Genomic DNA, 461,373 nt, shown 5'->3' with positions numbered 1-461,373 from the left:
TCTGGATAAAATCCGGCAATCCCGACGCATTACGCCATATCGTTCTCGACCAGTGCCTGCCAAATCAGCTGAATAACCGTCAGCCAGTGCCCTGTGCGCAGGTGAAACCGGACGCCGGTTATGTGGTCTTCAAAGACCGCAACGGGCCGCTACAGTATCTCCTGATGCCCACCTACCGCATCAACGGCACCGAAAGCCCGCTGCTCACCGAGCCGCAAACGCCGAATTTCTTCTGGCTGGCATGGCAGTCGCGCAATTTTATGAGCATGAAGCGCGGCGCGGATGTGCCTGACAGCGCCGTCTCCCTGACCATCAACTCCCCGACCGGGCGCACGCAAAATCATTTCCACATCCATATCTCCTGCCTGCGTCCCGATGTGCGTGAAAAGCTCAATGCGCATCAGGGGGAAATCAGCACTCAATGGCTGCCTTTCCCGGGTGGGCTGGAAGGGCATGAATATCTGGCGCGACGGGTGACAGAAAATGAGCTGGTGCAGCGCAGCCCGTTTATGATGCTGGCCGACGAACTGCCGCAAGCGCGCGAGCATATGGGCCGCTTTGCGCTGGCGATGGCCCAGCAGTCCGACGGGTCATTTGTGCTGCTGGCAACGGAGCGCAATCTGCTGACGCTTAACCGCGCTTCCGCTGAGGAATTGCAGGATCATCAATGTCATATCCTCCAGTGACCCCACCATAAATAGCGTTTACTCGCGCTGCCTGTCGCCGTAGACTTGCTGAAAAAATCTACAGGAGACAGGTATGTCGCTCTGGTTTGCTCACCCTCTGTTTCTGCCCTCGGCTATCGTTGGCGTCACCATCGTGCTGTGGGCCACCTCGCTCCTGCCGGAATTTATCACCGCGCTGCTGTTCTTCACGGCGGCGATGACTGCCAAAATCGCGCCACCGGACGTCATTTTCGGCGGCTTTGCCTCATCTGCATTTTGGCTGGTGTTCAGCGGCTTTGTGCTTGGCGTCGCGATCCGCAAAACCGGGCTGGCGGACAGGGCCGCGCGGGCGCTCTCGGCGAAACTCACCGACTCGTGGCCGCTGATGGTGGCAAGCGTGGTGTTGCTGAGCTATGCCCTGGCGTTCGTGATGCCATCAAACATGGGGCGCATCGCGCTGCTGATGCCGATTGTGGCGGCGATGGCGAAGCGGGCCAGCATTGCGGACGGCTCGCGGGCGTGGTTTGGCCTGGCGCTGGCGGTCGGATTCGGTACTTTTCAGCTCTCAGCAACTATCCTTCCCGCTAACGTGCCCAATCTGGTGATGAGCGGCGCGGCGGAAGGCTCTTATGGCATTCACCTGAACTATGTGCCTTACCTGCTGCTGCACACGCCGGTGCTCGGCATTCTCAAAGGACTGATTCTGATTGGCCTGATCTGCTGGCTGTTCCCTGGCTCGCCAAAACCCGCGCGGGAGCTTGCGCCAGCCGCCCCAATGGGGCGCGATGAGAGGCGCCTGGCGTGGCTGCTGGCGGTAGTGCTGGTGATGTGGGTGACGGAGAGCTGGCACGGCGTAGGCCCGGCCTGGACGGGGCTGGCGGCGTCGGTGATCGTCATGCTGCCGCGCATTGGCTTTATTACCGGCGAAGAGTTTTCGGCCGGGGTGAATATGCGCACCTGTATCTATGTGGCAGGGATTCTGGGGCTGGCAATCACCGTGACGCAAACGGGCATCGGCAGCGCCGTCGGAGAGGCGTTGCTGCGCCTGATGCCGCTCGATGCGGATAAGCCGTTTACCAGTTTTATCGCCCTGACCGGCATCACCACGGCGCTCAATTTCATCATGACCGCCAACGGCGTTCCGGCGCTCTATACCACGCTTGCGCAGAGTTTCTCGGATGCGACGGGTTTCCCGCTGCTGTCGGTGATTATGATTCAGGTGCTCGGGTATTCCACGCCATTACTGCCGTATCAGGCGTCGCCGATCGTGGTGGCGATGGGGCTAGGGAAAGTGCCTGCGAAGGCGGGAATGTTGCTGTGTCTGGCGCTGGCGGTGGCAACCTGGCTGGTGCTACTGCCGCTGGATTATTTGTGGTTCAGCGTGCTGGGACAGCTGTAAAAAAGCCCGGTGGCGACGAGCGCTTACCGGGCCTGGCATTTTGTCGGGCGGATAGCGAAACGCCACCCGTCACAACGGCAATTACGCCTGTTTAGCGGCTTCTGCTGCTTTAACGATCACCGCGAAAGCGTCTGCTTTCAGGGATGCGCCGCCAACCAGTGCGCCGTCGATGTCAGGCTGGGTGAACAGCTCTGCCGCGTTAGATGCGTTGACGGAACCGCCGTACTGGATGATCACTTGCTCTGCCACTTTCGCGTCGGCTTTAGCAATGTGGTCACGGATAAATTTGTGAACAGCCTGTGCCTGCGCTGGGGTGGCAGATTTGCCGGTACCGATCGCCCAGACTGGCTCGTAAGCGATAACCACGCCTTCGAACGCTGCTGCGCCCTGCGTTTTCAGCACGGCGTCGATCTGACGTGCGCAAACTTCTTCCGTTTTGCCTGCTTCGTTTTCGGCTTCAGTTTCACCGATGCACAGAACCGGGGTCAGACCCTGCTCTTTCAGCACAGCGAATTTCTTGGCGATGAATTCGTCGGACTCTTTGTGGTAAGTACGACGCTCAGAGTGGCCGATGATGATGTACTGTGCGCCGATGTCTTTCAGCATTTCTGCAGAGGTTTCACCGGTGAATGCGCCAGACAGGTTAACGTCAACGTTCTGCGCGCCCAGCACGATGTGGCTGCCGTCAGCGGCGTGTTTAGCCAGATCCAGATAGATGTCTGGTGGAGCGATCGCTACCGCACAGCCGGTCACGCCAGCCAGCTCTTTACGCAGATTAGCAATCAGCTCGTTTACCATGTGGCGGCTGCCGTTCAGTTTCCAGTTACCCATCACTAAAGGATGTCGCATTTCAATTCTCCACGCTAAAAAAGCGAATTAAGGATTATGGCCGCCCGTGAGAGCAGCATGGTCTGTGAATCAGTATAGAGATTTTCCCTCGAAAGGCTTTGCTTTTTGTCATTAATTCGCCCCTCCGAGTGCGTCAGATAACGCCAGCTTAATCGGTTCAACAGCGAAGGTCAGTCCCTTTTCGCCGTTATCTGCGACCACATAGCGAATCGCGCCTTCCGTTTCGGCGTAGTAGCGCTTGTTTTTGCCGCTGGTCAGCAGTTTTTGCAGCTTTTGCTGGCTCTGCGCTTTGGTCAGGCTCGGGGTGAAGGCGCGCAAAATAGCGCTCATGTACTCCAGCGCTTTGGCTTTCGCGGCTTTTTGTTCTGGCCCCTGAATCGGCAGCCAGGTGATTTGCATGCTTTTGATTTTCAGCGTGCCGCGCTCCAGCGCCGTGGAGGCGTACAGGTTTTCGTTAATTTTGCTCGCGGCGCGCGTCAGGGTTGGCGTATCCCGCGCGCTGTCGATGGCGCGGAACTCGCCCAGCGCGAGCTTCGGGTTTTCTTTGTTGAAGGCTTCGCGAAACTGGCTGATCGACTGATCAAACGATGGCGCGCCCTGCAGAAGGTAGGGTGCCGTTGCGGGAGCATCGGCGGCGAACAGGGAAAAGCTGGCACTCAGCAGGGTGAAACACAGCCAAAAAGGATAAGCCCAACTTTTCATCAACATTGTCCCTGAACGTAACTGTTCATGATTAAAACGATATCTGGTCTGCTTGTCAAAAAGTCACCACTCCAGGGTAAACTACGCGGCATACGATAATAAGGAACCTTACATGACCATACAGCAGTGGTTGTTTTCATTCAAAGGGCGTATCGGACGCCGTGATTTTTGGATCTGGATTGGCACGTGGATTGTCGCGATGCTGGTGCTTTTCGGCCTCGCCTATAACAACTGGTTAGGCACCCAAACAGCGGCGTTTGCGCTGGTGTGTCTGCTCTGGCCGACGGCGTCGGTTATTGTCAAACGTCTGCACGATCGTGGCCGGTCCGGCCTATGGGCGTTGCTGGTGATTCTGGCGTGGATGCTGCTGGCGGGGAACTGGTCGATGTTGCCGTCAATTCTTCCGTGGGTGGTGGGAAAACTGATCCCGACCGTCATCTTTGTGATGACGATTATCGACCTGGGCGCGTTTGTCGGCACCCAGAGCGAGAATAAATACGGTAAAGACACGCTGGAAGTGAAGTTCCGCTGATTACCAGTAGTGTTCGGCAGTCATATGGCCCGGTCGGCGACGCAAGTGTTTGGTCATCTGCCGGGAGTCTTTCAGCAACTGCTGGGTGTCGCGCACCATCTGCGGGTTACCGCACAGCATCACGTGGCTGTTTTCGGTGTTCATCGTCAGGCCGACAGCCGCTTCAAGCTCTCCGCTCTCAATCAGCGCCGGAACGCGTCCGGTCAGCGAACCTTCTGCCGTTTCGCGGCTCACCACGGTCTGGATTTTTAGCTTCCCTTCATAACGCTTCTCCAGCGCCTGCATCAGCGGGAGATAGCTCAGGTCGGCGGCATACCGCGCGGCATGGACCAGCACGATGTTTTTGAAACGCTCCAGATCTCGCCCGTACTGCAAAATCGACAGATAAGGGCCGATGGCGGTGCCGGTCGCCAGCATCCACAGGGTGTCGCAGTCCGGGATTTCGTCCAGCACAAAGAAACCTGCTGCTTCGCTGACAATCTGAATTTCATCGCCCGGTTTCAGCGCCGCCAGTCGCGGGCTTAATTTGCCGTCTGGCACTGTGACCAGGTAAAACTCCAGATCCGGATTATCAGGCGCATTCACGTAAGAGTAGGCGCGCTGCACGCGCTCGCCGTCAATCTCCAGTCCCAGCTTGGCAAACTGCCCGGCTGTAAATGGGTGAATGGGAGCATGCACGGTGAGGCTAAATAGTGCATCGGTCCAGAATTCTACCTTTGTGACTTTTCCAGTTACCCACTCCGCCATGATGTTCTCCTGAGCTGTTTTCTTACGCTATCTTCCATTCTTGCGAGAGAGATTTCCAGCCTGCTGCGGCTGGAAAGCTCATTAGAACAAATTGTCCTACAGAATGTGCGTCTGTACGTTCGGGTCTTTGCGATCGAGATAGTGAATCGACTGAATGCGGCGGATGGTGCGTGATTTACCGCGAATCAGCAGGGTTTCGGTGGTCGCCATATTGCCCTTGCGGGTGATTCCGTCCAGCAGATCGCCTTTGGTGATACCGGTGGCCGAGAAGATGACGTTATCGCTGCGCGCCATTTCATCAAGACGCAGAACTTTGTTAGCTTCGATACCCATCGCTTTACAGCGCGCCAGTTCGTCTTCACCGATACGACGGTTCTCTTCGTTGTCGCCTTTGACATCGTGACGTGCCAGCAGACGGCCCTGCATATCGCCATCCAGCGCGCGAATCACGGCGGCTGACACTACGCCTTCCGGTGCGCCGCCGATGCCGTAGAGGACATCCACTTCGCTGTCTGGCATACAGGTCAGAATTGACGCTGCTACGTCCCCATCCGGGATAGCAAACACGCGCACGCCCAGCTGCTGCATATGCGCGATGGTGACGTCGTGGCGCGGCTTCGCCAGAATGGTGACCGTGAGTTCGCTCAGCGGTTTGCCCAGCGCAGCGGCGACGTTACGCAGGTTATCTTCCAGCGGCAGGTTGAGATCGATAGCGCCTTTTGCGCCCGGACCGACAATCAGCTTTTCCATGTACATATCCGGCGCGTTAAGGAAACAGCCTTTATCACCGACGGCCAGGACTGCCAGCGCGTTAGCCTGGCCCATGGCGGTCATGCGCGTACCTTCGATTGGGTCGACGGCGATATCCACCGCGTCGCCATTGCCAGTACCGACTTTTTCGCCAATAAAGAGCATCGGCGCTTCGTCGATCTCGCCTTCGCCGATCACGATGGTGCCGTCAATGTTGACCTGGTTGAGCATAATGCGCATCGCGTGGACGGCAGCACCGTCAGCGATATTTTTATCGCCACGGCCTAACCATTTGTAGCCCGCCAGGGCGGCGGCTTCGGTTACGCGGGAAAATTCGATAGCAAGTTCACGTCTCATCAGATACTCATGCAGTCAAAAGGAATTGCACGAAGTTTATCACAGAGTGGGGGAGGGTGCGGTTTGATGCCCTCTCCGGGGGAGAGGGCAGATAAGGCTTATTCGTCGTGATCTTCCCACGCCAGAGCGCGTTTTACCGCTTTTTTCCAGCCACTGTAGCGAACGTTACGCTCGGTGGTTTCGATGCCTGGGCGGAATTCACGTTCGATCACCGCTTTCTCTTGCAGTTCGTCCAGGTTCTGCCAGAAGCCAACCGCCAGACCGGCCAGATACGCCGCACCCAGCGCCGTCACTTCACGGACTTCCGGGCGCTCAACGCGGGTGCCCAGAATGTCGGACTGGAACTGCATCAGGAAGTTATTCGCAACAGCACCGCCATCCACGCGCAGGGCGTGCAGACGGATGCCGGAGTCAGCCTGCATCGCTTCCAGAACGTCGCGCGTCTGGTAGGCGATGGATTCCAGTGTGGCGCGAATGATGTGGTTCGAGTTCACACCACGCGTCAGGCCGAAGATGGCACCACGAGCATACGGGTCCCAGTAAGGCGCGCCGAGACCAGTGAACGCGGGCACCACGTACACGTCGTTGGTGTCTTTCACTTTGGTCGCGAAATATTCGGAATCGAACGCGTCGCTGATCAGCTTCATCTCGTCGCGCAGCCACTGAATGGACGCGCCCGCCATGAATACCGCGCCCTCCAGCGCATAGTTCACTTCACCTTTCGGACCGCAGGCGATGGTGGTCAGCAGGCCGTTGTCGGATTTCACCGCTTTCTCGCCGGTGTTCATCAGCATAAAGCAGCCGGTACCGTAGGTGTTTTTCGCCATCCCTTCTTTCACGCACAGCTGGCCAAACAGGGCCGCCTGCTGGTCGCCGGCGATACCGGAGATGGGAATACGCGTGCCGCCTTTACCGCCAATGTTGGTCTGGCCGTAAACTTCGGAGGACTTGCGCACGTCCGGCAGCATGGCGCGAGGGATATCTAGCGCGTCCAGCATCTTGTCATCCCACTCAAGGGTGTTGATGTTGAACATCATGGTACGCGAGGCGTTGGTGTAGTCGGTGACGTGCACGCGTCCCTGGGTCATTTTCCAGATAAGCCAGGTGTCCACGGTGCCGAAAAGCAGTTCGCCACGTTTTGCGCGCTCGCGGGAGCCTTCCACGTGGTCCAGAATCCACTTCACTTTGGTGCCGGAGAAGTACGGGTCCACCACCAGGCCGGTGGCATTACGGATGTACTCTTCCATGCCGTCGCGCTTGAGCTTCTCGCAGATCTCCGCTGTGCGGCGGCACTGCCAGACGATGGCGTTGTAGATCGGTTTGCCGGTTTCGCGTTCCCAGACAATTGCCGTTTCACGCTGGTTGGTGATACCAATTGCGGCAATTTCGTCGGAGCTGATGTCGGCTTTCGCCAGCACTTCGACCAGGGTGGAGCTTTGGGTGGCCCAGATTTCCATCGGGTCGTGCTCAACCCAGCCTGGCTTCGGATAAATTTGTTCGAATTCGCGCTGCGACACGCTGACGATATTCGCGTCATGATCCATTACGACAGCGCGGGAGCTGGTAGTGCCCTGGTCGAGCGCAACGATATATTTTTTGTCGGTCATAGTATGTGTCCCGTAGTCAGATTACAGCGAAGCATTTTGTTGTGTGGCAGAGGTCGTTTCCTTCTCTTCTTCCACACAGGTGTCGCACGGTAAGTGGCGACCAATTAATTTACGATAGCCGAATGCACCCAGCGCAGCCCCTACAATCGGGCCAAACAGCGGCACCAGGAAGTAAGGAATATCTTTCCCACCGGTGAAGGCAACATCGCCCCAGCCAGCGAAGAACGCGAAGGTTTTCGGTCCAAGGTCACGCGCCGGGTTCATCGCAAAGCCGGTCAGCGGCCCCATGGATGCGCCGATTACCGCAATCAGCAGGCCGATCAGCAGCGGTGCCAGCGGTCCACGCGGAATGCCGTTGCCGTCATCGCCCAGCGCCATAATGACGCCCATCAGAATAGCGGTAATCACCATTTCAACCGCGAACGCCTGCACAAAATTGATATGTGGGTTCGGATACGTGGAGAAGATACCGGCCAGATCAAGACTTTCGACACTGCCGCGCACCATATGATGCGTCTGTTCGAAGTCGATGAAAAGATTGTAATAAAGCCCGTAAACTAACGCCGCTGCGCAAAAGGCGCCGGCAAATTGCGAAATGATGAAAGGGACAACTTTGCGTTTGTCGAAGCACGCGAACAGCCACAGCGCGATGGTCACCGCCGGGTTAAGATGTGCGCCGGAAACCCCTGCGGTCAGGTAGATGGCCATCGCCACACCCAGACCCCAGATAATGCTGATTTCCCACTGGCCAAACGTGGCACCTGCCACTTTCAGTGCAGCGACACAGCCTACCCCGAAGAAAATCAACAACCCGGTACCAAGGAACTCGGCGATGCACTGGCCTTTTAAGGTTGATGTCTGACTCATAATCGGAATCCTGAAGAAAGATGAATGTTATTGTTAGCGCAGCGACTGAGCGGCCACGATGTCCTGTAGACATGGTGTTAATTTATCGTTAACGAGCAAAAACGAGAAATATCGAAATCAAAATGTGTGTGCTGCGTCAATAAAATGAGCGTTATCGCGCCATAAAGCGCATTTTTGCATCATTTTGCAAATGAGAGCTGAATCATTTCATTAACTAAAGTATTAACAATTTAGGGGTATATGCAGCGAACGCACCAGGACCAGGCCGAAAAGTGTTGCAAACCGCAATCTGCGCGGTGTGCCGCTGGACAGGGACGGCGGCGCTCCATACAATCGACAACTATATGTCGTGCGCGTTTTCGTTAAAGCGTCGCCTTGCAATTCAGGAGAGGTATGACCATGTCATTAGAAGTGTTTGAGAAACTGGAATCGAAAGTACAGCAGGCGATTGACACCATCACGCTGCTGCAGATGGAAATTGAAGAGCTGAAAGAGAAAAACAATTCGCTGTCGCAGGAAGTGCAGGCTGCACAACATGGCCGTGAAGAGCTCGAGCGCGAAAACAGCCAGCTGCGTGAGCAGCAGAACGGCTGGCAGGATCGTCTGCAGGCGCTGTTAGGACGTATGGAAGAAGTTTAATTCCCCGTCCTCTTTCGCGCCGTAGCAGCTTTGCTATCGCGCGAAATCATCAGGGGAAGGGTGACGCAGAAAAGTAGGCCGGGTAAGCGTAAACGCCACCCGGCTTTTTTATTACTCGATATCCAGCGGATCTTCGGAAAGGATAATGCCGGTATTGTCGGCGTAGAGATGGTCGCCAGAGAAGAAGGTTACGCCACCGAAGTTGACGCGCACGTCGCTTTCGCCGATGCCGTCACCCGCCGCGCCGACCGGAATCGCCGCGATGGCCTGGATGCCTAAATCCAGCTCTTCGAGATCGTCCACCTGACGCACCGCGCCATACACCACCAGTCCTTCCCACTCGTTTTGCACGGCGAGACGGGCAAGGTCGGCATCGATTAACGCACGACGCATAGAACCCCCGCCATCGACCAGCAGAATGCGACCACGGCCGTTCTGTTCGAGAAGTTCATACAGCAACCCATTATCCTCGAAACATTTTACCGTGATGATCTGTCCGCCAAACGATGACCGTCCTCCAAAGTTGGAGAACAGCGGTTCCACGACGTTGACATCTTCCTGGTAGATGTCACAAAGCTCGGAAGTATCGTATTTCATAGGTTTAATGTCTGGTTGCTGCGAATGTGTTCAGTATATCGCGCGAAACGCATTGTTGGCAAAATCATCAATTGTTAATTGATATTTGTCAGTTAACCGATCGTCTGGCTTAACACAATTCCGATGACAAACAACAGGTTAGTCAGCAGCGCGCCTTTTACCGTGCGTTCGAGCATCGGCGGCATCGCGGCAGGGCTCATCTCACGCATCACGAAACGGGCCTGTTTAATCAGCAGCGGCGCGGCCAGGACGAACAGCCAGCCCCAGATGCTGTGCAGTGAAATCAGGTTAAACAACGCCAGGCAGACCAGTGCACCCATCAGCAGAGCGGCGTGATAGCGCCGCGCGTTGACCGGGCCTAAGCGCACTGCGAGGGTGTTTTTGCCGTTCAGACGGTCGCTGTCGATATCGCGCAGATTATTGATGTTCAACACTGCCGTCGCCAGTAAACCGCAGGCGGTGGCCGGCAGGAAAATGGCCGGAATCAGCGTGTGTGCCTGCAGATACCAGCTCCCCATGACGCTCAGCCAGCCGAAGAACACCAGCACGGAGATATCACCCAGGCCAATGTAACCGTAGGGGCGCGTACCCACGGTGTAAGTGATTGCCGCCACGATAGCCAGCCCGCCCAGCACCATAAAGCCGATGAAATCCGCGGTGGTTTTACAGGCCACTGACACCAGCGACAGACCCGACAGACAGATCAGCACCACGGTGATAACCAGCGCGCGCTTCATCTGCGCCTGAGTAATCACCCCTTTTTGCATTCCGCGCAGCGGCCCGATACGGTCGGGTTTGTCACTGCCTTTCACCGCATCGCCATAGTCATTGGCGAGGTTTGAGAGGATTTGCAGCAAACCGGCCGTGATAAGCGCCAGCCCGGCGACCAGCGGATCGAAATACCCCTGCCACCATGCCAGTGCGGAGCCAACGACGATGGCAGCGAATGCCAAAGGTAAGGTCTTAGGACGCAGGCTTTCCAGCCACGCCTGAGTACGGCTGATATCAGTCATAGTATTTAGCCAATAAAAATGGGGGCAGTAGCCCCCATCAATGATGATGAAATTACATTAAGCGCGATTATAGGATAAAACGGCTCAGATCTTCATCTGCCACTAACGCATCCAGATGTTTACTCACATAATCTGCATCAATGGTAATACTCTGACCGCTCAGATCGCTGGCTTCATAAGAGATATCTTCCACCAGACGCTCCAGCACCGTATGCAGACGACGTGCACCGATGTTCTCGGTGGTTTCGTTCACCTGCCACGCGGCCTGTGCGATGCGTTTGATACCGTCTTCGGTGAACTCAATGTTCACGCCTTCGGTCGCCATCAGCGCTTTGTACTGCACGGTAATGGAGGCATTTGGCTCGGTCAGGATGCGCTCGAAATCTTCGGTGGTCAGCGCCTGCAGCTCAACGCGAATTGGCAGACGGCCCTGCAGTTCCGGGATTAAATCGGAAGGCTTAGCCACCTGGAATGCACCAGATGCGATAAACAGGATGTGGTCGGTTTTGACCATGCCATGTTTGGTCGACACGGTGCAGCCCTCAACCAGCGGCAACAGGTCGCGCTGAACGCCTTCGCGGGACACGTCCGGACCGTTGGATTCGCCGCGCTTACAGATTTTGTCGATTTCGTCGATGAAAACGATACCGTGCTGTTCAACGGCGTCGATAGCGTCTTGTTTCAGCTCTTCCGGATTCACCAGTTTTGCCGCTTCTTCTTCGATCAGCAGCTTCATCGCGTCTTTGATTTTAAGCTTACGCGGTTTTTGCTTCTGGCCGCCCAGGTTCTGGAACATGGACTGCAGCTGGCTGGTCATCTCTTCCATGCCCGGAGGAGACATGATTTCAACACCCATAGGTGCCGCGGCGAGATCGATTTCAATCTCTTTGTCGTCCAGCTCTCCTTCACGCAGTTTTTTGCGGAAGGACTGGCGCGCCGCAGAAGGCTCAGCCGGTTGCTCGGACTGTCCCCAGTTATTTTTCGCCGGTGGGATCAGCACGTCGAGAATACGCTCTTCCGCCATCTCTTCAGCGCGGTAGCGGTTTTTCTCGATCGACTGAATGCGCACCATTTTAATCGCAGAGTCGGTCAGATCGCGGATGATGGAATCCACTTCTTTCCCCACATAGCCCACTTCGGTGAACTTAGTGGCTTCGACTTTGATGAACGGCGCGTTGGCGAGTTTCGCCAGACGACGGGCGATTTCGGTTTTACCGACACCGGTCGGGCCGATCATCAGAATGTTTTTTGGCGTCACTTCATGGCGCAGCTCTTCGTCGAGCTGCATGCGGCGCCAGCGGTTACGCAGGGCAATGGCAACGGAGCGTTTCGCGTTATCCTGGCCAATGATGTGCTTGTTCAGCTCGCTGACAATTTCGCGTGGGGTCATTTCAGACATGGGAGATCCTTACGCTTTAGAGTTCAATTCTTCGATGGTATGGAAGTGGTTGGTGTAGATGCAGATATCACCTGCAATACCCAACGCCTTCTCGGCAATTTCGCGGGCGCTCAGTTCGGTATTTTCCAGCAGAGCGCGCGCTGCGGCCTGGGCGTAAGGACCGCCGGAGCCGATAGCAATCAGATCGTTTTCTGGCTGAACGACGTCGCCATTACCGGTAATGATCAGCGACGCGTTTTCATCGGCAACGGCCAGCAGCGCTTCAAGTTTGCGCAGCATGCGGTCGGTACGCCAGTCTTTCGCCAGCTCAACGGCAGCTTTGACCAGATGGCCCTGATGCATTTCCAGTTTACGTTCAAACAGTTCAAACAGCGTAAAGGCGTCAGCGGTGCCGCCAGCGAAACCGGCGATCACTTTGTCGTTATACAGACGGCGAACTTTCTTCACGTTGCCTTTCATGACGGTATTACCCAGCGTGGCCTGGCCGTCGCCGGCAATTACCACATGGCCGTTACGGCGTACACTTACAATTGTTGTCACGAGCAGACCCCCTGGTTACAAATTGGGAACAGATACCCCGAGCCTGTGCTCGGGGCTGAATAGAATGATAGATGGGGGGGATTTTGGGGGTTTCAACCCCCGGAAGCGAGTCGAATGCAGTTTGTGTGGCCGGCGATCTTCAGACGGCTAATGGTCCCATCGGCATTATCTTTGCCTTTGACCGGGCCAATGACCACGCGATTCCAGCCGTTATTGGTGGTAATGCGTGAATCAAATCCTTCGAACGCGAGCTGGGCGCGCACGGTTTCGGCCTGCTCGGCACCTTTAAACGAACCGCACTGAACCATCCAGCGGCGCTCATCTTTTTTCTCTGCCGTCTGCTTCGGCGCCTCGGTTGCCTGTGCCACCGGTGCGCTCTGCTGTGGCTGCGCTTTAGGCTGCTGCGCGGCGGTATGCGCAGGCGTTTGCAGCAGATCCTGATACGGCTGAGTCGACGTTGCCGGTTTTTGCGTCTGCGTTTTCGGCGGCTGTTGAACTGGCTGTTGAACTGGCTGAGTCTGCACAGTACGCGTTTGTTGCTGCGGCTGCTGATACGGTTGTTCCGTCACGCGCGGCTGCGTACGAGGCTGCTGCACTGGCTGCGTTTGCGTCCACTGCTGCTGTTGTTGCTGTTGCACTTGCTGCTGAACCTGGCGCTGACGTTGCAGGGTTTGCTGGCGCTGCTGCGGCGTCTGTTCATTCCACGGCACTTCGTTCAGTTGAGTCGGCTGCTGGCGCATGTCGGCCTGCATCTGGGCCAGCAGCTGGCGTTGTTCGTTGGTCAGCTGATCGGCGTTTTTCACTTCGCCACCGGCGGAAGGCTCAGTGGGCGCACGCACACCCGGCTGACGGCTCTCCAGCTCTTTGATATAGCGCCAGCGCTCTTCCGGTTTTGGCGGCAAACCATTGCCTACGACCTTGTTCCCCTGAAGGGCTTCAGCATCTTCTTTCTTGTGGTGAGTAATAAAGTACAGACCACCGATGAAGGCCACCAGAACGGCGGCAGCAATCGCGACCATTGCTGGCGAGACAGAGGGCAGGCTACGCTGCTTGCTCCGTGAGGTGCTCTTTTTGCGTCGCGAAGGTGCCGGCTGGCCGCGACGTACATAATCTCGTTGTGCCACTATCGTTTCGCTGTATTTATTCGTTCGTCAGCCCGCCATGTTACTTAAGCGGCGGGCCTTTGACCAGATAAGGGAGTCTGAAAGACATTTACTTTAAGTAAGCGCCTGTGTGGAGCCTCGAATGATCAGCTCGCAATCGAGTAAACGCGAGCCGCTGCTGACCGTTTGACCGTGCAGCTGATCGAGAAGCAAGAGCATCGCTTCGCGGCCAATGTCGTAGCGCGGCTGTGCGACCGTCGAGAGCGGCGGATCGCAAAACTCGGAGAGCGAAATGTTATCGAAGCCAATGATCGACAAGTCTTTTGGTACCCGCAGACCGCGACGTTTGGCGTAAGACAATGCGCCCAGCGCCATCACATCGCTGTGACAGAACACGGCGGTTGGCGGCTCTGGTTGCGCGAGTAATTTTTCCAGCGCGAGGCCACCGGCTTCGAGGGTGAAATCGCCACGGGCGATGTAATGTGGATCGACCGTCACACCCGCGCGACGCAGTGCCTGAACGTAACCCTGCAGGCGATAGTGGCACAGCGGCATCTCTTCCGGCCCGGCGATACAGCCAATGCGCTTATGTCCCAGCTCCTGAAGATAATTCACGGCGTTAAAGGCGGCGGTGAGGTTATCGATGTGGACGGTCGGCAGCTCCAGTTCTGGCGCGAACTCATTCGCCATTACCATCGGCGGCAGATTGCGCTGCTCTTCGATACTGGCATCAAACGGCAGGCGCGAGCCGAGCAGCAGCATGCCGTCGATCTGCTTGGTGATAATCAGGTCAATAAAGGTTTTTTCTTGCTGATTCTGGTGGGCACAATCGCCGATCAGCACCAGATAGCCTTGTTCCGCAGCGGTCACTTCAATGCCACGGATTATTTCGCTGAAGAAGGGATCGCAAATATCCGGCACGATAACCAGAATTGTACGCGATTCGTTACGCTTTACATTACGCCCCATGGCTTGCGGCAAATAGCCCACTTCCAGCGCCGCCTGCTCGACGCGATTACGCGTCGCCTGAGAGACTTTATCCGGGTTCATTAATGCGCGGGACACCGTTGCCGTGGATACTTTGGCTCTCTGGGCAACGTCTTTCATGGTCGCCGAAGCAACCTCTTTCCTGGACTTCAACGTCTTCTCCTCGCAGGACCACCGAACTTCTGACGCATCCATTTTTACAGATAGTTTGTGGAAGCGGTTACAGAATTTTCATAAAAAGTGTGAGGTGCGTTAAATTTTTCGATCACTCTCGCAGTAATCGTTAACCTTCAATCGGATCGACGTCGAGAACCCACTTCACTTTGCGCGCCTCGGGCAGGGTATTGATCAGCGCCAGCGTGCCGCTGATGACGTGTTGCAGACGTACACGCGACGGGTGCTGGAGCAGAATCTGCCAGCGATAGCGGCCACCGCGTTTAGGGGCCAGCGCCGGGACCGGGCCTAATATCCACAGCTGATTGTCCACCAGCGGGCTGGCCTGCAGCAGATTGCGAAGCTGCTGCAGGAAAAGCGGGGCCTGCTGATTGTTATGATCTTCGGCGCGGATAATCACATGGCTGGTCCACGGCGGCAGCTGCAGGGTCTGACGCTCGGCCAGCGCCTGCTCGGCAAACGCGTCGTAGCCTTTATGCAGCAAGGTTTGCAGCAGCGGATGTTCAGGATGATGGGTTTGCAACACCACTTCGCCCTGTTTTCCGGCACGTCCGGCGCGCCCTGCAACCTGGGTATAGAGCTGGGCAAAGCGCTCGGCGGAACGGAAATCGGCGGAGAACAGTGCGCCATCGACATCCAGCAATGCCACCAGCGTCACGTCCGGGAAGTGATGGCCTTTGGCCAGCATCTGCGTACCAATCAGAATACGCGCGCCGCCGCGATGCACTTCGGCCAACTGTTGTTCAAGTGCCCCTTTACGACTGGTGGTATCGCGATCGATACGCGACAGCGGTACGCCGGGGAAGAACGGCGCGAGCGCCTGTTCAAGCTGCTCGGTACCCAGACCCACAGGCACCATATGCGTGGAGCCGCACGACGGGCACTGGCGCGGCACCGGGCGCTGGCTGTCACAGTGGTGGCAGCGCAGATGATGCTGCGCCTGGTGCAGGGTGTAGTAGTGATCGCAGCGCGGGCACTCGGCAATCCAGCCGCAGTCGTGGCACAGCAGCGTTGGCGCGAACCCACGGCGGTTCAGGAACAGAATCACCTGGTTATCGGCCTGTAAATGCTGACGCATCCGGCTGATGAGCGCGGGAGCCAGCCCCGCCTGCACCGGCTGACCTTTTAGATCCAGCACGTGCTGCGTCGCCGGGCGTGCATTTCCCGCGCGGCGCGTCAGACGCAGCATGTGATATTTGCGCTGACGCACGTTGTGCAGCGTTTCCAGCGCAGGGGTTGCTGAGCCAAGAATAATCGGAATCTGCTCGCTGTGCGCCCGATACACCGCCAGATCGCGAGCGTGATAACGCCAGCCTTCCTGCTGCTTATAGGAGCTGTCGTGCTCTTCGTCGATCACGATGACGCCAAGATTTTTAAAGGGTGTAAAGAGCGATGAACGGGTGCCAATCACAATGGCGGCCTCACCGTTTTTGGCTTTCAGCCAGGCGCTGAGGCGCTCGGTATCGTTTAAACCGGAGTGCAGCACCTCCACCGGGGCGTTAAAGCGTTCGCGAAAACGGGCGATAGTTTGTGGCGTGAGGCCGATTTCCGGCACCATCACCAGCGCCTGTTTGCCCTGAGCGAGCACGTTTTCGAGAATGCTCAGATAGACTTCAGTCTTACCGGACCCGGTGACGCCCGCGAGTAACCAGGCAGAGAAACGGTCGGAGGCGCTGTGAATGGCCCCTACGGCGGTGGCCTGCTCGGTGTTAAGACGCAGGCGATCGCCCGCCACGGAAAACCCGGTGCGCCAGTCCACCAGCGCCGGGGATTCGCTGGCCAGCTCGCACAGACCTTTCTTGCGTAACCCTTGCAGTGCCGCGTCATTAAAATCCAGGTCAGTCACCTGATGACGCCAAATCCTTCCCTGACGCAGCGCGGCAAGCGCCTGCTGCTGTTTAGGAGAGCGCTTAAGGCTGTTGATATCCACGGCCTGGCCCTGCTCGGTGGCAAACCAGTACCACATCGGCACGTGGCTGGCGCTTTTGCCCTGACGCAGCAGAATCGGCAGGGCGTGGAACAGCACGTCGCCAATCGGGTGATGATAATAATCTGCGGCCCACAGCAGCAGTCGCCAGACACTGGACGAGTAAACTGGCTCGTCGTCCAGAACTTCGACCACGGCTTTCAGTTCGTTGAGGGGCAGCTCGCTTTTATCGCTTACCGATACTACGATCCCGACGCGCTGCTGCTTACCAAAGGGCACGCTCACGCGACAGCCCGCTTTGACGCTCATGCTGTCGGGCAGCAGATAGTCAAAGGTGCGGGGAAGCGGAACGGGCAGGGCAACGTGAGCGACGGGCATCGAATCTTCCTGACTTGAAAAGTGGCGCGTTAGTATACACATTAGTTGCTGTAGGCGTGCGGATCAGTTTGCATACGCTGGTTGAATTCTGTATGATTCGCCGCCTTTGGTGTAGGTTTATCCGCATCAAAATAGCTATTACCCGAAGATTTCGCGCTGCTGGAATGCAGCTAACGCAGAAGCGGCGAGGAAGGCTACGGGCAATTATTAACATCGCGTGGTGTCTGGCGTTAGGGCTGGAAGAGCGACGCGGCCTTAACTGAGGTTCTCCCCATGAAAAAAGATATTCACCCGAAATACGATTTTATTACTGCAAACTGCTCTTGCGGTAACGCGATCAAAATCCGCTCTACAGTGGGTCACGATCTGAACCTGGACGTTTGTGGTCAATGCCACCCGTTCTACACTGGTAAGCAGCGTGATGTTGCAACCGGTGGCCGTGTTGACCGCTTCAACAAGCGTTTCAGCATCCCGGGCGCTAAATAAGCTACCCGAAAAAAAAGCGCCGAAAGGCGCTTTTTTTGTGCCTGTAATATCCTTCCTGAATAAATCCGCATTTAATATTTATCTTAAAAATAAATAACCAGGTACTGTCGTATTTAATATATTCGTCTGGTGTATTCTTTAACGGTTAGTGAACTGAATCTTCGTATTCTTTAATTCTTTGCCATTGTTTTTCTTTGTGTGTCAAAAAATAAAAGGTTTCCCTCATTGCGTAAAATTACACTTCGCTCGACATAAATTCTTATTTGCCATTTCATCTGCAATGGCTTTCAGGGCGCGTTTATTTCGAGGGAACTGTTATGAAAATGAAGCAACTGTTATTTGTGCTGCCATTATTATCTTGTGCGGCGCAAGCGGGATACGTTGATTACCGACACGAGTATTATGACGACGGGCGTAACTACGACCGTGTGTACATGTCACATCGCTTTGGCACTGGATTTGGAGTGGCTGTGGAGGCGGTATCTCGCTCCGATGAGAAGCAGTCTAACGACGCGCTTAATAATATGGAAAGTAACAGCAACGAATATACCGCCAGCTATCAGTTCACCTGGCAAAATTTTATCTGGCAACCGGGCGTCGCTGTAGAAATGGGTGACGACATGACCATTTATAAGCCTTATCTGCGCGTGCAATATAATATTAATGACAGCTGGTGGACGGCTTTCCGTTATCGTACAGAATACACACGCCGTAACGCGGATGGTAAAGATGACCGTATGGTTTATCGCCCGGAAATGTGGCTAGGTTATAATATTGATAACTGGATGTTCGAACTGAACGGAATTTATAAGTTCGCCGACAACGAAGATCTGTATAACAATAAAAAAGAAGATTACGAATATAACTTCCGCGTGGCTTATAACATCGACTCATGGATCCCGTTTATCGAAGTGGGCAACGTCTCTTCAGGCTATAACACGGCCACCAGCGACGATCGCCAGACGCGTCTGCGTGTCGGCCTGGGCTACAACTTCTAAGAAACCATCCCGCTGAGTCACCTCAGCGGGATCACACCGCAGTTAGTATTCCCACGTATCCGGGTCGATACCCAGTTCACGCATGATCACTTTCGCCGCTTCCGGGATTTCATCGCTACGCTCTTTGCGCAGGTCTTCATCGTTCGGCAACGGCTGACCAGTAAACGCATGCAGAAATGCTTCGCACAGCAGTTCGCTGTTGGTCGCGTGACGCAGGTTGTTCACCTGACGACGCGTGCGTTCATCGGTGAGGATCTTCAACACCTTCAGAGGAATGGAAACCGTAATTTTCTTTACTTGTTCACTCTTCTTACCGTGCTCAGCGTATGGGCTGATATATTCGCCGCTCCATTCAGCCATGAGACCTTTAATCCTCTTTGTCATTAATAAAGGCTAAAACCTTACCTTTGATAAGGCTTTTAACCGTAATCTCGCGTAGTTTACCGTAAGGACGATACCGTGACACGGATATTGCGTCGGCGGCGTGTCCTAAAGCATGTAATTTTAACGGCTATTCTCGCATTGCTCAATCTATACGCAAAGAAGTTTAGATGTCCAGATGTATTGACGTCTATAGTTTCAGTGTTTACTCTGGTGCCTGACTTTTCACCTCTTTCGCCAGGAAGCCTTCACCATGACGCGTAAACAGGCCACTATCGCAGTGCGTAGCGGATTAAATGATGACGAGCAGTACGGCTGCGTTGTCCCGCCGATTCATCTTTCCAGTACTTACAATTTCACCGGATTTAATGAACCCCGTGCGCATGACTACTCGCGTCGTGGCAACCCTACGCGTGACGTGACCCAGCGCGCGCTGGCGGAGCTGGAAGGCGGTGCTGGCGCGGTACTGACCAATACCGGTATGTCAGCCATTCACCTGGTGACGACCGTGTTCCTGAAACCTGGCGATCTGCTGGTAGCTCCGCACGACTGTTACGGCGGCAGCTACCGTCTGTTCGACAGCCTGGAAAAACGCGGCTGTTACCGTGTTTTATTCGTCGATCAGAATGACGAAAAAGCGCTACAACAGGCGCTGGCCCAAAAGCCAAAGCTGGTTCTGGTGGAAAGTCCAAGCAATCCATTACTGCGCGTTGTCGATATTGCGAAAATTTGTCAGCTCGCAAGGGATGCGGGAGCGATAAGTGTAGTGGATAATACGTTCCTCAGTCCGGCGCTTCAGAACCCGCTTTCACTGGGTGCGGATCTGGTATTGCATTCATGCACCAAATATTTGAACGGCCACTCGGACGTGGTCGCCGGGGTGGTGATTGCAAAAGATCCGGAGGTTGTCACTGAACTGGCATGGTGGGCCAATAACATTGGCGTCACCGGCAGCGCGTTCGACAGCTATCTGCTGCTGCGCGGTCTGCGTACACTGTCGCCGCGCATGGAAGTGGCACAGCGTAATGCCCAGGCGATTGTCGAGTTCCTGAAAAACCAGCCGCTGGTGAAAAAGTTATATCACCCGTCGCTGCCGGAAAATCAGGGCCACGAGATTGCCGCGCGTCAGCAAAAAGGTTTTGGCGCGATGTTAAGTTTTGAACTGGATGGCGATGAGCAAACGCTGCGTCGCTTCCTGAGCGGGTTGTCACTGTTTACGCTGGCGGAATCCTTAGGGGGAGTCGAAAGCTTGATCTCCCACGCCGCGACAATGACGCACGCAGGCATGGCGCCAGAGGCGCGTGCCGCCGCCGGAATTTCCGAGACGCTGTTACGCATCTCAACCGGTATTGAAGACTGTGAAGATTTAATTGCCGATCTGGAAAATGCCTTCCGGGTCGCAGCCAAGGGGTAATCATGAGTGTGATAGCGCAGGCAGGGGCGAAGGGTCGCCAGCTGCACAAGTTTGGTGGTAGTAGTCTTGCTGATGTGAAATGTTACCTGCGTGTCGCAGGGATCATGGCGGAGTATTCGATGCCGGGCGACATGATGGTTGTCTCGGCGGCAGGCAGCACTACCAACCAGTTGATTAGCTGGCTGAAATTAAGCCAGACCGATCGCCTTTCTGCGCATCAGGTTCAACAAACGTTACGCCGCTATCAGAGCGATCTGATCGCCGGCCTGCTGCCTGCGGACGCGGCAGACAGCCTCATCAGCGCATTTGTTCACGATCTGGAGCGTCTGGCCGGATTACTGGACAGCGGCGTGACCGAAGCGGTTTACGCTGAAGTGGTCGGCCACGGTGAAGTCTGGTCTGCGCGCCTGATGGCGGCAGTCCTGGAGCAGCAAGGGCTGGAGGCCGCCTGGCTGGACGCGCGCGATTTCCTGCGCGCTGAGCGTGCGGCGCAACCGCAGGTCGACGAGGGCCTCTCTTATCCTCTGCTGCAACAGCTGCTGGTGCAGCATCCGGGCAAACGCATCGTCGTGACGGGCTTTATCAGCCGCAGCAACGCGGGCGAAACCGTGCTGCTGGGCCGTAACGGCTCGGACTACTCGGCAACGCAAATCGGTGCGCTGGCGGGGGCGTCTCGCGTCACTATCTGGAGCGATGTGGCCGGGGTGTATAGCGCCGACCCGCGCAAAGTAAAAGATGCCTGTCTGCTGCCGCTGCTGCGTCTGGACGAAGCCAGTGAGCTGGCGCGTCTGGCAGCACCGGTGCTGCACGCCCGTACCTTACAGCCTGTTTCGGGCAGCGATATCGACCTGCAGCTGCGCTGTAGCTACACCCCAGATAAAGGTTCGACCCGTATCGAACGCGTACTGGCTTCGGGCACAGGCGCGCGCATCGTGACCAGTCACGATGATATTTGCCTGATCGAATTCCAGGTGCCTGCCGGACAAGATTTCAAACTGGCGCACAAAGATATCGACCTGATCCTCAAGCGCGCCCAGGTGCGCCCTCTGGCCGTTGGCGTGCACAACGACCGCCAGTTGCTGCAGTTCTGCTACACCGCCGAAGTGGCTGACAGCGCGCTGAAAATCCTTGATGAAGCCGGATTGCCGGGCGAACTTCGCCTGCGTCAGGGGCTGGCGCTGGTCGCGATGGTCGGCGCGGGTGTCACCCGTAACCCGCTCCATTGCCACCGTTTCTGGCAACAGCTGAAAGGCCAGCCGGTGGAGTTCACCTGGCAGTCGGAAGAGGGCATCAGCCTGGTCGCCGTGCTGCGTAAAGGCCCCACCGAGAGCCTGATTCAGGGGCTGCACACCACCCTGTTCCGCGCGGAAAAACGTATCGGCCTGGTGCTGTTCGGGAAGGGAAACATCGGTTCCCGCTGGCTGGAGCTGTTTGCCCGCGAGCAAACGACGCTCTCTGCACGCACCGGTTTTGAATTTGTATTAGCAGGCGTGGTGGACAGCCGCCGCAGCCTGCTGAACTACGACGGGCTGGACGCCAGCCGCGCGCTCGCATTTTTCAACGATGAAGCCGTCGAGCAGGACGAAGAGTCCCTGTTCCTGTGGATGCGCGCGCACCCGTACGACGATCTGGTCGTGCTGGACGTCACTGCCAGCGAGCAGCTGGCCGATCAGTACCTCGATTTTGCCAGCCACGGTTTCCACGTCATCAGCGCGAACAAACTGGCCGGCGCAAGCAGCACCGATAAATACCGCCAAATCCACGACGCGTTTGAGAAAACCGGTCGTCACTGGCTGTATAACGCCACCGTGGGTGCCGGTCTGCCGGTGAACCACACTGTGCGCGACCTGATCGACAGCGGTGACAGCATTCTGGCAATCAGCGGTATCTTCTCCGGTACCCTCTCCTGGCTGTTCCTGCAGTTTGACGGCACCGTTCCGTTTACGGACCTGGTGGACCAGGCGTGGCAGCAGGGGCTGACGGAGCCGGACCCGCGCGTGGATCTCGCCGGAAAAGACGTGATGCGCAAGCTGGTCATTCTGGCGCGTGAAGCGGGTTACGACATTGAGCCAGGCCAGGTGCGTGTGGAGTCGCTGGTTCCGGCCGGTTGCGAAGAGGGGTCGGTCGATCACTTCTTCGAGAACGGTGAGGAGCTGAACGAACAGATGGTGTCACGCCTGGAAGCGGCACGCGAAATGGGGCTGGTTCTGCGCTATGTGGCCCGTTTTGACGCTAACGGTAAAGCCCGCGTGGGTGTTGAGGCCGTTCGCCCTGAGCATCCTCTGGCGGCGTTGCTGCCGTGCGATAACGTCTTCGCCATCGAAAGCCGCTGGTACCGTGATAACCCGCTGGTGATTCGTGGGCCAGGCGCGGGGCGCGACGTCACCGCCGGGGCGATTCAGTCAGACATTAATCGCCTGGCGCAGCTGCTGTAGTCTTTTTGTTTCCCTCTCTCGTAAGGGAGAGGGTAAGGGTGAGGGCGCCAGAGCGCGCTCACCCTGCACTTCTCCCCGCCATCATGAACGTTCTTCATCTTTCCTGAACATTCCTCACCGTTAATGCCGATGATTTCTGTTGACGTCATCCCGCTTTTCCGTCATTTTTACATCCAGACGTCTAAATGGATAGATGTTTATAAACAGCAATAATTATCACGCGATTGATGAGGTAAGGTATGAGCTTTTTTCACGCCAACCAGCGGGAAGCCCTGAATCAGAGCCTGGCTGAAGTGCAGGGCCAGATTAACGTCTCTTTTGAATTCTTTCCGCCGCGCACCAGTGAAATGGAGCAAACCCTGTGGAGCTCTATCGATCGCCTGAGCAGTCTGAAGCCGAAGTTCGTCTCTGTGACTTACGGCGCCAACTCCGGTGAGCGCGACCGTACGCACAGCATTATTAAAGGCATTAAGGATCGCACCGGTCTGGAAGCGGCACCGCATCTGACCTGTATCGACGCGACCCGCGACGAACTGCGCACTATCGCCAAGGACTACTGGGACAACGGTATTCGCCATATCGTCGCCCTGCGCGGCGACCTGCCACCGGGCAGCGGTAAACCGGACATGTACGCCACCGACCTGGTGGCGCTCCTGAAAGAGGTCGGCGATTTTGATATCTCTGTGGCGGCGTATCCGGAAGTGCATCCGGAAGCGAAAAGCGCGCAGGCCGATCTGCTCAACCTGAAACGCAAAGTGGATGCCGGTGCAAACCGTGCGATCACGCAGTTCTTCTTCGACGTGGAAAGTTATCTGCGTTTCCGCGACCGCTGCATCACGGCGGGCATTGATGTTGAGATCATTCCAGGCATCCTGCCGGTGTCCAACTTCAAGCAGGCGAAGAAATTCGCCGACATGACCAACGTGCGCATCCCGCTGTGGATGTCAAAAATGTACGAAGGGCTGGACGATGATGCCGAAACGCGCAAGCTGGTCGGTGCCAATATCGCGATGGACATGGTGAAGATTTTAAGCCGCGAAGGGGTCAAGGACTTCCACTTCTACACCCTGAATCGCGCCGAAATGAGTTACGCCATCTGTCACACCCTCGGCGTTCGCCCTGGCCTGTAATCGACAAACCCTCTTCGGAGGGTTTTTTGTTTTCTTCTCCCTCCGCTTCCCCCGTCATATCAACGCCATCGCCCCTGCACACAATAGGCATATAATTTCCAGGGTCAATTAAACGGAAATAACTATCGAATCCGTGCGTTATCTCAACTATACCTTCTAAGCAGAGGTGTATATCTTTAAGCTAAATACTGTAGAGGGAGCATGAGAGATGAGCACAGACGATACCCATAACACGTTATCAACCGGACAGTGCCCTTTTCATAAAGGCGGGCCTGACCAAAGCGCGGGCGCTGGCACGAACAGCCGCGACTGGTGGCCCAAGCAACTTCGCGTCGATCTTTTGAATCAACATTCCAACCGTTCTAACCCGCTGGGTGAAGACTTCGACTACCGCAAAGAATTCAGCAAACTTGATTACTCCGCCCTCAAAGGCGATCTCAAAGCCCTTCTGACCGATTCTCAACCGTGGTGGCCTGCCGACTGGGGCAGCTACGCGGGCTTGTTTATTCGTATGGCATGGCATGGCGCAGGCACCTACCGTTCCGTTGACGGTCGCGGCGGTGCAGGGCGCGGTCAACAGCGTTTTGCACCTTTAAACTCCTGGCCGGACAACGTCAGCCTTGATAAAGCGCGCCGTTTGTTATGGCCGATTAAGCAAAAATACGGACAGAAAATCTCCTGGGCCGACCTGTTTATCCTGGCCGGTAACGTGGCGCTGGAAAACTCCGGCTTCCGTACCTTTGGTTTTGGTGCCGGGCGTGAAGATGTCTGGGAACCGGATCTGGATGTGAACTGGGGTGATGAAAAAACCTGGCTGGCTCATCGTGATCCGGAAGCGCTGGCGAAACGTCCTTTAGCCGCGACTGAAATGGGGCTGATTTACGTCAACCCGGAAGGGCCAAATGCCAGCGGTGAACCGCTGTCTGCGGCGGCGGCTATTCGCGCCACCTTCGGCAACATGGGTATGAACGACGAAGAGACCGTGGCCCTGATCGCGGGCGGTCACACGCTGGGTAAAACTCACGGCGCCGCAGAAGCGACGCATGTTGGCGTTGATCCTGAAGCCGCACCGATTGAAGCCCAAGGTTTAGGTTGGGCCAGCACCCACGGCAGCGGCGTGGGCGCAGACGCTATTACTTCCGGTCTGGAAGTGGTCTGGACGCAAACTCCAACTCAGTGGAGCAACTACTTCTTCGAGAACCTGTTCAAATTCGAATGGGTGCAGACGCGCAGTCCGGCAGGCGCAATTCAATTCGAAGCTGTCGACGCGCCAGAGATGATTCCTGATCCGTTCGACCCGTCGAAAAAACGTAAGCCAACCATGCTGGTCACCGACCTGACCCTGCGTATGGACCCGGAATTCGAGAAGATTTCTCGTCGTTTCCTCAACGACCCGCAGGCGTTCAACGAAGCCTTTGCCCGCGCGTGGTTCAAACTGACGCACCGTGATATGGGGCCAAAAGCGCGGTACATCGGTCCGGAAGTCCCGAAAGAAGATCTGATCTGGCAGGACCCGCTGCCGCAGGCATTCTTCCAGCCAACGGCTGCGGACATTGAAAGCCTGAAAGCAGAAATTGCAGCTTCCGGGCTGTCCGTTAGCGAACTGGTGTCGGTTGCCTGGGCGTCGGCCTCCACCTTCCGTGGTGGCGATAAACGCGGGGGTGCCAACGGGGCGCGTCTGGCGTTGGCACCGCAGCGCGACTGGGATGTTAACGCCGCTGCAGCGCGCGCGTTGCCAACCCTGGAGGGCATCTATAAGTCTGCCCATAAAGCGTCGCTGGCCGACATCATCGTGCTGGCCGGTGTGGTGGGTGTTGAACAGGCTGCGAAAGCGGCAGGGGTTTACATCACCGTACCGTTCACGCCGGGCCGTGTGGATGCGCGCCAGGATCAGACGGATATCGAAATGTTTGAGCTGCTCAAGCCGGTTGCCGATGGTTTCCGTAACTATCGCGCTCAGCAGGACAGTGCGACGACAGAATCTCTGCTGATCGACAAAGCCCAGCAGCTGACGCTCACTGCGCCAGAAATGACTGCGCTGGTGGGTGGGATGCGTGTTCTGGGGGCCAACTTTGACGGCAGTCAGAACGGCGTCTTCACCGATCGCGTGGGTGTGCTCAGCAACGATTTCTTCGTCAATCTGCTGGATATGAACACCCAATGGAAAGCCACCGATGACTCAAATGAGCTGTTCGCTGGCAGCGATCGTCAAAGCGGAGAGGTGAAATACACCGCAACGCGTGCCGATCTGGTGTTCGGTTCTAACGCGGTTCTGCGTGCACTGGCAGAAGTGTATGCCAGCCAGGATGCCGGTGAGAAGTTCGTGAAGGACTTTGTCGCCGCCTGGGTGAAAGTGATGAATCTGGACCGTTTCGACCTGCTGTAATTCTGTACAGATGAAAATCCCCGCTCTGGCGGGGATTTTTTTATTCTGCGGTGGCAGCGCTTGTGTGCCCCTAAGCAGTTAGTAGGCCGGGTTAGCGCAGTGCTATCCGGTGACAGGAATTATTCCCACTCATGTAAAAAACGCTGCCCGTACTGATCGGCAACCAGCAGTGCTGCGTACACCTGATCCGGCGTTACACCGCCAGGCATGTTGTGAATCGTCTCGCCTTCTGCGCATGACGCTTCTGCCACCAGACGCATTTTGCCCGGAATATCCTCTTTGATATCCAGCTGCGCCAGCGTGATCGGCAATCCGACGCTATGGCACAGCGCGGCCACCGTTTCGATCTCCTCAACCGGGGCATTTTCCAGCACCAGCTGGGTGAGGGTGCCAAACGCGACTTTTTCACCGTGGTAATAGTGGTGCGCATCAGGGATGGCCGTCAGACCGTTGTGGATCGCATGTGCTGCGGCTAATCCGCCGCTCTCAAAGCCTACGCCGCTCAGATAGGTGTTGGCTTCAATCACGCGCTCAAGGGCGGGGGTCACGACATGCTGTTCGGCGGCGAGCATCGCTTTTTCGCCTTCCTGAATAAGCGTGTTGTAGCACAGCTCGGCCAGAGCCAATGCGGCCTGGGTACATTTCCCGCCCGCCATAGTGGTGGCGCCGCTGCGGGAGCAGGCGCGTGCTTCAAACCAGGTTGCCAGCGCATCGCCGATCCCTGCCGCTAACAGGCGGGCAGGCGCACCGGCCACGATTTTGGTGTCGACGATAACCATATTCGGGTTGTGCGGCAGCATCAGGTAACGATCGAACTCGCCGCTGTCGGTGTAGATGACTGAAAGGGCGCTGCACGGTGCATCCGTTGAGGCAATGGTCGGCGCGATAGCAACCGGCACATCCATAAAGTGGGCGAGCGCCTTGGCCGTATCCAGCGTCTTCCCGCCGCCAATACCTAAAACGGCCTGGCAATCGGCGCTTTTTGCCAGCTTGCGCAGACGATCGATTTCAGTTTGGGAGCATTCGCCGCCAAACGGGGCGATTTCGACATGCAGTTCAGCATTTTTGAAGCTTTCACGCAGCGTCTCTTCGGCAAAGCCGAGAACGAATTTATCACCGACGACCAGCCAGCGCGCGGCCAGCGGTTTCAGGTAGTCACCAAGGCGGCTGAGAACATCCGCGCCCTGAATGTATTTTCCCGGTGATTGAATGATACGGTCCATAACGTTTCTCCTTTAGAGATTGAGGTTACCAAACGCGTTTTTCCAGTCGTGCTCGAACTTCTCTATTGCTGACTCTACCGCTGGCGTGCCGAGCATTTGTTGCGCTACATCTAAAGGAAGTGTGATCGCCTCACATCCGGCGAGCAGGCAGTCGAGAGCCTGACGCGGCGTTTTGAAGCTGGCGGCCAGCACTTTGCTGTCAGGGACATGCAGTTCCAGCAGGGACTGCAGCTCCTGCACCATGCGAATCCCGTCGCCGCCCTGGGCATCGACGCGGTTAACGTATGGCGCGACATATTTCGCTCCAGCCAGCGCGGCCAATAAACCCTGCGCCGCGCTGTAAACGGCGGTGCCGAGCGTCGTAATACCTTCTTTTTTCAACGCGTTGATTGCGACCAGCCCTTCCGCGGTGACAGGGATTTTGACCACGATATCCGGCAGTACGTTGCTCAGACGTTTGGCTTCGGCCACCATGGTTTCGGCATCACGGCCCATCGTTTGTGCAAACAGGGTGCCCTCCGGCCCGATGGCTTTTTGCAGGCGCGGCAGCACATCCCAGAGAGACTCGCGGCTGGCGGCGACAATGCTGGGATTGGTGGTCACGCCAGCAATCGGAAAAATACGGGCCAGACGTTCAACTTCCGCCACGTTGGCGGTATCAAGATACAGTTCCATGACTCTTCCTCTGTTTACAGTTCTAATTCACGTTGCAGGAGGACCGCGATGGCCTCTTCGGAGCTGGCATTGACCAGCGCGTTGCGGAAATCTTCGTGCATGATGCGGCGCGCCAGACGCGAGAAAATACGCATGTGCTGATCGCCCGCGGCGTGTTTGTTGAGGGTCAGCATAATGATGAACTGCGCCTCTTCATCGCCCCACTGCACGGGGGCTTTCAGCCGTGCGACGCTGATGGTGGATTGCTCAATGTGCTCAGATTTGCTGTGCGGGATGGCAAAGCTGAAACCAAGACCGGTCGAGAAAACGGCTTCCCGCGCCCATAAATCGGCTTCCAGCTTGCGCGGATAGCGGCAACGTCCGGCCAGCAGTAGCTTGTCGGTCATGCCTTTCATGACCTCTTCTTTGCTGATCCAGTCGTTATCGAGAGAAATACAGCGCGGCGTGACCAGCGGGGTGTCCTGCTGATTCATACGGAACTGCGCTAACAGATGCTCCACTTCAAGAGACGTGCGGCATGCCATCGCCTGATTGAGTAACTGACGACACGCGCGGCTGTCCAGCTGTGCCATACGCGCTTTGGTCGCCGGAATCGACGGCGAGCCCATGCTAAGTTCATCCAGCCCCAGCCCGACCAGCAGCGGCAGCACAGAGCCTTTTGCCCCGAGTTCACCGCAAAGACCAATCCATTTCCCCTGACGATGCACGGCCTGCACGGCGAAATCGAGCGCCCGCAGAAATGCCGGATTCAGGCTGTTGTAATGGCGGGTCACTTTGGCGTTATCCCTGTCGACCGCCAGCAGGTACTGCGTCAGGTCATTACTGCCAATGCTAAAGAAATCAATCTCTTCGCAGCACTGGTCGATGATGAACATCACCGACGGCACTTCCAGCATGATGCCGAGGGGGATTTTCTCCTCAAACGGAATATGTTCGGCGCGCAGCTGCTGTTTGGCTTCAGCAAGTTTTTCCTTCACCCACAGGATCTCTTCCATCGAGGAGATCATCGGGATCATGATCTTCAGGCTGCCATGCGCAGACGCGCGAAGGATCGCCCTGAGCTGAGTGGTAAACAGCGCGGAATATTCTTCGTAAATACGGACGGCACGATAGCCGAGGAACGGGTTGTTCTCCGCCGGGATATTCAGATACTCAACGGGTTTATCACCGCCGATATCCATGGTGCGCACAATGATGCTCCGCCCGTTTGCACTTTCCAGAGCCTGACAAAAAATGTTGTACAGCTCGTTTTCACAGGGCGCGCAGGCGCGATCCATGTACAGCATTTCGGTGCGGAACAGGCCTACTCCCTCAGCGCCATTGCCAAAGGCGGCCTGCGCTTCTGCCGAATGGGCAATGTTGGCAGCAATTTCAATGCGCAAGCCATCCGCGGTTCTCGCTTCGCGATCGAGCCAGACGCTCTGTTGTTCGCGAAGCTGCTCCTGCACGGCCTTTTCCTGCTGGTAATAACGGGCAACCGCCTCGCTGGCATTCACCACGATGGCACCGGCATTGCCGTCAATAAACACCGATTGATCGCGCCATGACAGCAGGCTATCGCTGTCGACGCCCACCAGCGTTGGGATGTTAAACGAACGCGCCAGAATCACAGTGTGGGAAGTGGTGCCGCCGCTTTTCAGCAGCAGGCCTTTCAGTAGGGTTTTATCCAGCTCCAGGAACTGGCCCGGCGTGAGGTCGTCTGCCAGACAGACGGACGGTTGCGTCAGCTGACCCGGTGCCGGAAAGCGCTCCTCGCCGTAAATCTGCTGTAAGAGTTGATAGCAGACATCGCGTACGTCCAGTACGCGCTCCTGTAAATAACTGCTGCTGGAGCGCGAAAACTCAGCGCAGAAATGATTTGCCGTGGCGATAACCGCCTGCGCGCAACTTAGCCCCTGATTGACGCCTGCCAGAAGATGTTGACGCAGTGAGGTATCCGTCGCCAGCGAGCGATGGGCTTCCAGAATGGCGCTTGCGGTGCTGTCGCTATCCAGCGCGCGCAGCTCAATGCTTTTCACCAGCAGCGTCAGACCTTTATCCAGTGAAGATTGTTCTTCCTCCGCGCCTCGAGCGTCAGGGAGTGACGTTAACGCGTTGAGATCCAGCGAAGTCAGCAGTGTAAGCACGCCGCGATCGCTGCCGCTGCATACGGGCAGGGCGCGAAAGAGCGTCGGGTTGAGGCGAGTCAGGGATTCCGGTAACGGGTCGAGGTCGGTGCTAATCGTGGCGGCGAGGGGAGCGTCACAGTGGGGAAACTCCTCTTTTAGCCACTGGGCCAGGCGCTGATAGGCATGTTGTTCATCTGCACCGGTAATCACCAGGCGACAGGCATCACCCGTCAGAGTATCGGTGCCGATCAGGGCGAGCGCGCTTTTGGCATCGCCTTTCCGATCGCTGCGCAGATTGTGCCACTCAATCTGCGAGGTAAAAGTATTGCACAGCGTTTCAACATGACTTGCCGGGCGTGCATGTACGCCATTGGGCAAATCACAGACAAAATCCACAACCTGGGTCATACGCACACTCCTGAAAACCAAAATCACTATTAGTGGAAAGCATACGAGCGCGACGGTGAGACGCGCCATGTGACAAAACTGCCAAACGCTGGACAAATGTAATGTCCGGCGAAAAGTGAGATTTGACTCACAGGTTCACTGTTTTTGCGCTTTTTGAAGGAGGGTGGAAATTTCGAGGCGGATCGCATTTTTCTTTCTGTATTACAAAAATCCAGCAAATGCCCTTTTTGTCCACTGTCAGCCCGCTTTCCGATTGCCTATTGTTGCCACAACATCTTTAAGGATATAGGCGAGCGAAAGCCCGGGAGCGACACATGAAAGAGTTGATGCATATTCTCAAGAACACGCGGCAGCATCTGATGACAGGGGTGTCGCACATGATCCCCTTCGTCGTCGCAGGCGGTATTTTGCTGGCCGTTTCGGTCATGCTCTATGGCAAAGGGGCCGTTCCGGACGCTGCCACCGATCCCAATCTGAAAAAACTGTTCGATCTTGGCGTGGCGGGCTTAACGCTGATGGTGCCTTTCCTGGCGGCCTATATCGGTTATTCCATTGCCGAACGCGCGGCGCTCGCACCCTGCGCTATCGCAGCATGGGTCGGTAACAGCTTCGGCGCAGGGTTCTTTGGCGCCATCATCGCCGGGATCCTCGGCGGTATCGTCGTCTTCTACCTGAAGAAACTGCCAGTGCCAAAAGTGCTTCGCTCGGTTATGCCGATTTTCATCATCCCTATCATCGGCACCTTTATCACCGCCGGCATCATGATGTGGGGCCTCGGTGAGCCTGTCGGCGCACTCACTACCGGATTAACGCAGTGGCTGCAAGGCATGCAGCAGGGCAGCATCGTGGTACTCGCCGTCATCATGGGACTCATGCTGGCCTTCGACATGGGCGGCCCTATCAACAAGGTGGCCTACGCGTTCATGCTGATTTGCGTGGCACAGGGGGTTTATACCGTGGTGGCTATCGCAGCGGTTGGGATCTGCGTACCGCCATTAGGGCTGGGACTGGCGACGCTTATCAACCGCAAGAATTTCAACGCAGAAGAGCGCGAAGCCGGTAAAGCCGCGCTGGTCATGGGCTGTGTGGGTGTGACGGAAGGGGCAATACCTTTTGCCGCTGCCGATCCGCTGCGCGTCATTCCTTCCATCATGCTTGGCTCAGCCTGCGGTGCAGTCACAGCAGCCGTATTTGGCGCGCAATGTTATGCCGGGTGGGGTGGTCTGATTGTGCTGCCCGTAGTGGAAGGCAAGCTCGGGTATATCGCGGCCGTTGCCGTGGGGGCCGTGGTCACGGCGGTCAGCGTCAACGTACTGAAAAGCATTGCGCGTAAGAACGCGAAACAGGTCGAAGAGAAGGAAGACGACCTGGATCTGGATTTCGAAATTAACTGAGTGAGGAAGAAAACATGGCCCGAATTATTGCAGTCACCGCGTGTCCGTCTGGCGTTGCCCACACCTACATGGCCGCCGAAGCGCTGGAAAGCGCCGCTAAAGCCAAAGGCTGGGAAGTCAAAGTCGAAACCCAGGGGTCTATCGGCCTTGAAAACGAACTGACGGCTGAAGACGTTGCCGCAGCGGATATGGTCATCCTGACAAAAGATATCGGCATTAAGTTTGAAGAGCGCTTCGCCGGAAAAACCATTGTGCGCGTCAACATCAGTGATGCGGTCAAACGCGCAGAAGCCATCATGAACAAAATTGATGCCCACCTGGCGCAAACCGCCTGACCTCTTCCCGCCCTTCGGGGCGGGCTTGTTTTCAGTTACTGGAGTTTAATCATGACGAATCGTATTCAGCGCCTGAAAGACGCATTGTTCGCCAGCCCGCGTGAAATCTCGCTTGAACGTGCGCTGCTCTACACCGAAAGCCATCAGCAGACGGAAGGCGAACCGGTCATTCTGCGTCGGGCAAAAGCGACGGCGTATATTCTCGACCACGTTGAGATCGCGATTCGTGATGATGAACTGATTGCCGGTAACCGCACGGTGAAACCGCGCGCCGGGATTATGTCGCCCGAAATGGACCCGTACTGGCTGCTGAAAGAGCTGGAGCAGTTCTCCACCCGCCCGCAGGATCGCTTTAATATCAGCGAAGAAGACAAACGCCTCTACCGCGACGTGCTTTATCCGTACTGGGAAAAGCGGTCGATGAAGGACTTCATCAATAGCCAGATGACGGAAGAGGTCAAAGCGGCGGTAAGCACGCAGATTTTCAGCGTTAACCAGACGGATAAAGGCCAGGGGCACATCATCATTGATTACCCGCGTCTGTTGAACAACGGGCTGGGTGCGCTGGTGGCTGAGATGAACGAGCACTGTCAGTGCGAGCCGCAGAATGCATTTTACCAGGCCGCGCTACTGCTGCTTGAAGCCTCGCAACGCCATATCCTGCGCTACGCGGCGCTGGCGGAAGAGATGGCTGAACGCTATGACGAACCGCGTCGGCAGGAGCTGTTGGCCATCGCTGTAAACTCGCGCCACAACGCCCAATACAAGCCGCAAAGCTTCTGGCAGGCATGTCAGCTGTTCTGGTACATGAACGTCATTTTGCAGTATGAATCTAACGCCAGTTCGCTCTCTATTGGCCGCTTCGATCAGTACATGCTGCCGTTTTATCAGGCCTCGCTGAGCCAGGGCGAAGATGCGGCGTTCCTTAAAGAGTTATTAGAATCTCTGTGGGTGAAATGCAACGACGTGGTGCTGTTGCGCTCGACCAGCAGCGCCCGCTATTTTGCCGGATTCCCGACGGGCTACACCGCGTTGCTGGGCGGCCTGACGGAAAATGGCCGCAGCGCGGTAAACGTGCTCTCATTCCTCTGCCTCGATGCCTATCAGAGTATCCAGTTACCGCAGCCGAATCTGGGCGTTCGCGTCAATGAGTTTATCGACAGGCCGTTCCTGCTCAAAACGGCGGAAACTATTCGTCTGGGCACCGGTATTCCGCAGATTTTCAATGACGAGGTGGTAGTGCCCGCTTTCCTGAATCGCGGGGTGTCGCTGGAAGATGCGCGCGATTACGCGGTTGTCGGCTGCGTTGAGTTATCGATTCCGGGTAAAACCTACGGTCTGCACGATATCGCCATGTTTAACCTGCTGAAGGTAATGGAAATTGCGATGCAGGAGAACGAAGGCAATACGACGCTGAGTTATGACCAATTGCTGGAACATATCCGCACCAAAATTAACCACTACATTGCGTTAATGGTCGAAGGCAGCAATATATGCGACATTGGCCATCGCGACTGGGCACCGGTTCCGCTGCTCTCTTCCTTTATCCGCGACTGTCTTGATAACGGCAAGGACATCACCGAAGGCGGGGCACGGTATAACTTCTCTGGCGTGCAGGGTATTGGGATCGCCAATCTGAGTGATTCGCTTCATGCCTTAAAAGGGCTGGTGTTTGAGCAGCAGCGCTTAAGTTTTGATGAACTACTGGCGGTACTCAAAGCGAACTTCGCGACGCCCGAGGGTGAAAAGGTCCGTGCGCGGCTTATCCATCGCTTCGAAAAATACGGCAATGATATCGATGAGGTCGACAATATCAGCGCTGAACTCCTGCGCCACTACTGCAAAGAGGTCGAAAAGTATCGTAATCCGCGTGGGGGGCAATTCACGCCGGGTTCCTATACCGTCTCAGCCCACGTGCCGCTCGGCGCTGTTGTCGGAGCCACGCCGGATGGGCGTTTTGCCGGTGAGCAGCTGGCGGACGGCGGCCTGTCGCCGATGCTCGGCCAGGACATGCAGGGCCCGACGGCGGTGCTGAAATCTGTGAGTAAGCTGGATAACTATCTGCTCTCTAATGGCACGCTGCTGAATGTGAAATTCACGCCAGCCACCCTCGAAGGTGACGCCGGGTTACAAAAACTGGCCGATTTCCTGCGTGCATTCACCCAGCTGAAATTACAGCATGTTCAGTTCAACGTGGTGAATGCGGATACGCTTCGCGAAGCGCAACAACGCCCGCAGGATTTTGCCGGGCTGGTGGTCCGCGTCGCCGGGTACAGTGCCTTCTTTGTTGAGCTGTCGAAGGAGATTCAGGATGACATTATCCGCCGTACCGCGCATCAGCTGTGAAATGATAGAAACACGCGCTGACCAGGCGCGTATTTTTAACATCCAGCGCTACTCCCTGAATGATGGGCAGGGCATCCGCACGGTGGTCTTTTTCAAAGGCTGTCCCCACTCCTGCCCGTGGTGCGCGAATCCGGAATCCATCTCGCCAAAGATCGAGACCGTGCGCAGGGAGAGCAAATGTCTGCACTGCGCACCCTGCTTGCGAGATGTTGCCGAATGCCCTTCCGGTGCGTTTGAGCACATTGGTCGCGATGTTACGCTTGAAGAACTTGAACGCGAGGTGATGAAAGATGAGGTCTTCTTTCGCTCCTCCGGCGGCGGAGTGACGCTCTCCGGCGGTGAGGTGTTGATGCAGGCGCCTTTTGCCACTCAGCTATTGCAACGGCTGCGTCGGTGGGGAGTTCATACCGCCATTGAAACCGCAGGCGATGCGCCGCTTTCCCGCCTTTTACCCCTGGCGAAGCAGTGCGATGAAGTGCTGTTCGATCTGAAAATCATGGATTCAGACCAGGCGAAAACCGTGATAAATATGAATTTACCGAGGGTGCTGGATAATCTGCTGCGTCTGGTGGAAGAGGGCATCAACGTGATCCCACGCGTGCCGCTCATCCCCGGCTATACGCTGAGTGAGACGAATATGAATCGCTTACTGGCATTTCTGATACCCTCAAAAATACGGCAACTGCATTTGTTGCCCTTCCATCAGTACGGCGAGCCGAAATATCGGCTGCTCGGACACGCGTGGACCATGAGCCAGGTGGCTGTACCGACGGAAGAGGACATCGCCCGGGTGCGACAGATGGCCGAGCGTGCAGGATTTTTGGTAACCGTTGGAGGTTAATATGGCCGCTATCGCGGAACACCGAATTGTCGCAGTGACTGCCTGTGTGAGCGGTGTCGCCCATACTTACATGGCAGCGGAACGGCTGGAAAAGCTCTGCCACCAGGAAAAGTGGAACATTCGAATCGAAACCCAGGGTGCTCTGGGCATTGAATGCGAACTGACAGAAGAGGACATTCGTCAGGCGGAAGTGGTTCTGCTCATTACGGATATTGAACTGGCTGGCGTGGAGCGATTCGAGCAGTGTCGCTATGTGAAATGCGGCATCAATGCGTTCTTGCGCGATCCGCAAAAGGTGATGGTTGCCGTCCGTAAACTGCTGTCTGCCCCGCAGCATACCCAGCTTATTCTGGATTAACCGACTTTCCGGTGAGCTGGCTGTGGTACTGGCGGCGATACTCAGACGGCGAGCGTTCCGTATTTTTGCGGAACAGTCGGCAAAAATAGTTACTGTCAATAAACCCACAGCTGTGTGCGATCTCTTTGACCTTCAAATCATACCCCTTCAGCAACCGGCGAGCATGCTCGAGCCGGGTATGCGTCAGATATTCGTTAAATCCCACCGCGCCTGTCTTCTGGAAAAGATGCGAAAGATAGTTGGGTGAGATGTAGAACGCTTTCGCGACGGATTCACGGGTCAGCGGCGACGCGTAGTGCTCATCAATATAGTCACGAATGGCGCCAAACAGGGCCTGGCTGCGTGAAGCGGTCTGGATCTGGCTGCCGAGCAGGTCGGTGCAATGGCTGAGCAGGCTTAAGGTAATCAGCCTGGCGGTTTGCTGCTCCTGTGGCTGCATCTGCATTTCATGCAATGTTTGCAGCAGGAATGAGCCAATACGCGGGCCTCGGCGTGCAACGTGCTGTTTCGCCAGATTGCGCAGGGCTATGCCATCCCACTGCACCAGACTAAAACCAAGCTGTTGTTTGCCAAACAGAATGCTTAACGCGGTAGCGGGTTGTTGCCATTGCGGCGAGTTCCAGCCGCCTGCCGGGACATATAAGACATCCTGAGCCTGCAAAACTCCGGTCGATACGTCTTTCACGGAGCCTTCCAGCACAATCTCCAGACGTGGGAAATCAACCTGCAGCGCCAGCTCTGGTGCGGGAGTCGCGGGGTTAGCAAAATGCACTTTCCGCAGGGATGCTGGGCCTTCAATCAATTCGGCCAGGATCAGGCTGATATCTTGCTGCATGGCATTTCCTTCCGTGTTGACCAAAGAGAAAACCTTACCTGCAAGCATAAAAAAAGGCCACAAATGGTGTGGCCTGATGAGCGTAAAACAGAGATTAGCCCGTGTTACGCATGCCCGCAGCGACGCCCGCGATGGTGACCATCAGCGCTTGTTCCACGCGCGGGTCTGGCTCTTTGCCGGCTTCTTCCGCCTGACGGGAACGGTGCAGCAGTTCTGCCTGCAATACGTTCAGTGGGTCTGTGTAGATGTTGCGCAGCTGGATGGACTCGGCAATCCACGGTAAATCTTCCATCAGGTGCGAGTCGTTGGCGATATCCAGCACGACTTTAATGTCGCCTTCCAGCAGCTCGCGCAGCTCTTTACCCAGGCCCCATAGCTCCGGTTTGACCAGGCGCTGATCGTAGTATTCCGCCAGCCACAGGTCGGCTTTGGAGAACACCATCTCCAGCATTCCCAGACGGGTGGAGAAGAAAGGCCAGTCGCGGCACATGGTTTCCAGCTCGCTTTGCTTGCCGTCTTCGACCACTTTTTGCAGCGCGGCACCGGCACCCAGCCAGGCAGGCAGCATCAGACGGTTTTGCGTCCAGGCGAAGATCCATGGAATGGCGCGCAGAGACTCTACGCCACCGGTTGGGCGGCGTTTCGCAGGACGTGAACCGAGCGGCAGTTTGCCCAGCTCCTGTTCCGGCGTTGCGGAGCGGAAGTACGGAACGAAATCTTTGTTTTCACGCACATAGCCACGGTACAGATCGCAGGAGATATCCGACAGTTCGTCCATGATATGACGCCATGCGTCTTTTGGCTCCGGCGGTGGTAGCAGGTTCGCTTCCAGAATCGCGCTGGTGTAGAGCGACAGGCTGCTGATGGTCACTTCCGGCAAGCCATATTTAAAGCGGATCATCTCGCCCTGCTCGGTGACACGCAGGCCGCCTTTCAGGCTGCCCGGCGGCTGCGAAAGCAGTGCCGCGTGCGCTGGTGCGCCGCCGCGACCGATAGAGCCGCCGCGTCCGTGGAACAGCGTTAATTCGATACCCGCTTTTTCGCAGGTTTTGATCAGCGCGTCCTGTGCCTGGTACTGCGCCCAGGAGGCCGCCATCACGCCCGCGTCTTTCGCGGAGTCGGAATAGCCAATCATTACCATCTGTTTGCCCTGAATAAAGCCGCGATACCAGTCGATGTTCAGTAACTGGGTCATCACGTCGTTGGCGTTGTTCAGGTCGTCGAGGGTTTCAAACAGCGGAGCCACCGGCAGCGCAAAGCTAATACCGGCTTCTTTTAACAGCAAATGTACGGCCAGCACGTCGGACGGGGTCTTCGCCATGGAGATCACATAGGCGGCGACAGATCCTTTTGGCGCATCAACGATCGCTTTACAGGTGTTGAGCACTTCGCTGGTCTCTTCGCTCGGCTCCCAGCTGCGCGGGAGAAGAGGGCGTTTTGAGTTCAGCTCGCGGATCAGGAAGGCCTGTTTGTCGGCTTCAGACCAGCTTTCGTAGTCGCCAATGCCGAGATAGCGGGTCAGCTCGCCCAGCGCTTCGGTGTGGCGGGTGCTTTCCTGACGCACGTCGATTCGTACCAGCGGCACGCCGAAACACTTCACGCGGCGCAGGGTGTCGAGCAGCTCGCCGTTGGCGATGATGCCCATTCCGCATGCCTGTAGTGATTTATAGCAGGCGTAGAGCGGGTCCCACAGCTGTTCGTTTTGGCTGAGCAGTCCCGCCGGTTTCGGCAGACGCTGGCCTTTCAGGCGCGCTTCCAGCCAGGCTTGGGTCGCCATCAGCTGACTGCGCAGGTTTTTCATCAGGTAACGATACGGCTCGCTGGCGCCCGCTTCGCCGACCAGTTCCAGCAGCTCTGGCGTCGCTTCGACCATCGACAGTTCAGAAATCAGGATTTGAATATCTTTCAGGAACAGGTCGGTGGCTTTCCAGCGGCTCAGCAGCAGGACGTGGCGGGTGATTTCAGCGGTGACGTTTGGGTTGCCGTCGCGGTCGCCACCCATCCAGGAGGTGAAGCGCACCGGCACGAAATCCACCGGCAGGCGGTAGCCCAGATTCTCTTCGAGCTGTTCGTTTAGCTCGCGAAGGTAGTTTGGCACTCCTTCCCACAGGCTGTTTTCCACGACCGCGAAGCCCCATTTGGCTTCATCAACCGGGCTTGGACGGTACTTACGGATTTCATCCGTGTGCCAGGACTGGGCAATCAGCTGGCGAAGACGACGCATCAGCTGGTTGCGTTCGTAATCGACAATGTCTTTGTTATCAAGCTGCTTCAGGCAGTTGTTCACTTCCACCATTTTGTGGATAAGCGTACGACGGGTGATCTCGGTCGGGTGCGCGGTAAGCACCAGTTCCAGGGAGAGGGATTCCACCGCTTTTTTGATGGTCTCTTCGTTGAGATCGGGCTGGTCTTTGAGTTTTCTGAGCGTGCGGGCAATCACTTCCGGGTTGCTGGCAGCTTCGCCCTTCGGCGAAATACTGTGGTATTGCTCGGCGGTGTTAGCCAGGTTCAGGAACTGGCTGAACGCGCGCGCGACGGGCAGCAGTTCGTCGTTGGACAGGTTCTGCAAGGTGGTGAGCAGCTCCTGGCGGTTCGCTTCATTTCCTGCTCGGGAGGATTTGGACAGCTTACGGATGGTTTCAACGCGGTCGAGAATGTTCTCTCCCAGCGCGTCCTTGATGGTATCTCCCAGCACTTTGCCGAGCATACTGACATTACTACGCAACGCGGAATATTGTTCGTTCATAAAAACCCAGTCACCCCATCATTTTTGTTTATGCCCATTCAGAAATCTTTTGGACATTTATTTGTCATCTCCCTTTATAAAGCCACGTAAACCCCCTGCCGTCAATTGCTGCGAAAACGGTTCAGCAAACGAATAAATGTGGGCAATTTACGAAATTTAATTCGCTTCGCGTCAGATAAGAGATGCTTATGAGAATGTGACGAGGATCATGCGTTTTGGTGCCCTCTCCTGGCGGAAGAGGGCACTCAAAAAGAATTGTTAGTGCCAGCAGAAATGATGCACAACCTGGGTAATTAATTCGCGTGTCGGCTTAATAAAGCGGGTTTCCAGGTATTCGTCCGGCTGGTGAGCCTGATTAATGGAACCCGGGCCAAGCACCAGTGTCGGGCACAGCGTCTGGATAAACGGCGCTTCGGTGCAGTAGTTCACTACATCGGTTTGCGCGCCGAGCAGTTTTTCGACCACCTGCACCAGCTGGTGGTCCGGCGGGCATTCGTAGCCAGGGATCGGCGGGTGCAGCTCGGAAATGGTCAGACGGCCCGGCCAGCGCTCGCTCACAGGGGCCAGGGCTTCCGTCAGCAGGCCATCCAGATCGCTTAAGGTCATGCCCGGCAGCGGGCGGATATCCATATGCAGTTCGCAGCAAGCGCAGATGCGGTTGGAGGCGTCACCACCGTGCAGACTGCCCAGGTTCAGCGTTGGGTACGGCACGGTAAACGAGTCGTGGTGATAGCGCTCTTTCAGGGAGTCGCGCAGCTGCATGATACGGCCAATCGCATCATGCATCAGTTCGATGGCGTTGACGCCACGAGCGGGATCGCTGGAGTGGCCGGACTGGCCCATCACGCGTACGGCGGTAGAGATATGGCCTTTGTGGGCGCGAATCGGTTGCAGTGAAGTCGGTTCACCGATAATGGCGCAATCCGGGCGCAGGGCGGTATTCTCCGAAAAATAGCGCGCACCCGCCATGCTGGTCTCTTCATCGGCGGTGGCCAGAATATAGAGCGGCTTTTTCAGGGTTTTCACATCCACCTCACGCAGGGCATCAAGAATAAAGGCGAAGAAGCCTTTCATATCCGCCGTGCCCAGACCGTAGAGCTTGTTGTCGTGCTCGGTCAGGGTGAAGGGATCGCGCGTCCAGCGGCCATCATCAAAGGGAACGGTATCCGTATGTCCGGCCAGCAGCAGGCCGCCAGCACCCTCGCCGGTACTGGCGAGCAGATTGAATTTATTGCGGGTTCCTGGAACGGGTTGAACTTCCACCTTAAACCCGAGTTCGCTAAACCAGCCAGCCAGTAAATTGATTAAAGACTCATTGCTCTGGTCGAGCGCTTCTTCGGTCGCACTGATGGACGGCGTGGCAATCAGGGCGCGGTAAATCTCGATAAAGGGTGGTAAATTCATTTTCATTGTTGACATACCTTAGGTCGTGATAGTATCAATATTCATGCACTAAATATGAATAAAAATACACTAACGTTGATCGTAAAGGAACCCGATGTTGAATACGCTGATTGTGGGCGCTAGCGGTTATGCGGGCGCAGAGCTTGTGAGCTACGTGAATCGCCATCCTCATATGACCATAACCGCTTTGACCGTATCAGCGCAAAGCAATGATGCGGGAAAATTAATTTCTGATTTGCATCCGCAGCTTAAGGGAGTCGTGGATTTGCCGTTGCAGCCGATGTCCGACATCAGCGAGTTTACCGACGGTGTGGATGTGGTGTTTTTGGCCACCGCCCACGAAGTTAGCCACGACCTGGCACCGCAGTTCCTGGCGGCCGGCTGTGTGGTTTTCGATCTCTCCGGCGCGTTCCGCGTTAACGACAGTGCGTTTTATGAAAAATATTACGGCTTTACTCACCAGCATCCGGATCTGCTTAAAAAAGCGGTTTATGGTCTGGCGGAGTGGAGCGCGGATAAGCTGAAAGAAGCCAATTTGATTGCCGTTCCGGGATGCTATCCAACGGCGGCGCAGCTTTCTCTTAAGCCTTTGATCGACGCGGGCCTGCTGGATCTTAACCAGTGGCCTGTGATCAACGCCACCAGTGGCGTCAGCGGTGCCGGGCGTAAGGCGGCCATTTCTAACAGCTTCTGCGAAGTGAGCCTGCAACCGTATGGCGTATTCAACCACCGTCATCACCCGGAAATCACTACACACCTGGGCGCGGAAGTGATTTTCACCCCGCATCTGGGCAACTTCCCGCGCGGGATTCTGGAAACCATCACCTGCCGTCTGAAACCGGGCGTGACCAAAGATCAGGTAGCCGAAGCCTTTAATCAGGCGTATGCCGATAAACCGTTGGTGCGTCTGTATGACAAAGGTGTCCCGGCACTGAAAAACGTGGTCGGCCTGCCGTTCTGCGATATCGGTTTTGCCGTTCAGGGCGAGCACCTGATCGTGGTGGCTGCAGAAGATAACCTTCTCAAAGGCGCTGCCGCCCAGGCGGTGCAGTGCGCAAACATTCGTTTTGGCTTCGCCGAAACGCAGTCTCTTATTTAAGGTGTGATGATGAATCCATTAATTATCAAACTCGGTGGTGTACTGCTGGACAGCGAAGAAGCGCTGGAGCGTCTGTTTACTGCACTGGTGAACTATCGTGAATCACACCAACGTCCGCTGGTGATTGTACACGGCGGCGGCTGCGTGGTGGATGAGCTGATGAAAGGGCTGAATCTGCCGGTGAAAAAGAAAAACGGCCTGCGTGTGACGCCTGCCGATCAGATCGACATCATTACCGGCGCGCTGGCGGGAACTGCAAACAAAACGCTGCTGGCGTGGGCAAAGAAACACCATATCGCCTCCGTGGGCCTGTATCTGGGCGACGGTGATAGCGTAAATGTGACCCAGCTCGACGAAGAACTGGGCCATGTTGGACTGGCGCAGCCGGGTTCACCTAAGCTGATTAACACCCTGCTGGAAGGCGGTTTCCTGCCGGTTGTAAGCTCTATCGGAGTGACCGAAGAGGGACAACTGATGAACGTGAATGCCGACCAGGCGGCCACGGCGCTGGCGGCGACGCTGGGCGCGGATCTGATTCTGCTCTCCGATGTGAGCGGGATTCTGGATGGAAAAGGCCAGCGCATTGCCGAGATGACGGCGGCGAAGGCTGAGCAGTTAATCGACCAGGGCATTATTACCGACGGCATGATTGTGAAGGTGAATGCCGCGCTGGATGCCGCTCGCACTTTGGGTCGCCCGGTCGATATCGCTTCGTGGCGTCACGCGGAACAATTGCCCGCGTTGTTTAACGGCACGCCGATTGGTACACGTATTCTGGCCTAATATTTTGTGCCGGTAAGCGTAGCGTTACCGGGCAAAAAAAGAGTATTGATTATTGCAGGTCGGGTAAGCGCAGCGCGACCCGACAGAACTAACCGAATTTAAGGAAGCATGTTATGGCACTTTGGGGTGGGCGTTTTACACAGGCAGCGGATCAGCGTTTCAAACAGTTCAACGACTCTTTGCGCTTCGACTACCGCCTGGCCGAACAGGATATCGTCGGCTCTGTGGCCTGGTCTAAAGCGCTGGTCACCGTTGGCGTGCTGACGGCAGACGAACAAGTGCAGCTCGAAGAGGCGCTGAACAATCTGCTGGAAGAGGTGCGCCTGAATCCGCAGCAAATCCTCGAGAGCGATGCTGAAGATATTCATAGCTGGGTGGAAGGCAAACTGATCGACAAAGTCGGCCAGTTGGGTAAAAAGCTGCACACCGGGCGTAGCCGTAACGATCAGGTCGCGACTGACCTGAAGCTGTGGTGTAAAGACACTGTTGTGGAGCTGCTGTCGGCGAATCGCCAGCTGCAGAGTGCGCTGGTGGAAACCGCGCATCACAATCAGGACGCGGTGATGCCGGGTTATACCCACCTGCAGCGCGCGCAGCCGGTGACGTTTGCTCACTGGTGTCTGGCCTATGTTGAAATGCTGGCGCGCGATGAGAGCCGTTTGCAGGATACCCTGAAGCGTCTGGACGTCAGCCCGCTGGGCAGCGGTGCGCTGGCCGGCACGGCGTATGAAATCGACCGTGAACAGCTGGCCGGCTGGCTGGGCTTTGCTTCTGCCACCCGTAACAGCCTGGACAGCGTTTCCGATCGCGACCACGTGCTGGAGCTGCTGTCGAATGCGTCCATTGGCATGGTGCATCTGTCGCGCTTTGCCGAAGATCTGATTTTCTTCAATTCCGGTGAAGCCGGTTTTGTTGAGCTGTCTGACCGCGTGACGTCCGGTTCTTCCCTCATGCCGCAGAAGAAAAACCCGGATGCGCTGGAGCTGATCAGGGGTAAATGTGGCCGCGTGCAGGGCGCGCTGACCGGCATGATGATGACGCTGAAAGGGCTGCCACTGGCCTACAACAAAGACATGCAGGAAGATAAAGAGGGGCTGTTCGATGCTCTCGACACCTGGCTCGACTGCCTGCACATGGGCGCGCTGGTGCTGGACGGTATTCAGGTGAAACGTCCACGTTGCCAGGAAGCGGCGCAGCAGGGCTATGCGAACTCTACGGAGCTGGCGGATTATCTGGTCGCCAAAGGCGTGCCGTTCCGTGAGGCGCACCATATTGTGGGCGAAGCGGTGGTTGAGGCGATTCGTCAGGGCAAGCCGCTGGAAGATCTTACGCTTGCCGATCTGCAGAAATTCAGTGCGGTGATTGGCGATGACGTCTATCCGATTCTGGCGCTGCAATCCTGCCTGGATAAGCGTGCGGCGAAAGGCGGTGTGTCGCCGAAGCAGGTGGCGCAGGCGATTGCGGATGCGAAAGATCGGCTGATTTAAGTCGGTACATTGCCGGGTGGCGCAGCGCTTACCCGGCCAATAAAAATCAGGCCTGGCGTTTGCCGGGCTTTTTTTATGCAAAAAAAAGCGGACACAGGGTCCGCAAAAGTTCACGTTGGCTTTAGTTGTTCGAGTTTTGAGAGAAACTCGTATAACGCGGCGGTGCTTCAAGGGTCAAACAGTCACCGCCTCGTCTATGTGGTGTATTATTCAACAGAATGCTTGATAGGGATAATCGTTCGTTGCTATGCTATCTATCGCCATGAACTATCGTGGCGACGGAGGATGAATAATGAATATTCGTGATCTTGAATACCTGGTAGCGTTAGCTGAGCATCGTCATTTTCGCCGCGCGGCAGATTCCTGCCACGTCAGCCAGCCGACCCTGAGCGGTCAGATCCGCAAGCTGGAAGATGAGCTGGGCGTGATGCTGCTGGAACGTACCAGTCGTAAAGTGCTGTTCACCCAGGCCGGTTTGCTGCTGGTGGATCAGGCGCGCACCGTGCTGCGCGAGGTCAAAGTGCTCAAGGAAATGGCAAGCCAGCAGGGGGAAGCCATGTCCGGCCCGCTGCACATTGGCCTGATCCCTACCGTTGGCCCCTATTTGTTGCCACAAATTATCCCGATGCTGCACCAGACCTTCCCGAAACTCGAAATGTATCTGCACGAAGCCCAGACCCATCAACTGCTGGCGCAGCTGGATAGCGGTAAGCTCGACTGTGCCATTCTGGCGCTGGTCAAAGAGAGCGAAGCCTTTATCGAAGTGCCGCTGTTTGATGAGCCGATGATGCTGGCGATCTATGAGGATCACCCGTGGGCGAACCGCGATCGCGTGCCGATGTCCGATCTGGCGGGTGAAAAGCTGCTGATGCTCGAAGACGGTCACTGTTTGCGCGATCAGGCGATGGGTTTTTGCTTTGAAGCGGGTGCGGATGAAGATACCCATTTCCGTGCAACCAGCCTGGAAACGCTGCGCAATATGGTGGCGGCGGGAAGCGGTATTACACTGCTGCCTGCGCTGGCCGTACCGCGCGAGCGCAAACGCGATGGTGTGGTTTATCTGCCGTGCATTAAACCTGAGCCGCGTCGTACCATTGGTCTGGTCTATCGTCCAGGATCACCGCTGCGCAGCCGCTATGAGCAGCTGGCAGAGGCCATCCGCAGTTCGATGGATGGCCACTTTGACGGTGCGTTAAAACAGGCGGTTTAAACCGTTCAGCGCTGCTACCCGATAGGCTTCTGCCATCGTCGGGTAGTTAAAGGTGGTGTTAACGAAGTACTCAATCGTGTTACCGCCACCTTTTTGCTCCATGATGGCCTGACCGATATGAATGATTTCCGCCGCGCGTTCACCGAAGCAGTGAATCCCGAGGATCTCTTTCGTCTCGCGATGGAACAAAATCTTCAGCGTTCCCACGCTCATTCCCACGATTTGCGCCCGCGCCAGATGCTTGAACTGCGCACGACCCACCTCGTAAGGCACCTTCATTGACGTCAGCTGCTGTTCGGTTTTGCCCACCGAGCTGATCTCCGGAATGGTGTAAATCCCGGTTGGAATATCTTCGATCAGATGCGCAGTCGCTTCGCCTTTCACCAGCGCCTGGGCAGCGATGCGGCCCTGGTCGTAAGCGGCGGAAGCCAGGCTCGGATAACCAATCACATCCCCCACCGCGTAGATATGCGGTAAGGCAGTCTGGTACATGCTGTTGACCTTCAGCTGACCGCGGCTGTCCGTTTCAAGACCGATGTTTTCCAGCGCCAGCGAATCGGTGTTACCCGTACGCCCGTTGGCATACAGCAGGCAGTCGGCTTTGAGCTTTTTCCCGGATTTCAGGTGCATGATCACACCGTCATCGCAGCCTTCGATTTTCTCGTACTCTTCGTTGTGGCGAATAACCACGCCGCTGTTCCAGAAGTGGTAGGAGAGGGAGTCGGACATCTCCTGATCGAGAAACGCCAGCAGACGGTCACGGGTGTTGATCAGGTCGACTTTCACGTCCATTCCACGGAAGATCGACGCATATTCGCAGCCAATCACCCCTGCGCCGTAGATGAGCACGTGGCGCGGTTCGTGGTGCAGGCTCAGAATCGAGTCGCTGTCGTAGACGCGCGGATGAGAGAAATCGACGTCAGTCGGATGGTACGGGCGTGAGCCGCAGGCGATGACAAATTTCTCGGCGGTAATCGTCTCGACGGAACCGTCATGACACTTCAGCGCCAGCGTGTGTTCATCAACAAAGTGCGCGTCGCCCTGCAAAATTTCGCAGTGATTGCGCTCGTAAAACCCCTGGCGCATCCGCGTTTGCTGATTAATCACATTATCAGCATGGTTGAGGATGTCGGCAAAGGAAGAACGAAGAAGTCGGGAATGGTCGCTGTAAAGAGGGTTCTGGTTAAATTCAATAATGCGGCTAACGGCGTGGCGGAGGGCTTTAGAAGGGATGGTGCCCCAGTGGGTGCAACCGCCGCCAACATTATGGTAGCGCTCGATGACCGCTACTCTGGCTCCCTGTTTCACCAGTCCCATAGCAGCGCCTTCGCCGCCGGGGCCGGAACCAATAACTATTGCGTCGTAATCGTAGGTGTGTGGCATGGCAAGGCTTACCTGTTCTTATACATAAAAGCAACAGAATAGTAACATCATTAGCAGGATAACCCAATTATCGTTGTGCTCTTTTCGAGCTGTGGAGCACAAACCTCGCGTAAACAATCATTCACAAAGTGATGCAAACAGATTAATTTTATTCTCTGGTATAGTGCCTGAAGGCCTTTGGAAGGATTCAACTATTGTGATGGGCGTAAGAGCACAACAAAAAGAGAAAACCCGGCGTTCGCTGGTGGAAGCGGCATTTAGTCAACTGAGTGCTGAGCGAAGTTTTGCCAGTTTGAGCCTGCGCGAAGTCGCACGCGAGGCCGGGATTGCGCCAACGTCCTTTTATCGTCATTTTCGTGATGTGGATGAGCTGGGTCTGACCATGGTGGATGAGAGCGGCCTGATGCTGCGCCAGCTTATGCGCCAGGCGCGTCAGCGTATCGCCAAAGGCGGCAGCGTGATCCGCACGTCCGTTTCAACGTTTATGGAATTTATCGGCAACAATCCCAACGCGTTTCGACTGTTATTGCGCGAACGTTCGGGGACATCTGCCGCGTTTCGTGCCGCCGTTGCGCGCGAAATTCAGCATTTTATTGCGGAACTTGCCGACTATCTCGAAATCGAAAACCATATGCCACGCGCCTTCACGGAAGCGCAGGCCGAGGCGATGGTGACCATTGTTTTCAGTGCGGGTGCCGAAGCACTGGATGTTGGCGTTGAACAACGCAAGCAACTCGAAGAGCGACTGGTATTACAGCTGAGGATGATTTCCAAAGGGGCGTATTACTGGTACCGCCGGGAACAAGAAAAGTCGGCGCATCACATCGACGAAGGTGAGTAATGAAACAGTCAGGTCAGGATAAAGGTACGTTGTTGCTGGCATTGATCGCTGGCTTATCTATTAACGGAACATTTGCAGCCGTGTTCAGCTCGATTGTGCCGTTTTCGATCTTCCCGCTTATTGCCCTGGTGCTGACGGTTTACTGTCTGCATCAGCGCTATCAGAACCGTACTATGCCGGTGGGTTTACCGGGCCTGGCTGCCGCGTTCTTTATCCTGGGCGTTCTGCTGTATAGCACCGTGGTGCGCGCAGAATATCCGGATATCGGCTCTAACTTCCTGCCTGCGGTGCTGTCAGTGGCGCTGGTGTTCTGGATTGGTATTAAGATGCGTAACCGTAAGCATCAAATCCATGAATAACGGGATGTTGCAGGGCAGACAGGCGTAGCGCCACCTGCCGAAAAAAAGCCGGATGGCGTTTCGCTTATCCGGCCTACGAGATTTTACTTCGCCGTTAACAGTACGCCGCACTCCATGTGGTGCGTGTACGGGAACTGATCGAACAACGCCAGACGTTCAACCTTGTGCGTCTGGCTTAATGTTTCCAGATTCTTACACAGCGTCTCCGGATTGCAGGAGATGTAAAGAATACGTGGATAAGCCTGCACCATCTTCTCGGTTTCGCTGTCCAGCCCGCTGCGCGGTGGATCGACGAAAATCGTCTCGCACTGGTAGCTCTTCAGATCGATTCCCTGCAAGCGGTTGAATTCACGCACGCCGTTCATCGCCTGCGTAAACTCTTCGGCCGCCATGCGAATAATTTGCACATTATCAATGTGGTTCGCCGCGATGTTGTACTGCGCTGCCGCGACGGAGGGTTTGGCAATTTCGGTGGCCAGAACGCGTTCAAAGTTGCGCGCCAGCGCGAGGGAGAAGTTGCCGTTCCCGCAGTATAGTTCGAGCAAATCACCCGTTGCCCCTTCGGTGGCGTTCAGCGCCCACTCCAGCATCTGCACGTTCATCGCCGCATTCGGCTGCGTGAAGCTGTTTTCGACCTGGCGATAGATCATCTCTTTCCCGGCCACTGGCAGACGTTCATCCACATAGTCCTGATCGAGCATGATTTTAGTTTTGGTGGCGCGGCCAATCAGATGCACATTGATATTCTGGGCACGCAGCGCATCGCGCAGCGCTTCCGCTTCCTGACGCCATTCATCATTCAGGGTTTTGTGATAGAGCAGTGAGACGATCGCCTGGTTGCTTTGCGTGGTCAGGTAATCAATCTGGAACAATTTGTGGCGCAGAATCGGGTTTTCACGTACGCCTTCAATCATCAGCGTCATTAATTGGTTAATTAATTCACTCGCAGCCGGGAAACTGTTTACGCGGATGCGGGATTTGGTCTGCTGATCGAAAATGATGTGGTACAGATCGTCGCCGTCATGCCAGATACGGAATTCAGCGCGCATGCGATAGTGACTGACCGGCGAGCGGAACACCTCGGGAACGGGCGCCGCAAAAGGCGTCATCATACTTTGCAGGCGGACCACTTTTTCTGCCAGCTGCGCGTCGTACTGTTCTGTCGGGAGGTGTTCGGGGGTCATGATGCATCCTGAGTGGTAAACAATTTCGCGGGGATTGTAAGCACTGTACAGGGGATGTCCAGATTTAATCATGCATAGCTGTCTGGACATCCATACGTTTCTAATTGTAGCATTCTGTTTCCGGTCTCCTGTAAGTGAAAAGGGAATCCAGTGTAAATCTGGAGCTGACGCGCAGCGGTAAAGACTGGCGGGATGAATGTTGTAGACACTGCTTTCGAGTGGGAAGTCTTCATCCACACACGCCACCAAGCCCGAAGACCTGCCGGTGTTACGTCGCATTTGGTTTCATCATCGCGTGCTATAGATGACGCCTGCGGCATCCTTCTTATATTGTGGATGCTTTAACAATGATTAAAAAAGTATCGCTGATGACGGCGCTTTCCGTCACGGCTTTTTCGGGCTGGGCGCAGGAAAGCGCTGACTCGTTGGTGGTGACAGCAAACCGTTTTGAGCAACCGGCAAATACCGTTCTGGCGCCGACGTCGGTGGTGACCCGTGAAGATATCGAACGCTGGCAGGCCAAGAGCGTCGTGGAAGTCATGCAGCGCCTGCCGGGTGTGGATATCGCCCAAAGCGGCGGCATGGGGGCAAACGCTTCTACTTTTATACGCGGTACAGAATCACGTCACGTTCTGGTGCTGATTGACGGCATCCCGCTGAACAACGCCGGGATCAGTAATGTCGCCGATCTTAGCCAAATCCCTACTTCTCTTATCCAGCGTCTTGAGTACATTCGCGGTCCACGGTCTGCGCTGTATGGTTCCGATGCGATTGGCGGCGTAATCAATATTATCACCGGACGCGATCAGCCCGGCGGTGAGATCTCTGCGGGTGTGGGGTCGAAGGGCTATCAGTCTTACGACGGTTCATTCCAGCAGCGCTTCGATAAAACCAAAGTCACCCTTGCGGGCAACTATACCTATACCCGCGGTTTTGATATTGATGCGCAAGATGCACCGCGTCAGCCGGATCGCGACGGTTTTATGAGTAAGTCTCTTTACGGCTCCGTGGAGCAGCAAATCACCGACAGCGTGAGCGGCTTCTTCCGTGGCTTTGGCTATGACAACCGTACTGCGTATGACGGTTATGATAGCTATGACGATAACTACAACATGACCGGCACGCCAGACATGCGGCAGCTGTATAGCCAGAATTGGGATACCGGGCTGCGCTACAACCAAGGGATTTATCATTCACAGTTGGTGGCCGGTTATGGTCGCAGCAAAGATCTGAACTACGATCCGAGTAAAGGGCGCTATGCGGCATCGTCCAGTATGGATGATGTGAAACAATACACCACGCAATGGATGAACACCTTCACTGTTGGCCAAGGCAACATTGGAGCAGGTCTGGACTGGCAGAAGCAGAAAACCGAAGCAGGAACAGCTAGCCTGAAAAGTGGTTATGAACAGCGTAACACTGGCGTGTTTCTCTCCGCGATGCAGCAGTTTAATAGCGTAACGCTGGAAGCGGCTGCTCGTAACGACGATAACTCTAATTTTGGCAACCACAGCACATGGCAAACCAGCGCCGCGTGGGAGTTTGTCGAAGGGTATCGCATTATTGGTTCTTACGGCACTGCGTATAAAGCGCCAACCATGAGCCAGATTCATAGCGAGAAGTATGGCAACCCGGATCTGAAACCTGAAGAGAGCAAACAGTGGGAAGGGGGCTTTGAAGGTCTGACGGGACCGGTGAGCTGGCGCGTGAGCGCGTATCGTAATGATGTCGATAATCTGGTGGGCTACGATGCGAACAACCGCCCTTATAACGTCAACAAAGCTCGTATTGAGGGTATTGAAGCGACGGCACAGTTTGATACCGGTCCAGTTGGTCATCAGATTTCTTATGATTATGTAGATCCGCGTAATGCGAAAACCAACGAAGTGCTGAAGCGTCGCTCCAAACAGCAGGTGAAATACCAGCTGGATACTCAGGTATGGGATTTCGACTGGAATCTTGCCTACCGTTATTTGGGAACTCGTTACGACGACGATTTCAGCAGTTTTCCGTCTCGTGAAGTGAAAATGGGTGGCGTAAGTCTGTGGGATGTCGCAGTTTCATATCCTGTCACCTCACATCTGACAGTTCGTGGTAAAATAGCTAACCTGTTCGATAAAGATTACGAGACAGTTTATGGCTACCAAACTGCAGGACGGGAATATACCTTGTCTGGCAGCTACACCTTCTGATCCACGTCCCACCGTGCTGGTGTTTGACTCCGGCGTCGGTGGGCTTTCGGTCTACGATGAGATTCGGCATCTTCTGCCGGATCTTCATTACATCTATGCCTTCGATAACGTCGCTTTTCCTTATGGGGAAAAGAGCGAAGACTTTATCGTTGAGCGTGTCCTGGAAATCGTCACTGCCGTCCAACAGCGTTATCCCTTAGCGCTGGCCGTGATTGCCTGTAATACCGCAAGCACCGTTTCCCTTCCTGCATTACGCGAAAAATTCCCGTTCCCCGTTGTGGGCGTGGTGCCAGCGATTAAGCCTGCGGCTCGTCTGACGGCGAACGGTATCGTCGGCCTGCTGGCGACGCGCGGGACGGTGAAGCGTCCTTATACGCGTGAGCTGATTGACCGCTTCGCTAACGAATGCTCGATTGCCATGCTCGGCTCAGCCGAACTGGTGGAGATGGCCGAAGCGAAGCTGCATGGTCATCCGGTGCCGCTGGAGGAACTGCGTCGCATTTTGCGTCCATGGCTACGAATGGCTGAACCACCGGATACGGTTGTGCTGGGCTGCACGCATTTCCCGCTATTACAGGACGAGCTGCTTGAGGTCTTGCCGGAAGGCACGCGTCTGGTCGACTCCGGTGCAGCGATTGCCCGGCGCACTGCCTGGCTTCTTGAACATGAAGCGCCAGATGCCAAATCCAGTGACAAGAATATTGCTTTCTGTATGGCGCTCACCCCTGAGACTGAGCAACTTTTACCCGTCTTACGCCGATATGGCTTTGAAACGCTCGAAAAACTGGCGCTATAGCACGGTTTTGAACAAAAAAAAGGCGGTTGAAAGTTTTTTTTAAAAGAGGGGTTGTCAACGTCTGAGAACTCCCTATAATGCGCCTCCACTGACACGGAACAACGGCACGCAAGCCGCCGGGACAGAAGGGGTTCAGCGATGAACGCCGACAGCGAAAAGCGAAATTAAACGCTTGACTCTGAATGAGGAAAACGTATTATACGGGACCTCGCAACGGTGAGCGAAAGCCGCGTTGCACTGCTCTTTAACAATTTATCAGACAATCTGTGTGGGCACTCAAAGTGACATGGATTCTAAACGTCGCAAGACGCTAAATGAATACCAAAGTCTCTGAGTGAACATGCGTAATTCATTACGAAGTTTAATTCACGAGCATCAAACTTAAATTGAAGAGTTTGATCATGGCTCAGATTGAACGCTGGCGGCAGGCCTAACACATGCAAGTCGAGCGGTAGCACAGAGAGCTTGCTCTCGGGTGACGAGCGGCGGACGGGTGAGTAATGTCTGGGAAACTGCCTGATGGAGGGGGATAACTACTGGAAACGGTAGCTAATACCGCATAACGTCGCAAGACCAAAGAGGGGGACCTTCGGGCCTCTTGCCATCAGATGTGCCCAGATGGGATTAGCTAGTAGGTGGGGTAACGGCTCACCTAGGCGACGATCCCTAGCTGGTCTGAGAGGATGACCAGCCACACTGGAACTGAGACACGGTCCAGACTCCTACGGGAGGCAGCAGTGGGGAATATTGCACAATGGGCGCAAGCCTGATGCAGCCATGCCGCGTGTATGAAGAAGGCCTTCGGGTTGTAAAGTACTTTCAGCGAGGAGGAAGGCATTGTGGTTAATAACCACAGTGATTGACGTTACTCGCAGAAGAAGCACCGGCTAACTCCGTGCCAGCAGCCGCGGTAATACGGAGGGTGCAAGCGTTAATCGGAATTACTGGGCGTAAAGCGCACGCAGGCGGTCTGTCAAGTCGGATGTGAAATCCCCGGGCTCAACCTGGGAACTGCATTCGAAACTGGCAGGCTAGAGTCTTGTAGAGGGGGGTAGAATTCCAGGTGTAGCGGTGAAATGCGTAGAGATCTGGAGGAATACCGGTGGCGAAGGCGGCCCCCTGGACAAAGACTGACGCTCAGGTGCGAAAGCGTGGGGAGCAAACAGGATTAGATACCCTGGTAGTCCACGCCGTAAACGATGTCGACTTGGAGGTTGTTCCCTTGAGGAGTGGCTTCCGGAGCTAACGCGTTAAGTCGACCGCCTGGGGAGTACGGCCGCAAGGTTAAAACTCAAATGAATTGACGGGGGCCCGCACAAGCGGTGGAGCATGTGGTTTAATTCGATGCAACGCGAAGAACCTTACCTACTCTTGACATCCAGAGAACTTAGCAGAGATGCTTTGGTGCCTTCGGGAACTCTGAGACAGGTGCTGCATGGCTGTCGTCAGCTCGTGTTGTGAAATGTTGGGTTAAGTCCCGCAACGAGCGCAACCCTTATCCTTTGTTGCCAGCGGTTCGGCCGGGAACTCAAAGGAGACTGCCAGTGATAAACTGGAGGAAGGTGGGGATGACGTCAAGTCATCATGGCCCTTACGAGTAGGGCTACACACGTGCTACAATGGCGTATACAAAGAGAAGCGACCTCGCGAGAGCAAGCGGACCTCATAAAGTACGTCGTAGTCCGGATTGGAGTCTGCAACTCGACTCCATGAAGTCGGAATCGCTAGTAATCGTAGATCAGAATGCTACGGTGAATACGTTCCCGGGCCTTGTACACACCGCCCGTCACACCATGGGAGTGGGTTGCAAAAGAAGTAGGTAGCTTAACCTTCGGGAGGGCGCTTACCACTTTGTGATTCATGACTGGGGTGAAGTCGTAACAAGGTAACCGTAGGGGAACCTGCGGTTGGATCACCTCCTTACCTGAAAGAACCTGCCTTTGTAGTGTCCACACAGATTGTCTGATGAAAAATAAGCAGTAAAAAATCTCTGCAGGCTTGTAGCTCAGGTGGTTAGAGCGCACCCCTGATAAGGGTGAGGTCGGTGGTTCAAGTCCACTCAGGCCTACCAAATTTATCCTGATACTGCGTTGTGAAACGGCTCGCATACTTCAGTATGCTTCGTCCTTCCACGCCTTGTCTCAGTCTAAATTACCGGTAATGAGATTTAGCATTTGTGATGGGGTTATAGCTCAGCTGGGAGAGCGCCTGCCTTGCACGCAGGAGGTCTGCGGTTCGATCCCGCATAGCTCCACCATCCTTTTACTGCGAACAACAAGAAAACTTCAGAGTGTACCTGAAAAGGTTCACTGCGAAGTTTTGCTCTTTAAAAATCTGGATCAAGCTGAAAATTGAAACGACACGCTGCGTCTGTTCTCCGTAATAAGAACAGAATGACGGTGTGTTCGAGTCTCTCAAATTTTCGCGACACGATGATGTTTTACGAAACATCTTCGGGTTGTGAGGTTAAGCGACTAAGCGTACACGGTGGATGCCCTGGCAGTCAGAGGCGATGAAGGGCGTGCTAATCTGCGATAAGCGTCGGCGAGGTGATATGAACCTTTGACCCGGCGATACCCGAATGGGGAAACCCAGTGTGTTCCGACACACTATCATGTCATGAATACATAGTGGCATGAGGCGAACCGGGGGAACTGAAACATCTAAGTACCCCGAGGAAAAGAAATCAACCGAGATTCCCCCAGTAGCGGCGAGCGAACGGGGAGGAGCCCAGAGTCTGAATCAGCGCGTGTGTTAGTGGAAGCGTCTGGAAAGTCGCACGATACAGGGTGAAAGTCCCGTACACAAAAATGCACACGCTGTGAACTCGAAGAGTAGGGCGGGACACGTGGTATCCTGTCTGAATATGGGGGGACCATCCTCCAAGGCTAAATACTCCTGACTGACCGATAGTGAACCAGTACCGTGAGGGAAAGGCGAAAAGAACCCCGGCGAGGGGAGTGAAAAAGAACCTGAAACCGTGTACGTACAAGCAGTGGGAGCCTCTTTTATGGGGTGACTGCGTACCTTTTGTATAATGGGTCAGCGACTTATATTCTGTAGCAAGGTTAACCGTATAGGGGAGCCGAAGGGAAACCGAGTCTTAACTGGGCGTTAAGTTGCAGGGTATAGACCCGAAACCCGGTGATCTAGCCATGGGCAGGTTGAAGGTTGGGTAACACTAACTGGAGGACCGAACCGACTAATGTTGAAAAATTAGCGGATGACTTGTGGCTGGGGGTGAAAGGCCAATCAAACCGGGAGATAGCTGGTTCTCCCCGAAAGCTATTTAGGTAGCGCCTCGTGAACTCATCTTCGGGGGTAGAGCACTGTTTCGGCTAGGGGGCCATCCCGGCTTACCAACCCGATGCAAACTACGAATACCGAAGAATGTTATCACGGGAGACACACGGCGGGTGCTAACGTCCGTCGTGAAGAGGGAAACAACCCAGACCGCCAGCTAAGGTCCCAAAGTCATGGTTAAGTGGGAAACGATGTGGGAAGGCACAGACAGCCAGGATGTTGGCTTAGAAGCAGCCATCATTTAAAGAAAGCGTAATAGCTCACTGGTCGAGTCGGCCTGCGCGGAAGATGTAACGGGGCTAAACCATGCACCGAAGCTGCGGCAGCGACGCTTATGCGTTGTTGGGTAGGGGAGCGTTCTGTAAGCCGTTGAAGGTGTGCTGTGAGGCATGCTGGAGGTATCAGAAGTGCGAATGCTGACATAAGTAACGATAAAGCGGGTGAAAAGCCCGCTCGCCGGAAGACCAAGGGTTCCTGTCCAACGTTAATCGGGGCAGGGTGAGTCGACCCCTAAGGCGAGGCCGAAAGGCGTAGTCGATGGGAAACAGGTTAATATTCCTGTACTTGGTGTTACTGCGAAGGGGGGACGGAGAAGGCTATGTTAGCCGGGCGACGGTTGTCCCGGTTTAAGCATGTAGGCGGAGGTTCCAGGTAAATCCGGTACCTTTTTAACGCTGAGGTGTGATGACGAGGCACTACGGTGCTGAAGTAACAAATGCCCTGCTTCCAGGAAAAGCCTCTAAGCATCAGGTAACATCAAATCGTACCCCAAACCGACACAGGTGGTCAGGTAGAGAATACCAAGGCGCTTGAGAGAACTCGGGTGAAGGAACTAGGCAAAATGGTGCCGTAACTTCGGGAGAAGGCACGCTGGTGTGTAGGTGAAGTCCCTGCGGACGGAGCTGAAACCAGTCGAAGATACCAGCTGGCTGCAACTGTTTATTAAAAACACAGCACTGTGCAAACACGAAAGTGGACGTATACGGTGTGACGCCTGCCCGGTGCCGGAAGGTTAATTGATGGGGTTAGCGGCAACGCGAAGCTCTTGATCGAAGCCCCGGTAAACGGCGGCCGTAACTATAACGGTCCTAAGGTAGCGAAATTCCTTGTCGGGTAAGTTCCGACCTGCACGAATGGCGTAATGATGGCCAGGCTGTCTCCACCCGAGACTCAGTGAAATTGAACTCGCTGTGAAGATGCAGTGTACCCGCGGCAAGACGGAAAGACCCCGTGAACCTTTACTATAGCTTGACACTGAACACTGGTCCTTGATGTGTAGGATAGGTGGGAGGCTTTGAAGCGTGGACGCCAGTCTGCGTGGAGCCAACCTTGAAATACCACCCTTTAATGGCTGGTGTTCTAACGTAGACCCGTAATCCGGGTTGCGGACAGTGTCTGGTGGGTAGTTTGACTGGGGCGGTCTCCTCCTAAAGAGTAACGGAGGAGCACGAAGGTTAGCTAATCCTGGTCGGACATCAGGAGGTTAGTGCAATGGCATAAGCTAGCTTGACTGCGAGAGTGACGGCTCGAGCAGGTGCGAAAGCAGGTCATAGTGATCCGGTGGTTCTGAATGGAAGGGCCATCGCTCAACGGATAAAAGGTACTCCGGGGATAACAGGCTGATACCGCCCAAGAGTTCATATCGACGGCGGTGTTTGGCACCTCGATGTCGGCTCATCACATCCTGGGGCTGAAGTAGGTCCCAAGGGTACGGCTGTTCGCCGTTTAAAGTGGTACGCGAGCTGGGTTTAGAACGTCGTGAGACAGTTCGGTCCCTATCTGCCGTGGGCGCTGGAGAATTGAGGGGGGCTGCTCCTAGTACGAGAGGACCGGAGTGGACGCATCACTGGTGTTCGGGTTGTCATGCCAATGGCATTGCCCGGTAGCTAAATGCGGAAAAGATAAGTGCTGAAAGCATCTAAGCACGAAACTTGCCCCGAGATGAGTTCTCCCTGACCCTTTAAGGGTCCTGAAGGAACGTTGAAGACTACGACGTTGATAGGCTGGGTGTGTAAGTGCAGCGATGTATTGAGCTAACCAGTACTAATGAACCGTGAGGCTTAACCTTACAACGCCGAAGATGTTTTGGCGAAGCAGAGACAGTCGATTTTCAGCTGATACAGATTAATTGATGCGCAGAGATGCGTGTTGATACAGAATTTGCCTGGCGGCTTTAGCGCGGTGGTCCCACCTGATCCCATGCCGAACTCAGAAGTGAAACGCCGTAGCGCCGATGGTAGTGTGGGGTCTCCCCATGTGAGAGTAGGGAACTGCCAGGCATCAAATTAAGTAGTAAACCGGTGCATCAATCCGGTGGTTACAGAAGTCTTCGGTGGAGCGGTAGTTCAGTCGGTTAGAATACCTGCCTGTCACGCAGGGGGTCGCGGGTTCGAGTCCCGTCCGTTCCGCCACTTATTAAGATATTAAGCCTGCTTAAGTAGCAGGCTTAATAGCAAGAAGATTTAGGGGCGTAGCTCAGTTGGTAGAGCACCGGTCTCCAAAACCGGGTGTCGCGAGTTCGAGTCTCTCCGCCCCTGCCATATATAATCCTTTGCTTCGGCAAAGGATTTTTTTTGCGTTGAATACCTCAAAAACCCTGTCTTTCTTGCGTCCCTGCAAGACTCTAAAACTAATCCATTACGTTGATTTTCAATAGATCTTTAATTTGGACATGCTTGTCGCTGTTCTGAAGCCAGATCGCATAGAGTGGCCGGACAAGCGTTGTAGAATCAGAGACAGTATGCAGTCCGGGTTTGTCATCCGCCCAACGAGTGGGTAACCAGGTGCAACCATTGAGATGGGCTAATTGCTGACAGGCGATCTCTGCAGAGCTGGTCGTCAGTGAAGGGACATCATCCGCAGCGATCAAACCCACTTCATGCTGCTGGAAATCGGGGCCCCATTCCAGACGTAAATAGCTGAGATCCGCTTTCATCATCGAAGGCTGAGAAGCATAGAGTGCCAGGTTAAATTGTCCCAGGATCTGGCTGCTAAATTCATCCATTTTGGGGGCTTCAGTCGTGATCAGCAGATCTAACTGCCGCTCATGTAACTGCTTCACCAGCGATTGCCGCTGTGCAATTCGGGCTTCAAATTGCAGGTTGTTGTGCGACTTATACAATCGTGTAAGCCATTGACTCAGCATGCATTCCCACAGGGATGCACTCGCCCCGATAGAAAACTCGTTGTATCTGGAAGTATGTGCCACCTCCTTTCGCGCCGCCTGCCAGGTATTCATCAGTGTCTCAGCGTAGGGCAAGAGCTTCTCACCAGCCGCCGTTAAGCGAATATTGTTGCGATGGCGGGTAAAAAGATTCACACCGAGTTGATTTTCCAGCTGACGAATACGAAAACTCACCGCTGACTGTGTCAGGTAGAGTGCTTCCGCCGCTCGCCCAAAGTGACGCGTTCTGCTCACTTCGAGGAAAGTTTTTAGCAATTCCGTATCCACATCTTTCTCCGCAAAATTATTTGTCGTGATGATTTAAATGTTTTGTTTGACGCTCTGTCAAGCGTAACTAATACTCCGCGCCATAAATAGCTCGGCCAAAGAATTAGGAGCGTGTAGGATGGCGGAAAGCTTTACGACAACTAATCGTTTTTTCGACAATAAAAATTATCCGCGCGGGTTCTCTCGTCATGGCGATTTCACCATCAAAGAGGCGCAACTGCTTGAGCGCCATGGTTATGCCTTTAACGAGCTGGATCTGGGGAAACGTGAGCCTGCAACTGAAGACGAAAAACTGTTTGTTGCCGTTTGCCGTGGTGAGCGTGAGCCAGAATCTGAAGCAGAACGCGTATGGATCAAATACATGGCTCGCATTAAGCGACCAAAGCGTTTCCATACTCTCTCCGGCGGTAAGCCGCAGATGGAAGGTGCAGAAGACTACACCGAATCTGACGATTGATATGATGTGAAAAGGGGCTGCGGCCCCTTTTTTACGCCAGCATCTTTTGCAGGTGCAGCAGCAAAAGGTCTATTGCGCGATAACTTAGTGCTTCCTGCAGATGCTGCCGCGCGATATCACCACTCTTCTCCAAATCAGCGATAGTACGCGCCACCTTCAACAGGCGTTGCCATGCTCGTACTGAGAGGCCAAATCGTGTCAGCGTCTCTTCCAGCCAGCGTGAGTCAACTTCTGACAGACAACAAAACTGACGGATCTCTGCGTTATCGAGACGCGCATTGAGCTTGTTCTGACGTAAATACTGCCGTTCCTGGGCACGAATCACGCGTTCCCGTACGGTGCTGCTGTTCTCCCCTGTGTTATTCATCTGGCTAAGCACTCCCGGTGGCGGCAGTGGGATTTCGAGCGAGAGATCGAAGCGGTCGAGGAACGGGCCTGACAGTCGTCCCAGATAGCGAAGTGTCTGCTCAGGTGTACTCCGGTTGTGGTTGCCCTGGTAATGGCCTGATGGACTGGGATTCATGGCAGCAATGAGTTGGAACTGCGCCGGATAGCTGATCTTGGCTCGGGTACGGGAGATATGAATCTGCCCGGACTCGATCGGTTCGCGTAGGGCATCCAGAACACGTCTTTCGAATTCAGGTAATTCATCCAGAAACAGAATACCGTGGTGCGCGAGGGAAATTTCACCGGGTATTGGGATCGAACCGCCGCCAACCATCGCCGTGAGTGAAGCGCTGTGATGTGGGGACCGAAACGGCCTTCTGCGCCAGTGCTTCTGTAGGGATGTGGAATTCGTCAGACTAATGATTGCTGCGCTCTCCAGAGCCTCATGGTTGCTCAGCGGGGGCAACAAACCGTTAAGCCTACTGGCAAGCATAGTTTTCCCTGTGCCTGGCGGCCCAATCAGCAGCAGGTTGTGGCCGCCTGCCGCAGTGATTTCCAGCGCGCGCTTGCCCTGCTCCTGACCGATGATGTCGCTAAGATCCTCCAGATGTTCCGGCACACCGATACGATTTTCTTCAGGTTCTGCCAACTCATGACGCCCCTCCAGAAATGCACACACCTCCTGTAAATGTCCGGCAATCAGGCACCCCTTTTCCTCAATGAGGCTGACTTCTGATGCGTTCTCAGTAGCCACGATGATATGTCTACCGGCCTGTAACGCGGCTAACGCTCCCGAGATTGCGCCTGGAACGCCTCTTAACGCGCCTGTAAGCGCCAGTTCGCCCACAAACTCATACCGATTCAAATGGGGAGCGTTAAGCTGCTCAGAGGCGGAGAGAAGCGCTATGGCGATAGGTAAATCATATCGCCCGCCTTCTTTTGGGAGGTCGGCAGGGGCCAGGTTGATGGTTATCTTCTTGGCCGGAAAGGTATAACCGCTATTGATGATAGCGCTGCGAACGCGATCCCGGGCCTCTTTCACGGTGGTTTCCGGGAGTCCGACGAGGGTTAAGCCGGGGAGTCCATTGCTCAGATGAACTTCCACAGAAATAAGCGGCGCCTGTACGCCTAACGCTGCGCGAGTATAAACGACTGACAGTGACATAGGTGTCTCCTTTGCCAGTCACTATGCCAGCGTATTTTGTGGATTTTTAGCGTCAATTGCAGACATTACAAGGCGTGTTCATGCTTTTTAATGAAACAAAGTCACACTTGCTTTATGACGGAAGAGCGATCGCAAATGCGCAAAAATCGACGTTTTCTCTGTTGGAGACACTATTAAAAAATGAAAAATATTCATTTTCTATTTTCCTTATATAAAACAAACATTTTTTGCGAAAGTATTCGCTGGCTAAGCAATCGCGTCATAAATATTTCTTGTGTTTAATTCAATGTCTGTGATACCTCTTTAGGTATTCCTTCGAACAAGATGCCAAAAGAACTCAAAATGACAGCCCTTCTACTAGTGATTAGCCTGGTCGTGATTAGCGTGGTGGTGATTATTATCCCACCGTGCGGGGCTGCACTTGGACGAGGAAAGGCTTAAAAATCAAGCCTTAACGAACTAAGACCCCCGCACCGAAAGGTCCGGGGGTTTTTTTATGACCTAAAAACTTAAATGAGGAGCAGATAATGACAACTAGCACAAAATTCTGTTTCTCCAGATTTATGACGGGGAACTCACTATGAACGGGGCACAATGGGTAGTACATGCGTTGCAAGCGCAAGGAGTCGAGACGGTCTTCGGTTATCCGGGTGGCGCAATTATGCCGATTTACGATGCACTGTATGACGGCGGCGTGGAGCACCTGTTGTGCCGACACGAGCAGGGCGCGGCGATGGCGGCGATTGGTTTCGCCCGCGCGACCGGTAAAACGGGCGTTTGTATGGCCACTTCAGGACCGGGTGCGACCAACCTGATCACTGGCCTTGCCGATGCGCTGCTCGATTCCGTTCCCGTCGTCGCCATTACCGGGCAGGTTGCCTCACCGTTTATTGGTACCGATGCGTTTCAGGAAGTGGACGTTCTCGGTTTGTCCCTGGCCTGCACCAAGCACAGCTTCCTGGTGCAGTCGCTGGAAGAGCTGCCGCGCGTCATGGCAGAGGCCTTCCAGGTGGCAAATTCAGGCCGTCCTGGTCCCGTTCTGATTGATATTCCCAAAGATATTCAGGTGGCAGTCGGCGATTTAGAACCGCACTTCTCCACCGTCGAAAATGATGACTTTTTCCCGCAGGTGGAAGTTGAACTGGCTCGCCAGATGCTGGCCCAGGCGCAGCAGCCGATGCTGTATGTGGGGGGCGGAGTGGGGATGGCACAAGCGGTTCCCGCGCTGCGCGAGTTTATCGCTGCAACGCAAATCCCTGCGACCTGCACTCTGAAAGGACTGGGTGCTGTTGAAGCGGATTACCCGTATTACCTCGGCATGCTGGGGATGCATGGCACCAAGGCCGCAAACCTAGCAGTGCAAGAATGCGACCTGCTGATTGCCGTTGGCGCGCGTTTCGACGACCGAGTGACCGGTAAGCTGAACACCTTCGCCCCGAATGCCAAAGTGATCCATATGGATATCGATCCGGCCGAAATGAATAAACTGCGCCAGGCGCACGTGGCGTTGCAGGGCGATCTGAACGCACTGTTACCGGCGTTGCAGCAGCCGTTGTCCATCAATGAATGGCGTCAGCACACGGCGCAGATGCGCGTGGAAAATAGCTGGCGTTACGATCATCCTGGTGAGGCAATTTATGCTCCGCTGCTGTTAAAACAGCTGTCGGATCGCAAACCAACTGACTGCGTCGTTACCACCGATGTCGGCCAGCACCAGATGTGGTCTGCCCAGCATATGACCTACACCCGCCCGGAAAATTTCATCACCTCCAGCGGATTAGGCACTATGGGCTTCGGCCTGCCAGCAGCCGTCGGCGCTCAGGTTGCGCGCCCAAATGACACGGTCATCTGCGTTTCGGGGGATGGATCGTTCATGATGAACGTGCAGGAGCTGGGCACGGTCAAACGCAAACAGCTGCCGCTGAAAATCCTGTTACTGGACAACCAGCGTTTAGGCATGGTTCGCCAGTGGCAGCAGCTCTTTTTCCAGGAGCGCTACAGCGAAACAACCCTCACTGATAATCCTGATTTCCTCGTGCTGGCCAGCGCCTTCGGTATCCCTGGCCAACACATCACCCGTAAAGACCAGGTTGAAGCGGCACTCGACACCATGCTGTCCAGCGAAGGGCCATACCTGCTTCATGTCTCAATCGACGAACTTGAGAATGTCTGGCCGTTGGTGCCACCTGGCGCCAGTAACGCACAAATGATGGAGAACTTATCATGATGCAACATCAGGTCGCCGTTCAGGCCCGCTTCAATCCAGAAACATTAGAGCGCGTATTGCGCGTCGTTCGCCACCGTGGTTTTCAGATCTGCGCCATGAATATGGAAACCGCCACCGATGCCCAGAACATAAATATCGAATTGACCGTTGCCAGTCCACGGTCGGTCGACTTACTGTTTAGCCAGTTAAGTAAACTGGTAGATGTTGCCCATGTGGCCATCTGCCAGAGCACAACCACATCACAACAAATCCGCGCTTAAGCGTGACAGGAAGAAAACATGACGACGAAGAAAGCTGATTACATTTGGTTCAATGGTGAGATGGTTCGTTGGGAAGATGCCACGGTACACGTGATGTCTCACGCCCTGCACTACGGTACCTCTGTGTTTGAAGGTGTCCGTTGCTACGACTCTCACAAAGGACCAGTGGTGTTCCGCCATCGCGAACACATGCAGCGTCTGCATGACTCAGCCAAAATTTATCGTTTCCCGGTCTCTCAGAGCGTTGATGAGCTGATGGAAGCGTGCCGCGAAGTGCTCCGCAAAAACAATCTGACCAGCGCCTATATTCGCCCGCTGGTCTTCGTGGGAGATGTGGGCATGGGCGTTAACCCGCCAGCCGGTTACTCCACTGACGTCATCATTGCCGCGTTCCCGTGGGGAGCTTATCTGGGTGCAGAAGCTCTGGAGCAGGGGATCGACGCAATGGTTTCCTCCTGGAATCGCGTCGCGCCAAACACTATCCCAACGGCCGCGAAAGCGGGCGGTAACTACCTCTCTTCCCTGCTGGTCGGCAGCGAAGCGCGCCGCCACGGTTATCAGGAAGGTATCGCTCTGGACGTGAACGGCTACATCTCAGAAGGCGCCGGTGAAAACCTGTTTGAAGTGAAAGACGGCATTCTGTTCACCCCGCCATTCACCTCCTCAGCACTGCCGGGCATCACTCGTGATGCGATCATCAAGCTGGCGAAAGATTTGGGTATCGAAGTCCGTGAACAGGTTCTGTCCCGCGAATCCCTGTACCTGGCAGATGAAGTGTTTATGTCCGGTACCGCGGCTGAAATCACCCCGGTTCGCAGCGTGGACGGCATCCAGGTCGGCGAAGGCCGTCGTGGCCCGGTCACCAAACGTATTCAGGATGCATTCTTTGGCCTCTTCACCGGTGAAACGGAAGATAAATGGGGCTGGTTGGATCAAGTTAATTCATAAGCATAATTTTGGGACGGCACGCACCGTCCCAGTGAATATTCAGACGGGAGTAAAAGAGCATGCCTAAGTATCGTTCCGCCACCACCACCCATGGCCGTAATATGGCCGGTGCCCGCGCGCTGTGGCGCGCTACCGGGATGACCGACGCTGACTTCGGTAAGCCGATTATCGCTGTGGTTAACTCCTTTACCCAGTTTGTGCCGGGGCACGTCCACCTGCGCGATCTGGGTAAACTGGTTGCTGAGCAAATTGAAGCCGCAGGCGGCGTGGCGAAAGAGTTCAATACCATCGCTGTCGATGATGGTATCGCGATGGGCCACGGGGGCATGCTCTATTCACTGCCGTCGCGCGAGCTGATCGCCGATTCGGTCGAGTACATGGTTAACGCCCACTGCGCCGATGCGATGGTGTGTATCTCCAACTGCGACAAAATCACCCCAGGGATGCTGATGGCGTCCCTGCGCCTGAACATTCCGGTGATCTTCGTCTCTGGCGGCCCGATGGAAGCCGGTAAAACCAAGCTTTCTGACAAGATCATCAAGCTCGACCTGGTCGACGCGATGATTCAGGGCGCGGACCCGAAAGTCTCCGACGAGCAGAGCGATCAGGTTGAGCGCTCAGCGTGCCCGACCTGCGGTTCCTGTTCCGGGATGTTCACCGCCAACTCCATGAACTGCCTGACCGAAGCCCTCGGCCTTTCCCAGCCAGGTAACGGCTCCCTGCTGGCAACGCACGCCGACCGCAAACAGCTGTTCCTGAATGCGGGCACTCGCATCGTGGAACTGACCAAACGTTATTACGAGCAAGACGACGTCAGCGCGCTGCCGCGCAACATCGCCAACAAAGCGGCGTTCGAAAATGCCATGACGCTGGATATCGCCATGGGCGGTTCCACCAATACCGTTCTGCACCTGCTGGCTGCGGCGCAGGAAGCTGAAATTGATTTCACCATGAGTGACATCGACAAGCTTTCCCGCAAAGTGCCGCAGCTGTGTAAAGTCGCGCCAAGTACGCAGAAATACCACATGGAAGACGTACACCGTGCCGGTGGCGTGCTGGGTATTCTCGGCGAGCTGGAACGTGCCGGTCTGCTGAACCGTGAAGTGAAAAACATTCTCGGCCTGACGCTGCCGCAAACGCTGGAGCAGTACGACGTGATGCTGACCAAAGACGACGCGGTGAAAAAGATGTTCCGCGCCGGTCCGGCAGGTATTCGCACCACGCAGGCCTTCTCGCAGGATTGCCGCTGGGACACCCTGGATGACGACCGCGCTGAAGGCTGCATCCGTTCTCTGGAAAATGCCTATAGCAAGGACGGCGGTCTGGCCGTGCTGTACGGCAACTTTGCTGAAAACGGCTGCATCGTAAAAACAGCGGGCGTGGACGACAGCATTCTCAAATTCACCGGTCCGGCGAAAGTGTACGAAAGTCAGGACGCTGCGGTAGACGCGATTCTGGGCGGTAAAGTGGCGGCGGGCGATGTAGTTGTTATCCGCTACGAAGGGCCAAAAGGCGGGCCGGGCATGCAAGAGATGCTCTATCCGACCACCTTCCTGAAATCCATGGGACTCGGCAAAGCCTGCGCGCTGATCACCGATGGCCGTTTCTCCGGCGGTACTTCTGGTCTCTCTATCGGCCACGTTTCTCCGGAAGCCGCGAGCGGCGGCAACATCGCCATCATTGAAGACGGCGACATGATTGCGATCGACATTCCAAATCGCGGCATTCAGCTGCAGCTGAGCGAGCAGGAAATTGCCGCGCGTCGTGAAGCACAGGAAGCCCGTGGCGATAAAGCCTGGACGCCAAAAGATCGCCAGCGCGAAGTCTCCTTCGCCCTGCGCGCTTATGCCACCCTTGCCACCAGTGCGGACAAAGGCGCGGTGCGCGATAAATCCAAGCTTGGGGGCTAATGATGGCCGAATCACAACCCTTATCCGCCGCCCCTGAGGGGGCGGAATATCTCAGAGCGGTGCTTCGCGCACCGGTCTACGAGGCTGTGCAGGTCACGCCGCTGCAGAAAATGGACAAGCTGTCGTCCCGTCTCGATAACGTGATCCTGGTGAAACGCGAAGATCGCCAGCCAGTACACAGCTTTAAGCTGCGCGGTGCCTACGCGATGATGGCCGGGCTAACCGAAGAGCAAAAAGCACGCGGCGTCATCACCGCCTCAGCGGGAAATCACGCCCAGGGCGTGGCGTTTTCCGCCGCGCGTTTAGGGCTGAAAGCGCTGATCGTGATGCCGGTGGCGACGGCTGATATCAAAGTGGACGCGGTTCGCGGTTTTGGTGGCGAAGTGCTCCTGCACGGTGCCAATTTTGATGAAGCGAAGGCGCGCGCCATCGAACTGGCGCAGCAGCAGGGCTTTACCTGGGTGCCACCGTTCGATCACCCGATGGTGATTGCAGGGCAGGGCACGCTGGCGCTGGAGCTGTTGCAGCAGGATGCGCATCTCGATCGGGTGTTTGTCCCGGTGGGCGGCGGTGGTCTGGCAGCGGGTGTCGCAGTGCTTATCAAACAGCTGATGCCACAGATCAAAGTGATTGCGGTGGAAGCGGAAGATTCTGCCTGCCTGAAAGCGGCGCTGGATGCCGGTCATCCGGTCGATCTCCCGCGCGTCGGGCTGTTTGCTGAGGGCGTTGCGGTCAGGCGCATTGGCGATGAGACCTTCCGCGTCTGCCAGGAGTATCTCGACGATATCATCACCGTCGACAGCGATGCGATCTGCGCGGCTATGAAAGATCTGTTCGAGGATGTCCGTGCGGTCGCGGAGCCGTCGGGTGCTCTGGCGCTGGCGGGAATGAAAAAATACATCGCTCAGCACAACATTTGCGGGGAACGCCTGGCGCATGTGCTGTCCGGCGCGAACGTCAACTTCCACGGCCTGCGCTACGTGTCCGAACGCTGCGAGCTGGGTGAGCAACGCGAGGCGCTGCTGGCGGTGACGATCCCGGAAGAGAAGGGCAGTTTCCTTAAATTCTGCCAGCTGCTCGGCGGGCGTTCCGTCACAGAGTTTAACTATCGCTTTGCCGATGCGAAAGATGCCTGCATTTTTGTCGGTGTGCGTCTGAGCCGTGGGCTGGAGGAGCGCAGAGAGATCCTCCACCTGCTGAATGAAGGCGGCTACAGCGTGGTGGATCTCTCTGATGACGAAATGGCGAAGCTGCATGTGCGCTATATGGTCGGCGGGCGTCCTTCGAAGCCGTTACAGGAACGTCTGTTCAGCTTTGAGTTCCCGGAATCACCGGGCGCGTTGCTGAAGTTCCTGCACACTCTCGGCACGCACTGGAATATCTCTCTGTTCCACTACCGTAGCCATGGTACCGACTACGGGCGTGTGTTAGCGGCATTCGAACTGGGCGAGCACGAGCCGGATTTCGAAACGCGGCTGAACGAGCTGGGTTACGATTGTCACGACGAGACCCATAACCCGGCGTTCAGGTTCTTCCTGGCGGGCTAGTGGTTCGGCAATATCTGCCAAAACGCGTCAATAAGCGGCTCATGCAGCCGCTTTTTTTGTGCGCATACGCCAAGCTCAAACGGTGTTTTCTCATCGCTCCGCTCTAAAATCATCACGCGATTACGCACCGGCTCGGGGCTATTTTCCAGCACCACTTCCGGCAGCAACGCCACGCCACAGCCCAGCGCCACCATCGACACCATCGCTTCGTGCCCGCCCACTGTCGCATAAATCGACGGGTTGCTGATTTTTTGGCGACGGAACCACAGTTCGATGCGGCGGCGGACGGGCCCCTGGTCGGCCATGATGAACGGCACCGTTGCCCAGTCAGGATTATCGACGGATATCTGATTGCGCACCGGGCACGGTAGAGCCGGAGCGATTAACACCACGGCCAGATTCTCCAGCATCGAAAACGCAACCGCACCGGGCAGCGTTTCGGGTTTACCCGCAATCGCCAGATCCGCTTCACCCGTCACCACTTTCTCCATCGCATCTGCGGCATCGCCCGTGGTGAGCTTGATTTCTACCGACGGATGTTCAGCACGAAAACGATCGAGAATCGGCGGCAGGTGGCTATAGGCCGCCGTCACGGAACAGAAGATATGCAGTTCGCCAGAGAGGGACGGCCCCTGCTGATCGATGGTGTGCCGCAACTGCTGGTACTGAAGTAAGGTCTGTTGGGCGAACGTTCGCAGCTCTTCGCCCGCTTCCGTGAGCGTTACGGTGCGGTTGTCGCGCACAAATAGCGCCTGACCGAGATCCTCTTCCAGGCGCTGAATTTGCCGGGAGAGCGTGGAGGGACTGACGTGCATGGCCCGGGCGCTGCGGCCAAAATGACGGCTTTCTGCCAGATGCAGAAAGGTTTTGAGATCGCGTAAATCCACAGATCGCTCCCCACGGTTTTACATTGCAGAAATTGCAACGTGACGTTGTGAATATATCAATTTCCGCAATAAATTTCCTGTCATATAGTAAGTTCATTCTCGCATAAGCGACCCGAACAATAAGCAACACAACATCACGGAGTTCACCATGGCTAACTACTTTAATACACTGAATCTGCGTCAGCAGCTGGCACAGTTGGGCAAATGCCGCTTTATGGCGCGCGATGAATTCGCCGATGGCGCGAGCTACCTTCAGGGTAAAAAAGTGGTCATCGTCGGCTGTGGCGCACAGGGTCTGAACCAGGGCCTGAACATGCGTGACTCCGGTCTGGACATCGCTTACGCCCTGCGTAAAGAAGCGATCGCTGAGAAACGTGCTTCATGGCGTAAAGCGACCGAAAACGGCTTCAAAGTGGGTACCTACGAAGAGCTGATCCCGCAGGCAGATCTGGTGGTTAACCTGACGCCGGACAAACAGCACTCCGACGTTGTGCGCTCTGTTCAGCCGCTGATGAAAGACGGCGCGGCGCTGGGTTATTCTCATGGTTTCAACATCGTTGAAGTGGGCGAGCAGATCCGTAAAGACATCACCGTGGTGATGGTTGCGCCGAAGTGCCCAGGTACCGAAGTGCGTGAAGAGTACAAACGTGGTTTCGGTGTGCCAACCCTGATTGCGGTTCACCCGGAAAACGATCCGAAGGGCGAAGGCATGGCGATTGCCAAAGCCTGGGCTGCGGCTACCGGCGGTCACCGTGCAGGTGTCCTGGAATCTTCCTTCGTGGCAGAAGTGAAATCTGACCTGATGGGCGAGCAGACTATCCTGTGCGGTATGCTGCAGGCCGGTTCTCTGCTGTGCTTCGACAAGCTGGTGGAAGAGGGTACCGACCCGTCTTACGCAGAAAAACTGATTCAGTTCGGCTGGGAAACCATCACCGAAGCGCTGAAACAGGGCGGTATCACGCTGATGATGGACCGTCTGTCCAACCCGGCAAAACTGCGTGCTTATGCGCTCTCTGAGCAGCTGAAAGAGATCATGGCGCCGCTGTTCCAGAAACATATGGATGACATCATCTCCGGCGAATTCTCCTCCGGCATGATGGCTGACTGGGCCAACGACGATAAAAAACTGCTGACCTGGCGTGAAGAGACCGGCAAAACCGCGTTCGAAACCGCTGCGCAGTTTGACGGTAAAATCAGCGAACAAGAGTACTTCGACAAAGGCGTTCTGATGATCGCGATGGTGAAAGCGGGCGTTGAACTGGCGTTCGAAACCATGGTGGATTCCGGCATCATCGAAGAGTCTGCGTACTATGAATCACTGCACGAGCTGCCGCTGATTGCCAACACTATCGCCCGTAAGCGTCTGTATGAGATGAACGTGGTTATCTCTGATACCGCTGAGTACGGTAACTACCTGTTCTCTTACGCTTGCGTACCGCTGCTGAAAGAGTTCATGACGACTCTGCAGCCAGGCGATCTGGGCAAAGCGATTGCCGAAGGTACGGTAGATAACGCTCAGCTGCGTGACGTGAACGAAGCGATTCGTAGCCATGCAATTGAGAGCGTGGGTCATACGCTGCGCGGTTATATGAAAGATATGAAGCGTATCGCCGTCGCTGGCTGATACCTCATCACCTTTCGAGTTGCAGATGCGTTGGCAGCATTCGCACAGCCCGGTCACTGAGTAGGGTTGTGCGCATTAAGCGCTTTCCTGCCAATCGAAATGACACTCAGTAAGCCCGGTACGGCGTAGCCGCCACCGGGCTTTTTGCTGCTTAGTTGCGGTACAGCACTTTAATGATGTGGTAACCGAACTGGGTGTGCAGTGGGCCGGTTGGCTCCAGCACCGGGCAGGAGAACACCACTTTATCAAACGCAGGAACCATCTGGCCCTGACGGAATTCACCTAAGTGGCCGCCTTTTTTGCCTGACGGGCAGGTAGAGTGTTTCTTCGCCAGTTTCTCGAAGTCCGCGCCGTTTTTGATCTGCTCCAGAAGATCCAGTGCCAGTTTCTCTTCTTTAACAAGAATATGCAGTGCTGCTGCTGTTTTTGCCATGATCGTGCCTTGAGTGGTATGGATTAGGCTCGCTATACTACCACACGCGATTTTCCTTTTTCTTCTCCTCCCGACCTTCATTGAGTGAACTTCTTATGCGTTTAAACCCCGGACAACAACAAGCCGTCGAATTCGTCACCGGACCTTGCCTGGTGCTGGCGGGTGCGGGTTCCGGAAAGACGCGCGTAATCACCAATAAAATCGCCCATCTGATTCGCGGCTGCGGTTATCAGGCGCGTCATATTGCGGCGGTCACCTTCACCAATAAAGCGGCGCGTGAGATGAAGGAGCGTGTCGGTCAGACGCTGGGGCGCAAAGAGGCGCGCGGTCTGATGATCTCCACTTTCCACACGCTGGGCCTGGATATCATTAAACGCGAATACGCCGCGCTGGGAATGAAATCGAATTTCTCCCTGTTCGACGATACGGATCAGATGGCGCTGCTAAAAGAGTTGACCGAAGGGCGGCTCGAAGAGGACAAGACGATTCTCCAGCAGTTGATCTCCACGATCTCAAACTGGAAAAACGATCTGATGACCCCCGCGCAAGCGGCGGCGAGCGCAAAAGGCGAGCGGGATCGGATCTTTGCACATTGTTACAGCCTGTATGATGACCATCTCAAGGCCTGTAATGTTCTCGATTTTGACGATCTAATCCTTCTGCCAACGCTGCTGCTTCAGCGTAATGAAGAGGTGCGCGAGCGCTGGCAAAACAAAATCCGCTATCTGCTGGTGGATGAATACCAGGATACCAATACCAGCCAGTATGAGCTGGTAAAACTGCTGGTGGGGCAGCGCGCGCGCTTTACGGTAGTGGGCGACGATGACCAGTCGATTTACTCCTGGCGTGGGGCACGGCCACAAAACCTCGTGTTGCTGAGCAAAGATTTTCCGGCGTTGCAGGTGATTAAGCTGGAGCAGAACTACCGTTCGTCAGGACGCATCCTGAAAGCGGCTAACATCCTCATCGCCAATAACCCGCACGTGTTCGAAAAGCGCCTCTTCTCTGAGCTGGGATACGGCACCGAACTGAAAGTCTTAAGTGCCAACAATGAAGAGCACGAGGCCGAGCGCGTGGCCGGCGAGCTAATCGCCCATCACTTCGTCAACAAAACCGCGTACAAAGACTACGCCATCCTGTATCGCGGAAACCATCAATCGCGCGTCTTTGAAAAAATGCTGATGCAAAACCGCATTCCGTACAAAATTTCCGGCGGGACCTCGTTCTTCTCTCGTCCTGAAATCAAAGACTTGCTTGCCTATTTGCGCGTGCTGACTAACCCGGACGATGACAGCGCATTTTTACGCATCGTGAATACACCGAAGCGTGAAATCGGACCGGCGACGCTGCAAAAGCTGGGCGAATGGGCGATGACCCGCAACAAAAGTATGTTCACCGCCAGCTTCGACATGGGCCTGAGCCAGACGCTGACCGGGCGCGGCTACGAGTCGCTCACGCGCTTCACCCAGTGGCTGGCGGAAATCCAGCGTCTTGCAGAGCGCGAGCCGATCGCCGCCGTGCGCGATCTGATCCACGGCGTGGATTATGAGTCCTGGCTGTATGAAACCTCCGCCAGCCCGAAAGCGGCAGAAATGCGGATGAAAAACGTCAACCAGCTTTTCACCTGGATGACCGAGATGCTGGAAGGTTCTGATATCGACGAGCCGATGACGCTGACGCAGGTGGTCACGCGGTTTACCCTGCGCGATATGATGGAGCGCGGCGAGAGCGAAGAAGAGGCGGATCAGGTTCAGCTGATGACGCTGCACGCGTCCAAAGGCCTGGAGTTCCCGTATGTCTATCTGGTGGGAATGGAAGAAGGGTTACTGCCGCATCAGAGCAGCATTGATGAGGACAACGTCGATGAAGAGCGACGTCTGGCCTACGTGGGTATCACGCGTGCGCAAAAAGAGCTGATTTTTACCCTGTGCAAAGAGCGGCGTCAGTATGGTGAACTGGTGCGCCCGGAGCCGAGCCGCTTCCTGCTGGAACTGCCGCAGGACGATCTGATCTGGGAACAGGAACGAAAAGTGATTACGGCGGAAGAGAGGATGCACAAGGGCCAGGCGAACGTCGCGAACATTCGCGCCATGCTGGCGAAAGCCAAAGAAAAATAGCGGCGCTATTTAATTTCCAGAGCCCAGTGGACGTAACTCTGCCACTGGCATTCCTGTTCGATCATCTCCGCGCCAAGCGGATGATTATCCAGCCAGTTATCCGGCAGCGTTAGCGTCAGGTTTTCGCCTTCTGCAGAAAGAGTAATGGCGGGCAGCAGATCCGCGCGACGACGGCTGGCAAACAAAATCGCCAGGCGCAGCAGTCGGCAGAGATGCTCGGCCACGCGCGGGGGAACGGCATTTTGCTGATGCAAAGAAGAGAGATCGACCGTGTTGGTCTGGTTAAGCAGCAATGTCGCCAGCAGCTTTTTCTGTGCCGGAGTAAAACCAGGCAGATCCAGATGACGCACCAGGTACGCGGCATGAACCGGCGCCTGTTTGAAATCGATACTCAGGCCAATCTCATGCAGCGCACAGGCGCTCAGGAGTAAATCGCGGCTCAAGGGTTCGAGCGCCCAGGTGGTCGCCACCTGATCGGCAAAGCTTGAGGCCAGCTGGGCCACGCGCTGTGCCTGTTCCGTATCAACGATAAAACGACGCTGAACATTACGCAGCGTCCGGCTGCGAATGTCTTGTTCCACAGCCAGATGAAGCATGCCGTAGACCAGCCCTTCGCGCAGCGCGCCGCCAGCCAGCGTCATGCAGTGGATTTCTAATTCGGTGAAAATGGCGATCAGGATCGCCAGACCGCTTGGGAACACCAGCGCGCGCTCAAGCGTCAGCCCTTCAATTTCCAGCTCTTCCAGACGGCCGCACTGAATAGCGCGCTGTTTAAGCTGCTGAAGTTTCGCCAGCGTAATCCGCTCGTCCATGCCCTGCGCCATCATGATCTCTTGCAGAGCCTGAACGGTGCCCGACGCGCCGACACACACTTTCCAGCCGTGATATCGCAGCTCATCCATCACCGGATGCAGCACTTCGCGCGCGGCTTTTTCGGCCTCGTCGAAGTTCTCTTGTGCGAGATTACGATCGGTAAAATAGCGCTCCAGCCAGGTGACGCAGCCCATTGACAGGCTGAACAACGACGTCGCCTGCGATCCGGTGCCTGTGACCAGTTCCGTACTGGCACCGCCGATATCCACCACCAGACGGCGATCGTCACCCCCGGTAGTGTGGGCGACACCCTGATAAATCAGGCGCGCTTCTTCTTCACCGCTGATGACCTGTACCGGACAGCCGAGAATTTCCTGCGCTTTCGCAATAAAATCGACGGAGTTCACAGCCAATCGCAGCGTGGCGGTCGCCACAACGCGAATTTGATTGTGCGGAATATCTTGCAGACGTTCAGCGAAGAGACGCAGGCATTGCCAGCCGCGTTCCATCGCTTCACGGGAGAGGTAATTATCGCTGCTCAGGCCCGCCGCGAGGCGGACCTTGCGCTTAATGCGCGTCAGGGTCTGTATGCTCCCCGCCACCTCGCGTACAACCAGCATATGAAAACTATTTGAACCTAAATCAATAGCTGCATAGAGCGAGGTGGAACTGAGCATAATATTTAACCTGAACGACGACGGTTACGTGGTGCTCCGCCGGTGCGGCGTGGGCCATTGCCGGAGCGGGCGCGCGTGAGGCGCTTCGCCGGAGGCAGTTCACTCAACAGGGCTTCCGGATTGTATTTGCTCTGCGGAATGGAGTGGCCGATGTACGTCTCGATGGCAGGAAGGTTCAGGGCGTACTCTTCACAGGCGAGGCTGATGGAGTGGCCGCTTGCGCCAGCACGACCGGTACGGCCAATGCGGTGAACGTAGTCTTCGCAATCGTCAGGGAGATCGTAGTTAAAGACGTGTGTGACAGCAGGGATGTGCAGGCCACGTGCAGCAACGTCGGTTGCTACCAGAATATCCAGGTCGCCACGGGTAAATTCTTCAAGGATGCGCAGACGTTTTTTCTGTGCAACGTCACCCGTCAGCAGGCCAACGCGATGTCCGTCTGCGGCAAGATGGCCCCAGATGTCTTCGCAGCGATGCTTAGTGTTGGCAAAGATAATGGCGCGATCTGGCCACTCTTCTTCGATCAGCGTTTGCAGCAGACGCATCTTCTCTTCGTTAGATGGATAGAAGAGCTCTTCTTTAATACGGTGACCCGTTTTCTGTTCTGGCTCGACTTCCACGTATTCGGCGTTGTTCATCTGTTCGAACGCCAGTTCACGGACGCGGTAAGAGAGAGTCGCAGAGAACAGCATGTTCAGACGCTGCGTGGTAGGTGGCATACGACGGAACAGCCAGCGGATGTCTTTAATAAAGCCCAAATCGTACATGCGATCGGCTTCATCGAGGACCACAACCTGGATGGCACCGAGGTTGATGTGATTTTGCTTCGCGTAGTCGATCAGACGACCGGTGGTACCGATCAGAATATCAACGCCGCTTTCCAGCACTTTGAGCTGTTTATCGTAGCCGTCGCCGCCATAAGCCAGCCCTAATTTCAGGCCAGTGGTCTGTGCCAGAGGTTCAGCGTCGGCATGGATCTGCACCGCAAGTTCTCGCGTTGGAGCCATGATCAGCGCACGCGGTTGGTTAACTTTTCGGTCAGCAATTGCTGGATGAGAAAGTAAATAATGAAACGTTGACGTCAAAAACGCCATCGTTTTGCCAGTACCGGTTTGCGCCTGCCCTGCAACATCGCGACCTGCCAGCGTGAGCGGCAGAGCGAGGGCTTGAATGGGCGTGCAGTTGTGAAAGCCTTTATTTTCAAGGGCTTCGATAACTTTTGCGTGCAGGGCGAAGTCGGAAAACTTCTGTTCTGTTAAATGTGTTTTGCTCATAGTGTGGTAGAATATCAGCTTACTATTGCTTTACGAAAGCGTATCCGGTGAAATAAAGTCAACCTTTAGTTGGTTAATGCTACATCAACACGTCGTTGATTAATCCTACACCAACACGCCAGGCTTATTCCTGTGGAGTTATATATGAGCGATAAAATTATTCACCTGACTGACGACAGTTTTGACACGGACGTACTTAAAGCTGACGGGCTGATCCTCGTCGATTTCTGGGCTGAATGGTGTGGTCCTTGCAAAATGATCGCTCCGATTCTGGATGAAATCGCTGACGAATATCAGGGCAAACTGACGATTGCCAAGCTGAACATCGACCAGAACCCGGGCACCGCGCCGAAGTACGGCATCCGTGGTATCCCAACCCTGCTGCTGTTCAAAAACGGCGAAGTGGCTGCAACCAAAGTGGGCGCACTGTCCAAAGGTCAGCTGAAAGAGTTCCTGGACGCTAATCTGGCGTAAGGTTTCTCGGCCGGGGTCTGGATTCCGAAATTCTGTGGATCTCTGGACGCCCGGCTTTAGTCGTGCTAAGTTACCTATGACTTCGATTTAAACATACCTTGTCGTTCTGGTTTTACCCGATGCTTCCCATTGTTAAATGAACGATGCGAGAGGCAGATAGATTCCGGGCTTGTCACTCAATCCGTCTTGTCGTTTCAGTTCTGTGCTTCCCCTTTGACCAGACAGCGAACAGACATGAGTTGATGGCCGCTAACAGGCATGGATGACCCTGCCATACCATTCACAACATTAAGTTCGAGTTTCACCCCGAGTTTAAGAACCCACACCATTATGAATCTTACCGAATTAAAGAATACGCCGGTTTCTGAGCTGATCACTCTCGGCGAAAATATGGGGCTGGAAAACCAGGCTCGTATGCGCAAGCAGGACATTATTTTTGCCATCCTGAAGCAGCACGCAAAGAGTGGCGAAGATATCTTTGGCGACGGTGTCCTGGAGATATTGCAAGACGGATTTGGTTTCCTCCGTTCTGCAGACAGCTCCTACCTCGCCGGTCCTGATGACATCTACGTATCCCCTAGCCAAATCCGCCGTTTCAACCTCCGCACAGGTGACACCATTTCAGGTAAGATTCGTCCTCCAAAAGAGGGTGAACGCTACTTTGCGCTGTTGAAAGTTAACGAAGTTAACTACGATAAACCTGAAAACTCGCGCAACAAGATCCTGTTCGAAAACTTAACGCCGCTGCACGCTAACTCGCGTCTGCGCATGGAGCGTGGTAACGGTTCTACCGAAGACCTGACGGCTCGCGTTCTGGATCTGGCTTCTCCGATTGGTCGTGGTCAGCGTGGTCTGATTGTGGCACCGCCGAAAGCGGGTAAAACAATGCTGCTGCAGAACATCGCACAGAGCATTGCTTACAACCACCCTGATTGCGTGCTGATGGTTCTGCTGATCGATGAGCGTCCAGAAGAGGTGACCGAGATGCAGCGTCTGGTCAAAGGTGAAGTGGTTGCTTCTACCTTTGATGAGCCAGCATCTCGCCACGTTCAGGTTGCTGAAATGGTTATCGAGAAAGCGAAGCGTCTGGTTGAACATAAAAAAGACGTTATCATTCTGCTCGACTCCATCACTCGTCTGGCGCGCGCGTACAACACCGTGGTTCCAGCTTCCGGCAAAGTATTGACCGGTGGTGTGGATGCCAACGCCCTGCACCGTCCAAAACGCTTCTTCGGTGCTGCGCGTAACGTGGAAGAGGGCGGAAGCCTGACTATCATCGCGACCGCGCTGATTGATACCGGCTCCAAAATGGATGAAGTTATTTACGAAGAATTTAAAGGTACAGGTAACATGGAACTGCACCTCTCTCGTAAAATTGCAGAGAAGCGCGTCTTCCCGGCAATCGACTACAACCGTTCCGGTACCCGTAAAGAAGAGCTGCTCACCACCCAGGAAGAGCTGCAGAAAATGTGGATTCTACGTAAGATCATTCACCCAATGGGCGAAATCGATGCAATGGAATTCCTCATCAATAAGCTGGCAATGACTAAGACAAACGACGAATTCTTCGACATGATGAAACGCTCGTAATACAAATAAACCCAGCCAACGCCACGTTTTTACGTGGCGTTTTCTTTTTTTGGACTACACGCTATAACCGCAGACTCCCATTTTTGACTAACCAGTGCGACAATTAGAATGTTTGTTGCGTCAAAAAGTAATTGATTGAAAAACATACAAAGGGAGTTGTAAGAGGCTGGCTTTAATCCTTCGGGAGCTATGGCTTCGTAGTTATACTTCCAGGACTAACTTTTGTTGAGAGCATGCATTGTGAATCTACTCACTGCGGTTACTGAGCTAATCAGTATATTTTTATTCACAACCTGTTTTTTGTTCATTGCGCGCAAGGTGGCAAAAAGAATCGGGTTAGTGGATAAACCCAATTATCGTAAACGCCATCAGGGCTTGATCCCATTGGTCGGGGGGATCTCCGTTTACGCGGGTATTTGCTTCACCTTTGGAATCGCAGATTATTATATCCCCCACGCGGCACTCTATCTGGCCTGTGCAGGGGTTCTGGTGCTGGTGGGCGCGCTCGATGATCGTTTCGATATCAGCGTAAAATTCCGCGCTTCGGTGCAGGCTGCAATCGGCATCATTATGATGGTGGTCGGTAAGCTCTATCTGAGCAGTCTCGGCTACATCTTCGGTACCTGGGGAGATGGTGCTCGGTCCCTTCGGCTTCTTCCTGACGCTCTTCGCCGTGTGGGCTGCTATCAACGCCTTTAACATGGTGGATGGGATTGATGGCCTGTTGGGCGGTCTCTCGTCCGTATCCTTTGCCGCAATCGGCATCATTCTATGGTTCGATGGTCAGTACAGTCTGTCAATGTGGTGTTTCGCCATGATTGCGGCCATCCTGCCTTATATCCTGCTTAACCTCGGTGTGCTGGGCCGTCGCTATAAAGTTTTCATGGGTGATGCGGGCAGTACGCTGATTGGTTTCACCGTTATCTGGATTTTGCTGGAAACCACTCAGGGTAAAACCCACCCGATTAGCCCGGTAACGGCGCTGTGGATTATTGCTATTCCGCTGATGGACATGGTGGCAATCATGTACCGTCGTCTGCGTAAAGGTATGAGTCCTTTCTCGCCGGACCGCCAGCATATTCATCATCTGATCATGCGTGCAGGTTTTACTTCACGTCAGGCATTTGTGCTGATTACCCTTGCTGCCGCGCTGTTGGCAGGTATCGGTGTGGCAGCAGAATATGCGCACTTTATTCCTGAATGGGTAATGTTGGTATTATTCTTGCTAGCATTCTTCATGTACGGCTATTGCATTAAACGCGCATGGAAAGTCGCGCGCTTCATTAAACGTGTAAAACGCCGGATGCGTAGAAACAGTGGTAAAAATCCAACATTAACTAAGTAAAAACGGGATTGTGATGACTCAACCGTTGGCGGGAGCGAAATCAGTGGTAACTGAGAATGAGCTGGATGTTCGTGGTTTGTTTCGTGTTTTATGGGCGGGCAAACTGTGGATTGCTGGGATCGCGCTGGGGTTCGCGCTGTTAGCGCTGGCGTATACCTTTTTTGCGAAACAAGAGTGGAGCGCGACAGCGATTACCGATCGACCAACGGTGAATATGCTGGGCGGATTCTATTCGCAGCAGCAGTTCCTGCGTAATCTCGACATCAAAGCCAATCTGGCCTCTTCGGATCAGCCCTCCGTGATGGATGAATCTTACAAAGAGTTCATCATGCAGCTGGCTTCCTGGGATACGCGCCGTGATTTCTGGTCCCAGACCGATTATTACAAGCAGCGTATGGTCGGCAACAGTAAAGCCGACGCCGCACTGCTCGACGATCTGATCAACAACATCCAGTTCACGCCTGGCGACATCCTGCGCAATATTAACGATAACGTTAAGCTGATTGCCGAAACCGCGCCGGACGCCAACAACCTGCTGCGCCAGTACGTAGCATTTGCCAGCCAGCGCGCCGCGAGCCATCTGAATGATGAGCTGAAAGGGGCCTGGGCCGCGCGTACTATCCAAATGAAGGCGCAGGTCAAACGCCAGGAAGAGGTGGCCAAAGCCATTTTCTCCCGCCGCGTCCATAACATTGAACAGGCACTGAAAATTGCCGAGCAGCGCAATATCTCCCGCAGCGAAACGGACGTTCCGGCTGATGAACTGCCGGATTCAGAAATGTTCCTGCTGGGCCGCCCGATGCTGCAGGCACGCCTGGAAAATCTGCAGGCCGTTGGGCCAGATTTTGATCTCGACTACGACCAGAACCGCGCGATGCTCAATACCCTGAATGTCGGTCCTACACTGGACCCGCGTTTTCAGACCTATCGTTATTTGCGAACGCCTGAAGAACCTGTAAAACGCGATAGTCCGCGTCGCGCATTCCTGATGATCATGTGGGGGATTGTGGGCGCATTGACGGGCGCAGGCGTGGCGTTAACACGTCGTCGCACAAATTAAGAACGCCGTCTACGATGAAGGCTTCGGCCTTCATCACCTAATCGAAGAGAATCGATGTGAAAGTACTTACCGTATTTGGCACAAGGCCGGAAGCCATCAAGATGGCGCCGCTGGTCCATGCGCTGGCAAATGATCCCTGGTTTGAGGCGAAAGTTTGCGTTACCGCGCAGCATCGGGAGATGCTTGATCAGGTTTTAAATCTCTTTTCTATTGTCCCGGATTACGATCTCAATATTATGAAACCGGGGCAGGGATTGACCGAAATTACCTGCCGCATTCTGGAAGGGCTAAAACCTATTCTGGAATACTTTAAACCAGACGTGGTTCTGGTGCACGGCGATACCACTACCACCATCGCAACCAGCCTGGCGGCATTCTATCAACGCATTCCGGTCGGGCACGTTGAAGCCGGTTTGCGCACCGGCGACCTTTATTCTCCGTGGCCTGAAGAGGCCAACCGTACGCTTACCGGTCATCTGGCAATGTATCACTTTGCGCCAACTGAAAATTCCCGGCAGAACCTGCTGCGCGAAAACATCCGTGATGACAAAATTTTCGTGACCGGCAATACGGTGATTGACGCCCTGATTTGGGTTCGCGATCGCGTGATGGCCAGCGACGCTCTGCGCGAAGAGCTGGCGGTGCGCTATCCGTTCCTCACCGCTGGCAAAAAGATGATCCTGGTGACGGGCCATCGCCGCGAGAGCTTTGGCCGTGGGTTCGAGCAAATATGCCATGCGCTGGCGGAGATCGCCGCGCAAAACCCTGACGTCCAGATCGTCTATCCGGTCCACCTCAACCCGAACGTCAGCGAGCCGGTTAACCGCATCCTCGGCCATATCGAAAACGTGATCCTCATTGAGCCGCAGGACTATCTGCCGTTCGTCTGGCTGATGAACCACGCGTGGCTGATTTTGACCGACTCCGGCGGCATTCAGGAAGAGGCACCGTCGCTGGGTAAACCGGTGCTGGTGATGCGTGAAACGACCGAGCGCCCGGAAGCTATTAAAGCCGGAACGGTACGCCTGGTTGGGACCGACACTAAACATCTCGTGGCAGAGGTGACACGCCTCCTGCACGATGAAAAAGAGTACCAGGCGATGAGCCACGCCCATAATCCTTATGGTGACGGGCAGGCCTGCAGTCGTATTTTGCATGCACTTAAACATAATCGGGTAACGCTATGAGTTTTTCTACCATCTCTGTCATTGGTCTTGGTTACATTGGACTGCCGACTGCGGCCGCTTTTGCATCGCGTCAAAAACAGGTTATCGGGGTGGATATCAACCAGCATGCGGTGGATACCATTAACCGTGGTGAAATTCATATCGTGGAGCCGGATCTCGACAAAGTGGTCAAAACCGCAGTTGAAGGCGGTTTTCTCAAAGCCAGCACAACGCCGGTGGAAGCCGATGCGTATCTGATCGCGGTGCCGACGCCGTTTAAAGGCGAGCATGAGCCGGATATGGTGTATGTCGAAGCGGCAGCAAAATCCCTTGCTCCAGTGCTGAAGAAAGGCGCGCTGGTGATTCTGGAGTCCACTTCTCCCGTCGGCGCGACCGAGCAAATGGCCCAATGGCTGGCGGAAGCCCGTCCTGATTTGACCTTCCCGCAGCAAGCAGGCGAACAGGCGGATATCAATATCGCCTACTGCCCGGAGCGCGTTCTGCCCGGTCAGGTAATGGTTGAGCTGATCAAAAATGACCGCGTAATTGGCGGGATGACGCCCGTCTGCTCTGCGCGTGCCAGCGAACTCTACAACATCTTCCTCGAAGGGGAGTGCGTGGTCACTAACTCCCGCACGGCAGAAATGTGCAAGCTCACCGAAAACAGCTTCCGCGACGTCAACATCGCCTTTGCTAACGAACTGTCGCTCATTTGTGCCGACCAGGGAATTAACGTCTGGGAACTGATTCGCCTGGCGAACCGCCATCCGCGCGTCAATATTCTCCAGCCAGGCCCTGGCGTGGGCGGTCACTGTATCGCCGTGGACCCGTGGTTTATCGTGGCACAAAACCCGGAGCAGGCTCGCCTGATCCGCACGGCCCGCGAAGTGAACGACGGTAAACCGCACTGGGTAATGAACCAGGTGAAAGCCACGGTAGCGGATTGCCTGGCCGAAAGCGGCAAGCGCGCCAGCGAGATAAAAATCGCCTGCTTTGGCCTGGCGTTTAAGCCAAACATCGACGACCTGCGCGAAAGCCCGGCGATGGGCATCGCCGAGATGATTGCAAGCTGGCACACCGGTGAAACGCTGGTTGTGGAGCCAAATATTCATACCCTACCGAAGAAACTGACCGGGCACTGCCAGCTCGCGACGCTGGAAAACGCACTGAACACTGCAGACGTGCTGGTTCTGCTGGTGGACCATAGCCAGTTCAAAGCCATCAGCAGCGATGCGGTGCAGCAGAAGTATATTGTTGATACGAAAGGGGTGTGGCGTTGAGTGAGTTGCCCGGCGTACTTGAACCGCTAACCTGGGAGAGCCAATTTTTTGGTCTCACCTCTGCGGTAGTGCGCTTTCGCGACGATGCTCCGGTACTAACGGCGGCGGATTTTTCGCCGTGGGAGCGGGTACAGGCAAAAATTCCGGCGGGGCGCGCCGACTGGCTGGATGCCCTGCAAACGCTGGGTTTTCAGCTAGTGGAAGGCGAAGTCGATCTGAGTCTTGCCGTCACGCAGCACAGCCTGGCTGTCGCAGAAGTGGCGACCGAACAGGACATCCCCGCGCTGCGTCAGATGGCCGCGCAGGCTTTTGCGCAAAGCCGTTTTCGCGCGCCGTGGTATGCGCCCGACGCCAGCGGTCGTTTTTACGCCCAGTGGATTGAAAACGCCGTTAAAGGCACGTTTGACCATGAATGTCTGGTTTTCCGCGCAAACAGCGGTGATATCCAGGCGTTTGTCTCGCTGCGCCAATTGAGCGATAGCGAAGCGCGTATTGGCCTGCTCGCTGGTCGCGGAATGGGCGACAAACTTATGCAGGCCGCCCTGAGTTGGGCCGCGCAGCGTCAGTTATCAACTTTGCGGGTGGCGACCCAACTGGGCAACACCGCCGCGCTTAAACGTTACATTGCCAGCGGTGGCAACATTGATGCGACCGCTTACTGGTTATACAGGTGACAAGATGATTCCATTTAACGCGCCTCCCGTTGTGGGCACCGAACTCGATTACATGCAGTCTGCCATGGGCAGCGGCAAACTTTGCGGAGACGGTGGTTTCACCCGTCGCTGCCAGCAGTGGATGGAGCAGCGTTTTCACAGTGCGAAAGTGCTGCTGACGCCATCCTGTACGGCGTCGCTGGAGATGGCTGCTCTGCTGCTGGACATCAAGCCGGGCGACGAAGTCATCATGCCGAGCTACACCTTCGTCTCGACGGCGAATGCGTTTGTCCTGCGTGGTGCCAAAATTATCTTTGTGGATGTCCGTCCGGACACGATGAACATCGATGAAACCCTGATTGAAGCGGCGATCACCGATAAAACGCGGGCGATTGTGCCGGTACACTATGCGGGTGTGGCCTGTGAGATGGACACCATCATGGCCATCGCCAAAAAGCACAACCTGTTCGTGGTGGAAGACGCCGCGCAAGGCGTGATGTCCACCTACAAGGGCCGTGCGCTGGGTACTATTGGTCATATTGGTTGCTTTAGCTTCCATGAAACCAAAAACTACACGGCGGGCGGTGAAGGTGGCGCAACGCTGATTAACGACCGCGCGCTGGTGGAGCGGGCAGAAGTGATCCGCGAAAAAGGGACCAACCGCAGCCAGTTCTTCCGTGGTCAGGTCGACAAATACACCTGGCGCGATATCGGTTCCAGCTATCTGATGGCCGATCTGCAGGCCGCCTATCTCTGGGCGCAGCTCGAAGCGGCTGAGCGCATCAACCAGCAGCGTTTGACCCTGTGGCAGACCTATTACGATGCCCTGACGCCGCTGGCGCAAAAAGGGCGTATTGAGCTGCCGACGATTCCGGCAGACTGCGTTCACAACGCACATATGTTTTACATCAAACTGCGCGACAACGACGATCGCAGCAGTCTGATCGCTTACCTGAAAGAAGCTGAGATTATGGCGGTGTTCCATTACATTCCGCTGCACTCCAGCCCGGCGGGCGAAGCGTTCGGCCAGTTTGTCGGTGACGATCGCTACACCACGAAAGAAAGTGAGCGTTTGCTTCGTCTGCCACTGTTCTACAACCTCGCGCCGGTGAATCAGCGCACGGTGATTAATACCCTTCTGAGCTACTTCCGCTGATATGTCACTGGCGAAAGCATCGGTGTGGACCGCCGCGTCCACACTCGTCAAGATTGGCGCAGGGCTGCTGGTTGTAAAAATGCTGGCGGTGTCATTTGGCCCTTCTGGTGTCGGGCAGGCCGGTAACTTCCGTCAGCTCGTCACCGTACTCGGCGTGCTTGCCGGGGCCGGTATTTTCAACGGTGTCACCAAATACGTAGCGCAGCATCACGACGATGAGGCCGCGCTGCGTCGGGTGGTCGGCACGTCCTCGGCGATGGTGCTCGGGTTCTCCACGCTGCTGGCCATCGGCTTTTTACTGGCGGCCGCGCCTGTCAGTCAGGCACTCTTCGGCAATACCCATTACCAGGGGCTGGTACGTCTGGTGGCGCTGGTGCAGATGGGGATCGCCTGGGCTAACCTGCTGTTAGCCTTAATGAAAGGTTTCCGTGACGCCGCCGGAAATGCGCTGGCGCTGATTCTGGGCAGCCTTATCGGCGTGATCGCCTATTATGTCTGCTATCGTCTTGGCGGCTATGAAGGCGCGCTGCTTGGTCTGGCGCTGGTTCCGGCACTGGTGGTCATTCCCGCCGCGTTTATGCTGATGCGCAGGCGCACTATTCCCCTGAGCTATCTCAAGCCGCAGTGGGACAAAATTCTGGCGGGGCAGTTAGGGAAATTTACCCTGATGGCGCTCATCACTTCCGTCACGCTCCCCGTGGCGTATGTGATGATGCGAAACCTGCTGGCAGCGCACTACAGCTGGGATGAGGTCGGGATTTGGCAGGGTGTCAGCAGTATTTCTGACGCCTATCTCCAGTTTATTACCGCCTCGTTCAGTGTCTATTTGCTGCCGACTCTGTCGCGATTGACCTCCCGACAAGACATCACCCGCGAAATTGGCCGCTCACTGCGTTTTGTGCTTCCTGCGGTGGCTGCCGCGAGTTTAACCGTCTGGCTGCTGCGCGACGTCGCCATCTGGCTGCTGTTCTCTGCGAAATTTACCGCGATGCGCGACCTGTTCGCCTGGCAGCTGGTGGGCGATGTCCTGAAAGTGGGTGCTTACGTCTTCGGCTATCTGGTGATTGCCAAAGCCTCTCTGCGGCTGTATATCCTGGCAGAGATTAGCCAGTTCACGCTGCTGACCGGTTTCTCGCACTGGCTGATCCCAACGCATGGCGCGCTGGGGGCGGCTCAGGCCTATATGGCCACTTACATTGTCTATTTTGCTGCCTGTTGCGGCGTATTTTTACTTTGGCGTAGACGCGCATGACTGCACTGATTCACGTGTTGGGTTCGGATATCCCGCATCACAACCGCACAGTATTACAGTTTTTTAATGACTCGCTGGCGGCCGGCAGCGCCGACGCGCGCGAGTTTATGGTCGCGGGCCAGGATAAGGGGCTAAGCGCCGCCTTTCCTGCGCTGTCGTTAAGCTTCTGGCCGGATAAATCCGCGCTGGCAAACGCGGTGATCGCTAAAGCCAAAGCCAACCGCGAGCAGCGTTTCTTCTTTCACGGCCAGTTTAATACCGGCCTGTGGCTGGCGTTGCTGAGCGGCGGCATCAGGCCTGCGCAGTTTAACTGGCATATCTGGGGCGCGGATCTGTATGAAGTGTCGCGTGGCTGGAAATTCCGCCTGTTCTATCCCCTGCGCCGTATGGCTCAGGGGCGCGTTGGCTGCGTGTTTGCGACGCGCGGCGACCTGAACTTTTTCGCGCAACAACACCCAAACGTGCGCGGCGAACTGCTCTATTTCCCCACGCGTATGGACCCTGCGCTGAACACGATGGCGAACGATACGCAGCGCGAAGGCAAGCTGACCATACTGGTGGGCAACTCCGGCGATCGCAGTAACGAACACATCGCAGCGCTGAAAGCCGTGCATAAGCAGTTTGGCGACACGGTGAACGTGATTGTGCCGATGGGCTATCCTGCACATAACGACGCGTATATTGCGGAAGTCCGTCAGAGCGGGTTGGCGCTGTTCAGCCCGGATAATCTGCAGATCCTTAGCGAAAAGCTCGAGTTTGACGACTACCTGGCCCTGCTCAGAAAATGCGATCTCGGCTACTTCATCTTTGCGCGCCAGCAGGGGATTGGCACGCTGTGCCTCCTGATTCAGGCCGGCGTTCCGTGCGTGCTTAACCGTGAAAATCCCTTCTGGCAGGATATGGCGGAGCAGCACATTCCGGTGCTGTTTACCACGGACGATCTCAATGAGGACGTGGTGCGCGAAGCACAGCGTCAGCTGGCGTTGGTGGATAAAAATGCCATCGACTTTTTCAGCCCGAATTTTCTCACGCCCTGGCATCAGGCGCTGCGGATAGCTGCAGGAGACAAAGCATGAGCCAGTTGGAATTTAGCGGCTTACTGGTGATTTGGCTTCTGGCCTCGCTGTTTATCGGCACGCTCACCTGGTTTGAGTTCCGCCGCGTGCGCTTTAACTTCAACGTCTTTTTCTCGCTGCTGTTTCTGCTGACCTTCTTCTTCGGCTTCCCGTTGACCAGTATTCTGGTCTTCCGCTTTGACGTGGCCGTCGCCCCGCCAGAAATTCTGATGCAGGCCCTGTTGTCTGCTACCTGTTTCTACGCGGTGTACTACGTCACCTATAAGACCCGTTTACGTCCGGTGAACCACGCGCCGCGCCGTCCACTGTTCACCATGAATCGGGTGGAAACGCACCTGACCTGGGTGATGCTGATGATTATCGCGCTGGTAAGTGTCGGTATTTTCTTCATGCATAACGGCTTTTTGCTGTTCAAACTGCACTCTTACAGCCAGATTTTTTCCGCCGAAGTATCCGGCGTGGCACTTAAGCGTTTCTTCTATTTCTTCATCCCCGCGATGCTGGTGATCTACTTCCTGCGTCAGGACAGCAAAGCCTGGCTGTTTTTCCTGGTGAGTACGGTGGCATTTGGTCTGCTGACCTATATGATCGTCGGCGGGACGCGCGCGAATATCATCATTGCCTTCGCGATCTTCCTGTTTATCGGCATCATTCGCGGCTGGATTTCGCTCTGGATGCTGGTTGCGGCAGGGGTGTTTGGGATTGTCGGCATGTTCTGGCTGGCGCTCAAGCGCTACGGCATGGACGTAAGTGGTGACGAAGCGTTTTATACCTTCCTGTACCTTACCCGAGACACCTTTTCGCCATGGGAAAACCTGGCGTTACTGCTGCAAAACTACGACAAAATCGACTTCCAGGGGCTGGCCCCCATCGCGCGTGATTTCTACGTCTTTATCCCGACCTGGCTGTGGCCCGACCGGCCTGGCGTGGTGCTGAATACGGCGAACTACTTTACCTGGGAAGTGCTCAACAACCACTCTGGCCTGGCGATCTCCCCGACGCTGATTGGCTCGCTGGTGGTGATGGGCGGCGTGTGGTTTATCCTGCCGGGCGCCGTGGCTGTTGGGCTTATCATCAAATGGTTCGACTGGCTTTATGTGCGCGGGAACGAAGAGACCAACCGATATAAAGCGGCAATTTTGCACAGTTTCTGTTTTGGTGCCATTTTCAATATGATCGTGCTGGCGCGTGAAGGGCTGGATTCGTTTGTGTCACGCGTGGTGTTTTTCATGGTGGTCTTCGGTCTCTGTCTGCTGCTGGCGAAACTGTTGTACTGGCTGTTTGATAGCGCGGGCCTGATTCACCGACGACTGACGCGGGCAACCAGCACGCTTTCCCAAGTCTGAGTAAGGATAATAATGACTGACAATACCTCTGCGCCGGTCTATGCGCTGCGCGGTCTGCAGCTCATCGGCTGGCGTGATATGCAGCATGCGCTGGATTATCTCTGCGCTGATGGGCAGATTAAATCCGGCACCCTGGTGGCCATCAATGCCGAGAAAATGCTGGCGATTGAAGATAACGCGGAAGTGAAAAGCCTGATTGAAGCCGCCGAGTTTAAGTATGCCGACGGCATCAGCGTGGTTCGTTCGATTCGCAAAAAGTTTCCACAGGCACAGGTCTCTCGCGTTGCCGGCGCCGATCTCTGGGAAGCGCTGATGGCGCGGGCAGGGCAGGACGGAACGCCAGTATTCCTGATTGGCGGTAAACCCGATGTGCTGGCGCAGACGGAGCAGAAACTCCGCGCGCAGTGGAATGTTAATATCGTGGGCAGCCAGGATGGCTACTTCAAACCCGAGGATCGTCAGACGCTGTTTGAACGCATTCGCGACAGTGGCGCGAAAATCGTGACCGTGGCGATGGGCTCTCCGCGCCAGGAAATCCTGATGCGCGACTGCCGTCTGGTTTACCCGAATGCCCTGTATATGGGCGTTGGCGGCACCTACGACGTCTTCACCGGCCATGTGAAGCGTGCGCCAAAAGTGTGGCAAAACTTAGGGCTGGAGTGGTTATATCGCCTCTTGTCCCAGCCGAGCCGCATCAAACGACAGATTAAACTCCTGCGCTATCTGGCCTGGCATTACACCGGCAAAATGTAATCAAAATGTAGCGCGATGTGCTATTCGCGCTGCAACCCGCCTGCAAAACTGCTGCGTTTCTGTGCAATACGTTCATTTTTTTAATGCATCGTTTGCCATTTAGCAGGATTTAAGAAACCATTCCTCCCCGTATTTCAGTACCCAAAATAATAACCGGCAAAAGCCGGGCAACAGCAAACACAACCGAGGATTTATGGCAGAGAAAAAACCTGAGCTTCAGCGTGGGCTGGAAGCTCGTCACATTGAATTGATAGCGCTAGGCGGCACTATCGGCGTCGGCCTGTTTATGGGCTCCGCAAGCACGCTTAAATGGGCAGGCCCGTCGGTCTTACTGGCGTACATCGTCGCAGGACTGTTCGTCTTCTTCATCATGCGCTCGATGGGCGAAATGCTGTTCCTTGAGCCGGTTGCCGGTTCATTCGCCGTTTACGCGCACAAGTACATGAGCCCCTTCTTCGGCTATCTCACGGCCTGGTCTTACTGGTTTATGTGGATGGCGGTGGGGATATCGGAGATCACAGCGATAGGTGTCTACGTCCAGTTCTGGTTCCCGGAAATGGCACAGTGGATACCCGCGCTAATCGCCGTAGGGCTGGTAGCGCTTGCGAACCTTGCGGCTGTGCGTCTGTACGGCGAAATCGAGTTCTGGTTTGCGATGATTAAAGTCACCACCATTATCGTGATGATTGTGGTGGGGCTGGGCGTGATCTTCTTTGGCTTCGGCAACGGCGGTCAGGCGATTGGCTTTGGCAATCTGACCGAGCATGGCGGCTTCTTTGCGGGCGGCTGGAAGGGCTTCCTGACGGCGCTCTGTATTGTGGTTGCGTCCTATCAGGGGGTGGAGCTTATCGGTATCACCGCCGGGGAAGCGAAAAACCCGCAGGTCACGCTGCGTAGCGCGGTCGGCAAAGTGCTGTGGCGTATCCTGATTTTCTACGTGGGCGCGATTTTTGTTATCGTCACCATCTTCCCCTGGAACCAGATTGGCACCACCGGCAGCCCCTTCGTGCTGACCTTCGCGAAAATTGGTATCACGGCGGCGGCAGGGATTATCAACTTCGTGGTGCTGACGGCGGCGCTCTCAGGCTGTAACAGCGGTATGTACAGCTGTGGACGTATGCTCTATGCACTGGCGAAAAACCGTCAGCTTCCGGCGGCGATGGGTAAAGTCTCCCGCGCTGGCGTGCCTGTAGCGGGCGTAACGGTCTCCATTGCCATTCTGCTGATCGGCTCGTGCCTGAACTACATCATTCCCAATCCACAGCGCGTGTTTGTCTATGTCTACAGTGCCAGTGTGCTGCCGGGCATGGTGCCGTGGTTTGTGATTCTGATTAGCCAGCTGCGTTTCCGTCAGGCGCACAAGCAGGCGATCGCCAGTCACCCGTTCCGCTCCATTATGTTCCCGTGGGCGAACTATTTAACGATGGCGTTCCTGATTTGCGTCTTAATCGGCATGTACTTTAATGAAGATACCCGCATGTCGCTGTTTGTCGGGATTATCTTTATGGCCGCTGTGTCGATTGGCTATAAGCTTTTTGGTCTCAGCCGCCACGCTGAAATCCAGAAAGTGGAGTAATAAGCGACAAAATGCACAAAGCGTAACCAAACGCGCATTATTTTCAAAAAAGCACTAGACAGCAGACCGAGACCTCCGTAATATCCAGCCCCGCAACGGCGCTAAGCGCCCGTAGCTCAGCTGGATAGAGCGCTGCCCTCCGGAGGCAGAGGTCTCAGGTTCGAATCCTGTCGGGCGCGCCAATAAAGTAGTGTGGCGTTCGAGCTGCGGTGGTAGTAGTACATACCGCGTGAAAGAATAAGTAGTGGTGGCTATAGCTCAGTTGGTAGAGCCCTGGATTGTGATTCCAGTTGTCGTGGGTTCGAATCCCATTAGCCACCCCATTATTTGATAAGTTGTGACATTGCGACGGTGGCGGAATTGGTAGACGCGCTAGCTTCAGGTGTTAGTGTCTTAACGGACGTGGGGGTTCAAGTCCCCCCCCTCGCACCACGACTTAACGAATTGAACTAAAAATTCAAAAAAGCAGTACATCGGCGAGTAGCGCAGCTTGGTAGCGCAACTGGTTTGGGACCAGTGGGTCGGAGGTTCGAATCCTCTCTCGCCGACCAATTTTGAACCCCGCTTCGGCGGGGTTTTTTGTTTTCTGTCGTTTATTCCTCTGTTGTCATTTCCCGACAACGTTAATTCTATTTGTCGCGATTCAGAGACAGCTAATCAACTGTTTTATATGACTATTCTTCTTTAGCGATAATTGTGTCGTTCTCAGGAGACACTTGCGCCAAATTTAGGTCCTTTTCAGCTGTTCTGAATACCCCATCAAAATAAAAATTCCTTTCTTCTTATCATGTTGCGAAATGTAAAACTTCTTTTTGTAACCCTGGCACGTAACGTGCAATAATATACGCGTAGATGCTCATTCCATCTCTTATGTTCGCCTTAGTGCCTCATAAACTCAGGAATGACGCAGAGCCATTTAAGGTGCTTATCGTCCACAGACAGATGTCGCTTCGGCCTCATCAAACACCATGGACACAACGTTGAGTGAAGCACCAAATATGTTGTCAAACAGACCTGTTTAACGCCTGCTTTTATAGCAGGCGTTTTTTTATGGGCGATCCTCAGGATTGCGGCAATAAAAAAGGAGGCCCATGGGCCTCCTGATTCGCACTGCTTAAGCTTACTGACCGTTGTTCTGCAACGTTAACAGCAGGCCATCGCGACGCATGGCAGCGGCTTCTTCCGGCTTGTGCTGTTTGTCCAGCGTATCGGCCAGCCAGGCGTAGTCAAACGCATCCGGGCGCTGTTTCAGCGCTGCGCGGAAAGCGAGACTTGCCTCCTGCCATTCGCCGTGTTTCATCAGCGACTGGCCCAGCGTACTCCACAGCAGCGGGCGGTCACCCACGGTTTTGATCTGCTGGCGCAGCATCTTTTCCATCTGCTCAGGATTGTTGGTTTTAAGACGTGGGATCACCATCACCAGACGGTCATCATACTGACGTTTCAGGCCATCAAGGATGATCTCCTGCGCTGTGTCATGATCGTCACATTCGATGAGATGTTCGGCCATCGCCACCTGCAGTGGAACCTGCTGGCGCGTTTTGCGGCTCTGATTTTTCCACCAGGTTTTCAGCCCATCGCTGCCCAGATCGGCTCGCGCCTGATCCATCAGACCAATCCACGCCTGGCGCTGCAGCTCATCACGATGCTCATCATCGCCCACGTTGGCTTTCGCCATCGACGGGATGATATCCAGCAGTGAACCCCAGGCGCCGGTGCGGATATAAGCCTGCTCGGCAAGACGCAGCACTTCCGGATGGCGCGGGGTGATCTCAAGCAGACGGTCAACGCCATGACGCGCGGCGTGATTCTCATTGCGTGCCAGCTGGATGCGCACGCGGGTGATTTCTACCGGGATCTGATCATTCGATGCCAGCTCCGACGCGCGCTCCAGATGTTGATTCGCACGCGCTTCATCCCCACGCTGCTGGGCCGCTTCGGCGGCTAACAGATAGTTCACCACCGGCTGCTCGGCATGGTCGGCATTTTTCGACATCAGCTTTTCAACCTGCTGATAATCGCCTTCGGCCAGTTTAAGCAAAGCCTGTTCAGTCTGTTTGCGCGCGCGGCGGCGTTTGCGGCCAACGAACCAGCCACGGGTGTGCGCACCGGTACGGAAGATGCGGCGCAGGATCCATTCGATCGCAAACAACACCACCATGGTGAGGATCGCGATGATCATCAGACCCGTCACGCTGGTTTCAATGTTGTAGTTATCGGTCTGGATCAGGACATAGCCCTGATGGCCAGCAATCAGCGGCCCGAGGACGATCCCTGCGATCAACAATAAGAAGAGTAATAAGACTTTTAACATGATCACTCTCCTTGAGGTGCGCTTTCAGGGGCTGGCGCAGGGGCTGCTGCATCCGGCTGCGCTGCAACGCCAGGCTGGGCCAGCAGGTTGCGCACGCGGGTTTGCATCAGTTTTTCCAGAATCGGCTGGCTTTCGAGTTTGTCCGGGACATTCATGGTGATATTTTGCTGGCTGAGCTTATCAACATCGTCCAGGAACGCGGTCGTCGTGGCATCGCTGGTATCGTAGTAAGCACGTACCCACGTTGAAACATTATCCAGCGCTTGCTTGTAGGTCTCTTCCTGATGACGCGGGACGGCCTGCGCCGCAACCAGCAGTCGGGAGCGGATGTTCTCGCGAAGATAGACGTCCTGATTCGGCGCTAACAGCGGAACAGCGGTTTCGTCGCGGCGGCGGACAGTGATGAAGCTGTCCATAAAGTTCTGCCAGCTTTTTTGCAGATTGATACGCCACTCGCTCAGGGAGCTAGACAGCTCCGTGCCGTCGGAATCCATCGGGGAGTCGTCGTCGTTGTTATCCGCGAGGCGCAGGTTATCAATCGAATTCGACAGCTGATTGACCTTCAGAATGATGCCGTCGTAATCGACCTGCGAAACCGCACCCAGGCTGGCGATATCTTCGGTAATGGCGCGACGCGCGGCGATCAGGCTCGGGTCGTTCATGTCGGCCAGGCTGGCGTCGGCGCTTTTCAGCAGCGCGGCGGCGGTGGTGACATCCTGATCGCTCCACAGTTTACGCCCGGCCAGTTTGACCAGGAAATCGGCCTGAGAGAGCAGCCAGGTTTTGGCATCGGTGCCGGAAATGGTCGCCACTTTTTGCTGCACTTCGCCGAGCTGTTTCGTCAGCTCTTCCTGGCGAGAGTTGGCTTCGGCCAGCTGCGTAGACTGCTGCTTAATGACACCTTCCAGCTCTGCTTTCTGCGTCTCCTGCGCTTTTTGCAGGGCGGTGATTTGATTCACCAGCGCATCGCTGGTGACCATCTGGTTAGTGGCCTGTTTTTTTACCAGACCGTATAAACCGACACCGGCCGCCAGGGCAATGGCGATAGCTATCGCGCTCAGCGCCAGGCTGGTTTTATTGCTGCCGTTTTTTTTCTCAACAGTGTGTTCAGTCTTTTCTGGCTGCGGCGGGGTGGCCACAGTCTCCCTGGTCTCTTCAACCACGGCGGAGGATTTTTCTTGTTCCGTCATTATGGCTTCCCATTATGAGAGTTATTGTAATGCGCGCAGCAGCGCATCGTTGTCGGCGTTATCAGCGATCCGAATATCTTGCCAGCCCAGTTCCCGGGCGAGGTTCGCCAGACGCTCACTGACGACCAGAAGCCGACAGCGGAGTAACCAATTTTCACGATACCATTGCGGAATGAGCGACCAGAGCTGCTGTAGCATTTCGCCGCTGGTGATGACGATGGTATTCACGCCGCGCGTGTGCCAGCGCATCGCTTCCTGCGCGCCGTCATAATGTTTTGCACAGCGCTGGTAGCATTCGCAGAACGTGACGTCAGCCCCACGGGCGCTTAAGGTTTCGCCCAGCAGTTCACGACCACCATTTCCACGCAAAATCAGCGCACGCTTTCCCGCAACAGTTTGTAATTCAGGTAATTGTAGCAAGATTTCGCTGATTTCCCGATCTAACGGGTATTGGACGTCAATTCCGCTGACCGCATGCAGGGCCAGGGCGGTGGTGCGTCCAATGGCGAAATAGCGCGGCGCAGTCGGCCAGTGCTGTTTCTCTTGCTGCAGTTGGGCGTGTGCAAATTCCACGGCATGTTGTGATAAGGCGAAAACCAAATCGCCTTCATTCAATGCGTGCAGATGGTCGGCGAGCGCAGAGAGCTGCCGGCCAGGAGAGAATTCAATCAGCGGAAAACTCCATGCCACCTGCCCCAGTGCGCGCAGACGGCTCACTAACTGCTCTCCTGCGGGAGAAGGGCGGGTGACGAGAATATTCATGCTGGTGGCTCTCCGTTGTAGACGTCTGCCAGAATTTCGCGGGCGCCGTTATTCAGCAATTCTTCTGCAAGCGAGATGCCGAGCGCTTCGGCGTCTTGCGCCCGTCCGCGGCGTTCGCCACGCACCATCTGTGAACCGTCCGGTGCGCCAACCAGCGCACGCAGCCACAGTTCATCGTCAATGAATTCAGCATAGCTGCCAATCGGCACCTGACAGCCGCCTTCAAGGCGGGTGTTCATGGCGCGCTCAGCTTTGACGCGAATCTCGGTTTCGTCGTGATTCAGCGGTGCCAGCAGGGCACGGGTGCGGTCGTCGTCAAGACGACACTCAATCCCCACCGCGCCCTGGCCGACGGCCGGAAGTGAAAGCTCTGGCGCAAGGGCAACGCGTACACGAGACTCCAGCCCCAGACGTTTCAGGCCCGCAACCGCCAGAATAATGGCATCGTAATCGCCGTTATCCAGTTTGCCGAGACGTGTACCGACATTGCCGCGCAGGGAGCGAATCACCAGGTCCGGGCGGCGCTCAGCCAGCTGACACTGACGGCGTAAACTTGACGTGCCAACCACGCTCCCTACGGGTAAATCGTCCAGAGAAGCGTAGTGGTTTGAGACGAACGCATCGCGCGGATCTTCGCGCTCGCAAATCGTCACCAGGCCCAATCCCTCGGGGAATTCGACCGGGACATCTTTCATGGAGTGGACGGCGATATCGGCGCGGTTCTCAAGCAGTGCAACTTCCAGCTCTTTGACGAACAGGCCTTTTCCGCCCACTTTCGCCAGCGGCGTATCAAGGATCACATCGCCGCGCGTCACCATAGGAACCAGTTCGACACGCAACCCGGAATGGCAGGCTTCGAGGCGCTGCTTAACATATTGTGCCTGCCATAGCGCAAGGGGGCTTTGGCGTGTGGCAATTCTCAAAACATTGTCTAACATGCTTGTTACCGTCATTATCGTCCGCAGACCATCCTAACATTGTTGACTCTGGGATGTCAGTTTTACGGTCGATGAAGGGGTGAGGGACAAGGCGGTGCGCAGGACACCCGCTGCCGTATTAAGGAATTTACACGTACAGAACGGTGCTACACTTGTATGTAGCGCATCTTTCTTTACGGTCAATCGGCAAGGTGTTAAATTGATCACGTTTTAGACCATTTTTTCGTCGCTACCACCATTGAGTGAGGACGAAAAAGGGTAACGGTTCTTTTTTGAAATACTGCGGGCTCGTAATCATTGCTCTTTTGAACGATTGCTACGTCCGGCAACATCAGGCGATATGTCTTGTACCTCTATATTGAGACTCTGAAACAGAGACTGGATGCCATAAATCAATTGCGCGTGGATCGTGCGCTTGCTGCCATGGGACCTGCTTTCCAACAGGTTTACAGTCTGCTGCCAACTTTACTGCACTATCACCATCCGCTGATGCCAGGTTACCTCGATGGTAACGTTCCCCAGGGCATTTGCCTTTTCACGCCTGATGAAACTCAACAGCACTATCTGACCGAGCTGGAACTCTACCGTGGCATGCCGCCGCAGGTGTCTCCAAAAGGTGAGCTGCCGATAACCGGCGTCTACACCATGGGGAGTACCTCATCCGTAGGCCAAAGCTGTTCTTCTGACCTTGATATCTGGGTCTGCCATCAGTCCTGGCTCGATAATGACGAGCGCCAGTTGCTGCAGCGTAAATGCAGCCTGCTGGAGAGCTGGGCGGCGTCGCTCGGCGTGGAAGTGAGCTTCTTCTTGATTGATGAAAACCGTTTCCGCCATAACGAAAGCGGCAGTCTCGGTGGTGAAGACTGTGGCTCCACGCAGCATATTTTGCTGCTCGACGAATTTTACCGTAGCGCCGTGCGCCTCGCCGGGAAGCGTATTCTGTGGAATATGGTGCCGTGCGAAGAAGAAGAGCATTACGACGATTACGTCATGTCGCTCTACTCGCAGGGCGTCCTGACGCCAAACGAATGGCTGGACCTGGGCGGTTTAAGCTCCCTGTCCGCCGAAGAGTATTTTGGCGCGAGCCTGTGGCAGCTCTACAAGAGTATTGATTCCCCGTATAAAGCGGTGCTGAAAACCCTGCTGCTGGAAGCCTACTCCTGGGAATACCCTACGCCGCGACTGCTGGCGAAAGATATCAAACAGCGTCTGCATGATGGAGAGATCGTCTCCTTTGGCCTCGATGCCTACTGCATGATGCTTGAACGCGTGACCGAATACCTGAAAGCCATTGATGACACCACACGTCTCGACCTGGTGCGTCGATGTTTCTATCTCAAAGTCTGTGAAAAACTCAGCCGCGAACGCGCATGCGTTGGCTGGCGTCGTGAAGTGGTCAGTCAGTTAGTCAAAGAGTGGGGCTGGGACGAAGAACGTTTGTCTATGCTCGATAACCGCGCCAACTGGAAAATTGATCAGGTGCGTGAAGCGCACAACGAACTGCTCGATGCGATGATGCAGAGCTATCGTAATCTGATTCGCTTCGCCCGCCGTAACAACCTCAGCGTTTCCGCCAGCCCGCAGGATATCGGTGTTTTAACCCGTAAACTGTACGCTGCGTTCGAAGCGCTGCCGGGGAAAGTCACGCTGGTTAACCCGCAGATTTCGCCGGACCTGTCAGAACCTAATCTGACCTTTATCTATGTTCCGCCAGGCCGCGCCAACCGCACGGGCTGGTATCTGTACAACCGTGCGCCAAGCATGGATTCGATCATCAGCCATCAGCCGCTGGAATATAACCGCTATCTGAATAAGCTAGTGGCCTGGGCCTGGTTTAACGGCCTGCTGACATCGCGGACGCGCCTGTTTATCAAAGGCAATGAGGTCGTTGATCTCGCCAAATTGCAGGAAATGGTTGCCGATGTGTCGCACCACTTCCCGCTGCGTCTGCCAGCGCCAACACCAAAAGCGCTCTACAGCCCGTGTGAGATTCGCCATCTGGCGATTATCGTCAACCTGGAATACGACCCGACGGCGGCCTTCCGCAATCAGGTGGTCCATTTTGATTTCCGCAAGCTGGATGTCTTTAGCTTTGGCGAGCAGCAAAATTGCCTGGTCGGCAGCGTGGATCTGCTGTATCGCAACTCGTGGAACGAAGTGCGTACCCTGCATTTTAACGGCGAGCAGGCGATGATCGAAGCGCTGAAAACCATTCTCGGCAAAATGCACCAGGACGCTGCGCCGCCGGATAGCGTGGAAGTGTTCTGCTACAGCCAGCATCTGCGTGGCCTGATTCGTACCCGCGTGCAGCAGCTGGTGTCAGAGTGTATCGAACTGCGCCTGTCCAGTACGCGTCAGGAAACCGGGCGCTTCAAAGCGCTGCGTGTCTCCGGTCAGACCTGGGGCCTGTTCTTTGAACGCCTCAACGTCTCTGTGCAGAAGCTGGAAAACGCGATTGAGTTCTACGGCGCGATTTCCCACAACAAGCTGCACGGCCTCTCTGTGCAGGTGGAAACGAACCACGTCAAACTGCCGCAGGTGGTGGATGGGTTTGCCAGCGAAGGGATTATCCAGTTCTTCTTCGAAGAAGCGGCCGATGAGTCCGGGTTTACCATTTATATTCTGGATGAGACCAACCGCGCCGAGGTATATCACCACTGCGAGGGCAGTAAAGAAGAGTTGGTGCGCGATGTGAGCCGCTTCTATTCGTCCTCACACGACCGCTTCACCTACGGCTCAAGCTTTATCAACTTCAACTTGCCGCAGTTCTATCAGATTGTGAAAGTCGATGGCCGCGCGCAGGTGATTCCGTTCCGCACCCAGGTTATCCCCGCTCCGCCGGCCAACCAGGACGCGAATCAGCCGCTGTTGCAGCAGTATTTTTCCTGATAATTACCCCTGGCCGGATAAGCGCATCAAGCGCCATCCGGCATGATCACCTCAATCTAACGTAACATTGCCGCTTCTACGCACATCAATAGGCCATGAAAAAAGTTCGGGTGAGACAATCGTTTTGCACAGTTCAGGATTGGTCGTGTAATAACCCATAAGATCCTTGTCGTGACAGGGGCTGTAGCCTGCAAACATAAGTCCGAAAGGGACCAGGTAAGATATGATCAGAGAAATAGCGAGAGTAAAAACCCAAACAGGGATAAATATACTATCGATGATGGTAGTCTTATCGGGCGATCTTATTCCCGGGTAGAATAAAGCGCGAAGCGCGATAAAGATGCCGTAGAGCAAAAAAGGAATCCCACCCACCATAGCAGCAGACATTCGGTAATAAAAAATAATGTCGCCATGATGAATCAGCGAGATAACGCTTCGCATGGGAATTGATGCTAAAGCAAAATGAAGGAATGCTGACATTGCTATCACCAGAAAGATAGCTGCACATTTCATCATTATGACAGTGCGCCAGTTTTTTTTCTGTGTAGTTTTCATTTCACCAACCAGGGTTAAGAATTCTAAAAATTGACTGGTTGCCATGCTCAAGATTCCATTCAGCCATTATTTGTTCTTCAATTAGCGCTTGATGTAATAACATTTTAATACGATAAGAAAGATGAAAATGGTCATCCAAAGAATTCAACTCTGCATTAAGAAAAAGACCAAGCAAGATTATAGCGCCTGGACCAACAATAACAGCCGAAGTAAAAAGCATCGCTACCCCTCCGACAAAACCAATCACCGCCCCACCAACAATCGCTTTTACGATATCCATCGGGGCATCCACCAAAAAATCATTCAGTGTATAGTCCGACTTGAAAATAAGCTCTACTCCCCGCCATGCCAGCGAAAAAAGGATACAGCATTTGATACCACCGACAATGGCGCCAAAGAACCCTCGTTTACCAATGGCCAGCTCTATCATCTGAACATTACGCGCACCGTAACGGGTTCCTTTTAAAATTCTACGCAAACCTGGATAGCCTATGATTTTAATGTAAGTTTGACCCTGTAATTTGTACTCTGTGGCCTTGATACGCAGAGATGAGAAATGACGAACAAGCTCACCGGCTGGGTTATAGTAGGTTGTCAGTCGGTTGAGAGAGTGGAACCCATCCACCATATCTTTGATATTGCCCGGCCCCGCCCTGTAGGAGAAAAACGCGTCTATACCTCCGAGAAGATCATTTATTATCCCCTGAGCTTCTTCCAGTGTGAGTAATAAAATATGGTGGCTCTCATTAATGAACGTTTCATTAAGCATTGCCATATCACCCAGCATAGGATTCATGCTGGGAAACGGATGAGAGTCGTGGTTGTCCCAGGGGTTTGGATCTGTGTGCCATTCATTCATATTCATTATCATTCCTTGAGATTATAAAATTCGCTCACTCCACAAACTGTATGCACTGGTTCCGGCTGAGAAATGCTCCCAGGTGATAGATTCATAACTGAAGGAAACTTTTTCCTGTGATTCTGCTCCGTTTTCAATAACGCTGTGCGGAATGACTGTTTCCAGGTGCAAAATGTGGGCGTTGGTCAGCTTTATTTTATAGTAAAGCTCATTCATACCTGCCCGGTTGGTACGGTAAACACTGAATTCACAGGTGAGCGTTTCGTTATCATTTATGGCTTTTCCTAACAGAGGAGAAGATTTATCGATGGGTTTTACAATACTTAACTCCTGATGATTAACGTTCTGTACGCGAGAGAGGGCATGCTTGAGCGCATACACCATGATTTGATCAACATGGGCGAGTTGGGCCTTATTACCGATTGAACTCATGGATGCACAGCCAGCAGAAATTAACCCTTGCTGGTTGCCATTCAGGGTTAAATAAACCAAGTCAGACATATCATTTCCTTATTATATATTCAGCCGGATTATAAGTTTTGGAGTTGCAGTGTAATAACGAAAATAATTCTGTGCCCGACCCAAAAAGAAATCAATCGATTTAGTGTAATGATGAAGTGTGAATAAAAGAGGAATTTAAATTAATTAACGGAAGGTCTACTGGGGATCTATGAAATAAATAAAAAGGAAAAGCGTGTTTTTGTGAATACCGTTTCCAGAAAGAAACGGTATCAATTCACTTAACGGAAGCTGACGTCCTCGCCCGCCTGCTGCGTCGCAGCCTGCTCCAGCAGATCCCAGAACGTTTCGCCGCTACGGTCACACACCCACTGGTCGTCTTTCAGATCGAAATGGTAGCCGCCCTGTTTTGTTGCCAGCCACACCTGGTGCAGCGGCTCCTGGCGGTTGATAATAATCTTACTGCCGTTTTCGAAGCTGAGCGTCAGCACGCCGCCGTTGATTTCACAATCGATATCGCTGTCGCCATCCCAGTCGTCCAGGCGCTCTTCAATGGTCTGCCACAGGGTATCGGCCAGGCGATGGAATTCACTGTCATTCATGGTTTTGTTCCTGTTTTTTGTGATGGCGGCAGTATAACGCTAAATAATTCCCGTTGCAGGAAAGCGGCTAACTCTTGCTTTTGTGTCTTCTCCTGCGATGATAGAAACAGAAAGCATGAACTTACGGGCAACCCATAATGAAAAACGTTTTTCGAACGCTTGCCGTTCTCATCACACTGTTTAGTCTGACTGGCTGTGGTCTGAAAGGGCCGCTTTACTTCCCGCCAGCCGATAAAACAGCGCCGCCGCCAACCAAACCCGTTCAAACCCAGATTGAATCATCGACGCCAGTGAGCAACGATCGCGGCGATAACGGTGGCCCAAGCCAGGTCAACTACTGACAATCAGTTGTTCAACCGCGCAATGGAGTAAATGATGCAGTTCTCTAAAATGCATGGCCTTGGCAACGATTTTATGGTCGTCGACGCGGTAACGCAGAATGTCTTTTTTTCCCCTGAGCTGATTCGTCGCCTGGCGGACAGGCATCTGGGCGTGGGGTTTGATCAGCTGCTGGTCGTTGAGCCACCCTACGATCCGGATCTCGATTTTCACTACCGTATCTTTAATGCTGACGGTAGCGAAGTTTCCCAGTGCGGCAACGGCGCGCGCTGCTTTGCGCGCTTTGTGCGTCTGAAAGGGCTGACCAACAAGCGCGATATCCGCGTCAGTACGGCCAATGGCCGCATGGTGCTCAGCGTCACCGACGACGAGCTGGTGCGCGTGAACATGGGCGAGCCCAACTTCGAGCCTTCTGCGGTCCCGTTTCGCGCAATCAAAGCGGAAAAGACCTATATTATGCGAGCGGCCGAGCAGACAGTATTGTGCGGCGTCGTCTCGATGGGCAATCCCCATTGCGTGATTCAGGTTGATGATGTTGATGTCGCTGCCGTTGAAACCTTAGGCCCGATTATGGAAAGCCATGAGCGCTTCCCTGAGCGCGCCAATATCGGTTTCATGCAGGTGGTGAAACGTGAACATATCCGCCTGCGCGTCTATGAGCGCGGCGCGGGCGAAACGCGGGCCTGTGGCAGCGGCGCGTGCGCGGCTGTGGCTGTGGGTATCTCGCAAGGGTTACTGGCAGAAGAGGTTCGCGTGGAATTGCCGGGCGGTCGTCTTGATATCGCCTGGAAAGGTCCGGGTCATCCACTGTATATGACTGGCCCGGCGGCACATGTATACGACGGGTTTATCCATTTATGAAACAACCAGGGGAAGAACTTCAGGAAGCAATAACGGAGCTGGACGACCGGACTGTTGTTGATTATCTGCTGCGCAATCCTGAGTTTTTTATCCGCAATGCACGCGTGGTCGAACAGATGCGCGTGCCGCATCCGGTGCGCGACACCGTCTCGCTGGTCGAATGGCATATGGCGCGCTCGCGCAAGCACATCGATCAGCTGGAAGAGAACATGACCCTGCTGATGGAACAGGCCAGCAATAACGAAAGCCTGTTTTATCGTCTGCTGCATTTGCAGGCGCGGCTCGCGTCGGCGCACAGCCTGGACGAGTTTCTCAGCCGCTTTCATCGCTGGGCGCGTGAGCTTGGGCTGGCAGGCGCGACTATTCGTCTCTTTCCCGACCGCTGGCGCATCGGTGCCCCCTCCGGTTTCACGCATCTGGCGCTAAGCCGTCAGGCGTTTGAACCGCTGCGCATTCAGCGTCTTGGTCATGAGCATCACTATCTCGGTCCGTTGAACGGTCCTGAACTGCTGGTGGTGCTTCCTGAAGCCAAGGCTATCGGCTCGGTTGCCATGTCCCTGATGGGGCGCGAAGGCGATTTGGGCGTGATGTTATTCACCAGCCGCGACGCGCATCATTATGAGCAGGGACAAGCCACGCATTTGCTGCAGGAAATCGCCCTGATGCTCCCTGAGCTGCTGGAGCGCTGGATTGAGCGCGTATGACGGATTCCCTGCTTGCGCCTCTGGTGGTGCGTTTCCTGCGCTATCTGGGCGTTGAACGTCAGCTTAGCCCGATCACGCTGCTGAACTACCAGCGTCAGCTTGATGCCATCATGCAGATCGCCGATGAAACCGGCCTGATGAGCTGGCAACAATGTGATGCTGCGATCGTGCGCGGGTTTGTGGTGCGCAGTCGCCGCAAAGGTTTAGGCCCGGCGAGTCTCGCGTTACGTCTCTCTGCCCTGCGCAGTTTCTTCGACTGGCTGGTGAGCCAGGGCGAGCTAAAAGCCAATCCGGCGAAAGGCATCGCTACCCCGAAAGCACCGCGCCATCTGCCGAAAAACATCGACGTTGATGACGTGAATCGGCTGCTGGATATCGATCTTAACGATCCGCTGGCGGTACGTGATCGCGCCATGCTGGAAGTGATGTACGGTGCGGGCTTACGTCTTTCGGAACTGGTGGGGTTAGATCTTAAACATCTCGATCTGGATACCGGCGAAGTGTGGGTGATGGGGAAAGGCAGCAAAGAGCGCCGTTTACCGATTGGCCGCAATGCAGTGGTATGGATTGAGCACTGGCTCGATCTGCGCGGGCTGTTTGGCGCCGAAGAGAACGCGCTGTTTCTCTCGAAGCTTGGCAAGCGGATCTCCGCGCGAAATGTGCAGAAGCGTTTTGCTGAATGGGGTATTAAGCAGGGGCTGAACAGCCACGTTCACCCGCACAAACTGCGCCACTCTTTTGCCACCCACATGCTGGAATCCAGCGGCGACCTGCGCGGCGTGCAGGAGCTGTTAGGCCACGCCAATTTATCGACCACTCAAATCTATACCCATCTTGATTTTCAACACCTTGCTTCGGTGTATGACTCGGCGCATCCACGCGCAAAACGGGGGAAATAATGCGTTTTTACCGCCCACTGGGTCAGATCTCTGCCCTGACGTTTGACCTTGATGACACCCTTTACGATAACCGCGAAGTGATTCTGCGCACCGAGCAGGAGTCGCTGGCGTTTGTGCAAAACTACCATCCCGCTTTAAAAACGCTGCAAAACAAAGATTTTCAGCGCCTGCGCCAGGCGTTGCGCGAAACCGAACCGGACATCTACCACGACGTAACCGAATGGCGTCGTCGTGCGGTAGAGCAGGCGATGCTGAATGCCGGGCTGAGCGCGCAAGAGGCGGCGCTGGGCGCAGAAGCTTCAATGGCGAACTTTGCCAAATGGCGCAGCCGGATCGATGTGCCGCAGGAAACGCACGACACCCTGACGGCTCTCGGCAAAAAATGGCCGCTGGTGGCGATCACCAACGGCAACGCGCAGCCGGAACTGTTTGGCCTGGGCGATTATTTCCAGTTCGTCCTGCGCGCGGGCCCGCACGGGCGCTCGAAGCCTTTTAACGACATGTATCATCTGGCTGCCGAAAAACTTGATTTGCCGCTGGGCGAGATCCTGCACGTCGGCGATGACCTGACCACCGACGTGGCGGGCGCGATCCGCTGCGGAATGCAGGCCTGCTGGATCAAACCGGAAAGGGCCGACCTGATGCAGACCGCCGACAGCCGCCTGTTGCCACACATCGAAATTTCGCGGTTGGCATCCCTCACCACGCTGATATAATCACCAGCAGTATTGTATAAATCAACAGTATGCCCGGCAGAAAAAACGCTGTCGGGCAGATGACTTCTGGCGGTGCCAATGGACGTTTCTTACCTTCTCGACAGCCTTAATGACAAACAGCGCGACGCGGTTGCCGCGACGCGGACCAATATGCTGGTGCTGGCAGGGGCGGGCAGTGGTAAGACGCGTGTTCTGGTGCATCGCATCGCATGGCTGCAGAGCGTAGAGAACTGCTCGCCGTACTCCATCATGGCGGTGACCTTTACCAACAAAGCGGCGGCAGAGATGCGCCACCGTATCGCACAGCTGATGGGCACCAGCCAGGGCGGCATGTGGGTGGGCACGTTTCATGGGCTGGCGCACCGTCTGCTGCGCGCGCACCATATGGATGCCAATCTGCCGCAGGATTTTCAGATCCTCGACAGTGAAGACCAACTGCGCCTGCTTAAACGCCTGATTAAGGCGATGAATCTCGACGAGAAGCAGTGGCCGCCGCGTCAGGCGATGTGGTACATCAACAGCCAAAAAGACGAAGGGCTACGCCCGCACCACATTCAGAGCTTCGGTAATCCGGTGGAGCAAACCTGGCAGAAGGTCTATCAGGCCTATCAGGAAGCCTGCGACCGCGCGGGGCTGGTGGATTTCGCCGAGCTGCTGCTGCGCGCCCATGAGCTGTGGCTCAACAAACCGCATATTCTTCAGCATTACCGCGAGCGCTTCACCAACATCCTGGTGGACGAATTCCAGGATACCAACAACATTCAGTACGCGTGGATCCGCCTGCTGGCGGGCGATACCGGCAAAGTGATGATCGTCGGTGATGATGACCAGTCGATTTACGGCTGGCGCGGCGCGCAGGTGGAAAACATCCAGCGCTTCCTGAACGACTTCCCGGGCGCCGAAACCATTCGTCTGGAGCAGAACTACCGTTCAACCAGCAATATTCTGAGCGCCGCAAACGCCCTGATTGAAAATAACAACGGGCGACTGGGCAAAAAGCTGTGGACCGATGGCGTCGACGGTGAGCCGATTTCAATTTACTGCGCATTCAACGAGCTGGATGAAGCCCGCTTTGTGGTCAACCGCATTAAAACCTGGCAGGAAAACGGCGGAGCGCTTGAGCAGTGCGCCATTCTCTATCGCAGCAACGCCCAGTCGCGCGTGCTGGAAGAGGCGCTGTTACAGGTCAGCATGCCGTATCGCATTTACGGCGGCATGCGCTTCTTCGAACGTCAGGAAATCAAAGATGCGCTCTCCTATCTGCGCCTGATTGCCAACCGCAACGACGACGCGGCCTTTGAGCGCGTGGTGAACACACCCACGCGCGGTATCGGCGATCGCACCCTCGACGTGGTGCGCCAGGCCTCCCGTGACCGCCAGCTCACCCTTTGGCAGGCGTGCCGTGAGCTGTTGCAGGAAAAAGCGCTGGCAGGACGCGCCGCGAGCGCGCTTCAGCGCTTTATCGAACTGATCGACGCGCTGGCACAGGAAACGGCCGACATGCCGCTGCACGTGCAGACGGACCGGGTGGTGAAAGATTCCGGTCTGCGCATGATGTACGAGCAGGAAAAAGGCGAGAAAGGCCAGACGCGTATTGAGAACTTAGAGGAACTGGTGACGGCAACGCGCCAGTTCAGCTACAACGAAGAAGACGAAGATCTGATGCCGCTGCAGGCATTCCTCTCCCACGCGGCGCTGGAAGCGGGCGAAGGGCAGGCGGATACCTGGCAGGATGCGGTTCAACTGATGACGCTGCACTCCGCGAAAGGGCTGGAGTTCCCGCAGGTGTTTATCGTCGGGATGGAAGAGGGGATGTTCCCAAGCCAGATGTCGCTCGATGAAGGCGGGCGTCTGGAAGAGGAGCGTCGGCTGGCCTATGTGGGCGTCACCCGTGCGATGCAAAAGCTGACCCTGACCTATGCCGAAACGCGCCGTCTGTACGGCAAAGAGGTCTACCATCGCCCGTCGCGCTTCATCGGTGAGCTGCCGGAGGAGTGCGTCGAAGAGGTGCGTTTGCGCGCCAGTATCAGCCGTCCGGTCAACCATCAGCGGATGGGCACGCCGATTTCGGAAAACGATACGGGCTACAAGCTGGGCCAGCGCGTTCGTCATTCCAAATTTGGCGAAGGCACCATCGTGAATCTGGAAGGCAGTGGCGAGCACAGTCGCCTGCAGGTGGCGTTCCAGGGGCAGGGGATCAAATGGCTGGTCGCGGCTTACGCCAAGCTGGAAACAGTGTAACATTCAGAAAAATATCATTATTTTGTAATAATCTGCTAGCCTTATAAGCTGAAGGCTATTTATTGCTCTTCAGCGTTCCGTTGCGTGTTGACGCCACAGTTATTGCTGGCGTAACATGCGCGCACGATTACGCTAAGAGGACATTCGCCTTGGACACACCCAGTAGATACTGGCTCAATTCCCTGTCATCCAGGAACAACTCCTAAGGCTATCTCCTCTTGCTGATGGCCTTAGTGGTTGTCAGCGACCTGCTTAACTCCCGTCGCGCTGAGTCAGGCTTTTAATGGTCTGAAACCCATATTGTTTCTGTGTGCCCACCGAACTGTCCGATATTTTTTGCATTGGGAGTCCCGGTCATGTTGAGCGCATTTCAACTGGAAAAAAACCGACTGATTCGGCTTGAAGCTGAAGAGTCACAGCCCCTCATTGATGCCGTATGGGTGGATCTGGTCGAGCCGGACGACGATGAACGCCTTCGCGTACAATCAGAGCTCGGACAAAGCCTGGCGACCCGCCCGGAACTGGAAGACATCGAGGCCTCCGCGCGTTTCTTTGAAGACGAAGACGGCCTGCATATCCACTCCTTCTTCTTCTATGAAGATGCGGAAGATCACGCCGGTAACTCCACCGTCGCATTTACCATTCGTGATGGCCGCCTGTTCACCCTGCGCGAACGCGAGCTGCCTGCGTTTCGTCTCTACCGCATGCGTGCCCGCAGCCAGGCGATGGTAGATGGTAACGCCTACGAACTGCTGCTCGACCTGTTCGAAACCAAAATCGAGCAGCTGGCGGACGAAATCGAAAACATCTACAGCGATCTGGAAAAGCTGAGCCGCGTGATCATGGAAGGCCATCAGGGCGATGAATATGACGAAGCGCTGTCGACGCTGGCGGAGCAGGAAGATATCGGCTGGAAAGTGCGTTTGTGTCTGATGGATACCCAGCGCGCCCTGAACTTCCTGGTGCGTAAAGCGCGTTTACCGGGCGGTCAGCTGGAGCAGGCGCGTGAGATCCTGCGCGATATCGAATCCCTGTTGCCGCACAACGAATCCCTGTTCCAGAAAGTTAACTTCCTGATGCAGGCGGCGATGGGCTTTATCAATATCGAGCAGAACCGCATCATCAAGATCTTCTCGGTGGTGTCGGTGGTGTTCCTGCCGCCAACGCTGGTGGCGTCGAGCTACGGGATGAACTTTGAGTTTATGCCGGAACTGCGCTGGAGCTTCGGCTACCCGGGCGCGATTATCTTTATGATCCTCGCCGGGCTGGCACCGTATCTCTATTTCAAACGTCGTAACTGGCTTTGAGCGTGATGCCGGGTGGCAGCTACGCCTTCTCCGGCCTACGTAACCTGTAGGCCAGAGTGGCAAAGCGCCCACCGGCAAAAAATCACACTCCTTTTCGCACTCTACGCTGGGTATAAATCGCATCGGCGACGAATACCGCCAGCGCCACCCAAATGAACGCGAACGTCACCATCTTATCCGCACCCGGTACTTCGCCGTAGAACACCACCGCCAGCAGGAACATCAGCGTCGGGCCGATATACTGGAAGAAGCCAAGCGTGGAGAGGCGTAAGCGTGTGGCGGCACCGGTGAAGCACAGCAGCGGGATGGTGGTGACAACACCGGCGGCAATCAGCATCAGATTCAGCGACCACGGATTATTCGCCATATGGCTGGTGCTGCTGTCGGCGATGCCGAACAGATAAATCGCGGCCAGCGGCAGCAGCCACAGGGTTTCAAACAGCATCCCGGTTTGCGCTTCCACGGCGATTTTCTTACGCACCAGGCCGTAAAACGCAAAGCTAAACGCCAGCCCCAGAGCAATGATCGGCAGCGAGCCGAAGGTCCACAACTGTACCAGTACGCCGCAGAGCGCCAGGAGTACCGCCACCCACTGCATTCGGCGGAAACGCTCGCCGAGGAAAAGCATCCCCAGCACGATATTCACCAGCGGGTTAATAAAATAGCCGAGGCTCGCTTCCAGCATATGGTGGTTATTCACCGCCCAGATGAACAGCAGCCAGTTGCCGCCGATCAGCACCGCAGACAGCGCCAGCAGGAAAATCTTCTTCGGGGTTTGCATCAGCGTTTTCACGCCCGACCACTGGCGGCTCACGCTCATCAGCGCCACCATAAAGAAAAAGGACCAGATCACACGGTGGGTGAGGATTTCGTCGGCCGGGACAAAGTAGATCAGCTTGAAGTACGCAGGCGCGATACCCCATATAAAATAAGCGGCCAGAGCGAGTAAAACGCCCTGCCGCGTCTGTTTAGCATCCATCGGGATAATCCGTTACAAAAAAGTAAATTCATTTTACCCGATTACACCTTCTCAACCCACCATATAAGTGGCGGTTGCGCTGGCGATGTAAACCTGCTCTTCGTTATGTAATTCGACGCGAGCGACGGCGACCTTATTGCCTGCGCGCAGCAGACTGCTGGTGGCGGTAAAACGATTCCCGCGGCCTGGCCGTAAATAATCTACGCGTAAATCAATGGTGCCCATTCTGGATAAGCGCTGACGCAGTTCATCTTCGTTGATGGTGTCATGGCGCGCCAGCGTGCTGCCCACGCAGACCAGCCCGGCGGCAACATCCAGCGCAGAAGCGATCACTCCGCCGTGCAAAATGCTTTGCGCCCAGTTTCCCACCATCATCGGCTGATTGTTAAAGCTGAGCTGAGCGAATCCCTTCTCGTAACGTTCAAGCTCCAGCCCCAGCGCGCGGTTAAAGGGCATGTGATAGACAAAAATCTCTCCCACCAGTTTCAGAGCTTCTTCAGCGGTAAGCGTGGCTGACATGAAAAGTCGCATCCTTCGTTGTTAACAAAATGTTGATTTTATGCTTCAGAGATAAGGAATTCCACTTTCAGAAACGAAGAGGGGAAGTTAATTGAGAAATAGGTAGAATGTGGCCCACATAACTATTCACATAATTTCATTTTGCAGGAGAACCCCACCGATGCGGACGTATCTGGGTTGGTTACTGGCGGCGGTTACGCTGCCGCTCACAGCATTTGCGCAGGAAGCGACGCTCAAGGAAGTGCACGATAAGCCCGCCGTTCGCGGCAGCATTATTGCTAACATGCTTCAGGAGCACGATAACCCGTTCACGCTCTACCCGTACGACACAAACTATGTGATCTACACTCAAACGAGCGATCTCAACAAAGAAGCGATCAGCTCCTATAACTGGTCTGATAATGCGCGTAAAGACGAAGTGAAGTTCCAGCTCAGCCTGGCCTTCCCGTTCTGGCGCGGCATTCTGGGGCCGAACTCGGTTCTGGGCGGCTCATATACCCAGAAATCCTGGTGGCAGCTCTCCAATAGCGGCGAATCTTCTCCGTTCCGCGAAACCAACTATGAGCCGCAGCTGTTCCTCGGTTTTACGACCGACGACGAATTTGCCGGCTGGACGCTGCGCGATGTGGAGTTTGGCTATAACCACGACTCTAACGGCCGTTCCGATCCGACCTCGCGTAGCTGGAACCGCCTCTATACCCGTCTGATGGCGGAAAACGGCAACTGGATGGTGGAAGTGAAGCCGTGGTATGTGATTGGCGATACGGACGACAACCCGGATATCACCAAATACATGGGCTACTATCAGCTGAAGATTGGCTATCAGCTGGGCGACGCGGTGCTGAGCGCCAAAGGCCAATACAACTGGAATACCGGCTACGGCGGCGCAGAGCTGGGCCTGAGCTATCCGATGACCAAACATGTACGCATCTATACTCAGGTGTACAGCGGTTACGGCGAGTCGCTGATCGACTACAACTTCAATCAGACCCGCGTCGGCGTGGGCGTGATGCTTAACGATCTTTTCTAGCCTGCTAGAATGTTTTTGCGTTAAACGTTGAAGTTTCTCTCTCAGGCGCTGAAAATAGCGCCTGTTTTGTATCTGGCAAATGGGGTTAACGTGGCGCAGGCGGAAGTAATGAATCAGGAATCGCTGGCTAAACAGGTTTTGCATGAAACCTTTGGCTACCAGCAATTTCGCCCTGGCCAGGAAACCATCATTGAAACCGTGCTGGAAGGCCGCGACTGTCTGGTAGTGATGCCGACAGGCGGCGGCAAATCCCTGTGCTATCAGGTTCCCGCGCTGGTGCTGGATGGTCTTACGGTGGTGGTTTCACCGCTCATCTCCCTGATGAAAGACCAGGTGGATCAGCTGCTGGCGAACGGCGTGGCCGCTGCCTGTATCAACTCCACTCAGACTCGTGAACAGCAGCAGGAAGTGATGGCCGGATGCCGTACCGGGCAGATTCGCCTGCTGTACATCGCCCCGGAACGTCTGATGCTGGACAACTTCCTCGAACATTTGGCGCACTGGAACCCGGTGCTGCTGGCGGTCGACGAAGCACACTGTATCTCCCAGTGGGGTCACGATTTCCGCCCGGAATACGCCGCGCTCGGCCAGCTCCGCCAGCGTTTCCCGGCGCTGCCGTTTATGGCACTCACCGCCACGGCGGATGACACCACGCGTCTGGACATCGTGCGCCTGCTCGGGCTAAACGATCCCTTTATTCAGGTCAGCAGCTTCGACCGCCCCAACATCCGCTACATGCTGATGGAAAAATTCAAGCCGACGGACCAGCTTCTGCGCTACGTGCAGGAGCAGCGCGGCAAATCCGGCATTATTTACTGCAACAGCCGTGCGAAAGTGGAAGACACCGCCGCGCGTCTGCAAAACCGTGGCTTTAGCGCTGCGGCCTACCACGCCGGTTTAGAAAACCATATCCGCGCCGATGTGCAGGAAAAATTCCAGCGTGATGACCTGCAAATCGTGGTCGCGACCGTGGCGTTCGGGATGGGGATCAACAAACCGAACGTGCGCTTTGTGGTGCATTTCGACATCCCGCGCAATATCGAATCCTACTATCAGGAGACGGGCCGCGCCGGGCGTGACGGTCTGCCTGCCGAAGCGATGCTGTTTTACGATCCGGCGGATATGGCGTGGCTGCGCCGCTGCCTGGAAGAAAAACCGCAGGGGCAGCTGCTGGATATCGAGCGTCATAAGCTCAACGCGATGGGCGCGTTTGCCGAAGCGCAAACCTGCCGTCGACTGGTCTTGCTTAACTACTTTGGTGAGGGACGCCAGGAGCCGTGCGGTAACTGCGATATCTGTCTCGACCCGCCAAAGCAGTACGATGGGCTGATGGACGCCCGTAAGGCGCTCTCAACCATTTACCGCGTGAATCAGCGCTTTGGTATGGGTTACGTGGTGGAAGTGCTGCGCGGTGCAAATAATCAGCGTATCCGCGAGATGGGCCACGATAAGCTGCCGGTTTATGGCATTGGCCGCGAACAGAGCCACGAACACTGGGTGAGTATTATCCGCCAGCTGATTCACCTCGGTTTCGCCACGCAAAATATCGCCCAGCATTCCGCGCTTCAGCTCACGGAAGCGGCGCGTCCGGTGCTGCGCGGTGAGTTAGCGCTGCAGCTTGCGGTTCCACGCGTCGTCGCCCTGAAACCGCGCGTGATGCAGAAATCCTACGGCGGCAACTACGACCGCAAGCTGTTTGCCAAACTGCGCAAGCTACGTAAAGCGATTGCCGACGAAGAGAACATCCCGCCGTATGTGGTGTTCAACGATGCGACACTGATCGAAATGGCCGAGCAGATGCCGCTCAGCGCCGGTGAAATGCTGAGCGTCAACGGCGTTGGTACGCGCAAACTCGAGCGCTTTGGCAAAGAATTTATGGCGCTCATTCGTTCCCATGCTGATGGTGACGATGAGGAGTAGTCAGTCCGGCTAAAAAGTGCCAGGATGGTGACTCACTGAATTATTTTCCCGCGAGTTAATTATGTTAATGCTATTCCTCACTGTGGCGTTGGTGCACATCGTTGCGTTGATGAGCCCTGGCCCTGACTTTTTCTTCGTTTCGCAGACTGCCGTCAGCCGCTCCCGCAAAGAGGCGATGATGGGCGTGCTCGGTATTACCATGGGTGTCATGGTCTGGGCTGCCGTTGCGCTGCTTGGCCTGAACCTGATCCTCGCGAAAATGGCCTGGCTGCATAATATCATTATGGTCGGCGGTGGCTTGTATCTGTGCTGGATGGGCTACCAGATGCTGCGCGGTGCGCTGAAGAAAGAAGAGAGCGTAGCCGCTGAACCTAAGGTTGAGCTGGCGACCGGTGGACGCAGTTTCGTGCGCGGCTTACTGACCAACCTTGCAAACCCAAAAGCGATTATCTACTTCGGCTCGGTGTTTTCCCTGTTCGTCGGTGACGACGTCGGCGCGGGCGCGCGCTGGGGCATTTTCCTGCTGATCGTCGTCGAAACCTTCGCGTGGTTTACCGTGGTAGCGAGCCTGTTCGCTTTACCGTCCATGCGCCGTGGCTATCAGCGCCTGGCGAAGTGGATCGATGGCTTTGCGGGGGCGCTCTTCGCAGGGTTTGGGATTCACCTGATTATCTCCCGCTAATATCCTGAATGCCGGATGAGGTGCTTGCACCGCTATCCGGCTTTTCCCGGCTACGCATGCCTCGCCGACGCCAGCAACGCACCTACCAGCATAAACAACGACCCGAACACTTTGTTCAGCGCCTTCATCTGTTTCGGCCCTTTGATCCACGCGGCAATTCGTTGCGCCAGGGTCGCGTAACCAATCATCACAATGATATCGACGATAATGGTGGTGGCGCCGAGCACCACGTACTGCATCACCTGTGGCTGATGCGGGACGATAAACTGCGGAAAGAGGGCGGCGAGAAAGACGATGCTTTTCGGGTTGGTCAGGTTCACAAATACCGCGCGTTTAAACAGACGACCGCGCGTCTGGGTATGGGCGAGGGTATTCAGGTCAATCGAGCCTGCCGCGCGCCATTGCTGGATGCCCAGCCAAATCAGATAAGCTGCACCCGCCCATTTGAGCACTTCAAACGCCAGTACCGAACGCGAGAACAGTGTCCCAAGACCAATCCCCACCAGCACGATATGAATACCCAGCCCGGTCTGCAGTCCGGCAATGGACGCGACCGCGCCGCGATAGCCGTGGTTAATGGACGTGGTCATGGTATTGATCGCGCCAGAGCCAGGGGAAAGGCTCAGGATGATGGATGTCAGCAGGTAAGCGAACCACCACTCGAAGGTCATTTGAAACTCCCGAATCGTCTATTTTTATGCCACAATACGCTATTGTCGCGTCATTGTGTGACGCAACCAGAAAAAACGATATTCCTTGGCTTACAGGGGTGGAAACCCGATGTTTCAGCAGAAAAAGGACTGGGAAACACGCGAGAACGCATTTGCTGCTTTCTCCATGGGGCCGCTGACCGATTTCTGGCGTCAGCGCGAAGAAGCCGAAATCACAGGCGTGGATAATGTTCCGGTGCGCTTTGTTCGTTTTCGGAATGTCAAAAACGACCGCGTGATCGTGGTTTGCCCCGGTCGTATCGAAAGTTACGTTAAATACGCTGAACTGGCCTACGACCTTTTCCATCTTGGGTTTGATGTACTGATTATCGACCATCGTGGGCAAGGGCGCTCCGGTCGGTTGTTATCCGACTCGCACCGCGGGCATGTGGTGAATTTCAGCGATTATGTCGACGATCTCGCCGCGTTCTGGGAGCAGGAAGTGCAGCCTGGGCCGTGGCGCAAACGCTATATCCTGGCACACTCCATGGGCGGGGCGATTGCGACGCTGTTTTTACAACGTCATCCGCATCAGTGCGATGCCATCGCGCTCACCGCGCCGATGTTTGGCATCGTGATGCGCTTTCCGGACTGGATGGTGCGCCATATTCTCGACTGGGCTGAGGGCCATCAGCGCATTCGTGAAGGCTACGCGATCGGCACCGGTCGCTGGCGCGCCCTGCCGTTTGCCGTGAACGTGCTAACGCATAGCCGCCAGCGTTATCGGCGTAACCTGCGTTTCTACGCCGATGAGCCGCGCCTGCGCGTCGGTGGACCAACGTACCACTGGGTGCGTGAAGGTATCCGCGCGGGGGAGTCTGCGCTGGCCGGTGCGGGCAAAGATGCCACGCCAACGTTACTGATTCAGGCGGAAGAAGAGCGTGTGGTGGATAACCGCATGCACGACCGTTTTTGCGAATTGCGCGCCGCCGCCGGGCACCCCTGTGAAGGGGAGAAACCCTTGGTCATAAAGGGCGCGTACCATGAGATCCTTTTTGAAAAGGACACCATGCGCTCAGTCGCGCTCAACGCTATCGTCGAGTTTTTCGACAGGCATAACTGATTTCCTATTGAGGTTAAATTTTCCTATGTACCAGGTTGTCGCATCTGATTTAGATGGCACGCTGCTTTCTCCCGACCACACCCTGTCGCCTTACGCGAAAGAAACCTTAAAACTCCTGACAGCCCGTGGCGTGAACTTCGTCTTCGCAACAGGCCGCCACCACGTGGATGTGGGGCAGATCCGCGATAATCTGGACATCAAAGCGTACATGATCACCTCCAACGGTGCGCGCGTACACGACACCGACGGCAATCTGATCTTCACCCATAACCTCGATCGCGATATCGCCGCCGACCTGTTTGGCGTGGTGCATAGCAACCCGTCAATCGTCACCAACGTTTACCGCAACGACGACTGGTTTATGAACCGTCATCGTCCGGATGAAATGCGTTTCTTCAAGGAAGCGGTTTTCAACTACACCCTGTACGAGCCGGGTCTGCTGGAGCCAGAAGGGATCAGCAAAGTGTTCTTCACCTGCGAAAGCCATGAAGAGCTGCTGCCGCTGGAGCAGGCCATTAACGCGCGCTGGGGCGACCGGGTGAACGTCAGCTTCTCAACGTTGACCTGTCTGGAAGTGATGGCGGGCGGCGTATCGAAAGGTCACGCGCTGGAAGCGGTGGCAAAACGCATGGGCTACGAGCTGAAAGATTGCATCGCCTTTGGCGACGGCATGAACGACGCTGAAATGCTGTCGATGGCCGGGAAAGGCTGCATTATGGAAAACGCGCACCAGCGTCTGAAAGATCTGCACCCGGAGCTGGAAGTGATTGGCACCAACACCGATAACGCCGTGCCTAACTATCTGCGCAAACTGTTCCTTGAATAATCTTCATTTGATTATTTATTACTCAGTTGTCAACTGAAGAGTTCGCTACAATGCTCGTCCTTCTTTCTGAGAGACATGCATTGTGGCGCTACTCATTATCACCACTATCCTGTGGGCCTTCTCGTTCAGCCTGATCGGTGAATATCTTGCCGGACACGTCGACAGCTACTTCTCTGTGCTGATGCGCGTTGGGCTGGCTGCGCTGGTGTTCCTGCCATTCCTGCGCCTGCGCGGACAGACGATCAAAACCATTTTGCTGTACATGATGGTGGGCGCAATGCAGCTCGGCATCATGTATCTGTTCAGTTTCCGCGCCTATGTCTATCTGTCGGTATCGGAATTCCTGCTGTTCACGGTGCTGACACCGCTCTACATCACGCTGATTTATGACCTGCTGAGCAAACGCCGTCTGCGCTGGGGCTATGTCCTGAGCGCGCTGCTGGCGGTGGCCGGTGCGGCGATTATTCGCTACGACAAAGTGAGTGATCACTTCTGGACCGGGCTGATGTTTGTCCAGCTCGCGAACATCAGCTTTGCGATTGGCATGGTGGGCTACAAACGCCTGATGGAGATCCACCCGATGCCGCAGCACAACGCGTTCGCCTGGTTTTATATGGGGGCGTTCATCGTGGCGGTGGTGGCGTGGTTTATGCTGGGCAATCCGCAAAAATTGCCGACCACCACACTGCAATGGAGCGTGCTGATCTGGCTTGGGGTAGTCGCTTCAGGGCTGGGCTACTTTATGTGGAACTACGGGGCCACGCAGGTGGATGCCGGGACGCTGGGCATCATGAACAACGTTCACGTGCCTGCGGGGCTGCTGGTGAACCTGGCAATCTGGCAGGAACAACCCCACTGGCCGAGCTTTATTATTGGGGGAACGGTGATTCTGGCTTCCCTGTGGGTACATCGCCATTGGGTCGCTCCGCGCTCCGAACAAACGGCAGATGGTCGCAAGCGTGATTCCGCGCTGAGCGAATAAACGCCTCCGTGACCGGCTGACGCTGCTCGCCATCGCGCACGGCAGCGTACAGTCGGCTCCACAATCCCTCGCCCAGGGTTTTGGTTACTACGAGGCCCTGACGTTCAAAGCTCTCCACTACCCAGTGCGGCAGCGCCGCGATCCCCATTTTAGCCGCCACCATCTGAATCAGCAGCAGGGTGTTATCGACACTTTTCAGGTTCGGGCTGATGCCTGCCGGTTGCAGGAAATGGCGCCAGATATCCAGACGACTGCGCTGCACCGGATAGATCATCAGCGTTTCGGTCGCCAGATCTTCCGGCGTGACGCGCGTTTTCACCGCCAGCGGATGGTCAGGTGCCAGCACCAGGCGCACTTCATAATCAAACATCGGCGAATAGTGCAGACCGCTGCGCGGCAGAATATCGGAAGTCAGCACCAGATCCAGCTCGCCCTGCTGGAGAGACGGCTGCGGGTCAAAGGTCACGCCCGATTTAAAGTCCATCTCTACCTGCGGCCAGTTCTGACGGAAATTCTCAAGCGCGGGCGTCAGCCACTGAATACAGCTATGACATTCAATTGCGATGCGCAGCCGTGTCTGCTGCGGCTCATTGCAGGATTGCAGAGCGCTGGCGATTTGCGGCAGCACCTGATTTGCCAGCTGCAGCAAAATCTCGCCCTGCGGCGTAAAGCGCAGCGGCTGGCTCTTACGCACGAACAGACGAAAGCCAAGGCGTTGTTCCAGATCGCTGAACTGGTGGGACAGGGCGGATTGTGTTTGATGCAGCGTGGCCGCAGCCGCTGCGAGCGAACCGCAGTTCCGCAACGCTTGTAGCGTTTTCAGGTGTTTTATCTCGATCATGAAAGTCCTTCACTTCGCCATGAACAATTTGCGCTTGTGGATCATACAGTACATTCACATTATGGATGTGTAAACATCTGGATGGCTAAATAACGAATTCATAAGAGGCAGCGACATGACAATTATTAACCACACCCTCGGTTTTCCTCGCGTTGGCCTTCGCCGCGAGCTGAAAAAAGCACAAGAGAGCTACTGGGCGGGCAACGCCACCCGTGAAGAGCTGCTGGCGGTTGGACGCGAGCTGCGTGCGCGTCACTGGGATCAGCAAAAACAGGCAGGCGTGGATCTGCTGCCGGTGGGCGATTTTGCCTGGTACGACCATGTTCTGACCACCAGCCTGCTGCTCGGCAATGTGCCGGCTCGTCATCAGAACAACGATGGATCGGTAGATATCGACACCCTGTTCCGCCTGGGTCGTGGGCGCGCACCGACCGGCGAGCCAGCGGCAGCCGCAGAAATGACGAAATGGTTTAACACCAACTATCACTACATGGTGCCGGAGTTTGTAAAAGGCCAGCAGTTCAAACTGACCTGGAGGCAAATCCTGGATGAAGTGGACGAAGCGCTGGCGCTGGGCCACAAAATCAAACCTGTACTGCTCGGCCCGGTAACTTATTTGTGGCTGGGCAAAGTGAAAGGCGAGCAGTTTGACCGCCTGAGCTTGCTGAAAGACATCCTGCCGGTGTACCAGCAGGTGCTGGCTGAGCTGGCAAAACGCGGCATCGAGTGGGTACAAATCGACGAACCGGCGCTGGTGCTGGAGCTGCCGCAGGCATGGCTGGATGCGTACAAACCGGCTTACGACGCCCTCACCGGGCAGGTTAAACTGCTGCTGACCACCTATTTCGAAGGCGTCACGCCGAACCTCGACACCATCACCGCGCTGCCGGTGCAGGGCCTGCACGTTGACCTGGTTCACGGCAACGATGACCTAGCTGAGCTGCACAAACGCCTGCCGTCTGACTGGCTGTTCTCTGCCGGTCTGGTTAACGGACGTAACGTCTGGCGCGCCGATTTGACCGAGAAATACGCGCAGATCAAAGACATTGTCGGCCAACGTGATCTGTGGGTAGCTTCGTCTTGCTCCCTGCTGCACAGCCCGATCGATTTGAGCGTGGAAACGCGTCTGGATGCGGAAGTGAAAAGCTGGTTTGCCTTCGCCCTGCAAAAATGTGAAGAGCTGGCCCTGCTGCGCGATGCGCTGAACAGCGGCGACACGGCTGCGATTACCGAATGGAGCGCACCGATTCAGGCGCGCCGTCACTCGACTCGTGTTCACAACGCGGCGGTGGAAAAACGTCTGGCGGCGATCACCGCAAAAGACAGCCAGCGTGAAAATGCCTATGAAGTTCGTGCTGAAGCTCAGCGTGCGCGCTTTAATCTGCCGGCCTGGCCAACCACCACTATCGGCTCATTCCCGCAGACCACTGAAATTCGCGGCCTGCGTCTGGACTTCAAAAAAGGCAATCTCGACGCCAACAACTACCGCACCGGCATCGCCGAACACATTAAACAGGCGATTATTGAGCAGGAACGTTTGGGTCTGGACGTGCTGGTTCACGGCGAAGCCGAGCGTAACGACATGGTGGAATATTTCGGCGAACATCTGGACGGTTTCGTCTTTACCCAGAACGGCTGGGTGCAGAGCTACGGCTCACGCTGCGTGAAACCCCCGGTGGTGATTGGCGACGTGAGCCGCCCGGAAGCGATTACCGTCGAATGGGCGAAGTACGCCCAGTCTCTGACCGACAAACCGGTCAAAGGCATGTTGACCGGTCCGGTGACTATTCTGTGCTGGTCCTTCCCGCGCGAAGACGTGACCCGCGAAACCATCGCCAAACAGATTGCGCTGGCGCTGCGTGATGAAGTGGCGGATCTGGAAGCGGCAGGCATTGGCATCATCCAGATTGACGAACCGGCACTGCGGGAAGGTCTGCCGCTGCGTCGCAGCGACTGGGCGGCATATCTGGAGTGGGGCGTGGAAGCGTTCCGCATCAACGCCGCCGTGGCAAAGGACGACACGCAGATCCACACCCACATGTGTTACTGCGAATTTAACGACATCATGGACTCGATCGCCGCGCTGGATGCGGATGTGATCACCATCGAAACGTCGCGTTCCGATATGGAGTTGCTGGAGTCGTTCGAAGAGTTCGACTACCCAAACGAAATCGGACCGGGCGTGTATGACATTCACTCCCCGAACGTACCCAGCGTGGAGTGGATTGAAGCCCTGCTGCAGAAAGCCGCCCAGCGTATTCCGGCTGAGCGTCTGTGGGTCAACCCGGACTGCGGCCTGAAAACCCGCGGCTGGCCAGAAACCCGTGCGGCACTGGCGAACATGGTGAAAGCCGCGCAGAACCTGCGTCAGGCGTAATGCGATATGGCCGGGCGATTGCCCGGCCTAGGCATGACCGTCCATTAACCGGCTGATGTGAATGCTCAGCCACGTCAGCTCATCTTTCGGCAGCGTTAGCTGATACTTCTCCTGCACGTAATCGCGAATCACCCACGCGACGGTCATTGCGTCCGGGCGATGGCGCATCAGCTCCTGATAAAAATCCTCGGTCTCACTGACCACCACGCTTCCACTTAACACGCGTTCCGCGAAATAGCGCAGATGGGTGATAAACCGCCGGTAATTCACCGACTCCGTATCGATCGCTTTGCTCAGCTTGTAGCGCACAATCTCGGCGATGCGATTTACCAGTTCGACCTGCTGATGCGCGGAGCTGTTGTCATCCTGGCTGCTGGCGTTAATCAGATGGAACGCAATATTGACCGCTTCTTCTTCCGGTAACTCTACGTCAAAGCGTTCATTCACGTTGTCTCGCGCCTGCATTCCGACGCGGTATTCTTGCGGGTAATAGCGCTTCACTTCCCAGCTCAGCTTATTCAGGATCAACTGCCCGTTACGGCTACGCTCCACCGCAAAATGCAAATGTTCGGCGAGCGTAAACAGCAGCACGGAGTTCAGCTTTTCGCCGCACAGGCTGCGGGCGAGCGTGAGAATCTCATGGCTGACGTCAAAGTACGCCGCAGGAATGGTATCCGTCAGGGATAAAAAATGGCGGGATTTCAGATCGCTAAGCGGCAGAAAGACTTTCTCTACCTGCGCCAGGTCGATATGCGTACCGGGTTTGGCTCCGAAACCAATCCCTTTACCAAACAGGATCATCTCCCGCTGGTCGTGATCGACCAGCAGCATACTGTTATTGAGCGATTTTTTTATCGTTATCACGGTTATTCCTGCGGCCTGGCCGTTTAGCTCATGTCAGCGCCATTGCTGGCAATCACTCTCTGGTACCACCAGAACGACTCTTTTTTCAGGCGTTCCAGCGTGCCGTTACCTTCGTCATCCTGGTCGACATAAATAAAGCCGTAGCGTTTGGACATCTGCGATGTGCCCGCGCTGATAATGTCGATACAACCCCAGGTGGTGAATCCCATCACATCTACCCCTTCGTTGATAGCTGCCAATGTTTGTTCGAAGTGGGCGCGGAAATAGTCGATACGATAGCTGTCGTGGATCTTCCCTTCCTCGATGGTATCTTTTGCCCCTAAGCCATTTTCGACAATAAACAGCGGCTTTTGGTAACGGTCGTACAGTTCGAGCAGCGAGATTTTCAACCCGACGGGATCAATCTGCCAGCCCCACTCGGATGCAGGCAAGTACGGGTTTTTTACCCCCAGAATCGTGTTACCCGCGGTGCGCTCGACATCAGCCTGCGTCGATTCGGTGAGGGACATGTAATAGCTGAAGGAGACAAAATCGACGGTGTGATCTTTCAAAATACGATGATCGTCTGCCTGCATCTCAATCTGAATATCACGGCTGGCGAGATCGCGCAGGATCAGTGGCGGATATTCGCCAAAGACCTGCACATCGGCGTAAAAGTAGTTTTCGAGATTTTTTTTCAGCGTGGCCTCTACGTCCTGCGGGCGACAGCTGTGAGGATAGGTGGTGAGTTTCGTCAGCATGCACCCGACCTGGCTGCCGGGAATTTTGGCGTGGCAGTCGCGGGTCACCAGCGCAGAGGCCACAAACTGGTGGTGTAGCCCCTGATAAATATCCTGCTGCGCTTTTCCTGGCGCGCTTTTCTCTTCGCGAATCCCGGCGGTGGTAAACGGATGGCGATGAATGCTGTCGATTTCATTAAAGGTGAGCCAGTAGCGCACCAGATCTTTGTAGCGATCAAAGCAGACATTGCTGAACCGCACGAAAGCATCCACCACGTTACGATGTACCCAGCCGTTGTACTTCTCGCTCAGGGCCAGCGGCATTTCATAATGTGAGAGCGTGACGAGCGGTTCAATATTATGGCGTCGCAGCTCGCGGAACATCTCCTCGTAAAACTGCAGGCCCGCTTCATTAGGGGCCGCGTCCTCGCCTGTCTGGAAGATACGCGACCAGGCAATGGACACGCGCAGAACCTTAAAGCCCATCTCGGCAAACAGGGCGATATCGTCTTTATAGCGGTGATAAAAATCAATGCCGCGACGCTTGGGATAAAGCGCGTCGTTGCGCCCTTCAAACGCATCGCGGATATTTTCATCCGTCAGCGCCATATGACCGTCATAATCCTTCAGCGACAGGTTCGGCTTCCAGGTGATGGCGTCAGCGACGGACGGCCCTTTGCCATCAACGTTCCATGCTCCTTCGGCCTGATTAGCGGCAATCGCGCCGCCCCATAAAAAACCTTGCGGAAACGGGAGGGATTTATCCATTACACGGACTCCTTTAGCGTCATGATGATATTAGGATGAGTGTCTTTGTCGTGGTTACTGCCTGGTGTCAGCGAGAATCGTTCGCCATTCGTGACGATCATGACCACAACCGGATCCAGCCCGGCGGCGGTGATGATGTCGAGAGAAAACTCAATCAGTGTGTCGCCGCTTTTCACGTGCTGGCCTTCTTTCACCAGCGGGCGGAATCCATTGCCTTGCAGCCTGATGGTGTCGATGCCGATATGGAAAATCAGCTCAACCCCTGCATCCGTTAAGAGGCTTAGGGCATGACCGCTTTCAAAGACGTTAACGACCGTGCCGTCGGCGGGAGCACGCAGGACGCCCTGCGAAGGGACAATGGCTACGCCATCGCCCATGATTTTGCGCGAAAAAACGTCGTCGTTAACGTTTTCCAGCGGAATGATTTGCCCCTCTACGGGACGGATAAAGTGCAGTTCATCGGCCTGCTCCGGGGCGTTATCGCGCCATAACAGCAGAGCACTCAGAAAGGCGATGACAAAAGATAAACCGGCACCCGCAAAGGCCCAGACGATGTTCATTGGGTTATCGGGTGAGACGAACATGGAGATGCTGGCAAGGCCTGGCCCTACCAGCGCAAAGGCTTCGATGGCCATCCAGCCAATAAATGCGCCGCCAACCAGGCTACCCGCAAGCACGCTATAAAGTGCTTTTTTATTGAGAAGCGTGACGCCATACAGGGCGGGTTCGGTAATACCAAACAGCGCGGAAATTCCTGCGGAGAAGGCGGTGGATTTCAGTACCTTATCTTTGCTCCGGAGTGCAATGGCCAGACAGGCGCCAGACTCAGCGATGTTATGTGCCAGCGACGCAGGCAGATAGAGCATTTCACGCCCGAACTGGCTCATCGAGGCGACGGCATAAGGCAACATCGGCTTATGCATTCCGGCTGCGACCATAAACGGCAGCGCTGCCGCGAGTAATCCGGTCGCCACAAATCCCAGCTTGCCATAGAGCCATAAGATCACCGTGGCCAGGCCCGCGCCAAGCTCATAGCCCAATGGTCCCAGGATCAGCAACGTCACTGGCACCGTGACCAGCAGAGAGAGCATCGGCGAGAGAAAAATGCGCAGTGCGCCGGGAGAGTAACGGTTGAACAGCTTCTCGGTCTGAGCGTAAAACAGCACGCACAGAATGGCCGGGAAGACCTGCGAGGCATAGGCGACATTGCGCAGATCAAACGACATAAACTCCGCGCCATCAGCAAGTTGCTTCGTCATTGCCGGTAGCACCATTACCGCTACGGCAGAGACGGCAACCAGCACGTTCACTTTGAGCTTTGTCGCAGTGGTTATCGCCACCAGTATCGGCAGGAAATAGAGCGGGGCCGAGCCGATGTTATCCAGCACTTTGTAAGTGGAACTGTCGCGGCTGAGCCAGCCAAGTACATCCAGCAACAGCAGCAGCGATTTCAGTACGCCGCCGCCCGCAATGGCCGGGACCAGCGGCTGAAAGACGCTTATCACAAAGTCGACAATTTGCGCGCCACGATGCGGTTTGACCGTCTGAGCTGACGCATTTGCCTGGGGTGTGCCGATGAGGGAGCGCGCCGCTTCATAAACCTGCACCACTTCATGACCGATAATGACCTGGCACTGTACGTTGACGCGCACGCCGAGCACGCCATCAATTTTCGCCAGTTCGTGCTCGTTCACTTTCCCGTTATCGTAAAGGCTCAGCCGTAAGCGGGTGGAGCAGTGCTCGAGATGTTCGATGTTTTCAGCGCCGCCCACCTGGGCGATGATATCCAGTGCTGTCTGCAAGTGATTCATGTCTGGCCCCTGTCTCCAGAGCAAAAAAAAAGACCTGAAGCCCATTTCCCCCCGAAAGAGAGAGATGGGCTTCAGGTCTTGCCTACGGATCGTAGTTACACGCCTGTGCTTTTTATATCGTCGAAATTCTGTTTAAAAGTCAAACAACGGCTGCGGTTGTTGCGTCAATGTGTGAGCAACTTAACCCTTTTTCGCCCCATACTGCCTGAACCAGGCCAGCATACGTTGCCAGCCATCTTTGGCGGATTCTTCGTGATAACTCGGGCGATAGTCGGCGTTAAAGGCATGTCCCGCGTCGGGATAGACCACGATATCGGCTTTGGCATTGGCGGCACGCAGCGCCTGGCGCATGGTGTCCACACTCTCAAGCGAAATCCCGGTGTCTTGGCCGCCGTACAGCCCTAAAACCGGCGCGTTAAGATCGGTCGCGATATCCACCGGATGTTTCGGTGAATTCAGCGTTTTCTCACCGACCAGTTTGCCATACCACGCCACGGCGGCTTTCAGCTGCGGATTGTGCGCAGCATACAGCCAGCTGATGCGCCCACCCCAGCAAAAACCGGTGACCAGCAGACGGTGCGGATCACCGCCGTTGCGCGCGGCCCAGCTGGCGACGTGGTCCAAATCGGCAAGCACCTGCGCATCCGGCACTTTGCTGACCAGATTGCTGAAAAGCGTCGGGATATCGCTGTAATCATTCGGATCGCCCTGGCGGAAATAAAGCTCCGGCGCAACGGCCAGATAGCCTTCCAGCGCCAGACGGCGGCAGATATCGCGAATATGTTCGTGAACGCCAAAAATCTCCTGTATCACAATGACGATCGGCAACGGACCGTCGGCCTCTTTCGGGCGCGCGTGATAAGCGGGCATGTTTTCACCCTGCGAGGGGATCGAGGTTTCGCCTGCGGTAATGGCTTCTTCTGACGTGGAGACGATGGTCGCGGCGAGAGGGGCAGCAGCAGGTGCAAAATGGGTCTTTTGTGTCATGGTATTCTCCGTACCTGTAAGCGCAAAAGTAAATATAGACCTCAAGTTAACAACTCACAGTGCCCGAAACGGGCTATCTTTTGTGCAGCCCTGAACGATATAACTTGTTAATGTGATGTAAATCACTATTTTGTGGAAATTAACTGCAACCATTTTCATTCATGGTGAGGTGTGTCACGAAATTAAGCCTGGTGCTTCTGTAAAGTACCGTTTTACTTCTTCTGACACACCGACCCACAGAGGAGTCACCTATGTCTAAGTCTGATGTTTTTCATCTCGGCCTCACTAAAAACGATTTACAAGGGGCTACGCTGGCTATCGTCCCTGGCGATCCTGAGCGTGTGGAAAAGATCGCCGCGCTGATGGATAAGCCGGTTAAGCTGGCAGCGCATCGTGAATTCACCACCTGGCGTGCTGAGCTGGATGGCAAAGCGGTGATTGTGTGCTCGACCGGTATCGGCGGCCCGTCTACCTCTATTGCTGTGGAAGAGCTGGCGCAGCTGGGCATTCGTACCTTCCTGCGTATCGGCACCACGGGTGCGATTCAGCCGCACATCAGCGTCGGTGACGTTCTGGTGACGACCGCGTCTGTGCGTCTGGACGGTGCAAGCCTGCACTTCGCACCAATGGAATTCCCGGCTGTCGCGGACTTCGAATGCACAACGGCGCTGGTTGAGGCGGCAAAATCTATCGGCGCAACCACGCACATTGGCGTGACCGCTTCCTCTGACACCTTCTACCCAGGCCAGGAGCGCTACGACACTTTCTCCGGTCGCGTGGTGAGCCGCTTTAAAGGTTCCATGGAAGAGTGGCAGTCGATGGGCGTCATGAACTACGAAATGGAATCGGCAACGCTTCTGACCATGTGCGCAAGCCAGGGTCTGCGTGCGGGTATGGTGGCGGGCGTGATCGTTAACCGTACTCAGCAAGAGATCCCGAACGCAGAAACCATGAAGCAAACCGAAAGCCACGCGGTGAAAATTGTGGTCGAAGCGGCTCGCCGCCTGATCTAATCGCACAACATTCTGTTCAAGGCCGACACGTTCGGCCTTTTCTTTTTTGCGTAACGCCTCGCAGGAAATTCCTTTCAAACTGGACGTTTATACAGCACAATTCTATTTTGTGCGGGTAATGGTTTGATGCAGGAGGCGTTGTGGATATCTCAATCATCGTTTATGCGGCGATAGCGCTGGCGGGGCTGGTCATTGGCTGGCTGATCTCGAGCTATCAACATGCCCAGCAGAAAGCGGAACAACTGCTCGATCGTGAAGAGATCGTCGCTGAGTTGAGCGCTGCCAAACAGCAGCTGGCCCAGAGCAGCCACTGGCGCGATGAGTGCGAGTTGCTCAACAACGAACTGCGCAATCTGCGCGATATCAATACCTCCCTGGAAGCGGATCTCCGCGAAGTCACCACCCGTCTCGAATCCACCCAGCTGCATGCGGAAGATAAAATCCGCCAGATGATCAATAGCGAACAGCGCCTCAGCGAGCAGTTTGAAAACCTCGCCAACCGTATTTTTGAACAGAGCAATCGCCGCGTCGATGAACAAAACCGCCAGAGCCTGAATGGATTGCTGACGCCGCTGCGCGAACAGCTCGACGGCTTTCGCCGCCAGGTGCAGGACAGCTTTGGTCAGGAAGCCCGTGAACGCCATACGCTGGCGCACGAGATCCGTAATCTTCAGCAGTTAAATGCGCAAATGGCGCAAGAGGCGGTCAACCTGACGCGCGCCCTGAAAGGCGACAACAAAACCCAGGGCAACTGGGGAGAAGTGGTGCTAACCCGCGTGCTAGAGGCCTCCGGGCTGCGCGAAGGCTACGAATATGAAACGCAGGTCAGCATTGAGACCGATTCCCGCTCGCGGATGCAGCCTGATGTGATCGTGCGTCTGCCGCAGGGCAAAGACGTGGTGATTGACGCCAAAATGACGCTGGTGGCCTACGAGCGCTACTTCAATGCGGAAGACGACTTCACCCGCGAATCCGCGCTGCAGGAACACATCACCTCCGTGCGCAATCACATTCGTCTGCTGGGCCGTAAGGATTATCAGCAGTTGCCTGGCCTGCGTTCGCTGGACTATGTGCTGATGTTTATCCCGGTCGAACCGGCGTTCCTGCTGGCGCTCGACAGGCAGCCGGAGCTTATCACCGAAGCGCTGAAAAACAACATTATGCTGGTCAGCCCGACCACGCTTCTGGTGGCGCTGCGCACCATTGCCAACCTGTGGCGCTACGAACATCAAAGCCGTAACGCGCAGCAGATTGCCGATCGTGCCAGCAAGCTGTATGACAAAATGCGCCTGTTTGTCGACGATATGTCCTCCGTGGGGCAAAGCCTGGATCGCGCGCAGGATAACTATCGACAGGCCATGAAAAAACTCTCCTCCGGGCGGGGTAATTTGCTGGCACAAGCCGAAGCGTTTCGCACGCTGGGCGTAGAAGTTAAACGCGAGATTAATCCGGAACTGGCGGAGCAGGCCACGGCCCAGGATGAAGAGTATCGTCTGCGCGAAGGCGTGAATGAACGAAATATGAGCAGTGATGACAGTGAGTTAGCGGCACAAACCGCCCCTGAAACGCAGTCAGAACGATTCTTTCAGGGTGGTTGAATCGTAGGGCAAACGCGCCCAATCTGTTACACTTCATGCACATTTGACTGATTAGCAGGCACTGAGATGGTTGAAGATTCACAAGAAACAACGCACTTTGGCTTTCAGACTGTCGCCAAAGAGCAGAAAGCAGACATGGTGGCCCCACGTATTCCATTCCGTGGCGGCAAAGTACGATGTCATGAATGACCTGATGTCATTCGGCATTCATCGCTTGTGGAAGCGTTTCACTATCGACTGTAGCGGTGTGCGCCGTGGTCAAACCGTTCTGGATTTAGCCGGCGGTACCGGTGATTTGACCGCAAAATTCTCCCGCATGGTCGGTGAAACGGGCCGCGTTGTACTGGCTGATATCAACGACTCCATGCTGAAAATGGGGCGCGAAAAACTGCGCAACATCGGCGTGGTCGGTAACGTTGAATATGTACAGGCTAACGCCGAAGCCCTGCCGTTCCCCGATAACACGTTCGACTGCATCACCATCTCTTTCGGTCTGCGTAACGTCACCGAAAAAGAAAAAGCGCTGCGTTCCATGTATCGCGTGCTGAAGCCGGGTGGACGTCTGCTGGTGCTGGAGTTCTCCAAACCAATTATTGAGCCGTTGAGCAAAGCGTACGACGCCTACTCATTCCATATTTTGCCGCGTATTGGCGAATTAGTGGCAAAAGACGCAGAAAGCTATCGCTATCTGGCGGAGTCTATCCGTATGCACCCGGATCAGGACACCCTGAAAGCCATGATGCAGGATGCCGAGTTTGAAAACGTTGAGTACTTCAACCTGACGGCGGGTGTTGTTGCGCTGCATCGCGGCTACAAGTTCTGACTGGAGGCAACGTATGCCTTTTAAACCGTTAGTCACCGCAGGCATCGAGAATGTCCTGAATACCTTTTTGTATCGCTCGCCTGCGCTGAAAACGGCGCGCCAGCGGCTAAACGGCAAGGTACTTCGCGTGGTGCTAAAAGAGTTCTCGACGCCGCTGGTGCTGGTGTTCAGCGAACGCCAGCTGGATGTCGTGGGCGAGTGGGAAGGCGACGCCGATTGCTCTGTCATTACGCACATGAGCGTGCTGCCAAAACTGCGCGACCGTCAGCAACTCACGGCGCTAATCCGCAGCGGTGAGCTGGAAGTCGAAGGCGATATTCAGGTGGTGCAAAACTTTGTCGCACTGGCCGATCTGGCTGAGTTTGACCCGGCGGAGCTACTGGCACCTTATACCGGTGACATCGTGGCCGAAGGCATCGGTAAGTTTCTGCGCGGCGGATCGTCCTTTTTACGTAAAGGCGTACAGCGCCAGCAACGCTATGTGGCTGAAGTGCTGACCGAAGAGTGGCGAATGGCGCCCGGTCCGCTTGAGATGGCGTGGTTTGCAGAAGAAACTGCCGCTGTCGAACGCGCGGTTGACGCGCTAACCCAACGGCTGGAAAAACTGGAGGGCAAATGACGCCTGGTGAAATTCGGCGCCTCTACTTTATCGTCCGCACCTTTTTGAGTTACGGGCTCGACGAGCTTATCCCCAAAATGCGTATTACGCTGCCGCTGCGATTCGGGCGGCGCATGTTGTTCTGGATGCCAAACCGTCATAAAGATCAGCCGCTCGGCGAGCGGTTGCGACTGGCGTTGCAGGAGCTCGGCCCGGTTTGGATTAAATTTGGGCAGATGCTCTCTACCCGCCGCGATCTCTTCCCACCGCAAATTGCCGATCAGCTGGCGTTGCTTCAGGACCGCGTTGCACCCTTCGACGGTGCGCGTGCCAAGCAGCAGATTGAAGAGGCGATGGGCGGCATTCCTGTTGAAACCTGGTTCGATGATTTTGAGATCACCCCACTGGCCTCAGCCTCCATTGCGCAGGTGCATACTGCCCGCCTGAAAGAGAACGGCAAAGAGATCGTCATCAAGGTCATTCGCCCGGATATCCTGCCGATCATTAAAGCAGACATGAAGCTGATTTATCGTCTGGCTCGCTGGGTCCCGCGCCTGTTGCCGGATGGTCGTCGTCTGCGCCCAGTCGAAGTGGTGCGTGAGTACGAAAAAACGCTTATCGATGAACTGAATTTACTGCGCGAAGCGGCCAACGCCATTCAGCTGCGCCGTAACTTTGAAAACAGCCCGATGCTGTATGTGCCTGAGGTCTATTCGGACTACTGCAGTCAGAACATGATGGTGATGGAGCGCATCTACGGCATTCCCGTCTCGGATGTGGTGGCGCTGGAAAATCAGGGCACCAACATGAAACTACTGGCCGAGCGCGGCGTGCAGGTCTTCTTCACTCAGGTATTCCGCGACAGCTTTTTCCACGCCGACATGCACCCAGGTAATATTTTTGTCAGCTACGAACACCCGGAAGATCCGAAATACATCGGCATCGACTGCGGTATTGTCGGCTCGCTGAACAAAGAAGATAAACGCTATCTGGCAGAGAACTTTATCGCCTTCTTTAATCGCGATTACCGTAAGGTGGCCGAGCTGCACGTGGATTCGGGGTGGGTTCCGCCGGATACCAACGTCGAAGAGTTCGAGTTTGCGATCCGCACCGTCTGTGAGCCGATTTTTGAGAAGCCGCTGTCAGAAATCTCATTTGGTCACGTTCTGCTGAATCTCTTTAACACCGCGCGACGCTTCAATATGGAAGTGCAACCGCAGTTAGTTTTACTTCAGAAAACACTACTTTACGTTGAGGGCGTAGGCCGCCAGCTCTATCCTCAGTTAGACTTATGGAAAACAGCGAAACCTTTCCTTGAGTCGTGGATTAAGGATCAGGTGGGCCTTCCTTCGCTGGTGCGTGCGTTTAAAGACAAAGCGCCGTTCTGGATCGAAAAAATGCCAGAGATCCCTGAACTGGTTTACGACACTTTGCGTCAGAGCAAGAACCTTCAGCACAGCATGGATAAAATCGCCAGCGAGCTTCAGTCCAATCGCGTGCGTCAGGGGCAGTCTCGCTACCTCTTTGGCATTGGCGCTACCTTGTTGCTCAGCGGCACGCTGTTGCTGATCAACCGCCCGGACTGGGAGATGATGCCCGCCTGGGTGATGGCCGGAGGCCTTGTGGTCTGGCTGATCGGCTGGAGAAAAACGCGCTGAATTTGCGTCGCTATCGCCAGGTTGCATACGTATAATGCAACCTGATTAATTAATCATCTATCGAGGATGTAGTATGGGTGGTATCAGTATCTGGCAATTGTTAATCATTGCCGTCATCGTCGTGCTGCTGTTCGGCACCAAAAAGCTCGGTTCTATCGGTTCCGACCTTGGCGCGTCCATCAAAGGCTTCAAGAAAGCCATCAGCGATGATGAAGACAAGCAAGAAAAATCCAGCCAGGACGCGGATTTCACGGCTAAAACCATCGCAGACAAACAGGACGAAGCCAAAAAGGAAGACGCTAAACGCCACGATAAAGAGCAGGTGTAAGTCGTGTTCGATATTGGTTTTGGTGAACTGCTGCTGGTATTCGTGATTGGCCTGATTGTATTAGGCCCGCAACGTCTGCCGGTGGCAGTAAAAACTGTCGCAGGCTGGGTACGCGCGCTGCGCTCGCTGGCCACGACGGTGCAAAATGAACTGGCGCAGGAACTCAAGCTCCAGGAGTTTCAGGACAGCCTGAAAAAGGTTGAAAAGGCGAGCATGGATAATCTGTCGCCTGAGCTAAAAGCCTCGATGGATGAATTGCGTGAAGCTGCGGAGTCCATGAAGCGTTCTTACAGCGTCAACGATCCTGAAAAAGCGAGCGATGAAGCGAATACTATTCGTAATCCGCTGGTAAAAGATAGCGACGCTCAGCGTGAAGGCATTACGCCTGCCGAAGCGGAGCATCAGGCCAGTGCGCCATCGCAAGCCCCTGAGCTGCAAGAGCCCGTCCCTGCACAAGAGCCTGAGGTAAAACCGAAAGCCGCAGAAGCAAAAGCCGCCGCGCCCGTTTCCGAATCCGCCCCCTCGTCGAGTGATAAAGCGTAAACATGGCAGTAGATGATACTCAACCACTTATTACGCACCTTATTGAGCTGCGTAAGCGTCTGTTAAACTGCATTATTGCCGTTTTCCTGATTTTCTTGTGCCTGGTCTATTTCGCTAACGACATCTATCAGGTTGTCTCCGCGCCGTTGATTAAGCAGATGCCGCTGGGTGCAACGATGATTGCCACCGATGTGGCATCGCCGTTCTTTACGCCAATCAAGCTGACCTTCTGGGTCTCGCTGATTGCGTCTGCACCGGTGATTCTGTACCAGGTGTGGGCGTTTGTGGCGCCAGCGCTCTACAAACATGAACGTAAGCTGGTGATCCCACTTCTGGTCTCCAGCTCGCTGCTGTTTTATATCGGCATGGCTTTTGCCTACTTCGTCGTCTTCCCGCTGGCCTTTGGCTTCCTGACGCACACCGCGCCGGAAGGGGTGCAGGTCTCGACGGACATCGCCAGTTACCTAAGCTTTGTGATGGCGTTGTTTATGGCGTTCGGCGTGGCCTTCGAGGTGCCGGTCGCGATCGTCCTGCTCTGCTGGATGGGCGTCACCACGCCGGAAGATCTGCGTAAGAAACGCCCGTATATGCTGGTGGGCGCGTTCGTGGTCGGGATGTTGCTGACGCCGCCGGATGTCTTCTCGCAAACCCTGCTGGCGATACCGATGTACTGCCTGTTTGAGGTTGGCGTGTTCTTCTCGCGCTTCTATGTGGGCAAACGTCGCTCACGGGATGACGAAGAAGATGAGCCAGAGAATCCGACAGAAGAGTAAAACCAGCCGCCCGACAGGGCGGTTGTCATATGGGAGAGAGCATGTTTGATATCGGTTTAAATCTGACCAGTTCGCAGTTTGCCAAAGATCGTGATGAGGTGGTGGCGCGTGCCTTTGCTGCAGGCGTCAACGGGCTGTTGCTGACGGGCACCAACCTTCAGGAAAGCGAACATGCGCAGCAACTGGCGCAAGGCTTTGAGCACTGCTGGTCAACCGCAGGCGTACATCCTCACGACAGTAGCCACTGGAATGATGAAAGCGCCGGGACGCTGTATGCGCTGGCGAAAACAGCAGAGGTGGTGGCGATCGGTGAATGTGGTCTCGATTTTAACCGCAACTTTTCTACCCCTGCCGAGCAGGAGAAGGCGTTTACCTCGCAGCTGGCGCTGGCGGCAGAACTCGGGATGCCGGTGTTTATGCATTGCCGCGACGCCCACGAACGTTTTCTGACGCTGCTGGAACCCTGGCTGGATAAACTGCCCGGCGCGGTGCTGCACTGTTTTACCGGCTCCCGTCAGGAGGCCATTGAGTGTCTGGATCGCGGGCTGTATCTGGGCATTACCGGCTGGGTGTGCGATGAACGACGTGGACTGGAGTTGCGCGAGCTGCTGCCGGTTATTCCTGCCGATCGGCTGTTAGTCGAAACGGATGCACCGTACCTTCTGCCGCGCGACATGCGGCCCAAACCCGCCTCACGACGCAACGAACCGGCTTATCTTGGCCATATCGTTGAGCGGATCGCGCACTGGCGGGGCGAAGAATTGCAGTGGCTGGACGCACAGACGGATGAAAACGTCCGTCGCCTGTTCGGCGTGACGTTTTAAACCTTGCGGAATTCGGTATTCTTGACGCTCTGACGTACCTGTTTATTAAGGAAGTTCAGCAGCAGCATGGAGCGCGCTTCGCCGTCTGGCTCGGCAAATATTGCCTCAAACCCTTCGAATGCCCCTTCGGTGATAACCACGCTATCGCCAGGGAAAGGTGTTTCAGGATCGGTAATATCTTCCGGCTGTTTGTAGACCGAAAGCTGGTGGATCACCGTCGACGGCACGGTGGCCGGATGCGCGCCGAAGCGCACGAAGTGGCTGACACCCCGCGTGGCATTGATGGTGGTGGTGTGGATCACTTCCGGGTCGAATTCGACGAAAAGGTAGTTAGGGAACAGCGGCTCACTGACTGTTGTACGCTTGCCGCGCAGCATTTTTTCGAGCGTAATAACAGGCATCAGACAATTGACTGCCTGACGCTCAAGATGTTCCTGCGCACGCTGAATTTGCCCGCGTTTGCAATACAGTAAATACCAGGCTTGCATAATCACTCTTTCCCTTTGTTCGCGGCGCAAGCATATCAAAACCCCGAAGGGATCGCTAAGGTGATTATAATGGCCGAAAGCGGAAGTTGAGGCAGAACTTCACGCTTATTTAACAAAATTACAGCGTCATGATGACGAACGCCGTATAATGAAGCGCTTACAGAGAGGCCATGACTAACTGCATGAAATACCACGATCTACGCGACTTCCTGGCGCTGCTGGAAAAGCAGGGCGAACTCAAACGCATTACGCTCCCTGTTGATCCTTATCTGGAAATGACAGAAATCGCTGACCGCACCCTGCGTGCCGGTGGCCCCGCGTTGCTGTTTGAAAATCCAAAAGGTTATTCCATGCCGGTGCTCTGCAACCTCTTCGGCACGCCTAAGCGTGTGGCGATGGGGATGGGCCAGGAAGATGTCAGTGCGCTGCGTGAAGTCGGTAAACTGCTGGCGTTCCTGAAAGAGCCAGAGCCGCCGAAAGGCTTCCGCGATCTGTTCGACAAACTGCCGCAGTTTAAGCAGGTGTTGAATATGCCAACCAAACGCCTGCGCGGTGCGCCGTGCCAGCAGAAAATCCTCGAAGGCGATGCCGTCGATTTGACCAAAATCCCTATCATGCAATGCTGGCCTGAAGATGCCGCGCCGCTGATCACCTGGGGTTTGACGGTTACCCGTGGCCCGCATAAAGAGCGTCAGAATCTCGGTATTTATCGCCAGCAGCTGATTGGCAAAAACAAACTGATTATGCGCTGGCTGTCGCATCGCGGCGGTGCGCTTGATTTCCAGGAGTGGTGTGCGGCATATCCGGGCGAGCGTTTCCCGGTTTCAGTGGCGCTCGGTGCCGATCCGGCGACCATTCTCGGCGCCGTGACGCCGGTGCCTGATACATTGTCGGAATACGCTTTCGCAGGCCTGCTGCGCGGCACCAAAACGGAAGTGGTGAAGTGTATTTCTAACGACCTGGAAGTGCCTGCCAGCGCGGAAATCGTGCTTGAAGGCTATATCGAACAGGGCGAGCTGGCACCGGAAGGGCCTTATGGTGACCATACGGGATACTACAATGAAGTGGATAGCTTCCCGGTGTTTACCGTTACGCACATTACGCAGCGTGAAGATGCGATTTATCACTCGACCTATACCGGCCGTCCGCCGGATGAGCCTGCTGTATTAGGCGTCGCGCTGAATGAAGTGTTCGTACCGATTCTGCAAAAGCAGTTCCCGGAAATTGTCGATTTCTATCTGCCGCCAGAAGGGTGTTCCTATCGCCTGGCTGTGGTGACGATGAAGAAACAGTACGCAGGTCACGCCAAGCGCGTGATGATGGGCGTGTGGTCATTCCTGCGCCAGTTTATGTATACCAAATTTGTTATTGTCTGCGATGACGACGTCAATGCCCGCGACTGGAATGACGTTATCTGGGCCATCACCACGCGTATGGACCCGGCGCGCGACACGGTGTTAGTGGAAAATACACCGATTGATTATCTGGATTTTGCCTCGCCGGTTTCTGGGCTTGGTTCAAAAATGGGACTGGATGCCACCAATAAATGGCCCGGCGAAACTGAGCGTGAATGGGGTCGCCCGATTAAAAAAGATCCTGAAGTGACCGCGCGAATTGACGCGATTTGGGACGAGTTGGCCATATTGAATGACGGTAAGCCCGAGTCTGACCGTTAAGCCCTATAGACTTCCCGATAGAGAGAGCGAATGACAACCTTAAGCTGTAAAGTGACCTCGGTAGATGCTATCACCGACACCGTATATCGCGTCCGTTTGGTTCCGGAGGCGGCGTTCTCTTTCCGCGCTGGCCAATATTTGATGGTGGTGATGGATGAACGTGATAAGCGCCCTTTCTCCATGGCGTCTACGCCAGCGGAGCAGGAATTTATTGAGCTGCATATTGGTGCGTCAGAGCTTAACTTGTATGCCATGGCGGTGATGGACCGTATTCTGAAAGAGCGTGAAATCGATGTCGATATCCCGCACGGTGAAGCCTGGCTGCGTGAAGACGAAGATCGTCCGCTGATTCTGATTGCCGGGGGAACGGGCTTCTCCTATGTGCGTTCGATTCTGCTGACTGCGCTGGCGCAAAACCCGGACCGCGACATCACCATCTACTGGGGCGGTCGCGAAGAGAAACATCTCTACGATCTTTCCGAGCTGGAAGCACTGAGCGTAACGCACCCGAATCTGCGCGTTGAGCCTGTGGTTGAGCAACCGGAAGAGGGCTGGCGCGGGCGCTCAGGTACGGTGCTGACCGCGGTGTTGCAGGATCACGGGACGCTCGCCGGACACGATATCTATATTGCCGGGCGTTTTGAGATGGCGAAGATTGCTCGCGACCTGTTCTGCCATGAGCGTGATGCGCGGGAAGATCGCCTGTTCGGCGATGCGTTTGCGTTTATCTAAATAAAAAACCCGCCCCTGACAGGCGGGAAAAACGGCAACTAAATCATTTATTCTGTTACAGGCCGGGGAGCGAAACGCCCCCGGCTTTTTCATTACACCCGCTCAAACACCGTCGCGATCCCCTGACCCAACCCGATACACATCGTCGCCAGACCAAACTGAGCGTCTTTGCGTTCCATCAGGTTGATAAGGGTGGTGCTGATACGCGCGCCCGAACAACCCAGCGGATGACCCAGCGCAATCGCGCCGCCGTTGAGGTTGATCTTCTCGTCGATCTGCTCCATCAGCCCCAGATCTTTAATGCACGGCAGGATCTGCGCGGCGAACGCCTCATTCATCTCAAACAGGTCGATATCGCTGGCTGTCAGACCGGCTTTTTTCAGCGCCAGTTTTGACGCCGGAACCGGGCCGTAACCCATAATCGAGGGATCGCAGCCCACTACGGCCATGGAACGGACGCGAGCGCGCGGCTTCAGGCCTAACTCGCGAGCGCGGCTTTCGCTCATCACCAGCATCGCCGCTGCACCGTCGGAAAGGGCAGAGGATGAGCCTGCCGTCACCGTGCCGGTCACCGGGTCAAACGCCGGGCGCAGCGTGGAAAGCGCTTCGACGGTGGTTTCCGGGCGGATCACTTCGTCGAAGTAGAACTGTTTCAGTACGCCGTCAGCGTCGTGGCCGCCAGTCGGGAGGATCTCATTTTTAAAGGCGCCGGACTGCGTGGCAGCCCAGGCGCGGGCATGAGATCGCGCAGCAAAGGCGTCCTGCATTTCGCGGCTGATGCCGTGCATGCGGGAGAGCATTTCGGCGGTCAGCCCCATCATGCCTGCGGCTTTCGCCACGTTACGGCTCATGCCTGGGTGGAAATCGACGCCGTGGCTCATCGGCACGTGGCCCATGTGTTCCACGCCACCGACCATACAGACCTGCGCATCGCCGGTCATGATCATGCGAGCCGCATCGTGCAGCGCCTGCATCGACGAACCGCACAGACGGTTGACGGTGACCGCCGGAACCGAATGCGGGATTTCAGCCAGCAGGGAAGCGTTACGGGCGATGTTAAAACCCTGCTCCAGTGTTTGCTGTACGCAGCCCCAGTAAATATCATCCAGCGCAGCCGCTTCCAGCGCAGGATTACGCGCCAGCAGACTACGCATCAGGTGCGCGGAGAGATCTTCCGCGCGCACGTTGCGGAATGCGCCGCCCTTCGAACGGCCCATCGGGGTGCGAATTGCATCGACAATGACAACCTGTTCCATTGTGACTCCTTAAGCCGTTTTCAGCTCGCCAACCGGACGGGCAGGCGCAACTGGGGGATAATACGGTTCGTTATGACGCGCTTTATTACGCAGGCCTTCCGGCACGTCATACAACGCCCCGAGATGCTGATAGTGCTGCGCCATGTCGAGATACTTCGCGCTGCCGAGCGTATCCAGCCAGCGGAACGCACCGCCGTGGAACGGAGGGAAGCCGAGGCCGTAGACCAGCGCCATATCTGCTTCTGCCGGGCTTGCAATGATGCCTTCTTCCAGGCAACGCACCACTTCGTTGACCATCGGGATCATCATGCGGGCGATAATCTCTTCGTCGCTGAAATCACGTTTTGCCTGGCTGACGCCAGCCAGCAGATCTTCAACGGCAGCATCGTCCTCTTTCTTCGGCTTGCCTTTGCTGTCTTCTTTATAGCGCCAGAAACCCAGACCGTTTTTCTGCCCAAAGCGACTGGCGTCGAACAGCGCGTCGATGGCATCGCGATAATCTTTCTGCATGCGCTGTGGGAAACCCGCGGCCATCACAGCCTGCGCATGGTGCGCCGTATCAATACCGACCACGTCCAGCAGATACGCCGGGCCCATTGGCCAGCCGAATACTTTTTCCATCACTTTGTCGACTTTGCGGAAATCCGCGCCGTCGCGCAGCAGCTGGCTGAATCCGGCAAAGTACGGGAAGAGCACGCGGTTGACGAAGAAGCCTGGGCAGTCGTTCACCACAATTGGGGTTTTACCCATTTTGCTGGCCCACGCCACCACTTTGGCGATGGTTTCGTCGGAGGTTTTTTCTCCGCGAATCACTTCGACCAGTGGCATACGATGGACCGGGTTAAAGAAGTGCATGCCACAGAAGTTTTCCGGGCGCTTCAGAACGCTTGCCAGTTCGCCAATCGGAATGGTCGAGGTATTGGACGCCAGAACCGTATCCGGGCGCACTTTCTCTTCCGTTTCTGCCAGTACCGCTTTTTTCACTTTCGGGTTTTCGACGACCGCTTCAACGACGATGTCCACGCGGTCAAAACCGGTGTACTCCAGCGTTGGCTGAATGGTTGAGATCACCCCTGACAGCTTCAGACCGTCAATTTTGCCGCGCTCAAGCTGTTTGTTGAGCAGCTTGGCCGCTTCGTTCATGCCCAGCGTCAGGGATTTCTCGTTGATATCTTTCAGCACTACCGGCACGCCTTTCCAGGCCGACTGGTAGGCAATCCCGCCGCCCATAATCCCTGCGCCGAGTACCGCCGCGTGTTTTGGCGTTTCAACGTTTTTGGTGAGTTGTTTGGCTTTCCCTTTCACGTACTGATCGTTGAGGAAAATGCCGACCAGCGCGCGCGCTTCGCTGGTATGCGCCAGCGGCACGAAGCTTTGGTTTTCTAATTTAAGCGCGTCTTCGCGGCCAAAGCGTGCGGCGGCTTCAATGGTTTTGACGGCGGTGATCGGTGCCGGATAGTGTTTTCCGGCGGTCTGCATCACCATGCCTTTGGCAATGGTAAAGCTCATGGTGGCTTCAATTTTGCTGAGTTTCAGCGGCTCAAGCTTCGGCTGGCGTTTGGCTTTCCAGTCGAGATCGCCATTGATCGCCTGACGCAGAATGCTGATCGCACCGTCGCGCAGTTTTTCCGGCTTCACGATGCCGTCAATCAAGCCGATTTTCAGCGCCTGATCTGCGCCTACGTCTTTACCTGCAGCGATAATTTCCAGCGCGCTGTCGGCGCCCAACATGCGTGGCATACGTACGGAACCGCCAAAGCCCGGCATGATGCCCAGCTTGGTTTCCGGCAGGCCGATGCGCAGATCCGGCGTGGCGAGACGATAGTCTGTCGCCAGCACGCATTCGCAGCCGCCGCCCAGCGCGTAGCCGTTGACGGCAGAGATCGTGGGAACAGGAAGATCTTCCAGTCGGTTAAAGACGCTGTTGGCAAAATGCAGCCACTGGCTGAGCTGTTCTTCCGGCACCTGGAACAGGGAGAGGAACTCGGTGATGTCGGCACCGACAATAAAGGCGGCTTTCTCAGAACGCAGCAGCAGCCCTTTCAAATCAGATTGTTTTTCGAGGACATCCAGCGCGTGGCCGAGGCTGGCCACCGTCGCGGTGTCGAGTTTGTTGACTGAGCCGGGGGCATCGAACACCAGTTCGGCGATGCCATCTTCCAGCCAGTCTACGTACAGGGTGTCGCCTTTGTAGAGCATGTCAGTCTCCTGAATCCAGCAATTGGATCTGGTCATACCAGATGAAGTCGAGTGTGGAATTTATGTTAATAAAATGCAAATCACTCATTAAATAAATGCTGCATTGATCACGCTCGGTGGAAATGACGCAGTAAAAGCGAGGTGTGCTAAGATGCGAAGACTTGAGCTCAATAAAGAAAGGAAGAATGATGGACTCACTGGCTTCACTTTATAAAAATCATATTGTTACGTTACAGGAACGTACCCGCGATGTACTGGCCCGCTTTAAGCTCGATGCGCTGCTTATTCACTCTGGTGAGTTGGTCAACGTCTTCCTGGATGACCATCCATACCCATTCAAGGTAAATCCGCAGTTTAAAGCCTGGGTGCCGGTGACGCAGGTTCCCAACTGCTGGCTGCTGGTGGATGGCGTGAACAAGCCGAAACTGTGGTTCTATCTGCCGGTCGATTACTGGCACAACGTGGAGCCGCTGCCGACCAGCTTCTGGACCGAAGAAGTGGATGTGATTGCCCTGCCAAAAGCCGACGGTATCGGCAGCCAGCTGCCTGCTGCGCGTGGCAACATCGGGTATATTGGTCCGGTGCCGGAGCGTGCTCGGGGTCTGGATATTCCTGCGGATAACATCAACCCGAAAGGCGTGATTGATTATCTGCACTATTACCGTTCGTATAAGACCGACTATGAACTCTCCTGTATGCGCGAAGCGCAGAAAACGGCGGTGAACGGTCATCAGGCGGCCCAGGAAGCCTTCCTTTCCGGGATGAGCGAATTCGACATTAATCAGGCATACCTGACGGCGACCGGTCATCGCGATACGGACGTGCCTTACAGCAACATCGTGGCGCTGAATGAGCATGCTTCCGTGCTGCACTATACAAAACTGGATCACCGCGCGCCGGCCGAGATGCGTAGTTTCCTGCTGGATGCGGGCGCTGAATACAACGGTTATGCAGCCGATCTGACCCGTACCTGGGCGGCGAACGCCGATACGGATTTCGCGCAGCTGATCAAAGACGTGAATGACGAACAGCTGGCGCTTATCAGCACCCTCAAAGCGGGTACCAGCTACGTCGATTACCACATTCAATTCCATCAGCGCATCGCCAAACTGCTGCGTAAGCACCAGATTCTGACGGATATGAGCGAAGAGGCGATGGTGGAAAACGATCTCACCGGACCGTTCATGCCGCACGGAATTGGTCATCCGCTGGGCCTGCAGGTTCATGATGTGGCTGGCTTTATGCAGGATGATACCGGCACCCATCTGGCTGCGCCGTCGAAGTATCCCTACCTGCGCTGCACCCGTGTGCTGCAACCGCGCATGGTGCTGACCATTGAGCCAGGCATTTACTTCATCGACTCTCTGCTGCAGCCGTGGCGTGAAGGCCCGTTCAGCAAACACTTCAACTGGCAGAAAATTGAAGCGCTGAAGCCGTTCGGTGGCATTCGTATCGAAGATAACGTGGTGATTCACGAAAACAGCATCGAGAACATGACGCGAGATCAGAAACTGGCGTGATGGACAGCTGGCTGATACCGGCTGAGCCGGTCACCTTCGTTGAAGAGATCAAAAAGAGCCGCTTTATCACGCTGCTGGCCCATACGGACGGCGTGGAGGCGGCGAAAGCCTTTGTCGAATCTGTTCGCGCAGACCATCCTGATGCCCGCCACCACTGCTTGGCGTGGGTCGCCGGTCCGCCGAATGATTCGCAACAGCTTGGCTTTTCTGATGATGGTGAGCCCGCAGGAACAGCGGGTAAACCGATGCTCTCTCAGTTGATGGGAAGCGGCGTCGGGGAGATCACCGCCGTGGTGGTTCGCTACTACGGCGGCATCCTGTTAGGAACCGGTGGGCTGGTAAAAGCCTACGGCGGAGGAGTGCAGCAGGCGCTTAATCTGCTGCAGACGGTCCGCAAAACGCCACTTACCGAATATACTTTGTTGTGTGATTACGCTCAGTTATCTGGCATCGAAACGCTGCTTAAAAACGTTAACGGCGTGATTGTGCAGAGTGATTACCAGGCGACGGTACAATTACGCGTGGCGCTTCCTCAGGCGGAACTGGCGGCTTTTTCAGCAAAACTGGCTGATTTTAGTCGTGGTGCGTTGCAATTACTGCCGATTGAAGAATAATCCCCACCTTACTTTTTGAATACCAAAGGAACGGCAGAGATGCATTTTCGTGCCATAACCCGAATTGTTGGACTGCTGGTCATACTCTTTTCCGGGACGATGATCCTCCCAGGGCTGGTAGCGCTTATCTATCGGGACGGCGCGGGGCGCGCGTTCACGCAGACCTTTTTCGCCGCGCTGGTGATTGGCTCAATTCTCTGGTGGCCTAACCGTCGTGAGAAGGGCGAGCTGAAGTCCCGCGAGGGCTTTCTGATTGTGGTGCTGTTCTGGACCGTGCTGGGGAGCGTGGGTGCGCTGCCGTTTATCTTCGCGGAACAGCCGAATCTGACCGTGACCGACGCGTTTTTTGAATCCTTTTCCGGGTTAACGACCACGGGGGCGACCACGCTGGTGGGGCTGGACTCGCTACCGCATGCCATTCTCTTTTATCGGCAGATGCTGCAATGGTTCGGCGGTATGGGGATCATCGTCCTCGCCGTGGCGATTCTCCCGATACTGGGCGTCGGTGGGATGCAGCTCTATCGCGCTGAAATGCCGGGCCCCCTGAAAGATAACAAGATGCGTCCGCGTATTGCCGAGACGGCAAAAACGCTCTGGTTCATCTACGTGTTACTGACCGTCGCATGTGCGCTGGCCCTGTGGTTTGCCGGGATGCCTGCCTTCGATGCGATTGGCCATAGCTTCTCTACGATTGCGATTGGCGGGTTCTCGACCCACGACGCCAGCGTGGGATATTTCGACAGCCCGACTATCAACACCATTATTGCTATCTTCCTGCTGATCTCCGGCTGTAACTACGGCCTGCACTTCTCTTTATTGAGTGGGCGTAGCCTGAGGGTGTACTGGCGCGATCCTGAGTTCAGGATGTTTATCGGCGTGCAACTGACGCTGGTTATCATTTGTACGCTGGTGCTGTGGTTCCACGATGTTTACAGCTCGGCCGTGATGACCCTTAACCAGGCTTTCTTCCAGGTGGTGTCGATGGCTACGACGGCGGGCTTTACCACGGACAGCATTGCCCGCTGGCCGCTGTTCCTGCCGGTACTGCTTCTGTGCTCTGCTTTTATCGGCGGCTGTGCGGGGTCCACGGGCGGGGGCCTTAAGGTCATCCGTATTCTGCTGCTGTTCAAGCAGGGTAACCGTGAACTGAAACGTCTGGTACACCCGAATGCGGTTTATAGCATTAAGCTTGGCAACCGCGCGCTGCCGGAACGTATTCTTGAAGCGGTGTGGGGCTTCTTTTCTGCCTACGCGCTGGTCTTTATCGTCAGCATGCTGGCGATTATCGCCACCGGCGTTGATGATTTCTCGGCGTTTGCTTCCGTAGTAGCAACGCTCAATAACCTTGGGCCGGGGCTTGGCGTGGTGGCGGATAACTTTGCCAGCATGAATCCGGTAGCGAAGTGGATCCTGATTGCCAATATGCTGTTCGGGCGTCTTGAAGTATTCACATTGCTGGTGCTGTTCACCCCAACATTCTGGCGCGAGTAAGGATTTAGCTGGTGAAAACACTCATTTTATTTTCGACACGAGATGGTCAGACGCGTGAGATCGCCTTTTATCTGGCGTCTGAATTGAAAGAGCAGGGCGTTTACGCTGATGTGGTGAATCTCAATCGGACGGAAGAGATTCACTGGCAGGATTACGATCGCGTGGTGATTGGCGCTTCTATTCGTTATGGCCATTTCCATCCTGCGCTGGATCGCTTTGTGAAAAAACATCTGGCGACACTAAACAGCCTGCCCGGTGCGTTCTATTCGGTGAACCTGGTTGCACGTAAAGCGGAGAAACGCACGCCGCAGACCAACAGCTATACGCGTAAGTTTTTATTGAACTCGCCGTGGCAGCCAGAACGCTGTGCTGTGTTTGCGGGCGCGCTGCGTTATCCACGCTATAGCTGGTATGACCGCTTTATGATCCGCCTCATTATGAAGATGACCGGGGGGGAGACGGATACCCGTAAAGAAGTGGTTTATACGGACTGGCCGCAGGTGGCCAGTTTTGCACGGGAAATCGCACAATTAACGGTCGATTCGCGGGTTTAATCGACGGTGAGTTTGAAAAATAAGCGAACGATAACTTTTTTCGATTTTATGCTTGTCACCCCAGAATAACTCCCTATAATGCGCCTCCACTGACACGGAACAACGGCATACACGCCGCCGGGTTAGCGGGGTTCAGAGATGAACACCAACAGAGATAAGCGAAAATAAAGCTTGACTCTGAAGCGGGAAAGCGTAATATGCACACCCCGCGCCGTTGAGAAAAACGAAGCGGCACTGCTCTTTAACAATTTATCAGACAATCTGTGTGGGCACTCAAAGTGACATGGATTCTAAACGTCGCAAGACGCTAAATGAATACCAAAGTCTCTGAGTGAACATACGTAATTCATTACGAAGTTTAATTCACGAGCATCAAACTTAAATTGAAGAGTTTGATCATGGCTCAGATTGAACGCTGGCGGCAGGCCTAACACATGCAAGTCGAGCGGTAGCACAGAGAGCTTGCTCTCGGGTGACGAGCGGCGGACGGGTGAGTAATGTCTGGGAAACTGCCTGATGGAGGGGGATAACTACTGGAAACGGTAGCTAATACCGCATAACGTCGCAAGACCAAAGAGGGGGACCTTCGGGCCTCTTGCCATCAGATGTGCCCAGATGGGATTAGCTAGTAGGTGGGGTAACGGCTCACCTAGGCGACGATCCCTAGCTGGTCTGAGAGGATGACCAGCCACACTGGAACTGAGACACGGTCCAGACTCCTACGGGAGGCAGCAGTGGGGAATATTGCACAATGGGCGCAAGCCTGATGCAGCCATGCCGCGTGTATGAAGAAGGCCTTCGGGTTGTAAAGTACTTTCAGCGAGGAGGAAGGCATTGTGGTTAATAACCACAGTGATTGACGTTACTCGCAGAAGAAGCACCGGCTAACTCCGTGCCAGCAGCCGCGGTAATACGGAGGGTGCAAGCGTTAATCGGAATTACTGGGCGTAAAGCGCACGCAGGCGGTCTGTCAAGTCGGATGTGAAATCCCCGGGCTCAACCTGGGAACTGCATTCGAAACTGGCAGGCTAGAGTCTTGTAGAGGGGGGTAGAATTCCAGGTGTAGCGGTGAAATGCGTAGAGATCTGGAGGAATACCGGTGGCGAAGGCGGCCCCCTGGACAAAGACTGACGCTCAGGTGCGAAAGCGTGGGGAGCAAACAGGATTAGATACCCTGGTAGTCCACGCCGTAAACGATGTCGACTTGGAGGTTGTTCCCTTGAGGAGTGGCTTCCGGAGCTAACGCGTTAAGTCGACCGCCTGGGGAGTACGGCCGCAAGGTTAAAACTCAAATGAATTGACGGGGGCCCGCACAAGCGGTGGAGCATGTGGTTTAATTCGATGCAACGCGAAGAACCTTACCTACTCTTGACATCCAGAGAACTTAGCAGAGATGCTTTGGTGCCTTCGGGAACTCTGAGACAGGTGCTGCATGGCTGTCGTCAGCTCGTGTTGTGAAATGTTGGGTTAAGTCCCGCAACGAGCGCAACCCTTATCCTTTGTTGCCAGCGGTTCGGCCGGGAACTCAAAGGAGACTGCCAGTGATAAACTGGAGGAAGGTGGGGATGACGTCAAGTCATCATGGCCCTTACGAGTAGGGCTACACACGTGCTACAATGGCGTATACAAAGAGAAGCGACCTCGCGAGAGCAAGCGGACCTCATAAAGTACGTCGTAGTCCGGATTGGAGTCTGCAACTCGACTCCATGAAGTCGGAATCGCTAGTAATCGTAGATCAGAATGCTACGGTGAATACGTTCCCGGGCCTTGTACACACCGCCCGTCACACCATGGGAGTGGGTTGCAAAAGAAGTAGGTAGCTTAACCTTCGGGAGGGCGCTTACCACTTTGTGATTCATGACTGGGGTGAAGTCGTAACAAGGTAACCGTAGGGGAACCTGCGGTTGGATCACCTCCTTACCTGAAAGAACCTGCCTTTGTAGTGTCCACACAGATTGTCTGATGAAAAACAAGCAGTAAAAAATCTCTGCAGGCTTGTAGCTCAGGTGGTTAGAGCGCACCCCTGATAAGGGTGAGGTCGGTGGTTCAAGTCCACTCAGGCCTACCAAATTTATCCTGATACTGCGTTGTGAAACGGCTCGCATACTTCAGTATGCTTCGTCCTTCCACGCCTTGTCTCAGTCTAAATTACCGGTAATGAGATTTAGCATTTGTGATGGGGTTATAGCTCAGCTGGGAGAGCGCCTGCCTTGCACGCAGGAGGTCTGCGGTTCGATCCCGCATAGCTCCACCATCCTTTTACTGCGAACAACAAGAAAACTTCAGAGTGTACCTGAAAAGGTTCACTGCGAAGTTTTGCTCTTTAAAAATCTGGATCAAGCTGAAAATTGAAACGACACGCTGCGTCTGTTCTCCGTAATAAGAACAGAATGACGGTGTGTTCGAGTCTCTCAAATTTTCGCGACACGATGATGTTTTACGAAACATCTTCGGGTTGTGAGGTTAAGCGACTAAGCGTACACGGTGGATGCCCTGGCAGTCAGAGGCGATGAAGGGCGTGCTAATCTGCGATAAGCGTCGGCGAGGTGATATGAACCTTTGACCCGGCGATACCCGAATGGGGAAACCCAGTGTGTTCCGACACACTATCATGTCATGAATACATAGTGGCATGAGGCGAACCGGGGGAACTGAAACATCTAAGTACCCCGAGGAAAAGAAATCAACCGAGATTCCCCCAGTAGCGGCGAGCGAACGGGGAGGAGCCCAGAGTCTGAATCGGCGCGTGTGTTAGTGGAAGCGTCTGGAAAGTCGCACGATACAGGGTGAAAGTCCCGTACACAAAAATGCACACGCTGTGAACTCGAAGAGTAGGGCGGGACACGTGGTATCCTGTCTGAATATGGGGGGACCATCCTCCAAGGCTAAATACTCCTGACTGACCGATAGTGAACCAGTACCGTGAGGGAAAGGCGAAAAGAACCCCGGCGAGGGGAGTGAAAAAGAACCTGAAACCGTGTACGTACAAGCAGTGGGAGCCTCTTTTATGGGGTGACTGCGTACCTTTTGTATAATGGGTCAGCGACTTATATTCTGTAGCAAGGTTAACCGTATAGGGGAGCCGAAGGGAAACCGAGTCTTAACTGGGCGTTAAGTTGCAGGGTATAGACCCGAAACCCGGTGATCTAGCCATGGGCAGGTTGAAGGTTGGGTAACACTAACTGGAGGACCGAACCGACTAATGTTGAAAAATTAGCGGATGACTTGTGGCTGGGGGTGAAAGGCCAATCAAACCGGGAGATAGCTGGTTCTCCCCGAAAGCTATTTAGGTAGCGCCTCGTGAACTCATCTTCGGGGGTAGAGCACTGTTTCGGCTAGGGGGCCATCCCGGCTTACCAACCCGATGCAAACTACGAATACCGAAGAATGTTATCACGGGAGACACACGGCGGGTGCTAACGTCCGTCGTGAAGAGGGAAACAACCCAGACCGCCAGCTAAGGTCCCAAAGTCATGGTTAAGTGGGAAACGATGTGGGAAGGCACAGACAGCCAGGATGTTGGCTTAGAAGCAGCCATCATTTAAAGAAAGCGTAATAGCTCACTGGTCGAGTCGGCCTGCGCGGAAGATGTAACGGGGCTAAACCATGCACCGAAGCTGCGGCAGCGACGCTTATGCGTTGTTGGGTAGGGGAGCGTTCTGTAAGCCGTTGAAGGTGTGCTGTGAGGCATGCTGGAGGTATCAGAAGTGCGAATGCTGACATAAGTAACGATAAAGCGGGTGAAAAGCCCGCTCGCCGGAAGACCAAGGGTTCCTGTCCAACGTTAATCGGGGCAGGGTGAGTCGACCCCTAAGGCGAGGCCGAAAGGCGTAGTCGATGGGAAACAGGTTAATATTCCTGTACTTGGTGTTACTGCGAAGGGGGGACGGAGAAGGCTATGTTAGCCGGGCGACGGTTGTCCCGGTTTAAGCATGTAGGCGGAGGTTCCAGGTAAATCCGGTACCTTTTTAACGCTGAGGTGTGATGACGAGGCACTACGGTGCTGAAGTAACAAATGCCCTGCTTCCAGGAAAAGCCTCTAAGCATCAGGTAACATCAAATCGTACCCCAAACCGACACAGGTGGTCAGGTAGAGAATACCAAGGCGCTTGAGAGAACTCGGGTGAAGGAACTAGGCAAAATGGTGCCGTAACTTCGGGAGAAGGCACGCTGGTGTGTAGGTGAAGTCCCTGCGGACGGAGCTGAAACCAGTCGAAGATACCAGCTGGCTGCAACTGTTTATTAAAAACACAGCACTGTGCAAACACGAAAGTGGACGTATACGGTGTGACGCCTGCCCGGTGCCGGAAGGTTAATTGATGGGGTTAGCGGCAACGCGAAGCTCTTGATCGAAGCCCCGGTAAACGGCGGCCGTAACTATAACGGTCCTAAGGTAGCGAAATTCCTTGTCGGGTAAGTTCCGACCTGCACGAATGGCGTAATGATGGCCAGGCTGTCTCCACCCGAGACTCAGTGAAATTGAACTCGCTGTGAAGATGCAGTGTACCCGCGGCAAGACGGAAAGACCCCGTGAACCTTTACTATAGCTTGACACTGAACACTGGTCCTTGATGTGTAGGATAGGTGGGAGGCTTTGAAGCGTGGACGCCAGTCTGCGTGGAGCCAACCTTGAAATACCACCCTTTAATGGCTGGTGTTCTAACGTAGACCCGTAATCCGGGTTGCGGACAGTGTCTGGTGGGTAGTTTGACTGGGGCGGTCTCCTCCTAAAGAGTAACGGAGGAGCACGAAGGTTAGCTAATCCTGGTCGGACATCAGGAGGTTAGTGCAATGGCATAAGCTAGCTTGACTGCGAGAGTGACGGCTCGAGCAGGTGCGAAAGCAGGTCATAGTGATCCGGTGGTTCTGAATGGAAGGGCCATCGCTCAACGGATAAAAGGTACTCCGGGGATAACAGGCTGATACCGCCCAAGAGTTCATATCGACGGCGGTGTTTGGCACCTCGATGTCGGCTCATCACATCCTGGGGCTGAAGTAGGTCCCAAGGGTACGGCTGTTCGCCGTTTAAAGTGGTACGCGAGCTGGGTTTAGAACGTCGTGAGACAGTTCGGTCCCTATCTGCCGTGGGCGCTGGAGAATTGAGGGGGGCTGCTCCTAGTACGAGAGGACCGGAGTGGACGCATCACTGGTGTTCGGGTTGTCATGCCAATGGCATTGCCCGGTAGCTAAATGCGGAAAAGATAAGTGCTGAAAGCATCTAAGCACGAAACTTGCCCCGAGATGAGTTCTCCCTGACCCTTTAAGGGTCCTGAAGGAACGTTGAAGACTACGACGTTGATAGGCTGGGTGTGTAAGTGCAGCGATGTATTGAGCTAACCAGTACTAATGAACCGTGAGGCTTAACCTTACAACGCCGAAGATGTTTTGGCGAAGCAGAGACAGTCGATTTTCAGCTGATACAGATTAATTGATGCGCAGAGATGCGTGTTGATACAGAATTTGCCTGGCGGCTTTAGCGCGGTGGTCCCACCTGATCCCATGCCGAACTCAGAAGTGAAACGCCGTAGCGCCGATGGTAGTGTGGGGTCTCCCCATGTGAGAGTAGGGAACTGCCAGGCATCAAACAAGTGAAAAGGCCATCCGCAAGGATGGCCTTTTTGCGTTTTTGTCGTACATCAGATCCCCTTTACTACGCGTCAAACTAATCACCCATCCCCCCACATATACGGTAAACTATCCCTGATTTTGCATCAGGATAGCATCTATGAACCACTCCCTTAAGCCCTGGAATACCTTTGGCATTCAACGTAATGCTAACAATATCGTGCGTGCAGAGAACGCTCAGCAACTGCTCGATGCGTGGAAAACCGCCACTGAAAATCACCAACCTGTCCTGATTCTTGGTGAGGGAAGTAACGTTCTCTTTCTTGATGATTTTACCGGTACGGTTATTGTTAACCGCATTTCAGGCATCGATGTCACCGAGACAGACGACAGCTGGCATTTGCACGTCGGGGCAGGTGAAAACTGGCACAATCTGGTGCAATTCACCCTGGAACACGGAATGGCTGGCCTGGAAAATCTGGCGCTTATTCCCGGCTGTGCAGGATCATCTCCCATTCAAAATATCGGTGCCTACGGCATCGAGTTAAAACACGTTTGTGAGTATGTCGATTGCATTGAGCTGGCGACGGGCAAAGCCATCCGGTTGACCGCTGAACAGTGCCGTTTTGGCTACCGCGACAGCATCTTCAAGCATGAGTATCAGGATCGTTATGTCATTGTTTCTGTAGGGCTACGCCTGGCAAAACAGTGGCAGCCAGTATTAACGTACGGTGATTTGACGCGCCTTGATCCGCGGACCGTAACGCCTCGCGAAGTGTTCGACGCCGTCTGCCACATGCGCATGACAAAACTGCCCGATCCAAAAGTGAATGGAAACGCCGGCAGCTTCTTCAAAAACCCGGTGATCAGCAGCGAAACAGCGCAAACGCTGCTCGCCCAATGGCCAAACGCGCCACATTATCCGCAGGCTGATGGCAGTGTAAAACTGGCTGCAGGCTGGCTTATCGATCAATGTCAGTTAAAAGGTGCGGTTGAAGGGGGGGCAGCGGTGCATCGCCAGCAAGCCCTGGTGTTAATCAATGAAAATAATGCGACCAGTGAAGATGTTGTGCGTCTGGCGCACCACGTTCGCCAGTGCGTAGGCGATAAATTCAACGTCTGGCTTGAGCCGGAAGTTCGTTTTATCGGTCGTACAGGTGAGGTGAACGCCGTGGAGACAATTGCGTGAAAGATAACACCGTACCCTTAACGCTGATTAGCATCCTGTCTGATGGGGAATTTCACTCTGGTGAACAGCTGGGTGAACATCTCGGGATGAGTCGTGCTGCCATTAACAAACATATTCAGACCCTTCGCGACTGGGGTGTGGACGTTTTCACTGTTCCGGGAAAAGGGTACAGCCTGCCCGAACCTATCCAGTTACTGGATGAATCAGTGATTTGCCGCCAGCTTGATCAGGGTAAAGTGACGGTCTTGCCGGTTATCGATTCCACCAATCAGTATCTGCTCGACCGTATCAGCACCCTCAACTCCGGTGACTGCTGCGTCGCGGAATACCAGCAAGCCGGTCGTGGTCGTCGTGGCCGCAAATGGTTCTCACCCTTTGGTGCCAACCTTTACCTGTCGATGTTCTGGCGCCTTGAGCAAGGCCCGGCGGCGGCAATTGGCTTAAGTCTGGTGATCGGCATTGTGATGGCCGAAGTGTTACATGACCTCGGCGCTGATAAAGTCCGTGTAAAATGGCCGAACGATCTCTATCTGAACGATCGTAAACTTGCAGGCATATTAGTGGAACTGACAGGCAAAACCGGCGATGCCGCGCAAATCGTTATCGGTGCAGGTCTCAATATGGTCATGCGACAAGTTCAGGCAGATATCGTTAACCAGGGCTGGATAACGCTGCAGGAAGCGGGCATCACGATGGACCGCAACACGCTCGCCGTTCGTCTGATTAAAGAGCTGCGTGAGGCGTTGACGCTCTTTGAGCAGGATGGGCTTGCACCTTTCCTCTCCCGCTGGGAGAAACTGGATAACTTTATTCATCGTCCGGTAAAACTGATCATTGGCGACAAAGAAATCTTCGGGATTTCACGCGGTATTAACGCCCAGGGCGCACTCATGCTGGAGCAGGATGGCATTCTGAAGCCGTGGGTGGGGGGGGAAATCTCCCTCAGAAGCGCGGAATAATCAAAGGGAGCCACTGGCTCCCTTTTTTAATCTCCATTTAACGCGCCCTACCTAAACGGGTAGGTTTCAAAGATCAGTAATGAGAAGAAGGGGTTACTGATTTTCTCAAAATAATAACGACATAAAAGTATTTCTAAATATTTCACAGAGTAACTTTTTATTAAAATGAGATTCATCCTGGTTGGTTTTTAATTCTTAGTATTTTCAAGTTAGCAATTTATCACGCTGCATTTATTGTTATTATCCCTCTTAAATCGCCACAGTTTTGGTTAGTTTAAACCAAAAACACTTCGATATTTTTATGTGTTAAAAACAGTTAGCATGTGTCGAGTCGATGTTTAAGCTTATGCCGTAAATAAGCAAATCGGTAATAAACCCATAATTTAAACATGCCAAAAATAAGCGTTCGGTTTAAACCGAAACGTGAATGTACGCCTGCGCCTGAATAAAACACGTCTGTTGATCGTGAATGGCCACTGAAGTCAAACGTGGTGTGTACATTATTTATTTGTAAATCATGAGTATAACTATGAATCATTATGATGATTTGCAGCGATTTAAGGATAAAACGCGCAATCAAGCGCTCGATTTCAAAGACTTTTCAGGACAAAACCAGGTGAGCGATCAAGGGAGTTGGGCCATTCTCAACCAGCTTCAGCCACAGGCTGAAAACGATACTTTCGCGCACGGGGGGCATGTTTCTCTAGCCGCGCCGCAGCCTGTCAGTGCAGAGACCTTCACCCAGGCTGAGGCAACGCCATTACCCGATGTTACTGCTGTCGATATCATTCCATCCAATGCCTCGTCGATTTTTCAGGGCGTTGCTGAGCAACTTGCTACTCAAGCAGAAAGCCTCCCGATGCCCACACCTGCGCCGGTTCGCGTCGCGACACCCGTCCATGCCCCGACAGAGGTGAATTTTTCACGTCTGTTTGCGCCTGCCGCAAGTGCGCCAAAACCCGCGGCTGAAAAGAATCAGCCACTCAATTCCCTGCTGGAAAGGATCGCCACATGCCGTTAGTTTGCGTTTGCTCGCCGAAGGGAGGCGTGGGGAAAACGACCATGACCGCAAACCTGGCTTATGCGCTGGCGCGCTCGGGCAGCAAAGTCTTAGCGCTGGATTTTGATGTGCAAAACGCGCTGCGTCTGCACTTCGGCGTGCCGCTTGCCGACAGCCGGGGTTACGTTGCCAAAGCCGCGGAATCCTCCGACTGGAGCCAGTTTGTCCTCACGGCGGGCGGAAACCTGTTCGTGCTGCCGTACGGCGATGCCAGCGAAGATCAGCGCATGGCGTTTGAAGAGCGACTTAAGAACGATGAGCACTTCCTCACGCGCGGACTGAGTACGCTGCTCAACTATCCGGGCCTGATTATTGTTGCTGACTTTCCTCCTGGCCCGTCACCGGCGCTAAAAGCGATGTCGCGCCTGGCCGATCTGCATCTGATCACGCTGCTGGCAGACACCGCTTCACTCTCACTGCTGCCGCAAATTGATAATCAGCGCCTGACGGGCGGGGTGCTCAACCACAAAGCCGGACACTATTTCGTCCTCAACCAAAGTGACAACCGCCGTCAGATCAGCCGCGATGTCACCACCTTTGTGGAGAATAAACTCGACGACAAGCTGCTGGGTGTGGTTCACCGCGATGAAAGCGTCGGAGAAGCCAACGCCTCTCAACAGTCCATATTCGACTTTAGCCCGGCGTCAGCCGCCGCCTTCGACATTGAGCTTATTGCCAAAAAAGTCGCAGGTATTCTTGGCGTAAAAGTGGGCGACGGCACTGTCCATACCCTTCCGCGTAAGTCAGGGTTTTAAATCCACCCAGGACGACCTATGAAAAAGTTTCTTTATATTTTGCTGACGTTGGCAATGCTTCCCGTCGCGCTGCTGATCGTCATCACGCCAATGGACAGCCAGAAACAATATATCTTTGGCTTTATTAGCATTGGCCTGCTGTTTTTAATGGGCTTCAGCAAAAGACGCAGTATTTCCGTGATTATGGTGGTGATGTCATTATTGATGTCGACCCGCTATATGTATTTCCGCCTGACGCAAACCCTGCATTTTAATTCTGAGATTGAGACCATTCTCGGGATGGGTCTTTTTCTGGCAGAGGTCTACGTCTGGGTCCTGCTCTTGCTGAATTATCTGCAAACCATCTGGCCGCTCAAGCGCGAGATCGTGCCGCTGCCGGATGACATGTCGCTCTGGCCGACGGTCGACGTCTACATCCCCACCTATAACGAATCGCTGGACGTGGTGCGCGATACGGTCCTTGCCGCGCAATGTATCGACTACCCGCGCGACAAAATGAAGATCTACCTGCTCGATGACGGCAAGCGTCGCGAGTTTGCCGTCTTTGCGGCAGATGTCGGCGTGGGATACATCACGCGCAATGACAATTCCCATGCGAAAGCGGGCAACCTCAACCACGCGATGAAACTCACCCAGGGCGAGCTGATCACCGTTTTTGACTGCGACCACGTCGCCACGCGCATTTTCCTGCAGGCCACCGTGGGCGGGTTCCTGAAAGATCCGAAGCTGGCGCTGGTGCAGACGCCGCACTACTTCTACTCACCCGATCCGTTCGAGCGTAACCTCTCCGTCGGGCGCAATATCCCGAACGAAGGGACGCTGTTCTACGGCCCGATTCAGCAGGGCAACGACAACTGGAACGCTACTTTCTTCTGCGGTTCGTGTGCCGTGATTCGTCGCAGCGCGCTGGAGGAGATCGGCGGCTTCGCGGTAGAAACGGTCACGGAAGATGCCCACACCGCGCTGAAAATGCAGCGTCTCGGCTGGAAATCCGCGTTTCTCGATATTCCACTGGCAGCAGGCCTGGCAACCGAACGTCTGGTGCTGCACGTCATTCAGCGTACGCGCTGGGCGCGCGGGATGACGCAGATTTTCCGTCTGGACAACCCGCTCTTTGGCCGCGGGCTGACCATCCAGCAGCGTCTGTGCTACCTCAGCGCCATGCTTTACTACCAGTTTGCCCTGCCGCGCATCGCCTTCCTGACCGCGCCGCTGGCCTATCTGCTGTTTAACCTCAACATCATCCACTCCTCGGCGGGGCTGGTCTTTGCCTACGCGCTGCCGCATCTGTTCCTGGCGATTTACCTGAACTCGCGCATGAACGGCCGCTATCGCTACAGCTTCTGGGGCGAAATCTATGACCTGGTGCTGGCGTTCCATCTGGTACTGCCCACCGTGGTCACCATGGTTTTCCCGAAGCGCGGCAAGTTCAACGTAACGGACAAAGGGGCGCTGCTTAACGTCGGTTATTTCGATTTCCGCGTCGTGCGCCCGCACCTGGTGATTGCGATCCTGCTGGGCATTGGCGTCATCGCCGGTATCGTCCGCGCCTGCGCTCACGACTACTACGGCGTTGATCCGAGCGTGATCGCCCTGAACGTCGGTTGGGGACTCTACAGCCTGATCTTCCTGCTGGCGGCGATTGCCGTCGCCCGGGAAACGCGCCAGACGCGCAAAACCATCCGCATCGAGGTCAAAATTCCGGTGCTGATCCACTATGCCAGCGGGATTTCCTCCCGTAGCCAGACCGCCGACCTGTCGATGGGCGGCTGTCGCGTAGAGCTGCCGGACGATCGCCATCTGACAGATGACATCGAAGAGGTCGAGCTGCTGCTGCAATCAGGCGCAATCAGCATTCCGGTCAACGTTGTCGCGACGGACGAACACTTTATCCGCCTGATGTTCGAAGATATTCCTCTGGCGCGCCGCCGTGAGCTGGTGCGCGTGGTGCTCGCGCGTGCAGATGCGTGGATCCAGCCACCGAAACCGCAGGACAACCCATTCCGTTCGCTGTTCACCATTGTGCGCTGCGTGTTTGATCTCTTCTGGCTGACGTGGAAAACGCGTCGGGAAAACCGACGTGCGCAAGCGCAGGTGCAGGAGGACGGCAACGCATGAAACAGCTGACAAAACTCACCTTGCTTGCGGCATCCCTGTTTGCGTTGCCGCTCCACAGTGAAGAGACCACCGTCGCCTCGCTGCTACCGGTCGAGATGCCTGCGCCAACGGCGGCTGCGCTGCCGACTTTTGTCCCTTCGACGGTGAACAGCATCACTGTGGCGCAGATGGGCCAGCCGCAGGGGCTGGTCTTGAGCGGCGGCCAGCTTCAGGGGGGAATGAACTTCACCCTGCCGGTCGATCAGGTGATCACCAACGCCCAGCTCTCACTGAACCTGAAAGTCTCGCCAGCGATGGCGACACGTAACGCCACCCTGCAGCTGATGCTCAACGGACAGCCGCTGGGTACCGTACCTCTGGGCGCGGCGGACAGTGATATCTCACGCTTCCAGCTGGATATTCCGGCGGCGCTGCTGGTCTCCAGCAATAACCTGAGCCTGCAGATCAATGACGGCGACGCGATGCAGTGCCAGCGCGATCTGTCGGATAAATATCGCGTCACCATCCTGCCGGATTCCCGCTTCGAGCTGGAAGGGCAGCAGCTGGATATCGGTTCGGACCTGAGCCATTTCCCGCGCCCGTTCTTCGACAGTATGCAGATGACGCCTGCGGCCATCGCTTTTGCCTTCGCTCCCACGCTCAGCAGCGACGCACTCAGCGCAGCGGCGCTTATCTCCTCCTGGCTGGGGATTCAGGCTGATTATCGCGGCGTCTCTTTCGCGGCGTTGCACGACACCCTGCCGGAGAAAAACGGCATTCTGATTGGCCATCCGGGTGACAAAATCGGCGGCCTGACGCTGCCGCAATCCACCGAGCCGATGCTGCAGGTGATCGATAACCCGGCGAACCCGGTGTACAAACTGCTGCTGGTCGTCGGGAACGACGACGCGGCGCTGCGCACGGCGGCATGGCGACTGACGCGCGGCAACTTTGCCCTGCAAACCGCCAGCATTTCGATCCCCGCGCAGACGATCCCGACGAGCAAGCCTTACGATGCGCCGCGCTGGATCCCAACGGATCGTCCGGTGAAGCTCTCGGAGCTGATCCGCAAGGATCAAAGCCTGACCGTCACCGGGATCTGGCATGCGCCGCTGCGGGTGGCCTTCCGCGCCGCGCCGGACCTGTTCCTCTGGGACGGGGAAACCATTCCGCTGCACATCGGCTACCGTTTCCCGACGGAGAGCTGGATTGACGAAAACCGGTCCTGGCTCAGCATGACTCTTAACGACACCTTCCTGCACAATCTGCCGGTGAACAAACAGGGCGCGCTGGAAACCTTATGGCACAAAGTGGGCGGCGACGCGCGGCAGGAGAAGTTTGATATGCCGCTTGAGCCGTACATGATTTACGGCGACAACCAGCTCTCGCTCTATTTCAACATCACGGCGAAAGAGAACGCGCCGTGCAGCGTGCTGCTGAACAACAACATCAAGAGTCGCATCGATGAAGACTCGTGGATCGATCTCAGCCACACGCGTCACTTCTCGCTCCTGCCGAATCTCTCTTACTTTGTCGGCGCGTCGTTCCCCTTCACGCGTCTGGCGGACTACTCCCAGACGGTGCTGCTGCTGCCTGAACAGCCAACGGAGACGCAAATCGCCACGCTGCTGGATATGGCGGCGCGTTCCGGTAACGCCACCGGCACCGCGCTGTACAACAACCGCGTGGTGCTCGGCGTGCCCACGGCAGGCGGCAATCTTGAGCTTCTGCGCACGCGGGATGTGCTGGCGGTCAGCGGTATGGCGCAGCACGACTTTAACCAGGCCCTGCTGAACGCATCGCCGTTTACCTCTCACGACAACACGCTGGGCGTGCGTACGCCGTCGACCTGGCAAAAACTGCAGCGCTGGCTGGCGGGCGACTGGACCTCCGACGGCGTCGAAGCAGACCGCTATTTCTCCTCCAACGAAGCGTGGCGCGGGTTTGTCAGCTTCCGCTCGCCGTGGAGCAGCGACCGCCTGGTGGTGATGGCGCTGGGCAGCACCGACGACCAGCTCTCGCGCCTGCATGACGACTTAACCTCCGCGCGCATTAACGCCGGAATTCGTGGCGACGCGGCAATCATTACCAACGAAAACGGTGTGCGCAGTTTCCGCGTCGGCTCGCAGTTCCCGAGCGGTGAAATGCCTGCCCACATGATGATTGTCTGGTATGCCAACCAGCACTCGGCGCTGCTGGCGATCCTGGGTCTGATCATGAGTTCGCTGACCGGTCTGGGCTTGTACGCCTGGCTGAAAAAGCGTGCGCGTAAGCGCCTGAATCCGGAGAGCGGAAAGTGAAAAAAAACAGCTTACAATCGGTCCTCTGTCTTTCCGGTGTGCTGGCCTTTGGCGGCACCGCGCAGGCGGCGCAAAACGAGGCGGCGCTGAAGGCGCTGTTTGACCAGGCCAACTACTGGCACGAAAAATCCCACGACGATCTGGCGAGCGAGTCGCTGAAAAAGGTGTTGATGGTCGATGCCAATAACACCCAGGCGCTCTACCTGATGGCCCTGTGGGCGCAGCAAAACGGCGATTTGCAGGCGGCGGCGCAGTGGCGCGCGCGGCTGGCAAACGTCTCGCCAAATGATGGCGGCCTGCAGGCGCTGGATAATGCCAAACAGATGACCCAGGTTCCGCAGGGCACGCTGACGCTGGCTCGCCAGCAGGCGCGCAGCGGAAACATTCCGGCGGCGCTGGCGACCTGGAAAACGCTGTTCAACGGCGACACACCGCCCGCGAGCCTCGCGCCAGAGTATTACCAGACGATGGGCAGCGACAAAACCCTCTATCCAGAGGCGCTGGCCGAGCTGCAGCGTTTTGCGGCACAAAATCCGCAGGACAACGCCGCACGCGTGGCGCTGGGCAAAATGCTCACCTGGCAGGAGAGCACGCGCCGCGACGGGATCATTCAACTGCAGCAGATGGCGAGCGGCAGCAAAGACGCGGATGCAGGCCTGCGCCAGGCCCTGCTGTGGTTAGGGCCAAAAGCAGGTGACGAGCAGTTCTACGACACCTGGCTGCAACGCCATCCGCAGGACAGCGAAGTGCAGGCGTACTACCGCAAAAACGTGGGCGGCGCGGCGAAAGGCGAAGGCTTCACCGCGCTCAACAGCGGCAACACCGATGCCGCCAGACGTCAGTTTGAGCAGGTGCTGCAAACCAACCCGCAGGACGCCGACGCGCTCGCCGGGATGGGCTACATCGCGCAGCGCAGCGGCGACTATCAGGCTGCCGCACAGTATCTCGGACGCGCAGCCAGCCAGGGCGGCGACGCCTCCACTGAACGCCAGCAGCAGGCCGACGACGCCGCCTTTTACGGTCAGCTCGCTCAGGCGCAGCAGGCGCTAAAAGAGGGCAATGTCAGCCAGGCGCTGGCGCTTTCGGCTCCGCTGGTACAGCAGAGCGGTGAGCGCGGCACGGCGGCTCGCCTGTTCCGCGCCGATGTGTTGCGTCACAACAAAGATTATCCGCAGGCCGAACAGACCCTGCGCGAGCTGTTGAACCAGCAGCCAAACAACGGCGCCGCGCGGGAAAATCTCTATTACGTCCTGAAAGAGCAGAACAAAACCGCAGAAGCCCAGGCGATGCTGCGCACGCTGCCCGCCAGTTTGCAGGCGAAACTTCAGCCGCGCGTGGTAACCGGTTTACCGGGCGATCCGATTCGTCGTCAGGCGCAGCAGGCGGCGGCAAGCGGGAACACTCAGCAGGCGATCGCGGTTCTGCGCGAGGGGATTGCCCGTCTGCCGGACGATCCGTGGCTCCGCCTCGATCTGGCACGTTTGCTGCAAAAATCCGGTGCCGACGGCGAAGCCGCTTCGGTGATGCAGCCCGCATTTCGTCAGGGAGCGGGGGCCAGTTCGCTGTATGCGGCGGCGCTGTTCGCCAGCGAAAACGGAGCGTGGCAGCAGTCGCAAACCATTCTGTCGCGCATCTCACCTGCCAGCCAGACGCCGCAAATGCGCGAGCTGGCTCAGCGCGTGAACTACAACCTGCAAATGGCGACGGCAGAGCGTTACCTGGCGCAGGGCAATTCCGTTGCGGCGGCCAATACCCTGAAAACCCTCTCAACGCGCCCACCGGAAAACCCGGCCGATGCGGGGAAACTGGCGCGAATGCTGGCGCAAAGTGGCGATCTGACGGGCGCGGTGGCGGTGGTGCGCAGCAATATGCGTGAGGGTGTGCAGGGTAACGCGGGCGATTACGCCGATCAGGTGTCAGTGCTGAATCAGGCCGGGCTGAGCGGCGAAGCCCAGAGCTTCCTCGCGAATCCTGAACTGCTGGCGCGCAGCACGCCGACTCAGCTGGCGGGCGTGCGAAACGGGTATGTGATCAACGAAGCCGACCAGCTGCGCGAGCAGGGCAACTATGCGGCAGCGTATGACAAACTGATCCGCGCCCTGCAAAGCGATCCGCAAAATACCGACCTGATGTTTGCGATGGCGCGTCTGTATCAGACCGGCAAAATGAACAAAGAGGCGGGTGTGGTCTACGACTACCTGATGACGCGGGATACGCCGGATCAGGATGCCCGCGCGGGCGCCATCGACGTGGCGCTGGCTGAAGACAACGTGGTGAAAGCGAAGCAACTTGCCAACGGGCTGCAAAATAACAGCTCGCCGGAGCGCCTGGTGTTACTGGCGCGTCTGGAAGAAGCTCAGGGCAACCATCAGCAGGCGATGACTTATCTGCGCAGCGCGCGCGGCAAACTGCTGGGTCTGCAATCCACCAACAGCGCGGCGACGCCGACGATGGGCGGTTTGCTGCTGGCGGATAACCCGTTCGTAAGTACCAGCCGCACTGCTCAGGCGGTCGGCGCCACGGCCTCCAGTGATAACGGGCTGCCGTGGCAACTGGCGCAAACGGCACGCGAGCCAGGCTCGACGCTGCCGGGCACCACGCGTCCCGATCTGCCGCAGGAGACGGCCCAGAGCCGCACCTTGCGTCAGGTCGATGAGATGATGCAGCAGATGAACGAGCAGACCGGTATGTGGCTGCAGGGCGGGGTGGACGTACGCGGGCGCGATGGCGAATCAGGCACCAGCAAGCTGACGGAAGCCAAAGCACCGCTCACCTGGTCCAGCTCGCCGTTTGGTGAGTCTCGCTTCGAATTCACCGCGACGCCCATTACGCTCAGCGCGGGCAGTGCCAGCGGTGACGCGTGGCGCCGCTTAGGCTCTAATCCGCTGGCCAACGCCGCGTCGAACATGGTGGCAACGGCGACCAACGAGCAGAAAGCCATTGCAGCGATGAACGCCACGGAGCGCGCAACCTATCTTGCCGCGCACCCGGGTGCTGCATCGCTGGTGGGCTTAGGCGATCTGGACAGCAACGACTTTAACCTGACGAGTTCCGAGGGCCAGCTGAATCTGGCGAAACTTGGAGCCTACGACGGCGGTAAAGTCGGGGAATACCTTGAAGCCTCGAACCTGAAGGCCAACGTCAATCAGCCAGGGGATGTCTCTACGGATGCGCAAAAAGCGAATGGCGTGGAGCTGAACATGGCGCTGAGCGGGAAGGATTATCGTCTTGATGTCGGCAGCACGCCGCTGGGACAGGATCTGAGCACGCTGGTGGGCGGCGTGAAATGGTCGCCAAAACTGACCAATTACCTGTCGCTGATCATGACCGGAGAGCGCCGCGCGGTAACAGACAGCCTGTTATCTTACGTGGGGCTGGAAGACAAATATTCCGGCAAACGCTGGGGGCGCGTCACTAAAAACGGCGGCAGCCTGCAGCTGAGTTATGACGACGGCGATGCCGGTTTCTACGCGGGCGGCGGTGGTTACAGCTATCTCGGTGAAAACGTGGCGAGCAACACCAGCATCAATGCGAACGCCGGGGTCTATCTGCGTCCTTACCACGACGACTTCCGCGAAGTGAAAACCGGGCTAAGCATGAGCTGGATGGATTTCTCAAAAAATCTCAGCCAGTTTACCTTCGGCCAGGGCGGATACTTCAGCCCACAGAACTATGTCAGCGTCTCGCTGCCGATCGACTACGCGCAAAAAATCGATAACTGGAAGCTGAAACTGGGCGGCTCGGTGGGCTACCAGTCTTACAGCCAGGACAGCAGCGACTACTTCCCGACTAACGACAGCTGGCAGCAACTGCTGGAAGGGGCCGTCGAGAGCGGCTTTGCGAAAGAAGCGACCTACAAAGGCACCTCTGAAAACGGCATTGGCTACACCGTCCGCGCCGGGGTCGATTACAACGTCAACAAAGACATGACCATCGGCGGCAAGGTCGGGTATGACACCTTTGGCAGCTATAACGAAAGTACGGCGGGACTCTATTTCCGCTACATGCTGGGAGATAAATAATGACAACGACGCTGGAAAACCCTGCGATCCTGAGCTGGTTTCGCGCGCAGCAAACGCCGGAAGGCTGGTTTGACCTACTGGCTCTGATCGTTGACGGCATGGTGCGTAACGTCGGTGAGCTGGAGAGCCAGCCGTTCCTGCATCAGATGGGCGTGGCGCTGGCCGAACAGTTTCCGTTGCCGCCGTCAGAAACGGTGGGCGAACTGGAAGCCAACATCAACGCCCAACTGGCGCGTTTTGGCTGGGGCTGCGTGGAGATCAACACCACCGACATCGACCTCACCCTGCGCCATCTGGCGCTGCCCGTAAGCCGTCGTGAGGACCAGCAAAGCCGCTGGTGTCACGCCTTCTGTGCAATACTGGAAGGGCTGTATGTCCGCTGGATGCAGGACCAGGGCGGGAAAGCGCATGTGACGGTGAGTCGCGAGCGTCTTAATTCCCTTTCGGACGTGCAGTTCCGTTATCACAACCCACAGTGAGTAAATGATGAGAAAGCCTGCATGCGCCGCACTGGCGACCATGATGAGTCTCTGTTTTTCGCCGTTTTCTCAGGCCGGTCAGGCCTGGGAGAGCTATAAGGCGCGCTTTTTAATGCCGGATGGTCGCATTGTCGATACCGGAAACGGCAACGTTTCCCATACGGAAGGGCAAGGTTTCGCCATGCTGATGGCGGTGGCGAGCGACGACAAAGCGGCGTTTGATAAGCTTTGGCAGTGGACCGACAGGACTCTAAAAAATAAAGAGAACGGCCTGTTTTACTGGCGCTACAACCCCGTCGAGCCGGACCCGATCACCGACAAAAACGACGCCACCGATGGCGATACGATGATCGCCTGGGCGTTGTTAAAAGCCGACGCCCGCTGGCATGACAAAGGCTACAGCACCGCCTCGGATGCCATTACCAAAGCGCTGGTGGCCCACACGGTGATTCGCTACGCGGGCCAGCGCGTGATGTTGCCGGGCGCGCAGGGGTTTAACCTCAACAGCGAAGTGGTCCTCAATCCGTCGTATTTTATCTTCCCCGCCTGGCAGGCGTTCGCTGACCGCAGCCATTTGCAGGTGTGGCGCGAGCTGATCAAAGACGGGCAAACGCTGCTCGGAAAAATGGGAAGCGGTAAGGCCAATCTGCCGACCGACTGGGTTTCTCTGGCCGCAGACGGCACGCTGACGCCCGCGAAAGCGTGGCCACCGCGCATGAGCTACGATGCGATCCGTATTCCGCTGTATGTGCACTGGTTTAATCCACAAAGCCCGCAGCTCACGCCGTGGCGCAGCTGGTTCGGTCAGTTCAGTCGGGAGCAAACCCCGGCCTGGGTCAATGTCACGACCAACGACTATGCGCCGTACATGATGGAAGGTGGCCTGCTGGCGGTAAGGGATTTAACGATGGGGCAGGCGATGAGTGAGCCGGAGATTACGGCGAAGGATGACTATTATTCGGCGAGCCTCAAGATGCTGGTGTGGGTGGCGGGACAGTAGAACGGATCTCCCCACCCCGGCGGCTCTCCTGTGCGGAGAGTCGTCAGGGTGGGGGAGTTACTGAACCTTATTGCGGGTATGGCACCCAATCACCACCGTTCAACCGTACATACGGCTTGTTCTGGTACTGAATCACCACCGCATTCGCGTTCTCAGACACTTCCGCCGTCTGCGGCAGACCGCTGGTGAGCTGATTCCAGTTCACGCTGTCTTCCACAAACAACTTCCCGTCTACCGCACGCGCAACCAGCTCGGAAATTGCCAGATAGCTGCTCGGCTGGGTGATTTCGATTGGCGCACCCTGATGCGGTGCTTTCATGCCGAAGAACTTAATCCCGGCGGGCACGTTGGTGATGGACGGGCTTGGGATATCGCGCAAGCCGGAGACCTGCATTCTGTCGCCTTTCAGCGCGCCACCGTGCTCTGGCACCACAACCACCATCACCCGACGGCCTGATTTTTCCAGTTCGGTAAAGAACGCATCCAGCTCATCGAAGAACTTCTGCGCACGAACTTTGTAATCCGCCGTTTTGCTCACGCCTGGATAGTGGTTACCGTCGTGCAGAGGCAGGGTGTTGTAGAAGGTCGCACTACGGGTGTTTTCCTCTTTCCCGACCGTTTGCAGCCAGCGTTGCAGCGTGGCGGTGTCGTCATACACCGGTGAACCGTCAAAGCCCAGCAGCGGCACCGGCAGACCGGTTTGGTCCATCAGCGGCGCATGCATCCCGCCGTTCTCGCGCACTTCTTTCAGGAAGCCGCCAAAGATACCGTTATGGCCGAGCATCAGGTGCTGGGTAAAGCCCAGTTTTTCGAGGTTATCGAACAGGTAGCACTGATTGCCCGCAGGCTGATACAGATTTTTATGCGACGGCTGACCGCAGCTGGCGCGCAGCAGACGAATCGCCGCCGGGCCGCTGTACGAGGTGGCCGAGTTAAAATCTTTGAACTGGATATCGAAATGCGACCACAGCGGGTGAGACGACAGACCTGCTGCCTCCACATCGGCCCAGGAGAGGGAACAGATGTTGATCACCAGCAGTTCAAACGGCTGCGCGTCGGCAGGCAGTGACGCCGGGAATTTCGTCTGACGCTTGGCTTCCGCGTTATAGAAGCTGGACAGCCAGGCGTTCAGGTTGGTAGAGGTAGGTGGCGCAGTTTGCGCCGGGATATCCCCGATCACGGCTGTATCGCCAGCGGTAGCAACTGTCGGCGCGGCGCTGCCGCCCGTGGTGGTCACGGTTTCTGTCGGCTGACCGGCTGGCCACAGGGAGAAGCTCGGGCCTGCCAGCGTCAGGACGTTCAGCCAGATCATAATCGCCACCACGAACACCGTGATGCGGATCCATTGGGAGAGGAACAGCCATGCGATCAGCATCACGAAGATGGCGCCAATCATCTGCCAGTTGATAAAGCGTTCGGTCAGATCGAGAAGATAATCGCTGCTAAAGCCCGCCACCTGCGAGCCCTGACTCATGATGCTATCCGGGCCTGGAAGCCAGGTGTCATGCCAGAACAGCCCGAAGCCAATCGGTATCGCTACCCAGTGGCGCAGGCGGTGCAGCTTCAGGTTCGGAATGGGCATCAGCAAAAATGCCATAAACACCAGGTTAAGCAGCGGATGGAAATTCAAATAGCCCGCCCAGAGCAGGCCGAATTTCACCAGAAAATAGAAGTTCCAGCCGGACAGGCCGCGCCAGTATTGCCAAAGCGGCGAAGGTGCCGAAGCAGTATAGGTAGAATTAGTCATGTTTTCGGTTTGCCTTGACGTGTGAAGCCCGTTTCAGTGTTCCAGCTGGTTTAACATAGCGAGGTTTTGCAAACAGCAGTCTTACCGTATCGCGGGTACGGCGTAATGAATGGCGCGCATAGTAGCCAAGTGGGAAGAAGATGATCGCGCACAGGATCACGAGCTGAATAATGTCAGTGTTGTTCATGATGATGCCCTCTCCTCTGCATCACTCAGCAAACGCAGCGGCTCAGGGACGCGACGCCAAACGTGTCCGTCGTGGGTGGCGTTCAGCACCGGTTTGCTGTCGCTCGCGACCAGCAGCGGTTTACCCCATTGTTCCGGCTGCAGCTGTTTCATCTGCACAATTTCGGCGCTGATCAAATTGTCTTCAAACCAGACCATGCGGTTGGAGAAGATATCTCCGGTTGGCAGCGGGAAAATGTGGTTAAGGGCAGTATCCAGGTCGTTGATGCGACAGAAGGACAAAAACAGCACCAGGCGATTATCGCCGATGGTCATGATATCCCCGGTACGGTTCGGGCGGCACAACGTCAGCGCCTGCTCAATACGGATACCCGGAACCGGACGCAGCGCGACCATCACCCCTTTACCGTCTGCGGGCAGCAGCGTGTTGCTCATCATGTTGCTCACCGCGTCGCAGAAGGTATCCCATTTCTGGTAGCCGCGCAGCTTCATCGGCTGGGTCATGGAGAGCAGCGTTGAGATCTCTTCCGGGACGTGGCGATTAAACTGCTGACCCTGGAGGCTTTCAATGAGCGTCAGGCAGCGAGAAAGCGGGGCGTTCCACGGGATCACCATGTTCGCGCCGCAGCCGAGCAGCAGGCGCTCGTCGGTAGCGCGCAGGCTGGTATTGTTCTCACGGACCACGATTTTCAGTGCGCTGCCGCGCTGGCGACGCAGGGTGTGGATCTGTCGGGCTATCGACTCAATCTGATTATTCTGTGTCAGTGAAAAGACAATCGTCGCGGCCTGCGTGGTGCGGGCTTCATTAAACAGCGATTCGTTGGTTTCGAACAAAGACCAATATTCAGAGAGGGCAGGGGCGCCTTCTAATACAGCGATGTGGCTCAGTATGCGTTTTTCATCGTTTCGTGGCTGAACGACGGTTTCTTCCTGCTGGGCGACATGCCACTCGCCAGCAATATGCTTCAGCGTCAGCTGTTGTCGGGCGCTCACCCCTTTTTCATTGCACCAGAACGCAATATCGTAAAGATGGCTGTCGGCCTGATGGCGCGTACTGGCCAAACCAAACAGGGAACGATATTCACTCATTAAAAATGAGAACTGCTTATCATTATTACTACCAGGACTGATCACCAGCAGCGTGCAATTTTGATCGCGCACCCATTTATTGATTTTTTCCAGCCAGACTCGCAATTTTTCTGTGGGTATATTTTGCCAGGTATTGTTCGCGCATTTAAGCACCAGTAAATAATGATGAGGATCGATGCTGCATTGAATGTCGCGGGGCAAAAAGTATAGACCATCTTCCTGGTTTGGCATGGAAAACAGACGTACTTTATCTGGCCCCTGTTCATTACTCAGGCTGATGATATCTTTAGGGTCCTCACCCATGGTCACCACAGCAACGTGGGCACTTTTCTCTTGCGCTGCAATTGTTTGATTCACAAGACTAATAGCGTCTTCATTGCGGTCCGTACTGATCCACCAGACTCCGCCGGCTGGCATGTGGCGCAATTCATCCCATAATGACTGGATACCAACTGAAAATATGGGGTTCACGGTGTCCCTCTTCGCGACTAATTTACCTGTATCTCAGTTTACTAGCGAAAGCTCAGAAATAAACCTAACATTGAAATTAAAGACCATCAGATTTAGCATATGAATGAATTTTCGCAGGCAGGAAGCCGTGCAACTACCTCTGTTGTTCGTTGAGAATTAATAAAGGAATGAAACTAAAATGCATAATAACGAACCAACAACGCCGGTTGATTCTGGCCTTGGGTACACATTCCAAAATGATTTTTTGGCGTTAAGCCAGGCTTTCTCATTGCCTGAAATAGACTACACCGATATTTCACAGCGAGAACAGCTGGCAGCGGCGATTAAACGCTGGCCATTATTAGCTGAATTTGCCCGTCAACAATAAGGGAGCCATTGATGGCCATACTTGGATTACAGGGCATTCGTGGCGGTGTTGGCACGACGTCAATAACAGCAGCGCTGGGATGGTCATTACAGATATTAGGCGAATCGGTACTGGTTATTGATGCCTGTCCCGATAATTTGCTGCGGATGTCTTTTAACGTTGACTTTGACACTTCTGATGGCTGGGCGCGGGCGTTGCTCGACGGTCGCGACTGGCGAGATACCGCACAACGTTACACGTCGCAGCTCGATATCCTGCCGTTCGGCCAGTTGACCGCGAGCGAAAAAGAGTCCATTTACACCCGCTATGGCACGCTGGGCTATTTTGCCGATGCATTGCAGCTGTTACAGGAAAAAAGCCACTACCAGTGGATTTTGCTCGATCTCCCAAGCGGCTTCTCACCGCTCACCCGCCAGTTAATCGAACACTGCGATCACACGCTGACGATTGTGAACGCGGATGCCAACTGCCATGTTCGCCTGCATCAGCAGGTGCTCCCGAACGGAGCGCATATTCTGATCAACGATTTACGCCTGAACAGCCAAATTCAGGACGATCTCTACCAGGTCTGGCTGCAAAGCCAGCGTCGTCTGCTGCCGATGGTCATTCATCGCGATGAAGCCATCGCCGAGTGCATGGCATCCAAACAGCCGCTCGGCGAATACCGTAGCGATTCTCTGGCGGCGGAAGAGATCCTCACTCTGGCGAACTGGTGCCTGTTGCACTATACCGGACGCCCGGAGCCTGCCGGGAGAGGCCTATGAGCCGGCTGTCCAACGCGCTCCTCATCCCGCCCGTTAGCACGCGCTTAAGCGAGCGTTACCGGAATTATCGCCGTCACGGTGCGTCTGCCTTTAGCGCCGCGCTGGGCTGCTTCTGGGTGATTTTGGCCTGGATGTTCATCCCACTCGAACATCCACGCTGGCAGCGTATTCGTGCACGCCATCGCGAGCTTTATCCGCATCTCGACCCTGATCGCCCGCGCCCTCTCGATCCGGCGCGCTACGCGATTCAGGCGTTATGGCTTATCGTCAGTCAGGCGAAACGCGAAAAAACCGAACCGCGCTGGCGCACGTACAGTCGCTTTAAGAACGTGCGCGGGCGTTACCATCAGTGGCTGGAAACACTGCCTGAGCGCTTCAGCGACCAGACCAGCCATCTCGATTCGCATAAAGAGCTGGGGCATCTGCATCCCGGCTTGCGGCGTTTTATTCTCGGGGTGATCGTCGTTTTCTCGCTCATTCTGGCGCTGCTCTGTATCACTCAGCCGTTTAACCCGCTGGCGCAGTTTATCTTCCTGATTCTGCTGTGGGGCGTGGCCCTGCTGGTGCGGCGTATTCCTGGGCGCTTCTCGGCGCTGATGCTGATTGTGCTCTCCCTGACCGTCTCCTGCCGCTACATCTGGTGGCGCTATACCTCGACGCTGAACTGGGATGACCCGGTGAGCCTGACCTGCGGTTTGGTCCTGCTGTTCGCGGAAACTTACGCGTGGGTAGTGCTGGTGCTGGGGTATTTCCAGGTGGTCTGGCCGCTGAATCGCCAGCCGGTTCCGCTGCCGAAAGACACCGCCCAGTGGCCGACGGTGGATATTTTCGTTCCGACCTATAACGAAGATCTGAACGTGGTGAAAAACACCATCTACGCCTCTCTCGGTATCGACTGGCCGAAAGACAAGCTTACTATCTGGATTCTGGACGACGGAGGGCGCGAAGAGTTTCGCCAGTTCGCCGACAGCGTGGGGGTGAAATACATCGCCCGTACTACCCACGAGCACGCCAAAGCCGGGAACATCAACAACGCGCTGAAGTATGCCACGGGCGAATTCGTGTCGATTTTTGACTGCGACCACGTCCCGACGCGCTCGTTCCTGCAGATGACCATGGGCTGGTTCCTCAAAGAGAAACAGCTGGCGATGATGCAGACGCCGCACCACTTCTTCTCGCCGGACCCGTTCGAGCGCAACCTCGGGCGTTTTCGCAAAACGCCTAACGAAGGCACGCTGTTCTACGGGCTGGTGCAGGACGGGAACGACATGTGGGATGCCACCTTCTTTTGCGGCTCTTGTGCGGTGATTCGCCGTAAACCGCTGGATGAAATTGGCGGTATCGCCGTGGAAACCGTCACCGAAGATGCGCACACCTCTCTGCGCTTGCACCGTCGCGGCTACACCTCGGCATACATGCGTATTCCGCAGGCGGCGGGGCTGGCGACGGAATCGTTATCCGCCCACATTGGCCAGCGTATTCGCTGGGCGCGCGGAATGGTGCAGATTTTCCGTCTCGATAACCCGCTGACGGGTAAAGGGCTGAAGCTCGCGCAGCGTCTCTGCTACGTCAACGCCATGTTCCACTTCCTGTCCGGTATCCCGCGGCTGATCTTCCTGACGGCACCGCTGGCCTTCCTGCTGCTGCACGCGTACATCATCTTTGCCCCGGCGCTGATGATTGCCCTGTTCGTTCTGCCGCACATGATCCACGCCAGCCTGACCAACTCGAAAATTCAGGGGAAATACCGCCATTCGTTCTGGAGTGAAATCTACGAAACGGTGCTGGCCTGGTACATCGCACCGCCAACGCTGGTGGCGCTGATTAACCCGCATAAAGGCAAATTCAACGTCACCGCAAAAGGCGGGCTGGTGGAAGAGGAGTACGTCGACTGGGTGATCTCCCGCCCGTACATTTTCCTCGTCCTGCTGAATATCTTCGGCGTGATGGTGGGGATCTGGCGCTACTTCTACGGCCCGGAAAACGAAGTGCTGACGGTCTTCGTCAGCCTCGCATGGGTCTTCTACAACCTGATCATTCTCGGCGGCGCGGTGGCGGTATCGGTGGAGAGCAAACAGGTTCGTCGCTCCCATCGCGTTGAAATCTCCATGCCTGCGGCGATTGCCCGTGAAGATGGCCATCTCTTCTCCTGTACCGTCCATGACTTCTCCGACGGGGGGTTAGGCATCAAGATTAACGGCCAGGCGAAAGTGCTCGAAGGGCAGAAGGTGAAATTGCTGCTCAAGCGCGGCCAGCAGGAGTACGTCTTCCCGACGCAGGTTGTGCGTGTGTTGGGCAATGAAGTGGGGCTGCAGCTGATGCCGCTCACCAAGAAGCAACATATTGATTTTGTACAGTGTACCTTTGCCCGCGCGGATACGTGGGCACTCTGGCAGGATAGCTTCCCGGAAGATAAGCCGCTGGAAAGTCTGCTGGATATTCTGAAGTTGGGGTTCCGTGGTTATCGCCACCTTGCAGAATTCGCTCCGCCGTCAGTGAAAATAATTTTCCGTTCACTTACCTCGCTGGTTTCCTGGGTGGTGTCGTTTATCCCTCGTCGCCCTGAGCGGGATGAGGCGAAACAACAACCGGACCCGGTTATGGCTCAACAATGATGATAACGCGATGAAAAGAAAACTTTCCTGGATATGTGCTGTGGCGGTTGGGATGAGTTCGCTGCCCGCAATGATGGCTCAGGCGGCGCCTGAAAATTCGACGCAAACCCCTGCGCCGACGGTGCCTGTCGTGGCGCAAGCGACGGATCCGGTGGTTACCGCAGCACCTGGGCAAACCGAAAACGTGGTGCCTAATCAGCCAACGGAGGGGAACACCCTGCCGGGAACGCCGACAGGCGCGCAGGCGGTTGGTCAGGTGATGCCAGGCGTGAACGGTGCGAATGCGCCTATCGTTGCGGATAACGTTCCGTCGCGTGACGTGAAGCTGACGTTTGCGCAGATTGCGCCGCCTCCGGGCAGCATGATCCTGCGCGGGATCAACCCGAACGGTGGCGTTGAGTTTGGCATACGCAGCGATGAAGTGGTCTCCAGCGCGCTGCTGAATCTGGAATACACCCCATCGCCGTCCCTGCTGCCGGTTCAGTCCCAGCTGAAGGTCTACCTCAATGACGAGTTGATGGGCGTACTGCCGGTCACCAAAGAACAGCTGGGCAAGAAAACCCTGGCGCAGGTGCCGATCAACCCGCTGTTTATCACCGACTTTAACCGCGTGCGCCTCGAATTTGTCGGCCACTATCGCGACGTCTGCGAAAACCCGGCCAGCAGCACTCTGTGGATGGACGTCGGTCGTAACTCCTCCCTGAACATGACGTACCAGACGCTGGCGGTCAAAAATGACCTTTCCGCGTTCCCGATTCCGTTCTTTGATCCACGCGATAACCGCGAGCTGAACCTGCCGGTGGTGTTTGCCGGTTCACCGGACGTGGCGCAACAGCAGGCGGCGACCATCGTCACCTCGTGGTTTGGCTCCCGCTCTGGCTGGCGCGGGCAGAGCTTCCCGGTACTGTTCGACAAGCTGCCGGAAAGAAACGCTATCGTGTTTGCCACCAACGACAAACGCCCGGCGTTCCTGCGCGATCACCCTGAGGTGAAAGGCCCGACCGTCGAAATGATGAATCATCCGGATAAGCCGTATGTGAAATTGTTAGTGGTATTTGGTCGCGATGATAAAGATCTGGTCCAGGCGGCGAAAGGCATTGCCCAGGGGAACGTGCTGTTCCGTGGCAATAGCGTCGCTATTGGCGACGTGAAACCGCTGCTGGCGCGTAAACCTTACGATGCGCCAAACTGGATCCGCACCGATCGCGCGGTGACCTTCGGCGAACTGAAAACCTATGAAGAGCAGCTCCAGTCTACCGGGCTTGAGCCATCTGCGATTAACGTCTCCCTGAACCTGCCGCCGGATCTCTATCTCCTGCGCAGCAACGGGATCGATATCAATCTGAACTATCGCTATACCGCGCCGCCAACGAAAGACAGCTCGCGCATGGATATCAGCCTGAACAACCAGTTCCTGCAATCCTTCCCGCTGACCAGCAGCCAGGACACCAACAAGCTGTTGCTGCGTCTGCCGGTCCTTCAGGGTCTGCTGGACGGCAAAACGGACGTCTCCATTCCGGCGCTGAAACTCGGGGCGGTGAACCAGTTACGCTTTGATTTCCAGTACATGAACCCAATGCCTGGCGGCTCGGTGGATAACTGCATCACCTTCCAGCCGGTGGCGAATCATGTGGTCATCGGCGATGACTCCACCATCGACTTCTCGAAGTATTATCACTTTATCGCCCTGCCGGATCTGCGCGCTTTTGCTAACGCCAGCTTCCCGTTCAGCCGTATGGCCGACCTCTCTGAAACCATCGTTGTGATGCCAAAAACACCTAACGAAGGCCAGGTGGCGACGCTGCTTGATGCAATGGCGTCCGTTGGCGCACAAACCGGTTTACCGGCGCTGAACGTCACGTTGACGGATGATGGCAGCCAGATTCAGGGTAAAGACGCCGATATCATGCTCATTGGCACCATCCCGGATAAGCTGAAAGACGATAAACGTATCGACCTGCTGGTCCATGCGACCGAGTCCTGGGTGAACACACCGCTGCGCCAGACCTCCTTCCCGAGCATCATGCCGGATATGGCCGACCGCGAAGCGAGCGTTCAGACAAACATCAGCTCCCAGGGACCGATGGCAGCGATTGTCGGCTTCCAGTCTCCTTACAACGATCAGCGCAGCGTCATCGCCCTGCTGGCAGACAGCCCGCGCGGGTATGAGCTGCTGAATGGCGCGATGAATGACAGCGGTAAGCGCGCCGCGATGTTTGGTTCGGTCGCGGTAATCCGTGAGTCAGGCGTGAACAGCCTGCGCGTGGGTGACGTCTACTACGTCGGTCATCTGCCGTGGTTCGAGCGTATGTGGTATGCCCTGGCAAACCATCCGGTGCTGCTGGCAGTCTTCGCGGCGATAAGCGTCGTGCTGCTCGCGTGGGTGATGTGGCGTCTGCTGCGTATTATCAGCCGTCGTCGTCTGCATTCGGATCGTGAGTAACCGGTGATGAAAGGGTTTCGCTGGTGCGTAATGGCTATGGTGGTAATGGCGGCGACGAACGTTCGCGCCGCCTGCACCTGGCCTGCATGGGAGCAGTTTAAAAAGGACTATATCAGCGAAGGCGGGCGCGTCATTGATCCCAGTGACGCGCGCAAAATCAGTACGTCGGAAGGGCAAAGCTACGCGCTGTTTTTTGCCCTCGCGGCGAACGATCGTCAGACCTTTGATCGCCTGCTCGGCTGGACGCGCGACAACCTCGCGCAGGGCGATTTGAGCCAGCATCTTCCCGCCTGGCTGTGGGGAATGAAAGAGAAAGACGCCTGGGCGGTGATCGACAGCAATTCAGCGTCGGATGCCGATATCTGGATTGCCTGGTCGCTGCTGGAGGCGGGGCGTCTGTGGAAAGCGCCAGAGTACACCGCCACCGGGAAAGCGCTGCTCAAGCGCATCGCCACTGAAGAGGTGGTAAAAGTGCCGGGCCTGGGGCTGATGCTGCTGCCCGGTAAAGTCGGCTTTGCCGAAGAGAAATCCTGGCGCTTTAACCCAAGCTATCTCCCGCCGCAGCTGGCGAACTATTTCACCCGCTTTGGCGCACCCTGGACTACGCTTCGTGAAACCAATTTGCGCCTGCTGCTGGAAACCGCGCCAAAAGGGTTCTCACCCGACTGGGTGCAATATCAAAAAAATAAGGGCTGGCAACTGAAGCCAGAAAAAACGTTTATCGGCAGTTACGATGCGATTCGCGTCTATCTCTGGGCGGGCATGTTGCACGACCGGGACCCGCAGAAAGCACGGCTGCTGGCGCGTTTTAAACCCATGGCGACGCTAACAACAAAAAAAGGCGTTCCCCCTGAGAAAGTCGATGTCGCCAGCGGTAAAACCACGGGTAATGGCCCGGTTGGTTTCTCCGCCTCACTGCTGCCGTTTTTACAAAACCGCGATGCACAAGCGGTACAACGTCAGCGTGTCGCCGACCATTTTCCCGGTAACGACGCCTATTACAGCTACGTACTGACCCTGTTTGGACAAGGATGGGATCAGCACCGTTTTCGTTTCACCGCAAAGGGTGAATTACACCCTGACTGGGGCCAGGAATGCGCAAGTTCTCATTAAGTTTACTCAGTTTATCCCTTGGATTGACGCTGATGCCGCTGGCGCAGGCCGCCAATTCTCCGCAGCAGCAACAGCTGCTGGAACAGGTGCGCCTGGGCGAATCGACCAACCGCGAGGATTTGGTTCGCCAGTCGTTGTATCGTCTTGAACTGATCGACCCCAACAATCCGGATGTGGTCGCCGCGCGTTTCCGCTATTTGCTGCGTCAGGGTGATAACGCCGGGGCGCAAAAAGAGTTAGACCGTCTCAAAGGGCTTGCGCCCAGCTCCAGCGCCTATAAAGCGTCGCGCAATGCGATGCTGCTCTCGACCCCAGAAGGACGTCAGGATCTGCAGCAGGCGCGCCTGCTGGCCACAACGGGCCATACTCAGGAAGCGATTGCCGCCTACGATAAAATCTTCGCTGGCGATCCGCCGAACGACGTTCTGGCGGCGGAATACTGGAACGTGGTGGCTAAAAATCCTGCCCGCAGCAACGAGGCTATTAATCAGCTTAAAAAAATTAACCTCAGCAGCCCTGGCAATACCGAGCTGCAGAACTCGTTATCCCAGCTGTTATTCAAAAACGGCCGTCGCGATGAGGGCTTTGCCGTCCTCAGGCAGATGGCGAGATCAAACGCCGGGCGCGATGCGGCCTCTGATATCTGGTATCAGCAGATCAAAGACCTGCCGGTCAGCGCCGGCAGCGTAAAAGCGCTCCAGGATTATCTGCAGGTGTTCAGCGCGGGCGATAACGTCACCGCCGCCCGCTCGCAGCTGGAAGCTCAGCAAAAACAGCTGGCCGATCCGGCGTTCCGCGCCAAAGCCGAAGGGCTGGCCGCCGTGGAGGCAGGACAGGGCAATAAAGCGGTATCTGACCTGCAGCAGGCGGTAAACGCCAATCACACCGACAGCGAAGCCGTAGGCGCGTTGGGCCAGGCCTACTCCCAGCGCGGCGATCGTGCCCGCGCCGTTGCACAGTTTGAAAAAGCCATTGCCCTCGATCCACAGAGTGATAACCGGGGGAAATGGGACAGCCTGCTGAAAGTGAACCGTTACTGGCTGCTGATCCAGCAGGGCGATGCCGCGCTGAAAGCCAACAATGTCGCGCAGGCAGAACGTTACTACCAGCAGGCGCGCACAGTCGATAATACCGACAGCTACGCGGTGCTCGGGCTGGGTGACGCCGCCGTCGCGCGCAAAGACAACGCCGCCGCCGAGCGTTTCTACCGCCAGGCCCTGCGGATGGACAGCGGCAACAGCAACGCGGTGCGCGGGCTGGCGAATATCTACCGTGCGGAATCGCCGGAAAAAGCCGACCAGTTTATCCGCTCGCTCTCTGCCAGCCAGCGTCGCAGTATCGACGATATCGAACGCAGCCTGACCAACGACAGATTATCCCAGCAGGCAGAACAGCTGGAGAACGAGGGTAAATTTGCACAGGCAGCGGAAATTCAGCGCCGCCGTCTGGCGCTCTCGCCGGGCGATGTGTGGATTACCTATCGCCTGTCGCGCGACCTCTACAGTGCCGGACAGCACAGCCAGGCGGATACGCTTATGCGCCAGCTGGCCAGCCAAAAACCGGCCGATCCGGAGCAGGTGTATGCCTACGGGTTATATCTTTCGGGTAACAATCAGGATCGCGCGGCCCTTGCGCACCTGAACACTCTGCCGCGCGAGCAATGGAGCGGCAATATTCAGGAACTGGCTAACCGCCTGCAAAGCGATCAGGTGCTGGAAACCGCCAATCGCCTGCGTGAAAGCGGCCAGGAGCGGGATGCCGAAACGTTACTGCGCCAGCAGCCTGCCTCCTCACGTATCGATTTAACGCTGGCCGACTGGGCGCAGCAGCGCGGGGATAACTCGTCGGCCATTGCGGCCTACAACACTGTCCTGCAGCGTGAACCGCAAAATGTTGACGCCCTGCTCGGCCTGACGGAAGTCTATATCGCGCAAGGCAATAAAGACGCTGCCCGCGCTGAGCTTGCCAAACTGCCCGCCGGGCAGAACGGTGAGGCGACGTCGATCAACACGCAGCGTCGCATCGCGCGGGTGCATGCCGATCTCGGTGATACGACTGCCGCACAGCAGACCTATAGCAAAATTATTCCGCAGGCCAAATCGCAGCCACCGTCGATGGAAAGCGCTCTGGTGCTGCGCGATGCGGCTAACTTCCAGGCTCAAAGCGGCCAGCCGCAGCAGGCGCTGGAAACCTACAAAGATGCAATGGTGGCCTCCGGCGTCACCCCGTCGCGCCCTGAAGATAACGACAGCTTCACCCGTCTGACGCGCAATGACGAAAAAGACGACTGGCTGAAACGCGGCGTGCGCAGCGATGCGGCGGATCTCTATAAGCAGCAGGATGTGAATGTCACGCTGCAGCACGACTACTGGGGTTCCAGCGGTACGGGCGGGTATTCCGACCTGAAAGCGCACACCACCATGCTGCACGTGGATGCGCCGCTGTCGGACGGACGGATGTTCTTCCGAAGCGACATGGTGAACATGAACGCAGGTTCCTTCGATACCAACGGTGGCACCTACGACCCGAAATGGGGGACCTGTGCGGCGACGCCGTGTAGCGGCAACACCAGCCAGAAACAAAACGGCGCCAGCGTGGCCGTTGGCTGGCAGAACAAAACCTGGGAAATGGACATCGGCACCACGCCGATGGGCTTTGACGTCGTCGATGTGGTCGGCGGCCTGAGCTACAGCAACGATCTCGGCCCGATCGGTTACACCCTGAATGCCCATCGTCGCCCGATCTCCAGCTCACTGCTGGCCTTCGCCGGACAAAAAGACCCGAACACGGGAACCACCTGGGGCGGCGTGCGCGCAACCGGCGGTGGCGTCAGCGTCAGTTACGACAAAGGCGAAGCGAACGGCGTCTGGTCAAGCCTGAATATGGACGCTTTGCAGGGCAAAAACGTCGAGGATAACTGGCGTATTCGCTGGATGACCGGCTATTACTATAAGCTTATCAACGACAACAACGAGCGTCTGACGGTGGGCGTGTCGAATATGCTCTGGCATTACGACAAAGATTTGAGTGCCTATTCTCTGGGACAGGGCGGCTACTACAGCCCGCAGGAGTATGTCTCCTTCGCGCTGCCGGTCACCTGGCGTAAACGCACCGAAAACTGGTCATGGGAGCTGGGCGGGTCGGTCTCCTGGTCGCATTCCAAAACCAAAGACGGAATGCGTTACCCGATTCAGGGGCTGATTCCAGATAATCACTACGATATCGATGACAACCTGATGTATTCCGACAAAAAAGAGCCGGAAAATGGCAGCAGCTCGTCCGGTACCGGTTATACCGCGCGGGCGATTATCGAACGTCGCGTGACCTCAAACTGGTTTGTCGGTCTGGGCGTTGATATTCAGGAGGCGAAAGATTACACCCCGAGTCATGCGTTAATTTACGTGCGCTACTCGGCTGAGGGCTGGCAGGGCGATATGGACCTGCCTCCGCAACCGCTGATCCCTTACGCGGACTGGTAACCGGATTTATCTTTAATCCACCTCTTAGGCTCTCTTAAAATCGTCGCGATCGGGTATACTCTGCCGGGAATAGGGTAACACTTTGTTACCCTATGCTTCGGGTTTTGTGGAGAGTCAATTTGCGTGTCAGCCGTTCTTTAACTATCAAACAAATGGCGATGGTCTCAGCCGTCACTATGGTGTTTGTATTCGTCTTTTGCGTCATTTTGCTGTTTCATTCCGTACAGCAGAATCGCTACAACACGGCTTCGCAACTGGAAAGTATTGCCCGCTCGGTCCGTGAACCGCTTTCCGCCGCCATTCTCAAAGGGGATATCCCCGAAGCAGAAACCATCATCAAGCGCATTCAGCCTGCGGGGATCGTCAGCCGCGCGGATGTGGTATTACCCAATCAATTCCAGGCGTTGCGGATGAGCTTTATTCCCGAACGTCCGGTGCCGATGATGATCATGCGGATGTTTGAGCTGCCGGTACAGATTTCGCTCCCGCTCTATTCTCTCGAACGCCCTGCCAACCCGCAGCCGTTGGCCTATCTGGTGTTGCAGGCAGATGCCTATCGCATGCATAAGTTTGTCATGAGCTGGATCTCCACGTTAGTAACCACTTACTTACTTTTGACGCTGATCCTGACCGTGGCGCTCACCTGGTGCATTAACCGGCTGATCGTCCATCCGCTGCGTAAAATTGCCCGAGAGCTAGACAATCTCGCCCCGCAGGACCAGGTCGGACACCAGCTGGCCCTGCCGCGCCTGCACCACGACGATGAAATCGGCATGCTGGTGCGGAGCTATAACATCAATCAGCAGCGCCTGATGCGTCAGCATGATGAAATCAACAGCAACGCGACCCGCTTCCCGGTCTCGGATTTGCCGAATAAGGCATTCCTGATGGCCCTGCTGGAGCAGACCGTCGCGCGCCAGCAGACCACCGCGCTGATGGCAGTGGCCTGTGAAACCCTGCAGGACACGGCGGGCGTGCTGAAAGAGAGCCAGCGTGAAATGCTGCTCTTGACGCTGGTGGAAAAGATCAAATCGGTGCTGGCGCCGCGCATGGTACTGACGCAGGTCAGCGGCTACGACTTTGTGATTCTGGCCCACGGTGTGAAAGAGCCGTGGCACGCCATCACATTAGGTCAGCAAGTGCTCACTGTCATCAATGAGCGGCTGCCCATCCAGGGGATTCAGCTGCGCCCAAGCGCCAGCATTGGCCTGGCGATGTATTATGGCGATCTGACAGCGGAACAACTCTATCGCCGCGCCTTCTCGGCGGCCTTTACCGCCCGTCGTAAAGGCAAAAATCAGATCCAGTTCTTCGAGCCAGAGCAGATGGAAAAGGCGCAGCAGCGCCTGACGGAAGAGAGCGATATCCTCACGGCGCTCGATAATCACCACTTTGCGATCTGGCTCCAGCCGCAGGTGAATCTGGCCACGGGCGACGTCACCAGCGCGGAAGCGTTACTGCGCGTCATGCAGCCAGATGGCTCCTGGGAGCTGCCAGAGGGGCTTATTGAACGCATCGAATCCTGCGGCCTGATGGTGACGGTCGGCTACTGGGTGCTGGAAGAGTCATGCCGCCAGCTTTCGGCCTGGCAGGAGCGCGGTATCAACATGCCGCTGTCGGTGAATCTGTCGGCGCTACAGCTGATGCATCCGACGATGGTTTCCGAGATGCTGGAGCTGATCAACCGCTACCGCATCAAGCCGGACACTCTGATTCTGGAGGTGACGGAGAGCCGTCGCATCGACGATCCAAACGAAGCGGTGGCGATTCTGAAACCGCTGCGCAACGCCGGTATCCGCATTGCACTGGATGATTTCGGCATGGGCTACGCCGGTCTGCGTCAGCTCCAGCACATGAAAACGCTGCCGGTGGATGTCCTGAAGATCGATAAAACCTTCGTTGACGGCCTGCCGGACGACAGCAGCATGGTGGAAGCCATTATCCAGATGGCGCGCAGCCTGAATCTGCACGTCATTGCCGAAGGGGTCGAAACCGAAGCCCAGCGCGACTGGCTGGCGCAGGCGGGTGTCGAAAGTGGACAAGGTTTCCTGTTTGCCCGAGCCGTTCCGGCGGAAGAGTTCGAAAAACGCTACTTTACGGGCGACAATTCTTACGTAAATGTCTAACTTTGTTGCTGGCTTGTTCGAGTCAGCACACAGTTTTTAACATTCATGTTTCATATTTGATCTAAGGTCATTTCTGTCATGTTTTACGGGTGTTATTTTAAAGCCGCAGGAAAGTTGTACCCATAAGAATCCTGTGGTTTTTCTTTCCAAGGACACCCTATGAAAACCTCTCTCTTTAAAAGCCTTTACTTTCAGGTCCTGACAGCGATTGCCATCGGTATTCTGCTTGGCCATTTCTACCCTGAACTGGGCGCTCAAATGAAACCGCTTGGCGACGCGTTCGTTAAGCTCATTAAAATGATCATCGCGCCCGTTATCTTCTGTACCGTGGTGACCGGTATCGCTGGCATGGAAAGCATGAAGGCGGTAGGCCGGACCGGTGCGGTGGCGCTGCTGTACTTTGAAGTGGTCAGTACGATTGCGCTGATTATCGGCCTGATTATTGTCAACGTCGTGCAGCCGGGCGCGGGGATGAACGTCGATCCTTCGACGCTGGATGCGAAAGCGGTCGCCGTTTACGCCGAGCAGGCCAAAGACCAGGGCATCGTCGCCTTCCTGCTGGATGTCATTCCTGGCAGCGTAATTGGCGCCTTCGCCAGCGGGAATATCCTGCAGGTGCTGCTGTTCGCCGTGCTGTTTGGTTTTGCCCTGCATCGCCTGGGCAGCAAAGGGCAGCTGATTTTCAACGTCATCGAAAGCTTCTCGCAGGTGATTTTCGGCATCATCAATATGATCATGCGCCTGGCACCCATCGGGGCGTTCGGGGCGATGGCCTTTACCATCGGTAAATATGGTGTCGGCACCCTGGTGCAGCTCGGCCAGCTGATCATCTGCTTCTATATCACCTGTATTCTGTTTGTGGTCGTGGTGCTGGGCAGTATTGCGCGCGCGACGGGCTTCAGTATTTTCAAATTTATCCGCTACATCCGCGAAGAGCTGCTGATTGTGCTGGGGACGTCGTCCTCCGAATCCGCACTGCCGCGTATGCTTGATAAAATGGAAAAACTGGGCTGCCGTAAATCGGTGGTGGGGCTGGTCATTCCGACGGGGTACTCGTTTAACCTCGACGGAACATCGATATATCTGACCATGGCGGCGGTGTTTATCGCCCAGGCGACCAACAGCCACATGGATATCTTCCATCAGATCACCTTGCTGGTGGTGCTACTGCTCTCCTCGAAAGGGGCGGCGGGCGTGACGGGCAGCGGGTTTATCGTGCTGGCGGCGACCATCTCGGCGGTAGGGCATCTTCCGGTGGCGGGCCTGGCGCTCATTCTCGGCATCGACCGCTTTATGTCCGAAGCCCGCGCCCTGACTAACCTGGTGGGTAACGGTGTTGCCACGGTGGTGGTGGCGAAATGGGTGAAAGAGCTGGACCATAAAAAACTCGACGATACGCTGAATAATCGCGTGCCGGAGAGCAAATCCCACGGTTTATCCTCATAAATTCAGCACTTATGCCCGCTCACCCTTGTCGGGGAGCGGGCTCCTGCGCATAATAACTGCTCATACCTGTCATACTTCGACAAGATTTTTTTCGGGTATATTTCACTTCTCGCCGTGACGTTTCGCAGAACACGCGGTCTAATCGAAGTGTTTGAACGTTATCTTCAGAGTGCTCAATGTAGTGAGACACTCTTTTTAACCAGGAATGTTGATCAGGGGTTTACATGCAGGGCACAAAAATTCGACTCTTAACCGGCGGTTTGCTGATGATGGCAGCAGCCAGTTATGTGCAGGCAGATACGCTCCAGCCCGACCCAGCCTGGCAGCAGGGCACACTGGCGAATGGTTTTCAGTGGCAGGTTTTAGCCACTCCGCAACGTCCCAGTGACCGCATCGAAATTCGTCTTTCCGTCAATACCGGTTCATTAACCGAGAGCACGCAGCAGAGCGGGCTTAGCCATTTTATTCCTCGACTGGCGCTGACCCAAAGCGGCAGTTTGCAAGCCGTGCAGGTGCGTTCACTGTGGCAGCAGGGCATCGACCCGAAACGTCCACTTCCACCTGCAGTTGTCTCCTACGACTACACCATGTTTAACCTCAGCCTGCCCAACAACCGTAACGACCTTCTGAAAGAGGCCCTGACGTGGCTGGGCGATACCGCCGGTAAAGTGGCGATCACCCCCGATACGGTCAACTATGCCCTGAGCAACAGCGACATGGTGGCGACCTGGCCTGCGGATACCAAAGACGGCTGGTGGCGTTACCGCCTGAAAGGCTCATCGCTGCTGGGACACGATCCGGCAGAGCCGGTCAAACAGCCGGTGGATATCGAGCAGGTTAAATCGTTCTATCAAAAATGGTACACCCCGGATGCGATGACCCTGATTGTGGTCGGCAACGTCGACAGCCGCGCGGTGATCGAACAGATTGGCAAAACCTTTGGCGATCTGAAGGGAAAACGCGAAGTGCCTGCGCCGGTTTCAACGCTGGCCCCGCTGCGTGCCGAGCCGGTGAGCATCATGACCGACTCCGTGCGTCAGGACCGTCTGTCGCTGATGTGGGACACCCCATGGCAGCCGATTCGTGAATCCGCCGCGCTGCTGCGCTACTGGCGTGCCGATCTCGCCCGTGAAGCGCTGTTCTGGCATGTTCAGCAGACCCTGAGCAAAAACAATGCGAAGGATATCGGGATTGGCTTCGACTGCCGCGTGCTGTTCCAGCGCGGACAGTGTGCGATTAACGTGGAGTCGCCAAACGACAAGCTGAGCACGAATCTCAGCGTCGTCGCCAAAGAGCTGGCCAAAGTGCGTAAAGATGGCCTGGGCGAAGAAGAGTTCAACGCGCTGGTGGCCCAGAAGAATCTGGAGCTGCAAAAACTGTTTGCAACCTACGCCCGCACTGACACGGATATCCTGATCAGCCAGCGCATTCGCTCTCTGCAAAATCAGGTGGTGGATATCGCGCCGGAGCAGTATCAGAAACTGCGCCAGGACTTCCTGAACAGCCTGACCGTTGAGATGATTAATCAGGATCTGCGTCAGCAGTTGTCGCAAGATATGGCGCTTGTTCTGCTGCAGCCGAAAGGCGAGCCGGAATACAACATGAAAGAGCTACAGGCCACCTGGGATGAGATCATGTCGCACGAAGAGCGTACGGTTCAGCCTGCGGCCGATGATTTGCATCAGGATGCGACGGATATTCCGCAAGCGCAGTAATGGCGAAAAGATAATAAAACGGCAACCCTAGGGTTGCCGTTTTTTTTGTTTGTCAGCCGGGTGTCGTGCACGAACTCAGTCAGGCATCGCCTCGCGCGGGATAATCGCCCCGCGATACTGAATCACTGTACTGGCCGTCAGATGCCCGCGTTTTGCGGCCTCCGAAGGTGTACCGCCCGTCAGGCGCACGGCCAGATATCCGGCGCTGAACGAATCGCCCGCCGCCGTGGTATCCACCACTTTTTCTTTCGCCAGTTTCACCGCAGGGACGTCCACCACGGCAGCACCTGCCACGGAGACCAGGCAGGAATCGGCGCCACGCTTAATCACCACTTCCGACACACCGGCCTGATGCGTACGTGCGATCACGTCGTCGACCGGTTTTTCGCCCCACAGGGCATCTTCGTCATCGAGGGTTAAGAACGCGATATCGGTGCAGTTCAGCATCTGCTGATAAACCTGCTGCGTCTCTTCGCGGCTCGCCCACAGGCGCGGACGGTAGTTGTTATCGAAAATCACTTTCCCGCCGTTCGCGCGGCATTCGTGAAGCAGAGAGAGCAGTTTTTCGCGGCTGGATGGGCTTAAGATCGCCAGGCTGATTCCGCTCAGGTAGAGATAATCATAGGTCGCCAGCTCTTCGCAGATGGCCGCAGACTCGTCGCTCTCCAGCCAGAATTTGGCTGCGGCTTCGTTGCGCCAGTAGTAGAACGTGCGCTCGCCGGTGCTGTCGGTCTCGATGTAGTACAGCCCCGGAAGACGGTTTTCCATACGCTGAATCAGCGACGTCTGGACGTTTTCACTCTGCCAGGCTTCCAGCATTTGCTGGCTGAAGCTGTCGGTACCGAGTGCGGTCACATAGTTGACTGTCAGCGCGTCAGGGGCGACCTGACGGGCAATATAGACCGAAGTATTCAACGTATCGCCACCAAAACCGCGGCTAACGTCCGCACCTTTTTGTGACAGCTCAATCATGCATTCGCCAATCACGGCAATTTTTTTAGACATAGTCGTGAACCTGAACCGATAAATTAATGTAAGTGTGCGCTGTGGGGATTTTATGGTCAACTATATTAAAACGTCGTTCCAAATTTTTTTTTGAGCCAGCGCGCGTTCCGGGCAGATTCTGTCATCTTAATTTCATTTTCCCCGCCAGCTGAACATAAAGTTCTCACATCCCGGGCCGATAACCTTTTGACGAGTCCAGACACGTCATCTCTTTTCAACAGGACATCTGAAATGAAGTCAGAGCAGGTTATCCAGCGGCTATGCACCACTCCGGAAGCAAGTATTGAAAGCTTGCAGGAGCATCGCTATTGGCTGCAATGTGAGCGTGCTTATACTTATCAGCCGATTTACCGCATTGACGGCAGACTCATGGCAATTGAAATCTTGACTGTCGTGACCCACCCGTCGAATCCTACGCAGCGCATCGCCCCGGATCGCTATTTCGCCGAGGTGAGCGTACGTCAGCGTCTGGATGTGCTGGAAGAGCAGCTCGAAATGCTGGGGACGAAACGGGACTTTTTCGCCCGCCACGACATTCTGGCGTCGGTGAACGTCGACGGCCCGACGCTGATCGCGCTGCGCCAGAATCCGCAGCTGCAGAAACTGGTCGCCTCGCTGCCGTGGATGCGCTTTGAGCTGGTCGAGCACGTGCGCCTGCCGCAGGACTCCTCCTTTGCCTCGATGTGCGAGTTTGGCCCCCTGTGGCTGGATGATTTCGGCACGGGCATGGCGAACTTCTCTGCGTTAAGCGAAGTACGCTACGACTACATCAAAGTGGCCCGCGACCTGTTCATCATGCTGCGCCAGACCCAGGAAGGCCGCAATTTGTTCACGCTGCTATTGCAGCTGATGAATCGCTATTGCCAGGGCGTGATTGTCGAAGGCGTTGAAACGCTCGAAGAGTGGCGGGATGTGCAGAACTCCCCCGCAGCGGCTGCACAGGGGTATTTCCTCTCTCGTCCGGTACCGATGGATACGCTCGATAACGTCATTATCACGTTGTAACCTCTGCTGTTTCCCAGAATAGCGCGTGGCGAACACGCGCTATTCCCGGAAGCAGCGTCCCCCTTTTTTCCCAGGCCTGAGCTATATTCATGAAAGGCAAGGTAATAAAAAAGGGGATAACGATGTCCAAAACCACCAGGATCGTCACCTGGGTAGCAGGGATCTTCTTGTTGTTGATTGTGGTCGCCATCATCATCATCGCGACGTTCGACTGGAACCGCCTCAAACCGACCATCAACCAGAAAGTCTCCACTGAACTGAACCGGCCTTTCGCCATTCGCGGCGATCTCGGTGTGGTCTGGGAGCGTCAGAAAGACGAAACGGGCTGGCGCAGTTGGGTGCCCTGGCCGCACGTTCATGCCAACGATATTATTCTCGGCAACCCGCCCGATATTCCGGAAGTCACCATGGTCCACCTGCCGCGCGTGGAAGCGACGCTGGCACCGTTAGCGCTGCTGACGAAAACCGTCTATCTCCCGTGGATCAAACTGCAACAGCCCGACGCGCGGCTGATTCGCCTGTCAGAGAAGAACAACAACTGGACCTTTAATCTGGCCAGCAGCGGTGAGAAAGATCCCAATGCGCCGCCGTCGGCCTGGTCTTTCCGGCTGGATAATATTCTGTTCGATCGCGGGCGGATCGCCATCGATGACAAAGTCAGCAAAGCGGATATTGAGATCCTGGTCGATCCGCTGGGCAAACCGCTGCCGTTCAGCGAAGTCACCGGCACCAAAGGCAAAGACGAGAAAACCCGCGTGGGTGATTACGTCTTTGGCCTGAAGGCGAAAGGGCGCTACAACGAGCAACCTCTCACCGGGACCGGCAAAATTGGCGGCGTACTGGCGCTGCGCAGTGAGGGTACACCGTTCCCGGTGCAGGCGGATTTCCGCTCGGGCAACACCCGTGTGGCGTTTGTCGGCACGGTACATGACCCGATGAAAATGGGCGGCGTCGATTTGCAGCTCAAATTCTCCGGTGATTCGCTCGGTGAGCTGTACGACTTAACCGGCGTCCTGCTCCCGGATACGCCACCGTTTGAGACGGACGGGCGGCTGGTCGCCAAAATCGATACGGAAAAATCGTCGGTCTTTGATTACCGCAATTTTAATGGCCGTATCGGTGACAGCGACATTCACGGCTCGCTCGCTTATACCACTGGCAAACCGCGCCCGAAACTGGAAGGTGACGTGGAATCGCGCCAGCTGCGCCTCGCCGATCTCGGGCCGCTGATTGGCGTCGATTCGGGTAAAGGTGCTCAGCAATCCAAACGCTCTGAGCAGAAGAAAGGCGAGAAAGACATTCAGCCGTCGGACAAAGTGCTGCCGTACGACCGCTTTGAAACCGACAAATGGGACGTGATGGACGCCGATGTGCGCTTCAAGGGGCGCAAAATCGAGCACGGCAGCACGCTGCCGATAAGCGACCTCTCGACCCATATCATCCTGAAAAACGCCGATCTGCGCCTGCAGCCGCTGAAATTCGGGCTGGCGGGCGGGACCATCTCCTCCAACATTCACCTCGAAGGCGATAAAAAGCCGATGCAGGGGCGGGCCGATATTCAGGCGCGCAGGCTGAAGCTGAAACAGCTGATGCCGAACGTGGAGCTGATGCAGAAAACCCTCGGTGAAATGAACGGTGATGCGGATATTCGTGGGGTGGGGAACTCCATCGCGGCACTGCTCGGTAGCAGCAACGGAAATCTCAAACTGCTGATGAATGACGGCCTGGTGAGCCGCAACCTGATGGAGATCCTCGGGCTGAACGTCGGTAACTTTATCATCGGGCAGATTTTTGGTGATGATGAAGTGCGGGTGAACTGCGCGGCCGCCAACCTGGATCTGGTCAACGGCGTGGCGCGTCCGCAGATTTTTGCCTTCGATACAGAAAATGCGGTGATCAACGTGACCGGGACGGCGAGCATGGCCTCGGAGCAGCTGGATTTAACCATCGATCCGGAGAGTAAAGGCTTCCGTATTATTACCCTGCGCTCACCGCTTTATGTTCGCGGTTCGTTCAAAAATCCGCAGGCGGGTGTCAAAGCCGGGCCGTTGATTGCGCGCGGCGCTGTCGCGGCAGCGCTGGCAACGCTTGTCACGCCAGCGGCGGCTCTGCTGGCACTGATTTCGCCGTCAGAAGGTGACACCAATCAGTGTCGGACGATTTTGTCGCAGATGAAAAAGTAACGAGGCGTGTGATGCTCTCATCCGGCCCTCTCCCGAATGAGAGAGGGTGAACAGAAAAAAAACGGCAACCCGAGGTTGCCGTTTTTATTTATAAGGACTGATGCCGCGTTTCGTGCGTCAACAGCAGCGCAATCAGCGTCAGTCCTGCCATCGCCGCCAGATATACGCCCACGTAGAACAGCCCATAGTTCGCCTGCAGCCAGGTGGCGATATACGGCGCGACAGAGGCACCCAGAATCGATGACACGTTATAGGAGAAAGACGCGCCGGTGTAACGCACTTCGGTCGGGAACAGCTCCGGCAGCAGCGCACCCATCGGGCCAAAGGTCAGCCCCATCAGGCTCAAACCAATCAGTAAGTAAGCCATCACCAGCGCCGGGCTACCTGAACCCAGCAGCGGTGGGAAGACGAACAGTGCGAAGAGAATAATCAGCGAAGTAATCACAATCATGCTTGAGCGACGGCCAAATTTATCCGCCAGCAGCCCGGCGATCGGCACCATCACGCCAAAGCCGATCACCGCCATCATCAGCATCCACAGCACTTCATTGCGCGGCAGACCAAGGCCCACGGGGGCTGCTGCGGTACTGAAGGTCATGGAGTAGACCGTCATAATATAAAACAGCGTATAGGTCGCCAGCATGATGAAGGTGCCGAGTACCGTCACGCGAAGGTGTTTGGTCAGCAGCGTGCCCAGCGGGATTTTCACCTGCTTTTTCGCCGCCGCGACTTTGGCGAACACCGGCGTCTCATGCAGGGAAACGCGCACATACAGGCCGATCAGCACCAGCACTGCCGAGAAGATAAACGGAATACGCCAGCCCCAGCTCATGAACTGCTCGTCGGTCAGCAGCCAGGAGAGCAGCAGGAAGGTGCCGTTCGCGAAGAAGAAGCCAATCGGCGCGCCCAATTGTGGGAAAGAGCCGTACAGCGCGCGTTTACGCGGTGGCGCATTTTCTGTCGCCAGCAGCGCCGCGCCGCCCCACTCACCGCCAAGCCCCAGGCCCTGACCAAAACGCGCCAGCGCCAGCAGCATCGGCGCCAGAATACCGATTGTTTCGTAGGTCGGCAGCAGGCCAATCGCTACGGTAGATATCCCCATCGTCAGCAGCGACGCTACCAGCGTCACTTTACGCCCGACGCGGTCGCCAAAGTGTCCGAAGACCGCCGAACCAATCGGGCGGGCGATAAAGGCGATGGCGAACGTTGCCAGCGATTGCAGCGTGGCAGCCGTCGGATCACCCTGCGGGAAGAAGATATGCGGAAAAACGATGACCGCGGCGGTCGCGTAAATATAGAAATCGAAGAATTCGATAGCGGTGCCAATCAGAGAGGCAACGACGACTTTATTACGCGAGTTTACCGGCGTGCTTTCCGGTTCTGAATCGAGAGTTGTGGCTGTGGCTTGCATAAAATTTTCTTATTGTTTGGTCTGACGAAAGGCCATATTACGCATAGCAAAAGCGACATTTCAATCTGTAACAAGGGCGCGATGCGGTGAGAAAAGCAGCAAAAAGCGGATAATATTCAGGCTGACGAAATACCTTCCATGAAATGCTTCACAGAATTCAAATATCAGTCGATAAAACTGGTTTTTGGTTAAATAAAAGTTACAGGCTGGATTTATATGCTGAAATGGTGAATCGGGCTGAAACTTTGCATTCTTATTCAGCCCGATACGCCGTTTAGCGGTGGGTTTTGCCCGGCATTCGCGGGTCGTCTTTGTATTCGGCAGTGGCAATCCACGCGGCGCAGAACAGCGTCAGACGGGCGAAGAAGTAGAAGAACGCCATCAGACCGAGAACCGAGCCAAACGCCGCGCCAGACGGGGATTTCACCAGCGACGGCAGGGTGTACGTCATCACGATCTTAATCACTTCAAAGCCAATCGCGGCGATAAAGGTCCCACGGATCAGCGCTTTCTTGCGCGGACGGTGGCGCGGTAATCGCCAGAAGATCCAGAAGAACAGCAGATAGTTGGCAAAAATGGAGATCGCCAGACCAATCAGCCGCCAGGCGGGTTTCAGCCAGTCGATGTAATCCAGATAGAGCGCTGAAATGATCATCTGCTGAGCGGAACCGGCGACAGAGGTGATCGACAGCGTCACAACGAGGGCAACCAGCAGGCCAATCAGCGACACGAAATCGCGGAAATACTTAATCCAGATTTTCTCCTGATCCTGCGGCTTGCGCTCCCAGACGTCGCGCGACTGGGCGCGAATCGCCTCGCGCAGGTTCCCCATCCAGTTGATGCCGGAATAGAGGGCAATCAGCAGCCCGACAATCCCGACGGTGGTACGCTGCTGCACCGCGGTGTTGATGGTGCTTTTCAGGGTGCCAGCCAGCGTCGGGTCGCTCACGTTAACCAGAATCTTGTTGAAGATGTCCTGCAAGAGCGTCGGGTGCGAGGCGAGGACAAAACCCGCCGCCGCAAATGACACCATCATAATCGGGATCATCGACAGGAAGGAGAAGTAGGTAATCGCCGCACCAAACTGGTTGCCCATGCGGTCGTTGAAGCGCTCTGCGGCGCGGATCAGGTGCGCAATCATCGGCCGGCGCTGAATCTTTTGCGCGGTTCCGGTGACGGTCTCCAGCGCTTTGGTGGCTTTAGCGGCTGAGGGGCTTTTTTGCGGCTCAGATTCCATCTTTTTGATGGGTTCGTATTCCAGTTCTTGAGTGGGTCGTTGCGGGTTGTTTTCCGGCGTCACGCGCATTTTCCTTTTTTCGTTTGGCGGGAATTTATTGAATTATAGCTCGCGACTAATCAACGTAAGCTTTCATTATCGTCGTCAGCCATTCCATGAACAGATGAACCCGCCGCGAGAGATTGCGACGATGCGGGTAAATCAGCGAAACCGGCATCGGTTCGGCGCGGTATTGCGGCAGGATCTCGACCATTTTTTTGGCCTTTAGCGCCTCGCGCACGCCGACGCGCGGCACCTGAATAATCCCCAGTCCGGCGAGGCAGGCCGCGTGGTAGGTCTCGGTGCTGTTAACCGTTAAAATGCCGCCGGTCTTCACCCACTGAGTGGCATCGCCGTTATAAAACTCGAAACCTTGCGGGCGGGTACCCAGATTCAGCGCGTAATGAATCACCGCGTGGGAAGCCAGATCGTCCAGCGTCTCCGGATAGCCAAAACGCGCCAGATAGTCCGGACTGGCGCAGTTAATGATCGACAGTTTACCCAGCGAGCGGGCGATTAAGCCCGAATCCTTCAGCGTGCCGACGCGTACCACGCAGTCAAATCCTTCGCGGATGACATCGACCATCCGATCGCTGCTGCTCAATTCCAGCTCAATGCCGGGGTACTGCTGCAAAAAAGCGGGCAGTTTTGGGATGACTAAATTTCGCGCAACGCCAACGGGCATATCGACGCGCAATCGTCCGCTGATGCTGGTGGGATCATGCTGGAAAAGACCGTCCAGTTCGTCGAGGTTTGCCAGCAGATCTTTTGCCCGCTCGTAATAGACCATGCCGTCCTGCGTAAGGCTGACGCGGCGCGTCGTGCGGTGCAAAAGCTGAGTACCGAGCAGGTTCTCCAGCGCCTGAATCTGGCGCGATACGCTACCTTTAGGAAGACCCAGCGTGTCCGCGGCGCGAGAAAAACTCTCCAGTTCCGCCACGCGGATGAAAAGCTGCATTGCGTGAATTTTATCCATAGGCTGCGCTCATTATTGTTATTAATGAAACAGTGAAGCGTTTTTAACCCTCTTTATTGATTTTCTATCACCTAATAAGCTCTTTCTCAATCGCCATATCAAACGAAACGAGGTTTCTCATGAGTGAACGTATTGCATTAGTGACAGGTGGCAGCCGTGGGCTGGGGAAAAACGCGGCGCTGAAGCTGGCTGCGAAGGGAACCGGAATCATCCTGACTTACCAGAGCAGCCAGAAAGAGGCGCAGGATGTTGTGCGCGAAATTGAATTAAAAGGGGTGAAAGCGGTGGCATTACAGCTGAACGTCGGGGATACCTCGACCTTCGAACGCTTTGTCGCTGAAGTCCGCTCCCAGCTTAAACATGTGTGGCAGCGCGACACCTTCGATTATTTATTAAACAACGCCGGAACCGGTTTATATGCCCCGTTTGCAGAGACCACCGAAGCGCAGTTTGATGACGCCCTGAACGTCCATTTCAAAGGCCCGTTCTTCCTGACCCAGCGCCTGCTGCCGCTGATTAAAGACGGCGGGCGCATCCTGAACGTCTCCAGCGGCCTGGCGCGCTTTGCGCAGCCTGGCTCCAGTACCTATGCGGCAATGAAAGGGGCGATGGAAGTGCTGACGCGCTATCAGGCCAAAGAGTTAGGCGCGCGTAAAATCACGGCCAATATTATCGCGCCGGGTGCGATTGAAACCGATTTTGGCGGCGGGCGAGTGCGCGATAATGTCCAGATCAATCAGATGGTGGCGTCGAACACCGCCCTTGGGCGCGTCGGGCTGCCGGATGATATCGGTGATGCTATCGCCGCGCTGCTGAGCGATGAGCTGGGCTGGATGAACGCGCAGCGCATCGAAGTTTCAGGCGGGATGTTCCTGTAAATCGTTAACGGCGCTGAGCGGAATATTCATGTTTTAAGAGACTGAATATCCAGTCGTTTTGCCAGCGCTCAGCAAGCCAGTAGTTTTCACGCAGCTCGCCTTCCAGCACAAAGCCCGTTTTTTCCAGCAGGGCGCGGGAGGCGAGGTTGCCCACCGTCACCGTGGCGGTGAGACGGCGAATTCCCCCCTCATTAAACGCGTAATCACACACGGCGCGCAGCGACTCATATCCGTAGCCTTTCCCCTGTGCGTGTGGGTCGAAAATAAATCCTACTTCGGCACAATCATTATCTCTGTGAATATATCCGGTGGCACCCAGCGGCGTTTGGCTGGCGGTGTCGCGCACGATAAGACACATCCAGTGCGCGCTGCCTGGTTCCCACGGCTGGAGGCGTGGCTCAAAAGCCTCACGGATCACCGCAATAGGGCGCTTTTCGGCGATAAATCGCATCACATCGGGGTTTTGTTGCAGCGACAGGTAAAACGGCCAGTCCTGCTCCTCAACGGGCGAGCATGTCAGACGCGAAGTGGTGAGTACCGGCATTCGAATTCTCCCATAACTATTTTCAATGATTATAGAGCTGTCACTTTATTTCTCCATAATCTCAGTTATGGTTTAACAGCACATAAATAAAAGAAAAAATTGCCTTTAAGGCCAGCTTATTCTGCTTTGTAGTACGTTAAGGAAAATAATGACATCGGGTACTTCACACCACATCCGTGAACAATTTGAACAGTGTATTGGCATTATTCGCCACGCCTCCGTGGAGATCTTACTGCTGCTGGATGTTCACGTCTCTGAAGGGAAAGATCCACGCTGGTTCCTGGAACAGCTTGATAATGCCCGCCTGGGTCTGGGCGGATGGGGACCGGTAGCAAAACGGCTGAATCTGAATGACGCCGAAATGTCGGAATTCACGCTCCAGTTACGCCTCTTGCAGCAGCGCGTTCCGCAATATGAAAGCGGCCAGGACGTCAGCCAGAACCAGCTGATTGCCGCCGTGCGTTTCGTCACGGCGCTGGAGCATCTGCGGTTGCAGCAGCCGCTGCTGGGCTACAACACCGATCTGGCGCCAGGCAATGAATCCCTGCAACTGCAGGCCCATAAGCAGGTGCGCGCCCTTGAGCTGATGATTAAATCCTTGATCATGCAGGCGTGGCCCGATCCGGTGCGGCTCAATAACCATCTGAAAACCCTCTTCAATGCCGATCGGGTCCGGCGCTGGCTGAAGAACAGCGAACGCAACGATGTGCTGAGCGGCATGTTGTTCAGCGAAATGGCGCAGATGCTGGTGGATAAGAAAGAATTTAGCCGCTACTACTCGTCGCTGTTTAATGACCGCACGAACCTGACGTTGCTCGTTGAGCCGCGTAAAACCCTGCAGACTTTCCTCGATGATATCCGCCAGATCCGCAATATGCTGACGGTGCAGCAAGCGCTCAGCTCGGCGCAACTTCTGCTGCTCGATAATTACTATGCCCAGATAGCGGGGCCGATTCAGCGGGCGTTTGAAGAGGGACGCACGCGCATCAACCCGACAGGGCTGATGGCGGTCGATGCCAGCGAACTGCACAGCTTCTGGGAAAATGCGCAGAAAATGGATCGGCAGACCGGCGGCGATCTGTTTGAAATTCGCGACAGCATTGAAAAACCGACGCAACGCACGCCGCGCACGCCTGAACAGCGCGATCAGCTGATCTCCAGCGCGCTGTGGGGCGCCGTGGGGGTGATGGTGCTCGCGATTATTGCAGGCGGAGTGTGGCTGGTGACCAGCGGCACGCCTTCGTCGGCGGCGGCAAATGTCAGCCCCGAGCCGCAGCAGGTGGCGAAAGAGATGCGCGAAGCGCCGTCCTCACGGGAAAAACTGACCCGTATGGGCGTGACCTGGGATGAGAACAATTTCCGCTCGGCCATCGATCGCAACGACACGCGTGCGGCGCTGCTGTTCCTGCAGGGCGGGATGGACTGGAAACTGGCCTGGACCGAGCAGGCGATGTCCGCCGGGTACGATGACGTGCTGGAGGTATTGCTGCGCTATCGCCTGCAAATGGTAGAGCAGAAACCATGCCGTCGGTTTATCGCCACGCTTAGCCATGCGATGTCGAACGGGGAGGCGATGACCTCCATGCGCAAGCAATATCTCCAGGCGTTCTGTACGGTGCCCGCCGTCGTGCAGCGTCAGAAATATGAAGCCGACCAGGCTAAGCGACGTGCTCAGGCGCAGCCGGATGCCAGCAGCAAAAAATGGCAGTCTATTCAGACCGCCATTTATGATGTGATTCGGTAAACCGGCTCCTGCCGCCCTCTCCCGAAAGAGGGAGGGGAAATCACGGTTCGCCGTATAACCCAATCAAGCGTCTCACTACGCCGTTGGTCCAGCCAAAACCATCCTGCAACGGATATTCGCCCCCGCCCCCTTCGCGCGGGGTGCTGCTGGCGATGTGATACTTCTCGATCAGCTTGTGGTGCGTTTTGTAGAAGTGATTCACCGTTTGCAGCCAGCTCCAGGCGATCTCATCGCCCAGCGAATCATTGCCGTACTGCTTAAATCCCTGAATCGCCATCCACTGTAGCGGCGCCCAACCGTTCGGTTTATCCCACTGCTCGCCCGTTTCGTGTTCGGTGGCGAGTATCCCGCCCGGCGTCAGCAGGCGCGCTTTCACCGTATCGGCCAGCCGGTCGGCCTGTTCGTGGGTAGACATCCCAACGTACAACGGCACAATGCTGGCGGCCGAGAACAGCCCCATCTCTTCCCGACGCCAGTCGTAATCGCGATAACAGCCGTTTTCGTCGTCCCACAGGAAGCGGTTCACGGCCGCGCGGCGGTCATTCGCTTTCTGGCGAAATGCAGTTTCGGTCTCTTTATCGCCTTTTGCGGCGGAGATGTTGGCGATAGCGCTTTCCAGCTTAAACAGGAACGCATTCAGATCGATAGGGATAAACTGCGTGGTGCGAATGCTGGCGAGACGCCCGGCATCGCGCAGCCAGCGGGAGGAGTAGTCCCAGCCCGACGCCGCGCCTGCCCGCAGATCCCGATAGACTTCGTTTGGTGGTCGCCCCGAATGTTTGGCCGTTTCCACGTCTTCTATCCAGGACTCGTCACGCGGCGTGTCGCGGTCGTCCCAGTAGCGGTTGAGCAGCGAGCCGTCCGGCATGCGCACCACGTGGCGATAGGCCTGATTCAGCACCAGCGATTCCGCGCCATCCATCCAGAAGGCGTACTCCATCAGCAGGTGGTCCAGATAACGTTTCGCCCCGCGCACGCCGTCCTCTTCGAACAGCTCAACCATCAGGGCAAAGACCGGCGGCTGCGAGCGGCTGAGATAATAGGTGCGATTCCCGTTAGGAATATGGCCGTAACGTTCAATCATCCACGCAAAGTTGTCGGCCATACATTTGAGCAGGTCGTTGCGCCCACTCTCCGCCAGCCCGAGCATGGTGAAATAGGAGTCCCAGTAGTAGGTCTCGCTAAAACGCCCGCCGGGGACGATGTACGCCTGTGGCAGCGCCAGCAGGGACGACCACGGAATATGGTCCTGCGGCTCGCGCGTCAACACTGGCCACAGATTATCAATGTGCTCTTTCAGCGAAAGACTCGGGTCGGAGACATACTCAGTGGTCAGCGACTCGGGCATCCAGAAGTGGTTTTCGACAAAGCGCTTCAGGTCGAAATCCCGGTGGCGTCGCACCTTACGGTAGCGAATAAGGATATCGAGCGGATCCATTTTTGGCGCGCAGTCGGGGAAGGTTTTGCTATCAGCAAACAGACGCGTCGACTGAACGTGTTCAAAGAGTTCTAGATAGCGATCGGCAGGCGTGAGCGCGTCAGACGCGGGCAGCCCTTCGATCATTTCGGGTTCCGGTTCCGCCTCGATCATCTCATCCAGTTTCAACTCGCAGGGATCGGTTTCGTAGCGAATCTCTTCCGCAATCTCGAACTCGACGATATCTGCAGCGTGTAATTTCTGGTTGAACATGGTGGTTAGGACCTCCGGTTTGCGTCGTCACACATACGGGTGTTTCCCGGGCATCTTCTAAGCTTAGACACTCGCTTCGGTGTGTGAAGGACGAAGTGTGCGGTGGATCACGTTTTGCTTTATCGCCTGGTTTGAGTAAATCAGGGATATCTGTTTGATTTTTCGGTTTTTAATCGCACTGATGATCGCGAGAGGCGCCAGAGAAATTCAGAGCATTCGTTTTGCAACGATTTATGAATGATCAAACAAAATGCCCCTCGGGAGAGGGGCATTGGGGATTAACGCATGGTGACAAACTCTTCCGCCGCGGTCGGGTGGATCGCTACGGTATTGTCGAAGTCTTTCTTGGTGGCACCCATTTTCAGCGCCACCGCGAAGCCCTGCAGGATTTCATCCATGCCGAAGCCGATGCCGTGGATACCGACGATTTTCTCTTCCGGGCCGACGCACACCAGTTTCATGCGGCACGGCTGGCGGTGAGAGGTGACTGCGGTGTACATCGCCGTAAAGGACGATTTATACACTTTCACCTGGTCGTCGCCGTGCAGCTCGCGCGCCTGCGGCTCGGTTAAACCGACGGTGCCGATTGGCGGGTGGCTGAAGACCACGGTCGGGATATTGCTGTAATCCAGATGCTCATCCGGCTTGTTGTTGAACAGACGCTCGGACAGGCGACGGCCAGCGGCGACGGCAACCGGCGTCAGCTCGACCGCACCGGTGTTATCACCAACCGCATAAATTCCTGGAACACTGGTGTTCTGGAACTTATCGACAACGATGTAGCCTTTGTCGTTGGTTTTCACGCCGGTCACGGCCAGGTTGAAATTGTCATTCGCCGGTTCACGGCCAATCGCCCAGATCAGGCAGTCGACGGTCTGGCTGCGGCCATCTTCCAGCGCCAGCGTCAGGCTGCCGTCGGCGTTTTTCACCACCGCTTTTGGCACGGCGTTGATGTGCAGTTTTGGCCCTTCGGCGTTCATCACTTCAACCAGCGTTTCTACGATCAGCGGATCAAAGCTGCGCAGCGGCGCGTGTTTACGCACGAACAGGTGCGCTTCGGCGCCCAGGCCGTTAATCACGCCTGCCAGTTCAACGGCGATGTAACCTGCACCCACTACTGCTACGCGTTTTGGCAGCGCAGGCAGTTCGAAGAAACCGTCGGAGTCGATACCGTATTCCACGCCAGGAATGTCCGGGTGGCTCGGACGACCGCCGGTGGCAATCAGGATATGATCGGCAGTGATCGTCTCGCCGTTCACTTCGATCGTTTTCGCATCAACGAAACGCGCAAAGCCACGGATCACATCGACATTGTTTTTGCCCAGCACGTTGTCATACGAAGTATGGATGCGGTCAATGTAAGCGGTACGGCTGGCAATCAGCTTGTCCCAGTCGAAGTGATTAATGGTGGTGTCGAAACCGTAATCCGGGCCGTACATATGGATGGCCTCGCGGATTTGCGCGGCGTGCCACATCACTTTTTTCGGTACACAACCGACGTTCACGCAGGTGCCGCCCAGCTCTTTGGCTTCAATCAGCGCACATTTTTGGCCGTACATGGCTGCACGGTTAATAGAGGCGATACCGCCACTGCCGCCGCCAATGGCGATGTAGTCATAATGCTTGCTCATGGGTCATATCCTTAATTTCTGATTGCCGCGATTGTATACCTGAAATCAATAGGTTCCACCGATGACTGCGATTACTCAGGCACGATCCAGCTAACGGTCGCGTGGCCATGACCACTCGGCACCAGCGTTTTGTGCAGCCACGGCAGCACGTTGTTCATTTGCGCTTCGAGCTTCCACGGCGGGTTGATCACGATCATCCCGGACGCGGTCATGCCGCGCTGATCGCTGTCCGGACGCACCGCCAGTTCGATCTGCATGATTTTGCGGATACCGGTCGCTTCCAGCTCTTTGATCATACGTTTGATTTGCGCACGCAGGACCACCGGGTACCACAGGGCATAGGTGCCGGTCGCGAAGCGTTTGTAACCTTCGTTGATGCCGGTCACTACGGCCTGATAGTCGGTTTTAATTTCATACGGCGGGTCGATGAGCACCAGACCGCGACGAGAGACCGGCGGCAGTTTGGATTTCAGCTGCTGGTAGCCGTCGGCTTTTTCCACGCGTGCGCGGTCGTCCTTCTGGAACTCGGAACGCAGCAGCGGGAAATCGCTCGGGTGCAGCTCAGTCAGCTGGAGGCTGTCCTGCTCGCGCAGCAGCTGGCGCGCAATCAGCGGCGAGCCAGGGTAGTAGCGCAGCTGGCCGCTGCGGTTGAAATGGTTCACCACGCTGATGTACGGCTCCAGCTCAGCCGGAAGATCGTCCTGCTGCCAGATGCGGGCGATACCTTCCAGATATTCACCGGTGCGCTCCGCGTGCTGGCTGCTGAGCTGGTAGCGGCCCGCGCCCGCGTGGGTGTCCAGATAGAGAAACGGCTTATCTTTCTCTTTCAGAGATTCAATAATCAGACTCTGAACGGTGTGCTTGAGGACATCGGCGTGGTTGCCCGCGTGGAAGCTGTGGCGATAACTGAGCATGGGTAAAGGTGTTCCAGGTAATAAACGATTTGCCACAGTTTACAGCAGAACGCTGCAGATTACCCGTAGGCCCGGTAAGTGCAGCGCCTGGCATTGAAATTCACTACACTTATCCCCATTACAGAAACAATATGCCCAGCGCCGGATGCGCGCTTCATTCACCTCATTCAACAGGACAGCGCTTATGACCAATCCATTACTCACGCCTTTTTCGTTGCCGCCCTTTTCTAAAATCCTCCCTGAACACGTTGTCCCGGCTGTAACTCAGTCGCTGGATAATTGTCGCGAGGCGGTAGAGCGAGTGGTCGCGCAGGGCGCGCCGTACACCTGGGATAACCTGTGCCAGCGCCTGGCGGACGTGGATGACGTACTGGGTCGCATTTTCTCGCCGGTGAGCCATCTTAACTCGGTGAAAAACAGCCCGGAGCTGCGCGAAGCCTATGAACAAACCCTGCCGCTGCTCTCTGAGTACAGCACCTGGGTCGGCCAGCATGAAGGGTTGTATAACGCCTATCGCGATCTGCGCGATGGCGAAAACTACGCAAAACTGGATACTGCCCAGAAGAAAGCGGTCGATAACGCGCTGCGTGATTTTGAGCTGTCAGGCATTGGCCTGCCAAAAGAGAAACAGCAGCGCTACGGCGAAATCGCTGCGCGTCTGTCTGAGCTAGGCAACCAGTACAGCAACAACGTACTCGACGCCACCATGGGCTGGTCAAAACTGATCACCGACGAAGCCGAGCTGGCAGGTATGCCGGAAAGCGCGCTGGCTGCCGCCAAAGCGCAGGCCGAAGCGAAAGAGCAGGAAGGCTATCTGCTGACGCTGGATATCCCGAGCTATCTGCCGGTGATGACGTACTGCGATAACCAGGCGCTGCGTGAAGAACTCTACCGCGCGTACAGCACCCGCGCCTCTGACCAGGGGCCGAACGCCGGTAAATGGGACAACAGCCCGGTAATGGCCGAAATCCTCGCCCTGCGTCACGAGCTCGCGCAACTGCTGGGCTTTGACAGCTACGCCGAAAAATCCCTCGCCACCAAAATGGCGGAAAACCCACAGCAGGTGCTTGATTTCTTAACCGATCTGGCAAAACGCGCGCGTCCACAGGGTGAAAAAGAGCTGGCCCAGCTGCGTGCATTTGCTAAAGCGGAGTGCGGCGTTGATGAGCTGCAGCCGTGGGATATCGCCTACTACAGCGAAAAACAGAAACAGCACCTCTACAGCATCAGCGACGAGCAGCTGCGCCCGTACTTCCCGGAAAGCAAAGCCGTGAACGGCCTGTTCGAAGTGGTGAAACGCATTTACGGTATCACTGCGAAAGAGCGTCACGACGTGGAAGTGTGGCACCCGGAAGTGCGTTTCTTCGAGCTGTACGATGAGAAAAACGAACTGCGCGGCAGTTTCTATCTGGATCTGTATGCGCGAGAAAATAAACGTGGCGGCGCGTGGATGGACGACTGCGTCGGCCAGATGCGTAAAGCGGACGGCTCGCTGCAAAAACCGGTCGCCTACCTGACCTGTAACTTTAACCGTCCGGTAAACGGCAAACCGGCTCTGTTCACGCATGACGAAGTGATCACCCTGTTCCATGAATTCGGTCACGGCCTGCACCATATGCTGACCCGTATCGAAGCAGCGGGCGTTTCTGGCATCAGCGGTGTGCCGTGGGATGCCGTCGAGCTGCCGAGCCAGTTTATGGAAAACTGGTGCTGGGAGCCGGACGCACTGGCGTTTATCTCCGGTCACTACGAAACCGGCGAACCGCTGCCGAAAGCGTTGCTGGATAAAATGCTGGCGGCGAAAAACTACCAGGCAGCGATGTTTATCCTGCGTCAGCTAGAGTTCGGTCTGTTCGATTTCCGTCTGCACGCCGAGTTCAGCCCGGAGCAGGGCGCGAAAATCCTCGAAACCCTCGGCGAAATCAAGAAGCAGGTGGCGCTCATTCCGGGTCCATCGTGGGGCCGTTTCCCGCATGCCTTCAGCCATATCTTCGCGGGCGGTTATGCGGCGGGTTACTACAGCTACCTGTGGGCAGACGTTCTGGCAGCCGATGCGTTCTCTCGCTTCGAAGAAGAGGGGATTTTCAACCGCGATACCGGTCAGTCGTTCCTGGATAACATCCTGACGCGCGGCGGTTCCGAAGAGCCGATGGAGCTGTTCAAACGCTTCCGTGGCCGCGAGCCGCAGCTCGATGCGATGCTGGAACATTACGGAATCAAAGGCTAATCGCGTTCGTGAAAATTTGTTTGATAGATGAAACAGGCGCCGGAGACGGCGCCTTATCTGTTCTGGCTGCCCGCTGGGGGCTTGAGCACGATGCCGATAACCTGATGGCGCTGGTGATGACGCCGGAACATCTGGAACTGCGCAAATGCGATGAGCCAAAGCTTGGCGGGATCTTTGTCGATTTTGTTGGCGGTGCGATGGCGCATCGCCGCAAGTTTGGCGGCGGTCGCGGTGAAGCGGTGGCGAAGGCGGTCGGCGTGAAGGGCAGTTATCTGCCGGACGTGGTGGACGCGACGGCAGGGCTGGGGCGCGATGCCTTTGTGCTGGCGTCTGTAGGCTGCCGTGTGCGGATGCTTGAGCGTAATCCGGTGGTCGCTGCACTCCTTGACGATGGTCTGGCGCGTGGCTATGCCGACCCGGAGATAGGCCTGTGGTTGCAGGAACGCCTGCAGCTGATCCACGCCTCCAGCCTGACGGCGCTAACAGATATCACGCCGCGCCCGCAGGTGGTCTATCTCGATCCGATGTTCCCGCATAAGCAGAAGAGTGCGCTGGTAAAGAAAGAGATGCGCGTCTTTCAGTCGCTGGTGGGACCGGATCTGGATGCGGATGGATTGCTTGAACCGGCACGCCTGCTGGCGACCAAACGGGTGGTGGTGAAGCGCCCGGACTACGCACCGCCGCTGGCGGATGTGGCAACCACCAACGCGGTCGTCACGAAAGGGCATCGGTTTGATATTTATTCGGGCACGCCAGAATAACAAAGCCCGGTGACGTTTACGCTCACCGGGCCTACACATCTGATCATCGGCCGGGCAAACGCTAGCGCTGCCCGGCAATGTCAAACTTACTCGTCTTCTTCATCTCGCAGCGGAACAATCAGCATATCCACGTGGACGGTGTTGATCAGCTGGCGCGCGGAGGACATCAGTTTGCTCCAGAAATCCTGGTGATGGCCGCAAACGACCAGGTCCATATCGTATTTCTTAATCGCATCGACCAGCACCTGACCCAGATCGCCGCTGCCGCTGAGGGTTTCGGTGATCGGATAGCCTGCGTTGGTGGAGAGCTCAGACAGCGCGTGGTGAGTCTCTTCGGAGATGCGTTTTTGCATATCGCCAAGATTGACGTCGATAAGACCGGTGTAGAGATCGGAGTAATTCACATCAACGTGAATCAAAGAAACTTTCGCGTTGTATGGGCGTGCCATGGATACCGCTTTATCAACCAGCACTTTGCTCTCCGGGGAGAGGTCTACCGCGATGAGAATGTGTTTGTAAGCCATAGTGTTACTCCTTCCTTAAGTTATCGATGACTATCAGGTAAGCCGTCGCCTTTATGTCTTCATTACGGCCCAGTTCAACAAATTTTTCAAGCTTTGGTGTTGATAACGATTAACCTTGTGGCAAAAAAATTAACGGATCTCCTACACTATTTAATGAGCCGTTCGGATATTAAAACGTGAACCCGATCGACTTTCGTCATTCTTTCACTGATCTGTCTGTCAGGGCATTGGGGTGCGGTTGTCCAGAGGCCTTGCTTCGTGGGCGGGCGCCGGGGAGGAAGTATGATTAGCACCGTCGCATTGTTTTGGGCGTTATGTGTGGTTTGCATAGTGAATATGGCGCGTTATTTCTCATCGTTACGCGCGCTGTTAGTGGTACTTCGTGGTTGCGATCCGTTGCTTTATCAGTATGTGGATGGTGGAGGCTTCTTCACGTCGCATGGACAGCCCAGCAAACAGATGCGTCTGGTGTGGTATATCTACGCCCAGCGCTATCGCGATCATCATGACGACGAATTTATCCGTCGCTGTGAGCGCTTGCGTCGTCAGTTCATTTTAACCAGCGCCCTGTGCGGGCTGGTGGTGGTGAGTATGGTGGCGCTGGTCATCTGGCATTAAGCCAAAAAAAAGCGGGTCAGTTTCCTGACCCGCTTTTTCATTGCTTATCCTGCATTAAATCAGTTTCAGCGAGATCCAGTACAGACCGCCTGAAAGCAGAATGGACGCCGGGAGGGTGAACACCCAGGCCATCAGGATGTTGGTCACGGTTTTACGCTGCAAACCGCCGCCATCAACAATCATCGTACCGGCAACCGAAGAAGACAGAACGTGGGTCGTTGAAACCGGCATACCGGTGTAGCTCGCCAGACCGATAGACACAGCCGCTGTCATCTGCGCGGACATACCCTGCGCATACGTCATGCCTTTCTTACCAATCTTCTCGCCGATGGTGGTCGCCACACGACGCCAGCCAATCATGGTGCCGATACCCAGTGCCAGCGCGACCGCCATGATGATCCAGATAGGCGCGTACTCGATGGTATTGAGCATATCGCTTTTCAGTTTCTTCAGCAGACGCTGGTCATCCGCGTTCACTTCCGGCAGCTTCGCCACTTTATCGGTCACATCAGAGATGCACAGCATAATGCGACGCATCTGACCACGTTGTTCTACGGTCAGTTTGTCATAGCTTTCGATATCGCCCAGCATCCCTTTCGCACGTTCCAGCGCGTTAATCGCGTTGGCCGGGTGGCAGTGGAACTCGCCCGGTGCGGTTGCAGCGCCTGGCTCTGGAGAAGGAATGAGCTGATCAACGCCGGTCGCTTTCTTCAGCAGATCAGGGTGCTGCTGGAAGTAAACTTCGACGTTGTTGACGGCGTCACGAGTACGGGTGATTTCGTATCCGGTGGCATTCATGTTAACCACGAAACCTGCCGGAGCCACGCCAATCAGAACCAGCATGACCAGGCCGATGCCTTTCTGACCGTCGTTTGCGCCGTGAGAGAAGGCGACGCCGATAGCGGAAATAATCAGTGCAATACGGGTCCAGAACGGTGGCTTCTTCTTGCCATCTTTCTTTTCACGCTCTGCGGGTGTCAGGTGAATACGGGCGCGTTTTTTGGTACCGCTCCAGTAACGACGCAGGATGAAAATCAATCCACCTGCCACGACCAGACCCACAATAGGGGAGATAATCAGGGAACCGAAGATCCCGACAACTTTAGGAATATTCAGCGCATCAACCACAGACGTACCGGTCATGAGGGCATTGGTTAAACCGATACCGATAATCGCGCCAATCAGCGTATGAGAACTGGATGCAGGCAGGCCGAAATACCAGGTACCGAGGTTCCAGATAATGGCGGCAAGCAGCATTGAAAACACCATGGCGAGACCATGGCCTGAACTCACGTTCAGTAACAGGTCCGTTGGTAGCATGTGCACAATGGCATAGGCTACGCTGAGACCTCCGAGGAGAACACCAAAGAAGTTAAAGACAGCCGCCATAACAACCGCAACTTGCGATCGCATTGCGCGAGTGTAGATAACCGTTGCGACTGCGTTCGCAGTGTCGTGGAAGCCATTGATAGCTTCGTAAAACAGTACAAATGCCAGAGCAAGCAATAGTAAAAGCCCGGTATGTAAATCCAGACCAGCAAACAAATGTAGCATAGGACGTTACGCCATTTTGGAGGACATGAACGCGGCGCATTATCCAGGACAAATGCGCAACGGGCAAAGTGAAATATAGCTTTTTTTTGATATACCTTCTGCTTTGTTTGCGTCTGGTAAAGAAATATATTTTATATTTCAATTAAATGACTGACATATCGGTTTTTTGCGCTGGTGCGACCACATAGGAAACTTTACAATTCGAGCCTGTTAAACAAGAGGATTTCGACGTGGAAAGGTTTGATGCCGTAATTATTGGCGCCGGTGCGGCGGGAATGTTCTGTGCGGCCATGGCCGGACAGGCGGGTCGTCGTGTACTGTTGCTGGATAATGGCAAGAAACCCGGCCGCAAGATCCTGATGTCTGGCGGGGGTCGCTGCAACTTTACTAATTTATATGTCGAACCCGCCGCATATTTGAGTCAAAACCGTCATTTTTGCAAATCTGCTTTGGCGCGCTACACCCAATGGGACTTTATCGATCTGGTCGGTAAACACGGCATTGCGTGGCACGAAAAAACGCTCGGTCAGCTGTTCTGCGATGACTCCGCGCAGCAGATTGTCGATATGCTGGTGGCCGAATGCGAGAAGGGCGGTGTGACCACACGCCTGCGTACCGAGGTGCTGAGCGTCTCGCGTGACGACAGCGGCTACACGCTGGAGCTGAACGGTGACACGGTCAGCGCGGACAAACTGGTGATCGCCAGCGGTGGTCTGTCGATGCCGGGGCTGGGCGCAACGCCGTTCGGCTATAAAATCGCCGAACAGTTTGGCCTGAAAGTTCTGCCGACCCGCGCCGGTCTGGTGCCGTTTACCCTGCACAAACCGCTGCTGGAGCAGCTTCAGACGCTTTCCGGCGTGTCGGTGGCATCGACCATTACCGCCGAAGACGGCACCCTTTTCCGCGAAAACCTGCTGTTCACGCACCGCGGCCTGTCAGGCCCGGCCGTGCTGCAAATCTCCAGCTCCTGGCAGCCGGGGGAATTTGTGACGGTGAATTTAGTCCCGGACTGCGATCTGGCGGCGTTCCTCGATGAACAACGCGCCGCACATCCGAATCAAAGCCTGAAAAACACGCTGGCGATGCAGTTGCCGAAGCGTCTGATTGAGTGCCTGCAACTGCTGGGGCAGATCCCGGACGTCACCCTCAAGCAGCTCAACGTGCGCGATCAGCAGGCGCTGGTCGAGACGCTGACCCACTGGCGCGTTCAGCCAAACGGCACCGAAGGCTATCGCACGGCGGAAGTGACGCTTGGCGGCGTGGACACGGATGAACTCTCGTCCCGTACAATGGAGGCCCGTAACGTCCCTGGGCTCTATTTTATTGGTGAAGTGATGGATGTGACAGGCTGGCTGGGCGGATATAACTTCCAGTGGGCCTGGGCGAGCGCCTGGGCCTGTGCGCAGGCACTGGCGGAATAAGCGGCACTGAAAAAGCCCGAAGCCATTCGGGCTGATATCGTGAGAATACGGACTTTCCCGCTACTCTTCCTGCAATTAGCAGGTATCCTTAGGGATCTGTTGTTGGTCGTTCATTTTTCGATTTCGCGGATCACACCACACTATGCAAAAAATGTTAAGAATGCCGCTGCTACTGGCATTGTTGTCGTGTCTGATACTGACGCCCTTGTTCTCTCATGCAGACGACGCGCCAACGCAAACCGAGGCGGAGCAGCCTGTAAAGGTCAACGTCAGTACGGCGCTGCCTGCGCTGCAAAAGCGCCTGGATACCCTCAAGCAGCAGGTCTCTGCGGTTAAAACCGACAAAAAATTCACCGCCCTGAATGACGATGCCCTTAAGCTTGCCGAAGACGCGAACAAACTGGCGGTTATCCTTGCGCCGCAGCTGACGCAGATTCAGGCGCAGCTCGACGTACTCGGCCCGGCGCCCGCTCCGGGCACCGTTACCGAAACGGCGCAGGTGGTTGGCCAGCGTAAGCAGCTTAATAACAGTAAAACGCTGCTAACGACCCAGATTGAACAGATCAAAGCCATCGCCGTTAACGCCCAGAATCTCTCCAGCCAAATCTACGGGCTGCGCCGTGATGCGCTGAAAACGCAGATTGCCCTGAATACCGGCAGCATTTTGGGGGAGAAATTCTGGTCGCCTCTGATTTCCCCTAACGAAAAAGACACGCAGCGGTTTGACGAATTCGGCTCGCAGATCGGCGATGCCTGGGATCAGGCCTGGAGCGAAGACTGGTATATCGGTTCTGGCTTCTATCTGCTGTTAGCGTTGGTCATCGGCCTGTTCGGGCGCAAAGCGCTGGACAAACCGATGAACTGGATCTTGCCGCGCTGGCTGCCGCAGGGACGTTTTCGCCGCAGCTTCCTGGCCTGTTTCACGACGCTGAGCACCACGGTGACGCTCGGCATCAGCATGCAGCTGCTGTGCTATATCTTCACACGTTTGCCAGACACGTCTCGCCTGGTGCTGGATTTTGCCGATCAGTTAGTTGAGCTGACCTATTTCTCGGCGGTGATTGCCGGGCTGGGTATCGCGCTGCTGTCGAACAGCCATCCGTCGTGGCGTCTGCCGGGCATCGCTGACTCGCTGGCGAAAACGCTCGCCTCGTTCCCGATCCTGCTGGCGGCGTTTATCTTTATCTTCGGCATTATCGAGCAGCTCAACGGGCTGGTCGGGTCGAGCATTGATGCAACGCTGTTTGGCAACGGCTTGTCAGCGCTGCTGGTGGCGCTCAACTGCCTGATCGCCCCCATCCGCGTTAACCGTATGCGCCGTAAAATGCGTGCCGAAGGTGAGCAAACCGAGGCGCGCTCGACGATGGCGGGGCTGATACACCTGGTGATCAGCCTGACGGCGTTTGTCATTCTGATTGCTCTGCTGATCGGCTACATCCCGCTGGCGCGATTTGTTACCTTCGAACTGCTGTGGATTGGCCTGGTGGTCAGCTGCCTGTACCTGCTGATTCATTTCGTGGTGGATTTGTGCGAGGCGGTGTTCTCGCCCACGACCCACAGCGGCAAGATTTTACAAAGTACCCTCAGCCTCAATGAGCGCCATCTGTCGCTGGCCTCCACGCTCTTCTCTGCGCTGGGTAAAACCACGCTGCTGCTGATGGCCGTGGTGGCGCTGCTGAATGGCACCTTTGGCACCACCACGCCGCTCGAATTAGTGAGCAAAATCGCGGATATCTGGGGCGGTAAGGGCCTCGAGAGCATGAATATTATCCCGGCGCACGCGGTGAATGCCGTGGTGTGCCTGGTGGTCGGGTGGTATATCCTGCGCTCCTCACGCCGCTGGCTGGATCACGATTTCCTGCCGAAAACCACGATGGACAGAGGGCTTCGCGCCTCGCTGGTGACGCTCTTTACCAACGTCGGCTATGTGCTCCTCATTATGCTCACCCTGTCGATGCTCGGCATTGAGTGGAACCGTCTGGCGTGGATCGTCAGCGCCCTGTCGGTCGGTATCGGTTTTGGCCTGCAGGAGATTGTGAAGAACTTTATCTCCGGTCTGATTCTGCTGACAGAACGTCCGGTAAAAGTGGGGGATCTGGTGAGTATCAGCGGCGTCGAAGGGGATATTCGTCGCATCAACGTTCGTGCGACAGAGATTCAGCTCGGCGATAAATCAACGGTGATCGTGCCGAACTCGCAGCTGATTTCCCAGAACGTGCGTAACGCTACCATGGGCAATGCGCAGGGCGTCGCGACTATCACGCTGACCTTCCCGCTGGATATCGATCCGGAGCAGGTGCGCAATTTGCTGCTGGAGGCCTATACCCTGCATGAGTCGATTCTGGAAGCGCCCGCGCCGTCGGTCAGTTTCAAGGAGCTGGGGCCGAACGGGATTGTGCTCAGCGTGACCGGGTATGTAAACAGCCCGCGCATGGTCAGCTCCACGCGCAGCGATTTGCTGTATGAGATCCTCAAAATGCTGCGTGCGGCGGGCATTAGCCTGAGCCAGACTCAAACGATGGTGCTGGAGCAGCCGCATAAAATCACGCCAGTGGAAGAGACGTAACTCTCATTTATCCCGTCGCAGCCTGACGGTGATAAACTTCTTCAGGGCTGGCAACGGCCCACTTTTCATTTTGTCTGTTTTTTGAATTCTGCATGGTGTGTGTTTTGTTCTTAAAAAGGGTTGTGTAATGACATCTGCTCATCTCGGTTTCCCGACGGAAACCGTTGTTGTATTCGTGGTGATGGCGGTGGGGGCGATGTTTATCGATCTCTTCATGCATCGTCACGACAAACCGGTCTCGCTGAAAAGCGCCGTGATGTGGTCCATTTTCTGGCTCATGTTAGCCATGGCGTTTGCCGGATTCCTGTACGTTCACCACGGCGCCGAAATGGCTAGCCTGTTCCTCACGGGTTATGCGCTGGAAGAGGTGCTGTCCGTCGATAACCTGTTCGTGATGATGGCGATTTTCGCCTGGTTTGGCGTACCGGATAAATACCGTCACCGCGTGCTCTACTGGGGCGTGCTCGGGGCGATTGTCTTCCGTGGGATTTTCGTGGCGATCGGCACCAGCCTGTTGAGCCTTGGGCCGTACGTCGAAGTGATTTTTGCGCTGGTGGTAGGCTGGACCGCGCTGATGATGCTCCGTCGTAACGAAGAGAGCGACGAGGTCGAGGACTATTCTCACCATCTGGCCTATCGGCTGGTGAAACGCTTTTATCCGGTCTGGCCGAAGATCAGCAGCAACGCGTTTCTGCTGACCCAGAAAGAGGTGGACGCCGAGCTGGAAAAACCGGAAAACCAGGATGTGATGGTAGGCCGCGTGAAGAAAGCGAAGCGCTACGCCACGCCGCTGCTGCTGTGTGTGGCAGTGGTGGAGCTGTCGGACGTGATGTTTGCCTTCGACTCCGTGCCCGCGATTATCGCCGTCAGCCGTGAACCGCTGATTATTTACAGCGCCATGATGTTTGCGATCCTCGGCCTGCGTACGCTCTATTTCGTGCTGGAAGCGATGAAGCAGTATCTGGTCCATCTGGAGAAATCGGTGGTGCTGCTGCTATTCTTCGTGGCGTTCAAGCTGGGACTAAATGCGACCGACCACTTCTGGCATCACGGCTATAACATCACCGCGAACATGAGCCTGTTTGTGGTGTTGGGCGTGCTGGCATTAGGGATTATCGCGAGCGTGGTGTTCCCCGGGAAACGAGCGGCCTGACGCCCTCATCCCGGCTCTCTCCACAGTGAGAGGGGACAAAAACAAAAACGGCAACCCTGGGTTGCCGTTTTGCATTTATTTAATAGGCGAATGACGTCGCGCTCTTGGCGGATGGAAATGCCGCCAGTGCGGGTCCTGCGCTGCGGCCAGCAGTTCATGATCGCCACGCGTATCGCCCCAGGCGCGCAGGTGGTAATCGTTCAGATTGCCGTAAACCCGCTCCAGCCGCGCCACTTTCTGCGCGCAGCGACAGTTATGGCCGGTGATGCGGCCGGTCAGTTTCCCGTCCACCACTTCCAGCTGCGTGCCAATCAGTTTAATGCCGAGCTTATCGGCCCACGGCTGCAATACCAGCGCCGGAGAGGCTGAACAGATCGTCACTTCCGCGCCGGAATTGACCTCCGCCGCCACGGCCATCACGCCTGCCGGGCGCATCAGCTTGCTCCAGTATTTCTCGCAAAACAGCTCGGCCTGCTGGCGCAGCCAGTGCTCGTCCACGCCCGTCAGGAACGTCCTCACCAGCACCTCTTTCAGCTCGTCGCGCGTCAGTTTGCGGCGTACGCAGTTGATGGTGGGCAGCGCCATACGCACCAGACGCCCGGCAAAGTAGCGTTTACCAAAGGCAAAGCGCAGAAAGGGGATAAAGCTGTCGTGATGCGTCAGCGTTCCGTCAAAGTCGAAAACGGAAAGCACGCTGGATTTTGCCACTGCCTCATCGGCAATCATATTGGTCATAAATAGGTCTTTGCTGAAATACACATTCTGCACATTAGTTTACCTGCTTTACCTTCACAGTCCCGCAATCACGTACTTTTTTTTCACAAAGTTGCGACCCGGCGGCAAAGTCCGTTTTTGGACCTCGCTGTGATTGGATGAAAAGTGAGCTGCCTATATTATCGCCACCTCGAAAGCTGATTCGAGGGAATATTGCCCCCTCACGCGTAAGGAAGAATTCACTCACTTCTTAGAACCTTTATGATGTTTAGACTGCTAATTTCAACCCTCTTGTTAAGTGTTGCTTCGTTTTCCGCAATGAGTTTTGAACTGCCTGCCTCGATGTTATCGCAACAACATGAGCTGTCGTTTTCACCGGCAAAAACGTCGCTTGAGCATCAGGATACTGACCCGCTGCGTGGCCGTATGTTGACGCAATACCAAAAATGGAAAGGGACGCGCTACCTCTGGGGTGGGTCTACGCATCACGGCGTTGACTGCTCGGCGCTGATGCAACATCTGTTTAGCGATGCCGCTGACCTCTCGCTGCCGCGTACCACAGGCGAACAGATCAACCGTGGCGTGCAGGTGGCGGAATATCGCCTTAAAGCCGGGGATCTGATTTTCTTCCAGACGGGTCCGCACCGCCGTCACGTCGGTGTATATATCGGCGATCAGCAATTTATCCATGCCTCAACCAGTGCGGGGGTGACGGTTTCAACGCTGGCGAACCGCTACTGGCAGACGCACTTTATTACCGCCCGCCGGGTGACGGGCAGTGATGCTTAAATAATATCGTCCACGACGCCGCCATCCACGCGCAGTGCAGCGCCGGAGGTGGCGGACGCCTGAGTGGAACAGACATAAACCACCATATTGGCGACCTCTTCCACAGTCGATGCGCGCTGAATCACCGACGTCGGGCGATTGGCCATGACAAACTCTTTCGCCAGCTGCTCAAGCGGTTTGCCGGTTTTCTCCATTTCATCTTTCATCATCGCCGCAAACCCATCCGACATCGTCGGCCCCGGCAGGACGCTGTTCACCGTCACGCCGCTACCCGCCACGAATTTCGCCAGGCCGCGCGCCAGCGACAGCTGCGCGGTCTTCGTCACGCCGTAGTGGATCATATCCGCAGGAATGTTGCAGGCCGATTCGGACGAGATAAACACCACCCGACCCCAGCCTTTTTGCACCATGCCCGGCAGCAGGGCGCGCGACAGACGCACGCCGGACATCACGTTGGTCTGCCAGTAGCGATTCCAGGTGTCATCGTCGGTGGCGTAAAAATCTTCCGGCCCGTAAACCCCGGCGTTGTTCACCAGGATATCGACGTTCGACGCCACCTTCAGCACCGATTCCACGCCTTCAGATGTGCTGAGATCGGCGATTGTCGCCCGCACCTGTACGCCAGGCACCGCCTGCTGAAGCTGCTGAATACCGTTATTGACCGATTCCGCGCTGCGCCCGTTAATGATCACTTCGGCACCGCTTTCCGCCAGTCCGCGAGCGATGGCAAGCCCAATCCCGCCCGTTGAAGCGGTGACCAGCGCGACTTTCCCCGTCAGATCGATTTTCATGGTCTGTTCCTTATGATGATAAAAGTTCAGACCATAAAGCGTAGCAGTTCAGAGAGGAGGGGGATTTCAAACACGCGCAGTTTTAGCCATTAATATTAAATAGAAGCGACAATGCGCTGCAAAGAAAAGTTCCCCAGAATTTATCCTTTTAATTAAAGAAAATGCCCTTTTTCGCTTTGGTTAAGCATTCATTTACTATTTCTCTTCGTTGCGTACTGAAATATATCTTTAACATGGCGTGAGCAGGGTCACATAATTAATTCTCAATGACATTCTGTGTAACCTTATGTTATTGAAGTTATTTTATGTGATCTCTGCGCTTGCAATCCATTTTTTATTATTCCTCTCTTAATTTTTTCCTAATAAAAGAACGTTACTTTGGGGTTAGTTGAGGCTTTGTTGACATTAATGAAGGTCCGACTGGATTTTATTTCGACTTTATTTAAAAAACATCCCGCACTATTTCGGTGAGTTGCCTGTAAAGACAGTCAGTTGATGATGCCTTTAATACCGCAAGGAAATTAATAATGAGTGATTTTCTGCCTTTTTCACGCCCGTCGATGGGTGCGGAAGAAATAGCAGCCCTGCAGGATGTTCTGGCGTCGGGCTGGATCACCACAGGGCCAAAAAACCAGGCGCTGGAAGAGGTATTTTGCACCCTGACAGGAAACCGTCACGCGATTGCCGTTAGCTCAGCCACGGGCGGAATGCACGTCACGCTGATGGCGCTGGGTATTGGTCCCGGCGATGAAGTGATCACCCCGTCCATGACCTGGGTGTCGACGCTGAATATGATCGTGCTGTTGGGCGCCACGCCCGTGATGATCGACGTCGATCGCGATAACCTGATGGTCACGCCTGATGCGATCGAAGCGGCCATTACGCCGCGCACCAAAGCCATTATCCCGGTGCATTATGCCGGCGCCCCGGCGGACATCGACGCTATCCATACTCTTGGCGAACGCTACGGGATTCCAGTTATCGAAGATGCCGCCCACGCCGCCGGAACTTACTACAAAGGCCATCACGTCGGCTGGCAGGGGACGGCGATCTTCTCCTTCCACGCCATCAAAAATATGACCTGCGCAGAAGGCGGGTTAGTGGTGACGGATGACGAACAGCTGGCGCAGCGCATTCGCAGCCTCAAATTTCACGGTCTTGGCGTCGATGCGTTCGACCGTCAGACGCTTGGCCGCGCGCCGCAGGCGGAAGTGATCTCTCCGGGGTTTAAATACAACCTCGCGGATATCAACGCCGCGCTGGCCCTGGCGCAGCTCGGTAAACTGGGCAATGCCAACCACCGTCGCACGGAGATCGCCAGCCGCTATTTGCTGGAACTTGCCGACACGCCGTTCATGCCCCTGAGCGTACCCGCCTGGCCACACCTGCACGCCTGGCATCTGTTCATCATTCGCGTGGACGAAGCCCAATGTGGCATTACCCGCGACGCGCTGATGGAAACCCTGAAAGCTCAGGGCATCGGCACTGGTCTCCATTTTCGCGCCGCCCACACGCAAAAATACTACCGCGAGCGCTTCCCGGATGTGTCCTTACCGAACACTGAATGGAACAGCGCGCGTATCTGTTCACTCCCTCTTTTCCCGGATATGACTCATGACGACACAACCCGCGTCATTGCCGCGCTCCATCAGCTTGCAGGACATGGACATGTTTAGCACACCGCCTGTAAAAAAAGTCTCGGTGGTGATCCCGGTTTATAACGAGCAGGAGAGTCTGCCGGAGCTGATCCGCCGCACTACAGCCGCCTGCGATACCTTGGGCAAGGAGTATGAAATCCTGCTGGTCGATGACGGCAGCAGCGACGACTCCGCAATGATGCTCACCGACGCCGCGCAGGCTGACGGCAGCCCTATCGTCGCGGTGCTACTGAACCGCAACTACGGGCAACATTCGGCGATCATGGCCGGTTTCAGCCATGTGACGGGCGATCTGATCATCACCCTCGACGCCGATCTGCAGAACCCACCGGAGGAGATCCCGCGTCTGGTGGCGACCGCTGACGAAGGTTATGACGTGGTCGGGACTGTGCGCCAGAATCGCCAGGACAGCGTATTCCGCAAGCTGGCCTCACGCACCATTAACCGCCTGATCCAGCGCACTACGGGCAAGGCGATGGGTGATTACGGCTGCATGCTTCGCGCCTACCGTCGCCACATTGTCGATGCAATGCTGCACTGCCACGAGCGCAGCACGTTCATTCCGATTCTCGCCAATACCTTTGCGCGCAAAGCCACGGAGATCCCGGTGCTGCACGCCGAGCGCGAGCACGGGGAATCCAAATACAGCTTTATGCGCCTGATCAATCTGATGTACGACCTGATCACCTGCCTGACCACCACGCCGCTGCGTCTGCTCAGCGTCTTCGGCAGCATCATTGCGCTGATGGGCTTTGCGCTCTCCGTTCTGCTGGTTGTGCTGCGTCTGGCCTATGGGCCGCAGTGGGCCGCGGAAGGGGTCTTTATGCTCTTCGCTGTACTGTTCATGTTTATCGGCGCGCAGTTTGTCGGCATGGGGTTACTCGGTGAGTACATCGGCCGAATCTATAACGATGTCCGCGCACGTCCGCGCTACTTTATTCAACGTGTTGTTCGTCAGGAACACACCTCCTCTCAGGAAGGAAATCACCCATGAAAGCCGTTGTTTTTGCCTATCACGATATGGGATGTACGGGGACATTAGCCCTTCTGGAAGCGGGTTATGACATCGCCGCGATTTTCACTCACCCGGATACCGCAGGCGAGAACCACTTCTTTAGCTCTGTGGCACGTATCGCCGCCGAACGCGAAATCCCGGTGTATGCTCCCGATGACGTAAACCATCCGCTGTGGGTGGACCGTATTCAGAAGCTCGCGCCTGATGTGATTTTCTCTTTCTACTACCGCAACCTGCTGTGCGATGAGATCCTCAGCGCCGCGACCGTCGGGGCATACAATCTGCACGGTTCCCTGCTGCCAAAATATCGCGGTCGTGCGCCGCTGAACTGGGTGCTGGTGAACGGCGAAACGGAAACGGGCGTGACGCTGCACCGCATGGTGAAGCGCGCGGATGCCGGGGCGATTGCCGCCCAGCAGCGCGTGAGCATTGAAGCGGATGACACGGCGCTGACCCTGCATCATAAACTCTGTAGGGCGGCACAGACGCTGTTGAATGATGCACTGCCTGCGCTGCGTCAGGGCCTTCTCAAAGAGACCGAACAGAATCACAGTGAAGCCACCTGTTATGGCCGTCGTACCCCGGAAGACGGGCGTCTCGACTGGACCAGACCGGCAGCACAGCTGCACAATCTGGTGCGCGCGGTGACTGACCCGTGGCCGGGTGCCGTGGCTTATGTGGGGGCGAGTAAATTTATCGTCTGGAAATCCCGCGTGCGCGCGGACATTCCGGCAGCCAGGCCGGGGACGGTCATTTCGGCTTCCCCGCTGATTATCGCCTGCGGTGAACAGGCGCTGGAGATTGTCACCGGCCAGACGGAAAACGGCGTATATATGCCGGGCACGCAGCTGGCGCAGTCCTTAGGGCTGGTGAATGGCGCACTGGTGACCAGCGCGCCGTATGTTGCCGTGAAGCGTCGTACCCGCGTGCTGATCCTCGGCGTGAACGGTTTTATCGGTAACCATCTGACCGAACGTCTGCTGAAAGACGACAACTACGAAATCTATGGTCTCGATATTGGCTCGGATGCGATCAGCCGTTTCCTCGACTGCCCGCGCTTCCATTTCGTGGAAGGGGATATCAGCATTCACTCCGAGTGGATCGAATACCACATCAAGAAATGCGACGTGGTGCTGCCGCTGGTGGCCATCGCCACACCAATCGAATATACCCGTAATCCGCTGCGTGTCTTTGAACTCGATTTTGAAGAGAACCTGAAAATCATCCGCGACTGCGTGAAGTACAACAAGCGCATCATCTTCCCGTCCACCTCGGAAGTGTACGGCATGTGCACCGATAGCGTGTTCGACGAAGATACCTCGAACCTGGTGGTGGGGCCGATCAACAAACAGCGCTGGATTTACTCCGTCTCAAAACAGCTGCTGGACCGTGTGATCTGGGCCTATGGCGAAAAAGAGAATCTGCGCTTCACCCTGTTCCGTCCGTTTAACTGGATGGGGCCGCGCCTCGATAACCTGAACGCGGCGCGCATTGGCAGCTCGCGCGCCATCACCCAACTGATCCTCAATCTGGTGGAAGGTTCGCCGATTAAGCTGATCGAAGGTGGCAAACAGAAACGTTGCTTCACCGATATCAGCGATGGCATCGAAGCGCTGTTCCGCATCATCGAGAACAAAGACGGACTCTGCGATGGGGAAATTATCAATATTGGCAACCCGGAGAACGAAGCGAGCATCCGCGAACTGGCCGAAATGCTGCTTGCAAGCTTCGAACGCCACCCGCTGCGCGACCGCTTCCCGCCCTTCGCCGGTTTCAGCGAAGTGGAAAGCAGCAGCTATTATGGCAAAGGGTATCAGGACGTTGAGCACCGCAAGCCGAGCATCCGCAATGCGAAGCGCTGCCTGAACTGGACGCCGACGGTGGATATGGTCCAGACCATCGACGAAACCCTCGATTTCTTCCTGCGCACCGTGGAGCTGTCGGAACAGGCATCATGAAAAAAGTCGGTTTACGCATTGATGTCGATACCTTTCGTGGCACCCGCGACGGTGTGCCACGACTGCTGGAACTGCTGAGCGAGCACCAGGTGCGCGCCAGCTTTTTCTTCAGCGTCGGGCCTGACAACATGGGGCGTCATCTGTGGCGCCTGTTTAAACCGACCTTTCTGATGAAAATGCTGCGTTCACGCGCGGCTTCCCTCTACGGCTGGGATATCCTGCTGGCGGGCACCGCCTGGCCTGGCAAGCGCATTGGTGCGGGGAACGAAGAGGTGATCCGCGCCGCTGCCCTGAGCCATGAGGTGGGGTTACACGCCTGGGATCATCACGCCTGGCAGGCCTGGAGTGGCGTGTGGAAAATTCCCCGTCTGACCCGCGAAGTGGAGCGTGGTCTGATGGAGCTGGAAGCGATCCTCGGCCAGCCGGTTCACTGCTCTGCGGTGGCGGGCTGGCGCGCAGATCAGCGTGTGGTGCGAGCCAAAGAGCCGTTTTCATTTCGCTATAACAGCGACTGCCGGGGCAGTGGGCCGTTTTTACCGCAGCTCGGCGAGACCCGGCTCGGCACCGTGCAAATCCCGGTGACGCTTCCGACCTGGGATGAAGTGGTCGGGCGGGAAGTCACGGCGGAGAATTTTAACCGTTTTATCCTCGACTGCATCCATCGCGATACCGGCACGCCGGTCTATACCATTCACGCCGAAGTGGAAGGGATTGCGTATCAGCAGGATTTCGCCGCGCTGCTGCAACTGGCCGCCCAGGAAGGCATTCAGTTTTGCCCGTTAAGCGAGATGTTACCCGACGATCTCAGCACCTTGCCCGTCGGGAAAATCGTCCGTGATGAATTGGCTGGCCGCGAAGGCTGGCTTGGTTATCAACAAACCGTGAGCCCAGCGCCATGAAATCTGCGCGTTTTAGTGTCGCTTTTTTCGTTCTGTTTGCGCTTTACTATCTGCTGCCCGTCGATATTCGTCTGCTCTGGCAGCCGGATGAGACGCGCTATGCAGAGATCAGCCGTGAAATGCTGGCCACTGGAAACTGGGTGGTGCCGCATTTCCTTGGGCTGCGTTATTTTGAAAAACCGATTGCCGGGTACTGGATCAACAGTCTCGGTCAGATGCTGTTTGGCGACTCGAACTTTGCCGTGCGCGCCGGGGCGATCTTCTCTACGGGGCTGACCGCGCTTCTGGTTATCTGGCTGGCCTGGCGGATCTGGCGTGATAAACGCGTGGCGCTGACCTCGGGCGTGATTTTCCTGACTCTGCTGCTGGTCTACGGCGTAGGCTCGTACGCGGTGCTGGACCCGATGATCACCCTTTGGCTGGTCGCCGCGATGTGCAGCTTCTGGATGGCGGCGCAGGCGAATACCCGCGCAGGAAAAATCGGCGGTTACCTGCTGCTGGGGCTGGCCTGCGGCATGGGGGTGATGACCAAAGGTTTTCTGGCGCTGGCGGTGCCGGTTGTCGCCGTGCTGCCGTGGGTCATCGTGCAGAAACGCTGGAAAGAGGTGCTGTTGTACGGTTGGCTGGCGGTCCTGAGCTGCGTAGCGATCGTCCTGCCGTGGGCGCTGGCGATTGCCCATCGCGAGCCGGATTTCTGGCGCTACTTCTTCTGGGTCGAGCATGTCCAGCGTTTCGCCAGCAGCGACGCCCAACATAAAGCGCCGTTCTGGTACTACCTGCCGTTCCTGATGGCCGGCAGTTTACCGTGGCTGGCGCTGTTGCCCGGCGCATTACGCCTCGGCTGGCGTGATGTGAAAGAGGCGCGCGGTGGGTTCTACTTGTTAGGCTGGGTGGTGATGCCGCTGCTGTTTTTCAGTATCGCGAAAGGCAAACTGCCGACCTACATTCTGCCGTGCTTCGCGCCACTGGCGATGCTGATGGCGCGCTATGCCTGGTCGCTTGTCGGAAACGGGGTCAAGGTCCTGCGCGTCAACGCGATCATCAATCTGGCGTTTGGCGTGCTGGGCGTCGTCGCGGCGCTGATCGTTTCGCCGTGGGGACCGACCAGACATCCGGTCTGGACTTCCGTCGAACTGTACAAGGTCTTCTGCGCGGTGGTGGCGTTTCTGGTCTGGGCGCTGGTCGGTTTGTGGACATTACGCCGGGCGCAGCAGCGCTGGTGGCTGGCGGCGCTCTGTCCGCTGGGGCTGGGACTGTTGCTCGGGTTTGTGGTGCCGAATCGGGTGGTGGATTCCAAGCAGCCGCAGTCGCTGGTGGAGACCGTGCGACAACCGTTAACGGAGAGTCGCTTTGTGCTGGCGAACAACGTCGGCATTGCCTCCGGGCTGGCGTGGGACCTGAAACGCAGCGATATCATCATGTTTGGTCAGAGTGGCGAGCTGAAATACGGCCTGGATTATCCTGACGTGCAAGGTCGCTACGTGGGCAAAGATGATTTCCGTCGCTGGCTGGCGGAACATCGCGCGCAGGGGAAAATTTCGCTGGTGATTCTGCTGTCGAAAAACGATGACCTCGCGCGCGCCGATCTGCCGAAACCGGACAGTCTCTATATTCAGGGACGTCTGGCTTACCTGCAGTATCTCCCGCAATGACGGTCTGGATCTGGCTGGGACTGGCAAGCCTGCTGAGCTGCGCGGGCCAACTCTGCCAGAAACAGGCCACGCGCCCGGCAAAAGACGGCGGGCGAGGGAGGCATATCGTCTTCTGGCTCGGCCTGGCGCTGCTGGCACTGGGCGTCGGCATGGTGCTGTGGCTGATGGTGCTCCAGCGTTTGCCGGTAGGGATTGCCTACCCAATGCTGAGCCTGAATTTTGTCTGGGTGACGCTGGCAGCGAAAGCGTTCTGGCGCGAGAAGATCGCGTTCCATCACTGGCTGGGCGTGGGGCTGATCATGGCCGGCATTGTGCTGCTGGGAGGTAGCCTGTGAAGGGGGCATTCTGGGCGCTGTGCAGCGTCGTGCTGGTGAGCGGGGCGCAACTCCTGTTGCGCTCGGCGATGATGGCTTTGCCGCCGGTCGCTGAGCCGATCGCATTGCTTGCGGCATTTCAGCACTTTGCCCCCGGCAGCGGCATGTTGCTGCTAGGCTTAAGCGGTTATGTCGCGTCGATGGGCTGTTGGTATCTGGCGCTGCACCGCATGGCGCTGAGCAAGGCCTATGCGCTGCTCAGTCTGAGCTACATTCTGGTGTGGATTGCCGCTATCGTGCTACCCGGCTGGAATGACACGTTCTCCTGGACCGGGCTGGCGGGTGTTGGGCTGATTATCGCAGGGGTATTGGTCATTTTTCGGCCAGTGGTGCAAAAGGCGAAATAGATTCAGGTGTCAGCGTAAAAGGCGTTGGCGTACAGACCGCCAGACTCAGGGACCCAAACTGAAGCTGGCTCACGGAGTGCGGCTGCTTTGCCGCGCTGTCGATGCTGACGATTTGCCAGGCGCTGCCGCCGCGTTGTTTAACGATCGCTTCTTTGCGCGTCCAGATGCGCCAGAATGCCTGCAGTTTTTCCTCGGGCGTTTCGCGCTCCAGCTCATGATGTTCGGCCACGCTGAACACGGCGTTGGCCAGCGCCTGCCAGTTATCACGCGGGCGAATCACTTCGATATCGCACCCCACTTCGCCTTCATCGCTCAGCAGCAGGGCAATATCATCGCCGCTGTGGCTCAGGTTAAACCACAGGGGACGATCGCCCACAAACGCCGGTTTTCCCTGTTCGCCAAAGACGATTTTCGGCAACGGGGCGGGCGATAACGCGCGGGTGAGCAGCGTCCGGCCCGCTAACCAGCGGGCGCGTCGGGCACCTTCGGGCGCCCTGTCTGCCAGCGCTGATGCATAGGGATCAGCGTTAAGAGTGGAAATTTTTCCCAGTACAAACTGGTACATAGTCACGCCCAGCGTTTGATGATGATCGAAGTATTGATGCCGCCAAATGCGAAGTTATTACTTTGCAGATATTCACAATCAATCCGGCGGGCTTCCCCCATAATATAATCTAAAGCACCGCATTGCTCATCCGGTTGTCTTAAATTGAGGGTCGGGGCGAACCAGCCTTCGCGCATCATTTGCAGGCTCATCCACGCCTCCAGCGCGCCGCAGGCCCCAAGCGTATGACCGAAATAGCTCTTTAACGACGAAATCGGCACGTTATCGCCATAGATCGCCGCCGTCGCCAGGCTTTCAGCCATATCACCGCGATCCGTCGCCGTACCGTGGGCGGAGATGTAACCCATATCCATCGCGCTCAGTCCCGCCATTTTCAGCGACTTTTCCATGCAAATTTGCATGGTTTCACGCTGCGGCTGGGTGATGTGGGCGGCGTCGCAGTTGGTGGCGAAGCCGACGATCTCTCCGTAGATGGTCGCGCCGCGCGCTTTGGCGTGCTCCAGCTCTTCCAGAATCAGCGTGCCTGCGCCTTCGCCAATCACCAGACCGTCGCGCTGTTTATCGAACGGTGACGGGGTGGTTTTCGGCGCATCGTTGCGCTGGCTGGTGGCAAACAGGGTATCAAACACCGCCGCTTCTGACGGGCAAAGCTCTTCCGCGCCGCCCGCGACCATCACCGTCTGATAACCGTGGCGAATGGCTTCCCACGCATAGCCAATCGCCTGGCTGCCGGAAGTACAGGCGCTGGAGGTCGGAATCACGCGTCCGCGCAGGCCGAAGAACAGACCGGTGTTGACCGCTGTGGTGTGCGGCATCATCTGCACATAGGTGGTGCCAGTGATGTTGTTGGTATGCTTTTCCGTCAGCATGGTGGCGAATTCGCTTACCGGACCGGTACTGCCGGTGGACGAGCCGTAGGCGATCCCGGTTTCGCCGTTAGTCAGTACCGTTTCGCCAATCAGCCCGGCCTGCTCCAGCGCTTTTTCGGTGGCGCGCGTCGACAACAGCGACACACGCCCCATCGCGCGGATGCGTTTGCGGGTGTAGTGCTCCGGCAGGGTGAAATCATCAATCGGTGCGCCAAGCAGGGTGTGCAGCCCGTCATAGACCTGCCACTCGGGCATTTTGCGCACCGCATTTTCACCGGCAAGAAGTCCCGCCGAAACCGACTGCCAGTCCTCTCCAAAGGCGGTGACACCGCCCATGCCTGTAATGACTACGCGACGTGTCATAGCATTCCTCCGTTAATGGAAATGACCTGGCGGGTCACATAGCCCGCAATATCTGACATCAGGTAACTGGCCAGGCCAGCCACTTCGTCAGCCTGCCCCATACGTTTCATTGGGATGATGGACATCGCCTCTTTCAGGGAGGCCTCTTCCATTTCGATCATTCCGGTGTCAATCAACCCCGGTGCAATACAGTTGACGGTGATTTTGCGCTTCGCCAGCTCAATCGCCAGCGCTTTGGTGGCGCCGATGATTCCGGCTTTTGCCGCGCTGTAGTTCACCTGTCCACGGTTGCCCATCACGCCTGATACGGAGGAGAGCGTGATAATCCGCCCGCCTTTGCGCAGGCCAATCATCGGCATGATGCACGGGTGAATGACGTTGTAAAAACTGTCGAGATTGGTGTGGATCACGCTGTCCCAGTCATCCTCGCTGAGGGCCGGGAACGCGCCGTCGCGGGTGATACCGGCGTTACTGACCACGCCATACCACGCGCCGTGGGTCTCGATCTCCTGCTCCAGCACCTCGCGGCACTGCTCGCGATTGCCGACGTCAAAAGAGAGCAAACGGCCCTGGCCGCCTGCCTGCTGGATAGACTCCAGCGTCTGCTGCGCGCCCTCGGCGTCGCGGTGATAATGCACGCCCACGATAAACCCGTCAGCGGCGAGTTGTCGGGCGATAGCGCGTCCGATGCCTTTGCTGGCTCCGGTGACCAGAACGGAACGATTCATGTGGATGATTCCTGATTAAAAAGCGAAGTTAACTCTTCCGCGCTCGGCTGGAAGGTATTGACGCGGCCTGTTGCCAGCGTGGTGCCGTCTGCGGCAATGGTGCATTCGAAGCTGCCAAAACGTTCGTCCTGCATCAGCAGCTTCACGCTGATTGTCAGCGCGGAACCCGCCGGGAAGCGCCCCTCGGCGCACACCAGCTCACGCGCGCCCAGCACCATACCCAGCGCGATACTGCTTTGCCCCTGCTGGTGGCGATGCCAGCCGGACCAGACTCCGACGGTCTGCGCCATCAGCTCAAGGGCATACCAGCCGGGCAGATCCCCATCGGCAGTGAGAAAGGGTGCCAGCACGCTCTGAGGGCTGACACGCACGCCACACGCGGCGCTCTCGTCCGTGACGTTTTCCACCGTTTCCAGCAGCAGCATCGGTGCATCGTGGGGCAAATAGTCCACGGGCAATAAATAACTCATGACATCCTCCCCAGCAAAATGCTGGCATTGTTGCCGCCAAACGCGAACGAATTAGACAAAATCACCGGTTTTTCCAGCGTCACGGGCTGATGCAGCACACCGCAGGGCGGCAGGCTCGGATCGGGTGCGTAGCGGGTAAAATCCTGCGCCGGCAGCGGCAGATCGCGGGTCAGGAGCAGCCAGCTGAGCGCGGCTTCCGTAATGCCCGCCGCGCCCAGCGTGTGGCCGGTCAAATGTTTGGTTGAACTGCACGGAACCGCCTCGCCGAAGAGGTCATGTACCACCTGCGACTCAATCTGGTCGTTCAGCGGCGTCGCCGTGCCGTGCAGGTTGATGTAGCCAATCTCATCCGGCTTCAGGCCCGCTTCATTAAGCGCCTGGGTGATGGCGCGAATCGCCCCTTCGCCCTGCGGATGTGGCGCGGAAATGTGGTAAGCATCGCTTGATTCGCCGGTGCCCAGCAGAGCGACAGGCTGCGGTTCACGGGTCAGAATCATCAGCGCTGCGCCTTCGCCGATGGTTATCCCGCGACGGTCGCGGCCAAACGGCTCGCACAACGTGGTGGAGAGGGATTCGAGGCTGTGGAATCCGTTGACCGGCATCCGGCTCAGCGTATCCGCACCACCAACGATGGCGATATCCGCCAGCCCGGCGTCAATCAGACGGCGGCCGCTGATGATTGCGCGCGCGCTTGAGGAACAGGCAGTAGAGAGCGTAAACGCCGGGCCTTCGAGCTTCAGCCAGTTGGCGAGAAAGCGCGACGGATCGCCCAGCTCCTGCTGCGGATACTGCCAGCGCGTGCTTGCTTCGCCGTTCAGGGACAGACGCACGTGCTCATCGCCCTCATCCAGCCCCGAGGTGCTGGTGCCGAGTACCACGGCCACGCGGTCGTGGCCGAAACGGGCAATCGCCTCGTCAACGGCGGGCTGTATCTGCGCCAGCGCGGCCAGCAGCAGCTGATTGTTGCGCGTGCGGTGAGCGGCGGCGTGGTCCGGAATCGGCGGCAGTTCGCCCTCGACGCCGCCGAGCACGATCTCCTCACCGCCCTGGAGCCAGCCTGCGCGGCTGTGCATGCCCGGTGCGACGCCACGCGCCAGGTTTTCGGCGATCTCGTTGGCCGAATTACCCAGCGCATTCACCATGCCCACGGCAGAAATATAGATCATCTTAGTCACCCAGATATTGAATGGTGATGTGGTAGTTAAAGACGTGCTGTTGGATGCTGATCGGCTCGCGTTTGCCTTTGCGCTGCAGATAGACAATCTCGGTCACCAGCGTGCCGCTGGCGTTGCGCAGCTCGCGGCGATCGCCCTTATCCGCAAGCGTCCAGCCCTTCGGCAGCTGCGGCAGCCAGGCGCCGATCGGCCAGTGGCTGAGCATCACGTCGGCCAGTACCTGACTGGCGGGCGGCAGTTGCGGCACGATAATCGACTGCTCGGTGTGGATGCCGGTCTTGTCATAGGTGGCGAGAAACAGGCGGATCCCCACCGACGACAGCCCGGCCAACGTGATTTTATCCGCGTCGGCGTTGAGCATCACCAGCAGCGATTGCGTCTGGCCGTTGAAGCTGCCCGTCAGCAATTGCTGAGAATTGACCGCCGGAGAAATCCCCGGCGCAGGCAGCGTCACCTTGGTACCCGGCTGCAGCCAGGCCTGCGGGCGCGTGCCGTCACTGTTTTGCGCGGAGTGGCTACAGCCTGCCAGCAGCAGAGTCGCCATCAGGGCGAGCGCGCGACCAAACGGGATCATCATCGTTTTCTCTCTCTTTTAGCTGGCATCGCCAGCGGAGCCAGCAGGAAGGCGGTGAAAATACCGCTGACCAGCACAATGCCGAAGCTGCTGATCGCCTGCGTGGCGCTAAAGACCAACATGCCGAGGGTCAGTAAGGTGGTCATCATCGCCAGCGTAATCGCCAGCATGGAAGTAAGCGGTGTACCGCGCGGATTGCTGAAGAACAGGGTGTAGTTAATGCCAATCCCCAGCACCAGCACGAGGGCCAGCAGCGAAAACAGATTCACCGGATGGCCGGTTGCCGCCAGCGCTGCCAGACCACAGCCCAGCGACAGCACCGATGGCACCAGGCTTATCAGCCCCTTACGCCAGCCGAGACGCACCATCGCCCCGCAGGCGATCACCACCAGCGCGACCAACAGCAGGCCCGTCAGCACGTTGCGATACAGGGAAAACAGGCTGTCGAAGCTCGCTTTGCGATCCACCCACGCCACACCCGGATGCGCTGCCGCCAGTTGGCTCAGCGCCGCGCTGTTTTTCACGCCGTCGACCGGCACCAGCACGCCGCTGTGGCCGTCGGGCAGCGTCAGCCACAGCAGACGCCAGCCTTCACTCGCCGGGCTGGCGAGCCAGGCGTCTGTGGTCACGGGCATGGCGTTCAGATCGGGTGAAACGCTCGTCAGCCCTGCGCCTTGTAAGACTTTCGTCACTGCCGGTGCGGCCTTGTGCAGCAAGGCCAAATCACTTTTCTGCCGCGTCAGCGAGTTCAGGGGAAGGGTGCGGAACGCTTTTATTTCACCGACTTTTTGCACCTGTGACAGCGCAGGGGTGAAGGCTTCCAGCCGCTCCAGCGTTTGCTGGGCGGAATCACCGTAGACCACAAACCATTTCTGATCGACGCTCTGCCCGGTGAGGGCGGTAATGATTTTTTCCTGCGCCAGAATCGCTTTCGGCAGCGCCTGGAGCTGGGCGATATCGTCATCCACCCGCAGGCTGGCGATCCCGACCACGGAGACCACGGCCAGCACGACTGGCAGCCCAACGGAGAGCGCCTTGTTGCGCCGCCAGGCGGCCAGCCAGCGCAGCATCAGCACCATCGCTGGCACCGGGCGAACAGGCAGCCCACGGCACAGCCACGGATGCCAGAAAATCACTGTCAGGCAGGAGGCGCTCAGCCCCACGGCGGCAAACACCGCCATCTGACGAATACCAGGGAACGGGGCAAGCATCATGATGAAGTAAGCCGCCACGGTGGTCAGCAGGGCCAGCAGCAGGGCGTTACGCACTTTCGCCAGGCTTTGCCACGGCGAATCCTGCGCGCCGTGGACCATCCGTTCGGTCAGGTAATAGAGCGTGTAATCCGCAGAAATCCCGATGATGCTCATGCTCATCACCAGCGTCATCAGATGCAATTCGCCAAAGATTGTCAGCGTGGCGACGGTTCCGGCCAGCGCGCCGATGCCGATGGAAATCAGGCATAACAGCAGCGGGCGCAGGGAGCGGAACACCGCCACAATCAGCAAAATCACCCCCAGAAGGGTGGCGACGCCGAGAGTCGAAATATCCTGTTTTGCCTGCTGGCTGGCGTAGTCGCTGTAAAACACGGTGCCGCGCGATAACAGCTGAGCCTGCGGGAAAGCCGTTTTCAACTGGTTTTCCAGACCCTGCAGCGTAGTCACCAGACGGTGCGTTTGCTGCATATCAAACGACTCGCCCGCCAGCTCGCCGTGCAGCAGATACCAGTAGTTTCCTGCGGCGTCCTGGGTCACCAGCCAGCCGTCCATCAGCCGCAGTTTTTGGCTGTTTTGCGCCAGCGCCAGCTGCGAACCGCGCATCAGCATCAGCGGGTCGTTTTGCAGCTCTTTGCCGCTGACGCCGGAGAAGGCCGAGTACAGCTGAGATAAGATCCACTGGGCCTGGGCCTCACCGCCGTTTTGCAGGCGGGCGCGGGTGGCGCTGTCGAGCAGGCCGTTACGGTGCTGCCAGAAAAATTCGCCCCAGGCTTTTTGGCTGTTGGCATCCATCGGGCCTTTGACCTGGCTGAGGGTGTCCGATTTTTGCAGCAGGGTTAACCACCGCTGAGCCACGCGCGGGTCCGGCGTTTTACCGGGGCTGACCAGCCATACCAGCTGACGGTCCAGACGCTGCATAAATCCGTCGTTGAGCGCAGGCGGGATCGCCCCGAGCGTCTGCTTGGGCAGCATCGCCAGCACGCTGCTGTTGAGTCGCGCGCCGGGCAGCAGCGACAGCAGGACGCCCAGCAGAACCAGGCATACCACACCCCAGAGCAGCGCCGGGCGCCGGGTGTTACGGTGCGGCAAAGCGTTGGCGTTCGTCATGAGTCAGGCTGGCGGGCGTCAGTTGATGGCGGGAAAGGACGATATCTGTGCGGTCGCCCTGCTTGTCGTTGAGCTGGATCGACTCCAGATAGGTCGCGCCACCCAGATTCATAGTGGCGAAAATCTTGTCCAGCGGCGTGGTGATCGGCGTGAGCACCAGCGACCAGCGGCCCGCGCCGAGATCCTTAAAATCTATGCGGAAGTTCTCTTCCAGCACGTGGCGGTCGGCCTGGAACAAGGCGCGCAGCAGATGGTTAAACTGGAACATCTGCGGGTTGTTCTCGGCGGTGATCGTCTGCGGCGGCTGACCGTTGATCGCCTGCACCATGCGTTTGTCGTCCAGCAGCAGGGTCATCGGGAACGGGGCTTTCTGATCCCACAGCAGACCGTCGTCGCGGGCGATCAGCATTTCGCCCTGCGAGCGCAACGGCTGCGGCAGGTCTTTGATGGTGCGGGTCTGCTCGAAATGCGCGCGCACTACGGGCTGCTCGGTAAAGCGCTGCTGCAGTTCATCGAGCGTAACCGCGCTGACCAGCGGGCTGACCAGTAGCGCCAGTAATGGCAACCATTTCATGGCGTAACTCCCATTCGTTCAAACAAAATCGCCGGGCTAACGAAACACAACTCCTGGCTGCTCTCTTCCACGGCCACCTGGATGGTGTACCCGGTGGTGGTTCGCTTTCCGGTTTCGGCGTCGAAAATCTGGTAGGCGATACGCAGACGATTTTCAAACTCTTCGATGTGCGCCCGGACGCGGATGCGCTGTTCGAATTTCACCGCATCGCGGTACTTCACCCGCGTATCGACCACGGGCCAGACGTAGCCGGATTCCTTCATCTGCCGATAGCCATAATTAAACTGGTTGAGTAGCGCCTCGCGGGCGATCTCAAAGTAGCGGAAATAGTTACCGTGCCAGACCACGCCCATCATATCCACGTCGTGGAAAGGGACGGTCAGCTCGACGTCAGTCGTAAAACGGGGATCGGTCAGCACCCTTTACTCCTTCTCTTTGGCATCCGGCAGATGCCAGAAATCGAAAAAATTAAACCAGTCGAGCGGCGACATGAGCGCGTAATGCTCGAGGCGTTGTGCATAGCGATCAACGGTCTGCTGCAACGCCTGCTGGCGCTCGCCGCGCGGCAGTAACAGCGGATCGGCAAAGGTTTCGCAGTGAATGTGCAGCTTCTCCTGCTGGCGCAGCGCGAAAATCAGTGCCACCGGGCAGCGCAGAATAGAGGCGAGAATAAATGGCCCCTGCGGGAACGGAGCCTGTTTTCCCATAAATTCGCTCCAGATTACGCGCCACTCGCCGCCGCGCTGTGGATTGACGGCGATACGATCGCCGACGATCGCCACCCATTCACCGCGATCGAGCTTCTCTTTCAGGGCGATGGCGGTTTCCGGCCCGATATCGGTGACGGGCATCAGGTTCAGCCCGGCCTGGGGGGCCATCTCCTGCATGATCTGTTTAAAGCGCTGGGCGTTATCGCTGAACACCAGCGCGTTGATGGTTTTGCTGTCGTCGAGTTGCGCCAGCGCGCGGCAGGCTTCGACATCGCCGAGATGCGAGGCCAGCAGTAGCTTGCCCTGTGGGGCCTCAACGTTCAGCGCTTCGCGCGCGCCGGGTGCAAAGACCACATCCCGGTTCATCTTCAGCTCGCCGCGCCAGCCCGCGACTTTATCCAGCATTGAATTGCCGAAGCGCATAAAGTGGAAAAAGCTGTTACAGCGCGGCGGCAGCGGGCGGTTTTGTGCGTGAAGCACGTCAGCCACGCGCGCCAGCCACTGCTGCGACGCCTGTCGCGCCGGGCGGGCGATCAGCCAGTAAACGCCGATCACTGGCCACAGCAGCAGACTGAAGGCGCGGCGTCCAAAAAGCTGCCAGACGCGCAGCATCAGGCGCATGCCCCACAGCCCTTTCACTTCCTGCTGCTCGGCCCAGTGCTCGCGACGGCGACGTAGCAGAAGCGAAGGCATACGCGGCAGCATGCCGAAGAACAGGCGGGTGTGCATAAGGGAGATGCGGACGTTGTCTTTCAGGGCATCGAAATGGGACAGGCCATCGTGGGGATAGGTCACCCGCGTCGGCACAAAATAGCTGATGTTGCCCTGCCAGTAGAGGCGAACCATCACTTCCGTATCAAAATCCATCCGCTTGCCGAGGGTGGCGTGTTCTGCCAGTTTCAGCGTGGGGGCCACGGGATAGACGCGGAACCCGCACATGCTGTCTTTCAGCTGCAGCGACAGGGTTTCGATCCACACCCAGACGTGAGTGATCCAGCGGCCATAGAGGCGCGAGCGGGGGATCGAATCATCATAAATAGGCTGGCCGGAGATCAGCGCATCCGGGTGGCGTTCGGCCAGCGCTAACAGTTGCGGAATATCTTCAATGGCGTGCTGTCCGTCGGCATCCACCTGCACCGCATGGGTAAACCCTGCGCGGGAAGCCGCCTCCAGCCCACGGATGACCGCCGTGCCTTTGCCGGCATTTTCCGGCAGCCGGATGAGTGTGACCTGCGGATAGGCACCCGCCAGGCGTTCCAGCTCCAGACGGGTGCGCTCGTCACTGCCGTCATCGACGATCAGGCACGGCAGCGCGCACGATTCCAGCCGCGACAGCACGCTCGCCATCATCGCGCCGTGGTTGTAGCAGGGGATCAGTACGCAGGGGCGGAACGTCAGCGACATAACCGGATCTTCCCGCTGCTGGCGGTGTGGCGCGCGTCGCCGTCGTGACGCTGATAGCTAAAGGTGAGGATCTGGCGTTCGGCATTCCAGTTGAGCGTCAACGTGACGGTGGCATTCGGCAGCAGCGGCGCCTGGAACTTCACATTCTGAATGCTGTGAAAACGGTATTCCGGTGCCAGCAGCGTGGTGGCGTAGTGCATCACCCAGTCGAGCTGTGCGACGCCCGGCAGCAGCGGCTGCACGGCAAAATGGCCCTGGAACCAGAACAGCATCGGGTCGAGATGCAGGACAATCTCAAGATTCTGTGGCTGCGACTGGTGGCGCTCGATTTCATGGATTTTCATGAAATAACTCCTGTAACTGCGCATAGACACGCTTGTTCATGCTGTTGACGGGCATCTCATCGATGATCCGCCAGTAGCGCGGCACGGCGACCGGCTCAAGCCACGGCAGCAGGGCGCGGCGCCAGGCAAACTCCTGCGCTTTATTGCCCTGCTGATGCAGACGCTGACGCGCGTCGTCGTTGAGCACCAGCAGTACGCCGATACCCTGGCGACCCCCGCGTGTGACGGGCAGGGCGGCGACTTCGCGAATGCCGTCCAGCGTCAGCAGACGCTGCTCAATTTCATTGAGCGAAACGCGCTTCTCTTCGATTTTGACCACCCGGCCACGACGTCCGGCGATGCTGAACGTCCCGTTATCCTCAAAGTGCAGGATATCGTCGAGCGGTAAGCCTTCGGCCTCGTGGATCAGCGGCGAGGTGACATGGCAGGTCTCCCCTTCGTGACGGAAATGCACGCCGGGGAACGGAAGCCACGGAATCGACGCCTCCTGACGATGCCGCCAGGCCAGAATGCCGGTCTCAGTGCTGCCGTAAATTTCATCCGGCCAGACGTTCATCCAGCGATGCGTGGCGGTGACATCATCCCACGGCAGCATACCGCCCGCAGAGAGCAGCATTGCCACGGGAGGCGGCGCAAGCTGGGTGTCGAGACGCTTCAGAAACGCCGGACTGCTGATAAATACGTAGCGCCGGTCATGGGGCAGCGCCGCCAGCTGTTCGGCGTAGTAGAGCATTGCCGCGTGCAGCGGCAGCCCCTGCGACAGGGGTAAAAAGATGCGGAACGTCAGGCCGTACAAGTGCTGCGGCACCACGGAGGCGACAATACTGCAGCCCGTCAGCCTCTCGCCAAAACGGTCGGCCAGCAGACTGGCTTCGCGATCGAGGCGGGCGACAGGTTTTATGATGCGTCGCGGTGCGCCGGTCGAGCCGGAGGTGAACAGTTCGACAAAACTGTCTTCGCTAATCGGCGGCAGCGGCGTGAAGGCGTCTGCGCTGCGACGGGCTGAATTCACCACGATCAGACGGCCCTGATAGCTCAGGGTTTGATCGCTCAGCACGCCGCTGAACAGTGCGCGCTGTTCTTCGAGCAGCGACACGCGGCTGTGGCCGGGGATCACCGGCGTTTTTCCCGCATGCAGCGTCGAGAGCAGGGCAACGATAAACAGGTAGCTGTTTTCAAAGCACAGCGCCCAGCGCTCGCCCTCCTGCTGACGAAGCATGTTGGTCAGGGAGGAGACGTCGTGACGGAGCTGCCCGAGTGTCCAGGTGTGATCGTCAAGCCAGGCGATCGGCGTATCATCCGGGCGCGGCGCGTTCAGCCACTGCCCCAGAGGAAGGGGTTTAGTCATGTGCTTCACTTTTTTTAATCACCCGTTGACGCACCAGCCACTCCGTCGCCATGAGCGTCCCCATCAAGATGTACGCGATCATGCCGTTCCACAGCGTCCAGAGCTGCATATCGCCGTGGATGACGGTAAACAGCGCCACCGAACCGTTCACAATGAAAAACCCGCACCACACGCGGGTGACATTGCGGGTGTAGCGAACGCCTTCCGGCGGCAGTTGGGGATCTCGCAAACGCGCCAGCCGTTCGACCAGCGGCATTGCCGTCCACAGAGAACCGCCAAACACGGCCAGCATCACGAGATTCACCACCACGGGATAGAGCAGCAGCCAGTGGTGCGCTTTCAGCAGATAGCTCGCCGTGCAGAGGGCAATGCCCGCCAGCGCCACGCTTTGCACCACAACGCGCATCGGCCCGGCGTTATGCCGCGCCTGACGCAGGCGACAGACCAGCAGCAGCGCCATCAGCGGCAGCAGCCAGTGCAGGCTGTTGTGCGTCAGCCCAAAGCCAATCAGAAATGGCCAGGCGAGCAGCATCAGCCCCGTCAGCAGCGGGATGGCCGGAAAAGATCGTCCGCCACGCATGGCGTCTTACTCTTCGCGCAGAAGCTGTTCTACAGCGTCCACCACGTCCTGAACGGTACGCACCGATTTGAAGGTTTCAGGTTTGATTTTTTTGCCTGTTTTCTTCTGCAGGTGAACAATCATGTCGACGGCGTCGATGCTGTCCAGCTCCAGATCTTCGTACAGGCGCGCCTCGGGAGAGATCGCGTCCGGTTCGATTTCAAACAGTTTGGTCAGGAGTCCGCAGACTTCCTGATAAATGGCATTTTGTTCTGTCATAGCAAATTCGTTCTCAGGCGCGTTGGGCATGGATAAATGATGCCAGCGTGGCGACGGAATAGAAGTGCTGACGCATCTCTTCGCTTTCCGCAGAGAGCACAACCCCGTACTGGTTTTTCACTGCCAGGCCAAGCTCCAGCGCGTCGATGGAATCGAGGCCCAGGCCATCACCAAACAGCGCCGCATCCGTTTCGATATCGTCGGCGGTAAGTTCATCCAGATTCAGCGTAGAGATAATAAGATTTTTAATTTCAAGATAAAGCGCTTGCATCATTAATTCCTGACAAAGATTGAAGGCCTGATGTTAAGCGATGCTGCAGATGCCGGTTCAGCTGGCGCGCTGCCATAGCCGGTTCTTGTTCTGTTGCATCGTAAAAATCGTGAATATTGACCCGTTCACGGACATCGACCGTGAAGAAGGGCTTGCGCGGCGGTACGTCGTACCAGCGACTTTTTTTATCGAGCAGGTGCTCGCTGCAGTGGATCACCACCACCCGCAGATCGCTGCCGCAGCGCACGGCGATATTGGCCGCACCGCGTTGCAGCGTCATCGCTTCCCCGACGCGGGTGCGCGTGCCTTCGGGGAAAATCAGTAAGGTATCGCCCTGTGCCAGACGTCGCTGGCTGGCGGCGAGCAGGGTATCTGCTTCACTGTTGATCAGATAATCCGCTGCGCGAATCACGCCGCTGACGAAGGGGTTACGCAGCAGGGCGCTTTTCACCAGGCAGTCGGTTTCTGGCATGACTGAGGCGAGGATTACGTAATCAATCAGCGTCGGATGGTTGGCGATGACAAGGCAACCGCGCTCGCTGCGCAGGGCCTCAAGGTTATCAATGCGGTAATCCAGCACGCCCGTCAGGCGCATAACGTTCATGAAGAAACGAAAGCTGGCGGCGATACTGCGGCGTGCCAGCCGACGGCGTTTGACGCGATCGCGCTGAACAATCAGCAGGAGATTAAACCAGACCAGCGACAGAAGCAGTCCGCCCACGCCAAACAGCGCGAAGCAGAATCCGGTCATGACCAGACGCCATAGCCGATTAAGAGTGCTGGCTAACGCGTTCATGCGCGGGACCACTGCCACAGCAGGCGCTCACCGGAAACCACAAACTGCGGCTCGCCAGTAAGATAACGTTGCAGGAACATCAGGCTTTGCGGCAACGGCGGCTCTTCGCCGAGGCTGCCAGAACGGGTTTCGCAGCGCAGCGCATCACCGGCTTCGATCACTAACGCCATCGCATACGGCCAGGTGGGCATGTGCGCGGGTAAATGGGGGTGGTAAAACACCGGCAGTGAACCGTCGAAATCGACCAGCAGAACGCGGGCGTAACCCGCCTGCAGCATGCACAGCACTTCACATAAGCCCTGCTGGAAGGTATCCAGTCCGGCGGAGAGGGAAGAGGAGACAATCGGCTGGCGCGCGGCGATAGTGAGATTACCCACGGAAGAGTTATGCACGGACATGGCGAAATCGGTGGGCGACACGGCCTGAACCGTCGCCAGGGCATGCAGAATGCGATAATTGCGCTCCAGCTCGCCGTGACGGCTGGTGTAGACCACGGCGTCGATGGCGTGCTTGCGCAGCATCGACAGGCCGCAATCGACGGCCAGCTTGCTGCCAGAGTTGAGGCGACGCGCGGTCATCATCGGCAAATCAGTGAGTTTTGCCTGTGGCGCAGTGGGATCAATGGCGAGTGAATCGCGTGACCACGCCTGCCATTGTTCGGCATCACTGAGACCCGGCGCTCTGGCCTGCCAGTCGATAATGTTAAGTGCAAATTTCATCTACGCGCGTCCGCGATCTATCGTCATTAAATAACGGCGTCAGCCGTCAGGTATTTCACAGAATTTATTGTTCGTTTTTCTGACAAATCAGTAAGGTATGCCCTAACCCTAAATTGTCCAGTCGTTGCTCTACGTGGAAACCCGCCTGCTCCAGGTAGTGATAAAATTTCTCGGCGCTATAAAAGCGACTATTACCATTCGCCATGCAGGTGAAATAGAGCGAGGTCGCGTTCAGGCTGAACGAGGCCGCTTCGAATTTCTGGGCATCCCAGAACAGCTCCATAATGCATAACCGTGCGCCCGGCTTCATGACCTGAGCCACGTTTCCCAGCATGGTGACAATCTGATCGGGAGAGAAGCAGTCGAGGAACTGGCTCATCCACCACACGTCAGCTTCGCCCGGCAGTGCCGCGTTGCTAAGCATATCGACAGCATGGAACCCAATGCGATGAGATAATCCTGCAATTGCGATATTTTCCTGCGCCAGCGCTATTTGCTGCGGGAGGTCGAGGATCGTAATGGCGACATTTTCATCATAGCGGCAACAGCGTAAAGCCCATTTACCGGTATTTCCGCCTACATCGTACAATTTTGTCGGCTTGCTTGCGAATATATATGGTAAAGCGGCATCAAAAGCGGCGTCAGAATAGTAATGATCAAACGCAAACCAACTCTCTTTCGCCTGCGCCGGTAATTGCGACAATGCAGGATAGATAGTCGGCCATTCGCCAAATACCGATAATCCCGCGGGTTTTTCCTGTTTAAGGGAATCGGAGAGATGGAATAAACCCTGATAACAAACGTCCTGGGTAAAATCCATATTTACGCGGGTCATGGTGTCATGCAGAAGAAAATGGCCTATTTTTGCCAGGTAGTACAGCCCCTCTTTATGGGTAACGATCCGTCCGCTTAATCCCATATCCAGCAGGACGCTCACTGCATATTCATTCAGTGTGCTGTTTTCAACAATCTCAGCCAGGCATGCACCCTGTTTTCCCTGTTTATCCAGCCAGGCTAAAACGCCAGAGTTACGCAGACAGAGCGCGGTTTGAAACAACATCGGAGCAAAAGCGATACGTTGTGCTTCTGTAATGGCATCCAGCGCACTGAGCGAATCCGTTTCGTACATTATTGCGTAACCTTTAACTGGTCAGAGAAATACGTTATCGGGCCGATAGCAGCCCGACTTTAAACAAATTTACTGCGCGGCGCTTCTGGCGAGATTCAGCTGAATATCTTTGTCGAGATTGCGAACCCAACGGTTGTAATTTTTGTGAATCTTACCGTCGCTGGCTTTCAGGTTCAGGCTATTTTCGTAATTAATTGAATAGCTTGTGGCCGTGTACGGGATGCGCACTTCGGCGCTATGGTCGCGTGCCTGCAGGCGGCCTTTGATCATACCCGGGCTGACTTCGGTCATAATCCAGTCGCGCTGAAGACCGGCTTTCAGAATCGCCGACTTAACCTGCTCTGCAGAATGGCCCGCGCTGACAGTAGAATGAACCTGATCAACCGGGGCAGTACGCGCACAGCCTGCCAGCGCACCCATAATGGCAAACGCCGCACACCATTTCACAATCTTCTTCATCAACAACTCCGTATCAATAATAGTGATTTCGTCCGCGATATTCACGCAATATAATCCTTAAGATAAATTGAAACCATTGCGATAAATATCATTCCTGCGTTATTTCTTTTTTTTCATTGCCAATTTAACTTTAATTAACGCGATAGCAATGTAGACAACGATTTTGTTATCGGCTTTGCTAAGAGAATATTCACTTAAATATAACAACTATGCCGATTTAAAAAAATCGGCATAGAGTGTATAGACCTGATGAGAAACGTAAACCTACCCCGGTTGGTAGGTTTATGCTGAAAATGTTATCCGGGAAGTCGGCTTTTCGGGCGCCCCGGCCCGAGAAGAATCGCCAGTTTCCCGCCGCCTTTCGTGGTCTCCATCCATATTTTACAGACGCTGGTCAGCGGTACCGAAAGGAGCATTCCCACGGGGCCAAGTAGCCATCCCCATATTAATAATGACAAAAAGACCACCATTGTCGACATGCCCAGACGGTGGCCCATCATGCGCGGCTCGACGATATTCCCGAGCACCATATGCACCGCCAGAAATAGCGCGCCCACCAGCATACATTCGTAAAAGCCGTTGAACAGAAACGCCTGAATCATCGGCGGCACGGCAGAGAGCACCGCGCCGATGTTAGGCACGTAGTTGAGCAGAAACGCCAGCACGCCCCACATAAGCGCGAACTGCACGCCCATCAGCGCCAGCCCCAGCCAGACAATCGCCCCGGTCCACAGGCTCAGCAGTGTTTTCAGCGCCAGATAGTGTGAAACACCCTTCAGCGCGCGGTGCAGCCCGGCGATGTGGATTTGCGGATTGTTTAGGGCGAAACGCAGTTTGTACGGTACGTGGCGCACTTCGAACAGCATAAATACCACCGTCATCACCAGCAGTAAAATGCTGGCCATCGCGCCAGAAAGCCCGGTCATCAGGGTGGTGGCGAAGGTCATGACTTTTTCGGAGTCCATGCGTCTTAGCATGCGTTCAGGGGAGATGTGCAAGTTGAGGAACGGCAGCATCTGCTGCAGATCGACAATCTTGCGCGTCAGCTCTTTATTGTATTTCGGCAGCAGGGTGGAGAACTCACTCAGCGACGCCGCCAGCACACCGAACAGCGCGGTCAGCACGATGAGCATCACAATGACTACGATGGTGATGGCAAGCGGACGCCGCACGCCACGTCGAATAAACCAGGTAACTAACGGATTGAGAACAATGGCAAAAAAAAGCGCCAGCAACAGCTGAACGATAATATCCGCCGCCGCGTGAATGCCAGCGAGGATCACCACCAGACAGGCGAGCTTTAATAAAATGTGGAGGCCCGTCTTGTCGGGCTGGGGGGTTGTCATGCTGATTCCTTTTGTTGTGTGCCCGTTAAGTGTAGCGCCTGGAGACCGCTGCGTTTGACGCCGTTAATCTGAAAGTCACTGCTGCTTTTCGCCCCATGACGTGGTAATAGTGAAACACTGTTGCAAAATTCCAGGTAGAACCTCATGCCCGTACCTGCCGCCGAACCGGCGCTGAGCGGATTGCGCCTCAATCTGCGCATTGTTTCTGTTGTCATGTTTAACTTCGCCAGTTATCTCACCATTGGGCTGCCGCTGGCGGTTTTGCCCGGTTACGTCCATGACGTGATGGGATTTAGCGCCTTCTGGGCGGGGCTGGTGATTAGCCTCCAGTATTTCGCCACGCTGATGAGTCGCCCGCAGTCGGGGCGCTTCGCGGATCTGTTTGGCCCGAAAAGTATTGTCGTGGTGGGATTGTGCGGCTGTTTCCTCAGTGGCCTGAGCTATCTGCTGGCGGCGACCACCAGCAGCTGGCCGATGGTAAGCCTGGCGCTGCTGTGTCTTGGGCGTGTGATTCTGGGCATCGGGCAAAGTCTGGCGGGCACCGGCTCGACCCTGTGGGGCGTGGGCGTTGTCGGCACGCCGCATATCGGGCGCGTGATTTCATGGAACGGGATTGTCACCTACGGCGCGATGGCTCTCGGCGCGCCGCTTGGCGTGGTGTGTTACGCGTGGGGCGGGCTACACGGGCTGGCAATCACCATTATGGTGGTCGCGCTGATTGCGATTTTACTGGCGCTGCCGCGTCCGAAAGTGAAAGCCAACAAAGGTAAACCGCTGCCGTTTCGCGCGGTGCTCGGACGCGTCTGGCCTTACGGCATGGCGCTGGCGCTGGCCTCCGCCGGTTTCGGTGTGATCGCCACCTTCATCACCCTCTTTTACGATGCCAAAGGCTGGGACGGCGCAGCGTTCGCCCTGACGTTGTTTAGCTGTGCCTTCGTTGGCACGCGGTTACTCTTCCCGAACGGCATCAACCGCCTCGGCGGGCTGAACGTGGCCATGATCTGCTTTGCCGTGGAGATTGTTGGCCTGGTGCTGACAGGCATTGCCAGCGAGCCGTGGGTGGCGAAAATCGGCGTGTTCCTCGCGGGCGCGGGCTTCTCGCTGGTCTTCCCGGCGCTGGGCGTGGTGGCGGTGAAAGCTGTGCCACAGCAAAACCAGGGCTCTGCACTGGCGACCTATACGGTATTTATGGATATGTCCTTGGGCGTGACCGGGCCACTGGCCGGGCTGCTGATGGCATGGGCGGGCGTTCCGATGATCTATCTGGCGGCGGCGGGGCTGGTGGGTGTGGCGCTGTTGTTGACCTGGCGCCTAAAAAAACGGCCCCCGGCGCAAGCGACGGAGGCCGTTGAATCGTGATGAAAATTACTTGATCACGACGGTATTAATGATGTTTTCCGCAGCGGTTTGCGCCTTCTGCTGATCGTCAGCAGGCAGGGTGATTTGCATGGTCAGCAGTTTGCCGTCCACTTTACCCAGCACCACGGAGGAGTAAGCGGTCTGGCCTTTGGCAGAGATAATGCTGTCCAGCTGTTGCAGGGTGTGGCCTTTCAGTTCGATGGACTTGTTGGTCACGACCTGCAGCTGCGGATCGCGGCTACGCTGTTGATCTTCCAGACGCTTGGTCAGCACGGCCAGGTCTTCGCTGGTGTCGTCACCGACAATCACGATCACCGCTTTCTGCCCGGTGGCGTCTGAATAGACGTGCATGTTGTTCGCCTGGGTACCCAGCTTGCCGCTCTGATCGGTCATATCCGCCGGCAGAGAGAAACTGAGTTTGCCATCCATCAAATTCACCGGTTGTCCGGTGGCGTTACTTTCAGCAGACGCGCCCTGAGCAGGGGTCTTCGTATCGCTGTTATCACAGGCCGCAAGACCCACAACCAGCAGGCCAATCCCGACATATTTAACCAGATTGCGCATTGACTTCTTCCTTTCGATAAACGGCCATAACGGCTCATTTGTCCATCTTATCACAACTGATAAAGCGAACCTTTAACCAGCCTGTAATGCAGACATTTCGGATTTATCCGCCAGCCTTTTCAGGAGCATATTCAGCAGCACGCCGTACATCGGCAGGAAGAACGCAATGCTGATCAGCACTTTGAAGCAGTAGTCCACCAGCGCGATTTCCATCCAGTGGGCGGCCATAAAGGCATCCGGGCTGCGCCAGAAGGCGATAAAGAAGAAGGCGAGGGTATCGCTGACGTTACCGAACAGCGTGGACGCCGTCGGTGCCATCCACCAGCGGTGGTTCTGTCGCAGGCGGTTAAAGACGTGGACGTCGAGGATCTGCCCCAGCGCATAGGCCATAAAGCTCGCGGCGGCGATACGGGCGACAAACAGATTGAAGTGCGTCAGGGCTTCAAAGCCCTGCCAGCTTCCCATATAGAACAGGGAAGAGATGACGTAGGAGATGAACAGCGCGGGCAGCATCACCGCGAAAATAATGCGTCGGGCCAGCGGCGCGCCGAAGATGCGCACGGTCAAATCTGTCGCAAGGAAGATAAACGGGAAACTGAACGCGCCCCAGGTGGTATGGAAACCAAAAATGGAGATGGGCAGCTGCACCAGATAGTTACTGGAGGTGATCACCAGCAGATGAAATAGCGATAGCCAGAACAACGCTTTTACGCGCTGCGATTGAGAGAACTGCGTCATATTGTGACCTTTTTATGATTTGGGGTGAGGGAACCCAATAAAAACCTACCGGGGTAGGGTTTAAAGCCGCCGCATAATACTGCTTTTGGAGGGTATTGCAATGGCTAATTTTCGCGCAATCGTTAACCTGGTTTGCTTTGCCGAAAACGCGGCGTAAACTACAGCCGTTTTTGATGTGAACGAGAAGATGATGACCAACCTGTTTTCCAGCCCTGACCACACGCTTGATGCACAAGGCCTCCGTTGCCCGGAGCCGGTAATGATGGTGCGCAAAACCGTGCGCAACATGCAGACCGGCGAGACGCTGCTGATCATTGCTGACGATCCTGCCACCACCCGCGATATTCCGGGCTTTTGTACCTTTATGGAACACGAACTGGTGGCGCAAGAGACCCAATCGCTGCCGTACCGGTATCTGCTGCGCAAAGGATAATCGCGTTTGCCGGGTGGCGACGACGCCTTACCCGGCCTACAACATTCTCGCGTGATTATCGCGTTTGCCCGGCGGTTATGACTTCCGACGCAACAACCGCAGGGCGTTGGCTGTCACCAGCACCGTTGCCCCCGTATCCGCCAACACTGCCAGCCACAGACCTGTTATTCCCAGCAGCGTTGTCACCAGGAAGATCCCCTTCAGCCCCAGCGCAATCGTAATGTTCTGACGAATATTGGTACGGGTGGCGCGCGCCAGGGATATCATCTGCGCAAGCCCGGTCAGACGGTTATGGGTAAGCGCCGCATCGGCGGTTTCCAGCGCCACGTCGGTGCCACTGCCCATCGCAATCCCGATCGTTGCGGCTTTCATCGCCGGGGCGTCGTTAATCCCGTCGCCGACCATTGCCAGCGGTGCCTGAGCGTTCAGCCCGGTAACAGCCTGCACTTTATCTGCTGGCAACAATCCTGCCCGGTATTCCAGATCAAGCTCACTGGCAATTGCAGCCGCTGCACGTGGGTTATCGCCAGTCAAAATCACACCCTGAATACCGAGCTTATGCAGTGCCGCCACGGCCTCTTTGGCATCGTCACGCAGGGTATCGCGCAGGGCCAGCACCCCTTTCGCCACGCCGTCGACAACGACGATCACCACCGTCTGTCCGGCCTGTTCCAGGTCGCGGATCTGCGGGCTGAAGGCGTCAGCGGGGAATTTATCGGCGGCACAGATCAGCACCTGGCGCCCTTCGACTACCGCTTCGATCCCTGACCCCATTAGCGCGCGCTGCGCACTGGCTGCGGGGATCATCAGCCCGCGCGACTGGGCCTCACGCACAATCGCCTGCGCCAGGGGATGGGTAGATCCCTGCTCAACGGCGGCGGCCAGTGACAGCAATGCGTCGTCGGCAGGATAAATTCCGGTAGCCTGCGGTTTGCCAACTGTCAGAGTCCCGGTTTTATCGAAGCCGATCTGCTGAACCTGGCTGAGCTGCTCCAGCGCGGCACCGCCTTTAATCAGCGCTCCGCGTCGCGCGGCTGCCGCCAGACCTGAGGTAATGGCCGCAGGTGTTGAGATCACCAGCGCACACGGACAGCCGATCAGCAGCAGCGTCAGCCCTTTATAAATCCAGGCCTCCCACGGGGCGCTGAACAGCAGCGGCGGAACCACCGCCACCAGCAGGGCAATCAGCATAATCACTGGCGTGTAAATGCGGCTGAAGCGATCGATAAAGCGCTCGACGGGCGCGCGGCGCTCTTCGGCTTCTTCGATGAGCTTCAGAATCCGGTCAATGGCGCTGTCGCCCGGTTCGGACAGCACCGTGAGCTGCACCAGACGGTCCACGCTGGTGGCCCCGGCAGGGACTTTCTCGCCCGTCTCACGTTCGACAGGAATTGATTCCCCGGTCAGGGCGCTTTCATCGAAACTGGCGTTTGCGGTGATGAGCGTACCGTCCGCGGGCAGACGGCCTCCGGCAGCCACTTCCATTACATCGCCGGGGCGAAGTGTAGTGATGGCGACAGTTTTTCGTTCTCCGTCGACCACGACCGTTGCCGTTTCCGGTTTCAACGCCATTAACGCGCTGACCCCTTTGCGTGCGCGGCTCGCCGCCCAGCCTTCAAGGCGTTCGCCAATCAGGAACAGCAGCAGGACCATCGCCGCTTCTGCCGTCGCACCAATAAACAGCGCGCCAATCGCCGCGACGCTCATCAGTGTTTCAATGGCGAACCAGCTGCCGCTTTTCATCAGGCGCAGGGCCTGACGGGCAATCGGGAACAGGCCGACCAGGGTCGTTGCGATAAACGCCAGATTGCCGAACGGATGATTAAAGTGTTCCAGCGTCCAGCTCAGCGCCATCATGATAATCAGCGTGATGAGCGGCAGATTTTCCCGCAGGGGAGAGATTTTTTCGGCAGGCGTCTGCTCGCTGCGCAGGGAATAGCCCGCGCGGGTGACGGCCGCTTCGACTTGCGCACTGACATCTTTTTCAGCGCTGATGAGCAGCTTTTCGGTCGCGAACAGCACCTGAACGTGGTTAACGCCAGCCACCTGTTTGACGGCGTTTTCGACTTTGCGCGCGCAGGCGGCGCAGTCCATCCCGTTGACGATCCAGGTGTAGCGCTCACCGTTTTCAGGCAGCACGGGTGCCGTCTGGGTTTCGCATCCGCTGTCGCAGCAGCAGTCGTCTTTCGCAGGCGCGGGGCTGAGTTTCAGCGCCGAGAATTGCGGCACTTTTTTCGGTGTTTCTGGAGTCGACATGGCACTCTCCGGTAATGATAATTTTCTCATTAACCGCAGCATACACTCTGGAGTCGACTCCAGAGTCAAGCACTATTAAATATACAGCGAGCGGACTATCAGGAAATGCCCGGCGAAGTAGCAGGCGGCGGCGATAGCGTTATCCGCGCGGAAGCGACGGCGGTAGTGACTTCCCAGCCAGACAATATTCCCAATCAGCAGCAGGGCGGCACCGAAGAACGCCGACATTGCAGGTGACGTAGGGCGGAAGAACCACAGTTCACCGGCGAGCCAGACCATCACCAGCGTCATGGCGATAAAGGTACAGACCGGCCAGCGCATCTCCTCCAGCCGTGTCCAAATCACCGCCACCAGCAGCGCGCCCATGACCAGTAATATCAGCGGCAGCGGCCAGAAGAAGGAGAGGGTCATCTGGCTGGCGAAGTAGATGGTATAGAGCAGATGGGAAAGGAAAAATGCCCCGATGGCATACAGCAAACGCTGGCGCGGCAGCAGGGTAAGCGCGTCACCAATCAGCGAGGCGCACAGACCTGCGAGCACCAGATAGCTAACGGCGTTGAACATCGGCGCCTGCCAGGCGAGCAGCAGCAGGAGCAGCAGTGTCACCGGTTTAAACAGCCAGCGCTGCCACGTTGGACCGCGATACGACGCATCGACATAAAGCCATGCGGAAAAACAGACAGCGATAAATGACCAAAGCATATTAACTCCCTGTATCTGTTATTTTTGAATCATACATTCTGATTCAGTGTAGTGACGCGAGCAGGCGTTTGGCAATGCCTATCAGACGTCAACTAGTTTTGCCGACTTGCGCCAACTACTCTGGCCGCATCCATTGAGCGGGGTTTTACGCCACGTTGGTTACTGCCTTCGCTGTCTTTTTCCTGTAACTTTCTCCCTTCAGTTCGAACATATATCCGTGATGGATCAGCCGGTCGGCTGCTGCCACCGCCATCGTTTCATCCACGAAGATGCTGCCCCACGTGCTGAACGGATGATTGCTGGTGATGACCAGACTGCCACGCTCATAACGATGTGCGATCAGCTCGAACAGCACACCCGTTTCCGCGTTGTCGCGTTTGACATACCCGAGGTCGTCTATCACTATCACCCGGTAGCGATCCAGTTTCAGCAGAAGCTCGTTCAGTTTCAGTTGTGTCCGCGCTTTACGCAGCTCCTGCAGCAGCTCTCCGGCACTGTAGAACCGGGCCCGGTAGCCCAGCCCTATAACGCCATCCACGATCGCCGCTGCCAGATGGCTTTTTCCCAGACCACTGGCACCGAACAGCAGGACGTTTTCTCCGGCATCAACCCAGTCTGTCGTTTCGCAGAGCTGCCGGAACTGAGCGTTATTCAGTTCCGGCACCTGGCTGAAGTCATACTCACCCAGCGTTTTCGCCACCGGCAACCGGGCTTCCTTTTTATAGCGGCGTAGCTTTTCGCTCTCGCGCCACAGGAGTTCTTCATTGCACAGCGTCAGCAGATAGCGTGACGGGGTCCAGCCCTCCGCCAGCGCACGTTTCTCCAGCGCATGCCATTCCGCACTGACGCGGGTCAGACGCAGTTTGCGCAGACTACGCTCAAGGAGGTGGATATTGCTCACTGCAGACCTCCTTTTCCGCGCAGCAACTGCTCATAACTGCTCAGGTTGTGCTGAACCACACTGACCGCCGGTAGTTCCTTTTCCTTTATCCCCAGGAACCGCATCAGGCGGTGCAGATCCAGCTCACCCGGAGTATTCAGCATCTGCTCCATCCCCCGCGCCACGATAGAGATATCGTCATAGCCCGCAGCCAGTTTCAGGGCGTGCACCATCAGACGACCTGCTATCTCAGGCTTCAGATGATTACACAGACGACGCCACAGTCTTCGCCATTCATCGTCCGGCAGGATGTCATTTCTCAGCGTAGCATGGCAGAAGGCTCCGGGCTTTTTCGCCAGGCTGTCGATCACATGCCGGAAGTCGATCCGTCTGGCTCGTCTTTTCCCCTTTTCTGGTCTGACGCGAGGGCAGCTCATAACCTCGTTACTACCGATGTAACAACTCAGACGATCATCCCACACCCGAACCCGTAACAGCTGGCCAACAAGCCGGGAAGGCACGCTGTAGACGACAAGTTTGACGTTAATGGTACTGCTACTACTGACCCTTACCGTCAACTCGTCGTAGTCGGCGCTACGACGCAGCGGCAGTGGCTTCAGGTGGAGGCGCTCCTCCTTTACCAGATCCTGATTGTTACGGTTGTGACGCATAACCTGCTGGGTGATGAAGGCCTGGTATTCTTCCACGGTGCTGAAGTCATTACTGCCCCGCAGCATCAGCGCCTGGTGGATGCGTCTTTTCAGATGTCCGTGGGCGCTTTCAACCGAACCATTTTCGTGGCCACGACCGGCATTATTGTGCACGCCCTGCATACCATAGTGCTGGCAGAGGGCAGCATAGCGCTCAGTCAGCTCGCGGCGCCCGTCTTCACCCTGATGTTTCCATGCTGCCCGCAGACTGTCCGTTTTATGCTCTGTTGGTACACCTCCCAGTTGCCCGAGGGCTTCCTGCAGGCCTTCAGCAAGGGCAGAGAAGCTCTCACCACCCAGCACGACCCGCATCCAGCTCCAGTGGCTCCACTCAAGGCGGAAGTGGTACAGCTTATGCGTCAATAACTTGCCATTGATGGTGACAACTATACCTTTGAGCTCGGTAAAGTCCGACAGGCCGCGCAGGCCGGGCTGATGAAGTTGCCGGAACATCACTTCCTGCTCAGCACCATACTGCAGCTTCCACTCGCGGACCCGCCGCTGCATTGTCCTGCGGAGGCTGTTGGGGTACTGACCGGGATATTTATCCTGCAGCATTTCAAGCAGGGTCGTGGGCATCAGGGCGGGCCTTTCCTTCAACAGGGGAACAAGCTCGTTGTCCCAGACGGCCTCAAGCGGATCTTTACGTGTGCGCCAGTGACGATTACCGGTTTTAGACCACTGATCTTTTTCGATCCTGCGACCTGAGCGAACAGAGATACCGGCCTTCATGGCCGAGATATGCTGGGTTACACCTTTTTTACGTTGAGTCATGTAATAACTGACCTGATGAGTATTGAGCGTCACGCCATTTCCTGTGGGATCGTGTACATGATGCTCAGATTACAAAATCGGCCAGAATAATCAGCGCCAACCGGACTGAGTTATTGTCGTCTCATAGCAATGCCGGATAAGCCGCGGTATCCTGATTTCCGCATAATCTGATGGGATTCAACAATGAGCAAAATGCCGCTTTTCTTCGTGGTGGTGGTGGCCATCATCGTCATCGCCGCTTCGTTTCGCTTTGTGCAGCAGCGCCGCGAAAAAGCCGATAATGACGCCGCGCCGCTCTTACAAAAACGGGTGGTGGTGAGCAATAAGCGCGAGAAAGCGCTTAATGAGCGCCGTTCCCGGCAGCAACAGGTGACGCCAGCAGGCGCGCTAATGCGCTATGAGGCGAGCTTTAAACCGCAGAGCGGTGGGCTGGAGATGACGTTTCGTCTCGACGAGAAGCAGTACCATCAGCTGACGGTGGGGGATCGCGGGCTGTTGAGCTATAAGGGATCGCGGTTTGAAGGGTTTGCGGTCGAGCCGTAACTCGCCGGGTGGCCCGGTCTACAAAAGCTGTACACCGGGCTGCATACGACTTATTTCTTCGCCTGTGCTTTAAACTTTTTCATCCACACCAGCAGCTCGAACACGCCGAAAATAAAGACGCGCAGTTGCTGCCAGCCAGTCATCGGCGGCCCGTCTTTCGGCAGACCGTTTTTCAGCATCACCATCTGCAGGGCGTGCATAAAGGCGGTGAAAATCAGCGCCACGTTAACGAAAATGTTCATCGGACGTGGGAACGGGTGGACGAGGTTCAGGAGCAGAAACGCCCAGACGCCCAACATCAGCAAACGGCCAAGATTAATCAGAACTGGCATCAGGCTCTCCTTCTACTTCACGGTGATACAAACGATAGGCGACCTGCCCTGCGACCTGTTCGCGGTGCAGATCCCAGTGAACGGGAACTGGCGGAAGGCCATTTTCCACTTCACTTTCGACATAAATAAGCGCGTCATCCGCCAGCCAGCCGTTGTTTTCCAGCAGCGTTAGCGTCTCTTCCAGCAGCCCCTTGCGGAACGGCGGGTCGATAAATACCACGTCGTGCGGCGTGCCCTTTTGCGCGAGGAACGACAGAGTATTGATATTCACCACGTTGCCGTTGGTCGCTTTGAGGGTCGCCAGATTTTGCTGCAACTGCTGCGCAACGCCGCGCTCCATCTCCAGCAGGGTTGCGCTTGCGGCATAACGCGACAACGCTTCAAGGCCGAGCGCACCGCTTCCGGCAAAACAGTCCAGGCAGCGGGCGTCAACCATCGATGGGGCCAGCCAGTTAAATAGCGTCTCGCGGACGCGATCGGTTGTCGGGCGCAGCCCAGGGCTGTCGGGTACAGGCAGTTTGCGGCCTCGCCACTGGCCGCCAATAATGCGAATTTGTCCGGCCGGGCGGTTCGTTTTCTTCATTTCAGGAAAGCTCTGCTAACAATTGGCCTGCGATTCCAGGCGGTGATGTTAATTAGGTAAAGTGTTAGACTATTTCATCATTTTTATAGCTTCCATGTATATAGCACCGCGAGGAGTGTCGTCGCAGATGGCAAAACAAAAAAAACGTGGCTTCTTTTCCTGGCTGGGCTTCGGCGAAAAAGAGCAAGAAACAGAACAGAAAATCGAAGAACAGCAAGCGGTTGAAGAGCAGTCACAGCCCGAAACGCCTGTTGAAACCGCCGCGGTTGTAGAAGCGGAAGAGCCCGCGCACAGCAAAGAAGAGATCGACTCCTTCGCTGAAGACGTGGTTGAGGTGACCGAACAGATTCAGGAGATCGAGAAACCGGAGCCGGTGATTGTTCCTCAGGCGGACGAGGTTGTCGTTGAGCCGGTTGTCGAAGAAGCGCCTCAGGCTGTGATTGAGCACGAAGAGCTGCCGCTGCCGGAAGAGGTCAAAGCCGAAGCGATCGCGCCAGAAGAGTGGCAGGCGGAAGCGGAAACCGTAGAGATCGTTGAAGCCGTTGAAGAAGAGGCGGAAAACGCGCCTGAAATCACCGATGAAGAGCTGGAAGCCCAGGCGCTGGCCGCCGAAGCCGCAGAAGAAGCGGTGATCGTGGTGCCGGTCGAAGAGACGGAAGATGAGGCCCCGGCGGAAGAGATCGTGCAGGAGCAGGAAAAACCGACCAAAGAAGGTTTCTTCGCGCGTCTGAAACGAAGCCTGGTCAGAACCAAAGAAAACCTCGGTTCCGGATTTATCAGTCTGTTCCGTGGCAAAAAAATCGACGATGATCTGTTTGAAGAACTGGAAGAGCAGCTGCTGATTGCCGATGTCGGCGTGGAAACCACGCGTAAAATTATCGCGAAACTGACGGAAAGCGCGAGCCGTAAACAGCTGCGTGATGCCGAGGCGCTGTACGGCCTGCTGAAAGACGAGATGGGCGAAATTCTCGCAAAAGTTGACGAACCGCTTAATATTGAAGGCAAAACGCCCTTTGTTATTCTGATGGTGGGCGTTAACGGCGTCGGGAAAACTACCACCATCGGTAAGCTGGCGCGTCAGTTTGAGCAGCAGGGCAAATCGGTGATGCTGGCGGCGGGCGATACCTTCCGTGCAGCGGCCGTCGAGCAGCTGCAGGTCTGGGGTCAGCGCAACAACATTCCGGTGGTTGCGCAGCACACTGGCGCAGATTCTGCGTCCGTGATTTTCGATGCCATCCAGGCGGCGAAAGCGCGAAATATCGATGTGCTGATTGCGGATACCGCAGGGCGTTTGCAGAATAAATCGCACCTGATGGAAGAGCTGAAGAAAATCGTCCGCGTGATGAAGAAGCTGGACGAAGACGCACCGCATGAAATTATGCTGACCATTGATGCCAGCACCGGCCAGAACGCCATCAGCCAGGCGAAGCTGTTTGATGAAGCGGTCGGGCTGACCGGGATTACGCTGACCAAACTGGACGGCACAGCCAAGGGGGGAGTGATCTTCTCCGTGGCGGATCAGTTCGGCATCCCAATCCGTTACATCGGTGTCGGCGAACGTATCGAGGATTTGCGTCCGTTTAAATCGGACGACTTTATTGAGGCACTATTTGCCCGAGAGGATTAACAATGATTCGCTTTGAACACGTCAGCAAGGCCTATCTCGGTGGGAGACAAGCGTTGCAGGGGGTGACATTCCACCTGCAACCGGGCGAGATGGCATTCCTGACCGGCCACTCCGGCGCGGGGAAAAGTACCCTGCTCAAGCTTATCTGTGGGATCGAGCGGCCAAGCGCCGGGAACATCTTTTTTAGCGGGCATGATATCAGCCGCCTGAAAAACCGTGAGGTGCCGTTTCTGCGTCGCCAGATCGGCATGATTTTCCAGGATCACCACCTGCTGATGGACCGCACCGTTTTTGATAACGTGGCGATCCCGCTGATCATTGCGGGTGCCAGCTATGACGATATCCGCCGTCGCGTTTCGGCGGCGCTGGATAAAGTCGGGCTGCTGGACAAAGCGAAGAACTTCCCGATTCAGCTTTCTGGCGGTGAACAGCAGCGCGTGGGTATTGCTCGCGCGGTGGTGAACAAACCCGCCGTCCTGCTGGCGGATGAACCGACCGGTAACCTGGACGATGCGCTCTCGGAAGGGATCCTGCGGCTGTTTGAGGAGTTTAACCGCGTTGGGGTAACAGTCCTGATGGCGACGCACGACATCGGGCTGATTTCCCGTCGTTCGTACCGCATGCTGACCCTGAGCGAAGGTCATTTGCACGGAGGCCACGTTGAATAAGCGCGACGCAATAAACCAGATTCGGCAGTTTGGTAATCGATTCGACCGCTTCCGCAAGCCGCAGGGCGGCGGAGAGGGTAACCGTAACACGCCAAAGCGTGCGAAAGCGGCACCGAAGCCAAACTCTCGCAAGACCAACGTCTTTAACGAACAGGTGCGCTACGCCTTCCACGGCGCGGTGCAGGATCTGAAAAGCAAACCGCTGGCGACGTTCCTGACGGTGATGGTGATCGCCATCTCCCTGACGCTGCCGAGCGTCTGCTATATGGTCTACAAAAACGTCAATGAGGCGGCCTCGCAATACTATCCGTCTCCGCAAATCACGGTGTATCTGGATAAGGCGCTGGATGACAGCGCCGCCGCGCAGGTGGTGGGGCAGCTCCAGGCGGAGCAGGGCGTTGAAAAGGTGAACTACCTGTCGCGCGACGAAGCGCTGGGCGAGTTCCGCAACTGGTCCGGGTTTGGCGGCGCGCTGGATATGCTCGAAGAGAACCCGCTGCCCGCCGTGGCGGTGGTGATCCCGAAACTGGACTTCCAGGGCACGGATTCGCTGAACACCCTGCGCGATCGCATCACCCGTATCAACGGCATTGATGAAGTGCGTATGGACGACAGCTGGTTTGCGCGTTTGGCCTCCCTGACGGGGCTGGTAGGGCGCGTGGCGGCAATGATTGGCGTGCTGATGGTGGCGGCGGTCTTCCTCGTCATCGGTAACAGCGTGCGTCTGAGCATCTTCGCCCGTCGCGATACGATTAACGTGCAGAAACTGATAGGTGCGACGGATGGATTCATCCTGCGCCCGTTCCTGTATGGCGGCGCATTGCTCGGTTTTTCCGGCGCATTTCTTTCACTGATTCTGTCAGAAATTTTGGTGATGCGGCTCTCTTCTGCCGTCACCGAAGTGGCGCAGGTTTTCGGAACTAAGTTTGATATCAGTGGCTTATCCTTCGATGAGTGCCTGTTATTACTGCTGGTGTGCTCGATGATTGGCTGGGTGGCCGCCTGGCTTGCCACCGTACAACATTTACGTCACTTTACCCCGCAGTAAAAAATCTCTGGTATAATCTTTCCCTGCAATGAGTACTTCACTCTGCAGGGAAAGAGTCCCTGTTGGCTCTCCCCCGCAATCAGTTGTCCATGTCACAATTTGTGCGTAATTTATTCACAGCATTACATGGAACTTGTGGATAAAATCACGGTCTGATAAAAATGTGAATGTTAGTCTCACTGCTCAAATGCTTTGGCATGCTTGTTGCCTGATGGGGACAAACAAACGCCAGAAGACACTAAATTGAGAGGAATGAATGACCAAAGAAATGCAAACTTTAGCTTTAGCCCCTGTTGGTAACCTGGAATCTTATATCCGGGCTGCGAACACCTGGCCGATGTTGACGGCTGAGGAAGAAAAGGAGCTTGCTGAAAAGCTGCATTACCAGGGCGATCTGGAAGCAGCTAAGACGCTGATCCTGTCTCACCTGCGCTTTGTTGTTCACGTTGCTCGTAATTACTCGGGTTACGGTCTGCCGCAGGCGGACTTGATTCAGGAAGGTAACATCGGTCTGATGAAGGCTGTACGTCGCTTCAACCCGGAAGTGGGTGTGCGACTGGTCTCCTTCGCCGTTCACTGGATCAAAGCGGAAATTCACGAATACGTGCTGCGTAACTGGCGTATTGTGAAAGTCGCTACGACCAAAGCACAGCGCAAACTGTTCTTCAACCTGCGTAAAGCCAAGCAGCGTCTGGGCTGGTTCAATCAGGATGAAGTCGAAATGGTAGCGCGTGAGCTGGGCGTTTCCAGCAAAGATGTGCGTGAGATGGAATCCCGTATGGCCGCTCAGGACATGACATTCGATATGTCTTCTGACGACGATGCGCAGGATAGCCAGCCGATGGCACCGGTTCTGTATCTGCAGGATAAAACCTCTAACTTTGCCGACGGCATCGAAGAGGATAACTGGGAAGATCAGGCCGCGAACAAACTCACCCACGCGATGGAAGGTCTCGACGAGCGTAGCCAGGCGATTATCCGCGCCCGCTGGCTGGACGAAGACAACAAGTCCACCCTGCAGGAGCTGGCCGACCGCTACGGCGTCTCAGCAGAGCGTGTGCGTCAGCTTGAAAAGAACGCCATGAAAAAACTTCGCGCCGCTATCGAAGCGTAATTCCCGCGAAGTTCCCCGATAACCCCTGGATGAAAATCTGGGGGTTTTGTTTTTTTAACGACCGCTCTGGCGAATTCCTCCCCCCTGGCAAACACTTACAGATGCGCTACGCATGCGAATCTTAGGGGGACAGGGTGAACAATCACGAGTTAAATGAACGGCGTTTGCAGGCAACGCCGCGCGGTATCGGGGTGATGTGCGGTTTCTACGCCGATAAAGCGGAAAACGCCACGTTGTGGGATATCGAAGGCAACGAAGTGATCGACTTCGCCGCCGGGATTGCGGTGCTGAACACGGGCCATCGCCATCCCAAAGTGATCGCCGCCATCGAAAAGCAGCTTCAGTCGTTTACCCACACGGCGTACCAGATTGTGCCGTACGAAGGCTATATCGCCCTCGCGGAGCGCATCAATGCCCGCGTGCCAATTGAAGGGCCAGCCAAAACCGCCTTCTTCTCGACGGGCGCAGAAGCCGTCGAAAATGCGGTCAAAATCGCCCGCGCCTACACCAAACGACCCGGTCTTATCACGTTCGGCGGCGCCTTCCACGGGCGTACCTTTATGACCATGGCCCTCACCGGCAAAGTGGCGCCCTACAAACTCGGCTTCGGCCCGTTCCCTGGCTCGGTCTATCACGCGCAATATCCCAACACGCTGCACGGCGTGAGTTCTCAGGACGCCCTGAAAAGCCTTGAGCGTATCTTTAAAGCCGATATCGCCCCGGATCAGGTGGCAGCGATTATCCTCGAACCGGTTCAGGGTGAAGGCGGATTCAACGTCGCGCCGCCCGATTTTATGCAAGGGCTGCGCGCCCTGTGCGACACCCACGGAATTTTGCTGATCGCTGACGAAGTGCAGACCGGCTTTGCCCGTACCGGGAAACTGTTCTCGATGGAGCATCATTGCGTTAAACCGGATCTGATCACCATGGCGAAAAGCCTGGCGGGCGGGATGCCGCTCTCGGCTGTGTCGGGCCGTGCCGAGGTGATGGACGCCCCCGCACCGGGCGGGCTGGGCGGTACCTACGCCGGGAACCCGCTGGCGATTGCGGCGGCACTGGCGGTGCTGGACGTGATCGACGAAGAGGATCTGTGCGCTCGCGCCTCTCACCTGGGCCATCATCTGGTGGAAGTGCTGAGCAAGGCCAAATCTGGTTGCCCATATATCGCTGACATCCGCGCGCAAGGCTCGATGGTGGCTGTGGAGTTCAACGATCCCGAGACCGGGCAGCCCTCACCGGAATTTACCCGCCAGGTTCAGGAGCGCGCGCTGGCGGAAGGGCTGTTGCTGCTCAGTTGCGGCGTATACGGCAACGTCATTCGCTTTCTCTATCCACTCACCATTCCCGACGCGCAGTTCCGCAAAGCGCTGGATATCATCTCTGCCTCGCTGACTCGATAAAGCCCGAGCCCGGTCGCAAAACTGCACCGGGCTGGCATAGTTACATTTCAAATTAGCTATTCCAAAATCATAAAAATGGGGTATGTTTTAGCAGAGTGTGCTGAAAAAGCGCGGACGGCAGACCTATAATTGAAATAAAGCGCTACACAACAACATCACAACAATCGTAATAACCATAATAATGGGGAATCTCAGGATGAATATGAAGGGTAAAGCGTTACTGGCAGGATGTATCGCGTTGGCATTCAGCACTATGGCTCAGGCGGATATTAAAGTGGCTGTTGTCGGTGCGATGTCCGGTCCGGTAGCGCAATACGGCGACCAGGAATTTACCGGCGCAGAACAAGCAGTTGCAGACATTAATGCCAAGGGCGGGATCAAAGGCGAAAAACTGCAGATCGTAAAATATGACGATGCCTGCGATCCGAAACAAGCGGTAGCAGTGGCGAACAAAGTGGTGAACGACGGGATCAAATACGTTATCGGTCACCTGTGCTCCTCATCCACCCAGCCTGCGTCTGATATCTACGAAGACGAAGGCATTCTGATGATCACCCCGGCGGCGACCGCACCAGAGCTGACCGCGCGTGGTTATAAACTGATTCTGCGTACCACCGGTCTGGACTCCGACCAGGGCCCAACGGCCGCGAAATACATTCTTGAGAAAGTGAAGCCGCAGCGCATCGCGATTGTTCACGATAAACAGCAGTACGGCGAAGGCCTGGCGCGCTCCGTACAGGACAGCCTGAAGAAAGCCAATGCGAAAGTGGTGTTCTTCGACGGTATCACCGCCGGTGAAAAAGACTTCTCCACGCTGGTGGCGCGTCTGAAGAAAGAGAACATCGACTTCGTGTACTACGGCGGTTATCACCCGGAAATGGGCCAGATCCTGCGCCAGGCGCGCGCGGCCGGTCTGAAAACACAGTTCATGGGACCAGAGGGCGTGGCGAACGTTTCCCTGTCTAACATCGCGGGCGACTCGGCTGAAGGGATGCTGGTCACCAAGCCGAAGAACTACGATCAGGTTCCGGCGAACAAACCGATTGTGGATGCCATCAAGGCCAAGAAACAAGATCCAAGCGGCGCGTTCGTGTGGACCACCTACGCTGCGCTGCAATCCCTGCAGGCGGGCCTGAACCAGTCAGCCGATCCGGCTGAGATTGCGACCTGGCTGAAAGCGAACTCCGTCGATACCGTCATGGGGCCGCTGTCCTGGGACGAGAAGGGCGATCTGAAAGGTTTTGAGTTCGGTGTCTTTACCTGGCATGCAGACGGTTCAGCGACCGACGCTAAGTAAAAAAATGCCCGGTGGCGCTATGCTCTCCGGGCCTACAAAACCTGAGTTCCAGGCCGGGTAAGGCGCAGTCGCCACCCGGCTTTTTTTTATCGCCGCTCCCACCCATTTTCCCGCTCAGCGAACCCAGTTGCCTGCATAAATGCAGACATCACGCTGCGGTCTTCCACACCGATATCGGACATCCACCAGGCTGACACGTCCGGGTTATCGCGAATCACCTCGTCAATCAAATACTGCCCTACGCCGCGACGGCGGGTGATTTCCCGCACGCGCAGGGAGTCCAGCGCGCCATCGGTTCCGCTCAGGGTCACGCGCACTGCGCCCAGCAGACGCTCGTTAAAGCGGGCGGCATAAATTCGATGGGTTTCATCCACGGTCAGGGAGGAAGGAGAATATTCCGGCCAGATCTTGCCCAGGTCGATATGATCCTGGTCGCTAAAGGACACCAGACGAAGGATGGTCAGTTTCATTAGCTGCTTGTCCAAATCAAAAAGAGTAAAGGCAGTGTACTCAATTTATCTCTTCAGCGGCTTCCCCTTTTTTGAACCATTCTCCAGCTGATTACTTTTTTAGCAACGCGATGTGTAGCGAGAAAGAGCAGGGATCGAAAATTAAGCAGAATTTTACTCTAAAAGGCAGTGTTTTATTCGGCGCTTTGTGCCGTTATTTTATGCTGCAAACTGCACTTTTATTTGTTTATCTCTGTCTGATTTCAGAATATTATCTTTGCTTAATCGCCTGAAAAATAGAGATTTTAGTCTGGTTTTTATCAAAAAACTGCGCTAAACCATTAAAGGCACTGGTAAAAATAGCGTTGTTCATTAAAAGTACAGAATGCTTTTTAACCATAATAAAACAAAATATATACATCACGTCACGAATGGGGATTCACAGATGAAAAGGAACGCGAAAGCATTGATCGCGGGAATGGTTGCATTAGCGATTTCGCAGGCAGCCATGGCGGAAGAGATTAAAGTTGCCGTCGTCGGTGCGATGTCCGGTCCGGTTGCCCAGTGGGGTGATATGGAGTTCAACGGCGCGCGTCAGGCGATCAAAGACATCAACGCCAAAGGCGGGATCAAAGGGGATAAGCTGGTTGGCGTGGAATATGACGACGCCTGCGATCCGAAACAAGCCGTCGCCGTGGCGAACAAAATCGTTAACGACGGTATTCAGTACGTTATCGGCCACCTGTGCTCCTCTTCCACGCAGCCCGCTTCAGATATCTATGAAGACGAAGGCATTCTGATGATCACGCCAGGCGCTACCAACCCGGAGCTGACGCAGCGTGGCTATCAGCACATCATGCGTACCGCCGGTCTGGACTCTTCTCAGGGTCCGACTGCCGCGAAGTACATCCTCGAGAAAGTGAAGCCGCAGCGCATCGCGATCATTCACGATAAACAGCAATACGGCGAAGGCCTCGCGCGTTCCGTACAGGACGGCCTGAAAAAAGGCGGCGCGAACGTGGTCTTCTTCGACGGCATCACCGCAGGTGAGAAAGATTTCTCTGCCCTGCTGGCACGCCTGCAAAAAGAGAACATCGACTTCGTGTACTACGGCGGTTACTACCCGGAGATGGGCCAGATGCTGCGCCAGGCGCGCGCGACCGGTCTGAAAACGCAGTTTATGGGCCCGGAAGGCGTGGGTAACGCGTCCCTGTCCAATATCGCAGGCGATGCGGGCGAAGGCATGCTGGTGACAATGCCAAAACGCTATGACCAGGAACCGGCGAACAAGGCTATCGTAGAGGCGCTCAAAGCGCAGAAGAAAGATCCGAGCGGTCCGTACGTCTGGATCACTTATGCGGCGGTGCAGTCTCTGGCGACTGCCATGGAACGCACCGGCAGCAAAGAGCCGCTGGACTTAGTGAAAGATTTAAAAGCACACGGAGCAAACACCGTGATTGGGCCGCTGAACTGGGATGAGAAAGGCGATCTAAAGGGATTTGAATTTGGTGTCTTCCAATGGCACGCCGATGGTTCTTCTTCGGTAGCCAAATAATCATCCCGCCGCCCGCGCAAAACGGGCGGTTATAAAAAGGTTTTCTTATGTCCGAGCAGTTTCTCTATTTCTTGCAGCAGATGTTTAACGGCGTCACGCTGGGAAGCACCTATGCGCTGATCGCCATCGGTTACACGATGGTTTACGGCATTATCGGCATGATCAACTTCGCCCACGGCGAGGTCTATATGATCGGCAGCTATGTCTCCTTTATGATCATTGCCGCACTGATGATGATGGGTATCGACAGCAGCTGGCTGCTGGTAGGTGCCGGTTTTGTCGGTGCGATTGTGATTGCCAGCGCCTACGGCTGGAGCATCGAGCGCGTGGCCTATCGGCCTGTGCGCAGCTCCAAACGTCTGATTGCGCTCATCTCCGCCATCGGGATGTCCATCTTCTTGCAAAACTACGTCAGCCTGACGGAAGGCTCGCGCGATGTGGCGCTGCCAAGCCTGTTTAACGGCCAGTGGATTATCGGGGCCAGCGAAAACTTCTCGGCCTCTATCACGACCATGCAGCTGGTGATCTGGGTTGTGACCTTCCTCGCGATGCTGGCGTTGACCATTTTCATCCGTTATTCCCGCATGGGCCGCGCCTGCCGCGCCTGTGCAGAAGACCTGAAAATGGCCAGCCTGCTGGGCATTAACACCGACCGCGTGATCGCCCTGACCTTTGTGATTGGTGCCGCGATGGCGGCGGTGGCGGGTGTGCTGCTCGGTCAGTTCTACGGCGTAATCAACCCCTACATCGGCTTTATGGCCGGGATGAAAGCCTTTACCGCTGCGGTGCTCGGCGGGATCGGCAGTATTCCTGGTGCGATGATCGGCGGCCTGATTCTGGGCGTTGCCGAAGCGCTCTCCTCGGCGTATCTGAGTACCGAATATAAAGACGTCGTCTCCTTTGCACTGCTGATTCTGGTGCTGCTGGTGATGCCTACCGGGATTCTGGGTCGTCCGGAGGTAGAGAAAGTATGAAACCGATGCATTTTGCGATGGCGCTGCTCTCTGCCGCCATGTTCTTCGTCCTCGCGGGCGTCTTTATGGGTGTGCAGTTAGAACTGGATGGCACACGACTGGTGGTCGATACCGCCGCGGATATCCGCTGGCAGTGGGTGTTTGTCGGTACGGCGGTGGTGTTCCTGTTCCAGCTGCTGCGCCCGGTGTTCCAGAAGACGATGAAAAACGTCTCTGGCCCGAAATTCGTGCTGCCAGCCATTGATGGCTCGACCGTTAAGCAGAAACTGTTCCTGGTGGCGCTGCTGGTGGCCGCTGTTGCGTGGCCGTTCATGGTGTCGCGTGGGACGGTGGATATCGCCACGCTGACCATGATCTACGTGATTCTGGGTCTGGGCTTGAACGTGGTGGTCGGTCTGTCTGGCCTGCTGGTGCTGGGCTATGGCGGATTTTACGCCATCGGTGCCTACACCTTTGCGTTGCTGAACCACTATTACGGGCTGGGCTTCTGGACCTGTCTGCCGCTGGCGGGCCTGGTGTCTGCCGCCGCAGGTTTCCTGCTCGGCTTCCCGGTGCTGCGTCTGCGCGGTGACTATCTGGCGATTGTGACCTTAGGCTTTGGCGAGATCGTCCGTATCCTGCTGCTCAACAACACCGAAGTGACCGGCGGTCCGAACGGCATCAGCCAGATCCCGAAACCGACCTTCTTCGGCCTGGAGTTCAGCCGCACGGCGCGCGAAGGCGGCTGGGATACCTTCAGCAACTTCTTCGGCGTGAAGTACGACCCCTCCGACCGCGTGATCTGGCTCTATCTGGTGGCGCTGCTGCTGGTGGTGATCACCCTGTTCGTGATCAACCGTCTGCTGCGTATGCCGCTGGGCCGCGCGTGGGAAGCGCTGCGTGAAGACGAAATCGCCTGTCGCTCCCTGGGGCTGAACCCGACGCGCATCAAACTGACCGCGTTCACCATCAGCGCCGCGTTCGCCGGTTTTGCCGGAACGCTGTTTGCCGCGCGTCAGGGCTTCGTCAGCCCGGAATCCTTCACCTTTGCCGAATCAGCCTTTGTGCTGGCCATCGTGGTACTCGGCGGGATGGGCTCCCAGTTTGCGGTGATCCTCGCGGCGATTCTGCTGGTGGTCTCCCGCGAGCTGATGCGCGACTTTAACGAATACAGCATGTTGATGCTGGGTGGTTTGATGGTACTGATGATGATCTGGCGTCCGCAGGGCTTGCTGCCGATGACCCGTCCACAGTTGAAGCTGAAGAACGGGCAAGCGAAAGGAGAGCAGGCATGAGTCAGCCATTATTATCCGTGAACGGCCTGATGATGCGTTTTGGCGGCCTGCTGGCGGTCAATAACGTCTCGCTGGACCTGTTCCCGAAAGAGATTGTCTCCCTGATCGGCCCGAACGGTGCGGGGAAAACCACGGTGTTCAACTGCCTGACCGGTTTCTACAAGCCGACGGGCGGGACCATCATGCTGCGCGATCAGCATCTCGAAGGGCTGCCGGGCCAACAGATCGCCCGTATGGGCGTGGTGCGTACTTTCCAGCACGTGCGCCTGTTCCGTGAAATGACGGTGATCGAAAACCTGCTGGTGGCGCAACATCAGCAGCTGAAGAGCGGGGTGTTCTCCGGCCTGCTGAAAACCCCAGCCTTCCGCCGCGCGCAGAGCGAAGCCCTGGACCGCGCCGCAACCTGGCTGGATCGTATCGGTCTGTTGCAGCACGCAAATCGTCAGGCCAGCAATCTGGCCTATGGCGACCAGCGTCGTCTGGAAATTGTTCGCTGTATGGTCACGCAGCCGGAAATCCTGATGCTCGATGAGCCTGCAGCCGGTCTGAACCCGAAAGAGACCAAAGAGCTGGACGAGCTGATCGTCGAGCTGCGTAACCATCATGACACCACCATTTTGCTGATTGAGCACGATATGAAGCTGGTGATGGGCATCTCGGATCGGATCTACGTCGTCAACCAGGGGACGCCGCTGGCGAACGGCACGCCTGAAGAAATTCGACATAACCCGGACGTGATCCGCGCCTACTTAGGTGAAGCATGATGGGGGCGAGTCATAATATGGAAAAAGCGATGTTATCTTTTGACAAGGTGAATGCCCACTACGGCAAGATTCAGGCGCTGCATGATGTCAGCCTGCATATCAATCAGGGTGAGATCGTGACGCTCATCGGGGCCAACGGCGCGGGGAAAACCACGCTGCTCGGCACCCTGTGCGGCGATCCGCGTGCTTCCAGCGGGCGTATCATCTTTGACGGTAAAGACATTACCGACTGGCAGACCGCGAAAATCATGCGCGAAGCCGTGGCGATAGTGCCGGAAGGCCGCCGCGTGTTTTCCCGTATGACGGTGGAAGAGAACCTGGCGATGGGCGGCTTCTTTGCCGAGCGCGAACAGTATCAGACCCGCATTAAGCGCGTGTATGAACTCTTCCCGCGCCTGTATGAGCGCCGTATTCAGCGTGCGGGCACCATGTCAGGCGGTGAACAGCAGATGCTGGCGATTGGTCGTGCGCTGATGAGCCAGCCGCGTCTGCTGCTGCTCGATGAGCCGTCCCTCGGCCTCGCGCCGATCATCATTCAGCAGATTTTCGACACCATTGAGCAACTGCGTAAAGAGGGGATGACCATCTTCCTCGTGGAGCAAAATGCCAACCAGGCGCTGAAACTTGCGGATCGCGGCTACGTGCTGGAGAACGGTCACGTCGTGCTGTCCGATACCGGCGAAGCGTTGCTGGCAAACGAAGCGGTGCGAAGTGCGTATTTAGGCGGTTAAGTTGTCTGTTGCCCGGTGGCGCTGCGCTTACCGGGCCAGTAAAACCTGATTCACAGGCCGGGTAGGGCGATGCCTCCCGGCTTTTTTTTGCCATGCTATCGTCACCATTCCATCATCCCCCTGACCCCGGTCTGTCATCATTCTGTAAATAAACAGTTATTTTTCTGTCATTCGAGCATGTCATGTTACCTCGCGAGCATAAAACGCGTGATATCGCGCATCCGGCACAAAAAAGAGAGATGACAATGACATCGTTACGACACACAGCTTTGGGTCTGGCAATCGGTCTGGCTTTTGCGACGAACGCAATGGCTGTCACGACCATTCCGTTCTGGCATTCCATGGAAGGGGAGTTGGGCAAAGAGGTTGATTCTCTGGCGCAGCGTTTCAACGACACCCATCCGGATTACAAAATTGTGCCGGTGTACAAAGGTAACTACGAGCAGAGCCTGAGCGCGGGAATCGCCGCGTTCCGCACCGGGAATGCACCGGCGCTGCTGCAGGTGTATGAAGTCGGCACCGCCACCATGATGGCCTCGAAAGCGATCAAACCGGTCTATGAAGTGTTTAAAGACGCGGGCATTAACTTTGATGAATCCCAGTTTGTGCCGACGGTTTCCGGTTACTATACCGACTCCAAAACCGGGCATCTGCTGTCTCAACCGTTTAATAGCTCCACGCCGGTGCTCTATTACAACAAAGACGCCTTCAAAAAAGCCGGTTTAAACCCGGATCAGCCGCCGAAAACCTGGCAGGACCTGGCGGAGTACACCGCCAAACTGAAAGCGGCAGGCATGAAGTGTGGCTACGCGAGCGGCTGGCAGGGCTGGATTCAGATTGAAAACTTCAGCGCCTGGCACGGTCTGCCGGTCGCCACGAAGAACAACGGCTTTGACGGCACCGACGCCGTGCTGGAGTTCAACAAACCCGAGCAGGTGAAACACATCGCGCTGCTGGAGGCGCTGAATAAGAAGGGCGATTTCAGCTACTTCGGCCGTAAAGACGAATCTACCGAGAAGTTTTACAACGGCGACTGTGCGATCACCACCGCCTCTTCCGGTTCGCTGGCGGATATCCGTCATTACGCCAAATTCAACTACGGCGTGGGCATGATGCCTTATGACGCCGATGCCAAAGGCGCGCCGCAGAACGCCATCATCGGCGGGGCGAGCCTGTGGGTAATGCAGGGCAAAGACAACGGCACCTACAAAGGCGTGGCGGAGTTCCTCGACTTCCTCGCGAAACCTGAAAACGCCGCCGAGTGGCACCAGAAGACCGGCTACCTGCCGATCACCAAAGCCGCTTACGACCTGACGCGCGAGCAGGGCTTCTATGACAAAAACCCAGGGGCGGATATCGCGACGCGCCAGATGCTGAACAAGCCGCCGTTACCGTTCACCAAAGGTCTGCGTCTGGGCAACATGCCGCAGATTAGGACCATTGTGGATGAAGAGCTGGAAAGCGTATGGACTGGTAAGAAAACGCCACAGCAGGCGCTGGATTCGGCGGTAGAGCGCGGAAATCAGCTGCTGCGCCGCTTTGAGCAGTCGACGAAGTCTTAATGTTTTTATGCCGGCTTACCCGGTCTGCGAGGGGGACATTCACCTCGTTGGCCGGGTCATCCGGCACTGTTCAGGAATCCAATCTCAATGTCATCCTCCCGTCCGGTATTCCGTTCGCGCTGGCTGCCCTATTTGCTGGTCGCCCCGCAGCTGATTATCACCGTCATCTTTTTTATCTGGCCTGCGGGCGAAGCGCTCTGGTACTCGGTACAAAGCGTCGATCCGTTCGGGCTTTCCAGCCAGTTTGTCGGTCTGGATAACTTTACCGCGCTGTTCCATGACAGCTATTACCTCGACTCCTTCTGGACGACGATCAAATTCAGCGCCATGGTGACGGTCAGCGGCCTCGTCGTGTCGCTGTTTTTTGCGGCGCTGGTGGATTACGTGGTGCGCGGCAGCCGTCTCTATCAGACGCTGATGCTGCTGCCCTACGCCGTCGCGCCTGCCGTCGCCGCCGTGCTGTGGATCTTCCTGTTTAACCCAGGGCGTGGGCTGATTACCCATTTCCTCGGCGAATTCGGCTACGACTGGAACCACGCGCAAAACAGCGGCCAGGCGATGTTCCTGGTGGTATTTGCCTCGGTCTGGAAGCAGATCAGCTACAACTTCCTGTTCTTCTTCGCCGCGCTGCAATCCATTCCGCGCTCGCTGGTCGAAGCCGCCGCGATTGACGGCGCAGGGCCGATTCGTCGCTTCTTCAAACTGGCGCTGCCGCTGATTGCGCCGGTGAGTTTCTTCCTGCTGGTGGTTAACCTGGTCTACGCCTTCTTCGACACCTTCCCGGTGATCGACGCCGCCACCGCCGGTGGGCCGGTGCAGGCGACCACCACGCTTATCTACAAAATCTACCGCGAAGGCTTTGCGGGGCTGGATCTGTCGGCCTCTGCCGCGCAGTCCGTGGTGCTGATGGGGCTGGTGATTGTGCTGACGGTGGTTCAGTTCCGCTATGTCGAAAGTAAGGTGCGCTATCAATGATTGAGAACCGTCCGGGGCTGACGATTTTCAGCCACACCCTGTTAATACTCGGGATCATCGTCATCCTGTTCCCGCTTTACGTGGCCTTTGTTGCCGCCACGCTGGATACCAAAGCCGTGTTCGACACGCCGATGACGCTGGTGCCTGGCGGCCATCTTTTCGAAAATATGGCAACTATCTGGACCCAGGGCGTAGGGGCCAACAGCGCGCCGTTCTGGCTGATGATGCTCAACAGTTTCATCATGGCCTTTGGCATAACGGTGGGGAAGATCGTGGTGTCGATGCTCTCGGCCTTCGCTATCGTCTGGTTCCGTTTTCCCCTGCGTAACCTCTTCTTCTGGATGATCTTTATCACTCTGATGCTGCCGGTCGAAGTGCGTATTTTCCCGACCGTCGAGGTGATCGCCAATCTCGGGATGCTCGACAGCTACGCGGGCCTGACGTTACCGCTGATGGCGTCGGCCACCGCGACGTTCCTGTTCCGCCAGTTCTTTATGACCCTGCCGGACGAACTGATTGAAGCGGCGCGCATCGACGGCGCATCGCCGATGCGTTTTTTCCGCGACATCGTGCTGCCGCTCTCCAGAACCAACCTCGCCGCGCTGTTCGTGATCACCTTTATCTACGGCTGGAACCAGTACCTGTGGCCGCTGCTGATTGTGCAGGACGTGAATCTTGGCACCGCCGTGGCGGGCATCAAAGGGATGATCGCCACCGGCGAAGGCACCACCCTCTGGAATCAGGTGATGGCGGCGATGTTGCTCACGCTGATCCCTCCGGTTGTAATCGTTTTAGCCATGCAGCGCGCGTTCGTGCGTGGTTTAGTAGACAGTGAGAAATAAGATGGCTGGATTAAAATTACAGGCAGTAACCAAAAGCTGGGACGGCAAAACCCAGGTGATTCAACCCCTGACGCTCGACGTGGCAGACGGCGAATTTATCGTGATGGTCGGCCCGTCCGGCTGCGGGAAATCGACGCTGCTGCGCATGGTGGCGGGGCTTGAGCGCGTGACCAGCGGCGACATCTGGATTGACCGCCAGCGTGTCACCGAGATGGAGCCGAAAGATCGCGGCATCGCGATGGTGTTCCAGAACTACGCCCTCTATCCGCACATGAGCGTGGAAGAGAACATGGCCTGGGGCCTGAAAATTCGCGGGATGGGGAAAGGCCATATCGAGGAGCGGGTGAAAGAGGCGGCGCGCATTCTGGAGCTGGACGGTCTGTTAAAACGCCGTCCGCGTGAGCTTTCCGGCGGCCAGCGTCAGCGCGTGGCGATGGGCCGCGCCATCGTGCGCGATCCGGCGGTGTTCCTGTTCGACGAACCGCTCTCTAACCTCGACGCCAAACTGCGCGTGCAGATGCGTCTTGAGCTGCAACATCTGCATCGCCGCCTGAAAACCACGTCACTGTACGTCACCCACGATCAGGTGGAAGCTATGACCCTGGCGCAGCGCGTGATGGTGATGAACAAAGGTATCGCCGAGCAGATCGGCACGCCGGTAGAGGTGTATGAAAAACCCGCCAGCCGCTTTGTCGCCAGCTTTATCGGCAGCCCGGCGATGAACCTGCTGGAAGGGCGCATCAGCAACGCGGGCACGCATTTTGAGCTGGAGAGCGGCATGGCGCTGCCGGTGAACTGGTTTTATCGCGGCTACGCCGGGCGTAAAATGACGCTCGGTATCCGCCCGGAACATATTGCGCTAAGCTCGCAGGCGGAAGGCGGCGTGCCGCTGGTGATGGACACGCTGGAGATGCTGGGCGCTGACAACCTGGCGCACGGACGCTGGGGCGATCAAAAGCTGGTGGTGCGTCTGGCGCATCAGGAACGCCCAAAGGCGGGCAGCACGCTGTGGCTGCATCTGCCGGAAAATCATCTGCACTTATTTGATGGTGAAACAGGACAACGCGTATGAGTAACTGGCCATATCCTCACATCGTCGCCCACCGTGGCGGCGGGAAACGGGCACCGGAAAACACCCTGGCGGCAATAGATAAAGGCGCGTTTTACGGTCATTCAATGATCGAATTCGACGCCAAGCTGTCGAAAGATGGCGAAATTTTCCTGCTGCATGACGATAACCTTGAGCGCACCAGCAACGGCTGGGGCGTGGCGGGCGACTTGCCGTGGCGCGATCTGCTCAACGTGGACGCCGGAAGCTGGTTCAGCAGCGAATTTAAAGGCGAGCCACTGCCGCTGCTGGCGGAAGTGGCCGATCGCTGTCGCCAGCACGGGATGATGGCCAATATCGAAATCAAACCGACGACCGGCACCGGGCCACTCACCGGTAAAGTGATTGCCCTCGCCGCGCGTGAATTGTGGGAAGGAATGACCGCTCCGCTGCTGTCGTCGTTTGACATTGACGCACTGGAAGCCGCACAAGCCGCCGCACCGGAACTGCCTCGGGGATTATTGCTGGATGAATGGCGTGACGACTGGCGCGAGCTGACCACTCGCTTAGGGTGTGTGTCGATCCATCTCAATCATCGCCTGCTGGATGAGGCGCGCGTGAGGATGCTCAAAGACGCCGGGCTGCATATCCTGGTTTATACGGTCAACAAACCCCAGCGAGCGGCAGAGCTGCTGCGCTGGGGCGTGGACTGCATCTGTACCGATGCGATTGACGTGATTGGCCCGAACTTTAATTCTGCGGATTATTGAGCATATCGCCATTCGAACGCGGCGGCAGCATATGCTGCTGACCGCTGCTCAGGCTGGTTCCCCCGCTTAACATGCCGCCGCTGGTATTCGGCAGCGGCTGCTCCCGCACCTGGCCCTGCTGAATCATCTGCGTATTGTTGTTCATCTGCGTTTGCAGGTGTTGCTGCTGAATCTGCGTCTGGGTATGCAGCTGTTGATTGAGCATCCCTTTTTGCTGCTGCTGTTGGCCCATCATCTGGGTCTGCATCCGCTGCTGGCTGGGGATTTCATAGCCCGGCTGGTTCGGGTTATTCAGGGTATTCAGTGGCTGTGCGAGCACGGCGAACGGGAGCAGTGCCGTTAAGATCAGTAGTCGTTTCATTCTCATTTCCTCCTTCTGAGGCCTCTCTTAAGTTTACCCCGAATCTGCCACAACGATGATTTTTTAGGAGTTGTGAACCAGGCTTAAACGGGAATCTGGATCCCTCACCTGGAGAACAACAATGATAAAACCAACGTTTTTGCGCTGGGTAGCGATCGCTGCGCTGATGGCCGGCGGGACATTTACCGTGGCGGCGAACCCGCCTGCCGCACCGCCAGTCTCCTACGGCGTGGAAGAGGATGTCTTCCATCCCGTCAGGGCGAAGCAGGGGATGGTGGCGTCCGTGGATGCGATGGCCACCCAGGTCGGCGTGGATATCCTCAAGCAGGGCGGTAATGCAGTTGATGCGGCGGTAGCCGTGGGTTATGCCCTGGCGGTGACCCATCCGCAGGCGGGGAATCTCGGCGGCGGGGGCTTTATGCTGCTGCGCACCAAAGACGGCAATACCACGGCCATCGACTTCCGCGAAATGGCGCCAAATCAGGCATCGCGCGATATGTTCCTCGACGATCAGGGGAATCCGGACAGTAAAAAATCCCTCACATCCCATCTGGCAAGCGGCACGCCGGGCACCGTCGCCGGGTTCTCTCTGGCGCTGGAAAAATACGGGACCTTGCCGCTGAACAAAGTGGTGCAGCCAGCCATCAAACTGGCGCGCGACGGGTTTGTGGTCAATGACGCGCTGGCGGACGATCTCAAAACCTACGGCAGCGAAGTGATTCCGAACCATGAGAACAGCAAAGCGATCTTCTGGAAGGACGGCGAGCCGCTGAAAAAGGGCGACAAGCTGGTGCAGACAAATCTTGCGAAAAGCCTGGAGCTGATTGCGGAAAACGGCCCGGATGCCTTCTACAAAGGGGCGATTGCCGATCAGATTGCCGACGAGATGCAAAAGAACGGCGGGCTGATTACCAAAGCAGATTTGGCGGAGTACAAAGCCGTTGAGCGCACACCGATAAGCGGTGAGTATCGCGGATATCAGGTGTTCTCAATGCCGCCACCGTCCTCCGGCGGGATCCACATCGTGCAGATCCTCAATATTCTTGAGAACTTCGATATGCACAAATTTGGCTTCGGTAGCGCCGATGCGATGCAGGTGATGGCGGAGGCAGAAAAATTTGCCTATGCCGACCGCTCGGAGTATCTCGGCGATCCGGATTTTGTCAAAGTGCCCTGGCAGGCGCTAACCAACAAAGCGTATGCCAAATCGCTGGCGGATCAGATTGATATCAACAAAGCGAAACCGTCCAGCCAGATCCGCCCCGGCAAACTGGCGCCGTACGAGAGCAATCAGACCACCCATTTCTCGGTGGTGGATAAGGACGGTAACGCGGTGGCGGTGACGTACACGCTGAACACGGTGTTTGGCACCGGGATTGTGGCGGGTAACAGCGGCATTCTGCTGAACAACGAAATGGATGACTTCTCCGCCAAACCGGGCGTGCCGAACGTTTACGGGCTGGTGGGGGGCGATGCTAACGCCGTTGGGCCGAAGAAACGCCCGCTGTCGTCCATGTCTCCGACCATCGTGGTGAAAGACGGCAAAACCTGGCTGGTGACGGGTAGCCCAGGCGGAAGCCGAATTATCACCACCGTGCTGCAAATGGTGGTGAACAGTATCGATTTCGGAATGAACGTGGCCGAAGCGACCAACGCGCCGCGCTTCCATCATCAGTGGCTGCCGGACGAACTGCGCGTGGAAAAAGGCTTTAGCCCGGACACTATCAAACTGCTGGAACAGCGCGGGCAGAAAGTGGTGGTGAAAGAGGCGATGGGGAGCACGCAGAGCATTGTGGTGGCGCCCGACGGTTCCCTTTCCGGGGCATCCGATCCACGGTCGGTGGATGATTTGACGGCAGGGTACTGATACGTTGTCGCCCGGCAGCGCAGCGCTACCGGGCAATTTTTCACTTCATCCGCGCCATATAATAGGCATCCACAAACTCGCCGTTACGCAGGGCGAAACTCTTTCCGGTGCCTTCGATTTCAAAGCCAAACTTCTTGTACAGCGCCAGTGCAGGAGGATTATCGGCAAAAACCGTGAGTTCGATACGCTCGATGCGCATCCAGTTGTCACACAGGTTGATCATCTCACGCATGAGCGCACTTCCAACGCCTCGCCCCTGAGCATGCGCCGCAACGCTGATACCAAAGGTTGCCACATGGCTGCGTCGCGGGCTGGCTTCGACCTGCAGCGCCAGATCACCGACAATAATCTCATCCATGCAGGCGACCAGACGTTTTTGGCCAGCTTTAGGATTAAGGCGTTCCTGCCACATCTCAAGGGAAGGATGAGGGAGTTGTAGCGTGTCGTGATACACCTCTGGATGCATATAATTTTGGCGCAGGGCTTCGGCATCTTTCGGTTCAGCGTGGCGTATCACTATCTCACTCATTCTTTTGTCCTCGGTGGGTTGATATCCCTTTCAACATCATTGACTTTGAAATTCGAGTCAACTCCCTTTTTTTTTGCAAAAAGTATTGGACAAGTGCGAATGAGAATGATTATTATTGTCTCGCGTTCAGGAAGACCTCTACGGAAACCTGAAAGCACGACATTGCTCACATTGCTTCCAGTATTACTTTAGCCAGCCTCGCGCTGGCTTTTTTTTTATCCTGTTTCAGCCAGACAGACCTGCCCGTTCCCTTCGGGAAGCGTTCTCTATCCCACATACGTGAAGCTCGCACCGGCGGATGCGCGCGCATTTAACTTGCGCTATGGTTGTCCCAACAACCTTAACAAGGACTGAGCCATGACATTACATTGCGCATTTATTGGATTTGGTAAAAGCACCACTCGCTATCACCTTCCGTATGTTCTCAACCGTAAAGACAGCTGGCACGTGGCGCATATCTTCCGCCGTCACGCGAAACCTGAAGAGCAGTCCCCACAGTATTCCCACATTCATTTCACCAGCGATCTGGATGAGGTGTTAAGCGATCCGCAGGTCAAACTGGTGATCGTCTGTACCCATGCCGACAGCCACTTTGACTACGCGAAACGCGCGCTGGAAGCGGGTAAAAACGTGCTGGTGGAAAAACCCTTCACCCCGACGCTTGCGGAGGCCAAAGAGCTCTTCGCGCTGGCAAAAAGCAAAGGGCTGACCGTCACGCCGTACCAGAACCGTCGCTTTGATACCTGCTTCCTGATGGCGAAGCAGGCTATCGAGAGCGGCAAGCTGGGCGATATCGTTGAAATCGAAAGCCATTTCGACCTCTATCGTCCGGTGGCGGAAACCAAACCCGGCCTGCCGCAGGACGGCGCGTTTTATGGTCTGGGCGTGCATACCATGGACCAGGTAATCTCTCTGTTAGGCCGCCCGGATCACGTGACCTACGATATCCGTAGCCTGCGCAACAAAGCCAATCCGGACGATACCTTTGAAGCACAGCTGTTTTACGGCGATTTAAAGGCGATCGTCAAAACCAGCCATCTGGTGAAAACGGACTACCCGAAATTTATCGTGCACGGTACCCGCGGGTCGTTTATCAAATACGGTATCGACCAGCAGGAGACCAGTCTGAAGGCCAATATCATGCCGGGCGAGCCGGGATTCGCGGCGGATGAATCGGTCGGCGTGCTGGAGTATGTCAATGACGAAGGCGTGACGGTAAAAGAACAGCTCACCCCGGAAACCGGCGATTATGGCCGCGTCTACGATGCGCTGTATGACACCCTCACCAAAGGCGCGCCTAATTACGTCAAGGAATCTGAAGTTCTCACTAATCTTGAGATCCTCGAACGCGGGTTCGAACAGGCTTCTCCTGCCACGATTACCCTCGCGAAGTAAGCTCTGTCGACTCCTCTGTGCTTGTTCATAATTTTTGAACAGAGGAGTCAATTTTCACCCTCTATGATCCCAGGCCAATTGCGTCCACACTTACTTCATCGAAACGAACTGGGGTGAAAAACAATGATCTTTTTACGTAAAGCAGGCGATCGTGGTCACGCAAATCATGGCTGGCTGGACTCATGGCATACCTTCTCGTTCGCGGACTATTACGACCCGAACTTCATGGGCTTCTCGGCACTGCGCGTGATTAACGATGATGTGATCGACGCGGGCCAGGGCTTCGGTACCCATCCGCACAAAGACATGGAAATCCTGACCTATGTGCTGGAAGGCGCTGTAGCGCACAAAGACAGCATGGGTAACGAAGAGCAGGTTCCGGCCGGTGAGTTCCAGATTATGAGCGCCGGTACCGGGGTTCGTCACTCGGAGTACAACCCGAGCAACACGGAAAAACTGCACCTGTACCAAATCTGGATCATTCCAGAAGAAACCGGCATCACGCCGCGTTACGAGCAGCGCCGCTTCGATGCCCTGCAGGGCAAACAGCTGGTGCTTTCCCCGGATGCGCGTGATGGCTCTCTGAAAGTGCATCAGGATATGGAACTGTACCGTTGGGCACTGGCGAAAGACGAACAGTCTGTGCATCAGATTGCTGCGAACCGCCGCGTGTGGATTCAGGTGGTCAAAGGTGACGTGACAATCAACGGCACCAAAGCCACCACCGCTGACGGTCTGGCGATTTGGGATGAGCAGGCGCTGTCCGTTCATGCTGACAGCGCGAGCGAAATTCTGCTCTTCGATCTGCCGCCCGTGTGATTAATCGTAAATAAAAGGCCAACCTTCCCTATTTGACAGGGGAAGGTTGGCCTTTGTCCGTGATAAACTGAGAGAATGTCTCATTACAGGTTTCTCTCAGGACGATGAAAAAGAAACGACCCGTACTTCAGGATGTGGCCGATCGCGTCGGTGTGACCAAAATGACGGTCAGCCGCTTTTTGCGTAACCCGGAACAGGTTTCCCTGGCGTTGCGTGGCAAGATTGCCGCTGCTCTCGATGAACTGGGTTATATCCCCAACCGCGCGCCCGATATTCTCTCCAATGCCACCAGCCGTGCGGTCGGTGTTCTGCTTCCTTCCTTAACCAACCAGGTCTTCGCCGAAGTGCTGCGCGGAATCGAAAGCGTTACTGACGCCTACGGTTATCAAACTATGCTCGCGCACTACGGGTACAAACCGGAACTGGAAGAGGAACGTCTTGAATCGATGCTTTCCTGGAACATCGACGGTCTGATCTTAACGGAACGTACTCACACGCCGCGTACGCTCAAGATGATTGAAGTCGCCGGCATTCCGGTGGTGGAGCTGATGGACAGTCAGTCCCCTTGTCTGGATATTGCCGTCGGGTTCGATAACTTCGAAGCCGCGCGTCAGATGACCGCCGCCATTCTCGCCCGCGGTCACCGCCACGTGGCCTATCTGGGCGCACGTCTCGACGAACGTACTATCATCAAACAGAAGGGATACGAGCAGGCGATGCTCGACGCAAACTTAACGCCGTACAGCGTGATGGTGGAGCAATCCTCTTCCTATTCGTCCGGTATTGAGCTGATGCGCCAGGCCCGCCGTGAGTATCCGCAGCTTGATGGTATATTCTGTACCAACGATGACCTTGCGGTCGGCGCAGCCTTTGAATGTCAGCGTCTTGGCCTGAAAATCCCTGACGATATGGCGATTGCCGGTTTCCACGGCCACGATATCGGACAGGTGATGGAGCCACGTCTGGCGAGCGTTCTGACGCCGCGCGAACGCATGGGCCGCATCGGTGCGGAACGCCTGCTGGCGCGCATTCGTGGTGAAGTGGTCACGCCTAAAATGTTAGATTTAGGTTTCACCTTGTCACCGGGTGGATCAATTTAGTCTGACAAATTTGAAGTAGCTCACACTTATTCACTTCTCGCACGAATGGATATTGCTTCTCCATAGCCCCGGCAGGACAATGTTACCGATAACTGTTACCCGTAACAATTGACTGAGGGGCACCCTTTGAGCACGACAAATCTCGATCACCACGTTTACGTCCTGATGGGCGTTTCCGGTAGCGGTAAATCTGCCGTCGCCAGCGAAGTGGCGCATCAACTTCAGGCAGCGTTTCTTGATGGCGACTTCCTCCACCCGCGCAGCAACATCACTAAAATGGCCGCTGGCGAACCGCTGAACGACGACGATCGTAAGCCCTGGTTGCAGGCGCTGAACGATGCCGCGTTTGCGATGCAGCGCACCAACAAAGTGTCGCTGATTGTCTGCTCCGCGCTGAAAAAGACCTATCGCGATCTGCTGCGTGACGGTAACCCAAACCTCTCCTTTATCTATCTGAAAGGCGATTTCGACGTGATCGAAAGCCGTCTGAAAGCCCGTAAAGGCCACTTCTTCAAAACTCAGATGCTGGTCACGCAGTTCGAAGCACTGCAGGAACCGGGTGCAGACGAAAGCGATGTTCTGATCGTCGATATCGATCAGCCGCTGGACGGTGTTGTTGCCAGCACCATTGAGGTCATTAAAAAAAGGCAGTAAGTTTTGAGTACATTAACGCTAGTTTTGACAGCAGTCGGCTCCGTTTTGCTGCTGCTGTTTTTAGTGATGAAGGCGCGTATGCATGCCTTCGTTGCTTTGATGGTGGTTTCTATTGGTGCAGGTCTCTTTTCCGGTATGCCGCTCGATAAAATCGCAGCGACAATGGAAAAAGGGATGGGAGGCACGCTGGGCTTCCTGGCGATTGTGGTCGCGCTCGGCGCGATGTTTGGCAAGATTTTGCATGAGACGGGCGCAGTCGATCAGATTGCCGTCAAGATGCTCAAATCCTTCGGCCACAGCCGCGCGCACTACGCGATTGGTCTGGCCGGTCTGATTTGCGCGCTGCCGCTGTTCTTTGAAGTGGCCGTGGTGCTGCTGATTAGCGTGGCGTTCTCCATGGCGCGTCACACGGGCACCAACCTTGTTAAGCTGGTCATTCCGCTGTTTGCGGGCGTGGCGGCGGCCGCAGCGTTCCTGCTGCCTGGGCCTGCGCCGATGCTGCTGGCGTCTCAGATGCACGCCGATTTTGGCTGGATGATTCTGATTGGCCTGTGCGCCGCGATCCCGGGGATGATTATTGCCGGGCCGCTGTGGGGCAACTTTATCAGCCGCTACGTTGAGCTGCACATTCCTGATGACATCACCGAGCCGCACCTTGGCGAAGGCAAAATGCCGTCCTTCGGCTTCAGCCTGTCGCTGATTCTGCTGCCGCTAGTGCTGGTGGGCCTCAAAACCATCGCCGCGCGCTTTGTACCGGTCGGTTCCAGTGCTTACGAATGGTTCGAATTTATCGGCCATCCGTTTACCGCGATTCTGGTGGCGTGTCTGGTGGCGATTTACGGCCTGGCGATGCGTCAGGGGATGCCGAAAGACCGCGTGATGGAGATCTGCGGCGCGGCGCTGCAACCGGCGGGGATTATTCTGCTGGTGATTGGCGCAGGCGGTGTGTTCAAGCAGGTGCTGGTTGATTCCGGCGTGGGCCCAGCTCTGGGCGAAGCGCTGACCGGGATGGGCTTACCGATTGCCGTGACCTGCTTCGTGCTGGCAGCAGCGGTGCGTATTATTCAGGGTTCTGCCACGGTAGCCTGTCTGACGGCGGTCGGCCTGGTGATGCCGGTGATTGAACAGCTGAACTACTCCGGTGCGCAAATGGCGGCCCTGTCTATCTGTATCGCGGGCGGCTCTATCGTGGTCTCCCACGTAAATGACGCAGGCTTCTGGCTGTTCGGTAAATTTACCGGCGCGACCGAAGCGCAAACCCTGAAAACCTGGACGCTGATGGAAACCATCCTCGGCACGACAGGCGCGATTGTTGGGATGATTGCGTTTTCGCTGCTGAGTTAAGTGCGATGTTTGTCGGGAAGGCGGCTACGCCTTACCCGACCGATAAAACGGTGATATGAAGGCCGGGTAAGCGCAAGCACTACCCGGCTTTTTTACAGCGGCTCTACACCTTCTTTAGTCCTGAAGGTGAACGGAACAACGCGCTCAACCGAAATACCCCACAACTTATCCCTTCATCCACGCCCGAATTCCATCCAGGAACATCTGCGTCGCCATCATCACCAGAATCAGCCCCATCAGGCGTTCTAGCGCGTTCACCCCTTTTTCGCCCAACAGGCGCAGGAACAGCGACGACTGCAGCAGGATGATGAAGGTCCCGCCCCAGGCGATCAGCAGAGCAATCACCAGATGGCTCATCTGATTCGGATACTGATGGGAGAGCAGCATCAACGTCGCCAGAATGGTCGGCCCGGCGACCAGCGGGATCGCCAGCGGTACAATAAACGGCTCTTCGCCCGCAGGCAGGCCGCTGCTGCTGCCTTCGGCGCTTGGGAAAATCATTTTAATGGCGATCAGGAACAGAATAATGCCGCCAGAGATCGAAACCGTCTCAGCGCGCAAATTGAGGAACGCAAGGATCTTTTCACCCGCGAACAGGAAGATAAACATCACCAGCAGCGCGATGAGCAGCTCGCGGATCATGATCGCCCGGCGGCGCTTTGGCTCGGTGTGTTTCAGCACCGACATAAAGATGGGCAGGTTCCCAAGCGGATCCATAATCAGGATCAAAAGCACCGCTGCGGAAATGATTTCAGTCATTGTATTTATCCCTGATAAACCCTGTGGTTTCTATTGTAATTAGTGGTATTACTGATCGCAGCGCAATCATTGATTAATTTCACTTGCGACTTTGGCAGCATTTTGTAATGTGAAGGCTATGCCCGTTGGATACGGGTGGACACACACAGCACACACCTCTGCAGGAACATACGCTATGAAAAACGTTGGTTTTATCGGCTGGCGCGGTATGGTCGGCTCTGTCCTCATGCAACGCATGATCGAAGAGCGCGATTTTGACGCCATCCGCCCGGTCTTCTTCTCCACTTCCCAGTTCGGGCAAGCAGCGCCCGCGTTCGGCGGTGCCTCTACGGGCACGCTTCAGGACGCCTTTAATCTGGAAGCGCTGAAGGCACTTGATATTATAGTGACCTGCCAGGGCGGCGATTATACCAACGAAATCTATCCAAAGCTTCGTGAAAGCGGCTGGCAGGGTTACTGGATTGACGCCGCGTCTTCTCTGCGTATGAAAGATGACGCGATCATTATTCTCGACCCGGTGAACCAGGGCGTGATCACCGACGGCCTGAACAACGGCGTGAAAACCTTTGTCGGCGGTAACTGTACCGTCAGCCTGATGCTGATGTCCCTGGGCGGCCTGTTCGCGCAGGATCTGGTGGAGTGGGTCTCCGTTGCCACCTATCAGGCCGCATCCGGCGGCGGCGCGCGTCATATGCGCGAACTGCTGGCGCAGATGGGTCAACTGCACAGTCACGTTGCTGACGAGCTGGCGAACCCGGCCTCGGCGATTCTGGATATCGAACGCAAAGTCACTCAGCTTTCCCGCTCCGGCGAACTGCCGGTCGATAACTTCGGCGTTCCGCTGGCAGGCAGCCTGATCCCGTGGATCGACAAACAGCTCGATAACGGTCAGAGCCGCGAAGAGTGGAAAGGCCAGGCCGAGACCAACAAAATCCTCAGCACCTCTTCCGTGATCCCGGTTGACGGTCTGTGCGTGCGCGTCGGCGCGCTGCGCTGCCACAGCCAGGCCTTCACCCTTAAACTGAAAAAAGATGTGTCTATTCCGACCGTGGAAGAGCTGCTGGCTGCGCACAACCCGTGGGCGAAAGTGGTGCCAAACGATCGCGATATCACCATGCATGAACTGACCCCAGCCGCCGTTACCGGCACGCTGACCACGCCGGTCGGTCGTCTGCGTAAGCTGAACATGGGGCCGGAGTATCTCTCGGCCTTCACCGTCGGAGACCAGCTCCTGTGGGGTGCCGCCGAGCCGCTTCGCCGCATGTTGCGACAACTGGCCTAATAATTTGCTAATACCGGGGGTGATATTCACCCCCTTTTTTTTTGCGCGTAACACGGAGTCATGCGCAGAGCGTCAATTTTTATCAGGAGTCATTTCGTCGTTGGCTATGCTTTAAGGAAGAGTCATTTCTTACCTGAGGGTGGGATGGCGCAGAGAGGATGAACAATATCTGCGTCGTTCAGGTCACATTAAAAGTCGCACCGGAGCGCTTAAATAGGGCGACATTAGAAAAAACAGGATGAATACCATGTCCGATCGTATTGATAGAGACGTGATAAATGCGCTAATTGCGGGTCATTTCGCTGACCCATTTTCTGTGCTGGGTATGCACAGGACGGAGGATGGACTGGAGGTCCGCGCACTGTTGCCCGACGCCACCGAAGTGTGGGTCATTGAACCTAAAACCGGCCGCAAGGTAGGCAAGCTGGAGTGCCTTGATTCGCGCGGTTTCTTCTCAGGCGCGATCCCGCGTCGCAAAAACCTGTTCCGTTATCAGCTCGCCGTGCTCTGGCATGGTCATGAAAATCTGATTGACGATCCCTACAGTTTTGGCCCGCTGTTACAAGAGATGGATGCCTGGCTGCTCTCCGAAGGCACGCACCTTCGCCCGTACGAAACGCTGGGCGCGCATGCCGATACGATGGATGGCATCACCGGCACCCGTTTTTCCGTCTGGGCACCGAATGCGCAGCGCGTGTCGGTGGTCGGGCAGTTCAACTACTGGGACGGTCGCCGCCACCCGATGCGCCTGCGGCGTGAATCGGGGATCTGGGAGCTGTTTATCCCCGGCGCGCATAACGGCCAGCTCTACAAATTCGAAATGATCGATGCCCACGGTCAGCTGCGGGTCAAAGCCGATCCTTACGCTTTCGAAGCGCAAATGCGCCCGGACACCGCGTCGCTGATTTGCGGTCTGCCGGAGAAAATCGTACAGACCGAAGAGCGCAAACAGGCTAACCGCTTCGATGCGCCAATCTCTATTTATGAAGTTCACCTCGGCTCATGGCGTCGCCACACGGACAACAATTTCTGGCTGAGCTATCGCGAACTGGCGGACCAGCTGGTGCCCTACGCCAAGTGGATGGGCTTTACCCATCTGGAGCTGCTGCCGATTAACGAGCACCCGTTCGACGGCAGCTGGGGCTATCAGCCGACCGGCCTTTACGCACCGACGCGCCGCTTCGGCACCCGCGATGATTTCCGCTATTTCATCAACGCCGCTCATGCCGCCGGACTCAGCGTGATCCTCGACTGGGTGCCAGGCCATTTCCCGACGGATGATTTTGGTCTCTCTCAGTTTGATGGCACCAATCTTTACGAGCACAGCGATCCGCGCGAAGGCTTCCATCAGGACTGGAACACCCTGATTTACAACTATGGTCGTCGCGAAGTGGCGAACTATCTGGTAGGGAACGCCCTGTACTGGATTGAACGTTTCGGTATCGACGCTCTGCGCGTGGATGCCGTGGCGTCGATGATCTATCGCGACTACAGCCGCAAAGAGGGCGAGTGGATCCCGAACGAATACGGGGGCCGCGAAAACCTTGAAGCCATTGAATTCCTGCGCAGCACTAACCGCATTCTCGGCGAGCAGGTCGAAGGCGCGGTGACGATGGCCGAAGAGTCGACCGACTTCCCCGGCGTATCGCGTCCGCCTGCCATGGGCGGGCTGGGCTTCTGGTACAAGTGGAACCTGGGCTGGATGCACGACACCCTCGACTATTTCAAACTCGATCCGGTCTATCGTCAGTATCACCACGACAAACTGACCTTCGGGATGCTCTACAACAACACCGAAAACTTTGTTCTGCCGCTCTCACACGACGAAGTGGTGCACGGCAAAAAATCGATTCTCGACCGCATGCCCGGCGACGCGTGGCAGCGCTTTGCCAACCTGCGCGCCTACTACGGCTGGTTGTTTGCCTTCCCGGGCAAAAAGCTGCTGTTTATGGGCAACGAATTCGCCCAGGGCCGCGAGTGGAACCATGATGCGAGCCTCGACTGGCATCTGCTGGAAGGCGGCGACAACTGGCATCACGGCGTTCAGCGCCTGGTGCGCGACCTCAACCTGACCTATCGCCATCACAAAGCCCTGCACGAGCTGGACTTTGACTCCTACGGCTTTGAGTGGCTGGTGGTGGATGACCATGAGCGCTCGGTGTTTATCTTCGTGCGCCGCGATCGGGAAGGGAATGAAATCATCGTCGCCAGCAACTTTACGCCGGTGCCGCGTCAGAACTATCGCTTCGGCATCAACCAGCCGGGCAGATGGCGCGAAATTCTCAACACCGACTCCAGCCACTACCACGGCAGTAACGCCGGTAACGGCGGCAGCGTTCATAGCGATGAGTGGGAAAGCCACGGGCGTCCGAACTCTCTGAGCCTCACGCTGCCACCGCTGTCCACAATCTGGCTGGTTCGGGAGGGCGAATGACGCAACTCACGGCAGGCAAACCCGCTCCGCTTGGGGCAACGTTTGACGGCAAAGGGGTGAATTTCACCCTCTTTACCGCCCACGCAGAACGGGTGGAACTCTGTGTGTTTGACGGTGAGGGTAATGAGTACCGCTACGATCTGCCGGAACGCAGCGGGGACATCTGGCATGGCTATCTGGCCGACGGGCGGCCCGGACTGCGCTACGGTTTTCGCGTGCACGGCCCGTGGGAGCCGGGGCAGGGGCTACGATTTAATCCGGCCAAATTACTCGTCGACCCTTGCGCCCAGCGCGTCGAGGGAGAGGTCACCGATAACCCGCTCTACTTTGATGGCGACCACGAACCTGAGCCTCGCGACAGCGCGGCGATTGCGCCAAAAAGCGTGGTGGTGAGCGATGCTTACGACTGGGAAGATGACGCCCCGCCCGCGACGCCGTGGGGGAGAACGGTTATCTACGAAGCCCACGTCAAAGGGCTGACGTATCTGCATCCGGCAATTCCGCAGGAGATCCGCGGCACCTACAAGGCGCTCGCTCATCCGGTGATGATTGCCTATCTCAAACACCTGGGCATCACCGCGCTGGAGCTGCTGCCGGTGGCCCATTTTGCCTCTGAGCCGCGCCTGCTGCGCCTGGGGCTGACCAACTACTGGGGCTACAACCCGCTGGCGATGTTTGCCCTCGATCCGCGCTACGCCTCACATCCGGAACGCGCCAGAGATGAGTTTCGCGATGCGGTAAAAGCGCTGCACCAGGCCGGTATCGAAGTGATTCTGGATGTGGTGTTGAACCACAGCGCGGAGCTGGATCTCGACGGACCGACGCTCTCAATGCGCGGAATCGATAACCGTAGCTATTATTGGATTAGGGAGGATGGTGATTATCACAACTGGACCGGTTGCGGTAACACGCTCAACCTCAGTCATCCGGCGGTGGCTGACTTTGCTTATCACTGCCTGAAATCCTGGGTCGAGACCTTCCATATCGACGGTTTCCGCTTCGATCTGGCGTCTGTGATGGGCCGAACGCCTGCGTTCAGCCAGCAGGCTCCTTTGTTTGAAGCCATTAAAAACTGTCCGGTGCTGTCGCGCGTCAAACTGATTGCTGAGCCGTGGGATATCGGTGACGGCGGTTATCAGGTGGGGAACTTTCCGCCGCTGTTTGCCGAGTGGAACGATCGTTTCCGCGATGCCACGCGCCGTTTTTGGCTGGAAAAAAATCTCTCTCTTGGCGACTTCGCCGGGCGTTTTGCAGCGTCCAGTGATGTGTTCAGGAAGAGTGGCAGAGCACCGTCAGCCAGCGTCAATCTGGTGACGGCGCACGACGGGTTTACCCTTCGCGACTGTGTTTGTTTCAATCAGAAACACAATGAGGCAAACGGCGAAGAAAACCGCGATGGGACTAACAATAACCATAGCTTTAATCATGGTATAGAAGGGTTAGGCGGCAGTCAGGATGTTATCGAGCGGCGTCGCGCCAGCGTGCATGCGCTGCTGACTTCGCTGTTGCTCTCGCAAGGGACGCCAATGCTGCTGGCGGGTGATGAGTTTGGTCATAGCCAGCACGGCAATAACAATGCGTATTGCCAGGATAACGCGCTGACCTGGCTCGACTGGGAACAGGCAAACACGGGGTTAACGCACTTTGCAGCGGCCTTGATCCATCTTCGGCAACAGATCCCGGCGCTCACGGCGGATCGCTGGTGGGAAGAGGGAGACGGCAACGTCAGCTGGCTGAATAAAGAGGCACAACCGCTGAGTGCGCACGAGTGGCAGTACGGTATTCCCTGCCTGCAAATCCTGCTTTCGGATAACTGGCTAATCACGTTAAACGCGACGAACGATGTCGCAGAGATTGTTTTACCTCACGGGGAATGGCGCGCCATTTCCCCCTTTGCCGGAGTGGATAATCCGGTGGTAATGGCTGTCTGGCACGGGCCTGCACACGGAGTGTGCGTATTCCAAAGATGATAAAAAAGGAGTTAGTCATGGTGAGATTAGAGAAGAACGATCCCTTGATGTTGGCGCGCCAGTTACCCTTAAAAACGGTCGCGCTGATACTTGCTGGTGGACGTGGTACCCGTCTGAAAGATTTGACAATCAAGCGTGCTAAGCCTGCCGTTCACTTTGGTGGTAAGTTCCGTATTATCGATTTTGCATTATCCAACTGCCTGAACTCCGGTATTCGCCGTATCGGCGTGATTACTCAGTATCAGTCGCACACCCTGGTGCAGCACATCCAGCGCGGCTGGTCATTTTTCAGCGAAGAGATGAACGAGTTTGTCGATCTGCTTCCAGCACAGCAGCGCGTACACGGTGAAAACTGGTATCGCGGCACGGCCGATGCGGTGACGCAAAACCTCGACATCATTCGCCGCTACGGCGCGGAATACATCGTGATCCTCGCGGGCGACCATATTTATAAGCAAGACTATTCGCACATGCTCATCGACCACGTCGAAAAAGGGGCGCGTTGCACCGTGGCGTGTCTGCCGGTGCCCGTTGCTGAAGCGACGGCGTTCGGCGTCATGGACGTGGACGAGAACGACAAGATTATCGATTTCGTTGAGAAACCGGCTAACCCGCCGACCATGCCGACGGACGCCACCAAATCCCTCGCCAGTATGGGCATCTATATCTTTGATGCCGATTACCTTTATGAACTGCTGGAAGAGGACGACAAGGACGAGAATTCTAGCCACGACTTCGGCAAAGATATCATCCCGAAAATCACCAAAGCTGGCATGGCTTATGCACATCCCTTCCCGCTGTCCTGCGTGCAGTCTGACCCGGATGCCGAACCGTACTGGCGCGACGTGGGTACGCTTGAAGCGTACTGGAAGGCGAACCTCGATTTAGCCTCCGTCACCCCGGAACTGGATATGTACGACCAGAACTGGCCGATTCGCACGCACATGGAATCGCTGCCGCCGGCCAAATTTGTGCAGGATCGATCCGGTAGCCACGGCATGACGCTGAACTCGCTGGTGTCGGGCGGGTGCATTATTTCTGGCTCAGTGGTGGTGCAGTCGGTGCTCTTCCCGCGCGTGCGGGTAAACTCCTTCTGCAATATCGATTCGTCGGTACTGCTGCCGGATGTGTGGGTGGGGCGCTCGTGTCGTTTGCGTCGCTGTGTTATCGACCGTGCCTGTGTGATCCCGGAAGGGATGGTGATTGGAGAGAATGCGGAGGAAGACGCTCGCCGCTTCTACCGCTCAGAAGAAGGCATCGTGCTGGTCACGCGCGAAATGCTGCGCAAACTGCAGGTCAAACAGGAGCGATAATGCAGGTTTTACATGTATGTTCTGAGATGTTCCCGCTGCTGAAAACGGGCGGGCTGGCGGATGTACTGGGCGCACTCCCGGCGGCGCAAATTGCGGAAGGTATCGACACCCGCGTGCTGCTGCCGGCTTTTCCTGATCTCCGCCGTGGCATTCCCGACGCGCAGGTGGTGAGCCGTCGCGACACGTTCGCCGGGCGCATCACCCTGCTGTTTGGCCATTACAATGGCGTCGGCATTTATCTGATTGATGCGCCGCATTTGTACGATCGTCCAGGGAGCCCGTACCACGATACGAACTTATTCGCCTATACGGACAACGTGCTGCGTTTTGCGTTGCTCGGATGGGTGGGCGCTGAAATGGCGGTCGGACTCGATCCCTTCTGGCGCCCGGAGATCGTCCACGCGCACGATTGGCACGCAGGGCTGGCTCCCGCCTATCTGGCGGCGCGCGGCCACCCGGCAAAGTCGGTCTTTACGGTGCACAACCTGGCGTATCAGGGCATGTACTACGCCCATCATATGAATGACATCGATCTGCCATGGTCGTTCTATAACATGCACGGGCTGGAGTTTAACGGTCAGATTTCGTTCCTGAAAGCGGGGCTGTACTACGCCGACCACATCACGGCGGTCAGCCCGACTTACGCACGCGAAATCACCGAGCCGGAGTTTGGCTACGGCATGGAAGGGCTGTTGCGCCAGCGACATCGCGAAGGACGCCTGTCGGGGATCCTCAATGGCGTCGATGAAAAAATCTGGAGTCCGGAAACGGACCTTTTGCTGGCCTCGCGCTACAACCGTGATTCGGTGGAAGACAAAGCGGAAAACAAGCGCCAGCTGCAGATTGCGATGGGGCTGAAGGTGAACGACAAAGTGCCGCTGTTCGCCGTGGTCAGCCGCCTGACCAGCCAGAAAGGGCTGGATCTGGTGCTGGAAGCGCTGCCGGGGCTGCTGGAGCAGGGCGGTCAACTGGCGCTGCTGGGGGCAGGCGATCCGGTGTTGCAGGAAGGTTTCCTTGCCGCTGCCGCCGAACATCCGGGGCAGGTTGGCGTGCAGATTGGTTATCACGAGGCGTTCTCGCACCGCATTATGGGCGGCGCGGATGTCATCCTGGTGCCAAGCCGCTTTGAGCCGTGCGGCTTAACCCAGCTGTATGGACTCAAGTACGGCACGCTGCCGCTGGTGCGCCGCACCGGTGGGCTGGCCGATACCGTATCGGATACGTCGCTGGAGAATCTGGCGGACGGCATCGCCACCGGTTTTGCCTTTGAAGACAGCAATGCCTGGTCGCTGCTGCGGGCGATTCGGCGGGCATTTGTTCTGTGGTCGCGTCCCTCTTTGTGGCGTTTCGTGCAACGCCAGGCGATGGCGATGGACTTTAGCTGGCACGTTGCGGCGCAGTCGTACCGCGATCTTTATCAACGCTTGATGTCATAAGGCGGAGTCACTGATATGAATGCACCTTTTAGTTATGCATCCCCGACACTTAGCGTAGAGGCGTTAAAGCATTCCATCGCCTATAAGCTGATGTTTACCATCGGGAAAGATCCGGTGATCGCCAACAAGCACGAGTGGCTGAACGCCACGCTGTTTGCCGTGCGTGACCGTCTGGTCGAACGCTGGCTGCGCTCGAACCGCGCCCAGCTCTCGCAGGAAACCCGTCAGGTCTATTACCTGTCGATGGAGTTTTTGATTGGCCGCACCCTTTCCAACGCGCTGTTATCGCTCGGGATTTACGACGATGTCAAAAACGCACTGGAAGAGATGGGGTTAGATTTAGAAGAGCTGATTGATGAAGAGAACGACCCCGGTTTAGGCAACGGTGGTCTGGGCCGTCTGGCGGCGTGCTTCCTCGATTCGCTGGCGACGCTGGCCCTGCCGGGGCGTGGGTACGGGATTCGCTACGATTACGGCATGTTCAAGCAGAACATCGTCGACGGGCGGCAGAAAGAGTCGCCGGATTACTGGCTGGAGTACGGCAATCCGTGGGAATTTAAACGCCACAATACGCGCTACAAAGTGCGCTTTGGTGGCCGCGTGCAGCTCGAAGGCAAAAAAAGCCGCTGGCTGGAGACCGAAGAGATCCTGGCGGTCGCTTACGATCAGATTATCCCCGGTTATGACACGGACGCCACCAATACATTGCGTCTGTGGAACGCCCAGGCCAGTAGCGAAATCAACCTCGGTAAATTCAACCAGGGCGACTACTTCGCGGCGGTGGAAGACAAAAACCACTCCGAGAACGTGTCGCGCGTGTTGTATCCGGATGACTCCACCTACTCCGGGCGCGAACTGCGTCTGCGTCAGGAGTATTTCCTGGTGTCGTCGACCGTCCAGGACATTTTGAGCCGCCACTATCAGCTGCACAAAACCTACAACAACCTGGCCGAAAAGACCGCGATTCACCTCAACGACACCCACCCGGTGTTGTCGATTCCCGAACTGATGCGCCTGCTGATGGATGAGCACAAGTTCAGCTGGGACGAGGCGTTCGAAGTGACCTGTCAGGTGTTCTCTTACACCAACCATACGCTGATGAGCGAAGCGCTGGAGACCTGGCCGGTCGACATGCTCGGCAAGATCCTGCCGCGCCATCTGCAGATCATCTTTGAAATTAACGACTACTTCCTGAAAACGCTCCAGGAGCAATATCCGAACGACACCGGGCTGTTGAGCCGCACGTCGATTATTGATGAGTCCAACGGCCGTCGCGTGCGTATGGCGTGGCTGGCGGTGGTGATCAGCCACAAGGTGAACGGGGTGTCCGAGCTGCACTCGAACCTGATGGTGCAGTCGCTGTTTGCTGACTTCGCGAAAATCTTCCCGATGCGCTTCTGCAACGTCACTAACGGCGTCACGCCGCGCCGTTGGCTGGCGCTGGCGAACCAGCCGCTCTCGGAGGTGCTGGATGAAAACATCGGTCGCACCTGGCGTACCGATCTCAGTCAGCTGAGCGAACTGGAACAGCACGCCGATTTCCCGACGGTGAACAAAGCGGTACGCGACGCCAAGCTGCTGAACAAAAAACGCCTCGCGGTGTACATGGCTCAGCACCTGAACGTCATCGCGAATCCGAAAGCGCTGTTTGACGTGCAGATTAAACGTATTCACGAGTACAAACGTCAGCTGATGAACGTGCTGCATGTGATCACCCGCTACAACCGCATCAAAGCCGATCCGACGGCGGAGTGGGTGCCGCGTGTGAACATTTTTGCCGGTAAGGCCGCCTCGGCGTACTACATGGCGAAGCACATCATTCACCTCATCAATGACGTGGCGAAGGTGATCAACAACGATCCGCAGATTGGCGACAAACTGAAGATCGTCTTCATCCCCAACTACAGCGTGAGTCTGGCGCAGCTGATCATTCCGGCGGCGGATCTCTCCGAGCAGATTTCGCTCGCGGGGACCGAGGCATCCGGGACCAGTAACATGAAGTTTGCCCTGAACGGCGCGCTGACTATCGGCACGCTGGACGGTGCTAACGTCGAGATGCTGGAGCACGTCGGTGCGGACAATATCTTTATCTTCGGGAATACGGCGGAAGAGGTGGAGGAGCTGCGCAAGCAGGGCTACAAACCACGCGAGTATTACGAGCAGGATGAAGAGCTGCGCGAAGTGCTGACGCAGATCGCCACCGGCCTGTTTAACCCGGAAGAGCCTGGCCGCTATCGCGATCTGGTGGATTCTCTGATTAACTTCGGCGATCACTATCAGGTGCTGGCGGATTATCGCAGCTATGTGGATTGTCAGGACAAGGTGGACGAGCTGTATCGCCATCAGGAGGAGTGGGCCACCAAAGCGATGCTCAATATCGCCAACATGGGCTATTTCTCATCCGACAGGACCATCAAAGAGTATGCCGAGACCATTTGGCATATTGATCCGGTGCGGTTGTAAATGCAAAACGGCAACGTAAGTTGCCGTTTTTTATGTCTTCGCCCTCACGCTGTGTGGGAGGGCGGGGCATTACGATGCCAGTGACAATTTACGCTTTCCCGCATGTTGGGCCAGCCACTGCGCCACGCGCGATTGCTGCTCCGCATCCAGCCACATCCCCTCTTTGGTACGACGCCAGATGGCATCGTCCAGACGGCGCACCCACTCGTGCTCGACCAGGTAACGCAGCTCCGCTTCATACAACTCATGACCAAAATGTTCACCGAGATCGGCGAGCGTTTTCGCTTCCCCCAGAATCCACTCGGTATTGCTACCGTAAGTGCGCGCGTAATGGCGTGCCATGGATTCAGTAATAAACGGATAACGGCGGCGCAGTTTTGCCGCAAAGTCATCGCGGTCGCTGCCGATATCACCGCCAGGCAGCGTCGCGCCTTTGGTCCACGCCGGGCCGATACCTTTGTAGTACGGCGTCAGTTTTTCCAGCGCATGTTCCGCCAGCTTACGGTAGGTCGTCAGCTTGCCGCCAAAGACCGACAGCAGCGGCGCCTGGCCGTCTACGTCATGAATATCGAGCGTATAGTCACGGGTGATCGCCTGCGGGGAATCAGATTCGTCATCGCACAGCGGACGCACGCCGGAGTAAGTCCAGACCACGTCATCGCGGCCCAGCTGTTTCTTAAAGTGGGCGTTATAGACTTTCAGCAGGTAGCCGATTTCGCTCTCGTCGATTTCGACGTTCTTCGGATCGCCTTTGTACTCCACGTCGGTGGTGCCGATGATTGAAAACTCGTCCATCCACGGGATCACAAACACGATACGCTTATCTTCGTTTTGCAGGATGTAGGCCTGCTTCTGGGTGTGCACGCGCGGAACAACGATATGGCTGCCCTTGATCAGGCGGATGCCGTACGGCGAGGGCAATTTCATGCCGTCGTCAAAGAACTGTTTCACCCACGGGCCAGTGGCGTTCACCAGGCCGCGCGCCTGCCAGCTGAATTTCTCGCCGGTATCGATATCTTCGGCTTCCACAATCCACAGCCCGTTTTCACGGCGTGCAGCGGTGGCGCGAGTGCGGGTTTTGACCTCGCCGTCTTTCTTCACGACCATCTGGGCGTTCGCCAGCACCAGACGCGCATCGTCTACCCAGCAGTCGGAATATTCGAATCCGCGCACGATTTCCGGTTTCAGAACCGATTCTGAGCCAAAACGCAAACCAGTCGATCCCGGCAGACTTGTACGTTTACCCAGATGATCGTACATAAACAGACCAATTCGGATCATCCATGCCGGACGTAAATGCGGGCGATGAGGCAGACGGAAACGCATCGGAATCGCCAGGTGAGGGGCCATTTTCAGCAGCACTTCACGCTCCGCCAGCGCTTCGCTGACCAGGCGGAACTCGTAGTGCTCCAGGTAGCGCAGGCCACCGTGGATCAATTTGGAGCTGGCGGACGACGTCGCGCAGGCGAGATCGTTGGCTTCCAGCATCAGTACAGATAATCCGCGTCCTGCAGCATCCGCCGCAATACCGGCACCGTTAATGCCACCGCCTATCACAATCAGATCTTTGGTTTCCATATCACCCTCACGCACTTTCGTTAAAGCTCAGAAATGTTCGATATCGCTCATAATAGCAAAGGAACGCTCTTTTGGTAACATCAAAAAAACAATTTTGAGTGATAGAGATAACATAATGGCGTTTCGCCGCCGCCAGGACGTACACTACGGGGTAAAATAGTTTTCCCCTCTTCCTGCGGGAGAGCGCACCAAACCTGAAAAACGAAGAGAATCGAATGGAACAGTTTGAATGCATTAATGTAGAAGAAGCCCATCAGAAGATGCACCAGGGAAAGGCGGTGCTGGTGGATATCCGCGATCCGCAAAGTTTTGCGATGGGCCACACGCCGGGCGCGTTTCATCTGACGAACGACAGCCTGAGCGCGTTTATGCGCGATAACGACTTTGAAACGCCAGTGATGGTGATGTGCTACCACGGCAACAGCAGCAAAGGTGCCGCGCAATACCTGCTCCAGCAGGGTTATGACGCGGTATACAGCGTTGATGGCGGCTTCGACGCCTGGCATCGTCATTTTCCGGCGGAAGTAGAACACGCCTTTGGCGGCTGACGCAGTTATACTGTCCTCTTTTGTACGGAAATAAGCGACTGCCGCCCATGTTGATGATTACCTCTTTTACGAACCCGCGCGTCGCTCAGGCGTTTGTCGATTATATGGCGACGCAGGGTGTGATCCTGACGATTCAACAGCATACGCAAACCGATGTCTGGCTTGCTGATGAAAGCCAGGCGAATTTTGTTAACACCGAGCTGGCGCGCTTTCTTGAAAACCCTGCGGACCCACGCTATCTGGCGGCCAGCTGGACCTCCGGCCACACGGACAGCGGGCTGCACTATCAGCGTTTCCCTTTCTTAGCCACCGTGCGCGAGCGCGCCGGGCCGTTTACCCTGCTGCTGATGGCGGCCTGTATTCTGGTGTTTATCATCATGAACGTGGTGGGCGATCAGCAGGTGATGATTGCCCTGGCCTGGCCGTATGACGCTTCGGTGCAGTTTGACGTCTGGCGCTACTTCAGCCATGCCCTGATGCACTTCTCGGTGCTGCATATCCTCTTTAACCTGCTGTGGTGGTGGTATCTCGGTGGCGCCGTTGAGAAGCGCCTCTGCACCGGTAAACTCGTCGTCATCACCGTGATCAGCGCCCTGCTGAGCGGCTATGTGCAGCACAAGTTTAGCGGCCCGTGGTTCGGCGGTTTGTCCGGCGTGGTGTATGCGTTAATGGGCTATGTCTGGCTGCGCGGCGAGCGCGACCCACAAAGCGGCATCTATCTGCAACGCGGGTTAATCACCTTTGCTTTAATATGGCTCATTGCCGGATGGTTTGATCTGTTTGGTATGTCTATCGCCAATGGCGCACACGTTGCCGGGCTGGGCGTGGGGCTGGTGATGGCCTTTGCTGATACGCGGAATGCGCGAAAACGAACATAATTCCCAGGGATATTTCATGAAACAAACGCAACGTCATGACGCCATTATCGAACTGGTTAAAAAGCAGGGATACGTCAGCACCGAAGAGCTGGTGGAGCAATTCGCCGTCAGCCCGCAAACAATTCGTCGTGATTTAAACGATCTGGCCGATCAGAACCGTATTCTGCGTCACCACGGCGGCGCGGCCCTGCCGTCCAGCTCGGTGAATACCTCATGGCATGACCGTAAGGCGACGCAAACCGCAGAGAAAGAGCGTATTGCCGCCAAAGTGGCGAGCCAGATCCCCAACGGCGCGACGCTGTTTATTGATATCGGAACGACGCCAGAAGCGGTGGCCCATGCGTTGCTCAACCATGAAAATCTGCGCGTGGTCACCAACAACCTTAACGTCGCCAATACCCTGATGCAGAAAGAAGATTTCCGCATCATTCTGGCGGGCGGCGAACTGCGCAGCCGCGACGGCGGAATCATTGGTGAAGCGACGCTCGATTTTATCTCCCAGTTCCGCCTCGATTTCGGCATCCTTGGGATCAGCGGCATCGACAGCGATGGTTCTCTGCTGGAATTTGATTACCATGAAGTGCGCACCAAACGGGCGATTATCGACAACTCGCGCCACGTTATGCTGGTGGTGGATCACTCGAAATTTGGCCGTAACGCGATGGTAAATATGGGCAGCATCAGCATGGTCAATGCCGTGTACACCGACGTAATGCCGCCAGCGGGGGTGTTGCAGGTGATTAAGGACAATAACGTTCAGTTAGAGCTGTGCTAATCCCGGTCCGGGCGGCGGCAGCGCCTCCCGACTGACTTAACTTCAGGCCCGGCAAACGTCCCGCCGCCGGGCATTGCATTACACGCCGTAACCCATCATCTTCAGCAATTGCTGCGCATGTTGCACCGCATCCTGACGATGCGCCACGCCGAGTTTCTGATACAAATTGCGAATATGGGTTTTGATGGTGGTCGCCGCGACCGCCAGCTCGCCCGCAATCTGTTCGTTGCTGTAACCCGAATAAATCAGCCCCAGAACCTGCCATTCACGCTGGGTGAGCGGGCTGGTGCGAATCAGCTCCGGCACTTCCGGATGGTTCAGCAGACGTTCGACAAAGTTCTCATCAAAATGCGCGAACTTGTGGCGATGATGCTGGTTAATTTCCCGCAGAATACGCTGGGCGCGGTGCTGATCCAGCTCCGGCAGGGTATTGAGTTGAATCAGCTGACGCAGTTGCTGCGCCATCGTTTCGCCTTCAATCACAAAGTGGCTGATGAACCCGGTGCGGTTCGCCAGCTGTAATGCTTCCAGCAAGACGCGCTGTGCGTCATTTTTCCGCCCTGCCTGCCAGTAAAGCTGATTGAGCAGCAGCAGGTTGCGGTTCAGATCGCTCATCAGACGCAGACTGCGGGCGTTTTCGTTCAGCTCTTCGAGCACAATTTCCGCAGGCTCAAACTCACCGAGCAGGATCTGCGCACGGGCGATGTTGCGCCACTGGCTTTGCAGGAAGTGGTTATTGGCAAATTCCGGTTTTGGCGTCTGACGCAGCCAGTTGGCGGCTGATTTCTTATCGCCGATCATTTGCCAGTAAATCACCCGGACTTTATCGGCGTTGGAAACCCAGTCGCTATGGTACTGACCATTGCCCAGCAGGTTTTCCAGACGGTTCAGATGGTTGCGGGCGTTATCCAGATCGCCGCGCGCCAGCGAGCACTGCACCAGCAGCGCCAGACATTGCAGCTGCTGCTGCGGCTGGAAGGTGGAGAGAACGTCAACGCCATGACGGGCAGAGGCTTCGGCCTCATCGAGACGCGCCCAGGCCCACAGCAGCTGCGCGCGAATGCGCAGCAGGAACTCGTGCATCGGCAGCTGTTCCAGGTGTTGATCCTGTATCAGCTGGAACGCTTTTTCCTGTGTCTCCCAGGCGGCTTGCAAGAACCCCTGAGCAAATAAGATTTCGCTCTGCTGGATCATGCTCCACAGAGCGTAATGCCAGACGTCATGGCGGCGGGACATCTGCTCCGTCTGCTGCATCAGCGACAGAGAACGGGTGAGATCCCCTTTGCAGTGCAGCACTTCCCCGTGGACCGAGGTGGCGACAATGCGGCTGTAATAGTTCGCCAGCGGCAGCTCGTCGAGGGCGATCATTGCCAGACGTTCGGCCTCTTCCTGATCACCATCGTTGATGGCCACCTGCGCACGCAGGGCGTTAAATTCGCCGTGCAGCGTGCCGTCCATTTCGCCTTTCATCTCTTGTTCGGCGCGGGCCAGCAGGGTGTTCACTTCGCTGTAGCGGTGCTGGCTCTGCATCAGCCACGCCTGCAACAGGACAAGACGCGGATTTTCCAGCAGGCTTTCCCACGGCAGGGCGCGGAGTGACTCTTCGAGCAGGGTCAGCTCGCTGTGGTTGAACAGGCCCCAGGCGTGGTTGAGCAGGATATCGCGCAGCATGTTGGCGTCACCGGCGGCGAGCGCGTGGTGGATCGCTTCGCTTGGGAAGCCTTGTGCCATCCAGCTTTCCGCTGCGGAGCGGTGGACGTCGGGTAATTCGGTGGCCATTTCCCACTGACAGCGCTGGCGCAGGAAGTTGCCAAACAGCGGGTGGAAGCTGAACCATTCGCCGGAGTCGTCCATGCGTTGCAGGAACAGCCCCTGACGTTCAATCTCTTCGAGGCGCATCTGGCCGTTGTCTTCGCCAGTAACGCGCACAATCAGCGCATCGTTCATGGAGCGCAGTAGCGAGCTTTTCAGCAGGAACTGGCGGGTCGCCGGGTCAACGCTGTTCAGCACTTCGTCGACCAGATAATCGGACAGGTGGCTGGCATTAATGCCCGCCAGGCGGCGCGCAGACTGATGCGTCGGGCTGTTATTCTGACGCGCTGAGAGGGCGATGAGTTGCAACGCGGTTGCCCAGCCGGCTACGTCGTCGCACAGGCGGCTGCTTTCTGAGGCTTCAATCGGCGAGCTGAGGCGGCAGTCAAAGAACTGTTTCGCTTCCTGATGGTTAAAGGCCAGCTGTTGGCTACCTACTTCGAGCAGCTGATCGCGCACGCGCAGGTTGGCAATTCCCAACTGCGGCAGATTACGTGACAGTACCACCAGGGTCAGGTTCTCCGGCTGATGGCGCAGGAAGAAACGCATGGATTCGTGGATCACCGGATTGGTGATCAGGTGGTAATCGTCAATCACCAGGAACAGCGGACGATGCCATTCGGCCAGCTCAATGAACAGCTGGGCGAACAGGGAGGAGAGGCTGGCGTACTGGCGTTTTTGCACCATCACTTCGCTGGTGACGCAATGCCCGTTAGTCGCCTGCTGTATGGCGGCGATCAAGTAGCTGGCAAAGCGCTCCTGCTGGTTATCGCCCTCATCAAGGGAGTACCAGCCTAAATCGCTTTTGCCTGCGGCCCACTGTGAGATGAGCGTTGTTTTTCCATAACCTGCAGGACTCGTAACCAGCGCCAGTCGGAAATTATTCGCGCCGGAAAGTTTCGCCAGCAGACGTTCGCGGACCACAGTATGGTCAAGACGAACCGGGCGACTTAATTTGGACGGAATCAACATAAGTTTTTCACTTCACTGTGGGGAAACGAGGAAAATCGATTTTTTTTGCGCTTCGTAATTAATTGATATAAGGTCGGCCAGAAAAGGAACTATTGCAAGTTATGTCCGTCTTTTCTATCCCTTAATTTGCACTCTGTCACAAAATTATTTCTCATTGACCGGGAACTTTCCTAGATGCCCTATATCCCGCATGGATGCTGGCTTGTATGCATTTAGTGCGCTTATCCTGAAACTGGTTTCATTAGGCGATTCTCATCACGAAGTTAATAAATAACCGGTATAGTTATTCCTGGAAAATAACCCTCTGAGAAAGGCCTAAAAGCAAGAAATATTATTCCTGGTAAGCAATCATTTCTGCTGTTATTAATTTCATCCGAAACTGCATTTCATTTTTTTGACACTCTTCCCGTTTATCCTCGCGCCGTATTGGCACACTCGTTCTATGCTCACAGAGTGGCCTTGATCACACTTTTGCGCTCATCCCCGCTACTCCTCCCTGTCTAATCCCTGGCAGGAGGAGGAAGAGCCGGAATGAGCCTGGCACACTAGCGCCATTATCTTTTCTTTCTCTACAGGATGCCGATTCCCTATGTCTCAGCCTACCTTCAACAAAGCTCAATTTCAGGCTGCCCTGACGCGTCAGTGGCAGCGATTTGGTTTGTCTGCAGCCGAAGACATGACGTCTCATCAGTGGTGGCAGGCCGTGAGCGGTGCGCTGGCCGAACTGCTCAGTGCTCAGCCTGCGGCGAAGCCGGTGAAAAACCAGCGTCATGTGAACTACATCTCCATGGAGTTCCTGATCGGTCGTCTGACCGGCAACAACCTGCTGAACCTCGGCTGGTATCAGGAGGTGAGCGACGTGCTCAGCGAGCACAGCGTTAACCTGACCGATCTGCTGGAAGAAGAGACCGACCCCGGTTTAGGTAACGGTGGGTTAGGGCGTCTGGCGGCCTGTTTCCTGGATTCCATGGCGACGGTGGGGCAATCCGCTATCGGGTATGGTCTGAACTACCAGTACGGCCTGTTCCGTCAGTCCTTTAACGACGGGAATCAGATTGAAGCGCCGGACGACTGGCATCGCGGCAGCTATCCGTGGTTCCGCCACAACGCACAACTCGATGTGCAGGTGGGTATCGGCGGGAAAGTGTCTAAACAGGGCCACTGGGAGCCGGGTTTTGTGATCACCGGTGAAGCCTGGGATCTGCCGGTGCTGGGCTATCGCAACGGCGTGGCGCAGCCGCTACGTCTGTGGCAGGCGAAGCATGCCCATCCGTTCAACCTGACCAAATTTAACGACGGCGATTTCCTGCGTGCCGAGCAGCAGGGTATCGACGCCGAAAAACTGACTAAAGTGCTCTACCCGAACGACAACCATCTGGCGGGCAAAAAGCTGCGCCTGATGCAGCAGTATTTCCAGTGCGCCTGTTCTGTGGCGGATATCCTGCGTCGCCATCATCTGGCGGGCCGTAAGCTGTCAGAGCTGGCGGATTACGAAGTGATTCAGCTCAACGATACTCACCCAACCATCGCCATTCCGGAACTGCTGCGCGTGCTGCTTGATGAGCACCAGCTGAGCTGGGACGCGGCCTGGGCAATCACCAGCAAAACCTTCGCCTACACCAACCACACCCTGATGCCTGAAGCGCTGGAGTGCTGGGATGAGAAACTGGTGAAAGCGCTGCTGCCGCGCCATATGCAGATCATCAATCAGATCAACGATCGGTTCAAAGTGCTGGTGACGAAAACCTGGCCGGGCGATAAAGCGGTCTGGGCGAAACTGGCGGTGGTGCACGACAAACAGGTCCGCATGGCGAACATGTGCGTGGTCAGCGGTTTTGCGGTGAACGGCGTAGCGGCGCTGCACTCGGATCTGGTGGTTAAAGATCTGTTCCCGGAATATCACCAGCTCTGGCCGAACAAATTCCATAACGTCACCAACGGCATTACGCCGCGTCGCTGGATCAAACAGTGCAACCCGGCTCTCGCCGCGCTGCTGGATAAAACGCTGAAGAAAGAGTGGGCCAACGATCTCGACCAGCTGATCAACCTGGAAAAGCAGGCTGACGATGCCAAATTCCGCCAGAAATACCAGGCCATCAAACAAGAGAACAAAGTGCGCCTCGCGGCGTTCGTGAAAGTGCGCACGGGGATTGAAATCAACCCGAACGCGATTTTTGATATCCAGATCAAACGCCTGCACGAGTACAAACGTCAGCACCTGAACCTGCTGCACATTCTGGCGCTGTACAAAGAGATCCGCGAAAACCCGAACGCGAACCGCGTGCCGCGCGTATTCCTTTTCGGTGCCAAAGCGGCGCCGGGCTACTACCTGGCGAAGAACATTATCCTCGCCATTAACAAAGTGGCTGAAGCGGTGAACAACGATCCGCAGGTGGGCGACAAGTTGAAAGTGGTGTTCCTGCCGGATTACTGCGTGTCCGCAGCGGAAATGCTGATCCCGGCGGCGGATATCTCCGAGCAGATTTCGACTGCGGGCAAAGAGGCGTCCGGCACCGGTAACATGAAGCTGGCCCTGAACGGTGCCTTAACCGTCGGCACGCTGGACGGCGCGAACGTCGAAATCGCCGAGCAGGTGGGTGAAGAGAATATCTTTATCTTCGGTCACACGGTCGAGGAGGTGAAAGCCCTTAAAGCCAAAGGCTACGATCCGGTGAAATGGCGCAAGAAAGACAAGGTTCTGGATGCAGTGCTGAAGGAGCTGGAAAGCGGCAAATACAGCGACGGTGACAAACACGCCTTCGACCAGATGCTGCACAGCATCGGCAAACAGGGCGGCGATCCGTATCTGGTAATGGCTGATTTCGCGGCCTATGTTGAAGCACAGAAGCAGGTGGATGTGCTGTACCGCGATCAGGACGCCTGGACGCGCGCATGTATTCTGAATACCGCGCGCTGTGGGATGTTCAGCTCTGACCGTTCAATCCGTGATTATCAGGCCCGTATCTGGCAGGCAAAACGCTAAGGAAGCGCGATGGACAGCAAACGTCTGGATAATGCCGCCCTGGCGGCGGGGATCAGCCCCAGTTACATCAATGCTCACGGCAAACCACAGTCAATTGGCGCTGAAACCAAACGACGTTTGCTGGACGCCATGCACAAAACAACGCCCGCCGCGAAAGCGGCGGTAGCGCCGGTGCCGGTGGTGAAGGTGTTCACTGCCGGTAAGAAGATGGCGTTGCTGGTGGAAGGCCGCGGCGAATTCAGCTGGCTGTTAACCACCGAAGAGGGCCAGCAGCATAAGGGCCATGCGACGGGCGGGAAAAATCTCACCCTTCCGGCAAAACTGCCGCACGGCTACCACACCCTGACGCTGACGCAGGATGATAAGCGCTATCACTGCAGGGTGATCATCGCGCCGAAACGCTGCTACGAGCCGCAGGCGCTAATCGACGGGAAAAAGCTGTGGGGCGCCTGCGTGCAGCTTTACACGCTACGTTCGAATGAAAACTGGGGGATCGGCGATTTCGGCGATCTGAAAAATATGCTGGCGGAGGTGGGCAAGCGCGGCGGGGCGTTTATCGGCCTCAACCCAATCCATGCCCTCTATCCGGCGAATCCGGAAAGCGCCAGCCCGTATAGCCCGTCGTCCCGCCGTTGGCTGAATGTGATTTATATCGACGTCAACGCGCTGGAGGATTTCAGGAAAAGCAAAGAGGCCCAGGCGTGGTGGAATCTCACCACCACCCAGCAGACGCTGAAACAGGTGCGGGAAGCCGACTGGGTCGACTATGCGACGGTAACGGCCCTGAAAATGGCTGCCCTGCGTATGACCTGGAAAGGCTTTACAAAGCGCACGGACGACCAGATGAAAGCGTTCCGTCAGTTCGTCGCCCAGGAAGGCGAAAGCCTCTACTGGCAGGCGGCGTTTGACGCGCTGCATGCGTATCAGGTGAAAGAGGACGAAATGCGCTGGGGCTGGCCTGTGTGGCCGGAAGCCTATCAGTCGGTGGACTCCCCGGAGGTGAAAGCCTTTTGCAAGCAACACGCCGATGAAGTGGACTTTTTCCTGTGGCTGCAATGGCTGGCGTACAGTCAGTTTGCCGCCTGCTGGCAGGAGAGCCAGGGCTACGACATGCCGATTGGTCTGTATCGCGATCTGGCCGTAGGCGTGGCGGAAGGCGGAGCCGAAACCTGGTGCGACCGCGAGCTTTACTGCCTGAAAGCCTCCGTCGGCGCCCCGCCGGATATCCTCGGCCCGCTAGGACAGAATTGGGGATTGCCACCGATGGACCCGCATGTGATGGTCGCGCGCGGGTACGAGCCGTTTATCGATTTGCTGCGCGCCAATATGCAAAACTGCGGCGCGCTGCGTATCGACCACGTGATGTCCGTGCTGCGCCTGTGGTGGATCCCTTACGGTGAAACGGCGGATCACGGTGCCTATGTGCATTACCCGGTGGACGATCTGCTGTCGATCCTCGCGCTGGAAAGTCAGCGTCACAACTGCATGGTGATTGGCGAAGATCTCGGGACCGTGCCGGTTGAAATCGTCAGTAAATTACGCGAGAGTGGCGTTTATTCATACAAAGTACTCTATTTCGAAAGTGACCATGAGAAGACGTTCCGTTCGCCGCAAGCGTACCCTCAACAATCAATGGCTGTCGCGACAACGCATGATCTTCCTACGCTGCGAGGCTACTGGGAGAGCGGTGATCTCACGCTCGGCAAAACGTTAGGGTTATATCCAGACGAAGTGGTGCTGCGCGGGCTGTATCAGGACCGCGAGCTGGCCAAACAGGGGCTACTGGATGCGCTGCATAAGCACGGCTGCCTGCCAAAACGCGCCGGGCATAAAGCCTCGCTGATGGCGATGACGGCAACCCTGAATCGCGGCATGCAGCGCTACATAGCCGACAGCAATAGCGCCCTGCTGGGCCTGCAACCCGAGGACTGGCTGGGAATGGCAGAGCCGGTGAACATTCCGGGCACCAGCTATCAGTACAAAAACTGGCGGCGCAAGCTCTCCACCACCCTTGAAAAGATGTTTGCCGATGACGGTGTGAACAAGCTGATTAAGGATTTGGATAAGCGCAGAAAAGCGAAGAAGTGATAAAAAAAGCCCGGCAAACATCATTAGTTTGCCGGGCTTTTAACGTTTTAGACCGGGTCAGGCGCAACCACCACCCGGCTTTTTTGTGCTTAAACCACCATCGCCAGCAGCAGACACCCAATCAGGCCGCACACGGAGATAATCGTTTCCAGCATCGACCAGGACTTGATGGTCTCGCCGATCGTCAGGTTGAAGTACTCCTTGAACAGCCAGAAGCCTGGATCGTTCACGTGGGAGAAGATGACGCTACCGGAACCCACTGCGATAACCATCAGCTCAGGGCTAACGCCCGTGGTGGCAATCAGTGGCGCTACAATACCGCCGGCAGTGATTGCCGCAACGGTTGCAGAACCCAGCGCGATACGCAGCACCGCAGCAATCGACCAGGCCATCAGGATTGGCGAAATGTTGGTTTCATGCATCATCGAGGCGATGTATTTGTCTACGCCGCTGTCGACCAGAACCTGCTTGAACGCACCGCCACCGCCGATAATCAGCAGCATCATGGCGATGATTTTGATGGAAGAGCCAAGCGTCTCGTTGATCTGATCCATGCTACGGCCACGGTTCAGACCGAAGGTGAAGAGGGCAATCAGAACCGCAATCAGCGTCGCCATCACCGGGTCACCGAGGAACTCAGCGACGGAGAGGAACGCGTGACCTTTTGGCAGCACCATTTCAGCAACTGCGCGCATCGCCATCAGCACAACCGGCACCAGAGAGGTCCAGACGCTGACGCCAAAGCTTGGCATTTCCGCTTCGGTGAAGGTTTTTGCGCTATACAGACCTTCCGGAATTGGCTTGTCGATACCTTTCAGGCAGCGTGCAAACACCGGGCCGGCCAGAATAACGGTTGGGATCGCCAGAATCGTACCGAACAGCAGGGTTTTACCCATATCCGCGTGGAAGATGGTCGCGATAGCGGTTGGACCCGGGTGCGGCGGCAGGAAGCCGTGTGTAACGGACAGGGCAGCCGCCATCGGCACACCGACAAACAGCAGCGGAATGTTGGCGGCAGCCGCGATGGTGAAGACCAGCGGCAGCATCAGCACGAAGCCGACTTCATAGAACAGCGCGAAACCGACGGTAAAACCGGTTAACACCACCGCCCACTGAATGTGTTGTTTACCAAATTTGGCAATCAGCGTGGTCGCGATGCGCTGTGCACCACCGCAGTCTGCCAGCATTTTACCGAGCATGGCACCGAAGCCCATGATCAGCGCCAGGCTACCGAGCGTTCCGCCCACACCTGCTTTAATTGAGCTGATGACTTTCACCAGCGGCATCCCTTGCATCAGACCCACTGCAAGTGCCACCAGAACCAGAGCGATGAAGCCGTTCAGTTTGAAACGGATCATCAAGAGCAGTAATAAGACAACACCGATAGCGACAATAACTAATGGCATGATTAACCTGGCCTTTCAATTGTTATGGGTAACGTCATTGTTTCAACGACAATTTCCGATTGTCCCAACCGGGAACAGAGAATTAACGGCACTAATACTGATTGCCTGCGAAACTAATAAGTTTAGTCGGCTGTTATGAGGATGCTTAGTGCCCACGCGAATGATACGGGTAACATGTGCAGATTGAGAATCACCCAGGCAGGCAAAATTTGAATTATGAGACGCAGGTCAACATATGGGGCGGGGAGCGACGGGCAAACAAAAGCCGGGAGGCGAAATCGCCTTACCCGGCCTGGGATCTGATTTAACGGCCCGGCTCGCTGCGCGGCACCGGGTAAAAAAAGACGGGAACTTAGTAGTAAGAGTGCTCGCCGCGCTGGTGTTCGGTGAGATCGCGCACGCCTTTCAGTTCCGGGAACTCGTTCAGCATCTGCTTTTCGATCCCTTCTTTCAGGGTCACGTCGACCATGGAACAGCCGTTACAGCCGCCGCCGAACTGCAGGATCGCCAGACCGTCTTCGGTGATCTCCATCAGCGTGACTTTACCGCCGTGGCCCGCCAGCTGCGGGTTGATCTGGGATTGCAGCAGATACTCTACGCGCTCCATCAGCGGCGCATCATCAGACACTTTACGCATTTTGGCGTTTGGTGCTTTCAGCGTCAGCTGAGAACCCAGCTGATCGGTGACGAAATCGATCTCGGCGTCATCAAGGTATGGCGCGCTTAACTCATCGACATAGGCGGTGAGCTGCTCAAATTTAAGGGCAGTGTCAGATGCTTCCACAGCGTCCGGAGGACAATAAGAGACACCGCATTCTGCATTCGGAGTGCCTGGATTAATCACAAACACGCGGATCTGCGTCCCTTCTTCCTGATTTGCCAGCAGTTTGGCAAAGTGTGATTGTGCAGAATCGGAAATACGGATCATAGCTTTGGCCTAATAGTTGACTAAATTACCTGGGTATAATAATACGCCCATCGGAAAAGGGCTACAAGGTACGACACAAACACCATACCTGAACCGTCGCTGCGCCGCTTTGCAAAAGCAGTCGGGAAAGCTCCGCCACGGTGCTGCCGGTTGTGACGACATCATCCACAATCGCGATATGGCGCCCCTTGACCGCTAAATCAAGGCGAAAGGCATTTTTTAGATTTCTTTTGCGCAACCGCGCGCTTAACCGGTGCTGAACGGCCGTTGCGTGTGTGCGTTTTAACGCGTCCGGTTGCCAGTCACAGCGTAGCCAACGGGAAAGAGGGCGACACAACAGGTCGCTCTGATTGTAGCCGCGACGCCAGTGACGTCGACGATGCAACGGCACGCTGATAAGAAGATCCACGGCAGGTAACCCCCGCGAGCGCCGGGCCTGCAAAACGGCGAGTATCAGCAGGCGCGCCAGCGGCCCCGCCAGCTGCGTCTGGCGAGAAAACTTAAACTGGTGGATCAGGCTGCTCAGGGGCTGAACGTAATTATCGACCGCCACCAGATCGCCCCACGGCGGCGGTTTTTGCAGGCATCGCCCGCAGGGGATATCGACGCGCGTTGCGGATAAACCGCACTGGGGGCAGCAGGGAGGTCGGCGCTCAAAGGCGCGCGTGCAGACGGAGCAGATCCCCCAGCGGCTCATCCTGAGCGGCATTCGGCATAGCCAGCACAAGCCGGGCACTGATAGCATGGGCAACTTCCTTGTTAAAAAAGAGAATCCTAACCGATGTACAATCTTTGGTGGCAGACCACGGGCACGGGAAATGTTGATCTTGTGCTGCTGCACGGATGGGGGCTGAACGCTGAAGTCTGGCATTGCATTCAGGAGGAACTGGCCTCGCAATTTACGCTGCATCTGGTGGATCTGCCGGGATTTGGCCGCAGCCACGGGTTTGGCGGGATGCCCCTCGATGAGATGGCCCGGCATGTTCTGGAACGCGCGCCGCAAAAAGCGATCTGGCTCGGCTGGAGCCTGGGCGGGCTGGTGGCGAGCCAGATCGCCCTGACGCACCCGGCGCGCGTTCAGGCGCTGGTGACGGTCGCATCATCGCCTTGCTTTGCGGCGCGGGATGAGTGGCCGGGTATCAAGCCGGAGGTGTTGGCCGGTTTCCAGCAGCAGCTGAGCGAAGATTTCAAGCGGACGGTTGAGCGCTTTCTGGCACTGCAAACTCTGGGAACCGAAACAGCGCGTCAGGATGCGCGAATGCTCAAAAATGCGGTGCTGGCACTTCCCATGCCGGAGGTTGAGGTGCTCAACGGTGGGCTGGAAATTCTGAAAACCGTCGACCTGCGTGAACCGCTGGCTGCGCTTTCAGTGCCGCATCTGCGAATCTACGGTTATCTGGATGGCCTGGTGCCGCGCAAAGTGGTGCCGATACTGGATGCGTTATGGCCGAACAGCGAATCGAAGGTCATTGCCAAAGCCGCACATGCGCCTTTCGTCTCGCATCCCGAGGCGTTTTGCGACGCGCTAACGGCGTTAAGTCAGCGTTTAAACTGATTATTTACTGATCCACCTGGAAAAAGTTTCATACCGCAACAATACTTCAAATATCGTTGCGGAAGTTGAGCCTACGATAATCAAAACTACAAACCTATGGAGAGTAATGGTTATGAAACTTGTTACGGGAATTGTTACATCACTGGTTATTGGGTCTCTGTCATTTGGCGTATTTGCAGCGAAAGAGCTGGAAAAAGACAAAGTTAAAGAGATGAATCTGACCAAAATTGGCGAGATTACGACCTCAAAAACGACTGCGCCAATGGATGCACGTAAAGAATTATCGAAAAAAGCTGATGAGCTGGGCGGTACGTATTATGTAGTGACCAGCGCGAACAAAGGCGAGAAAACCGTTCATGCAACGGCGGAAGTCTATAAATAACAGTATTGCCGGGCGGCATACGCTGCCCGGCAAATCGTGTTAGCGCAGCGCCCACCACTCCCTTAAGCAGGCTTTGCCTTCCGGACAGCTTTTGCAACTACCCGTAAAACAACTATCCGCATCTTCCTGAATCCGCACGGCTTTACCCATCGCTTCCATTCGTTCGAGCATAGCATCGATCATCGGCTGCGGCGTATGCAGGGAAAGGCTCAACTGTCTGGCCTCCATTCGCCCCTGAAGAGCCAGTAAATCCCGAACCTGAATCATCGATGCCATCATCTCACCTCTTAGTGGCAGTCGCCCGCAGGGCTGTTACAGCAGTTCGCCGCAGTTTTATTCGTGGCCAGCAGGTTGACGTTCACGCGGCTACGGGCGCGGCGCAACAGGCCAATCAGCACGACGTTGAACAGCACCACCGCCAGAATGCACACCAGACTGTAGCGCGGATGCTGGCTGAAGTTAGCCGCCTGGTAGAAGACGGTTGCCAGCGAGTAAGCGATGTTCAGCCCCCACAGGACCGAGAAGCCCATCCAGCCGCGGCTGGATTCGCGGGCAATGGCCCCCATCACCGAAATGCACGGAATGTAGAGCAGGACGAAAATCAGATAGCTGTACGCCGCTGAAGCGCTGCCAAATTTCTGGCTCATCACACCCATCGCACCGGTGGCCATTTCGCCGTCGCCTTTGCTGGCTTCGATAGGGTTTGCCAGTACGCTCAGGCTGATGGTGTCTTTCAGGCTCTGCCAGGTTTCGTCCACGGCGCTGAGCAGCTCGTCACCGAGATGGAACTCAGCCGGGTTAAACGCCTCTTCCTGAATATTTTCCGCCGTATAGAGCGTGTTGAGCGTGCCGACGACCACCTCTTTCGCCATCGCACCGGTAAACAACCCGACGGTGGCCTGCCAGTTATCTTCGTGAACGCCAATCGGCTTAAACAGCGGGGTAATGACGCGACTCACGGAAGCCAGCGCCGAGTCGTTGATGTTATCTGCCGCCTGGCCGCTGAGGGTAAAACTGTTCAGCGCGCTCAGGAAAATACTGACGATGACGATCACTTTACCGGCACGGAGAACGAAGCCTTTCAGGCGCTGCCAGGTCTGAATCAGCAGGCTTTTGATATGCGGCACGTGGTAAACCGGCAGCTCCATCACAAACGGCGACGCTTCGCCGCGCATGATGGTGTGCTTGAGCATCAGGCCGGTGAGAATCGCCATCACAATCCCCAGCAGGTAGAGGGAGAAGACTGCCAGTGCGCCTTCCTGACCAAAGAACGCCGCCGCAAAGACCGCGAAGATCGCCAGACGCGCCCCGCAGGACATAAACGGCGCCATCATGATGGTCATCAGACGCTCGCGCGGAGCATCCAGAGTACGTGCGCCCATCACCGACGGCACGTTACAGCCAAAGCCGACAATCAGCGGAACGAAGGATTTGCCCGGTAAGCCGAGCGCCTGCATCAGACGGTCCATCACGAACGCCGCGCGGGCCATATAACCGGAATCTTCAAGGAAGGAGAGGAACAGGTACATCATGCCGATCTGCGGCACCAGCGGCAGAACGGTGTTTATCCCGCCGCCCAGCCCCTGGGCGAGGAAAATCGTCAGCCACTCCGGGAAATGCAGGGTGTAGCCCAGCCATTGCAGGCCATGAATGAAGATCGCAACCGAGCCAACATCGAACAGTGGCTGCAGCGCACCGCCGATGTTGATGGCGAGCAGGAACATCACATACATCACCAGCAGGAAGATCGGCAAACCGAGGAAACGGTTCAGAATGATTTTATCCACCGCTGCGGTGAAACGGCTCGGCTCGGCGGTCAGGGTATTGCTGACCACTTCGCAAATGGCCGCGATACTCTGATAGCGCGCATCGGCGATATGCAGCGCCGGATCGTCCAGCTCGTCGCTCAGGCGTGCCAGCGACATCTCCAGGCTCTCTGCGGCGTCGCCAGCGTAGCCCCGGCTATAGATATCGCCTTCCAGCATTTGTAGCCCAAGCCAGTTGCGCTGTTTTTGTGGCATCGCGTTGTTCATCTCGCCGGCCAGAATGCTGGCCTCGCGCACCAGCGGCTGCGGATAGTGAACCAGCTCCAGATCGGTATTGCCCGTATGGCGATCGACCGCCAGTTTCAGGGCATCAATCCCGCGCGCACGGGTCGAGACCAGCGGAATGACCGGGCAGCCGAGACGGGCGGAAAGCGCATCGATATCAATGCGAATTTTTTGCTTCTCGGCGATATCGAGCATATTCAGCGCCACGATGCACGGAATGCCCAGCTCCAGCAACTGTAACGTCAGATAGAGGTTACGCTCAAGATTGGAGGCATCGACGACGTTAATCAGTAAATCCGCATCGCCGCTCAGAATATAGTGACAGGCAATCTGCTCATCGAGAGAGGTCTGGGACGAAATGGTGGTGAGTGAATAGGTGCCAGGCAGGTCAACGAGGGTGACCTGATGATCGATTGTTGAAAACTGGCCTTCTTTACGTTCTACCGTGACGCCCGCCCAGTTACCGACACGCTGACGCGCGCCCGTTAACTGATTAAATAAGGTTGTCTTGCCGGAATTAGGATTACCAATTAAGCCAATGGTTAATTTTTTCATTGTTTTAGACTCGGTATAACTGCTGGCGGTTTATCGGGCTAAAGCTTCGACTTCTAATAAGGCGAGGTCTTTCTTACGCAATACCAGATTGACGCGACGGGTTTCGATATGAATGGGATCGCCCAAGGGTGCAATGCGAACCACCTGGAATGATGATCCTGGCAGCATGCCTAACGACAGCAGTTTTTGACGATACGCCGGGCTAATTTCGCGGGCAAAACCGGTAATTTTCCAGGCACTGTCTGGTGTGAATTGCATAGAGACCACTTTTACCGAAGGTTAAATAATCAACAGGTTCATGATAATGAGAATGGTTTCTATCAGCAATATTTAAAATGTGACGGGATGTTCATATGAGGGGTAAATCGAGGACTGTTTGACCTTGCTCAATATTTATTGAAATGGAGCGTCAGGGATGAATAATTAAATTGTTAACTAAGTGATAATCGATGGTTTAAATATGGATATGCAATCGGTTCCATATTTAATAAATAATGAGTGAGTACATTCTTATTTATTTTAACTTTGTGGGGTCTGATTGCCGGGCGGGAACGTGTTTACCCGGCCAGGGGATATACAGGCCGGGCAAATGCGTTTAACGTTAGCGCTTCTTGCCCATCGCGGCGGCCAGCGCATCCATCATCGCGCTGTTACCGGCAGGCTGCGCCTGAGGGCGAGGTTTCGCGGCTTTCGCGTTTGGACGCGATTGCTCACGCGCACCACCTCCGTTGCTGCGGCGGGCGTTAGTTTCGCCTGGCTGCTCGTCGAGACGCATCGTGAGCGCGATACGCTTACGCTGCATATCCACTTCCAGCACTTTCACCTTCACGATATCGCCCGCTTTGACCACAGTGTGAGGGTCTTCCACGAACTTATCCGCCAGCGACGAGATATGCACCAGGCCATCCTGATGGACGCCGATGTCGACAAAGGCACCAAAGTTGGTGACGTTGGTGACCGCGCCTTCCAGCACCATGCCCGGCTGCAGATCCTTCATCGTCTCCACGCCTTCGGCGAATTTCGCCGTTTTAAACTCAGGGCGCGGGTCGCGGCCTGGTTTTTCCAGCTCTTTGATGATGTCGGTTACGGTCGGCACACCGAATTTGTCGTCGGTGAAATCGACAGCTTTCAGATCGCGCAGGTTGGTGCTGTTGCCCATCAGATCTTTCAGGGCCTGCTGCGTGGCGGCCAGAATACGCTCCACGACAGGATAGGCTTCCGGGTGAACCGTAGAGGCGTCCAGCGGGTTATCGCCGTGGTTGATACGCAGGAAGCCCGCGCACTGTTCGAAGGCTTTCGGCCCCAGACGGCTCACTTTCAGCAGTTGCTGACGATTCTGGAACTGGCCGTTCTCATCGCGCCAGGCAACGATGTTCTGCGCCATCATGCGGGTTAAGCCCGCCACGCGGGTGAGCAGGGCGACGGAGGCGGTATTCAGGTCCACGCCGACGGCGTTCACACAGTCTTCCACCACCGCATCCAGACGACGCGCCAGCTGAGTCTGGCTGACGTCGTGCTGATACTGGCCCACGCCGATGGATTTCGGATCGATTTTCACCAGCTCGGCCAGCGGGTCCTGCAGTCGACGGGCAATAGAGACCGCGCCGCGCAGGGAAACGTCCAGATCCGGGAACTCGAGCGCCGCCAGTTCGGACGCGGAATAGACCGACGCCCCGGCTTCGCTGACGATCACCTTCTGCGCGGTCACTTTCGGGAACTGCTGCTGCACATCGAGGAAGAAACGTTCGGTTTCACGGGAGGCGGTGCCGTTACCAATCGCCACCAGCTCAACGTTGTATTTTTCACACAGGGCGGCAACCACAACGGCGGCTTTCGCGGCCTGGCCGGTGTGTGGATAGATGGTGTCGGTCGCGACCAGTTTGCCGGTGCCATCAACGACGGCCACTTTTACGCCGGTACGCAGGCCCGGATCGAGCCCCATCGTTGCGCGCAGGCCCGCCGGGGCGGCCATCAGCAGATCATGCAGGTTACGGGCAAAAACATTGATCGCTTCGTCTTCTGCGCGCTCGCGCACGGTGCCCATCAGTTCGGTTTCGAGGTGCATCAGCACTTTGATGCGCCAGGTCCAGCTCACCACGCCTTTGCGCCAGCTATCTGCCGGGGCGTTATTCAGGCGCAGGCCGAGATGGTCGGTAATAATCTGCTCGCAGTAGCTCTCTTTCGGCGGCTCGTCGAACTGCGGATCGGCATTGAGAGAGAGTTGCAGAACGCCTTCGTTGCGGCCACGGAACATGGCCAGCGCGCGGTGCGATGGGGCGGTTGAAATCGGTTCATGGTGATCGAAGTAGTCGCGGAATTTCGCGCCTTCCTCTTCTTTACCGCTCACGACGGTAGAGACGATGTGGGCATTTTTCCACAGGTAATCACGCACTTTGGAGAGCAGCGCGGCGTCCTCGGCAAAACGCTCCATCAGAATGTAGCGCGCGCCATCAAGGGCGGCTTTGGTGTCGGCCACGCCTTTTTCTGCATCGATAAATTTCGCGGCTTCCGTTTCGGGATCGTGCGACGGCGTAGTCCACAGCAGATCGGCCAGCGGCTCGAGGCCTGCTTCAATCGCAATCTGCCCGCGGGTGCGGCGCTTAGGTTTGTACGGCAGATAGAGGTCTTCCAGCTCGGTTTTGCTCATTGTGCCGTTGATGGCACCTGCCAGCGCATCGGTCAGTTTGCCCTGCTCGCCAATGGATTTGAGAATAGCCTGGCGACGGTCTTCCAGCTCACGCAGGTAGCCCAGACGGGTCTCCAGGTTGCGCAGCTGCGTGTCATCCAGACCGCCGGTGACTTCCTTACGATAACGTGCAATAAACGGCACGGTGTTCCCTTCATCAAGCAGGCGAACGGCAGCTTCTACCTGTTCGGCTCTGGCCTGAAGTTCACCCGCAATAATGCGGCAGAGCGAATCTTTCATCATGGCTTTGTCATCTGGTTTGTCGAAAAACAGGGGATAGTTATACGGACTGGCACGGCAAAATGCCAGCCGTGGAGGGCGCTCTCGGACTATTTAACGTACTCAATTTCGTTGACGTACCAGCTGGCTTCCCCGGCAGGTGTCTGGACCACGGCTAAATCGCCGACTTCCTTTTTCAGCAGCGCGCGGGCCATTGGCGAGTCGATTGAGATGTAATCCTTACGACCAAAAATTTCATCGTAGCCGACAATGCGAAAACGCCGGGTCGCACCGTCATCGTTCTCGATCTCTACCCATGCGCCGAAGAAGACTTTGCCTTCCTGCTGCGGTGAGTAATCAACGATTCGCAGGTTCTCGAGGCATTTAGTCAGATAACGTACCCGGCGATCAATCTCGCGCAGACGTTTTTTATTATACTGATAGTCAGCGTTCTCGCTGCGGTCGCCAAGACTGGCTGCCCAGGTCACTTTTTTGGTCACTTCCGGGCGCTCTTCCCGCCAGAGGTAATCCATCTCTTTTTTGAGTTTTTCGTACCCTTCGCGGGTGATCAGCGGCGTTTTCATGGGATGACCTTTAAGACTCTACTCAATGACAGACATTACGCACATTACGTACCACATAGCTTACCAGACAGGATTAATAATGATTTATGTGATGAAATGTGCAGATAAGCTCCTGTTAAATATGCTTTGTAACAATTTCGACTAGAATTTATACCAGATTTAGCTGGTCGTAGACGTGCACTTTTTTAGAATACGTACTGAAACACTATCCGGGCCTTTGGGAGTACATACAATGCAAGAGAACTATAAAATTCTGGTCGTGGATGACGACATGCGCCTGCGTGCGCTGCTGGAGCGTTATCTGACCGAGCAGGGCTTCCAGGTTCGAAGCGTGGCGAACGCCGAGCAAATGGATCGCCTGCTTACCCGTGAATCGTTCCACCTGATGGTGCTCGATTTAATGCTTCCTGGCGAAGACGGGCTCTCCATCTGCCGTCGTCTGCGCAGCCAGAGCAATCCGATGCCGATCATTATGGTGACGGCGAAAGGGGAAGAAGTTGACCGTATCGTGGGCCTGGAAATTGGCGCCGACGACTACATTCCTAAACCGTTTAACCCGCGTGAGCTGCTGGCGCGTATCCGTGCTGTGCTTCGTCGTCAGGCGAACGAACTGCCGGGCGCACCGTCTCAGGAAGAAGCAGTGATTGCCTTCGGTAAGTTCAAGCTGAACCTCGGCACCCGCGAAATGTTCCGTGAAGATGAGCCGATGCCACTCACCAGCGGTGAATTTGCGGTGCTGAAAGCGCTGGTCAGCCATCCGCGTGAGCCGCTGTCCCGCGACAAACTGATGAACCTGGCACGCGGTCGCGAATACTCCGCCATGGAGCGTTCCATCGACGTACAGATCTCCCGTCTGCGCCGCATGGTCGAAGAAGATCCTGCGCATCCTCGTTATATTCAGACCGTCTGGGGTCTGGGCTACGTCTTCGTGCCGGACGGTTCTAAGGCATGAAGCGAATGCGCTTTTCACCGCGCAGCTCGTTTGCCCGTACCCTGTTACTGATCGTCACCCTGCTGTTCGTCAGCCTGGTGACGACGTATCTGGTGGTGCTGAACTTCGCGATTCTGCCAAGCCTGCAGCAGTTTAATAAGGTGTTAGCCTACGAAGTCCGTATGCTGATGACCGATAAACTGCAGCTGGAGGACGGCACGCAGCTGGTAGTGCCTCCGGCGTTCCGTCGTGAGATTTATCGTGAGCTGGGCATTTCGCTGTACTCAAACGAGGCGGCGGAAGACGCAGGTCTGCGCTGGGCGCAACACTACGAATTCTTAAGCCAGCAGATGGCGCAGCAGCTGGGCGGCCCAACGGAAGTGCGCGTTGAGGTCAACAAAAGCTCGCCGGTCGTCTGGCTGAAAACCTGGCTGTCACCCAATATCTGGGTGCGCGTCCCGCTGACTGAAATCCATCAGGGCGATTTCTCGCCGCTGTTCCGCTACACCCTGGCAATTATGCTGATGGCGATAGGTGGCGCGTGGCTGTTTATCCGAATACAAAACCGACCCTTAGTCGATCTTGAGCATGCGGCCCTGCAGGTGGGGAAAGGTATTATTCCGCCGCCGCTGCGCGAATACGGTGCTTCTGAGGTGCGATCGGTCACGCGCGCGTTCAACCATATGGCGGCAGGGGTGAAGCAGCTGGCAGACGATCGTACGCTGCTGATGGCGGGCGTAAGTCACGACCTGCGCACACCGCTGACGCGCATTCGCCTGGCGACAGAGATGATGGGCGAGGAGGACGGTTATCTCGCGGAGTCCATCAACAAGGACATCGAAGAGTGTAACGCCATCATCGAGCAGTTCATCGATTACCTGCGTACCGGTCAGGAGATGCCGATGGAAATGGCAGATCTCAACGGGGTACTGGGCGAAGTGGTGGCCGCAGAGAGTGGTTACGAGCGTGAAATCGATACGGCTCTGCAGCCAGGCGAAATTCAGGTGCGTATGCACCCGCTCTCCATCAAGCGCGCGGTCGCCAATATGGTGGTCAACGCGGCGCGCTACGGCAACGGCTGGATCAAAGTCAGCAGCGGCTCCGAACTGAATCGCGCCTGGTTCCAGGTGGAAGATGATGGTCCGGGGATCAAGCCTGAACAGCGTAAACATCTGTTCCAGCCGTTTGTACGCGGCGACAGCGCGCGCAGTACCAGTGGCACCGGATTAGGGCTGGCGATTGTGCAGCGTATTGTGGATAACCATAACGGGCTGCTGGAGATTGGTACCAGCGAACGGGGTGGGTTGAGCATCCGCGCGTGGCTGCCGGTTCCGGTGACGCGGGGGCAGGTGAAAGAGAGTTAAAAAAAGCCGGGTGGCGTTACCCTTACCCGGCCTTCTCATGCTTTATAGTTCGGGTGAGCGCAGCGCCACCCGACACTATTTAAGCTTCTTACAGCTTCGGTCCCGCACTCACCAACGCCGCACCTGCTGGCGTATCGGTGTACTTCTCAAAGTTCTCAATAAACAGCTTCGCAAGGGCTTCTGCCTTCTCCTGCCACTGTTCCGGTGAGCCGTAGGTATTACGCGGGTCGAGGATATGGGTATCCACGCCCGGCAACGCCGTTGGGATTGCCAGATCGAACATCGGCAGGGTGAAGGTTTCCGCATCGTCCAGCGAGCCATCGATAATCGCGTCGATAATGGCGCGGGTATCTTTGATGGAAATACGTTTCCCCGTTCCGTTCCAGCCGGTGTTCACCAGATAGGCCTGCGCGCCTGCAGCCTGCATGCGTTTCACCAGCACTTCTGCGTACTGCGTCGGGTGCAGCGACAGGAACGCCGCGCCGAAACAGGCGGAGAAGGTTGGGGTTGGCTCCGTCACACCGCGCTCAGTACCCGCCAGTTTCGCGGTAAAGCCCGACAGGAAGTGATACTGCGTCTGGCTGGCCGTCAGGCGAGAGACCGGTGGCAGCACGCCAAAGGCATCGGCGGTCAGGAAGATCACCTTCGAGGCGTGGCCCGCTTTGGAGACCGGCTTGACGATGTTATCGATGTGATAGATCGGATACGACACGCGGGTGTTTTCGGTCTTCGAGGCATCGTCAAAATCAACGGTACCATCGGCGAGCACGGTGACGTTTTCCAGCAGCGCATCGCGGCGGATGGCACCGTAAATGTCCGGCTCGGCTTCGGCCGACAGACGGATCGTTTTGGCGTAGCAGCCGCCTTCGAAGTTGAACACGCCGTCGTCGTCCCAACCGTGTTCATCGTCGCCAATCAACCGGCGCTTAGGATCGGTGGAGAGGGTGGTTTTCCCGGTCCCGGAGAGACCAAAGAACACGGCCACGTCACCGTCTTCGCCCACGTTAGCGGAGCAGTGCATGGAGGCAATGCCCTGCAGCGGCAGCAGGTAGTTCATCACCGAGAACATCCCTTTCTTCATTTCGCCACCGTACCAGGTGCCGCCAATCAGCTGGACGCGCTCGGTCAGGTTGAAGGCAATGAAGTTTTCCGAGTTCAGGCCCTGCTCTTTCCACTGCGGGTTGGTGCATTTCGCGCCGTTCATGACGATGAAATCAGGCTCGAAATCCTGTAACTCTTCATCGGACGGGCGAATAAACATGTTCTTCACGAAATGCGCCTGCCAGGCGACTTCGGTGATAAAGCGAACGGAGAGGCGAGTGTCGGCATTGGCGCCACAGAAGGCATCAACAATAAACAATCGCTTGCCGGAGAGTTGATTCGTGACGAGTCCTTTCAGATGCTGCCAGGTTTCCTGGGAGAGCGGCTTGTTGTCGTTCTTCCCTTTGCCCTTATCTGCCCACCACAGCGTATCGCGGGTAGTGTCGTCACGGACGATATACTTATCTTTCGGCGAACGGCCGGTAAAAATCCCGGTGTCCACGGCGATAGCACCAGTGTTCGTCAACACACCTCGCTCGTATCCTTCCAGTGCTGGATTGAGCTCTTCCTGATACAGCGTATCGTAATCGGGGTTGTAGACGATTTCCTGGACGTCGTTGATACCATAAGCCTTGAGATCTTGCGGGGTTAAGTCTTTAACGCGCATGTCACTGCTCCTTAGCCAATATGTACTGCCTGAAATTGTAGGGTTTTTCTTAGGATGTTAACCGCGACGGGGCTCATAGATTTACGTATCTGGACAAAACCCTTCCTGACGGAAAACGCTGTGACTCCTGTCACGAAGCAGGGCGGATTATCGCAGGATTCGCTTTTTTGTGGGGGGAAATGTTCTCAAAAGGTTAAAACATGGAGTATTTAACCGGAAGAATGTGAATGTAATCGCATACATGTAAGAAAGTTACGTAAGGATTACATTACGAAAAACGATTCAGCTTAAAAGGGAGTTTTCCCCTCTCACCGGGCGTGAGGGGGGAGGGCATCAATGAACCTGCGGATCCGCCGGGGAGGCGTTGTTGCGGATCTCGGCGATATCCATCGAATTGAACACGTAGTGAGAACCACAGTAATCACAGTTCATATCGATTTCGCCATCTTCAGCCATGATGCTGTCGATCTCTTCGTCCGGCAGAGTACGCAGTGCGCCTGCGCAGCGTTCACGGGAACAGGTGCATTTGAACTCCACGTCCTGCGGATCGTAAAGCGTCACCTCTTCTTCGTGGTACAGACGCCACAGCACTTCATTCGCAGGCAGCGTAAACAGCTCTTCTGCTTTGATGGTTTCGGTCAGTGTCGCCAGATGCTCGAAATCGTTGCCCTGTGCGTTCTGGGCAGGCAGAACCTGCAGGAGCATACCGCCCGCCGCCAGTTGACCGTCTACTTCACCGGTGCGGATAAACAGGCGTGTTGGCAGCTGTTCGGAACGCAGGAAGTAATCTTCCAGGCACGCGGCCAGCGTATTGCCTTCCAGACCCACCACGCCCTGATAGCGCTCGCCTTCTTCTGGCGTAATGGTAATCACCAGGAAACCGTTGCCGACCAGCGTTTTCAAATCAGCACCTTCCGGCACCTCACCCTGCACGCGCGCCACACCGCGCATCTGCTGCTGGTTATTGCCGTTGATCACCGCCAGGGTCATCGGGCCGTCGCCCTGCAGCTGCACGGTGATATCCCCTGCAAACTTCAGCGTCGCTGTCAGCAGGCTGGTCGCCACCAGCAGTTCGCCAAGGATGTTTTTCACCGGCTGAGGATAGCTGTGGTTTTCGAGGATCTGTTTCCAGGTTTCGGATACCGTCACCAGCTCGCCGCGAACGGCAAATTGCTCAAACAGATAGCGATGTAATTGGTCGTGTTGGGACATAATTTTCTCTCTTTAAACGGCGATTACTCGTGTTCGCCGTGTTTAAATTTCATCAGATCGCGACGTTCTTTTTTATCCGGTCGCCTGTCCGGATGCGGCATGGTGAGGGCATTCATCTTGCGAGCCAGCGCCACTTTCTCGCGCTTTTCAACGCTTTCCGCCGTCTCTTCATACATCAGAACCGCTTCGGCAGCCGGGCGACGATGCTCGGTAACGGCTTTGACGATCACCGTGCGTTCATCGTTCCCCTGGCGCAGGGTCAGGGTGGCATTCAGTTCGACAAGTTTACTTGGCTTGCTGCGCTGCCCGTTGTAGTGCACCTTTCCCCCGTCGACCATTTCACGGGCCAGCGCGCGCGTTTTATAAAAACGGGCGGCCCACAGCCACTTATCCAGTCTTACCCCTTCGGAGGGTTTTTCTTTCATGGCGTCTCCTTCACGGTGAGTGAGGGGATCATTCGGCGATAGTCGTTCAGCGCCGGATGCCGCAGATAGCTTTTATCCGCCAGGCCGGAATCAGGATTCGTCACGCCCAGACAATAGCGAATACCAAATTTTGCCGCCGAATCCAGAATCGGTTCACTGTCATCAATGAACAAGGTTCTTTCGGGCTGCAAACCGGTCTCTTCCGCCACGGCCTGCCACAATCGCTGATCCTCTTTCGGATAACCAAATGTGTGGGTGGAAAGTAATAAATCAAGGTGCGACGCTAATCCGGTATGTTCGAGCTTTACCGCCAGATTGTGCGGATGCGCGTTGGTCAGCAAAATGCGTCGCTTGCCGCTCGCTTTTAGTGCATCCAGAAATGGCACCGTATCGTCGCGCAGCACCGCGTTCGGTCCCTGGGCGGTGGTCATGGCGCAGATATCCAGCCCGAGCTTTTCGCTCCAGTAATCCAGGCAGTACCAGTTTAGCGTATGCTGCACGGCGTGATACTGCTGGAGAATATAATCCTGCGCTTCTGCTGGAGTGATGCCCTGCTGCGCGCCATAAGTTTCAGGCACCAGCTTTTGCCAGAAGTGGGTATCAAATGCGAGATCGAGCAGCGTGCCGTCCATATCCAGCAGGACGGTATCAACGTCCTGCCAGGCAATATCAAGATGCATGAGGGGAACTCTCCAGCCAGAAGAAACGTGCGCGACAGGGTAGCATAACTGTCGCGCAGCGGTATTATCCGATCAGGCTGTCAGGCGCGGAGATGAGCTGCGGGTTGAGGCAGTTCTCGTAGTACTGCTGGATCTCGGCAAGACGCGTTCGCGAGCGCTGGTAGCGGCGCAGAGCGGCAATTCCGTTCCAGATAATGCACACCAGCATTGCCAGCATCAGCAGGGTGGTGCCGATATAACGCCACAATCCGGCGCTGTCCGGCATACGGTGCAGGTCAACGTGGCGCGTGCCGTTGGCGTCCGTGAAAATGCCCGTCACAATCCCTTCTGCACTGAACGGCGTTTGCATCAGCATCTGCGCCAGGCGCTGGAATTCGCCCCACTGATCCTGAGCCGGATAATCATACAGGGCCACTGGCGGGTAAGGCTGGTCGACCAAATCGCTGCCCTCGTCGCTGACAATCACAAACCCACCCGGTGCCGGGCTGTTTAACGCCTGGGCCGCGCGGGTGGTTTCCCGCATCACAAACGGTGCGGTGGAGGTGGTCACCAGATTCTCAAGCGATTCGGCACTCACCGGGCGCAGCAGAACGTTTACGCCATCGAGACGCCCTGCGTCAGCGCGTTTCACCAGCGCTTCCCAGTCTTTGCTGTTCCCGAGATTCACCAGCGCGTTTTTGAGACGTATACATTCATCTTCCGCAGAGCATAAATCCTGGGTTTTCATCACGATGTCGCCAAAATCATCCAGCAGCACCATTCCGGATTTCTGAATCGCGGCGCGCAGGGACTGGCTTACACGGGAGTTGTCTTCCGGCTTTGGATGAAGCTGGCGGCTCAGCGCCTGCGTCAGGGCTGTCGCTTTGCTGACCGTGTCTGATTCCGGCAGCGGCAGCGGTGGGGCGTCGTTCCAGATGATTTGTGAGCAATCAAACGGCGTAAACGGTGAATTCTGCCGCGTGTTCCAGGTGCCAGGCGCATGGATATTACACATGCCCGTTCCTTTCAGCTTCAGGGTATCACCCACGCGCACACCGGCCTCTTCCAGCTGATTAACGCTGGTGGCTTCAATGGTTTGTGCGCCTTTGATCCAGGAAAGAGTGAATTTGATCGGCATATCGAGCGGCACCAGCAAAATCAGCATCGCCAGCACCAGCGCAGCGCCACCGGCGATGACGGTACTGCGCAGCCAGTGCTGCAGCGGGAAGTTTTTCACTTCATCATGAAGCGATAAGAAACGGCCCTGACGCACGACGTGGCGGTCGAGGTAAATATCGATATCGGTTTTCTGCCCTAAATCCTGGGCGATCCACGGCTGCCAGTGGCGGGGATAGATCAGGTCGATAATCCCGAGCGAAATGTTGTTGATATGTTCCTGATCGTTCTCGCCGAACAGGCCCCAGCGCTTTGGCGTACCGCGCAGGCAGTGGATCTCACGCAGCGCGGTTTTGGCCGGTTTCGCGAACAATCCCCACAGGCCTGCGGCCAGCAGCAGAACGGCGCCGCCTGCGAGCCACGGCGCAAAAACGTCGGGCGTCATCAGGCAGAAGAAAAAGAGCAGGAAGGCGGCGACAATAAGGACTGCCTCACGAATGCCATCCGGGCGGCTGAGGGCGTACTCTTCGTGGGTTTCCTGGCGAATATTCAGCAGTTCGATCTGCTCGGTCTCTTCGCCGCGAATGGACGCCTGCGTGCCGCTGGTGCGTTCCAGCGCAAAGCGCGGCGCTTCCTGAACATATTCGCTCAGCGTATGGCCATTCAGGGCAATCACCAGCGGGATGGAATCCGTATGGATCAGCTCAACGCTATTTTCGTCATTAATATATTGTTCCCAGAACGGCGGCAGATGCACCTCGACGGAGTCGAGGTAGTAGCGCCATTTATTGGGATCGTCGGTGTTTATGCCGTAGCGGGTGATCGAGCGCGTCACGCAGAGCACAGTATCGCTTTGCGCGTTCAGCGTCAGGGAGATGGGCGCGGTGCTGGCGCCGGTCGGGCCTGGCGTCTGCAGGACACGGTTCAACGTATCAAGGTAATTTTCAATCGCGCTGCGCTCTTCAGGTGCGAGTTTGCGCGTGGTGGCTCCGGCAAAGGCGTTTAAAAAAGGCAGACGGTATTGCCGTTGTGCCCGACGCCTGAATAACCACCCTGCGAGCAATGCGCAGGCCAGCATAGCAACGAAAATTATTAGAATGGTGCTCATGCTTTCCCCATCTTACTTATCTTCAGGTGTTGTCAGTTGCACCCTTTACCGTGAATGAGTCTCTGTGGTTGGCTATCGGCAAGTATGGAGTCGAACTTGAGCGTTTTGAAGCGCATCCCAGTGACCGGAGATAATAGCAAAGGCAGCGAAGGCGGGATATCAGCAAATTCCTGGAGTTATTTCAACCTCTTGACTTTTGTTGTGAAATGAGGATTAACTCACGATACGTTGCAAAAATGTAAATAAAGAGCGATTGACATTGCCGAAACCGTGCGGCGTATCGCACAATGCACTCAGTTCACACAGCAAAGACCCATCAAGATGAGCAAACCCTTACAAAAGCCCACCATTCTGAATGTTGAAACCGTCGCCAAATCACGCCTGTTTACGGTGGAAAGTGTCGACCTGGAGTTCAGCAACGGCGTGCGTCGCGTATATGAACGTATGCGGCCCTCCACGCGCGAGGCGGTGATGATCATCCCCATTGTGGACGATCACCTGATCCTGATCCACGAATATGCGGTGGGCACAGAATCCTATGAGCTGGGTTTCTCGAAAGGGCTTATCGATCCCGGTGAAACCGTTTTTGAAGCGGCGAATCGCGAGCTGAAAGAAGAAGTAGGTTTTGGCGCGAAAGATCTGACGTTTTTGAAAAAGCTGAGCATGGCGCCGTCCTATTTCTCCAGCAAAATGAATATCGTGCTGGCAGAAGATCTCTATCCGGAGAAGCTGGAAGGGGATGAGCCTGAGCCGTTGCCGCAGGTGCGCTGGCCACTGGCGCATCTGATGGATCTGCTGGAAGAACCCGATTTTAACGAAGCGCGTAACGTGAGTGCGCTGTTCCTGGTGAGGGAATGGCTGAAAGGACAGGGTCGGCTGTAGCGCGTAAAAAACCGGGTGGTGTATTACCTTACCCGGCCAGGATTGTTAAAAACGGCTGCCTCAGGGCAGCCGTTTTGCATTTTACTTCTTAGAACAGCTCGTGCGTTTCGCCGTTATCGATAAGCTCGGTTCCCACCTCATGCACTGCCTGTGTGGTCGGCTGCGTGCCTTCGATGAAATACTCTGCCCGGCTGTTGCCACCGTTCGCTAACTGACCGGTGCTGCGATCGATATTCACCGTCACGATACCCGGCGGAGGGGTAAGCGGCTGCTCTGGTACGCCCTCAAGAACTGCTTTCATGTAAGCGTCCCAGGCTGGCTGCGCACTCTTCGCTCCGCCTTCGTAACCCGAAATCTGGTCTTTAATCGCGCCGGATGCCGTCGTGCGACCTAAATCGCGGCGGTGATCGTCAAAACCGATCCACACGGAGGTCACCACGCCCGGGCCGTAACCCGAGAACCAGGCGTCTTTCGAGCTGTTGGTGGTGCCGGTTTTACCGCCGATATCGTGGCGCTGCAAATCACGCCCCGCACGCCAGCCCGTACCCTGCCAGCCCGGTTCCCCAAAGATGTTGGTATTCAGCGCGCTTTTGATCAGGAACGACAGCGGCGTGTTGATCACGTGCGGTGCATACTCCTGCGCGCCGCTTTGGGCGACCAGCGCCTGGTTTGCCTGCTCAAGCTGCGGCTGCGGAACGACGGCGTTTTGCTGCTCCTGCGACTGAGCAACGTCTTCCATATCTTTGTTATCCAGCACGTTTGATTTTGGCGTATCGCCATAAATCACCGGAATATCGCACTCCGGGCAGGCGATTTTCGGCTTCGCCTCAAACAGCACGCCGCCCTGATCGTTTTCAATCTTGCTGATGAAATACGGGTCGACCAGGAAGCCGCCGTTAGCCATCACGGAGTAACCGCGTGCCACCTGTAATGGCGTAAAGGAGGCGGAGCCGAGGGCCAGCGATTCCGTATGCACAATATTTTGCGCCGGGAAGCCGAAGCGCTGCAGGTACTCTGCCGCGTAATCGACGCCCATTGCGCGCATCGCGCGAACCATCACCACGTTTTTGGACTGCCCCAGACCCTGGCGTAAACGGATAGGGCCAGAATATTCCGGCGGGGAGTTTTTCGGCTGCCAGTCGGAACCGGCACCCGCATCCCAGCGAGAAATCGGTACGTCGTTGAGGATACTCGCCAGCGTCAGACCTTTATCCATCGCCGCGGTATACAGGAACGGTTTGATGTTCGAGCCGACCTGGCGCAGCGCCTGCGTCGCACGGTTGAATTTGCTCTGGTTGAAATCAAAGCCGCCAACCAGCGCCATCACGGCACCGTTTTGCGGATTGATCGACACCAGCGCGGAGTTCACGTCGGGAACCTGCGCCAGCCACCAGGCGTCGTTCACCTGACGCACCCAGATTTGCTGTCCGGTTTGCACTGCATCGGTCACTTTACGCGGCGTCGGGCCTTGCGCTGTATCAGAGCGATACGGACGCGCCCAGCGGATACCGTCCATGCGCAGCGACACGGAGGTGCCGTCGGCCATCATCGCGGTGGCTTCCTGCGGATCGGCACGGGTGACGACTGCCGGCAGCAGCGGCCCGTAGGTCGGCAGCGTTTTCAGGGAGTCGATGATTTTTTTGCTGTCCCATGCGCTTTCGCCCACTTTCCACAGCACGTTCGACGGGCCACGGTAGCCGTGACGCATGTCGTAATCCATCACGTTGTTACGCACCGCCTGCTGTGCCGCCTGCTGCACTTTGCGGGTGATGGTAGTGGTGATCCGGTAGCCATCTTCATACGCCTGCTCGCCGTAACGGCTGACCATCTCCTGTCGAACCATTTCAGTCAGATAGGGGGCAGAGAAGGCGATTTCCGGCGCGTGATAGTTGGCGTCGATGGCGTCGTTGCGCGCCTGATCGTACTCAGTCTGGCTGATGTAGCCTTCGCTCAGCATGCGCGACAACACCACGTTACGACGCGCAGTGGCGCGGTTGAGGGAGTAGAGCGGGTTGAACGTTGACGGCGCTTTCGGCAGACCGGCAATGGTCGCCATCTCGCTTAAGGTCAACTGATCGACAGGTTTACCGAAATAAACCTGCGCTGCTGCACCTACGCCATAGGCGCGATAGCCCAGATAGATCTTGTTGAGGTAAAGCTCGAGGATCTCGTCTTTGCTCAGCAGTTGCTCGATGCGAATGGCAAGAAACACCTCTTTGATCTTACGCGTCAGGGTTTTTTCCGGGCTGAGGAAGAAGTTACGCGCCAGCTGCTGCGTGATGGTACTCGCCCCCTGAGAGGCACGACCAGAGAACAGCGCGACGCTGGCGGCACGGAAAATCCCCACCGGATCGACGCCATGGTGTTCGTAAAAACGGCTGTCTTCCGTGGCGATAAAGGCTTTCACCATCACCGGCGGAATCTGGTTAAGGGTCAGCGGGATACGTCGTTTTTCGCCGTACTGGGCGATCAACTCGCCATCGGCGCTATAGACCTGCATTGGGATCTGGAGTCGCACATCACGCAGTGTGGCGACATCGGGTAGTTGCGGCTCAATATATTTGTACAAACCATAAATCGAGCCTGCTCCCAGCAGAATGCAACAGACTGCAAGGATCAATAAATACTTTACGAACTTCACTGGAGATTTCCCATTTAGTTTCACTTGGGCAGTTTCTAAACAATCGCGCGGTAGTATAAAGGCAAGCCTGAAGCATTGATAGAGCCGTCACCTGACGGGCGATAAGGAGATCGTGAAGTATGGCTTTCAAAACGTGGCGAACAGGTTTTCATCTTCAACAAGATAGCGTTCTGGCTGTCTCAGTCACCCAGGAGCGCACCGGGTGGGGTCTGCGCCGCTGGTGGTGTATCCCGCTACCGGCGGGAATTATCCGCGACGGGAAAATTATCCAGCCGGAACAACTGGTTGCGGCGCTGAAGGACTGGAGTCAGGCACTGCCCCATTACCACCGCCTGTTTATCGCATTTCCGGCCGCCCGCACGCTGCAAAAGACGCTGCCTGCTCCGGCGCTGACGTTGCGCGACAGTGAACAGGCGTCGTGGATTGCCTCTGCGATGTCCCGTGAACTGGAAATGCCGCCAGAAGCGCTGTGCTTTGACTATACGCAAGACACCTTTAGCCGTGCCTTTCACGTGACAGCCGCACAAAACCAGGAGGTGGCGGCGCTGTTAACGCTCGGGGAGTCGTTGCGTCTGCATGTGGCGGCGATCACGCCCGACGCTGCGGCGCTGGCGAATCTCCTGCCGCTTCTTGACCCTCCCGTGCAGTGCGTGGCGTGGTGCGACGGCCAGCACTGGCTATGGTCGATGCGTCACCAGTGGGGGCGAAAACGCGCGGATGAGGCGAAAGATGTGGCCGAGCTGGCGGCCCTGTTAGCGCTTAGCCCTGAGGATATCGCGCTCTTCGACGCCGCAGCGCGTGATCCTTTTAGCCTGCTGGCGCGTTCTCAGCCGCCACTGCCTGAATGTGGCGCGGATTTTACCGTTGCTCTGGCCCTCGCGATGGGAGAACTCTTCGAGTGACAACGACTAACTTTTTGCCGTGGCGCCATCAACAACAGCACGCCTGCTGGCGTTTTTGGGTATGGCTGTTTGCAGGCTCCGGCCTACTTTCCCTTGCCGTGATGATAAGCCTGCGAACCGGCGATGGGCTTAAGGTGCGGGCGCTGGAGGCGCATCTGGCGGGTGAGCGCGTGATTCAACAAAAGCTGCTCGCCCATCGCGCGCAGTGGCAGGTGCTGCAGAAAGCGCACCCGCAAACCCTGCAAGCCGGGGTAGAGCGCGCGAAAACACAGGCCTGGCAATCATCGTTGGTTTCACTGGCGTCAATGATGCCGGCGCAGGCGTGGCTGACACAGCTTCAGTACCGGAAGCCTCGGCTAATGTTGACGGGGTTTGCCGCGACACCCGTCGCCCTTTCTGCACTGGCGGCGTCGCTCAGACAACTGCCGGGTTTTACTCTCGGGCCTGCGGGTGAAATGCAGCAGGACGCTGAGGGACGCTGGACGTTCAGTTTTATCCTCACGAGTCAGGGGTGAACCGTGAGCCTCTTTTATGAACGCTGGTATGAATTTCTACCGCGCACGCGCCTGTTCTGCTGGAGCCTTTTTACCGTCGCCGTACTGCTGGGTGCCTGGCTGCTGTTGGCGCGTCCGGTCATTCAGCAGCTCTCGCAGCTTGAGGCAAAGCGAAGTCAGGCTGGCGCAGAGCGCGCCGAATTATGGGCGAGTGAAGCGCAGCCACATCCGGTTTTGGCTGCGCCGGTGATCCCCGCGTCGCTGCCGTTTTCTCCGCTGGATTTTCAAACCGACGGCGTGCGGCTGGTGCGCTGGCTGCCTGGCGCCAACGGAGGGGAATTAACGCTGAAAGTGGACTGGGCGCAGATTCCGGCCGTGTTTGAGCGGCTCGCGCAGCGTGGGATGGCCGTGAGCGGGTTTTCCGTTAAGCCGGAGGAGACGCGGTTACAGCTGATTCTGCAGGTGGAGAACACCGATGCGAACTGAGCTGCGCTGTCTGATTTTGTGTTCACTGGCACTGCTCACCGGCATGCGTGACCCCTTTCGCCCGCCGGACGATCGCTGTGCCACAGGTGCATTAGCACGCTGGCGCTATCAGGGGATGATCCAGAGCGGAAGTGCTGTGGGTATCGTCAAGGATGAACAGGAGCGCTGGCATCGCATACGGCAGGGCGAACGACTGCCAGCGGGCTGGCAGGTGCTGACATTCAATGAAACGGAAATGGTCGTCGGGCTTGGCGAGGGATGTGAGCCGAAAGCGTGGCGATGGCAACGAGAGGGAACGAAGAATGAAACGACTCAGGAGAATCATCCTGCTGATGATGCTCAGCATGCCGACATGGGCCGCAGTGCCAAAACCCGTCACTCTGGCGGTGGATGACGTACCCGTGGTGCAGATTTTACAGTCACTGGTGGAGCTTGAGGGCCGTAATCTGATTGTTGCACCGGACGTGAAAGGCGCGCTTTCGCTGCATCTCACCCATGTCCCGTGGCGGCAGGCGCTGCACATCGTCGTGACCAGCGCCGGACTGGTGCTGCGCGAAGAGGGCGGTGTTTTCTATGTCAACACTGCCGCAGGGCAACGTGAGCAGCAGACGCGAAAAGAGGAGGAGCTGGCGCAGCAGAAACTGAATGTGCCGCTCTCCTCGCGCGCGATCTCTTTAGCCTACGCGGATGTCACCGAGCTGCAAAAAGCGGCGGAAAAACAGCTCAGCCCCAAGGGCAGTCTCTCCGTAGATAAACGTACCAACCGCCTGCTGGTGCGGGATATCCCCGTGGTACTCGATTCTCTGGAGCGCTGGGTCGAACAGATGGACCTGCCCGTGGCGCAGGTGGAACTCGCCGCCCATATCGTCACCATCAATGAAAAAAGCCTGCGTGAACTGGGGGTGAAGTGGAATCTGGCGGAGGCGCAGAGTGCCGGTTCACCGGGGCAAGTCACCACGCTGGGTGCTGATTTGTCAGTGGCGAGTGCCACAACGCACGTCGGATTTAATATTGGGCGGATTGACGGCAGGCTGTTGGATCTGGAGCTGTCGGCACTGGAGCAAAAGCAGCAGTTGGAGATCATCGCCAGCCCACGGCTATTGGCGTCGCATATGCAGCCTGCCAGTATCAAACAGGGCAGTGAAATTCCGTATCAGGTGTCCAGTGGTGAGAGCGGGGCGACATCGGTGGAGTTCAAAGAGGCGGTACTGGGGATGGAAGTGACGCCCGTGGTGCTTCCAAATGGCCGCGTGCGATTAAAGTTACACATTAGCGAAAATATGCCTGGCCAGGTTTTACAGCAGGCCGATGGCGAAACCCTGGCGATTGATAAACAGGAAATCGAAACGCAGGTGGAAGTAAAAAGCGGTGAAACACTCGCGCTGGGGGGAATTTTCTCGCAAAAGAATAAAACGGGCAGTGACAGTATTCCGGGTCTCGGTGGGCTTCCCTGGGTGGGGCAACTCTTTCGCCACGACGGCAAGGATAACGAGCGGCGCGAGCTGGTGGTCTTCATCACACCGCGTCTGATTAGTATTCAATAATGGAAACGATCCCCGCGAGGATTTTGCAGCCAGTTTGTTGCAGATGTTTGACGTGGGGCATGAATTAGCATACAAGGAGTACCGATTTGAGTTTCAGCTTCTCCTAATCTTACCTCTTGTTGCTTTAAGCATCTGGCGTGGTGATTTAATCAGTTGCCAAACAAGCAGGACTACTGAGATAATTTTTAGTCTGACTCTCGCACTATCGCATATGAGGTTTCAGTTCATGTCCTGCTACGCTGAGTGTCTGCGAAGCGGGGATTACCATTAACGAATAGTCTTAGTAGTACCGAAAAAATGGCAGAGAAACGCAATATCTTTCTGGTTGGGCCTATGGGTGCCGGCAAAAGCACTATTGGGCGCCAGTTGGCTCAACAACTCAATATGGAATTTTACGATTCTGATCAAGAGATTGAGAAACGAACCGGAGCTGATGTGGGCTGGGTCTTCGATGTAGAAGGCGAAGAAGGTTTCCGTGACCGTGAAGAAAAAGTTATCAATGAACTTACGGAAAAACAGGGCATCGTGCTGGCAACGGGCGGTGGTTCTGTAAAATCTCGCGAAACTCGTAACCGTCTCTCCGCCCGCGGCGTTGTGGTCTATCTTGAGACGACCATCGAAAAACAGCTGGCACGGACGCAGCGCGATAAAAAGCGCCCGTTACTGCAAGTTGAAACGCCTCCACGTGAAGTTCTGGAAGCATTGGCCGGTGAGCGCAATCCACTGTACGAAGAGATTGCTGATGTAACCATTCGTACCGACGATCAGAGCGCTAAAGTGGTTGCAAACCAGATTATTCATATGCTGGAAAGCAACTGATTCTGGCTTTATATACACTCGCCCACGGGTATAAGCATTTAAGGTGGATGTCGCGTCATGGAGAGGATTACAGTTACTCTCGGGGAACGTAGTTACCCTATCACCATCGCGGCTGGCTTGTTTAACGATCCAGCTTCCTTCTTACCACTGAAAGCGGGTGATCAGGCAATGCTGGTCACCAACGAGACTCTGGCTCCGCTTTATCTCGACAAGATTCGTCATCTGCTGGAACAGGCAGGCGTGAAGGTCGACAGTGTGATTCTGCCTGATGGCGAGCAGTATAAAAGCCTGGCGGTACTCGATACCGTCTTCACCGCATTACTGCAAAAACCGCATGGTCGCGATACGACACTACTTGCCCTGGGCGGTGGTGTTGTTGGCGATCTGACGGGGTTTGCTGCGGCAAGTTATCAACGTGGTGTTCGTTTTATTCAAATTCCTACCACGTTACTCTCGCAAGTCGACTCCTCAGTTGGCGGCAAAACGGCCGTCAATCATCCGCTTGGCAAAAACATGATTGGCGCGTTCTATCAGCCCGCTTCGGTGGTGGTGGATCTCGACTGTCTGAAAACCCTGCCTAAACGCGAACTGGCGTCAGGCCTTGCTGAAGTGATCAAATACGGCATTATTCTTGACGGTGAGTTCTTCACCTGGCTGGAAGAGAACATGGATGCGCTGCTTAACCTTGACGGTCAGGCACTGGCGTATTGCATCCGCCGTTGTTGTGAGCTGAAAGCCGAAGTCGTTGCAGCGGACGAGCGGGAAACCGGCTTACGTGCTTTACTGAATCTGGGGCATACGTACGGTCACGCGATTGAAGCCGAAATGGGCTACGGTAACTGGCTTCATGGTGAAGCGGTTGCTGCAGGCATGGTAATGGCTGCTCGCACCTCCGAACGTCTGGGTCAGTTCACGAAAGAAGAGACTCAACGCATCATCACGCTGCTGGAGCGCGCGGGTTTACCCGTGACGGGACCACGCGAGATGTCTTCGCAAGCGTATTTACCCCACATGATGCGTGATAAAAAAGTATTGGCTGGCGAGATGCGTTTAGTCCTCCCGCTGGCAATAGGGAAGAGTGAAGTGCGCGGCGGAGTGTCGCACGAAGTGGTTCTTGGCGCGATTGCTGATTGCCAGCAGGCGTAACAACTAGAAAGGTCTGGCTACTGTCAAAGGTGGCTATTTAGATTCAGGTGCAATGCAACGTCGTAAGCATGAGCCTTTGAGTGGGGTGTTAAATGGATGAATTCAAACCAGAAGACGAGCTGAAACCCGATCCCAGCGATCGTCGTACTGGTCGTTCTCGTCAATCTTCAGAACGTGATAACGAGCCGCAAATCAACTTTGACGATGTTGATTTGGATGCAGACGATCGTCGTCCGTCACGCAGCCGCAATGCGCGTGATGAGCGAGAAGAAGAAGAGGGTTATGAGTCCGAAGAAGATTCAATGGACGAAGAGCCTGTAGAGCGTCGCCCACGCAAACGTAAAGCGGCAGCAAAAAAACCGGCTTCCCGCCAGTACATCATGATGGGCCTTGGCGTGTTTGTCCTGCTGCTGCTGATTATCGGCATCGGCTCCGCGCTGAAAGCACCGTCAACAGATTCCACTGAGCAGACGCCTTCTGCCGAAAAGAGCATTAATCTTTCGGGGAATGACACTGCCGATCAGGCCAATGGTGCGCAGCCTGCGCCTGGCACAACATCTGCTGAGCAGACTGCAAATGCGACGCAGGATGTTTCTCTGCCGCCTGTCTCCTCAACGCCAACTCAGGGTCAAACGCCTGCTACGCCAGAAGGCCAGCAGCGTGTAGAAGTTCAGGGCGATCTGAATAACGCACTGACCCAACCGCAGAGCCAGGATCAGGTGAACAACGTAGTGGCTAACTCTACGCTGCCAACCGAGCCTGCGACGGTAGCTCCGATTCGTGGTGGCGCGGCTCAACCGCAAACCGCAGCAACGGAAACCAAACCGCGTCAGACTCAGACCCAGACCCAGACTGCGCCTCGACCAGAGCGCAAGCAGGCTGTCATTGAGCCGAAGCGTGAAACCAAACCGCAGACGGTTGCGAAAGCGCCAGAAGCGAAACCTGTTGCACAGCCTAAGCAGACCGAAACCGCAGCCGTGAAAGCGCCTGCTGCGACAACGACTGCACCGAAGGCCACGACCTCAACGCCAGCAGCCACGCCTGCGCCAGCCGCGACGGCAACGGCCAGCGCTGCAGCCACGGGTAAATCTACGGGCAACGTGGGTTCGCTGAAATCAGCGCCTTCCAGCAACTACACGCTTCAGTTGAGCAGCTCTTCCAGCTACGACAATCTGAACGGCTGGGCGAAGAAATCGAATCTGAAAAACTATGTGGTTTATCAGACGACCCGCAACGGGCAACCCTGGTATGTGCTGGTGAGCGGTGTGTACGCGTCTAAAGACGAAGCGAAACGCGCAGTTGCCGCGTTACCTGCGGATGTTCAGGCGAAAAACCCGTGGGCGAAACCGATTCATCAGGTTCAGGCTGATTTGAAGTAATGGTTAAAGCGCAGGATGCTGTCGGAGCTTTTTCCACAGCCGGAGAAGGTGTAATTAGTTAGTCAGCATGAAAAAAAATCGCGCTTTTCTAAAATGGGCGGGGGGGAAATACCCCCTGCTCGACGATATTAATAAACATCTGCCGAAAGGCGAGTGTCTTATCGAGCCCTTCGTGGGCGCCGGGTCGGTGTTCCTGAACACCGACTTTTCTCGCTATATCCTTGCGGATATCAACAGCGATCTCATTACCCTCTACAACATCGTTAAAACTCAGACAGATGAGTATATCGATGCGGCGCGTCAACTCTTTACCCCAGAGAACAACAACCCGGACGCCTACTATCAGTATCGCGCCGAGTTCAACCAGAGCACGGATGCGTTCCGTCGCGCGCAGTTGTTCTTGTATCTGAACCGTCATGGCTACAATGGCCTGTGCCGGTACAACCTGAAGGGTGAATTTAACGTGCCGTTTGGCCGCTACAAGCGTCCCTACTTCCCGCTGGCCGAGCTGCAGCATTTTGCCGAAAAGGCACAGAAAGCGGAGTTCCATTGCATCTCGTATGAAAAGTGCATGGAAATGGCGAACGCAGACTCCGTGGTTTATTGCGATCCGCCTTACGCCCCGCTCTCGGCCACGGCGAATTTTACCGCCTATCACACCAACAGCTTCAGCCCGAAAGAGCAGGCTCATCTGGCTGAAATGGCGGAAAAGCTGGTCAGTAAGCAAATCACGGTGTTAATTTCGAACCATGACACGCCTGATACTCGCGAGTGGTACAAAGCGGCGAACGATCGTATTCAGCTTAAAGTGCGGCGCAGTATCAGCAGCAACGGCGGCACACGTAAAAAGGTGGACGAACTGCTGGCTCTTTATCGACCCTGAGCCGTTTCGCCCGCCGGTAACTACATTTCAAGGAGATGCGGATGAAACAGTTTTTGATTGCTCCCTCAATTCTGTCAGCCGATTTCGCCCGCCTGGGTGAAGATACGGCCAACGCCTTAGCCGCCGGTGCGGATGTGGTCCATTTCGACGTCATGGACAATCACTACGTGCCGAACCTGACCATCGGCCCGATGGTTCTGAAAGCGCTGCGTAACTACGGCATCACCGCCCCGATTGACGTTCACCTGATGGTGAAACCGGTCGATCGCATTGTGCCGGATTTTGCCGCCGCAGGGGCCAGCATCATTACCTTCCATCCCGAAGCCTCCGAGCATGTCGATCGCACGCTGCAGCTGATTAAAGAAAACGGCTGCAAAGCGGGCCTGGTGTTTAACCCGGCAACCCCGCTCAGCTACCTTGATTACGTCATGGATAAGCTGGATGTGATCCTGCTGATGTCCGTTAACCCAGGCTTTGGCGGCCAGTCCTTTATCCCGCAAACGCTGGATAAACTGCGCGAAGTGCGCCGTCGTATTGATGAGTCTGGCTATGATATCCGCCTGGAAGTGGACGGCGGCGTGAAGGTCAACAACATTGGCGAGATCGCGGCGGCGGGTGCGGATATGTTCGTTGCCGGCTCGGCGATTTTCGACCAACCGGATTACAAAAAAGTCATTGAAGAAATGCGCGCTGAACTGGCAAAGGTAAGTCATGGATAAGTTGAAGGCAATTCGGGGCGTCGCATTCGACCTCGATGGCACGCTGGTCGACAGCGCGCCAGGTTTAACCAGCGCCGTGGATCAGGCGCTCTATGCGCTCGAACTGCCGATGGCAGGCGAAGATCGCGTAGTGACCTGGATCGGTAACGGCGCAGATGTGCTGATGGAACGTGCCCTGACATGGGCGCGCCAGGAGCGTGCGATTCAGCGCGCCGCGCAGGGTAAACCCGGCGTTGATCACTCGGATATCCCTCAGGACGAGCAGTTACGCGTCCTGCGTAAACTCTTCAATCGTTACTATGAAGAGACGGTGGAAGAGGGCAGCTTCCTGTTCCCGGACGTGGTAGAAACCCTTAGCGCGCTGCATTCTAACGGCCTGCCGCTGGCGCTGGTAACCAACAAGCCGACGCCGTTTGTCGCTCCGCTGCTTGAAGCGCTGGGCATCGCGAAGTATTTCTCCGTGATCGTCGGCGGTGATGACGTACAAAATAAAAAGCCGCATCCTGAGCCGATCTTACTGGTGGCAGGAAAACTGTCGTTGTCGCCTGAACAGCTGCTCTTTGTCGGCGATTCGCGCAATGATATTCTGGCGGCCAAATCGGCAGGATCCCCCTCCGTCGGCCTAACCTATGGCTACAACTACGGTGAAGCCATTACGCTGAGTGAGCCGGACGTGGTGTTCGATCACTTCAAAGATTTACTGCCCGCACTCGGGCTTTCGCACAGTGAACATCAGGAATCGAAAAATGACTAAGCCCATCGTATTTAGTGGCGCACAGCCTTCAGGTGAATTGACCATTGGTAACTACATGGGTGCGTTACGTCAGTGGGTCAACATGCAGGATGATTATCACTGCATCTACTGCATCGTGGATTTACACGCGATTACCGCGCGTCAGGATCCAGAGAAACTGCGTAAAGCGACGCTGGATACGCTGGCGCTGTACCTGGCCTGTGGCATCGATCCTGAGAAAAGCACCATCTTCGTGCAGTCTCACGTGCCAGAACACGCACAGCTCGGCTGGGCGCTGAATTGCTACACCTATTTCGGTGAACTGAGCCGCATGACCCAGTTCAAAGACAAATCCGCGCGCTACTCTGAAAACATTAACGCCGGTCTGTTTGACTACCCGGTGCTGATGGCGGCAGATATTCTGCTGTACCAGACTAACCAGGTCCCGGTCGGTGAAGACCAGAAACAGCATCTGGAGCTTAGCCGTGATATCGCCCAGCGCTTCAATGCCATTTATGGTGATGTCTTTAAAGTACCAGAGCCGTTCATTCCGAAATCCGGCGCGCGCGTAATGTCTCTGCTTGAGCCGACCAAGAAGATGTCCAAGTCCGACGATAACCGCAATAACGTGATCGGCCTGCTGGAAGATCCGAAAGCGGTGGTTAAGAAGCTTAAGCGTGCAGTGACCGACTCCGACGAGCCGCCTGTTGTTCGCTACGACGTGCAGAACAAAGCAGGCGTATCAAACCTGCTGGATATTCTCTCCGGCGTGACCGGTCAGAGCATCCCTGAGCTTGAGCAGCACTTCGAAGGCAAAATGTATGGTCACCTGAAAGGGGAAGTGGCTGAGGCGGTTTCCGGCATGCTGACTGACCTGCAGGAGCGTTATCACCGTTTCCGTAACGACGAAGCGTTCCTGAACAACGTGATGCGCGACGGTGCCGATAAAGCCAGCGCTCGTGCGTCTGAAACCCTGAAAGCGGTGTATGACGCGATTGGGTTTGTAGGTAAGCCGTAAGCCGTTGCCGGGTGGTTTGACGTAGACCGGGAAAGCGCGAGCGTAACCGGCGAAACAACCGCTCTGCACCAAAAAAAACCGGGATATTCCCGGTTTTTTTGTGCCTGAAAAAGACTTACGGCTGTTCTGCCGCCGGGCCGCAGCCGCCGATCATTTTCGAAATCGAGATCGCAGGGTGCAGGAAGTAATCATAGCCGCAGTTGTTTTTGGTGTTTTGCACGTGACCCGTACACGCCGTCAGGGTCGATAACAAGCCAACTAACACAGCGGCTTTTGCCAGTTTAAACATACACTTTCCTTGTAATGGAGCCGTACTTTTGGATGTAAAATGAGGGAATTAATGGAAAAGATTCCATTTCGCAGGCGGTATGTTATCGGCAGGTGTCAGGCGGGAGTAGTCCGGTTAAAGACTACTCCCTGAAGTGTGAATATGCGGGGGTAAGATTAATGGTTGGAGAACCAGTTCAGCTTTTCGCGCAGTTCGACCACGCGGCCGACAACGATCAGCGCCGGGCTTTCCACCTGCTGCGCCAGTTCACCCAGTTGAGTCAGAACGCCGCTCACCACGCGTTGCGTAATGGCGGTGCCGTTTTCCACCAGCGCCACCGACATATCCTCCGGCATACCGTGTTCCAGCAGTTTTTCCTGGATGGTGGCCGCCTGGTTTAGCCCCATGTAGAACACCAGCGTCTGTTTCTCTGCGGCCAGGTTATGCCAGTCCAGCTCGCTGCCGGTTTTCAGGTGGCCCGTCACCAGGCGCACGCTCTGGGCGTAATCGCGATGAGTCAGCGGAATACCGGAGTAGGCCGAGCAGCCGGACGCTGCCGTAATTCCCGGTACAACCGAGAACGGAATACCCGCATTGCAGAGCGTTTCCAGCTCTTCGCCGCCGCGCCCAAAGATAAACGGATCGCCGCCCTTGAGGCGCACCACGCGTTTTCCTTTTTGCGCTTCGCGCAGCAGAATCTGGTTAATCTCTTCCTGCGGCACGCAGTGATACCCGGCGCGTTTACCCACGAAGACCCGGTCAGCGTCGCGGCGCACCAGATTCATGATGTCATCAGAGACCAGACGATCGTAAACCACGATATCCGCCTGCTGGATCTGCTGCAGCCCTTTCAGGGTCAATAGCCCCGCGTCACCCGGCCCTGCGCCGACCAGCACCACTTCACCGCGATGGTCCAGCGGCTCGGTCAGCAGGCGTTCGGTGGTCTCGGTGATGGCTTTCTGATCCTGATTCGCCAGCGACTGCGCCAGGCGATCGTTTACAAAGAATTTTTCCCAGAAGCGACGGCGCTCGCCAACGGTGGCGAAGGTTTTCTTCACCCGCGAGCGGAGTTGCCCCGCGTAGTGCGCCACCTGACCAAGATGCTGAGGCAGTATCGCTTCCAGTTTCTCACGCAGCAAACGCGCCAGCACCGGAGAGGTGCCGCCGGACGACACCGCCACCATCAGCGGCGAGCGGTCGATAATCGACGGCATAATAAAACTGGCCTCTTTTGGCGCGTCGACCACATTGCAGAAAATACGGCGGGTTTCACAGGCGTCGCTGACGCGCTGGTTCACTTCGTCGTTATCTGTAGCGGCAATGGTCAGCCAGCAGGTGTCGAGCAGCGCTTCGTCGAATTCGCCTTCGACCAGTGTCACCATGCCTTCCTGCGCCCATACGGTGAACTGAGGGTCAAAGGCGAGGGCATTCACCGTCAGTCGGGCACCCGCTTCTAACAGCAGACGCGCTTTGCGTTCAGCGACATCGCCACCGCCCACCAGCAGGCAGTCGCGATGGCGTAATTGACAGAAAATCGGCAGGTGATCCACGACATTACCTCTTAAGAGTGGGCTTTCGCCTGAACAGTTGCGATGGTTTACGGAGTCGGATGCTCCGCTTTGTGAGTAGCATACTCGTAACGACAAGCGTCATACAGAAAACATGTGAAACGCACGGGAGGCATTGCGCCTCCCGTTCTGGTTTAGCCTTTCAGCTGCACGTTGCCGTCTTTCACGCGAACGTCGTAGTGCTTCACAGAATGACTTTCATCCTCCATACAGTGCCCGTCCGTTAAGCGGAAACGCTGTTTTTTCAGCGGGCTGGCGACCCACAGCTCGCCCTGGTGTTCAGCAATCAGGCCGCGAGACAACACGCTGGCCTCAAAGAACGGGTCAATATTGCTGATCGCGAAGAGCTGTTCATCGTGGCGCGGGCGGATGATTGCCACATGCTCGTTGCCCAGCAGCGCACAGACGCCCGTCGCTGGAATGATGTCGTCGATTTTGCAGATGTTTACCCACTGGCTCATACGTTTTCCTCCACCAGAGTCACCGGAATGCGCTCGTATGGCGTTGCCGGACGGTGCTGCTCGCGCTCAGGAACAACCTGTACGTTCGGATCGCGCTGGGTGCTGTTGATAAAGTGTTTGAAGCGAACCTGCGCGGCTGGCGTGTTGACGGTTTCTGTCCACTCGCAAATGACGGCCTCGCGCAGGCGGGCAATCTCTTCTTCCAGATGCTCGTTCAGGCCAAGTTTATCGTCGATGATCACCGATTTCAGGTATTCGATGCCGCCTTCCAGGTTATCGAGCCAGGAGGCGGTACGGGTCAGTTTGTCGGCGGTACGAATGTAGAACATCATGAAGCGGTCGAGATACTTGAGCAGGGTTTCGCGATCGAGATCGGCCGCCAGCAGGTCGGCGTGACGCGGTTTCATCCCGCCGTTACCGCACACGTACAGGTTCCAGCCTTTTTCGGTGGCGATAATACCCACGTCTTTACCCTGCGCTTCCGCACATTCGCGGGTACAGCCGGAGACGCCAAACTTCATTTTGTGTGGGGTACGAATGCCCTTGTAGCGGTTTTCCAGCTCAACGCCGAAGCCCACGCTATCGCCCACGCCGTAACGGCACCAGGTGCTGCCGACGCAGGTTTTCGCCATACGCAGCGCTTTGGCATACGCGTGACCGGTTTCGAAGCCCGCTTCGATCAGCTGACGCCAGATTTCCGGCAGGTCGTCTTTCTGCGCGCCAAACAGACCGATACGCTGGGAACCGGTGATTTTGGTGTACAGGTTAAATTCGCGCGCCACGCGTCCCACGGCCACCAGCCCTTCCGGGGTGATTTCGCCACCGGCGGAACGTGGGATCACGGAGTAAGTCCCGTCTTTCTGGATGTTCGCCAGGAAGTTGTCGTTGGTATCCTGCAGCGGCGTGTGCTCTGGCTTCAGGATGTATTCGTTCCAGCAGGAGGCCAGCAGTGAACCGACGGTCGGTTTACAGACTTCGCAGCCGTAGCCCTGACCGTGTTTTTGCAGCAGTTCGTCGAAGGTTTTGATGCCTTCCACGCGGATCAGGTGGTAAATCTCCTGGCGTGAGTAAGAGAAGTGCTCACACAGGTTGTTGTTCACTTCGATGCCCTGTTTCGCCAGTTCGGCGTTCAGCACCTGGGTGACCAGCGGAATACAGCCGCCGCAGCCGGTACCGGCTTTGGTTTCGGCTTTCAGGGCGGCGACGGTATGGCAGCCTTTGTTGATCGCCGAGATCAGCATGCCTTTGGTCACGTCGAAGCAGGAGCAAATCTGCGCGCTGTCGGGCAGTTTATCCACGCCGATAGAAGGTTTACCGTTGGAGGCGTGAGCCGGCAGGATCAGCGCGTCCGGGTTTTCCGGCAGTTCGATGGCGTTCAGGACCAGCTGCAGCAGGTTACCGAAATCGCTGGTATCCCCCACCAGCACCGCACCCAGCAGGTTTTTGTTGTCCTGACTGACGATCAGGCGTTTGTAGACTTCTTTGCTTTCGTCGAGGTACACGTAGCTGCGACAGCCTGGCGTGCGGCCGTGCGCATCGCCGATCCCGCCGACGTCCACGCCGAGCAGTTTCAGCTTGGCGCTCATGTCCGCGCCGGTGAAGGCATTTTCGTTACCGAGAATATGGTCAACGGCGACCTGCGCCATTTTGTAGCCGGGTGCCACCAGACCATACACGCGGTTGTTCCAGCTGGCGCATTCGCCGATGGCGTAAATGTCCGGGTCGGAGGTCTGACAGGCGTCGTTAATCATGATCCCGCCACGCTGAGCCACGGCCAGACCGCACTGGGTCGCCATTTTGTCGCGCGGACGGATACCGGTGGAGAAGACGATGAAGTCGACTTCCAGCTCGCTGCCGTCGGCAAAGCGCATGGTTTTACGCGCTTCGGTGCCTTCCTGAACGATCTCTTTGGTATTTTTGCTGGTGTGAACTTTCACACCCATGCTTTCGATTTTACGGCGCAGCTGATCGCCACCCATGTGGTCGAGTTGTTCAGCCATCAGCATCGGGGCAAATTCGATGACGTGGGTTTCGACCCCCAGGTTTTTCAGCGCGCCTGCCGCTTCGAGGCCCAGCAGACCGCCGCCGACTACCGCACCGCGTTTACTGCGGCGTGCACAGGATTCGATCGCTTTGAGGTCTTCAATGGTACGATAAACGAAGCAATCCTGCGTTTCCGAGCCTTTTATTGGCGGGATCCACGGGTAAGAGCCAGTCGCCATGATCAACTTATCGTAAAAAACCGTGCGTCCGGCACTGGAGTGAATCACTTTTTCCTGGCGGTTGATGGTGATAGCGCGTTCGCCCACCAGCACCTTGACGCCATGCTTCTCGTAGAAACCTTCACGCACCAGCGAAAGTTCTTCCGCGGTGTGATGAGAGAAGTAGGAAGAGAGGTGTACACGATCGTATGCTTTGCGGGGTTCTTCACAGAAGACGGTAATATCGAACTGGGCAGCGTCAGCTTTATCAAGGAGATCCTCAATAAAGCGGTGGCCGACCATGCCGTTACCGATAATAGCGAGTCTGACTTTGCTCATTTTTGCCTCGATTTCTTTTCTATTACTGCCTACCTTAACGATTCAGCAGGGGCACTTATTGATGCAAATCAAATACGCCTTAACCTACCACTTAGTGGGTATATGACTGATTTGTCAGGATTTTTATAAGTCATGGAAATAGCACGCTTTTCGCGAGAGTCTAATTTATATACAAATTAGGGGGCTAATGATTACGATGACGTACCCCTTAATTTCAGCCGCATTTTTCGGGAGAAAGGTATGACGACAACACCGCTTTGGCTGGTTCAGAATGTTCGGTTACCTGGCCGGGAAGGGCTATGGCAAATCGGCATTGAGAATGGCCGTTTTGCAGAGATCACCCCGATGCGCGACGCTCATGACGAAAGTTATGAAGTGCTTAACGCTCGCGGTGGACTGGCGATTCCGCCGTTTATCGAGCCTCATATTCATCTGGATACGACGCAAACCGCCGGGGAACCGAGCTGGAACCAGTCGGGAACGTTGTTTGAAGGCATCGAACGCTGGGCCGAACGCAAGGCGCTGCTCAGCCATGACGATGTCAAAGCCCGCGCGTGGAAAACGCTGAAGTGGCAAATCGCCAACGGTATCCAGTTCGTGCGCACCCATGTGGATGTCTCCGATCCGACCCTGACCGCCCTGAAAGCGATGCTGGAAGTGAAGCAGGAAGTGGCGCCGTGGGTCATGCTGCAAATCGTCGCATTCCCGCAGGAAGGCATTCTCTCTTATCCCAACGGCGCGGCGCTGCTGGAGGAGGCCTTAAAACTGGGGGCCGATGTGGTCGGGGCGATCCCGCACTTTGAATTTACCCGCGAGTACGGCGTGGAGTCCTTGCACATCGCCTTCGCGCTGGCGAAAAAATATGACCGCCCGCTGGATATCCACTGCGATGAGATCGACGATGAGCAGTCGCGCTTCATCGAAACCGTCGCCATGCTGGCGTACGAGGCGGGCATTGGCCATCGCGTGACCGCCAGCCATACCACGGCGATGCACTCCTACAACGGTGCTTACACGTCGCGCCTGTTCCGCCTGCTGAAAATGTCAGACATCAACTTTGTCGCCAATCCGCTGGTGAATATCCATCTTCAAGGGCGTTTTGACGACTATCCGAAACGCCGCGGCATCACCCGGGTGAAAGAGCTGCTCGAGGCTGGGATTAACGTCTGCTTCGGTCATGATGACGTCTTTGATCCCTGGTATCCGCTGGGGACGGGCAATATGTTGCAGGTGCTGCACATGGGGCTGCATGTTTGCCAGATGATGGGCTATCCGCAAATCGACAGCGGGTTAAACCTGATCACGCACAACAGCGCCAGAACGTTTGGCCTGACGGATTACGGCATCGAAACGGGTCATCCGGCGAACCTGATTATTCTGCCTGCTGAGAGCGGTTTTGAAGCGGTGCGTTGCCAGGTGCCGGTGCGCTGGTCGATTCGTCAGGGACGGGTGATCGCCACCACACAGCTGGCGCAAACGTGGATACAAACCGATAGCGGGGGAGAGGAAGTGAGTTTTACCCGAAACAGCCCCTTTGCCGATGGCAAAGGGGCGTAGGCATTAGTGAGAAGCCGCTGCCGTGTTGTGCTGACGGTGGCGGGTGACAAAGCCCAGAATCAGACACATCACGAACACCACGGCGTACAGGCCGTTAGCCGTGTGCAGGGCTGCCAGCGGGCCACTGTGCGCCACGATTGGACCGGTCACCACGAAAGTCAGCATGGTGCCGATGGTGCCGCAGGTCAGCACAAAGTTCACCAGCTTCGGCGATGCCACTTTGGTTTGCAGGGAGCCGAGCGTAATGATCGAGGTGTAAATCGCGCTGGAGAAGAAACCGAGGGTCAGAATGAACCACGGCATATGCTCCGGCGAACCGTTGATGAACAGATACATCAGCACGGTTGCCAGGCCCGCCAGTACGGTCAGGATGCGCTGCAGATCGAAGAAGCGCAGGATGAAGCTAAACGCCCACATGCCAAACATGTACGACATCCAGAAATCACTCACCAGTTTACCGGCGTCGTTCAGACTCATGCCCAGCCCTTTGGCATATTCCGGCACCCAGGAGATAAAGCCCAATTGGCCGAGGATGTAGCACAGCGCGGCAATGGAGAGGAACAGCACGCCGATTCCCCATTTCTCTTTCACCACCGGCTCAGACGTTTGCACCGCTTTTTTGCCCAGTACCGGGAAATCGCAGCCGAAGGTCAGAATAAAGATAGCGACGTACACCAGCCCGATGCAGGCATAAACCCAGTACCACTCGATGCTACGCGCCAGAAGAACGGCGGCCACCATTGGGAAGATCATCCCCGCCATGCTGAAGAACGAGTCGGTGAACAGCAGACGCGCGCCGCGCTGGCGGCCTTCGTACATGTGGGTGATCAGGAAGGTCCCGATGGACATAGTAATCCCGCTGACCAGCCCGAGAACGAACATCGACGCCGAGAACAGGGCGATACTGTGGCTGACCATCAGGCCCGCCACGGCGGCGACCATCAGCACAAAGCCGAAGCGCAGCTGCGTTTTCAGCGGCACGATTTCCATCAGCCAGGCGTTTAAAAAGATCGAAATCAGGATCCCGGCGTTCAGGAAGGTGAAGGTGTTACTCATGCTGGAAACAGGTAGCTGGAAATAATCGGCAATATTGCCCATTACCATCCCGGTGACGATCACCAGTGCGCCGGTGAGGGCGTACGAGAAGAAGCTGATCCATGTGAGCTTGATGCGGTTGCTGTTAGTCATGTCTGCCTTGTATATGTACGTAAAGCGCGTTGACGCGCGAAGTGCGGGCAGATTTTAGTCATTAAAGTGATCTATTTAAATCTTTTCTGAAAATTATGATCATCGTTACAGTATTTATCATGACGTAAGTCACCTTTTTACCCGCTGGATTCAACTGTTTGCGCCGTTACAACTGTTTCAAATTCGTAAAATTAGGTAAAAGGCTGGCCTCCATCCATACTGCTCTTTAGAATCAAGCAACTTGCCTTATTTACCGCGCTTTTTTAAGGAATTCTCATGCTCAAATCAACTCTGGCGGCTGTCGCAGCTGTGTTTGCTCTTTCTGCTGTCTCTCCTGCTGTTCTCGCAGCGAAAGGCGACCCCCATGTTTTGCTGACAACGTCCGCCGGGAATATTGAGCTGGAACTGAATAGCCAGAAAGCTCCTGTTTCTGTGAAAAACTTCCTTGATTACGTCAATAGCGGTTTCTATAACAACACCACATTTCACCGTGTGATCCCGGGCTTCATGCTCCAGGGCGGCGGTTTTAACGAGCAGATGCAGCAGAAACAGCCTAACGCGCCGATCAAAAACGAAGCCGATAACGGCCTGCGTAACACCCGTGGCACCATCTCCATGGCACGTACTGCCGACAAAGACAGCGCGACCAGCCAGTTCTTCCTCAACGTTGCTGATAACGCCTTCCTCGATCACGGTCAGCGTGATTTTGGTTATGCGGTCTTCGGTAAAGTTGTGAAAGGCATGGACGTGGCGGACAAGATCTCTCAGGTGCAGACCCACGACGTCGGTCCATACCAGAATGTGCCGACAAAACCGGTAGTTATCCTCTCCGCAAAAGTGCTGCCGTAAGATTCTCCTCTGCGGGCATTCTCGCCCGCATTGCTTTCCCCTCCCTGCGAAAGCGCAGTTTGCTGCTTATACTTGTGGCAAACGGACACATTCAGGGAGGCGTTAAGTGAAAAAACTCACCGATAAGCAAAAATCCCGTCTCTGGGAGCAACAGCGAAATACCAATTTCCAGGCCAGCCGCCGTCTCGAAGGCGTCGATAGCCCGTTAGTCACGCTCAGTGCGCAGGACGCCGAGGTTCGTATTCAGGAACTCAGGAGGCACTATGAGCGATAAAATTGGTGACGACCGCGATCCGTACCTCTATCCCGGCCTGAATGTGATGCGTAATGCGCTCAGTATTCGTCAGGCGGAGCGCCTGGCACAGGCCTCCTACGAACTCACCGCCCTGCGCGCGGCCACGCTGCCTCTTGGCCCGCCGGCTCGCGGGCTGCCGCATCTGTGCGCCATCCATCGCCACCTTTATCAGGATATCTTTAGCTGGGCGGGAGCGATTCGTGAGGTCGATATTTATCAGGGCGATACCCGTTTCTGCCATTTTGCCTACATCGAAAAAGAGGGCAACGCCCTGATGCAGGACCTGGAGGAGGAGCACTATCTCACCGGTCTTGAGCGCGAGGCGTTTATTGCCAGACTCAGCCACTACTACTGCGAGATTAACGTGCTGCACCCGTTTCGCATTGGCAACGGCATCGCGCAGCGCGTCTTCTTCGAGCAGCTGGCGATCCACGCGGGCTATCAGCTGAGCTGGCAGGGGATCGATCCGGATGCGTGGTCGGCGGCCAACCAGAGCGGGGCGATGGGCGATCTGACCGCGCTCAACGCCATCTTTGCCAAAGTTGTGAGCGAAGCGCGGGAAACTGAGTAGAATAGGGCGGCTATTTTTGTCCCGGAGCCGCCATGATCCTGCTGATTGATAACTACGATTCCTTTACCTGGAACCTTTACCAGTACTTTTGTGAACTGGGTGCAGAGGTCATTGTCCGGCGCAACGATGACATCACGCTGGCTGATATCGACGCACTGGCCCCGCAGAAAATCGTGATTTCACCGGGGCCGTGTACGCCTGACGAATCGGGTATTTCGCTGGAGGTCATCCGCCACTATTCCGGCAAACTGCCGATTCTGGGGGTTTGTCTCGGTCATCAGGCTATCGCGCAGGTGTTTGGTGCGACCATTGTTCGTGCCGAACGCGTGATGCACGGCAAAACCTCACCGGTCACCCACACCGGCGTGGGGGTGTTTCAGGGGCTGAATAACCCGCTGACGGTTACGCGCTACCACTCGCTGGTGATCGACCCGCCCACGCTTCCCGCGTGTTTTGACGTCACCGCCTGGAGCGACACCCGGCAGATCATGGGCATTCGCCATCGCGAGTGGGACCTCGAAGGGGTGCAGTTCCACCCGGAGAGCATTCTGAGCGAACAGGGCCACCAGCTTCTCGCCAATTTCCTCAATCGCTGAATTTCTATTGCCTTGTTGTGATTTTTTATGCATATTTTGTGATTATATTTTCACAATTAATGTGACATAAAACGGACGGGCATGACATGGCAACTGAACAACCTGCAATTACGCGCGCAACATTCGATGAAGTGATTCTGCCGGTTTATGCACCGGCGGAGTTTATCCCGGTGAAAGGGAAAGGCAGTCGGGTATGGGATCAACAGGGCAAAGAGTACGTTGATTTCGCGGGCGGCATTGCGGTGACGGCGCTGGGGCACTGCCATCCGGCGCTGGTTGAGGCGCTGAAAACACAGGGGGAAACCCTGTGGCACACCAGCAACGTGTTCACTAACGAACCGGCGCTGCGCCTGGGCCGTAAGATCATTGATGCTACCTTTGCCGAGCGTGTGCTGTTCATGAACTCCGGCACCGAAGCCAATGAAACCGCCTTTAAGCTGGCGCGCTATTACGCATCCACGCGTCACAGCCCATACAAAAGCAAGATTATTGCATTCCATAACGCCTTCCATGGCCGTTCGCTGTTCACCGTTTCCGTGGGCGGGCAGCCGAAATATTCCGACGGTTTTGGTCCAAAACCTGCTGATATTATCCACGTGCCGTTTAACGATCTGCATGCGGTCAAAGCGGTGATGGACGATCACACCTGCGCGGTGGTGGTTGAGCCGATCCAGGGCGAGGGCGGCGTGATGGCCGCGACGCCGGAATTTCTGAAAGGACTGCGCGAGCTGTGCGATGAGCATCAGGCGCTGCTGGTCTTTGATGAAGTGCAGAGCGGTATGGGGCGTACCGGCGATCTGTTTGCCTATATGCACTACGGCGTAACGCCGGATATCCTGACCAGCGCCAAAGCGCTCGGCGGCGGTTTCCCGGTGAGCGCCGTCCTGACGACGCAAGAGATCGCCTCAGCCTTCCACGTTGGCTCTCACGGCTCCACTTATGGCGGCAACCCGCTGGCGTGCGCGATCGCCGGAGCGGCGTTCGATATTATCAACACCCCGAAAGTGCTGAACGGCGTAAACGCGAAGCGTGAGCAGTTTGTGCAGCATCTCCAGCAGATCGACGCGCAGTACGACGTGTTCAGCGATATTCGCGGCATGGGACTGTTGGTCGGTGCGGAACTGAAGCCACAGTACAAAGGTCGCGCGCGCGATTTCCTCCACGCCGCTGCCCACGAAGGGGTGATGGTGTTGAATGCCGGGCCGGATGTGATGCGCTTTGCGCCGTCGCTGGTGATTGAAGGGCAGGATATCGATGACGGCATGAACCGCTTTGCCAGTGCGGTGAAGAAGATCGTTCAGGGCTAGTGGAGTCGCGGCTTCGTTTTGTTCCGACCTACGGAGCCGCAAACCTCACGATGCCTTACGGCGCATAATCCTCGTCAGCCAAACCCCGTGATGCGGACGCTGACGCCACGCCACCGACGAAATGGTGTGCATGGTGTTCAGGTGTCCTATTACGCGCTGTAAATGCTGCTCCAGAGTGCTCATTGGCCCGTGGGTGAGCGTCTCTGGCGCTTCCAGAATATTGGAATCTCCCGACTCTCCCGGCGCGTCGTACTCCAGACGCTGCTGACAACGCTGCAATGCAATTTCACACGACTGCAAATAGCGCTGCGCCAGATCCGGCGTCAGCATCGTGTGCTCGCGCGCCAGGGTCGTCATCGCGTTAATGTGTTCGACGATGAACTGGCTGTGCGTCACCCACAGTTTCATATCCGCCAGATAGTCTGAATTAAAGCCCGGCTCCTGCATCGCCTGGTTGAGGGAGTTATACAGCGCGTTGTGCGCCTGGTTGACCTTCATGCGCTCGTACGCCAGCGGCGAAGGTTTGGGATCGTCGCTCAGGATCAGACGAATGGCCTGCTGGTCCGCTTCAAGGGCGTCGTGGGCGTTCTGGCGCAGCAGCCCGCTCTGCCACTGTGGCCACAGCCAGACCATGCCGCCAAAGGCGATCAGACAGCCAATCAACGTATCCACCAGCCGCGCCACGATAAACTGCTCGCCGTTCAGGGTCAGCAGTTGCAGGGTATATACCGCCGTCACCGTAAACCCGACCATTGCCCAGCCGTAGTTTTTGCGGATGATCAGATAGCCGACCAGGGTAATGACCAGCATTCCCAGCAGGGTATAGCCGTCAGGAACACGGAAGTGCAGGGTGATACCGGCAATCACCAGCCCGGCAAACGTCCCGAGCGCACGGTGCAGTATTCGCACGCGCGTCGCACCATAGCCATTCTGGGTGACAAACAGCACGGTCATTAAAATCCAGTAGGGCTTGGGTAAGTGCAGCGCGACGCCCATCAGGCTGGCGATGCTCAGCATCACGCTGATGCGTGCGGCATTGCGCAGGGCGGAGGATTTCAGTGATAAATAGCTTTTCAGTGCCGGCAGCAGCGGCAGACGCTTTTGTTTATCGGCCATCAGGTCGCGCGGGTAGAGCGGGCGCTGAGTGCGCAACACGCGTGCGATGCGGCTAAAGTGCCAGGCGCAGAACTGCCCAACCGGATTATCCGGGTGCTGACGGGCTATTTTCTCCAGCGCGCCCAGCTGTTTATCCATCGTAAAACGCGTGGGATAACGGTGGTAAAGAATATCGTCAGCCAGCACCCGCAGGCGCGCCGCGACCGTCTGGGCATTCCAGCGGATCACCGCTTCGGCGTGGCTGCGCTCCACCAGTTTTTGCACCTCCTGCGGATGATGCAGACTGACCGAAATATGCTCCTGCAGATCAAGCCCCACCTGGAAGACGCGCAGCAGTCGCTTGTATTCATGGTTTTTATTGGCCGCCAGCATGTGCAGCTGCTGATAGCACTGGCTGATTAAGTCGACCACTTTTTGCTGGCGCGTAAGCAGCGGGGGCAATGATTTTTCCGGGTCTGTGTGTTGCGTCAGCAGGGTGTATTTGGCTTCGCAATAGTCCGCGAGCTGGACGTAGAGCAGGCTCAGGGATTCGCGCAGGGGCTGCTCCCGCCACATCCAGAACCAGAACCAATTAAACAGCCCATACCACAGGGTACCGAACGTATAGATCAGCAGCGGCTCCCAGACGGGCATATTTCCGGCGAGGCTCAGTGTGAAAATCGCGGCAATCAGTGAGGCGGGCAGCAGGCGAGCGTGCAGCGAACTGATCTCCGCCGTGACGCCCAGCGTCATCGCCAGCACGGTCAGGATTAACGGCAGCGGGATATCACGGGCCAGCAGCAGCTGCACGGCCAGGCTACATCCGGCGAACAGGCAGCCGCCGATAATCAGGCGTTTGAAAAAGCGTTTATGCGGTGTATCGAGACCGGCAATGTTGCAGCAGGCAGGAACGAGAGAGAACAACAGCCCATGTTGCAGATGGCCCAGGATTAAACCGACAGCCACGGGAAGACATAACACCAGGGTTTGACGTAGTGCGTAGTTAACTTCGGGGTGATAAATCAGCCTGCGCCACATGTTCGTCAGAGACAAAAACGGCGTGACACCTTGCGATGGCACGCCGTTCGTTCCGGAATTAACGCGTTCCGTAGACCACGATAGTTTTACCGTGAGCGGAGATCAGGTTTTGATCTTCCAGCATTTTCAGGATACGGCCAACGGTTTCACGAGAACAGCCGACGATCTGACCAATCTCCTGACGGGTAATTTTAATTTGCATACCGTCCGGGTGGGTCATGGCGTCAGGTTGTTTCGCCAGGTTCAGCAGGGTCTGCGCGATGCGGCCTGTTACGTCCAGGAAGGCGAGGTTACCCACTTTCTCGGAAGTGACCTGCAGGCGGCGAGCCATCTGCGAAGAAAGACGCATCAGGATGTCCGGGTTTACCTGGATCAGCTGGCGGAATTTCTTATAGGAGATCTCTGCAACTTCACACGCGGTTTTCGCACGCACCCAGGCGCTACGTTCCTGGCCTTCTTCAAACAGGCCCAGTTCACCGATGAAATCGCCCTGGTTCAGATAAGAAAGGATCATCTCTTTCCCTTCTTCATCTTTGATCAGCACTGCCACCGAGCCTTTGACGATGTAATACAACGTTTCCGCTTTTTCACCCTGGTGAATCAGCGTGCTCTTCGATGGGTACTTATGAATGTGGCAATGAGACAAGAACCATTCGAGAGTCGGGTCTGTTTGCGGTTTGCCAAGCACCATGCGCTGTTATCCTCTGTTATAAGCTGTCTCAGAGTCAAAATCGCATCCTGACTCTGGGGTTGCAATCGAATTCTTACCCGTACCTGGGAAGTGGCTGTCGCACTGTTCGCAGCCAGTAAAGTTTGATGTCCTCTGCATACATGTGTAACGTCAATGTATTACTGTAGCATCGAGACTGTTTTAGCATAGCTTTAGCCGCGTGTCTCCTGGTGTCTCGCTTCAGCATGATGCAGGTCGCCTTCCGTTGCGAGAATTGTAACGCACGCGTAATCTGTTCGGAAAAATGCAACTTTGGAGTTAATGAAAATGCAAGCGCGTGTGAAATGGGTTGAAGGTTTAACGTTCCTTGGCGAATCCGCTTCAGGACACCAGATTTTGATGGACGGCAACTCCGGAGATAAAGCGCCAAGCCCGATGGAAGTGGTGCTGATGGCGGCGGGCGGATGCAGCGCGATTGACGTGGTTTCGATTCTGCAGAAAGGCCGTCATGACGTGACGGACTGCGAAGTGAAGCTAACGTCAGAGCGTCGCGAAGAGGCGCCACGTCTCTTTACGCACATCAACTTGCATTTTATCGTTACCGGTAAAGAGTTGAAGGATGCGGCGGTTTCCCGTGCGGTGGATCTGTCTGCGGAGAAGTACTGCTCTGTGGCACTGATGCTGGAAAAAGCGGTGAACATTACGCATTCGTACGAAGTGATCGACGCTTAACACTACGCCCGGTAGCGCTACGCTTGCCGGGCCTGTCACCGCATGATTCAGCCGGATAGCGAAGTGCCCTCCGGCGACTGAAATCAGGCGATCTTCTTGCCTTCCATCAGCCGTTGCACCAGCGGCATCATGATCAATTCCATCGCCAGCCCCATCTTCCCGCCCGGGACCACTAATGTATTGATATGGGAAATGAATGAACCCTGCAGCATCGCCAGCAGCCAGGGGTAATCAATGTCTTCCAGATTGCGGAAGTGAATCACCACAAAACTCTCGTCCAGCGACGGAATTGTTTTCGCCGCAAACGGGTTAGAGGTGTCCACCGTCGGGACGCGCTGGAAGTTGATGTGGGTGCGCGAGAACTGCGGCGTCAGGAAGTTGATGTAATCTTCCATCGAGCGCACGACCGAATCCATCACTGCTTCACGCGAATGGCCGCGCTCGCTCATGTCACGGGTCAGCTTCTGAATCCACTCTAGGTTGACAATCGGCACCACGCCGACCAGCAGATCCACGTGGCGCGCCACGTCGTGCTGTGGAGTCACCACGCCGCCGTGCAATCCTTCATAAAACAACACGTCCGTCGGCTCCGGCAGGGGTTGCCACGGCGTGAATGTGCCAGGAACCTGATTCCATGGCACCGCTTCATCGTAGGTGTGCAGATATTTACGCGACTGACCTTTTCCCGTGTGGCCGTAGTCCTGGAAAGTTTGTTCCAGCAGGCCAAAGTCGTTGGCGTCTGGCCCGAAATAGCTGATGTGTTTACCTAAATCCCGGGCCTTGCGGATAGCCATGTCCATTTCAGGACGGGTGAAGCGATGAAAGCTATCGCCCTCAACCTCGGCAGCGCGCAGATTGAGCTGCGCGAAAATCTTGCGAAAAGCGAGGCTGGTGGTGGTGGTTCCCGCACCACTCGAACCCGTAACGGCAATAACCGGATGTCTGGCGGACATAGCAACTCCCTGACTGGAAAGATGGAACAATCAACCGCGAAACTGATTGCGCGGCATGATGTTGACGGTTTCGTGCAGTTCAGACCACACCAGCAACACCTCGCCACTCTGTAGCTGCCGTTTTACATCGGCGACCTTTTGTTCAAGCGAACGCTCATGTTCACCATAATCGGTGCCTTCGCGTAATACAAAGCTTTCAATCAGGCTATCCAGCGTTTCGGGAGCCAGATCCTGCCAGGGAATCATCATTTTACTCTCTCCAGAAATGGGGTTAACCAGTCAGGGATGCGCGATTCCAGCCACATTTTCGGGCGAAGTAACGTCCCGGTGATAAAGCCGACGTGGCCGCCGTGTTCGGTCAGCTGATACTGCACGTTTGCAGGCAGATGTTCCGGGGCCGGAATGGAGTGATGATCCATAAAGGGATCATCTTTCGCATGGATGATCAGCGTCGGTTTGGTGATCTGATTCAGCAACGGCATCGCGCTACACTGACGATAGTAGTCGATCGCGTCGGCAAAACCGTGGATCTTCGATGTGATCAGATCATCAAACTCGCGAAGACGACGCATCCGCTTCAGCTGTTGCAGGCTGATGGGCAGGGTGTCCGGATAGGCCTTTAGCTTACGCGCGGCGTTAGCTTTCAGCAGGTTGAGCAGATAGCGCTGATAGACCCGCGAAAAACCCTTTTCCATATGGTAGCTGCACTGCTCAAGCATGAACGGTGCGGAGACAATCACCGCCGCATCCAGCGGAACGTTATTGCTCTCTTTTGCCAGCAGGCAAGCGAGCATATTACCGCCCAGGGAGTAGCCTACGGCGGCCGTTGGCACGGTGCCGAAGGTAGTGCTTAACCAGTGTAAAAACCAGGTGCCGTCTTCGGTTTCGCCGGAGTGATAAATTCGCTCACGGCGATTCGGCTCGCCGCTGCAGCCGCGAAAATGCATCACGACGCCGAGCCAGCCGCGTGATTTTGCCGCGTGGATTAGCCCGTGGGCGTAGGGGCTGTGCAGGCTCCCTTCCAGGCCATGAAACACCACCAGACGCGGTTTGTGCCTGGCCTGTTCGGGATCTTCGCTCCAGGCTAAATCCACGAAATCTCCGTCCGGCAGATCGAGGCGCTGCCAGTGCGGCGTAAATTGCAGTTTTCGGCGCAAAATCCGCGGCAGCATGGTCTGCAGATGTGGGTTCGCCACACCCCGCATGGGGACGAATGCTGCGCTCTCATCGCTTGCGATGTCGAAATCTGATGGAATAATTTGAGTCATAACGATGCAATGTTAATTCTTGTCAGTCATTTACTATACCTTCCGAATTGTACCCTGTTTATAAAAACGAAGAGCGTTTACCTCCGATTCAGCCATTTCTGCCACCTCTGGCATTTTTTCGCGCGATGCGAACTGATCTCGATCACAAATCTTTACCTCGATTATTACTCTCAGGCTAATGATTCCACACTACGCTTAATTGATGCCTTTCTCACCAGAGCGCACACTTTGTTCAGCGTTAAGCAAATCAGAATGATGTGCTGAATCAGGAGGTTAATAATGTTATCTGGGCAAACACCCGCCCGGGTCTGGAACACGCGTCGCACTGAAAAAGCGCGCCGCCTGGCTTCTGTCCCGGTGCAAGGCAAGGTTCTGCCAACCGACGATCTTGTCGCCATGCTGGAAAAACTGATTGCTCCGGGCGATAAAGTCGTACTGGAAGGCAACAACCAAAAGCAGGCTGATTTTCTGTCCCGTTCACTGGCCGAGGTCAATCCGCAAATCGTGCATGACCTGCATATGATCATGCCAAGCGTCGGTCGCAGCGAGCATCTCGATATCTTCGAAAAGGGCATCGCCCGCAAACTCGATTTCTCCTTCTCCGGAACCCAAAGCCTGCGTATTTCGCAGCTGCTGGAGGACGGCCAGCTCGAAATCGGCGCCATTCATACCTACATCGAACTCTACTCCCGCCTGTACGTTGATCTTTCGCCGAACGTGGCGCTGATTGCCGGTTTTAAAGCGGACCGTAAAGGCAACCTGTATACCGGCGCAAGCACCGAAGACACGCCTGCGCTGGTGGAAGCCGCCGCGTTCCACGACGGGATCGTCATCGCTCAGGTGAACGAGCTGGTGGACGACGAGTGCGATCTGCCGCGCGTCGATATTCCTGGCTCGTGGATTGATTACGTGGTCGTTGCCGACAAGCCGTTCTTCATCGAACCGCTCTTTACCCGCGACCCGCGTCTCATCAAACAAGAACACATCCTGATGGCGATGATGGCGATTAAGGGCATCTACGCGGAACACCAGGTGCAGTCTCTGAACCACGGTATTGGCTTTAACACCGCAGCAATTGAGCTGCTGCTGCCGACCTACGGCGAACAGCTCGGTCTGAAGGGTAAAATCTGTAAGCACTGGACCCTGAACCCGCACCCAACGCTGATTCCGGCGATTGAAAGCGGCTGGGTCGAGAGCGTCCACTGCTTCGGCGGTGAGCTGGGGATGGAAGAGTACATCCGTGCCCGTCCTGACGTGTTCTTTACCGGTGCCGACGGCTCTATGCGTTCCAATCGCGCATTCTGCCAGCTGGCAGGCCAGTACGCGGTGGATATGTTTATCGGTTCGACCCTCCAGGTTGACGGCTATGCCAACTCCTCGACTGTGACCCGCGGTCGCCTGTCGGGCTTCGGCGGTGCGCCAAACATGGGCCACGATCCCCACGGTCGCCGTCATGCCACGCCAGCATGGCTCAACATGATCACCGAACCAGACCCGATGCAGCGCGGTAAAAAGCTGGTGGTGCAGATGGTGGAAACTTTCCAGGCGGGCGTTAAACCAACCTTCGTGGAAAAACTCGATGCCATTGAAGTGGCGAAAACCTCGGGGATGCCGCTGGCGCCAGTCATGATTTACGGCGATGACGTGACGCACGTGCTCACCGAAGAGGGGATTGCATACCTCTATCGCGCTGAAAATCTCGAAGAGCGCCGTGCAATGGTTGCGGCAGTGGCCGGGATCACCGACATCGGCCTGGGCGTGGACGCCAAACGCGTCGCCGCGCTGCGCCAGAGCGGCAAAGTGGTCTATCCGGAAGATATGGGTATTCGTCGTACCGATGCGACCCGATCTCTGCTGGCAGCCGGGAGTGTCTCTGACCTGGTGGAATGGTCCGGCGGTCTTTACAACCCACCTGCGAAATTCCGGAGCTGGTAATGAAACTTCTGCCACAGATTCAGGTTGAAGGCGGTGCCGAATGGCTGGCGCGAACCGCCACGCAGTGTCTGATTGACGAAGCACGATTAAGCCCGAAACCCGGTCTGGTGGACAGTCGGGGGAATGGCGCGCACCTGGATCTCTCGCTCGCGTTAATGGAGCGTTCCGCGCACAGCCTGACCCCCACGTTTCAGGCACTGGCACAGCAAAGCTGGCAGCGTCCGGCCGACATTGCGCTCAGACAAACCATCGGCAGGCTCGGCCGTGAGGGCGAGCAGAACATGATGGCGGCCACCCAGGGAGTGAACACCCACCGTGGCGCAATCTGGGCGCTCGGGCTGCTGGTAAGCGCGGTAGCGATGCTGGGCGGCGACGCGCGTCCGCAGACTATCGCACGGACTGCAGCCGAACTGGCCACGCTGCCCGATGACGCCGCCCCGAAAGTGTTCAGCAAAGGGCTTCGCGCCACGCACCGCTACCGGGTGCCGGGTGCACGCGAAGAGGCGCAGCAGGCGTTCCCACACGTTTTACAGCGGGCACTGCCGCAGCTTCGTCTCAGCCGCCTGAACGGCAGCAGCGAATCGCACGCCAGGCTTGATGCGCTGATGGCTATCATGACCTCGCTGACCGACACCTGCGTGCTCTCCCGCGCCGGGATGGAAGGGCTGGAGACGATGCAGGATGGCGCTCGCGCCGTGCTGAATGCGGGCGGAACCGCGCAGCCGGAAGGCCAGCGAGCTTTGGCGGAACTTGACCGCCGGATGCTGGCGCTCAACGCCTCTCCGGGTGGTGCCGCCGATCTGCTTGCCGCCACGCTGTTCCTCGACCGCGTCGAGACGCCTTATTCAAAGCATTAAGAGGATGTTATGGAAAAAATCACATTGACTGTGCCAGCCAGCCGCGAAGTAAGCGGCAGGGCGCTGGCAGGGGTTGTCGGTTCTGGTGATATGGAGGTGTTATTCACCGCCGACCAGAGCCAGACCTTAACCATCGATATCACCACTTCCGTCGACAACAGCCGTGGTCGCTGGGAGGCGCTATTCAACCGTCTGCACACCGTGAGCAGCCTGCCTGCCGGTCGCCTCACCATTCATGACTTTGGTGCCACCCCTGGCGTGGCGCGCATTCGTATTGAACAGGTCTTTGAAGAGGTGAGCCATGCGTGACGATCTGAGTTTTATCGAATTAAAAGCGCGCCAGCGTGCGCACGCGCTGCTGGACGATGGCAGCTACCGTGAACTGCTGGACCCGTTTGAAGGCATTACCTCTCCGTGGCTCGGCGCACAGGGTATCGTGCCGCAGGCCGACGACGGGATGGTGGTCGCGAAAGGGACCATTAACGGTCAGCCTGCTGTCGTCGTGGCGATCGAAGGTGCGTTCCAGGGCGGCAGTATGGGCGAAGTCTCAGGGGCCAAAATGGCCGCCGCACTGGAACTGGCGGCAGAAGATAACCGCAACGGTATCCCGACCCAGGCGGTGCTTTGCCTCGAAACCGGCGGCGTGCGTCTGCAGGAAGCGAACCTCGGTCTGGCGGCGATTGCTGATATTCACGCGGCGATTGTCGATTTACGTCGCTATACGCCGGTCATCGGGATTGTCGCCGGGACCGTCGGTTGCTTCGGTGGGATGTCGATTGCGGCGGCCCTGTGCAGCTATCTGATTGTCACCCGCGAAGCACGTCTCGGTCTTAACGGCCCGCAGGTTATCGAGCAGGAAGCCGGGATTGATGAGTACGACTCTCGCGACCGTCCGTTTATCTGGAGCATGACCGGAGGCGAAATCCGCTATGAAAGTGGTCTGGTGGATGCGCTGGTGGGTGACGGCGTGAACGCGGTGAAACAGGCGATGAACGAGGCCATTGCCAAAGGGGTTCCGGCTGCGCATCGCACCGATAACTATGATGATTACCTGGATCGTCTGAGCCATTTCGACACCCGCAAACAGGCGGATACCGAACAGATTCATGCGCTTTTTGCCCGGGAGGTGAAATGATGACTACTACAATCAGCCGCGGCGAACTCTGGCTGCAAACGCTCGCCCCACATGCCCAACGTTTGTCAGGGCTATGCCCGTCCGTGCAGGCCGCTGACGGTGAACTGAACGGTGAAACCGTACGTTTCGTTGCCGTGGTCCCGGATGCGAACAACCATTTCCCGCGCGCCGCGCAGGGTGAAGTGGGGCTGCTGGAGGGCTGGACGCTGGCTAAAGTGGTGAGCGAAACCATTGCCGCTGATGCCGATAACGCCGTTAAACGTCCTATCGTGGCGGTGATCGACGTGCCCAGCCAGGCGTATGGCCGTCGCGAAGAGGCGTTCGGCATCCATCAGGCGCTGGCCGGTGCAGCTGCGGCGTATGCCAATGCGCGTCTGGCCGGTCATCCGGTCATCGGCCTCATCGTCGGCAAAGCGATGTCGGGTGCTTTCCTGGCACACGGCTACCAGGCAAACCGCCTGATTGCCTTTAACGACAAGGGCGTGTTGATTCATGCGATGGGCAAAGAGTCTGCCGCACGTATCACCCTGCGCACCGTCGACGCGCTGGAAAAACTGGCGGCCACCATCCCGCCAATGGCGTACGACATCAGTAACTACGCCACGCTGGGACTGCTCGCCGATCTGCTGGACATCAGCAATCCGGACGCCCCTTCCGACAGCGATCTGGCGCAGGTGAAAACCACTCTGCAACAGGCCATCAACGACGCACGTCAGGACACCACGCTGAAAAGCCGTCTGGGTGCTGACAACCGCCGCAGCTCTGCTCTGGTACGCGAACGTATGCGAGCAAGCTGGTAATTAAAAAAAGTCCTGCCAGATGCAGGGCCACGTAGGCGCACTCGCTGCGCCTGCGCGGAAACCTGCATCCTGAAAATAATAATCATCGCGCCAGTGCTATCTCTTTTTTTAAATTACAGGTGATTTATGACTTACGTAATTGTTCATGCTCTTGCTCCGATTTTTGTCATCATGCTGCTGGGATTCTGGGCCGGTAAGGCCAAAATGGTCGACAACAAAAATGTCTCCCTGCTGAATATCTTTGTGATGGATTTTGCGCTGCCTGCGGCGCTGTTTAGTGCCACAGTACAAACCCCGTGGACGGGCATCCTCGCCCAGTCGCCGCTGATTCTGGTGCTGACGCTGGCGATGTGGATCACTTATGCGGCGATCTATTTCCTGGCCACCAAGGTCTTTAAAAAATCCCCGCAGGATGCGGCCGTACTGACCCTGACGGTGGCCCTGCCTAACTATGCGGCGCTCGGTCTGCCCATTCTCGGCAGTGTGCTCGGGGAAGGTTCGTCCACCTCGCTCTCCGTGGCGGTCTCCATCGCCTGTGGTTCTGTCCTGATGACGCCGTTCTGCCTGCTGATTCTGGAGCGTGAAAAAGCGCGCGCAGAAGGCGGCAACAGCGGTTCGACTCTGGCGATGCTGCCGGTGCTGATGTGGCGCTCTATCAAAAAACCGATCGTGATGGGCCCGCTGCTCGGGGTGATCCTGTCGGCTATTGGTATCAAAATGCCGGAACTGGTTCTGGCGGCGATTAAACCGCTGGGTCTGGCGGCTACGGCGGCAGCGCTGTTCCTGACCGGGGTGATCCTCTCTGCGCGTAAACTGCAAATCAACACCATGGTGATCACCTCCACTATCGCCAAACTGCTGATTCAGCCTGCCATTGCCTGGGGTCTGGTGCTGATTTTCGGTCTGCATGGATCTGTGGCGATCACGGCAATTCTGATGATTGCGCTCTCCGCAGGTTTCTTTGGCGTGGTCTTCGGCAACCGTTTTGGCGTGCAGTCTCCTGATGCAGAAGCGGTGCTGCTGTTAAGCTCGGTCCTGTGTATCCTGTCTCTGCCGCTGTTTATCTCGCTGACTTCAGGAATGTAATTATGATCACAACATTACGCCCGCACGATCTTATCTGGCTTAACGCGCGCGACGCGCTGGAAGGTATCACCGAATCCTGGGTGGATGGCGTGTGGCATACCGGTCTGCCTGTGGTGGTGCGGCGTGATGTTGATGGTACCGGACGGATCCCCGTCGGCGTGCGCGGTTTGAAGCGCGAACAACGCGCCGCCGGTTGGGTTAACCCCGAGCGCGTCACCCGCGTGGTATCTCCGGAAGATTTAAGCGTCGCGACCGATTTGCTGCGCTCGCCGTTTATCACCCAGCCGCCCGTGCAGGTGGCGTTTCAGGTTGCGCAGCAGGCGTGGCCCTGGACGTGGGGGATAACCGGCAGTACCGGCTATGCGCTGGCAACCGGCGTTCCGGTGATCCATGCCGAGAGCGATCTGGATCTGCTGATCCGGGCGCCCGTGCCGCTGCCTCAGGAAACGTTCCAGCACTGGACAGCGCAACTCGGCAGTGCGTTGTGCCGCGTGGATACGCAGGTGGAAACCTCTGCGGGCGGTTTCGCACTGAACGAGTGGCTGCGCGAGGGGAGAGCGCTGCTAAAAACGCATCGTGGGCCGCGCCTGGTGGCCGACCCGTGGGGCAGGGAGGAGTCATGAAAATTCTGTTTACCTTCCCGGGACAGGGGACGCAGCGTGCAGGCATGCTGCAGGACCTGCCGGGTACAGAGAGAGCGGTAGCGCGCGAAGTTCTGGGCGAAGAAGCGGATCGGCTGGATTCCCCCGACGCGCTGAAACACACCCGCGCGGTGCAACTGTCCCTTCTGATCGCTGGCGTTTCCTGGGCGCGAGAACTGGAACGACGTGGCGTGACGCCAGATATTGTCAGCGGTCTGTCGATTGGTGCTTATCCTGCTGCCGTGATCGCCGGTGCACTGACGTTTACCGACGCGCTTCGGCTGGTGGCCCTGCGCGGTGATTTGATGGAGCAGGCGTATCCCCACGGCTACGGTTTGACGGCCATCATGGGGCTGACGCTGCCACAGGTGGAGGCGCTCCTCGTGGGCACCGGCACGTACATCGCTAACCTCAACGCCGAAACGCAGATTGTGATTGCCGGCACCGATGAGGGAATGGCCGAAGTGGCAAAACGCGCGCTGGAGAAGGGCGCGAATAAAGCTCATCGGCTGGCGGTGAGTGTGCCTTCGCATTGTGAACTGCTGGCGGCACCAGCGCAGAAACTGGCGGAGGCGTTCAGCCATGTGACCCTTTCTCGCCCGCGATGTGCCTGGCTCAGTGGCAGTACCGGACGCGTATTATGGGCGCCGGAGAAAATTGCCGACGATTTAGCCATGAACATGGCGCGTACGGTGCGCTGGCAGGAGGCGGTGATTTCCGCCAACGAGCGTGAGGCGCGACTGGCGATAGAGATGCCTCCCGGCGGTGTGCTGACGTGCCTGACGCGACAGGCGGCGTGGGAAGGCGAAGCGGTTTCGCTCGAGCGTAGCGGTGTGGATGTGGCGGTGCATCTGGCAAAACGTCTTCGCGGGTAGTTTTTGCCTGTTGGCACCGGGCTTTTTGTTCCTGCAAAAACCTGGGTCGGGAACGCGGAGTTACATCCGGTAAAGCATCAGCTACCGTCCTGCAAACTGCGGGCGTACATTCGCCCCTCTGCAGCCAGTGCCCGCAGGCTCGGATCCTGCTCGCGGTTGCGGGCAAAGACAATCGCGATCAGCTGTTGCATCTGGTACGGCTGCGCCAGCTTCAGCAACTGCACGGAGTTCTCGTAGACCTTTTTCATCCTGCCGGGCATCAGCGTAAAGCCCACACCCGCCTGCACCAGACTTAACATCGAGAAGATATCATTCACACGGGTGACGATTTCCGGCTCAAAACCGGCGATCTGGAACGCGTCCTGAAAACCGGCGTAGGTGGCAAACCCTTCCGCGAGCGAGACGAACTTCTGGTCTTTGTAATCGCGCAGATCGGCCAGGCCGTTACTGTTCAGTTTGGCCGACGCGGGCGCGGCGAGGAAAATGTCGTCGTGGAACAGGGGCAGCACTTCGAGGGTATTTCGGTCGATATCGCTTTCGGAGATGGAGATCAGGATTGCGTCCAGCGCGCCTTCATCGAGCAGATGGAGCAGGGTGTCGTTAGAGCCCATCGTCAGGTCCATCTCCAGGTCCGGACGGCGCAGTTTCATCCCCATAATCAGCCGTGGGACGGTTTCCATCGTCAGGGAGTAGAGCGTGCCGACGCGCAGGCGCCCCTGTCCTATCCCGGCGATTTTGCGTGACTCTTCCAGCCCGCGCTCCATTACCTGCATCACCTCCTGGCAATACTCCAGCAGTGTCCAGGCGGAAGGCAACGCAATCAGATTGCGTCCTTTGTGGGTGAACAGCGGACAGCGAACGTTCTCTTCAAGGGTATGCAAGGCGCGGTGCACGCTGACACCGCTCAGGCCCAGAGCCTCGGCGGTGCGGGCGATATTGCCCTTTTCCATGAAGGTCATGAAAATACTCAGTTTGCGAAATGTGATGTCGCTCGTGATGTCGATAGTCATAACCTTCCTGATCCCTTAATCGGTTTGCAGCATCTCTTCCAGCTGTTCCTGCGCGTCGAGCCACGCCATTTCGCACTCTTCCAGGCCAGATTTGGTTTTGGCCTGTACCTGCAGGCACTCGGTCAGCTCGGCTTTGCGCGCCTGATCGTACAGGCCGCTGTCGCCGAGCTTCTCTTCCACCGTGGCCAGCTGCGCGTGCAGTTTTTCCATCTCTTTTTCCAGACGCGCGATCTCTTTACGCAACGGCTGGGTTTGCGTGCGCAGTTCTGCCTCGCGACGTTTCTGGTCTTTACGCGCCTGAGCGCTGTTGGCGTTATCTTTCGCGTCATCGGCAGGCTGGTTTTCCTGCTTCTGCACGTCCGTTAGCCACTGCTGATAATCTTCCAGATCGCCGTCGAACGGTTCGACTTTGCCATCGTGCACCAGATAGAGGTCATCGGTGGTGGAGCGGATCAGGTGCCTGTCGTGCGAAACCACGACAAGGGCGCCTTCGAATTCGATCAGCGCTTCGGTCAACGCTTGACGCATATCGAGATCCAGGTGGTTAGTCGGTTCATCGAGCAGCAGCAGGTTCGGACGCTGCCAGACGATCAGCGCCAGCACCAGACGGGCTTTTTCCCCGCCGGAGAAGCGCTCGGTGTTCTCGCTGACTTTATCGCCCTGGAAGCCGAAACCGCCGAGGTAATCGCGCAGCTTTTGCTCCATTTCCTGAGGTGCCAGACGCGCCATGTGCTGAATCGGCGATTCGTCTGCGCGTAAAAATTCCAGCTGGTGCTGGGCGAAGTAGCCCAGTTTGATGCCCTTCGCCAGCCCGATATCGCCGCTGACCGGGTTCAGTTCGCCCGCCAGCAGTTTAATCAGTGTGGACTTACCCGCGCCATTACGCCCGAGCAGACCGATGCGCGAACCGGGCACCAGGTTGAGCTTGATGGAGTCGAGAATAATGCGCTCGCCGTAGCCGGCGCTGACCTTCTCCATCTTCAGCAATGGGTTAGGCAGGCTTTCCGGGGCGCGGAAGCTAAAGTGGAACGGGTTATCCACGTGCGCAGGGGCAATCATCTCCATGCGCTCGAGCATCTTGATGCGGCTCTGGGCCTGTTTGGCTTTGGAGGCTTTGGCCTTAAAGCGATCAACAAAGCTTTGCAGATGGGCAACGCGCTGCTGCTGGCTTTCGTACATCGCCTGCTGCTGTGACAGGCGCGTAGCGCGCTGGCGCTCGAACGAGCTGTAGTTGCCCGTATATTCGAACATCGATTCCTGTTCGATATGAATGATTTTATCGACGACCGGATCGAGGAAGTCGCGGTCGTGGGAGATTAGGATCAGCGTGCCCTGATAGCTTTTCAGCCATTTTTCCAGCCAGATCACCGCGTCGAGATCGAGGTGGTTGGTCGGTTCATCGAGGAGCAGCAGATCCGAGCGGCAGACCAGCGCTTGCGCGAGGTTCAGGCGCATACGCCAGCCACCGGAGAAATCGCTCACCGGGCGCTCTAACTGCTCGTTGCTGAAGCCCAGACCGTGCAGCAGGCTGGAGGCGCGCGAGCGGATGGTCCAGGCGTCGATGGCGTCGAGCTTGCCGTGAACGGTAGCGATGGCGTGGCCGTCGTTGCGCTCGTTGGCAGCGTTCAGCTCGGCTTCCAGCTTGCGGTATTCGCGGTCGCCATCAATCACATAGTCGAGCGCCGGAACGCTCAGGGCAGGGGTTTCCTGGTTAACCCAGGCCAACTGCCAGTTTCCCGGATAGGTGAAGCTCCCTGCATCGGCGCTCATCTCGTTTTTCAGAAGCGACAGCAGAGTGGATTTGCCGCAGCCGTTTTTGCCCACCAGACCGACTTTTTGCCCAGGGTTAATGGTGGCTGTAGCGTTGTCCAGCAGGACGCGTACGCCGCGACGAATTTGTAACGAGGAGAAAACAATCATAGAGCGCCGTGTGTTCCGACTATGTTAAGTTGTCATTATAATGGAGTTAAATGTTGTACCGCGCCTGACGCGGGAGTGCCATGTTAGCCCAAAATGGCAATGATGACGACCCGGGAGGGGAATGATGTCCCAGACAGCAAAAGTGCTGCTGCTGTATGCCCATCCGGAATCACAGGACTCGGTCGCTAACCGGGTTTTGCTCAAACCGGCTCGACAACTCAGCAATGTGACGGTGCACGACCTGTACGCGCACTATCCTGATTTTTTTATTGATATCCCACACGAACAGGAACTGTTGCGTCAGCATGACGTGATTGTGTTCCAGCATCCGCTTTATACCTACAGCTGTCCGGCGTTGCTGAAAGAGTGGCTGGACCGGGTATTGACCCGCGGCTTTTCCAGTGGACCAGGGGGAAACCAGCTGGCGGGAAAGTACTGGCGGAGTGTCATCACGACCGGTGAACCCGAGAGCGCCTACCGTCACGACGGGCTAAACCGCTATCCCATGAGCGATATTCTGCGCCCTTTTGAGTTGACGGCGGCCATGTGCCGTATGCAGTGGATGAGCCCGATTGTGGTCTATTGGGCGCGCCGCCAGCCCTCAAAAGAGCTGGCGAATCATGCCAAAGCCTATGGCGACTGGCTGGCCTCACCGATTCTGACAGGAGGCCGCTGATGGAAGGTTCTGATCTGTTACTGGCAGGTGTGTTGTTCCTCTTCGCGGCGGTTGTGGCCGTGCCGCTGGCCTCCCGGCTGGGTATCGGCGCGGTGCTGGGCTATCTGCTGGCAGGTATCGCGATTGGCCCGTGGGGGCTTGGGTTTATTAGCGACGTGGATGAAATCCTCCACTTCTCCGAGCTGGGTGTGGTCTTCCTGATGTTTATCATTGGGCTGGAGCTGAATCCGGCGAAGCTCTGGCACCTGCGGCGCTCGATTTTTGGCGTGGGTGCCGCGCAGGTGCTATTCAGCGCGGTGATCCTCGCTGGATTGCTGATGTTGACCGAGTTCAAGTGGCAGGCGGCGGTGATCGGCGGGATTGGTCTGGCGATGTCTTCGACGGCGATGGCGCTGCAGCTGATGCGCGATAAGGGGATGAATCGCAACGAGTCGGGACAGCTCGGTTTTTCCGTTTTGCTGTTTCAGGATTTAGCGGTGATCCCCGCGTTAGCGCTGGTGCCGCTGCTCGCAGGGTCTGGCGACGATCATTTCGACTGGATGAAGGTTGGCATGAAGGTGCTGGCGTTTGCGGGCATGCTGATTGGCGGGCGTTACCTGCTGCGTCCGGTGTTTCGCTTTATTGCGGCGTCCGGCGTGCGGGAAGTGTTTACCGCGGCGACGCTGCTGCTGGTGCTGGGTTCCGCGCTGTTTATGGATGCGCTGGGGCTGTCGATGGCGCTGGGGACGTTTATCGCGGGTGTCCTGCTCGCGGAGAGCGAATATCGTCACGAGCTGGAGATTGCCATCGATCCCTTTAAGGGGCTGCTGTTAGGGCTGTTCTTTATCTCTGTCGGGATGGCGCTCAACCTTGGCGTGCTCTACACCCATCTGCTGTGGGTGGTGATCAGCGTCGCGGTGCTGGTGGCGGTGAAAACCGGCGTGCTTTACGCACTGGCGCGGATTTACGGACTCCGAAGTTCTGAGCGCATGCAGTTCGCGGGCGTGCTGAGTCAGGGGGGAGAGTTCGCATTTGTGCTCTTCTCCACAGCATCGTCCCAGCGTTTATTTCAGGATGATCAGATGGCGCTGCTGCTGGTGACGGTCACCCTGTCGATGATGACCACGCCGCTGCTGATGAAGCTGATTGATAAATCCCTGTCGCGCCGCTTTAATCCGCCGGAAGACGAAGCGGAAACACCGTGGGTGGAAGACGATAAACCACAGGTAATTGTGGTGGGGTTTGGCCGTTTTGGGCAGGTCATTGGCCGCTTGCTGATGGCCAATGAGATGCGTATTACGGTGCTGGAGCGTGATATCAGCGCAGTAAATCTGATGCGCAAATACGGTTATAAAGTCTATTACGGCGATGCGACGCAGCTTGAACTGCTGCGTTCAGCAGGTGCCGAGGCCGCAGAGTCGATCGTCATCACCTGTAATGAACCGGAAGATACGATGAAGCTGGTGGAGCTGTGTCAGCAGCATTTCCCGCATCTACATATTCTGGCGCGTGCCAGAGGGCGTGTGGAAGCCCATGAGCTGTTACAGTCGGGGGTGAAAAACTTCTCGCGTGAGACGTTTTCCAGCGCCCTTGAGCTAGGCCGTAAGACGCTGGTTTCGCTGGGGATGCATCCGCACCAGGCGCTGCGCGCCCAGCTGCATTTCCGCAGGCTTGATATGCGTATGCTGCGCGAGTTAATGCCCGTCCATAGCGATACGGCGCAAATCTCCCGCGTGCGGGAAGCTCGCCGTGAGCTGGAAGAGATCTTCCAGCGTGAGATGCAGAAGGAACGGCGTCAGTTGGATGGCTGGGATGAATTTGAATAGGGGAAAAAGTATGGCAGTTCGTAAACGTTTTATTGCAGGCGCAAAATGCCCGTCCTGCCAGGCGCAAGATACCCTGGCCATGTGGCGCGAGAATAATATCGATATTGTTGAGTGTGTTAAGTGCGGGCACCAGATGCGCGAGGCGGACAAAGAGGTTCGCGAGCATGTTCGCAAAGAAGAGCAAGTGATCGGCATTTTTCATCCAGACTAGCGATATGCCCTCAGATTTTTTAAGCTAAAGGGTACACGGGTGCAGATTTCCGCTACAATCTGCGCCAGCAATTTTCCCACGCTCAGGAGATATCATGAAAGTAGCAAAAGACCTGGTGGTCAGCCTGGCCTATCAGGTACGTACAGAAGACGGTGTGTTGGTTGATGAGTCTCCGGTGAGTGCGCCGCTGGACTACCTGCATGGTCACGGTTCCCTGATTTCCGGCCTGGAAAACGCGCTGGAAGGTCATGTTGTTGGCGACAAATTTGATGTTGCTGTAGGCGCGAATGACGCTTACGGTCAGTACGACGATAATCTGGTTCAGCGCGTTCCTAAAGACGTGTTCATGGGCGTGGACGAGCTGCAGGTTGGCATGCGTTTCCTGGCTGAAACTGACCAGGGTCCAGTACCTGTTGAAATCACAGAAGTTGAAGACGAGCACGTTGTGGTTGACGGTAACCACATGCTGGCTGGCCAGAACCTGAAATTCAACGTTGAAGTTATCGCGATTCGTGAAGCGACTGCTGAAGAGCTGGCTCATGGCCACGTTCACGGTGCAAATGGTCACGACCACGATCACGACCATGACGGTTGCTGCGGTGGTCACGGCCACGATCATGACCACGGTCATGAGCACGGCAAAGGCGGTTGTGGTGGTAACGGCGGTTGCGGCTGCCACTAAATCACCGGCGTCTTTCGAGCCGCAGAGGCGTTGACTGCGTTTTCCAGTCCCGGTTGTAGAGTGTTCTATGCTCTCGGGATGTTCTAACCAGTCACCTTTCTGCAACGCGTATGACCGGGTAATTTAGCAGTGTCGCAGGCACAAAAAAGCGGGAAATATTCCCGCTTTTTTTATGCCTCAATAGTGAGGTGGGGGCGTCTCTTCTGCCTGTGAGGCGATGTGTGACGACTGTGTCGCTTTCACTTTTTCCGTAAGCAGGCGCAGAAGATCGCGCAGTTTGGCCATTTCCAGTTCGTGAGCCGTCACCGTCTGGTTCAGCTCATCGATGGTCACTTCCTGAAAAGCCAGGCGGCTTTCCAGCTCGGCCAGCCGCGCTTCCAATGTCGTATTTTGCATGATTGACCTCTCTGTGATTTCGCACGCCAGGGGCGTTGGCGGCGGCGAATTTTACCCGAGTTTACTCCTCTGTAAAGCATCCTGCCTTAATGCAAGAAACTTATTTAAACAAAAATAGTCTGAAAAGAAGCGAGTTTAGGGAGAGTCTGTCTGTAGATTTCTTCTTCAACGTTCTATAGTACGCTTCTCATATACGTTTAACGCTGGGGTGAGAGGCCCCGGTCCTGGAGAAATGGATGAAATCACTGTTTAAAGTAACGCTGCTGGCGACCACGATGGCCGTCGCACTGAATGCGCCGCTCTCTTTCGCTGCTGATACCGCTGCGAAGCCTGCTGCAAGCGCAGACAGTAAAGCTGCGTTCAAAAATGACGACCAGAAATCAGCCTATGCGCTGGGCGCATCTCTGGGCCGTTACATGGAAAACTCTCTCAAAGAGCAAGAGAAACTGGGCATCAAACTGGATAAAGACCAGCTGATCGCCGGGGTTCAGGATGCGTTTGCAAACAAGAGCAAACTGTCTGACCAGGAAATCGAACAGACCCTGCAGGCTTTTGAAGCTCGCGTGAAAGGTGCTGCTCAGGGCAAGATGGAACAAGACGCAAAAGACAACGAAGCGAAAGGCAAAGCCTACCGCGATACTTTTGCTAAAGAGAAGGGTGTGAAAACCTCTTCTACCGGTCTGCTGTACAAAGTAGAGAAAGCCGGTACTGGCGATGCACCTAAAGACAGCGATACCGTAGTTGTGAACTACAAAGGTACCCTGATCGACGGTAAAGAGTTCGATAACTCTTATACCCGTGGTGAACCGCTCTCCTTCCGTCTTGACGGTGTTATCCCAGGCTGGACCGAAGGCCTGAAAAACATCAAGAAAGGCGGCAAAATTCAGCTGGTAATCCCACCGGATCTGGCTTACGGCAAAACGGGCGTTCCGGGTATTCCGGCTAACTCCACTCTGGTCTTCAATGTTGAGCTGCTGGACATCAAACCAGCACCGAAGGCAGATGCCAAACCAGATGCTGCTGCAGATGATAAAGCTGCAGACGCAGCGAAGAAGTAAAACGCTGAAAACCGCCGCCTTTAAGGCGGCGGTTTTTTTATTGTGGGGCAGATATAATTAACACTGGAAAGCGTTACCTACGCTGTATTAATTTAGTTGTCCGTGTAAATATGAGCCTGCCCTGACAACCTAATGACAGGCTCCTGAAAAGGAGTGTTTTTTTCATGTCCAGGTCGCTTTTAACCAACGAAACCAGTGAACTCGATTTGCTGGATCAACGTCCTTTCGACCAGACCGACTTCGATATTCTCAAATCTTACGAAGCGGTGGTGGACGGGTTAGCGATGCTCATTGGCTCCCACTGCGAAATCGTATTGCACTCCCTGCAAGATCTGAAATGTTCCGCCATCCGCATTGCTAATGGTGAGCACACTGGCCGCAAAATTGGATCGCCAATTACCGACCTTGCACTGCGTATGCTGCACGACATGACCGGCGCGGACAGCAGCGTCTCCAAATGTTATTTCACTCGTGCCAAAAGCGGCGTTCTGATGAAGTCAGAAACGATCGCCATCCGTAACCGCGAGCACCGCGTAATCGGACTGCTGTGTATCAACATGAACCTTGATGTGCCGTTCTCTCAAATCATGAGCACCTTTATTCCGCCTGAAACGCCGGAAGTGAACTCGTCGGTGAACTTTGCGTCTTCCGTTGAAGACCTCGTCACCCAGACGCTGGAGTTCACCATCGAAGAGGTCAATGCCGATCGCAACGTATCGAACAACGCTAAGAACCGTCAGATCGTGCTGAACCTCTATGAAAAAGGCATTTTCGATATTAAAGATGCGATTAACCAGGTGGCAGATCGCCTGAACATTTCCAAGCACACGGTTTATCTTTACATCCGCCAGTTCAAAAGCGGTGATTTCCTGGGACAAGAGAAGTAATGCGTTTTGCCATCATGGTGACAGGCCCGGCTTACGGTACTCAGCAGGCCAGTAGCGCTTTTCAGTTTGCCGAGGCGTTGTTGGCTGCCGGGCATCAGCTGAGCAGTGTCTTTTTCTACCGGGAAGGGGTCTACAACGCTAACCAGTTGACCTCGCCTGCGTCGGATGAGTTTGATCTGGTGCGTGGCTGGCAGAAACTTAATGAGTTACAGGGCGTCGAGCTGCACATTTGTGTCGCGGCGGCGTTGCGTCGCGGTGTGACGGATGAAGCAGAAGCCGAGCGTCTTGGCCTTGCCGGGGCGAATCTCCAGCCCGGCTTTTCCCTCAGTGGCTTAGGCGCGCTGGCTCAAGCAGCGTTGACCTGCGATCGGATGGTACAATTCTGATGAACCGCGTTGCCTTTGTATTTACTTCTGCCCCGCACGGCAGTGCAGCCGGCAGGGAAGGGCTTGATGCGCTTTTGGCGACATCGGCACTGACGGAAGATATCGGTGTCTTCTTTATCGGTGATGGCGTGCTCCAGCTTTTGGCCGGGCAACAGCCTCAGCAGATTTTGGCGCGGGACTATATTGCGACCTTCAAAGTTCTGCCCCTGTACGACATCGAGACTTTCTGGGTCTGTGCGGCATCGCTAAAAGAGCGCGGGCTGGATGAAAACGCCGCCATGGTGCTGGACGTGACCGTCGTCGCGCCCGAGGTGTTACGCGAACAACTCTCTCAATATCATACTGTTCTGACTTTCTGAGGCCGTCATGCTCCATACCTTGAGCCACTCTCCGTGGCAGTGCGATATCGACGGGTTGCTGAGAATGCTGGCCGACGGCGACGACCTGCTGCTGATTCAGGACGGCGTGCTGGCCGCAATTGAAGGCAGCCGCTTTGTTGAAATGCTCAATAATGCCCCCATTACTGTCTCTGCGCTAAAGGAAGACATTGATGCACGCGGCCTTGCTGCTCAAATTTCAGCCAAGATCGACGTGGTTAGCTATACTGATTTCGTCAATCTCTCGGTAAAAAACACAACTCAAATGAGTTGGTGAGGTGAGATCGCTGTATATTTCTTGACACCTTTTCGGCGTGGCCCTAAAATTTCGCGTCCTCATATTGTATGAGGCGATTTATTACGTGTTTACGAAGCAAAAGCTAAAACCAGGAGCTATTTAATGGCAACAGTTAACCAGCTGGTACGCAAACCACGCGCTCGCAAAGTTGCAAAAAGCAACGTGCCTGCGCTGGAAGCCTGCCCGCAGAAACGTGGCGTATGTACTCGTGTATATACTACCACTCCTAAGAAACCAAACTCCGCACTGCGTAAAGTATGCCGTGTGCGTTTGACCAACGGTTTTGAAGTGACTTCCTACATCGGTGGTGAAGGTCACAACCTGCAGGAACACTCCGTGATCCTGATCCGTGGCGGTCGTGTAAAAGACCTTCCGGGTGTTCGTTATCACACCGTTCGTGGTGCGCTCGACTGCTCCGGCGTTAAAGACCGTAAGCAAGCTCGCTCCAAGTATGGCGTGAAGCGTCCTAAGGCTTAATGGTTCTCCGTTAAGTAAGGCCAAACTGATTTATCTTAATGTCAAACTAAACTCTTTGAGTTTTGGACAATCCTGAATTAACAACGGAGTATTCCCATGCCACGTCGTCGCGTCATTGGTCAGCGTAAAATCCTTCCAGATCCTAAGTTCGGATCAGAACTGCTGGCAAAATTTGTAAATATCCTGATGGTAGATGGTAAAAAATCTACTGCAGAAGCAATCGTATACAGCGCGCTGGAGACCCTGGCTCAGCGTTCTGGTAAAAATGAACTGGAAGCTTTCGAAGTCGCTCTCGACAACGTTCGCCCAACCGTAGAAGTTAAGTCCCGCCGCGTTGGTGGTTCTACTTATCAGGTTCCAGTTGAAGTTCGTCCGGTTCGTCGTAATGCTCTGGCAATGCGTTGGATCGTTGAAGCTGCTCGTAAACGCGGTGATAAATCCATGGCTCTGCGTCTGGCGAACGAACTTTCTGATGCTGCAGACAACAAAGGTACTGCAGTTAAGAAACGTGAAGACGTTCACCGTATGGCAGAAGCCAACAAGGCGTTCGCACACTACCGTTGGTAATCCCTTCGGAGTCATAGTCACCAGGCGGGCGCTTCAGAGAAGCCGCCCGCTCTGGGTTACTTAACTGAACGCCAAAGAATCAAACGAGGAATCAAATGGCTCGTACAACACCCATCGCACGCTACCGTAACATCGGTATCAGTGCGCACATCGACGCCGGTAAAACCACTACTACCGAACGTATTCTGTTCTACACCGGTGTAAACCATAAAATCGGTGAAGTTCATGACGGCGCAGCTACCATGGACTGGATGGAACAGGAGCAGGAGCGTGGTATTACCATCACCTCCGCAGCGACTACTGCATTCTGGTCAGGTATGGCTAAGCAGTATGAACCGCATCGCGTAAACATCATCGACACCCCGGGGCACGTTGACTTCACTATCGAAGTTGAACGTTCCATGCGTGTTCTTGATGGTGCAGTAATGGTTTACTGCGCAGTTGGTGGTGTTCAGCCACAGTCTGAAACCGTATGGCGTCAGGCTAATAAATACAAAGTTCCACGCATCGCGTTCGTTAACAAAATGGACCGTATGGGTGCTAACTTCCTGAAAGTTGTTGGTCAGATCAAAACCCGTCTGGGCGCGACTCCCGTTCCGCTTCAGCTGGCAATTGGTGCTGAAGAAGGTTTCACCGGTGTTGTTGACCTGGTGAAAATGAAAGCCATCAACTGGAACGAAGAAGATGCAGGCGTCACCTTCGTTTATGAAGATATTCCAGCAGACATGCAGGACCTGGCCGACGAATGGCACCAGAACCTGATCGAGTCCGCTGCTGAAGCTTCAGAAGAGCTGATGGAGAAATACCTGGGTGGTGAAGAACTGACTGAAGAAGAGATCAAGAAAGCTCTGCGTCAGCGCGTTCTGAACAACGAAATCATCCTGGTAACCTGTGGTTCTGCGTTCAAGAACAAAGGTGTTCAGGCAATGCTGGATGCGGTAATTGATTACCTGCCATCTCCAGTAGATGTTCCTGCGATCAACGGTATCCTGGACGACGGTAAAGACACTCCGGCTGAACGTCACGCAAGTGATGACGAGCCGTTTGCTGCACTGGCGTTCAAAATCGCTACCGACCCGTTCGTGGGTAACCTGACGTTCTTCCGCGTGTACTCTGGCGTGGTTAACTCCGGTGACACCATCCTGAACTCCGTGAAAGCTGCACGTGAACGTTTCGGTCGTATCGTACAGATGCACGCGAACAAACGTGAAGAGATCAAAGAAGTTCGCGCAGGCGACATCGCTGCGGCTATCGGTCTGAAAGACGTGACTACTGGTGACACTCTGTGTAACCCAGATCACCCGATCATTCTGGAGCGTATGGAGTTCCCTGAGCCAGTAATCTCTATCGCCGTTGAACCAAAAACCAAAGCTGACCAGGAAAAAATGGGTCTGGCTCTGGGCCGTCTGGCTAAAGAAGACCCATCATTCCGCGTATGGACTGATGAAGAATCTAACCAGACTATCATCGCTGGTATGGGTGAACTGCACCTCGACATCATCGTTGACCGTATGAAGCGTGAATTCAACGTTGAAGCTAACGTGGGTAAACCTCAGGTTGCTTACCGCGAAGCGATTCGTGCGAAAGTTACCGATGTTGAAGGTAAACACGCTAAGCAGTCTGGTGGTCGTGGTCAGTACGGTCATGTTGTTATCGACATGTACCCACTGGAGCCGGGCTCAAATCCGAAAGGTTACGAGTTCATCAACGACATCAAAGGTGGTGTAATTCCTGGCGAATACATCCCTGCCGTTGATAAAGGTATCCAGGAGCAGCTGAAGTCTGGCCCTCTGGCAGGTTACCCGGTAGTAGATCTCGGCGTGCGTCTGCACTTCGGTTCTTACCATGACGTTGACTCCTCTGAACTGGCGTTTAAACTGGCCGCTTCTATCGCCTTCAAAGATGGCTTTAAGAAAGCGAAACCAGTTCTGCTTGAGCCTATCATGAAGGTTGAAGTAGAGACTCCGGAAGAGAACACCGGTGACGTTATCGGTGACCTTAGCCGTCGTCGTGGTCAGCTGAAAGGTCAGGAATCTAACGCTACTGGCGTTCAGATTCATGCTGAAGTTCCGTTGTCAGAAATGTTCGGGTACGCAACTCAGCTGCGTTCTCTGACTAAAGGTCGTGCATCTTACTCCATGGAATTCCTGAAGTATGATGATGCGCCGAACAACGTTGCTCAGGCCGTAATCGAAGCCCGTGGCAAATAAGCCTCAGGTTTAAAAACCAAAATCCCGTGTCCCCTCGGTGAGGGGGCACTATAGTAAGGAATATAGCCGTGTCTAAAGAAAAATTTGAACGTACAAAACCACACGTCAACGTTGGTACTATCGGCCACGTTGACCATGGTAAAACTACCCTGACTGCTGCAATCACTACCGTTCTGGCTAAAACCTACGGTGGTTCTGCTCGTGCATTCGATCAGATCGATAACGCACCAGAAGAAAAAGCTCGTGGTATCACCATCAACACTTCCCACGTTGAATATGACACCCCGACTCGCCACTACGCACACGTAGACTGCCCGGGCCACGCCGACTATGTTAAAAACATGATCACCGGTGCTGCTCAGATGGATGGCGCAATCCTGGTTGTTGCTGCGACTGACGGCCCTATGCCTCAGACTCGTGAGCACATCCTGCTGGGTCGTCAGGTTGGCGTTCCTTTCATCATCGTGTTCCTGAACAAATGCGACATGGTTGATGACGAAGAGCTGCTGGAACTGGTTGAAATGGAAGTTCGTGAACTTCTGTCCCAGTACGACTTCCCAGGTGATGATACTCCAATCATCCGTGGTTCTGCTCTGAAAGCGCTGGAAGGCGAAGCAGAGTGGGAAGCTAAAATCGTTGAGCTGGCTGGCTTCCTGGATTCTTACATCCCAGAACCAGAGCGTGCGATTGACAAGCCGTTCCTGCTGCCTATCGAAGACGTATTCTCCATCTCCGGCCGTGGTACTGTTGTTACCGGTCGTGTAGAGCGCGGTATCGTTAAAGTTGGCGAAGAAGTTGAAATCGTTGGTATCAAAGAGACTGCTAAGTCTACCTGTACTGGCGTTGAAATGTTCCGCAAACTGCTGGACGAAGGCCGTGCTGGTGAGAACGTTGGTGTTCTGCTGCGTGGTATCAAACGTGAAGAAATCGAACGTGGTCAGGTACTGGCAAAGCCAGGCTCTATCAAGCCGCACACCAAATTCGAATCTGAAGTTTACATCCTGTCCAAAGATGAAGGCGGCCGTCATACTCCGTTCTTCAAAGGCTACCGTCCACAGTTCTACTTCCGTACAACTGACGTGACCGGTACCATCGAACTGCCAGAAGGCGTAGAGATGGTAATGCCAGGCGACAACATCAAAATGGTTGTTACCCTGATCCACCCAATCGCGATGGATGACGGTCTGCGTTTCGCAATCCGTGAAGGCGGCCGTACTGTTGGTGCGGGCGTTGTAGCTAAAGTTCTGGGCTAATTACTCGTTAATTAGTTTTGAATAAAAAAAGGGCGCTTCGGCGCTCTTTTTTGTGCCCTGAATTCATTGCCCGTCACAATTATTCGCATTTTTTGTTAGCTGCCGGCGCGTCCAGGAACGGATGTGCTATTGTAATCATAATTATTCTCACTTACACTTTGATCATAAATTGAGCGGGAGTTTTTATGTACGTTTGTTTGTGTAATGGTGTGAGTGACAAAAAAATACGTCAGGCCGTTCGCCAGTTTCACCCTCAGTCTTTCCAGCAGCTTCGAAAATTTGTTCCAGTAGGAAATCAATGCGGTAAGTGCGTTCGCGCGGCGCGCGAGATAATGCAGGACGAATTGACGCAGATCCCGGAATACAAAGAGATCGCCTGAGGCTCTATCTTTTTTTTGACATCCCTGTAGCCCCATCTACGCTTCAATAAGTGGAAGCGGAGGGACTATATAATGAAAGGTGATGTTAAAATCATAAGTTATCTCAATAAATTATTGGGAAATGAGCTTGTCGCAATCAATCAGTATTTTCTCCATGCGAGAATGTTCAAAAATTGGGGCCTGACGCGCCTCAATGATGTCGAATACCATGAATCCATCGATGAGATGAAACATGCCGATAAATACATCGAGCGTATTCTATTTCTCGAAGGTATCCCGAATTTGCAGGATCTCGGGAAGCTGGGTATTGGTGAAGATGTCGAAGAAATGCTGCAATCCGATCTCCGTCTTGAACTTGAAGGGGCGAAGGATCTTCGTGAAGCCATTGCCTACGCTGACAGCGTTCATGATTACGTCAGCCGTGACATGATGATCACCATTCTGGCTGACGAAGAGGGCCATATCGACTGGCTGGAAACTGAGCTGGACCTCATCGGAAAAATTGGTCTGCAAAACTACCTGCAATCTCAGATTAAAGTGGCAGATTAAGTAAGCTCTGCCAACCCGACACTAAACCTGCTGCCGCCAGAAATGGGCCAAACGGTAGTGGGTTTTTATGTATCTGTTGTCCCGGTTTCATGACCATCTGAATCAGCACAAAGCTTATTGCCAGAATTGCAGCAGACAAGGCCATCGCCGGAAGAACGCACCAGCCGTGCCAGGCGCCTAACGCAGCAAGATACTTCACATCTCCATATCCTAGCCCTTCTCGTTTAAACACCATACGATAACCCCAATAAATACAGGCAAAGCCGATGTATCCCGCCATCGCACCCATTACGGCGCTGGCGAGAAAATCAGGATGGATCGTGAGATGGAAAAGAAGGCCTGTCCATAGTAATGGACAAAGGTATTTGTCGGGTAAAAGGCCTGAGCGGATATCTTCGCGCACCAGAAGACAGGTCAAGATTGCATAGAGCATCAGAAAGGGAAGGGCGGTTAGCATGGTTTAAGCCTCAGAAAGTATCGCAGCGCTATCCTCTTCCGGGCGTTATTGCAGGGCAAACAGCAAAAGTTGTCTTTGCGTGAAACCTTCCAGCGAATCACGTTAGCTCGACACGCTTTGCAATCCGATGTCGAGCGGCTACGCAAAACCCACCACGAGAGTCTGTTTTATAAACTGCACTTGCGTTGTGGTCAGATTTACGTATAATGCGCGGGCTTGTCGTAATTGACAGCTGGTTCAATCTGAACCTGAGTAACCCTGTTTTTCGTTACTCAACAATGCTCCCAATTGGGGGGCTACGTAAGAACGGTTACACTCTCCCATCAATCGTAATGGGTTTGAGTAGTAATCATTTTCGTTTATAAAATAATTGGAGCTCTGGTCTCATGCAGAACCAAAGAATCCGTATCCGCCTGAAAGCGTTTGATCATCGTCTTATCGATCAATCAACCGCGGAAATCGTCGAGACTGCTAAGCGCACTGGTGCGCAAGTCCGTGGTCCGATCCCGCTGCCGACCCGCAAAGAGCGTTTTACCGTTCTGATCTCTCCGCACGTTAACAAAGATGCGCGTGATCAGTACGAAATTCGTACTCATAAGCGTCTGGTTGACATCGTTGAGCCAACTGAGAAAACCGTTGATGCTCTGATGCGTCTGGATCTGGCTGCCGGTGTAGACGTGCAGATCAGCCTGGGTTAATCAGGTCATCGAGCGATTGAGAGGTTGAAACAATGATTGGTTTAGTCGGTAAAAAAGTGGGTATGACCCGCATCTTCACTGAAGATGGCGTTTCTATCCCAGTAACCGTAATCGAAGTTGAAGCAAACCGCGTTACTCAGGTTAAAGACCTGGCTAACGATGGCTACCGTGCTGTTCAGGTTACTACCGGTGCTAAAAAAGCTAACCGTGTAACCAAGCCGGAGGCTGGTCACTTCGCTAAAGCTGGCGTTGAAGCTGGCCGTGGTCTGTGGGAATTCCGTCTTGCTGAAGGCGAAGAGTTCACCGTAGGTCAGGACATTAGCGTTGAGCTGTTTGCTGAAGTTAAAAAAGTTGACGTAACCGGTACCTCTAAAGGTAAAGGTTTTGCTGGTACCGTTAAGCGCTGGAACTTCCGTACCCAGGACGCTACCCACGGTAACTCCTTGTCTCACCGCGTTCCGGGTTCTATCGGTCAGAACCAGACTCCGGGCAAAGTGTTCAAAGGCAAGAAAATGGCAGGTCAGCTGGGTAACGAACGTGTAACTGTTCAGAGCCTGGACGTAGTACGTGTTGACGCTGAGCGCAACCTGCTGCTGGTTAAAGGTGCTGTTCCCGGTGCAACCGGTAGCGACCTGATCGTTAAACCAGCTGTGAAGGCGTAAGGGGATAGCAATGGAATTAGTATTGAAAGACGCGCAGAGCGCGCTGACTGTTTCCGAAACTACCTTCGGTCGTGATTTCAACGAAGCGCTGGTTCACCAGGTTGTAGTTGCTTATGCAGCTGGTGCTCGTCAGGGTACTCGTGCTCAGAAGACTCGTGCTGAAGTAACTGGTTCCGGCAAAAAGCCGTGGCGCCAGAAAGGTACCGGCCGTGCGCGTTCAGGTTCTATCAAGAGCCCGATCTGGCGTTCCGGTGGCGTGACCTTCGCTGCTCGCCCGCAGGACCACAGTCAAAAAGTAAACAAAAAGATGTACCGCGGCGCGCTGAAAAGCATTCTGTCCGAACTGGTACGTCAGGATCGTCTGATCGTTGTCGAGACGTTCTCTGTAGAAGCGCCTAAAACTAAGCTGCTGGCACAGAAACTGAAAGACATGGCTCTGGAAGATGTGCTGATCATCACCGGTGAGCTGGACGAAAACCTGTTCCTGGCTGCGCGCAACCTGCACAAGGTTGACGTACGCGATGCAACTGGTATCGACCCGGTTAGCCTGATCGCCTTCGACAAAGTCGTAATGACTGCTGATGCTGTTAAGCAAGTTGAGGAGATGCTGGCATGATTCGTGAAGAACGTCTGCTGAAGGTGCTTCGTGCACCGCACGTTTCTGAAAAAGCGTCTGCTGCGATGGAAAAAACAAATACCATCGTTCTCAAAGTTGCTAAAGACGCGACCAAAGCAGAAATCAAAGCTGCTGTGCAGAAACTGTTTGAAGTCGAAGTCGAAGTCGTTAACACCCTGGTCGTTAAAGGGAAAGTTAAACGTCACGGACAGCGTATCGGTCGTCGTAGCGACTGGAAAAAAGCTTACGTCACCCTGAAGGAAGGCCAGAATCTGGACTTCGTCGGCGGCGCTGAGTAAGTCGGAGGAGTAATACAATGGCAGTTGTTAAATGTAAACCGACATCTCCGGGTCGTCGCCACGTCGTTAAAGTGGTCAACCCAGAGCTGCACAAGGGCAAACCTTTTGCTCCGCTGGTTGAAAAAAACAGCAAATCCGGTGGTCGTAACAACAATGGCCGTATCACCACTCGTCACATCGGTGGTGGTCACAAGCAGGCTTATCGTATTGTTGACTTCAAACGCAACAAAGACGGTATCCCGGCAATTGTTGAGCGTCTTGAGTACGATCCGAACCGTTCCGCGAACATCGCGCTGGTTCTGTACAAAGATGGCGAACGCCGTTACATCCTGGCCCCTAAAGGCCTGAAAGCTGGCGACCAGATTCAGTCTGGCGTTGATGCTGCAATCAAAGCAGGTAACACCCTGCCGATGCGCAATATCCCGGTTGGTTCTACCGTTCATAACGTAGAAATGAAACCAGGTAAAGGCGGTCAGCTGGCACGTTCCGCTGGTACTTACGTTCAGATCGTTGCTCGTGATGGTGCTTATGTCACCCTGCGTCTGCGTTCTGGTGAAATGCGTAAAGTAGAAGCAGACTGCCGTGCAACTCTGGGCGAAGTTGGCAATGCTGAGCATATGCTGCGCGTTCTGGGTAAAGCAGGTGCTGCACGCTGGCGTGGTGTTCGTCCTACCGTTCGCGGTACTGCGATGAACCCAGTCGACCACCCACATGGTGGTGGTGAAGGTCGTAACTTTGGTAAGCACCCTGTAACTCCATGGGGCGTTCAGACCAAAGGTAAGAAGACCCGCAGCAACAAGCGTACTGATAAATTTATCGTACGTCGCCGTAGCAAATAATTTTAGAGGATAAGCCATGCCACGTTCTCTCAAGAAAGGTCCTTTTATTGACCTGCACTTGCTGAAGAAGGTAGAGAAAGCGGTGGAAAGCGGAGACAAGAAGCCCCTGCGCACTTGGTCCCGTCGTTCAACGATCTTTCCTAACATGATCGGTTTGACCATCGCTGTCCATAATGGTCGTCAGCACGTTCCAGTCTTTGTTTCCGACGAAATGGTCGGTCATAAACTGGGTGAATTCGCACCGACTCGTACTTATCGCGGCCACGCTGCTGATAAAAAAGCGAAGAAGAAATAAGGTAGGAGGAAGAGATGGAAACTTTAGCTCAACATCGCCATGCTCGTTCTTCTGCTCAGAAGGTTCGCCTTGTTGCTGACCTGATTCGCGGTAAGAAAGTGTCGCAGGCCCTGGACATCCTGACCTATACCAACAAGAAAGCTGCGGTATTGGTCAAGAAAGTACTGGAATCTGCCATTGCTAACGCTGAACACAACGATGGCGCTGACATTGACGATCTGAAAGTTGCGAAAATCTTCGTAGACGAAGGCCCAAGCATGAAGCGCATTATGCCGCGTGCGAAAGGTCGTGCAGATCGCATCCTGAAGCGCACCAGCCACATTACTGTGGTTGTGTCCGATCGCTGAGACTCTGGAGACTAGCAATGGGTCAGAAAGTACATCCTAATGGTATTCGCCTGGGTATTGTAAAACCATGGAATTCAACCTGGTTTGCGAACACCAAAGAATTCGCTGACAACCTGGACAGCGATTTTAAAGTACGTCAGTACCTGACTAAGGAACTGGCTAAAGCGTCTGTATCTCGTATCGTTATCGAGCGTCCGGCTAAGAGCATTCGTGTGACTATTCACACCGCTCGCCCGGGTATCGTTATCGGTAAGAAAGGCGAAGACGTAGAAAAACTGCGCAAGGTCGTAGCGGATATCGCTGGCGTTCCTGCACAGATCAATATCGCTGAAGTTCGTAAGCCTGAACTGGACGCTAAATTGGTTGCTGACAGCATCACTTCACAGCTGGAACGTCGTGTTATGTTCCGTCGTGCTATGAAGCGTGCTGTACAGAACGCAATGCGTCTGGGCGCTAAAGGTATCAAAGTTGAAGTTAGCGGCCGTCTCGGCGGCGCGGAAATCGCACGTACCGAATGGTACCGCGAAGGTCGCGTACCGTTGCACACTCTGCGTGCTGACATCGACTACAACACCTCTGAAGCGCACACCACTTACGGTGTAATCGGCGTTAAGGTATGGATCTTCAAAGGTGAGATCCTGGGTGGTATGGCTGCTGTTGAACAACCGGAAAAACCGGCTGCGCAACCTAAAAAGCAGCAGCGTAAAGGCCGTAAATAAGGAGCGTCGCTGATGTTACAACCAAAGCGTACAAAATTCCGTAAAGTGCACAAAGGCCGCAACCGTGGTCTGGCGCAGGGTACGGATGTTAGCTTCGGCACTTTCGGTCTGAAAGCTGTTGGCCGTGGTCGTCTGACTGCACGTCAGATCGAAGCAGCACGTCGTGCAATGACCCGTGCAGTTAAGCGTCAAGGTAAAATCTGGATCCGTGTATTCCCGGACAAACCAATTACCGAGAAGCCGCTGGAAGTTCGTATGGGTAAAGGTAAAGGTAACGTGGAGTATTGGGTTGCCTTGATTCAGCCGGGTAAAGTCCTGTATGAAATGGACGGCGTACCGGAAGAGCTAGCCCGTGAAGCATTCGGCCTGGCAGCAGCGAAACTGCCGATTAAAACCACCTTTGTAACTAAGACGGTGATGTAATGAAAGCAAATGAGCTGCGTGAAAAAAGCGTTGAAGAGCTGAACGCTGAGCTGCTGAACCTGCTGCGTGAGCAGTTTAACCTCCGCATGCAGGCTGCAAGTGGCCAGCTGCAACAGACTCACCTGCTGAAGCAAGTGCGTCGTGATGTTGCACGCGTTAAGACTTTACTGACTCAGAAGGCGGGTGCGTAATGACCGATAAAATCCGTACTCTGCAAGGTCGTGTTGTTAGCGACAAAATGGAGAAATCCATTGTTGTTGCTATCGAACGCATTGTGAAACACCCGATCTACGGTAAATTCATCAAGCGTACGACCAAACTGCACGTACATGACGAGAACAACGAATGCGGTATCGGTGACGTGGTTGAAATCCGCGAATGCCGTCCGCTGTCCAAGACTAAGTCCTGGACGCTGGTTCGCGTTGTAGAGAAAGCCGTTCTGTAATACAGTTAGGCCTCTCAATACGAATACACGGCTCAGTAATGAGCCGTGTATTTTTTCTACCCATATTGTAGAACCGGTGTTATAATGCCGCGCCCTCGATATGGGGCTTTTCGACGACTCTGATTTTAGGGTCTCAGGTAGTAGTTGACATTAGCGGAGCACTAAAATGATCCAAGAACAGACTATGCTGACCGTCGCCGACAACTCCGGTGCACGTCGCGTAATGTGTATCAAGGTTCTGGGTGGCTCGCACCGTCGCTACGCAGGCGTAGGCGACATCATCAAGATCACCATCAAAGAAGCAATTCCACGTGGTAAGGTCAAGAAAGGTGATGTGCTGAAAGCGGTAGTGGTGCGCACCAGGAAGGGTGTTCGTCGCCCTGACGGTTCTGTCATTCGCTTCGATGGTAATGCATGCGTTATTTTAAACAATAACAGCGAGCAGCCTATCGGCACGCGTATCTTTGGGCCGGTAACTCGTGAACTTCGTACTGAAAAGTTCATGAAAATTATCTCTCTGGCACCAGAAGTACTCTAAGGAGCGAATCATGGCAGCGAAAATCCGTCGTGATGACGAAGTTATCGTGTTAACCGGTAAAGATAAAGGTAAACGCGGTAAAGTAAAAAATGTTCTGTCTTCCGGCAAGATCATTGTTGAAGGTATCAACCTGGTTAAGAAACATCAGAAGCCGGTTCCGGCCCTGAACCAACCAGGTGGCATCGTTGAAAAAGAAGCTGCAATTCAGGTTTCTAACGTTGCACTCTTCAACGCGGCAACCGGCAAGGCTGACCGTGTAGGCTTTAGATTCGAAGACGGCAAAAAAGTCCGTTTCTTCAAGTCTAACAGCGAAACTATCAAGTAATTTGGAGTAGTACGATGGCGAAACTGCATGATTACTACAAAGACGAAGTAGTTAGCAAACTCATGACTGAGTTTAACTACAATTCTGTCATGCAAGTCCCTCGGGTCGAGAAGATCACCCTGAACATGGGTGTTGGTGAAGCGATCGCTGACAAGAAACTGCTGGATAACGCAGCAGCTGATCTGACAGCAATCTCCGGTCAAAAGCCGTTGATCACCAAAGCACGCAAATCTGTTGCAGGCTTCAAAATCCGTCAGGGCTATCCGATCGGCTGTAAAGTAACTCTGCGTGGCGAACGCATGTGGGAGTTCCTTGAGCGCCTGATCTCTATTGCTGTTCCACGTATCCGTGACTTCCGTGGCTTGTCCGCTAAGTCATTCGATGGTCGTGGTAACTACAGCATGGGTGTCCGTGAGCAGATCATCTTCCCAGAGATCGACTACGATAAAGTCGACCGCGTGCGTGGTTTGGATATTACCATTACCACTACTGCGAACTCTGACGAAGAAGGCCGTGCTCTGCTGGCTGCCTTTGACTTCCCGTTCCGCAAGTAAGGTAGGGTTACTGAATGGCTAAGCAATCAATGAAAGCACGCGAAGTAAAGCGCGTAGCTTTAGCTGATAAATTCTTCGCTAAACGCGCTGAACTGAAAGCGATCATTTCTGATGTGAACGCTTCCGACGAAGATCGTTGGAACGCAGTTCTGAAGCTGCAGTCTCTGCCGCGTGATTCCAGCCCGTCTCGTCAGCGTAACCGCTGTCGTCAAACTGGTCGTCCGCACGCTTTCCTGCGGAAGTTCGGGTTGAGCCGTATTAAGGTCCGTGAAGCCGCTATGCGCGGTGAAATCCCGGGTCTGAAAAAGGCTAGCTGGTAATTGTCACCAATTGAATCACGGGAGTAAAGACAGATGAGCATGCAAGATCCGATCGCGGATATGCTGACCCGTATCCGTAACGGTCAGGCCGCGAACAAAGTTGCGGTCACCATGCCTTCCGCCAAGCTGAAAGTGGCAATTGCCAATGTGCTGAAGGAAGAAGGTTTTATCGAAGATTTTAAAGTTGAAGGCGACACCAAGCCGGAACTGGAACTTACTCTTAAGTATTTCCAGGGTAAAGCTGTTGTAGAAAGCATTCAGCGTGTCAGCCGCCCAGGCCTGCGCATCTATAAGAAAAAAGATGAGCTGCCTAAAGTTATGGCTGGTCTGGGTATCGCAGTTGTTTCTACCTCTAAAGGTGTTATGACTGATCGTGCAGCGCGCCAAGCTGGTCTTGGTGGCGAAATTATCTGCTACGTAGCCTAATCGGAGGAAAGAATGTCTCGTGTTGCTAAAGCACCGGTCGTCATTCCTGCCGGCGTTGATGTAAAAATCGACGGTCAGGTTATTACGATCAAAGGTAAAAACGGCGAGCTGACTCGTACCCTCAACAATGCTGTTGAAGTTAAACATGCAGATAATGCTCTGACCTTCGGTCCGCGTGATGGTTTCGTGGATGGATGGGCTCAGGCTGGTACCGCGCGTGCCCTGCTGAACTCAATGGTTGTTGGTGTTACCGAAGGCTTCACTAAAAAGCTTCAGCTGGTTGGTGTAGGTTATCGTGCAGCTATCAAAGGGAATGCAGTAGGCCTGTCTCTGGGCTTCTCTCACCCCGTTGAGCATCAGCTGCCTGCTGGTATCACTGCAGAATGTCCGTCTCAGACTGAAATCGTGCTGAAAGGCGCGGATAAACAGCTGATCGGTCAGGTTGCAGCAGACCTGCGCGCCTACCGTCGTCCTGAGCCTTATAAAGGCAAGGGTGTTCGTTACGCCGACGAAGTCGTGCGTACCAAAGAGGCTAAGAAGAAGTAAGGTAACACTATGGATAAGAAATCTGCTCGTATCCGTCGTGCGACCCGCGCACGCCGCAAGCTCAAAGAGCTGGGTGCAACTCGCCTGGTGGTACATCGTACCCCGCGTCATATTTACGCACAGGTCATTGCACCAAACGGTTCTGAAGTTCTGGTAGCTGCTTCTACTGTAGAAAAAGCTATTACTGAACAATTGAAGTACACCGGTAACAAAGACGCTGCTGCAGCTGTCGGTAAAGCTGTTGCTGAACGCGCTCTGGAAAAAGGCATCAAAGTCGTGTCCTTTGACCGTTCCGGGTTCCAATATCATGGTCGTGTCCAGGCACTGGCAGATGCTGCCCGTGAAGCTGGCCTTCAGTTCTAAGGTAGAGGTGTAAGATGGCTCACATCGAAAAACAAGCTGGCGAACTGCAGGAAAAGCTGATCGCGGTTAACCGCGTATCTAAAACCGTTAAAGGTGGTCGTATTTTCTCCTTCACAGCTCTGACTGTTGTTGGTGATGGTAATGGTCGCGTTGGTTTTGGTTACGGTAAAGCGCGTGAAGTTCCAGCAGCGATCCAGAAAGCGATGGAAAAAGCCCGTCGCAATATGATTAACGTCGCGCTGAACCACGGCACCCTGCAACACCCTGTTAAAGGTGTTCACACGGGTTCTCGTGTCTTCATGCAGCCGGCTTCAGAAGGTACCGGTATTATTGCCGGTGGTGCAATGCGCGCCGTTCTCGAAGTCGCTGGAGTTCATAACGTTCTGGCTAAAGCATATGGTTCCACCAACCCGATTAACGTGGTTCGTGCAACTATTGATGGCCTGGAAAATATGAATTCTCCAGAAATGGTCGCTGCCAAGCGTGGTAAATCCGTTGAAGAAATTCTGGGGTAATTGACCATGGCAAAGACTATTAAAATCACTCAAACCCGCAGTGCAATCGGTCGTCTGCCGAAACACAAGGCAACGCTGCTTGGCCTGGGTCTGCGTCGTATTGGTCATACCGTTGAGCGTGAGGATACTCCCGCTGTACGTGGTATGGTCAACGCGGTTTACTTCATGGTTAAAGTTGAGGAGTAAGAGATGCGTTTAAATACTCTGTCTCCAGCCGAAGGCTCTAAAAAGGCGGGTAAACGCCTTGGTCGTGGTATCGGTTCTGGCCTCGGTAAAACCGGTGGTCGTGGTCACAAAGGTCAGAACTCTCGTTCTGGCGGTGGCGTACGTCGCGGTTTCGAGGGTGGCCAGATGCCACTGTACCGTCGTCTGCCGAAATTCGGTTTCACCTCTCGCAAATCAGCGATTACAGCGGAAATCCGTCTGTCTGACCTGGCGAAAGTTGAAGGCGGCGTTGTAGACCTGAACACGCTGAAAGCAGCAAACATTATCGGTATCCAGATCGAGTTCGCGAAAGTGATCCTGGCTGGTGAAGTAACTACTCCGGTAACTGTTCGTGGCCTGCGTGTTTCTAAAGGCGCTCGTGCTGCTATCGAAGCTGCTGGCGGTAAAATTGAGGAATAAGTAGCAGATGGCTAAGCAACCGGGATTAGATTTTCAAAGTGCCAAGGGTGGATTTGGCGAACTGAAACGCAGACTTTTGTTTGTAGTTGGTGCGCTGATCGTTTTCCGTATTGGCTCTTTTATTCCGATCCCTGGTATCGATGCCGCTGTACTTGCCAAACTGCTTGAGCAACAGCGAGGCACCATCATTGAGATGTTTAACATGTTCTCTGGTGGTGCTCTCAGCCGTGCTTCTATCTTTGCACTGGGTATCATGCCGTATATTTCGGCATCTATTATTATCCAGCTGCTGACGGTCGTTCATCCGGCCCTGGCAGAGCTGAAGAAAGAAGGGGAGTCTGGTCGTCGTAAGATCAGCCAGTACACCCGTTACGGCACTCTGGTGCTGGCAATATTCCAGTCGATCGGTATTGCTACCGGTTTACCGAATATGCCTGGTATGCAGGGCCTGGTTATTAACCCGGGCTTTGCATTCTATTTCACCGCTGTTGTAAGTCTGGTCACAGGGACTATGTTCCTGATGTGGCTCGGCGAACAGATTACTGAGCGAGGTATCGGTAACGGTATCTCAATCATTATCTTCGCCGGTATCGTTGCGGGACTCCCGCCAGCCATTGCCCATACGATCGAGCAAGCGCGTCAAGGCGACCTGCACTTCCTCCTGTTGCTATTGGTTGCAGTATTAGTATTTGCAGTGACGTTCTTTGTTGTCTTCGTTGAACGTGGTCAACGCCGCATTGTGGTGAACTACGCGAAACGTCAGCAGGGTCGTCGTGTCTATGCTGCACAGAGCACACATTTACCGCTGAAAGTGAATATGGCCGGGGTTATCCCAGCGATCTTCGCTTCCAGTATCATTCTGTTCCCAGCAACCATCGCGTCATGGTTCGGGGGCGGAACCGGTTGGAACTGGCTGACAACAATTTCGCTGTATTTGCAGCCTGGGCAACCGCTTTATGTGTTACTCTATGCGTCTGCAATCATATTCTTCTGTTTCTTCTACACGGCGTTGGTCTTCAACCCGCGTGAAACAGCAGATAACCTGAAGAAGTCCGGTGCATTTGTACCAGGAATTCGTCCGGGAGAGCAAACGGCGAAGTATATCGATAAAGTAATGACTCGTCTGACTTTGATTGGCGCGTTGTACATTACTTTTATCTGCCTGATCCCGGAGTTCATGCGTGATGCAATGAAAGTACCGTTCTACTTCGGTGGGACCTCACTGCTTATCGTTGTTGTCGTGATTATGGACTTTATGGCTCAAGTGCAAACTCTGATGATGTCCAGTCAGTATGAGTCTGCCTTGAAGAAGGCGAACCTGAAAGGCTACGGCCGTTAATTGGTCGCCCGAGAAGTTACGGAGAGTAAAAATGAAAGTTCGTGCTTCCGTCAAGAAATTATGCCGTAACTGCAAAATCGTTAAGCGTGATGGCGTCATCCGCGTGATTTGCAGTGCCGAGCCGAAACATAAACAGCGTCAAGGCTGATTATTTCGCATTTTTTTCTTGCAAAGTTGGGTTGAGCTGGCTAGATTAGCCAGCCAATCTTTTGTATGTCTGTACGTTTCCATTTGAGTATCCTGAAAACGGGCTTTTCAGCATGGTGCGTACATATTAAATAGTAGGAGTGCATAGTGGCCCGTATAGCAGGCATTAACATTCCTGATCAGAAACATGCTGTGATCGCATTAACTTCGATCTATGGCGTCGGCAAGACCCGTTCCAAAGCCATTCTGGCTGCAGCGGGTATCGCTGAAGATGTTAAGATCAGTGAGCTGTCTGAAGAACAAATCGACACGCTGCGTGACGAAGTTGCCAAATTTGTCGTTGAAGGTGATCTGCGCCGTGAAGTTAGCATGAGCATCAAGCGCCTTATGGACCTTGGTTGCTATCGCGGTTTGCGTCATCGTCGTGGTCTCCCGGTTCGCGGTCAGCGCACCAAGACCAACGCACGTACCCGTAAGGGTCCGCGCAAACCGATCAAGAAATAATCGGGGTGATTGAATAATGGCAAAGGCACCAATTCGTGCACGTAAACGTGTAAGAAAACAAGTCTCTGACGGCGTGGCTCATATCCATGCTTCTTTTAACAACACCATCGTTACTATTACTGATCGTCAAGGTAACGCATTGGGTTGGGCAACAGCCGGTGGTTCCGGTTTCCGTGGTTCTCGCAAATCTACTCCGTTCGCAGCCCAGGTTGCAGCAGAGCGTTGTGCAGAAGCCGTAAAAGAATACGGCATCAAGAATCTGGAAGTTATGGTTAAAGGTCCGGGTCCGGGTCGCGAATCAACTGTTCGTGCTCTGAACGCCGCTGGTTTCCGCATCACTAATATTACTGATGTGACTCCGATCCCTCATAACGGTTGTCGTCCGCCGAAAAAACGTCGCGTATAACGCTTACGTTTTCTAGGATTGTTGGAGATAGAAAATGGCAAGATATTTGGGTCCTAAGCTCAAGCTGAGCCGTCGTGAGGGCACCGACTTATTCCTTAAGTCTGGCGTTCGCGCGATCGATACCAAGTGTAAAATTGAACAAGCTCCTGGCCAGCACGGTGCGCGTAAACCGCGTCTGTCTGACTATGGTGTGCAGTTGCGTGAAAAGCAAAAAGTTCGCCGTACCTACGGTGTGCTGGAGCGTCAGTTCCGTAACTACTATAAAGAAGCAGCACGTCTGAAAGGCAACACCGGTGAAAACCTGTTGGCTCTGCTGGAAGGTCGTCTGGACAACGTTGTTTACCGTATGGGCTTCGGCGCTACTCGTGCTGAATCACGCCAACTGGTTAGCCATAAAGCAATCATGGTAAACGGTCGTGTTGTTAACATCGCTTCTTATCAGGTTAAAGCGAACGACGTTGTTAGCATTCGTGAGAAAGCGAAAACGCAATCTCGCGTGAAAGCCGCTCTGGAGCTGGCTGAGCAGCGTGAAAAGCCAACCTGGCTGGAAGTTGATGCTGGCAAGATGGAAGGCACGTTCAAGCGTCAGCCAGAACGTTCTGATCTGTCTGCGGACATTAACGAACACCTGATCGTCGAGCTTTACTCCAAGTAAAGCTTAGTACCAAAGAGAGGACACAATGCAGGGTTCTGTGACAGAGTTTCTAAAACCGCGCCTGGTAGATATCGAGCAAGTGAGTTCGACGCACGCCAAGGTGACCCTTGAGCCTTTAGAGCGTGGCTTTGGCCATACTCTGGGTAACGCACTGCGCCGTATTCTGCTCTCATCGATGCCGGGTTGCGCGGTGACCGAAGTTGAGATTGATGGTGTACTTCATGAGTACAGCACCAAAGAAGGCGTTCAGGAAGATATCCTTGAAATCCTGCTCAACCTGAAAGGGCTGGCGGTGAGAGTTCAGGGGAAAGATGAAGTTATTCTTACTCTGAATAAATCTGGCATTGGCCCTGTGACTGCAGCCGACATTACCCATGATGGTGATGTCGAAATCGTCAAGCCGCAGCACGTGATCTGCCACCTGACCGATGAGAACGCAGCTATTAGCATGCGTATCAAAGTTCAGCGCGGTCGTGGTTATGTGCCGGCTTCTGCCCGAATTCATTCGGAAGAAGATGAGCGCCCAATCGGCCGTCTGCTGGTCGACGCATGTTACAGCCCTGTAGAGCGTATTGCCTACAATGTTGAAGCAGCGCGTGTAGAACAGCGTACCGACCTGGACAAGCTGGTCATCGAAATGGAAACCAACGGCACAATCGATCCTGAAGAGGCGATTCGTCGTGCGGCAACCATTCTGGCAGAACAACTTGAAGCTTTCGTTGACTTACGTGATGTTCGTCAGCCGGAAGTTAAAGAAGAGAAACCAGAGTTCGATCCGATCCTGCTGCGCCCTGTTGACGATCTGGAATTGACTGTCCGCTCTGCTAACTGCCTCAAGGCAGAAGCTATCCACTATATCGGTGATCTGGTACAGCGTACCGAGGTTGAGTTGCTGAAAACGCCTAACCTGGGTAAAAAATCTCTTACTGAGATTAAAGACGTGCTGGCTTCACGTGGTCTGTCTCTGGGTATGCGCCTGGAAAACTGGCCACCAGCAAGCATTGCTGACGAGTAACCGGATCACAGGTTAAGGTTTTACTGAGAAGGATAAGGTCATGCGCCATCGTAAGAGTGGTCGTCAACTGAACCGTAACAGCAGCCATCGCCAGGCTATGTTCCGCAACATGGCAGGTTCACTGGTTCGTCATGAGATCATCAAGACGACCCTGCCTAAAGCGAAAGAGCTGCGTCGCGTAGTTGAGCCGCTGATTACTCTTGCCAAGACTGACAGCGTTGCTAATCGTCGTCTGGCATTCGCCCGTACTCGTGATAACGAGATCGTGGCAAAACTGTTTAACGAACTGGGCCCGCGTTTCGCGAGCCGTGCCGGTGGTTACACTCGTATTCTGAAGTGTGGCTTCCGTGCAGGCGACAACGCTCCGATGGCATACATCGAGCTGGTTGATCGTTCTGAATCGAAAGCAGAAGCTGCTGCAGAGTAATCTGTAGTAACGTAAAAGAACCCGCTTCGGCGGGTTTTTTTATATCCCCTGAATCATCCTTTCTCTACACTGTCTGAATCCACTCTTATACTTCGGAGTTTTACGATGTGGCTGCTTGATCAATGGGCAGAACGTCATATCCTGGATGCCCAACGTAAAGGCGAGTTTCGCGATCTTCCAGGCGCTGGCCAACCGCTTACACTTGATGATGATACCCTGGTTCCCGCTGAATTACGGTCGGGCTATCGATTGTTAAAAAATGCCGGTTGCCTTCCTCCAGAGCTCGAAAATCGTAAGGAAGCGTTGGCTCTGGCTGATTTGCTTAAAGGCATTGAACCTGGCGATCCTGAAGCGCAGGAAATCCGTCGACGGTTGGCGCTTGTTGAGCTTAAATTGCAGCAAGCCGGAGTGAATACCGATTTCCTGCATGGTGAATATTCGGATCGTTTGTTTAAAACAATCATAGGAGATTACTAATGTATCGCATTGGGGAACTCGCGAAGCTCGCAGACGTTACGCCAGACACTATCCGCTACTATGAAAAGCAGCAGATGATGGAACATGAGGTTCGCACGGAGGGTGGCTTTCGGCTTTACACTGAAAAGGATCTTCAGCGACTCAAGTTCATCCGCTATGCGCGACAGCTCGGTTTTACGCTGGAATCGATCAGAGAACTGCTTTCGATCCGCATCGATCCTGAACACCACACCTGTCAGGAATCGAAAAGCATCGTTCAGGCCAGGTTAACGGAGGTGGAAGCGAGAATTGAAGAGCTACAAACCATGCAGCGTTCACTGCAGCGTCTTAATGATGCATGTTGCGGTACGGCACATAGCAGTCTCTACTGTTCAATACTCGAAACACTCGAACAAGGTGCCAGTGGTATACCGCGTGGCTGTTGATTTTTAAAATGAGTGGATCTACACTCGCGCCGATTTTACTTACAATCTGGAGATATTATGAGCCGCTATCAGCATACGAAGGGGCAAATTCAGGATAATGCCATTGAGGCTTTGTTACATGATCCACTGTTTCGCCAGCGGGTCGAAAAGAATAAAAAAGGGAAAGGAAGTTATCTGCGTAAAGGAAAACATGGCAAACGGGGTAACTGGGAGGCCAGTGGCAAGAAAGTGATTCACTTTTTTACCACTGGCCTTCTGGCTTTATGCGCCTGATTACGGGCGACTGTTCTGCTCTTTCAATAGATCGCGAATTTCAGTCAGTAAAACTTCTTCTTTTGTCGGTGCCGGTGGTGCAGCTGCCGGTTCTTCTTTTTTACGGTTCAATTTATTAATCAGCTTAATCGCCATAAAGATTGCGAAGGCAACAATCAAAAAGTCGAAAATATTCTGAATAAATACGCCATAGTGCATCACGACTGCAGGGATATCGCCTTGTGCATCTCTGAGAGTGAAGGCAAATTGTTTGAAATCGACACCACCAATTAAAAGCCCTAACGGTGGCATAATGATATCGGCAACCAGAGATGAAACAATCTTGCCGAATGCTGCACCAATAATCACACCCACTGCCAAATCTACTACATTCCCGCGCATCGCAAATTCGCGAAATTCTTTAATAACACTCATTTTATTCTCCTTGAGCCAGCTAACGATCCTAAGTTTAACAAATCATTAGCTAATTTCCATTGAGGATAAATATTCGTTATGAAAAATTAACCATTATAAAATAGAGGGTTAATAAAAAAAGGCGCCCGAATGAGCGCCTTTCACCATTACAGGAAGAATGGACTTGGCTGGAACAGGCGTTCGACGTCGGTAATAAACTTTTTATCTGTCAGGAACATAATGACGTGATCGCCCTGTTCGATGCGCAAATTATCATTAGCGATCATGACATCATTCCCGCGCACCACGGCACCGATTATTGTGCCTGGCGGTAGTTTAATTTCGTCAATGGCTCGGCCAACAACGCGAGAGGTGGTTTCATCTCCGTGAGCGACGGCTTCAATTGCCTCGGCAACGCCACGACGGAGGGAGGAAACGCCGACAATATCCGCTTTACGGACATGGCTTAACAGCGCTGAAATGGTTGCCTGCTGTGGCGAGATGGCAATATCAATGACGCTGCCTTGTACCAAATCGACATAGGCCCGGCGCTGAATGAGCACCATGACTTTTTTGGCACCCATGCGTTTTGCCAGCATGGCCGACATGATATTGGCTTCATCGTCATTGGTGACGGCGATGAACAGATCAACTTGATCAATATGTTCTTCCGCCAGCAATTCCTGATCCGATGCGTCGCCATAAAACACGATCGTATTCTGTAGTTTTTCTGCCAGCTCTGCAGCGCGCTGTTGATCGCGTTCGATCAACTTCACGCTGTAATCTTTTTCAAGCCGGTGCGCCAGACCAGCACCAATATTCCCGCCGCCTACCAACATGATGCGCTTATAGGGTTTTTCCAGACGCTGGAGTTCACTCATTACGGCACGGATATGCTGCGAGGCAGCAATGAAGAACACTTCATCTCCGGCTTCGACAATGGTGGAGCCTTGCGGGCGAATGGGACGATCATGACGGAATATTGCCGCCACACGCGTATCAATATGGGGCATATGCTCGCGCATGGTGGAGAGTGCATTACCAATCAGCGGGCCGCCGTAGTAAGCCTTCACAACCGCCAGGCTGACTTTTCCCTCGGCAAAGTTCACAACCTGCAGGGCGCCAGGATATTCAATCAAACGGTAAATACTGTCGATAACCAGTTGTTCTGGGGCGATAAGATGATCAATTGGCACCGCTTCAGAATTGAAGAGCTTTTCTGCATCTCGGACATAATCCGGTGAGCGAATACGTGCAATTCGGTTCGGGGTGTTGAATAACGAATAGGCGACCTGGCAGGCGACCATATTTGTTTCATCTGAACTGGTCACCGCGACCAGCATGTCCGCATCGTCAGCGCCCGCTTCGCGAAGTACGCGCGGATGCGAACCGTGCCCCTGCACTACGCGTAGATCGAATTTATCCTGCAATCCCCGCAGCCGATCGCCATTGGTGTCTACGATCGTGATGTCGTTATTTTCGCCCACCAGGTTTTCGGCCAGCGTGCCGCCGACCTGTCCTGCACCCAGAATGATTATCTTCATATCTTGCGACCCGTTTTCAACATCACGCTTTGATTAGCTTAGCGTAAAAGAAGCCATCACCTTCTTCCGCTCCCGGCAGGTTTTGGATTCCTGGAACATCGTCTGTGCCCGTCATGTGTAACGCAGCATCAGGAGTACGTTTCAGGAATGCGGCAATCTGCTGGGCGTTTTCTTCCGGAAGAACAGAGCATGTTGCATAGACCAACGTTCCGCCAGACTTCAGATGCGACCAGACGGCATCAAGAATTTCGCTTTGCAGCTGAGCCAGCTCATTGATATCGCGGTCCCGGCGCAGCCATTTGATATCCGGATGACGGCGAATCACACCGGTTGCCGAGCAAGGGGCGTCCAGCAGGATACGATCAAACTGTTCGTCGCCGCACCACTGAGAAGGGGTACGTCCGTCACCTTGCTTGACTTCCGCTTTAAGACCCAGGCGTTTAAGGTTGTCATATACACGGGAGAGTCGCTGCTCGTCCACGTCGACCGCCAATACTTTAGCCTGTGGCGCAGCTTCAAGAATATGCGTCGTTTTACCACCTGGAGCGGCGCACAGATCGAGAATACGTTCGCCGCTTTGTGGCGCAAGCCAGGTGATACATCCCTGCGCGGAGGCGTCCTGAACGGTAACCCAACCCTGGTCAAAACCAGGCAATGCCTGCACAGGAGCAGGGGATGCCAGACGCACTGCATCGGGGTAGGCGTCATGCGTAAAACCGCTCATTTCAGCATGTTCAAGCAGAGCCAACCATTCATCGCGAGTATGGTGGATACGGTTAACGCGCAGCCACATTGGCGGGCGTTGATTGTTGGCGTCAACAATGGATTCCCATTGCTGCGGATAGGCTTTTTTCAGGCGCTTAAGCAGCCATTCCGGATGCAGAAAACGCTGTTCGGACTGGTTGAACTCTGCCACCAGTTCTTCCTGCTGACGCTGGAACTGGCGCAATACACCGTTGATCAGCCCCTTCAACTGCGGACGCTTAATCGCTACTGCGCCTTCAACGGTCTCTGCCAGGGCGGCATGAGGGGGAATGCGCGTATGAAGCAGCTGGTAGAATCCGACCATAATCAAATAGTGGATAGTGCGCTGTTTACCCGTCATTGGTCGGGACATCAGCTTGTTAATTAGCCACTCCTGCTGCGAGAGCGTACGCAGTACGCCAAAGCACAGTTCCTGGAGAAGAGCTTTGTCTTTATCAGACACTTTCTGCTGAAGCGGCGGCAAGATATTGCTCAGTGATTGACCTTGTTCGACCACTTTCTCAATGGCCTGTGCAGCCATGCTGCGAAGATTTAGTTTTTTCATAACCGCAAAAATAAAAATGCCCGGAAACTCCGGGCTTTTGGATTAAATGTATTTAGCCGAGATGTTTACCCGGCGTAAACCACTCGCGACGCGAATTCAGCAGGTCCTGTGCGCTCATTGCTTTTTTACCGGCGGGCTGGAGCGACTCCAGATTCAGGATTCCTTCGGCCGTTGCAACCTGAATACCCTGTTTATTTGCATCAATGATTGTGCCAGGTTCCGCGCGGGAGTCGCCATCAATGACCGATGCTTTCCAGATTTTCACTGGCTGCTCGTCGATGGTCAGCCAGCTCATCGGCCACGGGTTAAATGCGCGGATGCAACGTTCAAGTTGGGCAGCAGAAAGTGACCAGTCGAGCTGCGCCTCTTCTTTACTGAGCTTTTCAGCATAGGTGACAAGTGATTCATCCTGAACTTCAGGCTGGGTTTTGCCATCGGCCAGTTGCTGCAACGTCTCAATAAGTCCCTGTGGACCGAGATCAGCCAGCTTGTCGTAAAGCGTTGCACTGGTATCTTCTGAAGTGATAGGGCAGGCCAGTTTGTACAGCATATCTCCCGTATCCAACCCTACGTCCATCTGCATGATGGTGACGCCGGTTTCGCTATCTCCCGCCCAGAGAGAACGCTGAATAGGTGCGGCCCCGCGCCAGCGTGGGAGAAGAGAACCATGCACATTGATGCAGCCCAGACGCGGCATATCCAGAACCGCTTTTGGCAGAATTAATCCGTAGGCCACGACAACCATGACATCGGCATTCAGTTCTGAGACAAGCTGCTGATTTTCCTGAGGACGTAAAGATACGGGCTGGAAAACGGGCAAGCCATGCTCTTCGGCCAGTACTTTAACCGGGCTCGGCATCAGTTTCTTACCACGGCCTGCAGGACGATCCGGTTGAGTGAACACACCGACAATCTGATGACCCGATGATAGCAGCGCGTCCAGGTGACGCGCTGCGAAGTCCGGGGTTCCCGCGAAGATAATGCGTAACTTTTTAGACACGTTATTCCTTGTATCCGGGTGGCACGTTATGCGCGAGTGCGCATACGATCCAGTTTCTCGACTTTCTGACGAATACGCTGCTGCTTCAATGGAGAGAGGTAATCGATAAACAGTTTACCGACCAGATGATCCATCTCGTGCTGAATACAGATTGCCAGAAGATCGTCTGCTTCCAGTTCAAATGGGTTGCCGTCACGATCAAGCGCGCGGATTTTCACTTTCTCGGCGCGAGGCACCAGCGCACGCTGTTCAGGAATGGACAAACAGCCTTCTTCGATTCCTGTTTCGCCGCTCTTCTCGAGCAGTTCCGGGTTGATCAACACCAGACGATCTTCGCGATTCTCTGAAACATCAATCACGATAATACGTTTGTGGATATTCACCTGGGTCGCCGCGAGGCCGATGCCTTCTTCAGCGTACATCGTATCGAACATATCATCGACGATACGTTGAATTTCTGCATTCACTTCTTTTACCGGTTCAGCAACAATGCGAAGGCGCTCGTCCGGGATATGTAACACTTGCAAAACTGCCATAAATTTCCAGAGCCGTTGTTCAGGAGTTGAAAAGATTATTATCTCTATTCTAGACAAATCCCCCTCTGATTGACAGCATCGGTGACCAATCGCAAGGATTGCTGGAGCCGCTTATGGCAGGGAATAGGATGACTTCCACTGAGATATGGTTACGTCTAATCAACATTGGGGATTTGTGTGGCGATACGATGTTGATGGCTGCGCAACGTTTGACGCGACGAGAGAATATTGATGAAGCAGTACTGACAGAGGCGAGCCTGACGAAGAAGCAGGCCAGTAAATTTATGAGCATGAAAGAAGCTGACCTTGAACGTTCACTTAAATGGCTCGAAATTCCGGGGCATTATCTCATTTGCGCAGATAGCCCACTCTATCCTCAGCGGTTACGAACCCTGTCAGATTACCCAGGCGCTTTATTCGTTAAAGGCAATGTTGATGCGCTGAAAAGCGTTCAACTGGCGGTGGTCGGTAGCCGTTCACCTTCCTGGTATGGTGAGAGATGGGGCAAGATTTTCTGTGAGCATCTGGCAAGATGTGGATTCACTATCACCAGCGGACTGGCGCGCGGGATTGATGGTGTAGCTCATCGGGCAGCGCTCTCGGTTCAGGGGAGAAGTATTGCCGTTCTTGGCAATGGCCTGTTCAGTGTTTATCCCCCTCGCCATGTCTCTCTTGCCCAGAGCATTATTGACGCTGAGGGCGCGGTGATATCTGAGTTTTCGCTCGCCACTTCGCCGTGGCCTGCTAATTTCCCCCGGCGTAATCGTATTATCAGTGGCCTGAGTCAGGGCGTCCTGGTTGTTGAGGCGGCGCAGCGGAGTGGATCGCTGGTCACCGCTCGATGTGCCATGGAGCAGGGGCGAGAAGTCTTTGCGTTGCCCGGCCCCATTGGCAATCCCGGTTGCGAGGGGCCGCACTGGCTCATCAAGCAAGGCGCGACGCCTGTGACCAGCCCAGAGGAAATCCTGGAAAATTTGCAATATGGGCTAACCTGGATCCCAGATGAGCCTGAAAAATCACTTTATTCATCAGATCAGGAGGAGGTGGCATTGCCATTTCCTGAGCTCCTGGCTAACGTAGGAGATGAGGTAACACCTGTTGACGTTGTCGCTGAACGTGCCGGCCAATCTGTGCCTGTGACGGTAGCACAGCTACTCGAACTGGAGTTAGCAGGATGGATCGCAGCTGTACCCGGCGGCTATGTCCGATTGAGGAGGGCAAGCCATGTTCGACGTACTGATGTATTTGTTTGAGACTTACATCCATAACGAAGCTGAAATGCGCGTGGATCAGGATCGGCTGACGCGGGATCTTACCGATGCAGGATTTGAACGGGAAGATATCTATAACGCCTTAATGTGGTTAGAAAAGCTGGCTGATTATCAGGAAGGCCTTGTCGAACCCATGCAGCTCGCTTCTGATCCGCTGTCTGTTCGTATTTTTACGGCTGAAGAGTGTGAAAGGCTGGATGCCAGTTGCCGGGGATTTATCTTATTCCTGGAACAGATTCAGGTGCTAAACCTCGAAACCCGAGAGATGGTGATAGAGCGCGTCATGGCGCTGGATACGGCAGAATTTGAACTGGAAGATCTCAAATGGGTGATTCTGATGGTTCTGTTTAATATTCCGGGCTGTGAAAATGCCTATCAGCAAATGGAAGAATTACTCTTTGAAGTGAATGAAGGTATGCTGCATTAATTCATCTATGTAGCTCCAAGAGTTGTTATGGCCAAATCAGCACTGTTTACGGTGTCTAATAACGAGCCCTGCCCACAGTGTGGGGCTAATCTTGTCATCCGGTCCGGGAAACACGGTCCGTTTCTCGGTTGTTCACACTATCCAGAATGTGATTATGTCCGTCCCCTGAAGAGTCAGGCGGACGGGCATATCGTCAAAATTCTGGAGGGGCAGATATGCCCGGTCTGTGGTGCTGCTCTGGCATTACGTCAGGGGCGCTTCGGTATGTTTATCGGCTGTAGCCACTACCCTGAATGTAGCCATACCGAGCAGATTGATAAACCAGATGAGACCGCGATTGCCTGTCCCCAGTGCCAACAGGGACAGCTGGTACAGCGTCGTTCCCGGTTCGGTAAAACGTTCCACTCCTGCGATCGCTATCCTGAATGCCAGTTCGTTATCAATTTCAAACCAGTAGCGGGGATTTGCCCTCACTGCGATTATCCGCTGCTCATCGAGAAGAAAACGGCACAGGGCATAAAACTGTTCTGTGCCAGTAAACAATGTGGAAAGCCGGTTTCGGCGGATCAAACCTGTGAAGAATAAATTAACATCGGACTCCATTGCCCGTGCGCTGGAAGTCTTGAGAAAAGAAGAAGTCATCGCCTATCCAACGGAAGCTGTATTTGGGGTCGGATGCGATCCTGACAGCGAATTGGCCGTTACGCGTCTATTAGAACTGAAGCAAAGACCGGTCGAAAAGGGACTGATCCTGATTGCTGCAAACTTTGAGCAACTAAAGCCTTACATTGATGATTCGATGTTGAACAAGGCGCAGCGAGACACTATTTCTGCGGCATGGCCTGGTCCAGTCACCTTTGTTTTCCCGTCGCTACCGACCACGCCGCGTTGGCTGACAGGGCGCTTTGATTCCCTTGCAGTGCGTGTTACCGATCATCCGCTGGTGGTCGAGCTGTGTCAGACTTTTGGTAAGCCGCTGGTTTCTACCAGTGCCAATCTGACAGGGCTGCCACCTTGCCGAACATCGCAAGAAGTGCTTGCCCAGTTTGGTGATGATTTCCCGGTGGTTATCGGTGAAACGGGTGGTCGTCAGAATCCATCGGAAATTCGCGATGCGTTAACCGGCGAGCGCTTTCGCCAGGGGTAATAGGATGGATAAGTACGCGGTTTTTGGTAATCCAATAGCTCACAGCAAGTCACCGTTCATTCATCAGCAATTTGCTGAACAGCTGCAAATCGATCATCCCTATGGCCGCGTTTTGGCGCCCGTCGATGATTTTGTACCGACGCTGAATGCTTTTTTTGACGCGGGCGGCAAAGGGGCTAACATCACCGTGCCCTTTAAAGAAGAGGCATTCGCCCGGGCGGATGAGTTAACCGAGCGCGCCTCCCTTGCCGGGGCGGTGAATACCCTCAAGCGTCTGGAGGACGGACGCCTGCTGGGTGACAACACCGATGGTATTGGCTTATTAAGCGATCTCGAAAGGCTCTCTTTTATTAAGAAGGGTTTTCGTATTCTTTTGATTGGCGCGGGCGGTGCCTCTCGCGGCGTATTGTTGCCACTTCTTTCTATGGATTGTGCTGTCACGATCACTAACCGCACGTTCTCCCGCGCAAAAGAACTGGCTACGCTCTTTGCCCATACGGGCAGCGTGAACGTGGTGGCAATGGAAGATCTGGGTGAGCATGAATTTGATCTCATCATTAATGCGACATCCAGCGGGATCGGTGGCGCTGTACCAGTGCTCCCTTCTTCAATAATCAGTCCTCACATTTATGTCTATGACATGTTCTATCAAAAGGGCAAAACGCCTTTCCTGAGCTGGTGTGAAGAACGCGGCGCGAAGCATCTGGCTGACGGCCTGGGCATGCTAGTGGGGCAAGCGGCACATGCTGTTCTGCTTTGGCATGGCGTATTACCCGCAGTAGAACCCGTTATTGAAAAACTGAAACAGGAATTGCTGGCATGAACCAGGCGATTCATTTTCCAGACAGGGAAGTCTGGGACGAGAGCAAACAGGCAGTCTGTTTTCCGGTATTGGTTAACGGTATGCAGATGACCTGCGCTATTACGGGCGAGTTATTGCTAAGGCGTTTTGGCGGGACGATACCGCTGGAGGTCTTTAGGGATCATCGCTGGGATCTTGAAGAAGAAGCCAGCGATATGATCCGTAACGAGCAGGAAGACGATCACGGGTGGGTGTGGTTTTCCTGATCCAGGTAGTCGTCTTTCCATTTGACGTAGTTATTCGCCGAATATTTCAGCCCTTCGATTTCCGTCTCTTTTAACCGACGGATCTGTTTTACCGGGCTGCCTAAATAGAGATAGCCGCTTTCCAGGCGTTTGTTTTGCGGGACCAGACTCCCGGCGCCTATCATCACATCGTCTTCTACGACTACCCCATCCAGCAGAATAGATCCCATCCCCACCAGTACCCGGTTGCCAATAGTGCAGCCGTGTAACATCACTTTATGACCGACAGTGACCTCTTCTCCAATAATGAGGGGATTACCTTCTGGGTTATAGGAGGACTTGTGGGTAACGTGTAAAACGCTACCGTCCTGAATATTGGTGCGCGCGCCGATCATCACGTAATTCACATCACCCCTGATCGCGACGAGCGGCCAGATGCTCACATCATCATCCATCCTGACATCGCCGATGAGTACGCTACTGGGATCGATCATCACGCGTTCCCCCATTTTTGGGAACAGATCTTTATAGGGACGGAGTACTGCAGACATATCAACCTCGACTGATGAGCTTATACAGAAGATTTTGATCATATTATGCAGCATGGTGGGGTGTTAAATGCGTCAATTTTTAATCAGATCGGGCAGGATCTCATCGAAAAGCGTGGAAAAGCAGCAGTCAGGAAAAAAGATCTAAAAAACGCTTGTGCTAAAAACTGGGATCCCTATAATGCGCCTCCATCGACACGGCAGATGTGAATCACTTCACACAAACAGCCAGTTCGGTTGAAGAGAAAAAATCCTGAGATTCAGGGTTGACTCTGAAAGAGGAAAGCGTAATATACGCCACCTCGCAACGGTGAGCGAAAGCCGCGTTGCACTGCTCTTTAACAATTTATCAGACAATCTGTGTGGGCACTCAAAGTGACATGGATTCTAAACGTCGCAAGACGCTAAATGAATACCAAAGTCTCTGAGTGAACATACGTAATTCATTACGAAGTTTAATTCACGAGCATCAAACTTAAATTGAAGAGTTTGATCATGGCTCAGATTGAACGCTGGCGGCAGGCCTAACACATGCAAGTCGAGCGGTAGCACAGAGAGCTTGCTCTCGGGTGACGAGCGGCGGACGGGTGAGTAATGTCTGGGAAACTGCCTGATGGAGGGGGATAACTACTGGAAACGGTAGCTAATACCGCATAACGTCGCAAGACCAAAGAGGGGGACCTTCGGGCCTCTTGCCATCAGATGTGCCCAGATGGGATTAGCTAGTAGGTGGGGTAACGGCTCACCTAGGCGACGATCCCTAGCTGGTCTGAGAGGATGACCAGCCACACTGGAACTGAGACACGGTCCAGACTCCTACGGGAGGCAGCAGTGGGGAATATTGCACAATGGGCGCAAGCCTGATGCAGCCATGCCGCGTGTATGAAGAAGGCCTTCGGGTTGTAAAGTACTTTCAGCGAGGAGGAAGGCATTGTGGTTAATAACCACAGTGATTGACGTTACTCGCAGAAGAAGCACCGGCTAACTCCGTGCCAGCAGCCGCGGTAATACGGAGGGTGCAAGCGTTAATCGGAATTACTGGGCGTAAAGCGCACGCAGGCGGTCTGTCAAGTCGGATGTGAAATCCCCGGGCTCAACCTGGGAACTGCATTCGAAACTGGCAGGCTAGAGTCTTGTAGAGGGGGGTAGAATTCCAGGTGTAGCGGTGAAATGCGTAGAGATCTGGAGGAATACCGGTGGCGAAGGCGGCCCCCTGGACAAAGACTGACGCTCAGGTGCGAAAGCGTGGGGAGCAAACAGGATTAGATACCCTGGTAGTCCACGCCGTAAACGATGTCGACTTGGAGGTTGTTCCCTTGAGGAGTGGCTTCCGGAGCTAACGCGTTAAGTCGACCGCCTGGGGAGTACGGCCGCAAGGTTAAAACTCAAATGAATTGACGGGGGCCCGCACAAGCGGTGGAGCATGTGGTTTAATTCGATGCAACGCGAAGAACCTTACCTACTCTTGACATCCAGAGAACTTAGCAGAGATGCTTTGGTGCCTTCGGGAACTCTGAGACAGGTGCTGCATGGCTGTCGTCAGCTCGTGTTGTGAAATGTTGGGTTAAGTCCCGCAACGAGCGCAACCCTTATCCTTTGTTGCCAGCGGTTCGGCCGGGAACTCAAAGGAGACTGCCAGTGATAAACTGGAGGAAGGTGGGGATGACGTCAAGTCATCATGGCCCTTACGAGTAGGGCTACACACGTGCTACAATGGCGTATACAAAGAGAAGCGACCTCGCGAGAGCAAGCGGACCTCATAAAGTACGTCGTAGTCCGGATTGGAGTCTGCAACTCGACTCCATGAAGTCGGAATCGCTAGTAATCGTAGATCAGAATGCTACGGTGAATACGTTCCCGGGCCTTGTACACACCGCCCGTCACACCATGGGAGTGGGTTGCAAAAGAAGTAGGTAGCTTAACCTTCGGGAGGGCGCTTACCACTTTGTGATTCATGACTGGGGTGAAGTCGTAACAAGGTAACCGTAGGGGAACCTGCGGTTGGATCACCTCCTTACCTGAAAGAACCTGCCTTTGTAGTGCTCACACAGATTGTCTGATGAAAAGTAAATAGCAAGGCGTCTTGCGATTGAGACTTCAGTGTCCCCTTCGTCTAGAGGCCCAGGACACCGCCCTTTCACGGCGGTAACAGGGGTTCGAATCCCCTAGGGGACGCCACTTGCTGGTTTGTGAGTGAAAGTCACCTGCCTTAATATCTCAAAACTGATTCTCAGGAATCATGTTTGAGATATTTGCTCTTTAAAAATCTGGATCAAGCTGAAAATTGAAACGACACGCTGCGTCTGTTCTCCGTAATAAGAACAGAATGACGGTGTGTTCGAGTCTCTCAAATTTTCGCGACACGATGATGTTTTACGAAACATCTTCGGGTTGTGAGGTTAAGCGACTAAGCGTACACGGTGGATGCCCTGGCAGTCAGAGGCGATGAAGGGCGTGCTAATCTGCGATAAGCGTCGGCGAGGTGATATGAACCTTTGACCCGGCGATACCCGAATGGGGAAACCCAGTGTGTTCCGACACACTATCATGTCATGAATACATAGTGGCATGAGGCGAACCGGGGGAACTGAAACATCTAAGTACCCCGAGGAAAAGAAATCAACCGAGATTCCCCCAGTAGCGGCGAGCGAACGGGGAGGAGCCCAGAGTCTGAATCAGCGCGTGTGTTAGTGGAAGCGTCTGGAAAGTCGCACGATACAGGGTGAAAGTCCCGTACACAAAAATGCACACGCTGTGAACTCGAAGAGTAGGGCGGGACACGTGGTATCCTGTCTGAATATGGGGGGACCATCCTCCAAGGCTAAATACTCCTGACTGACCGATAGTGAACCAGTACCGTGAGGGAAAGGCGAAAAGAACCCCGGCGAGGGGAGTGAAAAAGAACCTGAAACCGTGTACGTACAAGCAGTGGGAGCCTCTTTTATGGGGTGACTGCGTACCTTTTGTATAATGGGTCAGCGACTTATATTCTGTAGCAAGGTTAACCGTATAGGGGAGCCGAAGGGAAACCGAGTCTTAACTGGGCGTTAAGTTGCAGGGTATAGACCCGAAACCCGGTGATCTAGCCATGGGCAGGTTGAAGGTTGGGTAACACTAACTGGAGGACCGAACCGACTAATGTTGAAAAATTAGCGGATGACTTGTGGCTGGGGGTGAAAGGCCAATCAAACCGGGAGATAGCTGGTTCTCCCCGAAAGCTATTTAGGTAGCGCCTCGTGAACTCATCTTCGGGGGTAGAGCACTGTTTCGGCTAGGGGGCCATCCCGGCTTACCAACCCGATGCAAACTACGAATACCGAAGAATGTTATCACGGGAGACACACGGCGGGTGCTAACGTCCGTCGTGAAGAGGGAAACAACCCAGACCGCCAGCTAAGGTCCCAAAGTCATGGTTAAGTGGGAAACGATGTGGGAAGGCACAGACAGCCAGGATGTTGGCTTAGAAGCAGCCATCATTTAAAGAAAGCGTAATAGCTCACTGGTCGAGTCGGCCTGCGCGGAAGATGTAACGGGGCTAAACCATGCACCGAAGCTGCGGCAGCGACGCTTATGCGTTGTTGGGTAGGGGAGCGTTCTGTAAGCCGTTGAAGGTGTGCTGTGAGGCATGCTGGAGGTATCAGAAGTGCGAATGCTGACATAAGTAACGATAAAGCGGGTGAAAAGCCCGCTCGCCGGAAGACCAAGGGTTCCTGTCCAACGTTAATCGGGGCAGGGTGAGTCGACCCCTAAGGCGAGGCCGAAAGGCGTAGTCGATGGGAAACAGGTTAATATTCCTGTACTTGGTGTTACTGCGAAGGGGGGACGGAGAAGGCTATGTTAGCCGGGCGACGGTTGTCCCGGTTTAAGCATGTAGGCGGAGGTTCCAGGTAAATCCGGTACCTTTTTAACGCTGAGGTGTGATGACGAGGCACTACGGTGCTGAAGTAACAAATGCCCTGCTTCCAGGAAAAGCCTCTAAGCATCAGGTAACATCAAATCGTACCCCAAACCGACACAGGTGGTCAGGTAGAGAATACCAAGGCGCTTGAGAGAACTCGGGTGAAGGAACTAGGCAAAATGGTGCCGTAACTTCGGGAGAAGGCACGCTGGTGTGTAGGTGAAGTCCCTGCGGACGGAGCTGAAACCAGTCGAAGATACCAGCTGGCTGCAACTGTTTATTAAAAACACAGCACTGTGCAAACACGAAAGTGGACGTATACGGTGTGACGCCTGCCCGGTGCCGGAAGGTTAATTGATGGGGTTAGCGGCAACGCGAAGCTCTTGATCGAAGCCCCGGTAAACGGCGGCCGTAACTATAACGGTCCTAAGGTAGCGAAATTCCTTGTCGGGTAAGTTCCGACCTGCACGAATGGCGTAATGATGGCCAGGCTGTCTCCACCCGAGACTCAGTGAAATTGAACTCGCTGTGAAGATGCAGTGTACCCGCGGCAAGACGGAAAGACCCCGTGAACCTTTACTATAGCTTGACACTGAACACTGGTCCTTGATGTGTAGGATAGGTGGGAGGCTTTGAAGCGTGGACGCCAGTCTGCGTGGAGCCAACCTTGAAATACCACCCTTTAATGGCTGGTGTTCTAACGTAGACCCGTAATCCGGGTTGCGGACAGTGTCTGGTGGGTAGTTTGACTGGGGCGGTCTCCTCCTAAAGAGTAACGGAGGAGCACGAAGGTTAGCTAATCCTGGTCGGACATCAGGAGGTTAGTGCAATGGCATAAGCTAGCTTGACTGCGAGAGTGACGGCTCGAGCAGGTGCGAAAGCAGGTCATAGTGATCCGGTGGTTCTGAATGGAAGGGCCATCGCTCAACGGATAAAAGGTACTCCGGGGATAACAGGCTGATACCGCCCAAGAGTTCATATCGACGGCGGTGTTTGGCACCTCGATGTCGGCTCATCACATCCTGGGGCTGAAGTAGGTCCCAAGGGTACGGCTGTTCGCCGTTTAAAGTGGTACGCGAGCTGGGTTTAGAACGTCGTGAGACAGTTCGGTCCCTATCTGCCGTGGGCGCTGGAGAATTGAGGGGGGCTGCTCCTAGTACGAGAGGACCGGAGTGGACGCATCACTGGTGTTCGGGTTGTCATGCCAATGGCATTGCCCGGTAGCTAAATGCGGAAAAGATAAGTGCTGAAAGCATCTAAGCACGAAACTTGCCCCGAGATGAGTTCTCCCTGACCCTTTAAGGGTCCTGAAGGAACGTTGAAGACTACGACGTTGATAGGCTGGGTGTGTAAGTGCAGCGATGTATTGAGCTAACCAGTACTAATGAACCGTGAGGCTTAACCTTACAACGCCGAAGATGTTTTGGCGAAGCAGAGACAGTCGATTTTCAGCTGATACAGATTAATTAATGCGCAGGAATGCGTGTTGATAACAGAATTTGCCTGGCGGCTTTAGCGCGGTGGTCCCACCTGACCCCATGCCGAACTCAGAAGTGAAACGCCGTAGCGCCGATGGTAGTGTGGGGTCTCCCCATGTGAGAGTAGGGAACTGCCAGGCATCAAATTTAGCGTGCTGATATGGCTCAGTTGGTAGAGCGCACCCTTGGTAAGGGTGAGGTCCCCAGTTCGACTCTGGGTATCAGCACCACTTTATACGTGGTTGAAGTTCGGCAATAGTAAAAGAATTTGTCTGGCGGCTTTAGCGCGGTGGTCCCACCTGACCCCATGCCGAACTCAGAAGTGAAACGCCGTAGCGCCGATGGTAGTGTGGGGTCTCCCCATGTGAGAGTAGGGAACTGCCAGACATCAAACAAGTGAAAAGGCCATCCGCAAGGATGGCCTTTTTGCGTTTATACATCGAAATATCAGACGAGAACGTTGCCAGACACCTTTTGCCCGGCAACCAAATGCCACCGGGCAACTATCATTGATTAATGAATCACCTGGGACAGAAATGCTCGCGTTCTTTCAGATTTCGGATGGGCAAAAAACTCTTCCGGTGCAGCCTGTTCGACAATTTCCCCGCGATCCATGAAGATCACCCTGTCTGCCACTGTTCTGGCAAAGCCCATTTCATGCGTGACACAGAGCATTGTCATTCCTGATTGGGCCAGACCAATCATCGTATCCAGCACCTCTTTAACCATCTCAGGATCGAGGGCTGAAGTCGGTTCATCAAACAGCATAATTTTAGGTTTCATGCACAAGGATCGCGCGATAGCCACACGCTGCTGCTGACCCCCCGATATCTGTCCGGGGAACTTATTCGCATGTTCAGCAATACGTACCCGTTCCAGATAATGCATTGCCAGCGCCTCAGCTTCCTTTTTAGGCATCTTTCTAACCCAAATAGGCGCCAGTGTGCAATTCTGTAATACCGTCAAATGGGGGAACAGATTGAAATGCTGGAATACCATACCCACTTCCTGGCGGACTCGTTCGATATTGCGAATATCCTCATCCAGCTCGATTCCATCAACAACGATGCGCCCTTGTTGATGCTCTTCAAGATGGTTAATACAGCGAATCGTCGTAGATTTACCTGAACCTGACGGGCCGCACAGGACGATACGTTCACCTTGCTTTACCTTCAGATTGATATCTTTCAGAACATGAAACTGCCCGTACCATTTATTAACGTTTTCCAGCGTAATCATCGCGTCAGCGGGGGTCATCGTTATTTTGCTCATAAATTCCTCAATGCGGCGTACGCCCGGTATTAAAGCGCTTTTCCAGATGCTGGCTATAGCGCGACATGCTGAAACAGAAAATCCAGTACACAAGTGCTGCAAAAACATAGCCTTCGGTAGACATTCCCAGCCAGGCCGGGTCGACTGTGGCCTGCTGGACACTACTGAAAAGATCAAACAATCCAATGATGATCACGAGGCTGGTATCTTTAAACAGGGCGATAATAGTGTTCACCAGCCCCGGAATAACCAGCTTGAGCGCCTGGGGTAAGATCACGAGTCCCTGGGTTTTCCAGTAACCAAGTGCCAGCGATTCAGCAGCCTCATACTGACCTTTTGGCAGCGCCTGAAGCCCGCCGCGAACCACTTCTGCAACATACGCTGACTGGAATAACACGACCCCCACCAGGGCGCGGATCAGTTTGTCGATCGTGGTGCCTTCCGCCATAAACAGCGGCAGCATCACCGAGGACATAAACAGAACGGTAATCAGCGGTACACCGCGCCAGAACTCGATAAAGATCACCGACAGAATGCGTACCACCGGCATCGTTGAACGACGACCCAGTGCCAGCAAAATACCCAACGGCAGCGCCCCGGCGATCCCAACAGAAGCGATGATCAGGGTTAACGTCAGCCCACCCCACTGGCGTGTTTCTACACGCTCCAGCCCCAGTATTCCCCCGTACAGTAACAACCAGACAATCAGCGGATAGACCACTGCCCAGCAGGCAATATAGCGACCACGACGCGGTAGACCTTTAAAGAACATCGGTGCGATCGACAGCAGGCCGATAACCAGCGCAAGATTGATGCGCCAGCGTTGATCGTGTGGATAGAGACCATACATAAACTGGCCGAAACGCTCATGGATAAAGACCCAGCAGGCACCGGCCTTGGTGCAGTCAGCCCGCGTAGAGCCTACCCAGTTTGCCTGTAAAAACGCCCAGTTCAGCAGGGGGGGAATCAGCTCCCAAATCAACCATAAACTGACGATCGTCAGGAGACTGTTGCTCCATGAGGAGAACAGATTCTTGCGTGCCCAGGCGATGAAACGCCAGCTTCCGGCGCTGGACGGGCGCGAGGGCTGTGACAATACGGCTTTTGTCATCATGGTTCCTTAGCGCTCAACCAGGGCGATGCGACGGTTATAGATATTCATCAGCAGTGAGATCGTCAGGCTGATAATCAGATAGACGGACATGGTGATGGCGATAGTCTCGATAGCTTGCCCGGTCTGGTTAAGCACGGTTCCGGCGAAAAGGGAAACCATGTCGGGATAACCAATGGCAGCCGCCAGCGAGGAGTTTTTGGCAATATTAAGATACTGACTGGTCAACGGTGGGATGATCACGCGCAAGGCTTGCGGGATGATCACCTGACGCAGGGTCACCGGATTTGGTAATCCGAGTGATCGCGCGGCTTCGTGCTGCCCATAGGGTACTGCCTGAATACCAGAACGAATGATTTCGGCAATAAATGCGGAGGTATAAATCGACAGCGCCAGCGTCAGCGCCGCAAGCTCTGGGATCAGCACCATCCCACCCCGGAAATTAAAACCACGCAGCTGTGGAATATCCCAGTGCAACGCAGCACCGAAGGTCCAGTGTGCGAGCAGCGGTAAACCCACGATCAATGCAACGCCTGCTGGCCATGTTCTGCGAAGTTGCCCGGTTTTAATCTGAAGTGTACGGTTATAGCGAAAAAGCCCAATCGTAATGGCGATAGCAACAACGATGGCTGCCAAGAACGCGTACAGCCCTTCGCCCGCCAGCGGCGAGGGAATATAGAGACCGCGATTACTTAGGAAAAAGAGATCCCAGGCATCAACGGCCTGGCGCGGGCCGGGTAAATTGCGCAGTACGGCGAAATACCAGAAGAAGATCTGCAGGAGGGGCGGAATATTGCGAAACGTCTCAATATAAATCGTCGAGAGTTTGCGTAATAACCAGTTCTCCGAAAGGCGCGCAAGTCCGAGGAAAAAGCCCAGAAACGAAGCAAACACAATACACAGCGCAGAGACCAGAAGCGTATTCAGCAGGCCGACCAGAAACACTCTTCCGTATGTGTCTCCCTCTTGATAATCAATCAAGTGCTGCACAATGCCAAAACCAGCGCTGCGATCCAGGAAGGCAAAGCCCGAAGTAATGCCGCGATTGCTCAGATTGGTAACAGTGTTATGAATTAAATAAATCGCGACGACCACGACGGCGACAACAGCAATTATCTGGAATAGCCAGGCGCGGACCGCGGGATGAGAAAAGGAAAGTTTTCCTTTTACGGCTAAGCGGCGATGGGACATAAAGAAACCTCGGTAACCATGACTCTGGACTGGGCACCACAGATGCGGTGCCCGTTACAGCTAAAACTTAACGTACCGGCGGAGCGTACTGAATGCCGCCGTTGTTCCAGAGGTTGTTCTGGCCACGTTTGATCTTCAGTGCACTTTCCGATCCCACGTTGCGCTCGAAGATCTCTGAATAGTTACCGACGTGTTTAATGATGTTATAAGCCCACTTGTTATCCAGTTTCAGATCTTTGCCGAAATCACCCTCTTTACCCAAAAGATGCGCCATATCTGGTGTTGATGGATTAGCGGCTTTTTCATCGACGTTTTTCGAGTTGATGCCCATCTCTTCGGCGTTCAGCATAGCGAACAGCGTCCAGCGAACGATGGAGAACCAGTCTTCATCGCCACGGCGTACGACCGGGCCGAGAGGTTCTTTCGAGATGACTTCTGGCAGAACAATCCATTCCGCCGGGTTGCTCAGCTTGATGCGCAGGGCATACAGCTGAGACTGGTCTGACGCCAGCGTATCGCAACGGCCAGACTCCAGCGCTTTAGCGGATTCATCAGAGCGGTCGAAGGTGACTGGCGTGTATTTCATGTTGTTGGCTTTGAAATAGTCGGCGACATTCAGCTCGGTGTCAGTGCCTGCCTGAATACACACCGTCGCCCCGTCGAGCTCTTTGGCGCTCTTCAGTCCCGCCTTGTTGTGGGTCAGGAAGCCGATACCGTCATAATAGGTAACGCCGGTGAAGGACATTCCCATGCCCGCGTCACGCGATGAAGTCCAGGTGGTATTACGAGAAAGCATGTCCACTTCGCCAGACTGCAGAGCGGTAAAGCGCTCTTTCGCCGTCAGAGGGGTGTATTTTACTTTGGTGTCATCCCCGAAAAGGGCTGCTGCAACGCCACGGCATACATCGACATCAATACCGGTGAACTTTCCGTTCGCATCGGCATAAGAGAAGCCCGGTAACCCATCACTGATACCGCACTGTACAAAGCCTTTCTTTTTAACGGCATCCAGCGTTGTGCCGGCATGAGCTTGTCCCGCTACAGCAAACAACATGCCCGCTGCGGCCAGGCTGGCTAACATCGTCTTTTTCATAATGCATCCTGTGTGGCGAAATTTATCGTTATAGAAAGTCGTTTTAAAACGCTTTTACCTGTCTGTGGCGTTGGCCGACGTTTATAAAGCAAACGTAATGCCAGTTTTGCGTTCGGCTGAAAAAGAGAGAATTGAACGCATAATGCAGAGTGTAGACAGGGATAAATAAATCGAGCGCCCCGAAATGGTGCGAAATCACAACCTACGCCACAAATCAGAGCAAAAGTTGTTAGCTAGTGAGTTAATTCCGGATGGTAGTTTCTGGCGTGAATATTGGCAGGATATTTAATGTAATTGAATTGTGAAAAGTATCACGCTGGAATATGTAATTAAAAAGAGGCGACAAAAAAGATGTGAGAAGAATCAGATATTAATAATGAGAGGCAGTTGGAAAAGGGGAGTTTTTTTAACGTATCAGGAAATCATTGCACTGGTTTGAAGCAAAAGCGCGGGAGCACCGCGCTTTTGCAGGAAAGCATTATTTCGTTAATGCGACGATACCCAGCGTCAGGCCAGCGACAGCGGCGGCACCACCGGCGATTGCTCCTGCGGTTTCCCAGTTATCCTGGGTTGTGCCTTTCATACAGGTGTTGGTATGAACCAGACGGCCCTGATCGTCATACACCGGCACACACGGAGAGTCGTGCGCACAACCGGCAAGAAGCGCAGCGAGAGTTGCAACGCAAATGAATCTTTTCATGATGTTACCTCAGAATTAAAACTGGCTCGCTATAAAACCAATAGGGTATTTATCGAGCTAAGGGTCATTTTACCACTACAACTATCCACAACAGCAGGGTGAATAATCTCAAATTATGTGGATTGTAAAAATCATGGAGAAAAAAACAGAATGGCATGAATTTATGGAGGAAGTATGGAACGAATAATAGATTTTACGCCGCGAGGAAGTTAACGATTATTCACAGGCATAATAATACAATGATAGTTTGCGTGCTAATGTTCTGTGTAAAAGAATAAGAGAAGGCGCCGGATGACGCCTTTATCTTTGTTTTACTTCTTGATTCGATTAAACCGTCGTCTGACGACCACGAAAAATACGGGAACGAAGAAGATAGCCAGAAGCGTTGCCGAGAGCATGCCGCCCATGACCCCTGTGCCCACGGCATTTTGCGCGCCACTGCCCGCGCCACGGCTGATTACCAGCGGCAGTACACCGAGAACAAACGCCAGTGACGTCATCAGGATGGGGCGCAAACGCATACGGGATGCCTCAAGGGTGGCTTCGATAACCCCTTTACCTTCTTTCTCCATCAGGTCTTTCGCGAACTCTACAATCAGAATGGCGTTTTTCGCGGAGAGCCCGATGGTGGTGAGAAGCCCAACCTGGAAATAGACGTCATTGTTCAGCCCGCTTAACGAGGCGCCAAGCAGCGCACCAATCACCCCCAGTGGCACGACCAGCATAACGGAGAACGGAATCGACCAGCTTTCATAAAGCGCAGCCAGACACAGGAACACCACTATCAGCGAAATGGCGTATAGCGCAGGTGCCTGGTTGCCAGAGAGACGTTCCTGATATGACATCCCCGTCCAGTCGTAACCGATACCGGAAGGCAGTTTTTGCGCCATACTTTCCATCATCGCCATCGCTTCACCCGAGCTCTTACCCCGCACGGATTCACCCACAATTTCCATCGAAGGCATACCGTTGTAGCGCTCAAGGCGCGGTGAACCTGAAATCCAGCGCGAGGTGCTAAACGCGGAGAAAGGCACCATTTCGCCGTTGGTGCTGCGAACGTACAGGTTATTGATATCACCCGGCAACATACGGAACGGAGCGTCGGCCTGCGCATAGACTTTCTTCACACGACCATGATCGATAAAGTCATTCACATAAGTCCCGCCGAGCGCGGTTGAAATCGTCTGGTTGATATCAGATAGACTGACTCCCAGCGCCTGCGCTTTCTCCTGGTCCACATCCAGTTTGAACTGCGGGGTATCTTCCAGCCCGTTAGGGCGCACACGTTCGAGCAGGTCTGGGTGCTCTTTCGCCATACCAAGCAGCTGATTACGTGCTTTTGTCAGCTCGATATGCCCAAGGTTTGCCTGATCGATAAGTTCGAAGTCAAACCCGGTAGCCGTGCCCAGTTCGATAATTGCAGGCAGGTTGAACGGGTAGATCATCCCATCCTTAATGTGACTGAAGGCTATCGATGCGCGACCGACAATCGCGGCGACTCCGTTTTCAGCTCCCGGACGTTCATCCCACGGTTTCAGGCTGATAAATGCCATGCCGGAGTTTTGCCCCTGGCCGCTGTAGCTAAAACCGTTAACCGTAAAGACCGAATCGACGTTGGCCTTCTCTTTGGTTAGATAGTATTGCTGCACCTGATCCAGGATCTGCTGCGTTCGGGTTTGCGTGGCACCCGCGGGCAGCTGGACCATGGTCATGAATACGCCCTGATCCTCGTCGGGTAAGAAGGAGGTTGGTAAACGTAGGAACAACACCGCCATACCAGCAACAATCAGCACATAAATCACCAGATAGCGCCCGGTTTTGCGTAAAATGCCGCTCACGCTGTTACTGTAATGGTCCACGCTCTTATCGAAGACGTTATTGAACCAGCCAAAGAAACCGCCTTTCGCGTGGTGCTCTTCCGCTGCGGGTTTCAGCAGCGTGGCGCAGAGGGCAGGGGTAAGAATCAGGGCAACAAGGACGGAAAGCGCCATTGCCGAAACAATGGTCAGGGAGAACTGACGGTAGATAGCACCGGTGGAACCGCCAAAGAAGGCCATCGGCACGAACACCGCTGAAAGCACCATCGCGATACCAACCAGCGCGCCCTGAATTTGCTCCATCGACTTCTGCGTTGCTTCTTTCGGCGGCAGCTTATCCTCCGCCATCACGCGTTCGACGTTTTCCACGACGACGATGGCGTCATCGACCAGCAAACCTATCGCCAGCACCATGCCAAACATTGTCAGGGTATTGATGGAAAACCCAAATGCGCCCAACACCGCAAAGGTACCCAGCAACACCACCGGCACAGCAATGGTTGGGATCAGCGTGGCGCGCAGGTTCTGCAGGAACAGATACATCACCAGGAAGACGAGGATAATCGCTTCGAACAGGGTTTTGACCACTTCATGAATCGAAATTGTCACGAACGGCGTGGTGTCGTAAGGGTAGACAACCTTCAGCCCCTGCGGGAAGAAGGCCTGCAGTTCGGCCAGTTTTGATTTAATGGCAGCGGCAGTGTCCAGCGCGTTGGCGCCTGTCGCCAGCTTGATACCCAGACCAGTAGCCGCCTGGCCGTTAATCTTGGTCACCATATTGTAGTTTTCGCCGCCAAGCTCAATACGGGCCACATCTTTCAAATGCACCATTGAGCCGTCCTGGTTCACTTTCAGTGTGACCTTGCCAAACTCTTCCGGTGTTTTCAGGCGCGTTTGCGCAATGATGGAGGCGTTAAGCTGCTGGCCCGGAACCGACGGCGTTCCGCCTAACTGACCGGCAGCAATCTGGTTGTTCTGGGTTTTGAGCTGATTAATTACATCCAGCGGTGTCAGCTGATACTTATTCAGGGCATTGCTGTCGAGCCAGATACGCATCGCGTACTGCGCACCAAACATCTGAACATCGCCCACACCGGAAGTTCGGCTGATGGTGTCTTTCACGTTAGATGCAACGTAATCTGAAATATCGTCCTGGGTCAGGTTTTTGTTATCAGACACAAAACCCGCGACCAGAAGGAAGCTGCTGCTGGATTTCTTCACGCCGATCCCTTGTTGCTGCACTTCCTGCGGCAGCAGCGGCATCGCCAGCTGAAGTTTGTTCTGAACCTGTACCTGCGCGATATCAGGATCGGTGCCTGACTGGAAGGTCAGGGTAATGGTCACGTTTCCCGCGGAATCACTGGTGGATGACATGTACATCAGGTTATCGACACCGTTCATGTTCTGTTCGATAACCTGCGTCACCGTATCCTGCACCGTTTGTGCGTCCGCACCAGGGTAAACGGCTGTGACGGCAACAGCGGGTGGCGCAATCGTGGGATACTGAGCCACGGGCAGTTTGAGAATCGCCAGCCCACCCGCAATCATCAGAATGATGGCAAGTACCCAGGCAAAAATCGGCCTTTGAATAAAGAAGTTAGCCATTGATTATTCCCTTAACTGGCTTTCGTCGCGGCGGAATCAGGCGTGGCAACTACCGTGGCCCCAGGATGCACTTTTTGCAGGCCGCTGATGATGACGCGATCGCCCTCCTTCAACCCGTTCGTGATTAGCCAACGATCGCCAATGGCCTGAGGTGCCACCACGCTACGCGTTTCAACCTGTTCTTTGGCGTTCACGACCAGTACGGTGGCATCGCCACGAGGAGTACGCGTGACGCCTTGCTGTGGAACGAGAATGGCATTCGGCTGGACGCCTTCATCAATGCGGGCTCGCACAAACATGCCCGGTAGCAGCATATGTTTAGGATTCGGGAAAACCGCACGCAGGGTAATGGAGCCGGTGCTTTCGTCCACCGTGACATCAGAGAACTGCAGCGTACCGTTCTCGGCGTAAGGCTGGCCGTTTTCCATCAACAGCTGCACGCTGCTGGTGCCGTCACCTTTTTGCAGGCTGGACTGCTTCAGCTGCATAAAGTCATTGCTCGACTGGGTGACATCCACATAGATCGGATCGAGTTGCTGCACGGTTGCCAGTGCCGAAGCCTGGCCGTTTGTCACCAGAGCGCCTTCGGTGACGCTGGATTTCCCAATTCGTCCACTAATCGGTGATGACACTTTGGTATAGGCGAGATTGATGCGTGCTGTTTCGACGCCCGCTTGCGCAGCCGTTACGCTGGCATCGGCCTGTCTGGCGTTGGCGACTGCCTGGTCATACTCTTGTCGGCTGACATATTGTGTGCCCACCAGAGGGACATACCGTTTCACGGTCAAATGGGCAATGTTTGCCGCCGCTTCAGCTTTCACCAGCTCGCCTTTCGCACTGTCAAAGGCGGCCTGATAGGACGCCGGATCGATCTGATACAGGGAATCGCCCGCTTTCACATCGCTGCCTTCGACAAAGTTACGGCGCAGGATAATACCGCTCACCTGCGGGCGGACTTCAGCGACGCGAAACGCATCCGTGCGTCCTGGCAGTTCCGTGGTGACTGCCAGTGGCGCGCTTTTCACGACAAAGACAGTGACCTGGGGCACCTGCGCGCCTTGCTGCGCATTATCAGAACCATCACAGCCAGCAAGCAGTGCGGAGCAGACAATAAAACCGGATAAGGGTAAAAGCCTGAAGTGTTTCTTCATTACTGTTCCTTTAAAAACAATAAACTGATATTTGCCGTGAGGTTGTGAAAAGGATCGCGGGGCAAAGAGTCAGAAATCCAGCGCACATCATAATGAGGTACGTTGATGCTTTTTAATTTATAAGTGCGGCGAACAGGTTATTCAGATAAAAACCAGAGTCTGGTGTGGCGAATCAACGATATAGTAATGGTGCGAAGCACTCAGGTTTAAATATCATCCAGCGTTACTTATATAGTTTATGAATTTAATGATGTTAATTCATTTGTTGTAATTATTGATTAACGCAATTGACTTTTTTTGATCAGAATAAAATCCCCCGTTAGGGAATACTTCCGCGACGAGGTATTTCTGGTTAAGTGGCGAACTGTTCAGGTAATGGGTAAGAGGCGATGGCGCGTAAAACAAAAGAAGATGCACAGAAAACGAGACAGCAGCTGATCGAAGCCGCCATTACCCAGTTTTCGACGCGCGGAGTGGCGAGCACCACGCTGACTGATATCGCAGATGCCGCATGCGTAACCCGTGGCGCGGTTTACTGGCACTTCTCCAGCAAAGCGGAAATCTTCAATGCGATCTGGGAACAACAGATACCTTTATGCGATTTAATTCATGAGCAACTTTCCTTGTCACAGAATGACGACCCTTTATGTGTTCTACGCGAAAAGTTTGTCGCGGCGTTGCAATATATTTCCCGAAGCCCCCGCCAGCGTGCACTCTTACAAATTCTGTATCACAAATGTGAATTTAATAATGAAATGACATCAGAGTGCGAAATTCGTCAGCGAATTGGTTTTAATTATGAAAACGTCCGCGTGTTGCTGGAGAAAGGGATGGCGAGTGGCATCATCTCACCACTTATAAATATCGATATGACATTGATTGTTTTTCACGGTTTTTTTAGCGGGTTAATTAAAAACTGGTTAATGAACAGTGAGAATTTCAATCTTTACCAGCAAGCTCCGGCGCTGGTGGACAATATTCTGGCGACGCTCAATATGACTCGCACGTTACCGGAAAATTATTCTGTTGCCTCATGAAGGCAGGTAGTTTTTGAATTCATCGGCGTTGTTGCACAGCTCCTCGACGGTCTGCGCCGTCACAGGTTTGCCTAACAGATATCCCTGAAGCGTATTACAGCCAAGCTCCGTGAGGAATTGCTGCTGGGCTTCCGTTTCCACGCCTTCAGCGACCACTTTCAGATTCAGCGTTTTCGCCAGCGCGACAATGGCGGAGACGATAGTGGCATCATCGCTTTTCCCGCTGAGATCTTTCACAAACGCGCGATCGATTTTCAGCTCGCAGGCGGGAAGCTGCTTTAGATAGAGCAGGCTCGAATAGCCGGTACCAAAATCATCGATAGAGGCCTTCACGCCTGCATTCGTCAGTTCCGTTAAGATCCTGACGCTCTCTTGCGGATTGTGCATTGCGGTGGTTTCTGTCACTTCCAGAATCAGTGATTCTGGCGGCAAATGGTGCTGCGCCAGGCAGTCGAGCACGGTTTTAACCAGCGTGGGTTGTTCGAACTGAAGTGTAGACAGATTGACTGCCATCGACCACGCCTTATGCCCCTGAAGGTGCCACTCGCGCAGCTGACGGCAGGCTTCGTTGATCACCCAGTTTCCTATCGGGATGATAAGCCCGGTCTTTTCGGCCAGTGGCAGAAACATGTCGGGACTCAGCAGCCCCTGTTTCGGATGCTCCCAGCGCAGGAGAGCCTCAAAGCCCAGAATCGGCCCGGCCGGCGCGTGGAATTTCGGCTGATAGTGCAGGCGCAGCTCATCGCGATCGATCGCCAGCCACAGATCGTTCATCAGCTGTAAATGCGTCTGCGCCAGTGTGTTCATGGACGGCTGGAAAAAGTGATAACCATTACGGCCCATATGTTTGGTGTGATACATCGCCGCGTCAGCGTTGAACATCAGCTCACGATCGGATTTTCCGTCGTGAGGATAGAGCGCAATACCGATACTGACGGTCACGACCAGCTCGTAAAGTTCGACATTGAAAGGGCTGTCAATGGCGCGGACCAGCGCGCTGGCAAGCGAAGCGGCATCATCGGGGCCACCGACTTCCGCGAGCAAAACAAACTCGTCGCCGCCGATGCGGGCGAGGGTGAACTGGCCTTTCAGCGGAAGCAGCAGCCGCTCGGTGACTGCGACTAATAATTTATCGCCCGTATCATGGCCGTAGGCATCATTCACCGTTTTAAAGCCATCCAGGTCCATAAACATCAGTGCGAAATGGGTCCCTTCGCGGTCGGCCTTGCTGATTGCCTGATCGAGACGGTCTTCCAGCAAAACGCGATTCGGTAAACGGGTCAGCGTATCGTGAAGCGCCAGTTGGGCCAGCTCACGATTGGCTTCTGCCAGGGATGAGGCCAACAGAGCGGTTCGGGCCTGCAGGCGAGCATCAAGCATGGACACCAGCAACGTGATCCCAAGGATAGAGAGCGCAACTACGCTGACCAGCACGGCCAGCCAGCTGCCGTTTATTCCGTGGTGATGCATCTCAGTGGAGAGCGGGAATTGCGCCGCTTTCATTCCCGCGTAATGCATACCCGCGATGGCAATGCCCATCGTTATCGCAGCGCCCAGGCGCATCAGCGCGACCTGCGCGGCTTCATGGCGCAGCCGGAAGGTCAGCCACAGCGCCGCAAGTGAGGCCGCCAGCGCAATCACTACCGAGATCGCAATCCAGGTCTTGTCCCAGATAATGCCTGGGGTGACTTCCAGCGCGGCCATACCTGTGTAATGCATTGCGACGATGCCTGTGCCCATCACTAAAGCGCCCGGCAGCAGACGGCGTAACCGCAGCTGCTCGCCGCTGACCAGCCAAAGTGCAAACATCGACGAGCCGATAGCGATGATCATTGAGAGCACCGTTAGCGTCGGGCTATAGCTCATGCGCATGGAGAGATCCATCGCCAGCATGCCAATGAAATGCATCGCCCACACGCCGATTCCCATCGCCACGCCGCCGCCCGCCAGCCACACGCGTGCAGCAATACCCTGGCTGCCCGCAACGCGCGCGGCCATGTTGAGCGCGGTATAGGCAGCAAGGATGGCAACAACGAAGGAGACGACAACGAGGATTTGGTTGTATTGGCTAACCAGCATGGTGGGTTTAACTCATTCTCAGTGAGAGGTTATGCGAAAGCGCCTGAAAGGGCAGTGACATTATCACCGGAACGGAATGACGAAAAGGGATTTAAATCCCCGTTTTTAATGGGTGTTAAGGTGCTTTTTAATGATATTCGCGGCTTATTCCAGCTCTGAGCAGTTCACCAGTTTAAGCGGATTCACGGAATTCATATTGCGACACTTGTCGGTTTCGGTGCTCAGCAATTCGATCCACTGAATCAGCAGTGTATCAAAGAGGAAAACCGTGACAGCAAAGACAACCAGCCACCAGTATTTACGAATCATTGTGTCGTTCCGTGTTCAGGAAGAGGTCCAGTGAGGTGGGGGAAATATACACGAAAAGCGGGCGTTTAAAAGCGGGGTCACGCAAGGTTTACAAAGCCTTGACGGTTCAGATTGTGGCAATAAAAAAGGCGCATCCCCATGCCGAGTAGCGCCTTTTTAAACAAGCATTTAGCTAATCGAAATTAGTTCATGCCGTATATTGAAAACAGTGGTTTTTTGCTGTTCGTTAATGTTCAAAAATTCTTTTTATTGTCTGATTTAAAAGAAATATTTCGCTTTTCTTGTTTGCGCTTGTTCGTGCTTGTTTGCGGGGATACACTCACCCGTGTATCACTCGGTGTATCACTCGTTTTATATGAACTGAGGTTTTTATGGCTGGCACAAACAAGCTCAGCGACAAGAAATTAAGGGCCCTTCTCGGCTCTGTCAGAAGCAAAGAGGAAATGCTTTCTGACGGGGAGGGATTGAGCGCCAGGCTTTTACGCTCCGGCGGCATTAGCTGGATGTTTGCTTATCGCCTGGGCGGGCGCGGTTCAAAGCTCGAACGGCTGACGCTTGGCAGTTACCCGGATATGCCGCTGAAGGTGGCAAGGGAAAAACGTGACGAGTGCAGGGCGTGGCTGGCGGACGGGAAAAACCCAAAATTTCAGCTCGACAGAAAGACAGAAGAAATTCTCCGGCCGGTCACCGTCCGCGATGCCATGACCCACTGGTTTAATGAATATGCTATTCACCATCGTGTGAACTGGAAAAGGCATCAGGCACAGTTTGAAAAGCACATCTACCCGTATATAGGGGATATGCCGCTGGCGCTGTGTGAAACCCGCCACTGGTTAGAATGTTTTGATCGCGCGAAACGTAAAACCCCCGTTGCTGCAGGTTATGTTTTTCAGGCCTGTAAGCAGGCGTTAAAGTTTTGCCGGGTTCGTCGCTATGCTATCAGTAATGCACTCGATGATCTGACCATTCAGGATGTAGGGAAAAAGCAGGAGAAGGGCGACAGGGTTCACGGTATGAATGAGCTTTCCGATATCTGGCGTTCGACCACCTCTAAAATGTATAAACCCTATTACGCCTCACTGCTGCGTCTGCTGGTGGTGTTTGGCTGCCGCTCTCAGGAAGTGAGGCTATCAACCTGGAAAGAGTGGGATATGATCAGCTGGGTCTGGACGGTGCCGAAGGAGCACAGTAAAGGAGGGGAGAAAATCACTCGCCCCGTTCCTCTCCCCATCAGGCCATTTATCGAGTCACTGCATAATCAGAACTCTCACACCGGCTATCTGCTTGGCGAACTGAAACGGCCAGAAGCCGTTAGCCAGTGGGGGAGGGGGATTTACAAAAGGCTGGGCCATTCCGAACCCTGGACGCTTCACGATCTGCGCAGGACATTTGCCACAACCCTGAATGATATGGGGATCGCTCCGCACGTCGTCGAGCAGCTGCTTGGGCATGTGCTGGGCGGCGTAATGGCAATCTACAACCGTAGCCAGTATTTACCTGAAAAACTTGATGCGCTGAATAAATGGATGGAGCGTTTAGAGGTTGTTTCTGGCGAACATTCAAACGTAACCATTCTGAAGGTGGCACAATGATTGATTCGAAACGCACCATTAAAAACATTGACTCCTTAAAAGAGTATACCGGGTTTGATATAAGTAAGTATAATGATTTGGATTCAATGAGTGATTCGGATATTTTCTTTTTATTAAAGAAAAGAGTTAATTTCAAATCTTTACTGTCGAATGATTTTTGGTTTTTGGAATACTCCCTATCCGACTATGATATTTCAAATATTGGGGATATTCCCAGTGAGAAGTTTAATGAGTATGCGGCGATTCATGTCCCTGCAATAATTCGTGAAATTCAATCATTTATGAATGCCCCGCTTTCTTTGTCGAGCGATATTAAACGGATTAATGATGGTGATAGTAAAATATTATCACTATCGCATGGAAATGGAGTATATCCTTTGAATAGGGGGGATATATTATCTTTTCTTGGCCCAAAATTTGCCATTGGTGGGATTGGTTCTGGCAGACAAATAGTCCCGTCAGACGAAGATTTGCTTGAGATGGAAGAAAACGATGCATCCTATGATGATTACTTAATCGAAAGCGTTGATTTACTAATTGAGAGAGACGGCTTTAATAATAAAGTTGGTCATTTCGTGATCGATTTTTCCATGTCTGACAAAGAGCTTATTGATAGTTTTACCTCCCAGATAAGTAAATGGAGGAAAGAATTAAAAATAGAGCCAGCGACCCCGCCAAAAAATTGGGCTTACATCAAATCAAGGGTGCTTGAATATAATGTAATACCATTAATGGATTTACTGGCGTGCTCTGAACTTTTTAGAATTAAAATACCAAGTAGAGTTTTGGCGATTGCTCTTTTTCCAAATGGTGAACGTGATGGTTTTGGCATATCACAAACAGTCCTGCCATTTATAGAAAGTTATGTAAATGAAAAATATATATATGAATGTGAAAAGCAAATTTATCAATGATAGATGTCATGTAAGTTATTTTAGAGAATAAAATTTTTCTTGCTTTGATAGTGATGAGGTTTCTTTCGTCCCACAGAATGCTCCCGAACAGTAACGAACGGGAGCGTTTTTTTATGAACAACAACAACCATCCTCAACAGGCAGCCGATCGCGTAATCCGTGAATCGGAATGCCGTCAACTCACTGGCATCTGCCGTACCACCCGCTACCTGATGGAAAAGGACGGTCTCTTCCCTGCTCGCCGCAAGCTTGGCGGGCGCGCGGTTGGCTGGCTTCTTTCCGAAGTAACCGCCTGGCAAAAGTCCTGTGACCGGGTGAGCAAATGAAAATTACGATCACTCAGCCCAGCGCCACCTATCTGCTGCCAGATCCTGGAGAACTCAATAAACGTATCACCATACGCCGCCGTGTTGATTTGCCGGCTGATGATATGGGGCTTGAAGCATCCTATCCGGAATCATTCGATACGTGGGCGAAGATGGCGCAGCCGGGCGCGGCCACGTATCAGGGTTCGGTGCAGACAGGCACGACGGTAACGCATTTTTTTACCATCCGTTTCCGCGACGATATCACTGCTGACCATGAAATTTTTTTCAACGAAACCACCTACCGGATCCGCAGACAGCGGGATCTAAACAGCGCCCGGCGTTATTTATTGCTGGAGTGTGAGGAGCTGGGTTCGGAGGTGAGCAGGGTAAACACGTCGGACACTTTTTTCCGTTAACGGAGGGGCAGGGAAATGCTGAAAACAAAAAGCGCCCCATTGCTGGAGCGCCCTTGTGAACGTTTTTCTGTCACACCTGAATTGTTACTGCCTTTAACCACTAACGCCGCCGATTCTACCAGGGGTAAACGGCGTGCAGCAAGCGATTTGAGAGCACCCATTCGGCAGGATATTACGCTGAGAAATGTCAGTGGTCACTGTGACCTCCGGTAATGAAAACAATGATATACAGCAAAATTATATTTTTTCATCGCTGTTTGCTGGTGGTCAGCGGTAGCGACGGGGATCTGCCTCACTCCGGCTTTTTGCGGCGCTGGCGGCGTTTTATTTCGCCCTCAATTGCTGACGTAACGAATTGCCCTGTGCTCTCGCCATCCTCTTTCAGGTTTTCAATTGATTCAACCAATGGAAGTGGGACACGTACATCAATTCTTTTTGATTTTGAGTTTACGGACTTAGTTGCCATTACTGGTTTCCTTTCTGGTTGGTGTCCGACAATCATAACCAGAAAAAAATATAATTCAAGTGTTGACGTGTCCCACACTTTGTATCTAGTATCTGTCCGACACCTAATTTTGTTAGGTGCGGAAAAAGCGAAACCCAGTAGTGCGGGAACACTAACCGGGCTTCTAACCACAAACGCAATGGAGAGTAACGCAATGGCTACTGCCAATATTACCACAGACCAAAAGCCAGCATTTAGCTGGATCTTTCTGGGGCAGCCTAAGGGCGAGGAGTGGACGGGGCAACCTGTCACCCTGCGCACACAGGCAGACACCGAAGAGGCAGCGCGTGACGCGTTTCCGTCGTGGGATCTGACGTTCGCCGCGAAAATCAGGACGGCCAGCCCGCTGAATTATCATTTCATGGAAGGTAATTATCTCTGGTCGCTGATGGGCACCGATGCCCGCGATTCACTCAGAGAAATGGCGGGGGTACGCCATGCGTAAAACCTTCCATGTCGCCGGATACGGCGTAAACAAGCGCGGTCACACGGTAGGCATTCATTACACAATGACCAGCGCAAGCGCAGATGAAGCCAGGACAACAGCGCAGCAACTGGCGCAGGCAGCGGGCTATAAACACGTGCGTATCACTTTTATTCAGGGGGCGCAAAATGCGTGAGCCAATCAGCCTTGACCAGGCAGAATATAAAGCAACGTTGGCTGCCTCACTCTTCGAGATCATTCTGGATAAGGCTAATAAAGAATGCCATCCAGTGCTGATTGATTTGATTTCAATCGCCTGTGATTTTAACCAAGAAATTCGCCTGGCATTAATCGCCGAGCTGGGTATGGGTGAAACGAAATGAGACAGGTTCCTTTTGAAGTTCTGATCCAAGCTGAAAATGCGCTGGCTTACAGCGATCAGGCGCTGGCTATTCTGGAAATCTGGATGGAATGCCTCGGCAAAGGCGACGAACACGAATGTAACTGCGTGGCCGCCATACGCAGCCTGGTATATAAATCCAAAGAACACCTGCAAAAAGCAGTAGATATTAAAGAGGAATAAAAATCATGCTGAAAAAATTATTCCGGCTTTTTGCTGGCGGTCGCGCTCGACCTGAAATCGTGTTTACGTGCAGGGGAATAAATTCTGAGTTGGTTATCAATTTGACGGCTGAAAACATGTTTTCCCATCGCGGAGTTATTTATGTCTTCCCTGATTGTGTTACCCGTTCTGGTTTCAGGCGCTGGCAACTGAGGGTTGAAAGGAGCACTGCATTTTTAGCTGTAGTACACAACAATATTCTGAAAGATAGAGGTCTTCTGAAATGACGGGGGTTGCAATTAAGCCGGAAGAAATTTCCGACGCGCTGTTTTCCTGCGTGTATTCCTGGGTGCATGGTCACTCTATTGATAAAAAAGGTGCAGACGCAGCGGTAGCCCGTCACCGTGATAAGACCTCACCTTATGGGGTACTGGCGCGACGCTTGCTTGAGTTCGTCGCTGGAAATGGTCCAAGCTATGAGGAATTGTGCGATCAAGGTCTGGTATTGACTGACACCAAAAAGCAGAAAGAAAACCGTACTGCGCTGGTGGCCGCGATTATTGGCGACGAGGTGAAGGAGCTTCTTTGCGATGCAGAGCGAATCAACCGGGTATTTCCGCAGCCGAAGCCGGAGAAGAAAAAGCGCGTTACGGACGCGGCTACGTCCTCGCTTAACCAGATGGGGCCAAGCCAGCGCGGTGAGGTATTGCTGGATCACTATGATGGCCTGCTGGCGCTGCATCAAGAGTCTGACACCGTTCACCATTACAACGGTGTGATCTGGTCGCCCGTCACTGATAAGGCACTGACTCGCCAGATGGCGGCGATATTCATTGAAGCCGATGCGCCTTACTCCATGACCGCGATGAAGAACGCCGTGGACACCATGAAGCTGAGCCTGCCACAGATGGGGGAAACAGCCCGGCACCTTATCGGGTTCCGTAATGGCGTATTTGACAGCAGTAAGGGTGAGTTTCGCGCGCACCAGCGGGAGGACTGGTTACTGATCGCCAGTGAGGTGGATTTTGTGGCGGCCGAGAACGGCGAGAGCCTGGAGAACAACGCGCCAAACTTCTGGCGCTGGCTGCAGCACTCTACCGCCGCGAACGGCAAAAAGGCGGATCGCCTGCTGGCGGCCCTGTATATGGTGATGGCGAACCGGTACGACTGGCAGCTATTCCTTGAAGTAACGGGGCCGGGTGGAAGTGGGAAAAGCGTCATGGCGGAGATCTGCACCATGCTGGCAGGGAAGGGAAACACCGTATCGGCGAGTATGGATGCGCTGGAAAAGCCGCGAGAGCGTGCACTGGTGGTCGGCTACTCCCTGATCATCATGCCGGATATGACCCGCTATGCTGGCGATGGGGCAGGGATTAAGGCCATTACGGGCGGTGACCGGGTATCAATTGACCCGAAGCACAAAGCGCCATATTCGGTACGGATCCCGGCGGTAGTGCTGGCAGTGAATAACCATGCCATGACATTCAGCGACCGCAGCGGCGGAATTTCCCGGCGTCGGGTGATATTCAATTTTTCAGAGGTGGTGAGCGAGGAGAAGCGCGATCCGATGCTGGTGGAGAAAATTGAGGCTGAATTGCCCGTGATTATCCGCCACCTGATGGCCCGGTTTGCCCGGCAGGACGAAGCGCGGCAGCTTCTGGCAGAGCAGCGCAAATCAGAGGAGGCGTTGAGCGTGAAGCGTGAGGGTGATTCCCTGCTGGACTTCTGCGGCTACCTTATGACGCTGGTTGAGTGTGACGGGATGGTAATAGGCAATGCAGAGATAACGCCATTCAGCCCACGGCGCTACCTGTATCACGCATATCTGGCCTATATGGCGGCGCATGGTCTGAACAAGACTATGTCGCTTACCAGTTTCGGCAGGGATATGCCTGGAATGATGGCAGAGTACGGGGAAGAGTACCTACGCAAGCAGAGAACCAGAAACCCTGACAAGGGCCGGATTGCCTCCAATGTGGTGCTGAAGGATGAAGCAGACGAATGGCTACCCGCAGCGACGGGAGGTGGCGAGCAGGAATGATAAACAGAGGCGGCTTAACGGTCGCCTTTTTTACGTCCTGATGTTGGGAGGAAAATTATTTTAATATGAAAACTGTCTACTACTGTCTACCAGTATAAAAATATGGTTAAAAAGCTTTATTTATTAGTTGGTTAGTTGGGTAGACAGTTTCACCAATAACTGTCTACTACTCTCGACTACTGTCTACCTTTTGTTGTTATTTTATACAATGGTAGAGACTTGGGTAGAGAGTTAAGGTCAACTGTCTACCAACTATCGACCACTTAAGTTAATGAAATTAATAAATAATTTTCAAGGTAGACAGTGGTAGACAGTTTTCCCCTATATTTTAATTTTTCTTAGTTTCAGCAACACTAATTTTAAGTTCGGACGTAATACGTACGGACCTCCCTGAAGAGGCGGCTTAACGGTTGTCCCAACCCCCCCCCTCCGAAAAGGTACTTTCCAGCACTTGAGAGCACCGAGGGTGAAAAACTCGCACGGGTTCGCTATTTATGAAAATTTTTAAGGGGGTGGTTGTTGTTTTGTCATTTCACTCCAGCCCTTGCCCTGTGCGGACTTCAAAAATAAATACAACAACCTGAGGTGCTTTTATGGCAGTTCTGCATCAGAATTTTTTTCTGACACCTGTCGTTGCATTTTATGAAACGAAGTTGCCTTTCATTTCATTTTGATCAACACTGTTTTTTCATACAGTTTAGATTTTCACCCAAGAGACCCAACATGAAAGAAGATAAAACACAGGTAGACAGACTTCACGAAGCGCTAGATATCACCCTTGACCGACGCCGTAATGGGCGCTCTGTTTACATTGACGGCGATTTAGTCACCAAAATTGAGGAACTGCTTGAAATCGACAGAGAAAAGCGCGAGGCGCTGGGCGTTGATTCGCCTTCTGTGGGGCATTTTGTCCGCCGCCTGGTTCGCAATGCGTTGAAAGGGGAAAAGTGATGTCTTTTGAAAACCACCAACCAATGGAGTTGATGCAGACGGTTGATAACGCTGATGACTTAAGATTTAAATTCCGCCCGCTTTTCACAGAGCTTTTCTTTCCAAAGGTGGTCTTGTTTTCGACGCCTGAAATCATGCTTGATCGCCTGGAAGAGGAAAGGGTGGTCATGAGTCCGTTTTGCTCTCCAATGGTCGGCGCTACCGTCCAGCGTGATAAAGGTTTCAGCACACAAAGCTTCAAACCCGGCTATCAGAAGCCGAAGCACGTTATCGATCCGTCGAAAGAATTTGCCAGGATGCCTGGGGAGCCTATTGGGTTGGCTGCATCGCCTTCTTACCGACGCACTAAGCACATAAGCAATTCGCTGGCCAAGCAAACCGACGCTATCAAAGCACGCGCGGAGTGGCTGGCGGTCAATGCTATCACCACAGGTAAGAATATCATTGAGGGTGACAGCATCGAGCGCTATGAAATTGACTGGGCAATCGGTGAAATGAACATCATTACCCAAGCCGGTAGCGCAGCGTGGTCGGTGCAGGACGCTGAGACGTTCGACCCATTCAATGATCTGGAGCTGTATGGCGAGCAGGCCAGCGGCCCGGTTAACATCATTGTTATGGGTAAAGAGGTTTGGAGGCTTTTGCGTTCGTTCAAGAAGTTCCGGGAGTATCTTGATACGCGTCGCGGCTCTAACTCTGAATTGGAGCTGGCGCTTAAAAACGTGGGTGATGTCGTTTCATTTAAGGGTTACTACGGCGACGTTGCGCTTATCGTTTACAGCGGGACTTATGCTGAATCTACCTCTAGCGAAGAAAAGCCTTACCTCGATCCGAATATGATGGTATTCGGACACACGAAAAACACTGGCGTAATGGCCTACGGCGCGATTCAGGATCAGCACGCAATCCGGGAGGGGCTTACTCAGGCGCAGTATTACATCCGAAACTGGACGGAGCAGGGCGATCCGGGGATGGAGTTTGTGCAGACGCATTCCTGCCCGCAGCCTGTGCCGGTGAATATCAACCGATTCGTTACTGTCATCGTCGCGTAAGGGGAAAAAATGGGCGTTCCATACTCAGAACTTTACTCAGGAACGGCAGAGGTTAGTACGACGCTGGCCTGCCTGCTTAATACGGGGAATATCCCGGCGTTTACGCCGCTGATGGTCGAGCAGACCAGTGGCCTTGTTACGCCATGGGACGGCGTTAACGCTGGTGCGGCGGTGTACCTGACATGCTTTAACATAGAATCCAATGTTCAGAACAGGGTGCAGGTGTACAAGACCGGAACTTTTAATGTTGATATCGTCAACTGGCCGGAAAGTGTTACCACGCTGGAAAAAAAACTTTCTGCTTTTGCGGGTTCTGCGCTCTCTGTTCAGCCTCTTGCTGGCTAAGTGAGGTTTTATGTCTCGTAATTTGGCACATATTGCCGGTACGGCGTTTAACGAACCCCTGATGTTAGAACCCGCCTACGCGCGGGTTTTCTTTTCGGCGCTGGGTAAAGAGATTGGCACTGAAAGCCTCATTATCCCGCAGGACAACGCCCTGCTGAGTGCGCAGGACATGGAGGCGGTCACTGCGTCATTTATGTCGGGCGATCGCAAGTCTGCGCGGTTCTACGAGGTGCGCGACGGTATCGCCTTGCTACCGGTGTCAGGGACGTTGGTTCACAAGCTGGGGGCAATGCGCCCCTTCTCTGGTATGACCGGCTACGATGGAATTATCGCGCGTCTGGATCAGGCGATGGCTGATCCGGAGGTGCGCGGCGTGATGCTGGATATTGACAGTCCAGGCGGTCAGGTGGCGGGTGCTTTTGACTGTGCCGACATGATAGCCAGAATGCGCCAGCAAAAGCCTATTTGGGCGCTTGCTAATGATATGGCCTGTTCTGCTGCTATGTTGATGGCATCGGCCTGTACCCGCAGGCTGACGACGCAGACGGGGCGCATGGGTTCAATCGGCGTGCTTATGGCACACGCTAACCGTTCAGAGCAGATGAAAAACGTCGGGGTGGATATCACGCTGATCTATTCAGGCGATCACAAGGTAGACGGCAACCCGTACAGCGCACTACCTGATAGCGTCAGGGCTGATTTTTCTAAGAAGATGAATGCAGCAAGGCAGGTTTTCGCCGAAAAAGTGGCAAGTTATACCGGGCTTTCTGTGGCTAAAATTCTGGCAACAGAAGCGGCGGTGTATGACGGGAAGGAATCCGTTGATATCGGACTGGCTCATGAGCTGGTGAACAGCATGGACGCTATCGGAATAATGAGTGAACAATTTAAAGGAAGGGTTAATAGAGTGGAGATGAACGATGAAAAGGCGCGTATCGCGTCAATCATGACGTGCGAGGCAGCACGCGGTAACGGACAGTTAGCCAATGCTCTGGCGCTGTTCACAGACGCCAGTGTCGATCAGGCTATGGCGGTTATGCAGGCTGTATCATCTGAAGGTCAGCGCGTTCCGGACGGAATTACTTCAAACGCGATTATCTCAAGCGATGCGGCGAAAGGACGCGAGGCACTGGCGGCAGCGCTTTCCACACAGCCAGGCATGACGCAAGAGCGAGCTGTAGAGCTGCTTTCTCTCGCACCAGCACCGAACGGCAGCGCCGTGCTGGCGGCCAGCTTTGAGCGCTTTATGGCCTCAGACGCTGCCCCTTGCGTCGGTAATGATGTGGGTGGTGTTGACGATGCCAGCGAATCACTTGCTTTACTGCGCTCATTCGGAAAACTTCCGCGGCGATAGTTTTCAAGGAGGGGGATCCCCCCCCTCCGAAAAGGTACTTTCCAGCACTTGAAAACACCGAGGGTGAAAAACTCGCATGGATTCGCTATTTATGAAGGTTTCCAGAAATGGGCACCACCACCACCACTAGATTAAATATTAAACAGGTGTTTATGTATGTCTCAGAATTTTTTAGTTTCACAACAAGAGCTTGCCGATAATTTCAACGTTAACAGAACCACCGTTCGGGCATGGACTAAAAACGGATTACCCTACATTCCCGGCGATCAAGGCAAGTCACACCAATACCACCCCGGAATTACCATGTGGTGGCGAGTAGGCACAATGCGCGCTGAAAAAATGTACCTTCCAGATTTAACGGCTGCTCAACGTATCGCGCTGGCGCGGGAATACGGCGAAGTAGATGAGAGCCATAATGTTGATGCTTTTGTTTGTTACCTTGCAAAGGTGGGCATTGATGAAAATGAAGCCCGTAGCGCTTTCATCTTTGCGCAGGGCATTGTGGCGGGGCGAGGTTCTGCGGTGTCTACTGTGCAAAAATCGCGGATGGATGTTACTCATACTGAGCCACAGCAAGGAGCCTAAGCCTCTTCTCGACCTTTGACATAGTTCTGATGGCCGGTCATTATGCGCCTGTGTTGTCGCTGGCTGTCGCGCCCCTCTCCGCTCACCTTGAGCATCTGGCGCGGCAGCCGGGGTTAAGCCCCAGCACCTCGGATGTATCCCCCTATTTGCCGGTTAGTTTGCCGGTTTCTCTATGCTCAAATAATGGCTTTTATTTACCTACCAGTGGAGCAAGCCAGCGCCGCGCCGCTAATCCAGACGGGCATAATCGCCGTCTATTGCGTCATTCTTCCCGTCACAGTCACGCTAACGTTCATGCTCGTTCATGCACCCGTGTATCACTCGGTGTATCACTCGTAATAAAAAAGGCGCTTCCCAATGCTGGATTGCGCCTTTTTAAACAAACACTTAACTGATTAGTATCAGTTCATGCCGTACTTTTTCAGCTTCTTACGAAGAGTACCACGGTTGATACCCATCATCAGGGCTGCGCGGGTTTGGTTACCGCGGGTGTATTGCATCACCATGTCCAACAGTGGCTGTTCAACTTCAGCCAATACCAGCTCATACAGATCATTAACATCTTGACCATTCAGTTGAGCAAAATAGTTCTTCAGTGCCTGTTTTACCGAGTCACGGAGGGGTTTTTGAGTTACCTGATCCTGAGAGTTAACGGTAGAAACGGTCAGTACGTCAGAATTTACGCGTTGTTCGAACATAGTTCTGTCAGCTCTTTATTTCTGTTTACGCAAAATTTTCGAAGTATGCCTCCAACGCCTCCAGCTGTACGCTGGCATCCTCTATGGCGTTGAATGTGCGCCGAAACTGGTCATTTGGAGCGTGCTCCTGGAGATACCAGGATACGTGTTTACGCGCAATTCGGTACCCTTTTGCCTGACCGTAAAAGTCATGCAGTTCCCGAATATGCGAACAAAGCAAGCGCTTAATCTCTGCCAGAGGCAGGGGAGCAAGCAACTCTCCAGTGTCCAGATAATGCTGGATTTCCCGAAAGATCCAGGGTCTTCCCTGAGCCGCACGTCCTATCATCAGAGCATCTGCCCCTGTATAGTCGAGCACAGCCCTGGCTTTAAGCGGGTCAGTTATGTCGCCATTCGCGATAATCGGAATGGAAACTTTCTGCTTAACTGCCCGAATGCTGTCATATTCCGCATTGCCGTTGAACAAACAGGCGCGAGTGCGTCCATGAATGGTCAGGGCCTGGATACCACAGTCTTCGGCCAGTTGGGCAATTTCTACACAGTTACGGTGTTCCGGCGCCCAACCAGTGCGAATTTTCAGCGTAACGGGAACGTCCACTGCGTTAACCACCCCCAACAAGATCGACTTCACCTGATCGGGGTATTGCAGAAGAGCTGAACCTGCCAGCTTGCGATTCACCTTCTTTGCCGGGCAACCCATATTGATATCAATAATTTGGGCGCCACTTTCAACGTTAATACGCGCGGCTTCCGCCATTTCTTCAGGATCGCTTCCGGCAATTTGCACGGTTCGAATACCTGGCTCGTCAATATGCACCATCCGAAGACGGGACTTGTCGCTTTCCCAAACCTGCGGGTTAGACGACATCATCTCGGAAACGGTTAATCCTGCTCCCATCTCGTAGCACAGCGTCCTGAAAGGCCGGTCAGTAATACCTGCCATAGGGGCTGCGATCAGGCGATTTCTAAGCTGGTAGTGTCCGATGCGCATGAGTTAAGAAATGACCATACTGTGACTGCAAGGCGGCGTATATTACGCATTTTTTGCACGAGATGAAAGGCCAAACTTTGAACAATCCGCTGTTACAGATCAAGGAATTGCTGCTCAGCAGGGTTGAAGGGAATTATTAATCATTTAAATCATTACGTTATGCCGTTACGGTTATTTTATGGGCGCTTACAATTTCCCGTAACTTCTCATCATTTCTGAATAAATGAATCACTTAATCGGGATAATCTGCTGTTTTAAGCAGCAGATTATCGGCCTTCTTTGCGATCTGCGTCTCATTTTAGAACATGATCGCAGTTTGCCTGCAGAACATAATTTAACCGCAATGCGACCGTTGAGCGACTGTACCGGAGGGGTATTTTCGTGATGCTCGTATGAGTGAACTTCAGCTACGTTGCTTAAGACGCCAGCAGGTGTGGTTCTTCGGCAGAAGTTTATGCAGGTAAGTGTGGGAGTCGCATTTTACCGCTGACATGTCACCGGCTAACCACTGTAATGCTGGGGGGAGAGAGAGTGCAGAAACGGCGTGGGAAGAGACCCACGCCGGAAAGGCAGAATTACTTTTTGCTGCCAGTGATGCGACACCACTCTTCTTTCTCGACGACAGGATCAAGAGTAAAGAGATCGGCATAGGCTTCGCATACGCTTTCAGCCTGGCTTGCCAGAATACCGGACAGACCCAGCAGACCGCCCTCAACGGGCAGCACGCTGATTAACGGTGCCAGTTCACGTAACGGGCCTGCTAGGATGTTCGCGACCACCACATCGGCTTTCATGACCTCTGGCTGGCTATCCGGCAGATATAGCTCCAGACGATCGGAAACACCATTGCGCTGCGCGTTATCGCGGCTGGCCTGGATCGCCTGCGGATCGATGTCGATCCCGATAGCTTTGGCCGCGCCCAGTTTCAGCGCCGCAATCGCCAGGATCCCGGAGCCACAACCGAAGTCGATCACGGTTTTGCCTTCCAGATCCAGCCCATCAAGCCATTGCAGGCACAGGGAGGTGGTCGGGTGGGTGCCGGTACCAAACGCCAGGCCCGGATCGAGCATTACGTTCACGGCGTTCGCGTCAGGCACATCGCGCCAGCTAGGGCAGATCCACAGACGTTTACCGAACTGCATCGGGTGGAAGTTATCCATCCACTCGCGCTCCCAGTCTTTATCTTCCAGCTGCTCGATTTTATGCACAAAACCAACGCCCAGCAGCGGGTGATTTTCCAGGATCGCCACGACCTCTTTCATGTCGGTTTCGGCATCGAACAGACCAATGACATCGGTATCGCCCCACAGACGGGTTTCGCCTGGCAGCGGCTCAAACACCGGCGTGTCATGCGTGTCCTGGAAAGTAATGGAAACTGAACCCGCTTCCATTAACGCATCGCTCAGTTCTTCGGCATTGGCACCGGTTGTGTTCAGTTTTAGTTGGATCCACGGCATGGCAAAACTCTTTATTTATCAGTAGAAATGACGGCGGCCTGTGGGACGGGCTGACCAAAACGGTTCCCCACCACAAACGCCAGCAAACTTAACAGTAACGAAGGCACAATCGGATGGAAGCCCAGGTACTGAATCTTAAAGGTGGCGAGTACCGCGTAGAGTACGCCACCGACAATCATCCCGCTCAGCGCGCCCGCAGCATTCGCGCGCTCCCAGTACAAGCCCAGCACCAGCGGCCACAGGAACACCGCTTCCAGCCCGCCGAATGCCAGCAGGTTCAGCCAGATGATCATCTCCGGTGGACGCCAGGCGGCCAGCATCATCAGAATGCCGAGTACCAGCGTGGTCCAGGTCGAAATGCGCTTCAGGCGATGCTCATTACGCATTTTAGTCGGCGTCGCGCTGAGCCACAGATCTTTAATGATTGTTGCCGAGGCCTGCAGCAGGTGCGCATTAACGTTCGACATGATCGCTGCCATCGGCGCGGCAAGGAACAGCCCGGCGGCCCATGGCGGCAAGACCTGCACCATTAATGTCGGAATGACCTGATCCGGCACGGTCAGATGCGGAAGAATGGCGCGGCCTAATGCCCCCGCCAGATGCATTCCCAGCATTAACAGCGACACCACGATCGTGCCGATTATAATCCCGCGATGCACCGCTTTGCTGTCTTTATAGGAGATACAACGCACCGCCGTGTGGGGCAGGCCGATGACGCCAAAGCAGACCAGCACCCAGAACGAGGTCATAAACGCCGGTGTCAGAATATCGTCGGCCCCGTGCGGGCTGACCAGTTTAGGGTCAATCTGCTCCAGGGTTTCAACGGCATTGTGCAAACCGCCCGCTGCATAGATCACACCAACCAGCAGCACCAGGGTGCCAATCAGCATCACCATGCCTTGCATGGTGTCATTTAGCACGCTGGCACGGAAGCCGCCAAACGCGGTATAGAGCGCGATGGTAATCCCGAAAATCAACAGGCCATTTTCATATTTGATTCCCGCCGCCGTTTCCAGCAACCGCGCGCCGCCAATAAACTGCACGGCAATCGCACCGACGAAAGCGACCAGCAAACTGACGCTGGCGATCCAGACTACCGCCCGGTTCTGATACCGCGCCTGGAGCATGTCATTGAGGGTAATGGCGTTATAGCGTCGGGCGAGAATGGCGAATTTCTTGCCCAGAATCCCGAGCGACAGCCAGATCGTCGGCACCTGAATCATCGCCAGTAGCACCCAGCCGAGACCATATTTGTACGCCGCACCTGGCCCGCCGATAAATGAGCTGGCACTGACATAGGTGGCGGTCAGCGTCATCGCCAGGACAAAACCGCCCATCGAGCGGCTTCCCAGGAAATATTCACTGAGGAACGAACCGGTGCTGCGCTTGCGCATGGCGTAAGCGGAGAGGCCAAACACAATAAAAAGATAGATAACCAGAACGGCGATGATTTCAGTTTGCATCGCTATCCTCCAGAGAGATATCGCGGAAGATAAAACGCACCATCAGCCAGCACAGCAGCGTAAATACCAGAGGTAACAGCAGACAGGCCATTTCAAACCAGTGCGGCAGGCCGGTAATTCCGGGAGCCGAACCAGGTAAGTAAGCAGTTACTAACCATGCAGCGAGATAGAGAAGGGTCAGCCACAGCGCCCAGCGCGCTTCTTTATGGGCTTGAACAAAACGCTTGTCCATTTTAAGTCCCTTGTGGATGAAGAAAGCGGGGATTGTACATGATGGGACACAGGCGATCCCCAGAAATAAAAAAGGCCGGAATATCCGGCCTTTTAACGCGTATGCGGTCTTACTTTTCGTGAAGGCCGAGTTTTTTCTCCAGATAGTGGATGTTCGTTCCACCATTCTGGAAGTTCTCGTCGTTCATGATACGAACCTGCAGATCAACGTTGGTTTTGATGCCGTCGATGATCAACTCCTGCAGAGCGTTCTTCATGCGGGCAATCGCCACGTCACGGTTTTCGCCGTAGCAGATCAGTTTACCGATCATTGAGTCATAGTACGGCGGTACTGTGTAGCCCGCGTAGATATGAGATTCCCAACGCACACCAAAGCCACCCGGCGCGTGGAAACGCGTGATTTTACCCGGGCTCGGCAGGAAGGTGTTCGGGTCTTCGGCGTTAATACGGCACTCGACCGCATGGCCTTTCACCACGACTTCTTCCTGCTTAATGGACAGCGGTTGACCCGCAGCGATACGCAGCTGCTCTTTGATCAGGTCAACGCCGGTAATCATTTCGGTAACCGGGTGTTCAACCTGAATACGGGTGTTCATTTCGATGAAATAGAACTCGCCGTTTTCGAACAGGAATTCGAACGTACCTGCACCGCGATAGCCGATATCGACACACGCCTTGGCGCAACGCTCGCCGATGTAGCGACGCAGTTCCGGAGTAATGCCCGGTGCTGGTGCTTCTTCGACGACTTTCTGGTGACGACGCTGCATGGAGCAGTCACGTTCTGCCAGATAGATTGCGTTACCCTGACCGTCAGCCAGCACCTGAATTTCGATGTGGCGTGGGTTTTCCAGGTATTTTTCCATGTAAACCATGTCATTGCTGAACGCAGCTTTCGCTTCAGCTTTGGTCATGGAGATGGATTGTGCCAGGTCTGCATCGCTGCGTACAACGCGCATACCACGACCGCCGCCGCCGCCGGACGCTTTGATGATAACCGGATAGCCAATGCGTTTAGCATGTGCGCGGTTAGCATCCATATCGTCGCCCAGAGGGCCGTCGGAGCCTGGTACCGTTGGAACGCCTGCTTTCTTCATCGCGGTGATTGCGGACACTTTGTCGCCCATCAGGCGAATAGTGTCAGCTTTCGGGCCGATAAAGATAAAGCCAGAGCGCTCAACCTGCTCAGCAAAGTTGGCGTTCTCAGAGAGGAAGCCATAACCCGGATGGATTGCCACCGCGCCGGTGATTTCAGCGGCGCTGATGATTGCCGGGATATTCAGATAACTTTTTACGGACGGAGCCGGGCCAATACAGACCGTCTCATCCGCCAGTAATACGTGTTTTAAATCGCGATCCGCGCTTGAGTGCACAGCGACGGTCTTGATGCCCAGTTCTTTACAGGCACGAAGGATACGCAGTGCAATCTCGCCGCGGTTGGCGATGACAATTTTATCCAGCATGTTCGCCTCGTTACTCGATGACGACCAGCGGCTCGTCAAATTCTACCGGCTGACCACTTTCGACCAGAATCGCTTTAACAACGCCTGACTTGTCGGCTTCGATCTGGTTCATCATTTTCATGGCTTCAACGATACACAGGGTATCGCCTGCATTGACTTTCTGACCCACTTCGCAGAACGCTTTAGCGTCCGGGCTTGGCGTGCGGTAGAAAGTACCAACCATCGGGGAACGTACGATGTGACCACTGATTTCTGCGGCTGCTGCAGCCGGCGCTTCTGCTGCCGGGGCAACTGCGTTAGACAGAGCAGGCTGCTGCTGCATCACAGGTGCAGCATAAGCCTGCTGCATGACCGGGAAGCTAGCGGCTGGCGCTGCACGGCTGATGCGTACAGACTCTTCGCCTTCAGAAATTTCCAGTTCGGAGATGCCTGATTCTTCAACCAGCTCGATCAGTTTTTTAATCTTACGAATATCCATGAGTGGGTTCCGTACTCTTGTTTAGTGTGATTGTGACAGGCGTTTTACCGCTGTCTGTAAAGCGTATGAATAACCGTCAGCACCCAGTCCGCAGATAACGCCAGCAGCGATATCCGACAGATACGAATGGTGGCGGAACGGCTCTCGGGCATGCACATTGCTCAGGTGGATCTCGATAAACGGGATGCTTACCGCAAGCAGTGCGTCGCGGATAGCAACACTGGTGTGCGTAAACGCGGCCGGATTAATCAGGATATAGTCCACAGTGTCTTTAGCCTGATGAATACGGTCGATGAGTGCGTACTCCGCATTAGACTGAAAATGGTCAAGACTCACGTTAAGCGCAGCTGCTTCCGTCCCAAGACGGTTAACAATTTCGCTTAATGTCAGCGTGCCGTACTTCTCGGGTTCGCGGGTACCGAGCATGTTCAGGTTCGGTCCGTTCAAAACTAAGATGTGCAACTTTCCAGTCATTGTGCCGCTATCTCCTGCGATTCTCGGGTAAAAAACAAAATATACCTTCGATGCGCAATTGTCACCCTTTCAGGGGATGAAAAACCCCTCCAGGAAAACCAAGGTCGCACATTATAACGATTTCGTAGCATTTAGCAGCTAAATACTGGTCTTATCAGGGAAGATTATCAACCGCAATTGATAAAAGAAGCGCGGTTGATAAGTAATCTGCGGGAATACGCACAGTTTCGCGAACTATCGCCACCACTGGCGGAACTTCTTGTAGCGCCATATCAGCAGCGCCAGAGCCAGCAGCGCGTAGATAATAGGCTGAGGGGATAAAATCTTCACCGACCACAGATAATGTATCGGGGCCAGGATCGCCACAAGATAGACGAAGTTATGCAAAAGTTGCCAGCGTCGGCCCAGTTTTCGCTGTGCGTACTGCGTCGATGTGAGCGTCAGCGCCAGTAAAATCACCCAGCTGATAATCCCTAACGTCAGATACGGACGCGATACCAGCTCGCTGCCTAACAATGCCAGATTATTAATGCCCAGCTCCAGCAACGTATAGCTGGTGAGATGGACCGTCGCCCAGGCAAAACACCATAGCCCTAAAAGGCGTCGTGTTCGTATCAATAATGGCTGTTTAGCGTAGCGCGCCAGTGGGGAAACCAGCAAGGTTGCCAGCAAAAATTTCAGAGCCATCCTACCGGTAAAGTGTTGAATATCTTTGGCCGGATCGGCGCTGAAATAGCCCTGACTGGCTGCCCAGAACAGCCATATAAAAGGAAGCAAACCGGCCAGATGTAATAGCACTTTTAGCCAGGTGATCTGTTTTACGGTTAAGCGCACTTAAAAATTCTCCCGCAAGTCCAGCCCGCGATAGAGTGAGGCCACTTCGTCGGCATAGCCATTGAACAGCAGCGTTGGCTGGCGTTTCACGTCCAGCGCGCCGCCGGAACCGATAAAGCGCTCGGTCGCCTGAGACCAGCGCGGATGATCGACGTGCGGGTTAACGTTCGCGAAAAAGCCATATTCGCCCGGCGCGGCAAGGTTCCAGGTGGTCGGCGGGCGCTCTTTCGTGAGCTTAATGCTGACAATCGATTTAATCCCTTTGAAGCCATATTTCCATGGCACCGTTAAACGGATGGGGGCACCGTTTTGCGGCGGCAGCGCTTTGCCATATACCCCGACGGTCAGCAGCGTCAGCGGATGCATGGCCTCGTCGAGACGCAGCCCTTCGACATACGGATACTCCAGCCCGCCACCGATAAAGCGGTCTTTCTGCCCTGGCATTTGCTCTGGCGAGTAAAGCGTCTGGAAAGCGACATATTTGGCATCGCTGGTGGGCTCGGCCATCGCCAGCAGTTTGTGCAGCGGGAAACCGATCCACGGCACCACCATCGACCACGCCTCAACGCAACGCATCCGGTAAATACGCTCCTCAAGAGGAAAACGGGTCGTGAGATCGTGATGGTCAAAAGTGAGCGGTTTGGCGACTTCGCCCTCAATTTTTAAGGTCCAGGGATCGGTTTTCATGCTCCCGGCATTGGCGGCGGGATCGGCTTTATCGAGGCCAAATTCATAGAAATTGTTATAGCCCGTCACTTTATCTTCCGGCGTCAGCGCAAGTTTATTCTGCCACTGTGCGGGTTTGGTAAAGGTTAGCGGCTGGCCAGAGGGGGCTTTTGGACGATCGTTACCCTTGAACCAGTCAAGCAGGTCGGCATGGGCGTTGGGGGTAAGGGTAAGGGCGGTAGCGCTGATACCGAGCATCTTCAGGATCTGGCGGCGCTGTAGCATAAAGACAGATTCGGCCGTTACATCGGCTTCCGTCAGTTTTCTGTTTTTCATGGCATCCTCCGGCATGCATTTTTCTAAGCATGACGGAGGAGTCGGGTTATCGCGAATATGTCACGAAAATTTGAAGATTAAGCTATTTTCACCAGCGCCCGGCCCTGGAAATGGTTGCTAATGATTTTTCCGGCATACTCCGGCGCCTGATCAAGCGTAATTTCGGTGGCGCTTTGGCTGAAGAAGGACTCCGGCAAATCACGCACCAGACGTTCCCATGCCTGGGTGCGACGCGCCGGTGGCGTCATCACGGAATCCACACCCTGCAGACGCACATTACGTAGGATAAATGGCATCACGGTTGTTGGCAGCGAGAAACCACCCGCCAGACCGCAGGCCGCCACGCATCCACCGTAGTTAATCTGTGCCAGCAGTTTCGCCAGCACTTTATCGCCCACGGTATCCACCGCACCCGCCCAGACCTGTTTTTCCAGTGGACGGGTTTCGCTGAACTCTTCGCGTCCCAGAATACGGTTTGCGCCCAGTGAACGCAGGTAATCATGTGTGCTTTCGCGCCCGGTAACAGCAGCAACCTGATATCCGAGTTTGTGCAGCAGCGTCACTGCGGTACTTCCCACGCCACCGCTGGCACCGGTCACGACCACTTCACCGGAGTCCGGGCGAACGCCAGCCTCTTCCAGCGCCATCACGCACAGCATCGCAGTGAAACCGGCGGTGCCAATGATCATCGCTTTGCGACCATCGAGACCTTTTGGCATCGGCACCAGCCAGTCGCCGTTGACGCGCGCCTGCGTGGAGAGGCCGCCCCAGTGGTTTTCTCCCACACCCCAGCCGGTCAACAGCACCTGCTGCCCTGGGTGAAAACGCGGATCTTCGCTGGAATGCACGTGACCTGCGAAATCAATTCCCGGAATCATCGGAAAATTGCGGATGATTTTCCCGGTGCCCGTAATGGCGAGAGCATCCTTATAGTTCAGGCTGGACCAGTCGATATCCACAGTCACGTTCCCCTCCGGGAGACGGTTTTCCTCAACGGATTGAACCGACGCCAGAGTTTTGCCGTCTTGCTGTTCTAAGATCAAAGCCTGCATACAGATGTCCTCACTAAGCATGATGATTGGAAAATAATTTCTGAAGACTATACTCGCTCATTGAAACGCTATGCCGATTTAACGCAATAAATTGCCAGATAGACCAGGTTTGGTAGTATGCCCCTGCTAAACGCAAGTTAGCACTCACTTGCACTTTAACTGCCTCCCCATCAACCAACGGAGTGATCTCAAGGATGCGATTAACGACGAAATTTTCAGCTTTTATTACGCTGCTGACGGGGCTGACTATCTTCGTCACCCTGATGGGGTGCTCGCTAAGCTTTTATAATGCCATTCAGGACAAACTGACCAACCGCGTGCAGTCCGTGGCTTCGGTCATTGATTCGCGACTGGTTACGTCAACGTTGCCCGCGCTGTCTCAGCAACTGGATGAGCTGATGGTGCCGGTGGATATTGTACACATCGACATTCTACAGGGTAGCAAAGTCCTCCTGAGCCATGCGCGTCAGAGCAGCTATCGCCCGGCCGGGACGCTGGCACAATACCGCGAGATGACGATTCACTCCCTGAAAAGCCCTGGGGTGACCATCAGGCTGGTCTATCAGGACCCGATGGCGAACAATTTCCGTTCACTGATGACCACTGCGCCGCTCACCGTTGCGGTGGGCTTTATTGTGGTGCTGATCTTTCTGGCGGTGCGCTGGCTTCGACGCCAGCTTTCCGGACAGGAACTCCTGGAATCGCGATCTGTACGTATTTTAAACGGTGAACGAGGTGCTAAGGTGCGCGGGTCTGTTTATGAATGGCCGTCGCGGACCAGCAGCGCGCTGGATGTGTTGCTTTCAGAAATCCAGTTCGCCAGCGATCAGCGCAGCCGTATGGATACGTTGATTCGGTCCTACGCCGCCCAGGACAATAAAACCGGGCTGAATAACCGCCTTTTCTTTGATAATCAACTGGCCACGCTGCTGGAAGATACCGAAAAGGTGGGTACTCACGGGGTGGTGATGGTTATCCGGCTGCCCGATTTCGATCTTTTACGCGATACCTGGGGCCGCTCGGTGGCGGAAGAGCATCTCTTTACGCTCATCAATTTGTTATCGACCTTTATTATGCGCTATCCCGGTGCGCTGCTGGCGCGCTACCACCGCAGTGATTTTGCCGTGTTGCTGCCGCATCGGACGCTGAAAGAATCGGAAAGCATCGTCAGTCAGCTGCTGAAAGCGGTCGATGCGCTGCCACCAACCAAAATGCTCGACCGGGATGATATGGTTCATATCGGCATTTGCGCCTGGCGCGGCGGCCAGCAAACTCAACAGGTGATGGAGCATGCCGAAGCGGCCACGCGTAACGCGGTGCTGCAGGGGGCGAATGGCTGGGCGGTTTACGATGATTCTCTTCCGGAAAAAGGGCGCGGCAACGTGCGCTGGCGAACGCTCATTGAACAGATGCTGAGCCGCGGCGGGCCACGAATTTATCAAAAACCGGCCGTACTGCGTAACGGCCAGGTGCATCACCGCGAGTTACTTTGCCGTATCTTCGACGGCTCGGAAGAGGTTGTCTCCGCCGAATATCTGCCGATGGTGCTGCAGTTTGGTCTGTCGGAAGAGTACGACCGGCAGCAAATTACGCGTCTTATTCCATTTTTATCTTTCTGGCCGGAGGAAAATCTGGCATTACAGGTAACGGTAGAATCGCTGATTCGCCCGCGTTTTCAGCGCTGGCTGCGTGATGTGCTGATGCAATGTGAAAAATCGCAGCGGAAACGTATTATTTTTGAACTTGCAGAGGCAGATGTTTGTCAACATATCAGCCGTTTACAGCCGGTCGTCCGTTTGATGAATGCACTCGGTGCTCGCGTGGCAGTGACTCAGGCGGGTTTAACGCTGGTCAGTACCAGTTGGATCAAGGAGCTGGATGTGGAGCTGTTAAAGCTGCATCCGGGGCTGGTCAGGAATATTGAAAAGCGCACGGAAAACCAGCTGCTGGTTCAGAGTCTGGTGGAAGCGTGCAAGGGAACGCAAACGCAAGTCTTCGCCACAGGCATACGTTCACGCAGCGAATGGCAGATGTTGACGGAGCGCGGTGTCGCGGGTGGTCAGGGGGATTTTATTGCTACCTCTCAGCCGCTTGACAGCAATGTGAAAAAATATTTGCAAAGATACTCTGTTTGACCTGCCGTTTAATTTGTTTTCACGTAGAATATCGCGCCTGTAGCTTTGAGTATGACGAGCAAAACGCCAGTCGTTTACCTGGACGGGTTACAAATGAAAGCGAGTGACGCAGCTGTTAACTCAGCCCTGATGGAGTCAGGAAATAAATTTGTAACATAAGGAAACGTGCTGCACTAATTTTCACCGTAGCAGATGATTTTTGCGCCTTGTCGCTGCTACGTGTGGTTGGTAAAGTAAGCGGATTTTAATTTTTCCGCCCCAGCTTTCAGGATTATCCCTTAGTATGTTGAAAAAATTTCGTGGCATGTTTTCCAATGACCTGTCCATTGACCTGGGTACCGCGAATACCCTGATTTATGTAAAAGGACAAGGCATCGTATTGAATGAGCCTTCCGTTGTGGCCATTCGTCAGGATCGTGCCGGCTCCCCGAAAAGCGTGGCAGCCGTAGGACACGATGCGAAGCAGATGCTGGGTCGTACCCCAGGCAACATCGCCGCGATCCGCCCAATGAAAGACGGCGTTATCGCTGACTTCTTCGTGACTGAAAAAATGCTTCAGCACTTCATCAAGCAGGTTCACAGCAACAGCTTCATGCGCCCAAGTCCGCGCGTGCTGGTCTGTGTGCCAGTCGGTGCAACTCAGGTTGAACGCCGTGCGATCCGTGAATCCGCTCAGGGCGCAGGTGCGCGCGAAGTCTTCCTGATCGAAGAGCCGATGGCTGCTGCAATTGGTGCGGGTCTGCCGGTTTCTGAAGCAACAGGTTCCATGGTGGTGGATATCGGTGGTGGTACCACTGAAGTGGCCGTCATCTCTCTGAACGGTGTGGTTTACTCCTCTTCCGTGCGTATCGGCGGTGACCGTTTTGATGAAGCCATCATTAATTATGTGCGCCGTAACTACGGCTCTCTGATCGGTGAAGCCACCGCAGAGCGTATTAAGCACGAGATCGGTTCTGCTTACCCTGGCGACGAAGTCCGCGAAATCGAAGTTCGTGGCCGTAACCTGGCTGAAGGCGTTCCGCGTGGCTTTACCCTGAACTCCAACGAAATCCTCGAAGCGCTGCAAGAGCCGCTGACCGGTATCGTGAGCGCGGTGATGGTTGCGCTGGAACAGTGCCCACCAGAACTGGCTTCCGACATCTCAGAGCGCGGTATGGTTCTGACCGGTGGTGGCGCGCTGTTGCGTAACCTCGACCGCCTGTTAATGGAAGAGACAGGTATTCCTGTCGTAGTTGCAGAAGATCCACTGACTTGCGTAGCCCGTGGTGGTGGCAAGGCGCTGGAAATGATCGACATGCACGGCGGCGACTTGTTCAGCGAAGAGTAGTCGGTTTGAGAGGGTAGCGAAGGCTACCCTTTCTCTCTGACACGAGAATACGCATAGCCTATGAAGCCAATTTTTAGCCGTGGCCCGTCGCTGCAGTTTCGCCTGATCCTGGGGGTGCTGGTAGCGCTTGGAGTCATCATCGCCGATAGCCGCCTCGGTATGTTCAGCCAGATCCGAACATACATGGATACCGCCGTCAGTCCTTTCTACTTTGTATCAAATGGTCCCCGTGAATTACTCGACAGTGTTTCTCAAACCTTGTCATCACGCGACCAACTCGAGCTTGAAAACCGTGCACTGCGCCAGGAATTGCTGCTGAAAAACAGCGAGCTGCTGATGCTGGGCCAGTATCGCCAGGAAAACGCCCGTCTGCGTGAGCTGCTGGGATCGCCGCTGCGTCAGGACGAGCAGAAAATGGTGACTCAGGTGATCTCCACCGTTAACGATCCGTACAGCGATCAGGTGGTCATCGACAAAGGCAGCGTGAACGGTGTTTACGAAGGCCAGCCGGTCATCAGTGATAAAGGCGTTGTGGGCCAGGTGGTTGCTGTTGCTAAGCTGACCAGCCGCGTTTTATTGATCTGTGATGCCACCCATGCGCTGCCGATTCAGGTACTGCGTAATGATATCCGTATTATTGCGGCCGGTAACGGCTGTACGGACGATCTGCAGCTGGAGCATCTGCCAGCCAACACCGATATTCGTGTGGGTGATGTTCTGGTCACCTCCGGTCTCGGCGGGCGTTTCCCTGAAGGTTACCCGGTGGCGGTTGTCTCCTCGGTAAAACTGGATACGCAACGTGCGTATACGGTGATTCAGGCTCGTCCAACTGCGGGCTTACAGCGTCTGCGCTATTTGCTGCTGCTGTGGGGCGCCGATCGTAACGGTATTAACCCGATGACGCCAGAAGAGGTGCATCGCGTGGCCAATGAACGCTTAATGCAGATGATGCCGCAGGTTCTGCCTGCGCCGGACTCCATGGGGCCGCCTGCGCCAGTGCCTGCACCTGCGACGGGATTAACGCAGCCTCCTCCGGATGCACCGCTGCCGCCACAAATCTCCTCGGGAGGGCAGTAGTGGCGAGCTATCGTAGCCAGGGACGCTGGGTAATCTGGCTCTCGTTCTTCATCGCGTTATTACTGCAAGTCATGCCCTGGCCGGACGACATTCTCGTTTTCCGGCCAAACTGGGTGCTGCTCATTTTACTCTACTGGACCCTCGCCCTGCCGCACCGCGTAAATGTGGGCACGGGTTTTGTGATGGGTGCCATACTGGATCTCATCAGTGGCTCAACGCTCGGCGTGCGCGCCCTGTCGATGAGTATTATTGCGTACCTCGTCGCACTGAAATTCCAGCTTTTCCGTAACCTCGCGCTCTGGCAACAGGCGTTGGTGGTGATGTTGTTGTCCCTCGCCGCGGATATCATTGTTTTCTGGGCTGAGTTTTTAGTGATCAACGTCTCTTTCCGACCGGAAGTGTTCTGGAGTAGTGTAGTAAACGGTGTGCTCTGGCCGTGGCTGTTCCTGCTGATGCGTAAAGTTCGCCAGCAGTTTGCCGTGCAATAAAAGGTTTCTATGACGTCTTTATTTCTTGCCTCTGGTTCCCCGCGTCGTCAGGAGTTACTCACTCAACTGGGTGTCTCTTTTGAACGTATCGTCACCGGTATTGAAGAAAAACGGGGCGATGGCGAAAGCGCGCAGCAGTATGTGTCTCGTCTGGCCCGGGAAAAAGCCCTGGCTGGCGTGGCGCAAACCCCGCGTGATTTGCCGGTGCTGGGGGCAGATACCATCGTGATTCTCAACGGTGAAGTGCTCGAGAAACCGCATGACGGTGAACATGCGGCGCAAATGCTGCGCAAATTATCCGGACAAACGCATCAGGTGATGACGGCGGTTGCACTGGCAGACAGCCAGCAGGTGCTGGATTGTCTGGTGGTCACGGATGTCACGTTCAGAGTGCTTACCGATGAGGAAATCGCCGGTTATATCGCCAGCGGTGAACCTATGGATAAAGCAGGTGCATACGGTATTCAGGGGCTGGGTGGCTGTTTCGTCAGGAAGATTAATGGCAGCTATCACGCCGTAGTCGGCTTACCGCTGGTGGAAACGTATGAGTTGCTGAGCAATTTTAACTCACTGCGTGAGGGAAGGGATAATTATGACGGCTGAATTGTTGGTAAACGTAACGCCATCGGAAACCCGAGTGGCCTATATTGATGGCGGCATTCTTCAGGAAATTCATATTGAGCGCGAAGCGCGACGCGGAATAGTAGGCAATATCTACAAAGGTCGTGTCAGTCGTGTACTACCGGGTATGCAGGCGGCATTTGTAGATATTGGCCTTGATAAAGCAGCGTTCTTGCACGCCTCGGATATCATGCCGCACACCGAATGTGTCGCGGGTGAAGAGCAAAAGCAGTTTACCGTTCGCGATATCTCCGAGCTGGTCCGCCAGGGACAGGATTTGATGGTCCAGGTGGTGAAAGATCCCCTCGGTACCAAAGGCGCCCGTCTGACGACCGACATCACTTTACCTTCTCGCTACCTGGTCTTTATGCCGGGCGCTTCACACGTCGGCGTTTCTCAGCGTATTGAAAGTGAAAGCGAGCGCGAACGCCTGAAAAAGGTGGTCGGCGCTTACTGCGACGAGCAGGGCGGCTTTATTATCCGTACCGCGGCAGAAGGGATCAGTGAAGAAGACCTGGCCTCCGATGCGGCGTACCTGAAACGCGTCTGGACCAAAGTCATGGAGCGTAAAAAACGCAACCAGACCCGCTATCAACTTTACGGCGAGCTGGCGCTGGCCCAGCGCGTGTTGCGCGATTTCGCTGATGCGCAGCTCGATCGAATCCGCGTGGATTCGCGTCTGACCTACGACGCGCTGCTCGAATTCACCGCCGAATACATCCCAGAGATGCCTGGCCTGCTGGAGCATTACACCGGCCGCCAGCCAATCTTTGATCTCTTTGACGTCGAGAACGAAATCCAGCGCGCGCTGGAGCGCAAAGTGGAGCTGAAATCCGGCGGCTATCTGATCATCGATCAGACGGAAGCGATGACCACCGTGGATATCAACACGGGAGCATTTGTCGGCCACCGCAACCTCGACGACACCATCTTCAACACCAACATCGAAGCGACGCAGGCCATCGCGCGTCAGCTCCGTCTGCGCAATCTTGGCGGCATTATCATCATCGACTTTATCGATATGAATAATGAAGATCACCGCCGCCGCGTGCTGCACTCGCTGGAGCAGGCGCTGAGCAAAGATCGGGTGAAAACCAGTATCAACGGTTTCTCTCAGCTCGGCCTGGTGGAGATGACCCGCAAGCGCACGCGCGAAAGCGTTGAACATGTGCTGTGCAACGAATGCCCAACCTGCCACGGACGCGGCACGGTAAAGTCCGTGGAGACAGTGTGCTACGAAATCATGCGTGAAATTGTCCGCGTCCATCACGCCTACGACTCCGACCGTTTTCTGGTCTATGCTTCCCCTGCGGTGGCAGAAGCACTGAAAGGCGAAGAGTCGCACGCGCTGGCGGAAGTGGAAATCTTTGTCGGCAAACAGGTAAAAGTACAAATCGAACCACTCTATAACCAGCAGCAGTTTGACGTGGTGATGATGTAAGAGGCAGCAATGCTGCAAGAGAACGGCTGACAAGGAGAGATGCGTGAGGCGATTGCCAGGAATTTTACTGCTTACAGGGGCAACGCTTGTCGTCATTGTCGCGTTGCTCGTGAGCGGGCTGCGCCTCGTGTTACCGCATCTCGACAGCTGGCGCCCGCAGGTGCTGGCAAAGATCGAAAGCGCCACCGGCATTCCCGTTGACGTCAGCCAGCTGAGTGCCAGCTGGCAAAATTTCGGCCCAACGCTGGATGTACGCGATATCAACGCGAGCCTGAAAGACGGCGGTCATCTCAAAATCAAACGCGTGACGCTGGCGCTGGATGTCTGGCAAAGTTTGCTGCACATGCGCTGGCAGTTTCGCGATCTCACCTTCTGGCAGCTTCAGTTTCTGACCAACACGCCTCTAAACCAGGGCGATAACAGCAAAGGTATCGAGACCAACCGCTTCAGCGATCTTTTCCTGCGCCAGTTCGATCATTTCGATCTGCGCGACAGCGAAATCAGTTTCATTACCCTCTCCGGGCAACGGGCCGAACTTGCGATCCCGCAACTCACCTGGCTTAACGGCAAAGATCGCCATCGCGCCGAAGGGCAGGTGAATCTCTCCAGCCTGAACGGGCAGCACGGCATCATGCAGGTGCGCATGGATCTGCGCGACGACAACGGCCTGCTGAACAAAGGCAAAGTCTGGCTGCAGGCCGACGATGTGGATGTCAAACCCTGGCTGGGCAAATGGATGCAGGATAACGTTGCGCTGCAAAGGGCGCGCTTCAGTCTTGAAGGCTGGCTGACGCTGGCCGACGGTGATATCTCCGCCGGGGATGTGTGGCTGAAGCAGGGCGGCGCGGCGTGGAAAGGGGATACGCAATCCCATGATATGTCAGTCGATAACCTGACGGCACACGTCACCCGTCAGGGCGGCAGCTGGCAATTCTCCATTCCCGATACCCGCATCACTATGGACGGCAAAGCCTGGCCGCGCGGCGCATTAACGATGGCGTGGGTGCCTGAGCAGGAAGTGGGCGGCGTGAACAACAAGCGCAGCGATGAGCTGCGTATCCGCGCCAGCAACCTCGATCTGGCAAGTCTCGACGGTTTACGGCCTATCGCGAACCGCATATCAACTGCTCTTGGCGAAGTCTGGGAAGCCACACAGCCGAGCGGCCAGATCGACACCCTGGCGCTGGATATCCCTCTGCAGGCCACAGAAAAAACCCGTTTCCAGGCCTCGTGGAAAGCGCTCTCCTGGAAGCAGTGGAAGCTGCTGCCCGGTGCCGAACACTTTGGCGGAAAGCTTGAGGGCAGCGTCGAAAACGGCAGACTGACGGCGGAAATGAATGACGCCAAAATGCCGTACGAAACGGTTTTCCGTGCGCCGCTGGAGATTGAAAAAGGTACTGCGATCCTTAACTGGCTGAACAACGAGAAAGGTTTTCAGCTTGATGGCCGTGATATCGACGTAAAAGCCACCGGCGTTCACGCGCGCGGTAATTTCCGCTATCTGCAGCCGGAAGGCGATGAGCCATGGCTGGGGATTCTGGCCGGTATCAGCACTGACGATGGCGGCCAGGCCTGGCGCTATTTCCCGGAAAACCTGATGGGCAAAGCGCTGGTGGACTACCTGAGCGGCGCGATTCAGGGCGGTCAGGCCGATAATGCCACGCTGGTCTACGGCGGCAATCCGCACCTGTTCCCTTACAAACACAACGAAGGCCAGTTCCAGGTTCTGGTGCCGCTGCGTAATGCGACTTTCGCCTTCCAGCCCGACTGGCCAGCGCTGAAAAACCTCAATATCGAACTGAATTTCCTGAACGACGGGCTGTGGATGAAATCCGACAGCGTCGCGCTGGGCGGCGTAACCGCCAGTAATCTGAGAGCGGTGATTCCGGATTACTCGAAAGAGAAGCTGCTGATCGACGCGGACATTAACGGGCCGGGCAAAGCCGTCGGGCCTTATTTCGAAGAGACACCGCTGGATGACTCGCTGGGTGCTGCGCTGCAAGAGCTGCAAATCGATGGCGATGTGAATGCCCGTTTGCATCTCGACATCCCGCTGGATGGCGAGATGACCACCGCCGAAGGCGATGTGGTGCTGAACAACAACAGCCTGTTTATCAAGCCGCTAGATAGTACCCTCAAGAACCTGAGCGGCAAATTCAGCTTTGTGAATGGCAATCTGAAAAGCGGGCCGCTGAAAGCCAACTGGTTTAATCAACCGATTAACGTGGATTTCAGCACCACCGAAGGTGAAAAAGCCTATCAGGTCGCCGTCAATATGGATGCTAACTGGCAGCCCGCGCGGATGGACGTGCTGCCAAAGCCGGTGGCCGAATCTATCGACGGAACGGTTGCCTGGAACGGTAAAGTGGCCATCGACCTGCCTTATCGTGGAAGTGCGCACTATAAAGTCGACGTAACCGGCGATCTGAAGAATGTAAGCAGTCACTTACCTGCACCGCTGGATAAGAAAGCCGGGCAGCCACTGCCGATGAACATCAACGTGCAGGGCGATCTGAACAGCTTTGCCCTCACTGGTAATGCGAATGGTACAAATCACTTTAACAGCCGCTGGTTGCTCAGTCGCAAACTGACTCTCGACCGGGCCATCTGGACCACGGACAGCCGCACCATTCCGCCACTCCCTGAGCAGCCAGGCGTTGAGCTGAACCTGCCCGCGATGGATGGCGCCGAGTGGCTGGCGATGTTTAACAAGGGCGTTGGGCAAAATGTGGATGAAGCCGCTCAGTTCCCGCAGCGCGTGACCGTCCGTACGCCGTCGCTGACGCTGGGCGGACAGCAGTGGAATAACCTCAGCATTGTCTCTGAGCCAACCCTCAACGGTTCGACGGTGGAAGCGCAGGGCCGTGAGATTAACGCCACGCTGACGATGCGTGACAACGCTCCATGGCAGGCGGCAATTCGTTATCTTTACTACAACCCGACGACGGCCACGAAAGGGCAAACGGGAGCGGCTTCGCCGTTAGCCGAGGTTTCAAAAGTGGATTTCAGCGGCTGGCCGGATTTACAACTGCGCTGCGCGGAGTGCTGGCTGTGGGGCCAGAAATATGGCCGCATCGACGGTGATTTTGCCGTGAAGGGCAACACCCTGAGCCTTGCAGGCGGCCTGATTGATACCGGCTTTGGGCGTCTGACGGCGGACGGAGAGTGGGTGAATGGCGCGGGCGAACAGCGCACCTCCCTGAAAGGTAGAATCAAGGGCAACAAGCTGGATGCGGCGGCGAATTTCTTTGGCGTCAGCACACCGCTGCGCGGCTCTTCCTTCGATGTTAATTACGATCTGCACTGGCGCGCCGAGCCGTGGAAACCGGACGAAGCTACGCTGAACGGCATCCTCAAAACCAATCTGGGCAAAGGCGAAATCGCCGACGTCAGCACTGGCCACGCCGGGCAGCTCTTACGTTTACTGAGCTTTGACGCGCTGCTGCGCAAACTGCGTTTTGACTTCAGCGATACCTTCAGCGAAGGGTTCTATTACGACTCTATTCGCAGTACGGCGTGGATCAAAGACGGCGTTCTGCATACGGATGACACGCTGGTGGATGGCCTGGAAGCCGATATCGCCATGAAAGGCTCGGTGAATCTGGTGCGTCGTGAACTGGATATGGAAGCGGTGGTAGCGCCGGAGATCTCGGCGACCGTCGGTGTCGCTGCCGCATTCGTGGTCAACCCGATTGTGGGCGCCGCGGTGTTTGCCGCCAGTAAGGTGCTTGGGCCGCTGTGGAGTAAGGTCTCAATCCTGCGCTATCGCATTACCGGGCCGGTCGATAAGCCGCAGATTAATGAGGTGCTCCGTCAGGCGCGCAAAGATGCACAGCAATGATTTGACGCGGGCGAGTAATTGCCCCACTCTCATAAATAATGAATTTTTTTACCGCCCTCGGGCGGCAACGAACGAGTAGCAAAACGATGAGTCTGAACCTGGTAAGTGAACATTTGCTCGCAGCGAACGGCCTGAGTCATCAGGACCTGTTTTCCATTCTTGCCCAACTAACCGAGCGTCGCCTCGATTACGGCGATCTCTATTTCCAGTCGAGCTACCACGAATCCTGGGTTTTAGAAGACAGCATCATTAAAGATGGCTCTTACAACATCGACCAGGGCGTCGGTGTTCGCGCCGTAAGCGGTGATAAAACCGGCTTTGCCTATGCCGATCAGATTAGCCTGACTGCGCTGGAGCAGAGCGCCCAGGCAGCGCGGACTATCGTGCGTGAAGCGGGCGATGGTCGAGTGAAAACCCTCGGCGAAGTGCAGCATTCTGCGCTCTATACCAGCATCGATCCGCTGCAAAGCATGACCCGCGAGGAGAAGCTGGATATCCTGCGCCGCGTGGACAAAGTGGCTCGCGCGACGGATAAACGCGTTCAAGAAGTGTCAGCCAGCCTGAGCGGTGTGTATGAACTCATTCTGGTGGCTGCTACCGACGGTACGCTGGCCGCTGATGTGCGCCCGCTGGTACGTCTGTCTGTCAGCGTGCAGGTGGAAGATGACGGTAAACGCGAGCGCGGCTCCAGCGGTGGCGGCGGTCGTTTTGGTTATGACTGGTTCCTGGCCGATGAAGACGGCGATGTTCGCGCAGATGCGTGGGCGAAAGAAGCCGTGCGCATGGCGCTGGTGAATCTCAATGCGGTAGCGGCCCCAGCCGGTACGCTGCCGGTGGTACTGGGCGCAGGTTGGCCTGGCGTGCTGCTGCACGAAGCGGTCGGTCACGGTCTGGAAGGCGATTTCAACCGTCGCGGCACCTCCGTATTCAGCGGCCAGATGGGCGAGCTGGTGGCCTCGGAACTGTGTACCGTTGTGGATGATGGCACCATGACCGATCGTCGTGGGTCTATCTCTATTGATGATGAAGGGACGCCGGGGCAGTACAACGTGCTGATCGAAAACGGCATTCTGAAAGGTTACATGCAGGACAAACTCAACGCGCGTCTGATGGGCGTTGCGCCAACCGGGAACGGTCGTCGCGAATCCTACGCACATCTGCCGATGCCGCGTATGACCAACACCTATATGCTCGCAGGCAAATCAACGCCGCAGGAGATCATCGAATCCGTTGATTACGGGATCTTCGCGCCAAACTTCGGCGGTGGCCAGGTGGATATCACCTCCGGCAAGTTTGTCTTCTCGACGTCCGAAGCCTACCTGATTGAAAAAGGCAAAGTCACCAAAGCGGTGAAAGGCGCTACGCTGATTGGCTCCGGTATCGAGGCGATGCAGCAGATTTCGATGGTGGGTAACGATCTGAAGCTGGATAAAGGCGTGGGTGTCTGCGGTAAAGAAGGCCAGAGCCTGCCGGTGGGCGTCGGTCAGCCGACGCTGAAAGTGGATAATCTAACCGTCGGCGGTACCGCCTGACCTGAAGACTTATTGAAAAAATGGCGCGTCTGAAAAGGCGCGCCATTTTTTTGCGACGCTTATCGCGCGCTGTTTAGCGGCACCTCAGGATCAGGCTCGCGAGTGATGCGGTTACGTAAATCGCGACGGATAATTTCAATCGACCAGAACCAGATCAGGTGACCCACTATCTCGGAAACGTGCTCGTACCACGGAAGATCAAACAGTGGCGGTGTCAGCCCCATCAGCGGGAACGAAATCATATGAACAAATAGCTGCGCCAATGCCCCGGCGAATAAACCCTGCCAGAGCTTTATTTTCGGAAAGACTTCCGCAACAACGCAATAGCCTACGGCGAACACGATTGAGAAAATAATATGTGTCACGCCAACCCAGTTGAATATATGTCCGGCAAATGTATAAACCGTAGCGTTAGGGTCGACGACGCCCAGCCAGTCGCGGAGAAATACATAGGGTGGATTCAGGAAATTACGTGAGCAATCAATTTGGCTGGCGGCTCTGATTAATTGCTCTGGCCCGCATGCGGCGCTGAATAAATCGGTTGGACTGCGCGGAGGAAGAGGAACTTCGGCGCCCCATTTGACAAAGGCGGAGACAATCCCGGCGATCAGCCCAATGAACGCGGCGAGTCCGTAGCGCCTGCGTGAAGGCGGTGTTTGTTCGAATAGATTCATATTTATTCCTTGTTTAAACAAAATCCTGAGAAACGTTATTTTTATGAAGTATTTATTTAACAACTCTATAACCGTCTGATATTTGCGTTGAACAGATTTCAGACCATGAGTACGATAAAGGTCACAAGGCAAATATGTCAATTCGCCATTGTTAATAGAACTCAGTGAAATATCTTAATTGCGCCGGAACGGACTGGGGGTATTTATCTCTGACAGGAGGGCAGAGGCCAAATTCCAATAATCATTTGACCTCTCTGCATTTACGGGGCGGCTTACTCTTTTCTTCTGCCCCGCATTCCCTGATAAAGCTCCGCCACTTCCACAAAATAGTCCGTCAGATAGTTAATACAGACCTGGACCTTAAGCGGCAGTTTGTCCTTTTCCGTATAGAGGGCATACACCGGGCGGGGATCGGACTGGTAGCGCGGGAAGAGAATCTCCAACTCACCGCTGTTGATCTCATTGATCACCCACATCAACGGCACGTAGGCGATGCCTGCTCCGGCGACCAGCCAGCGGGAGATGGTCATGGGATCGTTCGTCACGAACCGCCCCTGCGGCAGCAGTTTTGTCGACAGTCCTTCCGGGGCAATCAGCTCAAACTCGTTGTCCGGACGCACGCTGTACTCCAGCCAGGAGTGATTGCTCAGATCGGCTGGTTTTTCCGGCACGCCAAACTGCGCCAGATAGTTTTTAGAGGCGCAGACGACCATCGGCATACTGCCCAGGCGACGAGAGAACAGGCTGGAATCCTGCAGCGCACCGACGCGGATCACGACGTCCAGACCGTCGGCGATCAGATCTGGCGCCGGGATGCCGGTGACCAAATTTACTGCCAGACCTGGATACTCTTTAAGCATTTCTGCCGTCATACTGGCGAGGACATTTTGTGCCATAGTTGAAGAACACCCGATCCGCAGTGTGCCGATGGGGGTGTTATTGAAGGCATAGAGTTGCTCGTGCACGTCCTGGACTTCGTGCAACATCCGACGACAGCCCTGGTAATAGATTTTTCCCGCCTCCGTCAGCCCAATGCTGCGGGTGCTGCGGTTGAGCAGCTTGACCTGAAGCTCATCTTCCAGTTTCGACACCGTCTGGCTGATGGATGAAACACTCATCTGAAGCTGTCGGGCCGCGGCGGTAAAGGAGCCAAATTCGACGACTTTGGCAAACACAGACATGCGCTTTAAACGTTCCATTGTTCACTCTGGCTTAAAAGTGATTTAGATCACATATTATAGATAACAGCATAACAGTTACGTTAATATATTATTACTGACATAACAGCTTCACCATTCCCGCCCGGCTTTTCTTGCCCTACTGCGATGGTGTGAGCTAAACAAAAACTGTCGCCTGCACGCGTTCAAATCAAGGTCAACATGAGTCTGTTTCCCGTTATCGTGGTGTTCGGTCTATCGTTCCCACCGATTTTCTTCGAACTAATTTTATCACTGGCGATTTTCTGGCTGGTGCGCAAGGTGCTGGTTCCAACCGGCATCTACGATTTTGTCTGGCACCCTGCACTGTTTAATACCGCGCTGTATTGCTGCCTGTTCTGGCTTGTATCGCGCATGTTTGTCTGAGGTAGATGTGAAAACACTAACAAGAAATATCTCCCGTACCGCCATCACCGTGGCGCTGGTGGTCCTGGCGTTCATCGCAATTTTCCGCGCCTGGGTGTTTTACACCGAGTCACCCTGGACGCGTGACGCGCGTTTCAGCGCGGATGTGGTGGCCATTGCCCCTGACGTCGCCGGGCTTATCACGGCGGTTAACGTGCGTGATAACGAACTGGTGAAAAAAGATCAGGTGCTTTTCACCATCGATCAGCCTCGCTACCAGAAAGCCCTCGAAGAGGCTGAAGCAGACGTCGCCTACTATCGGGCGCTGGCCACGGAAAAACGCCGTGAAGCCGGACGACGTAACCAGCTGGGCGTACAGGCCATGTCTCGTGAAGAGATTGACCAGTCTAACAACGTATTGCAAACCGTTCTGCATCAGCAGGCAAAAGCCGAAGCGACGCGCGACCTGGCGAAACTGGATCTGGAACGTACGGTGATCCGTGCGCCGTCTGACGGCTGGGTGACCAACCTCAACGTCTATACCGGTGAATTTATCACTCGCGGCTCCACCGCCGTGGCGCTGGTGAAACAGCACTCTTTCTATATTCTCGCCTATATGGAAGAGACCAAACTGGAAGGGGTACGTCCAGGCTATCGCGCCGAAATCACGCCGCTGGGCAGCAACCGCGTGCTTAAAGGCACGGTGGACAGCGTGGCCGCAGGCGTTACCAACTCCAGCGCCACCCGCGATACCAAAGGGATGGCAACGGTTGATTCTAACCTTGAGTGGGTTCGTCTGGCGCAGCGTGTGCCGGTGCGTATTCGTCTCGATGACGAGCAGGGCAACCTGTGGCCGGCCGGCACCACGGCGACGGTGGTGATCACCGGTGAGAAAGACCGTAACGGCAACAACGACTCCCTGTTCCGTAAAATCGCGCATCGTCTGCGTGAGATTGGTTAATTGTGATGGGCATTTTCACCATCGCCACCCAGCACGTTCGCTTCGCCATTAAGCTGGCGTGCGCCATCGTGCTGGCGCTGTTTGTCGGTTTTCACTTCCAGCTGGAAACGCCGCGTTGGGCGGTGCTGACGGCGGCGATTGTTGCTGCGGGCCCGGCCTTCGCGGCGGGTGGCGAACCTTACTCGGGTGCCATCCGTTATCGCGGGATGTTGCGTATCGCCGGGACGTTTATCGGCTGTATCGCAGCGCTGACGATCATTATCACCATGATTCGCTCTCCGCTAATGATGCTGATGGTGTGCTGTATCTGGGCGGGCTTTTGTACCTGGGTTTCCTCGCTGGTGAAGGTGGAGAACTCCTACGCCTGGGGCTTATCCGGTTATACCGCGTTGATCATTGTGATCACCATTCAGAGTGAACCCCTGCTTGCGCCGCAGTTTGCTCTTGAGCGTTGCAGTGAGATTGTCATCGGGATTGTCTGTGCGATTGTTGCCGATCTGCTTTTCTCGCCGCGCTCCATCAAGCAGGAAGTCGATCGCGAGCTGGATGCGCTGATTGTTGCTCAATATCAACTGATGCAGCTGTGTATTAAACACGGCGACAGCGAAGAGGTGGACAACGCCTGGAGCGCGCTGGTGCGCCGCAGCACGGCGCTGGAAGGGATGCGCAGCAATCTGAATATGGAATCCTCCCGCTGGGCGCGCGCTAACCGACGCCTTAAAGCGATCAACACCGTCTCCCTGACGCTGATCACCCAGGCTTGTGAAACCTACCTGATTCAAAATACCCGTCCCGAGGCGGTCACGGATACTTTCCGTGAACTGTTCGCAGAACCCGTCGAAACGGTGCAAGATGTGCGCAAACAGCTGAAGAGAATGCGTCGGGTCATTGTCTGGACCGGTGAGCGCGACACGCCTGTTACCATTTATAGCTGGGTAGGGGCGGCGACGCGCTATCTGCTCCTCAAACGCGGCGTGATCAGTAATACCAAAATCAGCGCTATTGAAGAGGAGATTCTACGAAGCGAAGTGGTCATCAAAGCCGAGTCGGCAGAGCGCCACCATGCGATGGTGAATTTCTGGCGTACGACTATCGCGTGTGTGCTCGGCACGCTCTTCTGGCTGTGGACGGGCTGGACGTCGGGTGCGAGCGCGATGGTGATGATTGCGGTAGTAACTTCGCTGGCGATGCGTCTGCCAAATCCACGCATGGTGGCAGTCGATTTTCTGTATGGCGCGCTCGCGGCGCTCCCCATCGGGGCGTTCTATTTCCTCGTGGTGCTGCCCTCCACCCAGCAAAGTATGCTGCTGCTGTGTATCAGTCTTGCGGTGCTGGCGTTCTTTATCGGGATTGAAGTGCAGAAGCGTCGTCTCGGGTCTTTGGGCGCACTCGCCAGTACGATCAACATTCTGGTGCTGGATAACCCGATGACCTTCCACTTCAGCCAGTTTCTCGACAGCGCGTTAGGCCAGCTGGTGGGCTGTTTCCTGGCGATGATGGTCATTCTGCTGGTGCGTGATAACTCCCATGCGCGTACCGGACGTGTGCTGCTGAACCAGTTTGTCTCGGCGGCGGTATCTGCGATGACCACTAACACCGCGCGTCGCAAAGAGAACCATCTGCCGGCCCTGTATCAGCAGCTGTTTTTACTGCTGACGAAATTCCCTGGCGATATTGCCAAGTTCCGCCTGGCGCTGACGATGATCATCGCGCACCAGCGTCTGCGCAATGCGCCGATTCCGATCAACGACGATCTGTCGGCATTTCACCGCCAGCTGCGTCGCACGGCGGATCATGTGATTTCGGCCTCGTCGGACGATAAGCGCCGCCGCTACTTTGGCCAGTTGCTGGAAGAGCTAAACATCTATCAAGAGAAACTGCGGGTCTGGGAAGCGCCGCGGCAAGTGACGGAACCGGTACAGCGACTGACGGATGTGCTGCATCGGTATCAGAATACGCTTACCGACAGCTAGTTGGCTCTGCACAGCCGACAAACACACCGTAAAAACCGACGCCAAAAACGTCGGTTTTTTTGTGGCTATACTTATTCTGGCAGGCTCTTAAACCCAGATCAGGAGGACACATGACCACCCAGGCACTCCAGGACAATGCGCTTTTTCAAACCGGATATCTGGTAGACGGCATATGGAAAACGCTGGATACCACTTTTGATGTGCTCAACCCGGCCACGGGCGATGTCGTCGCGAAAGTCGCAAAAGCAGGTAAAAAAGAGACCGAAGAGGCTATCGCGGCAGCCAGTCGCGCCTTCCCGGCGTGGCGAGCGAAAACGGCGAAAGAGCGTTCGGCGATCCTGTACCGCTGGTACGAACTGATCATTGAGAACAAAAGCTGGCTCGGACGGCTGATGACCACCGAACAAGGCAAACCGCTAAAAGAGGCGGAAGGCGAAGTCGAATACGCCGCCAGCTTTATTCAGTGGTTTGCTGAGCAGGCGAAACGCGCTAACGGCGAAATCATCCCCCCCATCAAACCCGGCTCACGCATTCTGGCGACCCGCGAACCCATCGGCGTGGTCGCGGCGATCACGCCGTGGAATTTCCCGATGGCGATGCTGACCCGCAAGCTCGGCCCGGCGTTGGCCGCAGGCTGTACCGGTGTGATCAAACCCGCTAACAACACACCGCTCAGCGCTTTTGCGCTGCTGACGCTGGCGAAAAAAGCCGGTGTCCCTGATGGCGTACTCAACGCCGTCGCCGGGAACACCCACGAGATCAGCGATGCCATCATGGCCAGCCACGAGGTGCGGAAAATCTCATTTACCGGTTCAACTGCCGTGGGCAAAACGCTGGTGCGTAATGCAGCAGAAACCATGAAAAAAGTCTCTATGGAGCTGGGCGGCAATGCGCCTTATATCGTCTTTGACGATGCTGATATTGATGCTGCCGTGAAAGGGGCGATTGCCAATAAATTCCGTAACGCCGGGCAGGTGTGTGTCAGCGTGAACCGGTTCTATATTCAGGAATCCGTCTACGACGCCTTTGTGACCAAACTCGCTGATGCGGTAAACGCCCTGAAAGTGGGAAACGGTCTGGAAGAGGGCGTGGTGGTGGGGCCGCTGATTGAACCTAATGCGGTGAATAAAGTGCGCGAACACGTTGAGGATGCGGTCGCAAAAGGTGCAACGATACTGGCGGGCGGTAAAGCGCATTCGCTCGGCGGTAATTTCTGGCAGCCAACCGTGTTGGGCGAGTGTCACGAAGGAATGAAACTGGCTGAGGAAGAGACCTTTGGCCCGGTTGCCGCCTGTTTCCGCTTTACCTCAGAAGAAGAGGTGATCCAGCGTGCGAACAATACGCCGTTTGGCCTGGCGGCTTACTTCTATACGCAAAATCTTTCGCGCGTTTTCCGCGTGTCGCAGGCGATTGAGAGCGGCATGATCGGCATTAACGAATGTGCGGTCTCGACCGAGCTCGGCCCATTCGGCGGTGTGAAAGAGTCGGGACTGGGTCGGGAAGGATCGGTTCTTGGGCTGGAAGAGTTTCTGGAAGTTAAAACCCTGCATATCGGGGGATTATAATTATCGTCAGGGCGGCGCAGGCCGCCTTTCTGGACGGGGTGGCGGGCAATGAATATCTATACGTTTGATTTTGATGAAATCGACAGTCAGGAAGACTTTTACCGCGAATTTTGTCGCACATTTGGGTTAGAACAGGCAAAGGTAACGGATCTGGATTCGCTGTGGGACGTGGTGATTGGCGATGTCTTACCCATGCCGCTGGAGCTGGAGTTTATCCACCTGCCGGATAAGCTACGCCGACGCTTTGGCGCACTGGTTCTGCTGTTTGACGAGGCGGAAGAGGAGCTGGAAGGACAACTACGCTTTAACGTTCGTCACTGATTTCAGACATAAAAAAGCCCCTGACAAAGCGTCAGGGGCAAGTCGTATGATGAGATACGACGAGGGTTTATTTGTACAGCTCAGCCGTCGCATGCCAGTGGTCACCCTGATTTAGCTCGGTGACACGATAGCTGCTTGCGCCTGCTTTTTCAGCTTTAGCCGCCAGCTCCTGGCGGATATCCATCGGAGAACCCGCGACGGAAGATACGGATACACTACCCATTGATTGCAGGTTTTGCGCTTGCTCAGCATTCACCTGATGCACAGCTGCGCTGGCACCGAAAGAGAGAACGGAAGCTAAGCCTAGGGTTGCGATGATTAATTTGGTGTTCATAGTCGTACTCCTGAATGTGTTTCCTCGACGGCGAGAAGGGTTATACCGCTATTTTTATGCCTGGTGCCGTTGAGTTGATAATGTCGTTACTACTTACTATTGATAAAACTTATTTGTACAGCTCAGCCGTTGCGTGCCAGTGGTCACCAGAACGCGCTTCGATGATGCGATAAGAAGACGCACCCTGCTCTTCGGCTTTCTTATTCAGCATTTCGTGCATGTCCATCGGAGACGTACCGATTGCACCTACGGAAACGGTGCCGATGGCCTGGCGAGATTGTGCCTGATCAGCGTTGATAGAGTCGGCAGCAAATGCACCGAATGACAGGACAGACAGGACGCTCAGAGCCGCTACAGTTGTTTTGATTTTCATGATTGTTTACCTCGTCGAATTTATTGGGGTCTTTTGTTTCGTGACCCTCATCACAAAATCAAGTATACACTAATCACGCTAAATATTAATACCACGCTAATTGTTTCATGGGTAATTACGTGTTAACTGGTCACGTTTTTATAACTAAATTGCATAGAATTGACCGTTTTTTGGTCACAAAGATAGTCGCTATATAAGTAAATCATAGACATAACGAACTTTGATTTTTTGTGCGATCTGTTGATAGATCATTCGCTGGATGAATGAAAAGAGGCAGGTAAAAGCACTATTTGCAAAAGTAAGCACAACAGAATGGGGACGTAAACAAGGCGGAGGGCAGAACATTCCCCGCTGCCTGAGCAGCAGGGAAGGGGATTACAGCTCCTGTTCGAACAGCATCAGGATAGCTTCGTAGAGATCTTTAACGGAAAAACCGTTCGCCGGCGTAGTAAAGATGGTGTCATCCCCCGCGATGGTGCCGAGGATCCCTTCCGCTTTACCCAGTGAATCGAGCAGGCGGGCGATTAACTGCGCCGCACCCGGGCTTGTGTGGATCACGACCACCGCGTCGTTGTAATCAATATCCAGCACCAGGTTTTTCAGCGGGCTGGAGGTGGTCGGCACGCCCAGCTCGGCGGGCAGGCAGTAGACCATTTCCATTTTGGCGTTGCGAGTACGCACCGCGCCAAACTTGGTGAGCATACGGGAGACTTTCGACTGATTAATGTTCTCGAAACCTTGTTCCTGTAAAGCCAGAACAATCTCTCCCTGAGAACTGAATTTCTCTTCTTTGAGCAGCGCTTTAAACGCCTTCACTAATTCTTCTTGTTTTGACGAGCTTCGCATAAGTCACCCGGAATATGACGATAGAAACAACATTATTATGCATGTGGATGAATTTTTATGCAAATATTCTGCCCTGAACCAGGCTGAAATAATGTTATGAAAGGGAGTGATTTTATCAAATTTCGTTATCAGAAAACATGCCTACATCACGGCGCGTAAATAACCTTAAAAGTAAACTAAATGTTATCAAAATGATGTTGTTTTGCTGGCAAGTGAGGGTGTATTGTAACCACCGTCTTGATTGGCTACTTCGTTGCCGCAGTTTGCTGGAAGCATTCTGGCAAAGGTGAAAGACGCGTGACCTCAAATTCTTTAGCTACGAAAATTGTAATTATTTACCTGCTGAATTAATGTCGCCGCAACGGAGTAACAGATATTAAAGTTAACCATAATAAGGAGTTTAGGATGAAAGTTGCAGTCCTCGGCGCTGCTGGTGGTATCGGCCAGGCGCTTGCCCTACTACTGAAAACCCAACTGCCTTCAGGCTCAGAACTCTCTCTGTATGATATTGCTCCGGTAACCCCAGGTGTGGCGGTTGACCTGAGCCACATCCCAACAGCTGTGAAAATCAAAGGCTTCTCCGGTGAAAACGCACGCCCGGCGCTCGAAGGCGCAGACGTCGTGCTGATCTCCGCGGGTGTTGCACGTAAGCCTGGTATGGACCGTTCCGATCTGTTCAACGTCAACGCCGGTATTGTGAAGAACCTGGTCCAGCAGATCGCAGAAACCTGCCCGAAAGCCTGTATCGGTATCATCACTAACCCGGTCAACACCACGGTTGCTATCGCAGCAGAAGTGCTGAAAAAAGCCGGCGTTTACGATAAGAACAAACTGTTTGGCGTGACCACGCTGGACATCATCCGTTCCAACACCTTCGTGGCTGAACTGAAAGGCAAACAGCCTTCCGACATCGAAGTGCCGGTTATCGGTGGTCACTCTGGCGTGACAATTCTGCCACTGCTGTCCCAGATCCCAGGCGTGAGCTTCTCCGAGCAGGAAGTGGCTGACCTGACCAAACGCATCCAGAACGCGGGCACCGAAGTGGTGGAAGCGAAGGCGGGTGGCGGTTCTGCAACCCTGTCTATGGGCCAGGCGGCTGCACGTTTTGGTCTGTCTCTGGTTCGCGCGCTGCAAGGCGAGAAAGGCGTAGTGGAATGTGCGTATGTGGAAGGTGACGGCGAGCACGCCCGTTTCTTCTCACAGCCGCTGCTGCTGGGTAAAAACGGCGTTGAAGAACGTCAGTCAATCGGCAAGCTGAGCGCGTTTGAACAACAAGCGATGGAAGGCATGCTCGATACGCTGAAGAAAGATATCACCCTGGGCGAAGAGTTCGTTAACAAATAAACGAATGCCAGGCGATAAAAAACCGGAGCCATGGCTCCGGTTTTTTTATGCCGCTTAGTTGGTGGACGGGTATTCCTGAATAGTGACCTGAATGGTCAGCTTCTTATCATTACGCATGACTTCCACCGGAATGATAGAACCCGGGCGAATCTCTGCCACCTGGTCCATTGTCTCCAGCGCGGATACTGCCGGGATACCGTTCACCGACACAATCACGTCATTAACCTGCAGTCCTGCCGCCGCAGCCGGGCCACCCGGGGTGACTTCGTTCACGACGATGCCCTGAATCTGATCGATACCGCCACCCTGGGTATGCAGCGGCGCGATTTCACGTCCACCAATTCCAATGTAGCCACGGATCACGCGACCGTCGCGGATGAGCTTGTCCATGATTTTGGTCGCCAGCTGGAACGGGATCGCAAAACCGATGCCTTCCGGCGTTTCACCATCGTTGCTCTTATCAAAGGAGAGGGTGTTGATGCCCATCAGCTCGCCGAGGGAGTTCACCAGCGCGCCGCCCGAGTTACCGTGGTTGATGGAGGCATCCGTCTGCAGGAAATTCTGTCGTCCTGACGGGTTCAGGCCAATACGACCGGTGGCGCTGATAATCCCCTGGGTAATGGTCTGGCCCAGGTTATAGGGGTTTCCGATTGCCATCACCACGTCGCCGATATGCGGCGTGCGCTTACGGTTAATCGGAATCACCGGCAAGCCACCGCTGGCGGTAATTTTCAGCACCGCCAGATCCGTCAGGCTATCCGAACCGACCAGCAGGGCTTCGAAAACGCGGCCATCCTGCAACGCCACAATAATCTGATCGGCGTCGTTGATAACGTGCTTGTTGGTAATGATGTAGCCGCGCTCGTCCATAATTACGCCGGATCCGAGGGTGCGGATCTCGAGCTGATTATTGGCGGAACTGTTGAGGCCGCGGTTATAGACGTTTACCACGGCGGGTGCCGCCCGGCGAACGGCCTGGTTGTAACTCACTGGCGTCTCATCCGTACTGTCGAACTGAGGCGCCGCCAGCTTATTGAACTGACGTAATGAGGGCATTGCAGCCAGTAATAAACCGCCAACGACCAATCCGATGGCGACGGAGCGAAATAGCTTAAGAACCATGATGCGGGCGTCGTTAATTGAGAAACGGTTGCAGCATAACATGACTTATCCGGACATCACACGCAGCGGTGATGTCCGGGGTCAGTGCTTAGCGTAATAAGATGTAAAGCGTGTCGTTGCCGCGAACAATTTGCAGCGCAATCACCGTCGGTTTGCTCTCCAGCACTTTGCGCATTTCTGCAATCGACTGCACGCGGTTGCGGTTGACGCCGATAATCACGTCATCCTGATGCAAGCCAGCCTGTGCGGCCGGGCTGCTCTTCTCGACGCTTTCAATGGTGATGCCTTTGGTGCCGTCTTTGAGCTGCCCGTCACTCAGCGCTGGCCGATGCAGAGGTGCTCTTATCCAGCGTCACTTCCACGTCGAGCGGTTTACCGTCGCGCAGCAGGCCGAGTTTCACTTTGGTGCCTGGCTCTGTGGTGGCGATGCGCGAGCGCAGCTCCGCAAAGCTGTTCAGCGGTTTACCGTTCAGGCTTACAATCACATCGCCCGATTTCACGCCCGCCTTCGCCGAGCCGGAATTGGCCAGCACTTCGCTGACGAACGCCCCACGCTGGACGTTAAGATTGAACGCTTTCGCAATATCAGCGCTCATCTCCATGCCTTTGATACCCAACAGCCCGCGTTTGATTTCGCCGGACTCAATCAGCTGTTGCGCCAGGGTTTTCGCCATATTGCTGGGGATGGCGAAACCGATGCCGATGCTGCCGCCGCCCGGTGCGAGGATCGCGGTGTTAATCCCGATCAGCTCGCCGTTCAGGTTCAGCAGGGCACCGCCGGAGTTGCCGCGGTTAATGGAGGCGTCGGTCTGGATAAAGTTCTCCAGCCCTTCAAGGTTTAGCCCGCTGCGGCCAAGCGCCGAGACAATCCCGGAGGTCGCGGTCTGGCCTAAGCCAAACGGGTTACCGACGGCCACGGCAAAATCGCCGACGCGCAGTTTATCGGAGTCGGCGATCACAATTTGCGTCAGGTTGCTGGGGTTTTGTATTTGCAGCAGCGCGATGTCGCTCTGGTCATCGCCGCCAATCAGTTTGGCGTCAAACTCACGACCATCGTTCATCTGCACGCTGATTTTGTCGGCCTGGCTGATGACGTGGTTGTTGGTCAACACGTAGCCTTTCGCCGCGTCGATCACCACGCCGGAGCCAAGCCCTTCAAAAGGTTGCGCTGGCTGGTCCGGGCCTTCTTCGCCAAAGTATTTTTTTAGCTCTTCCGGCACGCGCTGGCTTTGCGCGGCGGTGCCTTCCACCTTCACGCTCACCACCGCAGGCAGCACTTTTTCAAGCATCGGCGCCAGGCTCGGAATGGCAGCCGCACCAGGCACTTGCGAAGGAAGCGCCGCGGCCGCAGGCCAGGACGCCGTCAAAGATAACCCGACACTTAACGCTATCGCGCTTAACAGCTGGTTTTTTTTCTTCATTGATGCTGGCTCTCGTTGCCTAGAGTATAGGAAAATCGGCCCAAAAACAGTCTGATGTTATTGAATTTCAAACCACTGAACAATGAGGTAATTGACTAAATAATAGCTGGGAAGGGAAAGAAAGGACGGGCGCGAGGTGTGCGCCCGTGAAATAAATCGTAGATGTGCGATTAATCGCGTTTTACGCCACCGCGCAGCAGGCCGGATGCACCGTCAGAGTAATCACGCGGCATTTGAATCGGTGCCTGATCGTTACCGGCTTCAGACTCCGCCAGACGGTTGCGGAACGGGTTGGTGTCACCGCTCAGTTCCGGCAGCAGGCTGCTGGAGCTTTTTGCCATGTGCTGATACAGCTGACGGTAATCGGTCGCCATATTGTCCAGCAGTTCGGCGCTACGGGCAAAGTGGCTGACCAGCTCTTCACGATACTCTTCCAGCTCAGCTTTGTTCTTTTCCAGTTCATACTGCAGCGACTGTTGCTGACGCAATTTGCGATTACCAAAACGCATGGCCACGGCACCGATGGCGATACCGACGACTAAACCAATTAGCGCATATTCCCAGGTCATGAACTTCTCCCGTTGTCTTGTTGTTCCGTAGGGTAGTGGCTCGGCTCCTGCCTGTGCCTGATTATGCCACTATAACCGCTATTTCTTCAGAAGTGGAATCCTGACGCATCATCGCGTACTGTAGAACGGCCTTTTTTTCGCCAGTCGCGCCCACTGGTGAGGTTTAATTGAAGGAATAACAACAAGATTATGCAAAATCTGTCCCCCACATCGCGTTACCAACAGGCCCTTGATGAGGGCACTCATCAGCCCGACGACGTTCAGCGTGAAGCCGTTAATCGCCTGAATGTGATCTACCAGGAATTGACTCAGCAGATGCCCGCCCCCGCACAGAGCGGCGGACTGAAAGCGGCATTTGGCCGATTGTTGGGAAAAAAAGAGCCACAGACCGCAGCGCCCGTTCGCGGCTTATATATGTGGGGCGGCGTGGGTCGGGGGAAAACCTGGCTGATGGACATGTTTTATCAGAGCCTGCCGGGCACGCGTAAACAGCGTCTGCACTTCCACCGCTTTATGCTGCGCGTCCACGAAGAGCTTAACGCGCTGCAAGGTCATACCGATCCGCTGGATATCATCGCCGAGCGTTTTAAAGCCGAAACCGACGTTTTGTGTTTCGATGAGTTTTTCGTCTCGGATATCACCGACGCCATGCTGCTGGGCGGCCTGATGAAAGCGCTGTTTGCGCGGGGCATTACGCTGGTGGCGACGTCTAACATTCCGCCAGACGATCTCTATCGCAACGGTTTGCAGCGCGCGCGTTTCCTGCCGGCCATCGAGGCAATCAAAGAACACTGCGACATTATGAATGTCGATGCGGGCGTAGATTATCGTCTGCGCACGCTGACCCAGGCGCATCTGTGGCTATCACCCTTAGATGAAGAGACGCGCGGTAAGATGGACAATCTCTGGCTGGCTCTGGCGGGCGCCAGGCGCGTTACAGCCCCAGAGCTGGAAATTAATCATCGTCCTCTGCCAACCCTGGGGGTCGAAAACCAGACGCTGGCGGTTTCGTTTGCCACGCTGTGCGTCGATGCCCGCAGCCAGCACGACTACATCGCGCTCTCGCGCCTGTTTCATACGGTAATGCTGTTTAATGTGCCGGTGATGACGCCGCTGATGGAGAGTGAAGCCCGCCGCTTTATCGCGCTGGTAGATGAGTTTTACGAACGCCATGTGAAGCTGGTGGTGAGCGCCGCCGTGCCGCTCTATGAGATCTACCAGGGCGAGCGGCTGAAGTTTGAGTTCCAGCGTTGTTTGTCGCGTTTGCAGGAAATGCAGAGCGAAGAGTATTTGAAACGCGCGCACATGCCGTAAATGCCGCACCGTGCCGCAGGCCGGGGAAGGCGTAGTCGCCACCCGGCAATTCCCCAGCGAAAACCTTGCGACTAATCACATTTAAGGGTCGATCTTTGACCTCGACTTCTCTATAATCTTGCGACCCCACGTTACGAGAAGGTTTTTTTCCCAAAACTTTCTATGTGCTGGCACAGGCTATTCGAAGGGGTAGGTTTGCCGGACTTTGTCGTGTGAGCCTCAACTGACTAAACGTTTGGGTGTTCACCAACGTGTAACTTATTATTTGGGTAAGCTTTTAATGAAAACTTTTACAGCTAAACCAGAAACCGTAAAACGCGACTGGTATGTTGTTGACGCGACCGGTAAAACTCTGGGTCGTCTTGCTTCCGAACTGGCTCGTCGCCTGCGCGGTAAGCACAAAGCGGAATACACTCCGCACGTTGATACTGGTGATTACATCATCGTTCTGAACGCAGAAAAAGTTGCTGTAACCGGCAACAAGCGCGAAGACAAAATGTATTACCACCACACCGGCCACATCGGTGGTATCAAAGAAGCGACCTTTGAAGAGATGATTGCCCGCCGTCCTGAGCGTGTGATTGAAATCGCGGTTAAAGGCATGCTGCCAAAAGGCCCGCTGGGTCGTGCTATGTACCGTAAACTGAAAGTTTACGCAGGCAACGAGCACAACCACGCGGCACAGCAACCGCAAGTTCTTGACATCTAATCGGGATTATAGGCAATGGCTGAAAATCAATACTACGGCACTGGTCGCCGCAAAAGCTCCGCCGCTCGCGTGTTCATCAAACCGGGCAGTGGTAAAATCGTAATCAACCAACGTTCTCTGGAACAGTACTTCGGTCGTGAAACTGCCCGCATGGTAGTTCGTCAGCCGCTGGAACTGGTTGATATGGTTGAGAAATTCGATCTGTACATCACCGTTAAAGGTGGTGGTACTTCTGGTCAGGCTGGTGCGATCCGTCACGGTATCACCCGCGCTCTGATGGAGTACGACGAGTCCCTGCGCGGCGAACTGCGTAAAGCTGGCTTCGTTACTCGTGATGCTCGTGAAGTTGAACGTAAGAAAGTCGGCCTGCGTAAAGCACGTCGTCGTCCTCAGTTCTCCAAACGTTAATCTATTTTCTGCTTCGGCAGAAAGATTGGCGAAAAACCCGCTTCGGCGGGTTTTTTTTATGGATAATCCGACGGTTATCCACAGTATTTATTTGATTATCAGCTCTTTTTCAGCATTTCCAGAATCCCCTCACCACAAACCCTGCAAAATCTGGTAAACTATCATCCAATTTTCTGCCCAAATGTCAGTGAATACACCACTTTTGTTCGATTTTTGAGCGATTGAGTTTGTTCCTGGGATGGGTAACAAATCATCTGGCTGGCCCACGGGCCGGTAGCAGTAATATTCTGAATATACCTGGAGGTTTTCATGGCTGTCGCTGCCAACAAACGTTCGGTAATGACGCTGTTTTCTGGTCCTACTGACATTTATAGCCATCAGGTTCGTATCGTGCTGGCCGAGAAAGGTGTCAGTTTTGAGATCGAGCATGTGGAAAAGGATAACCCACCTCAGGATCTGATCGATCTCAACCCGAACCAGAGCGTACCAACGCTGGTGGATCGCGAGCTGACCCTGTGGGAATCCCGCATCATTATGGAATATCTGGATGAGCGATTCCCTCATCCGCCGCTGATGCCGGTTTATCCGGTTGCGCGTGGTGAAAGCCGCCTGTACATGCAGCGTATCGAGAAAGACTGGTACACCCTGATGAACGTCATTGTGAACGGTTCATCCTCAGAAGCAGACGCTGCCCGTAAGCAACTGCGTGAAGAACTGCTGGCCATTGCGCCGGTATTCGGTCAAAAGCCGTTCTTCCTGAGCGACGAGTTCAGTCTGGTAGATTGCTACCTGGCTCCGCTGCTGTGGCGTCTGCAGGCTCTGGGCGTAGAGTTCAGCGGTCCTGGCGCGAAAGAGCTGAAAGGCTACATGACTCGCGTATTTGAGCGCGACTCTTTCCTTGCTTCTCTGACAGAACCGGAACGCGAAATGCGTCTTGGTCGAGGT

General features: G+C 55.3%; 423 protein-coding genes, 12 tRNA genes, 10 rRNA genes, 3 pseudogenes and 1 riboswitch (2 of these 449 cut by a window edge). Of the genes and pseudogenes, 289 read left to right on the top strand and 159 right to left on the bottom strand.

Going from position 1 to position 461,373, the window contains the following annotated elements; translation table 11 throughout:
- Together OVA10_RS02805 and OVA10_RS02800 are read left to right on the top strand one after the other, a co-directional pair.
- Positions 1–686 carry the 3' portion of a CDP-diacylglycerol diphosphatase gene (locus OVA10_RS02805; RefSeq protein ID WP_248859342.1) on the top strand. The gene continues 58 nt to the left of window position 1, outside the view, so 686 of the gene's 744 nt are visible here — the last part of the coding sequence; the start codon falls outside the window, past its left edge; it ends in the stop codon at positions 684–686.
- Between the two features lie 73 nt (positions 687–759).
- Positions 760–2,064, top strand: coding sequence for an SLC13 family permease (locus tag OVA10_RS02800; RefSeq protein ID WP_181827031.1), 1,305 nt, complete (start codon positions 760–762; stop codon positions 2,062–2,064).
- An 81-nt stretch (positions 2,065–2,145) separates the two neighbouring features.
- Here OVA10_RS02800 and tpiA read toward each other — a convergent pair whose 3' ends face one another.
- Together tpiA and OVA10_RS02790 are read right to left on the bottom strand one after the other, a co-directional pair.
- The gene (gene tpiA / locus OVA10_RS02795) at positions 2,146–2,913 is read right to left on the bottom strand and encodes a triose-phosphate isomerase (protein WP_100778367.1); all 768 of its coding nucleotides are present in this window, start codon (positions 2,911–2,913) and stop codon (positions 2,146–2,148) included.
- A gap of 111 nt (positions 2,914–3,024) precedes the next feature.
- Positions 3,025–3,615 (bottom strand): DUF1454 family protein, encoded by a 591-nt coding sequence (locus tag OVA10_RS02790; RefSeq protein ID WP_100778368.1) that lies wholly within the window; start codon positions 3,613–3,615, stop codon positions 3,025–3,027.
- Positions 3,616–3,727: 112 nt separating this feature from the next.
- Here OVA10_RS02790 and OVA10_RS02785 point away from each other — a divergent pair, with 112 nt between their 5' ends.
- Entirely contained in the window at positions 3,728–4,147 is a 420-nt protein-coding gene (locus OVA10_RS02785; protein ID WP_100778369.1) for a DUF805 domain-containing protein, read from the top strand.
- Here the strand turns inward: OVA10_RS02785 and fpr are convergent, their stop codons facing one another.
- From fpr to OVA10_RS02765, 4 genes are all read right to left on the bottom strand, one after another.
- Complete coding sequence (gene fpr / locus OVA10_RS02780) at positions 4,148–4,894, bottom strand: ferredoxin--NADP(+) reductase (protein ID WP_100778370.1); 747 nt, start codon at positions 4,892–4,894, stop codon at positions 4,148–4,150. It abuts the gene before it with no gap.
- 96 nt (positions 4,895–4,990) lie between these two features.
- Positions 4,991–6,001, bottom strand: a complete 1,011-nt coding sequence (gene glpX / locus OVA10_RS02775; RefSeq protein ID WP_268195174.1) for a class II fructose-bisphosphatase — start codon at positions 5,999–6,001, stop codon at positions 4,991–4,993.
- A 98-nt stretch (positions 6,002–6,099) separates the two neighbouring features.
- Positions 6,100–7,608, bottom strand: coding sequence for a glycerol kinase GlpK (glpK, locus tag OVA10_RS02770; RefSeq protein WP_268195172.1), 1,509 nt, complete (start codon positions 7,606–7,608; stop codon positions 6,100–6,102).
- Positions 7,609–7,629: 21 nt separating this feature from the next.
- Positions 7,630–8,475 (bottom strand): MIP/aquaporin family protein, encoded by an 846-nt coding sequence (locus OVA10_RS02765; RefSeq protein ID WP_100778373.1) that lies wholly within the window; start codon positions 8,473–8,475, stop codon positions 7,630–7,632.
- Between the two features lie 393 nt (positions 8,476–8,868).
- Between OVA10_RS02765 and zapB the strand changes: the two genes are divergently transcribed.
- A complete protein-coding gene (zapB, locus tag OVA10_RS02760) occupies positions 8,869–9,114 on the top strand; it encodes a septal ring assembly protein ZapB (protein ID WP_100778374.1) in 246 nt (81 codons plus the stop codon).
- Positions 9,115–9,225: 111 nt separating this feature from the next.
- Here the strand turns inward: zapB and rraA are convergent, their stop codons facing one another.
- From rraA to priA, 7 genes are all read right to left on the bottom strand, one after another.
- Positions 9,226–9,711: a ribonuclease E activity regulator RraA gene (gene rraA, locus OVA10_RS02755; RefSeq protein WP_100778375.1), complete on the bottom strand. Its 486-nt coding sequence runs from the start codon at positions 9,709–9,711 to the stop codon at positions 9,226–9,228.
- Between the two features lie 92 nt (positions 9,712–9,803).
- Entirely contained in the window at positions 9,804–10,724 is a 921-nt protein-coding gene (gene menA, locus OVA10_RS02750; RefSeq protein WP_107702617.1) for a 1,4-dihydroxy-2-naphthoate polyprenyltransferase, read from the bottom strand.
- Between the two features lie 67 nt (positions 10,725–10,791).
- Positions 10,792–12,123 carry an HslU--HslV peptidase ATPase subunit gene (gene hslU / locus OVA10_RS02745; RefSeq protein WP_268195169.1) on the bottom strand — a complete coding sequence of 444 codons (1,332 nt, stop codon included), beginning with the start codon at positions 12,121–12,123 and terminating at the stop codon, positions 10,792–10,794.
- Positions 12,124–12,132: 9 nt separating this feature from the next.
- Positions 12,133–12,663 carry an ATP-dependent protease subunit HslV gene (gene hslV / locus OVA10_RS02740; protein ID WP_100778378.1) on the bottom strand — a complete coding sequence of 177 codons (531 nt, stop codon included), beginning with the start codon at positions 12,661–12,663 and terminating at the stop codon, positions 12,133–12,135.
- A 92-nt stretch (positions 12,664–12,755) separates the two neighbouring features.
- Entirely contained in the window at positions 12,756–13,787 is a 1,032-nt protein-coding gene (gene ftsN / locus OVA10_RS02735) for a cell division protein FtsN (RefSeq protein ID WP_123429947.1), read from the bottom strand.
- A gap of 93 nt (positions 13,788–13,880) precedes the next feature.
- The gene (gene cytR, locus OVA10_RS02730; RefSeq protein WP_100778380.1) at positions 13,881–14,906 is read right to left on the bottom strand and encodes a DNA-binding transcriptional regulator CytR; all 1,026 of its coding nucleotides are present in this window, start codon (positions 14,904–14,906) and stop codon (positions 13,881–13,883) included.
- A gap of 130 nt (positions 14,907–15,036) precedes the next feature.
- The gene (gene priA, locus OVA10_RS02725; protein ID WP_268195166.1) at positions 15,037–17,232 is read right to left on the bottom strand and encodes a primosomal protein N'; all 2,196 of its coding nucleotides are present in this window, start codon (positions 17,230–17,232) and stop codon (positions 15,037–15,039) included.
- Positions 17,233–17,505: 273 nt separating this feature from the next.
- Between priA and rpmE the strand changes: the two genes are divergently transcribed.
- Together rpmE and OVA10_RS02715 are read left to right on the top strand one after the other, a co-directional pair.
- Positions 17,506–17,718, top strand: coding sequence for a 50S ribosomal protein L31 (gene rpmE, locus OVA10_RS02720; protein ID WP_015960996.1), 213 nt, complete (start codon positions 17,506–17,508; stop codon positions 17,716–17,718).
- A gap of 317 nt (positions 17,719–18,035) precedes the next feature.
- Entirely contained in the window at positions 18,036–18,716 is a 681-nt protein-coding gene (locus OVA10_RS02715) for an oligogalacturonate-specific porin KdgM family protein (protein ID WP_102105676.1), read from the top strand.
- Positions 18,717–18,758: 42 nt separating this feature from the next.
- On the opposite strand, the gene metJ is transcribed toward OVA10_RS02715, so the two are convergent.
- Positions 18,759–19,076: a met regulon transcriptional regulator MetJ gene (gene metJ, locus OVA10_RS02710; protein ID WP_015960995.1), complete on the bottom strand. Its 318-nt coding sequence runs from the start codon at positions 19,074–19,076 to the stop codon at positions 18,759–18,761.
- Positions 19,077–19,350: 274 nt separating this feature from the next.
- Between metJ and metB the strand changes: the two genes are divergently transcribed.
- From metB to katG, 4 genes are all read left to right on the top strand, one after another.
- Positions 19,351–20,511: a cystathionine gamma-synthase gene (gene metB, locus OVA10_RS02705; protein ID WP_123429949.1), complete on the top strand. Its 1,161-nt coding sequence runs from the start codon at positions 19,351–19,353 to the stop codon at positions 20,509–20,511.
- A gap of 2 nt (positions 20,512–20,513) precedes the next feature.
- Positions 20,514–22,946, top strand: coding sequence for a bifunctional aspartate kinase/homoserine dehydrogenase II (locus OVA10_RS02700; RefSeq protein WP_102105675.1), 2,433 nt, complete (start codon positions 20,514–20,516; stop codon positions 22,944–22,946).
- Between the two features lie 239 nt (positions 22,947–23,185).
- The gene (gene metF / locus OVA10_RS02695; RefSeq protein ID WP_181827028.1) at positions 23,186–24,076 is read left to right on the top strand and encodes a methylenetetrahydrofolate reductase; all 891 of its coding nucleotides are present in this window, start codon (positions 23,186–23,188) and stop codon (positions 24,074–24,076) included.
- Positions 24,077–24,284: 208 nt separating this feature from the next.
- Positions 24,285–26,462, top strand: a complete 2,178-nt coding sequence (gene katG, locus OVA10_RS02690; RefSeq protein ID WP_268195161.1) for a catalase/peroxidase HPI — start codon at positions 24,285–24,287, stop codon at positions 26,460–26,462.
- 119 nt (positions 26,463–26,581) lie between these two features.
- Here katG and gldA read toward each other — a convergent pair whose 3' ends face one another.
- Genes gldA through ptsP form a run of 3 tightly spaced genes read right to left on the bottom strand, consistent with a single transcriptional unit; the run spans position 26,582 to position 30,876 of the window.
- Positions 26,582–27,685, bottom strand: a complete 1,104-nt coding sequence (gene gldA, locus OVA10_RS02685) for a bifunctional L-1,2-propanediol dehydrogenase/glycerol dehydrogenase (RefSeq protein WP_248859336.1) — start codon at positions 27,683–27,685, stop codon at positions 26,582–26,584.
- A 12-nt stretch (positions 27,686–27,697) separates the two neighbouring features.
- Positions 27,698–28,360, bottom strand: a complete 663-nt coding sequence (gene fsa / locus OVA10_RS02680) for a fructose-6-phosphate aldolase (protein WP_268195160.1) — start codon at positions 28,358–28,360, stop codon at positions 27,698–27,700.
- 14 nt (positions 28,361–28,374) lie between these two features.
- A complete protein-coding gene (gene ptsP / locus OVA10_RS02675; protein ID WP_268195158.1) occupies positions 28,375–30,876 on the bottom strand; it encodes a phosphoenolpyruvate--protein phosphotransferase in 2,502 nt (833 codons plus the stop codon).
- A gap of 314 nt (positions 30,877–31,190) precedes the next feature.
- Between ptsP and OVA10_RS02670 the strand changes: the two genes are divergently transcribed.
- The 5 genes from OVA10_RS02670 to OVA10_RS02650 are packed head-to-tail and all read left to right on the top strand — an operon-like array spanning position 31,191 to position 36,150.
- Positions 31,191–32,270 carry a PTS fructose transporter subunit EIIC gene (locus tag OVA10_RS02670; protein ID WP_100778391.1) on the top strand — a complete coding sequence of 360 codons (1,080 nt, stop codon included), beginning with the start codon at positions 31,191–31,193 and terminating at the stop codon, positions 32,268–32,270.
- 14 nt (positions 32,271–32,284) lie between these two features.
- The gene (locus OVA10_RS02665) at positions 32,285–32,605 is read left to right on the top strand and encodes a PTS fructose-like transporter subunit IIB (protein ID WP_100778392.1); all 321 of its coding nucleotides are present in this window, start codon (positions 32,285–32,287) and stop codon (positions 32,603–32,605) included.
- 51 nt (positions 32,606–32,656) lie between these two features.
- Positions 32,657–34,951: a formate C-acetyltransferase gene (locus tag OVA10_RS02660; RefSeq protein ID WP_268195156.1), complete on the top strand. Its 2,295-nt coding sequence runs from the start codon at positions 32,657–32,659 to the stop codon at positions 34,949–34,951.
- Positions 34,917–35,792: a [formate-C-acetyltransferase]-activating enzyme gene (locus OVA10_RS02655; protein WP_248859331.1), complete on the top strand. Its 876-nt coding sequence runs from the start codon at positions 34,917–34,919 to the stop codon at positions 35,790–35,792. The genes OVA10_RS02660 and OVA10_RS02655 overlap by 35 nt, the downstream gene beginning before the upstream one ends.
- 1 nt (position 35,793) lies before the next feature.
- A complete protein-coding gene (locus tag OVA10_RS02650) occupies positions 35,794–36,150 on the top strand; it encodes a PTS fructose-like transporter subunit IIB (RefSeq protein WP_100778395.1) in 357 nt (118 codons plus the stop codon).
- Here the strand turns inward: OVA10_RS02650 and OVA10_RS02645 are convergent.
- The 3 genes from OVA10_RS02645 to argE all read right to left on the bottom strand — a co-directional run bounded on the left by OVA10_RS02645 (position 36,137) and on the right by argE (position 41,141).
- On the bottom strand, positions 36,137–36,985 hold the full coding sequence (locus tag OVA10_RS02645) for a helix-turn-helix transcriptional regulator (protein ID WP_100778396.1): 849 nt from the start codon (positions 36,983–36,985) through the stop codon (positions 36,137–36,139). The genes OVA10_RS02650 and OVA10_RS02645 overlap by 14 nt on opposite strands.
- Before the next feature lie 94 nt (positions 36,986–37,079).
- Positions 37,080–39,731 carry a phosphoenolpyruvate carboxylase gene (gene ppc / locus OVA10_RS02640; protein WP_100778397.1) on the bottom strand — a complete coding sequence of 884 codons (2,652 nt, stop codon included), beginning with the start codon at positions 39,729–39,731 and terminating at the stop codon, positions 37,080–37,082.
- A gap of 258 nt (positions 39,732–39,989) precedes the next feature.
- A complete protein-coding gene (argE, locus tag OVA10_RS02635) occupies positions 39,990–41,141 on the bottom strand; it encodes an acetylornithine deacetylase (RefSeq protein ID WP_268195154.1) in 1,152 nt (383 codons plus the stop codon).
- An 88-nt stretch (positions 41,142–41,229) separates the two neighbouring features.
- Between argE and argC the strand changes: the two genes are divergently transcribed.
- The 4 genes from argC to oxyR all read left to right on the top strand — a co-directional run bounded on the left by argC (position 41,230) and on the right by oxyR (position 45,714).
- Positions 41,230–42,234, top strand: a complete 1,005-nt coding sequence (gene argC / locus OVA10_RS02630; RefSeq protein ID WP_194514114.1) for an N-acetyl-gamma-glutamyl-phosphate reductase — start codon at positions 41,230–41,232, stop codon at positions 42,232–42,234.
- Positions 42,235–42,240: 6 nt separating this feature from the next.
- The gene (gene argB, locus OVA10_RS02625) at positions 42,241–43,017 is read left to right on the top strand and encodes an acetylglutamate kinase (RefSeq protein WP_095283929.1); all 777 of its coding nucleotides are present in this window, start codon (positions 42,241–42,243) and stop codon (positions 43,015–43,017) included.
- Between the two features lie 113 nt (positions 43,018–43,130).
- Positions 43,131–44,504 carry an argininosuccinate lyase gene (gene argH, locus OVA10_RS02620; protein WP_100778400.1) on the top strand — a complete coding sequence of 458 codons (1,374 nt, stop codon included), beginning with the start codon at positions 43,131–43,133 and terminating at the stop codon, positions 44,502–44,504.
- 292 nt (positions 44,505–44,796) lie between these two features.
- A complete protein-coding gene (gene oxyR / locus OVA10_RS02615) occupies positions 44,797–45,714 on the top strand; it encodes a DNA-binding transcriptional regulator OxyR (protein WP_095283927.1) in 918 nt (305 codons plus the stop codon).
- Here oxyR and sthA read toward each other — a convergent pair.
- Entirely contained in the window at positions 45,697–47,097 is a 1,401-nt protein-coding gene (sthA, locus tag OVA10_RS02610; protein ID WP_100778401.1) for a Si-specific NAD(P)(+) transhydrogenase, read from the bottom strand. The two genes, oxyR and sthA, sit on opposite strands and share 18 nt — an antisense overlap.
- Before the next feature lie 196 nt (positions 47,098–47,293).
- On the opposite strand from sthA, the gene fabR reads away from it, so the two are divergent.
- The gene (gene fabR, locus OVA10_RS02605; protein ID WP_123429959.1) at positions 47,294–47,938 is read left to right on the top strand and encodes an HTH-type transcriptional repressor FabR; all 645 of its coding nucleotides are present in this window, start codon (positions 47,294–47,296) and stop codon (positions 47,936–47,938) included.
- Positions 47,938–48,297 (top strand): YijD family membrane protein, encoded by a 360-nt coding sequence (locus OVA10_RS02600; protein WP_100778403.1) that lies wholly within the window; start codon positions 47,938–47,940, stop codon positions 48,295–48,297. The genes fabR and OVA10_RS02600 overlap by 1 nt, the downstream gene beginning before the upstream one ends.
- An 83-nt stretch (positions 48,298–48,380) precedes the next feature.
- Here OVA10_RS02600 and trmA read toward each other — a convergent pair whose 3' ends face one another.
- Positions 48,381–49,481: a tRNA (uridine(54)-C5)-methyltransferase TrmA gene (gene trmA / locus OVA10_RS02595; protein ID WP_100778404.1), complete on the bottom strand. Its 1,101-nt coding sequence runs from the start codon at positions 49,479–49,481 to the stop codon at positions 48,381–48,383.
- A gap of 104 nt (positions 49,482–49,585) precedes the next feature.
- Positions 49,586–49,762, top strand: a riboswitch (cobalamin riboswitch).
- 66 nt (positions 49,763–49,828) lie between these two features.
- Between trmA and btuB the strand changes: the two genes are divergently transcribed.
- The 9 genes from btuB (at position 49,829) to OVA10_RS02550 (ending at position 58,312) form a co-directional block, all read left to right on the top strand.
- Positions 49,829–51,673, top strand: a complete 1,845-nt coding sequence (gene btuB / locus OVA10_RS02590) for a TonB-dependent vitamin B12 receptor BtuB (RefSeq protein ID WP_268195149.1) — start codon at positions 49,829–49,831, stop codon at positions 51,671–51,673.
- Complete coding sequence (gene murI / locus OVA10_RS02585) at positions 51,618–52,469, top strand: glutamate racemase (protein WP_181827022.1); 852 nt, start codon at positions 51,618–51,620, stop codon at positions 52,467–52,469. Before btuB ends, murI begins: the two co-directional genes overlap by 56 nt.
- A 383-nt stretch (positions 52,470–52,852) precedes the next feature.
- Positions 52,853–54,392: ribosomal RNA gene (locus tag OVA10_RS02580) — 16S ribosomal RNA — on the top strand.
- Positions 54,393–54,463: 71 nt separating this feature from the next.
- Positions 54,464–54,540: transfer RNA gene (locus tag OVA10_RS02575), tRNA-Ile, on the top strand.
- Positions 54,541–54,650: 110 nt separating this feature from the next.
- Positions 54,651–54,726, top strand: a tRNA-Ala gene (locus OVA10_RS02570).
- 207 nt (positions 54,727–54,933) lie between these two features.
- Positions 54,934–57,840: ribosomal RNA gene (locus OVA10_RS02565) — 23S ribosomal RNA — on the top strand.
- A 95-nt stretch (positions 57,841–57,935) separates the two neighbouring features.
- A 5S ribosomal RNA gene (gene rrf, locus OVA10_RS02560) occupies positions 57,936–58,051 on the top strand.
- The 16S, 23S and 5S rRNA genes sit together here with 4 tRNA genes alongside, the layout of an rRNA operon.
- Positions 58,052–58,106: 55 nt before the next feature.
- Positions 58,107–58,183, top strand: a tRNA-Asp gene (locus OVA10_RS02555).
- 53 nt (positions 58,184–58,236) lie between these two features.
- Positions 58,237–58,312 (top strand) — tRNA-Trp (locus OVA10_RS02550).
- 89 nt (positions 58,313–58,401) lie between these two features.
- Here OVA10_RS02550 and hdfR read toward each other — a convergent pair.
- Positions 58,402–59,223, bottom strand: a complete 822-nt coding sequence (hdfR, locus tag OVA10_RS02545) for an HTH-type transcriptional regulator HdfR (RefSeq protein WP_268195147.1) — start codon at positions 59,221–59,223, stop codon at positions 58,402–58,404.
- Between the two features lie 118 nt (positions 59,224–59,341).
- On the opposite strand from hdfR, the gene OVA10_RS02540 reads away from it, so the two are divergent.
- Positions 59,342–59,680 carry a DUF413 domain-containing protein gene (locus OVA10_RS02540; protein ID WP_100778408.1) on the top strand — a complete coding sequence of 113 codons (339 nt, stop codon included), beginning with the start codon at positions 59,342–59,344 and terminating at the stop codon, positions 59,678–59,680.
- 31 nt (positions 59,681–59,711) lie between these two features.
- On the opposite strand, the gene OVA10_RS02535 is transcribed toward OVA10_RS02540, so the two are convergent.
- Entirely contained in the window at positions 59,712–61,232 is a 1,521-nt protein-coding gene (locus OVA10_RS02535) for a YifB family Mg chelatase-like AAA ATPase (RefSeq protein ID WP_268195145.1), read from the bottom strand.
- Positions 61,233–61,574: 342 nt separating this feature from the next.
- On the opposite strand from OVA10_RS02535, the gene ilvL reads away from it, so the two are divergent.
- The 7 genes from ilvL to ilvA all read left to right on the top strand — a co-directional run bounded on the left by ilvL (position 61,575) and on the right by ilvA (position 68,124).
- Positions 61,575–61,673: an ilv operon leader peptide gene (gene ilvL / locus OVA10_RS02530; RefSeq protein ID WP_023620831.1), complete on the top strand. Its 99-nt coding sequence runs from the start codon at positions 61,575–61,577 to the stop codon at positions 61,671–61,673.
- Positions 61,674–61,759: 86 nt separating this feature from the next.
- Positions 61,760–61,816 carry a peptide IlvX gene (gene ilvX / locus OVA10_RS02525; RefSeq protein WP_194514210.1) on the top strand — a complete coding sequence of 19 codons (57 nt, stop codon included), beginning with the start codon at positions 61,760–61,762 and terminating at the stop codon, positions 61,814–61,816.
- Complete coding sequence (gene ilvG, locus OVA10_RS02520) at positions 61,813–63,459, top strand: acetolactate synthase 2 catalytic subunit (protein WP_268195142.1); 1,647 nt, start codon at positions 61,813–61,815, stop codon at positions 63,457–63,459. Before ilvX ends, ilvG begins: the two co-directional genes overlap by 4 nt.
- Positions 63,456–63,719, top strand: a complete 264-nt coding sequence (gene ilvM, locus OVA10_RS02515) for an acetolactate synthase 2 small subunit (RefSeq protein ID WP_095283916.1) — start codon at positions 63,456–63,458, stop codon at positions 63,717–63,719. Before ilvG ends, ilvM begins: the two co-directional genes overlap by 4 nt.
- Positions 63,720–63,737: 18 nt before the next feature.
- Positions 63,738–64,667: a branched-chain-amino-acid transaminase gene (gene ilvE / locus OVA10_RS02510; protein ID WP_100778411.1), complete on the top strand. Its 930-nt coding sequence runs from the start codon at positions 63,738–63,740 to the stop codon at positions 64,665–64,667.
- A 59-nt stretch (positions 64,668–64,726) separates the two neighbouring features.
- On the top strand, positions 64,727–66,577 hold the full coding sequence (gene ilvD / locus OVA10_RS02505) for a dihydroxy-acid dehydratase (RefSeq protein WP_123429965.1): 1,851 nt from the start codon (positions 64,727–64,729) through the stop codon (positions 66,575–66,577).
- A gap of 2 nt (positions 66,578–66,579) precedes the next feature.
- Positions 66,580–68,124, top strand: a complete 1,545-nt coding sequence (gene ilvA / locus OVA10_RS02500; protein ID WP_268195369.1) for a threonine ammonia-lyase, biosynthetic — start codon at positions 66,580–66,582, stop codon at positions 68,122–68,124.
- On the opposite strand, the gene ilvY is transcribed toward ilvA, so the two are convergent.
- Complete coding sequence (gene ilvY / locus OVA10_RS02495; protein WP_100778413.1) at positions 68,121–69,011, bottom strand: HTH-type transcriptional activator IlvY; 891 nt, start codon at positions 69,009–69,011, stop codon at positions 68,121–68,123. The genes ilvA and ilvY overlap by 4 nt on opposite strands.
- 148 nt (positions 69,012–69,159) lie before the next feature.
- On the opposite strand from ilvY, the gene ilvC reads away from it, so the two are divergent.
- On the top strand, positions 69,160–70,635 hold the full coding sequence (ilvC, locus tag OVA10_RS02490; protein ID WP_100778414.1) for a ketol-acid reductoisomerase: 1,476 nt from the start codon (positions 69,160–69,162) through the stop codon (positions 70,633–70,635).
- A gap of 151 nt (positions 70,636–70,786) precedes the next feature.
- On the opposite strand, the gene ppiC is transcribed toward ilvC, so the two are convergent.
- The gene (ppiC, locus tag OVA10_RS02485; protein WP_015960967.1) at positions 70,787–71,068 is read right to left on the bottom strand and encodes a peptidylprolyl isomerase PpiC; all 282 of its coding nucleotides are present in this window, start codon (positions 71,066–71,068) and stop codon (positions 70,787–70,789) included.
- 95 nt (positions 71,069–71,163) lie between these two features.
- Between ppiC and rep the strand changes: the two genes are divergently transcribed.
- Complete coding sequence (gene rep / locus OVA10_RS02480) at positions 71,164–73,185, top strand: DNA helicase Rep (RefSeq protein WP_100778415.1); 2,022 nt, start codon at positions 71,164–71,166, stop codon at positions 73,183–73,185.
- Between the two features lie 5 nt (positions 73,186–73,190).
- Here rep and gppA read toward each other — a convergent pair whose 3' ends face one another.
- Together gppA and rhlB are read right to left on the bottom strand one after the other, a co-directional pair.
- A complete protein-coding gene (gppA, locus tag OVA10_RS02475; RefSeq protein WP_123429966.1) occupies positions 73,191–74,675 on the bottom strand; it encodes a guanosine-5'-triphosphate,3'-diphosphate diphosphatase in 1,485 nt (494 codons plus the stop codon).
- A gap of 5 nt (positions 74,676–74,680) precedes the next feature.
- Positions 74,681–75,949, bottom strand: coding sequence for an ATP-dependent RNA helicase RhlB (rhlB, locus tag OVA10_RS02470; protein WP_100778417.1), 1,269 nt, complete (start codon positions 75,947–75,949; stop codon positions 74,681–74,683).
- A gap of 144 nt (positions 75,950–76,093) precedes the next feature.
- On the opposite strand from rhlB, the gene trxA reads away from it, so the two are divergent.
- From trxA to OVA10_RS02385, 17 genes and pseudogenes are all read left to right on the top strand, one after another.
- On the top strand, positions 76,094–76,423 hold the full coding sequence (gene trxA / locus OVA10_RS02465) for a thioredoxin TrxA (RefSeq protein WP_002437994.1): 330 nt from the start codon (positions 76,094–76,096) through the stop codon (positions 76,421–76,423).
- A 330-nt stretch (positions 76,424–76,753) separates the two neighbouring features.
- Entirely contained in the window at positions 76,754–78,013 is a 1,260-nt protein-coding gene (rho, locus tag OVA10_RS02460) for a transcription termination factor Rho (RefSeq protein WP_061706582.1), read from the top strand.
- A gap of 240 nt (positions 78,014–78,253) precedes the next feature.
- Positions 78,254–79,358, top strand: a pseudogene (wecA, locus tag OVA10_RS02455) (UDP-N-acetylglucosamine--undecaprenyl-phosphate N-acetylglucosaminephosphotransferase).
- Between the two features lie 13 nt (positions 79,359–79,371).
- Positions 79,372–80,418: an ECA polysaccharide chain length modulation protein gene (gene wzzE / locus OVA10_RS02450; protein ID WP_100778419.1), complete on the top strand. Its 1,047-nt coding sequence runs from the start codon at positions 79,372–79,374 to the stop codon at positions 80,416–80,418.
- A gap of 56 nt (positions 80,419–80,474) precedes the next feature.
- Positions 80,475–81,605, top strand: a complete 1,131-nt coding sequence (gene wecB / locus OVA10_RS02445) for a non-hydrolyzing UDP-N-acetylglucosamine 2-epimerase (protein WP_268195137.1) — start codon at positions 80,475–80,477, stop codon at positions 81,603–81,605.
- Positions 81,602–82,864 (top strand): UDP-N-acetyl-D-mannosamine dehydrogenase, encoded by a 1,263-nt coding sequence (gene wecC / locus OVA10_RS02440; RefSeq protein ID WP_248859324.1) that lies wholly within the window; start codon positions 81,602–81,604, stop codon positions 82,862–82,864. The genes wecB and wecC overlap by 4 nt, the downstream gene beginning before the upstream one ends.
- Positions 82,861–83,538: a dTDP-4-amino-4,6-dideoxy-D-galactose acyltransferase gene (gene rffC, locus OVA10_RS02435; RefSeq protein ID WP_248859322.1), complete on the top strand. Its 678-nt coding sequence runs from the start codon at positions 82,861–82,863 to the stop codon at positions 83,536–83,538. Before wecC ends, rffC begins: the two co-directional genes overlap by 4 nt.
- A 4-nt stretch (positions 83,539–83,542) precedes the next feature.
- Positions 83,543–84,673: a dTDP-4-amino-4,6-dideoxygalactose transaminase gene (gene rffA / locus OVA10_RS02430; RefSeq protein ID WP_107702634.1), complete on the top strand. Its 1,131-nt coding sequence runs from the start codon at positions 83,543–83,545 to the stop codon at positions 84,671–84,673.
- A gap of 1 nt (position 84,674) precedes the next feature.
- Positions 84,675–85,925 carry a lipid III flippase WzxE gene (wzxE, locus tag OVA10_RS02425; protein ID WP_181827013.1) on the top strand — a complete coding sequence of 417 codons (1,251 nt, stop codon included), beginning with the start codon at positions 84,675–84,677 and terminating at the stop codon, positions 85,923–85,925.
- A complete protein-coding gene (locus tag OVA10_RS02420) occupies positions 85,922–87,001 on the top strand; it encodes a TDP-N-acetylfucosamine:lipid II N-acetylfucosaminyltransferase (protein ID WP_248859321.1) in 1,080 nt (359 codons plus the stop codon). The genes wzxE and OVA10_RS02420 overlap by 4 nt, the downstream gene beginning before the upstream one ends.
- On the top strand, positions 86,998–88,347 hold the full coding sequence (gene wzyE, locus OVA10_RS02415) for an ECA oligosaccharide polymerase (protein WP_100778428.1): 1,350 nt from the start codon (positions 86,998–87,000) through the stop codon (positions 88,345–88,347). The genes OVA10_RS02420 and wzyE overlap by 4 nt, the downstream gene beginning before the upstream one ends.
- A 12-nt stretch (positions 88,348–88,359) precedes the next feature.
- Positions 88,360–89,100 carry a lipopolysaccharide N-acetylmannosaminouronosyltransferase gene (gene wecG / locus OVA10_RS02410; RefSeq protein WP_123429972.1) on the top strand — a complete coding sequence of 247 codons (741 nt, stop codon included), beginning with the start codon at positions 88,360–88,362 and terminating at the stop codon, positions 89,098–89,100.
- Positions 89,101–89,293: 193 nt separating this feature from the next.
- On the top strand, positions 89,294–90,676 hold the full coding sequence (gene thrP / locus OVA10_RS02405) for a bifunctional threonine/serine APC transporter ThrP (protein ID WP_100778430.1): 1,383 nt from the start codon (positions 89,294–89,296) through the stop codon (positions 90,674–90,676).
- A gap of 105 nt (positions 90,677–90,781) precedes the next feature.
- Positions 90,782–90,858: transfer RNA gene (locus tag OVA10_RS02400), tRNA-Arg, on the top strand.
- A 65-nt stretch (positions 90,859–90,923) separates the two neighbouring features.
- A tRNA-His gene (locus OVA10_RS02395) sits at positions 90,924–90,999 on the top strand.
- Between the two features lie 22 nt (positions 91,000–91,021).
- A tRNA-Leu gene (locus OVA10_RS02390) sits at positions 91,022–91,108 on the top strand.
- Between the two features lie 42 nt (positions 91,109–91,150).
- Positions 91,151–91,227, top strand: a tRNA-Pro gene (locus tag OVA10_RS02385).
- Positions 91,228–91,796: 569 nt separating this feature from the next.
- Here OVA10_RS02385 and hemY read toward each other — a convergent pair.
- From hemY to hemC, 4 genes are read right to left on the bottom strand one after another with little or no spacing between them, the layout of a single operon-like run.
- Positions 91,797–92,990, bottom strand: coding sequence for a protoheme IX biogenesis protein HemY (gene hemY, locus OVA10_RS02380; RefSeq protein ID WP_268195132.1), 1,194 nt, complete (start codon positions 92,988–92,990; stop codon positions 91,797–91,799).
- Between the two features lie 2 nt (positions 92,991–92,992).
- Positions 92,993–94,180 carry a uroporphyrinogen-III C-methyltransferase gene (hemX, locus tag OVA10_RS02375; protein ID WP_268195130.1) on the bottom strand — a complete coding sequence of 396 codons (1,188 nt, stop codon included), beginning with the start codon at positions 94,178–94,180 and terminating at the stop codon, positions 92,993–92,995.
- A gap of 21 nt (positions 94,181–94,201) precedes the next feature.
- A complete protein-coding gene (gene hemD / locus OVA10_RS02370) occupies positions 94,202–94,942 on the bottom strand; it encodes a uroporphyrinogen-III synthase (RefSeq protein ID WP_268195128.1) in 741 nt (246 codons plus the stop codon).
- On the bottom strand, positions 94,939–95,880 hold the full coding sequence (gene hemC / locus OVA10_RS02365) for a hydroxymethylbilane synthase (RefSeq protein ID WP_123429976.1): 942 nt from the start codon (positions 95,878–95,880) through the stop codon (positions 94,939–94,941). The genes hemD and hemC overlap by 4 nt, the downstream gene beginning before the upstream one ends.
- 345 nt (positions 95,881–96,225) lie before the next feature.
- Between hemC and cyaA the strand changes: the two genes are divergently transcribed.
- On the top strand, positions 96,226–98,769 hold the full coding sequence (cyaA, locus tag OVA10_RS02360; protein WP_102105657.1) for a class I adenylate cyclase: 2,544 nt from the start codon (positions 96,226–96,228) through the stop codon (positions 98,767–98,769).
- 51 nt (positions 98,770–98,820) lie between these two features.
- Here cyaA and OVA10_RS02355 read toward each other — a convergent pair whose 3' ends face one another.
- From OVA10_RS02355 to cyaY, 4 genes are all read right to left on the bottom strand, one after another.
- Entirely contained in the window at positions 98,821–99,369 is a 549-nt protein-coding gene (locus OVA10_RS02355; protein ID WP_268195125.1) for a hypothetical protein, read from the bottom strand.
- On the bottom strand, positions 99,326–100,189 hold the full coding sequence (locus tag OVA10_RS02350; protein WP_268195123.1) for a hypothetical protein: 864 nt from the start codon (positions 100,187–100,189) through the stop codon (positions 99,326–99,328). Before OVA10_RS02350 ends, OVA10_RS02355 begins: the two co-directional genes overlap by 44 nt.
- Before the next feature lie 15 nt (positions 100,190–100,204).
- A complete protein-coding gene (locus tag OVA10_RS02345) occupies positions 100,205–100,684 on the bottom strand; it encodes an Hcp family type VI secretion system effector (RefSeq protein ID WP_107702639.1) in 480 nt (159 codons plus the stop codon).
- 239 nt (positions 100,685–100,923) lie between these two features.
- Positions 100,924–101,244, bottom strand: coding sequence for an iron donor protein CyaY (cyaY, locus tag OVA10_RS02340; protein WP_100778439.1), 321 nt, complete (start codon positions 101,242–101,244; stop codon positions 100,924–100,926).
- A 137-nt stretch (positions 101,245–101,381) separates the two neighbouring features.
- Between cyaY and lptM the strand changes: the two genes are divergently transcribed.
- The 8 genes from lptM to corA all read left to right on the top strand — a co-directional run bounded on the left by lptM (position 101,382) and on the right by corA (position 108,311).
- Entirely contained in the window at positions 101,382–101,585 is a 204-nt protein-coding gene (gene lptM / locus OVA10_RS02335; protein WP_102105653.1) for an LPS translocon maturation chaperone LptM, read from the top strand.
- A gap of 34 nt (positions 101,586–101,619) precedes the next feature.
- A complete protein-coding gene (gene dapF / locus OVA10_RS02330; RefSeq protein ID WP_102105652.1) occupies positions 101,620–102,444 on the top strand; it encodes a diaminopimelate epimerase in 825 nt (274 codons plus the stop codon).
- Positions 102,441–103,148 (top strand): DUF484 domain-containing protein, encoded by a 708-nt coding sequence (locus tag OVA10_RS02325; RefSeq protein ID WP_100778442.1) that lies wholly within the window; start codon positions 102,441–102,443, stop codon positions 103,146–103,148. Before dapF ends, OVA10_RS02325 begins: the two co-directional genes overlap by 4 nt.
- Entirely contained in the window at positions 103,145–104,047 is a 903-nt protein-coding gene (gene xerC / locus OVA10_RS02320) for a tyrosine recombinase XerC (RefSeq protein WP_181827006.1), read from the top strand. The genes OVA10_RS02325 and xerC overlap by 4 nt, the downstream gene beginning before the upstream one ends.
- Complete coding sequence (yigB, locus tag OVA10_RS02315; protein WP_102105650.1) at positions 104,047–104,763, top strand: 5-amino-6-(5-phospho-D-ribitylamino)uracil phosphatase YigB; 717 nt, start codon at positions 104,047–104,049, stop codon at positions 104,761–104,763. The genes xerC and yigB overlap by 1 nt, the downstream gene beginning before the upstream one ends.
- A gap of 78 nt (positions 104,764–104,841) precedes the next feature.
- The gene (gene uvrD / locus OVA10_RS02310) at positions 104,842–107,004 is read left to right on the top strand and encodes a DNA helicase II (protein WP_102105649.1); all 2,163 of its coding nucleotides are present in this window, start codon (positions 104,842–104,844) and stop codon (positions 107,002–107,004) included.
- 149 nt (positions 107,005–107,153) lie between these two features.
- A complete protein-coding gene (gene ysgD / locus OVA10_RS02305) occupies positions 107,154–107,210 on the top strand; it encodes a YsgD/CorL family protein (protein ID WP_212743980.1) in 57 nt (18 codons plus the stop codon).
- Between the two features lie 150 nt (positions 107,211–107,360).
- Entirely contained in the window at positions 107,361–108,311 is a 951-nt protein-coding gene (gene corA / locus OVA10_RS02300) for a magnesium/cobalt transporter CorA (protein WP_095283883.1), read from the top strand.
- Between the two features lie 82 nt (positions 108,312–108,393).
- Here the strand turns inward: corA and rarD are convergent, their stop codons facing one another.
- Positions 108,394–109,290, bottom strand: a complete 897-nt coding sequence (gene rarD / locus OVA10_RS02295) for an EamA family transporter RarD (protein ID WP_100778446.1) — start codon at positions 109,288–109,290, stop codon at positions 108,394–108,396.
- Positions 109,291–109,341: 51 nt separating this feature from the next.
- Positions 109,342–109,809, bottom strand: a complete 468-nt coding sequence (yigI, locus tag OVA10_RS02290; protein ID WP_095283881.1) for an acyl-CoA thioesterase YigI — start codon at positions 109,807–109,809, stop codon at positions 109,342–109,344.
- 160 nt (positions 109,810–109,969) lie between these two features.
- On the opposite strand from yigI, the gene pldA reads away from it, so the two are divergent.
- The 3 genes from pldA (at position 109,970) to rhtC (ending at position 113,441) form a co-directional block, all read left to right on the top strand.
- A complete protein-coding gene (gene pldA, locus OVA10_RS02285; protein ID WP_268195115.1) occupies positions 109,970–110,839 on the top strand; it encodes a phospholipase A in 870 nt (289 codons plus the stop codon).
- A 90-nt stretch (positions 110,840–110,929) separates the two neighbouring features.
- On the top strand, positions 110,930–112,759 hold the full coding sequence (gene recQ, locus OVA10_RS02280; protein ID WP_100780793.1) for an ATP-dependent DNA helicase RecQ: 1,830 nt from the start codon (positions 110,930–110,932) through the stop codon (positions 112,757–112,759).
- Positions 112,760–112,820: 61 nt separating this feature from the next.
- Positions 112,821–113,441: a threonine export protein RhtC gene (rhtC, locus tag OVA10_RS02275; protein ID WP_268195113.1), complete on the top strand. Its 621-nt coding sequence runs from the start codon at positions 112,821–112,823 to the stop codon at positions 113,439–113,441.
- A 50-nt stretch (positions 113,442–113,491) separates the two neighbouring features.
- Here rhtC and rhtB read toward each other — a convergent pair whose 3' ends face one another.
- Positions 113,492–114,112: a homoserine/homoserine lactone efflux protein gene (gene rhtB / locus OVA10_RS02270; RefSeq protein ID WP_100778449.1), complete on the bottom strand. Its 621-nt coding sequence runs from the start codon at positions 114,110–114,112 to the stop codon at positions 113,492–113,494.
- Between the two features lie 109 nt (positions 114,113–114,221).
- Here rhtB and pldB point away from each other — a divergent pair, with 109 nt between their 5' ends.
- The 3 genes from pldB (at position 114,222) to OVA10_RS02255 (ending at position 117,022) form a co-directional block, all read left to right on the top strand.
- Positions 114,222–115,214: a lysophospholipase L2 gene (gene pldB, locus OVA10_RS02265; protein ID WP_102105646.1), complete on the top strand. Its 993-nt coding sequence runs from the start codon at positions 114,222–114,224 to the stop codon at positions 115,212–115,214.
- A 25-nt stretch (positions 115,215–115,239) separates the two neighbouring features.
- Entirely contained in the window at positions 115,240–116,040 is an 801-nt protein-coding gene (yigL, locus tag OVA10_RS02260) for a sugar/pyridoxal phosphate phosphatase YigL (RefSeq protein ID WP_100778451.1), read from the top strand.
- 82 nt (positions 116,041–116,122) lie between these two features.
- Complete coding sequence (locus tag OVA10_RS02255; RefSeq protein WP_123429981.1) at positions 116,123–117,022, top strand: carboxylate/amino acid/amine transporter; 900 nt, start codon at positions 116,123–116,125, stop codon at positions 117,020–117,022.
- Here OVA10_RS02255 and metR read toward each other — a convergent pair.
- Positions 116,910–117,863 (bottom strand): HTH-type transcriptional regulator MetR, encoded by a 954-nt coding sequence (gene metR / locus OVA10_RS02250; RefSeq protein WP_107702644.1) that lies wholly within the window; start codon positions 117,861–117,863, stop codon positions 116,910–116,912. The two genes, OVA10_RS02255 and metR, sit on opposite strands and share 113 nt — an antisense overlap.
- A 115-nt stretch (positions 117,864–117,978) precedes the next feature.
- On the opposite strand from metR, the gene metE reads away from it, so the two are divergent.
- The gene (metE, locus tag OVA10_RS02245; RefSeq protein WP_268195110.1) at positions 117,979–120,240 is read left to right on the top strand and encodes a 5-methyltetrahydropteroyltriglutamate--homocysteine S-methyltransferase; all 2,262 of its coding nucleotides are present in this window, start codon (positions 117,979–117,981) and stop codon (positions 120,238–120,240) included.
- Between the two features lie 27 nt (positions 120,241–120,267).
- Here metE and OVA10_RS02240 read toward each other — a convergent pair whose 3' ends face one another.
- From OVA10_RS02240 to OVA10_RS02225, 4 genes are all read right to left on the bottom strand, one after another.
- Positions 120,268–121,104, bottom strand: coding sequence for a PRD domain-containing protein (locus OVA10_RS02240; protein ID WP_100778455.1), 837 nt, complete (start codon positions 121,102–121,104; stop codon positions 120,268–120,270).
- 23 nt (positions 121,105–121,127) lie between these two features.
- Positions 121,128–122,591, bottom strand: a complete 1,464-nt coding sequence (locus tag OVA10_RS02235; protein WP_268195108.1) for a glycoside hydrolase family 1 protein — start codon at positions 122,589–122,591, stop codon at positions 121,128–121,130.
- Positions 122,591–124,402 (bottom strand): beta-glucoside-specific PTS transporter subunit IIABC, encoded by a 1,812-nt coding sequence (locus OVA10_RS02230; RefSeq protein WP_268195107.1) that lies wholly within the window; start codon positions 124,400–124,402, stop codon positions 122,591–122,593. Before OVA10_RS02230 ends, OVA10_RS02235 begins: the two co-directional genes overlap by 1 nt.
- A gap of 180 nt (positions 124,403–124,582) precedes the next feature.
- Positions 124,583–125,389 (bottom strand): dienelactone hydrolase family protein, encoded by an 807-nt coding sequence (locus tag OVA10_RS02225; RefSeq protein ID WP_100778458.1) that lies wholly within the window; start codon positions 125,387–125,389, stop codon positions 124,583–124,585.
- Positions 125,390–125,640: 251 nt separating this feature from the next.
- Between OVA10_RS02225 and udp the strand changes: the two genes are divergently transcribed.
- From udp to tatD, 9 genes and pseudogenes are all read left to right on the top strand, one after another.
- Complete coding sequence (gene udp, locus OVA10_RS02220; protein WP_095283865.1) at positions 125,641–126,402, top strand: uridine phosphorylase; 762 nt, start codon at positions 125,641–125,643, stop codon at positions 126,400–126,402.
- A 140-nt stretch (positions 126,403–126,542) separates the two neighbouring features.
- Complete coding sequence (rmuC, locus tag OVA10_RS02215; protein ID WP_123429985.1) at positions 126,543–128,000, top strand: DNA recombination protein RmuC; 1,458 nt, start codon at positions 126,543–126,545, stop codon at positions 127,998–128,000.
- A gap of 66 nt (positions 128,001–128,066) precedes the next feature.
- Positions 128,067–128,823, top strand: a pseudogene (gene ubiE, locus OVA10_RS02210) (bifunctional demethylmenaquinone methyltransferase/2-methoxy-6-polyprenyl-1,4-benzoquinol methylase UbiE).
- A gap of 13 nt (positions 128,824–128,836) precedes the next feature.
- Positions 128,837–129,442, top strand: coding sequence for a ubiquinone biosynthesis protein UbiJ (gene ubiJ / locus OVA10_RS02205; RefSeq protein ID WP_100778461.1), 606 nt, complete (start codon positions 128,837–128,839; stop codon positions 129,440–129,442).
- On the top strand, positions 129,439–131,079 hold the full coding sequence (gene ubiB, locus OVA10_RS02200) for a ubiquinone biosynthesis regulatory protein kinase UbiB (RefSeq protein ID WP_100778462.1): 1,641 nt from the start codon (positions 129,439–129,441) through the stop codon (positions 131,077–131,079). Before ubiJ ends, ubiB begins: the two co-directional genes overlap by 4 nt.
- A 73-nt stretch (positions 131,080–131,152) precedes the next feature.
- Positions 131,153–131,407 carry a Sec-independent protein translocase subunit TatA gene (gene tatA / locus OVA10_RS02195; protein ID WP_100778463.1) on the top strand — a complete coding sequence of 85 codons (255 nt, stop codon included), beginning with the start codon at positions 131,153–131,155 and terminating at the stop codon, positions 131,405–131,407.
- A 3-nt stretch (positions 131,408–131,410) separates the two neighbouring features.
- Positions 131,411–131,950 carry a Sec-independent protein translocase protein TatB gene (gene tatB, locus OVA10_RS02190; RefSeq protein WP_123429986.1) on the top strand — a complete coding sequence of 180 codons (540 nt, stop codon included), beginning with the start codon at positions 131,411–131,413 and terminating at the stop codon, positions 131,948–131,950.
- Between the two features lie 2 nt (positions 131,951–131,952).
- Positions 131,953–132,723 carry a Sec-independent protein translocase subunit TatC gene (gene tatC, locus OVA10_RS02185; protein WP_100778465.1) on the top strand — a complete coding sequence of 257 codons (771 nt, stop codon included), beginning with the start codon at positions 131,953–131,955 and terminating at the stop codon, positions 132,721–132,723.
- A 41-nt stretch (positions 132,724–132,764) separates the two neighbouring features.
- Entirely contained in the window at positions 132,765–133,547 is a 783-nt protein-coding gene (gene tatD / locus OVA10_RS02180; protein ID WP_268195103.1) for a 3'-5' ssDNA/RNA exonuclease TatD, read from the top strand.
- Here tatD and rfaH read toward each other — a convergent pair.
- Positions 133,544–134,035, bottom strand: a complete 492-nt coding sequence (rfaH, locus tag OVA10_RS02175; RefSeq protein ID WP_102105636.1) for a transcription/translation regulatory transformer protein RfaH — start codon at positions 134,033–134,035, stop codon at positions 133,544–133,546. The genes tatD and rfaH overlap by 4 nt on opposite strands.
- A gap of 170 nt (positions 134,036–134,205) precedes the next feature.
- Here rfaH and ubiD point away from each other — a divergent pair, with 170 nt between their 5' ends.
- The gene (gene ubiD / locus OVA10_RS02170; protein ID WP_268195101.1) at positions 134,206–135,711 is read left to right on the top strand and encodes a 4-hydroxy-3-polyprenylbenzoate decarboxylase; all 1,506 of its coding nucleotides are present in this window, start codon (positions 134,206–134,208) and stop codon (positions 135,709–135,711) included.
- 30 nt (positions 135,712–135,741) lie between these two features.
- The gene (gene fre / locus OVA10_RS02165) at positions 135,742–136,443 is read left to right on the top strand and encodes an NAD(P)H-flavin reductase (protein WP_102105635.1); all 702 of its coding nucleotides are present in this window, start codon (positions 135,742–135,744) and stop codon (positions 136,441–136,443) included.
- Between the two features lie 92 nt (positions 136,444–136,535).
- Here fre and fadA read toward each other — a convergent pair whose 3' ends face one another.
- Positions 136,536–137,699, bottom strand: coding sequence for an acetyl-CoA C-acyltransferase FadA (fadA, locus tag OVA10_RS02160; RefSeq protein ID WP_100778470.1), 1,164 nt, complete (start codon positions 137,697–137,699; stop codon positions 136,536–136,538).
- Positions 137,700–137,708: 9 nt separating this feature from the next.
- A complete protein-coding gene (fadB, locus tag OVA10_RS02155; RefSeq protein WP_268195099.1) occupies positions 137,709–139,898 on the bottom strand; it encodes a fatty acid oxidation complex subunit alpha FadB in 2,190 nt (729 codons plus the stop codon).
- A 188-nt stretch (positions 139,899–140,086) separates the two neighbouring features.
- On the opposite strand from fadB, the gene pepQ reads away from it, so the two are divergent.
- The 18 genes from pepQ (at position 140,087) to OVA10_RS02065 (ending at position 163,503) form a co-directional block, all read left to right on the top strand.
- A complete protein-coding gene (gene pepQ, locus OVA10_RS02150; RefSeq protein ID WP_268195366.1) occupies positions 140,087–141,418 on the top strand; it encodes a Xaa-Pro dipeptidase in 1,332 nt (443 codons plus the stop codon).
- Entirely contained in the window at positions 141,418–142,032 is a 615-nt protein-coding gene (locus OVA10_RS02145; RefSeq protein ID WP_123429988.1) for an IMPACT family protein, read from the top strand. The genes pepQ and OVA10_RS02145 overlap by 1 nt, the downstream gene beginning before the upstream one ends.
- A gap of 39 nt (positions 142,033–142,071) precedes the next feature.
- On the top strand, positions 142,072–143,523 hold the full coding sequence (gene trkH / locus OVA10_RS02140) for a Trk system potassium transporter TrkH (protein WP_100778474.1): 1,452 nt from the start codon (positions 142,072–142,074) through the stop codon (positions 143,521–143,523).
- A gap of 11 nt (positions 143,524–143,534) precedes the next feature.
- Entirely contained in the window at positions 143,535–144,077 is a 543-nt protein-coding gene (gene hemG / locus OVA10_RS02135) for a menaquinone-dependent protoporphyrinogen IX dehydrogenase (RefSeq protein ID WP_100778475.1), read from the top strand.
- 380 nt (positions 144,078–144,457) lie between these two features.
- A 16S ribosomal RNA gene (locus tag OVA10_RS02130) occupies positions 144,458–145,997 on the top strand.
- A 71-nt stretch (positions 145,998–146,068) separates the two neighbouring features.
- Positions 146,069–146,145 (top strand) — tRNA-Ile (locus tag OVA10_RS02125).
- 110 nt (positions 146,146–146,255) lie between these two features.
- Positions 146,256–146,331, top strand: a tRNA-Ala gene (locus tag OVA10_RS02120).
- A gap of 207 nt (positions 146,332–146,538) precedes the next feature.
- A 23S ribosomal RNA gene (locus tag OVA10_RS02115) occupies positions 146,539–149,445 on the top strand.
- Between the two features lie 95 nt (positions 149,446–149,540).
- Positions 149,541–149,656: ribosomal RNA gene (gene rrf, locus OVA10_RS02110) — 5S ribosomal RNA — on the top strand.
- 146 nt (positions 149,657–149,802) lie between these two features.
- Positions 149,803–150,831: a UDP-N-acetylmuramate dehydrogenase gene (gene murB / locus OVA10_RS02105; protein WP_268195096.1), complete on the top strand. Its 1,029-nt coding sequence runs from the start codon at positions 149,803–149,805 to the stop codon at positions 150,829–150,831.
- Entirely contained in the window at positions 150,828–151,790 is a 963-nt protein-coding gene (gene birA / locus OVA10_RS02100) for a bifunctional biotin--[acetyl-CoA-carboxylase] ligase/biotin operon repressor BirA (RefSeq protein WP_100778477.1), read from the top strand. The genes murB and birA overlap by 4 nt, the downstream gene beginning before the upstream one ends.
- 529 nt (positions 151,791–152,319) lie before the next feature.
- Positions 152,320–152,811 carry a cellulose biosynthesis protein BcsO gene (gene bcsO, locus OVA10_RS02095; protein ID WP_268195094.1) on the top strand — a complete coding sequence of 164 codons (492 nt, stop codon included), beginning with the start codon at positions 152,320–152,322 and terminating at the stop codon, positions 152,809–152,811.
- Positions 152,802–153,605 (top strand): cellulose biosynthesis protein BcsQ, encoded by an 804-nt coding sequence (gene bcsQ / locus OVA10_RS02090; protein ID WP_268195092.1) that lies wholly within the window; start codon positions 152,802–152,804, stop codon positions 153,603–153,605. The genes bcsO and bcsQ (OVA10_RS02090) overlap by 10 nt, the downstream gene beginning before the upstream one ends.
- Before the next feature lie 18 nt (positions 153,606–153,623).
- Entirely contained in the window at positions 153,624–155,723 is a 2,100-nt protein-coding gene (gene bcsA, locus OVA10_RS02085; protein WP_107702658.1) for a UDP-forming cellulose synthase catalytic subunit, read from the top strand.
- Positions 155,720–158,002, top strand: coding sequence for a cellulose biosynthesis cyclic di-GMP-binding regulatory protein BcsB (bcsB, locus tag OVA10_RS02080; RefSeq protein WP_268195090.1), 2,283 nt, complete (start codon positions 155,720–155,722; stop codon positions 158,000–158,002). Before bcsA (OVA10_RS02085) ends, bcsB (OVA10_RS02080) begins: the two co-directional genes overlap by 4 nt.
- Positions 157,999–162,024 carry a cellulose biosynthesis protein BcsC gene (locus tag OVA10_RS02075; protein ID WP_268195088.1) on the top strand — a complete coding sequence of 1,342 codons (4,026 nt, stop codon included), beginning with the start codon at positions 157,999–158,001 and terminating at the stop codon, positions 162,022–162,024. Before bcsB (OVA10_RS02080) ends, OVA10_RS02075 begins: the two co-directional genes overlap by 4 nt.
- Positions 162,024–162,503, top strand: coding sequence for a cellulose biosynthesis protein BcsD (gene bcsD, locus OVA10_RS02070; protein WP_123429838.1), 480 nt, complete (start codon positions 162,024–162,026; stop codon positions 162,501–162,503). The genes OVA10_RS02075 and bcsD overlap by 1 nt, the downstream gene beginning before the upstream one ends.
- Positions 162,504–162,510: 7 nt before the next feature.
- The gene (locus tag OVA10_RS02065) at positions 162,511–163,503 is read left to right on the top strand and encodes a glycosyl hydrolase family 8 (protein WP_268195364.1); all 993 of its coding nucleotides are present in this window, start codon (positions 162,511–162,513) and stop codon (positions 163,501–163,503) included.
- Positions 163,504–163,570: 67 nt separating this feature from the next.
- On the opposite strand, the gene bcsG is transcribed toward OVA10_RS02065, so the two are convergent.
- The 3 genes from bcsG to bcsE are packed head-to-tail and all read right to left on the bottom strand — an operon-like array spanning position 163,571 to position 166,996.
- Entirely contained in the window at positions 163,571–165,250 is a 1,680-nt protein-coding gene (gene bcsG / locus OVA10_RS02060; RefSeq protein ID WP_100778485.1) for a cellulose biosynthesis protein BcsG, read from the bottom strand.
- Complete coding sequence (bcsF, locus tag OVA10_RS02055; RefSeq protein ID WP_100778486.1) at positions 165,243–165,437, bottom strand: cellulose biosynthesis protein BcsF; 195 nt, start codon at positions 165,435–165,437, stop codon at positions 165,243–165,245. The genes bcsG and bcsF overlap by 8 nt, the downstream gene beginning before the upstream one ends.
- Positions 165,434–166,996: a cellulose biosynthesis c-di-GMP-binding protein BcsE gene (bcsE, locus tag OVA10_RS02050; RefSeq protein WP_102105270.1), complete on the bottom strand. Its 1,563-nt coding sequence runs from the start codon at positions 166,994–166,996 to the stop codon at positions 165,434–165,436. The genes bcsF and bcsE overlap by 4 nt, the downstream gene beginning before the upstream one ends.
- A gap of 178 nt (positions 166,997–167,174) precedes the next feature.
- Between bcsE and bcsR the strand changes: the two genes are divergently transcribed.
- The 9 genes from bcsR to OVA10_RS02005 all read left to right on the top strand — a co-directional run bounded on the left by bcsR (position 167,175) and on the right by OVA10_RS02005 (position 183,064).
- Positions 167,175–167,363 (top strand): cellulose biosynthesis protein BcsR, encoded by a 189-nt coding sequence (bcsR, locus tag OVA10_RS02045; protein WP_100778488.1) that lies wholly within the window; start codon positions 167,175–167,177, stop codon positions 167,361–167,363.
- Between the two features lie 11 nt (positions 167,364–167,374).
- Positions 167,375–168,127, top strand: coding sequence for a cellulose biosynthesis protein BcsQ (gene bcsQ / locus OVA10_RS02040; protein ID WP_100778489.1), 753 nt, complete (start codon positions 167,375–167,377; stop codon positions 168,125–168,127).
- Positions 168,124–170,742 (top strand): UDP-forming cellulose synthase catalytic subunit, encoded by a 2,619-nt coding sequence (bcsA, locus tag OVA10_RS02035; protein WP_268195084.1) that lies wholly within the window; start codon positions 168,124–168,126, stop codon positions 170,740–170,742. Before bcsQ (OVA10_RS02040) ends, bcsA (OVA10_RS02035) begins: the two co-directional genes overlap by 4 nt.
- A 10-nt stretch (positions 170,743–170,752) precedes the next feature.
- Positions 170,753–173,185, top strand: coding sequence for a cellulose biosynthesis cyclic di-GMP-binding regulatory protein BcsB (gene bcsB, locus OVA10_RS02030; protein WP_194513745.1), 2,433 nt, complete (start codon positions 170,753–170,755; stop codon positions 173,183–173,185).
- Between the two features lie 6 nt (positions 173,186–173,191).
- Positions 173,192–174,298: a cellulose synthase complex periplasmic endoglucanase BcsZ gene (gene bcsZ / locus OVA10_RS02025; RefSeq protein WP_268195362.1), complete on the top strand. Its 1,107-nt coding sequence runs from the start codon at positions 173,192–173,194 to the stop codon at positions 174,296–174,298.
- The gene (gene bcsC / locus OVA10_RS02020) at positions 174,280–177,777 is read left to right on the top strand and encodes a cellulose synthase complex outer membrane protein BcsC (RefSeq protein ID WP_268195081.1); all 3,498 of its coding nucleotides are present in this window, start codon (positions 174,280–174,282) and stop codon (positions 177,775–177,777) included. The genes bcsZ and bcsC overlap by 19 nt, the downstream gene beginning before the upstream one ends.
- A 119-nt stretch (positions 177,778–177,896) precedes the next feature.
- Entirely contained in the window at positions 177,897–179,903 is a 2,007-nt protein-coding gene (gene hmsP / locus OVA10_RS02015) for a biofilm formation regulator HmsP (protein WP_233210367.1), read from the top strand.
- Positions 179,904–180,062: 159 nt separating this feature from the next.
- Positions 180,063–181,349, top strand: a complete 1,287-nt coding sequence (gene dctA, locus OVA10_RS02010) for a C4-dicarboxylate transporter DctC (protein ID WP_100778496.1) — start codon at positions 180,063–180,065, stop codon at positions 181,347–181,349.
- Between the two features lie 224 nt (positions 181,350–181,573).
- Entirely contained in the window at positions 181,574–183,064 is a 1,491-nt protein-coding gene (locus OVA10_RS02005; RefSeq protein WP_268195078.1) for a M16 family metallopeptidase, read from the top strand.
- 75 nt (positions 183,065–183,139) lie between these two features.
- On the opposite strand, the gene OVA10_RS02000 is transcribed toward OVA10_RS02005, so the two are convergent.
- A complete protein-coding gene (locus OVA10_RS02000; RefSeq protein ID WP_123429833.1) occupies positions 183,140–184,069 on the bottom strand; it encodes a sugar kinase in 930 nt (309 codons plus the stop codon).
- A gap of 231 nt (positions 184,070–184,300) precedes the next feature.
- Here OVA10_RS02000 and pdeH point away from each other — a divergent pair, with 231 nt between their 5' ends.
- Positions 184,301–185,074 carry a cyclic-guanylate-specific phosphodiesterase gene (gene pdeH / locus OVA10_RS01995; protein WP_100778499.1) on the top strand — a complete coding sequence of 258 codons (774 nt, stop codon included), beginning with the start codon at positions 184,301–184,303 and terminating at the stop codon, positions 185,072–185,074.
- 122 nt (positions 185,075–185,196) lie between these two features.
- Positions 185,197–187,257, top strand: coding sequence for an AsmA family protein (locus OVA10_RS01990; RefSeq protein WP_123429832.1), 2,061 nt, complete (start codon positions 185,197–185,199; stop codon positions 187,255–187,257).
- An 88-nt stretch (positions 187,258–187,345) separates the two neighbouring features.
- Here OVA10_RS01990 and OVA10_RS01985 read toward each other — a convergent pair whose 3' ends face one another.
- The 3 genes from OVA10_RS01985 to OVA10_RS01975 form a co-directional block, all read right to left on the bottom strand.
- Positions 187,346–188,668 carry an MFS transporter gene (locus tag OVA10_RS01985; RefSeq protein WP_100778501.1) on the bottom strand — a complete coding sequence of 441 codons (1,323 nt, stop codon included), beginning with the start codon at positions 188,666–188,668 and terminating at the stop codon, positions 187,346–187,348.
- Between the two features lie 274 nt (positions 188,669–188,942).
- Positions 188,943–189,968 (bottom strand): inner membrane protein YhjD, encoded by a 1,026-nt coding sequence (yhjD, locus tag OVA10_RS01980; RefSeq protein WP_100780794.1) that lies wholly within the window; start codon positions 189,966–189,968, stop codon positions 188,943–188,945.
- Positions 189,969–190,020: 52 nt separating this feature from the next.
- A complete protein-coding gene (locus tag OVA10_RS01975) occupies positions 190,021–190,920 on the bottom strand; it encodes a LysR family transcriptional regulator (protein ID WP_100778502.1) in 900 nt (299 codons plus the stop codon).
- A 119-nt stretch (positions 190,921–191,039) separates the two neighbouring features.
- Here OVA10_RS01975 and OVA10_RS01970 point away from each other — a divergent pair, with 119 nt between their 5' ends.
- The gene (locus OVA10_RS01970) at positions 191,040–191,798 is read left to right on the top strand and encodes an SDR family NAD(P)-dependent oxidoreductase (protein WP_102105277.1); all 759 of its coding nucleotides are present in this window, start codon (positions 191,040–191,042) and stop codon (positions 191,796–191,798) included.
- 4 nt (positions 191,799–191,802) lie between these two features.
- On the opposite strand, the gene OVA10_RS01965 is transcribed toward OVA10_RS01970, so the two are convergent.
- Positions 191,803–192,342 (bottom strand): GNAT family N-acetyltransferase, encoded by a 540-nt coding sequence (locus OVA10_RS01965; RefSeq protein WP_181826989.1) that lies wholly within the window; start codon positions 192,340–192,342, stop codon positions 191,803–191,805.
- A 148-nt stretch (positions 192,343–192,490) separates the two neighbouring features.
- On the opposite strand from OVA10_RS01965, the gene OVA10_RS01960 reads away from it, so the two are divergent.
- Positions 192,491–194,086, top strand: coding sequence for an STY4199 family HEPN domain-containing protein (locus OVA10_RS01960; RefSeq protein ID WP_102105279.1), 1,596 nt, complete (start codon positions 192,491–192,493; stop codon positions 194,084–194,086).
- Between the two features lie 40 nt (positions 194,087–194,126).
- On the opposite strand, the gene OVA10_RS01955 is transcribed toward OVA10_RS01960, so the two are convergent.
- From OVA10_RS01955 to OVA10_RS01945, 3 genes are all read right to left on the bottom strand, one after another.
- On the bottom strand, positions 194,127–195,776 hold the full coding sequence (locus tag OVA10_RS01955; protein ID WP_100778506.1) for an alpha,alpha-trehalase: 1,650 nt from the start codon (positions 195,774–195,776) through the stop codon (positions 194,127–194,129).
- A 278-nt stretch (positions 195,777–196,054) separates the two neighbouring features.
- On the bottom strand, positions 196,055–197,407 hold the full coding sequence (gorA, locus tag OVA10_RS01950; protein WP_268195075.1) for a glutathione-disulfide reductase: 1,353 nt from the start codon (positions 197,405–197,407) through the stop codon (positions 196,055–196,057).
- A 71-nt stretch (positions 197,408–197,478) separates the two neighbouring features.
- Positions 197,479–198,321 carry a 23S rRNA (adenine(2030)-N(6))-methyltransferase RlmJ gene (locus OVA10_RS01945; protein ID WP_100778508.1) on the bottom strand — a complete coding sequence of 281 codons (843 nt, stop codon included), beginning with the start codon at positions 198,319–198,321 and terminating at the stop codon, positions 197,479–197,481.
- A gap of 184 nt (positions 198,322–198,505) precedes the next feature.
- Here OVA10_RS01945 and prlC point away from each other — a divergent pair, with 184 nt between their 5' ends.
- A complete protein-coding gene (gene prlC / locus OVA10_RS01940; RefSeq protein ID WP_123429828.1) occupies positions 198,506–200,548 on the top strand; it encodes an oligopeptidase A in 2,043 nt (680 codons plus the stop codon).
- An 8-nt stretch (positions 200,549–200,556) separates the two neighbouring features.
- The gene (gene rsmJ / locus OVA10_RS01935) at positions 200,557–201,309 is read left to right on the top strand and encodes a 16S rRNA (guanine(1516)-N(2))-methyltransferase RsmJ (RefSeq protein ID WP_181826986.1); all 753 of its coding nucleotides are present in this window, start codon (positions 200,557–200,559) and stop codon (positions 201,307–201,309) included.
- 86 nt (positions 201,310–201,395) lie between these two features.
- On the opposite strand, the gene uspA is transcribed toward rsmJ, so the two are convergent.
- On the bottom strand, positions 201,396–201,833 hold the full coding sequence (uspA, locus tag OVA10_RS01930; RefSeq protein ID WP_003861223.1) for a universal stress protein UspA: 438 nt from the start codon (positions 201,831–201,833) through the stop codon (positions 201,396–201,398).
- A 282-nt stretch (positions 201,834–202,115) separates the two neighbouring features.
- On the opposite strand from uspA, the gene uspB reads away from it, so the two are divergent.
- Positions 202,116–202,451 (top strand): universal stress protein UspB, encoded by a 336-nt coding sequence (gene uspB / locus OVA10_RS01925; protein ID WP_095283811.1) that lies wholly within the window; start codon positions 202,116–202,118, stop codon positions 202,449–202,451.
- Between the two features lie 54 nt (positions 202,452–202,505).
- On the opposite strand, the gene pitA is transcribed toward uspB, so the two are convergent.
- Positions 202,506–204,005, bottom strand: a complete 1,500-nt coding sequence (gene pitA, locus OVA10_RS01920; RefSeq protein ID WP_100778511.1) for an inorganic phosphate transporter PitA — start codon at positions 204,003–204,005, stop codon at positions 202,506–202,508.
- 230 nt (positions 204,006–204,235) lie between these two features.
- Between pitA and OVA10_RS01915 the strand changes: the two genes are divergently transcribed.
- The 3 genes from OVA10_RS01915 (at position 204,236) to OVA10_RS01905 (ending at position 209,145) form a co-directional block, all read left to right on the top strand.
- Positions 204,236–205,426: an NAD(P)/FAD-dependent oxidoreductase gene (locus OVA10_RS01915; protein ID WP_268195069.1), complete on the top strand. Its 1,191-nt coding sequence runs from the start codon at positions 204,236–204,238 to the stop codon at positions 205,424–205,426.
- Between the two features lie 142 nt (positions 205,427–205,568).
- Positions 205,569–207,992, top strand: a complete 2,424-nt coding sequence (locus OVA10_RS01910; RefSeq protein ID WP_268195067.1) for a DUF3772 domain-containing protein — start codon at positions 205,569–205,571, stop codon at positions 207,990–207,992.
- A 127-nt stretch (positions 207,993–208,119) separates the two neighbouring features.
- A complete protein-coding gene (locus tag OVA10_RS01905; RefSeq protein ID WP_100778514.1) occupies positions 208,120–209,145 on the top strand; it encodes a TerC/Alx family metal homeostasis membrane protein in 1,026 nt (341 codons plus the stop codon).
- A gap of 75 nt (positions 209,146–209,220) precedes the next feature.
- Here the strand turns inward: OVA10_RS01905 and OVA10_RS01900 are convergent, their stop codons facing one another.
- Positions 209,221–209,880, bottom strand: a complete 660-nt coding sequence (locus tag OVA10_RS01900) for an HAD family hydrolase (protein ID WP_100780795.1) — start codon at positions 209,878–209,880, stop codon at positions 209,221–209,223.
- Between the two features lie 240 nt (positions 209,881–210,120).
- Between OVA10_RS01900 and OVA10_RS01895 the strand changes: the two genes are divergently transcribed.
- A complete protein-coding gene (locus tag OVA10_RS01895) occupies positions 210,121–210,648 on the top strand; it encodes a C40 family peptidase (RefSeq protein ID WP_102105285.1) in 528 nt (175 codons plus the stop codon).
- On the opposite strand, the gene OVA10_RS01890 is transcribed toward OVA10_RS01895, so the two are convergent.
- A complete protein-coding gene (locus OVA10_RS01890; RefSeq protein ID WP_100778516.1) occupies positions 210,645–211,439 on the bottom strand; it encodes an SDR family NAD(P)-dependent oxidoreductase in 795 nt (264 codons plus the stop codon). The genes OVA10_RS01895 and OVA10_RS01890 overlap by 4 nt on opposite strands.
- A gap of 527 nt (positions 211,440–211,966) precedes the next feature.
- Here OVA10_RS01890 and arnB point away from each other — a divergent pair.
- Genes arnB through arnF form a run of 7 tightly spaced genes read left to right on the top strand, consistent with a single transcriptional unit; the run spans position 211,967 to position 219,342 of the window.
- A complete protein-coding gene (arnB, locus tag OVA10_RS01885; RefSeq protein WP_268195065.1) occupies positions 211,967–213,115 on the top strand; it encodes a UDP-4-amino-4-deoxy-L-arabinose aminotransferase in 1,149 nt (382 codons plus the stop codon).
- Positions 213,108–214,091 carry an undecaprenyl-phosphate 4-deoxy-4-formamido-L-arabinose transferase gene (arnC, locus tag OVA10_RS01880; protein ID WP_100778518.1) on the top strand — a complete coding sequence of 328 codons (984 nt, stop codon included), beginning with the start codon at positions 213,108–213,110 and terminating at the stop codon, positions 214,089–214,091. Before arnB ends, arnC begins: the two co-directional genes overlap by 8 nt.
- Positions 214,088–216,070 (top strand): bifunctional UDP-4-amino-4-deoxy-L-arabinose formyltransferase/UDP-glucuronic acid oxidase ArnA, encoded by a 1,983-nt coding sequence (gene arnA / locus OVA10_RS01875; protein WP_268195063.1) that lies wholly within the window; start codon positions 214,088–214,090, stop codon positions 216,068–216,070. The genes arnC and arnA overlap by 4 nt, the downstream gene beginning before the upstream one ends.
- Entirely contained in the window at positions 216,067–216,969 is a 903-nt protein-coding gene (arnD, locus tag OVA10_RS01870) for a 4-deoxy-4-formamido-L-arabinose-phosphoundecaprenol deformylase (protein ID WP_123429822.1), read from the top strand. Before arnA ends, arnD begins: the two co-directional genes overlap by 4 nt.
- A complete protein-coding gene (arnT, locus tag OVA10_RS01865) occupies positions 216,966–218,621 on the top strand; it encodes a lipid IV(A) 4-amino-4-deoxy-L-arabinosyltransferase (RefSeq protein ID WP_123429821.1) in 1,656 nt (551 codons plus the stop codon). Before arnD ends, arnT begins: the two co-directional genes overlap by 4 nt.
- Positions 218,618–218,956, top strand: a complete 339-nt coding sequence (gene arnE / locus OVA10_RS01860) for a 4-amino-4-deoxy-L-arabinose-phosphoundecaprenol flippase subunit ArnE (protein ID WP_107702675.1) — start codon at positions 218,618–218,620, stop codon at positions 218,954–218,956. Before arnT ends, arnE begins: the two co-directional genes overlap by 4 nt.
- On the top strand, positions 218,953–219,342 hold the full coding sequence (gene arnF, locus OVA10_RS01855; RefSeq protein WP_123429820.1) for a 4-amino-4-deoxy-L-arabinose-phosphoundecaprenol flippase subunit ArnF: 390 nt from the start codon (positions 218,953–218,955) through the stop codon (positions 219,340–219,342). The genes arnE and arnF overlap by 4 nt, the downstream gene beginning before the upstream one ends.
- Here the strand turns inward: arnF and acpT are convergent.
- The 20 genes from acpT to OVA10_RS01755 form a co-directional block, all read right to left on the bottom strand.
- Positions 219,308–219,907 carry a 4'-phosphopantetheinyl transferase AcpT gene (acpT, locus tag OVA10_RS01850; RefSeq protein WP_268195058.1) on the bottom strand — a complete coding sequence of 200 codons (600 nt, stop codon included), beginning with the start codon at positions 219,905–219,907 and terminating at the stop codon, positions 219,308–219,310. The two genes, arnF and acpT, sit on opposite strands and share 35 nt — an antisense overlap.
- 2 nt (positions 219,908–219,909) lie before the next feature.
- Positions 219,910–221,139, bottom strand: coding sequence for a beta-ketoacyl-ACP synthase (locus tag OVA10_RS01845; RefSeq protein WP_268195056.1), 1,230 nt, complete (start codon positions 221,137–221,139; stop codon positions 219,910–219,912).
- Complete coding sequence (locus OVA10_RS01840; RefSeq protein ID WP_268195054.1) at positions 221,136–221,867, bottom strand: 3-ketoacyl-ACP reductase FabG2; 732 nt, start codon at positions 221,865–221,867, stop codon at positions 221,136–221,138. Before OVA10_RS01840 ends, OVA10_RS01845 begins: the two co-directional genes overlap by 4 nt.
- On the bottom strand, positions 221,864–222,337 hold the full coding sequence (locus OVA10_RS01835; protein ID WP_100778527.1) for an ApeP family dehydratase: 474 nt from the start codon (positions 222,335–222,337) through the stop codon (positions 221,864–221,866). Before OVA10_RS01835 ends, OVA10_RS01840 begins: the two co-directional genes overlap by 4 nt.
- Positions 222,334–223,503, bottom strand: coding sequence for a beta-ketoacyl-[acyl-carrier-protein] synthase family protein (locus tag OVA10_RS01830; protein ID WP_268195052.1), 1,170 nt, complete (start codon positions 223,501–223,503; stop codon positions 222,334–222,336). The genes OVA10_RS01835 and OVA10_RS01830 overlap by 4 nt, the downstream gene beginning before the upstream one ends.
- Position 223,504: 1 nt before the next feature.
- Positions 223,505–224,086 carry a DUF3261 domain-containing protein gene (locus OVA10_RS01825; protein ID WP_268195360.1) on the bottom strand — a complete coding sequence of 194 codons (582 nt, stop codon included), beginning with the start codon at positions 224,084–224,086 and terminating at the stop codon, positions 223,505–223,507.
- Complete coding sequence (locus tag OVA10_RS01820) at positions 224,086–226,407, bottom strand: MMPL family transporter (protein WP_268195050.1); 2,322 nt, start codon at positions 226,405–226,407, stop codon at positions 224,086–224,088. Before OVA10_RS01820 ends, OVA10_RS01825 begins: the two co-directional genes overlap by 1 nt.
- Positions 226,376–226,981: a LolA family protein gene (locus tag OVA10_RS01815; protein WP_107702683.1), complete on the bottom strand. Its 606-nt coding sequence runs from the start codon at positions 226,979–226,981 to the stop codon at positions 226,376–226,378. The genes OVA10_RS01820 and OVA10_RS01815 overlap by 32 nt, the downstream gene beginning before the upstream one ends.
- A complete protein-coding gene (locus tag OVA10_RS01810) occupies positions 226,978–227,400 on the bottom strand; it encodes an acyl-CoA thioesterase (protein WP_100778532.1) in 423 nt (140 codons plus the stop codon). The genes OVA10_RS01815 and OVA10_RS01810 overlap by 4 nt, the downstream gene beginning before the upstream one ends.
- 3 nt (positions 227,401–227,403) lie before the next feature.
- Positions 227,404–229,095 carry a glycosyltransferase family 2 protein gene (locus OVA10_RS01805; RefSeq protein ID WP_268195048.1) on the bottom strand — a complete coding sequence of 564 codons (1,692 nt, stop codon included), beginning with the start codon at positions 229,093–229,095 and terminating at the stop codon, positions 227,404–227,406.
- Positions 229,086–229,439 (bottom strand): ApeI family dehydratase, encoded by a 354-nt coding sequence (locus tag OVA10_RS01800; protein WP_268195046.1) that lies wholly within the window; start codon positions 229,437–229,439, stop codon positions 229,086–229,088. Before OVA10_RS01800 ends, OVA10_RS01805 begins: the two co-directional genes overlap by 10 nt.
- Positions 229,426–230,787: an AMP-dependent synthetase gene (locus tag OVA10_RS01795; protein WP_268195044.1), complete on the bottom strand. Its 1,362-nt coding sequence runs from the start codon at positions 230,785–230,787 to the stop codon at positions 229,426–229,428. The genes OVA10_RS01800 and OVA10_RS01795 overlap by 14 nt, the downstream gene beginning before the upstream one ends.
- Complete coding sequence (locus OVA10_RS01790; RefSeq protein ID WP_268195042.1) at positions 230,780–231,367, bottom strand: hypothetical protein; 588 nt, start codon at positions 231,365–231,367, stop codon at positions 230,780–230,782. Before OVA10_RS01790 ends, OVA10_RS01795 begins: the two co-directional genes overlap by 8 nt.
- A gap of 6 nt (positions 231,368–231,373) precedes the next feature.
- Positions 231,374–231,625 carry an acyl carrier protein gene (locus OVA10_RS01785; protein WP_100780796.1) on the bottom strand — a complete coding sequence of 84 codons (252 nt, stop codon included), beginning with the start codon at positions 231,623–231,625 and terminating at the stop codon, positions 231,374–231,376.
- A gap of 13 nt (positions 231,626–231,638) precedes the next feature.
- Complete coding sequence (locus OVA10_RS01780; RefSeq protein ID WP_100778537.1) at positions 231,639–231,896, bottom strand: phosphopantetheine-binding protein; 258 nt, start codon at positions 231,894–231,896, stop codon at positions 231,639–231,641.
- Positions 231,877–232,692 (bottom strand): lysophospholipid acyltransferase family protein, encoded by an 816-nt coding sequence (locus OVA10_RS01775; protein ID WP_268195041.1) that lies wholly within the window; start codon positions 232,690–232,692, stop codon positions 231,877–231,879. The genes OVA10_RS01780 and OVA10_RS01775 overlap by 20 nt, the downstream gene beginning before the upstream one ends.
- On the bottom strand, positions 232,689–233,411 hold the full coding sequence (locus OVA10_RS01770; RefSeq protein WP_123429809.1) for a beta-ketoacyl synthase chain length factor: 723 nt from the start codon (positions 233,409–233,411) through the stop codon (positions 232,689–232,691). The genes OVA10_RS01775 and OVA10_RS01770 overlap by 4 nt, the downstream gene beginning before the upstream one ends.
- Positions 233,412–233,475: 64 nt before the next feature.
- Positions 233,476–234,540, bottom strand: coding sequence for a methyltransferase (locus tag OVA10_RS01765; RefSeq protein ID WP_100778540.1), 1,065 nt, complete (start codon positions 234,538–234,540; stop codon positions 233,476–233,478).
- A 69-nt stretch (positions 234,541–234,609) separates the two neighbouring features.
- The gene (locus OVA10_RS01760) at positions 234,610–234,999 is read right to left on the bottom strand and encodes a hypothetical protein (protein WP_107704220.1); all 390 of its coding nucleotides are present in this window, start codon (positions 234,997–234,999) and stop codon (positions 234,610–234,612) included.
- Between the two features lie 296 nt (positions 235,000–235,295).
- A complete protein-coding gene (locus OVA10_RS01755) occupies positions 235,296–236,345 on the bottom strand; it encodes an AI-2E family transporter (protein ID WP_100778541.1) in 1,050 nt (349 codons plus the stop codon).
- Positions 236,346–236,489: 144 nt separating this feature from the next.
- On the opposite strand from OVA10_RS01755, the gene OVA10_RS01750 reads away from it, so the two are divergent.
- Positions 236,490–237,704 (top strand): MFS transporter, encoded by a 1,215-nt coding sequence (locus tag OVA10_RS01750; RefSeq protein WP_268195038.1) that lies wholly within the window; start codon positions 236,490–236,492, stop codon positions 237,702–237,704.
- A 6-nt stretch (positions 237,705–237,710) separates the two neighbouring features.
- Here OVA10_RS01750 and OVA10_RS01745 read toward each other — a convergent pair whose 3' ends face one another.
- Together OVA10_RS01745 and OVA10_RS01740 are read right to left on the bottom strand one after the other, a co-directional pair.
- Positions 237,711–238,268, bottom strand: coding sequence for a DcrB family lipoprotein (locus OVA10_RS01745; protein ID WP_100778543.1), 558 nt, complete (start codon positions 238,266–238,268; stop codon positions 237,711–237,713).
- A 72-nt stretch (positions 238,269–238,340) separates the two neighbouring features.
- A complete protein-coding gene (locus tag OVA10_RS01740) occupies positions 238,341–239,006 on the bottom strand; it encodes a 7-cyano-7-deazaguanine/7-aminomethyl-7-deazaguanine transporter (RefSeq protein ID WP_102105306.1) in 666 nt (221 codons plus the stop codon).
- 190 nt (positions 239,007–239,196) lie between these two features.
- Between OVA10_RS01740 and tusA the strand changes: the two genes are divergently transcribed.
- Positions 239,197–239,439 carry a sulfurtransferase TusA gene (gene tusA, locus OVA10_RS01735; protein ID WP_100778545.1) on the top strand — a complete coding sequence of 81 codons (243 nt, stop codon included), beginning with the start codon at positions 239,197–239,199 and terminating at the stop codon, positions 239,437–239,439.
- 75 nt (positions 239,440–239,514) lie between these two features.
- On the opposite strand, the gene zntA is transcribed toward tusA, so the two are convergent.
- The 4 genes from zntA to istA all read right to left on the bottom strand — a co-directional run bounded on the left by zntA (position 239,515) and on the right by istA (position 244,794).
- The gene (gene zntA, locus OVA10_RS01730) at positions 239,515–241,695 is read right to left on the bottom strand and encodes a Zn(II)/Cd(II)/Pb(II) translocating P-type ATPase ZntA (RefSeq protein ID WP_268195036.1); all 2,181 of its coding nucleotides are present in this window, start codon (positions 241,693–241,695) and stop codon (positions 239,515–239,517) included.
- Positions 241,696–241,770: 75 nt separating this feature from the next.
- A complete protein-coding gene (locus OVA10_RS01725; RefSeq protein ID WP_100778547.1) occupies positions 241,771–242,397 on the bottom strand; it encodes a lysoplasmalogenase in 627 nt (208 codons plus the stop codon).
- 145 nt (positions 242,398–242,542) lie between these two features.
- A complete protein-coding gene (gene istB / locus OVA10_RS01720) occupies positions 242,543–243,298 on the bottom strand; it encodes an IS21-like element ISEc10 family helper ATPase IstB (RefSeq protein WP_174340113.1) in 756 nt (251 codons plus the stop codon).
- On the bottom strand, positions 243,295–244,794 hold the full coding sequence (gene istA / locus OVA10_RS01715) for an IS21 family transposase (RefSeq protein ID WP_268195033.1): 1,500 nt from the start codon (positions 244,792–244,794) through the stop codon (positions 243,295–243,297). Before istA ends, istB begins: the two co-directional genes overlap by 4 nt.
- 150 nt (positions 244,795–244,944) lie before the next feature.
- Between istA and OVA10_RS01710 the strand changes: the two genes are divergently transcribed.
- Positions 244,945–245,304, top strand: a complete 360-nt coding sequence (locus tag OVA10_RS01710) for a DUF2500 domain-containing protein (protein WP_102105308.1) — start codon at positions 244,945–244,947, stop codon at positions 245,302–245,304.
- 50 nt (positions 245,305–245,354) lie between these two features.
- Here OVA10_RS01710 and OVA10_RS01705 read toward each other — a convergent pair whose 3' ends face one another.
- Both OVA10_RS01705 and rsmD read right to left on the bottom strand, forming a co-directional pair.
- On the bottom strand, positions 245,355–245,636 hold the full coding sequence (locus OVA10_RS01705; RefSeq protein WP_100778549.1) for a DUF1145 family protein: 282 nt from the start codon (positions 245,634–245,636) through the stop codon (positions 245,355–245,357).
- Positions 245,620–246,219, bottom strand: a complete 600-nt coding sequence (rsmD, locus tag OVA10_RS01700; protein ID WP_248859277.1) for a 16S rRNA (guanine(966)-N(2))-methyltransferase — start codon at positions 246,217–246,219, stop codon at positions 245,620–245,622. Before rsmD ends, OVA10_RS01705 begins: the two co-directional genes overlap by 17 nt.
- A 127-nt stretch (positions 246,220–246,346) precedes the next feature.
- Here rsmD and ftsY point away from each other — a divergent pair, with 127 nt between their 5' ends.
- The 6 genes from ftsY (at position 246,347) to livJ (ending at position 253,373) form a co-directional block, all read left to right on the top strand.
- Positions 246,347–247,846, top strand: coding sequence for a signal recognition particle-docking protein FtsY (gene ftsY, locus OVA10_RS01695; RefSeq protein ID WP_268195029.1), 1,500 nt, complete (start codon positions 246,347–246,349; stop codon positions 247,844–247,846).
- Between the two features lie 2 nt (positions 247,847–247,848).
- Positions 247,849–248,514, top strand: coding sequence for a cell division ATP-binding protein FtsE (gene ftsE, locus OVA10_RS01690; RefSeq protein WP_100778552.1), 666 nt, complete (start codon positions 247,849–247,851; stop codon positions 248,512–248,514).
- Positions 248,507–249,562 carry a permease-like cell division protein FtsX gene (ftsX, locus tag OVA10_RS01685; RefSeq protein WP_100778553.1) on the top strand — a complete coding sequence of 352 codons (1,056 nt, stop codon included), beginning with the start codon at positions 248,507–248,509 and terminating at the stop codon, positions 249,560–249,562. The genes ftsE and ftsX overlap by 8 nt, the downstream gene beginning before the upstream one ends.
- Before the next feature lie 256 nt (positions 249,563–249,818).
- Positions 249,819–250,676 carry an RNA polymerase sigma factor RpoH gene (gene rpoH, locus OVA10_RS01680; RefSeq protein WP_059180334.1) on the top strand — a complete coding sequence of 286 codons (858 nt, stop codon included), beginning with the start codon at positions 249,819–249,821 and terminating at the stop codon, positions 250,674–250,676.
- Between the two features lie 134 nt (positions 250,677–250,810).
- The gene (locus OVA10_RS01675; protein WP_123429804.1) at positions 250,811–252,076 is read left to right on the top strand and encodes a 4-aminobutyrate--2-oxoglutarate transaminase; all 1,266 of its coding nucleotides are present in this window, start codon (positions 250,811–250,813) and stop codon (positions 252,074–252,076) included.
- A gap of 196 nt (positions 252,077–252,272) precedes the next feature.
- Positions 252,273–253,373, top strand: a complete 1,101-nt coding sequence (gene livJ / locus OVA10_RS01670) for a branched chain amino acid ABC transporter substrate-binding protein LivJ (protein WP_142503677.1) — start codon at positions 252,273–252,275, stop codon at positions 253,371–253,373.
- Between the two features lie 86 nt (positions 253,374–253,459).
- On the opposite strand, the gene panM is transcribed toward livJ, so the two are convergent.
- Positions 253,460–253,843, bottom strand: coding sequence for an aspartate 1-decarboxylase autocleavage activator PanM (gene panM / locus OVA10_RS01665; RefSeq protein WP_123429803.1), 384 nt, complete (start codon positions 253,841–253,843; stop codon positions 253,460–253,462).
- Between the two features lie 424 nt (positions 253,844–254,267).
- On the opposite strand from panM, the gene livK reads away from it, so the two are divergent.
- The 10 genes from livK to ugpQ all read left to right on the top strand — a co-directional run bounded on the left by livK (position 254,268) and on the right by ugpQ (position 264,317).
- Positions 254,268–255,377 carry a high-affinity branched-chain amino acid ABC transporter substrate-binding protein LivK gene (gene livK / locus OVA10_RS01660; protein WP_102105315.1) on the top strand — a complete coding sequence of 370 codons (1,110 nt, stop codon included), beginning with the start codon at positions 254,268–254,270 and terminating at the stop codon, positions 255,375–255,377.
- 47 nt (positions 255,378–255,424) lie between these two features.
- Positions 255,425–256,351, top strand: coding sequence for a high-affinity branched-chain amino acid ABC transporter permease LivH (gene livH, locus OVA10_RS01655; RefSeq protein WP_100778559.1), 927 nt, complete (start codon positions 255,425–255,427; stop codon positions 256,349–256,351).
- The gene (gene livM, locus OVA10_RS01650; RefSeq protein WP_100778560.1) at positions 256,348–257,625 is read left to right on the top strand and encodes a branched chain amino acid ABC transporter permease LivM; all 1,278 of its coding nucleotides are present in this window, start codon (positions 256,348–256,350) and stop codon (positions 257,623–257,625) included. Before livH ends, livM begins: the two co-directional genes overlap by 4 nt.
- On the top strand, positions 257,622–258,389 hold the full coding sequence (gene livG / locus OVA10_RS01645) for a high-affinity branched-chain amino acid ABC transporter ATP-binding protein LivG (protein ID WP_100778561.1): 768 nt from the start codon (positions 257,622–257,624) through the stop codon (positions 258,387–258,389). The genes livM and livG overlap by 4 nt, the downstream gene beginning before the upstream one ends.
- 17 nt (positions 258,390–258,406) lie before the next feature.
- Positions 258,407–259,120 (top strand): high-affinity branched-chain amino acid ABC transporter ATP-binding protein LivF, encoded by a 714-nt coding sequence (livF, locus tag OVA10_RS01640; RefSeq protein WP_100780798.1) that lies wholly within the window; start codon positions 258,407–258,409, stop codon positions 259,118–259,120.
- Between the two features lie 245 nt (positions 259,121–259,365).
- On the top strand, positions 259,366–260,682 hold the full coding sequence (gene ugpB / locus OVA10_RS01635; RefSeq protein ID WP_100778562.1) for a sn-glycerol-3-phosphate ABC transporter substrate-binding protein UgpB: 1,317 nt from the start codon (positions 259,366–259,368) through the stop codon (positions 260,680–260,682).
- A gap of 87 nt (positions 260,683–260,769) precedes the next feature.
- Entirely contained in the window at positions 260,770–261,657 is an 888-nt protein-coding gene (ugpA, locus tag OVA10_RS01630) for a sn-glycerol-3-phosphate ABC transporter permease UgpA (RefSeq protein ID WP_100778563.1), read from the top strand.
- Positions 261,654–262,499 (top strand): sn-glycerol-3-phosphate ABC transporter permease UgpE, encoded by an 846-nt coding sequence (gene ugpE / locus OVA10_RS01625; protein ID WP_107702697.1) that lies wholly within the window; start codon positions 261,654–261,656, stop codon positions 262,497–262,499. Before ugpA ends, ugpE begins: the two co-directional genes overlap by 4 nt.
- Position 262,500: 1 nt before the next feature.
- On the top strand, positions 262,501–263,571 hold the full coding sequence (locus tag OVA10_RS01620) for a sn-glycerol-3-phosphate import ATP-binding protein UgpC (RefSeq protein ID WP_100778565.1): 1,071 nt from the start codon (positions 262,501–262,503) through the stop codon (positions 263,569–263,571).
- Positions 263,568–264,317, top strand: coding sequence for a glycerophosphodiester phosphodiesterase (gene ugpQ, locus OVA10_RS01615; RefSeq protein WP_123429799.1), 750 nt, complete (start codon positions 263,568–263,570; stop codon positions 264,315–264,317). The genes OVA10_RS01620 and ugpQ overlap by 4 nt, the downstream gene beginning before the upstream one ends.
- Here the strand turns inward: ugpQ and OVA10_RS01610 are convergent.
- Positions 264,298–264,678, bottom strand: coding sequence for a DUF2756 family protein (locus OVA10_RS01610; RefSeq protein ID WP_123429798.1), 381 nt, complete (start codon positions 264,676–264,678; stop codon positions 264,298–264,300). The two genes, ugpQ and OVA10_RS01610, sit on opposite strands and share 20 nt — an antisense overlap.
- 121 nt (positions 264,679–264,799) lie before the next feature.
- Here OVA10_RS01610 and ggt point away from each other — a divergent pair, with 121 nt between their 5' ends.
- Positions 264,800–266,545, top strand: coding sequence for a gamma-glutamyltransferase (gene ggt / locus OVA10_RS01605; protein WP_181826966.1), 1,746 nt, complete (start codon positions 264,800–264,802; stop codon positions 266,543–266,545).
- Positions 266,546–266,585: 40 nt separating this feature from the next.
- On the opposite strand, the gene yhhY is transcribed toward ggt, so the two are convergent.
- A complete protein-coding gene (gene yhhY, locus OVA10_RS01600) occupies positions 266,586–267,074 on the bottom strand; it encodes an N-acetyltransferase (protein ID WP_268195022.1) in 489 nt (162 codons plus the stop codon).
- A 357-nt stretch (positions 267,075–267,431) separates the two neighbouring features.
- Here yhhY and OVA10_RS01595 point away from each other — a divergent pair, with 357 nt between their 5' ends.
- From OVA10_RS01595 to gntU, 5 genes are all read left to right on the top strand, one after another.
- Entirely contained in the window at positions 267,432–268,469 is a 1,038-nt protein-coding gene (locus OVA10_RS01595; RefSeq protein ID WP_100778569.1) for an oxidoreductase, read from the top strand.
- A gap of 123 nt (positions 268,470–268,592) precedes the next feature.
- Positions 268,593–269,288 (top strand): pirin family protein, encoded by a 696-nt coding sequence (locus tag OVA10_RS01590; RefSeq protein WP_100778570.1) that lies wholly within the window; start codon positions 268,593–268,595, stop codon positions 269,286–269,288.
- A gap of 104 nt (positions 269,289–269,392) precedes the next feature.
- Complete coding sequence (gene gntR / locus OVA10_RS01585) at positions 269,393–270,388, top strand: gluconate operon transcriptional repressor GntR (protein ID WP_100778571.1); 996 nt, start codon at positions 269,393–269,395, stop codon at positions 270,386–270,388.
- A gap of 126 nt (positions 270,389–270,514) precedes the next feature.
- Positions 270,515–271,042, top strand: a complete 528-nt coding sequence (gntK, locus tag OVA10_RS01580) for a gluconokinase (protein WP_100778572.1) — start codon at positions 270,515–270,517, stop codon at positions 271,040–271,042.
- Positions 271,043–271,045: 3 nt separating this feature from the next.
- Positions 271,046–272,386 carry a gluconate transporter gene (gntU, locus tag OVA10_RS01575; RefSeq protein ID WP_100778573.1) on the top strand — a complete coding sequence of 447 codons (1,341 nt, stop codon included), beginning with the start codon at positions 271,046–271,048 and terminating at the stop codon, positions 272,384–272,386.
- A gap of 165 nt (positions 272,387–272,551) precedes the next feature.
- Here gntU and yhgN read toward each other — a convergent pair whose 3' ends face one another.
- The gene (gene yhgN / locus OVA10_RS01570) at positions 272,552–273,145 is read right to left on the bottom strand and encodes an NAAT family transporter YhgN (RefSeq protein WP_015960802.1); all 594 of its coding nucleotides are present in this window, start codon (positions 273,143–273,145) and stop codon (positions 272,552–272,554) included.
- A gap of 175 nt (positions 273,146–273,320) precedes the next feature.
- Here yhgN and asd point away from each other — a divergent pair, with 175 nt between their 5' ends.
- The 6 genes from asd to glgP all read left to right on the top strand — a co-directional run bounded on the left by asd (position 273,321) and on the right by glgP (position 284,043).
- Entirely contained in the window at positions 273,321–274,427 is a 1,107-nt protein-coding gene (gene asd, locus OVA10_RS01565; RefSeq protein ID WP_268195018.1) for an aspartate-semialdehyde dehydrogenase, read from the top strand.
- A gap of 247 nt (positions 274,428–274,674) precedes the next feature.
- Positions 274,675–276,861 (top strand): 1,4-alpha-glucan branching enzyme, encoded by a 2,187-nt coding sequence (gene glgB, locus OVA10_RS01560; protein WP_100778575.1) that lies wholly within the window; start codon positions 274,675–274,677, stop codon positions 276,859–276,861.
- Positions 276,858–278,831, top strand: coding sequence for a glycogen debranching protein GlgX (glgX, locus tag OVA10_RS01555; protein WP_268195016.1), 1,974 nt, complete (start codon positions 276,858–276,860; stop codon positions 278,829–278,831). The genes glgB and glgX overlap by 4 nt, the downstream gene beginning before the upstream one ends.
- Before the next feature lie 17 nt (positions 278,832–278,848).
- On the top strand, positions 278,849–280,144 hold the full coding sequence (gene glgC, locus OVA10_RS01550; RefSeq protein ID WP_102105323.1) for a glucose-1-phosphate adenylyltransferase: 1,296 nt from the start codon (positions 278,849–278,851) through the stop codon (positions 280,142–280,144).
- Positions 280,144–281,580 (top strand): glycogen synthase GlgA, encoded by a 1,437-nt coding sequence (gene glgA, locus OVA10_RS01545; protein ID WP_100778578.1) that lies wholly within the window; start codon positions 280,144–280,146, stop codon positions 281,578–281,580. The genes glgC and glgA overlap by 1 nt, the downstream gene beginning before the upstream one ends.
- A 15-nt stretch (positions 281,581–281,595) precedes the next feature.
- Positions 281,596–284,043, top strand: a complete 2,448-nt coding sequence (gene glgP / locus OVA10_RS01540) for a glycogen phosphorylase (RefSeq protein WP_268195013.1) — start codon at positions 281,596–281,598, stop codon at positions 284,041–284,043.
- Between the two features lie 69 nt (positions 284,044–284,112).
- Here glgP and glpD read toward each other — a convergent pair whose 3' ends face one another.
- On the bottom strand, positions 284,113–285,621 hold the full coding sequence (gene glpD, locus OVA10_RS01535; protein WP_100778580.1) for a glycerol-3-phosphate dehydrogenase: 1,509 nt from the start codon (positions 285,619–285,621) through the stop codon (positions 284,113–284,115).
- Between the two features lie 215 nt (positions 285,622–285,836).
- Between glpD and glpE the strand changes: the two genes are divergently transcribed.
- From glpE to OVA10_RS01520, 3 genes are read left to right on the top strand one after another with little or no spacing between them, the layout of a single operon-like run.
- Positions 285,837–286,169, top strand: coding sequence for a thiosulfate sulfurtransferase GlpE (gene glpE / locus OVA10_RS01530; protein ID WP_268195011.1), 333 nt, complete (start codon positions 285,837–285,839; stop codon positions 286,167–286,169).
- A gap of 47 nt (positions 286,170–286,216) precedes the next feature.
- On the top strand, positions 286,217–287,047 hold the full coding sequence (glpG, locus tag OVA10_RS01525) for a rhomboid family intramembrane serine protease GlpG (protein ID WP_268195009.1): 831 nt from the start codon (positions 286,217–286,219) through the stop codon (positions 287,045–287,047).
- 16 nt (positions 287,048–287,063) lie between these two features.
- Positions 287,064–287,822 (top strand): DeoR/GlpR family transcriptional regulator, encoded by a 759-nt coding sequence (locus tag OVA10_RS01520; protein ID WP_100778583.1) that lies wholly within the window; start codon positions 287,064–287,066, stop codon positions 287,820–287,822.
- 78 nt (positions 287,823–287,900) lie between these two features.
- On the opposite strand, the gene malT is transcribed toward OVA10_RS01520, so the two are convergent.
- Entirely contained in the window at positions 287,901–290,606 is a 2,706-nt protein-coding gene (gene malT, locus OVA10_RS01515; protein ID WP_100778584.1) for an HTH-type transcriptional regulator MalT, read from the bottom strand.
- 589 nt (positions 290,607–291,195) lie between these two features.
- Here malT and malP point away from each other — a divergent pair.
- Both malP and malQ read left to right on the top strand, forming a co-directional pair.
- A complete protein-coding gene (malP, locus tag OVA10_RS01510; RefSeq protein WP_102105325.1) occupies positions 291,196–293,589 on the top strand; it encodes a maltodextrin phosphorylase in 2,394 nt (797 codons plus the stop codon).
- Between the two features lie 9 nt (positions 293,590–293,598).
- Entirely contained in the window at positions 293,599–295,677 is a 2,079-nt protein-coding gene (malQ, locus tag OVA10_RS01505; RefSeq protein WP_268195007.1) for a 4-alpha-glucanotransferase, read from the top strand.
- A gap of 89 nt (positions 295,678–295,766) precedes the next feature.
- Here malQ and gntT read toward each other — a convergent pair whose 3' ends face one another.
- The 3 genes from gntT to gntX form a co-directional block, all read right to left on the bottom strand.
- Complete coding sequence (gntT, locus tag OVA10_RS01500) at positions 295,767–297,083, bottom strand: gluconate transporter (RefSeq protein ID WP_100778587.1); 1,317 nt, start codon at positions 297,081–297,083, stop codon at positions 295,767–295,769.
- Positions 297,084–297,435: 352 nt separating this feature from the next.
- A complete protein-coding gene (gene nfuA, locus OVA10_RS01495) occupies positions 297,436–298,011 on the bottom strand; it encodes a Fe-S biogenesis protein NfuA (RefSeq protein WP_100778588.1) in 576 nt (191 codons plus the stop codon).
- A gap of 61 nt (positions 298,012–298,072) precedes the next feature.
- Positions 298,073–298,756 (bottom strand): DNA utilization protein GntX, encoded by a 684-nt coding sequence (gntX, locus tag OVA10_RS01490; RefSeq protein WP_268195005.1) that lies wholly within the window; start codon positions 298,754–298,756, stop codon positions 298,073–298,075.
- Positions 298,757–298,792: 36 nt separating this feature from the next.
- Between gntX and bioH the strand changes: the two genes are divergently transcribed.
- Both bioH and OVA10_RS01480 read left to right on the top strand, forming a co-directional pair.
- A complete protein-coding gene (gene bioH, locus OVA10_RS01485; protein WP_268195004.1) occupies positions 298,793–299,566 on the top strand; it encodes a pimeloyl-ACP methyl ester esterase BioH in 774 nt (257 codons plus the stop codon).
- 112 nt (positions 299,567–299,678) lie between these two features.
- Positions 299,679–299,948: a YdgH/BhsA/McbA-like domain containing protein gene (locus OVA10_RS01480; RefSeq protein ID WP_100780800.1), complete on the top strand. Its 270-nt coding sequence runs from the start codon at positions 299,679–299,681 to the stop codon at positions 299,946–299,948.
- A gap of 39 nt (positions 299,949–299,987) precedes the next feature.
- Here OVA10_RS01480 and feoC read toward each other — a convergent pair whose 3' ends face one another.
- From feoC to greB, 5 genes are all read right to left on the bottom strand, one after another.
- Positions 299,988–300,224 carry a [Fe-S]-dependent transcriptional repressor FeoC gene (gene feoC, locus OVA10_RS01475; RefSeq protein WP_268195002.1) on the bottom strand — a complete coding sequence of 79 codons (237 nt, stop codon included), beginning with the start codon at positions 300,222–300,224 and terminating at the stop codon, positions 299,988–299,990.
- A gap of 11 nt (positions 300,225–300,235) precedes the next feature.
- Positions 300,236–302,554, bottom strand: coding sequence for a Fe(2+) transporter permease subunit FeoB (feoB, locus tag OVA10_RS01470; protein WP_181826958.1), 2,319 nt, complete (start codon positions 302,552–302,554; stop codon positions 300,236–300,238).
- A gap of 30 nt (positions 302,555–302,584) precedes the next feature.
- The gene (gene feoA / locus OVA10_RS01465) at positions 302,585–302,812 is read right to left on the bottom strand and encodes a ferrous iron transporter A (protein WP_100778593.1); all 228 of its coding nucleotides are present in this window, start codon (positions 302,810–302,812) and stop codon (positions 302,585–302,587) included.
- 343 nt (positions 302,813–303,155) lie between these two features.
- Positions 303,156–305,483: a Tex family protein gene (locus OVA10_RS01460; RefSeq protein WP_100778594.1), complete on the bottom strand. Its 2,328-nt coding sequence runs from the start codon at positions 305,481–305,483 to the stop codon at positions 303,156–303,158.
- An 86-nt stretch (positions 305,484–305,569) separates the two neighbouring features.
- Complete coding sequence (gene greB, locus OVA10_RS01455) at positions 305,570–306,043, bottom strand: transcription elongation factor GreB (RefSeq protein ID WP_100778595.1); 474 nt, start codon at positions 306,041–306,043, stop codon at positions 305,570–305,572.
- A 232-nt stretch (positions 306,044–306,275) separates the two neighbouring features.
- On the opposite strand from greB, the gene ompR reads away from it, so the two are divergent.
- Together ompR and envZ are read left to right on the top strand one after the other, a co-directional pair.
- Positions 306,276–306,995, top strand: a complete 720-nt coding sequence (gene ompR / locus OVA10_RS01450; RefSeq protein WP_001157751.1) for an osmolarity response regulator transcription factor OmpR — start codon at positions 306,276–306,278, stop codon at positions 306,993–306,995.
- Complete coding sequence (envZ, locus tag OVA10_RS01445) at positions 306,992–308,338, top strand: two-component system sensor histidine kinase EnvZ (protein ID WP_100778596.1); 1,347 nt, start codon at positions 306,992–306,994, stop codon at positions 308,336–308,338. Before ompR ends, envZ begins: the two co-directional genes overlap by 4 nt.
- A gap of 88 nt (positions 308,339–308,426) precedes the next feature.
- On the opposite strand, the gene pckA is transcribed toward envZ, so the two are convergent.
- From pckA to OVA10_RS01420, 5 genes are all read right to left on the bottom strand, one after another.
- Positions 308,427–310,046 (bottom strand): phosphoenolpyruvate carboxykinase (ATP), encoded by a 1,620-nt coding sequence (gene pckA, locus OVA10_RS01440; RefSeq protein WP_123429790.1) that lies wholly within the window; start codon positions 310,044–310,046, stop codon positions 308,427–308,429.
- A gap of 333 nt (positions 310,047–310,379) precedes the next feature.
- A complete protein-coding gene (gene hslO / locus OVA10_RS01435) occupies positions 310,380–311,258 on the bottom strand; it encodes an Hsp33 family molecular chaperone HslO (RefSeq protein ID WP_268194998.1) in 879 nt (292 codons plus the stop codon).
- A 23-nt stretch (positions 311,259–311,281) separates the two neighbouring features.
- Positions 311,282–311,683: a ribosome-associated heat shock protein Hsp15 gene (gene hslR / locus OVA10_RS01430; protein ID WP_100778599.1), complete on the bottom strand. Its 402-nt coding sequence runs from the start codon at positions 311,681–311,683 to the stop codon at positions 311,282–311,284.
- The gene (gene yrfG, locus OVA10_RS01425) at positions 311,680–312,363 is read right to left on the bottom strand and encodes a GMP/IMP nucleotidase (RefSeq protein WP_268194996.1); all 684 of its coding nucleotides are present in this window, start codon (positions 312,361–312,363) and stop codon (positions 311,680–311,682) included. The genes hslR and yrfG overlap by 4 nt, the downstream gene beginning before the upstream one ends.
- A gap of 64 nt (positions 312,364–312,427) precedes the next feature.
- Positions 312,428–314,566 carry an intracellular growth attenuator family protein gene (locus OVA10_RS01420; protein ID WP_268194994.1) on the bottom strand — a complete coding sequence of 713 codons (2,139 nt, stop codon included), beginning with the start codon at positions 314,564–314,566 and terminating at the stop codon, positions 312,428–312,430.
- 321 nt (positions 314,567–314,887) lie between these two features.
- On the opposite strand from OVA10_RS01420, the gene nudE reads away from it, so the two are divergent.
- Entirely contained in the window at positions 314,888–315,448 is a 561-nt protein-coding gene (gene nudE / locus OVA10_RS01415) for an ADP compounds hydrolase NudE (RefSeq protein WP_100778602.1), read from the top strand.
- An 88-nt stretch (positions 315,449–315,536) separates the two neighbouring features.
- On the opposite strand, the gene mrcA is transcribed toward nudE, so the two are convergent.
- The gene (mrcA, locus tag OVA10_RS01410; protein WP_100778603.1) at positions 315,537–318,089 is read right to left on the bottom strand and encodes a peptidoglycan glycosyltransferase/peptidoglycan DD-transpeptidase MrcA; all 2,553 of its coding nucleotides are present in this window, start codon (positions 318,087–318,089) and stop codon (positions 315,537–315,539) included.
- Between the two features lie 119 nt (positions 318,090–318,208).
- On the opposite strand from mrcA, the gene OVA10_RS01405 reads away from it, so the two are divergent.
- The 12 genes from OVA10_RS01405 (at position 318,209) to trpS (ending at position 328,212) form a co-directional block, all read left to right on the top strand.
- The gene (locus tag OVA10_RS01405) at positions 318,209–318,991 is read left to right on the top strand and encodes a DNA utilization protein HofM (protein WP_268194992.1); all 783 of its coding nucleotides are present in this window, start codon (positions 318,209–318,211) and stop codon (positions 318,989–318,991) included.
- Positions 318,988–319,506 (top strand): PilN domain-containing protein, encoded by a 519-nt coding sequence (locus OVA10_RS01400; protein WP_268194990.1) that lies wholly within the window; start codon positions 318,988–318,990, stop codon positions 319,504–319,506. Before OVA10_RS01405 ends, OVA10_RS01400 begins: the two co-directional genes overlap by 4 nt.
- A gap of 3 nt (positions 319,507–319,509) precedes the next feature.
- Positions 319,510–319,971 (top strand): HofO family protein, encoded by a 462-nt coding sequence (locus tag OVA10_RS01395; protein ID WP_268194988.1) that lies wholly within the window; start codon positions 319,510–319,512, stop codon positions 319,969–319,971.
- The gene (locus OVA10_RS01390) at positions 319,961–320,365 is read left to right on the top strand and encodes a HofP DNA utilization family protein (protein ID WP_268194987.1); all 405 of its coding nucleotides are present in this window, start codon (positions 319,961–319,963) and stop codon (positions 320,363–320,365) included. Before OVA10_RS01395 ends, OVA10_RS01390 begins: the two co-directional genes overlap by 11 nt.
- A complete protein-coding gene (gene hofQ, locus OVA10_RS01385) occupies positions 320,274–321,515 on the top strand; it encodes a DNA uptake porin HofQ (RefSeq protein WP_268194986.1) in 1,242 nt (413 codons plus the stop codon). The genes OVA10_RS01390 and hofQ overlap by 92 nt, the downstream gene beginning before the upstream one ends.
- A gap of 297 nt (positions 321,516–321,812) precedes the next feature.
- Entirely contained in the window at positions 321,813–322,334 is a 522-nt protein-coding gene (gene aroK, locus OVA10_RS01380; protein ID WP_010436374.1) for a shikimate kinase AroK, read from the top strand.
- A gap of 57 nt (positions 322,335–322,391) precedes the next feature.
- Positions 322,392–323,480 carry a 3-dehydroquinate synthase gene (gene aroB / locus OVA10_RS01375; protein ID WP_100778610.1) on the top strand — a complete coding sequence of 363 codons (1,089 nt, stop codon included), beginning with the start codon at positions 322,392–322,394 and terminating at the stop codon, positions 323,478–323,480.
- 92 nt (positions 323,481–323,572) lie between these two features.
- Positions 323,573–324,859, top strand: a complete 1,287-nt coding sequence (damX, locus tag OVA10_RS01370) for a cell division protein DamX (protein ID WP_107702713.1) — start codon at positions 323,573–323,575, stop codon at positions 324,857–324,859.
- Between the two features lie 67 nt (positions 324,860–324,926).
- Positions 324,927–325,742, top strand: coding sequence for an adenine-specific DNA-methyltransferase (gene dam, locus OVA10_RS01365; protein ID WP_100778612.1), 816 nt, complete (start codon positions 324,927–324,929; stop codon positions 325,740–325,742).
- 41 nt (positions 325,743–325,783) lie between these two features.
- Positions 325,784–326,461 (top strand): ribulose-phosphate 3-epimerase, encoded by a 678-nt coding sequence (gene rpe / locus OVA10_RS01360; RefSeq protein ID WP_100778613.1) that lies wholly within the window; start codon positions 325,784–325,786, stop codon positions 326,459–326,461.
- On the top strand, positions 326,454–327,215 hold the full coding sequence (gph, locus tag OVA10_RS01355; RefSeq protein WP_100778614.1) for a phosphoglycolate phosphatase: 762 nt from the start codon (positions 326,454–326,456) through the stop codon (positions 327,213–327,215). The genes rpe and gph overlap by 8 nt, the downstream gene beginning before the upstream one ends.
- Complete coding sequence (trpS, locus tag OVA10_RS01350; RefSeq protein ID WP_100778615.1) at positions 327,208–328,212, top strand: tryptophan--tRNA ligase; 1,005 nt, start codon at positions 327,208–327,210, stop codon at positions 328,210–328,212. Before gph ends, trpS begins: the two co-directional genes overlap by 8 nt.
- Positions 328,213–328,327: 115 nt before the next feature.
- Here trpS and OVA10_RS01345 read toward each other — a convergent pair whose 3' ends face one another.
- The 4 genes from OVA10_RS01345 to nirB form a co-directional block, all read right to left on the bottom strand.
- Complete coding sequence (locus OVA10_RS01345; RefSeq protein ID WP_100778616.1) at positions 328,328–328,501, bottom strand: YhfL family protein; 174 nt, start codon at positions 328,499–328,501, stop codon at positions 328,328–328,330.
- A 155-nt stretch (positions 328,502–328,656) separates the two neighbouring features.
- On the bottom strand, positions 328,657–330,030 hold the full coding sequence (gene cysG / locus OVA10_RS01340; protein WP_268194983.1) for a siroheme synthase CysG: 1,374 nt from the start codon (positions 330,028–330,030) through the stop codon (positions 328,657–328,659).
- A 152-nt stretch (positions 330,031–330,182) separates the two neighbouring features.
- Positions 330,183–330,509 (bottom strand): nitrite reductase small subunit NirD, encoded by a 327-nt coding sequence (nirD, locus tag OVA10_RS01335; protein WP_268194981.1) that lies wholly within the window; start codon positions 330,507–330,509, stop codon positions 330,183–330,185.
- Positions 330,506–333,049, bottom strand: a complete 2,544-nt coding sequence (nirB, locus tag OVA10_RS01330) for a nitrite reductase large subunit NirB (protein WP_100778619.1) — start codon at positions 333,047–333,049, stop codon at positions 330,506–330,508. The genes nirD and nirB overlap by 4 nt, the downstream gene beginning before the upstream one ends.
- Before the next feature lie 240 nt (positions 333,050–333,289).
- Between nirB and OVA10_RS01325 the strand changes: the two genes are divergently transcribed.
- Positions 333,290–334,606, top strand: a complete 1,317-nt coding sequence (locus OVA10_RS01325) for a cytosine deaminase (protein WP_268194979.1) — start codon at positions 333,290–333,292, stop codon at positions 334,604–334,606.
- 3 nt (positions 334,607–334,609) lie between these two features.
- Here the strand turns inward: OVA10_RS01325 and tsgA are convergent, their stop codons facing one another.
- Complete coding sequence (tsgA, locus tag OVA10_RS01320) at positions 334,610–335,794, bottom strand: MFS transporter TsgA (RefSeq protein ID WP_102105346.1); 1,185 nt, start codon at positions 335,792–335,794, stop codon at positions 334,610–334,612.
- A gap of 276 nt (positions 335,795–336,070) precedes the next feature.
- On the opposite strand from tsgA, the gene ppiA reads away from it, so the two are divergent.
- The 5 genes from ppiA (at position 336,071) to argD (ending at position 339,412) form a co-directional block, all read left to right on the top strand.
- Complete coding sequence (gene ppiA, locus OVA10_RS01315) at positions 336,071–336,643, top strand: peptidylprolyl isomerase A (RefSeq protein WP_095283699.1); 573 nt, start codon at positions 336,071–336,073, stop codon at positions 336,641–336,643.
- A gap of 106 nt (positions 336,644–336,749) precedes the next feature.
- Positions 336,750–336,917: a YhfG family protein gene (locus OVA10_RS01310; protein ID WP_100778622.1), complete on the top strand. Its 168-nt coding sequence runs from the start codon at positions 336,750–336,752 to the stop codon at positions 336,915–336,917.
- Positions 336,907–337,509, top strand: coding sequence for a putative adenosine monophosphate-protein transferase Fic (locus OVA10_RS01305; protein ID WP_107702718.1), 603 nt, complete (start codon positions 336,907–336,909; stop codon positions 337,507–337,509). The genes OVA10_RS01310 and OVA10_RS01305 overlap by 11 nt, the downstream gene beginning before the upstream one ends.
- 32 nt (positions 337,510–337,541) lie before the next feature.
- Positions 337,542–338,105: an aminodeoxychorismate synthase component 2 gene (gene pabA / locus OVA10_RS01300; protein ID WP_129034796.1), complete on the top strand. Its 564-nt coding sequence runs from the start codon at positions 337,542–337,544 to the stop codon at positions 338,103–338,105.
- Positions 338,106–338,191: 86 nt separating this feature from the next.
- The gene (argD, locus tag OVA10_RS01295) at positions 338,192–339,412 is read left to right on the top strand and encodes a bifunctional acetylornithine/succinyldiaminopimelate transaminase (protein WP_194513806.1); all 1,221 of its coding nucleotides are present in this window, start codon (positions 338,192–338,194) and stop codon (positions 339,410–339,412) included.
- A 45-nt stretch (positions 339,413–339,457) separates the two neighbouring features.
- Here argD and OVA10_RS01290 read toward each other — a convergent pair whose 3' ends face one another.
- Entirely contained in the window at positions 339,458–341,545 is a 2,088-nt protein-coding gene (locus OVA10_RS01290) for a YccS/YhfK family putative transporter (protein ID WP_268195359.1), read from the bottom strand.
- A 58-nt stretch (positions 341,546–341,603) separates the two neighbouring features.
- Positions 341,604–342,236: a cAMP-activated global transcriptional regulator CRP gene (gene crp / locus OVA10_RS01285; RefSeq protein ID WP_000242758.1), complete on the bottom strand. Its 633-nt coding sequence runs from the start codon at positions 342,234–342,236 to the stop codon at positions 341,604–341,606.
- Between the two features lie 306 nt (positions 342,237–342,542).
- Between crp and OVA10_RS01280 the strand changes: the two genes are divergently transcribed.
- Positions 342,543–342,947: an OsmC family protein gene (locus OVA10_RS01280; RefSeq protein ID WP_100780801.1), complete on the top strand. Its 405-nt coding sequence runs from the start codon at positions 342,543–342,545 to the stop codon at positions 342,945–342,947.
- An 83-nt stretch (positions 342,948–343,030) separates the two neighbouring features.
- Here OVA10_RS01280 and OVA10_RS01275 read toward each other — a convergent pair whose 3' ends face one another.
- The 3 genes from OVA10_RS01275 to OVA10_RS01265 are packed head-to-tail and all read right to left on the bottom strand — an operon-like array spanning position 343,031 to position 345,168.
- Positions 343,031–343,900: a phosphoribulokinase gene (locus tag OVA10_RS01275; protein WP_100778627.1), complete on the bottom strand. Its 870-nt coding sequence runs from the start codon at positions 343,898–343,900 to the stop codon at positions 343,031–343,033.
- Positions 343,901–343,930: 30 nt separating this feature from the next.
- Positions 343,931–344,149 carry a YheU family protein gene (locus OVA10_RS01270; protein WP_095283693.1) on the bottom strand — a complete coding sequence of 73 codons (219 nt, stop codon included), beginning with the start codon at positions 344,147–344,149 and terminating at the stop codon, positions 343,931–343,933.
- On the bottom strand, positions 344,146–345,168 hold the full coding sequence (locus OVA10_RS01265) for a hydrolase (RefSeq protein WP_100778628.1): 1,023 nt from the start codon (positions 345,166–345,168) through the stop codon (positions 344,146–344,148). The genes OVA10_RS01270 and OVA10_RS01265 overlap by 4 nt, the downstream gene beginning before the upstream one ends.
- A gap of 279 nt (positions 345,169–345,447) precedes the next feature.
- Between OVA10_RS01265 and mdcA the strand changes: the two genes are divergently transcribed.
- The 8 genes from mdcA to mdcH all read left to right on the top strand — a co-directional run bounded on the left by mdcA (position 345,448) and on the right by mdcH (position 352,497).
- Positions 345,448–347,103: a malonate decarboxylase subunit alpha gene (gene mdcA / locus OVA10_RS01260; RefSeq protein ID WP_123429775.1), complete on the top strand. Its 1,656-nt coding sequence runs from the start codon at positions 345,448–345,450 to the stop codon at positions 347,101–347,103.
- Positions 347,103–347,960, top strand: coding sequence for a triphosphoribosyl-dephospho-CoA synthase (locus OVA10_RS01255; RefSeq protein ID WP_100778630.1), 858 nt, complete (start codon positions 347,103–347,105; stop codon positions 347,958–347,960). The genes mdcA and OVA10_RS01255 overlap by 1 nt, the downstream gene beginning before the upstream one ends.
- Positions 347,961–347,969: 9 nt before the next feature.
- The gene (gene mdcC / locus OVA10_RS01250; protein WP_100778631.1) at positions 347,970–348,269 is read left to right on the top strand and encodes a malonate decarboxylase acyl carrier protein; all 300 of its coding nucleotides are present in this window, start codon (positions 347,970–347,972) and stop codon (positions 348,267–348,269) included.
- A complete protein-coding gene (locus tag OVA10_RS01245) occupies positions 348,262–349,095 on the top strand; it encodes a biotin-independent malonate decarboxylase subunit beta (protein WP_100778632.1) in 834 nt (277 codons plus the stop codon). Before mdcC ends, OVA10_RS01245 begins: the two co-directional genes overlap by 8 nt.
- Complete coding sequence (gene mdcE / locus OVA10_RS01240; protein WP_268195357.1) at positions 349,095–349,895, top strand: biotin-independent malonate decarboxylase subunit gamma; 801 nt, start codon at positions 349,095–349,097, stop codon at positions 349,893–349,895. The genes OVA10_RS01245 and mdcE overlap by 1 nt, the downstream gene beginning before the upstream one ends.
- Positions 349,896–350,021: 126 nt before the next feature.
- Positions 350,022–350,981: an AEC family transporter gene (locus tag OVA10_RS01235; RefSeq protein WP_100778633.1), complete on the top strand. Its 960-nt coding sequence runs from the start codon at positions 350,022–350,024 to the stop codon at positions 350,979–350,981.
- A 2-nt stretch (positions 350,982–350,983) separates the two neighbouring features.
- A complete protein-coding gene (locus OVA10_RS01230) occupies positions 350,984–351,604 on the top strand; it encodes a malonate decarboxylase holo-ACP synthase (protein WP_268194972.1) in 621 nt (206 codons plus the stop codon).
- Complete coding sequence (gene mdcH, locus OVA10_RS01225; protein WP_181826944.1) at positions 351,601–352,497, top strand: malonate decarboxylase subunit epsilon; 897 nt, start codon at positions 351,601–351,603, stop codon at positions 352,495–352,497. The genes OVA10_RS01230 and mdcH overlap by 4 nt, the downstream gene beginning before the upstream one ends.
- A gap of 77 nt (positions 352,498–352,574) precedes the next feature.
- Here the strand turns inward: mdcH and OVA10_RS01220 are convergent, their stop codons facing one another.
- Both OVA10_RS01220 and OVA10_RS01215 read right to left on the bottom strand, forming a co-directional pair.
- Complete coding sequence (locus OVA10_RS01220; RefSeq protein ID WP_100778636.1) at positions 352,575–353,507, bottom strand: LysR family transcriptional regulator; 933 nt, start codon at positions 353,505–353,507, stop codon at positions 352,575–352,577.
- Positions 353,508–353,522: 15 nt separating this feature from the next.
- Entirely contained in the window at positions 353,523–355,427 is a 1,905-nt protein-coding gene (locus OVA10_RS01215; RefSeq protein WP_100778637.1) for an ABC transporter ATP-binding protein, read from the bottom strand.
- A 124-nt stretch (positions 355,428–355,551) separates the two neighbouring features.
- On the opposite strand from OVA10_RS01215, the gene kefG reads away from it, so the two are divergent.
- The 4 genes from kefG (at position 355,552) to slyD (ending at position 358,801) form a co-directional block, all read left to right on the top strand.
- Positions 355,552–356,103 (top strand): glutathione-regulated potassium-efflux system ancillary protein KefG, encoded by a 552-nt coding sequence (gene kefG, locus OVA10_RS01210; RefSeq protein WP_206732574.1) that lies wholly within the window; start codon positions 355,552–355,554, stop codon positions 356,101–356,103.
- Positions 356,103–357,908: a glutathione-regulated potassium-efflux system protein KefB gene (gene kefB, locus OVA10_RS01205; RefSeq protein ID WP_268194969.1), complete on the top strand. Its 1,806-nt coding sequence runs from the start codon at positions 356,103–356,105 to the stop codon at positions 357,906–357,908. Before kefG ends, kefB begins: the two co-directional genes overlap by 1 nt.
- A gap of 10 nt (positions 357,909–357,918) precedes the next feature.
- The gene (locus OVA10_RS01200) at positions 357,919–358,119 is read left to right on the top strand and encodes a YheV family putative zinc ribbon protein (protein WP_100778640.1); all 201 of its coding nucleotides are present in this window, start codon (positions 357,919–357,921) and stop codon (positions 358,117–358,119) included.
- Between the two features lie 94 nt (positions 358,120–358,213).
- On the top strand, positions 358,214–358,801 hold the full coding sequence (slyD, locus tag OVA10_RS01195; protein WP_095283679.1) for a peptidylprolyl isomerase: 588 nt from the start codon (positions 358,214–358,216) through the stop codon (positions 358,799–358,801).
- A gap of 177 nt (positions 358,802–358,978) precedes the next feature.
- Here slyD and OVA10_RS01190 read toward each other — a convergent pair whose 3' ends face one another.
- Positions 358,979–359,197 carry a protein SlyX gene (locus OVA10_RS01190; protein WP_100778641.1) on the bottom strand — a complete coding sequence of 73 codons (219 nt, stop codon included), beginning with the start codon at positions 359,195–359,197 and terminating at the stop codon, positions 358,979–358,981.
- Between the two features lie 236 nt (positions 359,198–359,433).
- Here OVA10_RS01190 and fkpA point away from each other — a divergent pair, with 236 nt between their 5' ends.
- From fkpA to bfr, 11 genes are all read left to right on the top strand, one after another.
- A complete protein-coding gene (gene fkpA / locus OVA10_RS01185; protein ID WP_095283677.1) occupies positions 359,434–360,255 on the top strand; it encodes an FKBP-type peptidyl-prolyl cis-trans isomerase in 822 nt (273 codons plus the stop codon).
- A 164-nt stretch (positions 360,256–360,419) separates the two neighbouring features.
- Positions 360,420–361,142, top strand: coding sequence for a helix-turn-helix transcriptional regulator (locus OVA10_RS01180; RefSeq protein ID WP_100778642.1), 723 nt, complete (start codon positions 360,420–360,422; stop codon positions 361,140–361,142).
- Complete coding sequence (gene tusD / locus OVA10_RS01175; RefSeq protein ID WP_181826942.1) at positions 361,142–361,528, top strand: sulfurtransferase complex subunit TusD; 387 nt, start codon at positions 361,142–361,144, stop codon at positions 361,526–361,528. Before OVA10_RS01180 ends, tusD begins: the two co-directional genes overlap by 1 nt.
- Positions 361,528–361,887 carry a sulfurtransferase complex subunit TusC gene (gene tusC, locus OVA10_RS01170; protein WP_268194966.1) on the top strand — a complete coding sequence of 120 codons (360 nt, stop codon included), beginning with the start codon at positions 361,528–361,530 and terminating at the stop codon, positions 361,885–361,887. The genes tusD and tusC overlap by 1 nt, the downstream gene beginning before the upstream one ends.
- A gap of 7 nt (positions 361,888–361,894) precedes the next feature.
- Complete coding sequence (tusB, locus tag OVA10_RS01165; RefSeq protein ID WP_100778645.1) at positions 361,895–362,182, top strand: sulfurtransferase complex subunit TusB; 288 nt, start codon at positions 361,895–361,897, stop codon at positions 362,180–362,182.
- A gap of 123 nt (positions 362,183–362,305) precedes the next feature.
- Positions 362,306–362,680 carry a 30S ribosomal protein S12 gene (gene rpsL / locus OVA10_RS01160; RefSeq protein ID WP_000246815.1) on the top strand — a complete coding sequence of 125 codons (375 nt, stop codon included), beginning with the start codon at positions 362,306–362,308 and terminating at the stop codon, positions 362,678–362,680.
- Positions 362,681–362,776: 96 nt separating this feature from the next.
- The gene (gene rpsG, locus OVA10_RS01155) at positions 362,777–363,247 is read left to right on the top strand and encodes a 30S ribosomal protein S7 (RefSeq protein WP_004106370.1); all 471 of its coding nucleotides are present in this window, start codon (positions 362,777–362,779) and stop codon (positions 363,245–363,247) included.
- 95 nt (positions 363,248–363,342) lie between these two features.
- Positions 363,343–365,457, top strand: a complete 2,115-nt coding sequence (fusA, locus tag OVA10_RS01150) for an elongation factor G (protein ID WP_100778646.1) — start codon at positions 363,343–363,345, stop codon at positions 365,455–365,457.
- Between the two features lie 68 nt (positions 365,458–365,525).
- Positions 365,526–366,710: an elongation factor Tu gene (gene tuf / locus OVA10_RS01145; protein WP_100778647.1), complete on the top strand. Its 1,185-nt coding sequence runs from the start codon at positions 365,526–365,528 to the stop codon at positions 366,708–366,710.
- A 185-nt stretch (positions 366,711–366,895) separates the two neighbouring features.
- On the top strand, positions 366,896–367,090 hold the full coding sequence (gene bfd / locus OVA10_RS01140; protein WP_015960719.1) for a bacterioferritin-associated ferredoxin: 195 nt from the start codon (positions 366,896–366,898) through the stop codon (positions 367,088–367,090).
- Positions 367,091–367,162: 72 nt separating this feature from the next.
- Positions 367,163–367,639 carry a bacterioferritin gene (gene bfr / locus OVA10_RS01135; protein ID WP_095283671.1) on the top strand — a complete coding sequence of 159 codons (477 nt, stop codon included), beginning with the start codon at positions 367,163–367,165 and terminating at the stop codon, positions 367,637–367,639.
- Here bfr and OVA10_RS01130 read toward each other — a convergent pair.
- Entirely contained in the window at positions 367,623–368,096 is a 474-nt protein-coding gene (locus tag OVA10_RS01130) for a prepilin peptidase (protein WP_268194959.1), read from the bottom strand. The genes bfr and OVA10_RS01130 overlap by 17 nt on opposite strands.
- 386 nt (positions 368,097–368,482) lie before the next feature.
- Between OVA10_RS01130 and rpsJ the strand changes: the two genes are divergently transcribed.
- From rpsJ to arfA, 31 genes are all read left to right on the top strand, one after another.
- Positions 368,483–368,794, top strand: a complete 312-nt coding sequence (rpsJ, locus tag OVA10_RS01125) for a 30S ribosomal protein S10 (protein WP_001181005.1) — start codon at positions 368,483–368,485, stop codon at positions 368,792–368,794.
- A 32-nt stretch (positions 368,795–368,826) separates the two neighbouring features.
- Positions 368,827–369,456: a 50S ribosomal protein L3 gene (gene rplC, locus OVA10_RS01120; protein ID WP_016538466.1), complete on the top strand. Its 630-nt coding sequence runs from the start codon at positions 368,827–368,829 to the stop codon at positions 369,454–369,456.
- Between the two features lie 10 nt (positions 369,457–369,466).
- Positions 369,467–370,072 carry a 50S ribosomal protein L4 gene (rplD, locus tag OVA10_RS01115; protein WP_015960716.1) on the top strand — a complete coding sequence of 202 codons (606 nt, stop codon included), beginning with the start codon at positions 369,467–369,469 and terminating at the stop codon, positions 370,070–370,072.
- A complete protein-coding gene (rplW, locus tag OVA10_RS01110) occupies positions 370,069–370,371 on the top strand; it encodes a 50S ribosomal protein L23 (protein ID WP_004868363.1) in 303 nt (100 codons plus the stop codon). The genes rplD and rplW overlap by 4 nt, the downstream gene beginning before the upstream one ends.
- A 17-nt stretch (positions 370,372–370,388) precedes the next feature.
- The gene (gene rplB, locus OVA10_RS01105; protein WP_042312092.1) at positions 370,389–371,210 is read left to right on the top strand and encodes a 50S ribosomal protein L2; all 822 of its coding nucleotides are present in this window, start codon (positions 370,389–370,391) and stop codon (positions 371,208–371,210) included.
- A gap of 16 nt (positions 371,211–371,226) precedes the next feature.
- Complete coding sequence (rpsS, locus tag OVA10_RS01100) at positions 371,227–371,505, top strand: 30S ribosomal protein S19 (RefSeq protein ID WP_001138115.1); 279 nt, start codon at positions 371,227–371,229, stop codon at positions 371,503–371,505.
- Positions 371,506–371,519: 14 nt separating this feature from the next.
- Entirely contained in the window at positions 371,520–371,852 is a 333-nt protein-coding gene (gene rplV / locus OVA10_RS01095) for a 50S ribosomal protein L22 (protein WP_002919773.1), read from the top strand.
- A gap of 17 nt (positions 371,853–371,869) precedes the next feature.
- On the top strand, positions 371,870–372,571 hold the full coding sequence (gene rpsC / locus OVA10_RS01090; RefSeq protein ID WP_000529945.1) for a 30S ribosomal protein S3: 702 nt from the start codon (positions 371,870–371,872) through the stop codon (positions 372,569–372,571).
- 12 nt (positions 372,572–372,583) lie between these two features.
- Positions 372,584–372,994 carry a 50S ribosomal protein L16 gene (gene rplP, locus OVA10_RS01085; protein ID WP_002919759.1) on the top strand — a complete coding sequence of 137 codons (411 nt, stop codon included), beginning with the start codon at positions 372,584–372,586 and terminating at the stop codon, positions 372,992–372,994.
- Positions 372,994–373,185, top strand: a complete 192-nt coding sequence (gene rpmC / locus OVA10_RS01080) for a 50S ribosomal protein L29 (protein WP_032614707.1) — start codon at positions 372,994–372,996, stop codon at positions 373,183–373,185. Before rplP ends, rpmC begins: the two co-directional genes overlap by 1 nt.
- On the top strand, positions 373,185–373,439 hold the full coding sequence (gene rpsQ / locus OVA10_RS01075; RefSeq protein WP_006817275.1) for a 30S ribosomal protein S17: 255 nt from the start codon (positions 373,185–373,187) through the stop codon (positions 373,437–373,439). The genes rpmC and rpsQ overlap by 1 nt, the downstream gene beginning before the upstream one ends.
- A 166-nt stretch (positions 373,440–373,605) precedes the next feature.
- Positions 373,606–373,977 carry a 50S ribosomal protein L14 gene (rplN, locus tag OVA10_RS01070; protein WP_015960712.1) on the top strand — a complete coding sequence of 124 codons (372 nt, stop codon included), beginning with the start codon at positions 373,606–373,608 and terminating at the stop codon, positions 373,975–373,977.
- A 10-nt stretch (positions 373,978–373,987) separates the two neighbouring features.
- On the top strand, positions 373,988–374,302 hold the full coding sequence (rplX, locus tag OVA10_RS01065) for a 50S ribosomal protein L24 (protein ID WP_016538464.1): 315 nt from the start codon (positions 373,988–373,990) through the stop codon (positions 374,300–374,302).
- A 14-nt stretch (positions 374,303–374,316) separates the two neighbouring features.
- On the top strand, positions 374,317–374,856 hold the full coding sequence (rplE, locus tag OVA10_RS01060; RefSeq protein ID WP_015960710.1) for a 50S ribosomal protein L5: 540 nt from the start codon (positions 374,317–374,319) through the stop codon (positions 374,854–374,856).
- Between the two features lie 14 nt (positions 374,857–374,870).
- A complete protein-coding gene (rpsN, locus tag OVA10_RS01055; RefSeq protein WP_015960709.1) occupies positions 374,871–375,176 on the top strand; it encodes a 30S ribosomal protein S14 in 306 nt (101 codons plus the stop codon).
- Between the two features lie 33 nt (positions 375,177–375,209).
- Positions 375,210–375,602 (top strand): 30S ribosomal protein S8, encoded by a 393-nt coding sequence (gene rpsH / locus OVA10_RS01050; protein ID WP_006178918.1) that lies wholly within the window; start codon positions 375,210–375,212, stop codon positions 375,600–375,602.
- 12 nt (positions 375,603–375,614) lie between these two features.
- Complete coding sequence (gene rplF, locus OVA10_RS01045; RefSeq protein WP_100778650.1) at positions 375,615–376,148, top strand: 50S ribosomal protein L6; 534 nt, start codon at positions 375,615–375,617, stop codon at positions 376,146–376,148.
- A gap of 9 nt (positions 376,149–376,157) precedes the next feature.
- A complete protein-coding gene (rplR, locus tag OVA10_RS01040) occupies positions 376,158–376,511 on the top strand; it encodes a 50S ribosomal protein L18 (RefSeq protein ID WP_015960708.1) in 354 nt (117 codons plus the stop codon).
- 14 nt (positions 376,512–376,525) lie between these two features.
- Entirely contained in the window at positions 376,526–377,026 is a 501-nt protein-coding gene (gene rpsE, locus OVA10_RS01035) for a 30S ribosomal protein S5 (protein ID WP_002438697.1), read from the top strand.
- Positions 377,027–377,032: 6 nt separating this feature from the next.
- Positions 377,033–377,212 (top strand): 50S ribosomal protein L30, encoded by a 180-nt coding sequence (gene rpmD, locus OVA10_RS01030; RefSeq protein WP_003863301.1) that lies wholly within the window; start codon positions 377,033–377,035, stop codon positions 377,210–377,212.
- A gap of 3 nt (positions 377,213–377,215) precedes the next feature.
- Positions 377,216–377,650: a 50S ribosomal protein L15 gene (rplO, locus tag OVA10_RS01025; protein WP_100778651.1), complete on the top strand. Its 435-nt coding sequence runs from the start codon at positions 377,216–377,218 to the stop codon at positions 377,648–377,650.
- 7 nt (positions 377,651–377,657) lie between these two features.
- Positions 377,658–378,989: a preprotein translocase subunit SecY gene (secY, locus tag OVA10_RS01020; RefSeq protein ID WP_095283665.1), complete on the top strand. Its 1,332-nt coding sequence runs from the start codon at positions 377,658–377,660 to the stop codon at positions 378,987–378,989.
- 31 nt (positions 378,990–379,020) lie between these two features.
- Positions 379,021–379,137 carry a 50S ribosomal protein L36 gene (gene rpmJ, locus OVA10_RS01015; protein ID WP_000868187.1) on the top strand — a complete coding sequence of 39 codons (117 nt, stop codon included), beginning with the start codon at positions 379,021–379,023 and terminating at the stop codon, positions 379,135–379,137.
- 146 nt (positions 379,138–379,283) lie between these two features.
- On the top strand, positions 379,284–379,640 hold the full coding sequence (gene rpsM, locus OVA10_RS01010) for a 30S ribosomal protein S13 (protein WP_003031135.1): 357 nt from the start codon (positions 379,284–379,286) through the stop codon (positions 379,638–379,640).
- Positions 379,641–379,656: 16 nt separating this feature from the next.
- Positions 379,657–380,046 carry a 30S ribosomal protein S11 gene (gene rpsK / locus OVA10_RS01005; protein WP_003031137.1) on the top strand — a complete coding sequence of 130 codons (390 nt, stop codon included), beginning with the start codon at positions 379,657–379,659 and terminating at the stop codon, positions 380,044–380,046.
- A 34-nt stretch (positions 380,047–380,080) separates the two neighbouring features.
- Entirely contained in the window at positions 380,081–380,701 is a 621-nt protein-coding gene (gene rpsD / locus OVA10_RS01000; RefSeq protein WP_100778652.1) for a 30S ribosomal protein S4, read from the top strand.
- Positions 380,702–380,726: 25 nt separating this feature from the next.
- Complete coding sequence (locus OVA10_RS00995; RefSeq protein WP_002919219.1) at positions 380,727–381,716, top strand: DNA-directed RNA polymerase subunit alpha; 990 nt, start codon at positions 380,727–380,729, stop codon at positions 381,714–381,716.
- Positions 381,717–381,756: 40 nt separating this feature from the next.
- Positions 381,757–382,143, top strand: a complete 387-nt coding sequence (gene rplQ / locus OVA10_RS00990) for a 50S ribosomal protein L17 (protein WP_001216372.1) — start codon at positions 381,757–381,759, stop codon at positions 382,141–382,143.
- Positions 382,144–382,248: 105 nt separating this feature from the next.
- The gene (locus OVA10_RS00985; RefSeq protein WP_268194944.1) at positions 382,249–382,620 is read left to right on the top strand and encodes a DUF1992 domain-containing protein; all 372 of its coding nucleotides are present in this window, start codon (positions 382,249–382,251) and stop codon (positions 382,618–382,620) included.
- Positions 382,620–383,045, top strand: a complete 426-nt coding sequence (zntR, locus tag OVA10_RS00980) for a Zn(2+)-responsive transcriptional regulator (RefSeq protein ID WP_100778654.1) — start codon at positions 382,620–382,622, stop codon at positions 383,043–383,045. The genes OVA10_RS00985 and zntR overlap by 1 nt, the downstream gene beginning before the upstream one ends.
- A 57-nt stretch (positions 383,046–383,102) precedes the next feature.
- Positions 383,103–383,318, top strand: coding sequence for an alternative ribosome-rescue factor ArfA (gene arfA / locus OVA10_RS00975; RefSeq protein ID WP_100778655.1), 216 nt, complete (start codon positions 383,103–383,105; stop codon positions 383,316–383,318).
- Here arfA and mscL read toward each other — a convergent pair whose 3' ends face one another.
- The 5 genes from mscL to def form a co-directional block, all read right to left on the bottom strand.
- A complete protein-coding gene (mscL, locus tag OVA10_RS00970) occupies positions 383,319–383,732 on the bottom strand; it encodes a large-conductance mechanosensitive channel protein MscL (RefSeq protein WP_100778656.1) in 414 nt (137 codons plus the stop codon). It abuts the gene before it with no gap.
- Between the two features lie 146 nt (positions 383,733–383,878).
- Complete coding sequence (trkA, locus tag OVA10_RS00965) at positions 383,879–385,255, bottom strand: Trk system potassium transporter TrkA (protein ID WP_100778657.1); 1,377 nt, start codon at positions 385,253–385,255, stop codon at positions 383,879–383,881.
- Between the two features lie 22 nt (positions 385,256–385,277).
- Entirely contained in the window at positions 385,278–386,564 is a 1,287-nt protein-coding gene (gene rsmB, locus OVA10_RS00960; RefSeq protein ID WP_268194942.1) for a 16S rRNA (cytosine(967)-C(5))-methyltransferase RsmB, read from the bottom strand.
- A 52-nt stretch (positions 386,565–386,616) separates the two neighbouring features.
- The gene (fmt, locus tag OVA10_RS00955) at positions 386,617–387,564 is read right to left on the bottom strand and encodes a methionyl-tRNA formyltransferase (protein WP_123429763.1); all 948 of its coding nucleotides are present in this window, start codon (positions 387,562–387,564) and stop codon (positions 386,617–386,619) included.
- Positions 387,565–387,590: 26 nt separating this feature from the next.
- A complete protein-coding gene (def, locus tag OVA10_RS00950) occupies positions 387,591–388,100 on the bottom strand; it encodes a peptide deformylase (protein WP_100778660.1) in 510 nt (169 codons plus the stop codon).
- A gap of 128 nt (positions 388,101–388,228) precedes the next feature.
- On the opposite strand from def, the gene dprA reads away from it, so the two are divergent.
- From dprA to OVA10_RS00920, 6 genes are read left to right on the top strand one after another with little or no spacing between them, the layout of a single operon-like run.
- Positions 388,229–389,353, top strand: coding sequence for a DNA-protecting protein DprA (gene dprA / locus OVA10_RS00945; protein WP_268194940.1), 1,125 nt, complete (start codon positions 388,229–388,231; stop codon positions 389,351–389,353).
- On the top strand, positions 389,325–389,798 hold the full coding sequence (gene smg, locus OVA10_RS00940; protein WP_102105788.1) for a DUF494 family protein Smg: 474 nt from the start codon (positions 389,325–389,327) through the stop codon (positions 389,796–389,798). The genes dprA and smg overlap by 29 nt, the downstream gene beginning before the upstream one ends.
- A 27-nt stretch (positions 389,799–389,825) precedes the next feature.
- Positions 389,826–390,383, top strand: coding sequence for a DNA topoisomerase family protein (locus OVA10_RS00935; protein WP_268194938.1), 558 nt, complete (start codon positions 389,826–389,828; stop codon positions 390,381–390,383).
- On the top strand, positions 390,373–390,945 hold the full coding sequence (tsaC, locus tag OVA10_RS00930; RefSeq protein ID WP_268194936.1) for an L-threonylcarbamoyladenylate synthase type 1 TsaC: 573 nt from the start codon (positions 390,373–390,375) through the stop codon (positions 390,943–390,945). Before OVA10_RS00935 ends, tsaC begins: the two co-directional genes overlap by 11 nt.
- Positions 390,946–390,949: 4 nt before the next feature.
- Positions 390,950–391,768, top strand: a complete 819-nt coding sequence (gene aroE, locus OVA10_RS00925) for a shikimate dehydrogenase (protein WP_268194934.1) — start codon at positions 390,950–390,952, stop codon at positions 391,766–391,768.
- The gene (locus tag OVA10_RS00920) at positions 391,765–392,013 is read left to right on the top strand and encodes a DUF1488 domain-containing protein (RefSeq protein WP_268194933.1); all 249 of its coding nucleotides are present in this window, start codon (positions 391,765–391,767) and stop codon (positions 392,011–392,013) included. Before aroE ends, OVA10_RS00920 begins: the two co-directional genes overlap by 4 nt.
- Here OVA10_RS00920 and OVA10_RS00915 read toward each other — a convergent pair.
- The gene (locus OVA10_RS00915; RefSeq protein WP_268194932.1) at positions 391,989–392,543 is read right to left on the bottom strand and encodes a gamma carbonic anhydrase family protein; all 555 of its coding nucleotides are present in this window, start codon (positions 392,541–392,543) and stop codon (positions 391,989–391,991) included. The two genes, OVA10_RS00920 and OVA10_RS00915, sit on opposite strands and share 25 nt — an antisense overlap.
- A 474-nt stretch (positions 392,544–393,017) precedes the next feature.
- Between OVA10_RS00915 and OVA10_RS00910 the strand changes: the two genes are divergently transcribed.
- The 6 genes from OVA10_RS00910 (at position 393,018) to rrf (OVA10_RS00885) (ending at position 398,303) form a co-directional block, all read left to right on the top strand.
- Positions 393,018–394,557: ribosomal RNA gene (locus OVA10_RS00910) — 16S ribosomal RNA — on the top strand.
- 85 nt (positions 394,558–394,642) lie between these two features.
- Positions 394,643–394,718, top strand: a tRNA-Glu gene (locus OVA10_RS00905).
- A gap of 219 nt (positions 394,719–394,937) precedes the next feature.
- Positions 394,938–397,844, top strand: a 23S ribosomal RNA gene (locus OVA10_RS00900).
- A 96-nt stretch (positions 397,845–397,940) separates the two neighbouring features.
- Positions 397,941–398,056, top strand: a 5S ribosomal RNA gene (gene rrf / locus OVA10_RS00895).
- A gap of 14 nt (positions 398,057–398,070) precedes the next feature.
- Positions 398,071–398,146: transfer RNA gene (locus OVA10_RS00890), tRNA-Thr, on the top strand.
- A gap of 41 nt (positions 398,147–398,187) precedes the next feature.
- Positions 398,188–398,303 (top strand): 5S ribosomal RNA (gene rrf, locus OVA10_RS00885).
- A 126-nt stretch (positions 398,304–398,429) separates the two neighbouring features.
- Here the strand turns inward: rrf (OVA10_RS00885) and OVA10_RS00880 are convergent.
- The 7 genes from OVA10_RS00880 to OVA10_RS00850 form a co-directional block, all read right to left on the bottom strand.
- Positions 398,430–399,188: an amino acid ABC transporter ATP-binding protein gene (locus OVA10_RS00880; protein ID WP_100778666.1), complete on the bottom strand. Its 759-nt coding sequence runs from the start codon at positions 399,186–399,188 to the stop codon at positions 398,430–398,432.
- A 7-nt stretch (positions 399,189–399,195) separates the two neighbouring features.
- A complete protein-coding gene (locus tag OVA10_RS00875; RefSeq protein ID WP_248860311.1) occupies positions 399,196–400,299 on the bottom strand; it encodes an amino acid ABC transporter permease in 1,104 nt (367 codons plus the stop codon).
- A 9-nt stretch (positions 400,300–400,308) separates the two neighbouring features.
- Positions 400,309–401,490, bottom strand: coding sequence for an amino acid ABC transporter permease (locus OVA10_RS00870; RefSeq protein ID WP_181826933.1), 1,182 nt, complete (start codon positions 401,488–401,490; stop codon positions 400,309–400,311).
- A 67-nt stretch (positions 401,491–401,557) separates the two neighbouring features.
- Entirely contained in the window at positions 401,558–402,583 is a 1,026-nt protein-coding gene (locus tag OVA10_RS00865) for an amino acid ABC transporter substrate-binding protein (protein WP_107702739.1), read from the bottom strand.
- Between the two features lie 478 nt (positions 402,584–403,061).
- Positions 403,062–403,283, bottom strand: a complete 222-nt coding sequence (locus OVA10_RS00860) for a lipoprotein (RefSeq protein WP_015960684.1) — start codon at positions 403,281–403,283, stop codon at positions 403,062–403,064.
- A gap of 311 nt (positions 403,284–403,594) precedes the next feature.
- Positions 403,595–406,705 carry an efflux RND transporter permease subunit gene (locus OVA10_RS00855; protein WP_268194929.1) on the bottom strand — a complete coding sequence of 1,037 codons (3,111 nt, stop codon included), beginning with the start codon at positions 406,703–406,705 and terminating at the stop codon, positions 403,595–403,597.
- A gap of 11 nt (positions 406,706–406,716) precedes the next feature.
- Positions 406,717–407,856, bottom strand: a complete 1,140-nt coding sequence (locus OVA10_RS00850) for an efflux RND transporter periplasmic adaptor subunit (protein ID WP_268194927.1) — start codon at positions 407,854–407,856, stop codon at positions 406,717–406,719.
- Between the two features lie 389 nt (positions 407,857–408,245).
- Between OVA10_RS00850 and envR the strand changes: the two genes are divergently transcribed.
- Positions 408,246–408,893: an acrEF/envCD operon transcriptional regulator gene (gene envR / locus OVA10_RS00845; protein WP_123428198.1), complete on the top strand. Its 648-nt coding sequence runs from the start codon at positions 408,246–408,248 to the stop codon at positions 408,891–408,893.
- Here the strand turns inward: envR and OVA10_RS00840 are convergent.
- The gene (locus tag OVA10_RS00840) at positions 408,888–410,972 is read right to left on the bottom strand and encodes a putative bifunctional diguanylate cyclase/phosphodiesterase (protein WP_123428199.1); all 2,085 of its coding nucleotides are present in this window, start codon (positions 410,970–410,972) and stop codon (positions 408,888–408,890) included. The genes envR and OVA10_RS00840 overlap by 6 nt on opposite strands.
- A gap of 144 nt (positions 410,973–411,116) precedes the next feature.
- Positions 411,117–411,281 (bottom strand): DUF2556 family protein, encoded by a 165-nt coding sequence (locus tag OVA10_RS00835; protein WP_100778674.1) that lies wholly within the window; start codon positions 411,279–411,281, stop codon positions 411,117–411,119.
- Between the two features lie 371 nt (positions 411,282–411,652).
- On the opposite strand from OVA10_RS00835, the gene OVA10_RS00830 reads away from it, so the two are divergent.
- From OVA10_RS00830 to OVA10_RS00815, 4 genes are all read left to right on the top strand, one after another.
- Positions 411,653–412,873: a tyrosine-type recombinase/integrase gene (locus OVA10_RS00830; protein WP_268194924.1), complete on the top strand. Its 1,221-nt coding sequence runs from the start codon at positions 411,653–411,655 to the stop codon at positions 412,871–412,873.
- Positions 412,870–413,787 carry a DUF6387 family protein gene (locus tag OVA10_RS00825; RefSeq protein WP_268194923.1) on the top strand — a complete coding sequence of 306 codons (918 nt, stop codon included), beginning with the start codon at positions 412,870–412,872 and terminating at the stop codon, positions 413,785–413,787. The genes OVA10_RS00830 and OVA10_RS00825 overlap by 4 nt, the downstream gene beginning before the upstream one ends.
- A gap of 113 nt (positions 413,788–413,900) precedes the next feature.
- On the top strand, positions 413,901–414,113 hold the full coding sequence (locus OVA10_RS00820) for a helix-turn-helix transcriptional regulator (RefSeq protein WP_268194921.1): 213 nt from the start codon (positions 413,901–413,903) through the stop codon (positions 414,111–414,113).
- Positions 414,110–414,511, top strand: coding sequence for a phage head closure protein (locus OVA10_RS00815; RefSeq protein WP_268194918.1), 402 nt, complete (start codon positions 414,110–414,112; stop codon positions 414,509–414,511). Before OVA10_RS00820 ends, OVA10_RS00815 begins: the two co-directional genes overlap by 4 nt.
- Before the next feature lie 292 nt (positions 414,512–414,803).
- On the opposite strand, the gene OVA10_RS00810 is transcribed toward OVA10_RS00815, so the two are convergent.
- Positions 414,804–414,977, bottom strand: coding sequence for a YlcI/YnfO family protein (locus OVA10_RS00810; RefSeq protein WP_202666259.1), 174 nt, complete (start codon positions 414,975–414,977; stop codon positions 414,804–414,806).
- A gap of 193 nt (positions 414,978–415,170) precedes the next feature.
- Between OVA10_RS00810 and OVA10_RS00805 the strand changes: the two genes are divergently transcribed.
- From OVA10_RS00805 to OVA10_RS00755, 11 genes are all read left to right on the top strand, one after another.
- On the top strand, positions 415,171–415,461 hold the full coding sequence (locus tag OVA10_RS00805; protein WP_268194915.1) for a host cell division inhibitor Icd-like protein: 291 nt from the start codon (positions 415,171–415,173) through the stop codon (positions 415,459–415,461).
- Entirely contained in the window at positions 415,454–415,636 is a 183-nt protein-coding gene (locus tag OVA10_RS00800; RefSeq protein WP_174339210.1) for a hypothetical protein, read from the top strand. Before OVA10_RS00805 ends, OVA10_RS00800 begins: the two co-directional genes overlap by 8 nt.
- Positions 415,629–415,823: a hypothetical protein gene (locus tag OVA10_RS00795; RefSeq protein WP_268194911.1), complete on the top strand. Its 195-nt coding sequence runs from the start codon at positions 415,629–415,631 to the stop codon at positions 415,821–415,823. Before OVA10_RS00800 ends, OVA10_RS00795 begins: the two co-directional genes overlap by 8 nt.
- The gene (locus OVA10_RS00790) at positions 415,820–416,023 is read left to right on the top strand and encodes a hypothetical protein (protein WP_268194908.1); all 204 of its coding nucleotides are present in this window, start codon (positions 415,820–415,822) and stop codon (positions 416,021–416,023) included. The genes OVA10_RS00795 and OVA10_RS00790 overlap by 4 nt, the downstream gene beginning before the upstream one ends.
- A 5-nt stretch (positions 416,024–416,028) precedes the next feature.
- Positions 416,029–416,289, top strand: a complete 261-nt coding sequence (locus tag OVA10_RS00785; protein WP_202713304.1) for a hypothetical protein — start codon at positions 416,029–416,031, stop codon at positions 416,287–416,289.
- On the top strand, positions 416,286–418,043 hold the full coding sequence (locus tag OVA10_RS00780; protein ID WP_268194904.1) for a DNA primase family protein: 1,758 nt from the start codon (positions 416,286–416,288) through the stop codon (positions 418,041–418,043). The genes OVA10_RS00785 and OVA10_RS00780 overlap by 4 nt, the downstream gene beginning before the upstream one ends.
- Positions 418,044–418,766: 723 nt before the next feature.
- Complete coding sequence (locus tag OVA10_RS00775; RefSeq protein ID WP_268194901.1) at positions 418,767–418,994, top strand: hypothetical protein; 228 nt, start codon at positions 418,767–418,769, stop codon at positions 418,992–418,994.
- Positions 418,994–420,046: a major capsid protein gene (locus tag OVA10_RS00770; protein WP_326493387.1), complete on the top strand. Its 1,053-nt coding sequence runs from the start codon at positions 418,994–418,996 to the stop codon at positions 420,044–420,046. Before OVA10_RS00775 ends, OVA10_RS00770 begins: the two co-directional genes overlap by 1 nt.
- Before the next feature lie 9 nt (positions 420,047–420,055).
- Complete coding sequence (locus OVA10_RS00765) at positions 420,056–420,391, top strand: head decoration protein (protein WP_268194900.1); 336 nt, start codon at positions 420,056–420,058, stop codon at positions 420,389–420,391.
- A 10-nt stretch (positions 420,392–420,401) separates the two neighbouring features.
- Positions 420,402–421,745 (top strand): S49 family peptidase, encoded by a 1,344-nt coding sequence (locus OVA10_RS00760; protein ID WP_268194898.1) that lies wholly within the window; start codon positions 420,402–420,404, stop codon positions 421,743–421,745.
- A 156-nt stretch (positions 421,746–421,901) separates the two neighbouring features.
- On the top strand, positions 421,902–422,330 hold the full coding sequence (locus OVA10_RS00755) for a hypothetical protein (RefSeq protein WP_268194896.1): 429 nt from the start codon (positions 421,902–421,904) through the stop codon (positions 422,328–422,330).
- 401 nt (positions 422,331–422,731) lie between these two features.
- On the opposite strand, the gene fis is transcribed toward OVA10_RS00755, so the two are convergent.
- The 11 genes from fis to acuI all read right to left on the bottom strand — a co-directional run bounded on the left by fis (position 422,732) and on the right by acuI (position 432,470).
- Positions 422,732–423,028, bottom strand: a complete 297-nt coding sequence (fis, locus tag OVA10_RS00750) for a DNA-binding transcriptional regulator Fis (RefSeq protein ID WP_000462905.1) — start codon at positions 423,026–423,028, stop codon at positions 422,732–422,734.
- Positions 423,029–423,053: 25 nt separating this feature from the next.
- Positions 423,054–424,019, bottom strand: a complete 966-nt coding sequence (gene dusB / locus OVA10_RS00745) for a tRNA dihydrouridine synthase DusB (RefSeq protein ID WP_100778675.1) — start codon at positions 424,017–424,019, stop codon at positions 423,054–423,056.
- A gap of 575 nt (positions 424,020–424,594) precedes the next feature.
- A complete protein-coding gene (gene prmA / locus OVA10_RS00740) occupies positions 424,595–425,476 on the bottom strand; it encodes a 50S ribosomal protein L11 methyltransferase (RefSeq protein ID WP_100778676.1) in 882 nt (293 codons plus the stop codon).
- Between the two features lie 11 nt (positions 425,477–425,487).
- Positions 425,488–426,939, bottom strand: a complete 1,452-nt coding sequence (gene panF, locus OVA10_RS00735) for a sodium/pantothenate symporter (protein WP_100778677.1) — start codon at positions 426,937–426,939, stop codon at positions 425,488–425,490.
- Positions 426,929–427,171, bottom strand: a complete 243-nt coding sequence (locus OVA10_RS00730; protein WP_102105524.1) for a YhdT family protein — start codon at positions 427,169–427,171, stop codon at positions 426,929–426,931. The genes panF and OVA10_RS00730 overlap by 11 nt, the downstream gene beginning before the upstream one ends.
- A 109-nt stretch (positions 427,172–427,280) precedes the next feature.
- Positions 427,281–428,630: an acetyl-CoA carboxylase biotin carboxylase subunit gene (gene accC / locus OVA10_RS00725; RefSeq protein ID WP_100778679.1), complete on the bottom strand. Its 1,350-nt coding sequence runs from the start codon at positions 428,628–428,630 to the stop codon at positions 427,281–427,283.
- A 10-nt stretch (positions 428,631–428,640) separates the two neighbouring features.
- Positions 428,641–429,108 (bottom strand): acetyl-CoA carboxylase biotin carboxyl carrier protein, encoded by a 468-nt coding sequence (gene accB / locus OVA10_RS00720; RefSeq protein ID WP_100778680.1) that lies wholly within the window; start codon positions 429,106–429,108, stop codon positions 428,641–428,643.
- Positions 429,109–429,129: 21 nt separating this feature from the next.
- Entirely contained in the window at positions 429,130–429,582 is a 453-nt protein-coding gene (gene aroQ / locus OVA10_RS00715) for a type II 3-dehydroquinate dehydratase (protein ID WP_100778681.1), read from the bottom strand.
- Between the two features lie 234 nt (positions 429,583–429,816).
- Positions 429,817–430,416 carry a protein-methionine-sulfoxide reductase heme-binding subunit MsrQ gene (gene msrQ / locus OVA10_RS00710; RefSeq protein ID WP_100778682.1) on the bottom strand — a complete coding sequence of 200 codons (600 nt, stop codon included), beginning with the start codon at positions 430,414–430,416 and terminating at the stop codon, positions 429,817–429,819.
- Complete coding sequence (gene msrP / locus OVA10_RS00705; RefSeq protein WP_194512294.1) at positions 430,417–431,418, bottom strand: protein-methionine-sulfoxide reductase catalytic subunit MsrP; 1,002 nt, start codon at positions 431,416–431,418, stop codon at positions 430,417–430,419. It lies immediately after the preceding gene.
- Positions 431,419–431,495: 77 nt separating this feature from the next.
- Positions 431,496–432,470, bottom strand: a complete 975-nt coding sequence (acuI, locus tag OVA10_RS00700) for an acrylyl-CoA reductase (NADPH) (protein ID WP_268194891.1) — start codon at positions 432,468–432,470, stop codon at positions 431,496–431,498.
- A gap of 194 nt (positions 432,471–432,664) precedes the next feature.
- On the opposite strand from acuI, the gene csrD reads away from it, so the two are divergent.
- The 8 genes from csrD to tldD all read left to right on the top strand — a co-directional run bounded on the left by csrD (position 432,665) and on the right by tldD (position 444,932).
- Positions 432,665–434,605, top strand: coding sequence for an RNase E specificity factor CsrD (gene csrD / locus OVA10_RS00695; RefSeq protein ID WP_268194889.1), 1,941 nt, complete (start codon positions 432,665–432,667; stop codon positions 434,603–434,605).
- A gap of 283 nt (positions 434,606–434,888) precedes the next feature.
- Positions 434,889–435,932, top strand: coding sequence for a rod shape-determining protein MreB (gene mreB / locus OVA10_RS00690; protein ID WP_000913396.1), 1,044 nt, complete (start codon positions 434,889–434,891; stop codon positions 435,930–435,932).
- Positions 435,933–435,992: 60 nt separating this feature from the next.
- On the top strand, positions 435,993–437,009 hold the full coding sequence (gene mreC / locus OVA10_RS00685) for a rod shape-determining protein MreC (RefSeq protein WP_100778686.1): 1,017 nt from the start codon (positions 435,993–435,995) through the stop codon (positions 437,007–437,009).
- Positions 437,009–437,497, top strand: coding sequence for a rod shape-determining protein MreD (gene mreD, locus OVA10_RS00680; protein ID WP_095283628.1), 489 nt, complete (start codon positions 437,009–437,011; stop codon positions 437,495–437,497). Before mreC ends, mreD begins: the two co-directional genes overlap by 1 nt.
- A gap of 9 nt (positions 437,498–437,506) precedes the next feature.
- Positions 437,507–438,100, top strand: coding sequence for a Maf family protein (locus OVA10_RS00675; protein WP_107702747.1), 594 nt, complete (start codon positions 437,507–437,509; stop codon positions 438,098–438,100).
- Complete coding sequence (rng, locus tag OVA10_RS00670) at positions 438,090–439,559, top strand: ribonuclease G (protein WP_107702748.1); 1,470 nt, start codon at positions 438,090–438,092, stop codon at positions 439,557–439,559. The genes OVA10_RS00675 and rng overlap by 11 nt, the downstream gene beginning before the upstream one ends.
- A gap of 43 nt (positions 439,560–439,602) precedes the next feature.
- Positions 439,603–443,400 carry an AsmA2 domain-containing protein YhdP gene (gene yhdP / locus OVA10_RS00665; RefSeq protein WP_123428212.1) on the top strand — a complete coding sequence of 1,266 codons (3,798 nt, stop codon included), beginning with the start codon at positions 439,603–439,605 and terminating at the stop codon, positions 443,398–443,400.
- A gap of 86 nt (positions 443,401–443,486) precedes the next feature.
- Positions 443,487–444,932 (top strand): metalloprotease TldD, encoded by a 1,446-nt coding sequence (gene tldD / locus OVA10_RS00660; protein ID WP_268194870.1) that lies wholly within the window; start codon positions 443,487–443,489, stop codon positions 444,930–444,932.
- Positions 444,933–444,991: 59 nt separating this feature from the next.
- On the opposite strand, the gene OVA10_RS00655 is transcribed toward tldD, so the two are convergent.
- Together OVA10_RS00655 and aaeR are read right to left on the bottom strand one after the other, a co-directional pair.
- Complete coding sequence (locus OVA10_RS00655) at positions 444,992–445,606, bottom strand: YagU family protein (RefSeq protein WP_268194867.1); 615 nt, start codon at positions 445,604–445,606, stop codon at positions 444,992–444,994.
- A 272-nt stretch (positions 445,607–445,878) separates the two neighbouring features.
- A complete protein-coding gene (aaeR, locus tag OVA10_RS00650; RefSeq protein WP_095283622.1) occupies positions 445,879–446,805 on the bottom strand; it encodes an HTH-type transcriptional activator AaeR in 927 nt (308 codons plus the stop codon).
- A gap of 180 nt (positions 446,806–446,985) precedes the next feature.
- On the opposite strand from aaeR, the gene aaeX reads away from it, so the two are divergent.
- The 5 genes from aaeX to OVA10_RS00625 all read left to right on the top strand — a co-directional run bounded on the left by aaeX (position 446,986) and on the right by OVA10_RS00625 (position 451,988).
- Positions 446,986–447,189 carry a p-hydroxybenzoic acid efflux pump operon protein AaeX gene (aaeX, locus tag OVA10_RS00645; protein WP_102105515.1) on the top strand — a complete coding sequence of 68 codons (204 nt, stop codon included), beginning with the start codon at positions 446,986–446,988 and terminating at the stop codon, positions 447,187–447,189.
- Between the two features lie 7 nt (positions 447,190–447,196).
- Positions 447,197–448,129, top strand: coding sequence for a p-hydroxybenzoic acid efflux pump subunit AaeA (aaeA, locus tag OVA10_RS00640; protein ID WP_102105514.1), 933 nt, complete (start codon positions 447,197–447,199; stop codon positions 448,127–448,129).
- A 5-nt stretch (positions 448,130–448,134) separates the two neighbouring features.
- A complete protein-coding gene (gene aaeB, locus OVA10_RS00635; RefSeq protein WP_123428867.1) occupies positions 448,135–450,102 on the top strand; it encodes a p-hydroxybenzoic acid efflux pump subunit AaeB in 1,968 nt (655 codons plus the stop codon).
- Positions 450,103–450,212: 110 nt separating this feature from the next.
- Positions 450,213–451,667 carry an NAD-dependent succinate-semialdehyde dehydrogenase gene (locus tag OVA10_RS00630; protein ID WP_268194865.1) on the top strand — a complete coding sequence of 485 codons (1,455 nt, stop codon included), beginning with the start codon at positions 450,213–450,215 and terminating at the stop codon, positions 451,665–451,667.
- Positions 451,668–451,715: 48 nt separating this feature from the next.
- Positions 451,716–451,988: a barstar family protein gene (locus tag OVA10_RS00625; RefSeq protein WP_100778696.1), complete on the top strand. Its 273-nt coding sequence runs from the start codon at positions 451,716–451,718 to the stop codon at positions 451,986–451,988.
- Positions 451,989–452,055: 67 nt separating this feature from the next.
- On the opposite strand, the gene yhcN (OVA10_RS00620) is transcribed toward OVA10_RS00625, so the two are convergent.
- The 3 genes from yhcN (OVA10_RS00620) to argR form a co-directional block, all read right to left on the bottom strand.
- Positions 452,056–452,322: a peroxide/acid stress response protein YhcN gene (gene yhcN, locus OVA10_RS00620; protein ID WP_100778697.1), complete on the bottom strand. Its 267-nt coding sequence runs from the start codon at positions 452,320–452,322 to the stop codon at positions 452,056–452,058.
- A gap of 109 nt (positions 452,323–452,431) precedes the next feature.
- Positions 452,432–452,695, bottom strand: a complete 264-nt coding sequence (yhcN, locus tag OVA10_RS00615; RefSeq protein WP_047347671.1) for a peroxide/acid stress response protein YhcN — start codon at positions 452,693–452,695, stop codon at positions 452,432–452,434.
- 375 nt (positions 452,696–453,070) lie between these two features.
- Entirely contained in the window at positions 453,071–453,541 is a 471-nt protein-coding gene (argR, locus tag OVA10_RS00610; protein ID WP_100778698.1) for a transcriptional regulator ArgR, read from the bottom strand.
- 405 nt (positions 453,542–453,946) lie between these two features.
- Here argR and mdh point away from each other — a divergent pair, with 405 nt between their 5' ends.
- The gene (gene mdh / locus OVA10_RS00605; RefSeq protein WP_100778699.1) at positions 453,947–454,885 is read left to right on the top strand and encodes a malate dehydrogenase; all 939 of its coding nucleotides are present in this window, start codon (positions 453,947–453,949) and stop codon (positions 454,883–454,885) included.
- Between the two features lie 54 nt (positions 454,886–454,939).
- On the opposite strand, the gene degS is transcribed toward mdh, so the two are convergent.
- The 3 genes and pseudogenes from degS to zapG all read right to left on the bottom strand — a co-directional run bounded on the left by degS (position 454,940) and on the right by zapG (position 457,997).
- Entirely contained in the window at positions 454,940–456,007 is a 1,068-nt protein-coding gene (gene degS, locus OVA10_RS00600) for an outer membrane-stress sensor serine endopeptidase DegS (RefSeq protein WP_100780807.1), read from the bottom strand.
- 88 nt (positions 456,008–456,095) lie between these two features.
- A pseudogene (gene degQ / locus OVA10_RS00595) lies at positions 456,096–457,428 on the bottom strand (serine endoprotease DegQ).
- 170 nt (positions 457,429–457,598) lie between these two features.
- Positions 457,599–457,997, bottom strand: coding sequence for a Z-ring associated protein ZapG (gene zapG, locus OVA10_RS00590; protein WP_100778701.1), 399 nt, complete (start codon positions 457,995–457,997; stop codon positions 457,599–457,601).
- Positions 457,998–458,186: 189 nt separating this feature from the next.
- Between zapG and zapE the strand changes: the two genes are divergently transcribed.
- The 4 genes from zapE to sspA form a co-directional block, all read left to right on the top strand.
- Positions 458,187–459,311: a cell division protein ZapE gene (gene zapE / locus OVA10_RS00585; protein ID WP_248859235.1), complete on the top strand. Its 1,125-nt coding sequence runs from the start codon at positions 458,187–458,189 to the stop codon at positions 459,309–459,311.
- Between the two features lie 280 nt (positions 459,312–459,591).
- The gene (gene rplM, locus OVA10_RS00580; protein ID WP_004868222.1) at positions 459,592–460,020 is read left to right on the top strand and encodes a 50S ribosomal protein L13; all 429 of its coding nucleotides are present in this window, start codon (positions 459,592–459,594) and stop codon (positions 460,018–460,020) included.
- Between the two features lie 15 nt (positions 460,021–460,035).
- Positions 460,036–460,428: a 30S ribosomal protein S9 gene (rpsI, locus tag OVA10_RS00575; protein WP_064543072.1), complete on the top strand. Its 393-nt coding sequence runs from the start codon at positions 460,036–460,038 to the stop codon at positions 460,426–460,428.
- 309 nt (positions 460,429–460,737) lie between these two features.
- Positions 460,738–461,373, top strand: the 5' portion of a protein-coding gene (gene sspA, locus OVA10_RS00570) for a stringent starvation protein SspA (RefSeq protein WP_100778703.1). Its footprint extends 3 nt past the window's final position; only the first 636 of its 639 coding nucleotides appear in the window; it begins with the start codon at positions 460,738–460,740; its stop codon lies beyond the right edge, outside the window.

Origin of the sequence: Lelliottia sp. SL45 (assembly GCF_026672535.1) — a bacterium.
GTDB classification, from domain to species: Bacteria; Pseudomonadota; Gammaproteobacteria; order Enterobacterales; family Enterobacteriaceae; genus Enterobacter; species Enterobacter nimipressuralis.
This window is presented reverse-complemented; position numbering and strand designations above follow the sequence as displayed.

What these genes read in the sequence shown, in the direction of transcription:
- OVA10_RS02700 (WP_102105675.1), top strand. Translation starts at nt 20,514, where the DNA reads ATGAGTGTGATAGCGCAGGCAGGGGCGAAGGGTCGCCAGCTGCACAAG.
- OVA10_RS01790 (WP_268195042.1), bottom strand. Translation starts at nt 231,367, where the DNA reads ATGCGTGGCGGACGATCTTTTCCGGCCATCCCGCTGCTGACGGGGCTG.
- OVA10_RS00825 (WP_268194923.1), top strand. Translation starts at nt 412,870, where the DNA reads ATGATTGATTCGAAACGCACCATTAAAAACATTGACTCCTTAAAAGAG.
- malT (WP_100778584.1), bottom strand. Translation starts at nt 290,606, where the DNA reads ATGTTGATTCCGTCCAAATTAAGTCGCCCGGTTCGTCTTGACCATACT.
- OVA10_RS01905 (WP_100778514.1), top strand. Translation starts at nt 208,120, where the DNA reads ATGACATCTGCTCATCTCGGTTTCCCGACGGAAACCGTTGTTGTATTC.
- livM (WP_100778560.1), top strand. Translation starts at nt 256,348, where the DNA reads ATGAAACCGATGCATTTTGCGATGGCGCTGCTCTCTGCCGCCATGTTC.
- OVA10_RS01750 (WP_268195038.1), top strand. Translation starts at nt 236,490, where the DNA reads ATGCCCGTACCTGCCGCCGAACCGGCGCTGAGCGGATTGCGCCTCAAT.
- uspB (WP_095283811.1), top strand. Translation starts at nt 202,116, where the DNA reads ATGATTAGCACCGTCGCATTGTTTTGGGCGTTATGTGTGGTTTGCATA.
- ompR (WP_001157751.1), top strand. Translation starts at nt 306,276, where the DNA reads ATGCAAGAGAACTATAAAATTCTGGTCGTGGATGACGACATGCGCCTG.
- OVA10_RS01985 (WP_100778501.1), bottom strand. Translation starts at nt 188,668, where the DNA reads ATGCAAGCCACAGCCACAACTCTCGATTCAGAACCGGAAAGCACGCCG.
- xerC (WP_181827006.1), top strand. Translation starts at nt 103,145, where the DNA reads ATGACGGATTCCCTGCTTGCGCCTCTGGTGGTGCGTTTCCTGCGCTAT.
- OVA10_RS01245 (WP_100778632.1), top strand. Translation starts at nt 348,262, where the DNA reads ATGCGTGACGATCTGAGTTTTATCGAATTAAAAGCGCGCCAGCGTGCG.
- OVA10_RS00655 (WP_268194867.1), bottom strand. Translation starts at nt 445,606, where the DNA reads ATGAATCTATTCGAACAAACACCGCCTTCACGCAGGCGCTACGGACTC.
- yrfG (WP_268194996.1), bottom strand. Translation starts at nt 312,363, where the DNA reads ATGCATCTTGATATTGCCTGGCAGGACGTTGATACCGTCCTGCTGGAT.
- OVA10_RS01795 (WP_268195044.1), bottom strand. Translation starts at nt 230,787, where the DNA reads ATGACTAAACCCCTTCCTCTGGGGCAGTGGCTGAACGCGCCGCGCCCG.
- tatC (WP_100778465.1), top strand. Translation starts at nt 131,953, where the DNA reads ATGGCAGTAGATGATACTCAACCACTTATTACGCACCTTATTGAGCTG.
- asd (WP_268195018.1), top strand. Translation starts at nt 273,321, where the DNA reads ATGAAAAACGTTGGTTTTATCGGCTGGCGCGGTATGGTCGGCTCTGTC.
- btuB (WP_268195149.1), top strand. Translation starts at nt 49,829, where the DNA reads ATGATTAAAAAAGTATCGCTGATGACGGCGCTTTCCGTCACGGCTTTT.
- arnT (WP_123429821.1), top strand. Translation starts at nt 216,966, where the DNA reads ATGAAATCTGCGCGTTTTAGTGTCGCTTTTTTCGTTCTGTTTGCGCTT.
- glpE (WP_268195011.1), top strand. Translation starts at nt 285,837, where the DNA reads ATGGAACAGTTTGAATGCATTAATGTAGAAGAAGCCCATCAGAAGATG.
- rpsD (WP_100778652.1), top strand. Translation starts at nt 380,081, where the DNA reads ATGGCAAGATATTTGGGTCCTAAGCTCAAGCTGAGCCGTCGTGAGGGC.
- ugpA (WP_100778563.1), top strand. Translation starts at nt 260,770, where the DNA reads ATGTCATCCTCCCGTCCGGTATTCCGTTCGCGCTGGCTGCCCTATTTG.
- secY (WP_095283665.1), top strand. Translation starts at nt 377,658, where the DNA reads ATGGCTAAGCAACCGGGATTAGATTTTCAAAGTGCCAAGGGTGGATTT.
- ilvC (WP_100778414.1), top strand. Translation starts at nt 69,160, where the DNA reads ATGGCTAACTACTTTAATACACTGAATCTGCGTCAGCAGCTGGCACAG.
- OVA10_RS00800 (WP_174339210.1), top strand. Translation starts at nt 415,454, where the DNA reads ATGCGTAAAACCTTCCATGTCGCCGGATACGGCGTAAACAAGCGCGGT.
- OVA10_RS01975 (WP_100778502.1), bottom strand. Translation starts at nt 190,920, where the DNA reads ATGGATAAAATTCACGCAATGCAGCTTTTCATCCGCGTGGCGGAACTG.
- priA (WP_268195166.1), bottom strand. Translation starts at nt 17,232, where the DNA reads ATGCCCGTCGCTCACGTTGCCCTGCCCGTTCCGCTTCCCCGCACCTTT.
- rpmD (WP_003863301.1), top strand. Translation starts at nt 377,033, where the DNA reads ATGGCAAAGACTATTAAAATCACTCAAACCCGCAGTGCAATCGGTCGT.
- OVA10_RS00865 (WP_107702739.1), bottom strand. Translation starts at nt 402,583, where the DNA reads ATGAAAAAGACGATGTTAGCCAGCCTGGCCGCAGCGGGCATGTTGTTT.
- bcsG (WP_100778485.1), bottom strand. Translation starts at nt 165,250, where the DNA reads ATGACTAATTCTACCTATACTGCTTCGGCACCTTCGCCGCTTTGGCAA.
- bcsZ (WP_268195362.1), top strand. Translation starts at nt 173,192, where the DNA reads ATGAAAGGGTTTCGCTGGTGCGTAATGGCTATGGTGGTAATGGCGGCG.
- zapG (WP_100778701.1), bottom strand. Translation starts at nt 457,997, where the DNA reads ATGACCTGGGAATATGCGCTAATTGGTTTAGTCGTCGGTATCGCCATC.
- OVA10_RS01815 (WP_107702683.1), bottom strand. Translation starts at nt 226,981, where the DNA reads ATGAAATGGTTGCCATTACTGGCGCTACTGGTCAGCCCGCTGGTCAGC.
- rpe (WP_100778613.1), top strand. Translation starts at nt 325,784, where the DNA reads ATGAAACAGTTTTTGATTGCTCCCTCAATTCTGTCAGCCGATTTCGCC.
- OVA10_RS02355 (WP_268195125.1), bottom strand. Translation starts at nt 99,369, where the DNA reads ATGGCAACCAGTCAATTTTTAGAATTCTTAACCCTGGTTGGTGAAATG.
- OVA10_RS01235 (WP_100778633.1), top strand. Translation starts at nt 350,022, where the DNA reads ATGACTTACGTAATTGTTCATGCTCTTGCTCCGATTTTTGTCATCATG.
- ptsP (WP_268195158.1), bottom strand. Translation starts at nt 30,876, where the DNA reads ATGACCCAGGTTGTGGATTTTGTCTGTGATTTGCCCAATGGCGTACAT.
- lptM (WP_102105653.1), top strand. Translation starts at nt 101,382, where the DNA reads ATGAAAAACGTTTTTCGAACGCTTGCCGTTCTCATCACACTGTTTAGT.
- wzzE (WP_100778419.1), top strand. Translation starts at nt 79,372, where the DNA reads ATGACTCAACCGTTGGCGGGAGCGAAATCAGTGGTAACTGAGAATGAG.
- OVA10_RS00625 (WP_100778696.1), top strand. Translation starts at nt 451,716, where the DNA reads ATGAATATCTATACGTTTGATTTTGATGAAATCGACAGTCAGGAAGAC.
- OVA10_RS01780 (WP_100778537.1), bottom strand. Translation starts at nt 231,896, where the DNA reads ATGCAAGCGCTTTATCTTGAAATTAAAAATCTTATTATCTCTACGCTG.
- livF (WP_100780798.1), top strand. Translation starts at nt 258,407, where the DNA reads ATGGAAAAAGCGATGTTATCTTTTGACAAGGTGAATGCCCACTACGGC.
- rpmJ (WP_000868187.1), top strand. Translation starts at nt 379,021, where the DNA reads ATGAAAGTTCGTGCTTCCGTCAAGAAATTATGCCGTAACTGCAAAATC.
- thrP (WP_100778430.1), top strand. Translation starts at nt 89,294, where the DNA reads ATGGCAGAGAAAAAACCTGAGCTTCAGCGTGGGCTGGAAGCTCGTCAC.
- bcsB (WP_194513745.1), top strand. Translation starts at nt 170,753, where the DNA reads ATGAAAAGAAAACTTTCCTGGATATGTGCTGTGGCGGTTGGGATGAGT.
- glgP (WP_268195013.1), top strand. Translation starts at nt 281,596, where the DNA reads ATGAATGCACCTTTTAGTTATGCATCCCCGACACTTAGCGTAGAGGCG.
- OVA10_RS02785 (WP_100778369.1), top strand. Translation starts at nt 3,728, where the DNA reads ATGACCATACAGCAGTGGTTGTTTTCATTCAAAGGGCGTATCGGACGC.
- glgA (WP_100778578.1), top strand. Translation starts at nt 280,144, where the DNA reads ATGCAGGTTTTACATGTATGTTCTGAGATGTTCCCGCTGCTGAAAACG.
- OVA10_RS01290 (WP_268195359.1), bottom strand. Translation starts at nt 341,545, where the DNA reads ATGTGGCGCAGGCTGATTTATCACCCCGAAGTTAACTACGCACTACGT.
- slyD (WP_095283679.1), top strand. Translation starts at nt 358,214, where the DNA reads ATGAAAGTAGCAAAAGACCTGGTGGTCAGCCTGGCCTATCAGGTACGT.
- rraA (WP_100778375.1), bottom strand. Translation starts at nt 9,711, where the DNA reads ATGAAATACGATACTTCCGAGCTTTGTGACATCTACCAGGAAGATGTC.
- rng (WP_107702748.1), top strand. Translation starts at nt 438,090, where the DNA reads ATGACGGCTGAATTGTTGGTAAACGTAACGCCATCGGAAACCCGAGTG.
- OVA10_RS00810 (WP_202666259.1), bottom strand. Translation starts at nt 414,977, where the DNA reads ATGGCAACTAAGTCCGTAAACTCAAAATCAAAAAGAATTGATGTACGT.
- feoA (WP_100778593.1), bottom strand. Translation starts at nt 302,812, where the DNA reads ATGCAATTCACACCAGACAGTGCCTGGAAAATTACCGGTTTTGCCCGC.
- OVA10_RS00795 (WP_268194911.1), top strand. Translation starts at nt 415,629, where the DNA reads ATGCGTGAGCCAATCAGCCTTGACCAGGCAGAATATAAAGCAACGTTG.
- OVA10_RS01270 (WP_095283693.1), bottom strand. Translation starts at nt 344,149, where the DNA reads ATGATGATTCCCTGGCAGGATCTGGCTCCCGAAACGCTGGATAGCCTG.
- OVA10_RS01215 (WP_100778637.1), bottom strand. Translation starts at nt 355,427, where the DNA reads ATGATTGTTTTCTCCTCGTTACAAATTCGTCGCGGCGTACGCGTCCTG.
- OVA10_RS00780 (WP_268194904.1), top strand. Translation starts at nt 416,286, where the DNA reads ATGACGGGGGTTGCAATTAAGCCGGAAGAAATTTCCGACGCGCTGTTT.
- OVA10_RS02420 (WP_248859321.1), top strand. Translation starts at nt 85,922, where the DNA reads ATGACTGCACTGATTCACGTGTTGGGTTCGGATATCCCGCATCACAAC.
- OVA10_RS01830 (WP_268195052.1), bottom strand. Translation starts at nt 223,503, where the DNA reads ATGATCTATATTTCTGCCGTGGGCATGGTGAATGCGCTGGGTAATTCG.
- OVA10_RS00935 (WP_268194938.1), top strand. Translation starts at nt 389,826, where the DNA reads ATGGCCAAATCAGCACTGTTTACGGTGTCTAATAACGAGCCCTGCCCA.
- OVA10_RS02660 (WP_268195156.1), top strand. Translation starts at nt 32,657, where the DNA reads ATGACGAATCGTATTCAGCGCCTGAAAGACGCATTGTTCGCCAGCCCG.
- tusB (WP_100778645.1), top strand. Translation starts at nt 361,895, where the DNA reads ATGCTCCATACCTTGAGCCACTCTCCGTGGCAGTGCGATATCGACGGG.
- OVA10_RS01705 (WP_100778549.1), bottom strand. Translation starts at nt 245,636, where the DNA reads ATGCCAGTTCTGATTAATCTTGGCCGTTTGCTGATGTTGGGCGTCTGG.
- OVA10_RS01805 (WP_268195048.1), bottom strand. Translation starts at nt 229,095, where the DNA reads ATGTCGCTGACGTTCCGCCCCTGCGTACTGATCCCCTGCTACAACCAC.
- OVA10_RS00630 (WP_268194865.1), top strand. Translation starts at nt 450,213, where the DNA reads ATGACCACCCAGGCACTCCAGGACAATGCGCTTTTTCAAACCGGATAT.
- OVA10_RS00915 (WP_268194932.1), bottom strand. Translation starts at nt 392,543, where the DNA reads ATGTCTGCAGTACTCCGTCCCTATAAAGATCTGTTCCCAAAAATGGGG.
- OVA10_RS02540 (WP_100778408.1), top strand. Translation starts at nt 59,342, where the DNA reads ATGGCGGAAAGCTTTACGACAACTAATCGTTTTTTCGACAATAAAAAT.
- OVA10_RS01280 (WP_100780801.1), top strand. Translation starts at nt 342,543, where the DNA reads ATGCAAGCGCGTGTGAAATGGGTTGAAGGTTTAACGTTCCTTGGCGAA.
- OVA10_RS00860 (WP_015960684.1), bottom strand. Translation starts at nt 403,283, where the DNA reads ATGAAAAGATTCATTTGCGTTGCAACTCTCGCTGCGCTTCTTGCCGGT.
- aaeB (WP_123428867.1), top strand. Translation starts at nt 448,135, where the DNA reads ATGGGCATTTTCACCATCGCCACCCAGCACGTTCGCTTCGCCATTAAG.
- OVA10_RS01840 (WP_268195054.1), bottom strand. Translation starts at nt 221,867, where the DNA reads ATGAATCGTTCCGTTCTGGTCACCGGAGCCAGCAAAGGCATCGGACGC.
- mreC (WP_100778686.1), top strand. Translation starts at nt 435,993, where the DNA reads ATGAAGCCAATTTTTAGCCGTGGCCCGTCGCTGCAGTTTCGCCTGATC.
- tusA (WP_100778545.1), top strand. Translation starts at nt 239,197, where the DNA reads ATGACCAACCTGTTTTCCAGCCCTGACCACACGCTTGATGCACAAGGC.
- trkA (WP_100778657.1), bottom strand. Translation starts at nt 385,255, where the DNA reads ATGAAGATAATCATTCTGGGTGCAGGACAGGTCGGCGGCACGCTGGCC.
- rpsK (WP_003031137.1), top strand. Translation starts at nt 379,657, where the DNA reads ATGGCAAAGGCACCAATTCGTGCACGTAAACGTGTAAGAAAACAAGTC.
- OVA10_RS01895 (WP_102105285.1), top strand. Translation starts at nt 210,121, where the DNA reads ATGATGTTTAGACTGCTAATTTCAACCCTCTTGTTAAGTGTTGCTTCG.
- OVA10_RS01595 (WP_100778569.1), top strand. Translation starts at nt 267,432, where the DNA reads ATGACATTACATTGCGCATTTATTGGATTTGGTAAAAGCACCACTCGC.
- OVA10_RS02800 (WP_181827031.1), top strand. Translation starts at nt 760, where the DNA reads ATGTCGCTCTGGTTTGCTCACCCTCTGTTTCTGCCCTCGGCTATCGTT.
- mscL (WP_100778656.1), bottom strand. Translation starts at nt 383,732, where the DNA reads ATGAGTGTTATTAAAGAATTTCGCGAATTTGCGATGCGCGGGAATGTA.
- OVA10_RS01785 (WP_100780796.1), bottom strand. Translation starts at nt 231,625, where the DNA reads ATGACAGAACAAAATGCCATTTATCAGGAAGTCTGCGGACTCCTGACC.
- rpsG (WP_004106370.1), top strand. Translation starts at nt 362,777, where the DNA reads ATGCCACGTCGTCGCGTCATTGGTCAGCGTAAAATCCTTCCAGATCCT.
- metJ (WP_015960995.1), bottom strand. Translation starts at nt 19,076, where the DNA reads ATGGCTGAATGGAGCGGCGAATATATCAGCCCATACGCTGAGCACGGT.
- OVA10_RS00775 (WP_268194901.1), top strand. Translation starts at nt 418,767, where the DNA reads ATGAAAGAAGATAAAACACAGGTAGACAGACTTCACGAAGCGCTAGAT.
- bcsR (WP_100778488.1), top strand. Translation starts at nt 167,175, where the DNA reads ATGCATAATAACGAACCAACAACGCCGGTTGATTCTGGCCTTGGGTAC.
- rep (WP_100778415.1), top strand. Translation starts at nt 71,164, where the DNA reads ATGCGTTTAAACCCCGGACAACAACAAGCCGTCGAATTCGTCACCGGA.
- OVA10_RS01955 (WP_100778506.1), bottom strand. Translation starts at nt 195,776, where the DNA reads ATGTTCAACCAGAAATTACACGCTGCAGATATCGTCGAGTTCGAGATT.
- OVA10_RS01420 (WP_268194994.1), bottom strand. Translation starts at nt 314,566, where the DNA reads ATGAGCACCATTCTAATAATTTTCGTTGCTATGCTGGCCTGCGCATTG.
- OVA10_RS02000 (WP_123429833.1), bottom strand. Translation starts at nt 184,069, where the DNA reads ATGTCTAAAAAAATTGCCGTGATTGGCGAATGCATGATTGAGCTGTCA.
- OVA10_RS00765 (WP_268194900.1), top strand. Translation starts at nt 420,056, where the DNA reads ATGGGCGTTCCATACTCAGAACTTTACTCAGGAACGGCAGAGGTTAGT.
- pdeH (WP_100778499.1), top strand. Translation starts at nt 184,301, where the DNA reads ATGAAGTCAGAGCAGGTTATCCAGCGGCTATGCACCACTCCGGAAGCA.
- OVA10_RS01825 (WP_268195360.1), bottom strand. Translation starts at nt 224,086, where the DNA reads ATGATCCCGTTTGGTCGCGCGCTCGCCCTGATGGCGACTCTGCTGCTG.
- murB (WP_268195096.1), top strand. Translation starts at nt 149,803, where the DNA reads ATGAACCACTCCCTTAAGCCCTGGAATACCTTTGGCATTCAACGTAAT.
- wecG (WP_123429972.1), top strand. Translation starts at nt 88,360, where the DNA reads ATGACTGACAATACCTCTGCGCCGGTCTATGCGCTGCGCGGTCTGCAG.
- pepQ (WP_268195366.1), top strand. Translation starts at nt 140,087, where the DNA reads ATGGACTCACTGGCTTCACTTTATAAAAATCATATTGTTACGTTACAG.
- OVA10_RS01610 (WP_123429798.1), bottom strand. Translation starts at nt 264,678, where the DNA reads ATGAAACGACTACTGATCTTAACGGCACTGCTCCCGTTCGCCGTGCTC.
- ppiC (WP_015960967.1), bottom strand. Translation starts at nt 71,068, where the DNA reads ATGGCAAAAACAGCAGCAGCACTGCATATTCTTGTTAAAGAAGAGAAA.
- OVA10_RS01890 (WP_100778516.1), bottom strand. Translation starts at nt 211,439, where the DNA reads ATGAAAATCGATCTGACGGGGAAAGTCGCGCTGGTCACCGCTTCAACG.
- katG (WP_268195161.1), top strand. Translation starts at nt 24,285, where the DNA reads ATGAGCACAGACGATACCCATAACACGTTATCAACCGGACAGTGCCCT.
- OVA10_RS01480 (WP_100780800.1), top strand. Translation starts at nt 299,679, where the DNA reads ATGAAACTTGTTACGGGAATTGTTACATCACTGGTTATTGGGTCTCTG.
- OVA10_RS01960 (WP_102105279.1), top strand. Translation starts at nt 192,491, where the DNA reads ATGACATCGGGTACTTCACACCACATCCGTGAACAATTTGAACAGTGT.
- rpsQ (WP_006817275.1), top strand. Translation starts at nt 373,185, where the DNA reads ATGACCGATAAAATCCGTACTCTGCAAGGTCGTGTTGTTAGCGACAAA.
- argH (WP_100778400.1), top strand. Translation starts at nt 43,131, where the DNA reads ATGGCACTTTGGGGTGGGCGTTTTACACAGGCAGCGGATCAGCGTTTC.
- ugpQ (WP_123429799.1), top strand. Translation starts at nt 263,568, where the DNA reads ATGAGTAACTGGCCATATCCTCACATCGTCGCCCACCGTGGCGGCGGG.
- OVA10_RS00835 (WP_100778674.1), bottom strand. Translation starts at nt 411,281, where the DNA reads ATGATTCGTAAATACTGGTGGCTGGTTGTCTTTGCTGTCACGGTTTTC.
- OVA10_RS01620 (WP_100778565.1), top strand. Translation starts at nt 262,501, where the DNA reads ATGGCTGGATTAAAATTACAGGCAGTAACCAAAAGCTGGGACGGCAAA.
- OVA10_RS01190 (WP_100778641.1), bottom strand. Translation starts at nt 359,197, where the DNA reads ATGCAAAATACGACATTGGAAGCGCGGCTGGCCGAGCTGGAAAGCCGC.
- OVA10_RS01945 (WP_100778508.1), bottom strand. Translation starts at nt 198,321, where the DNA reads ATGCTCAGTTATCGCCACAGCTTCCACGCGGGCAACCACGCCGATGTC.
- ggt (WP_181826966.1), top strand. Translation starts at nt 264,800, where the DNA reads ATGATAAAACCAACGTTTTTGCGCTGGGTAGCGATCGCTGCGCTGATG.
- dusB (WP_100778675.1), bottom strand. Translation starts at nt 424,019, where the DNA reads ATGCGCATCGGACACTACCAGCTTAGAAATCGCCTGATCGCAGCCCCT.
- arfA (WP_100778655.1), top strand. Translation starts at nt 383,103, where the DNA reads ATGAGCCGCTATCAGCATACGAAGGGGCAAATTCAGGATAATGCCATT.
- OVA10_RS02230 (WP_268195107.1), bottom strand. Translation starts at nt 124,402, where the DNA reads ATGAATCACTTGCAGACAGCACTGGATATCATCGCCCAGGTGGGCGGC.
- OVA10_RS01200 (WP_100778640.1), top strand. Translation starts at nt 357,919, where the DNA reads ATGGCAGTTCGTAAACGTTTTATTGCAGGCGCAAAATGCCCGTCCTGC.
- aroK (WP_010436374.1), top strand. Translation starts at nt 321,813, where the DNA reads ATGGCAGAGAAACGCAATATCTTTCTGGTTGGGCCTATGGGTGCCGGC.
- metB (WP_123429949.1), top strand. Translation starts at nt 19,351, where the DNA reads ATGACGCGTAAACAGGCCACTATCGCAGTGCGTAGCGGATTAAATGAT.
- corA (WP_095283883.1), top strand. Translation starts at nt 107,361, where the DNA reads ATGTTGAGCGCATTTCAACTGGAAAAAAACCGACTGATTCGGCTTGAA.
- glgC (WP_102105323.1), top strand. Translation starts at nt 278,849, where the DNA reads ATGGTGAGATTAGAGAAGAACGATCCCTTGATGTTGGCGCGCCAGTTA.
- OVA10_RS00820 (WP_268194921.1), top strand. Translation starts at nt 413,901, where the DNA reads ATGAACAACAACAACCATCCTCAACAGGCAGCCGATCGCGTAATCCGT.
- OVA10_RS02225 (WP_100778458.1), bottom strand. Translation starts at nt 125,389, where the DNA reads ATGACACAAAAGACCCATTTTGCACCTGCTGCTGCCCCTCTCGCCGCG.
- OVA10_RS01130 (WP_268194959.1), bottom strand. Translation starts at nt 368,096, where the DNA reads ATGCTAACCGCCCTTCCCTTTCTGATGCTCTATGCAATCTTGACCTGT.
- fis (WP_000462905.1), bottom strand. Translation starts at nt 423,028, where the DNA reads ATGTTCGAACAACGCGTAAATTCTGACGTACTGACCGTTTCTACCGTT.
- arnA (WP_268195063.1), top strand. Translation starts at nt 214,088, where the DNA reads ATGAAAGCCGTTGTTTTTGCCTATCACGATATGGGATGTACGGGGACA.
- rpsS (WP_001138115.1), top strand. Translation starts at nt 371,227, where the DNA reads ATGCCACGTTCTCTCAAGAAAGGTCCTTTTATTGACCTGCACTTGCTG.
- aroB (WP_100778610.1), top strand. Translation starts at nt 322,392, where the DNA reads ATGGAGAGGATTACAGTTACTCTCGGGGAACGTAGTTACCCTATCACC.
- gntX (WP_268195005.1), bottom strand. Translation starts at nt 298,756, where the DNA reads ATGCTATCAGTGCCCGGCTTGTGCTGGCTATGCCGAATGCCGCTCAGG.
- OVA10_RS02655 (WP_248859331.1), top strand. Translation starts at nt 34,917, where the DNA reads ATGACATTATCCGCCGTACCGCGCATCAGCTGTGAAATGATAGAAACA.
- gldA (WP_248859336.1), bottom strand. Translation starts at nt 27,685, where the DNA reads ATGGACCGTATCATTCAATCACCGGGAAAATACATTCAGGGCGCGGAT.
- rarD (WP_100778446.1), bottom strand. Translation starts at nt 109,290, where the DNA reads ATGGATGCTAAACAGACGCGGCAGGGCGTTTTACTCGCTCTGGCCGCT.
- OVA10_RS01910 (WP_268195067.1), top strand. Translation starts at nt 205,569, where the DNA reads ATGCAAAAAATGTTAAGAATGCCGCTGCTACTGGCATTGTTGTCGTGT.
- rpsI (WP_064543072.1), top strand. Translation starts at nt 460,036, where the DNA reads ATGGCTGAAAATCAATACTACGGCACTGGTCGCCGCAAAAGCTCCGCC.
- bcsO (WP_268195094.1), top strand. Translation starts at nt 152,320, where the DNA reads ATGAATCATTATGATGATTTGCAGCGATTTAAGGATAAAACGCGCAAT.
- OVA10_RS01255 (WP_100778630.1), top strand. Translation starts at nt 347,103, where the DNA reads ATGAAACTTCTGCCACAGATTCAGGTTGAAGGCGGTGCCGAATGGCTG.
- aroE (WP_268194934.1), top strand. Translation starts at nt 390,950, where the DNA reads ATGGATAAGTACGCGGTTTTTGGTAATCCAATAGCTCACAGCAAGTCA.
- csrD (WP_268194889.1), top strand. Translation starts at nt 432,665, where the DNA reads ATGCGATTAACGACGAAATTTTCAGCTTTTATTACGCTGCTGACGGGG.
- OVA10_RS02765 (WP_100778373.1), bottom strand. Translation starts at nt 8,475, where the DNA reads ATGAGTCAGACATCAACCTTAAAAGGCCAGTGCATCGCCGAGTTCCTT.
- bioH (WP_268195004.1), top strand. Translation starts at nt 298,793, where the DNA reads ATGTACAATCTTTGGTGGCAGACCACGGGCACGGGAAATGTTGATCTT.
- cyaY (WP_100778439.1), bottom strand. Translation starts at nt 101,244, where the DNA reads ATGAATGACAGTGAATTCCATCGCCTGGCCGATACCCTGTGGCAGACC.
- fsa (WP_268195160.1), bottom strand. Translation starts at nt 28,360, where the DNA reads ATGGAACTGTATCTTGATACCGCCAACGTGGCGGAAGTTGAACGTCTG.
- OVA10_RS02715 (WP_102105676.1), top strand. Translation starts at nt 18,036, where the DNA reads ATGAAAATGAAGCAACTGTTATTTGTGCTGCCATTATTATCTTGTGCG.
- rplV (WP_002919773.1), top strand. Translation starts at nt 371,520, where the DNA reads ATGGAAACTTTAGCTCAACATCGCCATGCTCGTTCTTCTGCTCAGAAG.
- hemC (WP_123429976.1), bottom strand. Translation starts at nt 95,880, where the DNA reads ATGTTAGACAATGTTTTGAGAATTGCCACACGCCAAAGCCCCCTTGCG.
- OVA10_RS01800 (WP_268195046.1), bottom strand. Translation starts at nt 229,439, where the DNA reads ATGAAAATCCATGAAATCGAGCGCCACCAGTCGCAGCCACAGAATCTT.
- crp (WP_000242758.1), bottom strand. Translation starts at nt 342,236, where the DNA reads ATGGTGCTTGGCAAACCGCAAACAGACCCGACTCTCGAATGGTTCTTG.
- glgB (WP_100778575.1), top strand. Translation starts at nt 274,675, where the DNA reads ATGTCCGATCGTATTGATAGAGACGTGATAAATGCGCTAATTGCGGGT.
- bcsC (WP_268195081.1), top strand. Translation starts at nt 174,280, where the DNA reads ATGCGCAAGTTCTCATTAAGTTTACTCAGTTTATCCCTTGGATTGACG.
- ilvL (WP_023620831.1), top strand. Translation starts at nt 61,575, where the DNA reads ATGACAGCCCTTCTACTAGTGATTAGCCTGGTCGTGATTAGCGTGGTG.
- livJ (WP_142503677.1), top strand. Translation starts at nt 252,273, where the DNA reads ATGAATATGAAGGGTAAAGCGTTACTGGCAGGATGTATCGCGTTGGCA.
- nfuA (WP_100778588.1), bottom strand. Translation starts at nt 298,011, where the DNA reads ATGATCCGTATTTCCGATTCTGCACAATCACACTTTGCCAAACTGCTG.
- OVA10_RS02005 (WP_268195078.1), top strand. Translation starts at nt 181,574, where the DNA reads ATGCAGGGCACAAAAATTCGACTCTTAACCGGCGGTTTGCTGATGATG.
- arnD (WP_123429822.1), top strand. Translation starts at nt 216,067, where the DNA reads ATGAAAAAAGTCGGTTTACGCATTGATGTCGATACCTTTCGTGGCACC.
- damX (WP_107702713.1), top strand. Translation starts at nt 323,573, where the DNA reads ATGGATGAATTCAAACCAGAAGACGAGCTGAAACCCGATCCCAGCGAT.
- menA (WP_107702617.1), bottom strand. Translation starts at nt 10,724, where the DNA reads ATGACTGATATCAGCCGTACTCAGGCGTGGCTGGAAAGCCTGCGTCCT.
- glpD (WP_100778580.1), bottom strand. Translation starts at nt 285,621, where the DNA reads ATGGAAACCAAAGATCTGATTGTGATAGGCGGTGGCATTAACGGTGCC.
- ilvG (WP_268195142.1), top strand. Translation starts at nt 61,813, where the DNA reads ATGAACGGGGCACAATGGGTAGTACATGCGTTGCAAGCGCAAGGAGTC.
- zntR (WP_100778654.1), top strand. Translation starts at nt 382,620, where the DNA reads ATGTATCGCATTGGGGAACTCGCGAAGCTCGCAGACGTTACGCCAGAC.
- OVA10_RS02650 (WP_100778395.1), top strand. Translation starts at nt 35,794, where the DNA reads ATGGCCGCTATCGCGGAACACCGAATTGTCGCAGTGACTGCCTGTGTG.
- ilvM (WP_095283916.1), top strand. Translation starts at nt 63,456, where the DNA reads ATGATGCAACATCAGGTCGCCGTTCAGGCCCGCTTCAATCCAGAAACA.
- ppiA (WP_095283699.1), top strand. Translation starts at nt 336,071, where the DNA reads ATGCTCAAATCAACTCTGGCGGCTGTCGCAGCTGTGTTTGCTCTTTCT.
- argD (WP_194513806.1), top strand. Translation starts at nt 338,192, where the DNA reads ATGGCAACTGAACAACCTGCAATTACGCGCGCAACATTCGATGAAGTG.
- wzxE (WP_181827013.1), top strand. Translation starts at nt 84,675, where the DNA reads ATGTCACTGGCGAAAGCATCGGTGTGGACCGCCGCGTCCACACTCGTC.
- hslU (WP_268195169.1), bottom strand. Translation starts at nt 12,123, where the DNA reads ATGTCTGAAATGACCCCACGCGAAATTGTCAGCGAGCTGAACAAGCAC.
- metE (WP_268195110.1), top strand. Translation starts at nt 117,979, where the DNA reads ATGACAATTATTAACCACACCCTCGGTTTTCCTCGCGTTGGCCTTCGC.
- fre (WP_102105635.1), top strand. Translation starts at nt 135,742, where the DNA reads ATGACAACCTTAAGCTGTAAAGTGACCTCGGTAGATGCTATCACCGAC.
- OVA10_RS01760 (WP_107704220.1), bottom strand. Translation starts at nt 234,999, where the DNA reads ATGAAGAAGATTGTGAAATGGTGTGCGGCGTTTGCCATTATGGGTGCG.
- rplD (WP_015960716.1), top strand. Translation starts at nt 369,467, where the DNA reads ATGGAATTAGTATTGAAAGACGCGCAGAGCGCGCTGACTGTTTCCGAA.
- gntT (WP_100778587.1), bottom strand. Translation starts at nt 297,083, where the DNA reads ATGCCATTAGTTATTGTCGCTATCGGTGTTGTCTTATTACTGCTCTTG.
- ugpB (WP_100778562.1), top strand. Translation starts at nt 259,366, where the DNA reads ATGACATCGTTACGACACACAGCTTTGGGTCTGGCAATCGGTCTGGCT.
- OVA10_RS00870 (WP_181826933.1), bottom strand. Translation starts at nt 401,490, where the DNA reads ATGTCCCATCGCCGCTTAGCCGTAAAAGGAAAACTTTCCTTTTCTCAT.
- argB (WP_095283929.1), top strand. Translation starts at nt 42,241, where the DNA reads ATGATGAATCCATTAATTATCAAACTCGGTGGTGTACTGCTGGACAGC.
- argC (WP_194514114.1), top strand. Translation starts at nt 41,230, where the DNA reads ATGTTGAATACGCTGATTGTGGGCGCTAGCGGTTATGCGGGCGCAGAG.
- OVA10_RS01180 (WP_100778642.1), top strand. Translation starts at nt 360,420, where the DNA reads ATGTCCAGGTCGCTTTTAACCAACGAAACCAGTGAACTCGATTTGCTG.
- OVA10_RS00840 (WP_123428199.1), bottom strand. Translation starts at nt 410,972, where the DNA reads ATGCTGGTTAGCCAATACAACCAAATCCTCGTTGTCGTCTCCTTCGTT.
- OVA10_RS01765 (WP_100778540.1), bottom strand. Translation starts at nt 234,540, where the DNA reads ATGTACGAAACGGATTCGCTCAGTGCGCTGGATGCCATTACAGAAGCA.
- glpK (WP_268195172.1), bottom strand. Translation starts at nt 7,608, where the DNA reads ATGACCGACAAAAAATATATCGTTGCGCTCGACCAGGGCACTACCAGC.
- arnC (WP_100778518.1), top strand. Translation starts at nt 213,108, where the DNA reads ATGTTTAGCACACCGCCTGTAAAAAAAGTCTCGGTGGTGATCCCGGTT.
- zapE (WP_248859235.1), top strand. Translation starts at nt 458,187, where the DNA reads ATGCAAAATCTGTCCCCCACATCGCGTTACCAACAGGCCCTTGATGAG.
- prmA (WP_100778676.1), bottom strand. Translation starts at nt 425,476, where the DNA reads ATGCCGTGGATCCAACTAAAACTGAACACAACCGGTGCCAATGCCGAA.
- ftsY (WP_268195029.1), top strand. Translation starts at nt 246,347, where the DNA reads ATGGCAAAACAAAAAAAACGTGGCTTCTTTTCCTGGCTGGGCTTCGGC.
- yigI (WP_095283881.1), bottom strand. Translation starts at nt 109,809, where the DNA reads ATGTCAGCCACGCTTACCGCTGAAGAAGCTCTGAAACTGGTGGGAGAG.
- rsmD (WP_248859277.1), bottom strand. Translation starts at nt 246,219, where the DNA reads ATGAAGAAAACGAACCGCCCGGCCGGACAAATTCGCATTATTGGCGGC.
- rplW (WP_004868363.1), top strand. Translation starts at nt 370,069, where the DNA reads ATGATTCGTGAAGAACGTCTGCTGAAGGTGCTTCGTGCACCGCACGTT.
- OVA10_RS00995 (WP_002919219.1), top strand. Translation starts at nt 380,727, where the DNA reads ATGCAGGGTTCTGTGACAGAGTTTCTAAAACCGCGCCTGGTAGATATC.
- OVA10_RS01900 (WP_100780795.1), bottom strand. Translation starts at nt 209,880, where the DNA reads ATGACCAATATGATTGCCGATGAGGCAGTGGCAAAATCCAGCGTGCTT.
- glpX (WP_268195174.1), bottom strand. Translation starts at nt 6,001, where the DNA reads ATGAGACGTGAACTTGCTATCGAATTTTCCCGCGTAACCGAAGCCGCC.
- OVA10_RS01520 (WP_100778583.1), top strand. Translation starts at nt 287,064, where the DNA reads ATGAAACAAACGCAACGTCATGACGCCATTATCGAACTGGTTAAAAAG.
- OVA10_RS01775 (WP_268195041.1), bottom strand. Translation starts at nt 232,692, where the DNA reads ATGAACGCGTTAGCCAGCACTCTTAATCGGCTATGGCGTCTGGTCATG.
- degS (WP_100780807.1), bottom strand. Translation starts at nt 456,007, where the DNA reads ATGGTTCTTAAGCTATTTCGCTCCGTCGCCATCGGATTGGTCGTTGGC.
- msrP (WP_194512294.1), bottom strand. Translation starts at nt 431,418, where the DNA reads ATGAAAAACAGAAAACTGACGGAAGCCGATGTAACGGCCGAATCTGTC.
- nirD (WP_268194981.1), bottom strand. Translation starts at nt 330,509, where the DNA reads ATGAGCCAGTGGGTAAACATCTGCAAAATCGACGACATCATTCCAGCG.
- OVA10_RS01745 (WP_100778543.1), bottom strand. Translation starts at nt 238,268, where the DNA reads ATGCGCAATCTGGTTAAATATGTCGGGATTGGCCTGCTGGTTGTGGGT.
- rpsL (WP_000246815.1), top strand. Translation starts at nt 362,306, where the DNA reads ATGGCAACAGTTAACCAGCTGGTACGCAAACCACGCGCTCGCAAAGTT.
- OVA10_RS01845 (WP_268195056.1), bottom strand. Translation starts at nt 221,139, where the DNA reads ATGACACGTCGCGTAGTCATTACAGGCATGGGCGGTGTCACCGCCTTT.
- uvrD (WP_102105649.1), top strand. Translation starts at nt 104,842, where the DNA reads ATGGACGTTTCTTACCTTCTCGACAGCCTTAATGACAAACAGCGCGAC.
- dapF (WP_102105652.1), top strand. Translation starts at nt 101,620, where the DNA reads ATGCAGTTCTCTAAAATGCATGGCCTTGGCAACGATTTTATGGTCGTC.
- wzyE (WP_100778428.1), top strand. Translation starts at nt 86,998, where the DNA reads ATGAGCCAGTTGGAATTTAGCGGCTTACTGGTGATTTGGCTTCTGGCC.
- aaeX (WP_102105515.1), top strand. Translation starts at nt 446,986, where the DNA reads ATGAGTCTGTTTCCCGTTATCGTGGTGTTCGGTCTATCGTTCCCACCG.
- OVA10_RS02235 (WP_268195108.1), bottom strand. Translation starts at nt 122,591, where the DNA reads ATGGATAAATCCCTCCCGTTTCCGCAAGGTTTTTTATGGGGCGGCGCG.
- dctA (WP_100778496.1), top strand. Translation starts at nt 180,063, where the DNA reads ATGAAAACCTCTCTCTTTAAAAGCCTTTACTTTCAGGTCCTGACAGCG.
- gph (WP_100778614.1), top strand. Translation starts at nt 326,454, where the DNA reads ATGGATAAGTTGAAGGCAATTCGGGGCGTCGCATTCGACCTCGATGGC.
- rpmE (WP_015960996.1), top strand. Translation starts at nt 17,506, where the DNA reads ATGAAAAAAGATATTCACCCGAAATACGATTTTATTACTGCAAACTGC.
- hemD (WP_268195128.1), bottom strand. Translation starts at nt 94,942, where the DNA reads ATGAATATTCTCGTCACCCGCCCTTCTCCCGCAGGAGAGCAGTTAGTG.
- mdcC (WP_100778631.1), top strand. Translation starts at nt 347,970, where the DNA reads ATGGAAAAAATCACATTGACTGTGCCAGCCAGCCGCGAAGTAAGCGGC.
- wecC (WP_248859324.1), top strand. Translation starts at nt 81,602, where the DNA reads ATGAGTTTTTCTACCATCTCTGTCATTGGTCTTGGTTACATTGGACTG.
- ubiJ (WP_100778461.1), top strand. Translation starts at nt 128,837, where the DNA reads ATGCCTTTTAAACCGTTAGTCACCGCAGGCATCGAGAATGTCCTGAAT.
- OVA10_RS01460 (WP_100778594.1), bottom strand. Translation starts at nt 305,483, where the DNA reads ATGATGAAAGATTCGCTCTGCCGCATTATTGCGGGTGAACTTCAGGCC.
- argE (WP_268195154.1), bottom strand. Translation starts at nt 41,141, where the DNA reads ATGAAAATGAATTTACCACCCTTTATCGAGATTTACCGCGCCCTGATT.
- OVA10_RS00855 (WP_268194929.1), bottom strand. Translation starts at nt 406,705, where the DNA reads ATGGCTAACTTCTTTATTCAAAGGCCGATTTTTGCCTGGGTACTTGCC.
- OVA10_RS01965 (WP_181826989.1), bottom strand. Translation starts at nt 192,342, where the DNA reads ATGCCGGTACTCACCACTTCGCGTCTGACATGCTCGCCCGTTGAGGAG.
- OVA10_RS01755 (WP_100778541.1), bottom strand. Translation starts at nt 236,345, where the DNA reads ATGACAACCCCCCAGCCCGACAAGACGGGCCTCCACATTTTATTAAAG.
- hslO (WP_268194998.1), bottom strand. Translation starts at nt 311,258, where the DNA reads ATGTCCCAACACGACCAATTACATCGCTATCTGTTTGAGCAATTTGCC.
- rplE (WP_015960710.1), top strand. Translation starts at nt 374,317, where the DNA reads ATGGCGAAACTGCATGATTACTACAAAGACGAAGTAGTTAGCAAACTC.
- arnB (WP_268195065.1), top strand. Translation starts at nt 211,967, where the DNA reads ATGAGTGATTTTCTGCCTTTTTCACGCCCGTCGATGGGTGCGGAAGAA.
- ilvA (WP_268195369.1), top strand. Translation starts at nt 66,580, where the DNA reads ATGGCCGAATCACAACCCTTATCCGCCGCCCCTGAGGGGGCGGAATAT.
- zntA (WP_268195036.1), bottom strand. Translation starts at nt 241,695, where the DNA reads ATGTCGACTCCAGAAACACCGAAAAAAGTGCCGCAATTCTCGGCGCTG.
- OVA10_RS01725 (WP_100778547.1), bottom strand. Translation starts at nt 242,397, where the DNA reads ATGCTTTGGTCATTTATCGCTGTCTGTTTTTCCGCATGGCTTTATGTC.
- tpiA (WP_100778367.1), bottom strand. Translation starts at nt 2,913, where the DNA reads ATGCGACATCCTTTAGTGATGGGTAACTGGAAACTGAACGGCAGCCGC.
- aroQ (WP_100778681.1), bottom strand. Translation starts at nt 429,582, where the DNA reads ATGACTGGAAAGTTGCACATCTTAGTTTTGAACGGACCGAACCTGAAC.
- oxyR (WP_095283927.1), top strand. Translation starts at nt 44,797, where the DNA reads ATGAATATTCGTGATCTTGAATACCTGGTAGCGTTAGCTGAGCATCGT.
- pitA (WP_100778511.1), bottom strand. Translation starts at nt 204,005, where the DNA reads ATGCTACATTTGTTTGCTGGTCTGGATTTACATACCGGGCTTTTACTA.
- bcsQ (WP_268195092.1), top strand. Translation starts at nt 152,802, where the DNA reads ATGCCGTTAGTTTGCGTTTGCTCGCCGAAGGGAGGCGTGGGGAAAACG.
- def (WP_100778660.1), bottom strand. Translation starts at nt 388,100, where the DNA reads ATGGCAGTTTTGCAAGTGTTACATATCCCGGACGAGCGCCTTCGCATT.
- bcsA (WP_107702658.1), top strand. Translation starts at nt 153,624, where the DNA reads ATGAAAAAGTTTCTTTATATTTTGCTGACGTTGGCAATGCTTCCCGTC.
- feoB (WP_181826958.1), bottom strand. Translation starts at nt 302,554, where the DNA reads ATGAAAAAATTAACCATTGGCTTAATTGGTAATCCTAATTCCGGCAAG.
- rplO (WP_100778651.1), top strand. Translation starts at nt 377,216, where the DNA reads ATGCGTTTAAATACTCTGTCTCCAGCCGAAGGCTCTAAAAAGGCGGGT.
- OVA10_RS01390 (WP_268194987.1), top strand. Translation starts at nt 319,961, where the DNA reads ATGCGAACTGAGCTGCGCTGTCTGATTTTGTGTTCACTGGCACTGCTC.
- gppA (WP_123429966.1), bottom strand. Translation starts at nt 74,675, where the DNA reads ATGCTCAGTTCCACCTCGCTCTATGCAGCTATTGATTTAGGTTCAAAT.
- murI (WP_181827022.1), top strand. Translation starts at nt 51,618, where the DNA reads ATGGCTACCAAACTGCAGGACGGGAATATACCTTGTCTGGCAGCTACA.
- ugpE (WP_107702697.1), top strand. Translation starts at nt 261,654, where the DNA reads ATGATTGAGAACCGTCCGGGGCTGACGATTTTCAGCCACACCCTGTTA.
- rplB (WP_042312092.1), top strand. Translation starts at nt 370,389, where the DNA reads ATGGCAGTTGTTAAATGTAAACCGACATCTCCGGGTCGTCGCCACGTC.
- rho (WP_061706582.1), top strand. Translation starts at nt 76,754, where the DNA reads ATGAATCTTACCGAATTAAAGAATACGCCGGTTTCTGAGCTGATCACT.
- gorA (WP_268195075.1), bottom strand. Translation starts at nt 197,407, where the DNA reads ATGAGCAAGCATTATGACTACATCGCCATTGGCGGCGGCAGTGGCGGT.
- ppc (WP_100778397.1), bottom strand. Translation starts at nt 39,731, where the DNA reads ATGAACGAACAATATTCCGCGTTGCGTAGTAATGTCAGTATGCTCGGC.
- rplN (WP_015960712.1), top strand. Translation starts at nt 373,606, where the DNA reads ATGATCCAAGAACAGACTATGCTGACCGTCGCCGACAACTCCGGTGCA.
- hemY (WP_268195132.1), bottom strand. Translation starts at nt 92,990, where the DNA reads ATGTTAAAAGTCTTATTACTCTTCTTATTGTTGATCGCAGGGATCGTC.
- OVA10_RS01710 (WP_102105308.1), top strand. Translation starts at nt 244,945, where the DNA reads ATGAGCAAAATGCCGCTTTTCTTCGTGGTGGTGGTGGCCATCATCGTC.
- OVA10_RS00880 (WP_100778666.1), bottom strand. Translation starts at nt 399,188, where the DNA reads ATGAGCAAAATAACGATGACCCCCGCTGACGCGATGATTACGCTGGAA.
- ilvD (WP_123429965.1), top strand. Translation starts at nt 64,727, where the DNA reads ATGCCTAAGTATCGTTCCGCCACCACCACCCATGGCCGTAATATGGCC.
- OVA10_RS02065 (WP_268195364.1), top strand. Translation starts at nt 162,511, where the DNA reads ATGAGAAAGCCTGCATGCGCCGCACTGGCGACCATGATGAGTCTCTGT.
- livG (WP_100778561.1), top strand. Translation starts at nt 257,622, where the DNA reads ATGAGTCAGCCATTATTATCCGTGAACGGCCTGATGATGCGTTTTGGC.
- malP (WP_102105325.1), top strand. Translation starts at nt 291,196, where the DNA reads ATGTCTCAGCCTACCTTCAACAAAGCTCAATTTCAGGCTGCCCTGACG.
- accC (WP_100778679.1), bottom strand. Translation starts at nt 428,630, where the DNA reads ATGCTGGATAAAATTGTCATCGCCAACCGCGGCGAGATTGCACTGCGT.
- arnE (WP_107702675.1), top strand. Translation starts at nt 218,618, where the DNA reads ATGACGGTCTGGATCTGGCTGGGACTGGCAAGCCTGCTGAGCTGCGCG.
- trkH (WP_100778474.1), top strand. Translation starts at nt 142,072, where the DNA reads ATGCATTTTCGTGCCATAACCCGAATTGTTGGACTGCTGGTCATACTC.
- bcsB (WP_268195090.1), top strand. Translation starts at nt 155,720, where the DNA reads ATGAAACAGCTGACAAAACTCACCTTGCTTGCGGCATCCCTGTTTGCG.
- mdcE (WP_268195357.1), top strand. Translation starts at nt 349,095, where the DNA reads ATGACTACTACAATCAGCCGCGGCGAACTCTGGCTGCAAACGCTCGCC.
- panF (WP_100778677.1), bottom strand. Translation starts at nt 426,939, where the DNA reads ATGCAAACTGAAATCATCGCCGTTCTGGTTATCTATCTTTTTATTGTG.
- OVA10_RS02645 (WP_100778396.1), bottom strand. Translation starts at nt 36,985, where the DNA reads ATGCAGCAAGATATCAGCCTGATCCTGGCCGAATTGATTGAAGGCCCA.
- OVA10_RS00875 (WP_248860311.1), bottom strand. Translation starts at nt 400,299, where the DNA reads ATGACAAAAGCCGTATTGTCACAGCCCTCGCGCCCGTCCAGCGCCGGA.
- OVA10_RS00815 (WP_268194918.1), top strand. Translation starts at nt 414,110, where the DNA reads ATGAAAATTACGATCACTCAGCCCAGCGCCACCTATCTGCTGCCAGAT.
- rplP (WP_002919759.1), top strand. Translation starts at nt 372,584, where the DNA reads ATGTTACAACCAAAGCGTACAAAATTCCGTAAAGTGCACAAAGGCCGC.
- OVA10_RS01345 (WP_100778616.1), bottom strand. Translation starts at nt 328,501, where the DNA reads ATGTTTAAACTGGCAAAAGCCGCTGTGTTAGTTGGCTTGTTATCGACC.
- pckA (WP_123429790.1), bottom strand. Translation starts at nt 310,046, where the DNA reads ATGCGCGTTAAAGACTTAACCCCGCAAGATCTCAAGGCTTATGGTATC.
- panM (WP_123429803.1), bottom strand. Translation starts at nt 253,843, where the DNA reads ATGAAACTGACCATCCTTCGTCTGGTGTCCTTTAGCGACCAGGATCAT.
- OVA10_RS00830 (WP_268194924.1), top strand. Translation starts at nt 411,653, where the DNA reads ATGGCTGGCACAAACAAGCTCAGCGACAAGAAATTAAGGGCCCTTCTC.
- tatA (WP_100778463.1), top strand. Translation starts at nt 131,153, where the DNA reads ATGGGTGGTATCAGTATCTGGCAATTGTTAATCATTGCCGTCATCGTC.
- rplQ (WP_001216372.1), top strand. Translation starts at nt 381,757, where the DNA reads ATGCGCCATCGTAAGAGTGGTCGTCAACTGAACCGTAACAGCAGCCAT.
- bcsQ (WP_100778489.1), top strand. Translation starts at nt 167,375, where the DNA reads ATGGCCATACTTGGATTACAGGGCATTCGTGGCGGTGTTGGCACGACG.
- livK (WP_102105315.1), top strand. Translation starts at nt 254,268, where the DNA reads ATGAAAAGGAACGCGAAAGCATTGATCGCGGGAATGGTTGCATTAGCG.
- ubiD (WP_268195101.1), top strand. Translation starts at nt 134,206, where the DNA reads ATGACTAACTGCATGAAATACCACGATCTACGCGACTTCCTGGCGCTG.
- yigL (WP_100778451.1), top strand. Translation starts at nt 115,240, where the DNA reads ATGTACCAGGTTGTCGCATCTGATTTAGATGGCACGCTGCTTTCTCCC.
- hemX (WP_268195130.1), bottom strand. Translation starts at nt 94,180, where the DNA reads ATGACGGAACAAGAAAAATCCTCCGCCGTGGTTGAAGAGACCAGGGAG.
- mdcA (WP_123429775.1), top strand. Translation starts at nt 345,448, where the DNA reads ATGTTATCTGGGCAAACACCCGCCCGGGTCTGGAACACGCGTCGCACT.
- OVA10_RS01325 (WP_268194979.1), top strand. Translation starts at nt 333,290, where the DNA reads ATGACGACAACACCGCTTTGGCTGGTTCAGAATGTTCGGTTACCTGGC.
- OVA10_RS01820 (WP_268195050.1), bottom strand. Translation starts at nt 226,407, where the DNA reads ATGACGAACGCCAACGCTTTGCCGCACCGTAACACCCGGCGCCCGGCG.
- OVA10_RS01835 (WP_100778527.1), bottom strand. Translation starts at nt 222,337, where the DNA reads ATGAGTTATTTATTGCCCGTGGACTATTTGCCCCACGATGCACCGATG.
- hslR (WP_100778599.1), bottom strand. Translation starts at nt 311,683, where the DNA reads ATGAAAGAAAAACCCTCCGAAGGGGTAAGACTGGATAAGTGGCTGTGG.
- mdcH (WP_181826944.1), top strand. Translation starts at nt 351,601, where the DNA reads ATGAAAATTCTGTTTACCTTCCCGGGACAGGGGACGCAGCGTGCAGGC.
- rpsH (WP_006178918.1), top strand. Translation starts at nt 375,210, where the DNA reads ATGAGCATGCAAGATCCGATCGCGGATATGCTGACCCGTATCCGTAAC.
- OVA10_RS02535 (WP_268195145.1), bottom strand. Translation starts at nt 61,232, where the DNA reads ATGTCACTGTCAGTCGTTTATACTCGCGCAGCGTTAGGCGTACAGGCG.
- tldD (WP_268194870.1), top strand. Translation starts at nt 443,487, where the DNA reads ATGAGTCTGAACCTGGTAAGTGAACATTTGCTCGCAGCGAACGGCCTG.
- envR (WP_123428198.1), top strand. Translation starts at nt 408,246, where the DNA reads ATGGCGCGTAAAACAAAAGAAGATGCACAGAAAACGAGACAGCAGCTG.
- fadA (WP_100778470.1), bottom strand. Translation starts at nt 137,699, where the DNA reads ATGGAACAGGTTGTCATTGTCGATGCAATTCGCACCCCGATGGGCCGT.
- greB (WP_100778595.1), bottom strand. Translation starts at nt 306,043, where the DNA reads ATGAAAACGCCGCTGATCACCCGCGAAGGGTACGAAAAACTCAAAAAA.
- nudE (WP_100778602.1), top strand. Translation starts at nt 314,888, where the DNA reads ATGAGCAAACCCTTACAAAAGCCCACCATTCTGAATGTTGAAACCGTC.
- envZ (WP_100778596.1), top strand. Translation starts at nt 306,992, where the DNA reads ATGAAGCGAATGCGCTTTTCACCGCGCAGCTCGTTTGCCCGTACCCTG.
- rpoH (WP_059180334.1), top strand. Translation starts at nt 249,819, where the DNA reads ATGACCAAAGAAATGCAAACTTTAGCTTTAGCCCCTGTTGGTAACCTG.
- mreB (WP_000913396.1), top strand. Translation starts at nt 434,889, where the DNA reads ATGTTGAAAAAATTTCGTGGCATGTTTTCCAATGACCTGTCCATTGAC.
- OVA10_RS00760 (WP_268194898.1), top strand. Translation starts at nt 420,402, where the DNA reads ATGTCTCGTAATTTGGCACATATTGCCGGTACGGCGTTTAACGAACCC.
- OVA10_RS02145 (WP_123429988.1), top strand. Translation starts at nt 141,418, where the DNA reads ATGGACAGCTGGCTGATACCGGCTGAGCCGGTCACCTTCGTTGAAGAG.
- yhcN (WP_100778697.1), bottom strand. Translation starts at nt 452,322, where the DNA reads ATGAACACCAAATTAATCATCGCAACCCTAGGCTTAGCTTCCGTTCTC.
- uspA (WP_003861223.1), bottom strand. Translation starts at nt 201,833, where the DNA reads ATGGCTTACAAACACATTCTCATCGCGGTAGACCTCTCCCCGGAGAGC.
- tusD (WP_181826942.1), top strand. Translation starts at nt 361,142, where the DNA reads ATGCGTTTTGCCATCATGGTGACAGGCCCGGCTTACGGTACTCAGCAG.
- bcsF (WP_100778486.1), bottom strand. Translation starts at nt 165,437, where the DNA reads ATGAACAACACTGACATTATTCAGCTCGTGATCCTGTGCGCGATCATC.
- bfr (WP_095283671.1), top strand. Translation starts at nt 367,163, where the DNA reads ATGAAAGGTGATGTTAAAATCATAAGTTATCTCAATAAATTATTGGGA.
- kefB (WP_268194969.1), top strand. Translation starts at nt 356,103, where the DNA reads ATGGAAGGTTCTGATCTGTTACTGGCAGGTGTGTTGTTCCTCTTCGCG.
- malQ (WP_268195007.1), top strand. Translation starts at nt 293,599, where the DNA reads ATGGACAGCAAACGTCTGGATAATGCCGCCCTGGCGGCGGGGATCAGC.
- rhtC (WP_268195113.1), top strand. Translation starts at nt 112,821, where the DNA reads ATGTTAATGCTATTCCTCACTGTGGCGTTGGTGCACATCGTTGCGTTG.
- fusA (WP_100778646.1), top strand. Translation starts at nt 363,343, where the DNA reads ATGGCTCGTACAACACCCATCGCACGCTACCGTAACATCGGTATCAGT.
- ilvE (WP_100778411.1), top strand. Translation starts at nt 63,738, where the DNA reads ATGACGACGAAGAAAGCTGATTACATTTGGTTCAATGGTGAGATGGTT.
- rplC (WP_016538466.1), top strand. Translation starts at nt 368,827, where the DNA reads ATGATTGGTTTAGTCGGTAAAAAAGTGGGTATGACCCGCATCTTCACT.
- fpr (WP_100778370.1), bottom strand. Translation starts at nt 4,894, where the DNA reads ATGGCGGAGTGGGTAACTGGAAAAGTCACAAAGGTAGAATTCTGGACC.
- pabA (WP_129034796.1), top strand. Translation starts at nt 337,542, where the DNA reads ATGATCCTGCTGATTGATAACTACGATTCCTTTACCTGGAACCTTTAC.
- metR (WP_107702644.1), bottom strand. Translation starts at nt 117,863, where the DNA reads ATGATCGAGATAAAACACCTGAAAACGCTACAAGCGTTGCGGAACTGC.
- OVA10_RS00785 (WP_202713304.1), top strand. Translation starts at nt 416,029, where the DNA reads ATGCTGAAAAAATTATTCCGGCTTTTTGCTGGCGGTCGCGCTCGACCT.
- rffA (WP_107702634.1), top strand. Translation starts at nt 83,543, where the DNA reads ATGATTCCATTTAACGCGCCTCCCGTTGTGGGCACCGAACTCGATTAC.
- yhcN (WP_047347671.1), bottom strand. Translation starts at nt 452,695, where the DNA reads ATGAAAATCAAAACAACTGTAGCGGCTCTGAGCGTCCTGTCTGTCCTG.
- hofQ (WP_268194986.1), top strand. Translation starts at nt 320,274, where the DNA reads ATGAAACGACTCAGGAGAATCATCCTGCTGATGATGCTCAGCATGCCG.
- livH (WP_100778559.1), top strand. Translation starts at nt 255,425, where the DNA reads ATGTCCGAGCAGTTTCTCTATTTCTTGCAGCAGATGTTTAACGGCGTC.
- argR (WP_100778698.1), bottom strand. Translation starts at nt 453,541, where the DNA reads ATGCGAAGCTCGTCAAAACAAGAAGAATTAGTGAAGGCGTTTAAAGCG.
- rsmB (WP_268194942.1), bottom strand. Translation starts at nt 386,564, where the DNA reads ATGAAAAAACTAAATCTTCGCAGCATGGCTGCACAGGCCATTGAGAAA.
- acpT (WP_268195058.1), bottom strand. Translation starts at nt 219,907, where the DNA reads ATGTACCAGTTTGTACTGGGAAAAATTTCCACTCTTAACGCTGATCCC.
- rhtB (WP_100778449.1), bottom strand. Translation starts at nt 114,112, where the DNA reads ATGACCTTCGAGTGGTGGTTCGCTTACCTGCTGACATCCATCATCCTG.
- kefG (WP_206732574.1), top strand. Translation starts at nt 355,552, where the DNA reads ATGTCCCAGACAGCAAAAGTGCTGCTGCTGTATGCCCATCCGGAATCA.
- OVA10_RS01740 (WP_102105306.1), bottom strand. Translation starts at nt 239,006, where the DNA reads ATGACGCAGTTCTCTCAATCGCAGCGCGTAAAAGCGTTGTTCTGGCTA.
- rpsJ (WP_001181005.1), top strand. Translation starts at nt 368,483, where the DNA reads ATGCAGAACCAAAGAATCCGTATCCGCCTGAAAGCGTTTGATCATCGT.
- OVA10_RS00755 (WP_268194896.1), top strand. Translation starts at nt 421,902, where the DNA reads ATGTCTCAGAATTTTTTAGTTTCACAACAAGAGCTTGCCGATAATTTC.
- OVA10_RS01405 (WP_268194992.1), top strand. Translation starts at nt 318,209, where the DNA reads ATGGCTTTCAAAACGTGGCGAACAGGTTTTCATCTTCAACAAGATAGC.
- pldB (WP_102105646.1), top strand. Translation starts at nt 114,222, where the DNA reads ATGTTTCAGCAGAAAAAGGACTGGGAAACACGCGAGAACGCATTTGCT.
- OVA10_RS02350 (WP_268195123.1), bottom strand. Translation starts at nt 100,189, where the DNA reads ATGAATATGAATGAATGGCACACAGATCCAAACCCCTGGGACAACCAC.
- OVA10_RS01230 (WP_268194972.1), top strand. Translation starts at nt 350,984, where the DNA reads ATGATCACAACATTACGCCCGCACGATCTTATCTGGCTTAACGCGCGC.
- OVA10_RS00730 (WP_102105524.1), bottom strand. Translation starts at nt 427,171, where the DNA reads ATGGACAAGCGTTTTGTTCAAGCCCATAAAGAAGCGCGCTGGGCGCTG.
- dam (WP_100778612.1), top strand. Translation starts at nt 324,927, where the DNA reads ATGAAAAAAAATCGCGCTTTTCTAAAATGGGCGGGGGGGAAATACCCC.
- rplR (WP_015960708.1), top strand. Translation starts at nt 376,158, where the DNA reads ATGGATAAGAAATCTGCTCGTATCCGTCGTGCGACCCGCGCACGCCGC.
- fkpA (WP_095283677.1), top strand. Translation starts at nt 359,434, where the DNA reads ATGAAATCACTGTTTAAAGTAACGCTGCTGGCGACCACGATGGCCGTC.
- yigB (WP_102105650.1), top strand. Translation starts at nt 104,047, where the DNA reads ATGCGTTTTTACCGCCCACTGGGTCAGATCTCTGCCCTGACGTTTGAC.
- bcsD (WP_123429838.1), top strand. Translation starts at nt 162,024, where the DNA reads ATGACAACGACGCTGGAAAACCCTGCGATCCTGAGCTGGTTTCGCGCG.
- OVA10_RS01220 (WP_100778636.1), bottom strand. Translation starts at nt 353,507, where the DNA reads ATGACTATCGACATCACGAGCGACATCACATTTCGCAAACTGAGTATT.
- OVA10_RS02345 (WP_107702639.1), bottom strand. Translation starts at nt 100,684, where the DNA reads ATGTCTGACTTGGTTTATTTAACCCTGAATGGCAACCAGCAAGGGTTA.
- rfaH (WP_102105636.1), bottom strand. Translation starts at nt 134,035, where the DNA reads ATGCAAGCCTGGTATTTACTGTATTGCAAACGCGGGCAAATTCAGCGT.
- rplF (WP_100778650.1), top strand. Translation starts at nt 375,615, where the DNA reads ATGTCTCGTGTTGCTAAAGCACCGGTCGTCATTCCTGCCGGCGTTGAT.
- rplM (WP_004868222.1), top strand. Translation starts at nt 459,592, where the DNA reads ATGAAAACTTTTACAGCTAAACCAGAAACCGTAAAACGCGACTGGTAT.
- OVA10_RS00920 (WP_268194933.1), top strand. Translation starts at nt 391,765, where the DNA reads ATGAACCAGGCGATTCATTTTCCAGACAGGGAAGTCTGGGACGAGAGC.
- OVA10_RS01990 (WP_123429832.1), top strand. Translation starts at nt 185,197, where the DNA reads ATGTCCAAAACCACCAGGATCGTCACCTGGGTAGCAGGGATCTTCTTG.
- OVA10_RS02665 (WP_100778392.1), top strand. Translation starts at nt 32,285, where the DNA reads ATGGCCCGAATTATTGCAGTCACCGCGTGTCCGTCTGGCGTTGCCCAC.
- OVA10_RS02325 (WP_100778442.1), top strand. Translation starts at nt 102,441, where the DNA reads ATGAAACAACCAGGGGAAGAACTTCAGGAAGCAATAACGGAGCTGGAC.
- accB (WP_100778680.1), bottom strand. Translation starts at nt 429,108, where the DNA reads ATGGATATTCGTAAGATTAAAAAACTGATCGAGCTGGTTGAAGAATCA.
- rpsE (WP_002438697.1), top strand. Translation starts at nt 376,526, where the DNA reads ATGGCTCACATCGAAAAACAAGCTGGCGAACTGCAGGAAAAGCTGATC.
- smg (WP_102105788.1), top strand. Translation starts at nt 389,325, where the DNA reads ATGTTCGACGTACTGATGTATTTGTTTGAGACTTACATCCATAACGAA.
- glgX (WP_268195016.1), top strand. Translation starts at nt 276,858, where the DNA reads ATGACGCAACTCACGGCAGGCAAACCCGCTCCGCTTGGGGCAACGTTT.
- metF (WP_181827028.1), top strand. Translation starts at nt 23,186, where the DNA reads ATGAGCTTTTTTCACGCCAACCAGCGGGAAGCCCTGAATCAGAGCCTG.
- pldA (WP_268195115.1), top strand. Translation starts at nt 109,970, where the DNA reads ATGCGGACGTATCTGGGTTGGTTACTGGCGGCGGTTACGCTGCCGCTC.
- aaeR (WP_095283622.1), bottom strand. Translation starts at nt 446,805, where the DNA reads ATGGAACGTTTAAAGCGCATGTCTGTGTTTGCCAAAGTCGTCGAATTT.
- OVA10_RS01970 (WP_102105277.1), top strand. Translation starts at nt 191,040, where the DNA reads ATGAGTGAACGTATTGCATTAGTGACAGGTGGCAGCCGTGGGCTGGGG.
- OVA10_RS01305 (WP_107702718.1), top strand. Translation starts at nt 336,907, where the DNA reads ATGAGCGATAAAATTGGTGACGACCGCGATCCGTACCTCTATCCCGGC.
- ubiB (WP_100778462.1), top strand. Translation starts at nt 129,439, where the DNA reads ATGACGCCTGGTGAAATTCGGCGCCTCTACTTTATCGTCCGCACCTTT.
- tusC (WP_268194966.1), top strand. Translation starts at nt 361,528, where the DNA reads ATGAACCGCGTTGCCTTTGTATTTACTTCTGCCCCGCACGGCAGTGCA.
- rpsN (WP_015960709.1), top strand. Translation starts at nt 374,871, where the DNA reads ATGGCTAAGCAATCAATGAAAGCACGCGAAGTAAAGCGCGTAGCTTTA.
- zapB (WP_100778374.1), top strand. Translation starts at nt 8,869, where the DNA reads ATGACCATGTCATTAGAAGTGTTTGAGAAACTGGAATCGAAAGTACAG.
- sthA (WP_100778401.1), bottom strand. Translation starts at nt 47,097, where the DNA reads ATGCCACACACCTACGATTACGACGCAATAGTTATTGGTTCCGGCCCC.
- yhgN (WP_015960802.1), bottom strand. Translation starts at nt 273,145, where the DNA reads ATGACTGAAATCATTTCCGCAGCGGTGCTTTTGATCCTGATTATGGAT.
- OVA10_RS00675 (WP_107702747.1), top strand. Translation starts at nt 437,507, where the DNA reads ATGACGTCTTTATTTCTTGCCTCTGGTTCCCCGCGTCGTCAGGAGTTA.
- feoC (WP_268195002.1), bottom strand. Translation starts at nt 300,224, where the DNA reads ATGGCATCGATGATTCAGGTTCGGGATTTACTGGCTCTTCAGGGGCGA.
- OVA10_RS02600 (WP_100778403.1), top strand. Translation starts at nt 47,938, where the DNA reads ATGAAACAGTCAGGTCAGGATAAAGGTACGTTGTTGCTGGCATTGATC.
- dprA (WP_268194940.1), top strand. Translation starts at nt 388,229, where the DNA reads ATGACTTCCACTGAGATATGGTTACGTCTAATCAACATTGGGGATTTG.
- bfd (WP_015960719.1), top strand. Translation starts at nt 366,896, where the DNA reads ATGTACGTTTGTTTGTGTAATGGTGTGAGTGACAAAAAAATACGTCAG.
- tatD (WP_268195103.1), top strand. Translation starts at nt 132,765, where the DNA reads ATGTTTGATATCGGTTTAAATCTGACCAGTTCGCAGTTTGCCAAAGAT.
- acuI (WP_268194891.1), bottom strand. Translation starts at nt 432,470, where the DNA reads ATGCAGGCTTTGATCTTAGAACAGCAAGACGGCAAAACTCTGGCGTCG.
- bcsA (WP_268195084.1), top strand. Translation starts at nt 168,124, where the DNA reads ATGAGCCGGCTGTCCAACGCGCTCCTCATCCCGCCCGTTAGCACGCGC.
- trpS (WP_100778615.1), top strand. Translation starts at nt 327,208, where the DNA reads ATGACTAAGCCCATCGTATTTAGTGGCGCACAGCCTTCAGGTGAATTG.
- rpsC (WP_000529945.1), top strand. Translation starts at nt 371,870, where the DNA reads ATGGGTCAGAAAGTACATCCTAATGGTATTCGCCTGGGTATTGTAAAA.
- udp (WP_095283865.1), top strand. Translation starts at nt 125,641, where the DNA reads ATGTCTAAGTCTGATGTTTTTCATCTCGGCCTCACTAAAAACGATTTA.
- rplX (WP_016538464.1), top strand. Translation starts at nt 373,988, where the DNA reads ATGGCAGCGAAAATCCGTCGTGATGACGAAGTTATCGTGTTAACCGGT.
- trxA (WP_002437994.1), top strand. Translation starts at nt 76,094, where the DNA reads ATGAGCGATAAAATTATTCACCTGACTGACGACAGTTTTGACACGGAC.
- mdh (WP_100778699.1), top strand. Translation starts at nt 453,947, where the DNA reads ATGAAAGTTGCAGTCCTCGGCGCTGCTGGTGGTATCGGCCAGGCGCTT.
- OVA10_RS01275 (WP_100778627.1), bottom strand. Translation starts at nt 343,900, where the DNA reads ATGTCCGCCAGACATCCGGTTATTGCCGTTACGGGTTCGAGTGGTGCG.
- OVA10_RS00770 (WP_326493387.1), top strand. Translation starts at nt 418,994, where the DNA reads ATGTCTTTTGAAAACCACCAACCAATGGAGTTGATGCAGACGGTTGAT.
- fadB (WP_268195099.1), bottom strand. Translation starts at nt 139,898, where the DNA reads ATGCTCTACAAAGGCGACACCCTGTACGTAGACTGGCTGGAAGATGGC.
- OVA10_RS00850 (WP_268194927.1), bottom strand. Translation starts at nt 407,856, where the DNA reads ATGAAGAAACACTTCAGGCTTTTACCCTTATCCGGTTTTATTGTCTGC.
- OVA10_RS02790 (WP_100778368.1), bottom strand. Translation starts at nt 3,615, where the DNA reads ATGAAAAGTTGGGCTTATCCTTTTTGGCTGTGTTTCACCCTGCTGAGT.
- OVA10_RS00805 (WP_268194915.1), top strand. Translation starts at nt 415,171, where the DNA reads ATGGCTACTGCCAATATTACCACAGACCAAAAGCCAGCATTTAGCTGG.
- nirB (WP_100778619.1), bottom strand. Translation starts at nt 333,049, where the DNA reads ATGAGCAAAGTCAGACTCGCTATTATCGGTAACGGCATGGTCGGCCAC.
- tsgA (WP_102105346.1), bottom strand. Translation starts at nt 335,794, where the DNA reads ATGACTAACAGCAACCGCATCAAGCTCACATGGATCAGCTTCTTCTCG.
- yhhY (WP_268195022.1), bottom strand. Translation starts at nt 267,074, where the DNA reads ATGAGTGAGATAGTGATACGCCACGCTGAACCGAAAGATGCCGAAGCC.
- ftsE (WP_100778552.1), top strand. Translation starts at nt 247,849, where the DNA reads ATGATTCGCTTTGAACACGTCAGCAAGGCCTATCTCGGTGGGAGACAA.
- OVA10_RS01770 (WP_123429809.1), bottom strand. Translation starts at nt 233,411, where the DNA reads ATGAAATTTGCACTTAACATTATCGACTGGCAGGCCAGAGCGCCGGGT.
- rpmC (WP_032614707.1), top strand. Translation starts at nt 372,994, where the DNA reads ATGAAAGCAAATGAGCTGCGTGAAAAAAGCGTTGAAGAGCTGAACGCT.
- rhlB (WP_100778417.1), bottom strand. Translation starts at nt 75,949, where the DNA reads ATGAGCAAAACACATTTAACAGAACAGAAGTTTTCCGACTTCGCCCTG.
- OVA10_RS01265 (WP_100778628.1), bottom strand. Translation starts at nt 345,168, where the DNA reads ATGACTCAAATTATTCCATCAGATTTCGACATCGCAAGCGATGAGAGC.
- OVA10_RS00790 (WP_268194908.1), top strand. Translation starts at nt 415,820, where the DNA reads ATGAGACAGGTTCCTTTTGAAGTTCTGATCCAAGCTGAAAATGCGCTG.
- OVA10_RS00985 (WP_268194944.1), top strand. Translation starts at nt 382,249, where the DNA reads ATGTGGCTGCTTGATCAATGGGCAGAACGTCATATCCTGGATGCCCAA.
- trmA (WP_100778404.1), bottom strand. Translation starts at nt 49,481, where the DNA reads ATGACCCCCGAACACCTCCCGACAGAACAGTACGACGCGCAGCTGGCA.
- prlC (WP_123429828.1), top strand. Translation starts at nt 198,506, where the DNA reads ATGACCAATCCATTACTCACGCCTTTTTCGTTGCCGCCCTTTTCTAAA.
- OVA10_RS02670 (WP_100778391.1), top strand. Translation starts at nt 31,191, where the DNA reads ATGAAAGAGTTGATGCATATTCTCAAGAACACGCGGCAGCATCTGATG.
- OVA10_RS01590 (WP_100778570.1), top strand. Translation starts at nt 268,593, where the DNA reads ATGATCTTTTTACGTAAAGCAGGCGATCGTGGTCACGCAAATCATGGC.
- glpG (WP_268195009.1), top strand. Translation starts at nt 286,217, where the DNA reads ATGTTGATGATTACCTCTTTTACGAACCCGCGCGTCGCTCAGGCGTTT.
- gntR (WP_100778571.1), top strand. Translation starts at nt 269,393, where the DNA reads ATGAAAAAGAAACGACCCGTACTTCAGGATGTGGCCGATCGCGTCGGT.